The organism is Neorhizobium galegae bv. orientalis str. HAMBI 540, from assembly GCF_000731315.1.
In the GTDB taxonomy this organism is placed as follows: domain Bacteria; phylum Pseudomonadota; class Alphaproteobacteria; order Rhizobiales; family Rhizobiaceae; genus Neorhizobium; species Neorhizobium galegae.
In genome coordinates, this window is sequence record NZ_HG938354.1 from 392,203 (window position 1) to 853,575 (window position 461,373).

Sequence of the window (461,373 nt, forward strand, 5' to 3'; positions counted from 1 at the left end):
CGACCGGGGATTCCGATACCGAAGGCGAGGTGTTCTCAAGCTTTGCGGTGGCGATGGGATCGGGCGTCATGCTTGTGCTTGTCGTTCTTATCCTCCTCTTCGGAAGCGTGCTGGCGCCCTGGACCATTCTGGCTTCCCTTCCCCTGTCGATCGGCGGCGTTGCAGCCGGCCTCATGCTGAGCGGCAACGCCGTCTCGCTTCCCGTCGTCATCGGTATCCTGATGCTGATGGGGATCGTGACGAAAAACGCCATCATGCTCCTGGACTTCGCCATTGAACGCGAAGCCCATGGGCTGTCTCGGGTCGATGCGATCGTTGAAGCCTGCTCGGAGCGAGTTCGCCCCATCATCATGACCACGTTCGCTATGATCGGGGGAATGGCCCCCTCCGCGCTCGGGGTAGGGGACGGAGGCGAATTCAGGGCGCCGATGGCGATCGCGGTGATTGGCGGTCTGCTCGTGTCTACGGTTCTATCGTTGATCGTCATCCCGTCGCTCCATCTGATCGTTTCCGACTTTGGCGATCGTACCGCTCGGATCTTCAAGCCCTTCCTCCAGTCGGCCGAGATCTGAAGGTTGCAGGCGCCGCAAGGACGCTTGCACGACCAATGGAGGGCCGGCCAACCACCTGGCCGGCCCTGCAGTATGTTGCAGAGCGGCTGCAGCGCTTATCGCCATAGCAGGGTGCGTTCGGTATCCTGTACACTGCGTGTAGTGACCGTAACAAAACTTAATAAAGCGAAATATTCGAGGACCAACAGCCGGCCCATTGTCGGGTCCTCAAACAGGAAAAGACCTATGCAGCCCAATTCAGCATCCGCGAAGATATTGATCGTGGAAGACGATTTCGAAATCGGCAATCTTCTGGCGTCGACAATTCAGGAAAGCGGGATGCTGCCGACCGTGGCCGAGGACGGAAACGTGATGCAGTCCCTGCTTCGCAGCAACTCCTATGATCTGATCATCCTCGATGTCATGCTGCCGGGCGAAGATGGCCTAAGCATTTGCAAACGCATCCGTTCGGAAAGAACGATCCCGATAATCCTGCTGACGGCACTCGGAGAGGAAGTCGACCGGATCGTGGGACTGGAAGTCGGCGCCGATGACTACATTACAAAACCCTTCAGCCCAAGAGAAGTGGTCGCTCGGATTCGCAGTCTCCTGCGTCGCGCCTCTTACGGCCTGACAAGTAGCTCTGCTCAAAGGAAGCTGCGTTTTGACGGATGGGTGATTGACCCAATGCGGCGCCGGCTTCACGACCCCGGCAACGCTCGCATCGCTTTGACAACAACGGAATTCGATCTTTTGTTGGCGTTTTGCAGAAATCCGGGCAGGGTCATCACCCGCGAGGAGCTGCTCTTGTTCACCCATTCCGGGCTGGCTGGGCCGATCGAGCGCAGTATTGATGTGCATATCAGCCGTCTCCGTCAAAAGATCGAGGCTGATCCTCGCGAGCCAACGCTCCTGCAGACGGTCAGGCTGGGAGGATATACGTTCACCGCGTCGGTGGAGGAAGTCTGAAATAGAGGCCCCAATCCTTCTCCGGCGCCGCAACTGCCATGCGGCCGCGGTTGCAGGGCCAGCACAAATAACCGAGCAAGATCGTTTGGTGCAAGCCGGTGCTATGACTGGGAGCCGGCGCTTGGACGCCCGCTCCCAGTCATAGCATTGCATCTCGCAGTCAAAAATATTGCGCCGGTAACGCGTGTCGCCTGCTGGATCGGAGCGATCCGTGCAGGCGACACGCCATTTATTTTCGCTCGCCGGCTTTAGAACTTGTAGCCGACAAAAGCAGAAACGGAAGGCTGGATCTTCTTCTCGACGATCGGGCTATCCGCGGCATCTCCGGTGAGCACTCCGATGCCTGCTTCACCACGCACCAACCAATGATCGCTCAGCGCGTATGTGGCAGAGGCAGAAAAGTCGACACGCTTCAAGCCTGCTTCCGCTTTATATTCCGGCAGGCCTGAACGTGCCGACTGGGCGGCATCGACGCCAAAATAAGCCTGCATATGTTTGTCATTGGCCACGGTGGCTTCGGCGCGTGCGCCCAGAATGAGACGCTCCGTGACCGGGGCCGAGTACTCTACCCCAAACTTTCCGATCAGGCTTTCACTGCCATTGATGGTCTGGTCGACGCTCGCATAGATTTTGACCGGACCCCAATCATAGCCGACTTTTGCGCCGACTGTTGCGGCGAAGTCGATGTCGCCGAGGCCGCGGAGGCGATCACCGTCACCCTCATCCCGCCCTGATTCGTAGCCAACCGCAGCGGAAATGGAAAATCCGCCTTGATCCAGGACAGTGACGCTGATCCCGCCCGGATCGATTTCCAACCATTTGCCGTAGGTGAACACCACGAAGGGAATGGGGCTGACTTTAAATTCGTCGCTCCCTTCATATTTAGGCTCGTAAGAAGCGCCTGCGCCAAGGATCAAGCTCCAATTGCGCTCCGGTTGGCGTTTGTCGAAACGCTGCTTGTCGAAAGGAGGCTCCGGCGCCTGCTCCGTGGTGGTCTGGTCGGCGCCATAGGCGTTTGGGGAAAATCCCGCAACGCTGAATGCAGCGCATAAGGCGAGGGGCGAAAGACGCCGCTTGGCTTTTTTAAGATGTAGCATAAGGGCTCCAGAACAGGTTATCAGTCCCCCCAACAGAGGAGCCTGCGATGGCTTGTGTTTCATGCTGGAGCCCTCGGTTGCGTGTTTTTTTGTTGCACTTTGTTGCAACCCGCCGCGATCGGCAACGAGGCGGCCTCGCCGTAACAAAACGTAATAATCGCGCAGCAGGAAACACGGGATCTTGTGAGGGAGTTCGACTATGTTTCTGGTTCGCCGAGCGGCCTCGGCTCAAGCGCGCTTCTCAATTCCAAAAGGGTGCTCATGTTCTTTCGCCGGCTTCCAGGCCTATCGACGATCCATAGTCAGATCACGGGCGTTATTCTTCTCAGCCTCGCCATCACCGTTTTAGGCGGCTCTTTTCTCAAGCAGCGGGTTGAAAGCGGATACTCGCTAGTTGATGTTGAGGAACTCGCCGACAGTGTGTTCACGATAAGCTCCATCCTCAAAACGGCCACGCCCGAAGAGCGCGACATCGTTCTTCAGGCAGCCGATCGTGCCGGTTGGCACTTCACTCTGCGACCTCGCGCCTTGGCGGAAACGTTCAAGAGCTCATGGCCGGGGGAAAGCGTCCTGGACGCTACGATGGACTGGCTTTTTTCGCCCGATGGGAGACAGACGCCAATCGGCGGCTGGAAAACCTTTGTTGATGACAAGCGCGTCGTCTCAGCTGAGATTGACGATAAAACAATCCTCGTTTTGGACGGCCTTCCCAGCACGGCGTTCTGGAGCGAGGTCCTCGATTATCTGGTGGCGGTTATTACTTTGATCGTGCTGTTTTCTTCGTTCGGGGTCTGGGCAATCACGCGGCCGCTACGGAAGATTGCTTCCGCGGCTGCGAATGCTGACATCACGTCTGGTCGGGTAATCTTCGAAGAGGAAGGCAGCGTAGAGATCGTCGCTGTTGCGCGCTCCTTGAACGGGATGAGCGATCGTATCACCGATATGATCCACGGCAGGACACGGATGCTGCGTGGGGTGAGCCACGATCTGCGCACGCCATTGACGAGACTAAGACTTCGAATAGAGCGGGTCGGCGACGGGCAATTGCGCGATATGTTGCTGGCGGATATCTCTCGCATCGATAGTCTCCTCAAAGAGAGCCTCAGCTATCTGCGTGACGACCATCATCGAGAGCAGGTAGAAACGATTGACCTGGCAACGACGCTGCAGACGATCTGCAGCGAATTTGACGATGTGGGTCACAAAATCAATTATATCGGCCCCAATCATCTGTCCGCCAATTGCAAGCCTCTCGCGATAACGCGTGCAGTGACCAACCTTTGCGAAAACGCTGTGAAATTTGGCGACAAGGTCGCAATCGAGCTGAAGCGAAGCGGAGACAAGGTCGTTGTCGACGTATCGGACAATGGCCCCGGGATACCGAAGCAATCTCGTGCACAGGTGTTGGAGCCATTCTTCAAGCTGAATGCGGCGAGGACTGATGGCAACGCCGGGTTCGGGCTGGGATTGTCCATCGTTGGGGAAATCGTGCAAGCCCACCGGGGAACGCTGGAACTGTTGGACGGGGAGCCGTCCGGGTTGTTGGCGCGGTTAACGTTTCCAGCAGATCTCCAGGCTGACAGCGTCACCTGCACCTAGCTATGGCCATAAACCGGGGGGCTTGGCCGCTCCGAGCCGGCATTTGCCGTGGAGCCATGGGCGTCTGCCTCGACATTGTCTGCAGCTTTGGGCGCCGAAATCGGACTTGTGCGCCAAGCGTGCGGAGCGACGGGGTCCGGGCCGCCCGTGAGGGAAGCCAGCATTGCGTCCGCCTGGTTGAAATATTGTTTGATCCATGGGACGGGGCCGACGCCAAATCGCCTTTTCGATCCCCACCGCTGGCCTTTTTCGACCATCGTATCCCAGGGTCTCGGCTTTCCGTGGAAGACGATAATTTTCGCGTTCCGCGGCTGCCTGATCCTCGGCAGGAGCAGATTGATCGGAAAGTATTTCGTGCAGCTTCTCTTGAAGCTGACGCAGAAACCTGTCGGCCAGTAACTTTTTTGCCGGACTGCTTGCGTCAGGTAGGACTGGTCGTTCTTGAATTGCGCGATGATCGCGTCAGCTTTGCTTACGAAGTCGTGGTAAATTCCATCGACATCTCCTGCATGAAATCCAAAGACGGATGACTGGGCACCCCTGTCCGGCCTGAAGTTATTTGGGAGAAGGCTCCAGAGATCCGGATTCCATTCCCGTTGGATCACAAAATGACGGCGCTCCCGAAGCAAGCCGATTAGCGGGGCGAGCGATCGTTGGATCATGACGTCGAGATCGAGGAAAAGCACGACGTCTCCGGGCGGGAAAAGACCCGGGGCAAACACTCCGATCTTGGGCCAGCACCCTCGTCTCCACGCCTGCTCAGGCAGGCCGAGATTCGGGATGTGACGAGTGAGAATGCCGGAAGCAAGGCCGCGACGATCGTCGGTCAGGCAGACAAAGTCGAACGGCTCCTCCATGTTTCGTAACACACCGGCATAAAGAGCATTGACATGGCTGGCGGTGAAAGCCGTGCCCCATTTCATGCAAACAATCGTAACCAACATGCCGCTCCATCAATAATCTGGAGACGGTTTAAGCGGCTTTGGTGCGGGTGATTGTTTATAGTTATTATATGATGTTGCCGAAGATTGTCATTGATGTCGGCGGTGCGATGTCTCGGCCCATCTGTCCAGCTTTGCCAAGCGCGACGGAGCATTCCGGGGGCCGAGCGGCCGAGGCGATGAGTTCGCCCATGGCTCTCCTGGAAGTCCCTATTCACATGAGCGGCCGCCGCCCGGATTCGTGCGCGAGATATGATGCCGAAGGCAGGCGAGGGGATCTGAGGTTCGACTCCTTTTAAGAAGCAGACTGACGTACATCCAATGCGTGGAGGAGCGGCAGTTATGCGTTCGTAGAAAGGTCGTCAGCAGTCTGATCCACTTCCAGCCACCGCAACGATCATCCGCGCTATAGTTTTCTGACGTTTTTCATCATTAAACGCATGGCACGGAGTGTCGCCTCCAAATCCTCAGGGTCGATACCTTCGATCAACGCTTCTTCGCGCCCCAAGGCGATTCGGATAATTTGCGCATGAAGTTCATAGCCCTTTTCATTCAGCCACCAGCGGCGTTTTCGGGGGTCATTCTCGGACGTCAGCGAGCCGAGATATCCCATTTCATCCAATGTCGCGAGCGCCCGGCTGGCCGCAGCTTTGTCGAGGTTCACCACTTCGCAAATCCGCGCGGCCGTTATATTCGGTTCGATGGCCAGCATGGAAACGGTGCGCCATTCGCTGATGCCAATGCCGAAGCGCTCGCGGTAGATACTTGAAGCCCCCCTCGAAAGAGCATTGTTGATGCTCGAAAGGAAGAATGGGATATAATTCGTGATGTCGAGGATTTCGACACCGTCCCGCGTTGTGGTCGATACCGACAACCGTCCCTCCGGGCATGGCGCGCCCGAGCTTGCATTCTCCGGTTTCTCACGCCTTCCGGATTGGCTCATCAGCTTGGTTCTCTCAATGCCCTTGCCAAGCCGCTGACGTCAAAATCCCGGTCCGCTAACTCTTTGTGCGTTACCCCGGCGGGCCGCCGCAGAAGTTGTCGCGCGGCCATATGTTCGCCAGCGGCGTTGATCGTTTCCACAGCCAACAACTGGCCCATTTTAAAGCGGAATACAAGCTTTCGCCCGTCTGGCCGTTCGATGGCATGTTCAGCGTCCGTGTCCCGCGCAAAGCCGGCAATCTGCAGCTTCCAGTGTGCCTGATCGCTCCAAAACCACGGCACGGCATCATAATTCGACGCCTTGCCGGTCAGTTTTTGGGCAATGGCACGCGCATGGTCCGTCGCCGCCTGGACGGATTCCAACCGTATCGTATCTCCGCTCTTCGGATCGGGAAAGGCTGCGCAGTCGCCAAGCGCTGAGATGTGCGGGTCGCTGGTCCCAAGCAAAGCGTCAACTGTGATGCCATTGGCAACCGCAAGACCCGCGATCTCTGCAAGCTCCGTATTTGGACGAACACCAACCGCGAGCAGGACCATCTCGCCCTCTACGATGCTTCCATCTGAAAGGCGCACGCCACGCACGCAGCCATCATCCTGGAGTACCCCTGTAACGCCTTTCCCAACGATCAGCGTCGTGCCCAATTCTTCGTGAAGCTGGCGAAAATGCTCGGACATCGCCGACGATATCGCCCTTGCCATGAGTCGGGTCGCCGCCTCGACGACAGTGACCCGATGCCCGATCGATACCGCCACCGCCGCAAATTCGAGGCCGATGAAGCCGCCTCCGATGACGATCACCTTGCTGCATCGCGTGAGGGCGTCCCTCAAGCGATCCGTATCGGCCGCGGTCCGCAGGGAAAAGACGTTTTCGGCGTCGATCCCGGGAATGGCTGGCGCCGCGTTGCGGGCGCCTGTGGCGAAGACCAGATGGTCATAGCCGATAAAGCCGCCGGTCAGCGTCTCGACAAGTTTGTTGGATCGCTCGATCCGTATTGCCCGCTCGGGCGCGAGCAGCCGGATGCCGTTGCGCTCAAAAAAGCTCTGAGGTCTGAGCTGGATCGTCTCGGGCCGTGCATCCTTGAGATAGGCTTTGGAAAGCGGTGGGCGTTGATATGGAAGGCCGGGCTCGTCGCCGATCATAGTGATCGGATCTTCAAACCCCTCCTGGCGCAGGCTTGCAGCCAGCTGGAAACCACCCTGACCCGTGCCGATGATGACGACCCCGCTTTTCATGTCTGGCTCTCCGGCAAATGGATGACGAGCCCGTCCAGATCGGGCAATATCCGGATTTGACAGGAGAGACGACTTGTCGGCCTGACCTCGCTGGAGGCGCTCTCCAGCATGTCGTCTTCTCCGTCCGACCTTGGCCCCACGCGTTCTTTCCACGCGGCATCGACGTAACAGTGGCAGGTCGCGCACATCATCGACCCGCCGCATTCGGCTACAATGCCGTCGATGTCGTTGGCGAGTGCAGTCCGCATGACATTGTCTCCATCGATCGCATCGACGGCGGTTTCGGCTCCATCAGGGGAAATGAAGATGACTTTGGTCACAGGTGCCTCCTATTTGGCGATGAAGCGCAGCTGCATGTGATCGAGCGCGCGGATCGCGTTGTTGGGGCGCCAGACGGCTTCACCGGCAAATTCGATGTGGTCGACCCGTTCAGCTAGCACGCTCAGTACCGCCTCAAGTTCGAGGCGGGCGAGATTCTGCCCGACGCAGCCGTGGATGCCCGCACCGAAAGCCATGTGTCCGACCGGCTTGCGGTCGATGCGGAACACTTCCGGATCACCCCATTTCGCCGGGTCCAGATTGGCCGATGCCAGCGCGCACAGGATCTTAGTACCTTCAGCGATCGGCAACCCGGCAACTTCGGTGTCCTGGTTCGCTGTGCGGGTGAACGTGTGGACAGGGGAGGTGAAGCGTAGCACTTCCTCGAAACAGGGCCGGGCAAGCGACGGATCTGCCTTCAGCCGTTCGAATTCCTGCGGATTGGAGGCAAGGCACCAGAGTGCGCTGCCGATGCCGGTGACGGTGGTGTCGACACCGGCGGACAGGAAGGAACGCACTAACATCGCGGCCTCGTCCTCGGTGACCTCGCCGTCGTCCGCCGCGCCATAGATCAAGGCCCCGAGGCCATCCTTGGTCAAACGATCACGGGCGCAGGCAGCAGTGATCCATGGCACGATGTCGGACGCCTGCGCCATCGCCGCCAGGCGAAACTTGTTGTCCGGGCCAAGGGCATTGAACACCATTGCTCCGTAATCAACCAGACGCCGCCGGTCGCTGTCGATCATGCCCACGGCTTTGGGAAAGACCGCGACGGGGAAAGCCTCGGCGAGCTCGGCGACGGCTTCGAAACTGCCCTGTTCGATCAGCTGGTCGATGATCCTTTCCGCTGCGCGCCGGAAATCCTCCTTCAGGCCGGCGATGGCCTTTGGCGACAAGGCCCGCGCCATCACCTTTCGGGTCTTAGTATGATCCGGTGGATCGACTTCGAGGATGATCGATGGTGGCCGCCAGGGCTTGCCGTACTTGAAGTCATTGAGACCAACGCCGCGGGAAGAGACGAAGCGGTTGTGGTCGGAGAAAATCTCGCGGGTTTCCTCGTAGCGGCCCGATGCCAGGACCGACCATTTCGGGATATAGACAAGCGGTCCCCGCGCGCGCAACTCGGCATAATAATCGCCGGAATTCAGCAAGACAGATTCCGCGTAGGGATCAATATCCCAGACCGGAATGCCGGCGGCCGGCTGGAACGCCATGTGGCCTTCGATCATGTTCATAGTCGCTTCCTCCTCATCCGGTCAGTGCTGGGCGACGCCAATGTGGCGCTCCAGTAGTTCCGGTCGTTGTTTCAGGGCGGCGGCGCTGCCGTCGTAGGCGATCGACCCATTGGCGAGAATGACGGCGCGGGTCGCGAAGGCCAGGGCAGCAACGGCATGCTGCTCGACCAGAATCACGGTGCGCCTTCCGTCGGCCGCCAGTTGCTCGAAAGCAATCATGAGCTGTTCGCAGATGACTGGCGCCAGGCCTTCCAACGGCTCATCGAGCAGGATTATGCCGGGCTCGGTCATGAGGGTGCGCGCTATGGCCAGCATCTGTTGTTCGCCGCCGGAAAGCTGGGTGCCGCCGTTCCTGCGCCGTTCCTTGAGGCGCGGGAAAAGCGCATAGGCTTCCTCCAGCGACGCGTTGCCACGCATCACGGCTGTGAGGTTTTCTTCTACGGTGAGCGAGGGAAAGATATCTCGGGTCTGCGGCACCAGGCCGAGCCCCCGCATCGATCGCTGGTGCGGCGAAAAACGGGAAATATCCTCGCCGGCCAGCGACACGCGTCCACTATGAAGGCGCGTGAGACCCATGACTGTCGATAGCAGGGTCGTTTTGCCGGCGCCGTTGCGGCCGATCACGGCGACCCGTTCGCTTCGCGAAACGCTCAGAGAAAGACCACGCAGGATATGCGTCTGTCCGTATCCGGCCGTCACGTCTTTGAGGCAAAGCACGGTCTCAGACATGGCTTTCTCCGAGATAGAGTTTGCGCACCATAGGGTCGCGGCCGATCTGTTCGGGCGTGCCTTCTGTCAGGATGCGTCCATTGACCAGCACGACGATCGAGCGCGCGACGCGGAAGACAAGGTCCATGTCGTGCTCGATGATCAGCACGGCGAGATCGCCGGGCAGCCGCTCGATCGCCTGCAGGATCAGATGGCTTTCACTGGAAGGAACACCGGCCGCGGGCTCGTCGAGGATCACCACCCGTGGCTTCAGCGCGAGTGTGAGAGCCAATTCCACCAGCCTTTGCTGCCCATAGGCGAGCAATTGGACCGGTCTGTCGGCGAGCGTTAACAGCGCAAACTGGTCAAGAAGAGCCTCGATTTCCGCTTCGACTTCACGATCGCGCGCGGCGCGGCCGAAGATCCGGCCGCCGTGGCCTCGTCGCTCCAGTATCGGCAAACGAATGTTTTCACGCACCGTGAGGCTGCGGAACAGCGTGGTGATCTGGAAGGTCTTGGCAATGCCGCGCTTGACCCTCTGGGATTCGCCAAGCGCGCCGATATCAGCGCCATCGAACCGGATCGTGCCCGCAGTTGGCGTCAGCTTGCCCGTTACCAGATTAGCGAACGTGGTCTTGCCTGCACCGTTTGGTCCGATTAGTGCCTTTCGCGCGCCGGGCGCCAGGTCGAAATCAATGCCCTCCGCCACCGTCAGGCCACCGAAGGACTTTTTCAGTCCTCTTACCTCAAGGCCTTGCATTGTCGTTCCTCCCAAGAAGGGTAGCGATTGCCTTGGGTACTCCCAGCACGCCGGCCGGCACAAAGAAGACGATACCAAGTACCAGCGCGCCGATGACAAACAACCAGTTGAAAGGATCGACCGCGGCGGCGACGTGATGAACGGTCATGAAGATGACGACGCCGATAATCGCTCCGTAGAGCCGGCCCGCGCCGCCGAGGATCAGCATGATCAGCGCTTCTGCGGAAAGGTTGAAGGCGAAGGATTCAAGGCTGACGAGCTGCGTTACCTGAGCCGCAAGCGCTCCGGCGATACCGGCAATGGCGCCGCCGATCGTATAGACCGTCACAAGGCGCCAGTAGACCGGGCTGCCGATCGCTACCATGCGCACACCGCTGTCCTTGATGCCGCGGATCGACAGGCCCAACGGTGACGCCGTGACGATCTTGAGTGCCATGTAACAGATGCAGACGATCGCCAGTGCGTACCAGTAGCCGGTACGTCCGATAAAATCGAACTTGAAGATGCCGAGAACAGGCTCCATGCGGATTCCGCGTAGTCCGTCCGCGCCGCCGGTCACGTCCCGAGCCTTGTTCGCGATTTCCTGGCAAATTGACGTGACGGCGATGGAAAGCATCAACAGCGTCAGACCATGGGCGCGCATCAGCAAGAGGCCCGAAACGAAGGCGAGCAACGCGCCTGCGAATGCGCCGACCAGCAGCCCGGTGACCGGATCTCCGGACACATGGACGGCAAACAGGCCGGCAGCGTAAGCGCCCGCACCGTAGAGTGCCGCATGACCAAGCGTCGCGATGCCGGCATAACCGAGGACCAGATCCAGCGACAGGACAAACAGGATCATCACCAGGAAACGTGTGATCAGTGCCAGGTCATAGGGAAAAGCGAAATAAGCGGCGACGGCGATAGCCAGCATCAAGATTTCCGGCAGGAAAGGTAGGTGCCGTGTGCGGGGTTTCGCTAAGGGGATGTCCTGGGCGGCCATCTTATACCCTTCCCAAGAGGCCGGCCGGCCGCAAGGCGAGCAAGGCCATGACCGCAGCGAGGAAGACCACCGTGCCGAAATCCGGGATCAGATAGCGCGAGGCCGTTTCGAGTGTGCCGAGCGCGAGCGCCGCAACGAACGAACCGGAAATCGAGCCAAGTCCGCCAACAGAGACCACGATCAGGAACAGCACCATGTAGCGCAGCGGATAGTAGGCGTCGATCGGCAGGAGTTCGGCGCCGAGAATGCCGCCAAGCGCGGCCAGCCCCGCCCCGAGACAGAAGGTGGCGGCGTAGATCCTATCGGTATCGATGCCGAGCGCACTGGCGATGTTGCGGTTGTCGACAGCTGCCCGCAGACGCGTTCCGAAACGACTGCGCTCTATGGTCAGATAGAGGGCTGCGATGACAGCCAGCCCAGCCAGGATGACCACCAGCCGATGCGCGGGAAGCACGCGAAAGCCGAGATCGACCGATTGCTGGAGGGAGGCGGGCAGGGGGATCGCCAAAAGGCTTGAGCCCAGAAACTTGCTGACGACTGCGATCACCATGAAGGTGAGGCCGATTGTCGCCAGCACCTGCTGCAGTTCGCCGAGCCTGTAGACGCGTCGGAATAAAACACGTTCACCGGCAAGTGCGACGATGACGACGCCGGCTATGGCAAGCGGTACGGCGGTGAGATAGCCGATGCCGGCATGCAGGATCAGCACATGAGCAAGCACGCCGCCAATGAGAGCAAAGGCGCCGTGGGCGAGGTTGATCACCCGCATCAGGCCCATGGTCACCGACAGGCCGACGGAGATCATGAACAGGATCATTCCGTAAGCTATGCCGTCTATGGCGATATTGAATAAGAGCGACATTATCCCTCCGGAAGACAGCCGTGCTCGTTATCCGCAGGCGATGCGCGGATGATGCGTTGCGTCTTCATGGTGTGACTTGTGTGATCTCATCCGGCCTCGCCTCAACGAGGCCGGAACGATAGGGCTACTGGGTCCAACCGAGATCGCCGACAGTGGCGATCACGCTCTTTTCACGATTGACGAGCTGGCCGCTGGCTTTGTCGCGCTCCACATCCCGGATGTAGACGTTCTGCTTGACCGTGCGAGTTTCGGGGTCCATCTCGACCGGTCCACGCGGGCTTTCCCATTTCAGCGTTTTCGCCGCTACGAGAGCTTTCGGACCGTCGTTCCCTGCGGCTTTTACCATCTCGTAAATCAGATGGGTGCCGTCATAGGCGCCAACCGACGCCCAGTTCGCAACAGCTCCGGGAAATTTCTTGGTTAGTGCATCAACGAATTCGCGCCCGACGGCGCTGTCATGGGCGGCGGAATAGTGAAATGCGGTTGTCAGGCCGATCGCCGCGTCCCCGAGCGCCTGCAAATTGGATTCTTCGGTCTCCGCAGTCCCGAGAAAGCGGATTCCCCCACCGGCAAGACCGTTCTCGTTATAGGTCTTGGTGAACCCGAAGGTCGGTGGACCGCCGGGCAGGAAGGCGAAGACCGCATTAGGTGCCTTGCTGCGAACGCGTTGGATAAATGGGGTGAAGTCCGTCGTGGCGACCGGCATGCGGATCGCGTCGATGACCTTGCCGCCCTTCTTTTCAAAAGCGGCCTTGAAAGCCTTTTCTGCATCAATACCGGGACCATAATCCGATACGGCAGTGACGACCGTCTTCAAGCCCTGATCAAAGGCCCATTCGGCCAATGGTGCGGTGACCTGCCAGAGGGTATAGCTGGAACGCAGGAAATAGGGCGATCCCTTATTGATGGATGAGGTGGCTGCGTTGAAGATGACCGTGGGAGTTTCCGATTGGTCAATCAGCGGGGCGACTGCGAGCGCGTTCGGCGTAAAGGTGAATCCGGCAAGATAATCGACCTTCTCGCGGATCAGCAGTTCCTGCGCCAGCGTCTTGGCGACGTCGGGATTGGAACCGCCGACATCCTTGTAAATGAATTCGATCGTGTGCCCGCCAGCCTGTTTGCCGTGTTTGGCGGTATAGATTTCGATCGCTTCCTTGTACTGTTTGCCATAGATGGCGAACGGGCCAGAGAACTCTGCGATGACGCCGACCTTGATCGTATCCGCCCAACAAACGCCGGCGGAAAGCATCGCGGCCGCAAACGCAGCGCGTTTCAGAATATTCATTGTGATCCTCCCAAACCACGTTTCCAATCGCCGGCCACTCCTCGCACCAGGCAATATGAGTTGCGATCGCAACTGATCGGAACATATATCATCGTGTTGCGATGTCAACTCAACGATCTCATGACTTCCGCCAGCCACCGGGTGGCCAAGACGCAATTCTCTGATCCGCACCAGAATCGCGATGGCCTCAAGATAGCCGTGGCCGCCTTCGTTGAAGGGGCTGGCCTCGTCCTCGATGCTTCCCGGCATAAGGCTCCAGACAGGGGAGATATTGGTGGCGGCTGAAGGCGAGCAGCTTTCGGACGCTTTCATTCGAGGAGCCACCGAGGATGAGAGGTGTCGATCTCAGAATGATAGGCTAGCTATATCGCCGCCATCTGTCCGCGGGCCCGGGCCGGGCCGTTGCCCCTGAAGTATCAGCCCGGCATCCACCGTCAGGCGCCTAAACACACCCCACTCCGTCATCAGGATGGTTAAGAAGAAGAACACGCTTCATCAGGGGTCAGTGTATTATCATTCGGGATTCGAGGGAGCGGCCGTGCACCATTTCTACGAGGCGGAGGAGTAAGATCATCTGAGATTCCCTGCTGAGACTACCTCATCGGGGACAGACCCTTGCGGCGGATTCAAGCATGTGCCCGCCGGAAGCCTGTCGCCGGACACGGAAGACGAGGTGGAGATCGGACGGTCGAAACGTCAGGCCGCCTTGCTGTTCAACGATGCCGTGCGGTAGGCGACAAGATCCTCTATGGTAATCAGGTGAAGACCATGTCGGCCTGCAAATGCTTCGAGTTCAGGAAGGCGCGCCATGGTGCCATCATCGTTCGCAACCTCGCAGATTACGCCTGAAGGCGACAGGCCGGCCAGCCGCGACAGGTCTACCGCTGCTTCCGTGTGACCGGGGCGGGCGAGAACACCTTTAGGATGGGCTCGCAGAGGGAAGATATGGCCCGGCCGAGCGAAATCCTCGGGTCGGGAACCGTCCGTCACCAGGGCGCGAACGGTTGCGGCACGGTCTGCAGCAGAAATGCCGGTTGAGGTTCCGGGAATATAATCTACCGAAACCGTGAAAGCAGTTTTGAGCATCTCGGTGTTGCGGGAGACCATCAACGGAATCTCGAGTTCATCGAGGCGCCCGCCCTCCATCGGGACGCAGATCAGCCCCCGGGCGTGGTTCATCATGAACGCGATCGCCTGAGGCGTGATCTTGTCCGAAGCGATCAGAAGATCACCTTCATTTTCCCGGTCGCGATCGTCGACAACGACAACGATCTCTCCGCGAGCGATCGCGGCGACTGCATCTTCAATCTTTGAAATTGCCACTCTTCTTGCCTTTCAAGGGTTAGCCGGTGTGAAACGGCGTGCATGGCCTGTGAGCCACCAATATCCCTTGGGCGAACAATGCGATGATGCCGCCGCTCTTCGAGCGGCGTACCTGCCTTGTCCTCTTCCATCCGGACTATACCGTCGGCTCCGGCATCTCACCGGATCTGCTGACCCTTCCTTTGGAGAAGGCGCTCGCGGGCTCCGGAATTGCTTCCGATACCGCCGGTGGGGAATTTCACCCCGCCCTGAGAACCGAACCAAGATAGGAAATTCAACCGCCTGAACGCAAGCCCAAAATAGAGCACGCACTGTTCATTTTCTGCGTCTCCTCGGAACTGACAACGGCCACGCCATCGTTTCAGCGCACACCACGCACCTCCGGTTGCCAAAGACTCAGGACATGATCAGTCCGCCGTCGACATTGATCGTCTGCCCGGTGATGTAAGCCGCGTCGTCGCTGGCGAGGAAGGTCACGAGGCCGGCAACGTCCTCGCCGGAACCTGCCCGCTTCATGGGGATGCCTTCGACCCATTCCTTCATAAGTTCGCCAGGAGCGTAGTTGCCCAGCAGCTTGCCCCAGGCCTGGTCGTTGTACGCCCACATGTCGGTCTCAATGATCCCGGGGCAGAACGCGTTGACAGTGATTTTCTCGGTCGCGACTTCCTTGGCAAGACTCTGGGTAATCCCGACAACGCCCATCTTCGAGGCAGCGTAGTGAGGCGTATAGATAAAGCCATCGCGGGCCTGTCCGGAGGCCGTATTGATGATACGGCCTCCCTTGCCGTGCTTGCGCATGCGCAGAATGGCCTCCTGGGCGCAGAGGAAGACCCCCTTCGTATTGACAGCCATGACCTTGTCCCACTCGCTTTCGGTCATGTCCTCGATCCGAGCGATCGTGATGACGCCGGCATTCTGGATCGACACGTCGACCGTGCCGAACGCGTTCTCAGCCGCATCGTAGAGTGCCCTGACGCTCGCCTTGTCGGTCACGTCGCCAACAAAGGAGATTGCATGACCTCCTGTGGCCCTGATCTTCTCGGCAACACCATGGACCGCATCCTCGTTGGCAGAAACGACGAGGTTTGCGCCCTCGCGTGCGAAGCGATAGGCGATTGCAGCACCGATACCGCGGCTGCCCCCGGTTATCACGACGGTCTTGTTCTCGAAACGATTCATGGAAATCCTCCTATTGGGTCGGGGTTGAGGTGGCCGAACGAGAGTGGCCTCAGGCGGAGGCCAGAATGATCCGGGCGAAGTCGGCCCCCTTCAGAGAGGCTCCGCCGACAAGTGCGCCATTCACGTTTCGCACGCCGAAGATCGACCCGGCATTGGACGACTTGACGGATCCCCCGTAGAGGATCCGCGCTTGGCGGCCGTCCGGGCCAAGCTCGTCTTCGAGAAGATTCCGGACAAACGTATGGACCTCCTCGATCTGATCTGGTGTCGGCACTACTCCTGTTCCGATTGCCCATACCGGCTCGTAGGCGATTGCGGTATTGGAGCTGGTGGCGGTCGCGGGGAGTGATCCGCGAAGCTGCCTGCGCACCACGTCGAGCGCATGGCCATCATCCCGTTCCGCGCCGGTTTCGCCAATGCAGATGATGCTGGTCAACCCCGAGGCATGGGCGGCCGCCGCCTTTCGGGCGACGGTCATGTCGGTTTCGTGATAGACGGCCCGACGCTCGGAATGTCCCAGTATCACGTATCGCGCTCCCACCTCAGCGAGCATCTCTGCGGAGATGTCACTGGTATATGCGCCAGACGTCTTGGCGTGGCAGTCCTGAGCGCCAATCGCAATCGGAGATCCTTGAGCCTGTGTCACGGCCTTTTCCAGCAGCGTGAAGGGCGGGCAGATCACGATGTCGCACGCCGCCCGTTCGGCACTTTCCTTCAGCGCCTCGATCTCGGCTAACGAGGAGGCGAGCCCATTCATCTTCCAGTTTCCAGCAATCAGTTTCCTCATGGCGCTCACCAGCAGCAGAAGCCGCCGTCGACGAGCAGATCCACGCCCGTCACGAAGCTGGCAGCGTCAGAAAGTAAAAATACCGCTGGGCCGACCATCTCGTCGACATTGGCCATGCGCTGCATCGGGGTCTGTTCCTCGAACAGCCTTGTCTGATGGACCATTTCCGGTCTCGTGTTCATCGGGGTCGCGGTGTAGCCGGGGGAGATCGTGTTCACCCTGATCCCGCGGCCCACCCACTCCATCGCCATTGACTTGGACATATGGATCACGCCCGCCTTGGAGGCATTGTAGTGAGCCTGGCTCAGGCCTCTGTTGACGATGACGCCGGACATGGAAGCGATGTTGACGATCGACCCGCGACCGTTCCTGAGCATCGCTCTTGCTTCAGCCTGGCAGGATAGGAACACCCCCTTCAGGTTGATGTCCATCAGGGTTTGGTACTGGTCCTCCTCCATCTCCTCAGCAGCATTGGCGTTGGCGATGCCTGCGGCGTTGACTGCAAGGGTCAGCGGCCCCAGCTCGGCCTCTGTTCGCGCGACCGCCTCGGCGAGGCAGGACTTGCTGGTGACGTCGCAGGCGATCTGGATCGACCGCCGGCCGGCGACCTGGACATGTTTCGCGGTGTCGGCAAGACCATTGTCCGAACGGCGATCGAGCAGAGCGACATCGGCGCCGCATTGCGCCAGGCCGATGGCGATCCGCTGGCCGATTCCGCTACCGGCGCCGGTGACGATGGCGATCTGGCCTGCAAGATCAAAAAGCCTCGGTGCGTTGAGAGTGATGTCGGACATCGCTCTTCCTTCCCTGTCTGTTTCAGATTGTGGCTAGCTCCATGACGGAGACGTCGTTCGCCTCGTCACGATTGAGGATTCCTGCCTGCTTGCCTTGCGCGAGCACGAGAATGCGGTTCGAGATTCCAAGGACCTCTTCGAGGTCGGAGCTGACGACGATTACCGCGACGCCCGTCCGGGCAAGGTCAGCAATGATGTCGTAGATACTTGCGCGGGCGCCCACGTCGATGCCACGGGTCGGTTCGTCCAGCACGACGACCTTCGGATCGCGCGTCAGCCACTTGGCAATCACGACCTTCTGCTGGTTGCCCCCCGAAAGATCCGAAGCGAGCTGACCCGAGCGGCCCTTGACCCCGAACTTCGCGACGGCTTCGTCAGCGAAGGTGCGTTTGGCACGGGGCGAGAGCCAGCCGCGTCCGAGTTTGTCGAGATTGGCGTAGACGATGTTCTCGCCGATGCGGTGTCCGACGACCAAGCCCTGATCCTTGCGGTCTTCCGGAACCATGACGATTCCATTGGCGATGGCGTCCGCCGGGCATCGGAGTTTCAGTTCCCGTCCCTCGAGCTTGATGGATCCTGCACTGACGGGGTCAGCTCCGGCGATGGCACGGACGAGCTCGGTGCGGCCTGCACCGATAAGCCCTGCGATTCCAAGAATCTCCCCCGCCTTGACGTCAAAGCTGACATCGCGGAATGAGCCGTTGGGAGAACCAAGACCGGAGATCTGCAGAACCGGCCGGTTCTTGGGAACAGGAAGAGGAGGGAACATCCGATCAAGCGATCGCCCCACCATGCTTTCCACGATAGTGCGCACCGGCGTGGCGCTGTCAGCGAATTCCTGGACTCGCTCGCCGTCCCGAAGAACGACGATCCGGTCGGTGATCTGCCTGATCTCCTCCATGCGGTGGGAGATATAGATGATGCCGACGCCTTCGGACCTAAGCTTCCTGACCTGCTCGAACAGAGCTTCAGTTTCCGCTCCTCCGAGCGCTGCCGTCGGTTCGTCGAGGATCAGGAGCCTCGCATCGAGAGCCAACGCCTTCGCGATCTCGACGAGTTGCTGGTTTGCTGTAGAAAGACCTTCAACTTTGCGCGTCGCGGGAAGGTGTAGGTTTAGGCGGGCAAGCTGCTCCTGGGCGCGGCGGACCATCTGGGCGCGGTCCACAACGCCGTTCTTCATGGGCCAGCGTCCGATGAAGACGTTTTCGGCGATTGAAAGCTGCGGCAGGAGCTGCAACTCCTGATGAATGAGAACAATACCATTGTCGATGGCTTCTCTCGGGGTGGCTGGGGCATAGGGCTGCCCCAGCCATGTCATTGTACCTTCGGAGGGCGTGCGTGATCCCGCAATGATGCCGGAGAGCGTGGATTTTCCCGCTCCGTTTTCACCGAGAAGCGCGACCACCTCGCCGGGATGGACGTCCAGGCTAACATTTTTGAGAACCTGGAGAGGTCCGTATCGCTTGGATATGCCCCTCAGTGAAAGAACCGGAACGGTCACAGCTACGCCTCCTCAAGGTCAAGTCGATCAGGGATGGTTGGCGATGAAGCCTGCCACGTTTTCCTTCGTCGTCAGCGTGGCGTCCATCAGCTGGACCGGCGGGACCTTCTCGCCGGCCACCAGCTTAACGGCGTTCTCGACAGCGTCCCGGCCCATCTTCTGTGTCTGCTGGGTCGCGGTCACATTGAACACCCCCTTGCTTAGAGCCTCCAATGCCGCGGTATCGCCGTCAAAGCCGCCGACCACGATCTTCTGGGACGGATTGGCGACCTTGATCGCTTGGGCAGCGCCAAGTGCCAGACCATCCGCTTGAGCGAAGACGATCGAAACGTCAGGGTTCGCCTGCAGCATGTTCTGCATGATCTGGAAGCCCTCGTCCTGGCTCCAAAGATTGGAAAACTGCTCGGCTACGACCTTGACGCCTGGGTTCGCCTTGACGGATTCCATGCAGCCCTTCGTTCGGTCGACTTCCGGCGTCGTCCCCTTCTGGCCATGGATTATCACCATCTTGCCCTTTCCGCCGGCCTGCTTGAGGATATAGTCGCATACGGCCTTGGCCGACGTCACGGAGTCGGTCGCCAGGAATGTGTCTCCTGGTGCGCCCTCCGCGTTACGGTCAACGTTGATGACGGGAATGCCGGCGTTCTTTGCAAGCTTCACCGGCACGGTTGCCGCCGCAGCGCCTGCCGGAATGTAGATCAGGGCGCCGATGTTCTGTGTGAGCAAGTCCTGGATCTGGTTCACCTGGGTCGGGCCGTCACCTTTGGCGTCGACAACGACGACTGCGATGCCACGTTTCTTGGCTTCGGCCTCGACGGACTGCTTGATCTGGTTGAAGAAGTTGGCTTGAAGGTTGGCAACGGCCAAGCCGAGCTTCTTCAGTTCGGCCGCGTGCACGGGTCCGAGCGTGAGGCCGAGCAGGGCAGCGGAAGCGAGCAGGGTGCGCGCAATTTTCATTGTATTTCCTCCGTTTTAGGTGAAACCCTCGGGTAGGTCCTCCCCCTCTGGGCACTATCCGGCTCGAACCTCTCAAGCCGGAATGGGTGGAGACCGCCATCGGCGGACTCAATCGTCAGGCGCGGCGCCGACGAATGGTCTCTGCTCCAACGGCAAGCACGATCACGATACCGATGATAACCTGCTGCAGGAACGGCGAGACGTTGAGAAGGTTGAGGCCGTTCCGCAGAACTCCGATGATGAGGACGCCGATCAGCGTGCCCCCAATGCCGCCCGCACCACCGGACAGTGAAGTTCCACCGATAACGACCGCCGCAATGGTGTCCAGTTCATAACCGAACCCGCTCGACGGTTGAACGGAGTCGAGACGAGCGGCCAGCACAATGCCTGCAAGTCCTGCCAGGATGGCGCTCGCGACGTAGACGGCCACCGTCACAAGCTGAACATTGATGCCGGCAAGCCGCGCGACCTCGGGGTTCCCGCCGACCGCGTAGATCATCCGGCCTTCGGAGCGGAAGTGAAGAAAGAGCCACGCGATGAGCACGACTGCCAGCATGAGGAAGACGGTCGCAGTCAGGACGCCGAAGTGACGGTCGATCGCGAGCATCATGAACCAGTCCGGAAATCCTACGATCTGCTGGCCGTCGGTGATCATGTTCGCCACCCCGCGAGCAGCCGACATCATGGCCAGCGTGGCGATGAAGGCAGGAACCCTGAACGCCGTCACAAGCAGCCCAACGATCAGTCCTGAAACCGCTGAGGCAAGCAGGCCGAGAGCGATCCCCAGGGGCAACGGAAGGCCTGCTACATTTGCCGTCCAGCCCATCACCATCATTGCGAGCGCGAGCACCGACCCTACTGACAGGTCAATGCCTCCAATGAGAATGACGAAGGTCATTCCCACCGCCATGATGCCGAGAACCGTGATCTGGTCGAGGATGTTCAGACCGTTCCGGACCGACAGGAAGGCTTCCGTGCTGAAACTCAGAAAGATGCAGAGTGCGAGCAGCCCGACAAGTGGACCGGTCGCTCCCTTCAGCTTGCTGAGCCAACTGCCGGATAAACGCCGCTGTTGATGGATTTCAAGCGCCACCATTTTTCCTCCCCAAGTCTAGGTTATGGCCAACGTTGTGACGGGAATAAATATTCATGCCTGCTGGAAAATTCATTAACAACTTGCAAAAGAGGTGTCAACATATTTTGCGGCGGGGCGCCAGGTTGGCGGAGGGGCTTTTAAGGCTTGACTATCTTCGAGCTTGTGCAAAAATATTGGCAAATGAATAAATATGCACGCGAGGATAAAATGAATATCACTGAACTTGAGCGCGTTGCTCGCGACATTCGGCTACGCGATCTTCAGGCAGTCTTCGAGGCGGGCGCCGGCCATATCGGCGGCGAGATGTCGGTCATCGATATCCTCGCTGCTCTGTATTTTCGCGTGCTCAAAGTTTGGCCCGACCAGCCGAAGCACCCCGACCGGGACCGGTTCGTTCTTTCGAAGGGCCATACGGCCTGCGCGCTCTACGTCACCCTGGCAAAGCGGGGCTTCATTCCCGAAGACGAAATCTCGACCTTCCTGAAGCCCCATTCGCGCCTGAACGGCCACCCCAACTGCAACAAGGTTCCCGGCGTGGAGACAAACACCGGACCACTCGGGCACGGCCTGCCCGTTGCAGTGGGAATGGCGAAGGCCGCAAAGCTGTCCGGGGCAGGTTACCACACCTACGTCGTCACCGGCGACGGGGAGATGCAGGAAGGCTCCAACTGGGAGGCGATCATGGCTGCCGCTCAGTTCAAGCTGGACAACCTCACGCTGATCATCGACCACAACAGGTTTCAGCAGGGCGCATCGCTCGCCGACACCAACGACCTTGCACCGCTCCGTCCGAAGCTGGAGGCCTTCGACTGGGAGGTGAGCGAGATCGATGGCAACGACATGAACCAGGTTGTGCCGGCACTCGAACACCGGACGTCGCGGCCGCACTGCATCGTGGCCCATACCAACAAGGGGCAGGGCATCTCGTTCATGCAGGACCGCGTCGACTGGCATCACAAGGTGCCGAGCAAGGAACAGTACGATATCGCGATCGCAGAACTCTTGGAGGCAATTTGATGAACGCGCCGGTAAATTCCCCCAAACTGTACGACTGCCGCGACGCCTTCGCCGCAACCCTCGAGCGCCTCGCGGCCGAAGACGAGACTGTGGTCGCTGTCTGCAATGACTCTGTCGGCTCTTCCAAACTGGGAGGCTTCAAGTCCAGGTTCCCGGCGCGGCTGGTAAATGTGGGTATCGCGGAGCAGAACATGGTCGGCGTTGGCGCAGGTCTCGCCAACGGTGGGCGCATCCCCTTCGTCTGTGGGGCTTCTCCCTTCCTGACAGGGCGTTCCTTGGAACAAATCAAGGCAGACATCTCGTACTCCAACGCAAATGTGAAGCTCGTAGGGATTTCGTCGGGAATGGCCTACGGCGAATTGGGGCCTACCCACCATTCCATCGAGGACTTCGCCTGGACCCGCGTTCTTCCAAACCTTCCAGTCATCGCTCCCTGCGACCGCATAGAGACTGCGGCAGCGATTGAGTGGGCGGCGAAGTATGAGGGGCCATGCTTCCTGCGCCTGTCGCGCGTCGGCGTTCCCGATCTGCTTCCGGAAAGCCACAAGTTCGAGCTTGGCAAGGCAAATCTTCTTCGGGAGGGATCGGATGTCACTCTCATCGCCAACGGCACCCTGACCCACCGGATGGTCAAGGCGGCAGAAATTCTGGCGGAGCGAAACATCAGTGCCAGGGTGCTCAACCTGGCGACTGTTCGTCCGATCGACGAAGCGGCGATCATCGAGGCTGCCAGGGAGACGGGTGCGATCGTCACAGCCGAAGAGCATTCGGTGTTTGGCGGTTTGGGGTCCGCAGTCGCCGAAGTGGTTGTCGACTATGCTCCGGTTCCGATGAAGCGCCTTGGCGTTCCAGGCATCTACGCCCCGACCGGATCCGCCGAATTCCTGCTCGATGAATTCGGGATGTCGCCTGTGGCGATTGCGGACGCAGCACAGGCGTTGATCAAGCGTAAGTAGCATATTGCATAGGGAAGCCGGGACGGCCAGCTGCGCCCCGGATTCCGATTTGGGAGGACCATATGCGGTCAATTCTGGCGATCGACCAGGGCACAACGAATTCGAAGGCAATCCTCGTCAGCGAGCAGGGGCAGGTCATTTCCCGTGGCTCCGCTTCCGTCGGCATAGCGTATCCGCAGCCGGGTTGGGTAGAGCAGGATCCTAGGCGGATCTACGCGTCCGTCTGCGAGGCAGTTGAAGGGTGCCTGAAGGCGTCGCCGCCTTCTGCCATCGAAGCCGTCGCAATATCGAACCAGAGAGAATCGGTGACGGCTTGGGACGCTGCAACGGGAGAACCGCTGGGTCCTGTGATCAGTTGGCAATGCAGGCGGACCGCCTCAGACTGCCGGCGGCTGATCGGGGAGGGGCGCCTCGAGCAGGTCCAGGCGTTGACCGGCCTTCCACTTGATCCCATGTTTCCGGGTTTTAAGCTCCGCTGGCTTCTTGATCGTGCACCGCCCGGACGTGTAGTCCGACTTGGCACCGTGGACAGCTGGCTTATTCACTGCCTGACTGGTGGCCGCAAGCACATCTGCGACGCCTCGAATGCAGCAAGAAGCCAGATGTTCGACCTTGGGCGGCAAAATTGGAGTGAAGAACTTGGTGACGTCTTCGGCGTTGACATCGCGCTGCTTCCTCAGGTGCTCGACAGCTCGGACGATTTTGGTGTCACGCAAGGGCTTATGGGTGTTCCTGACGGCACACCCATCAGGGCAGCGATAGGAGACAGCCACGCGGCATTGTTCGGTCACGGCGCGTTCGAGCCGGGCGATGGAAAAGTGACCTTTGGAACAGGATCGTCGGTGATGACGACGCTTCCCCGGTTCATTGCTCCGCGTAAAGGTATCACGACCACGGTTGCGTGGCGCATTGGTGGAAGACCGTCCTTTGCCTTCGAAGGCAACATTCTCGTCTCCGCTGCGAGTCTCCCCTGGATGGCGGCAATTCTCGGTCTTCCAGATGTCGCGGCTCTTGTCGAGCTGGCAGCGACGGCGGAGCCGAATGGCCCGGGTTTCGTTCCTGCGTTCGTGGGGCTCGGCGCGCCCCATTGGAACTCCGACGCCCGCGCACTTTTCTCGCAGATCAACTTCAGCACAACCCGCGCGCAGATGGCCCGATCGGTGACAGACTCGATCGCCTTGCAGGTCCACGACGTGGTCGCCGTGATGCGTGAGCAGAGTGGTGGGGAGCTGGGCGCGCTTTATGTCGACGGCGGTCCGAGCCAGAACAGCTTCCTGATGCAGAGCGTGGCGAACCTCATCGAACATCCGGTGATCCAGTGCGAGGCGCCGGAGGCTTCGGCCTTGGGCGCCGCCTACTTGGCGGGGCTTTCCCTTGGTCTTTGGTCAGACCTGGAGACGATTAGGCGCCTTCCCCGGAGCACGCGCGTCATCAGGCCGGACACAATCGACAGGCAACCGCTCTTGAATAACTGGAAAGACGCGATTGCACGCTCGACCTTGGCGCTTCCGCCGGATAAAGCTGAATAAAAATTCATGCTAGGATCCAACTATGGCTCGCCTGAACGAACTCCGCCTCATTTCAAGGGTCGCGCAGATGTACCACATCGAGGGGCGGCGGCAGGCCGAGATCGCTCACCACCTTCGCCTTTCCCAGGCGACGGTGTCCCGCATGCTCAAGCGCGCGGAAAGCGAGGACATTGTCCGGACGAGTGTCATACCGCCCGTTGGGACATATATAGAGATCGAGGCGAGTCTCCGTGAAAAATTCAACCTTCCCGAGGCCGTCGTCGTCGAATGCACGGAAGATCGGGACGGTGCGATCATGGCTCGGATCGGCGAAGCGGCCGCGCATCTTCTCGAGGTGACGCTTGCTCCCGGAGAGATAATCGGCGTGTCGAGCTGGAGCCAGACCATCTTCAAGATGGTGGAAAATATCCACCCCCAGAAGAGCGCCCAGGCGAAGTATGTCGTGCAGACGCTGGGCGGCATGGGTGATCCTTCGGTGCAGACCCATGCGACTCAGCTCACCACGCGGCTGGCCAGATTGACGGGGGCGGAGCCGAAGCTCCTTCCAGTGCAGGGTGTGACCACCTCCCGAGAGGCAAAGCTGCTGATGCAGTCCGATCCTTTCGTTCGCGAGACCCTTGATTTGTTCAGCAGCATCACGCTGGCCATCGTCGGGATCGGAGCAGTGGAACCGTCGGAACTGCTTGCCCGTTCCGGGAACATCTTCTCCACCCGTGAGCTAGCAGACTTGGCTGAGGCGGGCGCCGTCGGCGACATTTCCCTCCGCTTTTTCAACAAGGACGGGAAGGCGGTCAAGACTCCCTTGGACGAGCGCGTTATCGGGCTTCCTCTCGAGGATTTGGAGCGAGTGGATCGGGTCATCGCTCTTGCGGGAGGCTCCAAGAAAACGGCGGCCATCGCGGGCGCGTTGCGGGTCGGAGTGATAGATATGCTGGTGACTGACAAGTTCACCGCCGAGCGTCTGATTGCGCTGTAGTTACAGATGTCGCGTGCGAGGCGAGAGAGGAAGAACTCGCATTCCGCGGACTGGGAGTATGACACGAGGGCGACATCCCGAAGACTTATGCATAAGAAGTTTTTGCTCCCCAAGGTTGCATTTTCGGCTACCGGAGACAAATAGCGAACCTTACACCTTCTTTCTAACTTGGCTCGCGATAGGTCGGCCAGTCTCTGATGCAAGGCGAGGACGGTAGATGTGCACCATGTCCAGGGTAAGAGCACGGCTGTTGGTTTCCACGCAGAACTGAGCCGGTTAGGCGCATAATTTCCATTGAGAATTGAGCCATGTGAACCTTCCCCCAACGCGGAGAGCGACGGGGGCAACGGAGTGATCCACATGGGACTTTTAAACATCATCCGTCGGATGGCGCTGCGCGAGAAGCAGTCGATCCGCGAGATCAGCCGGCGCACTGGGCTGTCACGCAACACGATCGCGAAGTATTTGAGTGCCGGTACGATCGAGCCGACGTTCACGGTACCGGAACGACCGAGCAAGCTTGATCCTTTTGCCGCCAAACTTGCTGGCTGGCTGAAGACCGAGGCCGGAAGGTCTCGCGCAAGCAGCGCCGAACACTGAAGCAGCTTCATGCCGATCTGGTGGTTCTCGGCTTTACCGGCTCCTATGGACGGGTCGCCGCGTTCGCCCGTGAGTGGCGAGCTCAGTTCCGCGTGGAAACCAACAGTCTGAGCATAAAAAGCTTCCTCCGGGTTCCTCAAATCGTATCGACATAGATCTGAAGTCTGGTATATCAGGCCCTGCACTCTCACTGCCTCGTCAACGGATTTCGCGAAAAATGATTCCTGAGCCCACTGGAAGCCCACGGTCCGACGCGTTTGCGAAGATCGACCCGAAATTTCAGATGACGGTGCGCGATCACGTCCATCGCACCTTGCGGGCCGCCATCCTCGCGGGGCGGTTCGCGACGGGGCAGAAGGTCAACGAGCGCAGCCTCGCCGAACAATTCGGCGTCAGCACCACGCCGATCAAGGAAGCGCTGCGGCAACTCGAGACGGAGGGCCTGGTCGAGGCTCTGCCCCGGCGCGGCGTGATCATCCGGTTCGATATGGGTTGGGCGGAGGAGATGATTCTTGCCCGCGCGGCGCTTGAATCGATGATTGCGCACCTGGCCGCCAAGCGCATCGGCAAGCCTGCCGGCGCCGAGCTGACGGCAATAGCCGACCTGATGGCCAAGGCGACCACCTCGGCGGATGCGGACAGCCTCGTTTCCCTCAACGAGCAATTCCACGAACACATTCACCGCAGTTCCCGCTGCGGTTATCTGGCGAAACTGATCGAGCGGCAGCAATTTTATGACGCCAGCATCCGCCGCGTCATCCACATGGATCCCGCCGAGCGTCAGAAGGCGCTTGAAGAACACATCGCCATCGCCAAGGCTATCGTCACCGGTGATGCGGATCTCGCCGAGCGGCAGATGCGCAACCACGTCGTGCGCTCCGGCGAAACCTATTTGAACATCGTTTTCGGCAGCAAAAAGGATATCGGACGTGAATGACAGGCTTCAGACTGTAAGAAAGGCGCTGACCGGTATTTCCGGTGTTCCGGTGACGCCTTACCGGCAAGACGGGACTGTCGACGTCGAAAAGCTGGGCGCGCTGATCAGGCGCCTGGCGGTTGCCAGGGTTCACAACCTGATGGCGGCCGGCAATACCGGCGAGTTCTTCACGCTCACCATGGACGAAGTCCGCACGGTGCATGCCGCCACGATCAAGGCCGCCGAGGGCAAGTCGCTGGTCAGCGCCGCCGTCGGTCGCTCGCTGACCGAAGCAAAGGCGCTTGCCAAGGACGCGATTGCCGAAGGTGCGGATGCGATCATGGGCCATCATCCCATGGACCCGTTTGCCGGGCCGTCCTATCAGGCTGGCTATTTCCTGGAACTGGCGGAGTTCTGCACCGTACCGGTTATCGCCTATGTGCGCAGCGACGGCTTTTCGGTCGAGGATTTTCGCAAACTCGCCCTGCATCCGAACATTGCCGGCATCAAGTTCGCGTCGTCGAACCTGATGCTGCTGGCGGAAGTCATTCGAGCCACCCGCGACGCTCCCGCGATCTGGGTCTGCGGTCTGGCGGAAGGCTGGGCGCCGGCATTCTACGCCATGGGCGCCAAGGGCTTCACCTCGGGTCTCGTCAACGTATTCCCCGAGCGCTCGCACGCCATCCATCGGGCGCTGGAGGCGGGCAATTATGCGACGGCGCGCGAATTGATCGACGGCATTGCCGGCTTCGAAACGCTGCGCACGAAATACAACAACGGCGCCAACGTGACGGTGGTGAAGGAAGCACTCGGCATGCTCGGCACCGATGTCGGTCCGGTGCGCATTCCGGGCGTCGTCGCTCTCAACGACGATGAGCGGCGGATCCTGCGCGGCATTGTCGATCGCATCAAAACCGAAACGTTCGCCGCCTGAGGAGGAAACAAAAGGTGCATATTACCGGAATAAAGACATACATGCAGCGCGTCGACGACCGTCCTCGCCTGCTGCTCAAGATCGAGACCAGCGAAGGCATTTCCGGCTGGGGCGAATGCTACAATCACGGCCCCGACTGGGCGCTTCCGCCGCTTCTCGATTACTTCTTCCACCAGATCGAGGGAGAAGACCCGCGCCGCGTGGAATTCCTCGTCCTCAAGCTCAACCAACAGTGCCGTTTTCCTCCAGGCGCGCTCGGCCTTGCCGCGATTTCTGCAATCGATCACGCATTGTGGGATATCGCCGGCAAGGCTGCGGGTCTGCCGGTCTACATGCTGCTCGGCGGCAATGTGCGTGACCGCGTCCGCGTCTATTGCGGCGTCTATACCGCGCCCGATCCGCAGGACGCGCTCGATCAGACGCTCAAGCTCCATGAAGACTACGGTTATACCGCGTTCAAGCTGAGCCCCTATCGCCGCGATCTTCACAACAGCCGCTGGGGCGAACTGGTGAAGGAAACGGGCGACTATTTCGGCAAGATCCGCGAGATCACCCCTTCGCATTTCGAATTCGCCTTCGATGCGCATGCGAAGATCTACGAACCTTACCAGGCCGTCCAGCTGGCGGCCGCGATCGCGCCCTATGATCCGCTTTTCTACGAAGAACCGATCCGGCCTGAACATATTCCCGCATGGACGGAATTGAAGTCGAAGGTAACGGTGCCGCTGGCAACCGGCGAATCTCTCTATAACCGCTTCGAGTTCCTGGCGCTGCTTTCCGCCCGCGGCGCCGATATCATCCAGCCGGACATCTGCGTCGTCGGCGGCGTCAGCGAAATGCGCCGCATCGCGGCGATCGCGGAAGCCCACTATGTCACCGTTGCACCGCATAACCCGATGGGGCCGCTCGCAACCGCGGTGAACATCCACTTCTGCGCCGCCCAGCCGAATTTCAAGATCCTGGAGTTCAAGCCGCATGTGCATGCGCCCTGGGCGCTCGACCCGTATATGCCGGTGGACGGATATATGAACCTGCGCCCGGATCGCCCCGGCTGGGGTATCGAGATCGACGAAAAAGTCTTGGCCAAGGACGATTACATTCACTGGGAGCGCAAGATCACCCGCAAGCCGGACGGCTCGACCGCTTATCCATAAAAACCGCCGGACATCGGCTGGAAACATGCGATGCCGAACCGGTGGCTCATGATCATGCCTGCAAGCCGTAGCGGGCATGTGTCAGAGTTCTCTCGATGCCGCGAAGTTCCGCCAGCCCCTTGAGACGTCCGATGGCGGGATAGCCCGGCTGAGCTCCGCGCGTCAGGTCGTCGAGGATTTCCTGCCCGTGATCCGGTCGCATGGGGATGCGGTGATCCTGGCGGCCTTCCTCGCGCCGACGGGCCTCTTCCGAAAGCAGCGCGGCGATCACCGCAACCATGTCGGTTCCGCCTTCCAGATGTTCGTCCTCGAAGAACGAGCAGGGGACCGTATCGGTGTCCCGTGTCACATTCCGCAGGTGCACGAAATGGATGCGGTCGGCAAAGCGTGAGGCGATCAAGGACAGATCGTTATCGGGCCTGGCGCCAAGCGAGCCGGTGCAGAGCGTTACGCCATTGGCGCGCGCGCCGACCTGATCCAGCATATGTGCGTAATCGGCCTCGGTCGACAGGATGCGCGGAAGGCCGAGCAGCGGCCAGGGCGGATCGTCGCCGTGAGCGCAGATGTTGATGCCGACCTCTTCCGCCACGGGCGTGACTTCAGTTAAAAAGTCGACGAGGTTCTGCTGCAGCCGTTCCCGGTTGATACCCTGGTAGGAGCGAAGCTTTTCCAGCAGCTGGTCGAGCGTATAGCCGTCCGCCGAGCCCGGCAGCCCCGCCCCGATATTCTTGCCCAAGGCTGCGATCTTCGCATCCGCCATCTCGGAAAACCGCTCTGCAGCACCCTGCTGCAGCCATTCCGGGTAATCGCGGCAGGCCTCGGGGCGTTTGAGGATATGGATATCGAAGGCGGCAAAATCCGTCAGGTCGAACCGCATGGCCTTGGCGCCATGGCGGGTGTCCCAGCGCAGGTCCGTGCGTGTCCAATCGAGGATCGGCATGAAATTGTAACAGACCGTGCGGATGCCGGAGGCCGACAGACGCCGCAGCGTTTCCTGCCAGTTGGCGATATGGCGTTTCCAGTCGCCGGTCTGCGTCTTGATGTCTTCGGAAACCGGAATACTCTCTACGACATCCCACACCAGGCCACCGGCCTTGATCTCCTCGTGTCGCCTGGAAATCTCGTCGACCGGCCAGACCTCGCCGGTCGCAATGTGGTGGAGCGCCGAAACGATGCCTTCCGCGCCGGCCTGCGCCGCGTCTCTTACGCTCACTTTGTCGACCGGGCCGAACCAGCGCCACGTATGTCTCATGTCTCGTCCTTCACGCTTTGTCAGTTTGTTTAAATGTGATCTGCACCTTGCAGGCCCTGGAACGGTCCTCGGCCTGCTCGAAAGCGGCGGTCGCCGCATCAAGCGGGAAACTGTGCGAGATGATCGGCCGCACGTCGATGCGCCGCGTGGCGATCAGATCGACCGCCTCGGCAAATTCCGCGTGGAAACGCTGCGAGCCGCGCCAGACGATCTCCTTGCCGACCAGCGCGTTGAGCGGGATGGTCATGTCACCGGTTACGCCGACCTGGACGAGGGTTCCGCGCGGCTTGATCGCGGCAAACGCCGAGCGCAGGGCCGGCCCCGAGGCCGAGCATTCGAACACCACGTCAAAGCTGCCCTTGTTCTCCTGGAAGGGGAGAAGCCCGTCCGGATTGGAGGCCACGTTGATCGTCTTGGTCGCTCCCATGGACGGCGCCCGCGACAGGGCCGCGTCGGCCAGATCCGTCACCACGATCCTGGCGGCGCCCGCGTGCCGGGCTGCGGCAACCGTCAGAAGCCCGATCGGACCTGCCCCCGTGACCAGCACGTTGCGACCCGACAGGTCTCCGGCCTGGGCGACGGCATGCAGGCACACCGCAAGCGGCTCCGCACAGGCAGCCTCGCCCGGGGACACGTCACGTCCCACCGGATGGCACTGGATGGCCGGGACGACCAGCCTTTCACGGAACATGCCGTTTTCGTGCGGCAGGCGCATGGCCGAGCCCATGAAACGCATGTCGAGGCAATGGATCGGCTGGCCGGTCCGGCAGTATTGGCAATGGCCGCAGGGCTGCGACGGATTGACTGCCACCAGTTGCCCGAGCTCGAGCCCGGAAACCCCTTCGCCCAAGGCTTCGATGAAGCCGGAAGCCTCGTGGCCGGCGATGATGGGTTCGCGAACCCGCACCGGCCCAAAGCCGCCATCCTGGTAATAATGCAGGTCCGAGCCGCAGATGCCGCCCGCCGCCATGGCCAGCAGCACCTCGCCCGGGCCGGGCGTGCGGTAATCAAGATCTTCGATCCTGATGTCACGGATACCGTGGAGACGAGCGACGCGCGTCTTCATGCTTGGATGCCTTTCTCTATCGGAGAGATCGTGCCCCGTACGCTTCAGAAGCAGTACGGGACCGGGTTTCAGCGGATCAGTCCCATCTCCGTCGGCAGCCAGAGGGTGATGGCCGGAATGAAAGTGATCAGCAGCAAGGCGATGATGAGCGGCACCAGCCAGGGAATGATCGCCATCGTCGTGCGCTCGACGGACAGTCGCGCGACACGCGACAGAACGAAGAGCACCATGCCGAGCGGCGGATGCAGGAGGCCGATCATCAGGTTCAGCGTCATTATCAACCCGAAATGCACCGGATCAATATCGAACTGCTTGACCAGCGGCAGCAGGATCGGGACGAGGATGGTGATCGCCGCGATCGTGTCGAGGAAGCAGCCGACGAACAGCATCAGCAGGTTCACCAGGATGAGGAAGAGCCATTTGTTGCTGGTGATGGAGAGGATCGCTTCCGACAGGAGCTGCGCCGTCTGGCTGACCGTCAAAAGCCAGGCAAACACGGAGGCTGCGGCCACGATGAACAGGACCGATGCCGTCGTTTCAATCGTGTCGAAAGTCGCCTTTGCGATCGTCCTGAATGTCATGGTCCGGTAGCGCACCATGCCGAGGAACAGCGACCAGAGAACGGCCGCGACGGCTGCTTCCGTCGGCGTAAACCAGCCCATGGTCATGCCACCGATCAGGATGACCGGGGTCATCAGCGCCATTACGGCGGAAAAGTTGAAATACCAGTCACACATCAGCAGCACGGCCAGTGCAATGAAAATGGCAACGTTGAGCGATAGGCCGAGCGTGAGCAGAACCCAGATGGTGGCCGGGACCATCATGACGACGAGGATCTCCGACGACGCGCCGATCAGGCCCTTGATGCTGAACGGGGCATCCGAGCCCCAGCGTTTGACATAGGCAAAGATCGCGACGGTGACCATCATCAGCACCGTCATGACGACGCCGGGCACGATGCCGGCCATGAACAGGGCGCCGATCGAGACATTCGCCATCATGCCGTAGATGACGAAGGGCAGCGATGGCGGAAAGATCGGCCCGAGCGTGGCAGAGGCCGCGGTAACCCCGACGGCCGCTTCCACCGGATAGCCGTGATCGCGCATGGCCTTGATCTCGATGGTGCCGATGCCCGCGGCATCTGCCAGGGCCGTGCCCGACATGCCGGAAAACACCACCGAACCGATGATGTTCACCTGCGCGAGGCCACCCTTCATCCAGCCGACAAGGGCCACGGCGAAGGCGTAGATGCGGCCGGTGACGCCCGCGATATTCATCAGGTTGCCGGCGAGGATGAAGAACGGAACTGCCAGCAGCGGAAAGCTTTCGACGCCGGCAATCAGCCGCTGCGCGGCAATGATGTCGGGCGCGACGTCATAGAAGACAATGTACAGGACCGATGACACGGCCATGGAGACGGCGACCGGAAGTCCGATCAGCATCAGGACAAGAAACGAGCCTATGAGCAGCAACATGGCGTCAATCCTCCACGCTCTGGAAAGCTTCCGGTCGCTCCAGAACGGAGTAACCCCGGCGCATGTTGGCGATGAAGACCTGGATCGAGCGCAGCAGCATCAGCACGAAGGCGGCAAGCACGGAATAAAAGACGATATTGCGCGGCAGTTGCACCGTCACCATCTCCTCGTCCGACACGATCTCCATGTAACGCCACATCAGCCATGATCCGTAGAGGAAGAAGCCGATGCGGATGAGATCCACCGCCGTCGCCATCACGCGGGTCACGCGGGCGGGCAGATAATGATAGAGGACATCCACCTGGATATGGCGTGATGTGCGCACGCACATCACAGCTCCCAGGAACACCACGCCGATCAGGCAGTTGACGGCGATTTCCTCTGTCCAGGCATAACTGTTGTTGAGCACGTAGCGTGTGAAGAACTGAAGGAAGACGCAACCCGTCATCAACCAGAAAAGGGCCAGGGTGATCCAGTCCTCGAACGCATAGGTGCTGAGATTGGCCTCGGCTGGCGCCTCGTCAAATGTATGGGCAAGTTCTTCAGGCGTGACCTTGGTATGAATTTCCTGCGACGCTGACATCGATAGCATCCTGTCCGGATATGAACCTCACTGCACCGGGAAAACGTTCGCCGCCGGGCGAGCCGCCGCAGCCTTCAGAAAGGTGCGGCGGGCCCGCCTGGTGACCAGCCAACACGGCAGGTCCCATGCGCAATGGAAGGAATTGTCGAACAGGCGCGGCCCGCAGACCGCGCCACGGGCTTACTTGATTGCGCGGATTGCTTCCCAGTCGGCCTTTTCATAGCCGAACTCTTCGAGCTTGACCTTTTCGACGACGTTCTTCAGGAAGTCTGCCTTGTCGACTTCCGTCACCGTCAGGCCCTTCTTCTTGAACTCGTCGACCAGTTCCTTTTCACGGGCGTCGATCGTTTTCGACGAACGCACGCTGGCTTCCTGCGCGACGTCGGAGAAGATCTTCTTGTCCTCATCGGACAGGCTGGTCCAGAGCTTCTTCGAAAACAGCGTGTTGAGGTGGTCGACGATATGGCCGGTCAGGACGATATTCTTCTGGACCTCATAGAACTTCTTCGCCTCGATCGTGGTCAGCGGATTTTCTTGCGCGTCGACCGTGCCATTCTGCAGGGCGAGGTAAACTTCGGCAAAGGCGATCGGCGTTGTATTGGCGCCGCAGGCCCGCGGCATGGCGAGGTAGGCTGGAACATCCGGCACGCGCATCTTCACGCCCTGCAGGTCGGCGCACTTGGAAATCGGCTTGTTGGATGTGGTGTGGCGCGTTCCGTAATAGGTTACGGCGGCGATATGGTTGCCGGTCTTGTCTTCATAGCCCTTGGCGAGACGCTTGAAGATGTCGCTCTTGGTATAGGCGATCAGGTGGCTCGCATCGCGGAAGATATAGGGATAATAGGTGACGCCGATCGGCTTATAATCGCGCGCCGCAAAACTGGAGCCGGAGATGATGATATCCACGGTGCCGAGCTTGAGGCCCTGGTTGATATCGGCTTCTTTTCCAAGCTGTGAAGCCGGATATACGTCGATCTTGTAGCGGCCGTTGGTCCGCTTGGCGATCTCGCCGGCGGCCCAGACGGAGTCGGTGTGGAAAGGCTCGGATGTCTCATAGACATGAGCCCATTTCAGCACGGTTTCGGCATGCGCCGAAAGCGTCGATGCAATGATGACTGCGGCGGCGCCAAGCAATGTCTTCAGTCGGTGTTTCATTCTTTCCTCCCAGTGAAACGGAACTGTATGGTCGACCCCATCGCAATGATGGACGGTCAGTCTTCCCTGGTCTGCTCCTCCTCGAAGCTTTCCGAGAATCTCTTTTGCGCCAGCGTCAGATGACGGCGCATGGCCTCGCGTGCGGCGGCAGGGTCTCCGGCTGCAATGGCGTCACGAATAACGCGGTGCTCCTCAAGCGCCAGCTTCCATGTGTGCGGCCCTTCGAAATAGCTGGCGAGCTTCGTGAAATAGGGCGACATCCGCGTATCGTAGATCAGCCCGGTGAAGTGCTTCAGGGCCGAATTGCCGATGATGTCGGCGATCGCCGTGTGAAAATCGCGGTCGCAGGCAAGAGCAACCGGGCCGTCGTCCAGCGACTGCTCCATGCGCTCCAAAAGCAGATCGATGCGGGCGATGCCGTCGGGCGTCACCAGACGCGCGGCCTCTTCCGCGATGCTGCTTTCGATCAGGCAGCGGGCCTGAAGGATCTCGAGGGGCCCGCCTCCTTCGTCGTTTGGCAGGACACCAGCGGGCTGCTTTGGGGCGCTGCTGATATAGACGCCGGATCCCATCCGGATCTGAATCCGGCCTTCGACCTCGAGCACGATCAGAGCCTCGCGGACCGTCGGCCGGGAAACGGAAAATCGTTCGGCAAGCTCTCGTTCGGGCGGAAGCCTCGAACCCGGCTTCAGCTCCCCCGTATCGATCAGCACACGAATCTGCTCCGCAACCTGGCGATAAAGCCGGCGCGGCTCCAAGGCCACGAACATCGAACTCCTCCGAGCGCACCACTCCCTGATGCGCAAGCGGTCAGATTGTCTGACCAATTTCTACTATGGGTTAATTGAAAAATCTGTCAAGTGTCCATCTGCCTATTCCACGGGCGGCGTTTCCGTTCTCAGCGCCGCTATCAGCATGTCCACGAATGCGGAAACCTTAGGCGGGCGAAAACGTGCAGCCGGATAGACCGTGAACACGCCGCCCGACGGCAGCTGCCATTCAGGCAGGACGTGGAGAAGGCGTCCATCGGCCAAGTCAGCGGTCGCGAGGAAATCCGGCAACACGGACAATCCGCCACCTTGCCTTACCGCTTCCATGACCGCCGGCGTGGTATTGATCGCGATGGCCGCCTTGAACCGCACCGTGAGTGCCTCCTGATCACCGCGCGTAAACGTCCATTCCAAAGGTTCTCGTAGCGCGTTATTGGCAACGAAGGGCAGGGCGGGCAAATCGGCGAGCCCGTTTAATTCCGCTATTCGTGCGGCAAACTGAGGCGGGCCGACAAGATATTGGCGAAAGAAGCCGATCCGTCTGGCCTGGAGGCTTGAGTCAGCCAGCCACCCGACGCGAATGGCAAGGTCCATGTTTTCGGAGACCAGATCGACCATCCTGTCGCTGAGATTGAGTTCCACCCTGCAATCCGGATAGCGGGACGTGAAGGCGGTGACCAAAGGCACGACCACCGACGTGCCATAGTCGTAGGGTGCCGTGATCCTCAACAGGCCCTTGGGTTCCGACCTGGCTTGAGCCAGTTCCCCCAACGCATCCTCGGCCTCTCTGAGGATCGACACGCAACGGGCGTGAAACATCTGCCCCGCTTCGGTGGGTTGGACCCGCCGCGTCGTGCGCATCAGCAACGTGGTGCCGACCTCCTGTTCGAGCCTGGCAACCTGCTGGCTGACGACTGCCTTGGTGATGCCGAGATACTCCGCCGCCCGGGTGAAAGATCCCGCGTCGACGACAGCGACAAAATAGGCGAGCCGGTTGAGATTTCTCGCTTCTTGCATGAAAGCCCCCGCGTGACTGTCAACTTCTAGCATACATTCTGTCGTATTTGTTGGTCTTCTTCGTTCTATCTCGCCGTGTCATCTTTGGCTTCACAAGGAGCGAGGCAGGAGAGGTGAAACCTGCAAGGCCGTCATCTCTCAGTCTCAGATAGCGAACGAAACACCGGAGACATTCCATGTTTACAAGGAGAACGATCATGAAAACCACTCTCGCCGCCGGCGCCACCGCCGTTTTTGCGCCTGCAGGACTTGGCCATGCAGCCGGAACCCTGACCTGGAAGCATTTCCCCGCCGGACAGAACGGCTTTTTCCGCGCTCCCGTTCTGGTTTCCGGTGCGAAGGAAGCCGTACTGATCGACGGCGGCTTCACGCTCCCAGACGGCAAGGCTCTGGCGGACGCGATCAAGGCGACTGGCAAGACGCTCACGACAATCTACATCAGCCAGTCCGATCCGGATTATTATTTCAGCCTTGGGCCGATCAAGACGGCTTTCCCAGATGCGAAAGTGATTGCCGCACCGGCTACGGTCACTGCCATCAAGGACAGCATCGAGAAGAAGCTGGCCGTCTGGGGGCCGCAGCTGAAGGAAAACGGCCCGCAGACGCTGGCCGACGTCGTCATGCCGGAAGCCTTCGCGGGCAGCGCATTGACCGTCGATGGCGAGACGATCGAGATCGTCGAAGCCGAAGGCTTATCCAATCGGCGCTATCTCTTCGTCCCGTCGCTGAACGCGGTCTTCGGCGGCGTGCTGATCTTCAATGGCGTCCATGTCTGGACTGCGGACACCAACAGCGCCGAATTGCGGGCCGCCTGGATCGCCAATCTCGAGAAGATCGCAGCGCGCAAACCGGCAATCGTGGTCGCCGGCCATATGACCCCGGAAGCACTGAGCGACCTTTCAGGTGTCGCGCATACACTCGCCTATCTGAAGGCGTTCGAGGAAGAACTCGCCAAGGCCAAGGGCTCGGCCGAACTCAAGGCGGCGATGGAAGCGCGCTTCCCGGGTCTCGGCATGGGCATTGCGCTCGACATCGGCTCCAAGGTCGCCACCGGCGAGATGAAGTGGGGCTGACCGGTCATGGGTGCAAATCTCGATCTCATCCGCGCCACGTATGAGGGCGCCTCGGAAGATAATGGCCGCAACCTTGTTGCGGCCCTGGCGCCTGATGCGACATGGACAGAAGCCGAAGGCTTTCCCTATGCCGGTACTTATGTCGGCATAGACGCCATCATTGCCGGTGTCTTCCACAGGCTCGCCACCGAATGGATCGGCTACAGCGCCAAAGTCCACACCTATCTGGAGGACGGCGATCGGGTCGCTGCATTTGGCGTCTATTCAGGGACCTACAAGGCAACCGGCAAGTCTATGACCGCGAGCTTTGCCCATCTCTACCGCGTATCGGATGGCAAGATCGCCACCATGGTCCAATATGTCGACAGCCATCTCGTCATGCAGGCATTGGAGAACTGACGGCGACAGGATGGACGACTTCCCGTTCAGGATGGTCGTCCACCACCGTCAACGGCCACATTCTCATTGAACCTCGTTGACATACCTATGGTGTGCGGTCGTTGCGCGATGGGCGGAGATGAGAACCGGGACCGCCAGTTGATCATAGGCGACCTCGTCGATCGTGAGAACGGCAGCGGGTAGGGCCAGATCCAGCCACCGGGCATCGGAATCGTTCGCAAGATCGGCACCGATCTGCTCGCGTATGGCCGAAATGCGGATCCCATAATTTTCCAGCAGATGCAGGTAGAAGAGCTGAGGGATTTCCTCCGGCCTTTCGGGGAAGTCGGGGACCCGTTCGCGGGAAAGCGTCAGTGTCTCGTGCATGATCGGCCGCTCGTCGACGTAACGCACCCGGTGGAAGGTGACGGTCGGCGATCCTTCGTCGATCTGAAGTTTTCGCGCATCGGCCGCGGAAGCACCGCTCCTGTCGAGCGAAGTCACCTTCGTGACCGATTTGCTGAGCGAACCATCCAGACCGTGCAGTCGAAAATACTGAAAAAACAGTCGCAGGCTGTGCTGCGGCTTGCGGCCGGTCACGACTGTGCCGGTCTTGCGACGGCGGCTGAGAAGGCCGTCATTGGTAAGATCCATCAGCGCCCGTCGGATGGTGCCCACGGCCACGCCATAGGTCTGCGACAGCGCCACTTCGCTCGGCAGAACCGCACCCGGTTCCAGTTTGCCAAGCATGATCGCTTCGGTGATCTGTCGTTTGACCACTTCATAGAGCGGCAACGACAATTCCGTCAGCTTGATCACTCCTGATGAATTATTGGGCAGTTCCGGCAATGATTTGCCTCTTCTTTGGAGTTGACTCGGGGTCTCGATCTACGCAGTATTACTATATAGTTTATATTAAAGCGCAAGCTGGGAGGCTGGCGTGACGGGTACCGAGGACACTGCCATGAACACGCCGCAGCCAGCTTCTTCGCAACAGATCCTTGGACCTGCCATGGCAGCGATTGAGCGGGATGTCGAGGTTGCTGTCGATGATCTGGCCCGGATGATCGAAGTTGACACCTCATTCCCGCCGGGTCTGGGCTATGACGCTTTTGCCGATCTGATGGCCGAACTGCTTTCGCCCCTGGGGTTTGACTTCGAGCGGGTCGTCGTGCCGCGTGATCTTTGGTACGTGGCCGGGGGACCGGCATCCGGCGAGCGGACCAATCTCATTGCTACCCGCGAAACGGGAAAGCCCGTCTGCGGTCTTTATTATCATGTCGACACGGTCCCGGTCGCGCCTGGCTGGGCACGCGATCCTTTGAAACTGACCGTCGAGGGTGACGATCTGTTCGGGCTCGGCGCAGCCGACATGAAGGGCACGATCGCAGCAACCCTGCTGGCGTTGCGGGCCGCCAAAAAATGCGGCCTGCCTCTGTATTACGATCCGATGCTGCTCCTCTGCACCGATGAGGAAGGAGGCCTATATCCCGGCATTCGCTATCTGGCGGAGCAGGGCATGTTGAAAGGTCATATCCTCAATTTCAACGGGTCCGCGGCGCCGCGTATCTGGGCGGGCTGCTTCGGCGTCTTCCATCTGCAGGTGACGATTAGAGGGCACGCCGTGCATGCGGGCGAAGGCAATCGCACCGGCGCCGGCATCAATGCTATCGAAGGCGCCTTGCCCTTGCTCAATGCCTTGATGGCCTTGAAGCCGGTCGTGGCCAGCCGGGCATCCGCGCTGACGCCGCCGCCGCACGCGTCAGGGCCGCTGCGACCGCAGCTTTCGATTTCGGCCGTGAACGGCGGTACCGCCGGCGGACAGGTGCCGGCGGAGATCAAGATTCTCGTGAGCCGGCGTTACGCTCCGGAAGAAAGCTATGAGGATGCGCGCGCCGAGATCGAAAGCCTGATCCGCGACGGCGTTGCCGGCACGGGGCTGGGGCTCGAAATTGATCTGGTCGGACACCTCATCCCGACGGGCGATCCGGAAGGTCCGCATTGGCCACGCTGGCAAAAGGCGCTGTCGCTGGGCTTCGGTTACAAGCCGGAAGACTTTCAAAAATGGGGCGCCGCAAGCTGCTCCGATTTCGGCTACGTGCAGAGGTCCGGTTTTGGGCAGGAGGTGCTGCTGGGCGGGCTCGGCCGCCCGGAAAGCTGCATCCACAGTCCTGAAGAGCATACCACCCGCCAGGACATCATCGCCCTGGCGAAAAGCATACTGGCCTATCTCGCGGCGGACTTTGCCGCCGACGCCATTCCTGAAAACCGCGCCTGAACCATAAGGGAACTGAAAAATGCTGGAAATGAAACGTCGCCTCTTCCTCGCCGGCACCGCCGCCGTCTTTGCTGCACCGGCGCTTGGCCTGGCGCAGACCGCAAAGCCGGCCAAGGGCGGCACGCTGCGCATCTCCGTCGACCAGGCGGCAAGCGTCATCCATCCGCTTTTGACCCGCGTCAACCCGGAATACCTGGTGACCGAGCTGCTCTATAGCAACCTGACACGCCTGAAGGTCGACATGTCGGTCGAGCCGGATCTGGCCGAAAGCTGGATGCCCAATGACGGCCTGACCGAATGGACGTTCAAGCTGCGCAAGGGCGTGACCTTCCATGACGGCTCGCCGTTCACGGCAAAGGACGTCGTCGCCACCTTCAAGGCAATCCTCGATCCGGCAACCGCGTCGCCCGGCCGCAACAATGTCGGCCCGATCTCCGACATCGTCGCCGTCGACGATACGACCGTGCTGTTCAAGCTCTCCGGCGCCTATGCCGACTTGCCGGTCGCAATGGCCTACACCAACGCTCGCATCATTCCGGCCTCGATCGCCACCGGCGACCTCAAGAGCCTTTCCACCAAGGCTGTGGGCACCGGGCCGTTCAAGCTGGTATCCTACGAGCCGGACCGCCTGATCGTCGTCGAACGCAACCCGAATTATTACGACCCGGCACGCCCTTATCTCGATCGTATCGAGGTTCAGGTGTTCCCGGATATCTCCGCCGAAGGCTCGGCGATGATCGCCGGCAATGTCGACATCATCTCGACGCTGCAGCCGACCGAATACCTGCGGCTTGACGGCAATGACGGCGTCGAGGTCCTGCGCACGCCGTCCGGCCAGTTCTGCAACATCAACTTCGGTTGCGACACCGCACCGTTCAACGACGCGCGCGTCCGCCGTGCGATTGCGCTCACGGTCGATCGCGAGGCGATGGTCAACTTCGTGACCGAAGGTTTTGGCACGCCAGGCAACGACACGCCGCTGAACCCGTCCTACCAGTTCTTCAAGGCTGCCAAACAGCGCCAGAAGAATATCGCGGAAGCCAAGAAGCTGCTCGCGGAAGCCGGTTTCCCGAATGGCCTGCAAGCGACGCTCATCGCCTCCGACCGCCCGGCGGTGCGCACGCAGCTTGCCGTCGCCCTCAAGGAAATGGCCAAGGAAGCCGGCATTACCATCAACGTCCAGACGATGCCGCATGCCACCTATCTGGAGCAGGTGTGGAAGAAGGGCAGCTTCTACGTCGGCTTCTACAACATGCAGCCGACCCCGGACGGAATCTTCAAGCTTCTTTATACCTCGGATGCCTCCTGGAACGAGACGCGCTGGAACAACAAGGCCTTCGACGCCTTGGTCGCCGAAGCCCGCGGCACGATCGACGCGGCCAAGCGCACCGAGCTTTATACCAAGGCCCAGGAACTGATGAACGAGGAAGTACCCTCGATTATCCCCTCCTTCTTCGACGTGCTGTCGGCCAAGCGCAGCTGGGTCAAGGGTTACGAAGCGCATCCGCGCGCCTCGGTCTTCCGCCTCGACTACGCCTCCCTGACCGACAAGGCGCCCAAGCGCGGCTGATCCCGAACAATGCCGGACGCTCTTTGAGCGTCCGGCTGGTGGAACAAGGAACACGACCGTGTCCCCGAACTATATAGCCAAGCGGCTGGTGATGATCGTCTATACGCTCTTCATCGTATCGCTCATCGTTTTCGCCATCACCCAGATCCTGCCGGCCGATGCCGCCGTCATGATGCTGGGTGAGAATGCGACACAGGACGCCCTCGCGGCGCTGCGGGAAAACATGGGGCTCAACGCCCCAGTGTGGCAGCAATATGCAACGTGGCTCGGCCACGTGCTGCAGGGCAACCTCGGCACCTCGCTGCGCACCGGCCAGCCTGTCGGCCCGGTCATGTTCGAGGCGCTCGGCCGCTCGCTGCTTTTGGCCTTCCTGTCGATCGGCCTGATGCTGGTTCTCGCCATTCCGCTCGGCATCATCGCCGCCGTCCGTCGCGGCAAGATCGCCGACATGGTCGTCAGCCTGATCTCCTATGCCGGGGTGGCGCTTCCCGAATTCGTTACCGCGACCGTTGCCGTCCTCGTCTTTGCCGACCTGATGAAATGGTTGCCGCCGACCGGCTATGTGCCGCTCACCGAAAATTTTGCGGGCGGCATCGCCCATCTGGTCCTGCCGGTCTGCGTCATTTCGGTGATCCTGATCGCCCACGTCTCGCGGATGGTTCGCTCGGAACTCGTCGACGTGCTGCACACCGATTATATCCGCGCCGCCCGGCTGAAGGGGATTTCGCGCGGACAGGTCCTTCGTCGCCACGCGCTACGCAATGCGCTGTTGCCGACCATCACCATCGTTGCGCTCGATGTGGGTTACCTGCTCGGCGGCGTCATCGTCGTCGAAGAGATCTTTGCCATTCCCGGCATTGGCCGCCAGCTGATCGTGGCGATCCAGGCGCGTGACCTGCCGGCCATCCAGGCTGGCGTGCTGATCATGGCGGCCACCTATTCGATCGTCAATTTCATCGCCGACATCCTCTATGCCTGGCTCGACAAGAGGATACAGTATGACTGATTTCATCAAACGCCTCCTGCGCACGCCGCAGGGCGCGATCGGCATGTTGCTTGTCCTGCTGGTGCTGGTCATCGTGCTGTTCGGACCAATGCTTGCGCCGCACGACCCGGACACTCTTGCGCCGCTTACGCGATACAAGGGGCCGAGCGCCGCCTATTGGCTGGGAACCGATCAATACGGCCGCGACATCTTCAGCCGCCTGCTGATCGGCGCCCGCGCCACCGTGGTCATGGCCGTGCTCGCAACCATCGCCGGGACGCTGCTCGGCGCCTTCGTCGGCACCACCTCCGCCTTCCTCGGCGGCCGGGCGGACGAATTGATCATGCGCACGATCGATGCCGTCATGTCGATCCCGAGCCTGCTGTTTGCGCTTCTGGTGGTCAACCTCCTGGGCTCCAGCACGGTCAACGCGCTGATCGCCGTTGCCATCGCGTTTGCGCCGGGCATGGCCCGCATCACCCGCAGCGTCGCGCTGTCGGTGCGCAAGCAGGATTATGTCAATGCGGCGGTCGCCCGTGGCGAAAGCTCTGCCTATATCATCCTGCGGGAAATGCTGCCGAACGTCATCGCGCCGATCATCGTCGAGATGACCATCCGCATCTCCTTTGCGGTCATGCTGTTTGCGACGCTCAGTTTTCTCGGCCTCGGCGCGCAGCCGCCGGCGGCCGAATGGGGCCTGATGGTCTCGGAGGCGCGCCGCTACATGCACCTGAGTGCCGGCATCCTGATCTGGCCGAGCGTGGCGATCGCCGTCGTCGCCGTTGGCTTCAACCTTCTGGGCGACGGTCTTCGCGATGCCCTCAATCCGCGAACCTGAGGCCGCCATCATGACGACAAAACCAGAAACTCCGGTTCTCGCGATCGAGAACTACTCATTGGATTATGACACGGCCTCCGGCGTCTTCCATGCGCTCAAGAACATCGACCTTTCCGTCCACCGAGGCGAAATCCTCGGCCTGGTTGGTGAGTCCGGCTCCGGCAAGACCTCGCTTGCCTGGTCGATCATGCGCTATCTGCCCAAGAACGCCCGTGAACCGAGCGGCCGCATCCTGCTGAGCGGCGAGAACCTGCTCGAAAAGACCGATGCCCAGATCGAGGCCTTTCGCGGCCGGCGGATCAGCATGGTGTTCCAGGATCCCAGCACGTCGCTCAACCCGACCCTGTCGCTCGGCACCCAGCTCGCCGAGGTGCTGGTCCGTCACCGCGGGCTGACACGACAGCAGGCCTGGAAGGAGGGCGAGGCGATGCTGGATCGCGTCGGTCTGAAGACACCGGCAGCGATGATGAACCGCATGCCGCACGAGGCATCGGGCGGCGAGAAGCAGCGCGTGGTCATCGCATCGGCGTTTGCGTGCAATCCCGAATGCATCATCTTCGACGAACCGACGACGGCGCTCGACGTCATCACCTCTTGCCAAATCCTCGACCTGTTCGTGGAACTGCAGGCCGAGACCGGTGTCGCCTCGCTCTACATTTCCCACGATCTGGCGCTGGTGTCGCGCACGGCCAGCCGCGTCGCCGTCATCCGTCGCGGCGACATCGTCGAGCAGGGCGCGGTGCGCGATATCTTTGCCAATCCGCAGCAGGATTATACCCGCGAGCTGATCGCGGCGGTTCCCGATCCGGCCCGCAGGCTGGTCGGCGACATTGTCGTTGACACGGACAAGCCGCTGGTGCGTGTCGAAAACGTCAGCGTCCATTATGGCCGCAAGCCGTTTCTGGCAGCACTGACCGGCCGCGCCACCGAACGCGTTGCCGGCAACAATGCCATCAGCCTCAGCATCAATCCGGGAGAAATTCTCGGCATCGTCGGTGAATCCGGCTCCGGTAAATCGACCCTGGCGAAGGCGATGACCGGTCTCAACCGCTTCGAGGGCAAGATCTGGTTCGACGGTCGCGAGATCAGGAGCCTTGGCGACATGGACAATGCCTATCGCAAGGACGTGCAGATCATCTTCCAGCACCCCGACGCCTCGCTCAATCCCCGCCAGAAGATCAGCGAGATCCTGTCTCGGCCGCTCAAGCTGTTCGGGGACGCGTCTCATCTCGACCAGAAGGTCGGCGACATGCTGGAGCAGGTGCGCCTGCCGCGCACCCACGCCCAGCGGTATCCGCATCAGCTGTCGGGCGGCGAGAAACAGCGCGTGGCGATCGCCCGTGCGTTTGCCTCCAAGCCGAAATTGGTGATCTGCGACGAGATCACTTCGGCACTCGACGTGTCGGTGCAGGCGTCCATCGTCCAACTGCTGCTGGAACTGCAGAAGGCCAGCGGCACCGCCTACCTGTTCATTACCCACGACCTCAACCTTATCCGCCAGATCGCCCACCGGATCGCCGTGATGTATCGCGGCAATCTCGTCGAGATCACACCGGCAGCTGACATCGATAGCCAGGATCGCGCCGAATATACCCGCCGCCTGATCGAGGCGGTGCCACGCGCGGCCGGCCAATACCTGTGACAATGCATCAAGGAGTATGACAATGGACCCGAAATCCCTGGTGGATCGGATCGACGAAAAGGCTTGCCTCGATTTCCTGTCGAAGATGGTTCAGCACAAGAGCCATTCGGAAACCGATGGCGAGCGTGATCTTGCGCGCTACATGGCCGGCGAACTGGAAAAGATCGGGCTCGAAGCCGAATTGCAGCCGTTCGACGAAGGCCGCCGCTTCAACACGATCGGACGCCTCAGGGGCACCGGCGGCGGCAAGAGCCTGCTGTTCAACGGCCATCTCGACACCAATCCGGTTACCGAAGGCTGGACGGTCGATCCCTATGCCGGCCTCGTCGATGACAAGTTCATCTACGGTATCGGCGTGTCGAACATGAAGGCCGGCGATGCCGCCTATTTCTGCGCGGTCAAGACGTTGCTCGATGCCGGCGTCAAGCTCAAGGGCGACGTTGTCCTGACCTTCGTGGTCGGCGAACTGCAGGGCGGCGTCGGCACGCTTGCTGCGATCAGACACGGCGTCAAGGCGGACTATTTTATCAACAGCGAACCGAGTGATCTCGTTGCCGTCACCATGCATGCGGCAGCTCTCAGCTATGTCATCGAGTTGACCGGCGACACGCGCCATCTCTCCAAGCGCGAAGAGTCCGTCGATGCGATCGCGGCGGCTTGCGACATCATCCCGCGCATCAACGCCATGACCTTCAGCGGCGCCAGGAGCGACGTGCACCGGTCGATCAACCGCGGCCATGTCGGCGTCGTCCATGGTGCCCTCGGGCGCGGTTTCGAAGAATGGCGTCCGCCGCAGGTGGCAGATTTCGTCCGCCTCAAGGGCTCGTGCCGTTATGCGCCGGGGCAGACGCAGGAGGGCGTGCTGGCCGATCTCGAAAAGGAACTGGTGGCCCTCGAAGGCCGCTTCCCCGGCCTCAAGGCAAAGCTGGTTCCAGAGTTGATCGAGGGCCGCCCGCTGATGCCGCCCTTCGAGGTCTCGCCGACTTCGCGCATCGTCAAGTCGATCAATGCAGCCTATGAAGCCGTGCGCGGCGAGAAACAGCCGACCGGCGCGATCACGCCGACCCGGTTCTACGGTACCGATGCCGGCCATCTCTACAAGGAACTCGGCATGGAAGGGATCGTGTGCGGCCCCGGCGGCCGTTACAACACCATGCCCGACGAGCGTGTCGACATCGTCGACTATCTCGACATGATCCGCGTCTACATGCTGACCATCCTCGATATCTGCGAGGTTGCCTGACCATGTTCTCCCGGGCGGAATTCGATCGCCGTATCGCACGCGCCCGGGACGCCATGGCATCCGCCGGCGCCGATCTGCTACTCGTCGATAGCGGCGAGCTGCTGGCCTGGCTGACCGGCTACACCGTCTCCGAAACCATGTACCGCGCCGCCTTTTTGCCGCGCGAGGGCGATGCCTGGTTCACGCTGCGGGCGCTGGACGAGGCGCCCTGCCGGGAAAAGAGCTGGATTTCCGACGTGGTCGGCTTCGCCGATACCGACGAAGCGCAAGCGGCCGTCGCGGCAAGCATCCGCGAGCGCCGGTTTGCCGATGCGCGCATCGGCCTCGACACCAATTCCTACAGCATGAGCGCTGCAACGTTCATGCGGCTTTCAGCGCTGCTGCCGGATGCGAGCTTCATTCCCATGCCGGGGCTCAGCGACAGCCTGCGCTGGGTCAAATCGGACGAGGAGATTGCCGTCCTCCGTCAGGCATCTGCAATCGCCGACAAGGCGATGCTGGAGATCGCAAGGCAGGCTCGTCCGGGAATGACCACCCGCGATGCGGCGGCGATCGCCTCGCAGGTCTTCCTGCGTGAAGGTGCCGATACCGGCGAAGTCGGCCCGGTCGTCAAGGCCACCGGCAGCCACGAATTTCTGCACGGTGCGTTCAAGACCGAAACGATCACGGAGGGCGACATCCTGCATGTCGAACTCATTCCGCGCGTTGGAAACTATGGCGCCCGCATGATGCGGCCGGTCGTGGTCGGGGAGCCGTCGGCGACCCTCAATGCGGCTGCCGAAAAGCTCGTCGCCCTGCAGGACCGCCAGATCGCCGCGATGAAGCCCGGTGCCGTCGCTCGCGATATCGATGCCATCATGCGGCAGGGTGCGCTGGACGCGCATCTGCGGCCGACATACGAGAACGTGACGGCTTATACATTGGGCCTCTATACCCGCACGCCGCGCACCAGCGACTTTTCGAGGGTTTTCCTGCCGACATCCCATTGGGTTCTGCAAGAAGGCATGGTCTTCCATCTTTATGCGACGGCGCAGGGACTCGGGTTCAGCGAGACCGTGGCCGTCGGAGCGGATGGAGGTGTCCGCCTGACGACCAGCCCGCGATGTGTTCTGACAGGTCTCGGCAAGCATCCATTCGAGCAGACGCTCTCGGGGTCATAGAACCCCCGCGCCTTCTGCGCCGCGCCTGGCCACTTGATGTGGGCGCTCGCGAGTCCGGGGCGCCATCGTGTTCGGCGCGAACAGCCTCTCCAGGCGCGAGCCGCAAAACGCTAATGCACGCACATTTGGACCTCACCTCCATACGCCGCGCAATGCTCCGTTGCGGCCGGTCTTTTGGCGCCCGAGAATCTTCGGCATCTGGACTTGACAATTCTCAGCTAGGACATCAATCTAGCAACTAAGATATCAGTTGGTGAATAGATATGTCTGAAGTCGTGCAGATTCCTGCTCTTCCCCTTGAGGAATTGCTCCGGCCGTTCCTGATGGAAGGCACGGGCAATACGACCAACAAGGTTTATCGCCTGCTGCGGCAGCTCATCGTCGAAGTCAGGCTGCTTCCCGGCCGCGCCCTTCCCGAAAAGGAGGTCGCCGCGATCCTGCATGTCAGCAAGACGCCGGTGCGTGAGGCAATCATCCGTCTTTCGGAAGAGGGCCTGATCAAGGTCGTCCCGCAAGGGGGCACGTTTGTCGCGACGATCGAGGTGCAGCGTTACATCGAGGCCTGCTTTATCCGGTTCCGCCTGGAGGCGGGGGCTGCAGCCGAAGCGGCCAAGCGCCACACGTTCGAGGATCTCGGCCGCCTGGAACTATTGCTGAACCAGCAGATCGAAGCCGTCGAGAGCGAGGACTACACCAGCTTCTTTGAACTGGACGAGAGCTTTCACAAGGCGATCTTTGCGGCGGCGCGCCTCAGCGGCGTCTGGTCTTTCGTCAATCAGGCGAAGGGGGAAATCGACCGCATGCGTCATCTGAAGATGGTGTTCGGGGTGCGCCGCACCGGCGAGGTCATCGACGAACATCGTGCCATTGTCGAGGCCATCGGGGCTGCGTCCCCGGATGCCGCGGTGGCGGCGATGACCCGGCATCTGGGTTCGTTGGAAAGCAAGATCACGGAGCTTTCAAAAGATCCGAAGCTGTGGAGCTACATCGAATCCATCAATGCAACCACGACGGAAAAACGGAGGCCGCGGCGCAGTCTGACCTGAAGGCGGACGCAGCGGGAGGAAAGTGAAATGTCTGCAGTGGAATTGAACGACGTAGTGAAACGCTACGGCGCACTCGAAGTCGTGCATTCTATCGATCTGTCGGTGGTGCAGGGAGAATTCGTCGTCCTGGTGGGCCCGTCGGGCTGCGGCAAGTCGACAACGCTGCGCATGGTCGCCGGGCTTGAGGATATCTCCGGCGGCACGATCTCCATCGGTGGGCGCGTCGTCAACCGCATGGCGCCCAAGGATCGTGATGTCGCGATGGTCTTCCAGAATTATGCGCTCTACCCGCACCTCAATGTCGCGGAAAATATCGCCTTCGGCCTGCGCGTCCGCGGCGAGAAGAACGCAGTCGTCGAGGCAGCCGTCAGCGAGGCGGCGACGATCCTCGATCTCACGCCCTACCTGAAGCGCAAGCCGGCGGACCTTTCCGGTGGTCAAAGACAGCGGGTGGCGATGGGACGCGCGATCGTGCGCAAGCCAAGGGTCTTCCTCTTCGACGAACCGCTTTCGAACCTCGACGCCAAGTTGCGCACCCAGATGCGCGCCGAAATCCGCCGGCTGCACAACCGGATGGGCGTCACCAGCATCTACGTGACCCACGACCAGGTGGAGGCCATGACGCTCGCCGACCGTATCGTGGTGATGAATAGCGGCCGCGTCGAGCAGGTGGGCTCTCCCATGGAGCTTTTTCTCAATCCGGCGAATGCCTTCGTCGCGAGCTTCCTGGGCTCGCCGCCCATGAACCTGCTGAAAGCGACCGTGACCGCTGCGAACGGCGTGGCCGTCGCACGGATCGACGGGACCGATGACAATCCGGCGCAACTGACGCTCCCCGCCTGGAGCGCCGCGGCCCTCGACGCGGGCCAGCGCATTCTCGTCGGTCTGCGGCCGGAGCATCTGGAGATCGAGACGGGCACGGTCGCGGATGTCCAGAACATCCCGACGACAGTCGATCTCGTCGAGCCACTTGGTTCCGAAGCCCTGCTGCATTGCCGGATCGCCGGTCAGCCGGTCGTCGCCAAGGTCGACACGCCGTCCGATGTCCAGAAGCTCGCCGAGATCCGGCAGTTGCTGATGCCGACCGACAGGCTTCACATTTTCGACCTGGAAACCGGCCGGGCCGTCAACGGCCGTTCGTGAGGTGGATGATGACATCGAGGATGACCCACTATCTGAAAGGCATAGGCGAAGATCTTCGCCGGGACTGGCAGCTCTATCTGCTCGCCTTGCCGATGATCGTCTGGTTTCTGCTGTTTCTCTACAAGCCGATGGAAGGGCTGCAGATAGCCTTCAAGGATTTCAGCCCCTTCCGCGGCATCGCCGGCAGTCCCTGGGTCGGGTTTGAGAACTTCCGCACCCTTCTCGAAGACCAGATCTTCATCCGCGCCTTCATCAACACGATCACCATCAGCGGGCTCGGGCTGATCTTCGCCTTCCCGGTGCCGATCATCCTGGCGCTGATGTTCAACGAACTGCAGAGCGAGTTCGGCCGACGGTTCTCCCAGACGATCGTCTACCTGCCGCACTTTATCTCGGTGGTGATCGTCGCCGGCATCGTCATCAATCTTCTGTCTCCGACGACGGGCGTGATCAATCTCATCATATCCAGCCTGGGGTTCGAGCCGGTCTATTTCCTCACCCAGCCGGAGTGGTTCCGGTCGGTGTTCATCGGCTCCAACATCTGGAAAGAGGCAGGCTTCGAATCGATCGTCTACCTGGCCGCGATCGCCGGCGTCAGTCCGACGCTCTACGAATCGGCGCGGGTGGACGGCGCCTCTCGGTGGCAGATGATATGGCGGATCACGCTGCCCTGCATCCTGCCGACGATCATCATCATGCTGATTATCCGCATCGGCAACCTCGTCGAGGTCGGGTTCGAATATATCATCCTTCTCTATCAGCCGGCCACCTATAGCACCGCCGACGTCGTCTCGACCTACGTCTACCGGACCGGCCTGCAGGGAACCCAATACGATCTCGCAACCGCGGCCGGCCTGTTCAACGCCGTCATCGCCTTCGCTCTCGTCTTCACGGCCAACCGGATCAGCCGGAAGGTCTCGTCAACCTCGCTCTGGTGATGTCATGGCACATTTCAACCTCTATTCCCGGGGCGACCGGATCTTCGGATATGCCAATGCGGTGCTGATCGGCATCTTCGTCCTGTCGACGCTCTATCCGTTCATTTACATTCTGGCGGTATCGATCTCCTCGGGCGCCGCGGTCACCTCGGGGCAGGTGATCCTTTTCCCGAAGGACCTGACGCTTGCGGCCTACGAGTTCGTGCTCTCGGACCGGCTGTTCTGGATCGCCTACGGCAATACGTTCATCTACACGTTCGGCGGCACGGCGGTCAGCCTCGCGATCATGATCCCCGGCGCCTATGCCCTGTCCCGCTCACGGCTGCGCGGCCGCAAGTTCCTGAACCTGATGGTGGCGTTCACGCTCTGGTTCAATGCGGGAATGATCCCGTTCTTCCTGAACATGCGCGATCTCGGCCTGCTGGACTCGCGCTTCGGGCTGATCATCGGCTTTGCCTGCAACGCCTTCAACGTCATCCTGCTGCGCAATTTCTTCGAGGCCGTCCCGAAATCCTTCGAGGAGGCCGCCAAGATGGACGGCGCAAGCGAGTTCCAGCTGCTCTGGAAGGTTTTCATTCCGCTCTCCAAGCCGGCGATCATCACGGTCGGCCTGTTCTGCATCGTGTCGCGCTGGAACAGTTATTTCTGGGCCATGGTGCTCCTGCGCGGCGAAGAGAAGATCCCGCTGCAGCTCTACCTGAAGCGCATCATCGTCGACCTGAGCGCCAACGACGAGTTCGCCAGCAGTCTGATGACGTCGCGCTATTCGTTCGAGACGGTGACGGCGGCGATCATGATCGCCTCGATCATCCCGGTCCTGCTCATTTATCCGAGCATCCAGAAATACTTCAACAAGGGCATCACCCTTGGCGGAGTGAAGGAATAACGCCGTCAAAGCCAAATCTGTTTAAGGAGGAGAAATGGATGAGACACTTTCGAAAAAGCCTTGCCCTGCTGGCCACATGCGCCTTGCTGCAAGTCGGTACAGCCCATGCTCAGGACGCCTCGACGAAGATCGTCGCCAATCCGCTCGAGCTGACGATCCACTTTCATTTTCGTGACAAATACGTCTACACGGAAAACTGGCCGGTGGAGAAGAAGGCGGCCGAATGGACCGGCATCCACGTCAAGAACGTGGCGTCTCTCGCCACCAGCAACAGCCGCGACGCGTTCAATCTGTTGATGGCGTCCGGGAATCTGCCGGACATTGTCGGCGGCGACGTCACCGGCGGCCTGAAGGACGATTTCATCCGTTACGGGATGGAAGGAGCATTCCAGCCGCTCGACGACCTCATCGCGGAACATGCCCCCAATCTGAAGAAGTTCTTCGACGAGCATCCTGTCGTGCGCCAGACGATCAGCGCGCCGGATGGCCATATCTATTTCATCCCTTATGTCCCGGAGGGCGAATATTCGCGCGCCTGGTTCATCCGCAAGGACTGGCTGGAGAAGCTGGGCCTCAAGGAGCCCGGCAATGTCGACGAGCTCTACACGGTGCTCAAGGCGTTTCGCGAGAAGGACCCGAACGGCAACGGCAAGAAGGACGAGGTTCCGTATTTCGCCCGCGAGCCGATCGAGGCCGTGCGGTTGATCAACATGTGGGATGCGCGTGTCTCGGGGTCGGAGCGTTATGGTGATTTCATGGTCGAGAACGGCAAGATCGTCCATCCCTGGACGACGCCGAACTACAAGACCGGGATTTCCAAAGTCGCCCAGTGGTTCAAGGAAGGCCTGATCGATACCGAGATCTTCACGCGCGGCGCGCGCGACCGGGAATACATGCTCGGCAACAATATCGGCGGCATGACGCATGACTGGTTCGCCAGCACCTCGAACTATACCGAAGCTTTGAAGGACAGCGTTCCCGGCATCAATTTCGCGCCGATGCTGCCGCCGAAGACGGTTTCCGGCAAACGGTTCGAAGACAGCCGCCGCGCCACCGTGCAGCCGGCTGGATGGGCGATCTCCTACAGCAACAAGCACCCGGTCGAGACGATCAAATATTTCGACTTCTGGTTCTCCGAGAAGGGCCGCATCCTGTCCAACTGGGGTATCGAGGGCGTCAATTACGACATGAAGGATGGCAAGCCGCTCTACAAGGACAGCGTGCTGCACAATCCGAAACCCGTGAACGCCCAGATGTGGGAGATCGGCGCCGGCGTACCGCGCGGTTACTGGGCCTCCTATCCGTCCGAGGAGCAGTGGACCAATAAAATGGCCCTCGACGGCATCGCCATGTACAGAAAGGAGCCTGGCCTCCTGCAGCCGGAATTCACCGGCGTCTCCATGGATGCCAAGGAGCGTGCCACCTACGACAAGTACTGGCCGAGCCTGCTTACCTACATGACCGAGATGCAGCAGACCTGGGTGCTGGGCGCACAAGATGTCGCTGCATCCTGGGACGTTTACCAGGCCCGTCTCGAACAGCTTGGCCTCTCCAAGGTGATCAAGGTCATGCAGACGGCTTACGACCGCCAGTACGGCAAGAACTGACGCTTCCGGGCGCGGCTAGTCCGCGCCCCTTTTCTCCATAGATTTAAAGGATCTCACTGCGATGCCCAAAATCGCCGAAGCCCCCCGTTTGCAGTATCTCGACGAGCCGAAGCCCGGCACGCTGACGATCACATACCAGCCGGACGGCGCCCCCATCCAGGAGAACCCGCCGCGTTTCAGCTGGCTGCCGGCGCTTGACGATGATGCCCGTTACGTTCTGAAGGTCTCGCCCGATCCGGACTTCGCGCCCGGGATGACGCATGTTTTTGAAAATCTGGCCTGGAACTTCTTCACGCCCGACGTGACATTCGAGCCTGGCTCCTATCACTGGGCTTTCGCGCTCTGGGACGCCACGGCAAAACGCGTCGCCTCGGCATGGAGCAGTACCCGTTCGTTCGATGTCGCGGCCGATCTGCCGCAAACGCAGCTGCCGCGCGCCGAAGCCCGGCTTCAGGCGAGAGACCTTCGCCATCCCCGTCTATGGCTCAATCCCGATGGGGTGATCGCCTTTCGGGAGACGCTCAAGTCGGCACCCGATCACTGCGGCTGGCAGAATTTCTTCAACAATTCCGTCGAACCCTGGCTATCGCGCGAGATAATTCCCGAGCCTTCCCCCTATCCGGAGAATATCCGCGTCGCAACGCTCTGGCGGCAGATGTATATCGACTGCCAGGAGGTCATCTATGCCATCCGCCATCTGGCGATCGGCGGCATAATACTGGATGACCCCGCCCTGATTGCCATGGCCAAGACCTGGCTTCTGTCCGTTGCCGCATGGGATCCGAAAGGCGCGACCGGCCGCTCCTACAACGACGAGGCGGCCTTCCGCGTCGTCACCGCACTCGCCTGGGGTTACGACTGGCTATACGACCATCTGGATGAGGGGGAGCGCCAGCAGGTCCGAAAGGTGCTGCTTGCCCGCACCCGCGAGGTGGCCGACCACGTCCTGTGGCGTGCCCGTATCCACGTCTTTCCCTATGACAGCCATGCGGTACGCTCCCTCTCGGCGGCCTTGACGGCCGCCTGCATTGCGCTGGCCGGCGAGGAGAAGGAGGCGGAGGAGTGGCTGGACTATACGGTCGAATTCCTCTTCACCCTTTATTCCCCCTGGGGCGGCAAGGATGGCGGCTGGGCCGAGGGGCCGCATTACTGGATGACCGGGATTGCCTATCTGACCGAGGCTGCCAATCTGATCCGCGCCTTTCTCAAGGTCGATCTCTACAAGCGGCCGTTCTTCCAGAAGACCGGGGATTTTCCGCTTTACACAAAGGCGCCGGGGACGCGCCGCGCCTGTTTCGGAGACGACTCGACACTTGGCGATCCGCCGGGCCTCAAGGTCGGATACAATGTCCGTCAGTTCGCCGGGGTCACGGGCAACGCCTATTACCAGTGGTATTACGAGCGCCTGAACGCCGGGGCGGCCGGCACGGCGATGGAATTCTATAATTATGGCTGGTGGGATCTCAATTTCGACGATCTCGTTTATCGCCACGACTATCCGCCGGTCGAAGCCAGGGCGCCTTCCGACCTGCCTCCAGTCAAGTGGTTCCAGGACATCGGCTGGGTCGCCGTCCAAAAACACATGGACGACCCTGCTCGACATATCCAGTTCCTATTCAAGAGCAGTTCCTTCGGCTCCCTCAGTCACAGCCACGGCGACCAGAACGCCTTCCTTCTTTATGCCTTCGGCGAGGACCTGGCGATCCAGAGCGGCTATTATGTCGCCTTCAACTCCACCATGCACCGCAACTGGCGGCGCCAGACAATCTCCAAGAACGCCATCCTGATCGAAGGCAAGGGCCAGTATGCGGACGGCGACAAGACGATCGCCAAGAAGGCCGGCGGCCGGATCCTCGCGGTCCGGGAAGAAAAGACGCATGTCTTCATCAGCGGCGATGCGACTGCCGCCTACCAGGCCGCCGATCCGGATGTCCTGCGCGCCGAGCGAGATATCTATTTCTCGCACAGCGATTTCCTGGTGATCGTCGACCGCGTCGAATGCGCGACGGCCAAGTCGATCCAGTGGCTGTTCCATGCCACCCGATCCATGGATGTCGGCTCGAACAGCTTCCGGCTGACCGGAGAACGCGCCGGGCTCTACGGACAGTTCGTCCATTCCACGTCCGGCGCGCCCGAAGTTCGGCTCGTGGAGGGCTTCAAGGGCGTCGATCCGGTCGAAGTCGAGGGACTGGCGACACAATTCCATATCGAGGCAAGCCTTCCCTCGGCCACCAAGCACACGCTCGTGACCCTCCTCGTCCCTTATTCGCTGAACGAACCGAGGCGGGTCTTCCACTTCATCGACGACCAGGGCTTCAGCGCCGACATCTATTTCACCGATGTCGACGACAACCAGCTGCGGATCGTCATCCCGAAGAACTTCTGACTGCACAAGGAATTTTCCATGAACGGATTGAAAGACAAGGTCATCCTGGTGACCGGCGGCGGACGCGACATCGGCAGGGCCTGTGCCGAACGGCTGGCCGAGGAGGGCGCCCGGGTGGTGGTGACCTATTTCGGCTCGGCCGCCGGGGCGCAAGCCAGCATCGCGGCCATTTCTGCCGCAGGCGGCAAGGCCGTCGCCATCAAGGCGGACATGACCAAGGCTGCGGATGCGCAGGCTGCCGTCGACAAGGCAGTGTCGGATTTCGGCAGGCTCGACGGGCTGGTCCACGTCGCCGGCGGCATCGTCGCGCGCAAGACATTGGCAGACATGGATCAAGCCTTCTTCCAGGAGGTCATCGACATCAATCTCACCTCGCTGTTCAACGCCACGAAGGCGGCTACAGCCGCGATGGGAAGCCGCGGCGCGATCGTGACCTTTGCCTCGCAGGCAGGGCGCGACGGCGGCGGCCCCGGCGCGCTGGCCTATGCGACCTCCAAAGGCGCGGTGATGACCTATACGCGGGCACTCGCAAAGGAACTCGGTCCAAAGATCCGTGTCAATTCGGTTTGCCCCGGCATGATCTCCACCACCTTCCACGATACGTTCACCAAGCCCGAAGTGCGCGAGCGCGTCGCTGCCGCAACACCTCTGAAACGCGAAGGCAGTTCGCAAGAGGTCGCAAGCCTCGTCGCCTTTCTGATGTCGGATGATGCAGCCTTCATTACCGGCGCCTGCTACGACGTCAATGGCGGCACCCTGTTCTCGTGAGACCGGCAGACATGACGCCCACATTCCCGATCAATGGCCCGATCAACGGCCGCCGCATCGCGTTGCTCGGAACATCGCTCGTCCAGCAGAACCACCATGCCGGCGAACGACATATCTGGTCGTCGGCACGCGGCTGGGCCACCTGGGCAGAGGTGCTTTTGGCGGGACGGCTCGACATCGGCGTGTTTCACGACCCTCTCGTGCATCCGGGCTGGGAACCGAGCGGCAGGATCGGCGTCACCCGCGGTTTCGGCGGATTGAACGCGGGCGTTTCGGGCCAGAAGGCCCGCGACATCGCCCTTCGGCTGGACGACGTGCTCAAGCTCGACTTCGACCTCATCATCGTCGATGCCGGCACGAACGACATGATGGTCGAAACCAAGGAAGTGATCCAGGCGACCCGCGAGATGATCGTCGACCGGTTGCTTTGCGCCGGCAAGCTGGTCATCCTTCTGCCCATCCTCGCCCGCGGCACGCAGAAATGGGCAGCAGGTGGTCCGGAACGGGCAAAGGCGCATTGGATCAACCAGAAGAGCCTGGCCTTTGCGGCGCAACGGGCAGGGTGTCATGTCTTCGACTGGAACGAGCCGTGGGTCGACTGGAGTTCGGCCGACGGGGTTCCGCAGGCCGGGTTTTCCGATGACGGAACGCATTTCTCGGTGCCCGGCGGTTACGCTGTCGGCAAGGCGCTGGCCGCCTATCTGGCGGGTTTCCTCTCCCCGCCAAGCGCCCGACGCTCGGCACCGGACGACAGGTTCGATCCGGTCAATAATCCACTGGGCAATCTTCTGCCCAACCCTTCTCTCGGCGGCATCGGATCGCGTCGCGACGAGATCAGCGTTTCCGGATCCGATGTGGTGGTCGACCGATTGGCGGGATCGGCGGACGGCCAGGACGGTTGGCAAGTTTCGCTTTCCGAAGGCCAGGCCTCCATCGATATTCTCGATCGCGACTACCGCAATCCACTACCGGCCGGCGCCTGGGTTCAGGCAAGCTGCCTGGTGGACGTCGACGCGCGTGATGGCTGGCGCGAAATTTCGCTGGAGCTTCAAGACCAGGCGCCGGAAGGGCTGACTGCCCGGGCACTCGCGCCCTTCGATCTCGGGGAGGGGACCCTTGCCCCCTATCCCGGCGAAGCCTGGAAGGGGCTGCTGCGAACGCCGCCGATCCGGCTGAAGACCTCCATGCATGGCCTGCGCCTCGGACTCTGCCTGCAGCTCGCGCCATCGACGTCGCGTGCGAGCATGCGGATTACCGCACCTGTCCTTCGACAGGTTGTTCCACCATCACTCTTCTAGGGAGGCAATTGTCACCCAGCCGCGTTAAAGCGGCGGTGGCTGGAAGCAGGTTCCCGGAGCGCGCGTTCAACGCCAGTTGCCGCCGCCTTCATTCATCCGGAGCGTATCGTGAATAGGCTCCGGGCGATGTGCCGACATGCCGGCTGAATGCCACGCTGAACGCGCTTGCCGAGCCGTAGCCGACGCGTCGGGCAATGTCGGCCAACGCAACATCACGACGAAGAAGTTTCTTTGCCAGCGCCATGCGCCAGGTCGTTGCATATTCCATCGGTGCTACGCCGACCTCGCATCGGAACCGGTCAAAAAAGGTGGATCGCGACATGGCTGCATCCCGCGCCAGGGCCGCGACCGTTATATTGCCGCCCGGATCGTCGTGAACACGACGCAGCGCCCCTGCCAGTTGCGGATCGGCAAGTCCGCGCAACAAGCCCGGCGGAGCCGTTTCACCGCCGAACGAGCGAAGAGCTTCGATCAGCAGCACTTCAAGCAGCCGGCCGAGCACCATGTCGCGCGCGACGCGGCCGCTGCGTGTTTCGTCGTGAATCAACCCGACCAGCGTGGTCAGCCGATCCTCGCCGTGCACATGGATTACCTCCGGTAGCAGCGAGACGAGCAGAGTTCGCTCGCGAGCGACGAAAGCACAATGCCCCACCATGGCCCTGACCTCGACCGGAGCTTCGGGATCCCCCAGTCGGAATACGCCCGGACTTGTCTCGAGACGCTGCGGGGGCGCAGCGTGAGATGGCGGGTCCATGCTGCTCATCGTGAACGAGTGGATATCCGGCACCAGGACGAAATCGCCCGCGGTGAGCAGGATCGGTTGGCGATCGGCGACGCTCAGGCGGCAACGGCCTTCGACCACGGCGCAATAGAAGGGGCTTCCGAGCTCGGTACGTTCGACAATCCAGCGACCGCCTCCGGTCACCAGCTTTGATATCGACGGGCTTGGCTTCAGCAGGGAAACCACTTCAGCGAGAGGATCGGACATAATTCGGACTTTCACTAATCAATGTCGGATCATTGAATATAGAAAGTCCACGTCGATTGGTCCATCTCTTCAGGGCACACATCATCGGGAAACAAGAACAGATGTCTAAGATACTCATCACAGGATGCTCCTCCGGTTTTGGTCTCGCCATCGCGGAGACCTTTCTTGCCGGGGGATGGGAGGTCGTCGCGACCATGCGGAGACCGCGCGAAGACCTGCTGCCGAGCCACGACCGGCTTAACATCCTTCCCCTGGATGTCACGGATGCGGATAGCATCGCGAAGGCCGTGGAGGCGGCAGGCGCCATCAACGCTCTGGTCAACAACGCCGGGGTCGGCATGCTGAACGTCCTGGAGGGCGCCGACATGGGGAAAATCCGCGAGCTGTTCGAGACGAACGTCTTCGGCGCGATCGCCATGACGAAGGCCATCCTGCCGCAGCTTCGCGCGCGCGGCTCGGGCGTCATCGTCAATGTCAGTTCCAGCGTCACCATCAAGCCGCTGCCGGCGCTTTCCGTCTACAGCGCCAGCAAGGCGGCTTTGAACGCCTTTACCGAAAGCCTGGCATTGGAGGCCGCATTGTTCGGTGTGCGTGCGCGGCTCGTGTTGCCCGGCTCGGCACCGACGACAGGGTTCGGGAAAAATGCCGTGGCGCGCATGGGAATGGATATTCCCGAGCCTTACAGCGCATTTGTTCACGACTATCTCCAGGAGTTGCGCTCCGGGAGCGAGGTGACGACGCCAGGAGATGTGGCGCAGGCTGTCTGGCGTGCGGTGACGGAACCTGACGCGCCGATGCGGATTGCCGCCGGCGCCGATGCGCAGACCTGGTTCCGCGAAGCGGGTCTCTCTGCCGGCTGAGGTGGACCATCCCAGTCGCCATAAGGACATTCGGATTCTCGGCCAAGGACATTCCAAACCATGAATAACCTGATCGATCTCGCCCGCCACATTCCTGCGCCCGACGCCAGCCTCACTGTGGCCTACACCCCCATCCGCCTACCGATGGATGGCCGCCAGCCGCTGGAACTGCGTCTCACCGCGCCGGCGGCCGGCGACAACCTGCCCGTCGTGCTGCTGTCGCACGGTTTCGGGCCTTCCAACTACATCCCGTCGAAAGACGGTTATGCTCCGCTTGCCCAGTTCTGGGCGGAACGCGGCCTGGCGGTGATCCAGCCGACGCATGCGAGCTCCCGCGTTGGAGGCCTGCCTGCCGACGCCCCGGGTGCCCCTTTCTTCTGGCGTGAGCGCGCAGGCGAAATGACGACTATTCTCGACCGCATGGACGAGGTGGAGCGTCAGGCCCCGGCCATTGCGGGGCGGCTGGACCACGCTCGGATCGCGGCGGCAGGTCACTCCTTCGGAGGTCATACGGTCGGCCTCCTCCTGGGGGCGACACTGGATGGCGAGAGCTTTTCTGATCCGCGTATTTCAGCGGGCATCCTGCTGGCTGCTCCGGGGCGCGGCGGCAAGGACATGACCGAGGAAAACGCGCGCCGATTTCCCTTCTTCGATGTCGATTTCTCAAGGTTGGCGGCACGCAGCCTTGTCGTCTGCGGTGATGCCGATGATCCGCATTTCACCGCACGCGGCCCCGAATGGCACGCCGATGCCTTTTACGATGGTCCCGGCGCAGAAGCGCTGTTGACATTGCATGGGGCGGGGCATGGGCTTGGCGGGATCGCTGGACTGGACGCACGCGAAACTGAGGCAGAAATGCCCGAAACGCTGGAAACCACCAGGCGCATGACCCTCGCTTGGCTGCGGACCGCCCTGGCAATCGATCCGAGCGCCTGGACGGCGGCGTGCGATGCCCTGAACGGCCCTGCGGCCTCGCTTGCGCATGTCGGCTTAAAAACCGGGCCGACTTGATCCGGTCGTTGAGGGGCGTGTCGGATCTGATCTTCCCGACCCCGCACGATACTTCTCAAGTTCCGCGGATGACGTAGTCGCGCATGACCGCGCCAAGCTTGGCGAGATTGGCCTTCACCTCGTCATAACCCTCGCTCTTCTCTCGGGTTTCCTCATTCATGTACAGTCTTCGATTGAGCTCGATCTGGATGCTGTGTCGGTTCCTGGCCGGCGCAGAATAGGCCGAGACCAGTTCGGCACCCTTGAAGGGCACGTTGAGCGATACCGAATAACCAAGCCCCTGCAGCGTCTCGACGACCAGTCTCACGAAATCCGGTTCGCTCGACACGCCCTCGTAATCGCCGACCACGATATCCTTGCGGACCGTGCCGGCGGGATCGGGCGAGAGCACATGGCCGATCGCCGGCATCGAGTGGCAGTTGACGTGATAGACCTTGCCGAAGGCCGCATGGGTCTCGTCCAGCAGCCGTACCATTTCGCGGTGGTAGGGCCGCCAATAGGTGTCGATGCGCTCTTCCAGCTCCTTCACCGTGAACTTGCGGCCGTACATCGGCGTATCGCCCCAGGCGTAACGCCAGGTGAGCCCCATGCCGCGGCGGGCCGAGGCGCTGTCGCGGGTCGGGTGAGGCCATTCACCTTCGACCATTTGCAGGTCGACATCCTTCAGCGACCGGTTGAGATCAAGGAAACTGCGCGGAAAATGGGCGATCAGCAGCGGCGCGCCGATCGACGGCGCAAAGCCGAAAAGGTCGTCCACATAGGTGTCGGAGGCGACGCGCACCAGTTCGTCTGAAACCGTTCGTTCGAAATCCGGCAACGTCAGGCCGCTATGCGGCGAGTCGAACACCAGCGGGACGGCCGGCGCCGTCGGCGGAATGATCTTGAGAACGCCGTCGATCTCGACGGGGGCAAAAGTCAGCTCTGTCATCTTGGTCTCGTTCAAGCTGTGGCGGCGTATGCGGCCGGATAGGTGATATCGGGCATGCCGATGAAGGCATTGCCGCGCCTTCCCACCATGCCGGGAGCGGCGAAGGGCCGGGGATAGACGACGGCTGCCGCGGGCTTCACCTTGGCGATCTTTGCGAGTGCCTCGATCTGCTCGGCCGGCATGTCGACATTGACGATGATGTCGTTATGCGGGCCGGTCGTCATGCGCGGCATGTTCATCGCCTCCTCGATGTCCAGGCCGGCATGCAGGATCATGCCGGTGAGCTGGGCAAGCGACGGCACGATCTGGTTGCCGCCGGCCGCACCGAAAGCTGCGAAAGCGCCGTTCTCGTCTGTGATCGCCACCGGGCACATGTTGCTCGGCGCATAGGCATTCGGCGTCAGCGAATTGGCGCGGCCGGGCGTCGGGTCGAACCAGGACATGCCGTTGTTGAGCAGGATTCCGGTCGAGGGGGACAGGGCGCGGGCGCCAAAACGGTTAAGCAGCGTGAAGGTGATCGCCACCATACGACCTTCGGAATCCACCGCATTGACCTGCGTGGTGCTGGTCTTGTTGGTCGTCTCGGCCGGATTGAGGCGTTTGCGGTGAGCGCCGAAACTTTCCCAGAGGGCTTCCGCCATGGCGGTAAAGAAACCAGCGTCGACCGGGCCTTTTCCGCGCTTCCTGTCGAAGTGATCGAGCGCGTCGAAGAGCCGCTGGCCGGCGCTGGTTTCCCCCGCCACATGCACGGTTTTGCCCTGCAATGGCATGGTCCGGGACGGATAGAGGAGGGGGGCGTAGTTGGCCAAGTCCTCCAGGGTGATCGAACTGCCGCCGGCATTGAGGTCGGCGATCAGCTTTTCGCCGATCGCGCCGCCATAGAGCGAATCCGGGCCTTCATTCGCCAACTGCTCCAGCGTCTTGGCGAGTTGGTCGAGCGGAAGGGTGGAGCCGGGCTCCGGCGCATGACCGCTCGGCAGGAAGATCGAACGGGCGCCCGGGTCCATTCCAAGTTCGCCCTCGGCGATCGCGATCGCCAGCGTTGTGTGCCAATCGACATACATGCCCTTGCGGGCACGCTCGATCGCGGGCGTCAGCGCCCGATCGAAGCCGATCGTGCCGTAGCGCTTCAGCGCTTCCGCAAAGCCTCGCACGCATCCGGGCACGACGGCCGCGGTAAATCCGCGGACGTTGCGGTTGTCGATCGAAGCGGGGTGGCCGATGAAGGTCTTGATGCTCGGATCGGGCTTATAGAATTCCTCGTCGAAAGTGGAAGGTACGCGCCCTGTGAATTCGACGACCTCGACCTTTCCGTCCGGCTGGGCGATCAGCATGTAGCCGCAGGCGGTGAGGCTGGTCATCCAGGGTTCGACGGTCTGCAAGGTGAAGGCGGCAGTCACGGCAGCGTCGACGGCATTGCCGCCCGCTGACAGGATCGCCGCCCCAGCCTCGGCCGCCGCGTAGTGCTGGGAGGTAACGACGCCGCGTTCGCTGACGCCGGCGATCTTGCGATAGATGCCGCGCTCGACGCGGAGATGGTTGTATTGCGGATTTTCCATCATTTCGGCTCCAGCGCAGCGGCAACCAGGCGGCTGGCACCGGAGAGATCGCCGAGCTTTTCGCCGGCTGCGATCTTGTCCTTGTTGCGGCCCGCCCGTGCCTGACGCGCGATCGCCTCCTCGACGACCTCTTCAGCTTCATCGACCGGGATCACTACGACACCGCTTGCATCGGCAACCACGATATCGCCCGGCAGGACCGGAACGTTGCCGCAGGAGATCGGCAGGTTGAGCGAGCCGCCGAGATCGTTGAGCCGTGTGGTGATACCGGAGACGCCTCGTGACCAGAACGGCAGATCGAGTTCAAGAATTTCCTCGACATCTGTGCACGGACCGTCGAGCACAACGCCGATGGCGCCGGCGGTCTTGATCGCGAAGGCGACGCCGCCGCCGATGCAGGCATGCCGGTCGTCACCGAGCCGGTCGACGAACAGGAAATCACCGGGGCGGATAAAACCGATCGCGTGGTGGAGAAGGGTGGAGTCGGTTGCCGGGATTGCCACCGTCACCGCCGTGCCGACCAGCGTCCTGCCCGGCTCGACAACGGGGGAAATCGAATGATGCACGAAACCGCGGTGGCGAAAATGGCCGATGGTCGCCACCTCGACGCTCTCGAACCTGGCGATCAGTTCCGGGTCGACCTGTTTCGGCACGCTGCCGATGTGATATTTCTTCATGGGGTTTCCTCCCGGGATTTGACTGTCCCGGCTTCGTTTTCACTGGCATGGTGCTGCCAGCCCTTGCCGGGCACAGCGGCGAGCAGTTCCTTGGTGTAGGTTTCCTTCGGCGCACCGAACAGCGAGGCCGGATCGCCCCGTTCGACGATCCGTCCGTTGCGCATCACCGCGATGTTGTCGCAGATCTGGCTCGCAACGCGCAGGTCGTGGGTGATGAACAGGATGCCGAACCCGAGCCTCTCCTGCATGTCGGCGAGCAGTTTCAACACCTGCGCCTGCACCGAGACGTCGAGGGCGGAGACGCTCTCGTCGGCGATCAGCAATTCCGGTTCGACCGCGAGTGCGCGGGCGATGCAGATGCGCTGCCTCTGGCCGCCGGAGAATTCGTGCGGGAAACGGGTCGCCGAAGCGCGGTCGAGGCCGCAGGCTTCGAGCAGGTCGAGGGCGCGGGCCATCGCCGCCTTGCGGTCGAGGCCGTGGATGACCGGACCTTCGGCGATGGAATCGCCGACCTTCTGGCGCGGATCGAGCGCAGTGTACGGATCCTGGAAGACGATCTGAACCTTGCGGCGTGCCGCGCGCAGCGCCTTGCCGTGGAGGCCGGCAAAATCGCCGCCGGAAATCAGGATGTCGCCGCTTTCCGGCTGCACGAGGCGGATGACGCATTGCGCCAGCGTCGACTTGCCGGAGCCGGATTCGCCGACCAAGCCCAGCGTTTCGCCGCGACGGATGGTGATATTGACGTCGTCCACCGCCTTCACGGTGCGGCCGCCGCCAAAGAGGCCGGAGCGGGTGAAGGTCTTGACGATGTTCCTGGCGATCAGCACCGGATTGCCGAGGCCCTCGCGTTCTTTTCGCGGCGTCAGCGTCGGCACGGCGGCGAGCAGGCGACGGGTATAATCTTGCCTGGGGTGGTTGAGGATCTCGTCGCGTGTGCCGATCTCGACCAGCTTGCCCGTCTGCATGACGGCGACGCGGTCGGCGATCTCGGCGACGACGCCGAAATCATGGGTGATGAAGATGATGCCGGTATCGTGTTTGGCGCGAAGCTCCAGCATCAGCTTGAGGATCTGTGCCTGGGTGGTGACATCGAGCGCGGTGGTCGGTTCGTCGGCGATCAGCACCGAAGGATCGAGGGCAAGAGCGGTGGCGATCATCACCCGCTGGCACTGGCCGCCGGAAAGCTGGTGCGGATAGGAATGGTAGATCTGCTCGGGATTGGGAAGCTGCACCTCGCGGAAGAGATCGATCACCTTCTTGCGGATCTCGGCCCCGCTCAGCGACGTGTGGATGCGGAACGTCTCCGACACCTGTTCGCCGACCCGGAAGATCGGGTTGAGTGCCGCCGTCGGCTCCTGGAAGATCATCGCGATGCGTCGGCCGGTAATGTCCCGGCGGGTCGCCTCGTCGAGGGTCAGCAGGTCCTTGCCCTCGAACATCACCTTGCCTGCAGGCTTGCCGAGGTTGCGGGGCAGGAGCCCCATGGTGGCGAGTGCGGTCAGCGACTTGCCGGAGCCGGATTCGCCGACGATGCAGAGGATTTCGCCCTTGCTGACCGAGAGCGACAGGTCCTCGACCGCGAAGGCGCGATCGGCTCCCCGCGGCAGCGGCACGCTCAGATGTTCGATAGAAAGCCGCTCGTTGCTCATGATGCCGCCTTTTCCGTCTGCGGTGAAAAGGCTGTCACCGAGCGCATGTCGCAGCGGCGCAGGTGTTCGACGAAACGGGCGCAGAAGCCAACGAGATGTTCGACCATCTTTGCGCCCTTTTCGGCACTGGCGAGCAGCGGATCGCCGCCGAGCATGCCGTCGGCATTCACTTCATCGCAATTGAGCGGCACATGCACCGGCATGCCCTCGAACTGGACGTTATTGACGCCGCCGGTTGGCAGGCCGAAGGCCTTTTCGCGCACCGAGGGGCGGGCGAGGTCCATGCGCATCAGTTCTGGGAAGAGATGCAGGTAGATCGAGGTCAGCGGATCGCCGCCATGGCCGCGGGCCGCTGCGACTGAGGGACCATGCAGCTCCCTCCAGAGGGTATCCGGGATCGCCTGCCAGAGATTGATGAAGGCGACCGAGACGCCGCGCTCAGCGCGGATGCGGCGAAGCGTCTGGTCGAAGAGCGGCGCATTGCTGGTATGGCCGTTCAGGATCAGGATATGCTCGATGCCGTGATCGAGGAAGGCGGTCACGGTGTCCTCGACCACGGCCGAGAAGGTCGAGGCCCGGAACTGGATGCCGCCGGGAATGGTCTTGAAGAAATCGGCATAACCAAACGGGATGATCGGCGCGACGATTGCGTCGGAGGCTTTCGCTACTTGTCCCGCCACCGCTTCGGTCAGCATGAAATCGCCCATCGGGGCATGGGGTCCCTGTTCCTCCTGGCTTCCGAAGGGCAGCAGGATGACGGGTTTTTCGGAAAGACGTTCGCGGAACTCCGCGAACGTCATGTCCTTCAGCGCATGCTTGCGTTTGATGCTCATCATACGAACTTGAAGTAATCGCCGTAGATGCGCATCTCGCCGTTCGGCTTGAACTTGAACTGGATGCCGGCGCGGTGGGCGCAGTTGTAGACGCTCTTCCACATGTAGTAGCCGGGCGTCACCTTCTGCCAGGCGTCCGAAAGTTCCAGATAGGCTCGTCTGCGGTCCTCGAACTCGATCGCCTCGTCGAACTTCTTGCCGGCGGCCAGATATTCCGGCGTCGGATCCCAGGTCTTCCAGGTGGCGGTGGAGCGCGATGCGGTCGGGCCCCAATCGAGCCACAGCGGCTGATAGGGATCGCCGGGGATGAAATCCGAGCTCATCGACATGTTCATCAGGTGGTAGGGGCGGCGGTAGACGAGTTCGAAATTGTCGAGGATCTGCGCCTCGACATTGATGCCGACCTCGCGCCATTGCTCGACCATGATTTCGGCTGCCGCCTCGTAGTTCGGATAATACTGGCGGGTGATGTGCCAGAGGAGCTTCTCACCCTTGTATTTGGTCTTGGCGACGAGCGCCTTGGCGGCTGCGACATCGTAGGGAAGCTTCACCGGCGCCTTCGGATCATAGAATTTGCCGTATTCCGTGAAGTTGAAGGGCACTGCCGGATGTTCCGTGGTGCCGTTAAAGAGCGCCTGGACGATCGCGTTCATGTCGATCGCCTGGACCATGGCGTAGCGCAGGTTCGGATCGACCAGCGGATTGTCAACCGGGTCCGGACGGGTGTTGAAGGCGAGAGCCGGGTAGTTGTCGGCCAGAACGCGCTTCAGCGTCACGCCCTGGTATTTTTCGAGCGCCGCTTCCTGATCGGTCGGAATGTTGACGATGAAGTCGAATTCCTTGGAGACCAGGCCTGCCATGCGGGCGGCGAATTCCGGAACGATCTTCCAGGAGATCTGCTTGACCGGTGGCGGGCCGTCCCAATAGTCGTCGAAAGCTTCGAGAACCATGATTTCGCCGGAACGGAAGGTCGTCACCTTGTACGGACCGGTGCCGATCGGTTTCTGGCCGAAGGCGTCGACGCCGACTTCCATGTAGTATTTCTTCGGCACGACGAAGCCGATATAACCGGTGAGCTTGCTCGGGATGTTCGGGTCCGGCCGCTCGGTCTCGATCTCGAACGTATATTTGCCGGTCGCTTCGACACGTTTGAAGCCGGCGGTAAAAGTCTTGCCGCGCGGTTCGAACGGCTTTGCGCCCCAGAGGCGTTCCGGCGACAGCGTGAAGACCGCGTCTTCCGCCGTCATCTCCGTGCCGTCGTGGAACTTGACGCCTTCGCGCAGGGTGAACTTCCAGACGTTGCCGTTCTGCTCCCATTTGGTGGCGAGCTTCGGCGCGAAGATCAGGCCGTTTTCGTCCTTGATGTAGTCGCGGTCGACGAGGTTGTCGTAGAAATTCGGGAAGATACGGCGCGACGTCGTCGAGATACCGTTGATCGTCGCCATATTGGCCCAGAGATTGTCGACCGCGATATTGAGCGACGGCCTGTCCGCCGCATTTGCTTTCGGAAGGTTGCCCACCATCGACAGGGCCCCCGCTCCGAGAATGAGACTTCCCACTTCACGTCTTGTAAACATCGTTCCACCTTCCCTTGTTCATTTATGTTCGAGCGGCATTTTCAGGTTGTTCGGGCACGCAGCATCGGATCGAGGCGGTCACGCAGCCAGTCGCCGACGATGCTCATCGAAAGAGTGACGAGAAAAATGACCAAGCCGGGCCAGACCGAAATCCACCAGGCGGTCGAAAGATAATCCCGGCCGTCGCCGAGGATCTGGCCGAGGCTGGTCTGGGGCGCCTGGATGCCGAGACCCAGGAAGCTGAGCGAGGTTTCCAGCAGGATGATCTGCGGAAACGTCAGCGTCACCTGGACGATCAGGGCGCTCGCCACGTTCGGCAGCACATGTTTGAGGTAGAGCCGGCCGTTGCCGGCCCCGAGCGCGACGATGGCCTTGGCGTAGGGCTGGTTGATCGCCGACAGAACCACGCCGCGGGAGAGGCGGGCATATTTTTCCCATCCGAACAGGCCCATCAGGATGATGAACAGCGTCATGCTGTTGCCGAAGAAGGCAAGCAGCGTCAGCGTGATGAGGATGAAGGGCAGCGATGCCTGGAAGTCGACCAGCATCATCAGTCCTTCCTCGACCCAGCCGCGGAAATGCGCAGCGATGAAGCCGATCGCGGAGCCGAAGACGGCGCCGATGATCGTGCCGGCGATCGCCACCGAAAGCGACATCTGCAGGCCGGCGATCACCCTTGCCACCATGTCGCGGCCGATGCGGTCGGTGCCGAGCGGGAAGCTCGGATTGCTGCCGGTCATGAAGGCCGGAGGCTTCAGGCGGGCGAGCAGGTTCTGCTGCGACATGCCGTGCGACGTGAAGACATTGCCGACGATCGCGACGAACACGGCAGCCGCCAGGATGACGATGGCGAGAACGAGAATGGGGGACACGCGCTTCATTTGCCGGCCTTCAATTCTGCACGCGGATGCGCGGGTCGAGGAGGCCGTAGAGCAGGTCGACGACGAGGTTTGCGAGAACCATCGTCACCGCCATGATCAGCACCAACCCTTGAACGACGGCAAGGTCGCGCGAGGAGACGGCGGTCACCAGCAGGCGCCCGACGCCCGGCCAGGCAAACACCGTTTCGACGACGATGGCACCGCCGATCAGTTCGCCGATATTGAGACCGATAATGGTGACGAGCGGGATGCTGGCATTCGGCAGCGCGTGGAAGATGATCCGTTTCCAGTAACCGACGCCTTTCGCGGCTGCGGCGCGGATATAGAGCTTGTCCAGCACTTCCAGCATGGCCGAGCGCGTGAACCGCGCGAGCGTGCCGGCCGTGAAGGTCGCAAGCGTGATGGCGGGCATGATCAGATGCCAGACGGTGCCGGTGCCGGAACTCGGTAGCCATTGCAGGCTCAGCGAAAAGAGCAGGATCATCAGGATGCCGAGGAAGAAGTTCGGCAGGGCGAAACCGAACACGGCGGTCGCCATGATCAGATTGTCGAAGGTCGAGCCGCGCTTGATGGCGGCGACGATGCCGGCCGGCACGCCGATCAGGATGGCGCCGATATAGGAGAAAAGGCCGAGGATCAGCGTCCAGGGAACGCGCTCGATGATGATGTCGATGACTTCGCGGCCGTCGCGATAGGAAATGCCGAACTGGCCGGTCGCCATCTGGATGACGTAGCGGAAATACTGGATCCAGAGCGGATCGTCGAGACGCCAGAGCTGACGGAACTGCTCCACCTCCTCAGGCGTGGCATCGGCGCCGACAAGTGCCACGACCGGATCCCCGGAGGTTCTCAGGACCACGAATGCGAAAGTCACCACGAACCAAAGCGTCAGCACGGTGCGCAGAATTTTCAATACCCAGAAACGCGTCATCACGCTCCGTTCCGGGAGCCGAAGCTCCAGCTGTTCCAACTTTATCGTCTTTTTTTTGAAAACTAATCACGGGAATAGATTATTATCTATTACAAAATCGAGCGAGCATTGATATGTTTTGGATATGAAATACGGCATCGAATTTCGTCACCTCCACTATTTCGCCTGCGTCGCCGAAGAGCTGCATTTCAGCCGCGCCGCCGACAAGCTCGGCATGGCGCAGGCGCCGCTCAGCCAACAGATCCGGCAGCTCGAAGATCGCCTCGGCACCAAGCTCTTCCGCCGCACGACGCGGCGCGTAAAGCTGACGCCGGCAGGCGAAATCTTCCTGCGCCACGCCCAGGAAATCCTAGGCGGGATCGACAGGGCGGTCACGCATACCCGTTCCATTTCCGGTGACGATAGCGGAACGATTTCCGTCAGCGGCGTGCATGTGGCGTTATCGCATGTCCTGCCGCCGGTAATTTCGGACTTTCGAAAGCGCTATCCGGCGATGACCGTCGACGTGCAGGTGCTCGGCACGGCACAGCAGCTCGAACTGCTCCAGAACAACAAGGTTCAGGTGGCCTTCATCCGCCCGACCAATCCGGCAGGCTTTCTGAAGACCGAGCATATCCTGCAGGAAGGTTTCGTGGCGGTGCTGCCGAAGGACCACCGGCTGGCGCAGAAGGAAAACCTGACGGTCAAGGATTTCGCCGGCGAACCCGTCATCACCTATGCCCCGACTGTCGGAGCGAGCTACTATCATGCGATCATGGGCGCGCTGCGCCGCGCCGGCGTCTATCCGGTCATCGTGCAGGAGGTCTCGCATACTTTGGCGATCGGCACGCTGGTGGCGGCGGGCGTCGGGATCGCGATTGCGCCGTCCTGGCTCGCCCACAATCCAAGCCCATACCTCGTCTACAGGCGGCTCGACGACATCCCCGCCGAAGTCGAATTGCTCGTCGCCTGGCATGCGGAGGAAAAATCGAAGATCGTGCTCGATTTCGTCGAGACGACGCGTCGGGTTGCAGCAATGAAGGATGTGAGAACCGCGATCAGGTGGCCGATCAAGTCTATCCCGCCGACCCAATTGGAATCGATCGACGGACGGTAATCAATTCGGTCAGGCACATCGTGCAGCCTTGATTGACAGGGAGCCTGAAATCTGGTGCGATCGTTGCGCGGCTTGAGGAGGCTGCGTCATGGAGGAGGACGATCGGATATGGTCAAGCTGCTTATAGCCACAGCTTTTGTTGCCCTCATGCCCGGCCTGACGCCGGCCGTCGCCGCGGATTCTTCGCCCGAAGCGCAATGCTCGGCGGCGAAGAACCTTCAACTGGCCACTTTCGACATGAAGGTTGCGAGTGCCGATCACGTCAAGGACAAGGGACCCGCACATTGTCTCGTCAGCGGGTCGTTCGAGCACCGCACCGGCGCGGACGGCAAGCCTTATGCCATCGGGTTTTCGATCGCCCTGCCGGACAATTGGAGCGGAAGGTTTCTGGTGCAGGGCGGCGGGGGCCTGAATGGCGTCGTGCGGCCGGCGGTGGGGGACGTGGCCTCCGGAGGGAAAAATGCTCTTTCCCGCGGTTTCGCCGTCATTTCTCATGACAGCGGCCACAAGGGCGAGGCATGGGACACCTCCTTCAGGGCGGACCAGATTGCCACGCTGAATTTCGCCGGCTGGTCGGTCGAGAAGGTCACGGCCCTTGGCAAGGCCTTGGTCGCCGCCTATTACGGCAAGAGCGCCGATCGCTCCTATTTTGCGGGATGCTCGACCGGCGGTCGCGAGGCGATGGCCTCGGCGCAACGCTTTCCCACGTTGTTCGACGGCATCATCGCCGGGGCTCCTGCCATGCGCACAAGCCGTTCGAACATGTCGCTCGCCGCCAAGAACGTGGCGATGAATAAGATTTCTCCGGCCAGTGCCGATAGCGCGCCGGACCGCTCGAAAGCCTTTTCGGATGGTGACCGCGATCTGGTCCTCAAGGGAATACTGAAGTCCTGCGACGGCCTTGACGGCCTCGAGGACGGAATGATCGCAAATCCGGGCGCATGCAAGTTCGATCCGGCGAGCCTTGTCTGCCCTGCCGGTAAGGCCGACGGTTGTCTCACGAAGCAGCAGGCGGACATCGTGGCCGAGACGTTTTCGCCGACGCTTGATGCATCGGGCCGGCCGGCCTATGTGGCGTTTCCCTACGATACGGGCGTCATGAGCACGACAGATCCCATTCCTGGGCTCATGCGGTTCGATGACAAGCGCAATCGGCAGTTCAAGAACAACGCCATGAGTTTCGATGTGGACGATGCCGTCGAGAAAGCCGATATCGGCGATCCGCAGCAACGGTTGATCAACGCCGACCAATGGACGGATCTCAGTTCCTTCGCAACCAGAGGAAGCAAGATCATTTTCTTCCATGGGGTTAGCGATCCGTGGTTTTCCTCCAACGATACGGTCGGTTTCTTCAACCGGATGAGCGCCGCGACCAAGACAGGTAAGCGGGTGGAGGACTGGGCCAAGCTCTATCTCGTTCCGGGCATGAGCCATTGCAGTGGCGGACCAGCCGGTCTCGACCAGTTCGACATGTTGACCAAGCTGATCGACTGGGTGGAAAAAGATGAAGCTCCACGAAGCGTCGAAGCGTCGGGCAAGGCTTTTCCGAACCGGACGCGACCGCTATGCCCCTACCCGTTGCACGCGCAATACAAGGGAGAGGGGAATGCCGACAACGCGGCAAGCTTCGAGTGCCGCAATAACTGACGCGGGTGCGTTCACGAGATGCCCGCGCGGCGGTCGGAACTTAATGTGAATAGCGCGGCCGTTTCCTGCGCGTAAATTTTCGGTCTGTCATCCCTGCTGACTTCACATCAATCTGCCCCAGGCCGGGTCCCACTGCACGCCTTCGGAAAGCTCGACGAAGATCGGCGGCTTGTCGGGTCCGCGGTTCTTGTTTTCAGCCATTCGGAAGGCGGCTTCGGGCTCCATTTCCTCGCCCGGAAAAATCGCGTCGTCTTCGGAGGGCTCGGCGATCTTGCGAATGAAGCCGCGGATCTGGTCGCCGGAGTGATAGAACTTGATGATGAGAGCGCCGGGCGCTGGGGCGCCGCCGTGATAACGGTAATAGGTATGCATGGGTCTCCTCCATTGTCAGAGCCTTCTACCTGACGTCCGGGGAGCGGAAATGTTCCGGCATGCGACGCGTCATCGTGGATCAGGTCCTTTTGCCGGTCGGCTGGAGTGGTGTCTTGTTCCAGAAGAAGGGCTTTGACCGCAGGTCGATCACTGCCCGCCAGGCGGCGGCCGAGGTCATCATCCAATAGAGCGGCACGCCGATCCAGCGCCGGCCGACCAGCCGCCGTTCGTGCTCGACCATCGGGCCTCTCCCGAGCCCAACGAAGATCAGATAACTGCCGAGGATGTTGATGGTGTCGATGATGAAAAGCGAAAGCACCCCGGCCGGAATGCCATCCACCGGCGTTTCCAGCATGGAATAAGATGGGGTGGTTGCCGTCCTCCCCCAACGGCATCGCAATATGCCAAGGTGATGTGGTGTAAGCCACAGAACAGAGAGGTCGGCGGATGATGAACGATACGATGATCGGAGTGGGTCTGGCAAAGAATGTTTTCCAGCTTCACGGGGCGTCAATGACAGGCGATGTGAAGTACCGCAAGAAGCTGTCTCGCGGGCAGTTCCTCCGGTTCATGTCAGAGCAGTCACCGGCACTTGTTGTTATGGAAGCCTGCGGGAGCGCCCATTACTGGGCGCGTGAGTTGGTGAAGCTGGGCCATGCAGTCAAGCTGATCGCGCCGCAGTACGTGCGCCCGTTCGTGAAACGGCAGAAGAACGACGCGACCGATGCCGAGGCAATCGTCATTGCGGCGCGTCAGCCTGAAATGCGCTTTGTCGAGCCGAAGACCGCTGATCAGCAAGCGCGGGCGGTTCTGTTCCGAGCGCGTGAGCGTATTGTTCATCAGCGAACGGAGTTGGTGAACGCTCTGCGCGCCGTTCTCTACGAATATGGGCAGGTGATTCCGCAGGGGATTGGTCACATCAAGCGCATTGAGGCGATCCTCGAGAATGCTGAGATCGGCCTGCCCGAGATTGTGCAGGAGGAATGCCGCGACCTTCTGGCTCAGATCGGCGAGAAGACGGCCCGGATCGAAGAGAAGGCCAGGAAGCTCGCGGAGCTGTCTCGGCGAAGCGGAGCCGCGCGCCGGCTTCAGACCATGCCGGGTGTGGGGCCGTTGACCGCGTTGGCCGTCGAAGCTTTCGCGCCGGCGATGCAGAGCTTCCGATGCGGTCGGGACTTTGCCGCTTGGCTCGGCCTAGTACCACGACAGTTCTCTTCTGGTGGAAAAGAAAGGCTTGGCCGGGTTTCGAAGGCTGGTCAGGCCGACATCCGCAGGCTCCTGATCATCGGGGCAATGGCGCGTCTGAGTTGGGCGGGTCGCAAACCGCCAGTACAAGGATCGTGGCTTTCGCGGATGCTCGCGAAGAAGCCGCGCATGCTGGTGGCAATCGCACTGGCGAACAAGATGGCTCGGACAATATGGGCCATGCTGATGAAGCAGGAAGAATATCGAGACCCAGCTCTGGCAATGGCGGCGTGAAAGGAAACTGCCGCGGATAACCAGGACTGGCAAAGAGGTGTGAGAAGTCGACGACCTGAATGGGCGCATGATCGAACCGATCGGGAACGGGAAAACCAGTTTGGCACTTTGAGCCTGCAAGCTCGGGATTAAGATTTGGACCCGCTCCGCAGATCACCATACCGGCCAGCGGCCTTTGCAAGCGCCGCAACGAAAGGCCTGACAGAAGACCGCACTCGATCACACGTCAAAGAAGGTCAGAAACTTCTTGCCAAACGGGCGGCAACCACAGAAGTGCCAACGGTCGAGCCTGTCACCGATCATATGCGATGCTCCCGCTCCGCCGCTCCTGATGAGTTCAACTCCACGTTTGGTCACTTGGATCGTTCCGACATAAAGTTCGCCCAGACCGGCATGTTTACCGATGATGGAATTTATGATGTCGTCGCTCAGCAGCATCAGTAATGCGTTCTTTGCCTTTTGCTGTATTTCCCGTCGCTCCGCGTTCGCGCGATCCGAGGCCTGCTGCAGCTCGGATTCTCTTTGCGCTCGAGCAGCATTTACCGTGGCCGCGATGCGCTGTCTCAAGCCAGTGGCGGGGTCTCCCGCCGATTTGACCGTCAGGCGGCTACCAAGAAGCTCCGCCGGGTGTGAACTCTCGGCAATATTCACAACCTGTCCATCGAACGCAGTCGGTTTCATGGTGCTTTGGCCTTGTCGGTCGGCCCTCCGAATTCCGGAGCAGGAAACTTGGCTTCTGCGAGCATAGCGACCTGCGTTGCCGAAGCACCGAGCTTGAGAAAAAGCCGCTCAGCTTCCACTTCACCCAATCGATATTTTTTCGCAAACTCGTAAACTGCGGCCCGCGGTCCGTCCAAACGTGGTTGTACGGCTTCGAATTTTATCATCGAGAACTCTCCTAGGGGCCCATATCAAGGGTTTCGGATGCAGGGGCGGCGCGAGCGGCAATTATGTTCATGGGTCCTGATCACCGCCTGCCGAATGGCCGCACGCGACCCGTCGAAAGTGTTGAGATCGCACGTTTCGCGTCGCCGAAACTGCGATTTCTGTTTGGAAATTGCAGCGCATGTCAGCCTCACACGGCCGGTGACCAGAAGAACAGTGGTGTCATTCCATGGAAAGAAGTCGTCACGTCCCAATCATCGCCGCAAAGCTCAACCGGTAGGTGACGAATACGTTGGTGCCGAAGGGGACAAGACATCAACGATCGACTAGCTCACGTGGCGGCGGACAAGTCCAACGCCAAATATTGAACCAATTGCGGCCGATCTACATGAGTGACATCTCATCCAGCAGGTTCTGGGCCAGTTCGCTGATCGCAACTTCCGCTTCCTCAACGGTCCAGCCAACGTTTTCCGCACGCAGTGCGAGGCCTTTCAGCACCGGAGGAAGATTGCCACCGGCCGTCTCCGCCACGTTGTCAGGGGTCAACCCCTTTGCCAGCTCAAGAAAGGGCTGCTCCAGCGCCTCTTGGCAGCCGATATCACGATCTGGATAGGGACCGGAACTCCGAGGTTTGTTTAGTACGAACATCTGATCCTCATCTCATGCTGCGGTTGCCTATAGGTATGCTAGGAAAAACCAGCCGCAACCCTCTGCCGGTATCCGGAACGTTGGAACAACTGGGGAGTTGATGGGGGTAATCAAGCAGGCCCAAATAGTCATCGATCTTCGTTGGGGCATTGGGCATTGGGCATTGGGAGGAATATTATGCATCTTAATACGGAAAGCCTTCTCGTCATATTGCTTGTAGGGGTAGTCGCCGGATGGCTGGCAGGCCAGATCGTTCGCGGAGCGGGTTTCGGCCTTATCGCGGATATGGCTATTGGTATTGTGGGCGCTCTGATCGGCAGCTGGTTACTTCCTCAACTGCATATCGCGTTGGGATCCGGGATCGTTCCAGCGACCGCCAACGCCACAATCGGTGCCATCATTCTCCTGTTGATTATATCCGTGGTACGGGGCGGAGGCCGCCGCAACTTCTGGCGGCGGTAACTGGAGTATCCTCGGCCACGATCATCTGCACGATCTGCCGCCGGCGACCGACAAGCGCCGAAAGCGCCTGGGTTTCGGCATCCCGCAGGGGGCGGATTTCCGGCCGCGTCGCAGCCACGAAGGCCGCAATGACTTCAGCATCAATCGGATCGGTCTTGGCACGGCGGCCGATCGCGTTGGCATACGCACGCACCTGGGCCGGGCTGATCACGATGACCGCAAACCCGGCAGACGACAGCCGCGCCGCCGCCAGCATCTCGAAGCCGCCAGTTGCCTCCAGGGCCACCACGCAGCTTGCCTCCGCAGAACGCTCCGACTTCAGCCGCTGGACCAGGTCATCGATACCGGCATGGCTGTTCCCCACGAAGAAGGCCTTACCGGACGGCGCAATCGCAATGTCCAGCCGGTCCTTCGAAACGTCAATGCCAACGACGATATCCATCTTATCCATCCTTGCCTAAGCGGGCTTTGCCTGCACAAGCGGCCCTGGCGACTGTTGGGGTTCGATGGAACGGCGGATGAAGACCCAGGCTCTGCCACGGGCTTGGTGTCCCAAGGGAGGTTCGGTCTCCCATCCGCCACCGCACCGGGAAGTAAAACCCCAAATGCGGATAAAGGGAAGTTACAAGGCGAGGGCGGCAAGTCCAAGCCCGGCATAAAAACCCTGAGAGCCTGAGAGTACGATGCGGGCCGAGAACTCGGGAATGCGATCGAAAAGCCCATCAATCGTCTCGCGCACGCGCCGCGCCGGTTCTCCAGTCAGCGCCGGATTATGCCGCGCATCGTCTTGCACCGGCAGCGCTGCTGGCGGATATTCCCCTAACCGCATGTTTCTGCTACACCGCCCGCAAGCGAACGCCCCAACCTGTCCCGATCTGGATCATAGAGATGCATCCCATGATTGCATCCCCGAAAATCAAGGGGATTTTCAATCTTCTGCAGCTTTGCCTTGTAGCCGGCGGGATCGTCTCCGCCGCAATCCCGGCCCGTGCTGCCGAAGGCAGCAATCCGCTGCCTTTGATGTTCGATGCCAAGGAGCGGCTCGCCCGCCCTGATCTTTCCACGATTATCCGGGTGCGGATCCTGACGAGCGTCGATTTCCCGCCGTTCAATTTCGCCGACCAGACCGGCCGGCTTGCCGGCTTCAATATCGACCTCGCCCGCGAGATTTGCGCCGAACTGAAGATCGAGGCGAAATGCCAGATCCAGGCACTGCCCTTCGAAGAACTGGAAAAGACCCTGGAAGGCGGGGCCGGCGAAGCCGTCATCGCAGGCATTGCCGTGACGACGGAGCGGCGCCAGCGGTTTGCCTTCTCGCGGCCTTATCTCGGCGTGCCAGCCCGTTTCGCCCGCAACCTGAAGGCCAGGATCGACGGCGATACGGCCGCAGCGCTTTCCGGCAAGCCGGTCGGCGTCGTCCGGGGCACCGCCCACGAGTTGATGCTGAAGGCGTTTTTCCCGAAGGTCACCGCCACGCCGTTCGACACTTACGAGGCGATGCTGGAGTCTTTGAAGATCGGCAAGGTGGATGCCGTCTTTTCCGACGGCCTGAGACTGCCCTTCTGGGTCGCCGGCGAAGGTTCGGCGAAATGCTGCGCCCTCTTCGACGGTCCCTATCTCTCGGAGAAATTCCTCGGCGAAGGCCTGTCGATCATGCTGCGCAAGAACGATCCGCTCCTGACAGCCGCCATCGACCAGGCGCTCAGCGTTCTGTCGCGCAACGGCCGCCTGCAGGATATCTACCTGCGTTATTTCCCGAACGGGCTTTATTGATCGGCTGCGAGTAGGAGCAGTTTCCTACCCGCTACTCAAGCTCACTGGCTCGCCCAGATGATGCGGGCGATCCATTCCACGTCGGAAAGATCGAAGCTGCGGTTCGGATGTTCCGGGTTGAGCGAGAGCAGGTCCACAGTCCGGGCACTCTGGCGGGCGAGCACTTTTGCCATCACCTCGCCTTCCTTGGTCTTGAGCACCACGCGGTCGCCGCGGCGAACCTGCGCGCCCGGCTCGACGATCAGCACGTCGCCGTCGCGATAAAGCGGCATCATCGATTCGCCCTGGATTTCCAGCGCATAGACGCCGGCCTTGCGGGACGGGTCGACCGGAAATTCCACCACGTCCCAACCCTGGCCTGCCGGAAATCCGCCATCGTCAAAAAAGCCGCCGGCGCCTGCCTGGGCAAACCCGAGCAGCGGGATGGAGCCGCCCTGCGGCGGGAAATTGCCGTCCGGGATCAAGGCGCGTCCGGGACCAGCGGGCAGGTAGCTCATGAACTGGTCAATCGTGGCACCCGTCGCTTCGAGCACCTTGGCGATCGATTCCGTCGAAGGCCAGCGCAGCCGCCCGTCCGGCCCTAGTCGTTTCGACTTGTTGAACGAGGTAGGATCGAGGCCGGCGCGCCGCGCCAGCCCGGAGGGCGTCAGCTGGTGGCGTTGGGCGAGCGTATCGATCGCGCTCCAGATCGTATCATGTGACAGCATCGTCGTCCGTACCCGTGACCGGTGCGCGAGACAAGCCGGACAAGCCAGCGCTCTGCGAACCTCTCGCCCTTGACCGATCAGACATTTGTCGACCAGACTCTCGAACGCTCCGTTCCAGCGGGCTGCCGGCTCGCGCGCACACCCCGAATTTTAACGGAACCGCAGCTTCGCGTAAAGGGATGAGAGGAATAAAATCCTGTTCCCGCGGCGGCCCTCGTCAGGCCACCAGCGCCATGTTGATCTTGCCGAGCTTGATCACCGCCTGGGTGCGGCTGTCGACATTGAGCTTCAGGAGGATTGCCGACACATGTGCCTTGATGGTCGCCTCGGAAACGCCGAGTTCATAGGCGATCTGCTTGTTGAGCAGCCCTTCACCGAGCATGGAAAGCACGCGGCTCTGCTGCGGCGTCAGCGTCTTCAGCCGCTCGATGATCTCGGTGAGGCCCGGATCTTCGTCCGGTGCGGTGAGGTAGCCTTTCGGCACCCAGATGTCGCCTTTCAGTACCGCCTGGATGCCGGCGCGGATATCGTCGAGCCCGGAGGATTTCGAGATGAAGCCGGAAGCGCCGAGTTCCAGCGCCCTGCGGATGGTGGCGCAATCGTCGCTGGCCGAGACGATGACGATCGGCAGGCCGGAAAATTCGGCGCGGAGCGACATCAGGCCGGAAAAGCCGCTGACACCCGGCATCGCGAGGTCGAGCAGCATCAGGTCGGCATCGGGATTGTTTTCGGCCGCCCGTCGCGCCGCCTCGAAATCGCCCGCCTCGATGATCACGAGTTCTTCGGCAATGCCCCGCACCGAATGGCTGAGCGCGCCGCGAAACAGCGGGTGGTCGTCTGCGATGATGATCGTGAGTGTCTGCATTTCCACGCCCCCTCCCAAGAGCATAGTCGTGCCAATGAATCTTAGTAAGTTGTAAACCTCTCGCAGACCCGAAACAAGTGCGGGAAATCACGTACGGTTGGGTTGCGGTTTATCGGGCTCTTTTTCGGTCGCGAACTCACCGACGATCGCCATGAAGCGCCGCATGAACTTCTCCATGATCGATAGCGACCGGTCGACTTCCGCGTCGCTCGGCAACGCTTTCGGCAAGGCATCCGGCGGGATGTTGCTGAGCCGCTCCTCAAGCGCGGTGACCCGTTTTGCCAGCCGATCGAGCTCCTGTTCGTAGGCAGCCCGTTCGTCAGGCTGCATGCGGCAGGCGAGCGTGCCGTTTTCGTCGCGGCAGAGCGTCATCGCGCCGGTATCGGTGTCCAGCCGGACGATGCCGGTCTCGGTGCGCTGAAGCTGGAAACGGTTGGTCTGCGGCTGCTGCGCCGAGGCGGCGAGCGGCAAGAGCAGTGCGCAAGTCGTCAATGCGAGCGTTTTCATGTTGTGGTCCTCCTGCTGTAACGGTGGACAAGCGCCGGGCTTTGCGGCAAACGGTCGGAGAATAGCAGGTCTCCGAGAGTTGATGATGACGGATATAGTGTACAAGATCGTGCCGGAAACGCTTTGGCGTCAGGCAAAGCAGAAAGGCGTCTTCGAAGGCGCCGAAATCGACCTGAAGGACGGCTTTATCCATTTTTCGACCGGGACACAGGCAAAGGAGACCGCCAGGCTACATTTCGCCGGCGTCTCGGGCCTGATGCTGGTTGCGGTCGATGCGACCCTGCTCGGCGAGGAGCTGCAATACGAAGCCTCGCGCGGCAGCGATCTTTTCCCGCATCTTTACGGCACGCTTCCGGTGTCCTCGGTCCTCTGGGAGATGCCGCTGTTGATCGGCGTCGACGGCCTGCATGCCTTTCCGGAGAGGATGCCATGATCGGCCCCTTCGCCGGACTTGCCGCGCGCAGCCTCTTTGTTTTCGATCCGGAAACCGCTCACGGCCTGTCGATCGCCGCGCTGAAGACCGGTCTCGTGCCCGCCTGCCGCTTGGCTGCCGATCCGCGGCTTGCCCAGACCGTCGCCGGTATCCGTTTTGCAAATCCGGTCGGGCTTGCGGCCGGTTATGACAAGAACGCCGAGGTGCCGGACGCGATGCTGAAGCTCGGTTTCGGTTTTACCGAGATCGGCACCGTGACGCCGAAGGCTCAGGCCGGTAACGACAAGCCGCGCATCTTCCGCCTGGTGGAAGATCGCGGCGTCATCAACCGACTCGGCTTCAACAATGAGGGCCATGAGGCGGCGTTCACGCGGCTGACCGCGCGGCGCAACGCGCCGGGCATCGTCGGCGTCAATATCGGCGCCAACAAGGATGCCGCCGACCGGATCGCCGACTACGTCGCCGGCATTCGCAAATTCTATGCGCTCGCCACCTATTTCACCGTCAACATCTCCTCGCCCAATACACCGGGCCTGCGGGATCTTCAGGCGCGAGACAGCCTGAAGGCGTTGCTTGAGGCCGTGTTGACCGCCCGCGCCGAAGAGGCGCTGCGCCATGGCCGCACCGTTCCGGTCTTCCTGAAGATCGCACCCGATCTGACCGAGGAGGGCTTGGACGACATCGCGGCCGAGGCGACTGCGCATCCGCTCGACGGGCTGATCGTCTCCAACACGACGCTTGCCCGAGACGGATTGAAGGACCAGGCCCAGGCGAAGGAAGCAGGTGGTCTTTCCGGCGCGCCGCTCTTCAGGCGCTCGACGGCCGTTCTGGCCAAAATGCGCAAGCGCGTCGGGCCGGATCTCGCCGTCATCGGCGTTGGCGGCGTTTCGAGTGCGGCGGATGCGCTCGAAAAGATCCGCGCCGGTGCCGACCTCGTGCAGTTCTATTCCTGCATGGTCTACGAAGGCCCCGGCCTGCCGGCGACGATCGTCAAGGGGCTTTCGGCCCTTCTCGACCGGGAAAAGGTGTCCTCGATCCGCGATCTGCGCGATAGCCGCCTCGATCAATGGGCGGAAACGAAACTCTGACGCGCCTTGCGCGGCACCATGGCCGCCAGGAAAAAGCCGCGCATCAGCAGGAACAGGTTGAGCGACAGCCAGAGCCCATGGTTGCCGATCATCGGCACGAGCACGGCGAGGCTGACGCAATAGCCTGCAAATGACGCGAGCATCATGTTGCGCATCTCGCGCGACCAGGTGGCGCCGATGAACACGCCGTCCATCTGGAAGGCGAGCGCGCCGGACAAGCCCGTCACCGCCGCCCAGCCGAGATAGACATAAGCCTCCTGCCGCACGTCTTGCGAGGTGGTCAGAAGCTCGATGATCGGCTGACCGAAGACCACGAAGAACAGCCCGACGACGCCTGCCATCACGAAGGACCAGAGGCCGGTCAGCTTCAGCGCCCGATCGAAGGACGGTCGGTACTTCGCGCCCACCGCGCGGCCGGCGAGCTGTTCGGCGGCGCCCGCGAGCCCGTCGAGGAAGAAGGCCGAGAGCATGAAGATGTTCATCAGCACCGCGTTGGCCGCCAGCGTCACCGCCCCGAAGCTCGACCCGACGCGGGTCAGCACCGCAAACGCGCCGTTCAATATCAGCGAGCGGATCAGGATGTCGGCATTGAGCTGGAAAAGCTGGCGCAGCTTGGCGGCATCGAAAATGTCCGCGCGCGTCGGCCGGTAGGCGGCGGAAAATTGCCGGCTGACGATGACGAGGCCGATCACCACGGCGGTCACTTCCGCCGCCGCGGTCGCCCAGGCGACGCCCGCCACACCCCATCCCAATACCAGACCGAACAGGATGGCAAGCACGATATTGGTGCCGTTGAGGATGATCTGCAGCGTGAGCCCGAGCACGCCCTGGCCCCGCCCGAGGACGAAGCCGAGAATGGCGAAATTGGCGAAGGTCGCGGGGCTGGTCAGTACCCGGATCGCGAAATAACGCCGTGTCACCTCGGCGACGGTCGGATCGCTGGTCATCAGGTCCGGCGCATATCGAAGGATCAGCGGCGAGAGCGCCAGCATGATCACGCCAAGGCCGAGCGCGCTCAAAAACGCCCGCCAGAATACCGCCTGCTGTTCTCGGATGTCTCCTCGGCCGAAGGCCTGCGCCACCAGTCCGGTGGTCGAGGTGCGGAAAAAGCTGAGGCTGCCATAGATGAGATCGAAGAGGATGGCGCCGATCGCCAGGCCCGCCAGCGCTTCCGCCTGGCCGAGCTGCCCGACAACCGCGGTATCGGTGAGGCCGAGCAGCGGCGTCGTCAGGAACCCGAGCGTCATCGGAATGGCAATGCCGAGCACCAGCCGGTGGGTCACATCGAAGGGTTTGGTCGCCCCAGTCTCGTGCTTACGCCCCCCGCTCTCCATCGGTCAGCCGGAAAGGACCATGGCCCAATAGGGCCGGGCGCCAACGGAGGTGCGTGCCATGGCAACCCCGAGCCCTCGGTAGGAGCCGAGCATGTTTTCGAGATGTTTCGGCGAGTCGATCCAGGCCTGCACGGCGGCCACGACCGTATCCTGACCGCTGGCGATATTTTCGGCTGCCGGCAGCGCCACCTCATTGCTCTTCATCCGGGCGCCAAAATCGTCGCCGAAACCGATCAGGTGTTTCATTTCGTTGGCTTTGGCCATGCGCACCGCCTGGCGGGCCGCGGCCTTGCGCGCGGGCATGTCGAGCGTCAGCGTGGATAAGCCACGGCCCTGCCGCAGCTTGTTGACCATCGGAAGCGCGGCTTGCGTCTCGTCTTCGGCGCCGGCCGTCGGCGTCAGGACCGATGTGGTGGAACAGCCGGCGAGCGCCAGTGCCATGCCGGAAAAGACGAGAAGGTCCCGCCGGGAAGGTTTGATCAGTGAAATCATGTCAGCGGCGGTAGCTCATCAGGCGCAGGATGACGAAGATCGGAATGACGATGATCGCGCCAAGCACGAGATAATTGCCGACCCGTCCGAGCGCCCGGAAGCCGTTATACCAAAGGTCCAGGAACCAGTAGCGGATCGTGTCGACGATATTGTCCGGCGTGAAGCCGAAGAATGCCAGCAGAAAACCCACCACCAGGCACACCACGATCAGCTTGACGATCGTGCGACCTAGCGTATCGCCCAGGAACTTGTTGACCCCGTCCGCCATCCTTGTCCTTCTCCAAATTGCAAATGAGAGATAATCGGCAGCCGTTGCCACCGCAAGCGTTTCCCCTCAGATAGAACTTGAGTTTTTTTGTGGCTTCGGCAAAGAACCTCCACCTTAGAGGATCATCCATGTCGCCCAGCCCGTTTTCCAGCCAATTCTCCTCGGGCGATGCCACCGCCGATCGCCGCGCCGACTACGCCCGCATGCTGGGGGAGGGCGGAGATTTCGCGGCTGCGGCGGAACTGATCGAACAGGCGCTCGAACTGACGCCCGGCTGGGCCGCCGGCTGGTTCCGGCTCGGCGAATATCGCGACAAGGCCGGTCTCGGCACGGCCGCGGACGCCTACCGCCAGACCTTGGTCCTGCGGCCAGACGATGTTTTTGGCGCCCGCCTGAAACTCGCGCTGATCGGCGCGGAGCAGACGCCCGACCGGCCGCCGAGCCGTTATGTCGAAGGCCTGTTCGACGACTATGCCGACCGGTTCGATACGGCGCTCGTCGAAAAGCTGGGCTATTGCGTGCCTGGCAAGCTGGCGGGGCTGATCATGCCGCATGGACCGTTCCGCAATACGGTCGATCTCGGTTGCGGCACCGGCCTGTTCGGTGCCGAGATCCGCGGCAGGACCGAACGCCTCGAAGGCTTCGACCTGTCCGCCAACATGCTCGCCAAGGCGCAGGTCAAGGGTCTTTACGACCATCTCTGCCAGTCCGACCTCAGCCTCGTATCAGACGATTCCGGCCTTTTCGGCGACTTTCCGCCTCACCGCGCCGATCTCGTCTCGGCGGCCGACGTGCTGATGTATCTGGGCTCGCTCGAAACCGTCTTCCCGCTGGTGCTTGAACTGTTATTGCCGGCTGGTCTCTTCGCGTTCTCGGTCGAGGATGCGGGCGAGGGGGAGGGTTTCGTGCTGCGGGATTCCCTGCGTTACACCCATTCGCAAGCTTATATCCGCATGCTGCTTTCCCGCTTCGGCCTTGATTTGCTCAAGGTGGAAAACACCGTCATTCGCATGGATGCCGGAAAACCTGTCCATGGCATTCTGTTTCTGTCGCGAAAGCCCGGCTGAACCGGCCGTTTCTTGCTTTTTTCAGTGCCCGCCGATGATCTCTTGAAGACCCTTGCCGGCGGTTTTATTGCGGTGCAATATCACCGAAAACCTGAGGGGTTCACATTGGCTGAGCAGCAGAGGCGCGGTCTCGGATTTTACAGCGCCGATCCGGCACAACACACACTGCTGGAAGACGGGCAAGGTCTGTTCATCGGCGCCATGGTGTCGGCACTCGGCTTTTATTTCCTGAACGAGGTCGGCCTTTTGACCGGCGGCACCGCAGGCGTCGCCTTCCTGCTGCATTATGCGTTCGGGATCTCGTTCGGCCTGCTGTTCTTCATCGTCAACCTGCCCTTCTACTACCTATCGTTCAAGCGCCTCGGCCTCGCCTTCTCTCTGAAGACCTTCATCGCCATCGCGCTGGTCTCGGTCATCACCGAGGTGGAGAGCCATTTTTTCCTGATCCAGTACCTGCACCCGTTCTGGGCAGCTCTGCTCGGCGGCCTGGTGCTCGGTTACGGCCTGCTCGGGCTTTATCGCCACCGCGCCTCGCTCGGCGGCGTCGGCATTCTAGCGATCTATATCCAGGAGCGCTTCGGCATCCAGGCGGGCCTCATCCAGCTCGCCTTTGATCTCTGCGTCATGCTCTGCGCTTTCGCCGTGGTTTCGCCCATCACCGTCGCGTGGTCGGTGCTGGGCGCCGTCGTGCTCAATCTTGTGCTCGCCATCAATCACCGCTCCGACCGGTATATCGTCGCGCGGTGATCGAGGCGGGAGGGTGGGTCAGGCGGCCCTGATCAGGCGGCTTTGGTGGCCGGCTTGTCGATCGGATGCTGGTTGCGGAAGCCGACGGCCAGCCGGTTCCAGGTGTTGATGGCACCGAGAGCGACGGTGATCTTGACGATCTCTTCCTCCGTGAAATGCACCTTCAGCGCGTCGAAGGCGGCATCCGGAATGCCGGTATCGGCGATGCGGGTGACTGCATCGACCCAGCCGAGCAGCGCGCGTTCCTTGTCGTCATAGACCGGCGATTCCCACCAGACACACATCATGTTGATCCACTGTTCCGAAAGGCCGTCATGCCGTGATTCCTTCACATGCATGTCGACGCAATAGGCGCAGCCGTTGATCTGCGAAGCGCGCAGCTTGATGAGGTGGATGAAGCGGCGCTCCAGACCGGAAGCCTGCACGTAGTTTTCGAGTGCCGTGACGGCCTTGATGGCTTCCGGGGCGGCCTTGAGCATATTGAGACGGGGATGCATGGGGTCTTCTCCTTGGGGTTTTGGCCGCTTTCGGCGTGCCTATGGCCCGGTTAACGGGCGGTTCTGCGTTCATTGATTTCCAAAAAGGCGCAGCCGCGGGCGGCGATGCCGCCGTCGTCGGTTGCGCCGAGGTCCGCCAGGATGTCGGCGATCGTCACCTTGGCGAGTTCGGCGCGATAGGCCTTTTCGGCCTTCAGCATCGCGGCATTGATGCCGCAGGGTTTGGTGAAGTAGCGGCCCGGCAGCGGGTTCGGCCCGCGCTGGCGGATTTCGGCGCAGCGGAAGGCCGGCGCCGGTCCTTCGACGGCAAGCACGATATCGAGAAGCGTGATCTCCGCCGGCTTCTTCGCGAGCCGGTATCCGCCCTTCGGCCCCGACACTGTTTCCACCAGCCTGGCGCTGGACAGCGCCTGCAGATGTTTCAGCAGGTAGCTGGTCGAAACCCCGTGGAATTCCGCCAGCGACGCCGCCGACAGGACACCGCCCTCGGTAAGGCTGGACATCATGCTGATGCTGTGGATCGCCTGTTCGACGCCGTCGCCGAGTTTCATCGCTCATCTCCATATCGTGGATAAAATTTATCCACGATTATCGCGTCATCGTCAAGCCCCTTCTTTTTTGCGCGCTTTCTCTTAACTTAGCGGCGTGGATATCGTCGAAACCCATTCCTCCGGCCGTGACGCCGCGCTTCTGCCCCGGCCATTCCAGAAATGGTTTGCGGAGAAGGGCTGGCAGCCGCGCGCCCATCAGCTGGAATTGCTGTCGCGCGCCACATCGGGCGAAAACATGCTGCTGATCGCGCCGACCGGCGCCGGCAAGACGCTTGCCGGTTTCCTGCCGTCGCTGACCGATCTGACGCGCCGTGGCAAGATCCCGCCGGGCTCGGCCTTCACCGGCATCCATACGCTCTACATCTCGCCCTTGAAGGCACTCGCGGTCGATATCGAGCGCAACCTGATGAAGCCCGTCTTCGAAATGGGTCTGGACATCTCGATCGAGAACCGAACCGGCGATACGCCCCAGGCCAAACGCCAGCGCCAGAAGCTCAATCCGCCGGATATCCTGCTGACCACTCCGGAACAGGTGGCGCTGCTGCTGGCCAACAAGGAGGCCGAGCGGTTCTTCAAGGACCTGAAATACGTGGTCCTCGACGAACTGCATTCGCTGGTCACCTCCAAACGCGGCCATCTCCTGTCGCTCGGGCTTGCCCGTATCCGCCGGCATGCGCCCTACATGCGCACCATCGGCCTCTCGGCCACCGTCTCCGATCCCTTGGACCTGCAGCGCTGGCTGGTCTCGCAGGGCGAAAACCCCGCCCCGCCCGCCGGCCTCGTGCATGTCGTAGGCGGTGCCGCCCCCGATATCACCATCATGCGCACCGAGGACCGTATCCCCTGGTCCGGCCACGTTTCCACCTACGCGATCCCCGAGGTTTACGAGGAGATCAAGCGCCACAAGACGACGCTGATCTTCGTCAATACCCGCTTCCAGGCAGAACTGCTGTTCCAGACGCTGTGGACGATCAACGAGGATAACCTGCCGATCGCGCTGCATCACGGCTCGCTTGATGCCGGCCAGCGCCGCAAGGTGGAAGCCGCCATGGCGGCTAATAAATTGCGCGCCGTCGTCGCCACCTCGACGCTCGACCTCGGCATGGACTGGGGCGATGTCGATCTCGTCGTCCATGTCGGCGCGCCGAAGGGTGCATCCCGCCTTGCCCAGCGCATCGGCCGCTCGAATCACCGCATGGACGAGCCGTCGAAGGCGATCCTGGTGCCCGCCAACCGCTTCGAGGTGATGGAATGCCAGGCAGCGCTCGATGCCAATTATCTAGGCGCCCAGGATACGCCGCCGGTCGGAGAGGGCGCGCTCGATGTGCTCGCTCAGCACGTGCTCGGCATGGCCTGCGCCGAACCTTTCGATCCGGTCGAACTCTACGACGAGATTACCAGCGCCTCACCCTATGCCACCCTCTCCTGGGAGATGTTCGAGCGCATCGTCGATTTCGTCGCGACCGGCGGTTACGCACTGCGCTCCTATGAGCGTTACGCCAAGATCCGCAAGACCAGGGAAGGCCGCTGGCGGGTCTCAAACCCGGCCGTCGCCCAGCAATACCGCCTGAACCTCGGCACGATCGTCGAGGCGACCGAGCTCAATGTCCGGCTGGTGAAGCGCAATGCCCAAGGGCTACCAAAGGGTACCGTCGGGCGTGGGGGCATGTCGCTCGGCAAGGTCGAGGAATATTTCCTCGAACAGCTGGTCCAGGGCGATACTTTCCTGTTTGCCGGCAAGGTCCTGCGTTTCGAGGGCATCCGCGAGAACGAATGCCTGGTCTCCAACGCCTTTTCGCTCGATCCGAAAATCCCCGCCTATGCCGGCGGAAAGTTTCCGCTCTCCACCTATCTCGCCGACCAGGTCCGCGGCATGCTCGCCGATCCCGATCGCTGGGGCGTCCTGCCGGACCAGGTGCGCGACTGGCTGAACATCCAGCGCGAACGCTCCATGCTGCCGGCGAGGGACGAGCTGCTGATCGAGACCTTTCCACGCGGAAAGCGGTTCTTCATGATCGCCTATTGTTTCGAGGGACGGCTCGCCCACCAGACGCTCGGTATGCTGCTCACCCGCCGGCTGGAGCGCACCGGCGCCTACCCGCTCGGTTTCGTCGCCACCGATTATTCGCTGGCCATCTGGGGCCTCAACGACATCGGCGCGATGATCCGCGCCGGTGCCTTGAGTCTCTCCGACCTTTTCGACGAGGACATGCTCGGCGACGACTTGGAAGCCTGGCTTGACGAAAGCTACATGCTGAAGCGCACCTTCCGCAATTGCGCGGTGATTTCCGGCCTGATCGAGCGCCGCCATCCGGGCAAGGAAAAGACCGGAAGGCAGGTCACCGTCTCGACCGATCTGATCTACGACGTGCTGCGCAGCCACGAGCCGGATCACGTGCTTCTGGAGGCGACGCGGCGGGATGCGGCATCCGGTCTTTTGGATCTTGCCCGATTAGGCGATATGCTGGCGCGAATCAGGGGGCACATCACCCACCGCGATCTCGACCGCGTTTCGCCGCTCGCCATCCCGATCATGCTGGAGATCGGCAAGGAGCCAGTACCGGGCGAGGCGCACGACGCGGTGCTGCAGGAAGCCGCCGACGAACTGATCGCGGAGGCGCTTGGCTGATGCGGTACGCTGGACTGGAAGACATTGAATTGATGCACCGCCTCGCTTTGGCGCGAACGATCACAGGGGGACCTGCCGCAACCGGTGCGGAAGAGATCGTCGTGAATGGCGTTCTCGCCGTCTGCGATCCGCTCGGAGGTCTTTACCTGCCCGAAACCGGCATGCTCGTCGTCTCCGACCTGCATCTGGAAAAGGGTGCTGCCTTTGCCCGCCGCGGCATGATGCTGCCGCCCTACGATACGGTCGCCACGCTCAACATCCTGTCCGCCGTCATCGCCCGCTATGATCCGAAGATCGTCGTCTCGCTCGGCGACAATTTCCACGACCGCAAGGGCTCGGAACATCTTGCCCCCGACCTGCGCTCGCTGATCACGACCATGGCGCGCGGCCGCGACTGGGTCTGGATCAACGGCAACCATGACCCGGACGGCACGGTCGGCCTGCCCGGCACCTGCACCGACGAACTCTTTCATGGCGGCCTCGTCTTCCGCCACGAGCCGAGCCTGATTTCCGGCCCAGGCGGGAGCAAGGGCGAGATTGCCGGCCACCTGCATCCGTCGGCCACCGTCCGACGCCGCGAAAAATCCGTCCGCCGCCCGTGTTTCGCAAGCGACGGCATCCGCCTCCTCATGCCGGCCTTCGGCGTGCTCGCCGGCGGCCTCGATCTGCGCCATCGTGCCATGCACGGCCTGTTCGACCGCGAGGCCCTGGTCGCGCATCTTCTCGGCCGCGACCGCATCTATTCGGTGCGCTACGCCAATCTGATCGGTTGACCGTCTGGTTTAAACCTGTCCAAGCGCCCTACCACATGCGAGGACGCGGATGCCATCCATCATCGACAGCCCTGACGACGCCGAACAGGCTGGACTGACAACGACTACGATCTCACCAGATCCAACAACCAGCGTTCCGCTTAGGGAAACCTGTCCAGATGAAACGATACCCAATCCTCATGCTCGACCGCATTGAGGGTTATGCGGTGACCGCCGAGCCGGAGGGTCGGAGCGTTCAGTGCAGTTCGTAGAATGGACGGTTTGGTGCGAACGTGTCCGACATAACGGCAACTGTCGCCGTCGCGAAATTCGGTGACATTGTAGTCGACCAGCGCCAAGACTGTCGTGCCGGCGGCGAGTTCCCCTTTTAGGCCTTCAAATACGGTCATCATTCGCTGTCCCCCGGGCCAAGGGAGCATTGTGCGCCGCAATATCGAAGGTGTAAAGCACCGCATGACCGGCCGGTTTTGAACGAACATCCGCAGCCAGCGCCGGCGTAGACCAGATCTTACCGATAGACCAGCACCGGCGTCTTGGAATGCGCCAGCACCTTCATCGTCACGCTGCCGAGCATGAAAGCCTTGAAGCCGGAGCGGCCGTGCGAGGCCATGGCGATGACGTCGCAATTATAGGTGCCGGCGGTCTCGATGACGGCGCTCGCGGGGTCGACGCTGCCAAGCTTCACCGTTCCGCAGGCGACGAGCCGCTGTTTCGCCGCTTCCTTGGCGTCGGCGAGAATGCCGTCTGCCGCCTCGTTGTTCTGGCGGTCATATTCCGCATAGGCGACTTCCATGCCGGTCGGATTGAGCGTGAAGACCTGCAGCGGTTCCATCACCACCAGAACGGTGGCTTCCGCACCAATTTCGTGGGCGAAGTCGAGCGCCTTTTCCAGCGCGCTGGTCGAAAGCGGAGAGCCGTCGGTCGGAATGAGAACGTGTTTGAACATCTGAGCCTCCTTTAACTTGGTGACATCATCATCAGTCGCACGGCACCGCTCATTGATCCAGCGCAAGCGGCAAGGTAGGGCGTTCACAACGGCAGCACATGCGCGGGCCAGGGATTGACCCCGTCCCGCAGCCAGCGAAGGGTGTCGCTCCAAAAGCCTTCCCTGTGCCGGGAGTGGAACAGGCTGAAATGCCCGATCGCCGGCAGGCCATAGTCCTCCGGCGCAAGCAGAACCTGCGTCACCTCGGCATTGCGATAATAACCGAGCGTGCGCCGGATCGCAGCCACGGTTCCGATATCGTCGTCCGCCATGGTGACGGCCAGGATCGGCGCCGTCACCGCGTCGAACCGGCGAAGCACGTCGGCCCGTTCCGCTGCCGGATGAGTGCGCTCCATCCGCGCTCCGCGAAAACTCCATTCGTTCGCCACGCCCGCCGGCAGGTCCTCCAGCCATCCGAGGCGCTTTCCGGGGAAATAGCCGAACATCGCCGTCAGTGCCGGCATCACCACATGCCATTTGAGAAACAGCTGCAGGCGATGGCCGCTGGCATAGTCGGGCCAGTAGGCATATTGCGCCCCCATGGTCAGCATCCGGTCGATGCGGGCGGCCTGCGGCGAAAGCCCCGGCAGGTAGCCGCCGATACTGTGGCCGACGACATAAAGCGGTTGGCCCGACCGGATGGTATCCATGAACCTCAGCGCCGCGTCGAAATCCTGCTCGCCCCATTCCCGCCAGCGATAACCGCATCCCTTCAAGCTTTCGGGACGCGAAAGGCCGATGCCGCGATAGTCGTAGGCCAAAACGTCGAAACCTTCGCCGGCCAGGAAGTCGGCGTAATAGTGGTAATAACGGGCGAGCACCCCGGTCGCCGGATTGACGATGACGCTGCCGATGGCGGGGGACCGGGCCGGCCAGAGGTGTCCGTGGAGAACGACTCCATCCCGGCAGACCATTCTGACAGGCTCCCCGGCGGGACGCGACGATCGGGCGTCGCCGTCACTTTGCCGAACCGCGGGCGCTTCGCATTCCGTATTGGCCATTGTCCTTCTCCCTGGAACGGTGACCATATATCGCGCTCGGTAAGGCGCAATTAGCCGAAGGGAGAAGGCGGTTCAGATCTCGCCGGAAACCTCGCGCCGTCGCCGGTCGAGTTCTTCCGCGTAGCGCCGCAGCGTGTGGCTTTCGCTGAGCTGTCCCACGACCTTGCGTTCGACCTGGTTGTTGACGACCGCCAACGCTTCGGCCTCCAGCCGGTCGAAGATCGCCGCCGCCTGCCTGGCGTTCATCGATCGCAGCAGCACGTCGTTCTTGTATTTGACGAAGGAGGCAAGTGTCGGTTTTTCCGCCGCATCCTCGGTGGGCGCCGCGTAGATGTCCGGTAGAAGCACCATGCCGGCATATTTCTCCGCATCGTCGACGAGGATGACGCGCTGGGTCGAACCGAGCGGGAAATCGTTGCGGAACTGCTCGATGCTCATGGAAATCGGCGCGGTGCGGATGTCGGAGCGCATCATCCGTTCGACCGTCAGGTTTCGGATCCAGCCGACATCATGGGCGCTGCGGATGCTCTCGCCGCGAAGATGGAAGCGCCAGGTGGCGAACGAATAACCGAACGTGTTGCGGACGGTCAGCGACGAGGTGATCACGGCCGCAAGCGCCAGTACGGTGATCGGAAAGTCGCCGGTGATCTCGAGCGCCAGGAAGGTCATGGTCAGCGGCCCACCGATCACCGCCACCGCCATCGCGCTCATGCCGACGACCGCATAGATGACCGGCGTCAACGTCGCGTGAGCGAAGATATAAGGCGCCGAATAGGCGAAGATCTTGCCGAGCAGCGCTCCCATGAACAGGGACGCGAAGAACAGGCCGCCGCGAAAGCCGGAACCGATCGACACCGCCGATGCCAGCGATTTCAGCGCCAGGATTGCAAGCAGCGCCGGGATCGTCGGGTTCTGGCTGAGATTGAGATGCAGCGCGCCATGGCCGGCCGCCATTACCTGCTGGTCGACAAGTCCCAGGAGCCCGATCAGGATACCGCCGATCGCCGGCCGGAAGGCGGGTGAAAGCGAGCTCTTGCGCGCCGTCTCCTCGACGAAGGTGACACCTTTCATCAGCAGGATGCCGCCGCCGGCGCAGAAGGCGCCGAGCAGGATCGCCGGCAGGTAATCCGCCGGCACGACAGCGCCGAAATCGCCGACGTCGATCAGGAATTCCTCGCCGTAGAACAGCCGGGTCACGATCGTCGCGACCAGCGCCGAGACGACGACCGGCGTCAGGCTCATGATCGTATAGGTGCCGATGATCAACTCGAAGGCATAAAAGGCACCCGTCAACGGCGCGTTGAAGGCCGCCGCGATCGCGCCGGACGCACCGCAGCCGACGAGGATGCGCAGATCCGACCGGCGCAATTGCAGCAGCAGCCCGATCTTCGAAGCAATCCCCGAGGAAAGCTGCGTATATCCCGCCTCCAACCCGACAGACGCGCCAAAACCGTTCGAGACAAGGTTCTGGATCGCGACGAGGATGCTGTCGGTCAGGGACAGGCGGCCGCCGTGCAGCGCGTTCGCCTCGATCGGATCGACCATCGGCTTCTTGCGCCAGCGCCGCAAGATCAGGAACAACAAGCCAAGAAGGGCGCCGCCACAGATCGGTGCAAGCAGGATGGCCAGCCGGTTGATATCGGTTGCCGAGCTCAGCCTCTCGCCGCCGCCGAGTTCGAAGATCGCCCGGTGCATTTCCTGGGAGACGAAACTCATGCCGGCGATCGCCAGCCCGGAAAGTGCGCCGACCAAGGCCGCGACGGCGATGAGCCCGAATTCGCTGCGCCGGACGAGTACCCGCAACTGGCCCGGATTGAGCAGAACCCGGGCGGAGGGCAGGAGGGAGAAGAGCCGGCTGAACATGAACATCTTACAGGAACGAGTTGGCGCGTCTCTAACGCAAATATCCCTTCAGGCCAATAATCAATCCCTCGATGCCCTTCGTCTGCGGCGTCAGGCCGCCTTGCTGACCGCGTAGGTCAGGATCACCGCGCCGTTGGTTGCTGCGCTGGAGCTCAGCAGTTTGAGCTCGGTCTGGTGCCCGGTTTTCTTGAAGAGCGGATTGCCGGAGCCGAGAACCACCGGCGCGATGCAGAGCCGGTATTCGTCGACGAGGCCATCTTTCATCAGCGAAGCCACCAGTTCGGCGCTGCCAAAGATGAAGATCGTCTTGCCGTCCGCGGCCTTCAGCTTGGTGAGCTCGCCGACGGGATCGCTGACGACCCGGGTATTGTTCCAGGGAGCGTCCTTGATCGTCTTCGACACGGCGATCTTGGCGATATTGTTCATGTAGTTCTTGACCTTGCCGCCTTCCTCGGCGGTCGGCCAATAGGCAGCCATGCCCTCGTAGGTCTTGCGGCCGAACACCAGGAGGTCACCTTCCTCGCCGAACTGTTCGGAGAGCTTTTCCAGCTCCGGCCCCCAGGCATAGTTGTGGAAGGCGAGGTCCCAGGGCTTTTCTCCCTCGAAATAACCGTCGAGGCTCATCAGGTTCCAGACTACCAGCTTTCTCATGTCATCCTCCGTCGTGTTTAAACCAGTTGCAAAAAGCAAGCAGTTGAAAGCTAACCAAACTGATTGTAGAATGCAAGCAGTATTGGAGAAAAAAATGAACGAAACATATCGGTCGGGTTGCCCGATCAATCTGACGCTGGAGGTTCTCGGAGACCGCTGGAGCCTGATCGTCATCCGCGACATCATGTTCGGCAATCGCCGCCACTTTCGCGAACTGCTGCAGAATTCCGAGGAAGGCATCGCTTCCAACATCCTCGCCGACCGGCTGAAGCGGCTGGTGGAGCGGGGCCTGCTTTCCCGCGAGGACGATCCGAGCCACAAGCAGAAAGGGATCTACAGCCTCACGGAGATGTCGATCCGGCTGGTGCCGATCTTTGCGGAAATGGGCGCCTGGGGCCGCCGTTTCATGCCGGTGTCCGAAGAGCTCTCGATCCGGGCGCAATTGCTGGAGGAGGGCGGGCGGCCGCTCTGGGAGGATTTCATGGCCGAACTGCGCGTCCTGCACCTGCATGTCCCGCGCGATCCGGCCAAGCCTTCCGTCTTCGACGGCCTGCGCGCCGCCTATCTCGAAGTCGTCGCCCGCAACGCGGCGGCCGACGCCGCGGAATGATCAGTCCTTGCGGAAGACGATGCTGGCGCCCCAGCCGGTGATGACGGCGATCAGCACGCAGAGGAAACCGTAGGCGAGCGGCCGGTCGTGGGCCGCGTCGGTGATCGCCTGTTCGATGCCGGTCTTGACGACCCGCAGCGGCATTTCCCGCTGATTGATCAGCTCGCCGCTCTTGAACAGGTAGGCGCGCACCATGTGCATCCCGTCGGGGATGTTGGCCGGCAGTTTCAGCGAAGCGCGGAACAGGCTCGACGAGACGAAGCGCACGCCGCTCGTGTCGCGCTGATAAAGCCCGTTTGTCAGCTTCAGGCGCCGATAGGCGTCGCGGAACTCGCCGATCATGCCGGAATCGGGAATGTAGCCGACCGGGTTCAGCGCCAGGTGGTCGATGCCGACGCCGATATTGTTGAGGCTCGGCGCCTCGTCGATGGTGTCGATCATCCGGGTGCTGGCCAACGAATAACTTTCCGGCACCTGTTCGAAGGTCATGCCCTCGGTGTTCATCCAGATCCCGAAGACGCGCTCCTTCTTGCGCACCGTCGCATAGTCCTTCGGCCCTTCGAGCGTCACCACCACGTCGTACTGGCCGATCGCCAGGAACAGCTCGTCCGCATTGGTGAGCGCCCCGAAGATGGTGAGGTCGGCGCCGCGGAAATCAGACGTGATGGCGATTTCGCTGGTCGAGGCGCCGATCTCCAGCCCTTCCTTCACCGCCGATGCCTGCCCGAACGGTACCTGCGCCGCGGCCGGCGAGGCGAGTGCGAGAAGCGGCAGCAGAAGGAGAGTGCGGAGAAGCCGGCGCATCAGTAGGACATCCCCCCGACCGCGACCGAATAGACGTCGTCCGGCGTGACGATCAGCCCGATCGCCAGGCGGATGCCGACCGCAAGCACGAGCAGCGCCAGCAGCGCGCGCAGCTGTTCGCCGCGCAGCTTCTGCCCGACGCGGACCCCGTATTGCGCGCCGATCACGCCGGCCACCATCAGGATCGTGGCGAGCACGATGTCGACCGAATAGTTGGTCGCCGCCTGCACCATGGTCGTGTAGGCGGTGACGAAGATGATCTGGAACAATGAGGTCCCGACGACGACATTGGTCGGGATGCGTAAGAGATAGATCATCGCCGGCACCATGATGAAGCCGCCGCCGACACCCATGATCGAGGTGAGCACGCCGATGCCGAAGCCGAGCCCGACGATCGGAATGGCGGAAAGGTAGATCTTCGATTTCTTGAACCGCATCTTCAGCGGCAGCCGGTGCACCCAGTTGTGCTGGCCCGGCCGTTTCAACGGCAGCGGCTCCTTGTTCTTCGCCCGTCGGAGCGCGCGCAGGCTCTCCTGCAGCATCAGCGCGCCGATCGAGCTGAGCAGCACGACGTAGAGGATCGAGATGAACAGATCGAGTTGGCCGACGCGCCGGAGCCAGGAGAAGACCCAGACGCCCGCTGTTGCCCCCGCCAGACCGCCGACCAGCAGCACCGAACCGAGCTTCATGTCGAGCGTGCCGCGCCGGAAATGGGTGATCGCGCCCGAGATCGACGAAGCGACGACCTGGTTGGCGCCGGTGGCCACCGCCACGACGGGCGGGATGTTGTAGAAGATCAGCAACGGCGTGATCAGGAATCCGCCGCCGACGCCGAACATGCCGGAGAGAAAGCCGACGGCCGCGCCCATGCCCAGAATAATGAAGATGTTCACCGACAGCTCTGCGATCGGCAGGTAGACAGTCACGGCAGAACCTCGACACGGCAAAAAGCGACGCCCTCGCGGGCGTTCGCGATGTGGTTGTCCGCCCGGTGCGGCGAAGGAAACGTGATCTCACATGCCATGTGAACAGGGCATGAAGGACTTCATCCGTCATGCGCCCGGGTTTGGCCGCAAGTCAATTCGCAAGTGTCAGATAATGCGGCAATTTTACCATTTTTGTGCGGGCGTGATTAATATCCCGCAACTCCCCTATATCGGTCGGGTAAGTAGACTTACTTGTTCTTCGCAAGTAGTTCCTTGACCAGCGCGTCGGTGATCTTGCCGTTCGGTTCCTGGCCGACCGAGGTCTGGAAGGCCTTGATCGCGGTCACGGTCTTGGCGCCCATCTTGCCGTCGGCGGTGCCGGCGTCAAAACCGCTCTTGTTCAGGATCGCCTGAATGTTGCGGATCGCCTTTTCCATGTCGACCGAGCCCGTGGTGAGCGGCTTGCCGGAAGCCCATTCGTCCGGAAGATTGACGGAGTTGGCCTTCGGGTCGAGCGGCTTCACCTTCCACTGGTCGACCTTGGCGCGGGCGCTTTCGAGCTGTTCCTTGCGCATGGCGTTGCCCACTTCGTCGCGCTTCTGGGCGGCGTCCTTGTCGCCTCCCTTGGCCGCAACCGCAAACCACTTGTAGGATTCCTCGAGATCCTGCTTCACACCGTTGCCGCGGGCAAGCAGGATGGCGAGGTTGAACTGGCTGTCGGCGACGCCGAAGTCGGCGGCCTGGCGGAACCAGGTGACGGCGGCGGCATAGTCCGGCTGGCCGGCGGCGCCCGATGCATAGAGCACGGCGAGATTGTGCATGGCGCTGGCATTGCCGGCATCGGCGGCCTGCTTGTAGTAGGTCATCGCCTTCGTCAGGTCGCGGGAGACGCCCGTGCCCTTTTCGAAGATATTGGCGAGCCGGTATTGCGCCGGTGCCAGGCCGCGGTCGGCGGCAAGCTTGTACCAGTTGGCGGCTTCCGACAGATCGCTCTTGACGCCCTTTCCGTCGGTAAAGCGTGCGCCGATCTCAAAGAGCGCGTTGGCGTCGCCGCCAGCGGCGGCGTCGGCAAGCGACTTGGGTTCAATGCCGACGGGCACCACGATCGCAGCCGGAGCCGTGACCTTGGGGGCGGCAGCGAATGTGTTCGCAGTAGCCGGCGCATTGCCCGACTGTTCCATGACGGAAGGAGCGCCCGACGCGGGCCGCGGATCGGTCAGATGGTTTGCGGCAACCGCCGGGGCCTGTTCGACGGGTTGCGTCGGCGCGGCTGCGGTGGTCGTGTCGCCGTCGGCGCCATCGGTCGCGGCCTGGTCTTCGACTGTCGGGACCTCGTTGCTGCCGGTGACGTTGGCCGGCGCAACCGGCCGGGCCGGCACCTGGATCGTCGCGGCCGGTGCCGCGGGAGCCTTCGTGCCGCTGGTCAGCGTCTTGGCGAGCGGCATCGCCATCAGCACCAGAAGGACGGCACCGACAGCCATCAGGATCGGCCGGCGATGCTGCGAAAGCATGGCGCCGAAGCCCTTGTTGGCGGATGCCTTGGCGGCCTTGCGCATCTCCTTGGACGACGAGCCGATCTGCGAGGGATCGGTTTCCTGGGCAGCGGCCTTGGCGGCGCGGCGGGCGGCGGCGATATAGTCGGCGCGTTCGGCGGCACTCGTCCGATCGGTGTCGAATTCCCCGGCGGCCTGGCTGGCGCGAACCCGCTCGAGGATCTTCTTGACGTCAGGGGCGCCGGATCCCGGCTCCAGAAGGTCGTTCTGGCGATCTACCGGCAGCACGTCGGAAGGATCGAGCGGCGGCGTCGGCTCGATGACGGTGCGGCCGCCCTTCGGCGCCTCGGCCTTTCCGCCGGGCAGGAAGCGGCGGGAAAGCTCGGTCAGCAGGCTGGTCTTAGCCGCCCTGTCCCTGGCGGGGGTGTCCTTGGTGACGACTTTGGTGTCGGCATGGTCGGCGCGAAGTGCGGTCTCGTCGGAAGGCGCTTCTTCAGGGGCCTTCGCGCGGTGGCCGAAGGCTGCGGCCGGTTGCTCGTTCGCCGCCTCAGCCTCCGCGAGCTCGTAGCTCATCAGCTCTTCGGCAGCCGCAACGGAAAGCTGTGCGGCCGCCGGCATGACCGGGGCAGGGCGGGTTTCGTAACGCGCTGGTTCTTCATGATAGCGATCCCGCTCCGCATGGGCGGAGGAGACGAAACGTTCTTCCATGCCGTCCAGCCGGTCGGCGATCTGTACCAGGGTGCCGTGCAGGGCTTCGAAGGTCTGGTGGGTGCGGTCGTCCGAATGGCGCGTCAGGTCTTCGAGATGGCGAAGGTCGTCCGCAAGCGCAGAAAGTGCCGCCATGTCGGCGGCGACGCCCGGTCCGCCTGCCATGCCGTTGCGCGAATAGGCTTCCACCACCGTTTCGGCGGCCTGGCGGGCAGCCTCGATGATGTATTCGTCATTGGTCGCCATATAGCTTTCGAGCGCCGTCATGCGGTTTTCGAATTCGGCGGGAAGAGCGCCGGCGCCATGCTGCGGCTGGCTGATCAGCACCGAAAGATGGGCGATCTGGTCTTCGAGACTGCGAAGCGCGCCGTCGTCGCCACGCGGCGAAGCCGTCGCCTCGTCAAGCCGGGCGGCGATGTCGGTCAGCCGGTCTTCGATCCGCCCGAAGGCATTCTCGTCGAGCGCCGACTGGGGGCGCGGCTGATAACCGATCTCCTCGATCCGGCGGGCGAGATAGTCGAGCCGTTCGGCGAGCACGTCGTTGACACTGCCCTGTTCCAGCCCATCGATCTTGCGGGAAATATCGGCGAGATAGGCGGAAAGCTCGGGATCCTGGGAAGGCTTCTGGGCCTGTTCGAGGATCAGCGAAAGCTGCTCGAGCCGCTCTTCCAGGCGCATGGCCGCCTGTTCGTCGGTGAGCTCCTCGATCCGGCCGGTCAGCGCCTCGATGCGGGCGGAAAGCATTTCGGCCGGGTCGGTCTGGGTGTGGGTTACCCGGCCTATGGCTTCGATCTGGTCGGCAAGCGCGCTGATGCGGCCGTCCAGACGCTGCAGGAAGGACTGGTCGATCGAGGCTGAGGCCGAGGCGCGGCTGCCGGCGGCAATCGCGCGGCTGATCTCGTCCAGCCGCTCGTCCAATGTCGCGAACTGTTCGGCAATGACCGAATCGTTCGGCTGCATGCGCGAGCCGAGCTGCTCCATGGCGCTTGCCACAGTGATCAGCTTCTGTTCGAGCGCCCGGATGACCGGGCTGTCGCTCATCTCTCCGAGCTGGCCCTTGATGTCGTCGATCCGATAGGCGAGCGAGACGAGTTCCTCGCGCAATGCCGTGGAGTCGAGGCCGTGCATGCGATCTTCGAGACCCTGCCAGCGGGTTTCCATCCGCCGCACGGAATCTTCGCGGGCAAGGCCGCCCATGACGGCCCGCAGTTCCTCGAATTCGTGGCGCAGGCCGACGGCCTCCGGCGTCGCCTGATGACCCAGCTGGCTGATGCCCTCGGCAAGCCGGGCAAGATCGCCGCGCAGGTCCTCGGTGAAGTTCTGGTCTTCGGCGATGGATCTGATCGAGCGGATTTCCGAGCGCAGCGCGGTCATCTCGCGGCCGACGCTTTCGGAAATATCCTGTTTCAGCTCCTGGCGCAGGCTGACCAGCGCCTGAGCGATGTCCCGCATGCCGTTGTCGGCTGGCGGTTGCGGCGCCGGCATGCGCGGCGGTGTGGCCGGGCGACGGGGTTCTTCGCGGCGCGGTGCGGACGCGACCGGGCGCGTTTCGGCGTAACGAGGCGCTTCCGCGCGGACGGGGGCTTGGCGCGCTGGCGGGCGGTAGGCTTCCGGCGGACGCAGCTCGGTACGGCGCGGTTCTTCCCGGCGCAGGCTCTCCTGACGCAGATCCGGCGCGCGTTGGCGCTCGGGCCGGACGCCACGGTCTCGGCTGGCGTCGAGCATGCGCTGGCGCTCGCGGATCTCGGCAAGCGGATCGCTGGAGAGTTGTGGTTCGCGATAGGCGGCAGCCGGTGCCGGCCGGCGCTCCTGGCGCGGATCGGTCGTCCTCGGCGTGCGGGCATCACGCGACGTGCCTGACATCAACCCCTCGATACGCGCCTCGAGCCCTTCGATGGTGCGGTTCAACGCATCCAGGGAAGAGCGGTCGCCGGGACGGGAAGGGCTCGATCGTGATCCGTTCATGTGCTCGCTCGTTTCGACGTTGTACCTGCTGGCTCTCGTAACGACCTCGTTTCAGGGGATACGGAATTCCCGCCAATCGGCCATATATTAGAGATACCTTACGCAAGACTTGCCATTTCAGCGGACGCGGGACATCTTGAGGTAAATGGACCGCGTCGCTTAAGAGCCCACTATTTCCTTAAACGTAGTAAACAAGTCGTTAACCCGAACGAAAATTTTAACCTTTTCGACGCGCTCGGTGTCCCTTGCGGTGATGACGTAGCGCCTGCCGGCCCTATCTTCCTGCTTTCCCCATCCAGCCTCGCAACTGCTCGACCCGTTAAGACCGTGATCGGGACGGAGGAATGGCGACGGTGAATATCGGCAAAGTTCCAAACGCGCGTAATTGACGTTTACGCGAACGTCAATTATTTGTGGTAGAAAGAATGGGGATTCTCCCGTGAGCCAAAGGCCCGGGGCGGAATCCACCGACGAGGATTTGGAGGAAGCTCGACCATGCCCGTGTACAAGGCCCCGGTAAACGATACGCTTTTCATTCTCAACGATGTGCTCGGCCTGGAACGCTACGGCAACCTGCCGGGCTTTGCCGATGCCACTCCAGACATGCTGGAAGCGATCATCGGAGAGGCTGCCAAGGTGGCCGAAGACGTGCTCTTTCCGCTGAACCTCTCCGGCGATCAGGAAGGCTGCATCCGTCACGACGATGGCACGGTCTCGGTGCCGAAGGGTTTCAAGCAGGCCTATGATCAATATTGCCAGGCCGGCTGGATCGGTCTCGCCGTGCCGGAAGAATTTGGCGGCCAGGGCCTGCCCTACACGCTGCATGCCGCCGTCGGCGAATACATGTCGTCGGCCAACATGTCGCTGATGATGTATCCGGGCCTGACCCAGGGCGCGATTGCCGCGATCCTCGTGCATGGTTCCGACGAGCAGAAGAGGACCTACCTGCCGAAAATGGTTGCCGGCACCTGGTCGGGCACCATGAACCTCACCGAACCCCATTGCGGCACCGATCTCGGGCTTCTGCGTTCGAAGGCGGTGCCTCAAGGTGATGGCTCCTACAAGATTTCCGGCCAGAAGATCTTCATCTCGGCCGGCGAACACGGCATGACCGACAATATTGTCCACCTGGTGCTCGCCCGCATTGAAGGCGCGCCGGAGGGCACCAAGGGCATCTCGCTCTTCATCGTGCCGAAGTTCATGGTCAATGCCGACGGATCGCTGGGCAAGCGCAATGGTGCTACCTGCGGTGCGATCGAACACAAGATGGGCATCCACGGCAACTCCACCTGCGTCATGAACTATGACGAGGCGACCGGTTACCTGATTGGCGCTGAAAACAAGGGCCTGGCGGCCATGTTCGTGATGATGAACGAGGCCCGCCTCGGCGTCGGCCTGCAGGGCCTCTCGATCGCCGAGACGGCCTACCAGAACGCTGTCGCCTATGCCCGCGAGCGCATCCAGGGCCGTTCGCTGTCGGGCGCCAAGGCGCCGGATAAAAAGGCCGATCCGATCATCGTTCATCCGGACATCCGCCGTACGCTGATGACCATCCGTGCCTTCAACGAGGCCGGCCGCGCCTTCCTGCTGTGGACCGCGCTGAAATCCGACATCGCTCACCGCTCGCCGGATGCAGCCGAGCGCCAGAACGCCGATGATCTCCTCGGCCTCGCGACCCCGATCCTCAAGGGCGTGATGACCGACAAGGGTTTCGAGCATGCCGTGATGGCCCAGCAGGTGTTTGGCGGCCACGGCTATATCGAGGAACACGGCATGAGCCAGTATGTCCGAGATGCCCGTATCACCATGATCTACGAAGGCGCCAACGGCATCCAGGCGCTCGACCTCGTGGGCCGCAAGCTGGCGCTGAACGGCGGCCGCGCCGTCATGGCGATGTTCAAGGAGATCGGCGATTTCTGCGAGGAAAACCGCGCCGACGAGGCGATGGCTCCCTTCACCAAGGGTCTCAAGAAGGGCTTGAACGACCTGCAGGCCTCCACCATGTGGTTCATGCAGAACGCCATGGCCAAGCCCGACAATGCCGGTGCCGGCTCCACCGACTATATGCACCTCTTCGGGATCGTGACGCTCGGCTACATGTGGGCCAAGATCGCCAAGGCGGCCCAGACCGGACTTGCCGCCGGCGACGCCCGCGCCGATTACCTGAAGAACAAGCTGGTGACGGCGAGGTTCTTCATGGAAAAGATCATGCCGGAAACCGCGATGCGCAAAGTCCGCATCGAAGCCGGCGCCGACAGCGTGATGGAACTCGCCGCCGACGCGTTTTGATTTGCGCCGACGCACTCCCTCCCCCTTGCGGGGAGGGCTGGGGAGGGGTCTTCTCTCCCATGTCCGAGATTTGAGGCAATATAAATTGCCACCCAGGGAGATGACACCATGACTGAAGTCTTCATTTACGACCACGTCCGCACGCCGCGTGGCCGCGGCAAGAAGGATGGGGCGCTGCACGAGGTGCCGTCCGTGCGCCTCGCCGCCAAGACGCTGGAAGCGATCCGCGACCGCAACGGCCTCGATACGTCTTATATCGACGACATCATCATGGGCTGCGTCGATCCGGTCATGGATGCCGGCGCCGTCATCCCCAAGGCCGCGGCCTTCGAGGCCGGATATTCCACCAGGGCGCCCGGCATGCAGATCTCCCGCTTCTGCGCCTCGGGCCTCGATGCGGTCAATTTCGCGGCCGGCAAGGTCGCGGCCGGGTCGGACGACATCGTCATCGCCGGCGGCGTCGAGAGCATGTCGCGGGTCGGCATGGGCATGTCCGGCGGCTCCTGGTACATGGACCCGTCGGTCAATTTCCCCGCCTATTTCATGCCGCAGGGCGTCTCGGCCGACCTGATCGCCACCAAGTACGGGTTTTCCCGTGACGATGTCGACGCCTATGCCGTCGAGAGCCAGAAGCGTGCGGCCAAGGCCTGGGACGCCGGCTACTTCAAGAACTCGGTCATTCCGGTCAAAGACCAGAACGGCCTCGTGATCCTCGACCGCGACGAGCACATGCGCCCGACCACCGACATGCAGTCGCTGGCCTCGCTCAACCCGTCGTTCCAGATGCCGGGCGAGATGGGCGGGTTTGAGGCGGTCGGCATCCAGGCGCATCCGGAAATCGAGCGGATCAATTACGTCCACCATGCCGGCAATTCGTCGGGCATCGTCGACGGCGCCGCGGCCGTGCTGATCGGCTCGAAGGCCGGCGGTGAGGCCATGAACCTGAAACCCCGCGCCCGCATCCGCCACTTCGCCAATATCGGCTCCGATCCGGCGCTGATGCTGACCGGCCCGGTCGACGTCACCGAAAAGTTGCTTGCCCGCTCCGGCATGAAGATTGCCGATATCGACCTCTTCGAGCTCAATGAAGCCTTCGCCGCCGTCGTACTGCGCTATATGCAGGCCTTCGAGATCAGCCACGACAGGATCAACGTCAACGGCGGCGCCATCGCCATGGGCCACCCGCTCGGCGCCACCGGCGCGATGATCCTCGGCACGGTCTTGGACGAGTTGGAACGCCGCGATCTCAACACCGCGCTGGTCACGCTCTGCATCGGCGCCGGCATGGGCACTGCGACGGTTATCGAACGCGTGTGAGGAGGCAGCCATGGGGCCGCGGCGAGAGGTCTATGAGCGCGAGAGAAACGAAATCCAGCAGCAATATGCTCAGCATAACCTCGATAAGGATATGGCTGCCGACTATCGCTCAGGCCTCGCCACCGACCCCAAGGAACATGTGCGCAAGCTGAAGACGCAAAATCGCGGCCTGTTGTTGCTTCTGGTCCTGATTGCCGTAATCGCCGCGGTCGCCTTCGCCATCTCCTGACGGAAAACGAATTCAAGGGAAGAGGAAATCCCATCATGAGCACCTACAAGAACTTCACCGTCGAAACCGACGCGGACGGCATTGCTCTCGTTACCTGGGACATGCCTGACAAATCCATGAACGTCTTCACCATGGAAGTGATGGACGAGATCGACGCGATCGTCGATGTGACGGTTGCGGATGCGGCCGTCAAGGGCGTCGTCTTCACGTCCGGCAAGTCGTCCTTCTCCGGCGGCGCCGATCTCACCATGATCAAGTCGATGTTCTCGATGCTCGCCGAGGAGCAGGCCAGGGACCCGGCGACCGCCGCGCAAAAGCTGTTCGATGCCGCCGGCCGCATGTCGTGGCTGTGGCGCAAGGTCGAGACCAACGGCAAGCCGTGGGTTTCGGCGATCAACGGCACCTGCATGGGCGGGGCGTTCGAGCTGTCGCTCGCCTGCCACGGCCGCGTTGCCGCCAATTCCAAGTCGGTAAAAATCGCGCTGCCGGAAGTCAAGGTCGGCATCTTCCCGGGCGCCGGCGGCACCCAGCGCGTGCCGCGGCTGGCCAACGCCCAGGACGCCCTGCAGATGATGACCACAGGTTCGTCGCTGACCGCCCAGCGCGCCAAGGCCATGGGCCTCGTGCACCAGGTCGTCGAGCCCGCCGAGCTGATCAATGCCGCCAAGCAGATGATCAAGGACGGCCTCAAAGCGGTCGCCCCCTGGGACGAAAAGGGTTTCAAGGTCCCCGGTGGCGGCATCTGGACGCCCGCTGCAGCCCAGCTCTGGCCAGCCGCCCCCGCCATCCTGCGCCGCGAAAGCGCCGGCAACTATCCGGGTGCGCTCGCCATCCTGAAATGCGTCTATGAAGGCCTGCAGCTTCCCTTCGATACAGGCCTCAAGGTCGAGCAGCGGTATTTCACCGAGATCCTGCGCACCACCGAAGCGTTTTCGATGATCCGCTCTCTGTTCGTCTCCATGCAGGAGCTCGGCAAGGGCGCCCGCCGCCCGGCCGGTATCCCGAAGACGGAGTTCTCCAAGATCGGCGTCGTCGGCGCCGGCTTCATGGGCGCCTCGATCGCCTATGTGACGGCCGCCGCCGGCATTCCCGTCATCCTCGTCGACCAGACCCAAGAAGCCGCCGAGAAGGGCAAGGCCCATTCCGAAAAGCTGGTGGCCGATCAGGTCGGCAAGGGCCGGATGACCAAGGAGGAGGGCGAAAAGCTTCTCGCGCTGATTACCCCCACCCCGGATTACAAGGCGCTGTCCGACGCAAGCCTCGTCGTCGAGGCGGTGTTCGAGGATCGCGCGGTGAAGAAGGCGGTCATCGAGGCGGTCGAAGCGGTCATCCCGGAAACCACCATCTTTGCCTCCAACACATCCACCCTGCCGATCACCGGCCTTGCGGAGAATTCGAAGCGTGCCGACCAGTTCATCGGCGTGCATTTTTTCTCGCCGGTCGAAAAGATGATGCTGACCGAGGTCATCCTCGGCGAAAAATCGGGAGACAAGGCGCTCGCCGTGGCGCTCGATTTCGTCGCCGCGATCAAGAAGACCCCGATCGTCGTCAACGATACCCGCGGCTTTTATGTCAACCGCTGCGTCTTCCGGTATATCAACGAAGCCTATGACATGCTCATCGAAGGCGTGCCGGCGGCGATGATCGAGAATGCCGCAAAGATGGCCGGCATGCCGGTCGGCCCGTTGTCGCTCAACGACGAGGTCGCCGTCGATCTGTCCCAGAAGATCATGAAGGCCTCGATCGCCGATCTCGGCCCCAACGCCGTCAAGCCGGAGCACATGGCGCTCGTCGACCAGCTGGTCGACGTGTTCGACCGCCGCGGCCGCAAGAATTCGAAGGGCTTTTACGAATACCCGGCCAAGCCCGCCAAGAAATTCCTCTGGCCCGAGCTGAAAACCCTCTACCCGCAGAAAAAGGCCTCGGAGGTGGATGTTAGCGTCCTGAAACAGCGCCTGCTGGTGACGATCGCGCTCGAAGCCGCCCGCACCGTCGAGGAAGGCATCGTCACCGATCCGCGCGAAGCCGACGTCGGCTCCATCCTCGGCTTCGGCTTCGCCCCCTATACCGGCGGCACGCTCTCCTACATCGACGGCATGGGTGTGAAGAACTTTGTCGCCCTCTGCGAAAAGCTGGCCGCAAGCTACGGCCCCCACTTCAAGCCGACACCGCTCTTGAAGGACATGGCGGCGAAGGGCGAGACGTTTTATGGGCGGTTTGACCCGTATGCGAAGGTGGGGGAGGCGGCTTGAGGCTCCGAAAGCGGTTCCAAAGGGCAGGCCGCGCGGACTATGTTATGGAGTAGCGGAAGCGCACCTTTGGAAGCAAAGTAGCGCTCACGGCCACCTATCTCAGCTTCTCAGGGTAGGGGCTTCTGCCCACCATGTCCTGGCCGCCGGGGTCCTTCATTGCCGTGTCACACGCCGGCTTGAGGAGAGATCATCGTTTTGCTCCAGATGTATCGACTTTCTCGGCAAGCCAGATCTTGATCAGCGACTGGTATGGGACATCACGCTTGCCAGCGGCAACCTTGATCTGTTCCAGAAGCGAGTTGGGCAGACGCAAGGAGATCGACGTGGATGACGGCTTCAGGTTCGGCAATCGCACGTTCGCGGCCTTGCTCCAGTCGACATGATCAGCGGAATCATGGTGTTCCCAATAGGTCCGCTCTTCGGCTTCCGTACTGAAGTGCGGCACGGGATCAGGCTTTCTGCTCATAATAGCTCCGCTCCTTCCGGCTCATATCCCCGGCGGAAATCACCCGGATTCTCGTTTCGTTTGCCCCAAGCGTGAAGGTGATATGGAGCAACCTTCCGTCATCGGTCCGACCGAGCGCATGAATGCGCTGCTCGGTAAAGCTATGTCTCAGATCGGGTATCATCAGCAGCGGCTCGTTAAAGAACACCTGCTCAGCTTCGCTCTGGCTGACGTCGTGTTTGTCGGCACTCTTGCGGGCATTTGCCTCGTCCCACTCGAATCCGACAATCAGTTCCCAATCGATCATTGATGTATATTGCCATAATATACGCGGGGTTCAAGGCCGGAGGAAACGTGAAGGAGGAAATGCTTTCCAAAGCCGGGCCTTCCGGCGCCGCTGCGGCTCATCAAAGTCGGCAGATCTGCTTGAACGCCATGTCGTCTCCGCGGCGTCCTCGCGGCCTGCCTTACTGACATTGAGCGCGTTTTCCTGGCGGCGGCTTCTGGCGGTTCGCGATGGGCAAGCCGCGCCCTTCCTCATCATGTTGACCACCGCGAAAGGGTCGGATGTCGCGCCGATCCACAACCGTGAGATCGTGATGTTGAGGCGGAAGGCTGGAGCCATGGGCTCCTCCACCCAAGCCGGGAGGAACTCCTGCGGCCGGGCGATGACGGTGATCTCGCCATCAAAAGGCCCGTTCCGGCTACCCCCATTCCGGCAGCGGCTGCCCAAGCCAAGGCCGCCCGATTTCACCTCCCACCCCGCTTCCCCAATCCCATTTTTCCTTCTATCTTCCCCCGCATTCATCAAGCTCAGGTTGCAGGAGGGGTCATGTTTGGAGAGGTAAAATATCGTCTGGGTGGCTTGCTGGTCCTGGTTGTCGGGGCGGCAGTGGGATGGTCGGCCGTTTGGCAGCCGCTTCACCAGGCGGAGTTGGGCACAGATACCGTCACGTGGATGCCGCGCATCGTCGTTCTGCTGGCGGTCTGCGCGGTTTTCGGTGTCTATTTTCTGTTCACCGGCAACCGCTATCCCTATCGCGATGTCAAGCGCAGCACGTTGACGACGGCGGGGTGGATCTTGTTTGCGATCACCGCCGTGGCTGCGGTCGCGGGTTTCTTCTGGATGGATATGACGTTGAAGTCGCTCGGCTACCACTGATCGCGCGCTGGGCGCCGGTGCTTGTCATCCGGCCGCCACTCGCCGATCCTGGCAAAGCAACGAGCGATAGCTTTCGATCTGGATCGGCAGTTCGCCAACTGGGAGCCGCTCATGGACCTTGCCACCGAAGCCCTCGCCTTCACCGATCCCGCGGATTGGGCCTCCTGGCTCACCGCCCACCACGCCACCTCATCCGGCGCCTGGCTGCAGATCGGCAAGAAGAACCCGAAGCGGACCCTGATCACCATCGACGAGGCGCTGGACGTGGCGCTCTGCCATGGCTGGATCGACAGCCAGCGCAAGGGCTTCGATGCCGCCTGCTATCTGCAGCGGTATTCGCCGCGCCGCGCCAAAAGCCCGTGGTCGAAGCTTAATGTCGATCGGGTGGCGCAGCTCACGCAGGCCGGGCGGATGCAGCCGGCGGGATTGGCGGAAGTCGAGGCGGCGAAGGCCGACGGACGCTGGGTGGTCGCCTATGCGCCGCAGCGCGAGGCCGGCCTGCCGGACGACCTGATGGCGGCGCTCGCTGAAAATGCCGCCGCCAGCGCTGCCTTCGAAAAGCTCGACAAGACCGGCCAGTACGCGGTCGTCCTGCCGCTCCTCAAAGCTACGACCCCGAAAATCCGCGCCGCGCGGCTCGAAAAGGCGGTCGCGAAGCTGGAAAAACTTGAATAGGCGGCACAGGGCGGCGATTCAAAAAAGAACCTATCACCTTGTCTAGGAAATGAGGCCTCTTGGTCCACTTTGGGGTCGGAAAGTCCGCTACTAGCATACGCGGCGTTCATCCAATGCCTCAAAAGGCTTGGCCACATACGGAAGATCACAGCGGCTCGGCGAAAAGCGTGGAAGTCCATCAGAACCGACTGTTCGCATCAGAATTTATCACCGCTGTATATTTTAGAGGTATCACTGGCGATAAATCTAAGGTGACCGCGACGCCATAGATTGATAAACAGTGCAATTTATGCCAGGAATACATTATGGCTATATCACGAGGTGAAAAACTAAGGACACTTTTGGATGCGTGGGTTCCCGGAATGGTGGCGACCAGCGCCTGGCTCAAAGGCCTGGGCGTGTCACCTCAACACGCCCAACAATACGTCTCCAGCCATTGGCTCGAACCGGTGGCAATGGGCGTGTTCCGGCGGCCCAGCGAGACCCCGACCTGGGAAGGCGCCCTCTACAGTCTGCAAACCCAGCTCGATCTGCAGGTCCATGTCGGCGCCCTGAGCGCACTCGCATCGGAGGGGTCGGCCCATTACATGCGGCTGGGTCGCGAAACCGTCTTCCTTTTTTCCAAGACGGGGGGCGTTCTGCCCGGCTGGTTCAGGACCCATGATTGGGGTGTCGATCTTCGGCATACACAAACACAATTCCTGCCCGCCCATCTCGGTGTCCGGGACACCGAGATGGGCGGGTTCAGGCTGAAAGCCTCGACAGCCGAGCGCGCCATCCTCGAATGTCTGCACCTGGCACCGAAGACGGTCGATCTGATGGAGACCTTTGAGGTGCTGGAGGGCCTTCGAACGTTGCGCCCCGCTCTGATGCAGTCGCTGCTGGAAGCCTGCGCCTCCATCAAGGTCAAACGTCTTTTCCTCTTCATGGCGGACAAGGCTTCCCTGCCGGTTCTCTCTCATCTGCACACCGACGCGCTTGACTTGGGGACCGGAGACCGAGCGATGGTGAAGGGCGGCGTCTATATCGCCAAACATCGCCTGATCGTGCCCAAGGAACTGGCCGTCCATGAATGAGGCATACAGACACCAAGTGCGGTTGCTGCTGGATGTCCTTCCCCTCGTTGCCGAGGAGAAGGTGTTCGCTCTCAAAGGCGGAACGGCGATCAATCTCTTCGAGCGTGATCTTCCCAGGCTCTCCGTCGACATTGACCTCACCTATCTGCCATTCGACGCACGAGATGCCGCCTTGGCCGCGATCTCCGAAGCGCTGCAGCGGATCAGGGCCCGCATCGAGAAGACCGTCGCCAAGACCCGGGTCACGCTCGTCGTCCAGCCAGGCGGCCTCGAAGCCAAGCTGCACTGCCAGCGTGGCCGCGTTCAGATCAAGATCGAAGTCAATCCAACGCTTCGCGGTCATCTCATGCCGACGCGGCTCATGTCCTGTACGGCCCGCGTGCAGGACGAGTTTGAAATGTTCGTGGAGGCCCCCGTCGTTTCCCACGGCGAACCGTTCCGCGGGAAAATCTGCGCCGCCACTGACCGCGCCAGGCGTCGGAGCCTGTCATCCGGTCGCCGACCGCCGATCCCTGCCAACACAACGAGCAATAGCTTGCGATGCGGACCGGCAGTTCGCCAACCGAGAGCCGCCCATGGACCTTGCCACCGAAGCCCTCGCCATCACCGATCCTGCGGATTGGGCCTCCTGGCTTTCCGCCCATCACGCCACCTCGTCCGCATCTGGTGTCAGTACCGGAGCAATGCTCCCCAATAGCGCCGTTTGAATCGTCCCCAGGTGCTGCGGCCGCTGGTCTTCCGGGCGCGCGCCCCGGAAGACCAGCGGCGCGGGGCTCGAAAAGGCGGTCTCCTCCGCAACGGGGTTCGACGTGGCTGGCTGGGATCGCGACAAGCGATTCGTATTTTTTGGTGGATTTTACATTCTTGCAAGAACACTAAACTTGCTAATATATGAGGGGTCCCTCATAAGCTATGGCAAACCCCGAAAGCCGAGTCACCCTCACTGATATCATGACACGTTGTAATTGCTGGCATATCATTTCATACCCTCGAAGCGGTAACCATGCCGTTCGTGCAATCGTTGAACGCTTCAGCGGCAGGCCCACACTTGGATGTCCCGGAGCGGAAAGAGACGACCTGCCAATTTATCTTAGAGGTCCAAATCAAAGTCTGAACCTGATCAAAATTCGCGATCAACAATGCGTTGCAAGGAAATCACATTTTCTTCGCGAATTTATTAAGCACGACGCGCAAGAAACAGAAGCTGGCATCATACTCATTACTAGAGATCCGCTCGAAGCGATCACTTCGCATATTTATGCTGCTGTAAAGCCTCGGTTGTTTCGCAGACGGGTGAAATGCTTTTTTGCCGTGCGAGAGGCTGTGGATGATTATTTGGGCTCCGTGTTTGCTTTTCGCGCTATGCATGAGCGGAAGCGTATTCATGTCTGTTATGAGGATTTCATCCGCCCAAACTCTGACGTGCCTGCCAAACTGATACAGGCGATGGGGCTGAGTGCTCGCCCAACGGAAGCTGAAGTTGCCGAGACATTGTCGCTTGCATTTGGTAGCCTTCAAAGACCGGGACATGCAAAGCGTGATTGCAAAGTTGCGGAAAAAATAAAGAATGAGATCTCTAAGCGGCTAACTTACGACCAAGTCCTGACACTTGCTCGATTTCAGTCGGGAGACCTTACAGTAATATAGGCGAAAGGGCGTCATCAGTAACAAAAAAGGACAAACGAGGTGTGGCAATTCATACTCGTTTGATCCGGGTATGTATAAACGCCAATACGTCTTCCGCGAGGTCTTCCGCACTTCGGATTGTCGTATCTAGCAGAAGATCGGGATTGTCAGGGATCTCATAGACACTATCAATACCAGTAAAATTTTTCAACTCTCCGCGGCGGGCCTTGGCATACAGTCCTTTCGGATCACGCTCCTCGGCGACCGAAGGAGGCGTAGAGACGTAAATTTCCACGAACTCCCTTTCAGCCACCAACTCGCGCGCTAATTGGCGCTCGGCGCGAAAGGGCGAAATGAAGGAAACTAGCGTGATGATGCCCGCGTCTATCATAAGCTTCGCTACCTCAGCGATTCGCCGGATGTTTTCGACCCGATCGGAAACCGTGAAGCCGAGATCCTTATTCAGCCCTTGGCGTACGTTGTCGCCGTCGAGCAAATAGGTGTGGTAGCCGAGACCAAGCAGCCTTTTTTCCACCAGGTTGGCGATGGTTGATTTGCCGGCCCCGGAAATCCCTGTAAACCAGAGGAGTACCGGTCTCTGGCTCTTGATCTCTGCGCGGGTCTCCTTAGAAACTGTTATCGCCTGCCAATGAACGTTGGTCGCGCGCCACAGACCGTGGTCGACCATGCCAGCGGCAAGGGTCATATTGGTCATCTGGTCGATGACAATGAAGGCACCCATTGAGGGATTTGCGAGATAGGACTCATAGGTGACGCGCTCGCTGGTGACGATATTCACGACGCCCACTTCATTGAGTTGAAGCGTTTTCGCAGCAAGCCGCGCGAATGTATTTACATCGACCTTGTAGCGGATGCTGGTCACGGTGGCCGCGACGATATGCGTCCCGATCTTGATCAGCAAACGACGGCCGGGGATGAGTGCATGCTCGCTCATCCATATCAGCCGCGCTTGGAACTGATCTGCTACCTCGGGACGCGATGTCGGTGGACAGAGTACATCGCCGCGTGAAGCGTCGATCTCATCGTTCAGCGTCAATGTCACGGCCTGGCCAGCAATCGCACGCGGCAACTCGCCATCATAGGTGACAATGGATTTGACTTTGGTACTCCTGCCGGATGTGGCAACGGTTAATTCGTCGCCCGGACAAACGGTGCCGGACGCGATGGTGCCGGAAAGACCCCGAAAATCGAGGTTTGGTCGGTTCACCCACTGGACTTGAAAACGAAAAGGCATCTCCCTCCGATTGTCGGAAATATCGACTGCTTCCAGGTGCTCAAGCAACGGGGGGCCCTCGTACCAAGGCATGTTGAAACTACGGGTGACAACATTGTCCCCATGGCGCGCCGATACAGGGATCGCTTGCAGCGCCTGAAAGCCTAAGTCCGACGCAAATTCTCGATAACCGGCAACGATGCCATCGAAACGTTCTTGGCTGTAGTCAATCAAGTCAATTTTGTTGACGGCGAGCACTACGTGCCGGATCCCGAGCAACGATACGATGAAGGAATGGCGTCGCGTCTGGGAAAGGATGCCCTTGCGAGCGTCGATTAGAATAACGGCGACATCAGAGTTCGACGCGCCCGTCGCCATATTGCGGGTGTATTGCTCATGGCCTGGTGTATCGGCCACAATGAACTTTCGTTTGTCGGTAGTGAAGAAGCGATAGGCGACGTCAATCGTGATACCCTGTTCGCGCTCGGCCTGCAGACCATCGACCAAAAGGGCGAGATCCGTGTCCTCACCGGTCGTGCCAAACCTTCTAGAATCGCGCTCAATACCGGCGAGTTGGTCCTCGAAAATTAGGTTGGTGTCGTAGAGTAGGCGGCCTATCAGGGATGACTTTCCGTCGTCAACGCTGCCGCACGTCAGGAAGCGCAGGAGATCCATATCATTCTGGGCGGCCAGATATTCGGCGAGAGTCGAGGTATGAAACTGCCCGTCAATGCTAGCGTTCATCAGAAGTATCCTTGGCGTTTCTTTCTTTCCAGTGAGCCCTCATCGTCATGATCGATCAGCCGCCCCGAGCGTTCCGAGGTGCGCGCGACCAGCATCTCCGCGATGATTTCCTCCACTGTGCATGCCTCCGACTCGATAGCGGCGGTTAGCGGGTAGCAACCGAGGGTACGGAAGCGCACTGACTTCATCCGCGGCTTTTCACCCGGCTGCAGCGGTAGCCGTTCGTCATCAACCATGATCCACTGCCCGTCCCGTTCTACGACTGGACGTTTGGATGCTAAATAGAGAGGAACGATCGGTATGTTTTCGAGCAGGATATATTGCCAAATGTCGAGCTCGGTCCAGTTCGACAGCGGAAAGACCCTGATCGATTCGCTCGACTTCACTCGGGTATTGTAAAGGTTCCAGAGTTCAGGACGCTGGTTCTTGGGATTCCAGGTGTGATTGGCAGTGCGAAAGGAAAAAATGCGCTCCTTGGCGCGAGTCTTCTCCTCGTCGCGACGAGCGCCACCGAAGGCCGCGTCAAAACCTCCCGCATCAAGCGCCTGCCGGAGCGCATCCGTCTTCATAACGTTGGTATAAATGCTCGATCCATATTCGAACGGATTAATGTTGTCGCGTAGCCCTTCCTGGTTGGTGTGTGTGATCAGACTTAGGCCTCGCTCCATCGCCATGCGGTCGCGGAAGTCGATCATCTCCCGAAATTTCCAGGTCGTGTCGATATGCAGGAGCGGAAATGGCGGCTTGGAAGGATAAAATGCCTTCATCGCCAGATGCAGCATCACCGACGAATCTTTGCCGACCGAATAGAGCATTACTGGTTTTTTGAATTCGGCCGCCACCTCGCGCATTATAAAGATTGAGTCATCTTCCAGCCGTTTCAGATGCCTAGACTTCTCCAATCTATCAAAGCACATCGTCTGCATATTTTTGAACTCAAAGCTTTCTTAGAACCACATTGCATTCAGCTCGGCCCTTGAGCCGCAACCAGGGGCCCGTGGTGTTTCTTCTCTGGAAATCCCTCGAGGGCTGACCGACACTTTTGTTCCCAATCGCATAAGGTCTGACTTTCGTTGTAACACTGCGTGGGCTTTCGACGAAGCGGTGAGGGGCCCATCAATTTGATTTAGCCTTATCCGCTAACCCCACGAAGAGGGAGAATTTGTGGCCGGAATTGATAGCGTAACTGTCGATGTAACGGGTAAAGGCCACGGATAAGATAATAGTTACAAGTAAGTACGCGGCTAGAGAAAGGGTGAGTCCAATAGGATTAACGCCCACTAGGACGACGGTGTAGCTGGCGATAGTGCAGAGAACAATAAAATGAAGTAGGTATAGCGAGTAAGATATTCTTCCCAGGAATTGCGGAATTGAAGATTGTAAAAACCTTTCAGCGGTTCCTGCCCTGCACACTGCTGCCACCAAAAGGACAGCGCCAACCGCATTGTAGGCAGTGTTGGCAGAAGGAAAGATTGGTACCCAAATAAATAGCCCATCGCTGGATCGATAAGCACCGAGCATCAGACCCAGGGCAGTACAAATAACTCCAGCCACAACTGATATGCGGACGTAGTTCAGCGCAGCGCCGGCAAAGAAACACAAGAAGAAGATGAAGTCATCTGGCTTAAGAAGGACGATACCAAGCGAGCAGGCGGCCAAAGATAAAAGATTGCCTCTTCTCGAGGGCGAAAGGGCAAGAGCACTGAGCAATAGCAGCGATCCGAGGAACTCTACTTTCAGCGACCAGACAGGGGGGATCAAAACCGTTGACCCCAAAAGACCGGCATATAAGCTCGCTTTCAATAAGGTCAGGAGAGAAATATCGCGCTGAAAATATTCTCCGAACCAATCCGACGAGGAAAGTATAGCCGCTTCATGGTTCCAGTTAAGGCCCGCCGTTAGGATTAGCCAGGATAGGAGGCTTGCGACGGCAATTGGAATGTTAAGCCTGAAATATCTTCCCCAAGCACGCGACCGTAAGGTGTTGTGCTTCCCGTCGATCGCCGGCCGGCTAAGAACGAAACCGGAAAGGACAAAGAATATCAAAACTGCGAAATGGCCATTAAAAAAAATGGTCGCTGGCGGGCTACCGAGAACCCGCTCAATAAGGGTCATTCGCTGCACATTGAGTTCTGGGTCTGCGGAGTCGTTTCGCATTAGCGCAGGCCAGAAAGCATGAACAAAGTGGGAGAGAGCAACAACCACGGAGGCTATTCCCCGGAGTCCGTCCGCGGCTCGATTTCTCATCTCCACATTGCCAATAGAACCACCAACGGAATCGATTAAGCTCCCATCAGAGACCGCTCTCGTTTTGACCAATTCATCCTGATTGTCACCCATAAATGCCCGATCTTTTTCGATACAAATAGCTGCCGTCCTTAGAAGCCTCTATCCTCCTCGCCGCGAGGCCGCAATTTACCTCTTCTTTTCTTCAATACCGCCTTTAGGGCCTCGAAATGGTCTTCGGCCGATTTTACTTGCCTCCGCGACAGTCTGGCGACACTAGATGTACGGCATCAGCGGCGTGCCTCGTATACCCTTCAGGAACGATCCCGCCCATGTCCTTTGTCCTTCTTTGAGCCTCGTGATCTTTCCTATGTATCGATCGTCGTCATTGGGCGGAAAGGCCAATGAATGGCAGGATTTGTCTGCCTTTTTCAAAGGCAGACAACAACCGAAATACGACGGCGGCCGGAAAACTGGGGACACAGGCGAATGACGGCCCCGATGCCGGCCGGTCCCAGGCGCCACTGTCCACCGCTCACGCTTTGTCGAGCGCGATCGTCAGGTCGGCGATCAGGTCGTCGGGGTGCTCGATGCCGATCGACAGGCGGATGGTCGAATCGAGCACGCCGATCCTCTGGCGCACTTCGGCGGGCACGCCGGAATGGGTCATGGTCGCCGGGTGGCTGGCAAGCGATTCCGTGCCCCCGAGGCTCACCGCCAGCTTGAAGATCTGCAGCGCGTTCAAAAACCGGAACGAGGCCGGCTGGCCGCCCCTGATGTCGAAGGAGAAGGTCGAGCCGCCGCCCGTGCACTGCGCCGCAAACACTTGTCCGACCGGCGATGCCGGGTCGTGATAGGGCAGGTAGTGGATGCTCTCGACATTCGGATGCCCGCGCAGGAAGTCGGCGACGGCGAGCGCGTTGGTATTGGCCTTTTCCATGCGGATCGACAGCGTTTCCAGGCTGCGGCCGAGCATCCAGCAGGAATGCGGGTCGAGCTGCGTGCCGATCGCCCCGCGCAGCGCCTTCACCTGTTTCATCACCGCCTTGGAGCCGAGTGCGGCGCCGGCGATCAGGTCTGAATGGCCGCCGACATATTTGGTCAGCGAATAGAGCGAGATATCCGCCCCATGCTCGATCGGCCGCTGGAAGACTGGGCCGAGCAACGTGTTGTCGCAGACGATCACCGGACGGTGCCCCTGTTTTTTGCCGATCGCCTCGGCCACCCGGCGGATCATCGCCACGTCCACCAGGCTGTTGGTCGGGTTCGCTGGCGTCTCGATCAGGATCACCGAGACGCGGCCCCTGCCCATCGCCTCCTCGGCCGCCGCCGTTACCGACTGCTCGTTGACCCCGTCTGCAAACCCGACCGCCGCGACGCCCATGTTGAGGAAGGTTTTCGAAAGTAGCGTTTCGGTGCCTCCGTAAAGCGGTTGCGAGTGCAGCACGCAGTCGCCCGGCCTGACGAACGCCATCAGCGTCGTGGCGATCGCCGACATGCCGGAGGAAAACAGCACGCAGCTCTCCGCCTGCTCATAGACCGCCAGCCGGTCCTCGACGATCTCGCTGTTGGGATGGTTGAAGCGCGAATAGACCAGCCCCGCCCCGGTGCCCGCCGGCGGTTCCCGGCGCCCGGAAACGAAGTCGAAGAAGTCGCGGCCCTCCTCGGCGGACTTGAACACGAAGGTGGAGGTGAGAAACACCGGCGGCTTCACCGCGCCTTCGGAAAGCTCCGGGTCGTAGCCATAGTTCAGCATCTGCGTTTCGGGATGGAGCTTGTGATTGCCGATATGCGTCTTCGAGGGATGCGGGGCGGTCATGTTCGGTCTCCTGGCGTAAAAAAAGCGGATGCCATGACCGGAGATAATATCGGAAAAACCGCTGCCAAGGGGCGTTATCTGCGAAAGCCGCGTGGTCGGTGCGGCATCGGGCGATGTGGCCGCGAACGTCCCAAGTCTGCCGTTGACCCGTGCGCTTCGGCAAGGCTATGACTTCTCCGTCAATCAAGGGAGGATGTCCGCTCATGCCGGGCATCATGATCAGAATGCCACGCCTTTCCGCCTCCACCGAACTTCCCGCAGATGTCGCAGCATCCGGTTACGACAGAGCCCTTCTGAAGCCCGGCATCCTGCATATCGGCCTCGGCGCGTTCCACCGGGCCCATCAGGCGGTCTATACCGACGCCGCATTGGCCGCCGAGTTCGGTGACTGGGGGATTGTCGGCGTCAGCTTACGCTCGGTCGATATCGTCCGTGATCTCGCGGCACAGGACGGGGTTTATTCGGTCGTCGCCAGCAGCGCTGCCGGAGACAGAGCCCAGGTCGTCGGCTCGGTGATCAGGGGCCTTTCCGGCACCGAAGACCAGGCGGAAATCCTGGCTCTACTGGCCGATCCGACCATCCGGATCGTCACCATCACCGTCACCGAAAAGGCCTATGGCATCGATCCGGTCTCGGGCGGTCTCGATCGCAACCATCCGTCGGTCAAAGCCGATCTTGCCGACCCGACATCGCCGACCGGTGTGATCGGTTATCTGGTCGAAGGTTTTTCGCGCCGCCACGCCGCCGGCCTACCGCCCTTCACGGTGCTTTGCTGCGACAACCTGCCGACCAACGGCCGCATCGTCCGCAAACTGGTGATCGAGATGGCGGGTGCCGGCGATCCGGCGCTCGCCAACTGGATCGCCGGCCAAGGCGCGTTTCCGTCCAGCATGGTCGACCGCATCGTGCCGGCCACGACCGACGTAACCCGTGGCCTTGCAGAAAAGCTGATCGGCGCCGAAGACAGGCTGGCGCTCAGCACCGAACCCTTCATGCAATGGGTGGTTGAAGACCATTTTCTCGCCGGCCGGCCGAAATGGGAAGCCGGCGGCGCGCTTTTCGTCGACGATGTCGAGCCTTACGAGAAGATGAAGCTGCGGCTGCTCAACGGCTCACATTCGCTGGTCGCCTATCTCGGCCAGCTGAAGGACCTCACCTTCGTCCGCGACGTCATGGCCGTGCCGGAATACCGGGCACTGGTGCGCCGCCACATGGCGGAGGCGGTGAAGACGCTCGATCCGGTGCCGGGCATCGATCTCGACGGTTACATGGACCAGCTGATCGAGCGCTTCGAGAACCCGACGATCGCCCACAAGACGCAGCAGATCGCCATGGACGGCACCCAGAAACTGCCGCAGCGCATCTTCGCAGGGGCAGTGGAAGCCCTGGCGAATGGTGGAGATGCGTCGTCTGCGGCTTACGTTGTGGCTCTCTGGATCGCCTATGTTCGCAAGGCGGCGGAGATCAACGATCCGCGCGCGACCGAGCTCAAGGCTGCCGCCGCCGGGATGACGGCAGACGATCCGTCGGCACCCTTCTTTGCAATTGCGGGCCTGTTCCCCCAGGCTCTCACGGAGAATGGCGCATGGCGTGCGCGGGTGAATGCGGAGCTTGAGAAACTCTAGCCCTGGAACGTGTAGTCGGCGATCGATTGCGGTTTCATCTCGATCGAGAAACCGGGCCGCGCCGGCGGCATATAGGCCGCGTTTTCAATGATGCAGGGCTCGACGAAGTGCTCGTGCAGATGATCGACATATTCGATCACCCGGCCTTCCTTGGTGCCGGATACGGCGATGTAGTCGATCATCGACAGATGCTGCACATATTCGCAGAGACCGACGCCGCCGGCATGCGGCCAGACGGGAAGACCGTATTTCGCGGCGACCAGCAGCACCGCCAGAACCTCGTTCAGGCCGCCCATGCGGCATGAATCGATCTGAACGATGTCGATCGCGCCTTCGGCGATGAATTGCTTGAACATGATGCGGTTCTGGCACATTTCGCCGGTCGCGACCTTTACGGGACCGATCGCCTCGCGGATTTTTCGGTGGCCGGCAATGTCGTCCGGGCTGGTCGGCTCCTCGATGAAGAAGGGTTTTGCAAAGGCAAGTTTGTTGACCCAGTCGATCGCCTGATCGACTTCCCATACCTGGTTGGCATCGATCATCAGGTAGCGGTCGGGACCGATCACTTCGCGGGCGATGGTCAGGCGCCTGATATCGTCTTCGAGATCGCGTCCGACCTTCATCTTCACATGGTTGAAGCCTGCATCGACGGCTTGCCTGCACAGCCGGCGCAGCTTCTCTTCCGGATAACCGAGCCAGCCGGCCGACGTCGTATAGCAGGCATAACCCTCGCGCTTCAGCACCTCGATACGCTCTGCCTTGCCCACTTCCGCCCGTTTCAGGATCGCCAGCGCATCCTCGCGCGACAGCACGTCGGTCAGGTAACGGTAGTCGACGATATCGGCGATCTCTTCGGCCGACATCTCCGCAACCAGCTGCCAGACCGGCTTGCCCTTCTGCTTGGCGAGAAGATCCCAGAAGGCGTTGACGACCGCGCCGGTGGCGAGGTGGATGGCGCCCTTATCCGGCCCGATCCAGCGCAGCTGGCTGTCGCTGGTCAGGTGCCGCCAGAACTTTCCGGGCGCCTTGGCGAAGGTTTCGAGTTCCTGTCCGACCACCAGATGCCGCATCGCCTTGATCGCCATACAGCAGATGTCGTTGCCCCGCCCGATGGTGAAGGTCAGGCCGTGGCCGGCAAGATCTCCGCTATCGGTATCGAGGATGACATAGGCCGCCGAATAATCCGGGTCCGGGTTCATCGCGTCGGAGCCATCGAGGCTCTGCGATGTGGGGAAACGAAGATCGAAGACGCGGAGATCGGTGATGCGGGTCATGGTTCTCTCGTATTGCCTCAGATGGTCCAGCCGCCGTCGATGGCGTAAGCCTGGCCTGACGTATAGGTGGCGCCGGCGAGGTAGAGGGCGAGCTCGGCGATTTCTTCCGGGGTGCCGAGCCGGCCCATCGGCTGGCGGGCGATGAAGGCGGCGCGGGCCTCGTCGTAATTGCCCTGGGCCCGCATGCGGTCCTGCAGCGAAGGGCTTTCGACCGTGCCGGGGCAGATGGCGTTGCAGCGGATACCGTCGGTCACATAATCGGCGGCGACGGATTTGGTGAGCCCGATCACGGCCGCCTTGGTGACGCCATAGGCGAAGCGGTTCGGCACGCCCTTGATGCTGGAAGCGACGGACGACATGTTGATGATCGCGCCATCCTTCTTCGCAAGCATGCCCGGCAGCACGGCCCGGATGGTGCGGATCATCGCCCGGACGTTGAGGTCGAGGGCGAAATCGAAGTCGCTGTCCTTCATCTCGAGGATCGAGCCCCCATGGACGAAGCCGGCGCAGTTGAAGAGGATGTCGACCGTGCCGATGCGCTCGACACAGGCGACGATCGCCGCGTTGTCGAGCACGTCGAGCCTTGCCGTCTTCAGATTGTCGAGTTTCGGCAACGCAGCCAGCAGGCTTTCGTTGATATCGGTCGCATGGACCGTCGCGCCCGCTTCTGCAAAGGCGAGCGCCGCTGCCCGGCCGATACCCTGGCCTGCGGCGGTCACGAATGCGGTTTTTCCATCAAGTCTGATCGTCATGTCTTATCCTCGAATTGCCGGTTCTCATACCGTTTGGCCGGCCGTCAGTCTGATTGAGGAAATCCTCAATCATGATGAAAGACCTCTTCCATCATCGCCCACCACTCGCCTTCTTTGCGGCTGTCGAGCGGCTTCTGGCAAGGGATGGTGAAAGACCACCATTCCTGATTTTTAGGGTCGGCGGCTATTTTCGCCATGTCGGCTTCAAAATCGGTGCCGTGATATTCCCAGGTTCCGAACAGCAGGTTCTCCGGCTCGCGCAGGAAGATCGTGTAGTTCCTGATGTTGGCGCGGCTGATGAGGGCGAGTACTTCCGGCCAGACGGCAGCGTGCAGGCGCTTGTATTCCGCGATCATCTGCGGCTCGATGCCGATCACCATGCCCATACGCTGCATCATCGCCTCCTTCAGACTTCCACCAGCGCCTTGACGACGCCGGCCGCCGGATCGGTCAGTCCTGCAAAACGTTCCGGTACTTCCGACAGCATCATTCTATGGGTGATCAGGGCTGCGGGGATATTGCCGTCGCGCATGGCCTGCATCACCCGCTCGAAATCCGCTCGGGTCGCGTTGCGGCTGCCGAGCAGCGTCGTCTCGCGCTTGTGGAATTCCGGATCGGAGAAAGTAATGTCGCTGGAAACGATCGAGACAAGCACGTAGGTGCCGCCATGGGCGACGAAGCCGAACCCGCGTTCGATCGCTTTAGGGTTGCCGGTCGCATCGAAAACGGTGTCGAAGAAGTCGCCACCGGTCAGCGCCGAAAGCTGCGCGTGGTCGTCCGGCCCGAGTTGAACCGTGGATGCGAGCCCAAGCTGGTGGCGGGCGAAATCCAGCCTGTCAGCACGGCCGTCGAGGAGCGTCACCGCGCCGCCGCCGAGCGCCGCAAAGATCGCGACCGCGAGCCCGATAGGCCCAGCGCCGGTGATCAGCACATTCTGCCCCGGCTCGATCCCGGCGCGGGCGACCGCATGGGCGCCGATCGCCAGGAACTCCACCATGGCCGCCTGATCGAGCGAAAGGCCCTGGGCCTTCAACACGAATTCTTCCGACAGGCTCAGATATTCGGTCATGCCGCCGTCGCGATGCACCCCGAGCACGCCGAGGTTACGGCAGCAATTGGTCCGGCCCTTGAGGCAGGCATGGCAGTGGCCGCAGGAGATGTAAGGCATGATCGAGACGGTATCGCCCGCCTCAAGCGGGCTGCCGACCGGCGCTTCCTCGACCGTGCCGGCAAGCTCATGGCCCATGACGCGCGGATAGGAGAGATAGGGCTGGTTGCCGGTGAAGATATGCAGGTCGGTACCGCAGACGCCGATGCGTCGCAGCTTCACCAGCACCTCGCCTTCACCGCGAAGAGGCTTGGGACGGTCGATGGCGCTGAGTTTCCCTGGTTCGTCGCAGATGATAGTCAGCATACTCTTACGCTCCGAGCCGATAAAAACGCTGGGCACTGCCGCCGAAGACCTCGCCATGAGCGTCGGCGGGCACGATATCGAGGCATTGATCCAGCCAGGCCTGGTAATCTCCGGCAAGCCTCAGCACCGGCCAGTCGCTGCCCCAGATGACCCGCGCGGGGCCGAACAGGTCGAATATGGTTTCGGCATAAGGCCGCACTGCCTGGGGCTTCTGGTCGCCCGCCTCGGTCAGCAGGCCGGAGAGCTTGCAATGAACGTTCGGCAGTTCGGCGAGCACTTTCATGCGCGCATACCAGTCGATGAAACGGCCCTCAGAGATCGGCGGCTTGGCACCGTGGTCGATCACGATCGGCAGATCGGGGTGTCGCCGGGTGAAACCAAGCAGCGGTTCGAGATGGCGCGGCAGCACAAGTGCATCGAAGACCAGATGGTGTTCGAGCATGGCTGCCACGGCTGCATCGAGCGCCGGATCGCCGATCCAGTGGTCGTCGGCGATATCCTGCAGCATCGGCCGCAGCCCTTTGAGCTTCGGATGCCGGGCCAGCCGGGCGATGGCTGCCGGCGCGCCGGGCGCCTTCATATCGGTCCAACCGACCACGCCGAGGATGAAGGGCGTCCTGTCGGCGAGATCGAGCAGGAACGTGGTGTCCGCCTCGCTCTCCATGGTCTGCACCAGCACCGTGCCATCGACGCCGGCCGCATCGAGAAGCGGACGCATATCGTCGGGCATGAAATCCCGACGGATCGCCTGCAATTCGGGCGGCGGCCATTGGCCCACCCGGTCGGCAATTCGCCAGAAATGCTGATGCGCGTCGATCCGCATGGATTAGCCCCCCTGACCGGGCAACGGTGCGCCATCGGCGATCAGTCCGCGGGCTTTCAGGCGTGACCAGAAGGAGGCCGGAATTTCTTCTCCGAACCAGTCGACATTCGACTTGATCTGTTCGGCGGTGCGTGCGCCGGAGACAACGGTCACCACGGCCGGATGGGCGAGGGGGAATTGCAATGCCGCCGCCTGCAGGCTGACACCCTCTTCCTCGCAGGCCGCGCGCAACACGTCGACGCGGGCGAGAATATCGGCAGGAGCGTCAGTATAATTGAATTTGCGATTGCCGGCGAGCAGGCCGGAATTAAACGGCCCGGCCACCACGATGCCGACGCCCTGGCTGGCGCAGTCGTCCATGAACGAGAGGCTCTGCTGTTCGAGCAGCGTATAACGGCCGGCGAGCATGGCGACGTCGATATCGAAGACCTGCATCGCGTCGCGGATGATCTCCCATTCGTTGACGCCGAGACCGACCGCCTTGGTAAGCCCTTCCTCGCGCAGCTTCTTCAGCGCGCGAAATCCGCCGCCGGCGGTCAGCTGGTACCAGTAGTGCTGATGCCGGTCGCCATGGGTCATGCTGCCGATATCGTGGATGTAGAGGATATCGGGCTTGAGGATGCCGAGCCGCTGCTGGCTTGCCTCGAAGGACCACATGATGCCGTCGTAGCTGTAGTCGAAGACCGGCCGGAAAGGTAGCGGCTCGACATATCCGTCTTCCTGCGAGCCGACCGTCTCGTCCGGCTGCATGAGCCGGCCGACCTTGGTGCTGAGCACGAAGTCGCCGCGGGGCAGGTCCGTCAGCATGGTGCCGAGCCGCCGTTCGGAGCGCGTGTATCCGTAGAAGGGCGCCGTATCGTAATAGCGGATGCCCGCCTCCCAGGCGGCTCCAAAGGTGCCGGCCGCTTCTTCGTAAGAGGTCTTGTGGTAGAGACTGCCCATCTGCGCGCAGCCGAGCCCCATTTGGGTTAATTCGACGGAGGCGTGGGGCAGTTTGCGGCGCTCAGTGACATTCATGAGATCGTCCGAAGTCCTTTGGGAATAGGATCACGGACGCGCATCATTCGCGATGCGCGCCCGCTGGGGGTAAGGTTAGTAGAGAACGTTCTTGGCTTCCGGCTTGTCGATATTGTCCTTGGTGACGACGACGACACCGGTATCGACGAACTTTTCGACCTTCTCCTTGTTGATCGACTGGAGCACGGTCTTGACGCCGAGTTCGCCCATCTGGAACGAACCCTGCACCGCGATGGCGGTGAGCGTGCCGTCCTTGACGAACTCCTGCAGGTCCTGGTTTCCGTCAAACCCGATCGCGACCACCTTGCCGGCCTTGCCGGACTGTTTCAGCGCGCGGCCCATGCCGATCGCCGTCGGCTCGTTGGCGCCGAAGATGCCCTTGAGGTCGGAATTGGCGGCAAGCACGTCGGTCGTCTGGTTGAGCGCGGTCGCCATCTGGGACTGCGAGTAGAACGGTCCGACGATGGTCAGCTTCGAGTTCGCCTTGATATAGTCGGTAAAGCCGCCGACGCGGCCGATTTCGGAGCCGGCACCAGCGACGTAGGACATCACGGCGATCTTGCCTTCCTTGCCCACCTTGTCGATCAGCGCCTTGGCGGCAAGCTCGCCGGCCTTCTTGTTGTCGGTGGCGAGGAACGACTGGTAATACTGCTCGGATCCCTTGGCGAGCAGCGAGTCGACGATGATAACCGGGATGCGGGCTTCCCAGGCCTTCTTCACGGCCGGAACCAGCGCGTCCGGATCGGACGGCGCAAGCACGATGCCGGAAACCTTGCGGTTGACGGCGTTCTCGACCATGTTGACCTGATCGGCGATCGCGGATTCCGCAGCCGGTCCCTGGAAGGTCATGGTGTTGCTGCCCCCGCCGGCCTTCATGGCGGCATCGGCACCCTTCTGGACATTCTGCCAGAAGGTGGAATTGACGGTCTTCACGATAACGGCGATTTCGCCAGCCTGGGCCGAGAACGCGGTCAGTGCGATCACGGATGTCAGCAGTGCGGCAGCAAGCTTTTTCATGTCTTCCTCCTCTTTTCGTTGGCCTGAAACGGCCGGTTTTTTTAGAGAGCTCCTCACTCCCTCGAAGTCTCGCGGGTAAAGGTCCGCGTGCCCTTATCTCAGCGGCGGTTGCGCAACTGGTCGATCCAGACGGTGACCAGGATGACGAGGCCGATGATGATCTGCTGCGTGAAGGCGGAGACGCCGTTCATGTTGAGGCCGTTGCGAAGGATGCCGATCACGAAGGCGCCGATCGCGGTTCCCGAAATGGTGCCGACGCCGCCGATCAGCGAGGTGCCGCCGATGACGGCGCTGGCGATCGCATCGAGTTCGTACATCACGCCCTCGTTCGGCTGGGCGGTGACGAGGCGCGACATCAGCACGCAGCCGGTCAGGCCGGCGAGCGTGCCGGAGAGAACATAGGTGAAGCTGACGATGCGGGTGACGTTGACGCCGGAAAGCCGCGCCGCATCGGCGTTCGAGCCGACCGCATAGATATGCCGGCCAAGCACCGAGCGGTTGAGCATGTAGGAGACGGCGATTGCGATCACGATCATCAGGATGACCGGATAGGGGATGCCGGGAAAAACGATGGTCGGGAAACCGTCGGTGCCGATGGTGACGACCCGGAAGAGCGAGCCGTTGCCGAGTTCGCCGAAGGATTCACCGAGTCCCGAGACCGCCCGCGCCCCGGTGATCTGCAGCGCCACGCCGCGGGCGATCATCATCATGCCGAGCGTGGCGATGAACGGCGGCAGCTTCATCTTGGTGACGAGAATGGCGTTGATCAACCCGCAGGCCGAGCCGGTGAGAATGCCGCAGATCATGCCGAGCCAGACGGGCGTTCCCAGATCCTTGACCGCCAGCGCCGCGACCACCCCGGAAAGCGCCAGCACCGAGCCGACCGACAGGTCGATGCCGCCGGTGATGATGACGCAGGTGGCGCCGATGCCGAGAAAGGCGATCGAGGTCACCTGCAGCGCCACCGTCATGCCGTTGTCGATGGTGAAGAAGGCGTTGCTGGTCGCCGAAAAGACGCCGATCAGCACGAACAGGCTGCCGAGCGCGGCGAATTTCTGGATGATATCCTTCTGGCGGTCGCTGAACGTGCCGCTCTTCTGTTTCGCAACTTCGATAATTTCAGCCATGTTATGCCCTCATCCTGCCGACCGAGCGTAGCCGGAGGCGTATCGCATGATCTCTTCCTGGTCGGTTTTCGCAGTCTCCAGCACGCCGGTGATGCGGCCCTGGTGGAAGACGGCGACGCGGTCGGTCATGCCGAGAATTTCCGGAAGCTCGGAACTGATCAGCACGACGCCGATGCCGTTTGCCGCAAGCTCGTCCATGATCCGGTAGATCGCGAGCTTGGCGCCCACGTCGATGCCGCGGGTAGGTTCGTCGAAGAACAGTATTCTCGACTTCCGGAACAGCCACTTGCCGATGATGATCTTCTGCTGGTTTCCGCCCGAAAGCAGCCGCACCGGCTGCTTGATCGAGGGCGTGCGGATGTTCAGGAGATCGATGTATTCTTTCGTCGTCCGGGCATGTTTGGCAAAGTCGATCAGCCCGAAACGATTCGACACGGCAGCCATATTGGCGAGCGTCATGTTGGCGTCGACCGTCATCTTGACCGCCAGCCCCTGCGCCTTGCGGTCTTCGGACAGATAGGCGATGCCGGCAGCGATCGCGTCGCGCGGCGAGGTGATGGTGAGCGTATGGCCATGCAGGGTGACCGTGCCGGTATCGAGCGGATCGGCGCCGAAGACGGCGCGCGCCACTTCCGTGCGTCCGGCGCCCATCAGGCCGGCAAAGCCGAGGATCTCGCCGCGACGCAGCGTGAAGGAAATGTCGCGGAAGACGCCGGCGCGCGAAAGGCCTTCCGCCGAAAAGATGACCTCGTCGCTCGGAACCGAGGTCCGTTCCGGAAACTTCTCTTCCAGCGACCGGCCGACCATTTTCGAGACGATCGCGTCGATGCTGGTGGCGGCAAAATCGTCGGTCGAGATGTAGCGGCCGTCGCGCAACACCGTGACGCGGTCGACGATCTCGGACATTTCGTCCAGCCTATGCGAGATATAGACGATGCCGACGCCGGATGCCTTCAGGTCGCGGATGACCTTGAACAGCAGCCGCGTCTCCTGCTCGGTCAGCGACGAGGTCGGTTCGTCCATGATCAGCACTTCGGCGTCCAGCGACAGCGCCTTGGCGATCTCCACCATCTGGCACTGGGCGACGGACAGGCCGCGCACCGGACGATCCGGATTGATGTCGACCCCGAGCCGGTCGAGGCAGCGCTTGGCGTCGGCCCGCAGCTTCTTGCGGTCGACGAGAAAGCTTCCTCCGAGAAAACCACGGCGCGGCTCGCGGGCAAGATAGATGTTTTCCGCCACCGTCAGGTGCGGCACGAGGTTGAGTTCCTGGTGGATGATGGCGATGCCGGCGGCTTCGGATTCCCGCGTCGAGGAAAAATGCCGTTCCTCGCCCTTGTAGGTGATCGTGCCGGCGCTCGGCTGGTAGACGCCGCTGACGATCTTCATCAGCGTCGATTTGCCGGCGCCGTTTTCGCCGCAGACGGCATGAACTTCACCGCGGCGGAGGTCGAAATGGACGTTGGCAAGCGCTTTGACGCCCGGGAAGTCCTTGCTGATATTGTCGAGGCGGAGGAGAGGCTGGTTCGTCGAGGCCGACGCGGCACGGCCCGGCAGCATGGCGGCGCCATGTATAGTCTGCCCAAGCTCGGCCGGACGATTTTCCAAATTTGCCTCCTCGGGCCGTTCAGGCCCATTCGCCGGCGGCTCCTCCCTCCGGCGTTGACAATGGGTAAACCCGAGGACGGAAGTGGTCAAGCCAATTTTTCTAGAAAGGAGAAGCAGGCCGAAGGCAGTGAGAGTGAAATGTATCTTGAGGCGAAAAACAGTGATAAATCAACGGAGAAAATTTGTTTGTTGCTCTCTTCCTGCTGGCTGATATGGTAAGGCCAAATTGTTCAGGACGATGAAATTCATGAACGGACCCATCAAGACGGCAGAACCGCGGCGGCTGTATCAGCAGATTGCCGACCAGATCCGGGTGCTGATCCAGGGCGGCCAGTTTCCGGCCGGCGCACGCCTGCCGGCCGAGCGGGAGCTTGCCCAGCAGCTCGGCGTTTCGCGCCCGTCCTTGCGTGAAGCACTGATCGCGCTCGAAATCGACGGAAGCGTCGAAATCCGAATGGGGTCGGGGATCTACGTGACGGCCGAGCCGGACCGTCGGCCATGGCAAAGCGGCTCCATGGGCGAAAGCCCGCTCGAACTGATGCAGGCAAGAGCTGCCGTCGAAGGCGCGGTCATTCTGCTGACGTCGGCACGGATCACGCCGGAGACATTGCGGTCGTTGCGCCAGACGCTCGACCAGATGCGCACCGAGATCGCCGAAGGGCGCAAGGCACTCGACCTTGACCGGCTTTTCCACCTGACCATCGCCAGCCAGTCGGGCAATTCGGTGCTGGCGCATATCGTGGGCGACCTGTTCGACGAGCGCCACAGCCCGATGTCGGCCCAGATCCGGGCTCGATTCGAATCGCCGGAAACCTGGGGGCTTGCGCTGAGCGAGCACGAGGCGATCTATGCGGCGCTGGAGGCGCGTAATCCGCTTCTCGCCCAGGCGATGATGCATGCACATCTGGAGGAATCGAAACAGCGCTGGATGAATCACGAGACACGGTGATATTCCTGTGGCTGTTTCGGGAGGAAACAAGAAAATGGATTTTGCGGCTTCACCTATCATTATCTTGAACCCGATCGACGATGTCGGCGTCGCGCGGCGGTCGATGCAGGCCGGCGCCCCGACCGGTTTCGGCGATCTTGCGGCCCGCGAGCTGATCGGCCGTGGCCACAAGGTGGCGATAAGGGCGATACCGAACGGCGGCGAGGTGAAGAAATACGGCCAGGTGATCGGCGTCGCAACGCAGGACATCGCCCCCGGCAGCCATGTGCACCTGCATAACCTCGCCATGCTGCCCTCCGAGCACGAGCACCAGTTCAGCGTCGATATCGAAGAAAAGGGCATGCTGCCGGAAGCCGAACGGCGCACCTTCATGGGTTATGACCGGGGTCTCGGCGGCGCCGGCACCCGCAACTATATCGGCGTCATCTCGTCGGTGAACTGTTCCGCCACCGTATCGCGCTACATCGCCGACTATTTCAACCGCTTGGGCGGGTTGGACGGTTTCGACAATATCGATGGCGTCGTGGCGCTCACCCATGGCGGCGGCTGCGCGCTCAACAACAAGTCGGAAGGTTACCGGCTGCTGATCCGCACCATCCAGGGCTATGCCCGGCATCCGAATTTCGGCGGCATCCTGATGATCGGCCTCGGCTGCGAAACCAACCAGATCGCGCCGATCCTCGAACATTACCGGATGGAAGAGGGTGAACGGCTGCGAACCATGAACATCCAGCAGCATGGCGGGACGCGCAAGACCATCGATGCGGCGATTGCGATCATCAAGGAGATGCTGCCCGGCGTGAATTCCGCGACGCGCACGCCGCAGCCTCTGTCGAAACTGAAACTGGCACTCGAATGCGGCGGCTCGGACGGTTATTCCGGGATCTCCGCCAATCCGGCGCTGGGGTACGCCTCAGACCTGATTGTCCGCAACGGCGGCACGACGGTGCTGTCCGAAACGCCGGAGATCTACGGGGCCGAACATCTGCTCACCCGCCGCGCGGTCACGCCGGACGTGGCCCAAAAACTTCTGCAGCGGATCGACTGGTGGCGGGATTATACCGCCCGCAACGGCGACGAGCTGAACAACAACCCGTCCCACGGCAACAAGCTCGGCGGCCTGACTACCATCCTCGAAAAATCGCTCGGCGCGGTGGCCAAGGGCGGTTCTATGCCTTTGAAGGCGGTCTACGAGTTTGCCGAGACTGTTACGGAGCCGGGTTTCGTGTTCATGGATACGCCCGGCTACGATCCTGTCGCCGTGACGGGGCAGGTGGCGGGCGGCTGCAACGTCATCTGTTTCACCACCGGCCGCGGTTCGGTTTCGGGCTTCAAGCCGTCGCCCTGCATCAAGATCGCCACCAATTCCGAAATGTACGAGCACATGAAGGAAGACATGGACTTGAACTGCGGCGGCATCGTCACCGGCGAGGAGACGATCGAACAGGCGGGATTGCGGATTTTCGAGGATGTGATCGCGGTGGCTTCGGGCAAGCAGACACTCAGCGAGATCTACGACTACGGCGACAACGAATTCGTGCCATGGCAGGTCGGGGCAGTCACCTGAGCCGCTGCCCCGAAAGTTAGGCCGTGAACCTATAAGAGCTTGATGATTGCGTTAGGTAGAAATCGTCATGCAATTCGACTATTCGTGGTGAATGCTCAAGTTTGTAGAACAACAGCTCGGTCAAGGATGGGTGGACGAGCCAAATGCGCCAGAGCCTCAGGTGTCGATTACGGACTCCTCGGTTAACGTCTGTTTTCGCTCCTACAGGCTTGCGCAAGACAAAAAGCGATCGGGCATTTTCGGGAGTTTGAACCCATTTTCGAAGGCCGATCCGAAGCGCGATGAGACATGGGGCACGCTAAGCTTCATTGGTTGCACCCGGTGGCGCTGGGATAGCACCAACGATCATGAATGGTATAAGGCGGATGGCCATGGTCGCTACAGTGGCATCGCTCCGCGCTGGGGCAAATTCTATGAGTTAATTGGCCCCGACCCGATCCGCGATGCCGTACCTTGGGAGACAATCCGGGCTGATGCAGCTAACTCTCGACATTTTCTCTATTATTTTCGCGACGAAACGCTTGAGTTCATGGCCGAGAAGTGGTCGTTCGTCCCTAACCTGACGGTTTAATTTGGGGTTTGTGTGGGACTGAGCCTTTCCTTTTCATACTCTCCGCCATAACGAGGCCACGGCCTAGTTTACCGAATGACCATCTGCTGCGGTGCGCCGGGTTTTGCCGGCTGCTGCACCTTGACCGGGGCAGGTTCCGCTGTGCCGAACAGCTTGTCGCGTTCGCGCCACAGGGCCGGCAGCGACAGCAGCGCGATCGAGACCAGCGCAATGGCCGTCTTGGTGAACTCGTTGAGCTCCGGCGTCCGTCCGTCGAAATAATAGACGAAATAGACGATCGCGACGTGCCACACATAGACATAGAGCGAGTGGCGGCCGAGGAGCTGCAGGTACTTGATCGAGAACACCCAGGTGACCGCGCCGGCAATGCGGCGCACCCATTCGTCCCTGTGCTTCGGGCCGGCGACGATCAGCCAGGTGACAAGCATGGCGACGGCTGCGAAATTCAGGAGATAGACCGGACCGAAATCGGCGCGGATTTCCATCGAGGCGAACTTGCCGATCATGTGCGGCGGCATCAGCTCATGTGCGGTGATCAGGCGCAGCGGCAGGAAGAAGAGAACCATCAGCAGCGCCACCTTCGGGATGAAGGTATTGTCCGGCGACAGGATATTGCTCCACTTGATCTTGCCGGCCGAGGTCAGCGCGCCGAGCACGAGGCCCGAGTAAAACACCACCTGCCAGCCGAGCAGATTGAACGACACGCGGATGCCCTGGTCGTCCGCGCCCATGACCAGATCGTTGAGCGGTGTCGTGGCGATCTGCTGCAGGCCGAGCTGGGCCGCCATCCACAGGATCACCGAACCGGCCACCACATAATGCCACTTGTCCTCCAGCACGAGCTTCACCAGCATCGGCGCGAAGAGCATGTAGACGATATACTGCGGCAGGATATCCATGAAGGTCGGCTGGTAGAGGAAGGTCGCGATCGCAGCGAGGCGCAGCGGGTCGTCGAAGGTCGTGTAGCCCAGCCAGTTGAACCAGATCGAATAGGCGCCGGGCAAAAGCATCTGCGCGACCAGCACAACCAACACGATGCCCATCGCATAACGATAAAGCTCGAATGCGCGGTTGTAGATGGCTGTGCGGCCGGCCGCATAACCGTTCTTCAGCATCTTCTTGGCATAGACCATGCCGATCAGCAGGCCAGACAGGAAAACGAAGCCCTGGGCGTCTTCGACGAAGGCGAGCTGATTGTGGTTGATCTTCACCAGAAGATAACCGCCAGCAAAGATCAGATGGTTGAGAACCATGAAAACGAGGAAATATCCTCGCATACCATCAATAATATCAAAGCGTTTCATCGGTCGCGGTCTCCGTCTTTGCCGGTGCCGATGGGGCTTTCGCCTTTCGGTCCGTAAGGCCTCTGCGGGCCAGGATATACGCGGCTAAACGCGGCAAAAAGCCGGACAGTTCCAGCCCTATTTAAGCGTTTAGACCTTATCTACCGTAAACTGTCCGTGATGACTCCGCGATGAACGCCGGGTTGGGTGAGGTTCACACTATTCAGCAGCGACGCGTTTGAGGCCTGCAACCTGCGTGAGGTACGCCCGCATGGCCGCAGGCTTCACCGGCTTGTGCTGCACGCCGATGTCGTGACGCTCCGCCTCGGCGCGGACTTCGGGTGTACGATCGGCGGTGATGATCAGTGCGGGGATATCCACCTGATATCCGGCGCGCAGTTTCAGGACAGCCTCGATGCCGTTGCCGTCGTCGAGGTGGTAATCGGCGATGATGATTTCCGGGGGCGGCTCGCGGCGTTCGACGATATCGTCGAGAGCTGCGAGCGAGCCCGCTTGGCCGACGGTGCAGCCCCAGCCGGTGATCAGCAGCGCCATGCCCTCGAGGATCCGCGGCTCATTGTCGATGCAGAGCACCCGGAGCCCGTTCAGCGGCTGCGAGCGCTTGCGGCGCTCCAACTGGTCGGCGGCATGGACTGTCTGCGATGCGGTCAGGTCCATCGGCACCTGGACCCGGAAGGCGGTGCCTCGCCCAGGCGTCGAGGCGAGCTGGACCGGATGGTTGAGCACTCGCGAGATGCGGTCGACGATCGACAGGCCAAGACCGAGGCCGGCCGCGGTCTTCGCACCCTCGTCCAGCCGGGCGAATTCCTTGAACACGGTGCGGAATTTCGAGGGAGGGATGCCGATGCCGGAATCGAGCACCTCGATGACCACCTGGTCGCCCCGTCGGCGCGCGCCGATCAGCACCTTGCCGTCGATCGTGTATTTGATTGCGTTCGAGACGAGGTTCTGCACCAGCCGGCGCAGCAGGTTGGCGTCGGAGCGGACCTTCAGCGATGTCGGCATCACCACGAATTCCAGGTCCTTCTCGCGGGCCATCGGCGCGTAGTCGGTCTCGATGCGTTTCAGAAGGTCGTCGAGGGGCACCGAGGTGAAGCGCGGCTTCATGGCTCCCGTATCGAGCCTCGATATGTCGAGAACGGCACCGAGGATCGCCTCGACGGATTCCAGCGCGGAATCGATATTGCGCACCAGCGAACCGTTGTTGTCGGAGCTCCCGAGCCGCTCGACCAGCGCCGAGGAGTAGAGTCTCGCGGCATTGAGAGGCTGCAGGATATCGTGGCCAGCGGCCGCGAAGAACCGGGTCTTGCCGATATTGGCCTCGTCGGCGGATGCCTGGGCCTCGGCAAGCTCCTTGTTGACGCGAGTGAGCTCGGCGGTGCGTTCGCCGACCCGCTGTTCGAGCGTCTCGTTTGCCTGCTTCAGCGCCTGGTCGGCGGCGACGCGCTCGGAGATATCGGTGAAGGTTGCGACGATGCCCTTGTCCGGCATGGCATTGGAGCGCACTTCGATGATCCGCTCGCCGCCGTTGAGGACGAGAGAGAAGGGCGCATCGAGCGTCTGGAACTGGCGGATCACCTCCACCTGATCGGTTGGGGCAAGATCGCCGCGTTCCGAAAGGATGGCGACCATGTCGGCCAGCGGAAAGCCGACCTGGCCGACCTGTTCCGGCAGATCCAGCAGATTGCGGAAGCGCCGGTTCCAGATCGTCAGGCGTTCGGAACTGTCGAACACGGCAATGCCTTGATCCATCTGCGAAAGTGCCGTCTGCAGCATGTCCTGGTTATATTGCAGCGCCTCACTTGCCTGGTCGAGCAGCCAGGCGGTGTCGGAATTGGTATCCTCAGCCTTCTGCAGGATCAGCGACAGCACCAGCCGGGCGGAGGACGAGCCGATCGCGCTGCCGAGTAGCTGTTCGGAGAAATGGATCATCGCCATGTCGGCGGGCTGGTCGTCGCTGAACTTGCGGCCGGCGGTCTTCTCGTAATTGGAGAAGGAGCGCCGCATCCGTTCTTCGCCGAGATACCGGGCGATCGCTGTCTTCAGGTCGCCGACGCCGACGCGGGTCTTCCAGCCGCGGGTGGCAAATTGCGAGCGCAGGTGCCTTTTGACGAAGATCCCGGCCTGGATGCGCTCGACCGGACGCGGATTGCGCGACAGCGATCCCAGCACGAAGGCAAGAATATTGAGCGTCAGGCTGAAGATCGTCGCGTTGACCAGCGGGTCCGTCTGCGGCCCGGAGAATATGCCGGTGCCGGGGAACAGGAAATTGAGGACAGCGGTCGCCACATGGGAATTGTCCGGTCCGCCGAGGCTCGGCACGAACAGCAGGTAGGCCCAGGCAAGGAAGCCGAAGGACATGCCGAGGATCGCCCCGCGGGCGTTGGCACGGCGCCAGACGAGGCCGCCGAGGAGGGCAGGAGCCACCTGCGCGATCGCCGCGAACGCCAGTAGGCCGATGGAGGCAAGGCCGGACTGGCTGTCAGCCATGCGGTAATAGGCATAGCCGAGGATCAGAACGCCGAAGATCGCAACGCGGCGGATGTTCAACAGCGTGCGGGTAAAATCGGTGCGCTGACCGGAACGTGCCGCCATCAGCCGTTGCCTGAGGAAGATCGGGATGATGATGTCGTTCGACACCATGATCGAAAGCGCCACGGATTCCATGATGACCATGGCGGTGGCGGCGGAAAAGCCGCCGATGAAGGCGATCAGCGAAACGACCTTCAGCTCACCGGCGAGCGGCAGCGTCAGCACGTAAAGGTCGGCATCGCCGGTGCCCCCGAAGGTGATCAGCCCGGCCATGGCGACAGGCAGCACGAAGATGTTGATGGCGATGAGGTAGAGCGGCAGAAGCGCGCTCGCCACCTTGCGCTCCTTCGTCGTGCGGTTCTCGACCACGGTCACGTGGAACTGCCGCGGCAGCATGATGATCGCAAACGCCGACAGCGCGATCAGGATCAGCCAGCGGCTGATCGGCGTCTCGTAGGCAAGCGCCGAACCGACCAGCATGTTTTCCGATGCCTTGGCGAGCAGATCGGACGGGCCGTCAAACAGGATGAAGAACACCGAAAAGCCGACCGTCGCAAAGGCGAACAGCTTGACCACCGATTCCATGGCGACGGCCAGGATCAGCCCGTCCTGGTGTTCCGTCGCATCCGTGTGGCGGGTGCCGAAGATGACGGCGAAACAGGCCATCATCAGGGTGACGATCAGCGCCAGGTCGATGAAATAGAGGTTGCCGCTGCCGATGCCGTAGTCCGACGGATTGACCATGGCGGCGACCGAGCTCGACACCGCCTTCAGCTGTAGTGCGATATAGGGAATGGCGCCGACCAGGGCGATGATCGCGACGATCATCGCGACGGTGGAATTTTTGCCGTAGCGGGCGGCGATGAAATCGGCCACTGACGTCAGCTTCTCGGCCTTGGCAAGCTCGACGACGCGCCGGATGATCGGCATGCCGAGCGTGAAGGCGAGGATCGGGCCGATATAGATGCCGGTAAATTCCAGCCCCTTCTGCGAGGCAAGCCCGACGCCGCCGAAATAGGTCCAGGAGGTGCAGTAGATCGCAAGGCTCAGCGCATAAACGATCGGCCGGCCGTTCTTCGGCACGCCGAAGACACGGCTTCGCCGGTCGCCATAACTCGCCACAGCAAACAGCAGCAGGATATAGGCGAAAGCCGAAACGAAAATGATCCAGCCAGGAAGCATTGCTCCTCCACAAAGAGCTTCAGGGCTCAAACATTAGGGGAAAAGCATGCGCTTGGAAATCAGGGGGCCTCTCGGCAAAAAGTCCAATAGACGATCGTATTTAAGCCTGCGGCGGGCGCCGTCTTTTCACATCCGCAGAAAGCGCTATGTTGCGTTTTACCGAAACTGAAAAGCCATGGGGGATATTGGCGATGTCGATGGTCAGCGAATTCCGTTCTTTTATTGCCAAGGGCAATGTCGTCGATCTTGCGGTCGGTATCATCATCGGCGCCGCTTTCACCGGCATCGTAAAATCGCTGGTCGATGACATCGTGATGCCCATCGTCGGCGCGATTACTGGTGGCGGCTTTGATTTCTCGAATTACTTCCTGCCGCTGTCGAGCGCGGTCACGGCGCCGTCGCTCGCCGCTGCCCGCGAACAGGGCGCGGTCTTTGCCTATGGCAATTTCATCACCGTTCTCATCAATTTCGTGATCCTGGCGTTCATCATCTTCCTGATGGTGAAGGCCGTGAACAAGATGCGCTTGGCGGATGAGAAGAAGTCGGCCGACGAGACGCCGGCTCCGCCACCGGCCGATATCCAGCTGCTGACCGAAATTCGCGACCTGCTGAAGGCAAAGTGATCTTTTGATCACGCCGCGTGGATTCATCAGCGGAATCGATCCCCGCGTCACGGATTATCATGGGATTCCTGGGCTTTCCTGCGCTAAAGAAGTGGGAAACAGCCCCGAGGGAATTCCATGTCGATCATCTCCAGTCTCAGCCCCCGCGCCGTCGCGGCCCCGGAAAGCGGTATTGTCGAGGTCCTGAATTACGCCCGCGGGCGAGAGGGATTGATCCCGCTCTGGGCCGGTGAAGGCGATCTGCCGAGCCCGGATTTCATCAACCGCGCCGCAACCGAGGCGCTGCTCGGCGGCGAGACCTTCTACACCTGGCAGCGCGGCATCCCCGAGTTGCGCCAGGCGCTGTCGGATTATTACGCGCGGCATTTTGCCGTGTCGCTGCCGGTCGAGCATTTTTATGTCACCGGTTCCGGCATGCATGCGATCATGCTGGCGGTGCAGGCCGTGACCTCTCCGGGCGACGAGATGATCTATCTGTCGCCGACCTGGCCGAACATCATCTCGGCAATCGAGATCTCCGGCGCCCATTCCGTCGGCCTGCCGCTCGATTTCGTCGGCGGCCGCTGGTCGCTCGATCTCGCCAAGCTGGAAGCGAAGATCACGCCGAAGACCAGGGGCCTGTTCATCAACACCCCGGCCAACCCGACCGGCTGGACGGCGACGCTCGAAGACCTGAAGGACATCCTGGCGCTCGCCCGCAAGCACGGCATCTGGATCGTCGCCGACGAGATCTATGCCCGTTATTATTATGGTGGCGCCGCAAGGGCTCCGTCCTTCCTCGACATCATGGAGGAGGGCGACCGGATCATCTTCGCCAATTCCTTCTCCAAGAACTGGTCGATGACCGGCTGGCGGGTCGGCTGGATCGTCGCTCCCCCGGAAATGGGACAGGTTATCGAAAACCTGGTGCAGTATTCGAATTCCGGCGTGGCGCAGTTCCTGCAGCGCGGTGCCGTCGTGGCGCTCAACCAGGGCGACGAGTTCGTGAATGCGAATATCGCCCGGGCGACCGCAGCGCGCGACATTCTCTGCGACGCGCTGATTGCCACCAACCGGGTCGAAACGCTCAAACCCGACGGCGCGCTTTACGCTTTCGTCAAGGTGGACGGCATCACCGACAGCCGAAACGCGGCGCTCGATATCGTCGACAAGATCGGCGTGGCGCTGGCGCCCGGTTCGGCTTTCGGCAAGGGCGGCGAGCTTTTCCTGCGTGCCTGTTTCCTGCGCGATCCGAAACAGATCGAAGATGCCGCCGGCCGCCTCTCCGATTACATCAAGCGGCTCTGACCCGATCCGGCACGCAAACGCTAAAATTCGAGCGATTTGCTCAAGAGCCTGTTTGCCCTGACCCGAGATAAACCCGGCGTAACCCGCGTCGGGTAAGCATTGTTGAAGACTGCCCGTGTTTTTGTCCTACCAACGATAAGAAAGCAGGGAAGTATAGACATGGCAGTTCTGGTGACAGGCGGCGCGGGTTACATCGGCAGCCACATGGCCTGGGCTTTGCTCGATGCGGGCGAGGAAGTCGTCGTTCTCGACAGACTTTCGACCGGTTTTCGCTGGGCCGTGCCGGCCGAGGCGCGGTTTTATCTGGGCGACGTCGGTGATCGCGCCATTCTCTCGCAGGTGTTTGCCGAAAACGACATCGACGCGATCCTGCATTTCGCAGGCTCGATCATCGTGCCGCAATCGGTCGCAAATCCGCTGGACTATTACGAGAACAATACCGGCAACACCCGCCTGCTCGCAGCGGCTGCGATCGAGGCAGGCATCCGCCATTTCGTCTTTTCGTCGACTGCAGCCGTCTATGGCGACCAGAAGGACGACACGCCCGTCTTCGAAAGCGCCGACCTGCACCCGAAGAACCCCTATGGCCAGTCGAAATTGATGTCGGAAATGATGCTGCGCGATGCCGCCGCGGCCTATGATTTCCGTTTCGTGGCGCTGCGTTATTTCAATGTTGCCGGCGCCGATCCGCTCGGCCGCACCGGCCTGTCGACTGAAGGCGCCACCCACCTGATCAAGATCGCCTGCGAGGCCGAACTCGGCAAGCGCCGCGGCGTCGATGTCTACGGGACGGATTATTCGACACCCGACGGCACCGGCATCCGCGACTATATCCACGTCACCGACCTCGTGAACGCGCATCTGAAAGCGTTGAGCTACCTGCGCCGTGGCGGCGAGCCGTTGATTGCCAATTGCGGTTATGGCCGCGGCTATTCTGTCCTGGAGGTCCTGGACGCGGTGATGCGCGTCGGTGGCCGCAAGTTCGAAATCCGCTATGGACCCCGCCGGCCGGGTGACGCGGCAAGCGTGGTCGCCAATTCGACACTGGCGCGCCGATTGCTCGACTGGAAGCCGCGCCACGACGATCTGGATTTTATCGTCGAGACCGCGATCACCTGGGAGAAAGGCCTCGCCTCGCGCAAGGCCGAAGATCTCAAGTCGCTGCAGAGCAGGTTGGCCTCGGCACGATTTTAGGGTTCCGGATCGGAACAGTTTTTATGGAACATCCACGGTTGTCTGGGGTTTGAACTACGCGGGCAAATCGAATCCGCCGGTTCTGCCGGTATTTCAACGGAGGAAATTCCTATGACTTTCAAGCTGATTACCGTCTCGATCCTTTCTCTCGGCCTCGCGGCCGGTGGCGCTCTTGCCCAGACCAGCGGCAAGGGAAATGCAAGCTCCACCGGGACGTCGGCCAGCGATAGCAGCGACGGCCAGAAAAAGATCGACCCGAGCGCCACCAACAGCACCACAGGCGGCGCCATGGGCAATGCTGCAGGCACCAAGGACACGCGGACCAACTGCGCTCCGAACCTGCAGACCAGGGGCTCGGCCACCACGCCTGACACGACGGGCACCGCATCGGTTCCTTCGGGCCAGGCCGGCACCAACACCAACGGTCAGGCTACGGACTGCTGACGCAGATACATTTTGGCGAAGAAAGGCCGGCATCGTCCGGCCTTTTTGCGTCTGGAGATTCCGTCGCATAGCGTTTCTAAGCGTTTGCCGATAAAGAGGGGCCTTCTCAATATCGGTATCCATGATGCGACGCGCTCTGCTTTCCACCATCTTCCTGCTGCTGCCTCTGACGGCGGGCGCCCAGAATTTGCCTGCAAAGCAGCCCTCAGGCCCGTCCGCCACACAAAATGCCGCGGACACGCCCAAACTGGTCGAGCCGCATCTGCATGTCGGCCGTTCCGGCAATGTCAGCCGCCCCCGGGTGGCACTGACCTTCGATGCCTGCATGGGGCAGGCCGACGCGCGTATCCTTTCGACGCTTGTCCGGGAGCGCATTCCCGCGACCATTTTCGTCACCGCCCGCTGGCTGAAAAAGAACCCGCCGGCGGTCGCGGTCTTTCTGAACAACCTCGATCTGTTCGAACTGGAAAACCACGGCCAGAACCATGTGCCGGCCGTCGATGCTCCAGTCCTGATCTACGGCATCGCCGCTGCCGGTTCACCGGAAGCCGTTCGCCAGGAAGTGGCAGGTGGTGCCGATGCCATGCTGGCAGCAGGCCTCGCCGCACCGCGCTGGTTTCGGGGTTCGACGGCTAAATACGATGCTTCGGCGATCCGCCAGATCCGCGATATGGGATACCGGGTCGCCGGTTATTCGTTGAATGGCGACGGCGGCTCACTGCTCGGCGCCGGCGTCACCGAAAAACGCATCGCCGCCGCCAAGGACGGCGATGTCGTCCTCGCGCATATCAACCAGCCGACCCATGCGGCCGGCGAGGGCGTCGCCCGCGCCCTCCTGGCCCTGAAGGGCCGGGGCGTCGAATTCGTGCGTCTTTCCGATGTCGATGGCATCGGCGACGACGACACGACTCAGTGAGCCGGCGGTCTTCCCAACCATTTACTCTTTGAGCGCAGATCGGGGAGAGACGGGATCCCGTCTCTCCCCGATCTTGTTTCGGCAAAAAGATCGTATTTACCGGACGACCTGCACAACGGTGCGGGTCTGCGGATCGACGATGACGCGCTGTTCGTTCACCACCGCATAGGCATATTTCGGGCTGTCGGGAACCGGGGTCAGTACGACGCTTGAAGGAACCGGCTTGCCGACGACGATCTTTTCTTTCACGACGACCGGCGATGCCGGGGCAGGGGCCTGTTCGACATAGGTGACGACGCGTTCCGGCGGCGGGTCGATAGCGGTCCCGACAGCCGCGCCGGCGACCCCGCCGACGGCGGCACCCACCGGACCGCCGACGATCGCACCGGTCACAGCGCCGCCGGCGGCTCCGTTGACGGTACCCTGCTGGGCGGAAGCAGCAGGTGCGAGGGCACCAAGGGCCACGGCGGAAAGAACGATGATCTGGGTCTTCATGATAGTCTCCTTCTACATGTTGTGAGCGGGCGGGTGATTTGCGCCGCGCCCTTCGAACGGGATCGAGGCCGTCTATCGCGTGACTGGCGCAGGCGGCTCAATCTTCGGCAGGGTGACGCCGATATCGACGTCGTGGTTTCCGAGATAACCAGCTTCGAAGAGGAAGAACCCGCCTGCGATGACGACCGCCAGCAGGATGACGGCAACAGCCCAGCCGCCGCTGCCGCCCGTACGGATTATTGTCGGCTCTCGGTCACTCATGAGGTCCTCCCTGTTCAGCGCTTAGCCGACCAGGATATAGACGATCTCGTGGCTCGAGGGGTCGACGATGATGATCCGGCCATCCGCAAGGACGAAGTATTCGTAACCGCGATAGGCGGGCACGATCTCGACGATGCGCGGCGGCAACGGATGCAGTTTCACGGTCGTCGGAATGGCGACGCCGACATTGACGTCGACATCCACATTCACCGGCTCGACCTTGTTCTGGACGAGGATCTTGCGCACCTCGGTCTTCTGTTCGGTGGAGATGTTGATGCTTCCCGTCGTTTCGTTGGAAGGTTTATCGGTGGCGGCCTGGTTCGAACCGGGCTGCTGGCCGCCGTTGTTCTGGCGGGCTGTGTCGTCGGTTGCCGGTTTGCGGGCATCCGTTCCCGAACCCGAGCCGGAATTGGCGGTCGTGGAACTGTCATTCTGGCCGGCAGGCTTCTGCTGCGCCGTATTGTCCTTGGCGCGTGGCTGGGTGTCGCCCGTCTGTGCCTTCATCGGATCGGTCGATTTTTCCTGAGCGGCGCTGTCACCCTTGGGCTTCAGGCGCTGCTGGTCGCCGCTTTGGGCCTGGGCGCTCGTTTTGTCGTTGCCGCCGGCCGAACCCTGCGGCTGTTGTGTCGCCGCGCCCATATTCTGCTGCGGCTGAGCCTGTTTGGCGCCGGACGAATCGTTCGAGCCTGGCTTGACCTTGCGGGGCAAGACTTGATTACTGCCGTCCTGACCGGTCTGATTATCCTGGGTTTGAGCGATTGCCGGCACTACCGAAAGGGTCGATCCGGCGAGAAGCGCAATCGCGAACGTCTGTTTCATCGAGAGTTTCATGATGTTTCCTCCATTTTCTGGTTCACCGGCGAGCCCACTGATGGGCCGCACTCACACCTCGAACTGCGGCTGCCACAGCTCGTTCCGGGTTTTGGGCTTCAGTCCGACGCGACCGGACTTCAGGCCGACCCTTTCTGGGCCTTTGGTCTGATGGGGCAGGCTAAAGGTCCAATGGGGGATGAAATCGAGGAATTGCGCTGTTAAAGTGCTGTTAATCCTGGAGGCTTTTCAGGAGGTTCGGTCATGGACAGCAGCGTTTCCGGGCCAGGTGGCTATTGATCCCCGTCGCAGGGCTTTTATCCTTATCGCCACTTTGGAAGCGCTTGCTGTGTGACGGATGCAGACCCGGTTCCTGCGCGATCATCGGTCCTTTTCAGCGCAGAACCTTGCCCGCCGGCTGCCGTGTTTATGGGTCGGCGGGCTCTTTGACCGGCGATTGGGTGCGGAACCATAAGGGCGGGCGTCCGGTTTAGGCCTTGCAAAACGGTTCAAAAAATGCCTCACGCAGGAGATGGCCACCCTAGGAGCGAGAAATGCCGACGCGTAGAATGCTTGTCCTGAGCGGAGCGCTCACCGCAGTCATTGCAGTCGTACTGCCGTGGAAGGTTGTCGCCGGCGCGGACGGTCTGCCGCGTATCGCTCTGTCGACCGTTGCCGCTAAGGACGGCAACGGTGATGGCGGCAGCGGCAGCTCCGGCGGGAATGGCAATGGCAACGGGAACGGCAGCGATAATGGCGGCGGTTCCGGCAATAACGGCAATGGTTCCAGCAACGGCAATAGCGGCGGTAACGGAGACGGTAATGCCGGTGATACCGGCAACGGCGGTCCCGGCTCGGGAACCGGTACTGGTACCGGAGCGGGGTCAGCCCCTGCAGGCGCGGCTGCAAATCCCGGCAAGGCCGCCGCGTCCCCAACCCAGCCCGGAGCCCCGGCGCCTTCGGCCCCGGCTGCTCCCTCAAAAGCTGGCGTCGAGGTCGACGTTCGCGGAACGTCGATAACCGTCAGACATCACAACGGCGCGACGGAACGAATCTCTCAAGGACGTTACGAGATGCGGGATTCGCAATCCCGCACCATCGTCAATCGGACTGCAACCCCCTCGGATACGTCAAGATTGCGATCGTTCGGTCGTTAATCGGTGATCGGTTGCATCGCGAAGGGCGAGTGCCGCCTCCGTCCGGTTGGTCACCTTCAGCTTCGATAGGATGCGGGTCATGTGATGCTTGACGGTCTTCTCGTGAAGATCGAGCTCCCGCGCCACCCGCTTGTTGCTGAGCCCGGATGCAACGAGGCTGAGAACCTCCTGTTCGCGGTCGGTCAGTTCCGACAAGAGATCAGGCTTTGCCTGGACCTCGGTGGGAGCGGATAGGCCGGCAATCAGCCGCGCCGAAAGGCCGGGCGAAACATAGCTCTCGCCGGACGCCACCGTTCTGACCACGTCTGCCAGGCCCCTCGAACCGACGCCCTTGAGAACATAGCCTTTGGCGCCGCGTTTCAAAGCGGCGGCGATGTCTTCACTCGCCTCCGAAACCGTCAGCATGACGATCTTGAGGTGAGGGCAGAAATCGAGCGCTTCGGTTATGGCTTCGAGGCCGTTGCCGGGCATCGAAATGTCCATCAGCATCACGTCCGGGCACAATTCCCGCACGATGCGCAGTGCGTCCTCCCGAGAACCGCCTTCGCCGACCATTTCGAAATCCTCGATCTCTCCCAAGCTGCGCGTCACTCCCTCCCGGAACAACGGGTGATCGTCGACAACCGCTATCTTTATTCCTGCCATCAGGCCTGCTCCATTTCATGCGTGTTCAGCGACATCCTGACCGTGGTGCCGTCTTTCGACGAGGTGATTGCAAATGCGCCGCCGAGGCTTTCAATCCGCTCTCTCAAGCCCGCCAGCCCGAGACCTTCCGGGCGTATCCGTTGGGGATCAAAACCCGGGCCGCGGTCGGCGACTTCGACGACGACATTGCCATTGTCAAAACTCTGGCGAACGCTTTGATCCAGGCCGCGGCCATGCCGGAAGCCGTTGTTGAGCGCTTCCTGAACGAAACGGTAGATGCAGATCTTGGCCGAAGGCGAAAGCGGCCTCGATCGGCTCGACATCTTCAGCGCGACATCGACGCCGGTCCGCTGCCGGTGGGCATTGACGGCGCGCCGCAACACATCCGGCAGTTCGGCGGTCTCGATCTGCGGCAGGACAAGACCGCTGCAGATGCTGCGGATCTCGTCCATCGCCTCGTCGAGCCGGGCCTTGATGGTGGTGACTTCCTCTTCGCGCGCGGTCGGCGACGTCGCAGGATCGGTCAAGAGCCGGCTGTCCACCCGAAGCGCGGCATAGGCGACGAGTTGGGCCGGCCCGTCGTGCAGGTCGGCGCCGAGCCGACGCAGATAACTCTCGTTAAGGGCGGTGGCGCGCCGTGAGGCCCGCTGCGCCCGCGCGTGAAGAGCCTCGTTCTGCGACAGCAGATCGGACAGTTCCGCCACCCGCTGCGTCAGCGCCTGTCGCTGGTGGTCGATCGTTCGGCTGCCGCGGAAAACGATTGCTGAAAGAATGAGGAAGAAGGCGAGCGTGACGCCGGCGACCGCCCCCCAGCTTCGAAGCTGGGCCTGATAAAGGCTGCGCTGGAAATCACCCGCGACCTCGTAGAACTCCGAGACCGCGACGACCTCGCCCGACCAGGGCTGCAGGATGGGATTGTAGATTTCGAGAAGCGGCAGGCCGGTCGACCGCTCAAAATTGCTTTCGGGGTCTTCGGCAGGCCCGAACCGGGCCACCATCTGTCCGGAAAATGCAGTTCTGAGATTGTCGCTCGGCCCATATTTCTGTCCGATCATGCTTTTGTCGGTCGCATAAAGGACCGTGCCGTCGCGGCGCCAGAGCTTGAAGGATATGACCTGCCCTCCGAGAGCACCCTGGCCGAAGGTCTCGTCGAGCGCGCGGGTGGTGACGTCGTCGAGCGTCTGATTGGTCTTCATGTCCGGAAGCAGCGGGGCGATGATACTGTCGACGTAAAGGGCGGTGGAAGCGGCGGAGTTGCGGGTGACCGTCGCCTCGATCACGCTCGTCACATAGGCGCCTACCAAAAGCATCGCCGCGAAAGCGACCAGCCCACCCGCGAGCAGAAACTGCCGGGCGAGGGATTGGTCGTTCCAGCGATCAAGAATTGCGCGCAACTGCAACGGGCACGGCTCCGGATTGTTAGGCAGCTCACAGATCGAACTGATGCCTCGTAACGCACAATGTTCGAATCTGTTGCACCGCGGCTCACTTTAAAACTGCATTTAGTGTTGTCAGACAATATGAGATATGTGGAAGATCGATCTTTCATTGCTCCGATGGTGAATTTGTCGAACGCTTGCAGCGTCCCGAGCCACCTTAAGGTTGTGGGGCAGCGATGCTCCGGAGAAGTCAAAATGGTGACGACGCGGTAGACTTTCACCTCCATGTGGATGTAAGTACTGCCGCCGCAAGATTAGGATGCAGTTGCGGCATCTACACGGATACGGACCATGGATCTTTGAAGTGATAAACGCAGGCTTCGTATCGGCAGCACCCAACGGGGAAATTTGGTCGCGCCAGTTTCCGTTGTTCGTGCCTGAGTGGGATGAGGTCCGTTTCTCCCTTGCGTGGGATGGGCAAGACTGCGACGTGCTGTTCGTCTACGACGTGTTGCCGAAGCCTTTGCCTGCTGTCAAAGCAGCATATCGCGTCTTTGTTGCTTCAGAGCCTGGCACGATAAAAAGATATCTACCGGGATTTTTGTCCCAGTTCGACCTTGTTTTGACGACGGATACTGGTACGCGTCACCCAAATGTCAGGCTCTCACAAGTTGGACTGCCATGGCACGTCGGGGTTTGGGAGAAGCCGGGGCAGCTGAAATCACGAGGTATCGGCTGGTGTGAGTTCGAAACCTTTCGCCCGGTAAAGACGAAACAAGTTTCCATCGTATCGTCTGACAAAGCCTATACTCAAGGGCATCGCGAGCGACTTGCATTTGTCGAGCGCATAAAGACCTTTTTCGGCGATGAAATCGATGTCTTCGGGCGTGGGGTCAACGACTTTACCGATAAGATGGATGTACTTTCGGATTATCGATATCACATCGCGATCGAGAACTCGACATTTGACCATTACTGGACGGAGAAGCTTGCCGATCCATTTCTGACCCTTACCTATCCGATCTACCACGGCAGCAGGAACATACTGGAGTATTTCCCCGAAGAGGCCCTGACGAGGATCAACATCCTCGATCATGAAAACGCTATTCGGGCGATCAAGCACGTGATCGAATCCGACACGGCAGAACGCGCATTGCCCTATCTGGAAGAATCACGTCGCCGCGTTCTCAACGAACACAATCTATTTGCGATTCTGTCAAGGATTGCCAAGGAAGTCGCCGGGCCACGTAGTGGACTGGCACCTGCCAAGATATCGTCGCTGAAGCCGGAAAAATCGTTTCGGACGAAGGGCCTGAAGCTCCGGAACTCGATCAGGAAACGATTACAACAGCTCGCCGGCCTGTTCAGGTAATTGTATCGTGGCTCCTGACCAACCGTGAGCCGAGGCAATGGACCACGGCATCATCATGCATTGACAACGATGTGCGCCGAAAGCAGAAAGCTAACCTGAAATCGCACCCGGGGGGCTGTATATGGCAGAAGACAATGCGCTCGAAATCGTCGTCGTCAACCTTGAGCGCTCGGCCGACCGTCGCGCCAAAATGATCACGACGCTTGCGCCCTTCGGCCTGCCCTACGGCTTTTTCAATGCCGTCGAGGGTCGTAACGGGCACCCGCTTTTCGAAAAATTCGATCCGCGGCTTGCAGAGATCAGGCGTGGTTTCATCTTGAATGCCGGCGAGCTCGGCTGCTACGCCAGCCACTACCTGCTCTGGGAACGGAGCGTCAGGGAGAGCAAGGCCCTGCTGATCTTCGAGGACGACGTCTCCATCAACGGAAACTTCCTTGAGGCATACCGCTATGCTGCGGACAAAATCGGGACATACGGGCTTATTCGTTTTTCCGGACACAAGCAGCGCAGTTTCCGTGTCTGTGAAACATCCGGATCCGGCACAGACGTTATCCGGTTTAAGATCGGGCCGCATGGCACCTCCTGTTACGCCGTGTCCCCCAAGGCGGCCGCCAAACTTCTGGCAAAGGCCGATGTGTGGTTCGAGCCGGTGGATTGCCATCTGGACCGCTTTTGGACGCATGGTGTCGGCAGTTACGGGGTTTGGCCGTTGCCGGTGACTCACACGGCAGAAACAGCCGAGCAATCCGAAATCTGGCAAGGCGCCAAACGCGAGCGCAAGTCGCGACGCTTCCGCAAGCTGAGGGCAATCTACCGCGCCGGAGACGATATCGGCCGTTTTGTCTGCAATTTACCCAGCATCGGGCGATGGCAGAACCGGGCTTGAACCAAATTTCAGTTTCCTTGTGGTACGGAAGTGCCGAGCAGCGAAAGATCAGCCTGTGATTATTACGCGCATCCTCGGCGGCCTGGGCAACCAGATGTTTCAGTATGCGGCCGGCCGTGCCCTGGCGATCGCCAATGAAGCAGAGCTGAAGCTAGATTTGATCGAGATGAGCGCCTACAAGCTGCGGCCCTTCGCCCTTGATCAGTTTAATATACAGGCAGCGATCGCGCAGCCCGATGAGGTCCCTTCCAAGTCGAAAAGGGGCCTGTTGCGTAAGTTCACTTCGGCCTTCAAGTCTGATCGCTCAAGCTGCGAGCGGATCGTCGAGAACGGTCTCGCCTTCGATAGCAAGGTACCAGCCTTACGCGGATCGTTACATCTTTCCGGCTATTGGCAGAGCGAGCAATATTTCGCCTCATCGGCTGACGCCATACGCAGCGACTTCAGCCTGAAGTCGCCATTGAGCCCGGCGCGGCAAGATGTGCTCGCCCTGATCGACGCCGCCACCGCGCCGGTTTCCATTCATGTCCGTCGTGGTGACTACGTCACCAGCCGTTCGGCAAATGCAGTTCACGGAACATGCGAGCCGCCCTGGTACCACGAGGCGATGCGCCGCATGCTTGACCGCGCCGGCGAGGCGTCATTCTTCGTTTTTTCGGACGAACCGCAATGGGCACGAAGCAACCTGCAATCATCACGCCCGATGGTTTTTATCGAACCTCAAAACGATGGCCGGGATGGCGAGGACATGCACCTGATGGCTGCGTGCCATACACATATCATCGCCAATAGTTCGTTCAGTTGGTGGGGCGCGTGGCTTAACCCGCGCCCAGACAAATACGTCATCGCCCCGAAGCAATGGTTCCGCGCACTGGACAAGGATGACAGGGATATCGTCCCGGCGAACTGGGAACGTTTGTGAACCGGTATGCGCGCAGGACGGCTATCGGACGATTGCCTGCGCCGTGCGAAGCGGCGAGCGAAGTTGCCGCTCCTGCTCATTCAATGACAGGCGTATCGGACGATTGCAGGTTGTTCAGACGGGCATAAAGGCCGTCCTTGCGCTTGGCCAGCTCCTCGTGCGTACCTTCCTCAACCGCACGACCTTCATGCATTACAATAATCTTGTCGGCATTGACGACCGTCGACAGACGATGGGCGATGACGACCACGGTCCGTCCCCGCATGGTCGAATCGAGCGCTCTTTGCACGGCGGCTTCTGATTCATTGTCGAGCGCAGAGGTTGCTTCGTCGAGAAGGAGGATGGGCGCGTCGCGGACCAGTGCCCTGGCGATGGAAAGCCGCTGCCGCTGGCCGCCGGAGAGGGTCATGCCATTTTCGCCGACAGGCGTGTCGTAACCCATCGGCTGCGCAAGGATAAAGTCATGCGCATAGGCCTGACGCGCGGCCTCCTCGACTTCCGCATCGGTGGCCTCCGGCCGCCCATAGCGGATGTTGTCGCGGATCGTCCCTTCGAACAGATAAGGCTGTTGGGTCACATAGGCGAGGGCATGCCGCAGGGACGCTTTAGTAACACCGGCTATGTCCTGTCCGTCGATCAGAATCTGACCTTCGACCGGATCGTAGAAACGTGGTATCAGCGAGATGATAGTTGACTTTCCGGCACCCGACGGACCGACCAACGCAGTCGTCTTGCCGCCTTCCGCGATCAGGCTGACGCCTCGCAGGATAGGTGTGCCATTTCCATAGGCGAAAGCGACATCCTTCAGTTCGATCTGGGCATTGGTGATGACGAGATCCAGTGCGTCTGATTTTTCCCTCTGCAACGGCTGCATATCCAGCAAACTGTAGATCATCTTCGCGTTGACGACGGCGCGTTCGATCTGGACCTGCATTCTGGCAAGCCGGCGCGCTGGATCGTAAGCCATCAGAAGCGCCGTGATGAAGGCGAAGAAGGCGCCAGGCGGCACATTATCATAGATCGAGCGGAAGGCGGCATAGGCGATCACGCTGGAAATCGCCACGCCGGCAAACGTCTCGGTGAGCGGTGCGGTGCGTTCGGAGAGCCGGGCAATACGGTTGCTTTGCCTTTCGGAGGTCTCGATGATGCGTCGAACCTTCTGCTCCAGCTGCTGCTCCATCGTGAATGCCTTGACTACGGTGATACCCTGGATCGTTTCCTGCATGGCGCCGAGGACCTTGCTGCCCACCTCGACCGCTTCGCGCGTCACGCTGCGCAGCCGCTGTGACACGTGGCGGAGCGCAAAAATCAAAGGGGGTGCCACGGCAAAGACGATCAGCGAGAGCACCCAGTCCTTTGAAACCATGACAGCGATCAGCGAGATGAGGGTCAGCAGATCGCGGGCGGTCGACGTGACTATAAGGTTGAGAACGTCTCTTATGCCGCCGATGTTCTGGCTGACCTGAGCGGCAAGATGCGCGGAACGAGCCTCTGCAAAAAAGCCTACCGAAAGCTTCATGAGATGCGAAAACAGGCGCTGCTGATAACGGGCAACTATATTGTTGCCTATTTTGGAAAGCGTCACAGCCTGACCATAGGTCGCGAGACCGCGAATGACGAAGGCCGCAAAAATCGCGCCGCAGATGCCCAGAACAATATCGGCACGCTTATTGGCAAAAGCCTCGTTGACTACCGACTCCATGATCCAGGCGGTAAAGGCGGTGGACATGGCTGTCGCAACGAGACAGAAGATCGCAAAGGCATAGCCCCGGATGTGATCCTTGCCGTTTTCGGCGATCACCCGCTTTAGGACGCTGGATATGGTACCAGAGTCCAAGTGGTGCTTTTTATTTTTCTTGGCGTTCAATAGGTTTTCCCGCTCCGGCATTTGCGCCGGATGTTACTGCACATGCGGGCGTATTAAACGCTTGCCATCCATTTTGCCACCTTGGGCAACACGATTCGAACTGCCTGTTGCATTCCCGCAAGGGCAAAGGCCGACGACTTGAGCTGATTATGGGGACGACCTGAGGGGATTATGGGATGGTCCGCCCCTCCTGCGGAATCAATCTGCTAGGATTGTTCATTGTGGAGCGAGTGAGAGACCAATGGGCCGATGCCGATATTTGTGCCTGAAATTAATCTTGCCAAAAGCGTCTGCTACCTTGTCGGTCCCGACGAGACCGGCCTTGTGGTTGTGCGCCGTCGTCCCTGTCGCAAACGCGCGGTGGATTTCGTCGGCAAAACAGAGCCATATATCGTGACGATGGAGCCTGCTACGGCACGCCCGTACACGAAATTCCTGACACCCTCAGGAGCGTAGCTTCAATCAGGCGATCATGGCCACTCCCCATCACACGGAGGCCATGCAACGCCTGACGAACAGCCAATGGCGAGCGCGACAGGGAACCAAGTCCTAATTTGATCTTTCACAATCAGGAGCGGTTGAAATTCGAACGCCGTCGGGACGACCGCGCTTGCTGCCGCGCTTCCCGTAACCATCGATATCATAAAAGGCGCGGTTCACCGACCTTATCCGCGGCTCATCGATATATCTTGAAGCTGCGGCCAAAGCCTGGCGGGGGCTGCAACCAGGTTGGGCATATCTGCGCTCATATCGCCTATCCTCGCGATAATATCGCCTGTCGTCGTCGCGATAATGTCGCCTGTCATCGTCTGGTCTTACGATTCTAACGCCGCCGTCGCGCAGGTCGAATTCCATTTGAGCCGCTGCCGTTCCAGGAAGGATGCTCATCCCCACAAAAAGGACCGACACACCCGTCAGCACAACAAATTGTTTAGCTTTCATTTCTTCCTCCGATGTTGGACTCCCCATATAACGTTTGCAAGATGAACGGGAGCACAACAAATTCATCTACCTGCGGGAAAACTAAGGCAGTCCTCATTGTGCTCCATTAGTGCAAATAGGTAGGCCGACTGCCAAAATAAGACCGTTAAAACCTAGGCTAAAGAACTCTCGGCGGCCCCCTGTTTGAAAGGAGTTGACGCTACCAAGAATCGTTCTGCTCTTTGGAGATCATGTCAACGAACTGCCTATCAAGTGCGCGCGAAGTCGTCGAAGCTTTCGTCCGTATTTCATACGTCCTATCGCAAGCGGATAAAGCAGCAGGTAGCCGATCCGAAACGATATAGGACCGATCGATAGGAATTGGCGCAGCATTGTGCGTTCAAATATGGATGCACGTCTCTCCTTCATCACACCTGGGGGACGTGGAGCCGGTGACCTTTTAAATAAGCGACTAGGACCACCGAAAACAATCGGCAGACGACCAAGACACTCGGTCAGCATCATCACGTCGCCAGGAGCGCCATAGGTTGAGAAGGTTCTAAGGCTTTCCTGAGTAATCGCATCCCTTGGGAATATGCCATAAATGACATTTGCCTTTCCAAGGTTCGCTGGTTCGATAGCAAATGCCAATCGTCGCCACCAAGCCGGACCATTATATTGCATCTTCCGCCCGTTAGCTTGATGGGCCATGTTCTGCCCATCATGGGTCACCATTTGCAAGTGGCCGAAAATGATAGCATGTTTGGCTTTTGCGACAGGCACCAGGACAGAAAGCCAATCGGCATCGATCCAGTCATCATGAGCCATCCATTTGAATAACGGTGCGGTTGCTTGCTCGAAAACAAAGCGAAAATTATTTGCTACTCCGATGTTCTCTGACTGCCTGAAGTATTTTACCCGGTTATCCCGGCTCGCAAACTCCCGACAGATTTGTTCGGTGTCGTCAGTTGACGCGTTGTCGGAGATAATGAGTTCAAAATCTGAGAAGCTCTGCTTTAAAATCAGGTCGATAGCCAACCGGAGATGCTGGCCGCCGTTATAAACAGGTAGCCCGATACTGATTTCTGGCATTCTAACCTCCGTCATCTCACTAATAAGCCGGCCGGTTGTCTAATGGTATACCAATCATCCGCGCTTCTAGTACGTCACCGCAGAGCATAAATCTTGCATGCATGCGCCGCCAATAAGGGATGTCGAGGTGTGATCTGATCCGACTTGCTCATGCTTTTCATGGCAGAGCACAGGGCAACAATCAACTCGTCCTTTAACAACCGGCTTGGATGGTACCTGTTCTTGCTACATCCCATCTGGGCACCGATAGGGCCTTATTGCATGCCAAGTTCTATGACGGAAAATCGTCCGCAGAAGAAAGTGGCGATGACCGCGATGTTGGCCGCCGGTCGTCGCTGAGCGGTATGGAAACGTCTGGCTGAACGCACCCGTAGCACAGCCGGACACCTCCCTATTCAGCGCACACCCCGGTGCGGCAGGCCTCGGCTGCGAAACCTCAAGCCTCCTGGTCCACCGGTGATATACAAGCCGCGCTGAAAACGGTGCCCATCGACAGCCGTCACGGACTTAATCTGGTTCCTGCCGTAGCCGGGATGCTACTGCCTATATCCGACAATCGGGGCGATCAATTTATAAGAAATATCGCCATTTCGGGCGCCTTTCACCAAAAGGTGCTAAGGAAGCCGAGCGGGGTCAGATCTTCCTATACCAGGCGTCGAACCTAGACCACTCGCGGTACACGCGCTCGTAGCCTCTCCGAAACATGATCTGGTCAAGTTTCACATTCGCATCGGTGTAGTTGTGTTCGACGCAAAAAAGGCTAACCGCATATCGATCGAAGTCGAAGGATGACAAGATATCCGGCTCGTTTCCTTCGGTATCGATGCTGATGAAGTCGATCTTCTCAGGAGCGGTGTAGGCTTGCAGAAGATCGTTGAGGCTGATGGTACTCTGCGCGATCTCCACGCTTCCTTTGCGCCGGGCCTCCGCATGCTGATCGCTGTACGCTCTGTCCGCCATCGCTGACAACTCAGGCTCATCAGCGACAAACCGCATGACCACGGATTTGCCTGTGGCCGAATCTACGGGACGGGTGTCGAGGGGCGAGGACCTTATGCTGCGAATATCGTCACTCAAGATTGGGTTTGGCTCCGCAAGAATTCCAGTCCAACCGTACTCGGTCTCAAGAAGGTAGGTATTGCTGTGGGTCTTCCCGTCAAATGCTCCGATCTCTACGAAAAAACCGCCGCACTTTTCTCTTAGCTCTTCAAGAACCCATCGGTCCTGCTGAATTTGAGAAAAAGTGTGCTCGTTGAAAAATTGCGGCCGCTCAGTAGCAATTCGCCTTTTCTTCAATCCCAACCATGTCCTTAGTCCCACAATGTCCCCCAAAGGTCGTTTCAACTGCCCAGTAGATCATCAGTCGGGGGCACGCAACAATCTCTTAAGAATGAGAGCTCCACACAACCTTTCAACCGTGAGTTTTCGCAACGCCTCTTTGAAGCAGAGAGGTGGCTCGGTTTGTCTGAACAGTTCCGGGCGTTTTGCTAAGTGGATTTTCGCCTCGATTATGCTGCCACCATCATCGGCGTCAACGCATTGAAGTAAGCCCAATCCGGCGTCTGCCAGTCAAGGGATGAGTGTGGGCGTCGGCTGTTGTAGAAGCTTTAATACCGGCCAATTGCAGCGCGGGCCTCGGACACAGTTTTGTAAGCGTGGAGGTAGACCTCCTCGTATTTGATCGACCGCCAGAGCCGCTTAACGAAGACATTATCCCGCTCCGCGCCCTTGCCGTCCATCGAAATGGCGTTTTCAGCTTTCTTCACCACTGTGAAGTCCACTGAGGTGAACTGAACTGAGGATGCTGGGCCAACTCAAGAGTTCGAGCCGCCGACCCATACCGGGGAACATTAACCGCGCCTCCATAGAGGCGCGGATACCCATTCGTAATTAAAACGATGTTCGTCCTTTTTAGGGCCTGGATCGTTCACAATCAGGCGCCGTCGATATCCGAACACCATCGGGACGGCCCCGGTTTCGGCCGCTCTTGCCATAGCCGTCGATGTCATAATAGGCGCGGTTGACTGATCGGATCCGTGGATCGTCGAGCCATCTTGACGCCGCGCTCAGTGCCTGGCGCGGGCTACAACCGCGATATGCCGAGCGGCGGTCGTACCGTCGATCTTCACGATACTCGTCCCGGTAATCATCCCGATAGTATCGCCTATTATCGTAAGACCGCCCGCCACCGGTGCCGAACTCGAATTCCACCTGAGCAATTGCCGGAGTAGGCGCAATGCTCGTGCCCATAAACGTGGCGGCCACGCCCGCCAACATCGCGATGTATTTTGCTTTCATTTTATCCTCCCAAGCGCTCTCGGAGGAGAGCCGTCATTGTTGTGCAGTATGAACGGGAATTAGGTGGATTCGTTCCTGCGGGCAACTAGGGAGCTGCTATCGCGCGCGCATCAGATCGTCCCGCGTAGCCTACCGGCTTCCGGCGTTCTTCCAGTACAGAGGGTTCGATATCCATGCCTGCAACTTCGGCCGCGGCCGCCATAGGGGTCAGTTGACCTTCTTACCGGTGACTTGAGTTACGGATCTAAAAAATCTGAAAGTAGTCCGGCGGCTTGTCCCATGCGAGCTCGGATGAGCAACGGGGGGCTCGGCAGGTCAGTCAGGGCAGAACCAAGGTGCGCAACAAGCCGTCATTTGTCAGCAGCACGGAGCTACATGAAGTGGAAGTCGGACAAAAGCTATCGAAGCCGGTCGCCCACAACAGCGCTCATAGCGACAAACCAAGGGAGCGAAATCAGGGATGAAAGGCTAAATATCTGTAATCTCGAGAGAAAAAATGGTGCTGCTAGAGAGATTTGAACTCTCGGCCTCTCCCTTACCAAGGGAGTGCTCTACCCCTGAGCTATAGCAGCGTCAGCCGGCGCGAAAGACCCGCGTCGTCGGCAGCGGCCTATTGCCATAGGTTCACCGGCAGCGCAAGCCGCAAATTCCAAGTTCTTTGCCAACGGGTGGGGAAAACGTCGCTTCCGCTTTCAAGAATCCCGCTTTTTCGGTATGGAGGGCCATGGCGAATGATGACGAACGGCACGATTCCCACGGCGGGGATAGCGGCGAAGGCCGCGGCGACCGGCACCGCAGGGCGATGGACGCCCGCGAAGCGCAGCGCAAGGCCAAGGCTGCGGCCAAGCTTCGCGAGAATCTGATGCGCCGCAAGACCCAGGCGCGGGCCCGCCGGGCCGGCGAGGAGGATCTGACCCAGGGACTTCCCGCCGCAGAACCGGGACTGCCTGCCGCAAAAACGGACGAATCATCGTAGCTTATGCGCCAGACGGGCTATTCGGGCAGGCCATTTTAGCAATCATTGAAGCAGCGGCGGATTTCGTTTAAGGACGCCTCCTTTCGCGCTCTCAGAAGGAAGAGTTACAACTTATGGATCGCATCAGAATTGTAGGCGGCAACGAACTCAAGGGCACCATTCCGATCTCGGGAGCGAAAAATGCCGCTTTGCCGCTGATGATCGCCTCCCTTCTGACGAGCGACACGCTGACGCTCGAAAACGTGCCGCATCTGGCCGACGTGGAACAGCTGCTGCGCATTCTCGGCAATCATGGGGTCGACGTCGCCGTCAACGGCCGCCGCGAGCGCCAGGAAGAGAGCTATTCACGCACCATCAATTTCACCTGCCGCACCATCGTCGATACGACCGCTCCTTATGAACTGGTCTCCAAGATGCGGGCCAGCTTCTGGGTCATCGGGCCGCTGCTTGCCCGCGAAGGCCAGGCGCGTGTTTCGCTGCCGGGCGGCTGTGCGATCGGCACCCGTCCGGTCGATCTCTTCCTCGAAGGCCTGCAGACGCTCGGCGCCACCCTGGAGGTGGACGGCGGTTATGTGAACGCCACGGCCCCCAAGGGCGGCCTGATCGGCGCCACTTACGTCTTTCCGAAAGTGTCAGTCGGCGCGACCCACGTGATGATGATGGCGGCGACGCTTGCCCGCGGCACGACGGTGATCGAAAACGCCGCCCGTGAGCCGGAGGTCGTCGATCTCGCAAAATGCCTGACCGCCATGGGCGCCAGGATTTCCGGCGCCGGCACCCGGACGATCACCATCGAGGGTGTCACGTCGCTCTCCGGCGCCCGCCACCGGGTCCTGCCGGATCGCATCGAGACCGGCACCTATGCCATGGCGGTTGCGATGGCCGGCGGCGACGTCGTGCTCGAGGGAACGGAAGCATCGCTGCTCGACAACGCGCTCGACACGCTGCGTCTGGCCGGTGCCCATATCACCGAGACCGAGACGGGCTTGCGCGTGGTGCGGAACGGCAACGGCATCCAGCCGGTCGATATCACCACCGAGCCTTTCCCGGGCTTTCCCACCGACCTGCAGGCGCAGTTCATGGCGCTGATGACCAGGTCTTCGGGCGTCTCGAACATTACCGAGACGATTTTCGAAAACCGCTTCATGCATGTGCAGGAGCTTGCCCGCCTCGGCGCCAGGATTTCGCTGTCCGGCCAGAAGGCCCGGGTTGAAGGCGTGACGCGGCTGAAGGGCGCTCCGGTCATGGCGACCGACCTGCGCGCTTCCGTCTCGCTGGTGATCGCCGGCCTTGCCGCCGAAGGGGAAACCATGGTCAGCCGCGTCTATCACCTCGACCGCGGTTTCGAACGGCTGGAAGAAAAGCTCACCCGCTGCGGTGCAGTGGTCGAGCGCGTCAGCGACTGATCGATCCGAAAGGCTGATATTTGTGAAGGACGGTTAGGGCATTGCCCTTGCCGTCCTTTTTTGCATGTCTATCTTTTGCATAAGCCCCTCTCTAATCCCGCCTCATACTGTTTGATCCGGCACCCCCACGGAGATTTCCCCATGACCGATGTTCAAGCCCCCGTCTGGTTCATCACCGGCTGCTCCACCGGCTTCGGCCGCGAACTTGCCAAACTGACGATTGAGCGCGGCTGGCCGACCGTCGTCACCGCCCGCGGCCGGGATCGCGTCGCCGATCTCGCCGACGGCAAGGATCACGTTCTGGCGCTCGATCTCGACGTGACGGACATGAAGCAGATTTCCGATGCGGTTTCGGCTGCCGAGCAGAAGTACGGACGCATCGACGTGCTGGTCAACAATGCCGGCTACGGTTACCAGGCCTCGATCGAGGAAGGCGAGGAGGACGAGATCCGGGCCATGTTCGACGCCAATGTCTTCGGCCTGTTCGCCATGACCCGCGCCGTGCTGCCGGGCATGCGTGCGAAGCGCAAGGGCCACATTCTCAACATCACTTCGATGGCCGGCTTCATGGGCCTGCCGAGTTCCGGTTATTATGCGGCGAGCAAGCACGCTGTCGAAGGTTTTTCCGATGCACTCGCCATGGAAGGCGCGCCGCTTGGCATCAGGGTCACCTGCGTCGAGCCCGGTCCGTTCCGCACCGACTGGGCCGGTCGCTCCCTGAAGCAGACGCCGAGCACGATCGCCGATTATGCCGAGACCGCCGCGGCCCGCATGGGCGCGACATCCGGCTATAGCGGCCGCCAGCCGGGCGATCCGGTGCGTGCCGGCGAGGCGATGATCGCCGCGACCGAAGCGGATCAGGCGCCCCGCCACCTGGTTTTGGGCGCCATCGCCTATAACGCCGTCACTCAGAAGCTGAATGAGCGCCTGGCCCAGATCGAACTCTGGGAGGACATCAGCCTTTCCGCCGATTTTCCCAGCTGAGGATGGCGCGGTAGGGCCCGCCGACTGGTGAGGGCGGTCATTCGCTCTCGGGCGAGTGATGAACCGTCCTGCAGTCGGCCGGACCGCAACCGCTCCAGTCGGCTTTCACTGCGGCGGAAGCAACGGCCGCAAAGTATCGGTCAGTCCGGTCGTGCCGTAACGAATATTGCTGGCGCCCGGTTCGATATCGATCAGGCCGCCCTTGTTATGGGCGTCATAGACCTTGATCAGCAGTCCGGCAGCGCTCGCGCTCATGATCCGCTCGAAACTTTCCTGCCATTGTGGGCGGGGTACTGTTTGTGCGGAAACCGTCCGGCCCAGGAGCTGGCCCAGCGCCTCCGCAACGTCGCTGGCACTGTACCGGCGTGGCCCTTCGGCATGGATGACTTCCGGGCCTTGCCCGGTGGCAGACTGCAACAGCAGGCCGGCGGCAATCGGGCCGAGGTCCGGAGCCGAAATCGTTGGAAACTTCCTGCCGACCGGGTCGTGAAAGGTCGGCAGGATGCCGGATGCGATGGCGATCGGGATGACGCGCCCCCATCCTTCCATATGCTCCGCCGATCGCAGCAGCAGCGTGTGGCTATCGAGCCGGCTGAGCCTGTCCTCGAATATACGGAACATGCTGGGCATCCCGATGTCGTCGGTCACGTGAGCGCCGTAGTCGGAAATCGCCAGCACCCGCCTCGGGCGCGCCTGCTCGAGCGCCCCGGAAAGGCTTTCGATCGCCTGCAGCATCTCGTCCGCGGTGTCCTTCGCCTGTGGCGACACCGGAAGGATGATCTGCACGGCATCCGCGTCGGCTATCGACCTGGCGAGGGCTTCGGCATCCAGAAGGTCGGCGATTGCGATCTCGCAGCCGATCTTGCTCAGCTGCTCCGCCTTTGCCGGATCGCGTAGGATCGCCCTGACGGGTGCGCCCGCCTTGCGCAATGCCAATGATGTTGAATAACCGACCTTTCCGGCCGCTCCGACGATTGCAAACATTATCTATTCCTTGAGTTGTGAGGCGCAAGAACTAAGGAATAGGGCAGGCGCGCATCGCGCAGATTCAGACGGATCTTTGCAGTTTCGGGCGGATTTCGGGTGCCGGACGAGCGATCTCGCTCGGAGTCTGCCCGAGGATACGCCGCATCGTCGAGGCCATGTGGCTCTGGTGAGCGAAACCGGCGGCCAGGGCAACCTCGCTGGCCGGCATGCTCGTCGTGGCGATCAGTGCCCGCGCGTATTCGATGCGGCGGCGCATGACATATTGATGCACGGGCGTTCCGGTGCTGTTGCGAAACAGCGTCTTGAGCCGGGTGACGCTGACGCCCGCGACCGTCGCCAGATCGGCGAGATGGAGTTTCTGGTCCAAGTTCGTCTCGATGAAGTCGATCAGCATTCTGAGCTGGCGCGCGGACATTCTCGGCGCGCCGGAGGCTCCTGGGTATGGACTGCCGTCGGTCGTGGTTTCGATCAGTCGGACGGCCAGCGCGTTCGCCAGAAGATCGATGTAGAGCGGATCGGACGGCATTTCCGCCTCGAGATCCGCCTTGATGGCCCAGCCGATCGCCTCGATACGGGCATCGCGAAGCTGGAGCCGCGGGATGAATTCGATCTTCGCTGCGTCTCTTCCAAGCTCTTCGGCAACCTGTTCCAGAAGCGAGGGGCGAAGGCTCAGCCGCAGGATCTGGCAATCCGCATCGTCCTCCCAAGATCCATCCACGCCCGCCGGAACGAAATCGATATCGCCGGGCTTCTGCAAACGCCGCATCCGCCTGTCGCCGACCGAGCAATCCGCCTGGACGGGCGGACCGAAATGCATGCCCAGTCGATGCAGTTCGCTCCCCCGCACATGCGAAGACACTCCGCCCGGGATATGCACGAGAGCGGCATCGAGCGCATTCCAGGCTCTTCCCTCACTGGAAAAGAGGATCCGGGCTGACGGTTGCGGCGAGGAAAGTGTCATGGTCGGATGTGCTCGGATCTCAACGTTTGGGACAATGCTACCCCTCATTCGCCTTCGCAACAACGCGCCAATTCGCGTGGAGTAGGGTCTGCTGTCGGCCTGAAGCGGAAATTTGGCCGGACAGGCTGATTGTCTGCGCTCATCCCCGGGAACAGGGCTTAATGCTGTGCGCGAAGGGCTGAAGCGCTGGGATGTCGATTATGGGATCACCGCAGCAAATGATGGCGGCGTCGATGTTTCCTGTCGTTACGGGTGGCCAGCCCTTTGCGGTCATTGTGAACTTGGATAATCTTCTTCCATGAGGACGTCGTTCACATGCGAAGATCTCGAAAAGGCGAGAAGTGACCTTCTTGCGACGGTGGTTGGCTGGTTCAAGAGGGAGCCGGGCACCCTGGGTATCTTCCTGGGCGGATCGATTGCTGCTGAAACAGCCGATGCCTATTCCGATATCGACCTGCGCATCATCGTGGAACCGGAGCAGCATTCGCACTTTGTGGAGAAGCGCCGGGAAATCCCGACGCAGTGGCCGGGTTTTCTCTTCAACGAATGGCTCCCGGGCACCCAGCACTGCGTGTCGCATTTTCAGCCGTTCGGGAAGATCGACATATTTTATTATGATGCCGCCAAGCTGACGCCTTCGCCGTGGTACCGGCTGCCGATCAAGATTTTGCACGACCCTGACAGGATGGTCGCCGATCTCGTCAAGCGATCGGAAGAGCTGACGTTTGCGGTCACTGAGGACGACGTCGATTTTTCGATCAGCAAGGGCTTGGCGGCTGCTCATGAAACATATCGGCGGGCGAAGCGCGGAGAGCTGTTCTACGCCCAGACGCTCCTGGACGAACTGCGTCACCACATGATGCAGGCCGACGATTGGCTCCATGACCGCACCCCGGAGACGACAGTCATTGCGAAATTTGGCAAGCGAGCCAGCGGGACGGTTTCGATCGATCTCACGATGTCCTATTGCGCATGCGAAGGCGAAGCAATTCTGGCTGCATTGCGCTCGCTGGTGCGCGCCTATCGAAATCAGGTGCTGGCGCTGCATGAGAAGTTTCAGCTTTCCCGGCCGTTGAAAAACGATATGGCGGCCCTCGATATCGTCCCATAGCGCGCCCGCTTTGGGGGTCGACACCGCCGCTTCGCAAACTCCGCGGCGCACAGGGTGAGAAGCCGGCGGGGTGAAGTGCGTCTGCCGTCCCGAGAACCCCGGGGACGAAATGCGGCCGAACGGCGGTTGCGTTCCTGCTTCTTCAACGGCTTGGCAGATTTTTGCCCGGTGAACATCCCCGCGATGAGGACACCGGGCAATAATGGCCGCGTCATCGGATGGGAACCGGGTTCGCGAACCGGCTGCCTTCACCAAGGTTCGAAAGTGCCCGGTTCCGGTGACGGTCGTCAAAAGCGGCGAGGGGAGGGCTCGGAAATCCTCCTTGAACCGCAAAAGACGATCGGGGCAGGTGGAACCTACCTCACATCAATACCCAATGCCCTGCCTGCCCCATTCCCGTCTTTGAACCGTGCCGGCACCATCTGTCGGCTGCGGATAAAGCTGCATGCTGTCTTGTTCGCCGCCGTTGCTTCTTGTCTCGTCACATCCTATCTCAAGTCCTAAGAACATTCGCGTGAACGCGCGCCTCTGGATGGATATTGGAAGCGATGACCGACTTGAAGCTGCTGGCCCTCGACCCAGACGACCTGGGTATCATTTCCGCCCATATGCAGGATGCGGTCTTCAAGGTGGGCGATGTGCGCTGGTCGCAGCCCGAGCGCAACTTCTCGCTCGCGGCCAACCGCTTCGTCTGGGAAAATGCCGGCGAGAAAAAACGTAAAAGTTTCGAACGCCGCCGCTCGGCGATCGTCTTCAAGCGGGTCGAGGCGGTACGCTCGACGGGCGTCAATCGCGGCCGCAAGGATGAGGTCCTGTCGCTTTTGGCGATCACCTTCTCGCAAAAGGGCGACGGCCCGGAAGGAACGATCGAGCTGGTGCTTTCCGGAAAATCGACGATTGCGCTCGATGTCGAATGCATCGAAGTTGCTCTTGCGGATGTCGGCGGCGCATGGGAAACGGCGTCGAAGCCCCGTCATCCCTGATCTGGCCCCTTTGCCCGAACGGCCTGAGCGGGATAACATCGTTTTTTGAGCTGGAAGGGATATCCGCTTGGCAATCTGGTTGGATCAGGCGTCGCAGGACTTTGAGGCGAAGTTTTCCGCATTTCTCTCGACCAAGCGAGAGGTATCGGAAGACGTGAATACGGTGGTGCGCGCCATCATCGACGATGTGCGCGCCCGCGGCGACCAGGCGCTGATCGATTATTCCGCCCGTTTCGACGGTATCGACCTCGCCAAGGTCGGGATAAGGGTCACCGAAGCCGAGATCGACGCTGCCTTCGCCGAGACCGACCGGAAGGTCGTCGACGCCCTGAAGTTCGCCGCCGAGCGTATCGAGCGCCACCATGCCCGCCAGATGCCGAAGGACGACATCTACGAGGACGCGATCGGCGTCGGCTTGGGCTCCCGCTGGACGGCGATCGAGGCGGTCGGCCTCTATGTTCCGGGCGGCACCGCGAGCTATCCGAGCTCGGTGCTGATGAATGCGGTGCCGGCAAAGGTCGCCGGTGTGCCGCGCGTCGTCATGGTCGTGCCTGCGAGCAGCGGCAAGATCAATCCGGCGGTGCTCGCCGCTGCGCGTGTCGCCGGCGTCACCGAGATCTACCGCGTTGGCGGCGCCCAGGCCGTGGCAGCGCTCGCCTACGGCACCGAGACGATCGCCCCGGTCGCCAAGATCGTCGGCCCCGGCAATGCCTATGTGGCGGCCGCCAAGCGGCATGTCTTCGGCACCGTCGGCATCGACATGATCGCCGGCCCTTCGGAAGTCCTCGTCATCGCCGACGCTGAGAACGATCCGGACTGGCTGGCGGCGGACCTGCTCGCCCAGGCCGAACACGATGCCGGCGCCCAGTCGATCCTCGTCACCGACGATGCCCCGCTCGGCAAGGCGGTGGAGGCGGCCGTCGAGCGTCAGCTGAAGACCCTGTCGCGTTCGCAAACCGCAGCCGCAAGCTGGCGCGATTTCGGCGCCGTTATCCTGGTGCCGGACCTGCAGGCGGCGCTGCCGCTCGCCAACCGCATTGCCGCCGAGCATCTGGAGCTTGCCGTTGCCGATCCCGACGCGCTGCTGCCGGGCATCCGCAATGCCGGCGCGATCTTTATCGGCCGCCATACGCCGGAAGTGATCGGCGATTATGTCGGCGGCTCCAATCACGTGCTGCCGACCGCGCGTTCGGCGCGTTTTTCCTCCGGCCTTTCGGTGCTCGATTTCGTCAAGCGCACCTCCATCCTGCGGCTTGGGCCCGATCAGCTCCGCCAGCTGGCGCCGGCGGCGATCACGCTTGCGCATTCCGAAGGGCTCGACGCGCATGCCCGTTCCGTCGCGATCCGCCTGAACGGCCTGCCCCTCGACGACGAGGGCTGACGGATGGGGCGAGGCGACTTCCGGCTCTACGATGTCGTCCTGGACGACTCGATCGGGCGCTCGACGCCCGATGTGGAACACGAGCGGGCGGTCGCCATCTTCGACCTGGTCGAGGAAAACTCTTTCGAGCCGTTCGGCCATGCCGGCGGCCCCTACAAGCTGAAGCTCTCGCTCGTCGATGCCAAGCTGGTGCTCGGCATCACCACCGACAGGGGCGACGAGGTCGCGACCCATATCCTGTCGCTGACGCCCTTCCGGCGGATCATCAAGGACTACTTCATGATCTGCGAAAGCTATTATGAAGCGATCCGTTCCTCGACCCCCAGCCGCATCGAGGCGATCGACATGGGCCGGCGCGGCGTCCACAACGAAGGCTCGCAGACGCTGATGGACCGGCTGGACGGCAAGATCCGCGTCGATTTCAACACGGCCCGGCGGCTTTTCACGCTGGTCTGCGTGCTTTACTGGCGCGGTTGAGCATGGAGGCAGTGCTCGCCCCGGAGACCAAAGCCAAAAGACCGGGCGCCGTTCTTTTCATGTGCGGCTTCAACGTCATCCGTTCGCCGATGGCGGAGGCCATTGCAAAGCGGCTGCTGCCACCCGATATCTACGTCCAGTCGGCGGGCGTGCGCTCCGGTGAGCGCGATCCCTTCGTGGATGCGGTGCTGGAGGAGGTCGGCCTTTCGATCGGCCGCCACCAGCCGCGTACGCTCGAAGAGCTCGAGGATGATTTTTTCGACCTGATCGTCACGCTGACGCCGGAAGCCCATCATGCCGCGCTGGAACTGACCCGGGCCAATGCCGTGGACGTGGTCTATTGGCCGACCATGGATCCGACCGCTGCGACCGGCACCCGCGACCAGATGCTCGATGCCTATCGTGAGGTTCGAGACCATCTCTGGCGCCTGATCGACGAGCGCCTTTCCGGCATCAGCCGGCACCCCGCCGAGACCGCCTGAAACGGCCTGCCGGATGTGACTTGAAACGACATTGAGAATAGCGCGCAAGCGAGGTTCACAAAGCGGACATGATTGTGTAGTTTCCGCGCAAATTTCCGGGCGGGCGCGAAAAGCGTTGCCGGCCCAACCCAACACAGGAAGAAAAACTATAGATGGCTAAAGAAGAAGTCCTCGAATTCCCGGGCGTCGTGACCGAACTCCTGCCCAACGCGACGTTCCGCGTGAAGCTCGAAAACGAACATGAGATCATCGCCCATACAGCCGGCCGCATGCGCAAGAACCGTATCCGCGTTCTCGCCGGTGACAAGGTGCTTGTCGAAATGACGCCCTACGACCTGACCAAGGGCCGTATCACCTACCGCTTCAAGTAACATCCCTTCATCCGCGGCGGGCTCTCATGGCGCTGGAACAAAAGCTGATACTGGCCTCCGGTTCTCCGCGCCGTCTCGACCTCCTCAACCAGGCCGGCATCGCGCCGGCGCGGCTGATGCCGATGGATATCGACGAGACGCCGAAGAAATCCGAACATCCGCGCTCGCTTGCCCGCCGGCTTTCGACGGAAAAGGCCGAAGCGGCGCTCGGGGCCATCCGCAACGATCCGGCCTGGCGGCACAGTTATATCCTGTCGGCCGACACGGTGGTTGCCGTCGGTCGCCGCATTCTCGAAAAGACCGAATATACGGAGCAGGCCTCGTCCGCCCTGCACCTGCTCTCCGGGCGTGGCCACTGGGTCTATACCGGCATCTGCCTGATCACCCCCGGCGGCCAGTTCCGCCAGAAGGTGGTGCAGACCAAGGTGCGCTTCAAGCGGCTTTCCACCCGCGAGATCGAAAACTATATCGCGTCCGGGCAATGGCGCGGTAAGGCGGGCGCCTACGCGATCCAGGGAATTGCCGGATCGTTCGTGCAGAAGCTGGTCGGCTCCTACACCAACGTCGTCGGCCTGCCGCTTTTCGAGGTAACGGGGCTTTTGACCGGCGAAGGCTTCGACGTGGCCACGGCCTGGCCGGAAGGCTGAAAGAGGCCGGCTCAGACAGCGTGGGCCAATGGAGCAAGCCGAAAGGTGCCCCGGCTGCGCCTGTAGGGTGTCGTCGGCGATCAAAAGCTGCCGATGCGCCATGCCCCGTGTAGAAAGGAGTATTCAAAGATGACATCCGAACCGATCAAGACCGGCGGTAAGGTCGAGCCGCTCCGCAAGGCGAGACCCTGCCCGGAATGCGGCAAGCCGTCGGCGCGCGACCACTATCCCTTCTGCTCCGACCGCTGCCGCACACTGGACCTGTCGCGCTGGCTGACGGGCTCCTACGCCATTCCGGTATCGGACGACGAGGCCAAGGCCGACGGCTCGGACGACTGAGCCGGGTAGGTCGCGCCTGTTTTTGTTCAGGAAATCGCGATTTTCGCAAACCTGTCAAAAAATTGGGTTCTGGCGCTGGACATGGCCGAACAAGATGTTATAACCCGCTCGCTCCGGGGGAAATGACCCCCGCCGGCCTCGGCCGGAAGGCCGCAGGCCTCGATGCCCGGATAGCTCAGTTGGTAGAGCAGCGGATTGAAAATCCGCGTGTCGGTGGTTCAAATCCGCCTCCGGGCACCATTTCTCGGACGAATTTCAAATAGCTTTATGTTCGCAGATTTTGCAAAAGATTCCCGATGATTGTCACGAGTGCCCGGTTATTGCGGACAACACGTTTGTAAGAGATCGATCGACCCCGTGTTGCTCGTCCTTGCGCCGACGCTTTTCATCCTATTTTGCGAGAAAAACGAGGGATGGATGGCCTCCTCAGGCAAGGATTTTCCAATGATCTATAAGTTCGCTTCGACGGAGCGTTGATCGAGGGTGAGATACGGCAGTTAGCTTTCAAGGTAATTTGGGATTTCGTCGCACCATCCTCGCGACATTCCGGCCGACTGACCGCGAGGCAGCGGTCAAGGCGCTTCGCCCTTGATCATCTATACGGCGATGAACAGATTGAGTTCTTTTACGCGCAGCACGGGAGATCGGTGACTGTTCGGGAATAACGGCTATGTCCGGAGTGGTAGTGCCGCGTTGAGGCACGGTTTGCCGGGGAACGGCATGCGCAGGCGACAATTGTATCAGTCTTCTGCGTACGCCTTCAATCGGCAATCCAGGCGAGATCAGAGATCAGAAATAGGGGATGGGCTCCCTGGCGCTGATTCTCCTTCGGAAATCGCGCCAATTGAAACCCAAACATCATCGAATTTGAGTCCTAGCCGACTTTGGGTACCGATTGACAAGCCGAGCGCGTCTGCGCAATGAAGCTTTTGATTAACGCGAGGCGAAGCCAGGCCGATTACCTCTTGAGAGAGATGAGAATGAAAGCTGTAATTCTCGCCGGTGGATTGGGAACCCGTATCTCCGAGGAGACGCATCTCAAGCCGAAGCCGATGATCGAGATCGGCGGACGGCCGATCCTCTGGCACATCATGAAACTCTATTCCGCCCATGGCGTGAATGAGTTCATCATCTGCTGCGGATACAAGGGCTACGTCATCAAGGAGTATTTCGCGAATTACTTCCTGCATATGTCGGACGTCACCTTCGACATGGCTTATAACGAAAAGCAGGTCCATCGCCGCAGCGCCGAGCCCTGGAAGGTGACGCTGATCGATACCGGCGAAGCGACAATGACCGGCGGCCGCCTGAAGCGCGTCTCGGACTACCTGCGCAACGAGGAAAGCTTCTGCTTCACCTATGGCGACGGCCTGAGCGACGTGAATATCACCGAGCTCGTCAAATTCCATCGTTCGCACGGCAGGAACGCGACGGTTACCGCCGTTCATCCGCCGGGCCGTTACGGCGCGCTCGAACGCTCCGGCAACCAGGTTACCGGCTTTGTGGAAAAGCCGCGCGGCGATGGCGGCATGATCAATGGCGGTTTCTTCGTGCTTTCGCCGAAATGCATCGACCTCATCGAGGGCGACAACATTCCGTGGGAATCCGCGCCGATGGCGGACCTTGCCACGATGGGCGAACTGATGGCCTACGAGCACGAAGGCTTCTGGCAGCCGATGGACACGCTGCGCGAAAAGAACCTGCTCGAAGACCTCTGGGCTTCCGGAAAAGCGCCATGGAAAATCTGGCCGTGAGCGGAGGAGCCCAGCCGAGCCGCGGTTTCTGGGAAGGTAAACGCGTCCTTTTGACAGGGCATACAGGCTTCAAGGGAGCCTGGCTCTCCATCTGGCTCGGTCGCCGCGGCGCCGAAGTCACCGGCATTTCCCTGCCCCCCGAAACGCAGCCCAGCCTATTTGCACTTGCGCGGCCCGATCTCAGGGAAAGCCATTTCCAGGATATCCGCGATGCGGCCAGGCTCGCCGAACTGGTGCGCTCCGCCTCCCCCGATGTCGTCATGCATCTCGGCGCTCAGGCCCTGGTGCGCCCGAGCTACCAGGATCCGCTTGGCACGTTCGCGACCAACGTGCTCGGAACCGCCAACCTGCTGGAGGCGGTCCGCTCGGTGCCGTCCGCGCGCGTGGTCGTCGCGATCACCACGGACAAGGTCTACCGCAACCTCGAACACGCCTTTCCCTACCGGGAGACCGACCATCTCGGCGGGCACGATCCCTACAGCGCCAGCAAGGCCGCATCCGAGATTGTCATTGCGAGCTACCGCGATTCATTTCTGCGCGAAAAAGGCGTGGCGGTTGCCAGCGCCCGGGCGGGCAACGTGATCGGCGGCGGCGACTGGTCGGCCGACCGGCTGCTGCCGGATGCGGTGCGCGCCTGGCAGTCCGGCAATTCCCTCAGCGTCCGGCGGCCGGAAGCCAAGCGCCCTTGGCAGCACGTGCTCGAACCGCTCTCAGCCTATCTCGTGCTTGCCGAACGGCTGTGGAGCGATCCCTCGATTGGCGACGCCTTCAATTTCGGCCCGATCAGCCATGAAGCTGCACCGGTGCGCCAGGTGATCGAAATCGCCCGCGCCTCCTACGGCCGCGGCGATGTAGAATACGGCGACGGCACTGAGGGACCGCACGAAGCGGGCTGGCTTGCCTTGGAAACGGCCAAGGCGCGGCATATGCTGGGCATCGAACCGCGCTGGTCGCTTGCGGAGGCTGTCGACCGGACGATGAAATGGTATCGTGCGCAGAATGACGGCGCCAATGCCCGCGCCCTCTGCGAAGCCGAAATCGACGAATACGAGGCACGCCCTTGAGCCGCTTCACCGTCACCGATCTGCCGCTTGCCGGCCTGAAGCTCGTCGAACGCCAGAACCTCGGTGATTCGCGCGGCTTCCTGTCGCGCATGTTCTGCGCAGACGAACTGGCGCCGGTGGGTTGGGAAAAGCCGATCGCACAGATCAACCTGACAATGACGGCCCGCCAGGGCACCGTGCGCGGCATGCATTTCCAACGCCCTCCCCATGCCGAGATGAAACTGGTCAATTGCCTCCGCGGCGCGGTCTTCGACGTCGCCGTGGATCTCAGACGCGATTCGCCAACCTTCCTGAGATGGCATGCCCAGGAGCTTTCCGCCGAGAACCGCCGCTCGCTGCTGATCCCGGAAGGGTTCGCGCATGGCTTCCAAGCACTCACCGACGACTGCGAGCTTCTCTATTTCCATTCGATGCCCTACGCGTCCGGTTCGGAAGGTGCCTTGAACTCCCAGGACCCCGCACTCGACATCAGTTGGCCGCTGGAGATCACCGAAATGTCGGATCGTGATCGCGGTCATTCCTTCCTGACATCACAATTCACGGGACTGACGCCATGAACTGCCGCCACTGCGGGACCGCACTTCGCTGCGATTTCCTGGACCTCGGCTTCGCGCCGCCATCCAACGCGTATCTGACCGCCGAAGATCTGGTAAAGCCGGAAGTCTATTTTCCCTTGCGGCTACAGGTCTGCGAGGAATGCTGGCTGGTCCAGACCGAGGATTATGCTTCCGCCGAATCGCTCTTCAGTGCCGAATACGCCTACTTCTCCAGTGCCTCGACCAGCTGGCTCGCGCACGCCGCCCGTTATGTCGAGACGATCACCTCGCGTCTTGGCCTCGGCAAGGACAGCATGGTCATCGAGGTCGCCTCGAATGACGGCTATCTCTTGAAGAACTTCGTCAAGGCCGGCATTCCCTGCCTCGGCGTCGAGCCGACGGCGAGCACCGCCGAAGCCGCCGAGGCGCTCGGCATTCCGGTGCTGCGCGAATTCTTCGGCGAGGCGCTCGGCAAGCAGCTCGCCGGCGACGGCAGAAGCGCCGATCTCATCCTCGGCAACAATGTCTACGCGCATGTGCCCGACATCAACGATTTCACGCGCGGCCTGACGGCGGCGCTGAAGGCCGGCGGCACGGTGACGCTCGAATTCCCGCATGTGATGCGGCTCATCGAACACAATCAGTTCGACACGGTCTATCACGAGCACTTTTCCTATCTTTCACTCTTCACGGTCGCAAAGATCTTCGAAGCGGCGGGCCTGCGCGTCTTCGACGTCGAGGAATTGCCGACCCATGGCGGCAGCCTGCGCGTCTACGGCTGCCATTCTGGTGATTCGCGCCAGACGACCGAAGCCGTCAGGGCGCTTCTCGCGGAAGAACAGCGCCGCGGCCTTCAGACGGCGGCGACCTATGCCGACTTCCAGGCCAAGGCGGAAAAGGTCAAGAACGATGCGCTCGCTTTCCTGCTGAAGGCCAAGCAAGACGGCAAGACGGTCGCAGCCTATGGTGCCGCGGCCAAGGGCAACACGCTGCTCAACTTCGCCGGCGTCAAGCCGGACCTGCTGCCCTATGTCTGCGATGCCGCGGCCGCCAAGCAGAACAAGTTCATGCCCGGCAGCCATATCCCGATCCTGCATCCGGACGAGATCGTCGCGCGGCGCCCGGACTATGTGATGATCCTGCCCTGGAACATCGCGACCGAAGTCCGTCAGCAGCTGGCTTCGCTTGCCGATCAGGGCACCAGGTTCGTAACCGCCGTGCCGGAATTGAAGGTCATATGACGCCACTCGTCCTACTCACCGGAGGAACAGGTTTTGTCGGCCGGCAGGTACTGCGGGCGCTGACCGAATCCGGTGTGCGTGTTCGGGTGATTCTACGCGAAGGATCGGCGGAAAGCCGGCTTGGCGATCTCTCGGCTGTCGAGAGCATGGTGCGGACGCCCGACCTGTTCCGCGAGCCGGTCGAGTGGTGGGCGAAGACCCTCGAAGGCGTCGATACGGTCGCGCATGTCGCCTGGTATGCGGAGCCTGGCAAATATCTGCAGTCGGCGGAAAATATCGTCTGCCTCGAAGGCACGTTGCGGATGGCGCAGGGCGCAGCTCTCGCCGGCGTCAAACGGTTCGTCGGCGTGGGCACATGTTTCGAATATGACGTCTCGGTGGGCATGCTCGCCACAGACACGCCGCTGCGCCCGATCAGCCCCTATGCCGGCGCGAAAGCCGCAGTATTTATGGCTCTGTCGCAATGGCTGCCGCTGCACCGGATCAGCTTTGCCTGGTGCCGGCTCTTTTATCTTTTCGGCGAAGGTGAAGACGAGCGACGGCTGTTTCCCTACCTTTGCGCGCAGCTCGCCGCAGGCAAACCGGTGGATTTGACCAGTGGCAACCAGATCCGCGACTTCCTGGACGTTCGCGAAGCAGGAAGGCAGATTGCTGATATCGGGCTTGGCGACAGAACGGGAGCAGCCAACATCTGTTCCGGAATTCCGGTCACCGTGCGGCAGATAGCCGAGCGATTGGCCGACGAGTATGGTCGACGCGATCTTCTGCGATTCGGCGCCCGTCCCGACAATCTGGTGGATCCTCCCTGCGTTGTAGGATTAACGAGGTGATGACATGACAACGAAAGATACCCTGCTGCTTTACGAACAGCCGCAGTTACCGACCTTCCAGAACCGCGTTTATCCCACGGCGGCGGAAGCTAAGAACTGCGCCAAGGGCGACATCCGCCTGGTGCAGGACATGAACACGGGCCTCGTCTACAACGATGCGTTCGACCCGAAGCTCATGGACTACGACGGCAATTACAATAACGAACAGGGTGTCAGCCGGCATTTTCACCAGCATCTGGAAATGGTGGCCGGCATCGTCGAGCGGACGATGGGCCGCGAGAACCTGGTGGAGGTTGGCTGCGGCAAGGGCCTCTTCCTCGAAATGCTGCTCGAAAAAGGCTTCGACCTCACCGGTTTCGACCCCACCTACGAGGGCACGAACCCGCGCGTGAAACGGCATTATTTCGAGGCCGGCGTCGACGTTCAAGGCGACGGACTGATCCTTCGCCATGTGCTGGAGCATATCCAGAGCCCGTATGATTTCCTCGTCGAGCTCTGCAAGGCGAACGGCGGCAAGGGCCGTATCTATATCGAAGTACCCTGCTTCGACTGGATCATGGAACACCGTGCCTGGTTCGACGTATTCTACGAGCACGTCAATTATTTCCGCCTGGCCGATTTCCACCGGATCTTCGGCAATGTCATCGAAAGCGGCCGGATTTTCGGCGGGCAGTACCTTTACGTGGTGGCCGAGCTGGACTCGTTGCAGCCGCCGGTGCGCGAAGAAACCGATCGCGTCGCGTTTCCCGCCGACTTTACCCGCACACTGGGCGATCGAATTGCAGCGGGCGACAGTTCGGCGATCTGGGGCGGCGCGTCGAAAGGGGTGACCTTCTCACTGCTGAAATCCCGTCAGGGGCAGCCGGTCGACATGGTCATCGACATCAATCCCGCCAAACAGGGCAAATTCCTGCCGGCGACCGGCCTGATGGTGCAATCGCCGGACCAGGCCCTGGCGAAGCTTCCCCACGGCTCGACCATCTACGTCATGAACTCCAATTATCTCGAGGAAATTCGAATGCTGTCTCACAACGCTTATACCTATGTGGGGATCGACAATGAGTGATTTCACCAAGGAAGTTGAAGCCCGCGTCGCTGCCGTCCCTGGAAACAAGGAACTTACCGACAGCGCCGCGCAGTTCATGCGCACGTCGATCGCCTCGCAATATTCCTACAACTATTTCTGGCTCGGCCGGCCGATCATTCAGTATCCGCAGGACATGGTCGCCATGCAGGAGCTGATCTGGACGGTAAAACCCGACCTGATCATCGAGACCGGCATCGCCCATGGCGGCTCCCTCATCCTCAGCGCCTCGATGCTGGCGCTGCTGGAACTGTCGGAAGCGGCGGAAAAGGGCGAAGTCGTCGATCCCGCCAAGCCGAAGCGCAAGGTTCTCGGCATCGACATCGACATCCGCCCCCACAACAAGGCTGCCATTGAGGCCCACCCGATGGCGTCGCGGATCGAGATGATCCAGGGCTCCAGCATCGCGCCCGAGATCATGGACCAGGTCCGCAAGGTCGCTGCCGGCTACTCGCGCATCCTGATCAGCCTCGACAGCAACCACACGCACGAGCACGTTCTCGAGGAACTCAAGCTCTATGCCCCGCTCACCAGCGTCGGCAGCTATTGCGTCGTGTTCGACACCGTCGTCGAGGACCTTCCGAAGGAACTGGCGGGCGATCGCCCCTGGGGACCGGGCGACAATCCGAAAACGGCCGTCTTCGAATATCTGAAGACCCATCCGGAATTCGAGATCGACAAGTCGGTCGAGAACAAGCTGCTGATCACGGTCGCCCCGGACGGCTTCCTGAAGCGTCTGCGCTGAGGACATCAAGATTTGATGGCAAAGAAGCTTGGGGTATCTGGTACGTTTACTTTGGCGACAGGCGCAGCTCGGTCGATTATCCGACGGGAATTACGAACTTGTAGAGGACCGGCATTTAATTTGCGGTCGCCGACCCCGTGCGGGCCGCCATTGCTACCGACCAAGGTGATAAGACGGGGTGTGCCTCAGGTTGCGCGAATTTCTGTTGTCGCCTCTGATTGGAAGCAAGCTCGGATTAGTACTTGACCAACGACTGGGGCAGGTCAGGGAAGTTTGATAGCCGATGCTACTAGGGCTAATTGCTGGCGACGCCGGGACAACAGGCGGGAGATGAATTAGCGAGAATCATCAATTTTACAGTTTGGCTCAGAGTCTCTGCAGTCTTTCAAGGTGTTCCCTGCAGACATGGTCCACCTGTTCCAGCAAGACGGTTGCTCGAGCTCCCAGCCAGGTCAGCGCCTCCTCGCTGATTTCGTAATGTTTGGAATACCGCGCCTTCACGTAGGCTTCGTTCAGCGTGTTGAACCAGGCGCGCTCGCGGTGCTGATCGCGAGGGAACGCCTCGGTCAGACGCCGGTCCTGCTCCTCCGCAAGCGAGCGCAGGAACTTGATGTTATGGGTGGGCGGACCGTAATTCGTCAGCGTGAGGAGAACGCAGGAGTACGCTTGTTCGAGCGATTGATGAAGCGCGAAGGCGGCATCCTTGCGCCAGTTTTCGTCCACCTCCGATCTCGAGAGTTGAAAGCGAGATGTTTCCAGAGCTCGCACTGCGTTTGCAAGGCGCTCGCCGAAATGCTCTCTCGCGATACGCAACCGATCGGCGGGCGAGAGCTCCTGCGGCTCCGCCAGCGGCTCATCGTCCAGTTCATAAAGAATGATGCCTTCCTTGCGGATATCCGTGAAGAAATATTGCCCCTGCTTGAGGTAGGTGTTCACCTCGCGCCTGGAATGGACGATGAAGCTGACCGGAGTCTCGATCGACTTGTCGCGGATCAGCCGGTCGGCAGCCTTGTACCAGTAGTCCGCAAATTCGCAGAGCCTGCGGTCGTTGACGATGATCAGCAGATCGAAGTCTGACCGATAGCCCTTCATGGTGAACGGCTCGTCGACCCATCCGCCCTTGGCATAGGAGCCGAACAGGATGACCTTCAGGATCCGGCCGCGCTTCTTGAAGTCGGCCGTGCCCTCCTTCAGCGCATCCTCGAACTCCTCGTGCAGGATTTCCAAAGCGAGACCGAGCTCGCGCTGTTTGCACGGTGGAATGTGATCGAGGGATGACTTCATCATGGACGGCGATGATCCTCAGGAAGGACAGGAGCTGCTTTTGCAATACGAATGGTTGCGTCGTTTGCTTTTACACACACGGCGCGGTGTACGGAAGCGGCAAAGAAGGCGGGGCCAGGCGGTCGGCTGTCAGCGACTCCCTATGCATGATCGAACATCTCTTTAAATTCCGGATCGGGATGATAGCGCTGCTTCCCGGCCGAGGCATGTCGCTCTCCCTCTCTCCGCAGGAACATGCGGCTGGGCGGCAGATCGCATGATCTGGTTGACATTGGCCAGCCGCCTCCCCCCGAAATTCCGAATCCGGTTAGCTGCGGCACGCTTTAGCGAACGCCGGAACTCGAGGCAACACGTCCGAACCTTGGCAGGATGGCCCGGAGTTCGCCGTCCACATGTAGAAGGCCTCTTCCGCAGCATTGCCAACTGCAGCAGATTGCTGCCCATGTAGGTTCCGCGCTGTCGCATGGCTTGATGGCGAGCAAAGAGTATCGAAAGCTAGGAACGCGAGGCAACGAATAACTATCGTCTAGCTTGCCTGGCTTCGGCTTCGCCATCAGCCTGGTACTCCGCTCACCCGTTGTTTCACGAGTGTTACCGCAGGTATCAACATCGAGGGTGCCGTTATGAAGTCTTCCGCGAAGCGGCTGTCGTAGAGTATCGGGTTTACTTCGTAAATATTTCTCAAACCCTCGATTGACAACCATCGGATGCAGTGCGATCCATTATCTGTTGATAGGGTTTGGGGCATAATCATCTATGGACATCTCACAAGAATCGCGTTCCGCGATGGGTTCCGCTCGCGCGGAAATCGAGGTTGACCGGAAATCTTTTTCTGGCCTGCGTGTTCGCCTTTTTGACGAGGGGGACATACCAGCAGTCCGCGACATCATGATCCAGCATCATGCGACCACGGTGTTTCGCAACCAGGCTTTTTCTGACTGGAAGCTGAAAAAGCACTTCCAGACGATCCTCTCTCGTCCGCCGCGTATGGTCGGTATTGTAGCGGAATGGGGCGGAACGCCCTCGGGTGTGGCGTGGGCGACGGCGGATTCGTATATGCTTTCCGACGGCCCGCTGTTTGCCAATGTGCAGGTCATCGCCGTAGACCTGACGCTGGGGCCTACCCGGCGGGCGAAGATCTTCCTGGCGCTCGTCGCCGCTGTCAGGCAATGGGCCGTCTCGCTCAATGCCAGCCATTCCTTCATTCACGTGACAACGGGGTCCAACATCAAGGCGACGGACAGGCTTATGAAGGCGGCAGGCGGGAGGTTTGTGGGTGGGGCTTATGTAGTGCAGGTTTAAGTAATACAGATTATCCTTTACTGCGCTCAGATCAGTCCAGAAAATTTCCAGAGAATAAAATGCCGGAAATCAACAATAGCAAGATATTTCCTTTCGATATACAAGACCACCCTCAACTTCAGAGGTACATAAATATTACAACGATAGCATCTGTAATAATTGTCACGTCTGCAACATATCTACTTGGATATTTTTTATCTATTGGAGTTTTTAAAGATTTATTGTTTGCGACTTTAAATTTGAGTAAATCATTTCAAGATCGATTCCAAGATTTAAATAAATACGACAATTTTTCCGGGTACTATTATATCAGCGGAGCTCTGATTTATATAATCTCGAGTATAATAGTATTTTCTTCCGCTATATTTGTATATTTCAAGAAACAAACGGTAAATATCGTCGGAAAATACGAAAATGGAATGATAATTGGCGTGCTGATATTATATCTTATTGCTTTTTTATTGACGTACACATTGCTATTCCATCACGTTGGGATTTCTGAAGAAAGATATGTTGGCACGTCTCGCTTCTTTACGGCATATTTTTTTCCATTTCTCTTGGGAATGTCTACTTTTTTCTCTCAAGCGTGCGCCTTTTCAACCGCAGCATTATTTCATCGTTTGAATAAGGGATAGCCATGAGCAGATCTTCAGAAAATCAGCAACCTGACATTGGTATTCCCGATGGCGTTGCCATCATCCTCGATTTTACGATGTCGTTGAAGTATGGGGTCGTCGACCTTTTTACCCGTCTCAACACTGGGCGATATTTAGGGACCGGCGCCGGAGCGTTAATAGGTTCAGTCGATGTCATTGATGCGTGGAAAAATGGGACACACCAGAACGTGTTGGAGGAGTCGGCAGGTTTAGCGGGCTCTGTTGCGGGGGGATTCGCGTTAGGGGAAGTGGGCGCCGGCGTGGGCTTTATGATTGCTGGCCCCGTTGGGGGTCTCGTTGGCGGGCTCGCACTCGGCGTAATTGGGGGCTATTATGGTGAAAAGGGCGCAGAAGCATTTATCAAGAATCTAGGAAAGCCTTTCGCCCCCCTCGACCCTTATATCGCACGTGGTCTACCAGTCGAAAATCGATACACGACGCCCAACTCCACCGTCGTCGAAAGAACCCAGATATTAGGCAGGAATGGCAAGGGAGATATCCTGTCGACCGACCGGACCACATATTTTAATGACGGAGGATTCAAAAGGGAAAATTTTCGGACGGAGGTGTTGGACGGTAGGGACGTGTTGGATCAAATGAGGGCGCTAAATGCTCCTCGCCGCGACAACCAAAATCCAATGACCTATGGCGATTGGAATAGATCGGATAACTATCCCGACTTGCCGCAAATCGGGCCAGTGCCGACGCAGAGGCCGGACAGTGTGACGAGTGCCGCGTCCCCGCGCCGTGACAACCAGAATCCTGCGACATACGGTGAATGGAGCAGTTCAAGCAACTATCCCGATTTGCCGCAAATCGGACCGGTCCCAACGCCGAGACCGGATAGTTTGCCAAGTGTTATGTCCCCGTGGCGGGACAACCAGAATCCAGCAACCTATTATTGGGACGATTCTTCGTCAGATAATTTTCCGAGTTTGCCGGAAATCGGGCCAATGCCGACGCCCAGACCGGATCGCGTCGCTCCACAAAGCGAATTCATCGCCTATGATTTTGTATCCCACAGCGTCAGTTATGGATTTCCATCAACTCCATCGTCCGGCGGTTACCCTAGTCTGCCGGAGATCGGCCCGGTTCCGACATCGCGCCCAAGCAGCCCATCGGCTGGCATTTCCGGCAAGAGCGGCGGTGGAGAGTCGCAAGAGAATGAACAATCAGGCGCAGATGGCACGTCAAGCGGCAAGCCGGTTTTGTTCGATCTTGACGGCGATGGTCTTTCAATCGAGCAACTGAATGCGTCCGATACATTCGTCGAGATGGAGGGCGACGGCTACGGGCACCGGACTGCCTGGGTCGATGCGGGCGACGGCGTGCTGGTTCTGGATGCTGACGGCGACGGAAAGATCAGTGACAAGAAAGAGTTCATCTTTACCGAATGGGATCCTGGTTCCGAGAGCGATTTTGACGCCCTGAAAAAGGGATTCGATACCGATCACGACGGAGACCTCGACAGCGGCGACGCACGCTGGTCCGACTTTCGGATCATGGTCAATGGTCAATTGGTGACGCTTGCGGCACTGGGTGTCGTGTCCATAGATTTAACTGCGACCGGAAGCGGACAGTCGTATGGGGATGGGTCTGCTATTGCTGGAACCTCGAACTTCACCCGCGCGGATGGCACGACCGGCCTGGTCGGCGATGCTGTCTTCGCCATGGAGGACAAGGGCTACAAGATCGTCCGCACACCGACGACCAATGCAGACGGTTCGACGACGACGGATCTCAAGGCCTACAATCCAGATGGCAGCCTCGCCTTCAAGGAAGTTGTCACCGTCAGCGCCGACGGCCTGACCACCATAACCCAGCACGACGACGATGGCGACGCGGTTTTTGATCGTTCCCAGAGCGTTCAGCGGGTGTTGAACGGTGACGGCTCGAAGAGCGAGACCGTCTCGAACTTCCGCGCCGACGGATCGCTGGCGGACAGGATGAAGACGATCACCAGCGCTGATCTGAAGTCGGTACTGACCGAACTCGACCAGGACGGCGACGGCGTCAACAACCAAACGCAGCAATATACCAAGAATGCCGACGGCAGTTCGTCGACGCGGACGAAGGAGCTTTCGGTCAGCGGCGCCCTTTTGAAGGACGTGGTGATCACCGTCACCGCCGACGGCCTGACGAAGACCGTCAAGACCGACCGCGAGGGCAATGGCGCCTATGAACTGACCCGAACGGAAGCGACGGTCGTCAACGGCGACGGCGGCCGGACGAAGACCGTCAGCGACCGCGGTGGCGATAACGGGCTGATCTCCAGCGAGACGACGTCGACCAGCGCCAACGGTGCGACCCGGACCGTCGATACCGACAAGAACGGCGACGCGCTGGTGGACGTCAGGCAGAGTTATGTCACCACCATGCTCGCAAATGGCGATGTCGTAATCACCGAAGAAAAGCGGGACCGAACTGACACGCTGCAGGGCAGGACTATAACCACGACCTCCGGCGACGGGTTGTCGAATATAGTGCAGCAGGATCTGACCGGCGACACCGTCCTCGACCGTATCTTGAGCCAGGTGAGTGTCGATGCCGGCGAGACACGCGTTATCACGAAGACGGTGACGAGCGGCGACCATACGCTTCTGTCGAAGTCGGTGCAGTCGGTCAGTAACGACCAGCGTACGATATCACTGAACGAGGATTCCAACGGCGACGGCGCTTGGGATCGCACCACCTCGATTCTCGCAGACGGAACGGGCGCAACCACCAAGATGGTGTCGGTGCTCGCGTCGAACGGCACGCTTCTCAGTCGGGAACAAATAAACACCAGCGCCGACGGGCTCTCGGTTGCCTCGCGGACCGATCTCGATGGCGACGGTTTCTACGACCGCACGAAGAGCAGGGTTGTGGTGCTGGGCGGCGACGGCAGCAGCACAGCTACAGAACGATTGAAAAGCCGCAACAACACTCCGATCGGCGAGACGGTGACGACGCGGAGCGCCGACGGCCTGACGACGACGGTGCAGCAGGACCTCACCGGTGACGGGTATTTCGATTCGACTGCGACCAGGACAGTTGTGCTGAACGGTGACGGCAGCCGCACCACGACTGCCATTGCCACCAGTCGCAACGGCTCGATGATGCAGAAGACGACGTCAACACTCAGTGCTGACAAGCGGATGCTGACGACGCAGACCGATGCCAATGGCGACTTCCATAACGATGTTACGGTGGTGGATTCCATTGGTATCGATGGCGTCCGCATGCTGACGACCAGCGAGTACAACGGAAACGGCACGCTGAAGAGCAACGTCGAGCAGGTCACTTCCGCCAGCAAGCTATCGATCACGACCAAGACGGACATCAACGGCAACGGCACCTGGGATGGCATCGTCACCGACGTCACCACGATCAATGCCGATTCATCGACGACGCGGATCGGATCCAATCTCAGTGCGAACAATACCGTGTTGTCGAAAAGCTACGTCTGGACCGATGCAACCGGATACTCGATCAACACCAAAGCAGATCGCGACGGCAACGGCGTCTACGAGCGGATCGTCTCCGGCTTGACAGGTTTCAATGCCGACGGATCGGCTACACAAACAATTGTTGAAACTGCCCAGAACGCCTCGGTCCTTAGCCAAAAGACGATCAACATCAGTGCCACGGGGCTGTCTGTAGTCACCCAGACGGACTACGACGGCGACGGCATCATGGACGTCAAGGGCGTCGACACCCTCGCCCTGAACTCCAATGGCAGCACGATCAAAACCGAAAGCCTTCATACGTTACCCGGTTCGGTGCTGATCTCGAAGGTAGTGACCACGACAGCGACCGATCAGAAGGCGGTGATGATCGACGCCGACTTCGATGGCGACGCTGTCAACGATCAGACAACCGCCATTCTCGTCAATAACAACGGAAGCAAGACGACGACGGCCTCCACGTTCGACGCCGGGCAGTTGGAGTCCAAGGCGGTCTCAACGGTCAGCGGCAACGGCCTGATCAGTGTTGTGCAAGTCGATCTCGATGGCGATTCCGTCTACGAGCGAGAGATCACCGACGCGACCGTCTACAATGCCGACGGGAGCACGACGCGCAAGGTCACCGAACTCGACGGAGGCCGTGCGTTCCAGCACGGCACCACGATCGACACCAGCGCCGACGGCCTGACTGTAACCAGCATTTGGGATGGAAACGGCAACGGCGCCTTCTCGCATAAGGAGGTGAAGAGGACGGTTTTGAACGCCGACGGCAGCAGCGTCGTCACCACCACCAACTACAAGACCGGCAACGTCCTCAACGATAAAGTCACTGTCACGGTCAGCAACCACGGGCTGATAACGACGACGTCCACCGACCTGGACGGCAATTCGGTCAACGATCAGATCGTCACCGTCACGATCATGCCGACAGGTAGCTCGGTAGCAACCTATATCGATTACAACGGATCGACCATCGTCGGCGAGACGAGGGTGACGACAAGTGCCGATGGTCTGTCGATAACGCGTGAACATGTGCCGCAGTCCCTGGCATCGCTCAACCGCCTCGACTGGGCGTCGACAGATATCACCGTTACCAATGTCGATGGCAGCCGTGTTCGGACAGTCTCGGAGTTCAATGTTACCTACGCGTCGTCCGAAGTCAGGACGCTGCGCAACAAGGCCATCATTACCACCAGCGGTAATGGCCTTAGCATAAATCGGCAGTGGGATCTGACCGGCTCGGGCTCGTATGGCAAGAGCGAGACGGACATTATCACACTCAACGAGGACGGCTCGGAGACTCGGACTGTCACCAACTACACTGCCGGCGCCATGACGATGCGGGAGGTGACCACAATCTCGGGCAATGGCCTGTCCACATCCGTCTCGCGGATAACGGCTGTGCCTGGTGGCAACACCACCGAGACCTTCACAGACATCACTGTGATCAACACCGACGGCACCCGCACGCGCACCGTCGTCAACAAGAAGTCGGACGGTTCGACGCTTTCCAAATACGTGACACTGGCCAGCGCCGATGGTCGGACGCTGACCGTGCAAGAAGACCTGAATGGCGACGGTTCCTTCGACCGCACGCGAACGGCATTTACGAAATCCCTGGCCGATACTGGGAGCCGCACCGTAACCACCGAACAAGCCGCCGATGGTAGCGTAACCGCAATCGTCACCAAAACCGTCCAAGGTGACGGACTGACCTCTCTGACCGAGCGTGATCTCCTGGGAGACGGCAAGATCGACCAGGTCGAGCTCAAGGAGCAATCGATCGACGGAAACTCGACCACGACGATCTCCAATTACTTGAGCAACGGAAACCTGGCGAGTCGGACGGTCAAAACCGTGAGCTTCGATGGAAGAACATCGACCCTACATTGGGATTTTGACGGCGACGGTGCGTTTGACCAGACGCGGGTTTTGGTCGCTACCAAGAATGCCGACGGCAGCTCGAACCAGGTTGCCACGAATTATACCGCATCCAATACAGTGATGCGAAAAGAGACAATCGTTACCAGCGCCGACGGCCGAACCCAGACCATCACCCGAGATGACGATGGCGATGGCGACGTCGACCACACGGAAACCGTCGTGTGGGATGTAACAGGTGCATGGGCTGCAACAATCGTCAATACTGAAGCCGCGTTAATGCCATCACCGGATCCGAGGGTCATTACGTGGAATTCCGCTATCGCGGCGAAGCTATCGACAACCGTGAGCGCCGATGGCCTGATCAAGGTTATCAAAAGCGACTACGACAATAATGGCACCTATGAGCATGTCGAGACCTCCCGCATCCTGATGGATGGTCGCTCTGTCACCTCGATAGTCGATACCAACAGTGCCGGCGCCGCGATCGCCACGGGTACGATGACGGTCAGTGCTGACGGCAATGTCATCAGCCTCCTGAAGGACAACAATAATGATGGAACTATAGATCTCAAGGATGAGGCAACCACACAGGCCGACGGCAGCGTAATTCGCGTCACGACGACTTACAAACCTGATGGATCGGTAGCAGAAGTTAGTCGCACACTTATAAATGCCGATGGCAGATCCGTCATCATCCTGGGCACGACAGGTGCGGACAAGCTCAAGGGGACGACTGCGGACGATCGCTATTCCTTTGGAAGGGGCGATGGGAAAGATACTATCTCTGATCCTGGAAGCAGTGTCGGCGGTATGATGCTTGGGGACCGGATCCGGTTTGGCGCCGGGATCGGGATCGAGGACATCATTGTCCAGAAGTACGGCAACGACCTGATCATCTCGGTCCGGGACCTGGCCCACGACGACCGCGTGATCAAGGACATCGAGGACAAGATCACCATCAAGAACTGGGCGTCCTCGACCAACCGGGTGGAACTGCTGGAGTTCGACAACGGCCAGGTGATGAACATCGGCCGGGCTGCCGGCATGCTCCTCGGGAAGGACATGCTGATCGGCGGCGACGAGGCGATCGGCGACTATCAGCACTTCGCCGCGCCGGTCAGCGCCCTTTCCAACGCCTTCGGCAGCGCCGCATCGGCGGGCAACTGGGCCAGCCAGAACGTGACGCCGCGCCGGATGGCCGACGTCAACGGCGACGGCCGGGCCGATATCGTCGGTTTTGCCAGTGACGGCGTCAAGGTGTCGCTCGGCCAGGCCGACGGGACCTTTGCCGCCCCGTTCCAGACAGGTGCGGCTTTCAACACCAGTTATTGGAGTAACGAAACAGTCAACCCACGCCAACTCGGCGACGTGAACGGCGACGGCCGGGCCGACATCATCGGCATCGGCGCAATGAGTATCGCGGTCGCTCTCGGTCAGGCAAACGGAACGTTCGGGGCAGCGTATACCGCGTCGAGCGGCTATTTGGGTTCAGATCCCAATGGTGGCGGGGGTGGATGGTATAGCACCACTCTCTATCCCCGCTATATCGGCGACGTGAACGGTGACGGGCGTGACGACATCGTTGCATTCGGATCTCAGCAGGTCATGGTGGCACTTGCGACGGCGGCCGGCACCTTCTCGGCGCCCACTGCGGCGCTGACAGGCTACTTCGTCTCCTCCGTCGGCTGGAACGACTCGACCAAATGGCTGCGGCGGATCGGTGACGTGAACGGCGACGGACGGGCCGATATCGTCGCCTTCGGCGCCGACGGGGTTCAGGTCGCGCTCGGCAAGGCGGACGGCACGTTCGAACTGCCGATCGTCGGGTTGGCGGGCATGTTCGGCCACAGCGCCGAAGCGGGCGGCTGGGCAAGTGCCAGCCAGGGGCCGCGCGAGGTCGCCGATGTCAACGGTGACGGCCGGGTCGATATCGTCGGCTTCGGGGCCAACGGTCCGGAGGTCGCCTTCGGCAAGGCCGACGGAACCTTCTCCGACGTCTATTACGGCCTCTTCAACACGTTCGGAAGCTCGACTGCCGCCGGCGGCTGGACGAACGACAGCAGCAATCCGCGGCTGCTGGGCGACGTCGACGGCGACGGCAAGGCCGACATCGTCGCGTTCAATCCGACCCTGGTGGAGGTCGCGCTGTCGCAGACCGGCACCCGGCCGGTGTTCAACGAGACGCTGACCGGCACGATCGATGCGGATGTCATCTATGGCTTCCAGGGCAACGACGCGATCAACGGCGGCGATGGTGGCGACTGGCTGTTCGGTGGAGAGGACAACGACGCGGTCAGCGGCGGAGCCGGCAATGACGAGATCTATGGCGGCGAAGGCAACGACACCCTGACGGGCGGCTCGGGCAGCGACGCCTTCGTGTTCACCCCGAACTTCGGCCATGACACCGTCACCGACTTCTCGGCGGCCGGCGGCGACATCATCCAGTTCGACAAGGCGGTCTTCGCCAACTGGACCCAGTTGCTCTCGCACGCCGCGCAGTCGGGATCGAACGTCGTCATCACCGCCGATCCCAACAACTCCATCACCCTGCAGTCCGTCGCTCTGTCCAGCCTGCAGCAGTCGAACTTCCAGTTTGGCGCAGTCTCCGACAGAGGCAGCAACGTACCCGTCGGCGGTATGATGCTTGGGGACCGGATCCGGTTTGGCGCCGGGATCGGGATCGAGGACATCATTGTCCAGAAGTACGGCAACGACCTGATCATCTCGGTCCGGGACCTGGCCCACGACGACCGCGTGATCAAGGACATCGAGGACAAGATCACCATCAAGAACTGGGCGTCCTCGACCAACCGGGTGGAACTGCTGGAGTTCGACAACGGCCAGGTGATGAACATCGGCCGGGCTGCCGGCATGCTCCTCGGGAAGGACATGCTGATCGGCGGCGACGAGGCGATCGGCGACTATCAGCACTTCGCCGCGCCGGTCAGCGCCCTTTCCAACGCCTTCGGCAGCGCCGCATCGGCGGGCAACTGGGCCAGCCAGAACGTGACGCCGCGCCGGATGGCCGACGTCAACGGCGACGGCCGGGCCGATATCGTCGGTTTTGCCAGTGACGGCGTCAAGGTGTCGCTCGGCCAGGCCGACGGGACCTTTGCCGCCCCGTTCCAGACAGGTGCGGCTTTCAACACCAGTTATTGGAGTAACGAAACAGTCAACCCACGCCAACTCGGCGACGTGAACGGCGACGGCCGGGCCGACATCATCGGCATCGGCGCAATGAGTATCGCGGTCGCTCTCGGTCAGGCAAACGGAACGTTCGGGGCAGCGTATACCGCGTCGAGCGGCTATTTGGGTTCAGATCCCAATGGTGGCGGGGGTGGATGGTATAGCACCACTCTCTATCCCCGCTATATCGGCGACGTGAACGGTGACGGGCGTGACGACATCGTTGCATTCGGATCTCAGCAGGTCATGGTGGCACTTGCGACGGCGGCCGGCACCTTCTCGGCGCCCACTGCGGCGCTGACAGGCTACTTCGTCTCCTCCGTCGGCTGGAACGACTCGACCAAATGGCTGCGGCGGATCGGTGACGTGAACGGCGACGGACGGGCCGATATCGTCGCCTTCGGCGCCGACGGGGTTCAGGTCGCGCTCGGCAAGGCGGACGGCACGTTCGAACTGCCGATCGTCGGGTTGGCGGGCATGTTCGGCCACAGCGCCGAAGCGGGCGGCTGGGCAAGTGCCAGCCAGGGGCCGCGCGAGGTCGCCGATGTCAACGGTGACGGCCGGGTCGATATCGTCGGCTTCGGGGCCAACGGTCCGGAGGTCGCCTTCGGCAAGGCCGACGGAACCTTCTCCGACGTCTATTACGGCCTCTTCAACACGTTCGGAAGCTCGACTGCCGCCGGCGGCTGGACGAACGACAGCAGCAATCCGCGGCTGCTGGGCGACGTCGACGGCGACGGCAAGGCCGACATCGTCGCGTTCAATCCGACCCTGGTGGAGGTCGCGCTGTCGCAGACCGGCACCCGGCCGGTGTTCAACGAGACGCTGACCGGCACGATCGATGCGGATGTCATCTATGGCTTCCAGGGCAACGACGCGATCAACGGCGGCGATGGTGGCGACTGGCTGTTCGGTGGAGAGGACAACGACGCGGTCAGCGGCGGAGCCGGCAATGACGAGATCTATGGCGGCGAAGGCAACGACACCCTGACGGGCGGCTCGGGCAGCGACGCCTTCGTGTTCACCCCGAACTTCGGCCATGACACCGTCACCGACTTCTCGGCGGCCGGCGGCGACATCATCCAGTTCGACAAGGCGGTCTTCGCCAACTGGACCCAGCTGCTCTCGCACGCCGTGCAGTCGGGATCGAACGTCGTCATCACCGCCGATCCCAACAACTCCATCACCCTGCAGTCCGTCGCTCTGTCCAGCCTGCAGCAGTCGAACTTCCAGTTTGGCGCAGTCTCCGACAGGGGCAGCAACGTACCCGTCGGCGGTATGATGCTTGGGGACCGGATCCGGTTTGGCGCCGGGATCGGGATCGAGGACATCATTGTCCAGAAGTACGGCAACGACCTGATCATCTCGATCCGGGACCTGGCCCACGACGACCGTGTGATCAAGGACATCGAGGACAAGATCACCATCAAGAACTGGGCATCTTCGACCAACCGGGTGGAACTGCTGGAGTTCGACAACGGCCAGGTGATGAACATCGGCCGGGCGGCCGGCATGCTCCTCGGGAAGGACATGCTGATCGGCGGCGACGAGGCGGTCGGCGACTATCAGCACTTCGCCGCGCCGGTCAGCGCCCTTTCCAATGCCTTCGGCAGCGCCGCATCGGCGGGCAACTGGGCCAGCCAGAACGTGACGCCGCGCCGGATGGCCGACGTCAACGGCGACGGGCGGGCCGATATCGTCGGTTTTGCCAGTGACGGCGTCAAGGTGTCGCTCGGCCAGGCCGACGGGACCTTTGCCGCCCCGTTCCAGACAGGTGCGGCTTTCAACACCAGTTATTGGAGTAACGAAACAGTCAACCCCCGCCAGCTTGGCGACGTCAATGGCGACGGCCGGGCCGATATCATTGGCATCGGCGCAATGAGTATCGCGGTCACTCTCGGTCAGGCAGACGGGACGTTCGGGGCATGGTATACCGCGTCGAGCGGCTATTTGGGTTCAGATCCCAATGGTGGCGGGGGTGGATGGTATAGCACCACTCTCTATCCCCGCTATATCGGCGACGTGAACGGTGACGGGCGTGACGACATCGTTGCATTCGGATCTCAGCAGGTCATGGTGGCGCTTGCGACAGCGGCCGGCACCTTCTCGGCGCCCACTGCGGCGCTGACAGGCTACTTCGTCTCCTCCGTCGGCTGGAACGACTCGACCAAGTGGTTGCGGCGGATCGGTGACGTGAACGGCGACGGACGGGCCGATATCGTCGCCTTCGGCGCCGACGGGGTTCAGGTCGCGCTCGGCAAGGCGGACGGCACGTTCGAACTGCCGATCGTCGGGTTGGCGGGCATGTTCGGCCACAGCGCCGAAGCGGGTGGCTGGGCAAGTGCCAGCCAGGGGCCGCGCGAGGTCGCCGACGTCAACGGTGACGGCCGGGTCGATATCGTCGCCTTCGGGGCCAACGGTCCGGAGGTCGCCTTCGGCAAGGCCGATGGAACCTTCTCCGACGTCTATTACGGCCTCTTCAACACGTTCGGAAGCTCGACTGCCGCCGGCGGCTGGACGAACGACAGCGGCAATCCGCGGCTGCTGGGCGACGTCGACGGCGACGGCAAGGCCGACATCGTCGCGTTCAATCCGACCCTGGTGGAGGTCGCGCTGTCGCAGACCGGCACCCGGCCGGTGTTCAACGAGACGCTGACCGGCACGATCGATGCGGATGTCATCTATGGCTTCCAGGGCAATGACGCGATCAACGGCGGCGATGGTGGCGACTGGCTGTTCGGTGGAGAGGACAACGACGCGGTCAGCGGCGGAGCCGGCAATGACGAGATCTATGGCGGCGAAGGCAACGACACCCTGACGGGCGGCTCGGGCAGCGACGCCTTCGTGTTCACCCCGAACTTCGGCCATGACACCGTCACCGACTTCTCGGCGGCCGGCGGCGACATCATCCAGTTCGACAAGGCGGTCTTCGCCAACTGGACCCAGCTGCTCTCGCACTCCGCGCAGTCGGGATCGAACGTCGTCATCACCGCCGATCCCAACAACTCCATCACCCTGCAGTCCGTCGCTCTGTCCAGCCTGCAGCAGTCGAACTTCCAGTTTGGCGCAGTCTCCGACAGGGGCAGCAACGTACCCGTCGGCGGTATGATGCTTGGGGACCGGATCCGGTTTGGCGCCGGGATCGGGATCGAGGACATCATTGTCCAGAAGTACGGCAACGACCTGATCATCTCGATCCGGGACCTGGCCCACGACGACCGTGTGATCAAGGACATCGAGGACAAGATCACCATCAAGAACTGGGCATCTTCGACCAACCGGGTGGAACTGCTGGAGTTCGACAACGGCCAGGTGATGAACATCGGCCGGGCGGCCGGCATGCTCCTCGGGAAGGACATGCTGATCGGCGGCGACGAGGCGGTCGGCGACTATCAGCACTTCGCCGCGCCGGTCAGCGCCCTTTCCAATGCCTTCGGCAGCGCCGCATCGGCGGGCAACTGGGCCAGCCAGAACGTGACGCCGCGCCGGATGGCCGACGTCAACGGCGACGGGCGGGCCGATATCGTCGGTTTTGCCAGTGACGGCGTCAAGGTGTCGCTCGGCCAGGCCGACGGGACCTTTGCCGCCCCGTTCCAGACAGGTGCGGCTTTCAACACCAGTTATTGGAGTAACGAAACAGTCAACCCCCGCCAGCTTGGCGACGTCAATGGCGACGGCCGGGCCGATATCATTGGCATCGGCGCAATGAGTATCGCGGTCACTCTCGGTCAGGCAGACGGGACGTTCGGGGCATGGTATACCGCGTCGAGCGGCTATTTGGGTTCAGATCCCAATGGTGGCGGGGGTGGATGGTATAGCACCACTCTCTATCCCCGCTATATCGGCGACGTGAACGGTGACGGGCGTGACGACATCGTTGCATTCGGATCTCAGCAGGTCATGGTGGCGCTTGCGACAGCGGCCGGCACCTTCTCGGCGCCCACTGCGGCGCTGACAGGCTACTTCGTCTCCTCCGTCGGCTGGAACGACTCGACCAAGTGGTTGCGGCGGATCGGTGACGTGAACGGCGACGGACGGGCCGATATCGTCGCCTTCGGCGCCGACGGGGTTCAGGTCGCGCTCGGCAAGGCGGACGGCACGTTCGAACTGCCGATCGTCGGGTTGGCGGGCATGTTCGGCCACAGCGCCGAAGCGGGTGGCTGGGCAAGTGCCAGCCAGGGGCCGCGCGAGGTCGCCGACGTCAACGGTGACGGCCGGGTCGATATCGTCGCCTTCGGGGCCAACGGTCCGGAGGTCGCCTTCGGCAAGGCCGATGGAACCTTCTCCGACGTCTATTACGGCCTCTTCAACACGTTCGGAAGCTCGACTGCCGCCGGCGGCTGGACGAACGACAGCGGCAATCCGCGGCTGCTGGGCGACGTCGACGGCGACGGCAAGGCCGACATCGTCGCGTTCAATCCGACCCTGGTGGAGGTCGCGCTGTCGCAGACCGGCACCCGGCCGGTGTTCAACGAGACGCTGACCGGCACGATCGATGCGGATGTCATCTATGGCTTCCAGGGCAATGACGCGATCAACGGCGGCGATGGTGGCGACTGGCTGTTCGGTGGAGAGGACAACGACGCGGTCAGCGGCGGAGCCGGCAATGACGAGATCTATGGCGGCGAAGGCAACGACACCCTGACGGGCGGCTCGGGCAGCGACGCCTTCGTGTTCACCCCGAACTTCGGCCATGACACCGTCACCGACTTCTCGGCGGCCGGCGGCGACATCATCCAGTTCGACAAGGCGGTCTTCGCCAACTGGACCCAGCTGCTCTCGCACTCCGTGCAGTCGGGATCGAACGTCGTCATCACCGCCGATCCCAACAACTCCATCACCCTGCAGTCCGTCGCTCTGTCCAGCCTGCAGCAGTCGAACTTCCAGTTTGCATAAATGGGGCTTGGGCGGCCCTAGAATAATGAAGTAGTGGGGACTTAGTGGGGAATGAATAGCGTCGAAGCCCGACCGCAGCCAGTTCAAAAGCTGGATTCAGGCCTGCGCGCACTTTGCGGTATCGCAGCGTTTTATCAGATTGCGGCTGATCCTGAATCTCTGCAGCGGGAGTTGGCACTGATTGGCCGCTCCGCCGATGATCGCGATGTGCTCCGTGCCGCGAAGCTGGTTGGACTGAAGGCAAGGTTGATCAGAAGGATTACGCTGGATCGGCTCAGGACCGTGCCCGTGCCCGCCATCGTCCAACTTGTCGACGGTACCTATCACGTGTTTGCGGGCGTAGCCGACGGCAAACGATTTCGTCTGGTCGACCCCATCAGCAAGCATGATCGCTTTGTCAACGCAGATGATCTTCTGTCTTCAATTAATGATCACATTATCCTTCTCACGCGCCGAGCCGGAGGAGCAGGCGTCGATCCCCGAAGTTTTGGGCTGAAATGGTTTTTGCCGTCGATATGGCGGTACCGCAAGCCCATAGCACATGTGCTGCTTGCTTCTCTCTTCATCCAGATATTTGCCCTCGTTACGCCACTCTTTTTCCAACTGGTCGTTGATAAGGTCCTGTCGCATAAAGGCTATTCTACCCTTACAGTTTTGGTCGCTGGCATCGTCATTATCGGTATTTTCGATGTCACGCTGCAGTATCTCCGGACGTATGTCCTGTCGCATACAACAAATCGTATCGACGTCGAACTGGGGCAGAAGCTCTTCCGTCATCTGCTGAGACTCCCGCTTCAATATTTCGAGAGCCGCTCCGCCGGACAGACCGTGGCACGTGTGAGAGAGTTGGAAACGATACGAAGCTTTCTGACGGGGCAGGCGCTATTCTCTTTGTTAGATCTGATTTTTACCGTCGTTTTTATCGCGGTGCTATACGCTTACTCCCCCCAGCTGACGCTGGTCGTGGTCGCGTCGATCCCGATCTACGTCCTCATTGGCATACTCATTCGCCCTCCACTTCGCGATCTGATCAATGAAAAATTCAATAGAGGTGCGCTTAGCCAGCAGTTTCTGGTGGAGGCCATAGTTGGTATCCATACCGTCAAGGCTGGCGCTGTCGAACCGATCCTGCAGTCGCAATGGGAAGAGAAGCTTGCCGCCTATGTGCGCACCGCGTTCGATGCCACACGGTTGAGCGCAGTCGGCCAGAATGCCATCCAATATGTCAGCAAGCTGTCAGCTGCGTTTCTGCTATACTTCGGTGCGCAAGCGGTCATCGATGGGGAGCTGTCGATCGGAGCGCTCATTGCCTTCAATATGCTTGCTGCCCAGGTTACCCAACCCGTTTTAAGATTGTCTCAGCTCTGGCAGGACTTTCAGCAGGTCCAAATTTCGATTGAACGCCTCGGGGACGTGCTCAATTCCCCCATCGAACCCATGCCGCAGCAGCGCATGACGCTTCCGAAACCGAGGGGCGCAATCAGTATGAGGAACGTCACCTTTCGCTATCGTCCCGGATCGCCTGAGGTCCTGAAGTCAGTTACGCTCGATATTGCACCCGGAGAGGTCATCGGGATCGTCGGCGCGTCCGGCTCCGGAAAATCAACGCTGACGAAGCTACTGCAGCGACTCTATCTGCCTGAGGAGGGGCAGGTTCTTCTCGACGGAATAGATCTGTCGAATGTTGATCCCTCTTGGCTTCGCAGCCATATCGGCGTCGTCCTGCAGGAAAATATCCTTTTCAATCGCTCCATCCACGATAACGTAGCCTTCGCCAACCCCGCAATGTCGCGCGCAGAAGTGATGTCCGTGGCCAAGCTCGCCGGCGCCGACGAATTCATTGCCAAATTGCCGCAAGGATATGACACGATGATAGAAGAGCGCGGCGCGAACCTCTCCGGCGGTCAGCGGCAGCGGATCGCCATCGCTCGTGCCCTCGCTACCAATCCGCCTATTCTGATTTTTGACGAAGCGACCAGCGCGCTTGACTATGAGAGCGAGCGCGTGATCCAGACGAACATGATGAAAATCGCCAGAAACCGCACGGTCATCATCATTGCTCATCGTCTGGCTGCAGTCCGCACCTGCGATCGCATCTTGGGGATGGCTGAGGGGCGGATAGTTGAAAGCGGTTCTCATTCCGAGTTGTTGGTCAACAAAAGCGGGATCTACTCCAAGCTTTGGGCTCTTCAAAGCGATATGACCGTCTCATGACAGCCAAGGAACATTCGTCGTCAAAGCGCGCAAGACGTGCCGATCAGGAGTTTCTGGCACCCGCGCTTGAGATTCTAGAAACGCCGCCTTCGCCAGTGCAGACCGCCATTCTTACACTGATCTGTTCGTTCGCGGTGACAGCTCTGATCTGGGCTTACGTGGGGCGTGTCGATATCGTCGCAGTTTCGCAGGGCAAGTTCCAGCCCACCGGCAAGGTGAAGGTCATTCAGCCGGTCGTAACAGGCAAAGTGGTAAGGCTGCCGCCCGCCAACGGCACATATGTGAAGGCCGGCGACATATTGCTGGAACTTGATCCGGCACAGGCACTGTCGGAAGAAAAGGGATTGCGCGATAAGCTGAATTCCGCAGAAGCTGAAGCTGCCCGAAGGCGCGTGGCCATCGATGCGGCGCGCAAAGGTCGAATGTCATCCGAGGTCAATATTGATTGGAGCTCGACCATACCGGCAGATATCCGCCTTCGAGAGGAGCAGATCCTTCTCGTAAGTCTAGACGAGCTGGAATCGACGCTTTCTTCATTACGGGCGCAACGTTCTCAAAAAGAAGCCGAACAACAACAGAAGACCGCAGAGATTGAAGCCCAGCAGTCACTCATCGAAACGTTAAGGCAGAGAGTGGATATGCGAAACACATTGGTGTCTCGAACTGCGGGGACCATTTCCAGCGTTATCGACGCGACCGAACTCATGAAAACGCGAGAGACGGATCTGGTTACACTGGTGGGCGAGATGAGGGTCGCAAGTGCCGGTGTAACTGTTTTCAGTGCCGAGATTGACAAGACACTCCGCGCGTTTGTGAGTGATCAGGCTCAAAAACTTGGCCAATCCGAACGGGAGGCCGAAGAATTGCGCAACCTGTTAGCAAAGGCGGAAAGCCAGCGGCGGCAATTGACTGTCGAAAGTCCTGTTGAAGGTATCCTACAAGCATCAGCAGTATTTACACTTGGACAGGTCGTTACCACTGGCCAGGATCTCGCGCGGGTAGTTCCTCTTGACTCAGAATTGGAGATTGAGGTGTACGTCCTCAATCGAGATATCGGGTTCATCCAGCCAGGTCAGTCGGCGGTCGTGAAAGTTGAATCTTTTCCTTTCACCCGCTACGGCTCACTTGAAGCGACCGTCAAACAAATTGCGACGGATTCCCTGCCCCAGCAGGATGCCCAACTGATTGAAGGAAATCCAAACGCGACGTCATCGCGCGATCGTTCCTTTTCTGGCACGGAAAGAATACAAAACCTTGTATTTCCAGTCACCCTCCGGCCGGAGAAGGACGTCATCGAAGCGGACGGCGTGGTGGTGGCGCTTACGCCAGGTATGGCGGTTACGGTAGAAATCAAAACTGGCTCCCGTCGTATCCTGGAGTATCTGTTCTCTCCGCTTGTGGAGGTGGCCTCGCGAGCATTTCGCGAGCGATAGCGACGACGCTCGTCGTGTTCCAGAGCAGCGGACGCGTCTGCGCCTGCATCGAAAATTGAAGGTTCAGAAACATCCGTCATCCGCTTTGTGGCCGGTAAATGACCGACGCCCGCAGTAAGATAGGAACAGCCCCGGACGCACAATCGGGAATGCGGTAGCCAACCCGCGCATCAGAGCTTGATCACCGACGTCCTTGAGTTCCGCCTCCACCCATACGCGATCATCATCATGAACAGTCGTTCGTCAGAACGGGCGGTTGCACGCGCCCCGAGCATTGACAACAAACGGACATCAGAGCGGTGCATTGACCCCGTCTGGCGATAGCAAGTCATCGCGCTTATTCATGTGAGCTCAGGGATGAGCTTGGTATGAATTGCGATGTCTGAAGCTGTGTCCGAACATAGAACGTTTCCATATGATCCAAGCCGTTGCGGGTCGCCTGGAGGGCGCGCCGCGAGGGGTTCGACGCTGGTCAGATGAGTTCAAGGCTCAGGCGGTAGCCGAAAGCATGGAGCCAGGTGCGAGCGTTTGCTAAGATACCCCTATATGAAACTCGCCTCAGAACGTGGCGTGCCGCCTCGATGAACATTTTGCCCCAAATTAGTGCGGGATCCCTCGCGTAGTTTCGAGCGACGTTGATTTTTAAGGCGTTTTCTTAGCAGTTATATGAAGGCGCCAAGCGATATGGAGCCGCTGTGCGTGCTGTTAAGTGCGGCTTGATATCCCTTATAAGTGTAGCTACATTAAATTATGAAGATAATGTGGGACGAGCCCAAGCGGCTGGCCAACCTCGAAAAGCATGGTTTCGATTTTGCTGATGTAAGCGATCTCGATTGGGCGAGCGCCGTCATAGAGGAAGGCAAACCAGATGCTCTTGGCAAAAGACGCTTGAAGGCCATCGGTTACTTTCGCGATGGGACAGCTGCAGCCATTTTTGCGACACTCGGAACTGAAGCAATATCGATTATCAGCTTTCGCCCAGCAAGTGAAAAGGAAAGAAGGAAGCTCCTATGGCCACCAAAAATCAAAAAATGAAGAGTTTTGAACCGGGTCGTGGTTACACGAAGGAAGATTGGGATGCTGTCGATTTTCCCGAGCTAACCGCGGAAGAGCTCGACAACATGCGCCCCGCGATGGACGTGCTACCGGCAGAGTTCTTCAAAGCGATGGAGGAGCATCGCAAATCGCGTGGGCGCCCATCGTTGGAGCATCCCAAAAAGCAAATCACTCTCCGATTGGACGAAGATGTAATCGCTAAATTTCGCGCAAGCGGAAAAGGTTGGCAGGGTCGGATAAACGAAGCTTTGCGAAAAGCTTCAGGTGTATAGCCGGCTCATAAAACTAGCGCATTTTTAGCGCAGCGCGGTATTCGCTGTCTTAGTCAGAACAGCTTTTTTGATGGTGACGGCGGGCGCCGTCTTCCTTGACGATGTAGGTGAGTTAACCTCTCTGAGGAACAGGCCGGCCCTTAGTCAGTCGTCTCGAGCCCCAACGCAACCCTTGCGTCGCGCAAGCCGCGGGCGGCATCGCGGTTTCCAGTCTCAGCCACCGCTTCAAATATACGCATGGCGTCTCCGGCGCGGTTCAGGTTGATGAAGGCATAACCCCTCAGCACAAGTAAATCGGTGGTTTCCGGTTGCAGAAGCGCGCGTTGGTCCAAATAGATGAGAGCCTCGCGATAGCGCCCGGCGTCAAAGGCCAGATTGGCGCGATTGGCAAGGATGGCCACCTGGAGTTCGGACGAGCGCTGCATGCTCTGCGGCGCCTTGGTTGCGGCAACGGCGGCCTTGTCGGTGAGGCCGAGCCTCAAATAGGCGAGACTCTGGCCATAAGCCGCGTCCTCACGCGTGGCCTGCACGGAGGAGCCTAGTGCCGCCTGAAAGGCGTCGGCTGCCTCCAGGGGCCGGTTCAGATCCATCAGGCACCATCCGCGCTGCAGTGCGGCTTGAGGCGAAAGATTTTCCACTCCGCTACGGACATCGCACATTGTCCGACCGGCGGATGTTGTTGGGCGGGGCTGTCGGGATACCACCACAGATGCTGCGGCATTCGTCTGTCGCGATCGGGTTGCGTCCCCCTTTCCGCTTTGCGGCACTGGCTCAGATGCGACTTGTGGAGGCTGGGCAGCTGAGATGATGCCGAGATCGGCGATGCGTCGTGAACGCCCCGCCCAGGCTGCTCGGATCGCTTCTGTTCCAGCGCGGTCATTCAACTGCTGTCGGGTTATGGCAAGTCCATAGGCGGACGGCTCGTCGTCTGCCTTCCACTGGAGCGCGGTCTCGAACCACCGTGCTGCCGTGTGTGGCTGGTTGAACGCGCGCGCATACCAGCCAAGCTGCTGGGCGGTGGGCACATATTTCGCCTGTAGGGCCGTTCGGGCGATGCGTTGGAGAATCTCGGTCGCAATTTGCGGCGAAGGATCGCTCGCCAACAGATTGGCCGTGGCTGCCAGATATGTCGCGCTTGCCTCTTCGGAGCTGTCGCGCCAAGGGTACATGACGTCCTCCGCTCGTGCCGCCTGTCCGCTCTTGAGGAGCGAGAGGGCAAGACCTTGCGACGCCGACACACTCTTCTCGATCTGTCCTGCCTTCGAGAACCATTGCTCAGCCTGCCGGGCCTCGTCATGACGCAGTGCGTACCATCCCAGGAGCAAGGCGTCCGAGGCTTTTCCTTCAGCCTCAGCCATCCGGCGCAGGCGCTCCAGATAGTCCGGGGCTACGTCGCTGCCGGGGGTCTCGTTTGCCGCCGCAACCAGCCGGCGTGCAAGATCGTTGCGGATGGGCTCGAATTCCTTTTCCCGCTCCAGGGCGAGGAGCGGAGTGAGTGACGATGAGGAAAGAAGGGCCGCGGCCTTCTGGACCGTGGCAACCCGTTGCTGTTCGACCGTACAATTTTCCAGGACGTAGCGATACACGTCCACGCCCCGCGTCTCGCGATCCGTGCGGGTGAAGGCTTCTGCCAGGCGCCACAGAACATCGACGTCACTACAGGTGCGCAGGGCAGGGGCTTCTGCCGCCAGAGTGATGACCGTCTGATACTGTTTCAAATCGGAGGCGTTGATCAGCCGCACGCGGTTTTCCGCCAGATTCAAGCGCTCCAGAAGATCCTGTGGCGGCTGCCACGTCCTGTCCATCGCCTGACGTTCCGCAATGGCCTTGCGGACTTCGCTGTAGCGCCCCTCGGCATATTGTCGCCACACCTCCTCAAGCCGTTCATCCTGCCCCATCGGTATTTCGAGCGGATTGGCAGGCGGTGTCCAGTCGGGATAGAGGGCTCGCAACCGTGCAATCTCTGCCTGTAGACGTGCATTGTCGCCACGAGCAGCGAAGTAGCGAAGTGCAGAGAGGTCTGGCTCCGGCTTTGGTTCTGCCGCCGGAGGCGCCGGATCTCCAGCCTGGTCGGTTTCTCTTGTCTTGGGCTGAAGCTGCGCCTGTTCCTGCATTGCCGCGGGGGGAACGGCAGTATCGGGCGCGCCCTGGCCCTCAGCCTGAACCGTGAGGATCCGCTGAGCCAAGGCCCGCGGATCGGCAGGCACGGCTTGTTGCGCGACGCGCTCTGGTTCCGACCTGACCGCAGCTGCCACGTTTGCAGGTAGGCTAGGAAGGCTTACCTTGTCGCGCAGGCTTGCGGCGAAGCCTCCGCCAATCAGGGTGGCCGTGAGAAGGACAAGCGGGAGCTTCATAGACATGAGGGATATTTCTCCCGAATGCCCGCCAGGACCAGCAATTGCAGCGTCGCGGGATAATAGAGATCGGGCTGGAACTGGATCGACGACGGCGGGAGGGGCGTGCCGTCGACGCGGCATGCCAGGAAATCACGGATGGCGCGATAGCCCGGATCACTCAGGGTCTCGATCGGCCGTCCCGTCAGCAAGTCGATCACAGCCGGGATGCCATGCTCATCCACCATGGCGTCCATCAGGCCGCGCATGAGTTCCGGATCATTGATATTACTTCTGGCAAGATACAGCGGAATACGGATGGCGTTATAGGAGAAGTGTGCCTCGAAACCCTTGGCAGGGACAGGATGCTGCTTGAGGCTGACCCATTCCGGGGGAAGCCGGGCGGGGTCTATCTGCAACGTGCGGATCAGTGCCAGTCCGTCGTCTGACAGTGCCTGCCACCGGTCGGATGGCGCAAGAATACCCATCACGGGCAGCGCTTCGAAGATCCAGTAGGACGGATTGACGACGGGTCCGTCTTGGCGGTCCGCAGCCCGAAACCCAATTGCTCCTGGCAAAAGAATGGTCCGCCCGCCTGCCGAAATGACCGTCTTCGACAGAATGCTCTGCGCCATCCGTGCCGCGGCCTGAATGAAGTCCATTCGCTTCCATCTTGAGCCTGCAAGGCCCAGCGCGTAAGCGATTAACAGGTCTCCGTCCGTCGCATTGTTGATATCTTGGACATGAGGAGACGCGTCGGGTTCCCATTTCCAAGCCGAAAGCCCATCGTCCCGCAATAGCAATTCGGTGCGGGTAAAGGACCAGATCCGCTCGAAGTCCGAGGGACTATCGGCAAGGTAGGCAAGCAACAGGCCGTAGCCCTGGCCTTCGCTGTGGCTGATGGCGCCATTGCCATTGTCGACGATGCGGCCGTTGGGTTCGAGGAACTTCTCCTTGTAGGCCGACCATTCCCGGCCCAGGATCAGCGGTTCCTTGGCCTGCGTGGATCCGGCAGAGCTGAGAAGCGTCAGGCAAACCACCAGCGTGATCAGGCGTAACATCATTTCCGCCTCCCAAGTCGGCTAAGGACGGATGCGGTGGCAAGCCCGAAGATGACCGCAAATACGACCAGAAGGATGGTGTAGGCGAGGACATTGGTGGACAACCAGTTGGTGAGAACCAGTCGATAATTGTTCAACGACACGCCGCCTGTCGAGCGGTAATCAATTTGGTTCTCCGCAAGCACGGTGACGGTATCGGTCTTGCTCGCATAGGCGCTCAACCGACCGCCAACATCACCCCACCGATCCAGCCTGGTTATCATCTCGACTGAGGTCTTCAATTCGGCCGATGTCGGACTGGTGACCAGCGTCCAGCTGGCCTCACCTGAGGGGCTTGGGCCTTGCGCAATCAGCAGGCTGTGTGTCGGAGATGGACGAAACGGGGCTTCCGTACTGGGCAGGATCCGCAGAGACGCGGCGGAAATGTCGAAATTGCGTTGCAGCCACGCCTGGAACGCGCTCACTTGTCCGCTCCAGATTCCGCCGCTGACACGCGTGCGCCATTGCTCGAATGCCGCAGATGTTGGAGCCGCGGGCGCTGCTAGCGGCGATGCTGGCCTCCAGGATGTTGCACCATCGGCAGCGATGGCGGTCTGCGCAAGGAGCCTGGCAGGCATCTGGGAAAGGCTGCCAAAAAAGATGGCGTTGCGATCGCCCACGGCCGTGGGCGTTGCAACAAGCTCCGTTGCAATCACGTGCCCCGCCGCTAGTGCCAGCTTTCCCATGAAGGTCGATACCGCCGACATCGTGTCAGCGTCGAAACGATCGACGAAAAGTTGAAGTGGCTCTTCGTCGCGTGCGTAGGGATACCCGGTGGCGGCCAGCGCCGCCAGGTTGGGAGTACGTCCGATCCGGCCAAAGGCTGGCATCCGCCATTCGGACGTATTGAAGATGGCGAGGCGCGGTTCGGCAACCGCCGTCGAACCTGGAGCACAGAGCGTATCCGCTTCCGTGGTGATGATCGCCTCCAGGCCGATCGTGTTGAGGCCAGGCCTGATGTGACGCAGGGCGACCTTGATGGGAAGGTGCCGCAGGATCCCGCCCTTCGAGGAGGTGATCGGGACGGTCGAGGCTATGTTGCCGTTCACATAGACGTCGATATGGCTGCCCGGCAGGACGGCGTCGGTGAATGCCGCGTCCAAAAGCAACTGCCCTTCTCCAAAGGCGTTGGCGTAGAAGTCCGACGGGACCGCAAGATTGAAGTTGGTGCTTACACGGCGTCCCGGAAATTCAATTGTCTCCATACCAAGCTGCGACAGGGCAAGGGTCTCACCGCCAAACAGGAGCGGTGCATCCGGTGTGCTCCACCGCTGGGTGCTGATGACGTCACGACGCACTGCGAGAGAGCGATCCAGCGGGGTCACGAATGTATCGATCGCGGCGCGAATGTCGCTCCAACGCGGGCCGGTGATGAGAAGAACTGGCTGATCCGTCTGCGGATCAACGGCCCAGGTCAGCAAGCTGCCGTTTTGAGCCGCGGCGGGCAATCCCGGAAAGACCGGCTGCAGTTCAGCCGCAGTACCGATCACAATGCCCAGATGTCCTGGCCTGGGTGCTGGCAATCGCTGCGAATGGAACGAGAAGCTCTGGCTTGGCATGCCGGCGAGCAGCGACAGGCCCTGTGCAAGCCGAAGGAGCGGAACTGTCGCGCCTGGCTGCCCGAGGGTTGGAAGCAGTACCTCGAACGATGTCGCGCCCTTGGCATCGGCACCGATGGCCCGGATGGCCTCGGCGATGGAGGGTGCCGTACCGGTCTGTCCTCCAAGCGTGAGAAAGGTTTCGGCGGGATCAATCCTTGTCCAGAGCTCATAGGTGGAGCGGATGTCGCAATCAGTCCTGTGCCGCTGGTTGGCCCGAAATTCGATTTGGTTGGAGCCGGCCTGCAGAATGCCCGCTGGCACCTCCAACGACACAGTGCGCGGCCTGTCCGCAGCGCTGATGGCTTCATCTGCAACTTGACGTCCGTTGAGCAGAACCGTCAAGCGCGATGCTTCCGGGGCGACCACGATGGCGTTGCGAAAGCTGAATGCGAGGCTGATTGGACCGGAAACCTGCTGTTCGGTCAGGTAGATCGACCATGATCGGCGGTCGAGCTCGCCCGTCAGGGCCAGTTCCTGCACGGGAAGGATATAGCGGCGGTTCTGCTGCTCCGGCGGTCGAGCCGAGGGAGAGGTGTCGGATCGCTGGTCGTTGTTCGGCGCAGGTTGCGCCGCCGGGCCGCGCGGGAGCTCAGGCAGTTTGGGTGCCGGGGCAACGGGGACGGATGGCCCTTCCGGCCCCATGTCGAACGGCGCCGCCTGGGCGAGGACGGGCCCGGTTGCAGCAAGCCAGATGACGAAGATCGGGAGTAGGAAAAAAGGACGGCGTGTCATGTACCCTTCCCCATACCCCGGAAGAGATAGATCAGCCCACGGCTTGTCTGGTAGAGCGACAGCCCGAGAAACCAGAGCGTGCCGCGGACAAGGCCCGGATTGCGCCTGCGGCTCGTCTGGAACTCTGCCCATTGCGCGGAATTGGCAAACAGGAGATCGGCGATCCAACGGTGGTCGAGCGCATCGCGCGGCCGGTATTGGCAGCCGACCTGAACGGTGTCGCCGGACGATTGCGCGCCCCGAATGACGATCGGCAACAGGGCAAGCTCCTGCTGTTCATCATGGGGCCTGAACCGCAGCACGGCTTCCGCGCCGGGGCGGATGCTCGACAATTGTTTGCCGAACACCTGCAGGCCCGCTCCGCCCACCGAGACATCCTCGATCGAGGCGGGATACCAGCTGCCCTCGACGCCAAACTCGCAACGTCGCCGGACCCTTATGCGTCGCGAGGACGATTTTTCGCCGCGCTCCGAGACCACTCCCAGCGCGCATCCGGCGAGAATGAGGTTGATAATGTTCCAGCCGCCAACGACGAGGGTGACGTCCGCCTTGTAAGGCTCGGTATAGATTTTAAAGATCGTCATGATGACGGCGACGATCTGCACCGCAAAGATCACGAAGAACGGTCTGCTGATTTCCGAAAGTCGATTGACGGAGACGGATTCATCCTTGGCGGTGACCTTGAATGTCGGCTTCCTCGGATTGACCATGACCGACACGACCGCCGGAAGAAGATGGACTGTCTGCACGAACTCATAGAGCTCGGAGATCCAGGGCCAGCGGAACGAGCCGTACAGATAGTTCTGCATCATTAGGTTCACCAGCATGTAGGCCAGCGTGTAGGCGAGGAACTCGCCACCGGACGCGGTGAAGATCTCCAGGTCGAAGAAGATATAGAAGAGCGGCGCGATGAGAAAAATCGTGCGCGGGAAAGGAAACAGCCAGAACAGCGTCGACGACATGTAGCAGAACCTCTGTGGGATCGAGAGGCCGCTTTTCAGGAAGGGCATGCGAAAACGCAGGATCTGCATCATTCCTTGCGCCCAGCGGCTTCGCTGGCCGATGAAGCTGGCAAAGGTCGCCGGTTGAAGGCCTGCGATCAGAGGCTTGTCGACGTAGATGCTGTTCCACCCCGTACTGTGCAGTTCGAGCGCGGTCTCGCAGTCTTCCGTGATGCTCATGCCGCTGAAGCCGTTGGTCGTCTCCAGCGCGCGGCGGCTCAAGACAGCGGCAGAACCGCAGAAGAAGGAGGCGTTCCACTTGTCCAGACCGCGTTGGATGATGCCGTAGAACATCTCGTTCTCGCTCGGCATGCGCTCGAAGGTGCGCAGGTTCCTCTCAAGAGGATCTGGATTGAGGAAGAAGTGCGGCGTCTGGACCAGGAACAGCTTCGGGTCTTCCTCGAAATAGCCGACTGTCTCGAGCAGGAAGTCGCGTGCCGGCGCATGGTCGGCATCGAAGACAGCGATTAGCTGGCCTTGCGAGTGGGCAAGGCCGTTGTTGAGATTGCCGGCCTTGGCATGCTCGTTGCGCTCGCGCGTAAGGTAGTTTGCACCCAGCTGCCGGCAGAGGTCAGACAGCAAGGCGTGACGCGCGACGGCCGTCTCCGACTCGCGAACATCGGCCGAATTGCGCTTCTGCAATGTTCCACCGTCATCCAGCAACCAAACCCTCAGCCTGTCTGCCGGATAGTCCATCGCCTTTGCTGCGGCGATGGTGTTGGCCAGCAGCATCGCATCCTCGTTGTAGGAAGGAATAAACACGTCGACCGCAGGAAAGGTTTTCTGTTGGCCTGCCCGCGACGGGCGCGACGCAAGCGGCATCGCCACGATGAACAGGCTGAGAAACAGCATCAGAATGTTGTACATCTCCGCCAGGTACAACAGCATTCCCGGGATAAAGTTCTCCGGCTGATTGATGGGGGGCAGGGTTTCGGTGGTGCGCCAGTAGGCATAGCGCAGGACAATGGAAACGCCGAAGGCGAGTGCCACAAGCCGCCAGCGCCCATCTGACTTGAGAAGCTTCAGTCCGCCCATGATAATGACGACCGTCACGCTTACGATCAGCTGGGTCTGCAGATTGACAGGCAGGGTGATCACGCTGACCACACAGGCTGCCATGATCGTCCACAAGATGATGCCCAGGGCCTTTTGCATGGTCATTCCTTTGGCACGTGGCGCTAAGCGCTAGTGCGCCGCTTCACGATCGCCTGGGTTGGAGCAGACGGGCGACATGGGCGCGGCATCAATGCAATCGGGGGAGGGCACGGCAACCCGTGCCCTGCCCGCGTTCTCGGCGGTGTGAGAGGCCGGCGGTGGTACTGGAACGACCATGGCGTCATCAGACGGCGCGCTCGAAGCCGCGGGAGCGGCGGTCGTCGCGACCGGCAAGACAGGAGCCGCAGCCGGTGCTGCCGGGCCGCGCCGCGTTATGGCAGAAGTGGTGCTCCGGTCGACCTGGGAACGCGAGTAGCTGAATGGGAACGTCTGCGCGGACGGTTGGGCGGCAGGATAGATCGGTTGACCGGTCTGGCCGATCCTTGGGTCACCGGAGGATGGGCTGCCGAAGGGGTTCCAGATTTCGCCGTGGAAGGTGCCGATCAGCGTGTAGCCGTACATGACGCTCAGAAGCTCACTTTCGTTCGCGCGGTTGTCGCACAGGCGCAGCCTCATCTGGACCATGCCGAAATCCCGGCCGATGCCGCTTCCGCTGCTGCGGGAGCGGATCTGCTGCCAGCCGAAGAGGCAGGCATCTCCGCCAGCGCTGCGGCCTGATGCATAGGCAAACGGGCCATAGGCGTTCTGCAGGTAGATATTCGAACGCGTCATACGCACACCGGGCACCGCAGCCGCATATTCACGCCGGAGAGCTGCCTCGTTGACGGTTCGATAAGGCGCCATGCTGGTGTTGCTGCCCTGCGAGCCGCCGATAAAGCTGACCTTCAGGTAGTTCTGGCCAGGGATGCTGGAGTTGGTGGCCAAGGACACCGTCTGCTCGGTCGCGTTGGTGCGTTGTGTCTGGACAACACCCAATACGGAGGGCCCACCGGGCGGCGGCATGATCAGCGCTTTGTCGGCGGATAGAAGCTCTGGGCCCACGGGGGCTTTGACGGTACCTGCAGTGCCACAGCCGGTCAGCATTGATACGAGCAACAGTGTTGTCAAGCGAGCCTCAATCACCGTAAATTCCGTTCAGTCCTAGGTTATACACGTGAGAGGAATCTCAAGACGATTTGCGGTAGAGGGTAACTTACTCACAACGATGGTTAACAGATCGTAAATGCTTAATGCTCGATTAAGGATTTTTGGGGCTTGCACGGAGCTTCGGCGCGGCCGCGGCACACAGGAACAAGGCGGCCAAAGCGGTCGCGGTCGATTCCTCTTACGCTGCGGATCGCGCAAATAACGCATGGCCGCATATCAGCCCGTGGAAGACGGTTCGATCTTTTCCACCCAGTTTGGCCTGGGAAAGAAGGGTAGGTGGCCGCCTGCTTGATCAGCGTCTCGAAATCCGCCTTGCCGTCGCTCCAGACGCCTGCAACGGTCGCTCTGCTGGTCGGGCCGCAGGTGGCGGGCGTGTCAAACATCGGCCGGCGGACCGAGCGCACCATCGTGCAGCAGCGCCACGCGGCCGGCGACCATGAAGACATGGTCCGGATTATGGGTGGAAAGGTTGAGCGAAACTCCCTCGGCCGCCAGGCGGCGGATATCGGAATGCACCCGCATCTGGTTGCCATGGTCGAGGGTGGCAGTCGGCTCGTGGGGCCACGGGTTGCGGATCCCTATTTCAGCCTTTGAAACAGATGCCCCGCTGCAATAGCCGAGGCTCTGCTTTTGTCTATGATCCATCCCCACCGGAACAAGAAGCATCAAGCGCCGATCCGGTTTGAGGGAGGAGAAACAATGCGCAGGATACTGACATCGATCGGTCTTGCCTTGCTGGCGTTCACGGGTGTGAACGCAGCGAGCAGTGCCGGGCTGGCGGCGGAGTGGCCGAAGGACAAGCCGGTCACTCTGGTTCACGCGTTTTCGGCAGGCAGCGATTATCTGGCGCGACTGGTGGCCGCGGCGCTGGAAAAGGGCATCGGGCAAACCGTCATTGTCGAAAACAAGCCGGGGGCTGGCGGCGCCATCGGCACGGGCTATGTGGCCCGCCAGAAGCCGGACGGCTATACGTTGGTCACCGCCTATCCGGGACCGGCGGCCAATTTCACCAACACCATGCCCGGGCTGGCCTATAAGCCGCTGCAGGATTTCGAGCACATCATCCAGTTTTCGGTCGGCGACATGGTGCTGGTGGCCCGCAAGGATTTTCCGGCCAACACTTTCAGCGAGTTGATCGCTTATGTGAAGGAGCACCCCTCGCAGGTGAGCGCCGGTAACAACGGCATCGGCTCTTACGGTCACATGATCGAGACCGCGATCATGGATATGGCCGGGATCGACATCAAGCTTGTCAGCTACAAGGGCAGCCCGCCGATCGTGACTGACATGCTGTCGGCGAGCCTGGATCTTTCCGTGGACTATCTCGGGGATGCCTATATCAAACACATCGAGGCAGGCACTCTAAAACCGCTCGCCGTGATCTCGGCCAACCGGGTCAAGATACTGCCGAACGTTCCGACCTTGAAGGAGGCGGGGCTCGATCTGGTTGCCGTGCCGTGGGGAGGCATCATGGCGCCCAAGGGTACGCCCCCGGCGGTCGTCAAGAAGATCAACGATGTGCTCACGGAATATCTGAAGTCGGACGACGCCATCCGGAAATTTGCCGTTGCGGGCCAGGTCCCGGCGCCGACCACGCCCGAGGAATTCCACAGGATCGTCGTCGATGAAGAAGCACTGTGGCGGAACATCATCACCAAATACAAGATCCGGAGCGAATAGTCCTTCGGTCTCTCCGAGACCGAGAGCGGCGGTCGGCAGATTGCAGAAGTCCGGGAGCCATATCTGATGTCGAGTGATATTCTTGTCCGGTCATATCGGTCCGCCGAACCGCCGCTTGTGGATGCGCATTTTCACATCTATTCAACGGACCTGCCGCTGGCGCCCGACGCCTGGCACCGACCGCCGGAAGATGCAGGCACCGAGCGGCTGATCAAGCTGCTCGACGACCATGGCGTCTCGCTCGGGGTCGTGGCCGCCGCCAGCTTGCATGGCGAATACAACGACTACGTTCGTGATGCTTTACGCAGATATCGCCGTCTGCGGGCAACGGCAATCGTCGCTCCGTCTATCGGCATCTACGAGCTGGAGCGGATGCGCGACGACGGCTTCGTCGGCATCCGGCTGATGTGGCGAACGCTTGCCGAGGCGCCGGATATCACCTCGCCGGACTATCGCCGGCTGCTGCGGCGGGTCGCCGATCTCGGCTGGCACGTGCACCTGATCGAACGGGCGGATCGACTGGCGAAGATGATGCAGGAGATCGAGGCAGTGGGCGCGCGCGTGGTGATCGATCATATGGGCATGCCGGAAGCCGGCAAGGGTGTGGACGACCCCGGATTTCGCCTCGTCCTCAACGCGATCGATCGCGGCAATACCTGGGTCAAGCTTTCGGCGGGGTATCGGTTCAAGCCGCTCTCGGCCGCCGTGGATTGCGCGCGGGAGCTGGTGAAGCGGACGGGCGGGGAGCGGCTGGTCTGGGCGAGCGACTGGCCCTTTGCCGCCTACGAAAACAACGTGACCTACGGAGAGACCGTTGCGGCGCTTTCCGAATGGGTGCCTGACCCGGTCACGCGGCGACGCATCGGCGGTCGAAATGCCCTCGAACTCTACTTCATGTAAAAGCTGGAACCGGAAATGGATGCACTCGCGGAATTGACTGCCAAGGCCGAAATCCTGTCCCTCGTCACCGAGTACTGGAAGGATGTCGACACCAATTGGGGTGCCGGTGCACATATGATGTTCACCGAGGATGGCGTGTTCGGGTCAGGCCCTTCCGCTTTTGTCGGCAGGGAGCAGATAAAGGCGTTTTACGACTGGCGCCGCAGTCGGGGCGAACGTGTTGCGCGCCATCTGATCAATAACCCGATGGTTTCGATCGAGAGCCGAGATCGGGCGACCATCCGATATATCATGACCATCTATGCGGTCGATGGCTTGCCGATCCTGCCCGTCAACGCGCCAAACAGCATTTCGGACGTTCTCGAAGTCGTCGTGCGCGATTGGCCGGGTGGTTGGAAGATCCAGTCGAAAGTGTTTACCCATCTGTTCAAGGGGCAGGAGCCGACGACGACGATGCCGGCAGATCTGCGCAAGGTCCTGTTGCCGGAGGGCAGCCCACGGGCCCAGAGCTAATTTCCATATCGTACCGATCGAATGCCGTTGAGGAGGAAAACAGCATGGCCATCGCAACGCGACAGCACCGCTCGCTCAGTCGCCGAAATGTCACTTTCGCCGCCATTTTCGTAGGTTTCAGCGTGGTTGTCGGCATCTACGCTTATGAGACGTTGAAGATCGGCACGGCGGCCCAGATGGGGGCCGGGTTCTTTCCCGTCATGCTCTCGATCGTACTCGGGTTCCTGTCCCTGGCCGTGGCTTTCACGCCGATCCCTGCGGGCGCCCAGCCATTGCGGTTCGCCCCGGTCAAAGCGTCCATTCTGATTATGGGGTCTCCCCTGGTCTTTGCAGCGTCCATCCAGTCGCTGGGTCTGGTAGCTGCGGTGGCGTTGACGATCTTCTTTTCCAGTTTTGCCAGCCGGTTTGCCACCCTGCGCCAATCCGTTTTGCTGTCCGTCGGTTTCACCGTCTTTTGCGTGGCGGTGTTCCATTATCTCCTGAACCTGCCAATCGCCCTCTGGGGCGACATCATCACGGGTTAGAACGCCATGGATATCTTTGCCAATCTCGCGCTCGGCTTCGGGGCGGTTCTTGAACCTTCCAACCTGATGTTCTGCTTCATCGGCTGCCTGCTCGGCACGGCCGTAGGTGTGCTGCCGGGCATCGGTCCACTCGGGACGATCGCCATCCTGCTGCCGGTGACGTTCGGCTTTGCGCCGGAGGCCTCGATGATCATGCTGGCGGGCATCTATTACGGTGCTCAGTATGGCGGCTCCACCACCGCGATCCTCATCAACCTGCCTGGCGAGGCGACATCGGCGGTGACTGCCATCGACGGCTACCAGATGGCGCGCCAGGGCAGGGCAGGGGCGGCACTCGCCATCGCCGCACTCGGCTCGTTCTTCGCCGGCTGCGTCGCGACGCTGGTTATCGCGCTGTTTGCGCTACCGTTGACCTCGCTTGCCCTCAGCTTCGGTCCGTCGGACTATTTTGCGCTGATGGTGCTCGGGGTCGTGGCCTCGATCGCGCTGGCGCACGGTTCGGTACTGAAGGGACTTGTCATGATCGTGCTGGGCCTGCTGCTCGGCTGCGTCGGGACCGATGTCTATACGGGCAGCATGCGCCTGACGCTCGGCACGCTTGACCTCGCCGATGGCATTCCGATCATCGCCTTCGGTTCCGGCGTTTATGCGATCGCCGAAATCCTGCGCGGTCTTGAGGATGAAAAGGAGCAGGAGCGGGATGTGCTGACGACGCGCGTCACCGGCCTCATGCCCACCTGGGCGGATATCAAGGAGTCAGCCTGGCCTATCCTGCGGGGAACGGGGCTCGGTTGCATTCTCGGAATCCTGCCGGGTGGTGGCGCGATGCTGTCGTCCTTCACGTCTTATGCGCTGGAAAAGAAGATTTCCCGCCATCCCGAACGGTTCGGCCACGGTGCGATTGCCGGTGTTGCCGGTCCGGAATCGGCCAACAATGCCGGCGCCCAGAGCTCGTTCATCCCCATGCTGACGCTCGGTATCCCCTCGAACGCGATCATGGCGCTGATGATCGGCGCGCTGATGCTGCAAGGCGTGGCGCCAGGCCCCAATCTCGTCAACGAGAAGCCGGTTCTGTTCTGGGGCGTGATCGTCTCGATGTGGATCGGCAATCTGATGCTGGTGATCCTCAACCTGCCGCTTGTCGGCCTGTGGGTAAAGCTGCTCTCGGTGCGCAACCATTACCTTTTCCCGGCGATCATCGGGTTCTCGGCGATTGGCGTCTACAGCGTCGGCAACAATCCGTTCGATCTGGTCGTGATGGCGGTTTTCGGAGTGGTCGGCTACGGCCTTACCAAGCTCGATTGCGAACCCGCACCCCTGCTGCTGGGCTTTGTGCTCGGGCCGATGCTGGAAGAATATCTGCGGCGTGCCATGCTGCTGGCGGACGGCAATCCGCTGGTGTTTTTCCAACGGCCGCTCACCGCCGGCCTGCTGCTTGTCGCGGCAGTGACACTTTTTGCGGTGCTGTTTCCGGCGATCCGCAACCGCCGCAAGGTCGTTTTTGCGGAAGAGGATTGAGAGCTTCTCCATCGTTGCCGGCAGGATTTTACCACGCGTTATGGCGCGATCGTGTTTCATGTTGTGAAATCGCCACGCGGCGCAGGTGGACCCCTCGACGGTCCGGGTTCTAACTCGTCGGAATCCGGCAAACAGCCGGGCAATGTTTACCGTCCATCAACCCACCCCGATATTCACAGGTGAAACTTGCAATATCTGCTGAGTTTCCATTTTTTCCGGCTGTGCAGATGAGCGCTGCCAAGGTCGGGCGCTACAACCCTCTGCTTGCCCTGAAGGACCCGCATTACCGCCGCTTTGCCATCGGAAGCATCGTCTCCGTCCTCGGCATGTGGATGCAGAAGATCGGCGTCGCCTGGCTGGCATGGGAGCTCACCAAGTCGCCATTCTGGCTCGGGTTGATTGCCGCCGCCGACATGCTGCCGTCGATCTTCCTCAGCAGCTTTGCCGGCTCGCTCGCCGACGCGCATGACAAGATCAAGGTGTTGCGTTCGGCGCAATCGGTCGCCATCCTGCAATCCGTGGCGCTGGCCCTGCTCTCCTGGCTGGGGCTCACCACCGTCGAGGTGCTGCTCGGGCTCACCCTGATCCTGGGAATTTCCAGCAGTCTGGAACAGCCGGCGCGGTTGTCGCTCATCCGCGAAATCGTGCCTGCGGACTACCTGCATGCGGCAGTGGCGGTCAATGCGCTGAGTTTCAACCTCGCCCGGTTCGTTGGCCCGATCATCGCCGGGCTGCTGATCAGCAAAGTCAATGTCGGCACTACCTTCGCAGCGAGCGCCGTGGCAATCGCCTTCTTCTCTTATGCACTGGCTATGATCCGGGTCCAGAAGGGCGTCGATCGACCCTCAGACATTGTTCAGCGATCGGGCACCGCCGATGGCTTTCGCTATGTGCGTCGCCACAAAAGCCTCTCGGCGACGTTGGGGCTGCTGGGGATGACCGGGATCAGCGTCAACGGGATCTTGCAGATGCTTCCGGCCATCTCCGATGCCCTGTTCGCGAAAGGCATAGACGGGTTCGTGGGGCTGATGGCGGCTTCTGCGTTCGGCTCGGTGGTCTCGGGCACGATAACCCTTTCACGGCCGCCGAGTGCGCGGGGCCCGCTCGGTATCGCGTTTGCCGCGATTTGCGCCACCGCCGCCCTTGCCGTGCTCGCGTTGACGCCGAGCTTTCACCTCGCGCTGATTGCGATCTTCTGCATGTCGTTTGCCAACATGTATGCGGGGATCGCCGGACAGGCCCTGTTGCAGCTGGAGAGTGAGCCAGGCAAGCTTGGCCGCGTGATGGGAATCTACAGCATGATCATCCGTGGCGGTCCCGCAGTCGGTAGTTTTGTCATCGGAACTGCGGCGACGTTTGTCGGCATGGTCATTCCCATCGTCGGTGTCGCCGCAGTTGCTGCCTGTTATTCCGGCGCCATCGCGCTGGCCTTCCGCCGGCCGCAATCGTGACCGTTTTCATTTCATCTGCTGAAATGAAAAAAGAAGCCTCTGGCCTCATCGCCCGGCGGGGACTACCGTCTGTTTAGGCGTTGGTTGGGAGACCGGTGCAGAGGGAATTCTGGGAGGAGTTCTGAATGTTGGATAGCGAGCTTAAGGAGAGACCGGCCAGATCTCCGCAGCTGCCGAAATATAACGATCTTCATTGCAGGGCTAACTCATTGCGTGGCAGCGTCGACGAACACAAGGCGTCCTATGCCCCCGTCGAATCCGCACGCCGGGTTCTCTTGCTGCTGCAGGCGCTCAATGCCCAGCGTATCGCCACCATCGGTTCGCTGCATCAGGTAACGGGCCTTTCCAAGTCGACGATCGTCAGAATGCTCGAGACCTTGATCAGCGAAGGTTACGTCGTCCGCGACAATTTCGTCGGCGGCTATAGCGTCACCTCCAAGGTCGTCTCGCTTGCTTCCGGGTTCAGCGGCGCGCCGTTGCTGATCGAGGCGGCGCGGTCGCGGGCGGTGGCGTTGACCAATGATATCAAGTGGCCCGTGAGCCTCGGAACGCTGCGCGACGGCCACATCCTGGTCAGTTTTACCACGGCGCCGATCAGTCCCTGGTCCTATCCGTTTCCCGTGCTGCACCGGTTCCTGGATCTGGAATTGACCGCGATGGGTCAGTGTTACCTGGCGTTCTGCGATGACGAGGAGCGTGCGCTGCTTTTGAACGCACTGACCCAGCAGCGCCGCGGGCAGGGCAAGCCGTTCGATGCTGCACGGGTGCTCAGGGATCTCAGGGTAACCCGCAAGCGCGGTTATGCCCGTGTCGGCGGGCCGCGGCGGGTTTTCGATTTCGTCGCCGTCCCGATCCTCGACGGTCAGCGTTGCTCTGCCTGTATGGGGGTCGGCTTTTACCGTACCGCGGTTGCGTCCGATCGCATCGTGGAGAGCGTAATCCAGCCCATGCTCGAGACCGCATCCGCCATAAAAGTGGATATGCGCAACCTCAACAGCTCCGGTTACTGAGCCACAATCAACACTGATCCGCTGGGCGTGCTCGATCGGGGCAGGCCTTGCTATGTCCAATCGCGACCAACCCAAAGAGGGATCCAATGAAGCGTAAGGTTGTGCTGACATGTGCTGTCACGGGCGGCAGTGCCTTATCCCGGAACAGCCAATATGTACCGATTACGCCTGAGCAGATCGCCAATGAGGCGATTGCAGCCGCAAGGGCCGGTGCGGCCTCGGTGCATATCCACGTCCGCGATCCGCAGACCGGCGCCCCTTCCATGAAGTTCGAACTTTATGAGGAGGTGATGCAGCGTATCCGCCACCCCGGGGTGGACGTGATCGTCAATCTGACCGCCGGTCCGGGCGCTGGTTACGCGCCGACTCTGGACGAGACTGCAGTGCCGCCTGTCTTGTCTCCGAGCGCTCGCACCGACCATGTCTCGCGCCTGCGCCCCGATATCTGCACGCTGGATGTGGCGACCATGAATTTCGGCGACCGAGCGATCGTCAACACGCCGCCGCATCTGATCGCCATGGCGAAATCCATCCAGGTGGCCGGTGTAAAACCGGAGCTTGAAGTTTTCGATATCGGCCATGTGGGCGTCGCGGTGCGGTTGCTCGAAGCCGGGCACCTGCCGCAACCGCCATTCTTCCAGTTCTGCCTTGGTATTCCGGGCGGAGCTCCGGCGACGACCGAGGCGATGCTTCTGATGCGCTCGCTGATGCCGCCGGGCGCTATCTGGTCTGCCTTCGGCATTTCCCGCTTTCAGATGCCCATGGTCGCCCAGTCGGTCATCCTCGGCGGCCATTGCCGCGTCGGGTTGGAAGACAACCTTTACCTGGAACACGGTGTTCTGTCCGAAGGCAATGCGCCGCTGGTCAAACGCGCGGTGGAGATCATCAGGGCACTTGGGGCAGAGCCCGCGACACCGGCGGAAGCCCGCGAGATTCTGTCGCTCGAAGCGGCAAGGATGGCCGCCTGATGGATGGTCTCGACCCGGTTTCCGAGACCGTCTTCGATCCTGCTGCGGCAGGTTGGACGAAGCGCCGGTCCAACCCTTTCTCCGATGTGGTCGGGCCGTTCTGGCAGAAGCAGGAGGATGGCCAGGTCCTCTTCGGGCTACTCTGCACGCCGCAGACGCTGAACAATGCGCGCGTGATGCATGGAGGCGCGCTCGCGACCTTCTGCGATCAGGCATTGGGCGGCACGCTCCATGAGACCTTGTCGCGCGGTCAAGACCCCGATGCGCCGCCGGTGCGGTCCGTCACGGTCCAGCTCAACGTCCAGTTTCTCGCGGCCGTGCGGCCGTTCGATTTTGTGATCGCCCGCTGTCGTGTCACCCGAAAAACGCGCACGCTGGTGTTCCTGGACGGGTTTGTGGAAGTGGGCAACGAGGCTGTCGCATCGCTGCAGGCGGTGTTCAAGCTGGTCAAGCCGGCCGTCTGAACGGGCCTGTCGGATTGTATTTCAGTCATTGAAATGTCCCCACGCCGACCCTCGCCGAATGCCGCCAAACGCCGCAGAGTCACAGAAACAAAGCGGCCTCGGGGAGGAAAAGCATGCCACGGACGGAGTTTACGGCGCGTTTGAAGGCGTCTCAGCAACTGCTCGGCACATTCGTCAAGACGCCCACCAGCCATGCCTCGGAAATCCTCGGCGGCGCGGGGTTCGATTTCGTGGTCATTGACGAAGAACACGCGCCGATCGATCGTTTCACGACCGACCAGATCCTGCTGGGATGCCGGGCGAACGATATCGCCGGCCTCGTCCGGGTGCCCTCGTCGGCTCCGAGCGCCATCCAGTCGGTGCTCGATTGCGGCGCCAGCGGCGTGCTGGTCCCGCATGTAGCCTCGGTCGAGGTCGCGCGCGCCGCGGTGGCCGCCAGCCGATATCACGGCGGCGCCCGCGGGTTTTCCAATTCGCCGCGCGCCGGCGGTTACGGCGCGACCGGCATGTGGGCGCATATCGAGGCGCAGGACCGCGATATCGCCGTGCTGGCGATGATCGAGGATCGCGAGGCGATCGATGTCATCGAGGACATCGTGGCCGTCGACGGGCTCGACGGGATCTTCATCGGCCGCGGTGACCTGACGGTTTCGCTCGGCGCCAGGTCGGCGAGCGAACCGGTGGTCAAGGATGCTGTTGCGCGCATCATGGCCGCCGCCCGCAATGCCGGCAAACCCATCTGCATCATGGTCGGCTCGGTGGATGAGGTCGCGCCGTTCCGGGCGGAGGGGGCGAGTGCCTTCATCGTTTCCTCCGACCAGGCTCTTTTGCGCGCCAGCGCCAACCGGATCCGCGCCGAATTCAGCGCGGCCGTCAACTGAAACGATCACGTCAGGATTTGGACATGTACGCAGCAAACGATCCACGGGCGGCGCTCAATACCGCAACGGCCCGCAGCAATCCCGCTCCTGCCGCCTACAAGGGCGCGGAATATGCCCGCTTCTATGATGCCCCGCCGCAGGAGATGACGGGCGGCAACGAGACCTATTATGCGCGGGGCCAGAACCTTGTGGTCGCGCACACCAGGGGCAAAGCCGGCCTCGTGCTTTCCCGGACCAACCAAGTCGACGAATATGTGGTTCTGCTTCCCAACAAGGATACGCCGGCCGAGGTCCACTGGAACGGCCGGAGCATTGCGGTTGGCGGCTATTGCATCGTCGTCGTGCCTCCAGGCGACAGCGAGGTGCATCTGAAAGGCGACGGCGAGGTGATCCGGTTGATCACCACCCGCGCCGACGATCTCGTCGCCAAATGCTCCAACGCGGACTCCTATCTGAGCCCCGACCCGAACGTTCCGCCGTTCGAGCCCTGGCCCGATCCGGTCGGCGGCCACAAGCTGCGTCACTACAGCCTTGATGTTCCGCCAGAACCCGGCCGCTTCGGCATCATCTTCCGCTGCTCGACGATCATGGTCAACTTCCTGCCCGGCAGCGGGCCGCGCGACATCACCAGGATGTCGCCGCACTTCCACGACGATTTCGAACAGTATTCGCTCTGCGTCGCGGGCTCCTACATCCACTACCTGCGCTGGCCCTGGATCAGCGATCTCAATGCCTGGCGGCCGGATGACGCGGAGCTATGCGCAGCGCCCTCGGTTGCCGTCATTCCGCCCCCGGCCGTCCACACGTCCCGGTCGATGGACCCGGTGAAGAATGTCCTGGTCGACATCTTCAGCCCGCCGCGCGCCGATTTTTCCGCCAAGCCCGGCTGGGTGCTGAATGCCGACGAATATCCCGCACCAGCCGACACCGCGCGCTGATTCGATTATCAGCCCTTAAGGGAGTGACTTTGCATGACCGAAGCGTCCGCCGCCACCACCACTGACCGAAACGCCGAAATCGCCGATCTTCTTGTTGGCGCCGTCGATCTCCACTGCCATAGCGGGCCGGCGGTCTTTCCGCGGCTGCTGGATCATTACGAAGCCATGGTCGAGGCGTCTGCCGCCGGCTTTTCCGCGCTGGTCTACAAGGACCATTTCTACCCTGGCATGGCGCATGCCAAGCTGCTTGAGACGCTCTATCCGGATACGGGCGTGCGCCTCTATTCCGGTGTCGCGCTCAACAATGCGAGCGGCGGTATCAATCCGCATGCGGTCGATCACGCCGTCAAGCTCGGCGGCAAGATCGTCTGGATGCCGACATTCGCGGCGGCGAACCATATCGACAAGAGCGCCAACGAGACCAAGAACTATCCAAAGAGCGCCGATCCGATGCTGGCGCCCATTCCGCTGAGCGTGCTCGACGAGAACGGCAAGCTTACCAAGGAAACCAATGAAGTCCTCGACGTGATCGCTGCCGGCGACATCATTCTTTCGAGCGGGCATCTCTCGGTGGACGAGCTGAAAGTGCTTTATCCGGAAGCGAAACGGCGTGGGGTGAAGAAGATGATGATCAATCATCCCACCTATGTCGTCGGCTGCTCCGACGACGATATCCGGGAACTGAGCCGGCTTGGCGTCTATATGGAACATTCCATCTGCATGTTCATCCCCAACGAGCGCGGTCCAGCCAGGTGGAACGCTGCTGAATTGCGCCGTCTCGTGGATCTGGCGGGCGTGGAGATGACGATATTCGGCTCCGACCTCGGCCTCGTGAAGATGCCGCGTCCAGTCGAAGGATACCGCGCCATCGTCAACGACCTGCTCGACCTGCAGGTGCCCAGGTCCGATATTCGCAAACTGGTGGGCGGCAATGCAGTGGAACTGCTTTGAAAGGCACCTACCCCAAGAAGCACGTGCTGCAAGCGATCTGCAAACTGCAAACGTGCCTACCCCAAATGGCGGATGACCCCTACCAATATTAGGGGGCTTGTCACGGAGAACGGATAGGATGAATGGCCAAGGGATCCGTTGTATCATGGGCCAACTGGCCATGGGATCAGCCGCTCCTCATTTCCAGGAAACGACACATGCCGCAGCTGCCCTGAAAAGGGCAGGCAGATGTCTTTCGACCATGGTTGAGCTGTCAGAGGGGATGGTTGCACTCTCGGGGAATCCGGACGTTTCGGATCAACGCGACGGTTCTCCTTCCCGAGAAAATGTAAAGGCTCGGCTTCAGTGCAGCTCGTCAGGCCTCGTTTTTTAACGCTGTTTTGACGCTGCTTTGACAGCGGCGCGCTAGGGCAATTCCACGGTTTCCTGGGATGCTCTTCATGCTTCAATTCGTTGATGGCCACAACGCTGGCATGCACTGTCGGATCGCAACTGCGCCTGTGGCGCTCTTGTCAAGGGACGCTTTTGTGTCAGACTGCCTGTCGGACGGGCGGCCTGGGTTCGATGATATCATCGAAAGGGGCACAACACGAGTTGGACCGATGGATCGCATGGATGAAAAACATGCAGTGTTCCGGATGTACCTGCTTGGCCCATTCAGCCTTGTCGACAGCAAAGGGAAATCCGCCACACCCAGGTCTCAGAAGGCCCAGGCAATCCTTGCAATGCTTGCTCTGTCTGCGCGAGGATCCCGCTCGCGGGTTTGGCTGAGAGACAAATTGTGGAGCGACCGGTCCGAGGATCAGGCGGCTGCCAGCCTGAGACAGGCCCTGCTCGATATTCACAAAGCCCTGGGTTCGTGTCGCGATCTCATCATCGCCGACAAGAACACGGTGTGGCTGGATATGGACAGCATCGCGCTCGACACCGATGACATGCTCCGCAGCGAGCGCCTTGCGGATCAGATCACCGATGAACTGCTCGAAGGCATGGATATCCGCGATCCTGAATTCGAAGACTGGCTGACGGTCGAGAGACAGAACTGGTACCGACGCATCGAAGAAGGGCGCGTCGATGACGTGTTCGAACCTCGCCAGCAACCGCGCCGCGACGTCAGCACGCTATCGGCACTGCTGCCTTTGACAGGCTTGCCCGACCAGCGCCCGACCGATATTCCCTCGGCAGCTGCAGGCAATGATCCGGACAAGCCGCCGTCCCCGGACAATATTCAGTGGACCATCGCTCTCCAGCCGCCGATTGTCGTCGGCGCCGGAGATGGGGGGCAGATCGCGGCTTTGCAGTTTCAAAACCTGCTCGCCAAGGCGATCTTCGACGGATTGGGGCTCGGCATTACCGATCTCTCCTTCGATCCGCACCTTGGCCAACCCGATCGAAAAATGGGCCTGCCACTGTGTCTTCAACTGCGGCTGACGTTCGATGGCAGTCAGGTGTTGGTGGAACTGGCGATCAAGCATCTGCTGGACAACCGGATCATATGGCTTGGCAGCCGTATGATCGGACGCACCCAGATGGAGCGGGCCGAATACGGGATCGCGGCGGCTCTAATCAGCCAGGCGGTCGACCAGCTGTCGCTGTTTCAGGAGCTGAGCGCCGGCGACGGTCGCCTCAGCCGCGATGGTCTCTTCATCGACGCGGTCAACGCTATTTTTCGGCTTTCGAGAGGCGATCTCGAAAAAGCGGAAAGGCAGCTGCAGGAACAGATTCAGTATCAGCCGCGAGCATCTGCCTTCGCCTGGTTGTCCTTCATCCGCACATTCCAGGTCGGCCAGCGCTTCAGCGCGCTGGATGCGCATCTGATCGAAGAGGCCCAGGCTTATGCGCGAAAGGCCCTTGAACTCGATCCGAACAATTCCGTCTCCCTGGCGCTGGTCGGACACGTTCATTCTTTCCTGTTTCGGGAATACGACTACGCCGCCGGTCTGTTCGAGAAGTCGATCCGCCTGAACCCGGCCTTGCCGCTGGGATGGGATCTCTATGCCATGCTGCACTGCTATGCGGGACAGCCGGAGAAGGCCAGTGCAATGGCGCGGTGGGTTCAGGAGCTCGGCGTCTATAGCGCGCATAAATATTACTTCGATACCACGAAATGCATCAGCGCTGGTTTGGCAGGTGACCACGCGGCAGCAATCGCGGCGGGCGAGGATGCGCTGCATTCCCGGCCGAACTTCAATAGCCTGTTGCGCTATCTCGCCTCCAGCCATGCCCACGCGGGCAATTTGGAGGCCGCGCACCAATATGTGGAACGGCTCGATAAGGTTGAAAACGGGTTTTCCATAACCTCGTTTCGCGGTACGGGCTATCCATTGCTCAGTACCGGCGGCGGAAAGCTGCTGCTCGACGGCTTGATCAAGGCCGGCGCCAGAATTCGCTAAAGCAACATTACCGATGATCCGATTTGAGGGGGCTGGGGCATGGTAGCGGAAGCAAATTTTGAGGCGCAATCGAAGATTGTGCAATTTATGAATTCATATAAATTTAAAGTTGAGCCGGACACGGTTCTCCCTTGCGAGCCGAGGCCTGTCGCGGCCCCCCTTCCGGAGGCGGTGGCACCGCCGCCCGCTGCGCCGGCTCCTTTGCCTGAGGAAGGTCCCCCCATAGACGAACCGCCGTTGATGATGGCGACAATGGCAGCTGCCTCGGTCCTCAACAAGAGTGTTGCGAACAAGTCGGTGCTCAACAAGGCCGCGCTGAACAAGAACAAGAATAAAAACAAAAATAAGAACAAAAACAAGTCGACGATGGACGGCGCGAGCCTCGGCGTATCGCAGCTTATTCCGGCGTTTGAATTGCGCCGCTTGCACCAGCAGCCGTCGCGCAACGCGTTCACGGCCGCGCGGCGCTTTACCTGGGAAATGCTCGATATCCTGCCGCCACCCGGCCCGGACTACACCCGACTGGAAGCAGCGGTGCTGCTTTCCATGCAGCGGCGCGATCGTGAACGGGCGAGGCGATTGCCCGACATCCAGGCTGAAGCGACTATTTCCGTGTCGGAATTCACCCGCGCCTTGCATATCGAGGATATCGGCGGGTTTGAGCAGACTGAGGGATTGTTTCAGGCGATCCTGACCGCCTGCGAATATGTGGGGCTTCTCTACAAAAGCCAGTTCAACAGGCTTCGGCCGAACCAGTTCGAATCCCTGTTGCGGCCGCTTCTGCCCGTGCCGGTGCACGAATCCTATCCCAGCAACCATGCCTTCCAGTGCTTTTCGATCGTATTCGCTTTCTCGACGATCCTGCCGGAACATCCCGCCACGGACGACCTCGCCCGTATCGCGCAGAACGTCGCTGAAAATCGCGAATGGGCCGGGTTGCATTATCCGAGCGATACGCAAGCTGGCCGGGATCTGGCGCGGCGCTTCGCCCCATACCTTCATGATGCGTTCGGATCGCTTTTCCAGGCGGTCCACGACGAATGGGTTTGAGGCCGGTTTTTATTCTTTGGGGAGAACGAGGGTCATGACGTCCGCCGACATGGAAGCGCTGCAAGCTGTACCGATGGACTACTACTATCTCTGGCATCTGACGGCCTTGGGCGTCATCGATGCCGATTACGGTTCGCCGCCAATCGTACCGCCGTCCGAAAACGAGACCGCCGCGTCCCCAGTCCCTGACCCGGAGATCGCGGGAAGTGTCTGGGATACGATTGCGGCTGCCGGTCCTATCCATCCCGCTCGCGTGGCACTGATCGATGTCGGGATAGCACCCGATCATCCGAATTTGGCGACGCGGCTTGACCGGGAAGCGTCGATCGACCTTACGACCCATCGTTACGGCTCGCGCGTTGCCGAAATCCTCGAGGCGACCACGTCCTTCGATCGTGAAGAAAAGCAGGCGTTCTTCGCCGGGCTTGATATCACCGCGTTGGGAAATCTCGGCCTGTCCAACGATGATCGGGAATATCTCGACGACATCGTCGCGGAATATGCGGCCTCGCAGGGCGTCGTCCGCCGGCTGTTCCAGCCGGAGTCGCTTTTTGCATCCCATGGCACCTGCTGTGCCGGGCTGATCGTCGGCGAACCGGCCGTGGTGACGCAGGACGAGGCCCCGCCGGCTCTCCCCGAAGGCATATTCTACGGTGACGGCGGCACGCCATGCCCGAGCGCCAATCGCAATGTTCTTCCCTATTTCGGTGTCGATCCCTTCTCGCGGGTGATCTCGATCAGGACGTCCTTCGAGGACGATGTCCTGCAGTTCATCGCCGCGTTTCTCTACGCTTATCATCAGCGCGTCGACGTCATCGTCATGCCGCGCGGCTTACCGGACCCGAAGCGCAGCCGGGTCATTCCGAAGAACGAATTGAAGGCGGATCTCGAACGCTGGAAAAATCAAGTCGCTGCCGATCTGTTCGCCCGTATTTCGCTGGCCGAACATGGCAGCGCCGAGCTGGAGCCGAAAGCTGCGCAAAAGGGATCAAACCCTGATCGGGCGTGGCACATCCTCAAGCAGCTCATCGTTGCCATCAGCCATCATATTCCGATCGTTTGCGCGGCAGGAAACAGCGGTGAAAGCCAGTTGATCTATCCGGCCAGTCTGGCGGCCGATGACAACGGGATCATCGCAGTCGGTGCGGTGACGGTCGAGGGCTACCGTTCAGGATACAGCAATTACGGTGAGGGGCTTACGGTCGTCTCACCATCCGATGACGGCGAAGTTTTCAATCGTCATCAGTTGCGTATCGATCGCCTGTCTCCTTTTGCCGCGCAACATGACTATCAGGCATTCGGACTGCGGGAATATCCGTATTCGCACTTCTCATTGCTGACGACCGATCTTGCCGGCGCATTCGGCTACAACCGGGGGGCCGATCCATGGTCGTCCATTGTGCCATTCGGAGCCAACCCCGGTATTGGCGGTGGCTATTACACGACGTTCGGCGGCACGTCCGGAGCCTCTGCACAGGTAGGGGGCATCTGCGCCTTGATGCAGCGGGCACATAAGAGCCAGAATGGTGGCGATGCGCGGCTCTCAGGCCCCGCAGTCAAGTCGATCCTCCAGGCCACTTCCCGCCTGGATGCGACCGTAGCGCCCGGAATACGTGCCCTTACTCCTGATTGCATGAACGCCGACGGCGAAGATACTCTCGAGATGAGTTACTTCTTCGGATTCGGCCTGCCCGACGTACCCGCAGCGATCGCCGCCGTCTTGACTCCCTGACACCGGCTCTCGGCAAGGACCACCAGGATTGAAGCCCCCTGAAATGGGGGCTTTTTTGTCAGCGAAACGTCCTTTTAACGGAAGTTTAACGCAGTGCTGGCGTGCCGATGACGGCCTCGCAAGAAGCTCCTCTCAACAAAAGACGAGACGAGATCGGGGTTTAAAGCCGGATGGCCGTCGGTACGGCCGGTTCTGGCGGCAACTAATCTTCCCTGAAACGGCGCGCCTCATGATGAGGTTCGAAAGCGTCCGGGGTGAGGAGAGCTTAAGATGTCTGCTTATCAAATCGAGCAGTTGGCGGATCAGGCCAAAGCCTTGCTTCAGCGTAATCCGCTCTTTTCGAGGTCCGCTTTCGTGAATGCGGCTGCAACGGGCAATATGCTGAAACAGCGGCCTCGTTATGCCCGAATTCTTGCGGCCGCTTCCGAACTGCTGGAGAGCGTTGAAAGGGTGGAGGCCCTGGCTGCCTATTTCCCGGGCCTGTCCGATGGCGGATATCATGATGCCGACGCCTTCCTGCCCACTGCAGCCTTCCTGCCCGTGCGAAGCGACCCTTACCGGTCTGTCGCTCTGGCTGCCTGGATGGATGAGCTTCAGTGGGCGCTGGAAAGCTACGTTGATGGCGCCGGTTCCGAGGTTGTGGACGACAACCTGCAGCCTCGTCTTGTGGCCGAGGACCTTGCGATCGAGCGCCATCCGGTGCGCCGACTGTCCTGTGGTATCGGTCTTGTTCTGATTGACAGTCTGGAAGCGAGCCGCACCCTGGGCAAGCGCATCGCTCATTGCTTGCCGGCCGATCCCGGCCTCGAACATGCCCAGACGAGCGACCGCGATGTTGACAGGATCGCCGATCATCTCGCCGAAGCCATTACCTTGATCTCGACCGTGGATCCCGGCAGCTACCAACGGCTGACTGCAGGCCTTCATACCCTTTATATCAGCACCCGGCGCGGTGCGATAAGCTCGGTCTGCAGCTCCGGGGATCTGCCGGGGAGCGCCGTCGTGGTCCTGTCGCAGGAAAGATTGGACGCCGAAGACTATCCCGCCACTGCGGCGGAGCTTCTGCGCGAAGCGGGCCATGTCCTGCTGCGGCTGTACACTGCGGCTGCGCCGTTATCGCTGCCCGCCGAGCTCCGTTACGTCTCGCCATACACACATAGTTTACAGACGCTCGAAAGCATCCTGCATATGGCCTACGCCATTCCCTGGGAGTGTGCCGTTCGCATCGCATGCTTGCCTTTCAGAGCACCGCCTGAGCACCGCGCGCGGGAAGCAGCTTTTGTTATTGCGTATGCTGCCCGCCTGATACCGCTCATCGATATCGCCCGCGAGGGGATCGAGCGTCTGGGCGGCGATGTTCTTCTCGACCTCCGGGACATCGCCGTCATTCCATCCTGGGGCGCCGCAATCTTGGCGCTCGTCGACCGGCTCCTGGAACGGGAGCCGATGGCTCGGCGCCAGGCCTATTACGCCCAGCGCCGGTGCGTCGTGGATCGTCAGGCCTGGGATCTCGGGCAGGTGATTCTGCGGGGAGAACAGCCGATTGACCCAAGGATGGGCCGCCCGATGCTGCAGAGCAGCGGCGATGGTCTCAGCCTTTGGTATGATGGCCGGCTCCATATGATCCGCAAAGCCACCATCCGGCCTCCCGATGCGCTTTCCATTCAAGATGTCGCGCTGGCGGGAACGTCAGGTTCGATCGTGATGGCGCATGCGTGATGGGCAAGCGCGGTTCGTGTGAATTCGCAGCAGTCCTCGACTGGACCAAGCAAGGTAAACGATCATGAAAGCCTTCGAATATCATGCCGATCTCTTTGATGTCATTCACGAGACGGATTTCGTAATTGTCGGATGCGGGGGCCTCGGCTCCCAGATCGCCTCCCAGCTTGCGGCACTCGGGGCTCGCAATTTCTTCCTGGTCGATGGCGACCGCATCGAAGAGAACAGCCAAAACCGAAGAAGCCGGGCGACAGCGGAGGATACCGGTCGACTAAAGAGCGACCGGTTGGCAACCTATCTCGCCTCCCGCTTTTCCGCCGCGGTCGCAATCATGACCCAGTTTGCCGATGGAGCGGAAGCTGCCCGGCTGACCCTGGCCCGCACGCGTAAACCATTCCTGATACTTGCAGAGGACGATGGTTCCCTGGTCCGCCAGTTCCTGGCGGAATATCACGCGACGGCGCCAGCGCCTCTGCCTTATCTGCATGTCGGCCAGCTCGGCCCGTTTTGTGTCGCAGGGCCGCTGGTGGCGCTGCCGGATGACGCGTGCCCCTTCTGTTGCTCGACATTGCCAGCATCGGTCGACACAGGCGACGTAGCCCAGCCGTCGCCGGCCGACAACGCCCTGATCGCCTGTTTTGCGGTTTCGCAGATCGCCATCGAACGCCTTACCCACCGCAGTTCATTGCGCGGCCATCGCTGGCTTTTTGCTCCAGCCACGGGCCACGCCTCGCTGCATCCCGTTTCCAAGAGCCACGATTGCAAGGTGTGTCAACCATGAAGACCCTCTCTTCCCAGGACTACTATTTCTCGATCGTCGCCGCTCTGAAGCAGAAGAACGTGCCGCCTGGCGGAGAAGCGATGATGGAGGCGATACTTGCCGCCATCCCCAGCGGCGCGCGCAAGATCGTCGACTTCGGCTGCAATACCGGCTGGATCAGCCGGAGGGTTGCACGGGCTTTTCCGCAAGCCGAAGTCATCGGCGTGGACGAAAATCCGGCGATAATCGAGGTCGCGCGCGAGGTGGCGCGGCTGGAGGACTCGACGGCGGTATTTTCCCGCACCGAAACGGTCGCGCTTCCCGACATCATCTCGGAGGCGGACGTCATCATATGCGGAGGAAGCGCTGCCTTTTTCGACCGGCCGCTGGATCTCTACCGGATGGTGGCGCGATGCCTGAGGTCCGGCGGCCTCCTTATGGATTGCCACTATGTCTACGACGCCGACGTGCCTCCTTCTCTTCGCCAGGAGGAGAAGGAAATGTTCGGCCTGGGGTGGATGCCTGACGGTCTGAACGACATCGTGTCCGTCCACGAAGACGCAGGGCTGAGCGTCGGTAAGATCAAGCGGCTGCCTCGATTCCATTTCGAAGACAGTGCTGCAGCCCGGGTGGCGCGCCATATCCTGCACATGGTTCCGAAGATGCAGGAATTGGCGGAGGCAATGGCGAAACGCCGGCGGCTGATCAGCAAGCTGGCGCATCACCGATACCCCTATCTGCTGATAGCGCGCACCGGCGAACAGACCGTTGCCGAAGGCGTGACGCAACGCGAACGCACGGAAGTCCCGATGGCGTCCGACGCGATCACGTCCAATCGTCATGTTTCCGCGCGCGGCCCGACTGTCGCCCGGCGCAGCTTTTGGCGGGAGGCAGCAAGGGCTGTCAGCCTGCAAAGCGCATATCCGTAAAACCCGGACCGACATCAACCCAGATTGTCTCACGGATTTCTCAAAACCGCAGGCCCCGTTCAGATAAACGTCCGCTGCCGAAGTCAAGCTTTTACGACCTGAATGCTGCGATGAAATTCGCGATTTCAGCCAGATCAGATTCTCCCCCAAATGCTCAAAGGTTGAGATTTCCCCGGCCAGTCTCCGCAAGGCCGGCTGTTTGCTTGTCGCGATATTCTATTCTGTTGGCTTTGTACCTTCGTTAAGGCGAGAAATTCGAATTATTGACATTCTCTTCATTGTTTTCTGACCACCGCAATTTTTTACGGAAATTTGACGCCGCGCTGGCGAGGCGATGACGGGTTCGAGAGAAAGTTCTCATCACGAAAGACGGTGGAGAATACAGTCCGGCTGGCTGACATTGGCCGCCCCCGGCAGCACTCGACCGATAGGCAGAGGCCCACGCTCACAAACGCTTCAAGCCGGTGGGCCGATCCTCATGCCTGCTTTCGTTTCCGAAGGATGAAGAGCTCACGGAGAGCTTCGGCAATACCGTTCAGCGGGCCGAGAGGAGATCCTCCAGTCATTCGGAAAATCGATGACAGCGACCGCTGTCTCGCCAGACCTAAAATCAAACACGACGTCCGCAGACGCGGGTTTCGCCAAACAATGGAGTGAGAAATGACTGTGCCTATAGAGAAGATTGCCTTCCTCGTTGCCGCGGCCTGCATGGCTTCGTTTGCCGGACACGTCCTGGCCTACGAGGGCCATCAATCGGCTTCGGGAAACGAGGTTTCGTTCACCACCTCGGTGGATGCCGCCAAAGCCGAGAAAAGAGCCGATGTCGCACGCGACGTGGCGCAGGTCCGCGCCCCAACCCGTCGCGACAACCGGCTTGCCGGCGACGAACGGCGGTAGACCCCAGAAGCAAGCATCCAAACAGTTCACATCGATCGGCTGGGTCGCACCAGAAGCCGATCAGGCTAAACAAGGAAAAACGATCATGAAAAACTCTGTCATCACCACCATCCTCGCCACTCTCGTGGTATCCACCTTTGCAGGCGGCAATGCCTTTGCGCAAGAAGGCGATTATTACGAGGGCGCCTCGCGGGACCGCGACTATCTGGCGGTCACGACGGATTCACCGAGCATCCCCTCCGTCACCCGTTACGGCTACCCGCTGTTGAAGCGTGATCAGCGTCTCAATGATCCTACGCCCCCCATGATCGACAGCGGCGACTATTACGATGGCGCAGTACGCGGCCGATAAACAGCCAGGATTGAAACTCGAGCGCCGGGATTTCCCGGCGCTCCTTCCGTTAGCCGATGGCTCGTCCAAGATAGTCGAAACCTGAACGATCATCCTTCTTGGAACCAAGAGGCTGATGACCAGTGTTTCCGTAGAGAAGGAAGATTGTTCTCCTCTTCCGCCGTTCGGCCATAGGATATTCAACCCTTGGCGCAAAGGGCGAACGGCGTTTCATATCGCGCCGGCCGCCTGTTTTGCTACTTCACCTTGAACCCCATGTGCCGCACGACATCGAGAAGCACATGCCGACCCTTCAGCGCCGCGGCGTCGGCAATGCGGTGGGCGATGACAGTCGTCCAACCTCGCGCAGCCATGGCTTGCTTGGTTTGGAAGGCGCGCATCGTATCGTCATAGGCAGTGAGATCCGCCTCGGAAGGCCTGGCCTGATAATGCCCGCGGTGCAGGACCAGAGATTGCGGCAGGCGCGGCTTGACTTCGGTCTCGACGGCGGGATCGGGATATCCGACCGTCATGCCAAATACCGCAAACACCTCTGGCGGGAGACCGAGTACTTCCCCCACTTCGGCGGGGTGATTGCGGATGCCGCCAATATAGCAGGTCCCAAGACCGAGCGATTCCAGCGCCGTGAGTGCATTTTGAGCGGCGAGCGACGCGTCAATCGCGCCCAGCAGGAAGCTTTCCATATAGTCGAGGCCTTCGCCCGTCTTGCCGTGTTCGGCGGCGATTTTCCGGAGCCGCGACAGGTCGGCTAACCAGACGAGGAAAAGCGGCGCGGAGAGAATCTGCGGGTTGGGGGAAGCAAGTTCGGCGAGCCTTGCTCGGCGTTCCGGGTCCTCGACCGCGACGACGCTCCACGCCTGTAAACTGGAGGATGTCGGAGCCGATTGCGCTGCGGCGACAGCCAGTTGCAGAATGCCTTCCGGCACAGGCTTTGGCAGGTAGTTGCGGACAGAGCGGTGCGAAAGGATAGCCTCAAGAGTGTCGTTCCATTCCACAGCCTTTGCTGGCTGGTCCTTACCGTAACGACGGCGCAGGAAATTGGTTGCTGTTTTGCGCTGCGGAGGAGAGGCGAGGGTGTGGGCCGGCATAGTGTGTCCTTGCTCATAGGTTTTGGAACTTCGCAGCGTAACACCTTGTGCAAGACGCGGCATGCCAGCCGTATCTCAAATAACCTGCGGAAAATGGGATTTTATTTCGCCTCGGTGGACCACAGCGCAACGTGCGGGCAGTTCGGTGGAAGCTCTCCTCTCATCCCGGCGATCTCGGTGAGGCCGGAACCGACACCCGTTGCGGGTCAGTCGATGAAGGCCAACTGGCTGCGCGCGCGTGTGATTGAGGACGACGAAGCCGTGTTGGCGGCGACCGCCAGCTGCGCAGAGGAGATGCGAAGTTCGGGCCGATGCTGGCGTCTAGTGGAAATGATAGGCGTCGTTATCGGATTATCGCGGTGATTTCAGGTACAGGCCGGTCGCATTTTCTCTCAGAGAGATCGAAGTGACATAGCGATCGTCGAAAACAGCATGTCTATTTCCGTTTCAGAGATGACGAGAGGGGGAGACAGGACGATGGTGTTGGCGACGGGCCGCACCAGGACGCCTCGTTCGAAGCAATAATCATAGACCTTCTTGGCCATTGCCTTGCCTCCCGCGACATCCTCGCCCAGTTCGATGCCGGCCAGAAGCCCGAGATTGCGGATGTCCGCCACTCCCGCAACCCTCTTCAAAGCGTGAGCTCGCTCCTGCCAAAAGGGTTCGATGGATGCGGCGTGCTCGAACATGCCTTCACTGACATAAACGTCCAGTGTGGCAAGTGCCGCGGCCGAGGCCAGCGGATGTCCCGAATAGGTATAGCCGTGGGAGAACTCGACTGCACCGGACGCGGCGTTCTGCATCAGCGCTTCATGAACCGCGTTCGACGCAATAACGCCACCCATCGGTACGGCACCGTTGGTCATCCCCTTGGCGATGGCAATCAGGTCGGGCGTCACGTCGAAACGGTCGGCAGCGAACGGGCGCCCGAGGCGCCCGAAACCGGTCACGACTTCGTCGAAGATCAGCAGGATGCCGTTTTGGGTGCAGATCTGACGAAGCCGTTCGAGATAACCGACCGGCGGGATCAGCACTCCGGTAGAGCCCGCCACCGGTTCGACGATGACCGCGGCGACCGTCGACGGATCAAAGGTCTGCAGCATCTGGTCCAGAGCGTCGGCGATCTCCGCGCCGTGGGCCGGTTGGCCAGGGCTGAAGGCGTTGCGAACTGGGTCATGGGTATGGGGCATATGGGCGGCACCTGGCAGCAACATGCCGAACTGTTTCTTGTGAGGCCCCATTCCGGCTGCGGAGAGACCGCCAAAGCCGACGCCATGATAGCCGCGCTGGCGGCCGATGATGCGCTGCCTTTGGCCTTGTCCGCGGGCATGATGATAGGCGAGGGCAAGCTTCAGCGCGGTATCGGTGGCTTCGGAACCGGAATTGGTGAAGAAGACGTGGTCCAGGCCCTGCGGCGCAATGGAAGTCAGCCGGTTGGCATATTCGAAGGCCAGCGGATGGCCGAACCCGAAGGATGAGGCGAAGTCGAGCTGTGCGGCCTGCTTCTGGATCGCCTCGACGATCTTCGGATGCCCATGCCCGGCATTGACGCACCAGAGACCGGCAATCCCGTCGAGCAGCTTATGGCCGTCGCTCATGGAATAATACATGCCTTGGGCGCCGGTCACGATCTGCGGAGCCGTCTTGAAGGAGCGATTGGAGGTGAAGGGCATCCAGTAGGCGTCGAGCGAATTGGCGTTGAGTTGCTGATGCGTGTCCATAGGGTCTGCCCTCTTTCGAAATTATCGTTTGGCGATGCGGTGCGGCCGGGTTTGCCAAGCCGCAGGTGTTGGGGGCAACGCCTCGCCGGGGTGGGATCTATGGCTCTGATCTAGGCGGCGATGCCTAGCGTCGGCGTCGCCTTCAGCAGGGCCTGCGTGTAGGCATGTTGCGGATGATCCAGAACCTCTGCGACGCTGCCCTGCTCAACGATCAGTCCCTGCTCCATGACCACGATCCGATCGGCGACGCGCGAGACGGCACCGAGGTCGTGGCTGATGAACAGGCAGGCAAAACCATGGTTCTCCTGCAGCCTGCGGAAGAGGTCGAGAACCTGTTTCTGGATCGTCATGTCGAGGGCGGAGACCGGCTCGTCGGCGACGACGAAGGCGGGGTTGCGGATGACGGCCCGGGCGATCGCCACACGCTGTCTCTGGCCGCCCGAAAGAGCGTGCGGATAGCGTTCGCCGAGCCCGATCAATCCGACTTCATCGAGCATGTCCTTGACCCGTTCGGTCTTCTCGGCACGGCTGAGCGCGGTGCCATGCCTGAGCGGCTCGCCGACGATGTCGGAAATCTTCTGGCGCGGATCGAGCGAGGAATACGGATCCTGAAACACCAACTGGCATTGCAGGCGATAATCGCGGGCCGCCGCCTTGTCGGCGGATACCATCGATCGATCGCGGAAGAAGACGTCTCCTGCCGACAGTGGAAGCAGGCCGAGCATCGCGCGGCCAAGCGTCGTCTTGCCGGAACCCGAACCGCCGACGACGGCGACGACCTCGCCGGGCCGCACGCCCAGAGAGACCCCCCTGACGGCAAGCTTCTTTTCCGCCGTGCTGAACATGTTGCCGGCCCCCGAGAAGGTGACCTCCACATTGCGCGCCTCGATCAGCGGTGCTGCAGCGGCAAGCGGTTTGCGGTCATGGTCGCGCTTCGGCAGCGCGTCGATAAGCGTGCGCGTATACTGTTCTTTCGGCCGGCGGAGAACGTCTTCGACCGGCCCGGCCTCGACGAGCTTGCCGCGTTCGAGAACGATCACTTGTCTGGCGTATTGCGCGACAAGGCCGAGATTGTGGGTGATCAGCAGCACGGCGGTGCCAAAGGTGCGGGTCAGCTCGACCATGATCTCCATCACCTCACGCTGGGTCAGCGTGTCGAGCGCAGTCGTCGGCTCGTCGGCGATCAGAAGTTTCGGCCTGAGCAGCATGACCGATGCCAGCATGATGCGCTGGCGCATGCCGCCGGAAAACTGGTGCGGATAGGCGGAAAGACAGGCGGCAGGATCGGAGATCTTGACCCGTTCCAGCATCTCGGTGGCGCGCGCAAGGGCGGCCTCCACGCTGAGCTTTTCGTGCAGGCGAAGCCCTTCGACGAGTTGAGCGCCGATCGTCATCGCCGGATTGAGCGAGACCATCGGCTCCTGGAAGACCATTCCGATCGCGGCGCCGCGTATCTTGCGGATCTCGCTGTCCGGCATCCTGAGGATGTCGCGCTCCTGGAACAGGATTTCGCCGGAGGTCGGTTTGATCGATTTGGGCAGAAGCCGCATGGACGCACGTGCAGCGACCGTCTTGCCGCTGCCGCTTTCGCCCACGAGCGCGACGATGCTGCCGGCCTCGACGTCGAAGGAGACGTCATGAAGGATCTTGAGGCCGTTCGACGTCGTGACCTGAAGGTTTCGTACGCTCAGCAGCGGCACGGTCTTGTCTGCGGTCATCATCTTTGTTCCATTCGCGGGTCGAAGCGGTCGCGCAACGCATCACCCAGCAGATTGATGCCGAGCAGTGTCAGTGAGATGCAGATGCCTGGAGCAAGGCCAAGCCACGGCGCCTTTTCGATGTAGGTGCGGGCGGCCGACAGCATATTGCCCCAGGTCGGCGCCGGCGGCGGTACGCCGAGGCCGAGGAAGCTCAGGCCGCTTTCTGCCAGAACCACCCAGCCGAACATCGAGGTGGCGAGAACCACGATCGGCGCCGTGCAATTGGGCAGGACGTGGCGAAACATGGTCGCCAGTTCCGAATTGCCGATGACGCGGGAGGCTTCGACATATTCCCGCTCCCTGGCTGACAACACGCTTGCCCGGATGATGCGGAGAACGGAGGGCGCAAAGGCGATGCCCAGCGCCAGGATGATGCCGTATTTGTTCGGCCCTGAGATGACCATCAGCCCAAGCGCAAGCAATGTGCCGGGAAAGGCGAGAAGTGCGTCGCTGAACACCATCAGGATCCTGTCGACCAGCCCCCGCGTATAACCGGCGATCAGCCCTGCGACCGTGCCGACGATGACTGCGAAAGCGACGGTAAAGATGGCAACCGTTATGCTCTGCACCGCGCCGGCCATAAGGCGCGAGACGACATCGCGCCCGAATTCGTCCGTGCCAAGCCAGAACTGCGCCGATGGCGGCTTCAATCGTGATATGAGCTTGATGGCTGCAGGATCGTAAGGTGTCCAGAACACCGCGATAAGCGCCACGCCGCCGATGAAGATCAGCAAGGCGGAGCCGATCAGGAAGTTTGCCGGTTGCCTGATCATGACGCGGTGACCCGCGGATCGAACAACGGATAACACAGGTCGACGATCAGATTGACGATCACGTAGATCATCGCCGTGAACAGCAGACATCCCTGTACCACCGGGTAGTCGCGAGCGAAGATAGCATCGACGAGAAGGCGTCCGAGGCCGGGCAAGGTAAAGACGGTTTCGAGGACCGCGATACCACCGAGCAGGCTGCCGAGGACCAGACCGATCATCGTCCAGGTCGGCGCAAATGCGTTGGGAAGCACGTGACGGAGCAGGACCGTGCGCTCGGAAAGACCCTTGGCGCGTGCATGCGTGACATACTCCAGGCGCAGGATCTCGATCGCGCTGGCGCGCATCATCCGGGTCAGCACGCCGACCTCGATCAGCATCAGCGTGACGATCGGCAGGATGACATAGGTGATGGCGGTCCACGGGTTCTCGGTGAAGGGCACGAAGCCGACGACGGGCAGCCAGCCGAGCTTCAATCCGAACGCCAGCAGCAGCACGAGGCCGAGCCAGAAGCTCGGAATGGACATCAGGAGCGTCGAGCCGGCGACGATTGCGACGTCCACGGGTTCGTTCTGGCGCCAGGCTGCGATCAGACCCGCCGGAATGGCGATGAGCGTCGCAAGCCCGACGGCGACGAGAACGATAGTGGCGCTGACCTGGAAGCGGTCGAGCATCAGGGGCAGAACAGGGGCGCCGTTCGATATCGACTGGCCAAGATCGCCCTTGAGCACCTTGCCGAGCCAGTAGAGGAACTGCACCGGCACGGGCCGGTCGAGACCGAGATTGGAGCGCAGGCCCGCCACTTCCTCAGGGCTTGCCCCGTCCCCCAGAATAAGCAGAGCGGGATCTCCGGGGATCATCCGCACGAGGAAGAAGACCATGACGGCCACGAGCAGCAATGTTGGAAGCGTCCACAAGAGACGCTTCGCAATATAGGTTCCAAGGGCATGCATGGGCTCACTTACCCTTTGAGGAGGAGACCCCCCACATGCGGGCGTAACCGACCGGCCAGGTCTTGTAGCCTTCGATATTGGACCGTACGGCGCCGATGCGAGTGCCCGAGTAGAGCGGGATCAGCGGAAGGTCGGCCCGGATCATCTCTTCAAGCTTGTCGAAGATCGCCTGACGCTTCGACCGATCGGAGATTGTCGTGCTTTCTGCGATCAGCTTCAAGCCTTCCGGATTGTCCCACACCTTGCTCGCGCTTTTGTCCTTGTTGCCGCTCACCATGTCATAGGAAAGCGATGGATCGAGACGTGCCGAATATGTAAACGACATGGCGCTGTAGTTGCCGCTCGTGTAGCGATCGAGCAGCGTCGCCCAATCGAGTGTCTCGACCTCAATGTTGATCCCGGCTTCCTGCGCCATCGCCTGCACAAGCACCGCAGCATCGAAGAGCGAAGGATAATATTTCGTCGTAAGCCATTTGATCGGCTGGCCGGCGTAGCCCGCCTCGGCGAGCAGTTTCTTGGCGTCTGCGATATTGCGGGTCGGCACTTCCTTTTGGGGAGCGCCGGAATACGGGCTCGGCACCGGAATGACGGAGACGCTTGCCGGCGACTGACCATTCGTCAGCGCCTCTGTGATCTGCGGAATGTCGAGCGAAAGGAGCAGCGCCTTTCGGATGCGGACGTCTTTCAGCAATGGATCGCGGGTCTGGAACAGCAGGCCGGTCAGGCCCATGGCTGCCGCCTTGTCCACCTTGAGCTTCCCGCTACCGGTCAGCTCCTCGATATCCGCATTGTTGACGTCGGCGAGCACATCGATATCGCCGGAATAGATGGCTGCCTTTGCAGCCGCGTCATCCGGAATTATCATGAAGCGGACTGCGTCGATCTTCGGCGTCTTGTCGCCGACATAGCCGGTTATCTCGCCGCCGGGAGACACATAGTTCGGATTGGCGGCCAGCTGAACATATTGGCCGCTGCGCCATTCCTGCAGCATGAAGGGACCGGTGCCGATCGGCTTGACCCACTTGCCCTCGGTATCGAGCGAGCTCTTGTGGTAGACGCCGGTGCCGCCGCAGTCTGTGCGGGCGAGCGTCGCCAGGAACAGCGCGGTCGGCTTTTCAAGCGTGTAGACGACGGTCGAAACGTCCGGTGCCGCGACGTTCGTGACGTTGGCGACGCCGGATCCGGTCACGTCCTTCAGGCAGCGCCATGCGGTTTTAGGGTTGGTATAACGCTCCCAGGATCGCATCACGTCCGCGGAGGTCAGCGGCTCGCCGTTGCTGAACTTCAGGCCGTCGCGCAGCGTGAACGTGTAGCTCTTTCCATCTTCAGAAACAGCGACTGATTTCGCCAGCAGGGGAGCGACCGACGCGTCGTCGCGGTAGCCGACAAGGCCCTCGACGATGTGAAGTACGATGGCGTCGCTGTTGGCGTCGCGGTTGACGCCCGGATCGGTGGAGCGGATATCGGCATTGATGCGCACCCGCATCGTCTTGTCCTGCGCCATCGTGATGTCGGCTGCCGCAACGAGCACAGCGGCCATTGCTGTCATGGTCAAAAGCTTGCGATATTTCATCCTGCGTTCCCCTTTTTGTTCCCTTATTGGTCTTTGCTCAAGCCGCGTTGGTCTGCACCTGGGGAGGCCGTTCGATCGGGCTGATCTGCATGTCGAGGCTGTATTTCCAGAAATGCGCGCCAAGTGCCGGCAAAAGCGCGACTTCCATTTCTCCCGTGCCCGGCACCATCACGATCATCGCGACCGTGGCGGACTGGTTGTTGGACAAGGGCGACCGACGGGGAGGCCGGCAGACGGAATACGGCGTCTCGAACGTGTCCGAGAGCGCAGTCTTGACGGTGTCGATCGTGACCGCGCCGATATGAGGCTGGAGCAACTGGCGGACACGCAGGTCGCGATAGAGGCTGTCGGGCATGTTCGCCACGCCCTTGTCGAGGAGCTTTGACAGGGCGATCGGGCTTTGGAAGTGATTGGCATGCACAAGCACCCCGTCCTGCGGATGAACCAGGAAAGTCTCGTCGGGCGCGCATTCGAAATCGATCGCAATGCCATGGGCATGGCCGATCATCATGTTGTTTGAAGCGGACTTGCGGGTGGCATAGACGGCCTGCATCGACAGTGCGAGCTGGTCCTGTTCTAGAACCTTGCGACGAATAATGGCGAGCGGCACGCCGAGCTCGCGGTAATCCCGTTCCGTCTCCAGATAGTTGCCGCTGATGGAGATGCCGGCGGAATTGAAGCCGGTGCGCGCGAGGCCACCGGCTTCCGTGAAGGTGATAATATCCGGGCCGTCGTCCCGTTTGATCTTCAGCACGACCGCAGTTTCAGCGCATTCTGCCTTCCAGTCCCAGTTCTGGGCGTGGATGAAGACGTCGTCTCTGGTCGCGCCCGGCATGACGAATACGCCGGTGCAGCCGTCCGACTGGATGAAGTCCTCCTGCCCCTTCTCCCGGCGGCGCGCGAGCTTGAGGATTTCGGTGCGGGCATTGAGCAGGAGAATGGCTGCCAAATCCGTGTTAACGGCGCTGGCAATGCCGCGCATTTCCTCGATGTACTGACTGCCATACTCATCGATCGCGCCTGCGAAGCGGTCGATCATCGTGGCAAGGTCGCTGTCCTTCAGGCCGGACGAATGCAGCTGGTCTTTATAGTGCCCGATCCCCTTCAAGATACGCTCCGCGGCCTGTTCCCCATATTGTTGACCGCGCTCGAACGGCGTACCAGAAATTTCAACAAGCGGGCAGGGAAGAGGCAGCGTCATGGCATGGGATTCCGGATGATGGGCGACGAAAGAGGTCGACTGGGATTGTTTTCGTCAAGAAAGTATTTCATAGAACAAAAAGCAAAAATACCGGAAAGGCAAGCGGAAAATGTCGGACGCGAGCACGCCGCTTCAGCAGGACCTGATGCGCCGCATCGTCGAGGTAATCCACAAGGACAATCTTCAGCCGGGCGCGCCGCTGCGCCAGAGCCAGCTTGCCGAACGTTTGCGGGTATCGCGGACGCCGGTGCGGATGGCGCTGGAACTTCTCGAGGCGCAGGGGGTGGTACGGCACGAGCCCAACCGCGGAATGAGGCTTGCCTCGATCCCGCCGATGATCGAGATCTCTAAGGCGCCGCCGGCTGACGAAGAACTGCTGATCGCGATTGCCAGGTTGCGGCGTGAAGGAGAGTTGCCGGAACAGTTCGCCGAGCTTGAATTGATGCGGTTGACGGGGCGTGAGCGCACGCCCGTCCGCCAGGCGCTGATCAAGCTCGAGGGGTTGGGCGTTCTCCAGCGCAGGAAGGGTTACGGGTGGCAGTTTTTCGATCCGGCACGAGACATGCGCGCAAGGGAGGAGAGCTACAATTTTCGCCTGCTGATAGAGTGCGCGGCGATTCTGTCGCCTGAGTTTTCCCTCTCGGCGGAATGGATCCGCTCAATGAGGGCGCGGCACGAGGCCATGCTGGCAGGCCCTTGGACGGAAACGTCAAGCGTCACGCTTTTTGAAATGAATGCGGAATTCCACCTCGGCATCAGTGCGGCATCGGGAAATCGCTATATCGAAGAGGCGATGAACCGACAGAACCAGCTTCGCCGCTTGTCGAACTACAACTGGCAGCATGGATCCGGGCGTGTGGCGGTGACATGCAGGGAACATCTTGAAATCCTGGATCGTCTCGAACATGGTGAAAATGAGGTTGCTGCCGCCCTCATGCGCAGACACCTTAGCGGAGCGCGGGGAACCGTTAGGAGATAATTTGCATTTTGGGTAAGGAAATTCAAAGCAGACGTTTTCAATGTGTGGAGCAGCTGCAAGAGAATGCGCGCATCTCGCGTCCTTGATCCGGATCCATTCACGGTGAAAGGCCCTTGGATTAAAACCTTAACAGGTTGACGACCGACGCGCGCTGGCAAGTCGTCGGCAGGCGCGGACCGTCAGCGCCATCACGGTCAGCGTCGTACCGGCGACGCCGCTCGTGGGGAAAGCACTGGCATCGGTGACAAACAGGTTGGGAACGTCCCAGCTCTGGTTCCAGCAATTCAGCACCGATGTTTCGGCTGATGTTCCCATACGCACACCGCCGCTTTCATGGATGGCGGCGCCCATGGACATGCTTCTGTGGAACATCCTTCGGAAGAGGAAGCGGCTAAGGGCATCGGCGTTGGGATAGGCGCCTTTGCCTATTTCCTTGAGGCCGAGAGGGGAGCCGATGAATTCCAACTCGCCACCGGCTTGCTCGACGATTTCAATCAGTGTTTGTTCCTGCCGCCTGAGCAGGTCACGCTCCCCTGAATCCATGACGCATCGGATATGGGGAACCGGTATTTTCCATGCGTCCGTCCTGTTCGGGGCGAGTGTAACGCGATTGTCGGCATGCGGCAGCATCTGCCCGTAGCCGAAGAACGCCATGCGGGCGGGAATACCGCCGGCGACAGGCCCTCTGCCGACGGTCCCCTGATAGGCGAAGTCGCTTCTCTTCTCACCGCTGCCGAAGCCTTCGAAGCGCGGGATGAAGATACCGCCGGATGCGGCATAGAACGGATCCGGCGGAGCGGACTCGTCCTTCATCCAGCCTGGAACCGGGGGGAAGGCTCCGACCGCCAAACAAGGCAGTTGATCCATGAAGTAGCGGCCCAACGTCCCCGAACTGTTGCCGAGACCAGTGGGATGTTTTGCTGATGCAGAATTCAAAAGCAGCCTGATGCTTTCGATCGGCGAAGCGCAGACGATGACGTTGGAGGCCTGGACCTTTTCGGTCTTGCCGGCAATACCGTCCGTCACCTCCGCGCCGGTTGCCAGGCCGGTTTTTTCGTCCGTGGTGATACGGCGAACCACCGCATTATAGCGAATGGTCAGCCGACCGCTTGCCTGCGCATCCCGAAGGGCGCGGGGAACACGCTCGGCTTCCGGAGCGACATAACGCCAGGAGACGATGCGGCGCTCGGGCCAGCGTCCTTCGACGGAGGCTTTGAACGCTTCCTCCGCCGGCGTCAGGTTCGAGCGATTGGCATAGACGCCATCGGGCATCGTCGAAACGCGATCCTCCTGGCCGTAGAGACCGAGATAGGATTCGACCTCGGAATAAAAGGGGGCGACCTCATCGTATGATAGCGGCCAGTCGACGCCTTCGCCGGTGCGGGTGTGCAGCCTGAAATCGTCGTCGCTCCAGCGCACCAGAACCCGGCCGAACGTGTGCAGCCTGCCGCCGGCCTGGCGCCCTCTGATCCACAGGAACGGCGCATCCGCCGGCGTCGTGTAGGGGTTTTTGCGATCGTTGACGAAGAGGTGGCTCATCCACTCCTTGAAGAAGACGGCCCGCGCCTGGACGGCCTGCCCGTTGGCGGTGGCCATTGCCCGATCCCAGATGTTGATGTCCTTTTGAACCGCCGTCTTGCGCGCCGGGTCGAAGTCCTTTGGGCCGACTGCAGGCCCCGCCTCGAGAAGAAGGACAGACAGGCCCTGAGCGGTGAGTTCTTTGGCCGCAAAAGACCCGGCCGCGCCGGACCCGACAACCAGTGCATCATAAATGGCTTGAGACATCGCTTCTCGGTATCCTGCGCGGCAATTAAGTGTCCTGAAAGGCGGCGTTAAGGAGTTCGGGCCCGGGTGGCCTCGAAAGCTTCGTTTGCCGCCGGGTGTGTTCCCTAATGCGCGGGCCGCCGCAATTTCGAGAGCCATTCGGCGCTCGCCTTCGCGCATTCGAAGGGCGGCAGCGTCGGGAAATCGACCTCGGCGATCAGCCAGCCGTCGAAATCACTGCCAAGGGCTGCAAGCATGCCAGCAAGATCGAGTTCACCCGAACCGGGTTCAGCCCAGAGACCGGAAACGACGGTCTGCTGATAGGTCTTCCCGGCGGCCTTTGCAGCATCACGCACCTGCAGCCGGCAGTCCTTGACATGCATAACCCGGGTCCGGTCCCGATAATCCTTGATAAGGCCGATGACATCGGCGCCTGCCCATGAGAGGTGGCCCGTATCCGGACCGAAGCCGAGCTGGTTCGCGCTGATATTATCGAGGAGGCGGCGGGTTTCGGTTTCTGTCTCGATCCAGGTGCCGATATGCGGGTGGAGCGCCGCCTTGACGCCTTCTTCGTTCAGGATGGCCGACGCCCGATCGACGAGATTGAATATCATCGCGAATTTGGCTTCGTCGAATTCCGCTCCGACGCCGGGACGCTTGACCCGCGGCGCATCCTTGTTCATCCGGGTGGCGATGAACATGTCGGTCAGGCCGAGCTCGGCCTGTTGAGCGGCGCTCGTGCGGGCGGTCTCCAGCGCCGCCTCTATCTCGACGCCGTGTTCCGGCAGCGCCATCGACAGGTAACCCGGGGCTGGCTTCAGGCCTGCATCCTGCAAGGCGCTCTTGTATTCCCCGATCGTCCATCCGGCTGGGACCTGCGCATGCACTGCATGAAAGCCGGACCGTGCGATTTCCTTCAGCAGTTCCTGTGGCGTCGGTCCCTTGGTCGGATCGAGCCAGCCGTCTGCCGTGGCGAACCACTGGATAGGATTGAGAGCAAATCTGTAGCCGCCGGGCGTGGAGAGAAAATCGGTCATGGATAGGGTTCGCTCCGTTTGAACGCGCCGCACGCCGCTCGGTTTGGGCATGCCATCGCCGCGGCCGAACGGTTGCCCGAACGACGCGAGATGCCCTGCGGCAGGTTTGGTGTTGGTTCGCCGCTCAAGATGTGCTGGCGGCGAGCACACCAAGAGGTACATGAGCGCGTCCAACGAATAAAATAACTTCGGCTGGCGTAGGTATAACTGATCTTCATAGGGCAGCTATGCCGCAGGAGGGGTTGCACCTATGCCGCTGGCTCGTTCAATTTCTCTCAGAAGGACCGAAACTGTCGGGCGGACTTCCCCTTTGCGGCGAAATACCGCGTAGATATCGCGTGTGAGGGAAATCTCGTTGAAGTCGAGAGCGACCAATCCCAATCCGCTTCCCTCAAGGTTCGCTCGCGTCAAATACGCCAGATGATGGGTGCGAGAGATCATCGACGTCAGAAAATTGATCGATGTCGTTTCGACGGCCACGACAGGCTTTGGCAGGCCGGTGCTGCGAAAAAGCGATTCGAGCAATAGCCGGTCGGTCTCGGGCAGAGGTGGCAGAACCCAGCTGTATTGCGCAAGATCGGAGATCGACAGGTTCTTGCGTTGTGCAAGCGGATGCGATTGATGCGCAACGATTTTTACCGGCTCCCTGGCGACCAGCCTCCACTCGAAATCCTCGTTCAGGATCTCACTCGGCTTGACCGTCAACACAACGTCGAGTTTGGCCGCGAAGAGTTGGGGAAGAAGGACTTCATTGGTGCCCTCGTGCACCATGAGGGCAACATCAGGACGGGCAGCCGAAAAGCGGATCAACGCATCGGGAATAACTTGTCTGAGGGCAGCAGCCATGCTTCCGATCCGAAGCGAACCGCGACGTGCGCCACGCAGGGCGTCTATTTCATCGACGGCCTCGTTGGCCAAGGACAGCAGCAATTCGCTGTAGCCGATAAGGCGCTGCCCGAACAGCGTAACCTGAACTCCCGTCGGACCTCGGTCGAGCAGCCGGACGCCGAGCGCCTGTTCCAGGCTGCGAATGCTTTTGCTGAGGGCGGGCTGGGTGAGCCGCAGGTTCTCCGCCGCCATGCTGAAGCTACCCGTGTGCACCACGGCTATGAAGTGCCGGAGCTGTCGAAGGTCCAGTCGGTGCAGGTTTTTGTTCATGGTGTCCGGTCGCGGAGAGGCAGCTACGGCCCCAGTATGACCAAAGGTTATACCTCGGGCAATGTTAGTTGTTTGACTTCGAACCCCCGCTGAACAGAGTGTGGTGTCATAAATGCCGGGCCGAACATTGCCTTTGCATCTCGCAGCGGGATCAACCCGCTGGGGCGATACGCATGGTGGAAGTGGCGGTCACGACAGGGGAACAGGATGATTCCGTTGAATATTCCAAGGCCAAGAGGCGCAGCGTCATAGTCACGGAAGACGTGAAACGGCGGGCTGGAGCCACCCTGGAGATTTGAACACGCCACCGAATTCTCTCAGCATCCGGAATGATGCGGAGAGCAGCCGTGCGCCCAGACGTAAGAATCCACGAACGGACCGTTCAAACAGGAGGTAAACGAATTATGGTGTCCCGAAAAATCGAAAAGGCGCGCGCGCCGACACTGCTGTCCACGTGTCTCGTGACGGCGCTGGCGCTGGCATCCCCCGACAGACTGGCGCATGCCCAGGCGGTTGAACTTCCCAAACCCCTGATCGACGCGGCCCAGGCCTATGCATCCAAACTGACGGGTGGGCAGAAGATCGGAGGCAAGGTCTCCATCCTCGGCGTCAATGGCGGCCGGGAACTCGAGATGCTGAAGGCAGCCTGGGCTCCCTTCCAGGCGGCAACGGGGATTACCGTCGATTATACGGGAACGACCGACTTTGCTGCGGTGCTGCAGACCCGCGTCCAGGCAGGTGATCCACCGGATCTCGCCGGGTCTACCAACATCAACAACCTCGTGCGCTATGCGAAGCAAGGTGCTTTGAAGGATGTCGGCGCGATGGTCGGCGAAGCTGCCATCAAGGGGAAGTTCGATCCCGGACTCGTCGATGCTGCAAGCCTGAACGGCAAGATCTACGGGGTTTGGACCGAACTCAACAACTTCATGGTCTGGTACAATGTCCACACCTACGACGGCCCGAAAGATGCCCCCACCTGGGAGCAGTTCGACGCCTGGGCCGTGAAACGCGCCAACGCCGGCAAGACACCCTGGTGCTACACCGACGAACGGGGTGCTTCCTCGGGAGCGCTTGCCGGCAACTGGATCCAGGCCTACATCCTGAAGAACTCCGGCCAGAAGACCCTCAAGGGTCTTGGCGATGGCTCAATTTCCTGGACCGCGCCGGAAGTGAAGGCCGCGTTCGAGGCGTTCGGGAAAATCGCCCACGATCCCAAGATGGTTCCCGGTGGCCCGGTCGCGGCCATGTCGACGCCTGCGGTCAAAGTTGGCGCCGGGCTTTTTTATGATCCCCCCCAGTGTTCGGTTCTTCTGTGGGGAACATATGCCGGCAGCCTTACCAATCTGATCTATCCCAAGGTCAAGCCGATCGAAGATATGGACTTCATGCCGGTACCGGGCAAACCGGAAAATGCGGCCTATGAGACGTTCGGGGGAACGCTTTACCTGGCATTCAGGGACACGCCGCAGATCAAGGCATTCTTGTCTTACCTCGTATCGGACGAGGCGCAGAAGCTCGTGGCGTCCGCCGGCAACTGGACCGTTGCCAGTCAGGCGGTTCAGCCGAGCGATTATTCCAACCCCGTGCTCAAGCGGGCTCGCGAGACGCTGCTCAAGCCAGGTGTCACGCTTGTTGCCCAGCCGACCCAGGTTGTCGATCCGCCGGTGATCCAGGCATTGTGGAAAGGCGTCGTGCAGTACGTGCTCGATCCCGACAGTCTGGATAGCGTGCTGCAGGCGATCGACGCTGCGAGATAAGCCGGACGATCATTCCCAGGAGCGGCCAGGCTGCTCCTGGCAACGGATGGAATAAACGCCATGAGTAGTCAGATCCTGCAACTTATCCTGGGGCTCCTTTCCTTGCCCGCCGTGGCTCTGGTCATCATTCTGCCGGGGGAACTGGCTATCAGGAGGTTTCCGCAAAAGACGCAGAGCAGCATCCGACCCTGGATATGGCTCTCGCCGGTCCTGGCCCTGGTGGGCTTGGTCATAGCCTATCCGCTCGTCGCGTCGATCGTTTACAGTTTCCGTGACGCAACCGGCAGCAACTGGGTCGGATTTAGAAACTTCGTTTGGGCATTCGGGACCGCCATGCGCCCCGTTCTATTCAACAATGTCCTCTGGATCGTTGTCTTTCCCGTGCTGACGGCCGTGCTTGCCCTTACCGCCGCAATCATGCTGGACCGGGTCAAGTACGAGCGTGTCGCGAGAACCTTCCTGATCCTGCCGACCGCAATGTCCTTCGTCGCCGGCGCCGTCATCTGGAAGATGATGTATACTTACGAGCCACCGATGCAGCCGCAGACGGGCACGCTCAACGCCATCTGGACGGCGGTCACGGGCAAGATGCCGATCGCATGGCTGATCGACCGCAACGTCAACAACTATGCGCTGATCTTCGTCGCCGTCTGGATGAGCATCGGTGTTTCGACCCTCATTCTGTCGGCGGGCGTCAAGAATATCCCGCGCGAACTGGTCGAGGCCGCCAAGATCGACGGGGCGGGAGAGTGGGCGGTCTTCCGCTTCGTGACGCTTCCCTCGCTCTGGCCGACGATCCTCGTGGTCCTGACAACCCAGGCGATCTTCTCCCTCAAGGTCTTCGACATCGTCTACGTCATGACCAACGGTTCCTTCGGTACCGACGTGATCGCCAACAAGATGTATTCGGAGCTCTTCGTGAAACAGAATCTCGGAACGGCCAGCGCCATCGCCGTCCTGCTCCTCATCCTCGCGTCTCCGGTGATCTTCATGAACATCAAGCAGATCAGGTCGGAGGGAGGAGAGTGACGATGTCCGCAATCGAAAGCCGCCGAGCCGCGCTCATTTCCGTGCGGCCGGCCTCCAAACTCGGAAACCGGCTGAAGCGAATCGCGCTCCATAGCGCGGTCCTTCTTCTCTGCGTGGTCTGGTTTACGCCCGTCCTGTCGCTCTTCGTGACGACATTCCGCTCGGAAAGCGACTCCTCCCTGACGGGCTGGTGGCATGCCTTTATCGAATGGCGGCCGGTGCTGTCGAACTATGTCGAGGCCATGTATCTGACCGGCGTCGGCCGCAGCGTCGTCAATTCGATCGTGCTGACGGTTCCCACCGTGCTCGGGACCGTGCTCTTCTCCGCAATTGGCGCTTTTGCCTTGGCGCGTATGCGGTTTCGCGGGCGTATCGCGCTGTTTCTTGCCATGGTCGGTTTCCAGGTATTGCCGCCCCAGCTCGTCCTGGTGCCAATGCTGAAGTTCTTTCTTGCGGTTGGCCTTACGGGAACCTTCATACCGGTCTGGATCATCGAAATGGGCCTGACGGTGCCGTTCGGGATCTTTCTCCTCTATGGCTTCTTCTCCAGCATCCCCTCAGACCTTGTCGAGGCGGCGCGCATCGACGGCGCCTCCGAACCGCGTATCTTCTTCCAGATCATCCTGCCGCTGTCGGGTGCCGTTCTCGCGTCGCTGGCAATCCTGCAATTCATGATCGCCTGGAACCACCTGTTGATCCCCCTGATCTTCCTGGGATCGGGTTCGCTTTCACCACTCACGGTGCAGGTCGCGAGCCTTGCCCAGACCAATGCGGGCGGCCTCAATACGCTCACCGCGGCGACCTTCATCTCGGTGATCGTACCGCTGGTGCTGATCGTCAGCCTGCAGAAATATTTCGTGCGCGGTGTGCTCGGCGGCGCCGTCAAAGGATGACCATCAACGATTTTGCGATCCGCCTGGTGCGCAAGACAGAGACCGGCGCGCTCGACCGGAAGGTCCGGCGCCCAAGACGAGGAATGGAAACATGGCAAACGTAAATCTGCGCGACGTCAGAAAAGTCTATAACCAGACCCAGGTCATCCATGGCGTGAATGTCGATATCGACGACGGCGAGTTTGTGGTTCTGGTGGGGCCGTCCGGATGCGGGAAATCGACGCTGCTGCGCATGATCGCCGGGCTGGAGGAAATCAGCGACGGCCAGGTCCATATAGGCTCGACCGTCGTCAACGAGATGTCTCCGAAGGACCGCGACATCGCCATGGTCTTTCAGAGCTATGCGCTCTACCCGCACATGACGGTCGCCCAGAACATGGGCTTTTCCCTGCAGCTGCGCGGCGACGCAAAGCCGGAAATCCGCGCCAAGGTCGAAAAGGCGGCAAAGATCCTTAATCTCGAGGCCCTGCTGGAGCGTTATCCGCGGCAGTTGTCGGGTGGCCAGCGGCAGCGTGTCGCGATGGGACGGGCAATCGTGCGCAACCCGCAGGTGTTCCTGTTCGACGAGCCTTTGTCCAACCTGGATGCCAAGCTGCGGGTCACCATGCGCGGCGAAATCAAGGCGCTGCACCAGCGGCTCGGAAGCACCATGATCTATGTGACGCATGACCAGATCGAAGCCATGACCATGGCGGACAAGATCGTCGTTATGCGGGATGGTTTCGTCGAACAGGTCGGCTCGCCTCTGGCTCTCTACGATCGTCCTGCCAACCTCTTCGTGGCAGGCTTCATCGGGTCGCCGGGCATGAATTTCCTGTCCGGCCGTTATGCGCAGGGGAAGGTCTGGATCGGCGATATCGCGCTTCCTGTCTTAGAGCTTCCGTCGCCGGAAAACGAGGGGCGTCATGTGGTCTACGGCATCCGTCCGGAGAATCTGAGCATGGCCGGCGAAGCTGGCCAGCCCCTCATCGTCGAGGTCATCGAGCCAACCGGCGCCGAAACGCATGTCGTGGGCCAGATCGCCGGCCAGCGGGTCATCGGGGTATTCCGTGAGCGGGTCACGACGCGGCCGGGGGATGTTCTTCGCGTCGAGTTTGATTCCCGAAAGGTGCATCTCTTCGACCCGCAAAGCGAGCAGCGCATAAACTGACGGTGGGCCGGCCGGTACCTAATAGCGTCGGCATCGATCCCGTCAGAGTTCGTCGAGCCCCTCATTCAGCGTCTCGATGTTGCGGAGGCGCTTTCTTCCCTCGACACCTGCCTTTTCCAGGCACCGGGTGATGAGCAGATGGCAGAGGGCCATGACCGCCGTATGATTGAAGAGCGGGCCGGGCGCTAGGGTCTGGCATTGGAAATGCCAGGTTGCCGACGTCTCGAACGCGGCGCCCTCGTCGGTGATGTAGAGGAGTTTCGCTTTAGACCGCCGAAGCTGGGCGAGGATGGCGTCCACCTGAGCGATCCTCCGGCGCATGGCGAAGAACACCACGACGTCGTCTTCGCGCAAGCTGACAAGGTGTTCTCCAAGCGTCTGCCCCGCGCCGGGGATTGCGACGATATCCTCGATGACCTGGGTCAACTGCCATTGAAGGTAGGAGGCAAAGGGATGGCTACTCCGGAAACCAAGCACCCAGACCTTCCTGGCCGCAATCATTGCGTCCGTCACAGCCTCGATTTGCCCCTCGGAAATGGAAAGGAACGTTGCTTCAAGATTGGCGACCCCCTGGGCGACATGCGCTTGCATCGACTGGGCCGCCGCGGCGTCGGCAGCGGTCGTCAGGAAGAGCCGCGAACCGGTCTGCTTTTCGGCCCGGGCATGGCGACGGGCTTCCTCGTAGTTTTCGTAGCCGAGGCGCTGGATGAAGCGCGTCACAGTGGCCTTGGAGACATGCGCAAGCGCTGCAAGCTCCTGCGCCGAATAGCTGGCAAGCTCGCCTGGAAAGTCGCAGACGAATTCTCCCACGCGCTTCTCGGCGGGATGCAGTTCGGGCAGGGCTTGCCTGACGCGGTACAGGAACGATTTATCCTTCGGCATGGGAAACTCCGCCAAGACATCAGCGGGCGGACCTTCCGGCGGGACGCCGCGACTTGCAACAGAAAAAACGGCCCCTCGATGGCGTTGTTCAGGAGACGCCCTGATCATTTCGTCCTCGCTCCGGCTCCAGGAGGATGGGCGATCCGGGAAAGCAACAGTTCGACAGCGGAGCGGATTGGCGCAATCACCGGCGACGAGAGAGCCCGCTGAAGATCGTCCGCCGCCTGGCCCAGCGGACCGCCGCCGATGATGACGGCTTCAGCGCCATCCCGTTCAAAACATTCACGAACCGCGATCGCAAGGGCCGCGTGCAAACGCGCGGGGTCGGCGGCAAGGACCAGCGGATCGTCGCTGGTCAGCCGTGTGCCGGTAAAGAGGTGAGCAAGGCCAAGCGTTTCAGCCTTGGCGGCAAAGCTCACCACGAGGTCGGGAGTGACAGTCGCGATGCCGAAACGCCGGCCTCCGGCGGCGGCTTCGTACATGCTCGCTTCGCAGATGCCGACGACCGGCAGGCCGGACAGGGCTTTCAGGCGTTGAAGGCCTGGATCGCCGAATGCGCTGACGATCAACCCATCGCTCACTCCCGCCGCGGCCAATCCCATTTCGACGACGCCGCCGGCCGCCGCAGCAAGCTCTCCGTCATTCAGGATCATCGGCACGCCGCTCGTGGCCGTGACACCCTCCACCGAGAATTTTTCCGGCAGGTATTTCCGGGCGATCTCGGTCATCATAACCGTCGTCGCCTGGGACGTGTTCGGATTGATCAATGTGATATGCGTCATGTCCCGTTCCGTGCGCGATTGCACGGACGCCGTCCCTGCTTCGCTATGGTTTCTCATCATCTTTGCACTGTTCAGGCATATTGAACGCAAGCGACGCTGCCTGCGCCACCCTGCGGCATCAGGGCAGGCACTTCCGTACGGCAGAGATCGGAAACCTGGGCGCAGCGCGGCGCAAAGGCGCAACCGGGCGGCATGGCAGCCAGGTCCGGCGGTGCCCCGGGAATGGTGATCAGCCGGTCACGTCCATGGGCCAGTTCGACGCGGGCGCCGAGCAGCCCCTTGGTATAGGGGTGCCTCGGTTCGCGGATGATGTCGGCGACCCTGCCTTCCTCGACGATCCGCCCGGCATACATCACCGCGATCCGATCCGCGACTTCCGCCGCAACGCCGATATCATGGGTGACGAAGATGACGGAGAGCCCGTATTCCTTCTGTAAATCGCGGATCAGCAGGAGGATCTGGATCTGGACCGTTGCATCGAGGGCCGTGGTCGGTTCATCGGCGAGCAGGACCTTCGGATTGCAGGCAAGCGCCATGGCGATCATCGACCGCTGCAGCATGCCGCCCGACATTTCATGCGGATAATTTTGCAGCCGGCGCTCCGGGGAGGGGATCTTGACCTTCTGGAAGAGAGCAAGCGCGCGCGCCGCCGCTTGCGAGCGCGAGATGCCCTCATGCCGCATGATGGTCTCTTCTATCTGACGGCCAAGCGTGTAGACCGGGTCGAGTGCCAGCCGCGGCTCCTGGAAGACCATCGAGGCGACGGCGCCCCGAAAGGCACCGAGATCCTTGGCCGTCAATCCCGTTACATTGCGGCCGGCGACCGTCATTGAGCCCTCGATCGTCGTGCCTTTGGGGTGCAGGCGCAGCAATGAGCGCATGGTGACGCTCTTGCCGGACCCGGATTCGCCGAGCAGCGCAACAACCTCGCCCGGCTGGACCGAAAGGCTGACGCCGTTGACGGCCTTCACCGGTTTGCGGCCGCGATTGAAGGTCACGGAAAGATTGCGGATGTCGATCATCGCGGCGGTTTGCATGGTCATGCCTCCATCAATGCCGGTGCACGGCTGTGGCGTGAGCCCGGTACGGACATCAAGCAGGCTGCGGACTGGCTTTCGGAGACGCTGGCAAGCGGCGGCAAACTCTCGCTGCAGACGCTCTCGGCAAACGAACAGCGGGTATGGAACCGACAGCCTGACGGCGGATCGATCGGGTTCGGCGGGTCGCCCGAGAGCGGCGGCTCCGAGGTTCGTTCGGACGGGTCCATCTTCGGCATCGAGGCGAGAAGCGCAGCGGAATAGGGATGGCGGGTGTTTTCGAAGATCGCATCGCGGCTGCCGATCTCGGCCACCTTGCCGAGATACATGACCATCACCCGGTCGCACATGAAGCGCACGACGTTGAGGTCGTGGGAGATGAACAGGTAAGTCAGGCCGAAATCCCGCTTCAGGTCGAGGAGCAGGTTCAGGACCTGGGCCTCCACCGACTTGTCGAGTGCCGACACGGCTTCGTCGAGGATGACAAGCCGTGGTTCGAGTGCGAGCGCCCGGGCGATATTGACGCGCTGCCGTTGTCCCCCCGACAGTTCGTGCGGGTAACGGCCGGCAAAGCGCGAGGGCTCCAGCCCGACCCGGTACAGCAGGTCATGGGCCCTGGCGATCGCCTTGCTCGCGGCAACGCCATGCACGCGGGGCGCAAAGGCGATGGATTCTTCAATCGTGAGCCTGGGATTGAGGGAGGCATAGCTGTCCTGAAAGACCATCTGGACCTGGCGGCGGTAATCGGAAAGCGGCAGCGCGCCGCCGACCGTCTCACCGTCGAACAGGACATCACCTCGGTCAGGCAAGATGAGCTGCATCAGCAGCCGCGCCGTCGTGGACTTGCCGCAGCCGCTTTCCCCGACGACGCCCAGTGTCTCGCCCTTGAGGATATCGAAATCGACGCCATCGACGGCGCGGACGACCTTCTTCGGCTTCATGAAGCCGCTACCCTTGACCGGGAAATGCTTGATCAGGCCGCGCGCGGAGATGAGCGGCTGAGCGGGGCCGCCCCTTTCGCCGACGGGAAGATCGTAGGCGGGTTCTTCGACGATGCTGATCATGACTTCACGTCCATGGCTGTGCGCAGCCCGTCTGAGAAAAGGTTGAAGCAGATCGAGGTGATGAAGATCATCAGGCCGGGGAGGGCCGCCACGAACGGATTGTTGTAGATTGCCGTGCGAAGCGTGTTCAGCATTAGCCCCCATTCGGCATCCGGCGGCCGCACGCCGAGGCCAAGGAAGGAGAGGCCCGAGGCGAGGATCATCGAGACGGATATCAGGCTCGTGGCAAAGACGAAGATCGGGCCGAGCACGTTGCCGAGGATATGGACGCGGATGATCGTCATCGGCGGGGCGCCGGACGCCCGCGCCGCGTCCACGTAATCGAGCTTGCGGACCTGGGTGGTGACGCTTTCGGCGACGCGGGCGATCTGCGGGATGAAGACGACAGTCAGCGAGACGAGCGCGTTGGTGAGCCCCGAGCCGAGGGCGCCCGACAGCGCCACGGCCAGAAGGACCGAGGGAAACGCGTAGAAGACGTCGACCGTGCGCATGATCAGCGTATTGACGATGCCGCCTGCATAACCAGCGACGATACCGATGGTCGAGCCGATGATGAAGGCGACCGGCACCGGGATAACGCCCATGATGAGGGAAAGCCGCGCCCCATAGATCAGCCGGGAGAGCATGTCGCGGCCGAGTTCGTCCGTGCCGAAGATATAGCCTGGCGTGCCGATCGGCTTGAGGCGGCGGATGACGCTGCCCTTGGAAGGATCGTAGGGCGCGATATAGGGCGCGAAAATCGCGATCAGCACCAGGATCAGGAGAATAGCGAGGGCCGACATGGCGACCGGGTCACGGGAGATGCGGCGCAACACGCCGCTCCAGAAACCAGGGGACTTGGCAATAGCGGCAGGGGAAGGGGCCGCGATGTCTGCGGTGACGACAGCCATGTGTCAGCTCCTCTGGATGCGGGGATCGATCGCGCTCTGCAGCACGTCGACGACGAGGTTGAGGAAAACGAAGAACATGGCGAGCACCAGGATCGTCCCCTGCAGGATGGGCAGGTCGCGGGTGAAGATCGCGCCGTTCAGCAGGAAGCCGGTTCCGGGCCAGGAGAAAACCGTTTCGATCAGGATCGAGCCGCCGAGCAGGTAACCGAGCTGCAGTCCCATGACCGAGAGCGCGGTCGGCGCGGCGTTGCGCACCACGTGGCGCAGGATCTGCGGCGTCATCAGCCCCTTGGCGGCGAGCGCCTGGGTGAAGTCCTGGGAGAGGATGTCGGCGACCAGCGAGCGGATGGTGCGGGCGATGATGCCCATCGGGATGACCGACATGGTGACCGCAGGCAAGATGAGGAACTGCAGATAAGCCCAGCTTAAGGTTCGGCCCGCCGATCCCTCCGGTCCGCCGCCCATGGCCGGCAGCCAGCCGAGCGTGACGGAGAAGGCGATGACCAGGACCATGCCGAGCCAGTAATGGGGCACGCTGACGCCGAGCATCGAAACCGCCGAAGCGAGGCGATCCACCCAGCTTCCGCGGAAGACACCGGCAAGGAAACCCAGGGAAGAACCTGCCACGAAGCCGATAACGGCGGCAGCGAGTGCGAGGATGATGGAATTGACGGATGCATCCAGGATCTCGTTCAGCACCGGCCGACCGCTGGCGATCGAGTTGCCGAGATCGCCATGCAGCGCATGCCATGCCCAAAGGGCATATTGGATGGGAAGCGGCCGGTCGAGGCCGTAGAAGCTGCGCATCTGTGTCTGCAGGTCGGCGGAGGCATCCGAAGGCAGGATGGCGGCGAGCGGATCGCCCGGCGCGATATGGATCAGCATGAAGCATACGATGCTCACGCCGATCGCGACGGGAATAACGTGCAGAAGCCGTTTCAGGGCATAGAGCAGCATGGTGTCCTCACCGGAAGAGGTTGATCGGGCATCATGGAAGGGCGGCGCGCCGATCGACCGGCGCGCCACTGGCTCGAGATCAGGGATCTAGGGTGATCGTCGAGAAGTCCTGGAACCAGTTCTGTGCCTGGACGAAGCCCTTGACCTTGGTGGTCATGGCGCGGGGGTTGACGTCATGCGTCACTATCAGGAACAGCGCATCGTTCACGTATTTCTCGTGCACCTGCTGCATCACCTTGTCCTGTTCCACGGGATCGAAGGTGTTGCGCACCTTGTCGAACAGCGCATCCATATCCTTGTCGCAATAATAACCCCAGTTGGTGCCGGTCGGCGGAGCGAGCTTGCACTGCGACTGACGGATCATGGCGGTGAAGGGATCCTGGATGAAGTAGCTGTAGTTGATGGCCGTGGCGCCTTTGGCGCTCGGATCCTTGGCGCCGGCGCGCCAGACGTTGATGACCGTATTCCAGTCCATCACCTCGTATTCGATATTGATGCCGACTTCGGCGAGCGTCTGCTGGATATATTCGTTCATCTGCAGCGGCAGCATCTGACCCGAACCGGAGGAGGAGATGATGACCTTGGTCTTCAGCGGCTTGTCGGGACCGTAGCCCGCTTCCTTCATCAGCTTCTTGGCTTCCTCGACATTGTATTCCACCTTGAAGGTCGGCTTGCCGAACCACTGGTGGCCGGGCGGCATGTAGCCTTGCGCGGGAACGGAAAGGCCGCCGAGAAGCTCGTTGAGGCCATCGCGATCGACGGCAAGGTTTGCGGCCTTGCGGACGCGGATATCGTTCCACGGCGAGCCTTCGATACGCGACAGATGCCAGGTCCAGTTATGCGGATAGGAATTGGTGATGATCTTGAAGCCGGCTTCCTTCAGCGATTTCACCGAATCCGGAGCGGGGGCCTCGATCCAGTCGACCTGGCCGGAGCGAATTGCGGCTACGCGGGTGTTCGGCTCGGGTAGCGGGATCAGGACGAGCTTGTCGAGCTTGGGAACCCGCGCCTTGTCCCAATAATCCTTGTTGGGCGTCAGCTCTGCCCGCTCGCGCGGCGTGAAGCCGCTTTCCATCTTCCATGGGCCGGTGCCCGACGGCTTCTGGGCAACCGTATCCCAGCTCTTGCCCTGTTTTTCCCAATTCGTCGGCGAAGAGATCAGAATCCAGCTGATCTGGTATGGAAGCGTCGCGTCCGGCGTGTTGGTGACGATCTCGACGGTCTGCGGATCGATTGCCTTATAGGAAACAACCGCCGGAATACGCGACTTGCCCTGGGCCGCTTGGCGCTTGTCGAACTGCGGTGCGTCCGTCTTCAGAAGCTTGTCGAGGTTCCAGACGACGGCATCCGCATCGAAGGCGCTGCCATCATGGAATTTGACACCATCGCGCAGCTTGAAGACCCATTTGCTCTTGTCAGTCGGATCGACCTGCCAGGACGTTGCAAGGCTCGGAATGAGGGAGGATGGCTTATCGGCCTTCGAAAGGTCCCACTCGATCAACGAATTATAGACCGTATAACCCATGAAGCGCTGGCCTTCACCGCCCTGGTCGGTCTGGCCGGTGGTGAGCGGGATGTCGGAAGCGGTCATGCCGATGCGCAGTGTTCCAGCCGCCAATGCGGGGGTCGCGGCGGCTGCAAGGAGTGCTGCCGCGGTCGCGCCAAATATCGTCGTCATCCGCAGGGTCTGGAAAATGCCGATGCCGTGCCGGCGCGTTGATGAAGTTCTGGTCATGCTGTTCCCTCTTTTTATTGAAGTCGCCGGATTTTCACCCAGTCGGCAAAGGAGAAGCAGATTTCATGCCAATTTCTGTGAAACTGAAATTTCATGCTTTGCGCCAAGTGAATAGCGCCAAACAGGCGAGATCAATTTCGGAATGCAGGCCGCTCGTGCCGAATTCTGTGGCGAGGATGCCGAGCGTCTGCCGAAAAATACCGCGGACTGAAGAAATCGAAGTGCTCGGCCTCGGCGTATGGCGTGCGGGTCCTGGGCTGAACAGAGAAGATGCTCAATTCGATGGAATTCTTGAAAAGGAAATCTATGGCGCCCCCGACACACAATCATGACGCTCTTGCAATCTCCCACGGTTGGAGTAATTTTTCAAAAAGCGCATCCTTAATGCGCTTCTATGTTTTTTTCGCATAATTGACTTGGGGCACGAGAATGCAGGATCGAAATCGACCCGCCGATCTTGAGGCGCTTGAAGCGCGTCTGGCCCTGGATCTGCTTTGGTTGAACCAGCCGCCGAAGGCCTGGGTGCCGCCCCGGGACGTCGAAGGCTCGCGGGTTCTCGATGTCGCCGTGATTGGGGCGGGTTTATGCGGATTGGTCGCTCTGGCGGCTTTGAAAAAGGTCGGGATATCGAATGCGCGGGCCTTTGACCGTAGTCCGCAAGGGTTCGAAGGGCCGTGGATGACCTACGCGCGCATGGAAACCCTGCGGACGCGCAAGGATGCCGTCGGTCCGGCCCTTGGCATTCCGTCGCTGACGTTCCGGGCCTGGTTCGAGGCGCAATACGGCGCTCAGGCCTATCTCGACATGGGGCTCATCCCACGCCCGATGTGGATGGAATACCTTGTTTGGTATCGCCGGGTGCTCGATCTTGATGTGGTCAACGAGACGGCGTTTGCGGGTCTGGATTTTCGCGAGGACGGGCTGCTGGCACTGCAGGTGGAGACCGGCGGGCAGGCACGCAAGGTGTTCGCCCGTCGCGTCGTGCTGGCGACCGGTCTCGATGGATTGGGCGCACCCATGCAGCCGGAGGTCGCTAACCGGGTATCCCCGCGTTTCGTGAAGCACGGGGCCGACCTCATCGACATGGCCTTGCTGAAGGGCAAGCGGGTTGCGATAGTCGGGGCCGGTGCCTCGGCCATGGACAATGCCGCCGCCGCTCTGGAAGCCGGCGCGTTACGTGTTGATATTTTCGTCCGTCGTCCGGATATCCCGCGCATCGACAAGTTCACGGGTGTCGGTAGCCAGGGAATGACACATGGTTATCTCGGCCTGCCGGATGCGGACAAATGGACCTATATGGTGGCTGGCGAGCGGGCGCAGATTCCGCCGCCGCGCCATAGCGTGCAACGGGTCTCGCGGCACCCGAACGCCTTCTTTCACGTCGCAAGCCCCGTGGACGACCTGGTCGAGATGGGCGATGGTGTCGAGGTCGTGACGCCGAAGGGCCGTTATGCCGCCGACCTGGTGATTTTCGCCACCGGCTTTTCGGTCGATTTCGGCAAGCGTCCAGAATTTGCGGCGCTGCGGGACCGGATCCTGCTCTGGCAGGACGTCTACACTCCTCCTCCCGGCTGGGAACATGCCGGCATCGGCGCCAGCCCCTATCTCGGCCCGGCTTTCGAGTTCCGGCCCAAACCCGATCTCGACATCGCGACAGCGGATGCGGTTTCCCGGATCTCCTGCTTCGCCTATCCCGCGGTCCCGTCACACGGCAAGATCACGAGCGGCATTCCTTCCATCAGCGAGGGGGCAACGCGACTTGCCACAGGACTTACCCGCTCGCTGTTTGTCGAAGACCGGGCCAACCATCTCGATCGCTTTCTCGGGTTCGATACGCCGGAGCTTCTTGGCGACGAATGGACAGACGCAGACCTCGAAGAGGAAGTGAACCGTGCCAACGGATGAACACGCCCCGCTGTTGCAGATTTTTTACGGCATCTCGTCGCCCTGGGCATATTTCGGGGCACAGAAGGCGATTGCCGTCGCCGGCGACAACGGCGCTCACGTGCGTCTGCGCCCGATCCGCATCATCGAGGCCAATGGCGGCATACCGTTGCGCAGGCGGCCGGACGCGCGTCAGCTCTATCACGAGGTGGAATTGCGCCGCTGGCGGGAATATCTCGGCATTCCGCTCAACCTGAAACCGAAATTTTATCCCTGCCGCACGATCGAACCGGCAGCGCAGGCGGTGATCGCGCTCCAGAAAGCCGGCCTCGACGCCATCTCGTTTTCCTTCGCTGTCCAGCGGGCCCTCTGGGCCGAAGAGCGCGATATCGCCGATACCGACACACTGCGCGCGATCGCCCATGCGACGGCCGGCGAGGAAGCTTCCGCATTGGTGGTCGATCCGCAGCCGGAAGCGATCGTCGATGAGTGGCAGGAAAACCTTGCAGAGGCCGAGCGGCTCGGCATTTTCGGAACGCCGACCTATGTCGTCGGCACGGAATTGTTCTGGGGCCAGGACCGTCTCGATTTCGTCGACCGGGCCCTGAAAGCCGGCCGAAAAACGACTGAAGCACTGAAGGAGCCTGCGTGATGCCCGACACCGAAAACCTGAGCGCGAAGAAGCTGCACGAAGATGCCATCATCGTCGATGGCCTGCAGACCTGCCAGTGGAGCCGGTCGATCTTCGAGGAAATGCGGGCAGGGGGCCTGACGGCCGTCAACGTCTCATCGCTGCTCTGGGAGAATTTTCGCGAAGGCATCGCCTATGTTTCCGAATGGAAGCGCTTCCTGCGCGAGAACGACGACATTCTCCGTCCGGTTCGCACCGTCGCCGATATCCATGCCGCCAAGGCGGAAAACAAGACTGGCATCATCATCGGCTGGCAGAACACGTCGCCGCTCGAGGACAAGCTCGACTACGTGGAAATCTTCAAGGATCTCGGCGTCGGGATCATGCAGCTCACCTACAATACCCAGAACTATTCCGGTGCCGGTTACCTGGAGGAGGTCGATAGCGGCCTCACCGGTTTCGGCAAGGAAGTTCTGGCGGAGATGAACCGCGTCGGGGTCCTCTGCGACCTCAGCCACGTAGGCGACAAGACGACCGCGGACGTCATCGCGCAGTCGAAGAGCCCGGTCTGCATTTCCCACATCCTGCCGAGGGCGCTGAAGGACGTGAAGCGCAACAAGCCGGACGAACTCTTCACTGCCTGCGCGCAAAAGGGTGGCATTATCGGCGTCAGCCTTTTTGCGCCCGGCCTTGCTGCCGGCAATGATGCCACCGTCGAGGACTACCTCGATGCTATGGCCTATATCATCGACCTGGTCGGTGAAGACCATGTCGGCATCGGCACCGACTTTTCGCTCGATCGCCCACGTCCCGGACCCTGGCTGCTGTGGGCCAACAAGGACAAGGGCACGGCCCGCAGGCTGACCGAGTTCGGCTCGGTCAAGATTTCCAAACCGAAGGGGATCGAGCGGATGACCGAGTTGCCGAACCTGACCGCCCGCATGCTGGCACGCGGCTGGAGCGAGGATCTGGTGCTGAAGCTGCTCGGAAAGAACTGGCTGCGTGTCCTCGGCAAGGCCTGGACGCCAACCGCGTGACGAAGCCGGCGGAAGGAAGAAAACTGCAGCGCACGGAGAGTGGTTCGCGTCAGGCGCCCAATGAATTGCAAGCTGATAGATGGCAAGCCCTTGGCTAAAACTGGAGAGACGGACATGACAACATGCATGGAGAATAGGATTTCAGGGAACGGGGTTTCGCGGATCTTGCTTCGCGCTGGCGCGGCTGTCGCCGGGATGCTGGCGCTTCTGGGCACGGCTCAGGCACAGGACGCCTCGACCAAAGGCACCGTCAACATCGTCGGCTTTTCCGGCGTGTTCGCGGACAATTACCAGAAGTTCATCATCGAACCGTTCAAGGCCAAATATCCCGGCATCGACGTCACCTATCAGCAGAGCAAGAATTCCGCGGAGACCCTGGCGCTGCTGACCCTGCAGCGCGCCGATCCGAAGATCGACATCGCGCTGATCGACGTCGCCGTCGCTATCAAGGCCAGCAAGGATGGCATTTTTGCCAAGCTCGACCCCGCCAAGGTCAAGGTGCTCGACGAGATGCCCGCCTGGGCTCGTCTCGACGGTGACAAGGCTGTTGCGTTCTCGCAGGACAACCTGGCGATCCTCTACAATACGGATACCGTCAAGCAGCCGCCAACCAGCTGGAACGACCTGGCCGACCCCAAATACAAGGGTAAGATTGCCGCAAAGCTTGGCGACACCCGCGGTGTCATCCTGCTGCCGATTCTCGACAAGCTGGCGGGTGCCGACTACAAGCAGAGCATCGACCCGGCGCTCGGCCTCCTGAAGAAGATCGCGCCGAACGTCTCGACCTGGGAGCCGGCTCCGGACTGCTATGCGGTGATCCAGAGCGGCGAAGTCGATCTGTCGATCTGCTGGAACGGCCGTGCGCAGTACCTGCATGACACTCAGGGCGGCAAGATCGGCGTCGCGGCCCCGAAGGAAGGTTCGATCGGCCAGACCAACACGATCGGCCTTGTCGAAAATTCCAAGAACGCGGCGGCGGCCCAGCTCTTCATCAACTATGCGCTCGGCACCGAAGCGCAGGCGGCGTTCGCCGAGAAGAGCTTCTACGGTCCGGTCAATACCAAGGTGAACCTGGCGGACGCCGTTGCTGCCCGCATCTATGGCTCGAAGGAAGCGCAGGCCGCACAGATGTCGCTCGACTGGAATTTCGTCGCCGAAAAATACTCGGCCTGGATCCAGCGCATCAACCGCGAAGTCATCGCGCTCAACTGATCCAACTTGGAGAATCTGGCCGCCATGGCTGATCATCACGTCGTCATCGACAATCTCGTGAAGACCTATCCAGGCGCCCAGAAGCCGTCCGTGGATCACGTCAGCTTCTCGCTGCCGCGTGGCGAGATGCTGGCCCTCTTAGGCCCCTCGGGCTGCGGCAAGACAACGATCCTGCGCATGATAGCCGGCCTGATCGCCCCGACCTCGGGAGCGATCAGGCTCGAGGGCAAGGATGTGTCGTCGATTGCCGTCTACAAGCGCAACATGGGCATGGTCTTCCAGGCCTACGCCCTGTTTTCCCACATGACAGTCGCCCAGAACATCTCGTTCGGCCTCGAAATGCGCAATGTCGGCCGCGCCGAGCGGGAGGAGCGTGTCCGCAAAGCGCTCGATCTCGTGAAGCTGACCGGGCTTGGCGACCGCAAGGTCAGCCAGCTATCCGGCGGTCAGCAGCAGCGCGCAGCGATCGCCCGCTCGCTGGTGATCGAGCCGGAACTTCTGCTGCTCGACGAACCACTTTCCAATCTCGATGCCAAGCTTCGAGACGAGATGCGCGATGAGATCCGCGATATCCAGGCGCGTACCGGCGTCACGGCGATCTTCGTCACCCATGATCAGGACGAGGCCTTGTCCATGGCAGACCGCCTGGCGGTCATGTCCGCCGGGCGCCTGGAACAGGTCGGTACGCCGCGCGAGATTTTCGACCGACCTCAGACCGAGTTCGTCGCTTCTTTCATCGGAGCGGGGACCTTCTTCGAAGGCCGGGTAGCCGAACCCGGCCTTGCCGTGGTCGAAGGGCTGAAGACGCTGCGTTTCGTCGGTGAAGCGCCGGTGGGATCAACGGTCAAGCTGATGATCAGGCCGCACAGGCTGGTTCTCGCCGGCAGTTCCGGCCTGCCGAACAGCTTTACCGGAACCGTGGAGCACATCGTCTATCGTGGCCAGATCCTGACGCTGAACATTCGCTGCGGGGACAGACTGCTGCAGGCGGATCTTCCCACCCACGCCGGCGTATTGCCCGAGAAGGGCAGCGAAGTGACGCTCGCCGTCGCCCCGCAAGACGTGACCCTGGTCGGGCAGGTGGCGCCATGAGCGCTACCGCACTTCCAGCTGCCGGAACGCCATCGGCAAACGCGTCGCGCGGGGTATTGCTGATGCTGCTGTTGCCGGGGCTCATCGCCCTGGTAATCACCTTTCTCCTGCCGCTGATCTGGCTTTTACGTGCCTCCTTCGCATCCTCGACGATGGGTGCTCTCAGCGGCGGAGACTGGACGTTGCAATCCTACACGGCGGTGCTGTTCGACCCGTTTTACTGGCGGGTGGCCTGGAACACGCTGGTGCTCGGGTTTAACGTCGCGATTTTTGCGGTGATCCTGTCCTATCCGATCGCGCTGTTCTTGGCGCGCACGGAAAGCCGCTTTCGCGGTATCCTGACGGCACTTGCCGTCGCGCCGTTGCTGACATCGTCGGTCGTCAGAACCTATGGCTGGATGGTCATCCTCGGAGACCGCGGCGTGATCAACAGCACGCTCCAGTCTCTTTCGCTGACGGGCGGGGTTGTCCGGCTCACCAACAACAGCTTCGGGGCCACTGTCGCGCTGATCGAAATCCTGATGCCCTATGCCATCCTCGCGATGCTCAGCGGTTTCGGGCGGCTGAACACGCAACTCGAGGAGGCCGCCGCCATGCTCGGGGCGAACCGCTTGAGGGTCTTCACGCGCATCATCCTGCCGCTCAGCGCCCCCGGCGTGCTCACTGCAGCGCTTCTGGTCTTCGTGCTGGCGATCTCCTCTTTCGTCACGCCGCGGCTGATGGGCGGCGGGCGCGTCTTCGTGCTCGGCACCGAAGTCTTCAACGAGGCGACGGTCACGCTCAACTGGCCGTTGGCGGCAGCCCTGTCGGTCATGCTGCTGATCCTGTTCAGCAGCATCATCCTGCTTTACCAGCGCGCGCTGCGCGCCTTGGAGACGTGAGGAACCATGCAGAGCAATCCACTCCTCGGCCGGTTCGCCTGGAATATGCTGATCGCGCTGCTTTACCTGTTCCTGCTGGCACCGATTATCGTTGTCTTCATCATCTCCTTCGATACACGCCAGTATCTGGCCTTCCCGCCGGAGAGCTTCTCCTTCGGCTCCTATGTGAAGGTTTTCCAGAACGTCAAGTTCATCTCGGCCTTCTGGCGCAGCCTCATCATCGGCGCGATCGTTGGTTTCGTCGCGGTTTCTGCCGGAATGCTCCTATCCTTGTCGCTGGTGAGGCACCACTTCCGTGGCAAGGCGGCGGTGAACTTTCTCATTCTCGCACCATTTCTCGTGCCGCATATCGTTCTTGCGGTTGGCATCATGCTGGTGATCGCGCCGCTCGGCCTGCTGGATAGCTATCCGGGGATCGTGCTGGCCCATCTCGGCATCACGATCCCCTACACCGTCAGAACGATCACCATGAGCCTGATGGCCGTGGATACCCGCATCGAGGAAGCGGCCCTCGTCCATGGCGCATCGCCGCGCATGGTGTTCTGGCGCATAACCCTGCCGCTGGTGCGGCCGGGCCTCATTGCAGGCGGCGTGATTGCCTTTCTCATCTCCTTCGACGAAGCGACGATCTCGCTCTTCATCGTGTCGGTCAAGGCTTCGACGCTGCCGACGGAAATCTACCATTATCTCGAATATTCCACCGATCCGCAGATCGCCGCCCTCTCCGTCGTCCTGATCCTAATCTCGGTCGGGGTCGTGATGGTGGTCGAAAAGCTGATTGGCCTCCGCAAGGCGCTCTGACATGCTCGTTGAGACAACTGCCGGCACCATCGAGGGTTTTACTGAGAACGGCTACGCCGTCTTTCTCGGCGTTCCCTATGCGGCGCCGATCACGCCCGAACGGCGTTTCGCCGCGCCGCAGCCGGTTCCACGCTGGTCCGGGATCCGGTCCGCCAAAGCGCTCAGCGAAGTGTGCCCGCAGATCCCGACCTATGGTCCCGTGGGAAAGGCGGCGGCATCGACGCTCGAATTCGGCACCGACTTCCTGACGGTCAACATCCGCACGCCGTCCATCATGGGCTCGGCACCGGTCCTGGTCTGGATTCACGGAGGCGGTTACGCTGTCGGTTCCGCCAATGAGGCGGTGCTGCAAAGTGGCGCGTTTGCCGCGAACGGCCTCGTCGAGGTGACCGTCAACTATCGGCTTGGGGCGCTCGGCTTTCTGCATCTGAACGACGGCTCGCCGGACAATCGCGGCCTTCTGGATCAGATCGCGGCACTGGAATGGGTCCGCGACAACATCTCCGCCTTCGGAGGAGATCCGAAGCAGGTCACGTTTGCAGGTCGGTCGGCAGGGGGCTTCTCGATCGCGGCTGTCATGGCGATGCCGGCGGCCGACGGGCTGTTTTGCAAAGCAATGCTGCAGAGCGGCGCAAGTACCGGCGTCTCGACGATGGACGACGCCCAGAAGCTCAACAAGCGCATGCTGGACTATCTAAAGGTGACCGAAGCGGAACTCGCAAACGTGCCCTTCGAGAAACTGCTCATTGCACAGCGCGACCTCTGCAATGAGTCCTACGAAAAGCATGATTTCGAGCGGGACGGCTCGGCCTCGATGCTGGGCGTGCCTTTCGTTCCGGTTGTCGATGGGATCTCGCTTCCGCTGCATCCGGAAGACGCCGCCGCGCGCGGAAAAACGGCCGCCGTCCCGATGATGATCGGCTGCACGACGGGCGAATACGTCACGCATGCCACCGTGCAGCTGGAAATGGACTTCGATCTCGCTGCCCAGCTGCTGCATCAGCGCGTGCGGCCTTTGGGACTGACCGGCATCGAGATCGTCCGGCGATATCGCGAAGCTCTTCCGCAGCATACGGCACGCGGCATCTGGAGGGCCGTCGGCGGTGACCTGGTATTCCAGAACCCTGCCACCCGGTTCGCGCGCCTCCATGCCGCGCATCAGCCGGTCTATAAATATCTCTATGGTCCCGTCGAGCCGGACGAGCTTGGCGCCCCACATGGTGCGGAGGTCGGCGAGGTCTGGTATCGCCAGGGGATGGATGTCAGTCATCTGCCGGTCCGCCAGTCCGTCAGGGATAGGACCTTCGCGACAGCGGTTCACGACGTCTGGGTCTCGTTTATTCGCGACGCGGCGCCTGAGACGCCTGCAGGCAGTTGGCCGCGTTATTCCGGCGCCACGCCCCAGGTCTTGCACATGGAGAAGGGCGTGTTCCATCTCCCGATCGATCCCTTCGACGGCAGAACGGCGCTGTGGGAAAGGCCGCCCGCCTAACCAGGTTTCCTTGGGGCAAGCCTGTCCCTTTATGGGCTTCGCTTCGATGATGGAGATTGCCGATCTTGTTCAATCCACCTCCAGCTTCCGCTGAGCAAATCGACCTATGGGTGTTGTCGGGCAATCCCAGCCGGTCTAAGGAGACATCCAGTCGGCTTGCGACAACTGGTACGCTGTGTGGTTTAGCCGAATTCAGGATTTTGGATGCCCCCTGACTATCTGGATACGAAACAGCTCGAGGCGTTCGTTGCCGTGATCTCGATCGGCAGCATGACCGGCGCTGCCAAGGCGCTGGGCAAGTCGCAGCCGGTGATTACCCGGCTCATACAAGATCTGGAGCAGGAACTCGGATTTCCAATCCTGCATCGCAACGGTCCGCGAATAGCGCCGACGGAGCATGGCGTGGCCTTCTTCGCTCAGGCGGAGCTGTTCTTGAGCGGATTGCGCACGATCAGCGAACGTGCCCGCTCGATCGCGACAGCGCGGGCGACGCCCATCGAAGTGGCGTCGATCCCGGCCATCGCCGCGAGCATTGTCCCGCTCGCCCTGAGCGACCTACCCGCGGACCAGTTTCCGGATCATGTCCACCTTCTAAGCACGTCGGCTGAAAATGTCGTGCAGGCGGTCGTGGCGCGAACCGCCGATATCGGCATCGCAAGCCTTCCGCTGGATAATCCCGGGGTGGATGTGCATTGGGTGGGCGAGGTGCCCTGTGTCGCCGTGGTCGCCGCAAACGATCCCCTGGCCGGCCTCGATCTGCTTTCCGCGGAAAACCTGAAGGGCCGCCGGCTGATCGCTTCCGCCAACCCCTACCGGCTGAGGATGAGGATCGACAAGGCGCTTGCGGAGCATTCGATTGAAACGGGTGGAATTATCGACAGCAATGCGACCTATGTCTCGCTCGCGCTGGCTCGCTCGGGACTTGGCGTGGCGATCGTCGAGTCCGTTACCCTGACCGGGCTTCCGATCAAGGATGTCGTCATCCTGCCGCTCGCCTTCCACATTCCGTTCTACTGGGGCGTCATCACGGCAACCGGCGTACCGCTGCCTGCGACTGTCGAGCGGCTGATCTTGTCGATCGAGCGCCGGGCAATGGACGTGCCGCATTTTCGCAGGCTCAAAGGGATGCCACCCGTTTAAGGCTGCCACTGATTTGGTGCTGAAGCTTCGCCTTCGGAATGCCCACTCAAGACGATGCCGCAAGCAAGTTCAGGAGATTTGATGCCGAGGTCGACTGAGAGAGATCCAGGAGATTGTCGTAGAGATCATCGGTCGCATGTCCGGAGCCCCAATAAACGCAATCGACGAATTTGCTTCGTCGCTGGCCGGCGTCGAGGGGAACCTCGATCGATCCCTTGGCATGAAGCCGTTGGCTCTTAAGACCTGTATCGTCCCGCAGTGTCACAGTCAGCACATGCGGAAGACGATCATGACCGTACTCCTCGCCTGATGTGTAGGAATGCATCTCGATCCGCGGCATCAGCGCAAGGACGTCTGCCTGTCGAAGGGCGGCGGGGGCGAAGTCCGACAGGCTGAGCCTGTCCTGCAGCATCGCCCTTGCAAGGCAATACGGCATCGAGAAGCGAGCCTGCATCTCGTTCTCTGGCCGCGGATAAGCAAGATTGCGGGCGGCTGAAATCCCGACTTTGACGTCGATACGATCGATATCGCCGGCGCTCAGCCGATGTTCCTGTTTCAGGTCGAAAAGCGCGTCGATTGCCCGATGCGTCGAGGCGCAGCAGGGATGGCGCTTGGTGACAAGACCGCGGGTTTCAATGACATGGGCTTCATCCAGCCGCCAGTCCGCCCAACCGCGGGCTTCGCCGCCGCCAAAGAGATCCAAAAAACCCTGCGGTCGCTCAAGGATGTCGAGCCGGCCGCCGCTGCCTGACATAGCCAGCAGGGCGGCTTCGACTGCATTGCGCGCTGCAATTCCGGCATGCAGTGGTTTGGCCAGGGTGCCGAACTGGCCTTTGGGACCGGATGCCATCGAGGTGGCCAGGCACATGGCCTGCGCCGTCTCCTCGATGTTGGCGCCGAGCAGGCGCGCGACGCCGGCGGCCGTTCCAATCGCGCCGACCGTGGAGGTGCCATGCCAGCCTCTGTTGTAATGGGAGGGATTGACCCCGAAACCGACTGCCGCCTGGGCCTCGAGCCCGGTCAGATAGGCTTCCAGAAACTGCTTGCCGCCGATCGGGCGCTGCGGATGGAGGGTGGCGAGCAGGGCCGGCACCAGAACTGCGGACGCATGAGCCCGGGCGGGATGAAAATTATCATCGAAATCGAGGGCATGGGCCGCCGTGCCGTTCACAAGTGCCGCCACCGAGGGCGATGCGTATCTGCCTGTGACAAGCCATCCGGAACCGCTGGCGGATATCTCATTGCCGAATGCCGCGGTAACCGCCGCTACGCTTGGATCCTTGGTGCCCGCCATCATGCATCCGAGCGTGTCGATAACCGCGTCGCGGGCGCGCTCCATGGCAAGAGATGAAAACTCCGTCCGCGCTGAAAGCTGTCGGGCGATATCGAGTAGGATCGTGGCCATTGACGAATGTCTTTCGCTGCGCTTGGTACACGGGCAAAAGTGTTCGACTTCGACGAAGGCCGCAATCTTATGCGGTTTTCGAATAAGTCTATCGAAGGAAGGGGTTCTCCATGGTGAAGGCGGCGATCAGCCTGAAGCATATCGAGGCCTATGACGCGATCGCCGCCACCGGTTCGACGGTTGCCGCAGCATTGGAGCTCGGCATTTCGCAATCGAATGCAAGCCGGCTCCTGCAGCAGCTGGAGGATTATCTTGGCGTTCGCCTGTTCGAGCGTGACAAGAACCGCCTGGCGCCGACGCGCGAAGGCCTGCAGCTCGGACCGGAAATCCGCGCCATCGCCGATCGCCTACGTGTGCTTAAGACGGCGGCCATCGAATTGGAGAACGGGCGCTCCCGCGACATGCTGCTGAGACTTGCTTTTCCGGCCAGTCTGTCGTCGAACCGGATACCTAGAATGATCCGAGATTTCCTTGCCGCCAACGGCCCGATGCGCGTGGAACTGGCCTCCGGCAATTATCTGGCGCTCGAACGCATGGTTGCCGATGGCGAAGCCGATATCGGTTTCGCGCGCCTGCCGCTGGCAACTCCGGGACTGCGGCAGGAAAAGCTGCTGCCGTCGCGGATCGTCTGCGTCGTGCATCGGGATCATCCGCTCGCCGAGCGGTCGTCGCTGATGATCGCCGAGCTGAAGGGCCACGATCTCATCGTCCTCAATCGTGAACGGCCCGTCCGCCATCAGCTTGAGGCGCTGTTCTATCAGCACGGCTTGCGACAGCGGCCGTTGCTGGAGGCGCATTCCGTCGCAAGCGCCTGCGCACTGGCCGCCGAGGGTCTTGGCATTGCGCTGGTCAGTGAACTGATCGCCCGCGAATACGCGGCACTGCCCTTGCGCTTCGTCGTGCTGGAACCGGAGCTGCCGGTCACATATTGCCTGCTCAGCGGCGAAAAACATCCGCTGTCACGGGCCGCCGGCCTGTTCCTGCAGAGCATTGCCGGCTGGTCGTGAGCGAAATGTCTTCCCCAGGGGCGCGGTCAACAATTAGGCAACCGAAATCGTCGCTGCACTACAAGCCGGCAGCGCGAATTGTCGACCGCTGGCGATCAATTGCCAGGCTGCGCGCTACAGTCGATAGGGCATCAAGCCGAACTCCGGCATCCGGGTTTGCGAATGCAGCGTCGAGCGTGTTGGCATATCCATCAAACCTGGACAGTTCCTGGTCGAAAACAGCGGCCTCGACCGGTTCGGCATAATATGTTTCGGCGACTTCCTGCGCCGCGAGACCCAGCATGAAATAACCGACCACGCGATCCGGATCGTCGATCGCGGCTTGCCCGGCGGCCACAGCCGCGGCGCGATAGGCGCGCACCGCATTGCCCTTCTGGCGGATGATGTCTGTGATGTTGGAGAACATGGGACCACTTTCCTTCGCTGGTTGGCCGCCGACCGACGTTTCGTGAGGATTGCCGAGGAACTCGTAGAGGATGGCTGTGGCGATTTCGAAATCGCCAATCTCCATCGCCTCCTGCGGATTATGCGATCCGTTGCGGTTGCGGATGAAGATCATGCCCGACGGAATGCCGGCCTCGGAAAAGATCGCGGCGTCATGCCCGCCGCCGGACGGGATCAGCGTCGGCTGCACGCCGACGGTTTCCGCCGCTTCGGTCAGCCGGGCGATCAGCGGCTGGCTGCAGAGCGCCGGACTGGTCCAAAGCGCCTGGCCGAGATCGAAACGAACGGCGCGTTCGTTCTCGATACGCGTCACGTGCTGGAGGACGAGTGCGTGCATTGCCTCCAGCATATCGCGGTCCTGGCTGCGAACGTCGAGGCTGAACTCCACGCTGTCCGGAATGCGGGAGAGTGCATGCTTCTGCTGATCGGTTGAGACCATGCCGCTGGTGACGACGAGGTCGCGGCCCTCGGCGACGAAATCATGCCAGGCGGCGTCAAGCACGTTGAGGAACTCCGCCATTGCGAGCACCGGATCGTGCCGATAGGCAAGGGGAACCGCGCCGGAATGGCCGGCTTCGCCGAAACAGGAGATTTTCTTGAAACGAAAATTACCGCGAATGCCGGAAACGACCGCAGCCGGCACATTGCGCTCGATAAGGACAGGCCCCTGTTCGATATGCACCTCGACATAAGCCTTGACCGCCGAGCGATCCAGGAGGGGTTTGCCGGCCCGGATCGGCGCCATGTCGATGCCGACCGCCTCCATGTGTTCGTCGAGCGTGCGGCCGTCGCTTTTGTGGCGGGCGGAAAGTTCATCCTGCGAGAGTACGCCGAGCAGCGCCTTGGAGCCGATGTAACATGGGCCGAACCAGGCGCTCTCCTCGCCGCGCATGGCGATGACCTTTACCGGTTCGGGGAAACGAGCGCCTTCGCGTTTCGCCCGGACGAGGCAAAGCAGCCCGGCCAGCACGCCGGCGAGCCCGTCGAAATTGCCACCGCTGGGGACGCTGTCGACATGTGAGCCGACGAGGACATAGTGCTCGGCCCCGGCATGTTGGGGCAGCGAGAAGACGAGGTTGCGGCCGGCATCCCATTCCGTCGCGAGCCCTTCCGAACGGGCGAAGTCGACTAGGAAATCCAGCGTTTCCGTCTCCACTCTGGAAAAGGCCGGACGGCTCACGCCCTCGACATCTGCGGTACGCTCGGCGATCTCGGCAAACAGCCGGGCGGCGGCACCGGCGAGGTCAAAGCATGCGGACCTTTCGAGAACGGCGGCATTCATCACGCATACTCCGCAAGGGTGATGGCTTCGTCGGCGATATCGACCGAACCGATCAGGGCGTCGACGGAGGGGAGGCCGCGTCTTTCAAGTTCCTGTTCGAGTTCGCCGATGAGGCGCGGCATGGTGGCGGGGCTGATGAACGTGGCAGTGCCCACCTGCACGGCGCGAGCGCCGGCGATCAGGTATTCCAGCACGTCGTCCACCGTCGAGATACCACCGCAGCCGATGACCGGGATGGAAACTGCCCGGGCACATTGATAGGTCATGCGCAACGTGATGGGCTTCAGAGCCGGACCGGAAAGTCCGCCCATGACGTTGCCGAGGCGCACGCGGCCGGTGGCGCTGTCGATCGCCATGGCGAGCATTGTGTTGGCGGTCACGAGTGCGTCGGCGCCGGCCGCCTCGGCCGCCTGCGCGACTTCCACCACCTCGCCGGTATTGGGCGAAAGTTTTGCCCAGAGGGGAAGGCCGGTGGCGGAGCGCATCTTGCGGATGACGTCGCCGGTCGCGCCCGGCCGCATTGCGAAGGCTTTGCCGTGATCCTCGACGTTAGGGCAGGAAATATTGACCTCGATCGCCGCGACACCCGGCACGCTGACCTCTTCGGCGAAGCGTGCGAATTCGTCGGCGGTATTGGCGGATATGCTGATCACCAGCGGCGCATCATAGTCTGCATAGAACGGCACGGTGTTCTGCAGAAACCAATCCGCGCCCTTGCTGGGGATGCCGATCGAATTCAGCATGGCGCCGTTCGCCTCGCAGACCCGCGGCACCGGATTGCCGGCGCGCTTGCCTCGCGTAATGGTCTTCGTCACATGTGCACCCAGGCAATCGAGATCGAAAACCTCCGCCAGCTCCTCGGAAAAGGTGCCGGAGGCCGGCATGATCGGGTTCTTGAGCGTCAGCGCGCCGATCCGGGTGGTGAGGTCGGCCATTACAGAACCTCCTGGAGATCGAAGACCGGTCCCTCGCGGCAAACCCGGAGATTTACGGCGCCGTCCTCGTGCCGAAAAGGTCGCACGCAGGCCTGGCACATGCCGATGCCGCAGGCCATGTGCTGTTCGAGCGCTACTTGTCCGCCGATGCCGTGGCGGGCGCCGATCTCCTGCAGCATGCGCATCAGCCGCGCCGAGCCGCAGGTGAAGAAAGCGTCGATGCCGCGGCTGCGGATCAGGCCCTCGATCAGGGGCATCAGGCTTTCGACATCCGAATTGCCTTCAGTATCCGTCACGGTGACGACTTCCGCGCCGAAGGAGCGGAAGAGGTCGGTCGACATCAGCAGATCGGGCGAGCGCGCGCTGCAGATTGCCGTCAGCGGCAGTCTGAGGCGAGCACATTCCTGCGCCAGCGGGGCGAGTGTCGCAAGCCCGACGCCGCGGGCGATGAGCAGCGGGCGGCGCCATTCGGGCCGGATCTCGAACCCTTGGCCGAGTGGACCGACGATGTTCAGGACATTGCCGGTTTCGAGGCCGGCGAGAGCGCCGGTGCCTTCGCCCGCGACCTTGTAGAGGAACGCGAGGTCGCCGTTTTCGCGATCGCAGGAATAGATGCTCATCGGCCGGCGCAGATAAGGCTGAAACCGATCCGTCTGCGGGCAGAGCAGGTGAAAGAACTGCCCCGGCTGGCAATCCAGCACCGAACGCGGCGCGGAAAGCGTAAGAAGGCGATATTGGCCGTTTACCCATTCATGCGCTTTGACCCGGCAGTCTACCTCATGGACGGAGTGACGCACGGGAGCGGCGGTGGGAGCAAAATCGGAGACGACGCAAAGGCTTGCTGGCATGGCGGTGTCCGGAATCAAGAAAAATAATGCCCTCGGCGGATGGACCGCCTATCGGATCGGAATGTCGGTGGGTGGGCGACGTCGGGCTTCAGCACTTCGCCCTGACCGTCGCACGGGGTCGCTCGCTTTGGATCAGCGTCGGAGAAGGTGGTAGTCGGACGTCATAGGGTGCTCCCTGCGTTCGGGGTCCAAAAACAGAGCCTATTGTGGAAGTGCGAAAGCTGTCAAGACGATTCTCAAAAATGAGAATTATCGCATGAAGATTAACTACATTGCGATTATTCCAGTTTTTGTTTAAGGAGTCGAAGGTTTGGCAACAGGATGACGGGAGGAATCGCCTTGGACTTCGTGAGTTCCACAGAGGATGTCGGTCGTCGCCTTCGCGCGTTCCGGATGGGGGCGGGGTTTACCCCTGAGGAGCTCGCTGCCAAGGCCGGCGTTTCGCGGGCTGCGATCTATCGCTACGAGTCCGGCAAGCCGCCGAAGGTGGACACGCTTGGCAAGATCGCCGATCTGCTTGGCGTCTCGCTGCCGACCCTGCTCGGCGTCGGCGTCGAGTATATTGCTTCTGCTGTCAGTTTTTTCGAGCGGATGCGCCAGCTTGAGGAGGATGTGGACCAGATCACCGTGATGTTCGGGCCGATTTCGTATCTGCTGACGACCGACCGCTATGATGAGCTTCTGCCGACGGTACTCGATGAAAGCATTCCTCAGGACGTCAGTGACCGAAAGACGGCGATCCGGGAAATCTCAGCTTTGATGGATATCCTGAAGGCCCGCAAGGAGACGTTCCGCAGGCGCAGCCCGAGCATCGTCAGCTTGGTTTCGGCCGCTGAACTGGAGGAGTTCGGCCGTGTCGGGTTCGTCGGCGCCCATGATCATCCGGGTGTTAGACTGTCGGAACGCCAGGCCGCCGCCCGCGCCGAAATCGAGCATGTCGTGCATATGCTGCGGGAGCAGCCGATCGGCGTTCAGATCGGCGTCGTAATCGATTCCATGCCCGGCGCAAGCTTCCAGATCTTCAAGCGTGCCGACAAGGCACAGGTGGCGGTCAGCCCCTTCCGGCTCGGTTCGTTCGCCAATATCCGCGTTGGCGTCGCCACCATTACTGCGGCCGCGGAGGCGGTTCAGCTCTATGGTGGCATTACCGACCAGCTCTGGCGGCGTAGCCTCAAGGGCGATCAGGCGGCCGATTTCATCGAGAAAACGGTCCTCAAGAGACAGGCGGCCGCTTGAGTTCTATCAGGGCGCGAAACCGCACATGGAAAGCAATTTTGATACTAATCTCATCTTTGAGATTTTTGTTGCGCCCGTGAAAGTTTTGTGAAAGCTTGACGCCTTTCCGGGGCAGGCGGGCCATCCAAGGGGATTTATCTCCTCGCGGATCAATTGTTTCCCCAGCAAGGCAGGGAGTTTTTGGGTGGCGCAGTCGGAGCGGATGATCGATATCGCGGGTGTTCACAAGACATTCGTGGCTGACCACGGGACGGTGACGGCGCTGGAGCCTGTCAGCATCACCATCAGGGAAGGCGAGTTCATCTCGATCGTCGGGCCGTCCGGCTGCGGCAAGTCCACGCTGCTGCGGCTGATTTCCGGCCTCGACCAGGCGACCGGCGGTTCGATCACGCTCAACGTCTCCGGCCGCAAGCGCCCCGTCGGTTTTGTCTTCCAGGAGCCCGTGCTGCTGCCGTGGAAGACCATTGTCGACAACGTCCGTTTCCCGCTCGATACAGCCGGCGTTGCCAGGGCTCAGGGCGACAAGACGGCCCTCGACCTGATCAAGATGGTCGGGCTTGCCGGTTTCGAAAAGGCGTTGCCGCGCCAGCTGTCCGGCGGCATGCGCCAGCGTGCAGCGATCGCCCGCGCGCTTTCCGATGATCCGCCGATCCTGCTGATGGACGAGCCCTTTTCCGCCGTCGATCTCATGACCCGCGACAATCTCAATGACGAACTGCTGCGCATCTGGCAGTCGACCGGCAAGACGATCCTGCTGGTCACTCACAGCGTCGACGAAGCCGCCTATCTGGCGGATCGGGTGATGGTCATGACGGCCCGTCCGGGCAAGCTCCAATGCGTCCATACTGTCGAGCTTGCTCGTCCTCGTGGCGAACAGACCAAGCTCGATCCGGCCTATCACGCGCTGGTCGCCCAGCTTCGCCGCGATCTGCGGACGCCGGCCGGGGAGGCGCATTGATGAACAGGCGCTTTTCCGCGGCGGTCGACTACACGCTGGCGCTTGCCGCGCTCCTGTTTGTCTGGTGGTTTGCAACGGGGCCGATGGCCCTGCCGACCTTTCTTCTTCCGTCGCCGCTGCGCACCTGGAATGCGCTGGTCACCATCGCGCTCACCGGCGAACTCTGGCTGCATCTCGGCTTCACGCTCCAGAACATCGTCCTTGGCCTGATCCTCGGCTGCATTGCCGGCATTGCGATTGCCTATGTCATGACCCGCTTTCCGAAGCTCGCTGTCTGGCTCGACGGGCCGCTGGTCATCCTGCAGACGGCGCCGAAGATCGCGCTTGCGCCGCTCTTCGTTGTCTGGTTCGGCTTCGGCGTGCTCTCCAAGATCATCCTGATCTTTTCGCTGGTCTTCTTTCCCGTCTTCGTCGGTGCGGTCGCCGGTTTCCGAACGCTCGATCCGAAGATGAAGGATCTTTCGAAGCTGCTCGGCCTCAGCGCCGTGCAGCGCTTTCGCCAGATCGAACTGCCGGCGGCAATGCCGGAGATCTTCGTCGGTCTGAAGATCGGCGCGGTGCAGGCGCTGGTCGGTGCGGTTCTGGCGGAATGGATGTCCGGAAAGGTCGGGCTCGGTTACCTGATGACCTTCGCATCGGCCACCTACAAGACGCCGCTTCTGTTCGCAGCCGTCCTGATGACCGTTGTACTCGGCCTGGTCCTGCATGTCGCGCTGACCATTCTCGAACGCCGGCTTCTCTCCTGGAAGGGTGCGAAGAATGGCTAGGACCAGCGCTGCCTTTCCCTGGAAGAACGGCCGCCCGCCGCATCTGCCTTGCGGTCCCGGCGACATTGCCGAAAACGTGCTGACCCCTGGTGATCCGGATCGCGTGGCGCTGCTTGCCGACATGCTGGAAGACGTGCAGGACTTCGGCCGCAAGCGCGAATTCGCCGTCATCACCGGCAGTTACGAAGGAAAGCGGCTGACCATCTGTTCGACAGGCATCGGTGGCCCTTCGACCGAAATCGCCCTTGTGGAACTCGCCATGCTCGGCGCCAGGCGCGTCATCCGGATCGGCGGCATGTCAGCGCTCGTCGCGGAATACACCGTCGGCTCATTCATCGCGGTCGACAGGGCAATCGGCGATACCGGCACTGCCATGACATATCGGGCAGCCGGAGGCGAAGCAAAGGCTTTACCGCAGATAACCCGAGGCCTCGTTGCCGCCGCGGCCGAGTTAGGCCTGACCTGCCGGCCGGGCATGGTCGCTTCGACCGACAGCTACTATTTCGGCCAGGACCGCCGTTATCGTCCGCTCGACGGTGGCGCCGATATCTCCGCCAATTTCATCGACCGCTTCCAGGCTCAAGGTGCCGTCGGCGTCGAGATGGAGAGCGAGATCACGCTGACGGTCGGCGGGGCGATTGGCCTCGAAACCGGCTGCCTACTTGGTGTCCACGGAAATCGCGCCACCGATGATTGGCTCGACGACTATGAGGCAACCCAGCGAAACCTTCTGCGCATTGCGGGAAGGGCATTTTCCTCCACAAAAATGGGAACTTAGGAGCCAACCATGATCCAGTTTCGCGTGACGACCGCGGCAAGCCTGCTCGCTCTTCTTACCTCGCCCTTCTTCGCGTCGATCGCTGCAGCGGCCGACAAGGTCGTGCTGCAGATCGATGGCGCAGCCGCCCCTTTCTACGCGCCGCTTTATGCCGGCGTCGACAAGGGCATTTTCGAGAAGAACGGCATCGAAGTCGAATTCATCTATGCTGCTGCCGCCGACATCCTGACGAACATCGCCGCCGGCAATGTCGATTTCGGTTTCCCGAACGGTGATGCGGTGGTGGCGGCTGCCGCCAACGGCCTGCCGGTCAAGGTCGTCCATACGACCTATCAGCGCGGCATCGGCGCGCTTCTGGCCAAGGGCTCCAGTGGCATCAAGACCTACAAGGACCTGAAGGGCAAGAAGATCGCCGTTACCAGCCTTGCCAGCCCCAACTATCTTCAGCTCCAGGTGGGTCTCAAGCAGGCCGGCCTCAGCCTCGACGACGTCAGCGTCGAGGTCGTCGCGACCGGTGCCATCGTGCAGTCGCTTCAGGCCGGCCAGGTCGATGCGATCGTCTTCTCCGAGCTTCGCAAATACAATCTCGAAGCCGACGGCACCAAGGTCACGATGATCCTGTCGAACGATTTCCTCCCGTCCTTCGGCAACGTCGTCGTCACCAGTTCGAAGAAGCTTTCGGCAAACCCGGATCTGGTGAAGCGCTTCACCACCGCCGTGACCCAGTCCTATGAATGGGTCATCGATGGTCATATCGGCGATGCGCTCGACATCTCGCTTGCCAAATACACGCCGACCTGGCCGAAAGACCAGAAGGCCATTCTGACGACCGCCTTCGAACAGACCTTCGTGCCGTCCGTCTGGCAGAGCGCGCTGACAAAGCAGAAGGGCCTGGGTGCCGCCGATCTGGCCGCCTGGCAGAAAAACGCCGATATCCTGGCGCAGTACAAGGTCATCGACAGCGCCCCCAAGGCGGCCGACTTCGTCGTCGATCCGTCGACGATCGGTAAGTAGACATGATCCTGCGTGGCATAGCGGGTTTGATCGCAACCCTCGTCCTGTGGACGGCGATCGTCGTCATCTTCAGGGTTCCGGCATTCCTTCTGCCGGGACCGCTGGAGGTGTTCGCACGTCTGCTCTTCCTGTTCGAAAATGCCAAGCTTTTCCGGCACATCGGCGTTACGCTCACGGAGATCGTCGCAGGTTTTGTAATCGGGACGGCGGTCGGCATTCTTGCCGGAGTCGTCTTCGCGCGGCTTCCCCGGGTCGAACGCTTTGCCACGCCGCTTATCCTGCTTCTGCAGACCGCACCGAAGATCGCGATCGCGCCCCTGCTGCTGTTGTGGCTGGGGATCGGGCCAACGCCCAAGATCGTGCTGATCGCGATCGTCACCTTTTTCCCCGTCATGTCCGGCATGGTGACCGGTCTGCGTTACGGGGAAGGCAGTTTTCGTGATCTCGGCGCGGTGCTGAAGCTCAGCCCCTGGCAGAGCTTCTGGCATATCGAACTGCCGTCGGCGCTGCCGGCGGTGCTTGCCGGCATGGCGGTTGCAACGACACTTGCGATGACCGCCGCCGTCATCGGCGAATTGATGGGCGCCAACGAGGGCATCGGCTATCTGTTGTCCTCCGGCCAGGAAAACAGCGATACTGCCGTCGTCATCGGCATGGTGCTCCTGCTGTCGCTGATCGGCTGGGCCTTCTACGAGGTCATCGAACTGATCCGCCGCCGTTCGCTCGGCCGGTTTCAACTGAGCTGACTGGTTAGGTCATGGCGCGTGTTTTCCTCTGTGTCCTCGATTCCGTCGGCTGTGGCGGCGCGCCGGATGCGGCCCGCTACGGGGACGAAGGCTCGAATACCGTGCTTCATATTGCCGAGGCCTGTGCCGCTGGGCGTGCGGAAGAGGGGCGCAGCGGTCTGCTGAAAGTTCCGAACCTCGACGCATTGGGATTGGGTGCAGCGATCCAGCTCGCGTCGGGCAGGACGGCGCCCGGTCTCGGCGCGGCACCGATCGGTCGCTGGGGTGCGGCGGAGGAAATCTCTGCGGGCAAGGATACCCAGAGCGGTCATTGGGAGCTCGCCGGCGTGGCGGTCACCCGTGACTGGCATTATTTCTCGCGCACGATACCGGCATTTCCGGATGAGCTGATGGCCGAACTCGCAACACGCTCAGGCATCCCCGGAACGCTTGCGAATTGCCATGCTTCGGGCACCGAGGTGCTCGACCGGTTCGGTGCCGAACACATCGCGACCGGCAAGCCGATCGTTTATACCTCCGCCGACAGCGTCGTGCAGATTGCAGCCCATGAAGCCCATTTTGGTCTCGACCGTCTGCTCGATCTTTGCCGGATCGCCGCCGAAATCTTTCATCCGCTGAATGTCGGCAGGATCATTGCCAGGCCCTTCGTCGGCGCGGCGCCAGGCGCCTTTGTCCGCACCGCAAACCGCAAGGATTTTGCCATCGCCCCTCCGGACGGAACGATCTGCGACCGGGTGGTTACTGCAGGCGGTGCGGTCCATGCGGTCGGCAAGATCGGCGACATCTTTGCCTACAAGGGCATTACTGACGTCTCCAAGGGCAGGGACGACATGGCGCTCTTCGACCATGTGCTTGGCTGGTGCCGCCGTGCCGAGCCGGGCGATCTGGTCTTTGCCAATTTCATCGAGTTCGACAGTCTCTGGGGCCATCGCCGCGACGTTTCAGGCTATGCCCGCGCGCTCGAAACCTTCGACGCTCGCCTGCCGGAACTGACAGGGCGTCTGCGTAGCGATGATCTCTTGATCATCACCGCAGACCATGGCAACGACCCGACCTGGGTGGGCACCGATCACACCCGCGAGCGGGTGCCGGTGTTGGCGACGGGGCCAGGCACAAAACCCGCGGAGCTGGGTATCTGCGGGTTTGGTCATGTGGCGGAGATGATCGCGGCGCATCTCGCGCTGCCCAAAGGGGCTAACTAGCCGCCGATGCCGAAGGTGGCTCCCCGCGTCGCCCAGCCGGTCATGCGGCGTTCTATGAAGGCGAAAATCATATACATGAGGACGCCCATGAGCGCGATGACGACAAGGCCTGCAAACACAAGCGGGATCCGGAAATTGGCGGACGCCTGGGTCATCAGCGTTCCGATACCCCGGTTGGAGGCAAGCGTTTCCGAGATGACGGATCCCACAAATGCAAGCGTGATCGAGATCTTCAGCGACGCGAACAGGTAAGGCATGGAACGTGGAATGCCGACCTTGCGGACGACATCGAGTTGACTTGCGCCCAGCGAGCGCAAGACGTCGCGCAGGTCAGTCTCGATTGTCGCGAGACCTGTCGCAACGTTTACCGCAATCGGGAAGAAGCTCAGCATGAACGCGGTGATCACGGCGGGTATGGTGCCTATGCCGAACCACACGACAAGGATAGGTACGATCGCAACCTTCGGCACCGAGTTGAAGCCGACGAGCAGCGGATAAAGGCTCGTATAGGCGAGCCTGGACGATCCCACCAGCACACCGAGAACCGCGCCGAATCCCACCGCGACGGCGAAGCCGATGACCGTCGTTAGCAGCGTCTGGCTCGAATGAAACCAGATGATATAGGCGTTCTCATAAAGGGCCGCTGCGATCATCGTGGGGGATGGCAGGACGAAAGGCGGGATATCAAAAGCTTTGCAGGCGAGCTCCCACAGGACAAGCAGGATAACCGGCAAAGCCACAGGGCCGACACGTTCCAACATGCTCATCATGCCTTTCCTGCTGGTTTTGCGGGTGCGATTTCAATCGGCATTCTTTGCGAGCGGATATCCGAGCGCAGGTCCATGACGTTTGCGTTGAACGCGGGATCCAGGAAGGTCTGCTCGCCTCTCGGCCGGCTGAACGCCGACGTGTCGACCGTCCGAACAACCCGGCCCGGCCTGTTGGACATCACATGAACGCTGTCTGCCAGATAAAGCGCCTCTCTGAGGTCGTGGGTCACCAGAATGGCCGTGAAGTGCCGTTCCAGCCAGATCGCCTGCAGCACATCCCACAATTCCTCGCGCGTGAATGCATCGAGTGCACCGAAGGGCTCATCGAGCATCAGCAGTCGCGGCTGGTGGATCAACGACCGGCAAAGAGACACGCGTTGCTGCATGCCGCCGGAAAGCTGCCACGGATAATGACTTGCAAAACTCTCCAGTCCCACGATCCGCAGAAGATCCATGGCCCGGTCGACGAATTCCTGTTTCTTCGCGCGGAACTGATGGCGCTCGGGACGAACGACTTCGAGAGGGAGCAGGACGTTTTCCAATGTCGTCCGCCAGGGCAAAAGATTCGGATTTTGAAACGCCATTCCGACGATGCTGACCGGGCCTGAGATTTCGTGCTGATCGACCACAACGGCGCCGGTGGTGGCGGGCATCAAGCCCGTCACCAATTTCATCAGCGAGGATTTCCCGCAGCCGGACGGTCCGACCACCGCCGCGAAGGACCCTTCTTCGACCTTCATATTAAGGCCTGATACCGCCGGCGTCTTGCCGTAGGAAAGGCTGACGTCAATCAATTCGACGAGGTTCTTCATCCGGGCCGCCAGGAATGTCGTTTCGGAACGATTATGAGATGCTTGCTGGGAATTGCTTACTTGGGCGGCATCCGTTCGGCTGACGGCGGGAGGTATTCGGTCGTGTAGACCTTATCGGCAGCGGGTGCCGCGATTTTGTAGGCGTCGCTGTTCGTTTTGATCGTCAACGCCATGCGGGCAGGATCTACGTAGCCGAGACCATTCGCTTCGAACGAAGGGGATTTCAGAACACCCTTGTCCAACAGGAATTTCAGGCGTGCCGCCTCGAGTTTGACGTCATAGAGCGGCTCGATTTCCTTCATCGCCTGCATGCCGGCCTCCGGGTTTTTCAGGAGAGCGATGGTGCCGGCGATCGAGGCCTTGACGAAGCCCTTGATGACGTCCGGGTGCTTGGCGATATAGTTCGGGGTTGCAACCAGCGCGCTTCCATAAAGGTCGAGCCCATTGTCGGCATAACCAAGCACAGTGATATCCTTTTCCGGTACGCCAGCCGAAATGAGGTTGAAGACAGACGTCGAGGAGAAGCCGGAGATCGCATCCACCTGGCCCTGCACCAGCATCGTCTCACGCAGGTTCGGCGCGATGGTGACCCAGTTGATCGAGGCGGGGTCGATCTTGTTTGCCTTGGCGAACGCGCTGAACATCAGGCGGCTTGAATCGGCTTCCGGAGCACCGATCTTCTTGCCGGCAAGGTCTGCCGGCGACTTGATGCCGCTCTTGGCAAGAGTAATGATCGAGTTGGGGGTCCTGTCGAACACCTGATAGAACGCAATCAGATACCGATCGGGGTTTTCGGCATTGAACTTGATGAGCGAATTGATATCGGTGAACCCGATGTCGTAGGCGCCCGCTGCGACTTTAACGATGGTATCGCCCGAGCCATAGCCCCGGTCCATGGTGACGTTCAGCCCATTGGCCTGGAAATCTTTGTTTTTAAGGGCAAGACCCCAGATGGCATGGTTCCCCTGCAAGGTCCAATCTAGCGAGAACTTCACCGGCGTCAGGTTCTGCGCGATACCGGAAACGGCGGAGCTGACCAGTGTCCCTGCGGCAAGCAGGATTGCTGCAATTGCTTTCATCATTATCACGTCCCCTTTTTTGATGTTGTAAACGAGCTATCTCAAAATTTAGACGATGTCCATAATATTTAGACAAGGCATATAAAATGAAGTATCCCTCGTTCTCAATGAGGAGAATCGCTGATGTCGGAAAGGCGAACGATGCCGGCGGAGGAGGCCGGCATACTGAAGGATATCGGCCAGCGGCTGAATGCGTATCGCCTGGCGCACGGCCTGTCTCCTGAAATGCTTGCCGACAAGCTCGGCGTTTCCCGTGCCGCCCTTTACCGGGCGGAAAAAGGAGAAATCCTCAAGATTGAAACCCTCGTTCGCATCAGCCGTGTGCTGGACGTCTCTCTGCCCAATCTCCTGGGGGTAGGTATCGAATATGTGGATACCGCCTTGGGTTTTTTCGAGCGAATGCGTCAGATTGAGGCCGAGAGCGAGCAGATCATCGGCTTCTTCGGTCCTCTTTCCTATCTCCTGACGTCGCCAGCATATGACGAGATGCTCGCGCTTGCGATGGATGACCTGAGATCCAAGGACGACGAGACCGCGACGGCCATCGACAGGCTTCTGTTGGTCCTCCGGGAGCGTAAGGAAGCCTATCAACGCCGCCGCCCCCTCCTGGTCAACCTGATCGCAGCCTCCGAGCTGCGACGGTTTTTGTCGAATGGGCTGATTGGGCGCGATGATCTCTCAGCTTCGGACCGGCGAAATCGACAGTCCATGGCCAGGTCCGAGGTAAAACACATTGTCGAGCTCGTCAAAAAGCCGTCCATTGGCGTTCAGATAGCGGTTGTGCCGGGCCTTGTTCCGGCGACGAATTTTCAGATCTTTCGGCAGGCGGGGCGCTCTGTTCTTGCGATCAGCCCGTTTCGCCTTGGAGAACAGCCAAACGTCAGGGTCGGGGTCGGGATCATCACCGCATCGCTGGAAGGCGTGAAACTGCATGAGGAAATTGCCCGCAGGATGTGGGAGAGCGCGCTGAAGGGCGAGGATGCGATCGATCTCATCAGCAGCATGATGGCTGAAACGCGACATTGAAAATGTTGCACAGGACCGATCCAGTTTGCAGAACTGGATGCAATGGTTGCCATCCATACATCAGTTATTGAGCCTCTATATGATCGGAAAGTGAGTTTCCTTATGTCTTCGCCTTCAGCCATTCTTCTCGACCTCGATGGGACCTTGATCGACTCAGAGCCGGGCATCCTGTCCAGCTGCCGCGCGGCCTTGCGGGCTCTCGGCCATACGACAGATCCGGCAATGGACATCGCCTCGATCATCGGGCCGCCGATCGAAGACGTCATGCGCTATCTTCTCCAGCCATTCGGCGACAGTCGCGTGTCGGAAGCGGTCGAGGCATATCGTGAAGACTATGGGACGCGGGGCCTGCTGCTCAGCGAGCTCTACGACGGAATTGCAGACGCTCTTTTTGCGATGCGGGAAACGGGTGTGAGCTTATATCTGGCAACGTCGAAACGGGCGGTGTTTGCTCGGAAGATTCTTGAGAACAAAAATCTGGCTCCGCTTTTCGACGGCATCTACGGTTCGGTGCCCGGCCAGGATATCGACCACAAGCCGGAATTGATCTCCCACATTCTGGCGGAGAACGGTCTGACCGCGGATCAGTGCATCATGGTCGGCGATCGCAAATTCGACGTCGCCGGCGCTCATGCCAACCGCATGCGGGCGATTGGTGTCCTGTGGGGATATGGCAGCCGCGAGGAACTGGAGATCGCCGGGGCGGACCGCTTGATCGAGACGCCGGCCGAATTGCCTGGCAGGTTTCGATGGTGACTCTGATGTCCATCGTCCAAGGCGATAGGTCGAGCACGTCGAGGATTTGAGAAGTTAAGCGCGCCACGACACGACGGTAGCGTATATCTGTTCGATTTGTTGGAACATGCGGTGATCACGCTGTGAGGATGGACATTTCTCGCCTCAGGTCGAAGAAGTGGTGGTATTCGCCGCGGACAGCTTTTTCTCGTTTTCGAATCCGGTCTGGCAGCCCTATCCCTCGGAATGAAGCAGGCCGCTGGCCTTGGTCTGATCCTGGACGCCAAGCGGCGCGACATCGGAGCCACCGCGTCCGCCTATACCCGTATCTATCTCACGCCCGCCTCGGAAGGCGGAAGCAGTGATTTCGAGGCTGATCGCCTGACGGTGAACCCGCTGATGGGCCGACACCAGGCGGCGGATGCTTTCAGTCCGAGGCGTAGGCCTTACGGGTATTGGAGGAGCTTGCCGCCTCGACATAACCACGGGCACGTTCGGTCAGATCTTGCCGATGCGCCGGCAGGGCAGGGGGCTCGTTATCAGCCAGCACGATGGCTTGAGCGGATCCGGTCGACATTGCATCGTCGGCCGTGGTTACGCCGCCTGGACATCGGTTTGAGAGAAGTCGTTACCCTTAAACAGCAGCGGTTCGCCAGTCGCTTTCGCCAGAGCATAAGCAAAGCAGTCGCCGAAGTTGAGACCGGCCTTGTGACGGCCTTTACCGAAATCCAGAAAAGCCTGTCGGGCCAGTTCGCCGTGATCAAGAGTGACAGGCTCGACGATGATGCCGGCGCGCCGGAGGAAAGCCTCGGCCTGGCGCATACCATCAAGGCCGAGCTGGCCTTCCACCACCATCGATAACTCCACGTAGTTCGCTACGCTGATCCGCGTGAGCTCGACCTCATGGATGGCCTTAACAAACCTCGCCGCCTCGGGCTCACGATAAAGAATTGCGACCAGCGCCGAAGTGTCGACGATCATTTTGGCAGGCCGTTCTCGTCATAAAGGAAATCGGCATGATCGACATAGGGGCGTTTGACGTTCGCTGCAGCGCGATCTGCGATCGCGAGAAGCTCCTCGACGCTGGCCCGGCCTTTTCGGCGTTCGATCTTGGCAAAACGCTCACGCAACGCCTCGGTGACGACACGGGTCATGCTTTCTCCCGTGGCGTGGGAGATCGCCTGTGCCAGGCGATGGGCTTCCGGATCCTTGATGCTGAGGCTCATGTGGATAGCTCTCATATAGAAAAATAGCGTTCTTTCTAGATTTCTACATAAAAATATTGTCGCATTCAAGTGCCCAAGACAACGTCGATAATGCCAGGTTATCGGTCATTTGGACCCGAATTTGGCCGCGCGAACCTTGGAAAGCCGTCAGAATTCCCGCTCGATGTCAAAAGATGTCAGATAGCCGAGCGATGCGGGCTTTACGCGCAGGCTGCTCATGAAGGGCACTGCAAGGGTCTCAGGTTTGCGGATCGCTTTCATCGCATGCAAATCTGCGGCTCGCTATTGAGGGACAGATGAGCCTCTCCGGCCGCTACCGACATCCGCAACAAAACGCGCGTGGCCGCTTCTTCGACGTTGTTGACCTGGTCAACCGGCTGGAAACGGAAACGCGTAGCGGCAAGCACAGTCGCATCGTCGTCATTGGCGCAACCTCGTGTTCCCATTGGCCTGATGAAGAGAGGGTCTACTGCCCAGCTTATCATTTGGGCAATTTATACGTTGCGCATTTTTTTGAGTATGCGATATTTGAATTAACAATAGTCGATGCTGCATTTTGCGCATTATGGGTCGGCGATGGAAATCAAGCAGCTGGAAGTGTTCCTCGCAGTCATGTCGGCAGGCAGCATCACCGCTGCGGCCCGCTTGCTCGACCGCTCGCAGTCGCAGGTGACGCGGCTCATTCAGGAACTTGAATCCTCCGTCGGTTTCGCACTTTTTGACCGCAACGGTCCGCGCATCACGCCGACATCGCGGGCGGTCGCTTTTCATTCGGATGCCGAGCGGTTCCTGACCGGTATCGGCCAGCTCAAGGAGCGTGCCAGGAATATTCTCTCGGAAGAGCCGGCGCCGATCGAGATCGCTGCGATCCCGGCATTCGCAAGCGGTTTGGTTCCGCTCGCGCTTGCGGAAATGCCGGCGGACCTCCTTCCGCGGAATGTGCATCTGCGCAGCATTTCGGCCGAGGCGGCCGTCCAGTCGGCGCTTGCCCGCACCGCGGATTTCTGCGTCGCTTCACTACCGGTCGAGCATCCGGGCCTTGATGTGCACGGCCTGTTTCAAGCGCCTTGCGTTGCTGCGGTGGCGGCGGACGATCCTCTGGCGGGCAAGGACATCATCTCCGTTCGCGACCTGGCCGACCGCTGCCTCATCACCATGGCCAATCCCTTCCGGCTGCGTCGCCGCGTCAATCAGGCGCTGCAGGCGGCCGATGTCCGGCCATCGCGTGTCGTCGATACCAATGCGGCGCTGAATGCGCTGCAGCTCGCCTCCACGGGTTTCGGCGTCTCGATCGTGGAGCCCGCGACCGCCTATGGCCTGCAGCTCAAGAACGTCGAGATCCGCCCGCTCGATGTCGACATCCCGTTTCTCTGGGGCATTTTCTCGGCCGCTTCCAAGCCGCTTTCGGAAGGTGTTCTGGAGCTCATCCAGTTGATCATCAGGATGTCGGCCGCTCGCATCCCAGGCTTCGTGGCGCATGATCCCGGCCATATCGAACGCGTGGCGGATGCGACTTTCGGCGCCGGCGCGAACGCACAGGAGCAGTGATTTTGAAGGCGCAGGACGCACAACGGATGAAAGGTCTGGAAGCGCTTGAACGGCGGCTTGCCGAGGACCTGTCGTTTCTCGAGCTCCCTCCCAAGGAGTGGGTGCCGGCGACCGAATATGATGGTGTCCAAGTTTTCGATACCGTCGTAATCGGCGCCGGCATGTGCGGCCTGGTGGCGACCGCATCGCTGAAAATGCTCGGCATCCATAACGTCGTCTGCCTCGACCGCTCTCCCCAAGGGCAGGAGGGACCGTGGGTGACGTTCGCGCGCATGGAAACGCTGCGCTCTCCCAAACAGCTGCCGGGGCCGGCGCTGGGCCTGCCGGCGCTGACATTCAGGGCATGGTATGTTTCGCAGTTCGGCGCGCAGGCATGGGACGCGCTCGGCAAGATCCCCAAATCGCAGTGGATGGACTACCTGGTCTGGTACCGCCGCGTGCTTCAACTGCCAGTCCGCAATCTCGTCACCGTCACCGAGATGACCCCGGTCAGCCAAGACCTGATCGCTCTCGACGTTTGGGATGCTGAAAGCGGCAGACAGGAACGACTTTATGCGCGGCACGTGGTTCTGGCGACCGGCCGCGACGGCCTCGGCGGCGGTTACGTGCCGGAATTCGTCGAGCGCGTACGGTCAAAATTCTGGGCCCATTCCGCCGACGAGATCGATTTCCCGGCCCTGAAGGGCAAGCGCGTCGCGGTCGTCGGGGCGGGGGCTTCCGCCATGGACAATGCGGCAACCGCGCTCGAAGCCGGTGCCGGCCAGGTCGATATGATCATCCGGCGCAAGGAACTCCCTCGCATCAACAAATTCACCGGCATCGCCAGCCAGGGTGTCGTCCAGGGTTTTGCCGGCCTCAGCGATGCGTGGAAATGGAAATTTCTCGACTATGTGCTCGGCGCCCAGACACCGCCGCCGCGCGATTCCACCCTGCGGGTGTCGCAACATCAAAACAGCCGGTTTTTCCTCGGCACGGCGGTGACCGGCCTACGGGAAAGCGGCGACCATATCGTCGTCGAAACGAGCGGCGGCGATGTCGACTATGATTTCGCGATCTTCGCCACCGGCTTCCGGGTCGATCTCGATCGCCGCCCCGAACTCAAGCATTTTGCGCCTTATATCCAGTTCTGGAGCGACGTCTTCACGCCCGAAAAGGGCATGGAAAACGGCGAGCTCGCCACATCTCCCTATCTTGGTCCCGATTTCGAATTTCTCGAAAAGCTTCCCGGCAGCTGCCCGTCATTGCATCTCGTCCATTGCTTCAACTATCCGGCCTCGCTCAGCCACGGCAAGTTGTCGGGCGATATACCGGCGGTCAGCGACGGCGGTCGTCGGCTTGCCCGCGGCATCGCCCGCAATCTCTTCGTCGCCGACCGCGAAACCCATTTCGCCAATCTCGTCGCCTTTGAAACGCCGGAGCTGCTCGGCGACGAGTGGACGGATTCCGCCGCGATGATCCCGGCCATCCTCAAGGGAGCGGCCGAATGACGACCGTCATCCTCTATCGCACGGGGTGCTGGCCGTGACTCGCTATCTTGTCGGCAAGCTGGCAGAATCGCTTCTCGCCATATGGGGCGTGGTCACGATCGTTTTTTTCGTGAGCCGCGTTCTCGGCGACCCGGCCGTGCTTCTGCTGCCGGTCGGCGCCGGCCAGCAGGACCTCGACGCGCTTCGGGCTTCGCTTGGCCTCGATCGCCCCATCCTCGAACAATATCTCATCTCCGTGCTGGCCATGGTCCGGGGCGATTTCGGCGTTTCCTTCCAGCACCAGCGCCCTGCCATGGATGTCGTTCTCGAACGCATGCCGGTGACCGCCACGCTCGCCGGAACCGCGCTTTTGTTCGGGACGCTGATCGGAGCGGTGGCCGGTGCCATCGCGGCGCTGAAACGCGGCACCATCTCGGAATTCATCGTCATGGTGGCGGCTCTTCTGGGCCAGGCGACCCCGGTTTTCTGGCTCGGCATCATGCTGATCCTGGTATTTTCGGTCGATCTCGGCTGGTTCCCGACGGGTGGCTCGGGAACCATCGCGCATCTGGTGCTGCCGGGACTGACGCTGTCGGTCTTCGTGTCGGCGTCGATCGCCCGTCTGCTCCGATCGTCGCTGCTCGACATCATGCGCGAAGACTATGTCCGAACCGCGCGGGCCAAGGGCCTGCTGCCGCGCACCGTGTTTTTCTGGCACATCGCACGAAACGCGCTGATCCCGGTGATTACGATGATCGGCATCATCGCCGGCGAGCTTCTCGGGGGATCGGTGGTCATCGAAACCGTGTTCGCCTGGCCTGGCGTCGGGCGCATCATCATGCAGGCGATCCAGGCCCAGGATTTCCCGGTCATCCAGGCTGGGGTCGCACTGGTCGCCGCCATCTTCATCGTCGTAAACTTAGCGGTCGATTTGCTCTATGGCGTGCTCGATCCGCGCATCCGTCGGCGATAGGTGCGGTCATGAAAGCGTTCTTCCTCGCCCTTCTGAAAAGCCGCGCCGGACTGTTCGGTTTCCTGCTGGTGTCGGTCTTCGTGCTGGCCGCAATTCTCGCGCCCTATCTCGGCCTGCCGGTGCCGACGCGATCCAACCTGCTTGCCCGCATGGCAGCTCCCACCTGGACGGGGTTGTTTTCGCCCGGCGCCCATCCGCTCGGCACCGATGAACTCGGCCGCGATATCCTGTCCCGCATCGTCCACGGCAGCCGGATCACGCTGGCGATTGCGGCCGCGGCCGTCATCCTGGGCGGCATCGTCGGCACGCTGCTTGGCATTGTCGCCGGTTACTACCGCGGCATGGTCGATCGCGTCCTGATGCGCATCGTCGATATCCAGCTCGCCTTGCCGCTGATGCTTCTGGCCCTTCTGGTGGTTGCGGCGCTCGGACCCTCGACCCGCAACCTCGTCATCGTGCTCGCCTTGACGAGCTGGCTCCGCTACGCCCGCATCATCCGTGGCCAGGTGCTTGCCCTTCGCGAGCGCGAGTTCATCCTGTCGGCCCATGCGATCGGTGCGGGGACCTGGCGCATCATGCTCAAGCACCTGCTGCCGAACGTCATGACCCCGGCGCTGGTGATCGCGACGCTGGAACTCGCCCGCATCATCATCATGGACGCGGCGCTCTCGTTTCTCGGGCTTGGCGTCCAGCCGCCCAATCCGAGTTGGGGTCGCATGCTGGCCGATGGCCGCGTCTACATCTCGACTGCCTGGTGGATCGTCACCTTCCCCGGCATTGCCATTCTCCTGACCGTGCTCAGCGTCAACCTTCTGGGTGACTGGCTGCGCGATCATTTCGATCCGAAATTGAGGACCATGCGATGAACCAGCTTTCCCGTTCCACGTTACCGCCCCGCGTCGGACGCCTGAAGGCCGGGATGGCCAGGCAGGGCGTCGATGTCATCGTCTCCTTCAAACCGGAAAACAGCTTCTATTTCACCGGCTTCAACCCGATCATCTATTCCCACCCGGTGATCGCCATCCTGACCCCGGACCATGACCCGATCATGCTCGTGCATGCGCTGCGCGACGATCACGGCCGCGCCAGCGCCTGGGTGCCGGATATCCGCCTCTACGGGTCCTGGTCGACCAAGGTCACCATGGGGCCGAACTGGCAGGATGCGCTGGCCTCGATCCTTGCCGATCTCGGCGTGGCCGGCAAGACCGTCGGCATCGAGGAGGAATTCATTTCGATCCAGCGGGCCGGCCAGTTGCGCAAGGCGCTGCCGGACGCGGCATTCGCCGATGTCAGCCATCTGATCGACCATTGCCGCCTGATCAAGGACCCGGACGAGATCGCCAATGCCCGCATCGCCGCGCGGGCGGCCGATCTTGGCATGGATACGGCGATCGCAACCCTTGCCGCCGGCGGCAACGAGCGGGAGGTCGCCATCGCCTCCATGCATGCGATGAACACGCTGTGGACCGCCGAATATCCCGATGTCGAGGTCTGCGACTTCGGCTCGCTGGAAGGCGGGGTCCAGAACGGCATGGCGACCTGGGTGCTCTCGGGGCCGCGCATGTTCTACAATTGCGACAACCCCACCCAGCGCAAGCCTCAGCGCGGCGAGGCTGTCTCGGTGTTGATCTGGACGATCGCCAACGGCATCCACGCCGAAAACGAGCGCACCATCGCGATGGGCCCGCTCCCGGAGGTCAACAAGCGGGCGCTCGACGCCATTCTCGAAATCCGCGAAGAGGTCGATGCCCTGATCAGGCCCGGCACGCCCTACAAGGACCTGTTCGAAAAGACCCGCGAGGGCCTGAAGGCGCGTGGTTATGGTGCCAACATTCCGGGCCGCATCGGCCACGGGATCGGGCTTGGCGCACACGAACATTCCTCGCTCGACGCGTCGTCTTCGCTTGTGCTCGAACCGGGCATGATCTTCACCTTCGAGCCCAATATCCGCGTTCCCGGCGTCTGCGCGACGCAGATCTCCGATACCGTTCTCGTCACCGAGACCGGCCGCGAGTATCTGACCCGCTCGGCCGGCGGCTATCTGGAGGTCTGAGCGTCCGATGGCACCCTTGCTCGAGGTCCGCAATCTCACCGTCGCGTTCGACACGCCGGCCGGCATCGTGCATGCCGTCAACGACGTGTCCTACAGCCTGGAAGAGGGCGAGACGCTCGGCATCGTCGGCGAATCCGGCTCGGGCAAGAGCGTCCATGCCTTGTCGATGGTCGGGTTGATCGCGACGCCGCCCGGCCGCATCGTCCGCGGCGAAGTCCTGTTCAACGGTCGCGACCTGCTGGCGCTGTCGCAACGCGACCTGTTCGAAGTGCGCGGCAAGGAAATCGGCTTCGTCTTCCAGGATCCGATGACCTCGCTCAATCCGGTCCTGACCATCGAGCGGCAGATCGCCGAGCCGCTGCGGCGGCATTTCGGCATGTCGGCAAGCCAGGCGCGGACCCGCGTCGTCGAACTTCTCGAACTTGTCGGCATCCCCGATGCCGCCCGCCGCGCCAAACAATATCCGCACGAGTTTTCCGGCGGCATGCGCCAGCGCGTGATGATCGCGATCGGCATTTCGTGCAATCCGAAGCTGCTGATCGCCGACGAGGCGACCACGGCGCTCGACGTCACCGTCCAGGCGCAGATCCTCGATCTGGTGCGTGATCTCAAGAAAAAGATCGGCACCACCGTCATCTGGATCACCCATGACATGGGCGTCGTCGCCGGCCTCGCCGATACGGTTCAGGTCATGTATGGCGGCCGGATCATGGAACGCGGCCCGGTCCGCGCCGTGTTCCACGATCCCCGCAACGCCTATACCTGGGGCCTTCTGAAGTCTCTGCCGCATGGCGGCCGTCGAGGCGTGACCCGGCTTTACCAGATCCCCGGCAATCCGCCGGACCTGACCAAAGAGCCGATCGGCGATCCTTTCGCGCCGCGCAATCCCTTCGCGACCGAGCGTTGCCGCATCGAGATGCCGCCGCTCGGCGAAGTCGAGGGCAGCGTTGCCGGCCACAAGGCGGCCGCCTGGTACGATCTTCGTGCCGAGCTTGCCGCCACGCAGGTGCAGCCATGAGCGAGAGCAACATGACGCCGCTGGTTTCGGTCCAGAACCTCTGCAAGACCTATGGCGGCGAGAAGCGTTTGTTCGGCGGTTCGACGCCGGCCCTGAAGGCCGTCAACAATGTCAGCTTCGACATCGCTCCCGGCGAGACGCTCGGCCTTGTCGGCGAATCCGGCTCGGGCAAGAGCACGACCGGCCGTGTGCTGCTGCAGCTCGAGGCGCCGACCGGCGGCGACATCCTCTACAAGGGCGAGAATATCACCGGCCTGAGCAAGGCGATGTTGAAGCCTTACCGGCGCGACATGCAGGTCATCTTCCAGGATCCCTATGCCTCGCTCAATCCGCGCATGACGGTGGGCGAATTTGTCGGCGAACCGCTGGAGGTTCATAAACTGGGCGGCTCGCGCCGCGAGCGTGAGGATCGGGTCGCCTCGCTGTTTACCAAAGTCGGCCTCGATCCGTCCTTCATGAAGCGTTATCCGCACGAGTTTTCCGGCGGCCAGCGCCAACGCGTCAATATCGCGCGAGCGATCGCGCTCAATCCTGCCTTCATCGTGGCCGACGAGCCGATCACCGCACTCGACGTGTCGATCCAGGCGCAGATCGTCAACCTGTTCCAGGATCTGCAGGACGAGCTGGGACTGACCTACCTGTTCATCGCCCACGATCTGTCGATGATCCGTTATCTCTGCCACCGGGTGGCCGTCATGCTGCGCGGGCGCATCGTCGAAATCGGCCCCTGCGACGCGATTTTTGAAAACCCGCAGCATGCCTATACGAAAGCGCTGCTTTCGGCGATCCCGGTTCCCGACCCGGATATCGAACGGAACCGCCGCCCGCTCGTCTTCGACGTCGGCGCCAACCTGCCGCGGGAGGAAGCCGTTCTGCGGCCCGTCGGCAACCGTCATTTCGTACTGGAGGTTTGAGAAAATGACGCATCTGTTCGCAACCCATTTCGGCACTTACGAAGTCGGCACGGATGCGAACGGGAAGCGCAAGCTCCTGCCGTTCCGTCACGATCCGGACCCTTCGGAAATGGGTCTCGGTTACCTGGATCTGGCCGACCATCCGGAACGCATTCGCGCCCCGATGGTCCGCAAGTCCTGGCTGGAGAAGGGGCCTCTTGCCGCCACCGGCGTTTCGCGCGGCCGCGAGGATTTCGTCGAGATAAGCTGGGACAAGGCTGCAGGCCTGATCGCCGGCGAGCTTCGGCGCGTGCGCGAACTTCACGGCAACCAGGCGATTTTCGCCGGCTCCTACGGCTGGGCCAGCGCCGGCCGTTTCCACCATGCGCAAAGCCAGCTCAAGCGCCTGCTCAATCTCGCCGGCGGCTTCACCTCTTCCGTCAACAGCTATTCCTATGGTGCTGCGGCCGTCCTTCTCCCGCATATCCTCGGACCGGACTACAAGGACGCCTGCGATACCTCGCCGTCCTGGAACGACATTTCCGAAGGCTGTCAGCTGCTGGTCGGGTTCGGCGGCTTCCGGCTGAGCAATGCGCAGGTCGAGTCGGGAGGGACCGGCAGCCACCGCGCCGTCGAATGGCTGCGGCGCTGCCAGGACAAGGGTACGCGCATCGTCGTGTTCAGCCCCGCTTCGAGCGATGCGCCCTCCGGTCCGAGCGTCCGGCATGTACCGCTCCGCCCCAATACGGATGCCGCGGTCATGCTGGGCATGTGCCATACGCTGCTGAGCCAGGGCCTGTTCGACTGCGATTTCCTGAGACGCTGTACGACCGGCTATTGCGATTTCGAGAGCTATCTGGTCGGCGAGGCAGACGGCATCGCCAAGGATGCCGAATGGGCCTCGGCCATTTCCGGCGTGCCGGCGAAAACCATCGTCGAGATCGCCGAAGACCTGCATGACGTGCCGAGCCTGGTTAACGTCGCATGGTCGCTGCAACGGGCGCGGCGTGGCGAACAGCCGTTCTGGGCGGCGATCGCTCTCGCCTCGATGGCGGGTCATGTCGGCAAGCGCGGCTGCGGTTTCTCCTTCGGGCTGACAGCCGTCAACTCCGTCGGCCAGCCGGTGCGGCGCCTGAAAGGGCCGGCATTCGAACAAGGCTCCAACCCGGTCCGCAGCTTCATTCCGGTGGCGCGGATCACCGATCTGCTCGAAAATCCGGGCGGGCGGATCGACTACGACGGACAGGTTCTCGAACTGCCCGATATCCGGCTCGTCTGGTGGGCCGGCGGCAATCCCTTCCACCATCATCAGGATCTCAACCGGTTGGCCGAGGCTTTCCGGCGCCCCGAGACCGTGATCGTCACCGAGAACATGTGGACTGCCACCGCCAAGATGGCGGACATCGTGCTTCCGTCGGCGTTTCCCTTCGAGCGCGACGATGTCGCGGCGGCGTCGCGCGAGAACTGGCTGGTCTACAGCCGCCGTGTGATGGATCCGCCGGCCGGTGTCTTGACCGATCACGAAGCCTATTGCCTGATCGCCGAAGAACTCGGTTGCCGCCAGCAGTTCGACGAGGGGCTGACGACCGACGACTGGCTTGCCCGGATCTACGAAGGTTATCGGGAGCGTTATCCGGAACTGCCGGATTTCCAGGCGTTTCGCGTCCGGGGTTATGCCGCGCTCGACGAAGGCGAGCTTGCGCCGTCGCCCGCGAACCATTTTCGCGATTTCGTAAGAGACCCGAATGCGGCCCCGCTGAAAACAGCGAGCGGGAGGATCGAAATCGGGTCGAGCGCTGTCCGCGGCTTCGGTTATTCCGACATCGCCGGCCATCCCGTCTGGCTGGCGCCGGAGGAGTGGCTTGGCGCACCGCTTTCGGCGAAACATCCGTTCCATCTCCTGTCTCCGCAACCCGCCCACCGCCTGCATGGCCAGCTCGAATACGGTCCCGCGAGCCAGGCGGCCAAGCTTGACGGCTACGAGCGGTTCACGCTGAGCGAGATCGACGCCAGGCGTCTTACCCTGAAACAGGACGACCTTTGCGAGCTTTACAACGACCGCGGCCGAACGATCGCGGCGCTGACGATCGACGGTGGCCTGATGCCCGGCGTCGCCGTGCTTGCGACCGGCGGCTGGTTCCGCCCCGATGCGCAGGGCGTCGACCATGGCGGCAACCCGAATACGCTGACAGCGATTACACCCGCCTCGCATCTGTCGCAGGCGACCGCCCCCAATTCATGCCTGATCTCGATCCGTCCATGGCCCGGATCCGCAGGTGGAACCTATGATGGGAATGAGTGACTTGGACCAGATCGACATCCTATCCGGCTTGAAACCGGGCTCCGAGCTCTACGCGATCCGCCGCGAACGACCGGAATTCGTGGAGGGCACCGAGCTCTGCCGCGAAACGGTGCTCAGTCCAAATCATGGCTTTGGCCTCAGCCATGCACTGCGCGCCGCGCTCGCCTCCCGCATGGCCCGCTCCATCGGACGCGAGGACCTGGCAGCGGTCTACGATCTGATGCTGGACGAAGCCGGCAGCGATGCGGACCTGGCCTCGATCGCCTCGGGTGCTGAAACCGCGGCGGCCGCCGATGCCTTTACCAGTGCCATTATCCGCCACGCCGACCTCGTCACCCGGACGCCGCGCAACAGCAGCAGGGCGGATATCGAGCGCCTCGAAAAGGCGGGCTTCACCAATCCGCAGATCATCGCGCTGTCCGAGCTGATTGCCTTCGTCAACTACGAGGCACGCGTCCTTGCCGGCCTCAGCCTGCTGGAGGAGGTCGAATGAGCACGGCGCGTTTCAAGGTCAAGGCGCTCTCCTGGTCGCCCTATATCGAGCCGGTCGACGTTGCCACGGCGAGCGAAGAACAGCTGGCTGCGATGCAGGTGACCCCGTCCAATACCAGGGTTTCCCCCTATGTGCGCACGCTCGCGCATGATCCGGAATCCTACGTGGCCCGCACGAAACTGTTCAACGCCATCATGTATGCCAAGGGCGGCCTCGACCGGGCCGAGCGCGAACTCGGCGCGCTCGTCGCCTCCGCCGTCAATCGCTGCGTCTACTGCGCCTCGGTCCATGCCCGCCGTTATGTCGAACTGTCGGGCCGCGAGGATATCGTCGAGGAGATCTATGTGCGAGGCCTCGAAGGTCCGTTCGATGCCAAGACCCAGGCGATCGTCGATTTCTGCAAGGCGCTGTCCGAGACGCCATCGCAGGCCACCAAGGAGCAGGTACAGGCCCTTCGCGATCATGGCATGTCGAAGGCCGAGATCGTCGACCTCATCCACTCCGCCGCCATTTTCGGCTGGGCGAACCGGCTGATGCACACGCTTGGTCATTCCGTACCTGTCGAAGCCAAATGAACGGAAGGGAGGAAAACAGCATGACCGCCAACTCCCCGGACAAGCCAATCGTCGCTCCCAACAGGCGAACGATCGAAACGTTCTGCGATCCTTGCAAATTCGATCCGCTTATACTCAAGGACGTAAAATAGAGGAAAAGCGTCTCTTGAGAACGCAGTGTAAACCCATGAAAAACCAACGGGAATTAATCAGAAGGGAATGGACGTGACCAGAAAATCAATCGCCGCGGCAATCGCCGCACTTTCGCTCGGCGCCACGATATCGACATCGGCTCTTGCACAGGACAAGACGCTGACCATCGCGATCACCAACACGATCAACACGTTCGATCCGCATATGACGGCATCCGTCGGTACCGACCTCAGCCTGCTCAGCCACATCTATCCGTCGCTGGTTCTGCGCAGCCCCGACATGAAGATTGCTCCGGCTCTTGCAACCGAATGGACGAGCGTCGACGATCTGACCTGGCGCATCAAGCTGCGGTCGGACGCCACATTCAACGATGGCGAGAAGATCGATGCCGAAGTGGTCAAATGGAATTTTGACCGTGTGCGCGACCCGGCCGTCAATGCCCGCATCAAGGCGTGGTTCACGCTGATCTCCGACGTCAAGGTCATCAGCCCGACCGAAATCGAGATCAAGACGAGCTCGCCCTATCCGGCGATGATCGGCCAGCTGTCCATGTTCTTCCTGCTGCCGCCGAAATGGGCCGCCAATCATAAGCCGGCTACCGAGACCGCGTCGGGCGGCGCCTATGTCATCTCCTCCGTCAAGCCCGGCGAGAGCATCACGCTCGACGCCAATCCGCAATACTGGGGTGCGAAGCCGGATTTCAGCAAGGTCGTTGTCCGCATCATTCCGGATGCCGCCAGCCGTGTCGCCGCGCTGCTTGCGGGCGAGGTCGATTTCATCAACTCGATCCCGACCACGGAAATTACCCGGATCAAGACGAGCGGCAGCGCCCAGGCCGGCGCGGTGCCGAGCACCCGCACCGCGTTCATCAAGTTCAACACGCTGAAGCCGCCGCTCGACAACAAACTGCTTCGCCAGGCGCTGAACTACGCCGTCGACAAGGAAGGCATCGTCAAGGCGATCTTCAACGACCAGGCCGAGATCGCCAAGTGCCAGGTGACATCGAAGAGCTATTTCGGCTTCAACGCCGATCTGAAGCCCTACGCCTATGATCCGGAAAAGGCGGCCGAACTTTTGAAGAAGGCAGGCGGTGCGCCGGCCGAGCCGATCGAAATCGAAGTGCCGACCGGCATCTATCTGAACGGCGAGGAAGTCGTCCAGGCGGTCGCCAGCCAGCTGGAAGAGATCGGCGTCAAGACCAAGATCGTCGAGATGCAGTTCAGCGCCTATATGGACAAGTATCTGAAGACCAAGGACCTCGGTCGCATGAGCCTGCTCAGCCAGGCCTGGCCGACGATCGATGCCGATGGTCTTCTGACCCTGTTCGCGCCAGGCAACATGTATGCCTATTGGGAGAATGCCGATTTCGGAAAAGCCTTGGCGGACGGCCGCTCGACCATGGATGTGGCGAAGCGCCAGGCGGCCTACAAGAAGGCGACCGAGGTGATGTGCGACGAGGCGCCGGCGCTCTTCCTCTATACCCAGCCCGCCACCTACGGCCTGTCCAAGCGTATCACCTGGGCCGCTCGGGGCGACGACTGGGTCCGCGCTTTCGACATGAAGCCTGCGGCCAACTGAGGCCCAGGACGCCAAATGTCGCCATCCCGCTTCACACGAGGCGGGATGGTCTCCCGTTGGCCCATGACAGTTGTCGGATCCAGCACCAGCCGGACGATGGCGATCCGACAGAAGCACCTACTCAGACGCCATATCAGCAGGATAGGATAGTCCCATGCCGACAGTGACACTCAACAACGCCACCTTTGTCTACGACGACATCGGCAATCCCGACGCCGAGCCTATCATTGCGCTGCATGGCGGGCGCGGCATCGGCGACCGCCACGGGGAGTTCAACGCCTACAAGGTCCTGTCGGACAAATACCGTGTCATCGCCTATGATCAGCGCGGTTGCGGGGAGACGAGCCTGACGCCTCCCTACACGTTCGAGCAGTTGGCCGATGACGTCGAAGCCTTTCGCATGAACGTGTGCGGCGGCCGCAAGATCATTCTCGAGGGCGGCTCGTTCGGCGGCATGATCGCGCTCACCTATGCCGTGAAATACGGCCAGAACCTGTCGCGGCTGATCCTGCGTGGGACCGCCGCGAGCTATCACCACGAAGACGATGCCATGGTGGTGTTCAAGCAGCGCATTCACAAGGCAACCAGCGCCTCCCTCGACATGCTCGACAAGATGTTCTCCGACCGGGTCAAGGACGATACCGAGCTGCGCCTGATCTGGCTGGCGCTGCAGCCGCTCTATTACGAGAAATTCGATCCGGATGCGGCGCTGGAACGCACCCGCACCATGCATTTGCATGCCGAAACCCATAACGCGCTGTTCAAGGAACGACTTTACGACCTGCGCGACAAGCTGAAGGATATTCCGGTTCCGACGCTGGTTGTCTGTGGTGCCGAAGACTGGATCTGCCCGCCGAACCATTCGCGGCTGATCGCCGAAAGCATCCCCAAGGGCGAACTTCTCGAAGTGCCGAACGCAAACCACGCGGTCCATGCCGAAGCGCATGAGGTCGTGATCGCCGCGGTCCGCGAGTTTTTGGCGCGCACGTCGAACTGAGACCTGCGGCACGTAACCAGCTATCTGATTGGCATTGGGATCCGCTATCGTTGGGAACGGCAACAGCCGCTTGCCTGCGGGCTGGGGAAGAACCTTTGCGCGGAATCGGCATATTGGAATCGGTTATACCGGTTAGCAGCTATATTGCATGCTGCGGGCTCGGAAACTGACCTCCGCCACTGGTAAGGTCGGTGGCAGCACCGTCATCGCGCGATAGCTGTTCAACTCTTCCAATGCGTGTTTATCAGATCCGTCTAAGCCAATGTTGTGCCAACGTATTCGGCGTGTGCATGTTGTTATAGAGATAGTTCCAAAACTCATCTTTTTCTTCAACACGTATCTGGGACCAGACCGAGTGAACCGCCATCTCTCCGCACCAATATGCGTAGACAAAAGGAGCGCGCAGATCATGACGAAGGAAGGCGAGTCGCGATCGGGTAACATCAGGAGATTGCAGGGAAGCAGCAGCGATATTCGGCACGACTTCATCAAAGGATTGCCCCTCGCCAAGCAGTTGCCAGGCGGCGCGACACCTGAGCGCGGAACGAAGGCGCTGCAGAAGGTGGCCGAGATGATCCTCCGGCGTTTCGATCCAATCGAGGAATTGCATGCCATTGTCGGCGATGCCTTCGAAAATCGCCGAACTTGCCGAACTCGTGACCACCTGAGCGGCATCAAGCGGCATCAGGCCTTCCGCCACGCGTCTCTCGCGCAGTTTCAGGTGAACGAGATGGCCCGGAAAAGCCTCGTGTACTGCCAGGTGCTTAAGTCCAAAAGCAGTGTAAGGAAAGTCGACATTGAGCAGCAGCCGTCTGCCGGGGAAATCGCAATAGGCCGAGTAAGGCACGTCCCGCTGGGCGATAGGTTTGATCCATTCGTCATTCACCCAATCGGCCCTTAACGCGGTTGCCAGCATGCCGCAGCGCGTTCGTGCCTGACGCTGAAAATCCGCAAGCACGTCGAGCACCTTGTCCGATGGTATCCGGGCGTGCTGCTCCCAGCGCGCAAAATCCTCAAAAAGGCTGCCGTCGCGAAAGCCGAGTTCGTCCAACACCTCACGAATTCCTCTGTGATATCCCATGATTATCTCTTCGGGTATATCGCGGGCGTCGATACGGATCTGCCGCTCCAGCCTTTCACCAAAACTGATGGAATCGCCCCTGAAGGTGGCAATCAGGGCGAGCAGCGAGTCGGACATCTCGTCGAGCCAATCCCCGCGCAGCGCGGTTTCGGCTTGCCCGAGACGATCGCGAAAGGACAGAAGCGCGGCTTCCGCTTCGTCGTAGCTGTCAAATCGCTGCGGCGATATCTCGGCGACAGCGACGGGTATGAGCCCTTCGGCGTCCAGAATGCCGGCATTGCGATTGCGGCTGCGATAGAGCAGGTCAAGACCCGCCGTTATCGCCGCCAATTCTCCTCCCAGCTTCATCCACTTACCTCCGGTTCTTTACGAAATGACCGCCGCGAATGATGATTGGCATACGGGCGCCTTGATCGGTGAGCAACGACATGTCGTCGAGCGGATTGCCGTCGATCACGATCAGGTCGGCGAAGGCGCCGGGGGCGATACAGCCGATCTTGCCCTCCATCCGGAGCAGCTTTGCCGCGACGTGGGTTGCCGAGGCGATCACCTCATGGGCGGGCAGGACGCGGGAGCGGATCACGAATTCCTCGGACTGGTGCCGGTGCATTTCGCCCAGAAGGTCGGTGCCATAGGCCATTGGCAGCCCGGCCTCGCGCATGATCGTCAACGATTCCATGCCGGCGAGCCGTACCGAATCCACCTTGGCGACGGAGGCAGGCGGCAGGCCGAGTGCCGGGCCCTCGACGCCGAGCTTCTCGTAGGTGACGAGCGTCGGCACCGAGATGCAGCCGTTTTCGACAGCGAATTTCGCGGTATCTGATGTGATCAGGTTGCAGTGTTCCAGCGAATGGATCCCGCATTCGATCGCCCGGCGGATCGCCTTGTCGGTATAGAGATGCGCCGCGACATAGGTGCCGGCGTTCTCCGCCTCCTCGACGGCGGCGATCAGCTCTTCCCGCGAGAAGCCGAGGAAGTGGATCGGGTCGGTCGGCGAAGCTATGCCGCCGTTAGCCATGACCTTGATGAAATGTGCAGCTGATTTCAATTCTTCGCGGGCGGCCTTGCGGACTTCCGGCACCCCGTCGCAGATGCGCCCGAGATTGCCGAGCGCATGGCCGGTCTTCGGCGTCGGCGTGTCATCATAGGGGCCGCGATAGTCCGTATGGCCGCCGGATTGCGACAGCGCCTTGCCGCAGATATTGAGCCGCGGTGTCGGCCAGGGCGCTTCCTGCGTGGCGGCCAGCAGTCCGGAGGTCGCGCCGCCGAGGTCGCGCACGGTGGTGAAGCCGCGCATCAGCATGTCGCCCATGATCTTGAAGGCGCGCACGGTGACGATCGGATCCGGAAGTTTCGCGTTCTGGCCGAGGTTCGCCATGCCGGCGATGACATGCACATGGGCGTCAATCAGGCCCGGCATCAGCACCTTGCCGGCAAGGTTGATCCGCTGCGCGCCGGCACTGTTGATGGAGGGCGAGACCTCTCGGATCATATCGCCCTCAACGAAAACCGACATCGGCTCGCTCGGCTCCGGGCTCGTTCCATCGGCGATACGGGCGTTTTCGAAAAGAATGGTGGTCACGGGATTTTATCCTGTTCAAGCTTTTGAAGTGCCAGCGCGGCGGGCTTCGAGAAAGGCGGGGATCAGCAGCGGTGCGAATTGTCTGGCGATCTCCACATGCTTTTCCTCGTAGAAGAATTCCTCGTGCAGCAGGTTGATCGTGCCGATCGTCTCGCCGTTGTAGACGACCGGAATATTGATCGCCGAGTTGAGGCCGAGGCTCGCGATCAGCTCGTGATCGAAGAAAGCCCACCTGACCGCCTCCCGGTCGCGTCCGAGAAAGGGCTGCTGTCGGCGCAGCACCAGCTCGCCCCAGGGTGTCATGCCCATCGGCTTGCGGCCGAAGACGGGATAGACGTCCGGCATGTTCGAATAGACGCGCGCCACCTCGTCACCGTCCGTGTAGAGCAGCGTCAACAGGCGGTGGCCAACGTGCCTGGCGAGAGCGGCGTCCAGCGCATCGTAGAAGAAGTTTGGCTGGCCAGATTCGGCCAGAAGCCCGATCAGGTCCTCGATCATCGTGAAACTCCTCTATCGGTGATGGCAGGCAACGGACTGGCCGTCGGCCTTCCGTTCGAGCTGCGGTTCGGCTTGCCGGCAGATATCGGTCGCGAGGGGGCAACGGGTGTGGAAGGCGCAGCCCAAGGGTTTTCGCGTGGCGCTCGGAATGTCGTCGCTGACGGCGCTGAACTTGTGACGCTTGCGCGGATCATGTGCCGGCGCCGAGCGCAGCAGCAGTTCCGAATAGGGATGAAGGGGTTTCGTGAAGATCACCTCTTTCGACCCGGTCTCGACGATCTTGCCGAGATACATGACGGCGACCCGATGCGAGACGTGTTCGACCACGCCGAGATCATGCGAAATGAACAGGTAGGAAAGGCCGAGTTCCTTCTGCAGGTCGGCGAGCAGGTTGAGGATCTGCGCCTGTACGGACACGTCAAGTGCGGAGACCGGCTCGTCACAGACGATGATATCGGGCTTGAGGGCCAGCGCCCGGGCAATGCCGATCCTCTGGCGCTGGCCGCCGGAGAACTGGTGCGGGAAATTGTCGGCCTGGTCGGGCCTCAAACCCACCAGCGACATGAGCTTGGCGACCTCGGCCCGCCGTTGCTCGATCGTGCCGATGCCATGGATATCGAGGGGCGCGCGGATGATGTCGCGCACCCGCTGGCGCGGGTTGAGCGAGGAGAAAGGGTCCTGGAAGATGATCTGCATGCGGCGGCGGTAGGATCGCGGGATGCTCCGCATTTGCGTGACGTCCTCGGCTCCCTGCATGGCGATGTGTCCGTCCGTGGCCTTCACGAGGCCCATGAGGGCGAGCCCGGTGGTCGACTTGCCGCAGCCGCTTTCGCCGACAAGGCCGAGCGTCTCGCCCGAACCGATCGAGAAGGAAACGCCGTCGACGGCCTTCACCTCGCCGACCTGCCGCTGGAAGACGCCAGAGCGGATGGCAAAATGCACCTTGAGGTTCTCAACGGAGAGGAGAGGGGCTGCAGTATCGTATGCCAGGATATCAGACATCGTCGTGCTCCCAGCAGGCGGCGAAATGGCCGGGTTTCTTTTCGATGAAGGGTGGGCGTTCCTCCAGGCAGCGAGCCGAGGCGCCGGGACAGCGGGGCGCAAACGCGCAGCCCTTCGGCAGGTCCCAGAGCGGTGGCACGGTGCCGGGAATATCCGTCAGCCGCTCCGGGGCGGCTTCCGTTCTGTCCCGATGAGGTACGGCGCCCATCAGGCCGATCGTATAGGGATGGATCGGGTTGTCGAAGAGTTCGTAGACGCTGCATTCCTCAACCCGCCGGCCGGCATACATGACGATGACGCGGTCGGCGATTTCGGCAACCACGCCGAGATCGTGGGTGATCAGGATCTGCGCGGTGCCGAGCCGCTTCTGCAGGTCGGAAATCAGTCCGAGAATCTGCGCCTGCACGGTGACGTCGAGGGCCGTCGTCGGCTCGTCGGCGATAATGATCTTGGGCTCGCAGGCAAGCGCCAGAGCAATCATCGCGCGTTGCCGCATGCCGCCGGAAAGTTCATGGGGATATTGCCGGGCGCGGCGTTCGGGGTCCGGCATCTGGACCAGTTCCAGGCATTTGACGGCGCGCGCAAAGGCCTCGCGCCGCCCAAGCCTTCGATGCTGGCGAACGGATTCGGCGATCTGTTCGCCGATCGTCAGCACCGGGTTCAGCGCCGAGAGCGGTTCCTGGAAGATCATGGCGATCTTGTCGCCGCGGAAATTCTCGACCTGGCGCCGATCCATGGCGAGAAAATCCTCGCCATGGATCCTGATCGAGCCGGAGGCGACGCGGGCGCTGTCGGGCAGGAGGCGCAGCAGCGACAGGGCGGTCATCGATTTGCCGCAGCCGCTTTCGCCGACGATGCAGATCGTCTCGCCGGGGCGCACCGAAAGGCTCATCTCCGAGACGACGGGAAAGGCCCCGTTCTCCCCGAGGATCTCGACATTCAGGTCGCTGACGGCAAGCGCCGGTTCCATCGTCTTTTCCATTGCTCGATCTTGCATCCGTTCGTTCCATCTGCCGGAGGGATCCGATCAGTCGGTGGACCCTTCGATATTGCCGACCATGAAGCCGTAGTCGCCCGCCTCGACGAGGTTGCGGGTCAAGTGCTGCATGACCATGATGCCGGTTTCGAAGGGCGTCGGAATTTCCTCGATCGTCTCGAAGTCGTAGGGGCTGACGACACGGCCGAGCAGCGAACCGCCCCTGATGATCTCGCCATTCGCCGGAGAAAGCGGCTCCAGCCAGCCGCCATGTTTCGGGCGGATACCGACGAGTTCGGTGACCACGACCTGTTTCGGATTGGGGACCAATTCGCCTTCGATCGAGCCGATCAGGCGGAGCTGGTTCAGCAGTCCATCGACGGTGCGCTTCGCATAGGGCGCCTGGTCGACGATGCCGCCGCCGAGCTCGATCGTCACCACCTTGGTGCCGTGGCGGTCCATCGAGACGGACTTGCTGGTGCCGGAATAGACCGTGCCGGCCTTACCCGTCGTTGGGCGATAGAGGATTTTCGAACCGAAAGCGCGCGACAGCGGCTCGTCGTTCCAGATGTAAACATAGTCGACCGTCGGCCGGTCCGTGCCGGAATGCAGGTCGAGATTATAGTCGATCTTCGCGAAGAATTCGTGCGCCAGCGCATCGGCAAGCTGCTGACTGTAAGTGCCGCGAGGATCGCCGGGGAACTCGCGGTTGAGGTTCATCTGATCGAGCGGATTGTGACGATGGTTCACCGCAAAGGAGCGTGGGTTTGCGACCGGAAGCAGGATGATGCGGCCCTTGAGCGGCATGTCCTTGATGATGCGGAACAGGTCCAGGATCGCCTGCGAACCGGTATTTTCGTTGCCGTGGATCGAGGCGGAAATCCCAACCGTCGGGCCATCCTGTTCACCCACCAGTTCGTGCATGAAGATCACGGCATCACTACCGTCCGCATGGGTGGTGAATTTGGGACGGAGCTTGTTGATCGACTTGACCATGGATGTTTCCTTTCAGCGTCTTGTCGTATTGATCCGAGGAATTGCCTATTTCTTCTTGCCCGCCGAGCGGGAGAGATGGCGGGGGTCGAGCACATCGCGCAGGCCGTCACCGAGCAGGTTGAAGCCGAGCACCGTCACCATGATCGTGGCGCCTGCTATGATTGCCAGCCACGGCTCGTCCCGCATGAAGCGTGTCCCGTAGGCGAGCGTCCAGCCCCAGGTCGGCGCCGGCGGCGGCAGGCCGAAACCGAGGAAGCTGAGCGCCGATTCCGAGATGATCGCGGTGCCGAAGCCGAGCGAGGCGAGCACGATGATCGGCCCTATCGCATTGGGCAGGATCTCCTTGACGAGGATGCGGACCGGATGGGCACCGAGCGCCTTCGCAGCCTGCACATAGTTCTGCTCGCGCAGGACCAATGTCGTTGCGCGAACCACCCGTGCATATTCCGTCCAGGCGACCACGATGATGGCGATCGCCACGTTGATGGTGCCGGGACCGAGCACCGCGACGATGGCGAGTGCGAGCACGATCGCCGGGAAGCCTAGGAAGATGTCGGTGATCCGCATCAGGATCAGGTCCGTCCAGCCGCCGAAATAGCCGGCGGCGAGCCCGACCGTCGTGCCGATGAGAGCCGACGCCGTGACCGAGATGCAGGCGATGGTCAGCGAAACGCGTGCGCCGTAGATCAGCCTCGTCCAGAGATCTCGCCCGAAATTATCGGTGCCGAGCCAGTGGGTGAGCGTCGGGCCGGAGAAGCGGTTGCGCATGTCCATCTGCTCGATGCCATGGGCCGACAGATAGGGCGCGAAGACGGCGCAGATGACGATCGCCAGCACGATCGACATGCCGAGGATCAGGGAGATATTGCGGAAACGCCTGGATAATCTCATCAGCCTCAACCCAAACGGATGCGCGGATCGACGACCGCATAGAGAAGATCGACGACGAGGTTCACCAGCGCGAAGATGATCGCGAAGGTGAGCACGATGCCCTGGATGAGCGGCAGGTCGCGCTGCGAGATCGCCGTGATGGTCAGTTGGCCGAGGCCCGGCCAAGCGAAGATAGTTTCGGTCAGCACCGCGCCGCCGAGCAGGGCGCCGAAGCGCAGGCCGACGACGCTCAGCACCGGGAGGAGCGCGTTGCGGAACGCATGGCGAAGGATGACGCGCTGGCGGCGGAGGCCCTTGGCATAGGCGGTGCGGACAAAGTCCTCACGCAGCACTTCGAGCATTGCCGTGCGCACGAGCCGTGAGATGATCGCCGCGGAGTTGGCGGCAAGTGCCACTGCCGGCAAGAGGATATGCGCGAAACTGTCGATGAGGACCTGCGGCCGGCCGGTCAGCGCCGCCCAGAGCGCTTCGGGGAAGGGCGCACCGCGGCCGATGGCCGGAAGCCAGCCGAGGGTCACGGCAAAGAGCAGCATCAGCAGCAGGCCGAGCCAGTAGACCGGCATCGAAACGCCAAGCTGGGCGAAAATCATCGATACGGTATCGACGATCGAACCCTGTCGCGTGGCAGCCAGCACCCCGAGCGAGATGCCGACAAGACAGGCAAGGATCAGCGCCAGGACGGCCAGCTCGATAGTTGCACCGAGCCGGCCGGCGACGATTTCCGACACCGCCTGATTCTGGAAGATCGAGCGGCCCATGTCGCCCTGCAGCAGGCGGGCGAAATAGGAGCCGAGGCGGACATACCAGGGATCGTTGAGGCCGAGCGCGTTGCGCAGGTTGTTGATCGCCTCCGCCGAGGCCTCCTGGCCCAGCAGCACCGAGGCGGGGTCGCCGGGGATCAGCAATAGCAGGCCGAAGGTGACGATGACCATGCCGGCCGCCATCGGGATCAGCAGCAGCAGACGGCGGACGATATAGGCTAACATGGGGCGGCTCCCCTTGGCTGTGCCGGAGCGAAGGTCATGACAGCACGATCTCCTCGAAGCGGCGCGGGAATTTCGTGAGTGAATCCGGACCTTGCCCGGTGACGAGAACCGTATCGGCAAGGCGAAAACCGCCAACCTCCGGCACGTAGAGCGCAGGCTCGCTCGAACAGATCATCCCTTCCTGGAGAATAGTCTGGTCACCGGCTTCGATCCAGGGTGGTTCATGAAAAGCAACGCCCATGCCGTGGCCGACGCGGTGCTTGAGATAGGGCGTCATGCCCTGTTCGCGGATATAAGTGAGGGCGCTGATATCCGCTGACGCGCAGGTACGGCCGGCGACGAGGCCTGTCGTGCCGAGCCGCTGCGCTTCCTGGGCGATGGCGTAATATTTCCTGTGTTCCTTGCTCGGTTCGCCGAGCACGAAGGTGCGCTCGCTTTCGGCCGAGCGGCCGCCCACACGGCAGCCGAGAGAAAGAATAAAGCTCTCGCCCGGCTGGATGCGTCGATGGGAAATGATGCCGTGCGGATAGGCAGAGTTCGGTCCGCCATAAACCAGTCCGCCCGCCAGCGTCGGGACATTCATGATGTCCTCGTGCTCGTTTTCCATGATGTCGAGCGCATGCCGCACCACATGGGCTTCGAGGGCAATCTCACTCGGCAGTGGCTTGCCGGCCCGAAAGGCTTCGGTGACGAGATCGACACCCGATTGAACCATGGCGTCGGAAATGCGTGCCGCCTCGCGATGCAGCCGCAATTCCTCGGGATATTTGACCTGCCGCATCCTGGCGACGATATCCGTCGGCATAACGCGGTTGTTCGGAAAGAGTCCGGCGAGTTCCGCCGCCCGTCCCACCGAAAGCCCGGAGGAATGGGCGATATCGCCTGTGATTTCGCCGATCGAACGCGCGAGCAGCGAAAAGGCCCGGTCCACGCCCGGAAATTCGAAATAGACGAGAGTTTCGGCCGCCATGTCCTGACGCTCGGCGTGTTCGCGCTCCAGTTCGGGGATCAGCAGGATCGCAGCCGTTGCGGTCAAAGCGAGCGCCACCGGCCGTTCGTTCGGTCGGAATGAAAAGCCGGTCGTATAGAGCACGTCGTCGGCAGCATCGAGGATCAGGAGGCCCACGCCCTTTTCCTCCATGCGGGCACGGATGTCGCGATGCAGCCGTTCAAAGAAATCTGATGCGAGACGCTGGCTGAAACCCATCTTTCCGACCTCAGGAGATGACGATGTCGTCAAGTTTGCGGGGATAGACCGTCATACTGTCGGGCGCTTCGGCGGCGATCAGCACGGTGTCTGCGATGCGATAGCCGGCAAAGCCCGGCACGAAGATCGCCGGTTCGCTGGAGGTGATCATGCCGGGCTCCAGAATGGTCTGGTCGCCGCCTTCCACCCACGGCGCTTCATGGAACATGATGCCCATGCCGTGGCCGACACGATGCAGCAGATATTCGCCCATGCCGCTGTCGCGGATATAGGCAAGCACCAGATTGTCGGCAGAAGCGCAGGTATGCCCGGCGATCAGCGCCGCGGTTGCCATTCGCTGCGCCTCGTAGGCGACGGCATAATGCTGCTCCTGCACCTTGGACGGCTCGCCGATGAAGAAGGTGCGCTCGCTTTCCGAAGCGCGGGCACCGACCCGGCAGCCCAACGACAGGATGATGCTTTCGCCGATCTTCACCGGATTGCCGGTCGGCATGCCATGCGGGAAGGCGGATCTCGGCCCGGAATAGACGAGCCCGCTCGCAAGCCCCTGAACGAGCATCACGTCCTCATGCTCCTCGTGCATGGTGCGCACGGCGTGACGGGAAACGTAGGATTCGATCTCGACTTCGCTCGGCAACGGGCCGCCCTTGCGCATCGCATCGCGGATCATCTCGACGCCGGCCTCGACCATGCGGTCGGAAAGCCTGGCGGCCTCGCGATGCAGTGCGATCTCTTCCGGATGTTTGCGAAGCCGCATCTGCTGGACGATGTTGCTCGCGATCACCCGTTCCGCATTCGGAAAGGCGCCCTCGATCGGCTTTATTCGGGCAAGCGAGATCGCATGGCCGTAGGCGACCGTTCCCTTGAAGTCAGCAAACTTGCGGCCGAGCACTTCATTCCATGGATTGATGCCGGGAAACTCGAAATAGACGATCGCCTCTGCGGCTATGTGCTGGTGTGCCGCATGGGTACGCTCCAGTTCCGGAAGCAGCAGGAAAGCATCCGTCGCCGTGATCGCCACGACCACCGGCCGCTCCGTCGTATAATGCGAAAAACCGGTCGTGTAGATGACGTCGTCGTTGGAATCGAGAAGCAGCAAATCGATGCCGGCCGCGTCCATCCGTTCGCGGATTTCGGCCTGAATTTTCGCGTAGAAGTCCGCGCCGAGACGCTGTGAGAAAGCCATCGATCTATCCTGGAGCTGCAATTGGGTCGTCAGGCGCGGGCCGGATGAGCCGGCCCGCGCGAGCTGTCTCAGTCCTTGAGACCGATCAGGCCGCGCATGTTTCCACGCGAGGTCGCCAGCACCTCGAAGGGCAGCTTCTTGGAATAGAAGAGCTGGTAGCCCTGGTAGGAGACGATGTAGTAGGGCAGTTCGCTCGCCAGCAGCGTTGCAGCCTTCTGGTATGCTGCGGTGCGATCCGCCTGGCTGGTCGCTGAACGACCCTGCTTTAGCAGATCGTCAACCGCCGGGTTGGAATAGCCACCCCAGTTGGTCGAGCCGCCGGTGGTCAACTGTGCGAACAGGAGGCGATCCGGATCGACGATGTTCAGCCAGCCAAGTAAAGCGATCTGGTGCTGGCTCTTCTGTACGTAATTGGTGGAGAAGGACGGCCAGTCGCTGATCTGCGTCTTGGCCTCGACGCCGGCGGCCTGGAAGTTTGCCTGCATGAATTCGATCGTCTGGACGCGGTTGCTGTCTTCGCTATGCGTGGACAAAACAATCGTCAGCGGCTTGCCGCCCTTGTCGAGGATGCCGTCGCCATTGGTATCGGCCCAGCCTTCTTCCTTGAACAGTTTCTTGGCGCCCTCGATATCGAAGCCCGGCTGCCTGATATCTTTCGAATAGGCCCAGGAGGAGGGCAGGATGATCGAGGAGGCGACCGCATCGACGCCTTGGAAGATGTCGTTGACGATGGTCTTCTGGTCGATCAGCATCGAGAAGGCCTGACGCATCTTCGGGCTCGAAAGCAGCGGGTCCTTGGTGTTGAAGTTGATGTAGGTTACGCCGAGGCCGGGTTGAACCACGGCGCCGAACCGTTTGTCCGCCTGTAGGCGCTTGATGTCCTGCGGCGCGAGCGGCGATTGGATAATGTCGAGGTCGCCGGCTTCGAAGGCCTGGGCGCGGGCTGAGCCGTCACCGATGATCTTGATATTGACCTTGTCGGCCTTCGGCTTCTCGCCCCAATAGTTCGGATTGGGCTCGAGCTGGATGGCGCTGCCGCGCGTCCAGGAGGCGAATTTCATCGGGCCTGCGCCGACCGGCTTTAATGCAATGTCCGTGCCGCCTTCGACCAGCGCCTTTGAAACGATGCCGATGTCGAGATAGCTGAGCAGCGGCGCATAGGGAGCCGAAAGCGTGAACTTCACCGTCTGCGCGTCGATCGCTTCCACGGCCGAGATTGGTGTGTAGAGCGCCCGCTGCGGCGCATTGAAATCCTTGTTGAGAATGGTGCTGAAGGTAAAGACCACGTCGGCCGACGTCAGCGGGCTTCCGTCGGAGAATTTCAGGTTGGGCCGAAGCTTGAAGACCCAGGTGGTAGGGTTCGGGTTTTCCCAGCTTTCGGCGAGATCGGGCTTGGATTCGAGGCTGGGCGTGAGGTGAACCAGGCCGGAATAGATGAGGTCGGCAACGCGATAGGCGGTCGTGTCCCGCGCGAGCCGCGGATCGAGAGTACCGGCATCGACGTCGGTGCCGATCGTGATGGTCGCGGCCTGCGCCGAGTTCAGAGCGGTGAAGGAAAGCCCTGCGAGAAGGGCGGCTGCTGTGATTGAGAGTGCTTTGCTCATGTCTGTTCCCTTATTGGTTTTGGTTCATTCAAAGCTTGGCATAGGCCGTCAGCGGGTCTTGGTCCTCCGCGACGTAATATCGGCGACCTTTGCCGGAGCTTCGGCATCGGCGATCTTATTGTGGCGCAGCTCGGCGAGCGCCGGCGCGAGGAGGTTTTCGAGCACGCCCGGATCCGGCGCGTGGCGGTATTCGAAACAGCGCTTGTTCGGGCCGGCCAGATCCGCGACATGGTCGGCGCCGGAAGCGTAGATCACGACGTCGCAGCGGGCGACGATGTCCGCAAGATCATCCGCATAGGACCATGCGACCGTGATATCGGAAATATGCGGCGCGAATTCGCGCACGCTGGGACGCATGATGGCGATGTAATCCTTGAGCTGCGTGACGGCTGCGACGCGGGTGCGCGGGTCGAGCAGCGCCAGCGCCTGCCGTGTGCGTTCCGACGGAATGAACCGGAGCGACAGGATATTGGCATCCGGTACGAGGCTGCGCATTTCGACTTCGCGATGCACAAAGGTGAGCACCAGGTCGGCGTTGCGACATTTTTCGCGCGCTTCCTCGTTGTCGCGGATATGGTCAAAGGTTAGGAGCGAGATCAGGTCGTTGGCAGCAAGTGTCGGACGGATCTGTTCGACATAGTCGCGTGCCGGCGCCTCGAATATGCCGACGAAGACGATGTCGAGATGGACGCGCGGTTTGCGCAGCCTCGCCTGCGCCTGCACCATCGAGGCGAGAGTGATCGGTGAAATGCCGAGCGCTTCGGCTTTCTCCAACAGGCTGTCGATATCGGGGCCAAGCACACTCGCCGGGGCGATCACGCCATCCCGGCGGCGCGGTTCGTAAACCGTGAAGGCGCCGAGGCCGGGGCGGATTTCGACAAGGCCGTCCGCGCGAAGCCGCTTGTAGACTTCCGCTACCGTCATCGGCGCGATGTCAAGCTCGGCAGCGAGCTGGCGCACGGACTGCAGCTTCACGCCCTTCGGCATGTCGCCGAAAGACAGCACGTAGCTCAGTAGCCCGTAAAGCTGCTTGCCCACCGGAACGGGCAGGGAGCGGTCAATGCTGGACGCGTCGATAGTGAACATACGTGTATTTCTCGATTGATACACTGACCGTAACAGGAGATTCCAATTTGACAATCCCCTCTGCAATTTTTTGCATAATTTAGCAGCAAACCCATTGAGTGCCTCGATAATTTCCAATTATATCATTTGCAGACGCAGAAAATGCGATGTGCCACCGCTTAAACTGCACGAGGTGTATCAATGGAATATATCAACCTAGGTCGAACCGGCCTCAAAGTCTCTCGCCTTGCCCTCGGTTGCATGACCTTCGGTTCGAGCGAATGGGCCCCCTGGGTCCTGGATTTGGAGGACAGTGCCAAGATCCTGAAGCAGGCGGTTGATCTCGGCATCAACTTCTTCGACACGGCCGATATGTACTCGCTCGGTAAGAGCGAGGAGATTACCGGCAAGGTGCTGTTGGACCTTGTTCCGCGCCACAAGCTGGTGATCGCGACAAAACTCTTCCATCCTATGAGCAGCGACATCAACGACCGCAGCCTGTCGCGCAAGCATATCCTCGATGCAGTCGACGGCAGCCTCAGGCGTCTTGGGACTGACTATATCGACCTCTATCAACTGCACCGCTTCGACTACGGCACACCGATCGAGGAAACACTGGACGCGCTGAACGATGTGGTGCGGGCCGGCAAGGTGCGATATCTCGGCGCGTCTTCCATGCATGCCTGGCAATTCATGAAGGCAATCGGGTTGCAGCGGCAAAATGGCTGGGCGCGGTTTGTATCGATGCAGCCTCACTATAACCTCATCTACAGAGAAGAGGAGCGCGAAATGTTGCCGCTCTGTTTAAGCGAAGGGATCGGTGTTGTTCCTTGGAGCCCGCTCGCTCGCGGCCGGCTCGCTGGCCGGGCCGAGGGAGAAACCACGCGCAGTCAGACGGACGGCACGGCGCGGGCGCTCTACGACCGGACAAAGGCCGCCGACGATGCAGTTGTCGCCGGCCTGAAGGCGGTGGCCGAGCGTCACGGACGGCCGATGGCGCAGGTCGCATATGCCTGGGTCGCGAGCCGCCCGGCCATCACCGCGCCGATCGTCGGCATTTCGAAGCCGGGGCAGTTCGCGGATGCGGTCGAAGCGCTGGAGATCAGGTTGAGCGAGCAGGATGTTGCAGAGCTCGAACAGCATTACCTTCCCAAGTCGATCGCCGGGCATGCCTAGCCGAGCCTTCGGTTGGAGTGCGTTCTGGTAAAAAGAGCATCCCGTCAAGGTGTCGGCGGCTCGGGCCCTTGAGAGCATCCACTCTGGTAAGCGAGCCGCCGTTAACGGCTAGGATGTCCGTCGCTTCAACCACGCTGGCGGCTGTCCGCGGAGACCTCTGTCCGGCGCCCTGCCGCAAAAAGAGACAATAGGCATGAGAGGGACATTGGGTCGGTTCACAAAACCGGACAGCCCCCTCGACGATGTTCCAATCCTTGCGGGGATTTCTCCTGGTACAAAGGCAGAATTACGGCTTCATCTCACCCAGCTTCGTCAGCAGCGCCGCCCCCGTCTTGATCCCGGCAACGAACAGATCGAGCTTCAGGTTTTCGTTCGGCGCGTGGTTCGCCTCGTCCGCATTGGCGTAAGGCACGACAAACGCCGGCTTCTTCAGGATCTTGGTGAACACGTAGTCCGGAAGCGAGCCGCCGACGGTCGGGTAGAGCAGCGGCTCGACGCCGCGGGCGGTGAAGATGGCGTCCTGGATGACCTGCGCGAACGGGCTGTCCATCGGCGTCTTCGACGGCAGCATGGCGTTGAGCGGTACGAATTCCACGTCCGGTGCGTGAGCTGCGACATGCGCCCGCACCTTTTCGAACACGTAGTCCGGCGTCAGGCTCTCGACCAGGCGGATGTCACATTTGGCAAACGCCTCGCAGGGTAGAACCGTCTTCTGGCCCGGGCCGCCGTAACCGCCATGCAGGCCGTTGATGGTCAGCGTCGGATGGAACATCAGCCGGTCGAAATAACCGCGGTCGAGGGGCGCGTCGAGTTCCTTGATGCCGAGGTCCGCCTTGATCGCCTCGAGATCGAGCGGCAACTTGTCGACCGCCTCGCGCTCCATATTGGTCGGCGGCACGACGACGTCGTGCAGGCCATCGATGGTGATCTCGCCCTTGTCGTTCTTCATCGTGGCGAGCAGATGCACCAGCTTCCAGATCGCGTTCGGCATGACACCGCCGAAATTGCCGGAATGGGCATCGCGATTAGCGGTCTTCGCGCGCAGTTCGAAGGACGCCACTCCGCGCACGCCAAAGGTGATGATCGGCGTGTCGGATTCGTGCAGCGGACCATCGGAGGTGACGACCAGATCCGCGGCATTCAGCTTGTCGGCATGTTCGGCAACGAACTCGGCGATATGCGGGCTGCCGATTTCCTCTTCGCCTTCCAGCAGGAAGATGACATTGCAGGGCAGTTCGCCGGTCACCTTCAGATGCGATTCCAGCGCCATCAGCTGGGCGAAATGCTGGCCCTTGTTGTCGCCTATACCGCGCGCATAGATGCGGCCGTCGCGGATGGTCGGCTCGAAGGGCGGGCTGTCCCAGAGTTCGTAGGGCTCCGGCGGCTGCACGTCGTAATGGCCGTAGAGAAGCACGGTCGGTTTGCCCGGTTGCTTTTCCATGCGGCCGAGCACCATCGGATGGTTCTTGGTCGGGATGGTGATCGCCTCCATGCCCATGCCGTTCAGCATGTCGACGAGGATGGCCGCCACTTCCGCGATGCCCTTGTTCTGGGCGCTGATCGAGGGATGGCGGACGTAGTCCATCACCCGTTCGATGAAGCTTTCGCGGTTTTCCTCGATATGCGCGAAGACGCGCTCCAGATCGCTCTTTTGCTCAGTCATCTCATGCATCCTGCTTGGCTGTCAGAAGAAGGGCACCGGAGACATGCACCGTGCCGGTCCAGCCGGGTGCGACCAATGTCGTCGTGTCGAGTTGGGTGAGGATCATAGGCCCCTGGAACGTGGCGCCGGCCCCCAGCGTCGAACGGTCGACGACGGGAACGCTCGTCACGCCGCTTTCGAAATGCACCGGCACATGATCGAACGGGGTGACGTCGGAACCCTTCTCGAGAATTGCCGGCGGCGGTTCGACCGTCATGCCGGCGGCCTCGACGCGCAGGGTCACGAGTTCGATCGCCGCTTCCAGCGCAAAACCATAGAGCGCCTTGTGCTCGGCGGCGAAGGCCGCCTCGACAGCCTCGCGGGTCTCGCCCCAGGTCACGGCAAGCTCGCCGCCCTGGCCGTGGTAGCGCAACAGCGCGACGGTCGCGATGCGGCGATCCTTTTCAGCCACGCCTTCGGTCTCGAACCAGGCGGAGGCCTGGGTCTTGAGCTCGGCGATGATACCATTGGCGATCGCCACATCCACCGTACCGGCTTTCGGCAACGTGCGGCTGAACTCGGCCTTGAGGTCGGCGGCGAGCAGGCCGTCGGCGCAGAGGATGCCCGGAGCCGGCGCGATCATCACACGGGAAATGCCGAGCAGTTCGGCGAGCGCGCAGCCATGCAGCGGGCCGGCGCCGCCGAAGGGCACCAGCGTGAAGTCGCGCGGATCATGGCCGCGTTCGACCGAGACGACGCGCACCGCGCCGACCATGTGGTTGTCGACGATCGCCAGGATGCCGCGCGCCGCCGTCGCCGTCGAAAGACCGAGCGGCTTCGCAACCTTGCCGTCGACCGCCTTGCGGGCGGCTTCGACATCGAGCGCCATGCGACCGCCGAGCAGGCGGGCCGGCAGGTGGCCGAGCACGACATGGGCGTCGGTCACCGTCGGGTTCTCGCCGCCATGACCATAGGCGGCCGGCCCCGGACGGGCGCCGGCACTCTGCGGACCGACGGTCAGCGTGCCATCCGCCACCTTGGCGATCGAACCACCGCCGGCGCCGATCGTCACCATGTCGACCATCGGCAACGGCAACGGCCATTCGCCGACCTTGCCGTGTTGGGTTAGCCCGATCTTGCCATCCTTGATGAGGCAGATGTCGGCACTGGTGCCACCGATATCGACAGTGATGATATCCTTGATGCCGCAGGCGGCGGCAACTGAGCGTGCGCCGACCACGCCGGCGGCGGGGCCGGACAGTGCCGTCAGCGCCGGAGCCTGGCGGATGGTGGCCGCACCGGCGACACCGCCATTCGACTGCATCAGCAGCAGCGGGGCTGTGACCTTCTCGTCCTCAAGCCGCTTTTCGAGGCGTCCCACATAGGTGGTGACGCCGGGCATGACGGTGGCGTTGAGCACGGTCGTCAGTGTGCGTTCGAACTCGCGCACGACAGGCAGCACGTCGGTCGAGGTGGTGACGGCGAGATGCGGCAGTTCTGCGCGAAGAATCTCCGCCGCACGCTTCTCGTGGATCGGATTGGCAAACGCATGCAGCAGGCAGATGGCCACCGCCTCGACGTCCATGCCGCGGATCGCTTCGGCCACAATCCGCACGCTATTCTCGTCCAGCGCATCGAGAATGGCGCCGCCGGCGGCGATGCGCTCGTCGATCTCGACGATACGCGAGGCCGGCACGGGCCGCGCCGGCTTCACCCAGGTATAGAGGTTCGCCTTGCGGGGAATGTCCTGGCGGCCGATGTTCAGCACATGGCGGAAACCCTTGGTGGTGACCAGCGCCGTGCGGGCGCCCTTGTCTTCCAGGATCATGTTGGTCGCAACCGTCGTGCCGTGCAGGACCTGGCCGAGCGAGGAGGCCTCGCGGCCGGCATCGGTCAGCGCCAGGCGGATGCCGGTCAGGAACGCCTCCGAAGGATCGGAGGGCACGCTCGGGGTCTTCGCCCGCCAGACCTTGCCGGTGGCGCGGTCGAGAAGCGCAACGTCGGTGAAGGTGCCGCCGATATCGACTGCGACGGAAAGGGAGGTATCGATAAAGGTCTCAGGCGAGGACATCGACATACTCCTGACGATGGAATGCACGGGTGGCGGGACGATTGGCGCGAAGTGCGGCCGTAGCCGCGTGGTCAACCTTGGTGCCCTTCACGACGACGCCATAGAGGCGTTCGGCCGACTCGGCACTGACGAAACCGCCGAGCACGTCTTCGAGAATGGCATCGAGATTACGGTCGAAGGGATGGCCGAAACCTCCACCCCCGCCGGTCTCCATGCGCAGCACATCGCCCTTGACCAGCCTGTTGCCGTCCGACAGCGGCGGAACCATGCGCTGGTCTGGCCGGCCCGGATTGATGGTGACGCGGCCGGTGCCGCCGCCCATGCCGCCATTAATGCCCCAGGGCGGGTTCTTGACGCTGTCGATGCGCACCGCAAGCATCATGTCCTCGGCAAGGATCTCGTATTCGCGGATGATGCCGCAGCCGCCGCGGTATTTGCCGGCGCCGCCGGAATCCTTGACGATGCCGTAGGTGCGCAGGCGCACCGGATAGCCGACTTCGAGGAACTCGACCGGATAGTTCTCCTGCGCCACGAAATAGACCGCGTCGATGCCGTCCGAATCCGGCCGCGCTCCGTAACCGACGCCGATGCCGTCAGCGAGCAGGAAGCGCTTCAGCTCACCCGCGTCGTCCTTGTAATTGCCGCGCATGATGGTGATCACATAGGCCGAGTTCGAGGCCGGCGCCTTGCCGCCCGCCGTATTGACGAGGCCGTTGAGGGCCGACAGCACACGCATCATGGTCAGGCCGCGCATGCCGAGTGCCGCCGGGAAATTCGGTTGCAGGAACGATCCCTGGCGCAGGTTGACGGCGTCCAGCGCCTGCGGGCCGCCGGCATTGCAGACCTGGCCCGGATCGCCACCGAGATAGAAGAGACCGAGCGCCATACCCGGCACACCGCGGTTCATCAGGAAGTTGACCGGACCGGGCGCCTGATCGTCAGACTCGGTCGCATCGAAGGTGAACTTGTCTTCGCCATTCGCCAGCTTCTCGCGGGTCAGCGCGAGGCGCATCTTGAACGGGCCGTTGCCATGGCCGTCGCTGTCGATCGCATCGGTAAATTTATGGGTGCCGTAGTCGAAGGTCTCGGCGAGCTTGGAGCGCACCAGCTTGCGGGTGCGGGTGAGCAGCTGTGCCAGCGCATCTTCCACGACGTCGGAGCCGAAGCGGTCAAGGATCTCGCCGATGCGCTTGACGCCCACATCGACACTCGCCATCAGCGCCCGCATGTCGCCGATGCTCTGCTCGGGGAAACGAGAATTGCGATGGAAGATCGACAGCGTCGCCTCGTTGGTAACGCCCTGGTCCATCAGCTTGGTGACCGGAATGATGATGCCTTCCTGGTAGATGTCGGTCGCATCCGGGCTGATCGAGCCCGGCCGCATGCCGCCGATATCGGCGAAATGCGCCCAGCTCATCACGAAGGCGCAACGCTTGTCGTCCTTGAAGACCGGCGCCAGCAAAACCTGGTCGTTGGAATGGGAAACCGCGCCGCGCGAACCGTAGCAGTCATTGTACCAGTAGAGATCGCCGGGCTTCATCGTATCGGCCGGAAACTTGTCGAAGACCGGGCCGGTCATGTCGCCGAAGACCGGCACCATGGAGCCGACCGCCATGACGCCTTCGCCGTCGAACAATGCCGTATAAAAATCCTTCTTCTCGCGAATGAAGGCGGAGATCGCGGTGCGCTCGAGCAGCGCTTCCATTTCCGACTGGGCGGCGGCGATCGCGCCGCGGATGATTTCGAGCGAGACTGGATCGCAGAGGGACTCTTCCGGTTTTACCGCCCTGGCGGGCGTGCTTTCGCTTTCCTTGGGATTGTACATCTTGGAATCCTCGTTGGATGCTGTGGAATGGATCGATCGGGTGCTCATTGGGCACCTCCGATCAGGACGACGACGTTGCCGAGGCCACCGCGCTCAACGCGCTCATGGGCCTTGGCGATGTCTTCGAGGGGGAATGTCGCGCCGATTGCGACCTTGAGCCTGCCGGCATCGGCGAGTTCGGCGATCATCCTTTCACCCGCCAGCCGCTGATCTTCGGGGATCAGAAAACCCTGGATGAAGCGCAGGTTGGCGCCCTTGGCTGCGAAGGCATAGTAGGGGAGCATCGGCGTCGGATTGCTGCTCGACGAATAGGAGGCGACCGTGCCGTTGCGTTTCAGCGCGGCGGCATCGAGTTCCAGGTTTGCCCCGAAATCGACCTCGACGATACGATCGACGCCCTGTCCTTCGGTCAATTCCAAGATACGGGCCGAGACGTCTTCGCGCTTGCGGTCGATCGTGGCGAAAGCGCCGGCTTGCCTCACGTGCACTGCGGCTTCCGGTGTGCTCACCGTACCGATCACCCGCGCTCCGCCGGCAACCGCCATCTGCACTGCGAAATGGCCGACCGCACCGGCCGCACCGTTCACAAATATGGTCTGCCCGGTAACCGGGCCATCGGCGAAGACGGCGCGATAGGCGGTCATGGCCGGCACGCCGAGATTGGCGCCGTCGGCGAAACTCAAGGCATCGGCAAGCCTCACCGCCTGGTGGGAAGCGATTGCGATGAATTCGGCTGCCGTCCCGAAAGCGCGGCCCGCTTCGCCATATCCGCCCTGGGCATTCCACATCCAGACCCGTTCGCCGATGCGCGCCAGATCGACGCCCGCGCCGACACCGATGATCTCGCCGGCTCCGTCCGTATGCGGAATGATCAGCTTGTGATCCATGCCCATGCCGCGCCAGCCACCACGGCGTTTCACGTCGGCCGGGTTGATGCCGGACGCATGCACGCGCACCAGCACCTCGCCGGGACCGGCGACCGGTGCAGCCATCTCAGTCACGGAGAGAACCTCCGCGGCGGGACCGGTGCGTGTGTAGGAAGCGGCAAGCATCAACAACTCCAATCAGTAGAGGTGACAGGCGACGGTGCGGGTACCGACCGGTTTCGGGTGGGGCACCTCGGCCGCACAGCGCGCATGGGCTGCCGGACAGCGGTCGCGAAAAACGCAGCCGGAGGGTGGATTACGCGGGTCCGGCGCCCCGCGGCCGATCGGCAGCGGCTCGTGGCTCTGGTCGGGATTCGGCACAGGAACGGCGGCGACCAGCGCCTTGGTATAGGGATGCAGCGGTTCGCGGACGATATCCTCGGTCGGCCCGTCCTCCATGATCCGCCCGAGATACATGACGATGGTCCGCTCGCAGACGTAACGCACCAGCGCCAGGTCGTGGCTGATATAGATGGCGGTAAGGCCAAGCCGGTCACGGACATCGCGGAAGACGTTCAAGACGCCGGCGCGCACCGAAACGTCGAGCATCGAGACTGGCTCGTCAGCCACCACGAATTCCGGCTGCAGGATCAGCGCTCGCGCCATCACGACGCGCTGCAACTGGCCGCCGGACAGGTGATGCGGGTAGCGGTCGAGGAACTGCACGGGCTCCGGCAACTTCACCAGTTCGAGTGCCGTGATGATCCGGGCCTCGCGTTCGCGCTTCGGAATGTCTGCATTTTCCAGCGGCTCGGCCAGTGTCTGGCGGATGGTGAAGCGCGGATTGATCGCGTCGAACGGGTTCTGGAAGATCAGCTGCGCCTTGGAGCGGAATTTCTTCAGCCCCCTGCCGCGCACCGCGCCGATCTCCTCGCCGTCGAAATGGATCGTACCGCCGGTCTTTTCCTCAAGCTTCAGCAGCAGCCGGCCCATGGAAGTCTTGCCGCAGCCGGATTCGCCGAGCAGGCCGACGCTTTCGCCCCGCCGGATGTCGAAGCTGACGCCATCGACTGCCTTTACCACCGTCGATTTGCCGCGCATCGCCGCGAACGTACCGCCGACGGCATAATGCAGCTTGACATCGAAGACCGAGACCAGGACATCCGGTTTCTTGGTGACCATGTTCATGCCGGGGCCATCCATGTCTCCGTCTTGGCGGCTTCGATACGCAGGGCAGCACTCTCATTGGCACGGTGGCAAAGCACCGGGTGGCCCGGCGCGACGTCGATGACCGGCGGCTCGGTACCGCAGATGTCGAGCGCGAAGGGACAGCGCGGCTTGAACCGACAGCCGGCCGGCGGATTGGCAAGGTTCGGCGGTGCCCCTTCAATCGGAACCAGGATGCCGGAGGCGGCCCCCTGCAGATCCGGGAAGGCATTGCGCAAGCCCATCGTGTAGGGATGCGACGGCGCCGTCAGCGTCGACTGCATGGTCCCGGATTCGGCGACCTTGCCGGCATACATGACGACCGTGCGGTCGCAGATATAGGCGACGACGGAGATGTCGTGGGTGACGAGAATGACCGACACGCCAAGACGCGTCTGCAGCTCTTTCAACTGGTCGAGGATCTGCCGTTGCACGATGACGTCGAGCGCCGTCACCGGCTCGTCGGCGATGATCAGCTTCGGGTCGAGCGCCAGCGCCAGGGCAATCGCAACACGCTGGCGCATGCCGCCGGAGAACTGGTGCGGATAATCGTTCAGGCGGTTGGCATCGATGCCGACCATCTCGAACAGTTCTTCGGAACGGGCACGGGACTGTTTGCGGCTCAGGCCGCCACGGCGGCGCAACACTTCGTCGAGCTGGTATTCGACCGTATAGACCGGATCGAGCGAGTTCATTGCGCTTTGCGGCACGAAGGCGATATCGCGCCAGCGCAACGCATTCATCTCCTTTTCGGGGATCTTTGCGAGATCCTTGCCGTCGAACAGGATCTGTCCGCCGGTGATTGCGGCATTTTCGGCGATCACCCGTGTCAGCGCCCGGGCGACCGTTGTCTTGCCGCAGCCGGATTCGCCGACCAGGCCGGTGATCGAGCCGCGCGGAATGTCGAAGCTCGCGCCATCCACGGCGTGGACGAAATTGCGCCCCACCTGATAGCTGACCCGAAGATCTCTGACGGAAAGAAGGGGTTCGCTCATCGGCTCAACTTCGGGAAGAGGATGTTTTCATAACCGCGGGTGATGAAGAAGCCCGCGCTGACGACGAGGATGATGCAGATGCCCGGAGGCACGAACCAGTAGAAGGCCTGTTTGGCGAGCGCCTGGCTGGCAAACGCATCCTGCAGCATGTAGCCCCAGCTGATCGAATTGGGGTCGCCGAAGCCCAGGAAACTGATCGATGCTTCGGTCAGGATCGCCCAGCCGATGGCGATCGACCCATAGAGGAAGGAGAGCGGCAGGATGTTCGGCGCGATATGGCGCAGGATGATCTTGAAGTCGGAAGACCCCGCCACCCGCGCCGCCTCGACGTAACCCCGGGTACGCAGCGTCAGCACCTGGCTGCGGATGACGCGGGCGGTATCGCGCCAGAGGACCAGCGCCATGGCGATGACGACGTTCCAGATCGACGGCCGCAGGAAGGCCGCCAGCACGATGACGAAGGGCAAAAAGGGAATGCCAAAGGCGATATCGGCAAGCCGCATCAGGATGGCGTCCACCCAGCGTCCGAAATAACCGGCCACGAGGCCGATGACGGAGCCGATCAGCGCCACCATGAAGGCAGCAGTAATGCCGATCAGCAGTGCCGAGCGGCTGCCATAGACGAGTTGCGAGAAGATGTCCCGGCCGAGGCTGGTGGTTCCCATGATGAAACCATCCTGCCCCGGCCGGAGGTCCGCCGCGAGATCGTAGGCTGGCGTATAGAGGATTTCGGTCGGATCATGCGTGGCGATCTGATCGGCGAACACCGCGACGAGGACGAAAACCAGATAAATGAGAAGACCGGCGACCGCGAACGGGTCATTCATCGGCAGTCTCAGCGCGCGAAACATCCGGGCAATAATATTGGGGCGTCTCGGTTTGATGATGGCGGGGGCTGCGATCTCAGGCATGGGAAATCCTTGGATCGAGGAAAGCATAGAGCAGGTCGGCAGCTAAATTCATGAAGATCACCACGAGCGCGATCATCAGGAAGGCGCCCTGCGCCAGCGGATAGTCGGAAGCGGCGACCGCATTCACCAGTTCGCGGCCGAGGCCGGGCCACGAGAATACCGATTCCACCACGACATTGCCCTGCAGCTGATAACCGACGGCGATCGCAAACGATGTCATCACCGGCAGCAGCGCGTTGCGGGCCGCATGACGCACCACCACCGTCCAGTTCGACAGTCCCTTGATGCGGGCCATGGTGACGAAGTCTTCCTTCATCACGTCGAGCATGTTGGAGCGCATCAGGAGAAGCGGCAGGCCCTGGCTGTAGATCGCCAGCGTCGCTGCCGGCAGCGCCAGATGGGCGAGGAAATCGCGCGACGTATAGAGGTCGAGAAAGCCGGAATATTCGTTGCCCGGAGCGCGGGTGCCGCCGGCCGGCAGCCAGCCGAGCGAAAACGAGAAGATCGCCAGCATCACCATGCCGAGCCAGAATTCCGGCATGGCGCGGGTGGTGAGCACCAGCGGAATGGCCGCCTGCTCCACCCAGCTGCCGCGGCGCCACGCGAGATAGGCACCGGCGAGAATGCCGAAGACATAAGCGACGATCAGCGAGGAGAAGGTGAGGATCAGTGTGTTCGGCAACAGGATCCAGATCCGCTGCCCGACCGGCTCGCGGTAGCGAAAACTCTGGCCGAGCTCGCCCTGCAGAAGGTTGCCGAGATAGATCAGGTATTGGTGCCAAAGCGGCTTGTCGAGGCCAAACTGGGCCATAAGCTGGTGCTGCTGCTCGAGCGTAAAGGTCGGATCGATATAGGCGGCCATCGGATTGCCCGGCATCAGCCGGAACATCAGAAACAGGATGGTCACCACCGCCCATAAAACAAGAGCGAGCTGCAGCAACCTGCCGCCCACAGCCTTGAAATTCTTCATCTGAAAAAATTCCTTCTCTTGGCTCGGCGCCGCCTTGGGAGGAAAGGCGAGGCGGACCGATGTCAAGCGTCAGGCAAAAAGGGGAGGCGGCACGGGGAAAATCCACCGCCTCCGTGAAGATTACTTGGCGGCGATGGTTTCCTTGGTGTCACCGGGATAGCGCAACTTGCCGCCGTCCAGCGTATAGCCGGCATCCTTCAAGGTCTTGGCCGCAACGGCCTGACCGGTCTTGAAGCCATCGACGACCGACTTGTCATGCCAGAATTCGAGCGCCGGGGAGACGATCGAGTTCGAACCGACCGCGAAGCTCTTGTAGGCAGCCTTGACGATCAGCTGGCGGTCGACCGCTTCGGAAAGCGCGCGACGGAAGGCCGGGTCGTTGAAGGGGGCGCGACGTTCGTTGAAGGCGATGTAGCGGAAGCCCATGTCGACGGTGGAAACCACTTCCAGGTCGCCGTCCTTCTTGGCGGCATCGATGAGCACCTGCGGATCGCCGGTGAACTCGCCCATGAAGTTGATTTCACCCGAGCGCAGCATGCCGAGTGCAGCTTCAGCGTTCGGTACGATACGCAGGATCCAGCGATCGACCTTCGGCGCGGCGAAGTGGTCCTTGTTGGCGGCAAGCGTGACGGACTCGTTTTTCGCCCAGCTGGTGAACTTGAACGGGCCGGAGCCGATCGGCATCTGCTCCTGATAGCTTTCCGCAGTCTCCGGCTTGGTGGCCAGATCCTTCAGGATCGGTTCCCAGATGTGCTTCGGGATCAGGTTGACCTTGGCAAGGCTGGAGGTGACGAAGGAAGCGGCGGGCTTCTTCAGCTTGAAGGTGATGACGTCGCCATTCGTGGTGATCGAGTCGATGTTCGTGGCGAAAGGCTTGTACATCGGGGCTTCGCCGCCGACCGCCGCTTCGAACGAGAACTTGACGTCATCAGGCGTGACCGGCTTGCCGTCATGCCATTTCATGCCGGACTTCAGCTTCACGTCGACCGTAGTGCCGTCCTTCCAGGTGAAGCTCTCGGCGGCCCACGCCTTCGGCAGGCCGTCCGGGCCGACGCGCAGCAGGCGGTCCCAGACGAGTTCGGTGATCCAGCTGTCGACGCTGCCCGAGATATAAAGCGGGTTGATCGCCTTGATATTGTCGGACGAGTTGATGATCAGATCCTTCTTGGGTCCAGCCGGCTCGATGCCGAGGAAGGTCCAGGTGTTGCGGATGCCGATGCCGCTCTGATTGACGACCGATTCCGGCTTCCAGACGGTCTTGTCGAAAGCGAAGGTCGACTTCGGATGCACCAGCATCATGTAAGGCTGATCCTTCGACAGGATCTCCTGCGCCTTGAAGACGAGCGCCTTGCGCTTGGCTGGATCGATCTCGCCGCGCTGGGCTTCGGCGGTCGCGTCGTAATCCTTGTTCAGGTAGCCCGCGAAATTGTAGCCATCCTTGGCGGTCGAGGAATGGAAGAGGTTGAAGATGAGCTCGTCCGGATCGGAGCGCTCAGGCCGGCCGACCATCTGCCAGGCGGTCGAGTCCCACTGGTCGCGCTTGTACCAGACTTCGTCCGACATCTGTTCCCAGGGGATCGCCCGGACTTCGACATCGAGGCCGAGCTTGCGCCATTCCTGGGCGATCAGCTGGACGGACTGGAATTCTGCCTGCTGGCCGGCCTGCGGTCGGGACAGGATGGTGATCTTGCGGATCGGATCGCCGGCCCAGGCGGGCAGAGCGATGGCCGTCACCACAAGAGCTGCAAATGCATTTCTCAAAACGGACTTCATGGTCGTTCTCCTCTGAATAGCTTGACTATTCTCTTTGTTGGCAAAGGGTTTTCTCCCTCCGCATCGCAAATCCGAAATCGGCCTTCGAACACGTTTCCCGCGCGTTCAATGCCGATACTCAATCCACAGAATTCTGCACGGGCGCCTTCGAAGGGTTTGCAACCCGGCTCCCAATGTTTTATTGTGTGAAACATCGTTTCGCATTGATGGCGAGTAAAACACATTCCAAGAAGATTGCAAGAAGCTTCAAGCAATCCAAATCACATGCCGGAGGAGACCATCCGATGAGCGAACCAAAAGACTACAAGATCGCGGCCGTGGACCGGGCGCTCGCCCTTCTCGAGGCCCTTGCCGATCGTCCGGACCAGGGCGTGACGTCGCTCGCAAAATCGCTGGGGATGACCAAATCGCTGGTCTTCCGCCTGCTGCACACGCTGGAGGAACGCGGCTTCGTATCGCGCGATCCGGAGCGTGCCGAATTCGCGCTCGGCTATCGCATCGGCGTGCTCGGCGAGCGTCTCGGCAAGGATGGCGCGCTGCTTTACGCTGCCCGGCCGGTCATGGATGCGCTCCGCGACCAGACATCCGAGAACGTCAATCTTGTCGTGCGCGAAGGCCTGAAGACCTATGTTCTGGCGACCCGCGCCGGCCGCCATTCGATCCGGCTTTTTGCCCAGGCCGGACGCAATGGCCCGTTGCATGCGGGCGGCGGATCGCTGCTTCTGCTGGCTTACGCGGATCCGTCGGTCATCGATGCGGCGCTCTCCCAACCGCTCGAAGCCTTCACTCCCTACACGATCACCGACCGGGCGAAATTGCGCCAGGCACTCGAACGCATCCGCGCCAACGGCTACAATATCGTGCTCAACGATCTCGATGAAGGCGCCTTCTCCGTCGCTGCCCCGATCACCGGCGCCGACGGCACGATCATCGCCTCGATCTCGGTGGCCGGCGCTGTCGCCCGCTTCGACGAGGAACGGCGTGAAAGCCATTTGAAGGCGGCCCTCGACGCCGCTGCGGAAATATCCGAGCGCCTTTCGATCCACGGCCCTGGCGAAAACGGCCTCGTGAAATCAAGGGCTTGAGGCCCGATCGAGCTTGTCTCCAATCATCCGGAAATAGACGGGCGCTTTGGCGCCCGTTTTCGTCAGTGCGATTTCTGGCCCTTCGAAGCCGCTTGCGGGGTCCCCAAACCTCTGTTAGCGTTTTCATGCTTTGTGAAACGACGTTTCACTAGATAAAACAAATTGGGGAGTGCCGGATATGAACGAGATCGAATCTGCCGTTCTGGGAGCGGTGAAGCTGGATGAACCCTGGGCTCTGGTCGAGAGCTTTGCGACCTACAAGCGCGAGCATCCGACCGATGTAAACCGCGCCATGGACGAGGTCGCCGCGCGGCTCGCCAAGCACGGTGTCGAGGTCAAGATGCATGAAGCCGACCTTTTCCTCAGCTTACCCGGCCTTGCCCGTGTCGAAGCCGGCGGCAAAACCTTCCGCGCCAAGCCGCCGTCCTATTCGCTGGATGCATCGAAGGGCGTGAAGGGCGAGATCGTTTATATCGCCAGCCTCCAGCCGAAGGCGATCTCGACCATGTTCGAAAAGACCGTCGACGGCACCGGGGAACTCGCGGCCCGGGTCCGCGGCAAGGTGGTTCTCTCGGAAGGTTTCGCCAATCCGGGTCTCGTTTCGCAGTTCACCGAGCTTGGCGCCGTCGGCGTCATCGCCATCAACCCCGGCGTGGACATTCATTGGGGCACCTGCACCACCGTCTGGGGCACGCCTGACCTCGACGACCTGCCGCGCAAGCCGTCGATCCCGGCCGTCGCCGTCAACCGCGAGAGCGGCGACGCGCTGATCGAACTTGCCAAGACCGGCGCCGAGGTCACCATCTTTGCGGACATGGAAGAAGGCTGGTTCAAATCGAAGCTGCCGGAAGTCTTCATCAAGGGCACCGAGGAACCCGACAAATATGTCTTCCTGCACGGCCATCTCGACAGCTGGGATGTCGGCGTCGGCGACAATGCGACGGGCGACGCGACGATGCTCGAAATCGCTCGTGTGCTGTGGGCCAACCGCGACAAGCTGAAGCGCTCGATCCGCATCTGCTGGTGGCCCGGCCATTCGACCGGCCGTTATGCCGGCTCCACCTGGTTCTCCGACAATTTTGCGCTCGACCTTGACGAAAACTGCGTCGCATCCGTCAACTGCGACAGCCCCGGCTGCCGCTGGGCAACGGAATTCATCAATCTCTGCATGATGACCGAAACGGAAGCCTTCCTGTCCGACGTCATCGAGGAAGTGGCCGGCAAGAAAGCCGAAGCCGAACGCCCGCACCGCGCCGGCGACTATTCCTTCAACAATATCGGCCTGTCGAGCTACCTGATGCTGTCCTCGACCATGACGGAACGGGATCGCGAGGAAAAGGGCTATTACACGGTCGGCGGCTGCGGCGCCAACATCGCCTGGCACACCGAAAACGACACGCTCGAGATCGCCGACAAGGACATCATGCTGCGCGACATCAAGGTCTATCTGCTCGCCGTGCTGCGCAATGCCAATGCAAAAATCCTGCCCTTCGACTGGCGCGCGACGGCACGAGAATTCGTCCACACGGTCGACACCTACCAGAAGAAGGCCGGCAACCGCTTCGACCTTTCGCCGAGCCGCAAGGCCGTCGAATCGCTCGCCGAGGCACTCGCCGCATTCTACGCCGGCATCGATTCCGGCAAGATCGAGCCAAAGTCGGCAAACCACGTGATCCAGAAGCTCGCCCGCATCCTGGTGCCGCTCAACTACACCCGCGAGCAGCGATTCCGCCACGATCCGGCCTTGCCGATCCCGGAACTGCCGGCCATCTCGACGGCAGCCGATCTCGACAAGCTCGGCCCTGGGAAACTCGGTTTTGCCAAGACTCAACTCGTGCGTGGCCAGAACCGCGTGATCTCGGCGCTGCGTCAGGCAGAACAGTTGGTTCGCGCTGCCTGATCGCCAACACCTAGACAAAAACCCCATAAAGTTGATGTCCAACTTTATGGGGTCAGTTCATCCCTAACCGCTCCCTTTTGTTCCTGTAGTTTTATCTTCCGCTTCTCGTTTTGCTGCGGAGCTATCCATCGATCGTTGTCGTCCTCCCGTTGGGCAGGCGGCCCCTCGGCGACCGCCTAAGCGTGAAACGCGTCGACATCCTCGAGCTTGAAATTGGCCGCCCCCCGTCGCGCGCGCGGGCCGTTTCCGGAATGGTCTCGTGATCCCCGTGGAGGATGGCCAGATTGACGGTCGATTTAGATGTGCCGAGCCCGGCGGGCAGGGTTCATATTCCTTCAAGAGCGCGATTACGCGAACTCTCCGGCGCAGGCGATATCCACGCGCCTGAGGGCGTCGCATCGCTCGGTATTCAAAATGCCGTCTTTCAGAGCAACGTCGGGTCACGACGAAAATGTTAAAGAGGGTCAAGGCCACCCAATAATCAACACTGCGGCTATCAATCCTTGCAAAACGGCAAGATGCCATCTATATCTACGGCAAATTGCCAGAGTCTTTAAAGAGGCTGTCATGTCCACTGCCATTGTCGAGGAAGTCGCCCGCAAGCTTGGCGGCCAGACGGTTCTTGGGACCATCGTCCGATCGCAGGCCGATCTGGCTCTTGCCGTGCGTAACCGCTTGCCGTTGGCAACACTCAGGGGGCTGACCCTTGCGGGGCTGAGTGATCAGGAGATCGAGAAATTCGTAATTCCGCAGCGGACCCGTCGGCACCGCGCCAACAAGCATCAGTCACTGACGATTGATGAGTCCGATCGGGCCGTCCGGCTTCTGCGGATCCAGTCGCTGGCGGAAGATACCTTTGGCGACAAGGACAAGGCCAATCGCTGGCTGCGCCGGTCCCTCACCGAACTTGGAGGCGAGACGCCCCTGGACGTTGCCCAGACCGAGGCGGGCGCCCGCGTCATCGAGACGGTTCTCGGCAAGATCGCCTGGGGCGCGGCCGCCTGATGCTGCTGTGGCGTCTGTCAGGCAGGCCGCACGCGCAGGCGCTTGACGGCGGTTATGGCCTGCATTTTGATGGCAGATGGAACTCGGTGGGACATGCGGTCACCTATTGCGCGACCTCTCCCTCCCTCTGTGTCCTGGAGAAACTCGTCCACATCGAGGATCCGGGGTTGCTTCCCGAACTCATCATGGTCACTTATGATGTCCCGGATACCCTCGGCGTCGAGACCGTCGATCTGGATGATCTTCCGTCGGATTGGCGCCGTCAGGAGGTATGGACACAGCAGCGAGGGGATGCCTGGCATCAGGCGCGCTCGACACCATTGCTGCGGGTGCCGTCGGCGATTGTGCCGATCGTCCGATCGCCTGATCTAAACATCGTCGTAAATCACCGTCATTCCGCGGCCAGCGAAATGAAGATCATTGCCGCTGAGCCATTCGTCCTCGATCCGCGGTTATTCTAGGGTGAAACCCAATCAGACACGGCTGCTGCGCTGCTTCGATAGGGGGATGCCAAGACGCTGCATGATCTGCTCGACGCACGTGACGTATCAGTCTGGTTCAGCGAAAAGGACGTCGCCCTCGGTACGTCGTTGCTTCGCGAAATCGACAAGAGATTGGTGAAGTCGCGCGTCGGAATCGTGCTGGTGACGCCCGCATTGCTGCGCTGTCTTCCAGCAGCAGGTGTTGCCGACAAGGAGCTTTCGGCACTCCTGGCGACCGAACAGCTCGTCCCCATCGTCCATAACACGACGTACGATGCTCTCCGCAACGTTAGCCCTCTTTTGGCCTCGCGAAGCGGGCTGAGCACCGAAGAAGACACGATGGCAGTGGTGGCGGACAAGCTCGCCGAGCTTGTTCCGACCTAGCTTCATAGGAATACGTCGATGCTGAAAACCGATACCCGCCAAGCGAACTGGCGCCGAGCCAATCTGGCCAAATATAATGCTCATCTTGCCGTGCAGCGGGCGGTTAAGATGCATGATCTGGAAAAGCAAACGTGTGAAGTATGTGAGAATAAAGCGGTCGATGCTCATCACGATCAATACGACGAGCCGGCTACATCATACCCGTCTACACCACCACGGCGAAGATATGTTCCCCATCCGACGCCGAGACGAGTGACAGAGGAGATTATCATATATTCTCAGGCAGTTGGGACTTCCAAATAGCGGGCCGCTGGTTCAAACCCTTTCAAGAGCCAGAGACCAAACACGTGAGCGAAGCATGTTCTTTACGGCCCAGTCCTTTTGGTTCATCCGCTCCGGACACAGCAACAGCGCGATTTTTTCGGCGTGAAATATGCCCTGCGTAATCGCCCGCCCCTCGGCTGCTGACAAGCATCGCAATTATCTTGACAAAATAAGTCATATTTACGATTTGATGTGCGTCACTGTATTTTGAGGGGGTTTCATGCTTTTCAGACGGAACGAACTAGCGATTGCAATTGCGTTGGTGGTTGCGCAGCCACATGTCGCATCTGCCGACCCGATCACCATCATCGACCATGAAAAGCGCACCGTGACGCTGGCAAGACCGGCCGAGCGGATCGCGTCCCTTCCGATCCCGATGGCGTCGACCATCATCGCCATGGACGGCGGAACCTCGAAGCTCGTGGGTATGAACCCGACCGCCAAGTCGGCGATCGTCGAAGGTGTGCTCGGCAAGATCTTCCCCGAGGCCAAGGACATTCCTTCGGACATTACCGCGCCGAATTTCATTCCCAATGTCGAGGAACTGGCGGCCACCAATCCTGACCTGGTGATCCAGTGGGCAGATCGCGGCCATGATCTGGTCGGCCCGATCGTCAATGCCGGACTTACCGCGCTTTTGATCTCCTACGGCACGGAAGAGAAGACCAAGCAGTACCAGGTCATGGTGGCGACCGCGATGGGCAAGCCCGGGCGGGCGGAGATGATCAATGGCTGGCGCGATCAGGTGGCCGCCGAAATGGCGGCGAAGTCGAAGGACATTCGGGCGGAGAGGAAGCCGAAAGTCCTCTATCTCGGCCGCGCGCTGGAAAGCCTGACCGCCTCCGGCGACAAGGGCAACTACAACGCCTTCTACATCAATCTGGTCGGCGCCACCTCGGCTTCCGCCAATGTTGAAGGCCAGGGCACCACGATCAGCCCCGAGCAGATTGCCGAGTGGAACCCGGATGTAATTCTCTTGAACAGTTTCGAGGCCAAGCTCGGTCTTGAGCGGGTCTATGACGACCCGATCCTGTCGCTAACCAAGGCCGCACAGGAAAAGCGCGTCTACAAGATGCCGCTCGGCGGCTATCGCTGGGATCCGCCGAACCAGGAAAGCCCGCTGAGCTGGATGTGGCTCGCCAATCTGATGCATCCCGACATCTTCCAGTACGACCTGCGCGGCGAGATGAAAAAGGCATACAAGACCCTCTACGACTACGATCTGACCGACAAGGACATCGACGGCATCCTATGGATCGGCATGCAGGGCGAGGCGACTAACTACGCCCAGTTCAAGGCGAAGTAAGATGGCGATGGCGGCGACTGAGCGCGGGCGCCGAAGCCTGATCGGCTTCCGCATCGGCACGTTTGGGCTCATGGTGCTGGCGCTGATCGCGGCCATGGTGTTTGCGATCGGTGCCGGGCGCTTTTCCGTCGACGTGGCGCGGATCGGCGAGATCCTGCTCGCGGCGGTCCTCAACCCGAATGCCGCGCCGACGCAGATGGACGAGCGCATCGTGCTGCTCGTGCGTCTGCCGCGCGTGCTTCTGGCGGCGCTGTCGGGTGCGGCGCTCGCCGTCGGCGGCGCTGCGCTGCAGGGTGTGTTCCGCAATCCGCTGGTCTCGCCGCAGGTGCTCGGCATCAGCCAGGGTGCGGCCTTTGGCGGCGCGCTCGCCATCCTGTTCGGCTTTTCCGGCTTCGTCCTGCTCGGCATGGCCTTCCTGCTCGGCCTGTCGGCGCTGGTCATGGTCGGGCTGCTTGCCCGCATCAATGGCCGCACGGAGGTGATCACGGTCATCCTCGCCGGCATGATCGTCGGTGCCCTGTTCGCGGCGCTGGTATCCGTCGTTCAGTTCGTCGCGGATCCCAACACTTCTCTGCCCGCCATCGTCTATTGGCTGATGGGCTCGTTTTCTACCGCCACCTGGCCACGCCTGTGGCTCGCGGTGCCGGGGATGGGACTTAGCCTCCTTGCCGTCTGGTTGTTACGCTACCGGCTCAACCTTCTCGCGCTCGAGGAGCAGGAGGCGCGTTCGCTCGGCGTCAATCCGGATCGTGAGCGCTGGTACATCTTCGTGGCCATTTCGCTGATGACAGGCACCTCGGTGGCGGTGGCCGGCATCGTCGGCTGGATCGGTCTCGTCGTGCCGCATGCTGCGCGCATTCTAGTTGGCGAGGACCACCGTGCGCTGATCCCGGCCTCGGCATTGCTGGGTGCCGCCTATCTGACGCTAATCGACACCATGGCGCGCACCCTGACGGCGGCGGAAATTCCGCTCGGTGTGCTGACCGCGCTGGTGGGTGCGCCGGTGTTCGGTTTCCTGCTGCGCCGCCATTTCAAGGAAACCAACCGCACATGATCGGTCTTCAAGACGCCTCCGTCTCCTTCGGCGCCCGCACGCTGTTTGCCGGCATCAGTTTCACCGTGCCGGTCGGCCGTTCCATGGCGGTGCTCGGCCCCAATGGTCGCGGAAAGACCACGCTTTTGCGTGCCCTGCTTGGTTTTCAGCCGCTGGTCGACGGACGCCGTAGCGCGCCGAAAATCGCCGGCTATGTGCCGCAGCACGGCGCCTCGCAGGCCAAGCTTTCCGGGCTCGAGGTCGTGATCATGGGCCGGGCGGCGAGGCTTGGCCTGTTCGGCCAACCCTCCGCCGAGGATCGCGCGGCGGCCGAACAGGCGCTGGTCGGGGTCGGCGCCTGCGATCTGGCCAAACTTCGCTACGACCGCATGTCCGGCGGCCAGCGGCAGATGGTGCTGATCGCCCGTGCCATCGCCACTGGTTCTCCGGCCCTGATCTTCGACGAGCCGACCTCGGCGCTCGATCTCGGCAACCAGTCGCGCACGCTGGAGCTCCTCAATTCGCTCCGGCTTCGACGCGACAAGGCGATCCTGTTCACCACCCACGACCCTAACCATGCGCTGGCGGCGGCCGACGACGTGCTGCTGATGATGCCGGGCGGGCGCGAAATCCACGGCACCGTTGCCGACATGATCGAGCCCGACAAGCTTTCCGAACTCTATGGCGTGGCGATGCGCTGGGTGGAGGTGTCTGGACCGACGGGTGAGACGCGCCGGGCAATTCTGCCGGCCTTCGCCGGAATAGAGGCAGCATGAACACGATCTATCTAAAGTCGGAACATGAAGGACCGTCCGAGGCCGTGAAGGCCGCCGCTGCCGAGGGAGCTGTCACGATCGTGGAGCAGCCGGACCTAACCGCAGAGATGCTTTTGGCCCACAAGGGCCTGATCACCGGCAACCAGCTCGATCAGAACGCTATGCTGCTGATGCGCGGGGCGCTCGCCGCCTTCCTCGACGTCGGCGGCCGCTGGTTCTTCAACGGCCACATGGTGCGGCCGCTGGCCGACGGCATGAGCCAGTACCGGCCGATCGAGGCGCCGAAGCGCGCCGATTTCGATCTGTCCTCGGTCAATCCCCATCCGCTGTTCTCCGGCATCGATCTTTTAATGCTTGAGACCAACAAGGGCGTGGCGGGCTTTTACGGCCGAGGCTGCAATCCGCTGCCCGAAGGCGCCGTTGCGGTGAACGGTCTCGGCGCGGCGCAGGTCCCGGTCGACTGGGTCTGGGCGCGACCAAGGGGCGGGCGGATCTTCTCCCATGCCGGCAATGATCTCGGCTCGATGGGGCTCGAATGGAACCTTTCGGGCGAGCTGACGCGGCGCATCATCGACTGGACCCGGGGCGGCGCCTGCTTCGACCCGTGGCCCTCCGCGCCCGCGTCGCCGGCGGCCGACCTGCCGCTTGCCGCATCCGAAACCTATGGCGGCATGCGCATGTCGAGCCGGACGGGACGGCGCATCGTCGCGCCATCGTCCGGCACCTATTACAATATCCGCAGTCTTGAAGGGCCGCGCTACACCGAGATCTTCGATATTATCTGCGCGCCCGAACAGCTCGGCGACATCCTGCGTCCCGGCGATATTCTGTGGGTTCCGTGCCGCACGCCGGCGCAGCGCATGATCGCCCAGAAGGACTTGGTCGCCCGCCATCTGGCTGGCGGCGGTACGGTTGTAGCGCTCGGCGAGAGCCGGTCCGATCTTTGGCTGCCGAAGGTCGATTTCTCCGGCACGCCGACAAACTGGTGGTGGTGGCTCGATCCGGCCGCTGATCTCGGCGTGCGTGTCACCGAGGCCGCGGCCAGCTATCCGCTGATGGCCGGCATAGGCCGCAGACAGGCGACCTGGCACCTGCATGGCTGGTTTGTCCCGCCGGACGGCGCCACGGTGCTGGTCCGCGACGGCGAGGGACGGGCGATCCTCTACGAGGACAAGGTCTCGACCAAGGGAACCATGATCCTTTCCTCGCTCGACCCGATGTTCCACCACGGGTCGCATTTCATGCCGGCCACGACACTTTTCCTCGATCATTTCGTTCCCAACGTGAAAGCCTTTGCAAATGTCTAATGCCATTACCGTGCTCGACAGTGGTCACCCGCTCAGCTTCACCTTCGATGCCATCAACGCCTATCACGGCGGCGGCTTTCCCGGCGGCGTGGCGCATGCACTGAAGGCGATGCAGGCGGCGTTTCCGCTGTTGTCCGCCACACCGCTGGAACGGCGCGAGGTGACTATCGTAACCGCTTTTTCCGGTCCCGGCGGACGCGACGCGCTGGAAATGGTGACCCGGGCGCTGACGGAGGGACGGCTGACCGTCGACAAGGCGATCGGCGGCAAGGACATCATCACCGACCCGCCCGGGCCTTACGTGTTCCGCTTCAGCTATCGCGGCCGTACCGCCGAAGCGGTGATCAAGCCGGGACATGTGAAGGAGGAGTTCGTCACGCTCGGCGCCAAGAAGGACAAGACGCCCGACGAGATCGCCCGCCACGAGGAATTGAAGGCAGAAATGGCCTATCGCCTGCTGCCTATCCCGGCACACGAGGTGTATGGCGTCAGGACCGTTTGATCCAGACCTGACCGAAGATCCACCGTATCGGGTGTGAATAGCTGCGGTCAGAGTTTGTAAGCTGGTCCTGAATACTGTTCCGGGCGATGTCACGTTGTTTGATCAACGGCAGTGAATGCTCTTGTCGGTGAACTCAGGCAATTGCAGCGGTCACGGCATTCCACTGCGCCATGGCGCGGATACGATGAATTTGGATGGCCAAGGCTGAGTGCTTCTGGAGCGGCGGGACGAAAAGATTTCGGACTGCTGAAAAGACCGAGATGAAGCGTTGCAAGCCTCCGGCGGATCGGAAGCCCTGCATCATCCACTCACGTTTTCGAAGCGGCACGTGAGAATTCTTGGCGCGATTGTTCAGCCCTTTGTGCGATCGATGTTCGACGCCGGGCATTACGTCCCGTTTTGCCGCGCCGTATGAGCGTAGTTTGTCGGTAATGATGCGCTTCGGCGACAGGCCCTGTTTCTTCAGCAGCCTGACCAGCAATCGCTTGGCAGCCTTGGTATCGCGGCGCGTCTGAACGATCTCGTCGAGAACGTAGCCGTCCTGGTCGACCGCACGCCAAAGCCAGTGTTTTCGGCCGCCTATCGAAATCACAACCTCGTCCAGATGCCAGATGTCCTTTCGCGACGGCTTCTTTCTGCGCAACTGTTTCGCATAAGCCACCCCGAATTTGCGGCCCCATCGCCGGATCGTTTCGTAAGAGACGACGATGCCGCGCTCCAGCAATATTTCCTCGACGAGCCGCAGGCTCAACGGGAACCGGAAATATAGCCACACCGCATGTGAGATGATCTGCCGTGGAAAGCGGTGGTTCTTATAATTGATAGTCGTCGAGTTCATCCTCGCCCAATAATCCGTCAACAGTTAAACTGCAGACAACGTGACATCGCCTGTTTACCTACTGCTGCGAGCCGTCATGCACCCGATAACCCCCCCGCGAAAACCTATTTATCGGTACGGCAAAGTCCCATCCTTAGCTTGATCGATCTCACCCTTGCCATCCCTTAGTTTGCAGTGAGTTGCTAACCGATCCGGGCTTGGTCGGGTACCGGACGGTCCAATCGCCGAAGTGACCGGGAAGCTGCGGTCCAGATCCGTTAACCCATCCGCTCGGAGGCATAGGAACCCGGGCTCGGCGGGAAGACGACGGTACGATTGCCGTTGATGAAGGTACGGTGATGGATATGGGCGTGGATGGCGCGCGCCAGGACCTGGCTTTCGACGTCGCGGCCGAGAGAGACATAGTCTTCCGGAGACTGCGCATGGGTGACACGCACCGTGTCCTGCTCGATGATCGGACCTTCGTCGAGATCGGCGGTGACGTAATGGGCCGTGGCGCCGATCAGCTTCACGCCACGTTCGAAAGCCTGCTTGTAGGGATTTGCGCCCTTAAACGATGGCAGGAAGGAATGGTGGATGTTGATGATCCGGCCGGACATCTTCTGGCACATCTGATCGGACAGGATCTGCATGTAGCGGGCAAGCACGATGAGTTCGGTGCCGGTCTGTCTGACGAGGTCCATGATGCGCGCTTCGGCCTCCGGCTTGTTGGCCTCGGTCACCGGAATATGATGGAAGGGGATATCGTGATTGACCACGACCTTCTGGTAGTCGAAGTGGTTGGAGACGACGCCGACGATCTCGATCGGCAGTGCGCCGATCTTCCAACGATAGAGCAGGTCGTTCAGGCAATGGCCGAAGCGCGATACCATAAGCAGGACCTTCTCCCGCCTGGCGGCATCATGCAGGCTCCAGTCCATGCCGAAACGCACGGCAATGGCGGGGAAGCCCTGTGCGAGCTTTGCTTCATCGGCCTCTTCCTCGGAGATGAAGGAGACGCGCATGAAGAACCGATAGGTGCCGAGGTCGTCGAACTGGGATGAATCCACGATGTTGCAGCCCTGATCGGCAAGATAGCTGGAGACTGCAGCGACGATGCCGCGGGTCGACTGACAGGAAATGGTCAAAACATAGGTCTTCATGGTCATCTCGCGAATGGCCTGTGACGGCGTCATCTAAATTGTAAGACGGGTGCATAGGGGGAGGCGGTGCAGGTCGCTCGGAACCAGCACCGCCTCGGCGCCTGGGGAGGTTCTTCAGGCGCGGGATTTCTTGCGTTGGCGGTGCACGTCAATGACGACTGCCGCGACGATGATCGCGCCCTTGACGATTTCCTGATAGTAGGCACCGACCTTGAGGAAGGTGAAGCCAGAGGTCACCACACCGAGAATAATCGTACCGATTACCGTCCCGGTGATCCGGCCGACGCCGCCGGAGAGCGAAGCGCCGCCGATGACGGCCGCCGCGATGGCGTCGAGTTCGAAGGAGACGCCCATGTTCGGCTGGCCGGACTGGGCGCGGGCAGCGAGCATAACGCCGGCGAGGCCGGAGAGAAGGCCGGCGACCGCATAGACCTTGATCAGGTGCTTGCCGATGTCGATCCCCGAGACGCGTGCAGCCTGGCTGTTGGCGCCGATGGCATAGGTGAACTTGCCGTAGCGGGTATAGGACAATGCGACGTGGAAGATGATTGCCACGACGAAGAAGACGATAACCGTTCGCGGGACGGGAAAGCCCCAGAGACTGAAGCTCTGGCCGAGCCAGGCGAAGTTTTCGTTGAGCAAAGCGACGGGTTGGCCTTCCGTATACCACTTGGCCAGGCCGCGGACTGAAACCATCATGCCAAGAGTGGCAATGAAGGGTGGAATGCCTGTCTTGGCGATGAGAAGGCCGTTCAGAAAACCCAGGAATGCGCCGAGCAGCACGCCGACCAGAAGCGGCCAGAACGGGCTTGAATCGATGAACCAGTCCAGGCCGAAAGCGGCATATTCCGGTTGCAGGAAGACGGCACGGGCATTCAGCGAGGTCTGGGCGAAGCTTGCAGCCACCATGGCGATAAAGCCGACCATGGAGCCGGACGAGAGATCGACACCACCGGTGATGATGACCTGCGTCACGCCGACGGCGATGATCCCCGTGACAGCGACCTGCAGGACGATGATGGACAAGCGCTGCTTGTTCGCCAGAAAGCTTTCGCCCACGACGTACCAGCCGATCACTTCGAAGATAAGGGCGATCCCGATCAGGACGGCGAGGATCGAGAATTCCGGCGGAAGTCGCCGAATTTTCTTCAAGCCCGTCTTGGAGGTCTCCCCCAGTTCGTTGATGGCATCAGACATGATTTTCTCCCGGCTGTGCCGTCAGCGCGACGCCAGCTCCATTATCTTGACTTGATCGGCTTCTGCCCTGTCCAGAATGCCTGTGACCCGCCCCTCATGCAGCACGACGATGCGGTCACTCATGCCGAGCACCTCCGGCATCTCCGACGAGATCATGATGATCGCCACACCTTGGCCCGCGAGCTGCGAGATCAGCCGGTGGATCTCGGCCTTGGCGCCGACATCTATGCCGCGGGTGGGTTCGTCGAGGATCAGGATCTTCGGATTGGTCATCAGCCAGCGACAGATCAGCACCTTCTGCTGGTTGCCACCCGACAGGTTGATGATCGGCTCCCGCATGTCGGGCGTGCGGACCCTGAGACGGTTGGCCATGTCGGTGGCCGCCTTCCGCAGCTTTTCCTGCTGTACGAAACCGAGCTGCACATAGCGCTTTTGCAGCACCGCCATCTGCGCGTTTTCCTGGATGTCGAGCAGCAGGAAACAGCCGGTCTCCTTTCGATCCTCCGTCAGAAACGCCATGCCGTGCGCCATGGCGACGGACGGCGAGGAGACGGTCAATTGCTTGCCGAAGAGCTCGATCGTCCCGGAACTTGCAGGGGTCACGCCGAAGATCGTCTCCGCGACGTTGGACCGGCCCGAGCCGACGAGGCCGGCAAAGCCGAGGATCTCGCCTGCCCGGAGATCGAAGGACACGTCGCGGAAGACGCCGGTCAGCGTCAGCCCTTTTACCGACAGCACGACGTCGCCGATCTGCGCCGGTTCTTTCGGGAACATCTGGGTGATCTCGCGCCCGACCATCATGCGGATGATGTCTTCGCGGGTCACCTCCGAGGAGTTGCAGGTCGCAACGTACTTGCCGTCGCGAAAGACGGAGAACTCGTCGGCGATCTCGAAGAGTTCGTTCATCTTGTGGGTGATGTAGATGATGCCCTTTCCTTCCTCGCGAAGGGAGCGGATGATCCGGAAGAGGTGGTTCACCTCCCTCTCGGTGAGGGCAGATGTCGGTTCGTCCATGATGAGGACATCGGAATCGAAGGATACGGCCTTGGCGATCTCGACCATCTGGCGGTTGGCCACGCTGAGCTTGCCGACCTTGATTTCCGGATCGATCTCGATCCCGAGGCGCTCAAACAGCGCGTCCGTCCGGCGGTTCATTTCGGCATGGTCCACGATACCGAAACGCCCGAGCGGTTCACGACCGATCCAGATGTTTTCCGACACGGTCATGGGCGCCATTAGATTCAGCTCCTGATGGATCATCGCGATTCCGTTCTGAAGCGCGTCGAGCGGATTCTTGAGGCGGATATCGACGCCACGCAGTTTGAATGAGCCACTGTCGGGCGTGTAGATGCCCGCGAGGATCTTCATCAGCGTCGACTTGCCGGCGCCGTTCTCGCCCATGAGGGCATGCACCGTCCCGCGTTTCAGCTTCAGCTGCACGTTGTCCAGGGCAACGACCCCTGGAAATTCCTTGCGCACGTCCTCGACTTCCAGAAGATATTTGCTGCCCGGGACAGCGCCGCTCCTGCGAACGGCCTCCATGGTCTGCGGACTGATGATGCGTTCAGCCGACATGGTGGTCCTCCTCCACGAGAGTGATCCGCTGCCTCGCAAGACAGCGGATCGGCCCATCCTCGGTCAATTCTTCGTCGTGAACTTGGTCATGTTTTCAGGCGTCACGAGCTGGAACGGGATCCAGACCTTGGCGTCCACTTTCTCACCCTTGGCGAGCTTTATGGCAGCGGCGACCGCACCCGAGCCCTGGCCGAAGGCATCCTGGAACACGGATACATCCAGATTGCCTGCCTTCATGTAGGCAAGTGCTTCCTGGGTGGCATCGATGCCCGCTACGACCACGTCTTTCATATTCCAGCCGGCGGATTTCATGGCGTTGATCGCGCCAATCGCCATGTTGTCGTTGTTGGCGATGACAGCCACCGGCTTGTGACCGGCCGCGATCCAGTTGGTCATCAGGTCCTGAGCCTTGACCGGATCCCACACGGCCGTCTGCTGGTCGAGGATCTTGATGCCCTTGCAGTCCGGCGTCGCGATCACGTCGTGGATGTCCTTCGTGCGCTGGACGGCAGCCTGGTTGGCAAGATCGCCGACCATGACAAGGATATCGCCCTTGCCGCCCAGGATGCGACATACTTCCTTGGTCTGCAGCGTGCCGGACTGAACTTCGTCGGAGGCGACGAATGCCCCCTTGGGGCCAAGCTTGTCCACGTCTGCCGGCATCCGGTTGACGTAGACGATCGGGATCCCGGCATCGTTCGCCAGCTTCGTCATCGGCGCCGTTGCCGTGGTGTCGACGGCATTGACGATGATCGCATCGACCTTCGAGGCGATGAAGTTCTGGATCTGGGATAGCTGCTTCTGAACGTCGTCATCCGCGATCTCGATCTGGACCGGCTGCTTTGCATCGGCCGCAGACTTCTCGATACCCTTGCGCAGAACGGTCAGGAACGTGTCGGAATTGGCCATGGACACGCCAATATTGCCTGCATAAGCACTCGATGCCATCAGAACCCCGAGCACGGCACCCGCCAAAAATGTCTTCATCTCTTCCTCCTCTGAAACGGTGCCCGGCGAACACCTCAAAAAGCCGGTCGCCTCCTCCCCGAAGGCAATCTCAAGAACCGGTCCGGTCACTGCCACCGGATCGGTGAAGACGTCAAAGTCTGTCCCGGATCAGGTCCATGCTATTGCGGATCATCGCTTGCGGATCGCTCGATGCGTGAACGGATGACGCGAACGGTTCGAACGAGAACGGGCCGGGATAACCAGCATCGACGAGCGCACGGATTTGACCGATATTGTCCAGCCGGTCCCGTGCCGTCACCATCACGCGATGCGGGTCGCGCATGGCGTCGATGCTGACCTCCTGGTCATCGACGCCTGAAATGTGCACCAGCCCCGTCAAATCCGGAAATATATCCGGCTCGCTAGCCAGCACGTGGTGGAAAGTGTCATGAACCAGCTTGAAGCTTTGGCGGCCATCGATCGCGGCAATTGCTTCCGCTGCTTCTTTCTTGGAGCGAAGCGAGCAGATCTGGAAACCGAGCGGCTCCACGAGTCCGATGAGGTTATTGTCCTGCAGGATAGGTTTCAGTGCCTTGAGCGCAACGCGCAAATTCCCCTGACGCTCTCCCTCCAGCCTGCCGCTTCCATCGTTGACGGGCACGAGAACCAGAGCTTTTGCGCCGCAGGCAGCAGCATAGGCGGCCAGTTCCCTGGCTTCCGCTTCCCGTTCCAGCGTCCATTCGTTGAAGCGCTGCAGGGCATTGATCGAAATGATTTCGGTTCGGTGCGCCTTTGCCAGGTCGCCGACCGTCTCAGGTGAAGTCCCGTCGAGCATGGCATTACCCGCAAGATCGTTGCGGATTTCGAATTGCCGAACACCGAGCGATATGCCCAGTTCGAAAAAAGCGCCGAGCGGCATGTGTGGCGCAACCATGTGGTTGAGCGCGAAGGTAAGCGCGGCCATGAGTTCTCCCGAAGTTTGGCGCGGCCGGCTTTCCTCCTCCGTCCCGCCAAACGAAGTCATCAGGTTTCGTGGCGTTCGTCAAAGAAGAAATAGCAACATTCTATTTCATTCATGAAAGAATTTGAGGATTGTTATGATGGTTTTCCATCATCGCGGCTCAGATATTTTCCGGCACGTAAATTTCGAGCGGCAGGAAAGTCTGGCCTGGCGCCGTCGCGGGACCGGTATCCACCGCCTCGACCATTAGCTGGACGAGTTCGCGGCACAGATTGGCAAGCGGTGTCGCAATCGCCATGGTCACGATCTCATCGGCCAGCGCTGCGCGGGAAATTGGCGTCAGTTCGTTGACGACGATAACGTGCTTGCCGCCGAGCTTTTCTTCCCGGATGGCGGAGATGGCGCCTTCCATTCCGCCGCCGGCAACATAGAAACCCACAAGATCCGGATGGCGGTGCAGCAGATCCAGCGTGGCTTCATGGGTGATTTCAACCGTTTCCAGGTTCACCAGCGTGTCCAGAACCTCGAAGTCGGGAGCGTGTTCGCGGAAGTAGGACCGAAAGCCGATCTCGCGTAATTCGTGACCGTGAAAGCGGTGACTACCGACGAAAACAGCCACCTTCCCCGGGTTTTTCGCAGCCTTCGCGATCATCCAGGCTGCCGTTCGACCGGCCTTGCGGTTATTGAGCCCGACATAGCCCTCGCGGATGCCGGAGGCGAAATCAGACAGGAGTGAGAATACCGGGATGCCCCTTGCCTTCAGTTCCTCCGCTGTCACCGTCAGGGCTGGGTAGTCCGGGGATGTCATGGCGACCGCCTGATTCCTGGCGCCGACCTCTTTCAGCTTGTCGGCCAGTTCGCTCGGTGTCTGGTTGGCGCAGAATTCGATCTGGGCCACGCCGCGAATGCAGGGATGATTCTGGACGGCGATCTCCAGCTCCCGCTTGAAGCTCTGGTAAAAATGGTGGTTGGGCTTCTGCAGGATGAAGCCCAACCGGTATTGCGGCAGCCCCTCGAACACTCGCTGCCGCAGCAATCCGACGGCATGGAAGCCAATCTCGTTTGCCGCGTCATAGACGCGCCGCGCCGTGTCCTCGCGCACCTTGTGCCGCCCGTTCAGCACGCGGTCCACGGTTGCGACGCTCACTCCCGCAGTCTTGGCCAGATCCGCGATCGTCGGTCTTGATCCCATCTGTTCCTCCTTCAAGTGAGACCTTTCTATCATGGAGTAAATCAAGAATGATAGACTTTGATAGAATATATCATGCGTGGATTGTGATCTGTCAGAACAACGATAATCCTCAAGATCAGATTCCATGCGACGCCTTTGATGGCGACCGCATCGAAACCGATGGAGGAGATCGATGGCGAGGACGGCGGCAAAGCGTGACTACAGCCTGCTTGGGCGCGATGCGCAGGCGGCGGTGGCCAACGGGCTCGCGGCAGCGCAGTGGTATCATACCGAGGTGCCGCGCAAGCAGATGAAGGAATTGATGAAGCGGGAGGATGGGCCAGCCCTCCGGGACACGGCGATCTGGCTCGGCTGCTTGGTCGTATTTGCAGGGCTTGGCATCTATTTCTGGGGCAGCCTCTGGGCGATCCCTTTCTTCCTCGCCTACGGCGTGTTCTACGGGTCCGCCTCGGACAGCCGCTGGCATGAATGCGGTCATGGCACGGCGTTCAAGACGATGTGGATGAACAACCTTGTCTACCAGATCGCCTGTTTCATGATCATGCGCAATCCGGTGACCTGGCGCTGGAGCCATACCCGGCACCACACCGATACGGTTATTGTCGGCCGGGATCCGGAAATCGCGGTGATGCGTCCGCCGGATCTCCTGCGGCTGATCCTCAATTTGTTCGGCCTGCTGGATGCCTGGCATGCGGTGATCGACATGGTCCGCAACGCGTTTGGCGTCATCAGCGCCGAAGAGAAGATCATTATTCCGGAGACGGAGCAGTCGAAGGCGATCCGCGTCGCGCGCATCTGGCTCGCGATCTATGTGGCGACCGTCGCACTCGCGGTCGGCCTGAATTCGATCCTGCCTCTGGTGCTGATCGGCATGCCGCGCCTTTATGGTGCCTGGCACCATGTCATGACCGGCCTGTTGCAGCATGGCGGCCTTGCCGACAACGTCATCGACCACCGGCTAAACAGCCGCACGGTCTACATGAACCCGATCAGTCGCTTCATTTACTGGAACATGAACTATCACGTGGAGCATCACATGTTCCCGATGGTGCCCTATCACGCGCTGCCGAAGCTGCACGCGATGATCAAGGACGATCTGCCGGCACCGAACCCGTCGATCCTCGACGGTTATCGCGAGATGATCCCGGCCTTCCTGCGCCAGCTCCGGAACGAGGATTACTTCCTGAGGCGCGAGTTGCCACCGACGGCAAAGCCCTATCGCGAAGACTTCCACAGCGACGCCATGGCGCCAGCGGCGGAGTGACGCCGGCGTCCGACAAAAACAAGCCATAAAGGGGGAGGAGAGCCCGATGAGCACCTGGATCGACGTCTGCGACAAGGACGAGATCGACGAAGAGGATGTCATCCGCTTCGATCACGACGGCAAGAGCTACGCCATCTATCGCAGCCCGGAAGACAGTTTCCACGCGACCGATGGACATTGCACGCACGAGAATGTTCATCTGGCCGATGGTCTGGTGATGGACGACATCATCGAATGTCCGAAGCACAACGGCCGCTTCAACTACAAGACCGGCCAAGCCAAGGGCGCCCCCGTCTGCGTCAACCTCAAGACCTATGCGGTCAAGGTCGATGGTGGCCGCGTCTTCATCCAGGTCGGCTGAGATGGGTGACAAAGGCATGGTGATCGTCGGCGCCGGCGAAGCCGGCGTGCGGGCGGCCTTTGCCCTGCGGGAGCGGGGTTACCAGGGAACCGTCACGCTGATCGGCGACGAGCCGCATCTCCCCTACGAGCGTCCACCCCTGTCGAAGGGGGGCGAGGAAGCCGAGACCGTCCGGGCGATCGTCGCAAACGAACGTTTTGCCGAGGCGGGGATCACCTTTCTGCGAGGCCATCGGGCTATCTCGGTCGACCCGGCACGCCATGCGCTGCTATTGGAAGCCGGCGAAACGCTGTCCTACGAACGGCTGCTGCTTGCAACCGGCGCCGCACCGCGCCCGTTCCCCGGCATTGGCACGAGTGATCGCATCCATGTGCTGCGGACCGTCGAGGACGCCTCCGCCATTCGTCGTCATATGCGGGGGGATGGCCGCTTGGCCATTCTCGGCGGTGGCTTCATCGGGCTCGAACTGGCCGCGATGGGCCGGAAACTCGGGACGGCCGTCACCTTGTTTGAGGCGCAAGCGCGCGTGTTGATGCGCGGTGTTCCCGAAAAGCTCGCGCTCGCCTTGCAGGCACGGCACGCGGCAGAAGGCGTGGAACTCCTCTGCGGCGTGGGGATCGAGACCATCGCCGATGGCGAGAGCGGCGTTACCATCGGGTTCGCCGATGGTCGCCAGATCAAGGTCGATGCGCTCGTGGTCGGGATCGGCGCCCAGCCCAACACCCGTCTTGCCGCAGAAGCAGGGCTTGCGATCGACAACGGCATTGCCGTCGACCGCCATCTGGCGACCAGCGATCGGCACATCTTCGCGGCCGGCGACTGCTGCTCCTTTCCCGTCACCGCCTATGGCGGCCGGCGCGTCCGGCTCGAATCCTGGCGCAACGCGCAGGAACAGGGCAGCGTCGCGGCGGCCAACATGCTGGGAGAGGCCGCATCCTTCGATGCGGTGCCCTGGTTCTGGTCGGACCAATACGACCTGACGCTGCAGGTAGCCGGCTTGTCCGACGGCGCAACATCGACCATCGGCCGGACGCTGTCGCCGGAGGCCGAGATCCTGTTTCACCTCGATGCGGATGGGCGATTGCTGGCAGCCAGCGGACTTGGCCCCGGCGGTGCCGTTGCCCGCGACATTCGGCTTGCCGAGATGCTGATCGCCAGGGGCACGCGCCCCGATCGCGCGGCACTCGCCGATCCTTCCGTCAAACTGAAATCCCTTCTGTGAGCGCGTGGCGCCAAAGGATGCACCGATGAAATCCCACCGTCCCACCGTTGCCGATATCCTGGCGCTCAAGGGCAAGCGCCAACTCAGCATGCTTCGTGTCGTCACGCTCGAGGAGGCGGAGGCCGCCGAGAGGGCCGGGATTGAAATGGTCTCCGTGCCGCCGGCGCTTCTGGGGCCTGCGTTTCGGGAGGTGGCGCCAAGTGTCTTTGCGGTGCCGGGGCTTGAATATGGCGACTTCGTCACGACGGAGGAATATCTGCGGGCGGCCTTCAAAGCGATGCGCGCCGGTGGCGACGCCGTCTATTGCGCGGCGAGCCTCCGGATCATCCGAGGGCTCAGGGACGAGGGCATTCCCGTCTGCAGCCATGTCGGCCTCATTCCCTCGAAGGCAACCTGGACCGGTGGCTTCAAGGCGGTCGGCAAGACGGCCGACAGCGCGATGGCTATCTGGAATGCCGTCAAGGCCCTCGAGGAGGCTGGTGCCTTCGCCGCCGAAATCGAGGTGGTTCCCGCCGAAATTGCCTCGCTGATCAGCGCCCGGACGTCTCTCTTCATGATCTCGATGGGGGCGGGCGCCGGTTGCGACGCGCAATATCTCTTTGCCGATGACGTGCTCGGACAGAACCGCGGGCATGTGCCCCGACATGCGAAGACCTATCGCAACTTCGCTGCCGAATTCGACCGCCTGCAGCACGAGCGCATCGCAGCCTTCCGGGAATTCCGGCAGGACGTTGAGAGCGGAGCCTATCCGGCGGAGCCGCACAATGTCGGTGTGGCGGGCGAGGAACTTGCCCGTTTCCGCGATAGGATCAACGGCTGACCAAGCCACAGGAGGTGGCATGAAAGAGGCCGCGCCCGCTGAGAGAACGGATCACTGAGATGCAGGTGATGATCGAGAGACAGTCACACTTCCAGCCTTTCGGCTTACCTTATTGGGGTTTCGCAGATCTCAATAAGGGAGTTGGAAGCATGACCGCTTCTTACAGCCACCTTGTTGTTGAGGACAGCAGCGGGAAGACGCTGAGATCCGACCAGGTGAAGAACGATCGCCGTTGCTTTGCGGATTTCTCGCTCGCTATCGCCAGCGATGACAGTGAATTTTCCCCTTTTTGGCGCGGGCCGCATCGGCCGGGCGCATGCCAAGGCGGTCAGCGCCAATCCGGATGCGCGGCGAGCCGCCGGGGCCGACGCCTTGCAGGCTGCTCCAGTCCATTGCCACCCGATAAGGTGCCGTTCGCTCGGCGCAGCAGTTATCGCGGCAGCATATGCTGGACGTGTAGGGGGAATCGATTTCCTTCGCGACGATGTGGTTGAACAAGTCAATCTCGTGCTGGGTGAGCGGCATGAATGGCTTATCAAGTCGTCTGGAATGAACGTGGATTCTGCTTGGTCGGGAAGCGCTTCGGGAATGTTCAGGTCGGACATCAAATTCATTTCGGTTTCAAGGCGGACATGGCTCTTGCGGCAAGGTTCGGTGCTGATTGACACCCGTTATCGACGTCAGACGCTTTTGATCAGCCGTTTCCGGCTGGCGCAGATCAACCGGAAGAAAACGCTGCGTCACCGAAGAATTCGGCCAGTACTTTCGTCGTTTCGATGGGATACTCTTCAGGAAAGAAGTGACCGCCCGGCATCGAGTGACCGACGACATCGCCTGCGAATTGTTGCCATAACGCCAACGGCCCTCCGTCGCTGGTATACCAGGTGGCTAATGCACCGGTTCCGCTCCAGAGGGCCATGAGTGGGCAACGAATACGGCGTCCAGCGATTTGATCTTGGACGTCATGCTGGCGATCGACGGTTGCTGCAGCACGATACTCCTCGCAGATCGCGTGAACATGGTCTGCATTTCTGAGCGCCTCGACTTAGGCCTCTCTGATCTTTGGCGGGAACGCCGCGGCGGAAGATCCCAGCCTGTAAGCGCATCGTCGATAACAGCCTCCGGTGGCATCGGCGATCAGTCTTTCCGGCAAAGGCTCGGCTTGCGCCAGTAGGACCCACGGCCAAAAGCCTAACGCAAATCGGTCGTCAGCTTGATCCCAGACGGTGGAGGTAGGGACGATATCCAGAACGGCAAGCTTTCTTATCACCGCCGGATGATCGAGCGCCATGCGGTAAGCGACACGGCCGCCCCGGTCATGGCCACCGATCATGAACTCGTTGAAGCCGAACTTTTCCATAAGCTCGACCATCTCGGCCGCCATCGCGTGTTTGGAATAGGGGAGGTGATCGGGGGTGGAAGGAGGGCAAGCGCCGGCGCCATATCCACGCAGATCGGCACAGATGACGGTGAACTCGGAGGCAAGCAGAGGAGCGACGTCGCGCTGTTTTCGCCTCGCTCCGGATACCCCTTCGCTGAGCATCAGCTAAGCCAGTTCCGGTGCCAATGAGCGAAGGTTCAGCAGTGCCTGCGTGACCTCACACCTCCTCCATGCCGCAATCTGGCGTGCCGCCTAGTTTTGGTTCTGGTTTCAATCAGTCGCCATCTGGATCTCAGATGGTCATTCCTTGACTTTCAATCGGTCATCCTCATAGTTTCAACCGGTTATCAAAGGAACGAAGCTATGCCGCTGTATCCAAGGCTCGTTGAGCAACGCGTTGCCGACGCCATGTCAGACACGCGAGTCGTGCTGATCGTGGGTCCCCGACAATCCGGAAAAACAACGTTGGCGAAGAAGATGGCCAACGAGGGGATGGAGTATTACACGCTGGACAATGCGACGACGCTCAGTGCCGCGCGACGGGATCCAGTAGGCTTTGTAAGAGGAATGGATCGCGCCATTCTCGATGAAATTCAGCGCGCTCCCGAGCTGTTGTTGGCGATCAAGGAAAGCGTGGATACCGATGAGCGTCCAGGGCGTTTCCTCCTGACCGGTTCAGCCAATCTCATGACGCTGCCACGCGTCGCAGACTCGCTCGCAGGGCGTATGGAGGTCGTCCAATTGCTGCCGCTCGCTCAAAGCGAGATCAGAACGGCCGGTGGAAGTTTTTTGGTCGACGCCTTCCGAAACGAAGCTAAAGCCGGACAACCAATCGTTGGTGATGACCTGGTGGCTGCAGTTCTGGCAGGTGGATATCCGGAGGCATTGGGTCGCAAAACCTTGAACCGCAGACAGGACTGGTATGGGGATTATATCCAAGCGATCGTCCAACGCGACGTGCGCGATGTCGCGCAAATCGAGCAGATCGCGCAGATGCCGCGCCTGCTACGCATTCTGGCGGAACATTCGGGACAACTCGTGAACTATTCCGGAATTGGCGCCGCCATCGGGATGAACCACGTCACCACGCAAAAATACGTTGCCATATTCGAAAGCCTATTCCTCGCCAGAACGATCCAACCCTGGTTTTCCAACAAACTGAAACGCCTGACCAAGACCCCCAAAATACATTTCCTCGATTCTGGTCTTCTCGCCTCACTTCGCGACCTCTCTCTCGAGAGACTCCGGGATGACAGAGGGCCGTTCGGAGCGTTGCTGGAGACTTTCGTCTTTGGCGAGATCCTTAAACTCGCCAGCAGCGGACATACCCGCTTTGAGTTTTCACACTTTCGCGACAAGCAGCTGAACGAAGTCGATATCGTCATCGAAGACAGAAGAGGGAGGGTTGTCGGTATCGAGATAAAAGCGGCAGCATCCGTCTCGACTTCCGATTTTTCCGGATTGCGAATGTTGGCCGAAGCATGTGGAGAGCGGTTTGTTTCAGGCATGGTCCTGTACGACCATGACAAGGTGGTTCCGTTCGGGGAGCGCCTGTCCGCCGTGCCAATTTCGGCATTGTGGCGTTAGCGCGTAGGAATTTAGCTTCAGTCTCCAGACTGGAGCATTCTTGAACTTCGACCGTTTCGTTAAAATGGACCTCCGGTTCGATTCCCGTCGACTGCAAGCAAGGTGTAGAATGGCGGGGTCGCAGGTTCCACTCCCATCAAGGCGCCAAATCCGGACCCGCTACGCAATTTGGGTCCCGCCATTTCTCTATGGCTTGGAGATTGCCCATTAAGTGGTGTAGGGCTCAAGCCTACAGCCGGCTGATTAAGGGTCAGCAGCTTTGCCAGCCGAGGTAATGACGCCATGTGCTTAGGCGCATCTCTTCGCGGAACTGGGGCTGTTCAGATCGGTAGCGAGTGAATATGTTTCTGGAAGAAACAGGAGTATCGTAGTGCCCGAAGTTCACGTTTTTTGCGCAGCTGGTCGAACACGAGACCAAAAAGTCAGGCTGATGAAGAAGATCACGGATGCGGTGGTCGAGGAGTTTGGCGCATCGTCGGGATCAGTGACCGTGCAAATTATCGAAGCTCCTCTTGCTGACAAGATGAAGGGTGGGATACCTTTCGACGAGCGGTGATCTCCAGGCGCAGACGCGATCAAGGGAGCCCTCCAGATAGAGCAGTCGTCTCTCAAGCTCTAAAAATGGGACGCCACGCCTCTGTCGGAATAGAGTGGCCGGAAGTCGTATCCTCCACGAACCCACGGCAGCAAGTTACCGGTCCCACGACCGCTATCGGGGTATCGGGTCAAGCGCCCTCGAATGCGGTCGCGTATCCGTGGGCGCTCTGACTTTGCGATTGATCGCCGGTGACTATGAGGCGGGCGTTCCGGATCGTTTATCCAGTTCTGAAGCGGGTCCGAAACGTTTTTGTCACGAGCGGTCGTTTTTAGAAAAATAATTTTCTTATAAAATCTATCGTTTCACTGCATTTTTATCCCCGGCGGTGTTCATCACCGAGTGTTAGCTGGGGACAAACCTGTGAACAGACGTACATTCCTATCCTTTGCCTCCGCCCTTTCGCTCGGTCTCGCGTTTGGCCGCCAGACCGAGGCAGCCCTAACGGTCGATCCCAACACCATGCTTGCCGTCGCGGACCAGAGCGAATTCGTTCGCCATCTTCTCGATGCCAGCGGCGAAGCACCGAAGCTCGAATTCCAGGCGAGCTTTCCGAATTTCGCCGGTGGTCCCGCTATTCTCGAGGCGATGCGGGCCGCTGCGCTGGATATCGCCTATGTCGGCGATACGCCGCCAATCCAGGCGCGCGCGGCCGGCACGCTTCTGCCGATCATCGGCACGTTTACGCGAGAGGTGGCGCAATATCGCCTGACGAGCCGTCCCGGACTTGTCATCAACAAACTGGCGGAGCTCAAGGGCAAGAAGCTCAGCTATGTCGAAGGCTCCGGTCGGCAGGCTTTCCTGATCGAGGCGCTGAACCGTGCGGGTATTTCGCTCAAGGATGTGGAACTGGTTAATCTTCGCGTAGCCGACCTGCCGGACGCTGTCCGTTCCGGTGCAGTCGACGTCGCCGTTTTGACCGAACCGCATGTTACTCGCCTCACCAAGCAGGTCGGGGCTTCGCCGGTTCTCGATCCGGTCGAGCGCCAGATCCTGCCGAGCACCAGCTATTTCTACGCCCGCCCCGCTGCTCTGGCTGATCCGAAGAAGGTCGCGGCCATCGAAAGCTTCCTCGGCGCGTTCGCCCGCGGTGCCAATTGGGCGAATGCCAACAGGCAAGCTTGGGGAAAGTTCTATTACACGGATTTCCAGCGCATTTCACCCGACGATACGGCGGTGATCCTGGCCGCGGAATCGCCGCTTGTCCTGCAGACCTCGGTAGAGGCCATCCCCCATCACCAGAAGCTGATCGACATTCTCTATCAGGCCGGGTCGCTCAAGGAACGTTTCGACGCCAAGACGTCGTTCGTCAGCACATTCGACCCGGTCATCGTAGCTGCGCGCTGATGCCGCTTTCGATCTCCAGAGAACACGAGGAGGAACCGTGACGGACTTCATTTCATATCCATATCTTTCGGGGCGCTTGGAAAAGACACAGTCTGCCGGCGATCAGCAGTCAGAAGTCGGCAAGGCTGTCCGTTTGACGCCGAGGCGGCTTCCGACCGGTGCAAGGCTGATCGGTCCTCTCCTCGTTCTGATCGTCTGGGAAGCGGCTTCCCGCCTCGGCATCTTGTCGCCCTACACCCTGACGGCCCCGTCGGCCGCGGTGGTGACCGGATACGGAATGCTGGCCGACGGCACGCTTTTGCCGCACCTGCTGGCTTCGGCCGGGCGTGCCTATGCGGGACTTTTTCTCGGTGTCACGGTTGGGGTCATCCTCGCACTTCTGTCCGGCCTGACCCAAAGCGGGGAGGCGCTGATCGATGGCGTGGTGCAGATCAAGCGCGCCGTTCCGACGCTGGCGCTCGTCCCGCTCGTCATCATCTGGCTCGGCATCGGCGAGGCGATGAAGATCTTCCTGATCTTCACCGCGGTTCTGGTGCCAGTCTATATCAACACCCATGCGGCGTTGCGGGGAATAGACATCGGCCATGTGGAACTGGCCCGGACGCTCGGCCTCACCCGCGGCGAGTTCATCAGGAAAGTGGCGCTGCCCGGCGCTCTGCCCGGTTTCTTCGTATCGTTGCGGTTGGCGGTTACCCTTTGCTGGACGGCGCTCGTTGTCCTCGAGCTCATCAATACCCAGACGGGGATTGGATATCTCATGAACCGCGCCCGCGACTGGGGGCAGACTGACGTCATCGTCGTCGGGATCTTCATCTATGCCATCCTCGGAATTGTCTCCGATACCGTCGTACGGCTGATCGAATCCCGGGCATTCGCTTATCGGAGGGCATTGGGAGCATGAATGTCCACACCTCTTCGTTCTCGTCCGTTTCGCTCCGCAACCTGTCGCGCGGTTTCAGCGACAAGACTATCCTCAAGGATATCACGCTCGAGATACCCAGGGGGCAGTTCGTGGCCCTGCTTGGCGAATCCGGTTCCGGCAAGACGACCCTTCTTCGGGCGCTTGCCGGGCTGGACGATGATGCGGTGACCAAAGGAGAGTTCCGCCGACCGGCAAACACATCCGTCCTGTTTCAGGATGCTCGATTGCTGCCCTGGATGAGCGTCATCGACAACCTGACGCTCGGATTGCGTCGGTCCGACGCGAAAGCAGCGGCTCTCGCCATGCTGCAAGCGGTGGGGCTGGGCGACAAGGTCCATGTCTGGCCCTCCACCCTGTCCGGCGGCCAGAAACAGCGGGCGGCGCTGGCAAGGTCGCTGCTGCGCCGGCCCGAACTGCTTCTGGCGGATGAACCGTTCGGTGGTCTTGACGCGCTGACGCGGATCCGCATGCACGGTCTCTTGTTCCACCTGGTCGAACAAAACAAGCCGACAGTCGTTCTCGTGACGCATGACGTTGACGAGGCGCTGCTGCTTTCCGACCGAATTCTGGTCCTGAAGGACGGGCGGATCGCCGAGGATCATCAGGTCGAGCTGACCCATCCGCGCAGTCCCGGGCACCCCGCCTTCATCGAACTCCGCCGCATGCTGCTCGCCAGCTTCGGCGTCGAACAGAACCTCATCTGAGAGAAATCCTATGACGCGCCAGCTGCACTTCAATCTATTCCTGATGCCCCGCGGCCACCACGAGGGCGCATGGCGTCATCCGGATTCCACGCACCGCGCCCTTACCGATCTGGAACTCTATGTCGAGGCTTCGCGGATCGCCGAGGCCGCCAAATTTGACGCGGTGTTCCTCGCCGATGCCCTGGTTGCTCCCAATAACGGCGGACTGGTCGCGAGCGGCTCAATGGAGCCGATTACCCTCCTGTCGGCACTGGCTGCACGGACCGAGAAGATCGGGCTGATCGGCACCGCTTCGACGACCTACAGCCTGCCCTATACGCACGCCCGGCAATTTGCTTCTCTCGACCACTTGTCCGGCGGACGAGCAGGCTGGAATATCGTCACATCCTGGGCTCCGCAGGCTGGCCTCAATTACGGTCTGACAAAGGATATCAGCCATGGCGACCGTTATGAGATCGCCGAGGAATTCGTCGAGGCCGTCGACGCCTTGTGGCGGAGCTTTCCTTCCGAGGCGATCCGCGACGACCGGGAGACTGGGCAGTATCTCGATCCCTCGCTCATCCAGCCGGCCAATTACAACGGCGCGCACTACCGCACGCAGGGGCCGCTGAACGTGCCGAGCAGCCCGCAGGGTCGTCCGGTTTATATTCAGGCGGGTCAGTCGGATTCCGGTCGCGGCTTTGCGGCGCGATGGGCGGAGGCGATCTTCACCGCGCATCTTGGAAAGGAGACGGCGCAGTCCTTCTATTCCGACGTGAAGGGGCGGGCTGTCGGTTACGGCCGTCGCCCGGAGGATATCCTCGTTCTGCCGGGCATCAGCGCCGCCATCGGATCCACCACGCATGAAGCCCAGCAGGTGTGGGAAGAACTTGACGCGCTGACGAGCCCCCAGATCGGGCTTGCACGCCTCTCGGCTCGGTTTGGCGGCCATGACTTTTCCGGGATCCCGCTCGACCGTATTCTAACGCAAGACGATTTTCCGGATCCGGCGCAGGTGGAAGCCTCGAAGAGCCGCGCAACCGGTTACGTCGATCTTGCACTGAAGGAGGGCCTGACGCTTCGCAAATTGCTCCAGAAGCTTGCCGGCGCAAGAGGGCACTTTACCGCGACAGGCACACCGGAGCAGGTAGCCGATATCATCGAGGACTGGTTCAAGACCGGCGCCGCGGATGGCTTCAACGTGATGCCGCCGATCGTCAACAAGCAGTTCGAGTTGTTTTCAACCGAAGTGGTTCCTATCCTACGCAAGCGGGGTCTCTTCCGTACCGACTATGAAGGCAGTACCTTGCGTTCGCACTTCGGTCTGGGGGCGGTCGGGGCGAAGGTACCGTTCGCTAGGACTGCTTAAGGCGGCGAGTGTTTCCGGGCGTCGATTTGCTCTGGCGCAGTGACGCCAGAACCCGTGAGCGGGTGCCGGTGTTGGCGATAGGCCGGGTATAAAGGCGGCGAACTGGTATCTGCGACTTTGGTCATGTGGCGGAGATGATCGCGGCGCATCTCGTGCTGCCGAGAGGAGGCGACTACCACTGCCTCGCTGCTGGGCGACGACAAACCGGAATCGAAGATCTGGGTGAAGATCGGCGAGCTGGTGGAAGCCAAGCTGCCGGGCCAGTTCAAATTCAACGTCGTCAAGAACGGCGCGCTCGGCGGCGAGAAGGAAGTGGCCGAAGGTGCCCGCCTCGGTGCCGTGCAGGCAAGCCTTTCGACCGTCTCGTCGCTGTCGGGCTGGGTGCCGGAACTGCAGGTCCTCGATCTGCCGTTCCTCTTCCGCGACGCAGCACATGTCCGCAAGACGGTCGATGGCAGCATCGGCGCCGACCTCAAGCAGAAGCTCGCCGCGCAGAATTTCGTGATCGGCGACTTCATCAACTACGGCGCCCGCCATCTGCTGACCAAGGAGCCGGTCACCCGTCCGGAACAGCTGAAGGGCAAGAAGATCCGCGTCATCCAGAGCCCGCTGCACACCAAGCTGTGGAGCGCCTTCGGCACCGCACCGGTCGGCATTCCGATCACCGAGACCTACAACGCGCTGGCGACCGGCGTTGCCGACGCCATGGACCTCACCAAATCCGCCTATGCCGGCTTCAAGCTCTATGAAGTCGTGCCCTACATGACCGAGACCGGCCATATCTGGGCGTCCGGCGTCATCTATTATTCCGCAAGCTTCTGGAACCAGCTGAACCCCGAGCAGAAGACGGTCTTCCAGGAGGCCTCGAAGGAAGGAGCTGCCTATTTCAACCAGCTCATCGTCGACGACGAGGCGGCATCCGTCGCGGTGTCGCTGAAGAATGGCGGTAAGCTCTTGAAGCCGGAAGTCTTCGAGGAATGGCAGAAGGGCGCGCAGGGAGTGTGGCGGGATTTTGCCACAATCGTCGGTGGCATCGACAGGATCAACGCAATCCAGTCAGCCTGACATCTGCTCTGCCCGGTTGCTGGCCACCAGATCGGCAAACGCGCCGACGAGCCATTTTCATGATGTCTGCGGCGGTCATAAGTTAGCCGCTCCATCATGACGCTTCCCAGGCCAGGCCGTGAGCGCGAGATCGATCAGCCGCTTCAGCCGGGCATTGCAGGCGCCATCGCAGGCCTGTGCGGACATGCCCTGGATAATCGCACCATAGAAGCGCGCGAGCGTATCGGTATCGGTTTTGGCCGGCAATTCGCCTTCCTCGACGGCACGGTCGAAGCGGGCTTTGAGGGTCTGCATCGACGTCTCGCGCAATGCTGCCGTCATCCGCGCGACCGACGCATTCTCTTCCGCATGCTGCAGGACGGCCGTCGAGACCATGCAACCTCGCGGCTTGTCCGGCTGGGTGTCACCGTCAGCTATATCGTAAAGGTAGAGGCTCAGGGCTTCGTGAACCGGGAGGTTGGATGCTAAGATTTCCAACCGGCGGCTGTTTTCACGGGCAATACTGAAGTCGAGCGCCTGACGGTACAATTCCGCCTTAGAGCCGAACATCGAATAGAGAGTCGGCGGGTTGATCCCCATGGCCTTCGTGAGGTCGGCGGTCGAGGTTCCCTCATAGCCGCGTTCCCAGAACAAGCGTGCCGCGATGTCGAGCCCGACGTCGCGATCGAGCGCGCGCGGTCTGCCTCGTTTGCGGACTGGCATTTCCATTAAAATAGCGATCCCTATTAATGTCGTTGACAGATGGCGTACAGCTCATATTATAGAGATCACTATTTAATTTAGCAACGGAGTGATCCATGTCGCAAAGACTAGCAAACAAGATAGCTCTCATTACTGGAAGTTCCCGCGGTATCGGCCGGGCGGTTGCTCTTGCGTTTGCGAGGGAGGGTGCCGCGTTGATTGGCGTGCACTACACCGCAAACGCGGAGGCGGCCAATGCCACCGTCCGCGACATCGAGGCGCTTGGTGTCAAGGCCGTCGGTGTGAAGGCTGATCTGAGACAGGGCAAGGACGCGGCCGACAGCCTCTGGGCGCAGTTCAGCGAAGCCGCGCGTACCGAGACGGGCTCGTCCGCTCTCGATATTCTGGTGAACAATGCCGGCATTGCGCCCGCGCTGCCGTTGAAGCAGACGAGCGAAGCTGCTTTTGACGAGGTAGTGACGATTAATTTTAAGGCGCCGTTCTTCCTGATCCAGGCCGTGGCCGACCATATTCGTGATAACGGGCGCGTCATCAATGTCTCCACTGGGTTTACGCGGATCGCGGCGCCGACCCATCCCGCCTATGCGGCCTCCAAGGGGGCGCTGGAGACATTGACACTGGCGCTGGCACCTGAATTTGCAGCTCGCGGGATCACGGTCAATGCCGTGCTGCCGGGGGTGACGGAGACGGATATGAATGCCGAGTGGCTGGCATCGCCGGATGCGCGCGCCGGTGCCGAAGCCCTCTCGGTCTTCTCACGTGTCGGACAGGCCGAGGACGTCGCCGACGTCATCGCTTTTCTCGCATCGAACGACTCGCGTTGGACAACGGGCCAGATGATTGATGCGACGGGTGGCGCCCGGATCTAATCCGTCCCGAGCCTTTGCTATGTTTGCAGCCGTTCTAATCAAGCGACATAGCGGGTATTCTTTACGAGGTGCCGGTTGAGGTCCGGTCCCCCGTCAGTCCACCAAACCGGATCGCGCTCGCTGAGCGCGATCTTGCCTTCATCGACCCGTCGGCGAGCTTTCGCCAAGTGGGCGGGTTCATTCCTTGCATCTCGAATGGCCCGCCGCGTCGACATCAACTCATCGCCAGGCTGGTCTAGTCTCGTCCACTAGAGCTGGATCGCTCTTGCCCCAACGCGCCGCCCACCGCGCATTTTTTTCGGTGGAGGTTGAAAGAGTTGCCTTAGGTTCAGATCCTTTCACATCAGGTTTTTTGTCAATCGTTCATCCGAGTGGCATCGAATTTCTCCTTGGTAAGCGGATCCCGGTCTGAGCCCATAGTAATTACCGGCCCGATTCTCGGGCCTATACAACCTCACATCCGGTCGCCGTTCTTAGCGGCTGCACCATTATCCCGCATTCGACGGGCACGGGCTCAGGAGAACGGGACCAAACTCAAGATCGGCATTTGAGGGCCAAAAGGATCCCCGGTCCGTTCACCTGGATCCGTCAGGACTGATCAGGCCCTGAGGATTCGAATTTTCGTTATAGGCACGTCCGGCTTCAGGCGGTTTTCATGATCGCACCTTCGATCACGACGCCGGAACTCACATACTTCCAGAGAGCCACGAGCAGCTTACGCGCGAGCGCCACGACCATCGGCGTCTTTAAGCGGCCGGCGTTTTGAGCGATGCGCTCTTTGAACCATATCGCTAGCGTCGATTTTGGTTGATGTCGCAACCAAAGCCAGGCGAGCTCGACCATGGTTGCTCGTAAACGCGGATTTCCCGCCTTGGACACACCCTGTTCGCGATTGACGTTACCGCTTTGCCAAGGGGAGGGGGCAAGGCCTGCGTACGATGCGATTTGGCGTCGGTTGTCGAAGTGTCGGAATAGGCCTTCGGTGTAGAGTATAGTAGCGAATTCTGGCCCTATTCCTTTGATGCCCAAAAGGGCGGTCGCTTCCTTCGGTGTCTCTGACGTCTCGCGCACGATCAAGGCGTCTCGCTCTGCTTCTACAGCCTTGATTTGTGTGAGCAACAATTCCAGGCGATCGAGTTCTCTGGAGATTTCGGCCTTCAGGTGTTTGGAGAGCGGCCGACCATCGCCAGTCCGAAGCTCGTCCAGACGTTGCCGTCGATCTCGATTGACCGGTTGGTAGTCCCGAATTCCTTGAGTGAAGAGCAATCCCTTTATGCGATTGACGTGGAAGACCCGCTCGGCAATCAGCGTTTTCCGCTCCCGCCCAATCCGTCGGTTGTCGTCTTCCTCGGGAGTGAGAAGTTTGACCATCGAACAAGCGCGAGGCTCGCCGCGTTTCCATGCCATCAAAGCCCGGATCAGCGTTTCGCCGTCGATACGATCGGTCTTCGCCCGGCGATGCCGGCGCGGCATGGCGATCGATGCTGCTTCTACAATATGGCTCTCGATCCAAGCTTCCTTGCTGAGCACTCGCCCTAACCAGAAGCCATCCAACCCGGCCTCCTGGATCACTACCAGCGGGTAAAGTATGTTCTTTCGACGTTTGGCCTTCTGGCGAAGCTCGCCAAAACAAGAGAACAGGCCGGCGATGTCACCTCCAGTGATGGTATAGCGGGACATCTTCTCGCTACACGGCGACAGAGCCGTCACCAACCAGGTTGATTTGCTCAATTCCAACGAGACGAAAATTGCGCCAAGATCGACGAGAGTAGCGGTTTGCTTTTGAGATTGATCTGCTGTCATCGGCATGGTTGGCCTCCAGAGAGTTTTCTAGCGACCTCACTCTGCCACGGTGCAGGCCGCTACTCACCCCTGATGGGATCTCAAGACCTCCGCTCGCTTCGGGCCGATCCATAAGTCTACACATCAGGTCGGTACGCGACTGAGTGATCAGCCTTGCTTTTCAGGGTCAGATGATCGCCGCTCATATCGGTGAGATCGAGACCATGCCCACGAGCCGTACACCCTTCGTGACCATCCAGCCGCTCTTGTCGGCGCGATCGAGAACGTCGCTCTCTAGCATCGGCCGCTGCGGCGCTTTCTGAACGAACATCAACACAATCAAGTCCGGTCGGGACCCGCTTGCCGGTCGGATCGTTCATGAGAGAGCCTCCTCCCGCGCGCCCGAAGGCCGCTAGGCTGAGGATCATCGCCTTTCTAGAAATGAAACGCTTTGTCTTCGGCAACATTCTCGACCCGCTTGTGGCGGACGCGCCAGTCGCCGGTTTCCGTCCTGGTGAGCCGGTCCGTCACCATGGCGTAGGAGATCAGCTTCGGCAGATGCTCGCCATATTCCATGATCTCCATCGGCGCGGATTTGAGTTTGCCGGCCTCTGTCGACGGAGCGATGCGGATGAGCAGGATGTAGTAGGTGACGAGAATGTCGTCGCCCGGTCCGGCGTCGATCACATGGTTGCAGTTGTGCCGCCGAACACCATGGGTGATGGGCTCGTAGGCCTTCAGGAATGACGCCAATTCCTCCTTGCCGGCACTTCGACCAAGCGGATGATCGACGATCACATCGTCCGAGAACGCGCCAAGCAGTTCCTCCGGTTGCCAGCGGTCGAACGGGAAATTGACCCGGTTCACGAAATCAATGGCCTCGAACCGGGTGTCGGCGTCGATGCGCGGTCTTGGTTGGGCGAGCGGCATGGCGCTGGTGCTCATGGAGCATTCCTTTCGCAGAGGTTGGGGCAGCCCATCGCCAGGCCGCTGCGGAAAGTCAGGGCCTGGGATGATGTTCTCCAAAGGCTGCAGAAACGGCGGGCGCCTTTGTATGAAGTGCTAGACGAGCGAGTCCACGACGCCGCCGTCGACCCTCAGCGCCGCACCGGTCGTGGCGGATGCGAGGGGGGAGGCGACATAGGCCACCATGTTCGCGACTTCCTCGACCGTTGCCGGCCGCTGGAGGATGGAGGTCGGGCGATGGGTCTTGACGAAGTCGATGCCGACTTGCTCGAAGGACCGTTCGGCCGTGACATGCCCCTTGAGCATCTCGGCGGCGCCTTCGGACATGGTCGGGCCCGGCAGCACCGAGTTCACCGTCACGCCCGTGCCAGCCATGCGCTTTGCGAGACCTCGCGCGACAGCCACGTCCGCGGTCTTGCTGACCCCGTAGTGGATCATCTCGACGGGAATGTTGAAGGCGGATTCCGAACCGAGGAAGATGAAGCGCCCCCACGATTTGGCAGCCATTTTCGGAAGGTAGGCGCGCGCCAGGCGTACCCCTGCCATGACGTTGACCTGCCAGTGACGGTCCCAGATCGCATCGTCGGTCTCGAAGAAATCCAGAGGTTGGAAGATGCCGAGGTTGCTGACGACGATGTCGGGCTCGGGTTCGGCGCGGATCATGGCGTCACATCCCTCGGCGCTGGCGAGGTCGAGTGCATGGCCGCGCGCACGGCCGCCGAGGCGCGCCACCGCCGCATCGACCTTTTGCCGGGTGCGGCCGTTGATGACCACATCAGCGCCCGCCTCGTGGAGCCCGCGGGCAATGGCAAATCCTATGCCTTCGGTGGAGCCTGTCACGAGGGCGACTTTACCTAAAAGGTCGATGTCCAATTTGTTTCTCCTGAAAGGTTGGCCGGCGGCGCTTGCATCGCGCCGTTCCGGCGTGGTGGACGGAGCCGGTGTGGCTTACGCCGCTGCGTCCAGCGTGTTGAACGCGGCCCGGTGCGACGTGACGAAATCCTGAACGGTCATCGGCGGCACGCCCGTCACCTCGCCGATGATCTTGTCGGCGCCCGAGAAGATGCCGTTCTGGTAATCGAGTGCGATCGCGCAGAAATGCTGGATCAGAAATTCCGGCAGGCCGAACTTTTCCAGGCGCTCACGATAGGCGGGGATGGTCAGCGGCTGGTAGCCGATCTTGCGGCCAAGCACCTCGCCGATGGCTGCGGCGATGCCTGGCTGGTCAAGCTCCGTCGGCCCATGAAGCGTGTAGGTCTTACCGATATGCGGGGTCGGCTCTGCCAGCAGCGCTGCGATCAGGCGGGCCTGGTCTTCGGCGGCGATCGGGGCATGACGGCCGGCGCCGTAGGGGAGATCGATGATGCTCTGCTCGACGATCGTCTTGCGCGCAAACGGGTAGAGCAGCCACTGCGAGAAGAACGTCGGCCGCAGGTGGATGGTGGGAACGCCCGACCAGTCGAAGATCCGCTCGGCGATCCAGTGATCGCGCGCCGCATGGCTCTTGGAATCTTCGCGCGCCGAGATCTGCGACATGTTGATCACGGCCTTCAGCCCGGCGCGCTTGGCCGCATCGGCGAAATACGCCGTCGTCTGGATGATGCCGGGACGGACGGGATAACAGAAATAGGCGGCGGTGGTGCCTGCCGTAGCGCGGATCACGTCGTCATGCTCGAAGAGGTCGCCGACCAGGACCTCCGCGCCTTCACCGCGAAGCGCGTCAGCGCGCTGGTCTTGCCTGTGGACCATAGCCCTGACGGCATAACCCTTTTTGAGCAGGCGCTGGACCGTGTAGCGGCCGGTCTCACCGGTCGCGCCGGTAACGAGGAACATGTCGGTCATTTTCATTTCCTTGTGTTGGCAGAATCATAAAGTGTGTAATTGCACACTTTCGGGTAAAAAAGGGAGCTATCCGCCGAGGTTCAGCTCCAGGATTTCATCGCGAATGCGCACGGCGCGGTCCTGTCCTACCTCCCGCTCAAACGCGTCCTGCGCGCTTTTCCAGAGAGGAATGGCCTCCGCCACTTTTGCATCGCCCGAAGGGGAGAGCGTGACATCGAAGGCGCGGCCGCTATCGGCTCTCCCGGCGACAATCCATCCGGCCGCCTGCAGCGGCTTTAGCGCGCGCACGAGCGTCGTGCGCTCCATGCTTAGCATTTCGGCCAGGCTGGTGATCTTGAGGCTTTGGTAGGCTTGCAGAAGAGACAGAATCGAGAACTGCGAGACCGACAGACCGGCGGGTGCCAAATGGCTGTCGTAAAGTCGGCTCAGATGCCGCGCGTTCTGGCGGGCGGCAAGGGCGTAACAGAGATGGGGACCGGTTGGTGTTGGCATGGTGTGTATTTAACTGTGCAATTGCACAGTGTCAACCTCGAACCTCGACGTTCAACCAATCAGATACAGGTTTGTTCCAAGGCTCATTGCTTGAAGTGCAGCTACACACTACGTTCAGGAACGTCGCAGTTGAGTTTGGATCGTGTTCACGTGGCCACCCCAGAAATGACGCCATCCGGAGAAACGACATGTCGAACGGCAACGGAGAAAGCACCCATTCCTCGATGATCTTGCCGATGACGCCGAACTGAGAGGAACGGTCCTGCGCCGTCCGGTTTCGGGTCGTGACAACATCAAGCGCATGGTCGAGGCCGTCGGCACGCTCTACGCCTCGCAAACGCCCACCTTCTATGGGGCGATCGATCAGCGCCATTTCCTGCAATACAAGGCAACACTTCGCGCCGGCCTCGATCTGGAAGCGGTGGGTGTCATCGAGGGGGACGACACCGGACTCGTTCGGCGCGTGACGATGACGTTTGCGCCTTTGGACGCTGCGCTGTCACTGTCAGCAGGACTGGGCGGCATCGTCGGGAAGGAGTTTGGTGACGATCTCTTTTACGACGCGTCGGTGAACGAGGTCGCGACGTCCTGATTGCCGCACTCGCATACGATCGCAGGCAAAGGCGCCGGGGGCGGGGCTACGGCCAGCCCCCGGCCTTTCGCACACCATCAGCCGCGGATGAACGCCAGCAGGTCGGCGTTCAAGCGATCCTTGTCGACGTGCAGCAATCCATGCGAGCCCCCGTCATAGACTATGAGCTTGGCGTGCGGAACAAGCCCTGCGGTCAACTTCGCGGAGATCTCCAGCGGCACGATCTGATCGTCACTGCCGTGGACCACCAGCGCGGGAACGGTGATCTTCTTGAGGTCGTCCCGGAAATCGGTTTCCGAGAAGGCGCCAAGCGCATGATAGGCGGCAAGAAGCCCGGTTGCCTGTCCCTGACGCCAGTAGCTCTCGCGCAGGCCCTCCGAGATGTGCGCCCCTGGCCGGTTGAAGCTGTAATATGGCATGGTGACGTCGAGATTCCACTGCGACCGGTTTGCCTGCACGGCTGCGCGGAACGTATCGAACAGTTCCTTGGGCGCCCCGTTCGGATTGGTCGCGGTCTTGAGCAGGAAGGGTGTCACCGAGGAAACGAAAGCGACCTTGGCGACGCGGTTCTGGCCATGGCGCGCGACATAGCGCGCGACTTCCCCACCGCCCATCGAATGGCCGACGAAGGTCGCCTCGCGCAAATCGAGCGCCTCGACCAACTGGGCCAAGTCGTCGGCGAAGGTGTCGTAGTCGTAACCACCGGAGGGCTGGCTCGACCGGCCAAAACCCCGACGGTCATGGGCGATGACGCGGTAGCCATTCTGCAACAGGAAGAACATCTGGTCTTCCCAGGCGTCGGACGAGAGCGGATAGCCATGGCTGAACACCACGGCCGGCCCGGCGCCCCAGTCCTTGAAATAGAGGCTGGTGCCGTCTCTCGTGACGAGGCGGTCGCCTGTGGCCTTGCCGGCGCGGGCAGGGGCGGGGGTCTTTGCATCGGCGGGGGATGCGCCGGCACCAGCCGCTGCAAGTCCGACGCCGGCGATGGCGGCTCCTTTCAGCAGGTTGCGCCGGGAAGCGCTGTCGGGTGTTGAGATCGTGGACATGAGGAAACTCCGTGAGGTTATGCCGCCTGGGCGGCGCGGGTGGCGATGTGGTTGGACGTGTCGGTGCGATGTTCGCACCGCTTTCGTGCGGGGGATTAGAAGCCGAGCCTGCGCAGATCCTCGGCGACGAACATCTGGCCGCTGCGATTCTTGACGCTCGGCAGCTCGGAGACCTTTGCGCGCCAGGACTTCAGCGCGGAATAATCGTCAGGGATGGCAATGCCGGCGGCGTCCGCGAACATCAGCCCGGCAAACACCGTAATGTCGGCCATCGAGAATGCATGGCCGGCGACGAACGAACGGTCCTGCAACACCGTGTCGAAATATTTCATGCCGGCGCGCGCCTTGTCGCGCTGGCGGTTGCCCCAATCCTGACGGCCGGCCCATTCCGGGCTCTTGAACACCTGCAGCTCGGCGCCGAGGCCGGGCGTCGCGTGATGGAAGTAGTTGCCGACGGCATCGAGCAGTTCGGTTTCAGCCCGCTTCTGCATCATGTGGATGACGGCCTTTTCCTTCGGGGTCTTGCCGGTGAGCCGCGGATCACCGTCGAGATTATCGAGGTATTCGGTGATGGCGGTGGCCTCGGCGATGTAGGTACCATCATCGAGCTGGAGGACCGGCAGCACGCCCGAGGGGTTCTTTTCGAGGAAAGCCGGCTGTTTGTGCTCGGCGCCGATGAGATCGACGGAGACGAACTCGACCTGCGGTTCGAGGCCCTTCTCGGCGAGCACGATACGGATACGGGCCGGATTGGGAAAGCCGGGGCGATCGAAGATTTTCATGAGAGACTCCTTTTATCTGTCTATCGATAGATAGGTTACGGCTGTCGCTTAGCCCTTCCCTTTTCCGGCGTCAACAACTATCTATCGAGTGGTAGGTAAGGATCGATGATGGCTAAAACCAAGACGGATATGCGCGAGGCGGTCATGACCGCCGCAAAAGCGACGGTGCAGTCGCATGGCTACAATGCGCTCAGCTTTCGAGAACTCGCAAAAGAGGTCGGCATCAAAAGTGCCAGCGTGCACTACCACTTCCCGACCAAGGGCGACCTCGGCACCGCCTTGGCGCGCCGCTATACGGAGGATGGGGCGACCTTTCTGGCGGAACTCCTAGCGGCCTGCCAGGATGCGACCTGGTGCATGGATAGATACACGGAGATCTTTCGCTCTGCTCTGGCCAACGACAATCGCATGTGCCTGTGCGGCATCATGAGCGCGGAACTTGACGACCTTCCGGCAGAGGTCCGCGCCGAGGTCGATAAATTCGCGGCGATGAACGTCGACTGGCTTATGAAAGTGCTCTCACGGGCAAAGCCTACGGCAAGCGAGCAGGACCTGCGAGATCATGCCATGGCGATCTTCGCAGCCATCGAGGGGGCTCAGCTGGTCGCGCGGGGGTGCCGGGACATCGGAATCTACGACCGTACGATCAAGGCCTACCGAGCGGCGGGTCTCTTCCCATAGGAGCCGATGGCACCCGATGGGTCCGCGCTCGCGGTTGATTATGATTGAGCGTTGAAGTTTGAGCGATCAAAACTCGGTGGAAATTAACAGACATATGAAACCTGGGGTCCGAAAGGCGTCCGAGCGCCATATTCGCGTCCAACGATCTTTCCGGTATCAGCGTTTTGCACGCAGCTGTGGATTTGGGCGTTTCCGCGCCCGGCGATATCGCCGTCGTTGCCTAAGACAATATCCAGAAGGGATTATTTAGCTCTCCGCGTCTCACGAGCGGTGCACATCCGCCCGAAGAACTCAGAGATGCCGCCGTTCGCCACCTGGTCGATCTTGTCGAGCGAACGATCGAGAACCACTTCGGAATCGAGCCGATAAGCCTCGCCTGGTGATTCGGGAAAGGTGCGGGTACAAATCGAAGCATCCCATCCCGCAAAGCTGATCGCACCGTCTTCGCGATCGGAACGCTATTGCGCGACGCCGATGCGTTGTGGCAGCGAAGAAATGAAGTCGGTCAATTGGTCGCCAAGCAACTGCACGTGGTCGCTTGCCGCCTTCTGCGCGGCGTCGGGATCACCCGCATCGATCGCATCCATGATCCGTACATGCTCGGTCAGCGTTCCAAGCATACGTCCCGGCTGATAGGTGGCGCGCAACCTGTAGGCGCCGATCCGACGGCGGAGCTGGATAGTTTGTTCGGCGATGAAATGGGTATGCGCTGCCTCATAGAGCAGGTCGTGGAACTGCTGATTGATCTTGTAGAAGTTCATCGGATCGCCGGCTTCGTACGCCTTGACAAGATCCTCATGGACCGCGCGCATGGCGGCCCGCTCTGCCGGCGTCGCGCGTCGCGCTGCAAGCTTGGCGCATAATCCCTCAAGAGAGGCCATGACATCGAACATTTCGATGATCGCTGGAATCGAGAGAAGGGCGACATGCGTGCCTTGGCGTCCGCGCGTTTCTATCAGGCCGATGGCGAGCAGCGATTTGATCGCTTCACGAACCGGCGTACGCGAAAGACCAAACCGGCGCGACAATTCCATCTCGTCCAACCGCTCACCCGGCGCGAGACGCCCGTCCAGAATCATCGCCTCGAGATGATCGCGCAACTCGTCCGATCGTGTCGCCTGACGTGCTGTAACAACACCGGATATGCGAACCGCATCTTGGTTCAATTGGAAGGCTCCTTTGCCGGCCTTGCTCGTGACCGGTCGGGCTTTAGTGGCGCGCATATATGTTTATTTCTCTGCTGCATTCAATATCATATAATCAGTATACCAGGCTTGCGATGCAACTTCTGATCTTGTCCACAATCATCGAAGGGGCTTCCACCATGGGAAAATGGCCGGAATCGTAGGTGGCTATCGGGGTTGCGGCAAAGCAAGGCATGGGATCGGGATGGGCCAGGCGCGCCACATATGGCGAGTTCAGCAGCATTTTCGGGCAGGTCACCAGCGGCCAGCGATCCTCCGCATTCCAGGCGAACAGGTCGTCCTTGATATCAAGCGCGAAGTCGCCCGGTGCCGCGGCAAGCATACCGTCGTTGATCTGTGCTCGCACGGCCTCCGCCGTAGTCGGATGAACGATCATGTCCACCATCGCCCGCATCCGGGCCGGATAATCCATCTGGAATTCCTCGTGCCGGCGCCGGATCTCCTCATCCGGGACACGTCCGTAATAATCCCGGTCGGACAGTGTATCGAGACCGATTACCGCGGCCACTCTCTGCGGCGCGGTTATCGCTGTTTCCGTGGAGATAGGTCCTCCCATGGAATGACCGACGAGAATGGCGCCCGAAATGTCGAGGTGACCAAGCACAAGGGCAACCGCCGCGCCCATGGCCGTGATCGTCTGGCCGCTCGCGGGCGGCGGTGCGGTGCCGCCGAAGCCGGGATGCGATAAAACCAGAACCCGGAAATCGCGGGCCAGTTCAGGCCCGATGATATCCCAGTGACCGGCGCTGCCGCACCAGCCATGGATGAGCACCAGCCAATCCCCGGCGGTGCCGAGCGTACGATAGCCGACCTGCCCGCCGAAAGGTGCGTCCAGCAGATGAAGATTGTTCATCCGCTCAGCCCTTTATGCCGCTGGTGGCCATGCCCTGGGTGAAGTATTTCTGCAGGACCAGGAAGAGCAGGATGAGCGGCACCGTGGCGACCGTCGCTCCGGCAAAGGTCTCGCCCCAGTTCGGCAGCTGGGTCGGCGAACCCTGCTGGGCGATCGCCACCTGGATGATCTGGCGTGCGGGATCCTGGACGATGACCAGAGGCCATAGGAAGCTGTTCCAGCAGAACAGGAACGTGATGAGCCCAAGCGTCACCATCGGCACCTTGACGTTCGGCAGGACGATGGAAAAGAAGATGCGGACATGCCCGGCACCGTCGATGCGGGCAGCGTCCTCCAGCTCGGTCGGCAGTTCCTCGAAGGCCTGTTTCAGCAGAAAGAGGCCGAAGGGGCTTGCAATCCAGGGGATCATGATCCCGACCAGCGTATTGGAGAGGCCAAGTCCGGAAACCACCTGATAGAGGGGCACCATCATCGCCTCGATCGGCAACAGAAAAGTCAGGAGGATCAGCATGAAGACGATGTTGGCGCCGGGAAACTTGATGCGGGTCAGCGCATAGGCGGCCATCGAGCAGAGAAGCAATGTGAACGCAACCTGCCCGATCGCGACGATTGCTGTGTTCAATAGGGCTCTCAGGATATTTGTGCGCTCGAACAGCGATACATAGTTCTCGATCGTCGCGCCGACCGGCACGAATGCGCGCCAGGAAAGCGGCGTGACGTCGCCGAACACGGTGAACTGGTTCTTCAAGGACGAAGCCACGACCCAGGCATAGGGCGCCAGGAAGCAGGCGATGATCAGAAGGATGGTCACCAGGGTGAGGGCGGTGCGGCGGATGCGGGTCGTTCTCATTTCAGTAGTTCCAACGGGATCGCAGGAGAGCCATCTGGACCATCGAGATGGCGAGGACGACGAGCAGCAGCACGACGGAAAGCGCCGAGGCATAACCGGCCTGCTGCATGATGAAGGCTGTATTGTAGATGTGGTAGACGATCAGGTTCGTTGCTTCCTGCGGCCCGCCCTGGGTCATCAGGAATGCCGGCGCGAAGGCCTGCAGCGAAAACACCGTCATGATCACCACCACGAACAGCGTGGTGCGCGACAGAAGCGGTATCGTGATGTTCCACAGCACCTGCCACCGGGTGGCGCCATCGATGCGGGCCGCTTCACCAAGCTCGGAAGGCACGCCCTGCAGTCCGGCCAGAAAAAGGATCGCCCCGAACCCGACCTGCTGCCACAGCGTCATGGCGATGAGCGACGGCAGTGCCTGGGTGGTGCTTGTCAGAAACGGTTGTCGGGCGATGCCGACGATATCCAGCGCGCCGTTGATCAATCCGTTCGACGGGTCGAGCAGGAAGGACCACATCGTTGCGATCACCACCGAGGACGTGACGACTGGCAGCATGATCATGGTGCGGACGAGGCCGCGCGCCGGCAGTTTCGAATTGAGGAAGAGTGCGAGCGCGAAAGCGATCGGGATGACGAACGCAACCACACCTAACGCGAAGAGGAAGGTGATGCCGAAGCTCTTCCCGGCATCATCGTATTCGATCATGTCGGTGAAATTGCGCAGGCCGATAAATTTCTCCGCTGCCGGATTGAGCAGCGAATAGTCGTAGAAGCTGTTGCGGGCCATGACCAGGAGCGGAACGTATTGGAAGATCAGCAATAGCAGCATGAAAGGCGCGAGAAAGCCGACAGCCACCAGACGCTCCTGCTTTTGCCGCCGGGTGGCGGCCTTGCGCGGCCGGGTTTTTGCACCCGCCGAAGCGGTGCGTGTTTGTTCGCCTGTCGACATTCTCGCGTCCATTGTCATTATCGGTCGAGGATACGCTGAACCTTCTTTTCGGCATCGGCCATCAGCGCAGCCGGATCGCCGCCGAAGGCAACGCCACGAAGAGCCTCGCTGACGATCTTGTCATACTGGGCGAATTTCGGGCCCGGCGGGCGCGGCTGGCCCCAGGACTGAAGCTGATCGACGAACACCTTCATCGGATACTTGTTGTAGACGTCGAAGCGGTTGAACAGGCTCTTGAGGGTCGGCAGATTGCCGCGCTGGCTGACGTTCATATAGGCATATTCGCCCACTGACATGTCTACCACGAACTTTGCGGCGATCTCCGGATGCTTGGATCGGGCTGTCGCGCCGAATGTGGTCGAGCCCGTATGCACGACTGGCGTCTTGAAATACGGCAGCGGCGTGATGCCCCATTCGATCTTCGGATCCTTGATCAGCGCGTTGCCGGCGGCCGGAGTATCGATGTAGAAGCAGGCCTTGGCATCGAAGAAGGCGTTTGGAATGCCGACCTTCGGCGCAACGCCTTCAGCGTTGAACATCGACTGGTAGAATTTCAGCGCTTCAACCGCTTCAGGCGTATTGAGATAACCTTCGGCTGTTTTGCCGTCCGGTGCGAACGCCCAGAAGGTCTTGTAGGCGCTGCTGGTCGGGGCTGCCTTGGGGTCGCCGGCGGAACGTTGGTAAGTCAGGTCCTGATAGACGAGACCAGGCTGGCCGTTGCCGAAGCGGGTCGGGCCAAGGCCCCAGACCGTGGCGGCGCCGGCCGGACCCTGCTGGCACTTCTTGAAGGCTTCCAGCGCCTGAGGCCATGTCCATGCATCGGCAAGCGTCTGCGGCGGCTTTATGCCGGCAGCTTCGACCAGCTTCTTGTTGTAGTACATGGCAACAGTGGTCTGCTCGATGCCCGGCGAATAGACTTCGCCGTTATAGCTGTGCTCGGACTTGGTGGCCGGCAGGATGTCGTCATCCCACCCCTTCGGCAGGTATTTGGTGATCGGCAACAGGATGCCGGCAGCCGCGTAGGACTGGGTGTTCGGCCCGTCATAGACGATGATATCGGGCGGATTTGAGCTGGCTGCCTGAACCGAAATCGTGTCCGCGAGCTGCGGGAACGGGACTTCGTTGACTTCGAACTTGACGCAGGGATTATCCTTTTGCCAGGCCTCCATCGGCTTGGGATAGGGGTAGTTGCCAGGCGTGCGCAGGATGCGCAGGGTTACGGCTTCGCCGGTGCAGGAAGCCGCAGTCTGCGCCTGGGCGCCGGTCGCACTCAGCGCCGTGGCGCCGAGCAGACCGGCAAAAACGATAGGATAGATCTTCATCAGCCGTTCTCCTTCTGGTGTTTTATCCGGCGGCATTTTTCAGATGGCGCCGCCGGTATCGGGGTCGAAAAGCGACATGCGGTCATGCGCGATGCGGAGCGGCTGCTGACCTCCTTCGGGGAGCGCGTGCTGCGGCGCAAGCATGGCTGCGCAGGGCACGCCGGCAAGGGTGAAGTGAACCAGCGTCGTCGGTCCGAGCAACTCGGCCATGTCCACGGGAACCGAAAAGTCAGGCTCACCTTCGCCGGCCAGAAAGTGTTCCGGCCTCAACCCCACTTCGACGGTCTTCCCGACATACGGCAGAAGAGCATCTCTCCGGCCAACTGGTGACGGCAGTGTTGTATCGTTGAGTTTGAGCACGGGCTCCCCGCCTTCCAGCGCAACCTGTGCCGGCAGGAAATTCATCGAGGGGCTTCCGATGAAGCCGGCCACAAAGCGGGTGGCGGGACGTTCGTAGAGTTCCTGAGGCGTGCCCTGCTGCTCGATCTTGCCGTTGTTCAGCACCACGACGCGATCGGCGAGCGTCATTGCCTCGACCTGGTCGTGGGTTACGTAGACGGTGGTCGCCTTTAGGCGCTTGTGCAGCCGACGGATTTCCGTGCGCATCTGTCCGCGCAGTTTCGCATCCAGGTTGGAAAGCGGTTCGTCGAACAGGAAAACTGCCGGATCGCGAACCATGGCGCGCCCCATCGCGACACGCTGCCGCTGGCCGCCGGAAAGCTGCTTCGGTCGCCGGTTGAGCAGCGCGGAAATCTCCAGCATCTTGGCGGCTTCTTCGACCTTGCGGCGAATTTCGGTCTTGTCCACCTTTGCCAGACGCAGGCCAAAGCTCATGTTCTGGGCGACTGTCATATGTGGATAGAGCGCGTAGTTCTGGAAAACCATGGCGATGTCGCGCTCGCGCGGATCGAGCTCGTCCACGCGGCGATCGCCGATCCAGATCTCGCCGCTGCTGACCTCTTCCAGGCCGGCGATCATGCGCAGCGTCGTGGACTTGCCGCAGCCCGAGGGGCCGACAAGCACCACGAATTCGCCGCTGCAAATATGCAGGTCAAGTCCATCGATCGTGGTTGCCGAAGCACTCTCGTAGGTCTTGCCCACCTTTTTAAGCTGAACGTCTGCCATGCCGGCTTTGAGGCCTTTTGCTCTTGAAAATTCCAGAGACCTGTTGGTCCTGCCATCCGGACATTAAGGGACGGAACATGTATTCGTGCAAGAGGTAAATGTATACGAATATTATTTTTTTATCGAGCGGCCAAATTCGCCTATTTATTCGGCTGACTGCCTCTACATTTTGCTTATATTGGCGGCATATTGGAATAATGTGCCATTAATTCTTTTTCAAAGGTGGAAAATTTCAAACTTTGGCAAAAAATCCATGGACAGAGCGCAGAAATGGCGTATGCAAAAAAGAGGAATATGTATTCATCACAGGAGACGTAGGTGGAACTGAATCTTGCTGGCAAAACGGCCCTCATCACCGGAGCATCCCAGGGCATCGGCTACGCGATCGCCAAGGTTCTGGCCGCTGAAGGATGCCACCTCCACCTGGCCGCCCGCAACGGCGCGGCCATGCAGGCCCTTAAGAAGGAGCTCGCCCAGTACCCGGTCAACGTCACCGTGCACGAGGCGGACCTGGGTACGACCGAAGCCATGGTCGCGCTCGACAAGGCCTGTGGCGACTATGATATCCTGATGAACAACGCGGGTGATATCCCCGCCGGTTCGATCGAGGACGTCACCGACGAAGCCATCCGCCGCGGTTTCGATCTCAAGGTCTTCGGCTACATTACCCTTTCCCGCGAGTTCTGGAAGCGCCGCAAGGGCCGCGACGGTGTGATCATTAACGTCATCGGCAATTCCGGTGAAAATTGGGATGCCGCCTATTTTGCTGGCTCGACCGGTAACGCCGCTCTGATGAGCTTCACCAAGGCGCTCGGCGGCCGCAGCCTCGATCAGGGCATCCGCGTCATCGGCGTCAATCCCGGGCCGGTCGATACCGCGCGCATGTTCAAGATCATGAAGCGCAAGGCGATCGACATGCTCGGTGATGAGAGCCGTTGGAAAGAACTCTACGACAAATATCCGGGCAAGCGTCCGGCCACGGCCGAAGAAGTCGCCGATCTCTGCGCCTTCCTCGCCTCACCCAAGGCCGGCTACATCACCGGCACGGTCGTCACCATCGACGGCGGCATCGCCGCACGCGGTTCGGTGATCTGACGATCATGAGCGACGCGCGTATTCGGAACCGCTATTTCGACGACCTGTTCTCGACGCCGGATCTGGCGTGGATGGGACAGAACACCAACCACATCCCCGCGCATCCCGCCGTGCGCGAAGCAATGATCCGTTCCGTCGAGGCCGGCGAATTCAACGCCTACGCGCCGCCGATGGGCTTCGAGGCGCTGCGAGCAGGAATAGTCGCCGATCTCGGCGTCCTGTCCGCAGAAGCGCTGGTGACGGAAGGCGGCGTCAACGCTCTTGCGATGATCTGCAAGGCGCGCGCCAAGCCCGGCACGACGCTGGTGACGACGGACCCGACCTGGAAGTGGCCGTGCATGTTTGCCGAACAGGCCGGTGCCGAGGTCATCCAGATCCCGATCTACGATCCGGCGACCAAATACAAACTGACCCCGGATGCTCTGCGGGCCGCCGTCGATGACCGTTGCGCGCTCATCTATATCGTCGATCCCAACAATCCGCTCGGCATCCGCTACGACCGCGAGGAAATCGAGGCCTTTGCCGAGATCGCCCGTTCGGTCGGCGCCTTGATGATCCACGACTGCACCTACCGCGATTTCGCCGACGGCCACACGCCTGTCCTGCAGGTCGCGCCGGAAGGTACCGTCGTTTCGCTGAGCTTCTCCAAGTGGCTGGGGCTGGCAGGCATGCGCATCGGCGCGCTTGTCGCATCCCCCGCACTGGTCGACGAGTTTTCATCCACTTCGACCTCCGTGCTCGGTGCATCTGTCGTCGCGCAGCGCGCTGCGATAGTCGGACTTTCGGTCAAGGCCGAATGGATGAAGGACGTGCGCTCCATTGACCGTGCGAACAAGGCGATGATCGTCGCGGCCGCCGAAGCCGCCGGCATCACCGTGCCGGTTCAGCCGTCGCATGGCAATTTCCTCGTGCTGGAGACTGCGGCAACCGGCGTCTCGCCGGAAGCGATCGTTGAGGCTGCCCGCCGCGAGGGCGTGATGATCCGCCAGGGCCGCTACCACACGGCGCGTTTCGGCGACCGGTTCATCAAGGTCTCGACCTCGGTGCCGAGCGCGTGGGCCGAGCGCTTCTGCGAAGGCTTACCCGCTTATATCGCGACGGCGCGGACACTGAACGACGTGCCGGCCCTCTTCTAGGGGTCGGTCCCAAGAGCCAAGCATATTACAGGGGAGAAGCCGATTCATGTTCGTGACCAGCAAGGATGGCATCAAGCTCTACTACGAAACGGCAGGCGAGACCGGAACGCCGATCCTGTTCATCCACGAGTTCGGAGGCAATTATGACGCCTGGGAGCCGCAGATGAGCTTTTTTTCCCGGCGCAACCGATGCATCACCTATGCGGCCCGCGGGTATGCGCCGTCCGATATCCCGGCGGATGTCGAACAATATTCACAGGTGCTCGCCGCTGAAGACGCTCTCGCCGTGCTTGACGGTCTCGGTATCGAGAAGGCCCATATCGTTGGCCTATCGATGGGCGGTTTCGCGACGCTGCATTTCGGCCTTCGTTTTCCGGAGCGGGCGCTATCGCTGACGGTCGCCGGCGCCGGTTACGGCACGGAGCGCGCCACGGCCGATTATTTCCGCAATACGTCGCTGAAGGTGGCCGATAATTTCGAAAAGGATCCGGTCGGTTTCTCGAAGATCTATTCGCTCGGCGCAAGTCGCGTGCAGTTCCAAAACAAGGACCCGCGCGGCTGGGCAGCTTTCGCGGAGCGGTTGTCGCGGCACTCTGCCGTGGGCGCCGCCAACACCATGCGCGGCGTACAGTGCCGCCGGCCATCTTTCTGGGACCTGGAAGACGAACTGAAGAAGATGATGGTTCCGACCCTGATCATGTCGGGCGACGAGGACGATCATTGCCTCCAGCCGAGCATTTTCCTCAAGAAGACGCTTTCCGCCAGCGGCCTCGCGATCCTGCCGAAGACCGGCCATACGCTCAATCTCGAGGAGCCCGCTCTGTTCAATTCGCTGGTATCCGATTTTATCGCCCAGGTGGAAGCGGGTGCCTGGAACGTGCGCGATCCACGCGCCGATCCGGGACAGGTGATGCGGACGGAATAGCGCAATGACCGGCGTGGCCTCCATATCCCCGGAGCGGCTGTGGTCGCGGCTCATGGAACTCGGCAGGGATGGCGCCCTGCCCGAGAAGGGTGTCAACCGCCAGGCTCTCTCGGCCGAGGAAATTCTTAGCTGGCGGCGCATCATCGCATGGGGCGCCGAGGCAGGCTTGAAACCCTCCACGGACCCGGCCGGAAACCTTTTTCTGACACTCGAGGCTAAGTTTCCCCACCTGTCGCCCGTCGTCACTGGCAGTCATGTCGACAGCCAGCCGACGGGCGGTCTTTTTGATGGGGTATTCGGCACGCTGGCGGCGCTCGAAGCCGTAACGGCTATAGCTGAGGCGGGCATGATACCGGACCGGCCGATCACGGTTGTCGCCTGGATGAACGAAGAGGGGAGCCGGTTTGCGCCCGGAATGATGGGGTCCGAGCTTTTCGCGGGCAAGCGAACGATGGATGAGATCATGGTGGTCAAGGACGCCGCCGGCATCTCCGTCGCCGAGGCGCTGGCCGCTGTGCATGCCGCCTTTCCGGATATAGAGCATCGGCCGCTCGGTTTTCCCGTCCACGCCTATATCGAACCGCATATCGAGCAGTCGGACGTGCTCGAACGCGCCGGTGCGGTAATCGGCGTGGTCTCCGGCATTCAGGGCAAGAAGACCTACGAGATCATCATATCCGGACGCGAAGCGCATGCCGGCACCGAGCCGATGGAGCGCCGCCAGGACGCGTTGCAGGCGTTTGTGCGCATGGCGTTGCGCATGCAGCAAGACATGGCGATTGACGACGTGGTGAAATTCACTATCGGCCGGCTGGAAATCCAACCCAACGCGCCATCGGTCGTGCCCTCCAGCGCAGTCTTCCGCATCGATCTCCGGCATCCGGACAATGCTGTGCTCGACCGGCTCGGCCTGCGCCTGGAGGCGATCGTTACCGAAGAGGCGCATCCCTGCAGCTTCCATATCAAACGCCTGGTCGATGCCCCCTCGAACACGTTCGACGAGGGGCTTCAGTCAGCGATACGCCATTCCGCCGGCCGCCATGGCTATTCTGCGCTCGATTTGCTTTCGGCGGCAGGGCATGATGCTCGACAGATGGCGCCGCTTGCTCCGAGTGCGATGATCTTTATCCCCTGTCGCGCTGGCCTCAGCCATCATCCCGACGAGTGGGCCGAACCGGAACACGTTGCGGCCGGCGCGGCTGTTCTTCTCGACCTGCTCTTGGAACAGACAGGTCTTTCACAGAAATATGGAGACGCATCATGAGCACCGTCAACGACATGGCCGAAATGCCGGTCCAGCTGCCTCGCAATCCAGCCAATGCTGCCGAGGCGCGCAGCCGCTATTTCAACTCCGGCAATGCCTTCAACATCAAGCTTCCGCCGGTGCCGGGCAGAATCTTCACCGACGAACCGACCAGCGCTTTCGCGCTTGAAAAGACCGGTTTCATCAACTGCGATCTGTCCGCGGAAATGCAGTGCCCCTTTCCGGCGACAACCCCGTTGATGCTGGCCCGCTATGCGGTGATCAAGTCCGGCGAAGGCCTGGATACGACGCTCACCAATACCGCGTCGATCTGGTACGCCATTAAGGGTAAGGCCACTCTCGTCGTAGGTGACGAAAATGCTGTTCTGGGCAAGGCAGATGTCTTCCTTCTTCCCGGCGGCGTGCCTTCTGCCATCACTGCGAGCGAGGACAGCATCTTCTGGCTGGTGGGCAATGATCCGCAGCTGATGTTCGACGCGTCGGCGCCGATCATCGGCGACAATGCGGCCGTCAGCTTCGTGCACTACCCGGCAGGCGAGATCAGCCATCAGCTCGACGTGGTTTATGGGACCAACGCCAATGCCAGCACATCCGGCCATGCGCTGATCTTTTCGGCCGAAAAGACGCAAGCAAGCCGCAATATCGCGACGACGATGACCCTGTCGCTGAACACGCTGAAGCCGCGGAGTTTCCAGCCGCCGCACAAGCATAACTCCGCTGCGATCACGCTGGTGGTCAACGGTGATCCGGCCTATTCGATGGTGGCGGATGCCAAATGCGCGTGGTCTCCATGGGCGACGCTGGTGACACCTCCGGCTGCCAAGCATAGCCACCACAATGACGGTGATACCCGGGCCGAATTCCTGATCGTTCAGGACGGTGGTTTCCACTATCATGCCCGCACCATGGGCTTCGAGTTCTACTGATATGCGGCTGATCATAGACACCGATACGGCGGGAGACGACACCTATTCGCTCCTGCTCGCCATGCGCACGCCCGGCTCGACGCTGGAGGCGGTGACTATCTGCGTCGGTAACGTGCCCTTCGACCAGCAGGTTGAAAACGCTCTGGCGACCATCGAGGCGGCCGGTTTCTCCGGAAAGGTGCCGGTCTATCTCGGTGCCCGCCGCCCCATGGTGAAGCCCTGGGAAGCATCCACCATGCACGGCAACGATGGAATGAGCGGCGTTGACCTGCCGATCGCCCGTCAGCGGCCGGAAACCATGCATGCGGTTGATGCCATCATCGAACGGGTGATGGCTGAGCCGGGCGAGATCGATATCCTGGCCCAGGCGCCGCTCACCAATATCGCGATGGCGGTCATGAAGGAGCCGCGGATTGCCAAGGCGGTGCGCCACCTCTGGATCATGGGCGGCACCGACAATGCGGTCGGCAACATCACGCCCTGCGCCGAATACAATTTCTTCATCGATCCGGAAGCCGCGCGCATCGTCTTCGAGGCGGGTTTCGACATCACGCTCTCCACCTGGACGCTGACCATGCGCTCGGGCCTTTTCGAAGCTGACCAATTGAACGAGATTTTCGCGATGAAGACCCCGCTTTCGGAGTTCTACCGGAAGGTTTCCGCCGTTCCGCGCGAAACGGCGGAAACGCGTTACGGCCGGCCGGTCAGCACCCACCCGGACTCGCTGACCTGCGCCTGCGCGCTCAATCCGGACCTGATCGAATCTTCGCGCGAGGCGGTGGTGCGCATCGAGACCGCCGGCGAAATTACCCGTGGTTTTTCCGCAATTCACCCGCCGAAGCTCGGCACCCGCTGGCCGGAGTTCAAGGTCAATGCCCGCGTCATCGAACAGGCGTCGACCGACGGCTTTCTCAAGATGATGAAACAGGCATTCGCCGAAAACTGAAGGCTTTCGGTTTCGGCGGGAGCGATCCCGCCGAATCTTTTTATGTTGCCGCGTGGTTCAGGCGGCTGGCGCCAAGGCTCCGTCGAGCGCGTCGGCATCGGCCGCCGTGGCATTCGATCGGATGGTGACGATCGGCGGCATGTCCTTGCCGACCTTCCTGAAGCAGGCCGCCATCGCATCCAGCCAGAGGCCCTGTTGCGGCAAATCTTCCACGGCAGCGATCACCACGTTATAACCGTTCTTGCGGTAGTCGATGAGGTCACCCACGGAAACCTCGATCAGCCTTTCGCAGCTTTCCAGTCTTGCCACATGCGGTGGCATCTTCATGATGCCCCAGCCGCGCTCCACCAGCGCATCCATGAAATCGGTCGGTGGTGCCTGTCGTTTGCCATAGAGTGCAGAGCCGGGATTGACGACGAAATCGGCGATGACCGCAATACGGCGGCTTCTCAGGTCTTCCCGGATCACGCGGCGTTCTCCTTGCCTTCGGTCAGAAACTGGTCGAGTTCGACCATCGCCTTTTGGAGATCGAAATCCTGCGCATCCATCGCGACGCCCGTCGCGCGGGGAAATGCAAGACCGCGTTCCTCGAACTCGAATTTCAGCTCTTCCATCCAGATGCCCATGCCGGGTCGGCGATCGCTCCCCCCGTGGACGGCGCCCTCCGGTCGGCCACCCCAGGATGCCTTGGTGCTGGTCAGACGGACGCCGCTTGACGGACTGCCGTCCAGGCCGATGATGACGACGTCGTAGCCGGCATCCTGATGCAGCATCACGAGATCCACGACACTCTTTGCCAGGTTGCGGCAGTGGTGCCGGTAACCGGGTGTGTCGTACTGCTCGCGGGATGCCCACCACCGGACGGCTCCCATATGGCTCATCTCCGGACACGGCAATTGTTGGAGCTCGAAGCCGTTCTTGACCAAACGCTCGACCAGTGGAGAAAACACGCCGGCGCATTTGGCGAATTCGCTGACCTTGGCATTCTGGTTCATGAGACAGTGCGCCACATAGGCCACACGTCTTGGTTCGTCCTGCATGATGTGGTTCTCCCGATGTTTTGAGCTGCCCGATAATAATTCATGCCGCGCCGGCTTGCCGCGGCATGTTGGTGGGGTGTCGATGCAATCGCCATGCCACTATCCTTATGCCTGGTCGCTTCCAGTAAGCGGAACGCCGTGCCGGAATGCCTCCCCGCAAATTGCCGCAATAGCGGTCATTCTGCGTCCAAAATATGCGTGTTCTGTATTCATATTTCTGATTATTGGATATTTTGGCTTCGATTTATCTCATGATAACATCTGGCACGCCCGATATCGCCGGAAAAACCCCACGATTGAAGGCATTTTTCTTCGAGGCAGAAAGAAAATGTATTTGGCACGGTGCTTGCTTGCATCCTTAATGGTGATAATTGCATGCAAGGAGATGCCTACTCGATGACCGACATGTCGATCGCTTGGAGTGAGGACTACGCATGGGGGCTGAATCCGGGAGCGCGCGGTCTCGCGGGCCTGTTGAGGCCGGTAAAGACCAAAGCCCTTGCAGCACCCGCTGTGGAGCCAGCCTGGACCGCATCGGGTGACAAGCCGCTCATCGAACTCCGCAAGGTGTCCAAGAGTTTTGGCCCTGTCATGGCGCTGGAGAACCTGGAGGCAACCATCCTTCCGGGTGAGCTGGTGACGGTGGTCGGCCCTTCCGGCTGCGGCAAGAGTACTCTTTTCAACATCCTCGCCGGCCTGGAAGAGCCGGATCCGGGCAATATCCTGCGTTTCCGCGGCAAGAGTTCCACGGCCTCGGAACTGCTCGGACGGATTTCCTTCATGCCGCAAAGGGACCTGTTGCTGCCATGGCGAAACGTCATCGACAACGCAATCCTGGCGCTGGAGATCGAAGGCATGCCGAGGGCGCAGGCCCGGGCGGAGGCGCTAAAGATGCTGCCGGAATTCGGGCTTGCCGGGTTTGAAAAGCAATATCCCAACCAGCTTTCGGGCGGCATGCGCCAGCGCGTGGCTCTGATGCGCACTTTTCTCTTCAAGCGGGATCTCATGCTGCTCGATGAACCGTTCGGCGCGCTGGACGCCCTGACGCGGACGATGATGCAGCGCTGGCTGCTCGACGTTTGGCAGAAACACCGGCGCACCGTGCTCTTCATCACCCACGACGTCGACGAGGCGATCTTCCTCGGCGACCGCGTGCTTGTCATGACCGCCCGGCCGGGCAAGGTGAAGCTTGAACAAAAGATCGACCTGCCGCGCCCCCGCAAGGCCGACATTGTCACGTCGCCCGAATTCATCGGGTTGAAGAAGACACTTCTCGACGCCATCGAGGAGGAAAGCATGAAGTCGTTCATGACTTCGGGACATTAGAATATGAGAGGAAACACGGTGGCCAGTGAATATTCCGAACGTCCCGCCCACATTCCCGAAGCCGAGTGGAAGGCGCGCGTCGATCTCGCCGCTTGCTACCGCATGGTCGCACGGCTGGGCCTGGATGACCTGATCTACAACCACATTTCAATGCGCGTACCGGGGCATGACGATCAGTTCCTGCTCAACCCCTACGGTTTCCTGTTTGGCGAGATAACTGCCTCCAGCCTTGTGCGCATCGATATCGACGGCAACAAGCTCGACGACACGCCCTATACGATCAACAAAGCCGCTTTCGTCATTCATGGCGCCATCCACAAGGCCGTGCATGATGCAGCCTGCGTTCTCCACACCCATTCCGATGCCAGCACGGCGATCTCCTGCCAGAAGGACGGACTTCTGCCACTGTCGCAGTTCGCGATGCGCTTCTACCGACGCCAGGCCTTCCATGACTACGAAGGTGTGGCGATCGACATGGACGAACAGACCCGCCTCATCGCCGACATGGGCGACAACCGGGTGATGCTGATGCGCAACCATGGCATCATGACGCTCGGTCGCACGCCGGGCGAAGCCTTCATGCTGCTTTATTATTTCGAGCGCGCCGCGCGCATTCAGCTCGATCTGCAGGCTTCCGGCGCCGAGCTTCTGACCCCGCCGCACGAGGTCTGCGAAAAAGCGGCACGTCAGTTCTGGGAGAACAAGGGTGACATCCTGATTGCGGGGGAACGGGAATGGCCCGCCTTCCTTCGCCAGCTCGAACGGGAGGGATCGGATTACCGCCGATAGTCGGGAGGAGAACGACTAACGCTACCATAACCAACCAGAAATCGACAGAGAGGGACCATGCTTAAAAAACGACAGCTTCTGGCGGCGCTTGCCGCAACGTTCATCGGCATTCAGGGCTTGGGCTACTGCGCAACCCCGGCCGCTGCCCAGCAGGCAGTCAACGCCAGCCTGCGTCTCAAATGGTTGACCCAGGCTCAGTTCGCCGGTTTCTACGTCGCGCTGGAGAAGGGGTATTACAAGGATGAGGGCATCAACCTTACCATCAACCCCGGTGGCCCCAATCTGTTGACGGAAAACCTGGTGGCGACCGGGGCCGACACGTTCGGCCTTTCGGGCGGCACCGACAGCGTCTTTAGCGCACGCGACAAGGGCCTGCCGATCGTCTGCATCGGTGTTGCCCATCAGGTGACGCCGTTCGTCTTCGTGACCTACAAGGACGGCCCGGTCAAAACCGTCCAGGATTTCAAAGGCAAGAAGGTGACGGCATGGTTCACCGGCGCAAACCACGTGCTCTCGGCCATGTTGGCAAAAGCGGGCATCAAGGCCGGCGAAGTCGATATACAGCCGCAGCAGGTCTCGATGACGCCGTTCATCGACAAGCAGGTCGATGTCGCGACCGCAACCCGCTACAACGAGCTGCAGATCGTCGCACAGCGCGCCGGCATGGATAACCTGCGGATCTTCGTGCCCGAAGATAGCGGCGTTTCTTTCCCGCGAGACACATTGATCGTGTCGGAACAGACCGCCAAGGAAAAGCCGGAACTGGTCGAGAAATTCCTGCGCGCCAGCATCAAGGGATGGAAATACGCCCTGACCAACGAAAAAGAAGCGATCGACATCGTCATGAAGGTGGCGCCGACTCTCGACCGCGCGCAGCAGGAAGTCATGCTGTCCGAGATCAAGAAGCTGATGGTCGCCGGCAAGGGCGGCACGGATGGCCTCTTCGCCATTGACAAAACAGCCGTCGGCTCTGCCAACAGCCTGCTCGCCGAATACAAGGTGATCTCCAAGCCCGTCGATCTCGACGCCGCGTTCAACGACAGCTTCCTGTCGAAGATCCCGGTCGCGGAAAAGCGCCTATGAGCCTCTCCGGCCTGTCCGGCGCATCCCTGTCCGCCGTAAAGGCGGGCAGATTTGTCTCGATCCTGAAGTCCCTGATCCGGATCGCCGCATTTCTGCTGATGGTGGAGCTGATCGTCGTGGCGTTGGGAATCAGACCCTATTACCTGCCACGGCCGAGCGCGATTGCGGCCGCGTTTCTGGCCACGCCGCAGGCTTATCTGCTGAGCATGTGGCGTACCCTGCTGGAAACCCTCATAGGCTTCCTCGCCGGCAGCCTGTTCGGCGTCGCCATGGGCGTGCTCTTTCATCGCTGGACTATCCTCCGCGAGCTGTTTTTCCCCCTCTTCGTGGTGTCCCAGACCATACCGGTGATCGCCTTCGGTGCGGTCGTCGTCCTTTGGTTCGGCAATACGCTGCTCGCCAAGGCCGTCATTTCCTTCTACATCAGCTTCCTGCCGGTCACGGTGAATGCCATTCTCGGCTTCGCGACGGTCGACCCGCGCCAGGTCGCGCTGCTGCGCAGCTTCGGGGCAAAAGAAGGCCAGATATTGCGCCGTCTCTACCTTCCGGCCGCGCTGCCGCAGATCTTCGTTGCCCTCAAGCTTGCCTCCTCGCTATCGCTGATCGGAGCCATCGTCGGCGAATGGTTCGGCGATACGACCGGCCTCGGTGTACTGCTGCTGCAGGCCATGTACAACGAAAACGTCGTCGGAATATGGGTCACCATCGTCGCCTCCGCCTGCCTGGGGATCGGCCTTTACGCTGCAGTCTCCGAGGCGGAACGGCGGATCGTCTTCTGGGGAGCGGAACAATGAGCCCCGTCACCGCAAGCAGTAACGCGCGCCGCATCAGCCGGGGTTTTGCCGGTGCATTCCTCCTTGCCGCAATCTGGGAACTGAGCGTCCGCGGGTTCAACCTGCCGGCCTATGTCCTGCCTTCCGTAAGCAGCATTATTGCCGGCATGTTCGCCGATGCGGGCAAGCTCGTTGCCGCCGCGCGCTTCACCGCAGCCGAAGCTCTCGCCGGTTATCTTCTGGGTTGCATCATCGGCATTGCCGCAGCCATCGCCGTCAGCATGGTCCCCCGCAGCCGCAGCACCGTGATGTCGGTTGCGACCGCCGTCAATTCCGTGCCGGTCGTCGCCTATTCGCCGCTTGTCCTGCTCTGGTTCGGCATCGGCATGACGTCCAAGATCGTCATGGTCGCCGTCGCGGTCAGCTTCACAATCTTCCTGAGCACCATCGCAGGGCTCGATCGCGTCGATCGGAAGTCGGTCGATCTGGTCCGCTCGTTCGGGGCAGGCCGCATGGCGGTGCTCTGGCGGCTCAGGCTCCCGACAGCGTTGCCGCTGATTATCGCCGGTATGCGGGTCTCCACCGTCCGCAGCGTCATCGTCGCCATCGTCACGGAAATGCTGGGCGCTTATGGTGGTCTTGGCTGGGTAATCTACCAGGCCGTGCTGCAGATCGATTTCGTGCAGGTCTGGGCGGCCATCATCGTCGCGTCGGCGATCAGCCTCTGCTTCTTTGGTGTGATCAGCTTCATCGAGCAGCGTTACATTTTCTGGAGATGACCAATCTTATGACGCGCAGCATTCACTTCGGACTCTTTCTCCTTGGGACCGGCAGCCACGTAGCCGGATGGCGGGTACCGGGGGCGATAGACAGCTTTCAGGATATCGAGATGGTACGGCGCATTGCCATGGAGGCAGAGCGCGGGCTGTTCGACCTGATCTTCATGGGCGACAACCTCAATGCGGATCCGGGGGCCCACCCCTCGTACACGGCACGGCTCGAGCCGCTGACGCTGCTGGCGGCGATTGCCGGCGCGACGCGCCATATCGGTCTCGGTGCCACGATGTCGACGACCTACAGCGATCCGTTCACGGTGGCCCGCGCATTTGCTTCACTCGACCATATCAGCGGTGGCCGCGCCGCCTGGAATGCGGTCACCACGGCCAATCCGGCGGCGGCGGCCAACTTCGGAACGATCCATCCGGACCATTCCAAACGTTACGAGATCGCCGAGGAATTCCTGGCCGTGGTTCGCGGGCTGTGGGACTGTTGGGCCGATGATGCGATCCTCGCCGACCGGCAGAGCGGGGTCTATATCGACGCCGCAAAAGTCCGCGCGCTCGATCACGACGGCACCCATTTCAAGGTCAAGGGACCGATCAACATCAGCCGCTCGCCCCAGGGGCAGCCGATCATCCTGCAGGCCGGCGGCTCCGGTCCGGGACAGGAACTCGCGGCCAAGTCCGCCGATGTCGTCTTCTCCGTCACCCAGGATCTCGATGAGGCGCGCTCCTTCTACGCCTCCGTCAAAGGGCGGCTTGCCAAATATGGCCGAACCGCGGACTCCATGATCGTCTTGCCGGGTGTGATGCCAATCATCGGGCGCACCGAACGCGAGGCCCACGACAAGCTCGCGGAACTGCAGGAGTACATCAGCGAGACCAACGGGCTTTCCATTCTGAGCGACCGCTTCGGCGTGGACATGAGCCAATTCGACCTCGATGGACCGATCCCGGATATCGGCCCGTCAGACAATTATCATGCCTTTGCGCGGGTCATGCTGGACAAGGCAAGGCGGGAAAACATGCGCCTGCGGGATCTCTACAATCTGGTCGCTGCGGCACGCGGCCACTGGGTTCTCTGCGGCACGCCGGACTATGTGGCGGATACGCTGGAGACGTGGTTCACGACGGGTGCGGCGGATGGCTTCAACATCATGCCGTCCCACTTCCTGGGCGGGTTGACGGATTTCGTCGATATGGTCGTGCCGATCCTGCAGCAGCGTGGGCTCTACCGCACGGAATACGAGGGCACGACGCTGCGCGACCGCGTGGGTCTAGCAAGGCCGGTGCGTGCCGGGAGCGCGTAATGTGTTTTCGTCCGGACCGACGAGTAGATTGCTGGCTTGTCCTTGGTCTCTGGTTCGGGGACGGAATTGCTCGACATGATGCAGGTCCACTCGGCCATGCGCCAACATGTCGATATGGTGATCTCCGACGCGCCATCCTCAAATGAGGCCAAGATCGCGTTTCTCCACGAGATCCGCAGGCGTGCCCGCGATGTGGCGCCTCCCGCAATCAGGGCGCCTGATCTTTTGCGTCGCCATGCACGGCTGGCGCGATTCTTGCGTGGCTTGGCGCAATGACCATTCAGGGGCAAATTTCAAAAATGACCGACGCTTCACGTCCTCGTTCGCGCAGTGCCCATCTGTCGGGGCTGACCGTCACCATCCAGAATCCACTGCGGTTGGTCACATCCAACAAGGCGAGGCTCGTCCTCATGGCCTGCCTGATGCGTTTCGTCGCCCTGCCGCTTGCGGCGGACCCGGACCAGCGGGCGACGCGCGAGGCGGTGGCGCGCATGCAACAGATCTTTGTCCAGCACTGATAAAAGAGGGAACGAAAATGAACGGAAATCATGACAACGACACGCCTTGCGATTGCTGCGGAGAGCCGATTGAGCCGCGTTTCGGCCGCCGGTCGCTGCTCCTGGGGGCAAGCGGCATCGCCTGCACCGGAGTCTTTGGGCTTGCCGCGCCCGCGATCATGGAAGCGGATTCCGCGCGCGCCCAGCAACCGGCTCCTCAAGCCCTGCCGGATCGGAAGGAATATCTCATCAAGGGCGGCTCGCTGATCACCGTCGATGACAAGCTAGGCAATATCGAGGGCGCTGACATTCATGTCCGCAACGGCGAGATCGTCGCCATCGGCGCCGGTCTTCAGGCGCCCGGCGCGGAGGTCATCGATGCTTCGCGCATGATCGTGATGCCGGGCATGATCGATACCCATTTTCATATCTGGACCAGCATCATGCGGAACATGCTGGCGCCGGGCTTGGAATATTTCGCCGTCAAGCGGGCTTTCGTGCCGCAGATGACGCCGGCGGCCTTCTATGCCAGCGACATGCTTGCCATGGCCGAGAGCCTGAATGCCGGTGTCACGACCCTGCACAACTACTGCCATCACGTCATGTCCCCGGACACAGTGGAAGCGGAAATGCGCGCACATAGGGATTCCGGCATGCGCGCATTGTTCACCTTCGGGCACCACGATGCGCTCGAAAAGGACAAACTCATCGATCTCGACCTGGCCGGACGGGTGCAGAAGCAATGGTTCGGAACGGATTCGCAATTCGGCGACATGGTGACCTTCGGCCTGAACTCGCGTGGCCCGGCGGTGCTATCCGAAAAGCTCTTCCGCACGGAAATGGACTGGGCCTTCGAGCGCAACCTGCCGGTTGCCATGCATGCCGGGCAGGGAGGCTACAGCTACAGCATCGTGCCCTTGAAGACCTGGGGTTACCTGGGACCCAAGACGATCGTCGTTCACTTTGTCCATGCCAAGCCGGAGGACCGGGCCGCCATGGCGGAAACCGGAGCCCCGCTGAGCTATTCCGTCCATTCGGAACTGCGGCTGGGAAATTCCGGCTATCAGGCGCAGCAGCTCGTTCACATGTTCAACAGCGGTGTGAACGTCTCGCTTTCCTTCGACGCCAACGCCCTGGCACCGATCGACATGTTCGAATCCATGTCGACAGCCTGGTACATGGGCATTCCGTTCAAGGGCACCGACACGGAAAAATCCCGGCCGATCAATTTCTCCGACGTCATCAAGATGGGAACGATCAACGGTGCGAAAGCGCTGGGGATCGAGGACAAGACGGGGTCGCTCACGGTCGGCAAGCGCGCCGATATCGTGCTCGTTCGCTCCGACGACCTGAACATGCTGCCTTACGGTCGTCCCGAAGGCATGATTGGGCGCACGGCGCGTGCCGCCAATGTCGATACGGTCTTCGTCGACGGAAGGGTGATGAAGCGTGGCGGGAAGCTGGTCGGGCTAGATGCCGGACGGATCAAGGAAGACGCGGTCCGCGAAGCCTACGACCTGCGCCGGCGCGCCGGCGGCGATGTTGCTGTGGCCGGTGATTGGGCTCGTCTCTTCTAGTCCGCTGCGGTCTTGGCAAAGCTCAAGACGCATGCACGTCCGCTATCTCGCCGTTGAAGTATCGGGTATTCCGTATGAACCGCAAACCTACAATATACCAGGCGCCGCGCTGCCTGGTATCAGCCGGGGAGGGCAGGTGTTCCGAATGACTCTATTGCCGCTCGCATAACCACGGGTCGATGGTTCTAATCTGTTCAAGAGCTAACTAAATAAACGAGATCGGGCGGAGGCGGCCCAAAAAGCGCTATGGCATTCGTCATTCATTTGCATTACAATGTAATTGACAATGGAGATAGCTATGGCTGCAAATGCACTCGTGCAAACTCGTATTGATGCCGAAGTTCGGGATCGTGCCTCCGCAGTGCTTGAAAACATGGGGCTTACGGTATCGGACGCGGTTCGTATCTTGCTCACCCGGACAGCCAACGAGGGTGCGCTGCCACTCGAACTTCTTTCAGGCAGCGAGGCCCATGACGCCTGGTTTCGCACCAAGGTACTTGAAGCGCTGAACGATACTCGACCTGACGTCTCGGATGATGAAGTCGAGACGCATTTCGCAGAACGTCGTGCGGCAGCCCGCCTTAGAGCGGATGCACGCAAATCGTGAAGCTTACCTGGTCTGCGTCGCGTTATCGGATCGCGACGCCATCTTCACATACATAGAAGCAGAAAATCCTACAGCCGCCATTCTGGTCGATGAACGGATCGTTGCTGCCGCTCGTCGTTTGACTGATTTTCCCGCAAGCGGTCGGATTGGCAGAATTGCCGGCACCCGCGAACTGGTAATCAACGGTACGCGGCGTATGCCATTACTGAAACAGCGGTTCGTATTCTTCGCGTCCTCCATGGGGCACAGGAATGGCCAGAGACTTTACCAACTATCTAGGCTTCGAGCTCGATCCTGAGAGCCGACGGGTCGGTGGTTCGAGCTGGTTCAAGGCGAAGGAATAGACTGGAGGTTCATATGCCTCGCCCAGAAGGAAATACCTGACAGAATAGGCGTCATTCGTCGCCCGGTACGCCGTATGATGGAGCGGCCAGCGGGTTGAGTGCCCGCGTCACGTAATCCTCCGCCTGCGGTCTGTAGACGTCCCACGCCCGCGCCACCGCTGCGATCGGGCAGCCATCGTCCAGCCAGTCGATCCGAAGTTCGGCGTAGGGCCAGGTTTGCTTGTCGACGATCAGCAGGCCCGCCGACCGAACCGGGCCGGCTTCGCCGCCCGCATCGACGGCCGCTCTGAGCGCGGCGATGAGGCGGTCACCCAAAGTACCCGAAGTGGCCTCGAATGAATCGATCATCACCTTCGGCACGCCGTCATTGGCCAGAAGGTTGCCGGCGGCAACACATTGATGGCCGACGGCGGAGGTCCAGGTTCCGAGAGCGTTGCTGCCGGAATGGATAGCCGTCCCGCCGTGCACATCCACCGCCAGCAATTGGCGATAGTTTGGAAAATCATCGCCCTGCCGTGCGGTGGCTACGGCTTCTGCTGCGCTCGCGCCTTTTTCGAGAGCGCCCAGCATTCTAGGGCCGAGTGCCGGATTGGTCACGTTCTGCGTTGCAACGGCGCCGATGCCGGCTCGAGCCCAGGCGCAGCGAGCGGCGACCGCAGGCGACGAAGACGAAATCGCCACACCGAACTGGCCGGTCAGCTCACAGCGAGCGACGATTGAGAAGGTCATGGGAACTCCTGTGTCGGGACGGTGGGATAACGCCTCAGCGTGCGTCGGCCGGTGAATGCCTGCCGACGCACGCTGAAAGACTATCAGTCTGGAATGACGGCCGTCGCGTCGATCTCCACAAGCCATTCCGGCCGTGCCAGCGCCACGACGACGAGCCCGGTGCAGACCGGGAAGACGCCTTTGATGTACTCGCCCATGGTCCGGTAGACGGCCTCGCGGTGGCGAACGTCTGTCAGATAGACGACCAGTTTGGTGACATGCTCCATCTGGCCGCCGGATTCCTGCACCAGCTGGCGAATGTTCTCCATCACCCTGTGCGTCTGCTCGACCGGATCATGGCTGTCGATATTCTTGGCGGTGTCGAGGTCCTGCGGGCACTGGCCACGCAGAAAGATCATCGTGCCGCGAGCGACAACCGCCTGGCAGAGGTCGTTGTCGAGCTTCTGCTCGGGATAGGTTTCCTTGGTGTTGAACTTGCGAATGCGCGTATGTGCCATTCTCTTCTCCATAGGATCGTTCGTGCGGGATGCTGGCAGGCCTCTGCCGGTCGATCAGGATTTCGGTGCGTAGGCGAGGTAGTTGTCCTGGATGGCGATGTGGCCGGCTACGTGTTTGGCGTCGTGCCAGACACCCCAGATGAAGCTGGAGCCGCGCCCGGAGAGCCATGGAAGGCCGAGGAAATAGACGCCCTTTTCTGCCGAGACGCCCCGGTGGTGTTTGGGGCGACCGGTCGCGTCGAAGGCGTTGACCTTCAGCCAACTATAGTCCGAGACAAAGCCCGTCGCCCAGATGATGGTGGTGACGCCGGCGTCGTGCAGGTTCAGTTCGCGCAGCGGATCGGCGACACAGTCGACCTCGGGTCCGAGGATGCGCGCATCCGGTTCATGAGGAAGATCGAGACCGTTGCGGGCGACAAATGCGTCTGCCTCGTCGAGCAGCGACAGGTAGTTCTGGTCGCCGTGATCAAGGTTGCGCGCAAGATCGTCGGCAAAGGAAACCGATCCCTCACGGTATGCGGCGGTCATGCCAGCAAGCACCATGCCCTGCGCTGCCAGGTGGCGGAAGTCGATCGTCTTGCCGCCGTGTGCCCCGCTGACGGCAATGGTCACATGCTCCGAGCCGGGAGCCTGCGCCTGTGCGTCCCATTTACCGAGAACACCGAGCCACCAGACGAAATCGCGGCCGCGATAGGCGCGGGGAGGGCGGTCATGCGGGCCGATGGACAGGTAGACCTTGCGGCCGGAAAGCATCAGCTCCTCGGCAATCTGGACGCCAGACGAACCGGCGCCGACGACCAGCACGGCGCCGTCTGCAAGCTGGGAGGGATTGCGGTATTCGCTCGAATGCATCTGCGTGACGCCGGCATCCGCGGGCACGATCGGGGGAATGCTCGGGCTCTGAAACGGTCCGGTGGCGACGACGACGTTGAGGGCTTCGATCGCGCCGTCGGATGTTTCGACGCTGAAGCCGGGGCGGTCTTCAAGCCGTTCGACCTTGGTGACTTCGACACCGCAGCGGATCGGTGCCTTGTGCATGTCGGCATAGGCTTCGAAATAATCGGCGACGCCATCCTTGGGCACGAACGCATCCGGATGCCCGGGAAAATCCATGCCGGGAAAACGGTCGTGCCAGGCGGGACCGTTGGCAACGAGCGAATCCCAGCGCATCGAACGCCAGCGTTCGGCAATGCGGCCGCGTTCCAGCACGATGTAGTCGACGCCGTTGCGGCTCAAGTGTTCGCTCATGGCCACACCTGCCTGGCCGGCTCCGACAACCAGCGTATGGATCTTCTCGACTGACATGCACTCGCCCTTTTCTGTTTCGCCAAGACCCGCAGAACGGCGTCAGCTATGGTTCCGCTCTATCGAACAGTGGGCATTCGGAAAATTACGATTTGCTGCAGCACTGGTTAGGATTGGCGAAAGCAGGGCAAGGCGGCGCGGCGAAGCGCTGTTGCCAAGTCAGGCTGCAGGAGAACATTTACATTTTGGAAAAGCGCAAATAATAAGCTGGCCTCCATCCCTTCGCATTGGCATGGGCTTACCCGTCGGCCTTCGGGCGTGACATTTGGCATCGGGGCCTGAAATGCGTTTCACACTGCGCCAGCTCGAATATTTCATCGCCACCGCCGAGGCCGGTTCCATCACGCTTGCATCGGATCGCATCCGTGTTTCGCAACCCTCCATCTCCACCGCGATCTCGCAGTTGGAAATCGAGCTTAACACCCAGCTTTTCCTGCGGCGCCACGCACAGGGCCTGTCACTGACACCGGCTGGCCAGAAACTGCTGCTCCAGGCCAAGGCGGTGATCGAGCAGGCTCAAAACCTCTATACGGCGGCGTCCGAAGCGACAGACCAGATTCGCGGAACTCTGTCGCTCGGCTGCCTTTTGACCTTTGCGCCTATGTTGCTGCCGGAAGTCAGCCAGAGCTTCAAGGCTGCTTATCCCGGCGTAACGGTCCGGCCGACTGTCGCGGATCATCGTACGCTGCTGACTCGACTGGAGCGCGCCGAACTGGATATTGCACTCTCCTATGATCTGTCGGTTCCCGAAGGCTTCGAGTTTACCCCGCTTGCCGAACTGCCGCCTTACGTCCAGGTAGCCGAGACCGATCCACTGGCGGAGCGTTCGGCAATCTCGCTTGCTGAATTGGAAGAACACGAATTCATCTTGCTCGATCTGCCGCTGTCCCGGGATTATTTCTTAGGGCTTTTCGCTGCTGCCGGTGCCAACCCGAATATTGTTGCTCAGATCCAGCATCAGGAAGTCATCCGCACGATGGTCGCCAGCCGGTATGGTTACACGCTTGCCAACGTCCGACCCAAGAACAAGGCGGCGCTGGATGGCCGGGGGCTGGTCGGCCTCCGTTTGTCGGGTGATCACAAGCCGATGCGCATTGGTCTGATCCGCGTAGGCCAGCAGGTTTCCACCCGGCTCGTGCGGACTTTCGAAGAGCACTGCAACCAGCTGATTTCCGACAGTTACGTGCCCGGCATGGAAGCTCCGATCCTCAACCTGCGTCGGGCGGGGCAGAGCTAGGCTCGCTTTTTTCAAAGCACCAGTTCCGAATATCCTATTTTTCTTTTTGACCGTCGGCTGACAGTGTGCGCGCCAAACGCCGCATGACCAGTGCGGTGGGTGCCGCATTACGGAGTCCAGAATGCCCGAGAAGAGCCAGTCCGCAGACCAGACGATCGCTTCCATCATCGACAGGATGACCAACCAGGAAAAGGTCGATCTGCTTTCCGGTTTCGGAATGTGGAAGACTGCGGCGGTTCCCGCTTACGGCATCAAGCCGATCGTCATGACCGATGGCACCTATGGCGTACGTTATTCGATCCCGCAGATCGACAGCGATGAACGCGGCGGCATGGACCTCGATGCCTTCCTGTCGGTGGTCAACCAGCGTGCCAGCGACGTCGCCATCGCCTGGGGCGAAATGAAGCCGGCGACCTGCTTCCCCAACGGTTCAGCCATGGGCAACAGCTGGGATGAGGATCTGATGCAGCGGCTTGGCGTGTTGCTCGGCCAGGAATGCCGCGCCATGGGCGTCCATCTGCTGCTCGGGCCCGGCATCAACCTGCGCCGCACGCCGCTTGCCGGCCGTTCCTATGAATATTACTCGGAAGATCCACTGGTCACCGGCAAGCTGTCGGCGGCGGTCATCGAAGGCATCCAGTCTCAGGGTGTCGGCACTTCGCTCAAGCATTTCGCCTGCAACAATTCCGAAGTCGAGCGCACCACGATGGACAGCGTCGTCGAAGAACGGGCGCTGCGGGAAATCTACCTCAAGGGTTTCGAGATCGCCATCAAGCAGTCCAAACCCTGGACGATCATGTCCTCCTATAACCGCCTGAACGCGTGCAGGCATCGCAGGACCCGTGGCTCCTCAATGGGGTCCTGCGCGACGAATGGGGCTTCGACGGCGTGGTCGTATCGGACTGGCACGGCATCAAGGACCGTCCGGCCTCGCTGATGGCTGGTGGTGATCTCGATATGCCGGAAAGCCCGCGTCGCAAGGCGGATTTTCTCGCGGCGCTTGACAGTGGCGCCGTTCCGGTCGGGGTGGCGAACCTGTCGTGCCGGCGCATGCTGGAGATGATCGAGCGCTGCAACGCAAGTGCAAGCCAGCCGCTGCCGGTCTATACTGCCAAGGAACACCATGCCGAAGCGCGTGCGATGGCCGCGGCCTCGATGGTTCTCGTGCGCAACGACGGTCTGCTGCCAATCCGGCCCGACATGAAGAACATTCTGGTTGTCGGCCGCGATGCCGGCACTCCGGTCATCCAGGGTTCGGGTTGCGCCACGACGATCCCGACCATGGTCGACCAGCCGCTGGAACAACTGGAACAGGCTCTGGGTGCGAACCACGTCCTGACGTTCGGCGAGGAAGCCGATACCGAAACGCTGGCGCTTGCGGCCAAGGCGGATCTGGTTCTGGTCTATACCTCCACCGAGGGCGCATATGACGGCGAAGGCTCCGACCGCACCACGCTGGCGCTCGGCCCCGGTCAGGATGCGATGATCGCAGCCCTCGCGATGGCCTCGGAAAAAGTGGCGGTGGTGATCGCCTGCCCGGATGCGGTGGAAATGCCGTGGGTCGATGCGGTGAAGGCGGTACTCGTCACCTTCTACTCCGGCCAGGCCATGGGCGGTGCCGTCGCCGACGTGCTGACCGGTAGGGTCAATCCATCCGGCAAGTTGTCCGTCACCTTCCCGAAGCGTCTGGCTGACGTGCCCGGCTTCCTGCATTATCCGGGTGAAAACGGCCGACATATCTATGGCGAGGGCATTCATGTCGGCTATCGCGCTTATGATCTGCGCGAAATCGAGCCGCTGTTCGCCTTCGGCCACGGCCTGAGCTATACCAGCTTTGCCTATTCCGACCTGACGGTGTCATCGGCACAGATCGGGCTTCACGACGCGATCACCGTCGCCTTCACCGTTACCAATACGGGTGACCGGACTGGTGCCGAAGTCGCGCAGCTTTATCTGCAGGCACCCGGCAAGCGGCTGAAGCGTTCACCGCAGGAGCTCAAGGGTTTTGCCAAGCCGGTGCTGGCGCCGGGCGAAAGCAGGCGGGTCGAAATCATCATCAAGGGTTCGGATCTGGCAATCTGGGATCCGGCGCTCGGACGCTGGGTGCTGGAAGGCGTCGAAGCCCGGGTGGTCGTCGGCGCCTCTTCGCGCGATCCAAAGCTTGTCGCTGATCTGACGATCAAGCCTTCGGTCCTGCCGTTCCGTCGCCTCGCCTACGATACCCAACCGGCCTACGTCCTGCCGAATGCAATCGCCTGCGAGCACATCTGCGCCTATCTGACGAGCCGCTGCAATATTTCGAAAGAGGATGCGATGCGCATGCTCAACCACTGCTCAAATTCGTTCTTCGGCATCTTCACCTCGCTCGAACGCCGTCTTCGTGTCTCCATTCCGGAGGCCAAGGTTGCGGGTCTCATCTCCGAAATCAACGCGGCGATGGACGAGGCGGAGTCAGAACTGTGACCGCGACTGAGGATTGGCTGGAGCGCCTGATCGCTCATCCCACGGTCAGTTCCGAGACGAACCTGCCGCTGATCGAGGACATTGAAGCGACGCTGGCGAATGCGGGTGCCGTCTGCGAGCGCTTCTACGATACGAGCGGGCAAAAGGCGGCACTTCTGGTGCGTCTGGGGCCGGATGCGCCAGGAGGGCTGATGCTCTCGGGACATGTCGACGTGGTGCCGGCCGCTGGGCAGGACTGGACGGTTTCCCCTTTCAGCCTGACCCGGAAAGATGGCAGGCTTTACGGACGCGGCACGACCGACATGAAAGGCTTTGTCGCTTCCGCCGTGGCACTGGCAGAGGCGATCGATGTCAAAAGCTTGGCCGCCCCGCTATGGCTCGCCATCTCCTATGACGAGGAGATCGGCTGCGTCGGCGTCAGGCCGATGCTTGAAGAAATTGTAGGGCGGGACATCCTGCCCGACCTGATCGTCGTCGGTGAGCCGACATCGATGCAGCTTGGTCTCGGCCACAAGGGCAAGATGGCTTTTCACGTCAAGGTCCGGGGCGTTCCGCGCCACTCCGCCGAAGCGCCGCTTGCACTCAATGCGCTGCATATCGCCACCGACTTCGTATCCGGCCTGCGGAAATTGCAGGACGAGATCCAAGCCCGAGGTTCGCGTGAATCCGGCTACTCGGTGCCCTACGCAACGGTGCATGTCGGCAAGCTGTCGGGTGGAACCGCGGTCAATCTGGTGCCGGATCAAGCGGAACTGCTGATGGAATGCCGCACGATGGCGGCCGACGACCCGCTTGCTCTTACCGAGCAGGTCCGCAAGGCCGGCGCGGCCGCCGTTGCTCCGCACAAGGATCGCTTCAAGGAGGCATCGATCGACATCGAGATCACCGGCAATTATCCAGGCCATTCTGTCGATCGCAGCCATCCGATGGTGCAAGCATTTGCCTCATGCCTGCCGAAGGGAGCCAGGGACTGCCGCGTCAGCTTCGGCACGGAGGCGGGTCTGTTTGCGCAGGCGCTGGACGTTCCCGTGGTGATCTGCGGCCCCGGTAGCATGGATCAGGGGACCGCCCGGACGAATTCATCGAGGAAACACAGCTTGCGCGGTGCGATGCAGTGCTTGCTGAGGCTGTCATTCGGTTTTGCGCAAGCCGTCGGCCGCTTGCTTCGCATGAGCCAAAGCAGATGCACGGAAAAATATAATTTACCGAAGTCGCCGCGACAGGAAGAGTAAAGCTGACGAAGGTCAAATAAACGCCGGAGGGTAAAAAATGTATAACAATGTATCACGCCGTGGTTTCATGAAGACGACGACCGGGCTTGCCGCCGTGGCGCTTGCAGCTCCGGTCATTCTGAAGGGCAACCGCGTCTTTGCCGGCGAAACGCTGGTCGTACGCGACATGGGCGGAGCCTTCTACGAAGGTTTCAAGGTTGCCTTCTACGACACCTTTGCCGCCGAGACGGGTGTTACCATACAGACCAATACCAACGAGCCAGATCCGATCCCGCAGTACAAGATGGCGATCGATACCGACACGAAGCTGTTCGACGTCGCCCTAATGACGCCGGAACACGTGCTGCGCATCCGCAAGCTCGGCAACAACTATATGTTGCCCCTTAACATCGAGGTCCCCAACAAGGCTGACTTCGCCCCGCACACGTTCGAACCCGATTTCGCCGGCGTCGCGATCTTCGCGCTCGCCATGGCCTACCGCAAGGACACCATGAAGACGGTTCCGGCCAGCTGGGCCGATTTCTGGAACGCCAAAGCTTTCAAAGGCCGCCGTGGCATGTGGCGCAGCCCGGTCACGACGCTGGAAATGGCGTTGCTCGCTGATGGCGTTCCGCTCGACAAGCTTTATCCGCTCGACGTCGATCGCGCCTTCAAGAGCCTCGACAAGGTCAAGTCCAGCATCGACATCTGGTGGACTTCGGGCGCTCATGCAACCCAGCTTCTTCAGAATGGCGAACTGGACATGATGTCGACCTGGTCGACCCGCGCACAAGCAGCCATCAATGCCGGCGCACCGGCTGGCATCGTCTGGAATGGCGGCCTGTTCAACATCGATGGGTGGACCATTGCCGGCAACACGAAAAAGGCCGATCTTGCCCGCAAGTTCATCGAATGGTGCCTGGATGCAAAACGTCAGGCAGCCTATACGGGCATCCTGGCTTGCGGCCCGACCAACATGAAGGCTTACGAGCATCTGAGCGCGGAAAAGGCTCAGCTTCTGCCGACAGCACCCGCCAACATCAAGGGCCTGGCTGTTCTTAACGCTGCCTATTGGGCGGAGCATCAGGACGAACTAACCCAGCGCTTCGAACAGTGGATTCTGAGCTGATTTTCAGCAGGAACGACCACCTGAGCTTCAGGTGTCGCCGCTCGGCGAGGCCGTCTATCTGACAATGGATGGCCGGTTCTGCGCTAAGCTGAACGGGCCATTTCAACAAACGGGACATCCATGGCCGAACTTTCCGCCAAAGACACCTTCTCACGGAAGCGCCTGCGAGCGGATAGCCTCTGGCTTACCATGCCGGGGCTTGTCTACATGGCTCTGTTGCTGATCCTGCCGGCTGGCGCGCTGATCTGGCAGTCCTTCATCGATCCGAAGTCCGGTGCTTTCGATCTGACCGTCTATCGGCAGATGTTCTCGGCCGGCGTCTACGTGAAGGTGCTCGCCAACACGTTCGCCATCTCGGCCCAAGTCACCATCGTCTGCCTTCTGGTCGGTTATCCCATCGCTGTCTGGCTGGCCGGCATGCCGGAACGTCGCCGGCGCATGGCCATGTGGCTGGTCCTGCTACCGTTCTGGGTCAGCCCGCTTCTGAAAAACTTCGCCTGGATCGTGCTGCTCGCCCGCAAGGGCATTGTCGCGCAGATGTTGATCGGCATGGGTTTCGATACCCAACTCGACCTGCTCTACGGCCGCGGCGCGGTTATCTTCGGCATGGCGCATGCCATGCTGCCTCTCGCGATCCTCACAATGCTGCCGACCATGCTGTCCATCGATGGTCGCCTCATCCCCGCCGCCATGACCATGGGCGCGAGCCGTAGCCAGTCCTTCTGGCGCATCTTCGTGCCGCTTTCCATGCCGGGCGTTGCCGCTGCCGGGCTGCTCATCTTCGTGATGGGCCTCGGTTTCTTCATCACGCCGGCTCTTCTGGGCTCGCCACGCGAAACGGTCATCGGCCAGATGATGATTACCCAGGTTCAGCAGCTGTTCAACCTGCGGCTTGGTGGCGCTCTTGCGACCCTCCTCCTTGCCGTGACGCTGACTACCATCGCCCTTTACGATCGTTTTTTCGGCATGTCGGCCGTCTCGGGCAATAGTGCTGCAGCCAGGCGCGGCGGCGTTGTCGGTGCTATCGGCGGCGTATTGATCGAGATCGGTGCGTTTGTCAGCGACTTCATTGCCAACCTGTTCCCAACGCGCCTTGGGCGTCGCGTCTTCACCACGTTCGTTTGGATTGTGATTGCAATCATGATCGTGCCGGTTCTGGCATTCCCGCCGATGGCTTTTTCCGGCTCGAGTTTTCTTGAGTTCCCACCGAAAAGCTTCTCGTTGCGATGGTTCCAGACCTATCTCAGCTCCGACCAGTGGATGGGTGCCACCACGCGTTCCGCCGTGGTCGCGATCGTGACAGGTGTTGTCGCCACCATCATTTCGGGCATGGCGGCCTATGGACTGGCACGCACGCAACGCAAGGCCGGTGGCCTGATCTTCCTGTCGTTCATGCTGCCAATGATTGTACCCAATATCGTCATCGGCGTATCGTTGTTCTATGTGCTTGCTAAAATCGGTCTGATCGCGACCAACACCGGCATCATCCTCGGTCACACGCTGTCGGCCATGCCGATCGTTTTCGTCATCCTGCTGACTACGTTCCGGAGTTTTGACTGGCGTCTTCTGCAGGCGGCCGCAACACTCGGCGCAAACGGCTGGCAGCAGATCCGTCTCGTTCTTCTTCCACTGATCAAGGGTGGTGCCATTGCGGCCTTCCTGTTCGGCCTGCTGCACTCCTTCGAAGAACTCACCATAGCGCTGTTCGTAGGTGCGGGCGTCAAGCAGACGCTCCCAAAGCAGATGTGGGACGATATCATTCTCAGCATTTCTCCGACCCTGGCTGCTGCCTCGGTCTTCATCGTGGCGGTGGTGACAGTACTCTTCGTCATCGCCGAAAAGGCAAGGCCGCGCTGACATGCGAAACCCCGCCGATCCCATCACGACCAAAGGAACCACATTCGACATGTCAGCCGCCTCTGCGAACACGCCGGAAATCAAGCTTCAGGTGAATGGCCTTGCCAAACTCTACGGCCAGACCACCGCACTCGATCATGTCGATCTCGAAGTCCGCAAGGGCGAGCTTCTCACGCTTCTCGGACCGTCCGGTTCCGGCAAAACGACGCTTCTGCAGCTCATCTGCGGCCTGCAGGAACCGACGTCGGGCACCGTCATCATCGACGGCAAGGATCAGACCCACGCACCGGTCAACAAGCGCGACATTGGCGTCGTATTCCAGAACTACGCGCTCTTCCCGCATATGACGGTGGCCGAAAATGTCGGCTTCGCGCTGAAAATGCGCAGCCTGCCGAAGGCCGAGATCGACGCCAAGGTGAATAACGCGCTGGAAACGGTCGGCCTTGCGCATGCTGCATCACGCTCTCCCTCGCAGCTTTCCGGCGGCCAGCAGCAGCGCGTCGCTTTGGCCCGTTGCCTCGTCTACGATCCGGCGATCATCCTGATGGACGAGCCGCTCGGCGCGCTCGATGCCAAGCTGCGCGAAGTCATGCAGATCGAGATCAAGCGCATCCACCGCGAGACGGGCGCGACGATCATCTTCGTCACCCACGACCAGCAGGAAGCGCTGGCACTGTCGGACCGCATCTGCCTGATGAACGACGGCAAGATTGCCCAACTCGGCACGCCGCGCCAGATGTATGACGAGCCGCAGAACCTGTTCGTTGCAGATTTCATCGGCATCTCGTCGATCATCCGTGGCACCGTGAAGGCCGGCGCGCTCGAAACTGCCATCGGGACGCTGCCGATCGCCGGCGAGGGTCCAGCCAATGGCACGAAGGGTGCGATCGTCGTTCGACCGGAAGTCATCACGCTCGGTGAAGGCTTCTGCGAGGGCCGGGTGCGCGAAACCGTCTATGGCGGTTCGGAACTGCGTGTGATCATCGATGCCGGCAAACAGGAAATCATCGCCCGGGCTCCCGCTCAGGCCGGCGACGTGGCGGTTGGCTCAATGGTGCGCTTTGGCTGGGCGCCGGACACCGCCCGCTTCCTCGCCGACAAGGGCTGAGCTTCAGGGAACCGGGGCATGAGCGCCTTGCGTTTTTCCCCTATGACCGCGACCCGGCGCCGACGATGCGCTGGCGATGCTTCTGGCGCTCCGCCGACCCGCTGGACATGATCGCGCTCACCTGCATTGCCGGCCTGGAGCCCGTCGTCAAGAATGCAAGGCATATTCTCGAACTGTGCGGCCGGCCGAATATCCCGGTTTATTCGGGTGCGGCACGACCCATCATGGCCTCGCGTGGCCGCGCCTCCATCATGCATGGCGCAGATGGGCTTGCCGGCAGCACGCTGCCTTTCCCGACAATGCCGCTGGCGGATAGGCATGCGGCAAACGATTTCCCGCATCGCCCGGGAGGAGGGGAGATTGCATATCTGCGCCACCGGCCCGCCGACCAATTTAGCGCTGGCGCTGCTGCTCGATCCAGATCTGCCTGAATCCGTCAGCGCCATCACCATCATGGGGGGCGCTGCCTTCTGCCCCGGTAATACGACGCCGCTCGCCGAATTCAATTTTGCCGTCGACATGCACGCAGCCGTTATCGTCTTCGTCGCGGGGGCCGAGGTGTCGTTGCTTCGTATCGTTTCAAGGCGACCAAAATCCTGTCCGTATCGTTACGTATTGCGCGACCTGTGGCATCCGGCACCTTCTTTTTTACCAAGCTACCTCGTAGATCCTGACAGCATCCGGCAGCGACACCGTGCGCGGATTGTTGACCAGCAGACGGGTCTGTTCCATCGCACTTTCCGCTAGCAGAGGAAGTCCGTCCTTGGGAATTCCAACATCTCTCAGGCGTATCGGCAAGTTCAGGCGCACAGGCAGCATCGCCAATCCTTCGATAAAGCCGGAAATCCGCTCGGCCTGACCTGCAGTCTCAAGGTGAGGATAGAGGCAAGGCGCCAGTTCAGCGTAGGCATCGCCACACACGGTCGCGTTGAAGCGCAGGACATGCGGTAAGACAAGACTGTTGGAAAGGCCGTGCGGGACGTGATAGCGGCCACCGACCGGATAGGCGAGCGCATGGACGGCAGCGACCGGCGAGTTGGCAAAGGCTTGTCCGGCGAGCATCGCGCCGAGCAGCATCGCCTGCCTGGCGGCAAGATCGGTTCCGGTCATGACGGCGATCTCGATATTCGCCCCGAGAAGCCGAAGAGCCTCCTTGGCGAGGGTACGGGAAACCGGATTGTTGTTTGCACTTGCGGAGGTGAAGGCCTCAATGGCGTGCACCATGGCGTCAATTCCCGTTGCAGCGGTCACGGTTGGTGGAAGGCCGAGGGTCAGTTCGGCGTCGAGAACGGCAGCATCCGGTAGCAGCACCGGCGATACGACGCCCTTTTTCTGGTATGCGCCCGTGGTGACGATGGAAATCGGTGTGACTTCTGATCCGGTGCCCGCCGTTGTCGGCACAAGCACCAGCGGCAGACGCTGCCCGCTTACCTTGCCCACTCCATAGATATCATCGAGTGCTTCGCCGCTTCTGCAGAGCAGAGCCACAAGTTTTGCGACATCGAGCGACGAGCCACCGCCGATGCCCAATACACCCGTTGCGCCAAACTCGATCGCCTGCGCCACAGCCGCATGAATGATGGCTTCCGGCGGATCGGCGACAACGCCTGTAAAGAGCGATGTTTCCGCGCCACCTGCCGAAAGACTCGCCAGGGCCGGCTGTACCAGCCCCGCCTTGACGACCCCATCATCTGAAATCACCAAAACACGCGACCCGAGCAGGGTCGTCAACTCCGAAAGCCTTGCGATGCAGCCCGGCCCTGCAATGATCTGCGGGACGGTCGCGAATGTGAATGTGGACATCGTACCAGCCTCTCACTGATGCCATTTGACCAGCGGCTGATAGTGATGCGGTTGGCGCATGACAACAAGATCCTTTCGGCGGACGATATTTGTCGGGTAGGGCGTATCGAGATTGGAGGTGTCGACGGTTGCTGCGGCAATCCCGTCCTCGTCCAAAATCGCCGATTCCTGGCGTGGAAAGGCAAAGGAATCCGGCCCGAACACAGCACTCTTGCCCAGGTATCCCCGCGCCGCATCCAGCACATTGGCGAAGGCGAAATAGACGTTATTCTCGCCGCCGCGCACGCGCAACGCGTGCCAGTGATAGGGGTCGCCACCCTTGGGGATCGGATAGTTGTGCGGAATTTTCGTGCCGTTGTGGCTGCCGGTGAAAGTGCCGGCGATTGCCGAAGGGCAGGCGACCAAGTCGCACCCCATCAGCGAGAGCGAACGGATGGCTTCCGGATAGAGCGCGTCGTGGCCGACTGCGAGGCCGACGCGGCCGATGGCAAGATCGTAGACTTTCCATTCGTCGCCGGCCGTCGCCCAGCTATCGGCAATGCCGAGATGCGTCTTTCGGTAGCTGCCCACAAGTCCCTCGGGTCCTGCAAGTACCGCGCTGTTATAGACCTTGTCTCCGTCCGCCTCGGCAACTCCGGCGACAAGATAGAAACCAAGCTTCATTGCCAGACGAACGAAGGCGGATACCGCCGGGCCTGAAAGCGGTTCCGCCCGCGTTTCGGGGGCATCCAGTCCGGTCAGCGACAGTTCCGGAAAAACCAGAATGTCCGGTGCTGTCGTCGCCTTCGCGTCGGCTGCCAGCTTGGTGATGCGGGCAAGATTGTCTTCGATGACAGAGGATGGGGCGAACTGAGCGACGGCGGCGCGCGATGTCCGTCCCCGTGGGATGGGCTGATAGCCATAGAGACGGAAGTAGTCGCCCGGATTCCAGGTGAAGCTGTTGGTCATCATGTTCATGTAGAGCTCGGGCCGGCGGGACTTAAACACCGGTTCGCACAAGACCTCGCGGCGGCGGGCGCGGGCAAGATCGACCGTGCCATAGGCAATCCCGTCGCCCGTATCGATCGATGCGGCAACTGTTCCATCGGGTTCGATCAGGCAGCTTCCCCCGGAAAACTGCACGCTTCTCTCTAATCCCCACCGGTTGCTTTCGATGACATAACAGGCGTTTTCGAAGGCGCGGTTGATCCAGTAGGGTGCCGGCGTGCGCTCCTGCAGCCAGTTGGAAATGTGGCAAATGATGTCGGCACCGGCGAGAGCCTCCAGCCGGGCCGTCTCGAAGAAGTGCAGATCCATGCAGACCAGCATGGAGATCCGGCCAATCTCCGTTTCGAACACCTCGTGGACGATATCGCCGTTGGCGGCCCATTTCGGCTCGGCGATATAGGGATGTGACTTGCGGTGCCGGCCAACGATACCCTCGGGACCGATCAGGACGGCGGTATTGTAATAGAGTTCGCTCGAAGGATCGACTTCAGGCATGCCGACGACGATATAGCAGCGGTGTTTTCTGGCAATGGCCTGGAACACATCGGTGGTCGGTCCGGGGATAGCTTCGACGAAAGGTTTCACTTCGGCCCTGTCGAACCAGCAATAGCCGGTCGTGCCCATTTCGGGGGTCACGATCAGGCGTGCGCCTGCCGCCGCTGCCTCCTCGCAAAGGGCTGCCAGCCGGCTGATATTACGTGCCTTCTCGAACATGGTCGGCTCGAACTGGACGGTGGCCGCAGTGTAGCTTTGTATCGATGTCATTGTCGTTCCCATTGTCTCTGTGGATGGATGCCCGGCTGTCTCAGACAGCCATATGCCGATGAACGAGCGCGTCGGAGAGCGTGTCGATGGCCCCGGCCGCGACCACACGCCCCTTCTCGAGCATGGCGAACTGGTGAGACGCGTGCCGCGCAAAGGCGACGTTTTGCTCAACAAGGATGGACGGACGCTGAAGCTCTCCGATATCGCGGATGTGCGGCGCGGTTATCAGGATCCTGCCACCTATGTCATCCGCCACGAGGGCGAACCGGCGATCATGCTCGGAGCGGTGATGCAGGCTGGCTGGAACGGTCTCGATCTCGGCAAGGCGCTTGAAGCGCGATCCGCTGTGATCGCGCAGACATTGCCGCTGGGGATGACTCTCACCAAGGTCAGCGATCAGGCGGTCAACATCGACGAGGCGGTCGGCGAATTCATGCTCAAGTTCGCGATGGCGCTCGGTGTCGTGCTGTTCGTCAGTCTGGTCGCACTCGGTTGGCGCGTCGGCATCGTCGTGGCGCTCGCCGTACCGCTGACGCTCGCCGTCGTCTTCCTCATCATGCTGGAAACAGGGCGGTTCTTCGATCGCATCACGCTCGGCGCTTTGATCCTTGCACTGGGGCTTTTGGTTGACGATGCCATCATCGCGATCGAAGTCATGGTCGTGAAGATGGAAGAGGGCATGGACCGCATTAAGGCGGCCGCCTATGCCTGGAGCCATACGGCGGCCCCTATGCTGTCCGGCACGCTAGTCACGATCATCGGGCTGATGCCCGTGGGATTCGCAAAATCAACGGCTGGCGAGTACGCTGGCAATATCTTCTGGGTCGTCGGTTTCGCGCTGATCGTATCCTGGCTCGTCGCTGTCACCTTCACGCCCTACCTTGGCGTAAAGATGCTGCCGAACATCAAGCCGGTCGAGGGTGGTCATCACGCCATCTATGATACGCCGAGCTACCGTCGCCTGCGTTCCGTCATCGAACTCGCCGTCCGCCATAAATTTATGGTATGCGCCGTGGTTGGCATCACCATGGCCGTCTCGGTCGTCGGGATGGGCGGCGTGAAGCAGCAGTTCTTCCCGACATCGGACCGTCCCGAGGTGCTGGTTGAAGTGCGCATGCCCGAAGGTACCAGTATCGACGCCACAACATCAGCGGTGAAGAAAGTCGAAGACTGGCTACAGGCTCAGCCAGAGACAAACATCGTCACCAGTTATGTAGGGCAGGGCGCGCCTCGATTTTTCTTTGCCATGGCTCCGGAATTGCCGGACCCCGCCTTCGCCAAGGTCGTCGCTCTCACGCCCGACGCCCATGCACGCGAAGAACTGAAGCACCGCCTTCGTGCCGCCATATCGAAGGGTCTCGTTCCCGAGGCCTCGGTGCGCGTGACCCAGCTCGTATTTGGACCGTATACGCCGTTCCCAGTCGAGTTCCGGATCATGGGGCCTGATCAGGATAAACTGTACAAGATTTCCGAGAAGGCTCTGGCAATTATGAAAACTGTGCCCGATGTCCGTCAGGCCAACCGGGATTGGGGCAACCGCACGCCGGTATTACGGTTTATTCCGGATCAGGAGCGGCTTAATCTGATCGGTCTTTCACCGTCGGAGGCGGCTCAACAGATGCAGTTGCTGCTCAGCGGCATTCCTGTCACTCAAGTGCGCGACAACATCCGCAACGTGCCTGTCGTTGCACGCAGCGCAGGCGAAAATCGCCTCGATCCATCAAGGCTTGCCGACTTTTCGCTGATGAGCCGGAGTGGCCGTCAGGTTCCCCTCGATCAGATCGGGCATTCCGAGATCCGCTTCGAGGAACCGATCCTGAAACGCCGCGACCGGACCCCGGTCATCACCATCAGGTCGGACATCAACGAAGCGACACAGCCTCCGGAGGTCTCGCAACAGGTCATGAAGGCCCTTCAGCCGCTGATCGCATCACTTCCAGTTGGATACCGCATCGAAATGGGCGGCAACATCGAGGAGTCCGTGAAGGCCAACGTTGCCCTTGTGCAGGTTTTCCCTTTGATGATCGCAGCTATGTTGATCGTCATCATCCTGCAGGTTCGCAGTCTATCGACAATGACGATGGTGATGCTGACCGCACCGCTTGGTCTAGCCGGGGTGGTTCCGACCTTGCTCTTGTTCAATCAGCCATTCGGCTTCAACGCTATTCTCGGATTGATCGGGCTCGCAGGCATCCTGATGCGAAATACGCTGATCCTGACTGAGCAGATCAAGGAAAATCAGGCGGCTGGTCTCGACGATTACCACGCTGTCATTGAAGCCACTGTGCAGCGCACACGCCCTGTCATCCTGACTGCGTTGGCGGCGATCCTGGCCTTCATACCTTTGACCCATTCGGTGTTCTGGGGATCGATGGCTTATACCTTAATTGGTGGCACGGCGGCAGGCACAGTGATGATCCTGCTCTTCCTTCCGGCCCTCTACGCTGTATGGTTTCGGATCAAACCACCCAAAACGAACGGGGAAGAGGAAACGGTGGAACATCCGGCGCGACCTATAGCGCTGGCGGCAGAGTAGGGGGCGTCCGTGCCAGGTATCATGATCCCACAGGGCCGCACGGGCACCGAAGTCGAGATGTGGCGCGAGCGTGTACTTGATGTGGCGGAAGAGCACTTTCGCCGCATCGGTTACCAGAAGACATCTGTAGCCGACATAGCGTCATGCCTGGGGATGAGCAGTGCCAATGTTTACCGTTTCTTCCCATCAAGGGCGGCTATTAACGAGTGTATCTGCGACCGATTCGTTGAGCAGACTATTCATCTGGCCGCCGCTGTCGCTCGGCAAGATGCGCCAGCCCACGATAGGCTCAGGAGACTTTTCAATCTTCTCTACGAGGAGAGAAGAAGGAAGCTCATCCAGGACAAGCACGTCCATGACCTGATTGTCGCGGCAACGACAGAAAACTGGCCGATCATGAGCGTCCATTGCAGTCGTCTCCTGACAATTGTCCGGGAGATTATCGAAGAAGGAGCTGAAGCAGGCGACCTTACAGTCAATGATGCAGTTGGAGCCGCCCGAAGTGCGATGAACGCTTTCTCGTCGTTTTATCACCCGGTTCTTGTCGAGGCTCGGCTTCGAGAACCCGAGATCGCTAGACAGGATGAAGTTGATCAGCAGATCAACTTCATCCTGTCAGCTCTGGGCGGGTGACGCGCCTCGTGGGCGGTTCGGTCCTTGGCAACTCGCGATGAGCGTCGGGAAGGTGTGACGGCGATCGCCTTGAGGTTTGCTGCTTCGCACGGCCTTGCGAGCCTGTGATCAGGCAGTCGAAGCATTCGGCCACCGACCTTCACCATCTCGTGCAATTCTTGCTTGTGCCGGAGCCCGGAGACGTCGCACCGCCTGCCCATGAAGCGGAGAACGCACCAAAAACGGTGCATCGGCAGAACCACTTGAATTAACGAAATAGTACGTTTATTTATTTTGGCAGGGAGGAGAAGCGCGAGCTTCTCAAAGCAACGCTTGAATACACGGATCGGCAGACTCGCCGATCGCTGACGCGTGTCTTGTTCTCCCTGTCGTTGAATAGTGGAGGAACTCACATGAAATCGACGCGGGTGATCGTGAACCGTAGAAGGAGCTTCGCTCTAGCGGCGGGAATATGCAGTCTCTTGTTCGGGCCGCCGCCGCTGAACGCAAGTGAAGGCAGCAGCGTTGCTGACAACTTCCGGAAAGCCTTTGAAGCCGCTGGGACGCAGCACTTCAATCTTTACAACATGCTTTGCCCTCGCATCGAAAATGCGAATGCGGGGAAAATTGCCCAGCCCAAGGAAGCGCGTAAGGACTCCATCGAAAAAGCCGTATCGGCGAAGGTCTTCGACAACCTGTATTACGTGGGCGAGTACGCCTTCTGGGAAAGTTCTGCTTCCTCATGGGTCGTAGACACGGGAGAGGGAATTGTCCTCATTGACACACTCAATCCTGACTCCGGTCCCATTCTTATCGAGAAAGGATTGAGGGAACAGGGACTCGACCCTCAAAATATCAAGTACATTGTAGTCGGTCATGCGCATGGTGATCACTACGGCGGTGCCCGCTATCTCCAAGATAAGTATGGCGCACGTATCATGATGTCCGCCGCCGAGTGGGATTTCCTAGCTAAGGATAAGCGTGATCCCGCTCAGAAGCCAAGGAAGGACATGGTGATCAAGGACGGCGAGACCTTTCGCCTCGGTTCGGCTTCCTTCTCCTTTTATGTGACTCCAGGTCATACCCCGGGAACGGTATCTACGATTTTCATCGTCAAGGACGGACCGAAGGAGCGGAAAGTCGCTCAGTGGGGTGGAACTGGCTTCGGCTTTGGTGGAGCCGAAGGAGATGAGAAGCTCAACTGGTTCAAAACCTATGTCCAGTCAGCCGAAAGGTTCAAGAACGTCATCAGGGAAAGCGGGGCTGACGTTCTCATAGCAAATCATCCCGGCCTCGATAACACGGTGGAGAAGAATGCAGCGCTTAGCCAGCCGTCCGGACGGGATAGCAATCCTTGGGTGATCGGCAATGACCGGGTCGTAGCATATGTGCAAACAGCGCAGTCCTGCGCTGCCGCCGGGCTTGCTGCATATCAATAAGCATTTCGATGGCCGGGTCTTCGGCCCGTTTTTATATCGATACCGTTTCGGTTCTCGAAGGCACCAATAGGAGGAGGAGCCTATGCTTTCAGCAATCGCGTCCAGAAGTCAGGCGCGCTTCGGTGGCAACCAATATGAGCAAGCAGTTCAATCGCGTTATCGGACAGGGAGATCAGATATGAAACGCCTAAAGAATTCCGTAAAAGCCGCCTTATTGGTAGTGTCCGCTCTTTTATGGGCAAGCTCGCCAAGTTTCACACAGACGAAACCCGCAGTTCAGACCACGGGAATAGAACGTCCCGAATCCATCATCTATATCGGCAATAGTTTCTTTTACTTCAACAACGGGATAAGCGGGTTTATCTCCAGAATCCTCGCAGCGGCTGACCCTGAATACAAGCTACGCTCGGTTCAGGTGACAATAAGCGGCTCGGGTTTCGATTGGCACGATGTCGGCTCGTACTTCCGGCCTAATGCGGTGGGACGTTACACGATCGACAGCAAAAACGTCGTCACTTTCAACAATCCGGAGCGCCTGTTCGACCTGGCGATTATGATGGATTGCAGCCAGTGCCCGGTTCATCCGCAGTTGAAGGACATATTCTACGAATATGCGAAGAAGCACTCTGAGACTGTAAGGAAGAATGGCGCAGAGCCAGTTTTCTTCATGTCGTGGGCTTACCTCGACAAACCGGAGATGACCGAACAACTAGCCGAAGCCTACACCCGCATCGGAAATGAAAACAAAGCTCTTGTTATTCCTGCAGGATTGGCATTTGCCAGATCGGTCAAAGAGCGCCCTGATATCAGTCTGTACACGGCCGACAAGCGGCATCCAACGGCTGCGGGGTCGTATCTGGCTGCTTTGACGACCTACGCAGCAATCTTCAAGAAAAGCCCGGTGGGACTCAGTTACACAGCTGGTTTCGATGAAGACGTAGCTAAATTTTTGCAAACCACCGCATGGGAGACGGTAAATGAGTACTTGGCGCCCTGACCGCAGGGATCATGCAATGTCTTGAGCGGTGTGTACCAAGATTAAGTCAGGGGCCAAGCTCATTTGCTGGCCCCCAATTTGTTTCTGACCAAAGTCGACCACCGGGCAGATCACCCGCAAGGCCCGCTCGCTCGGGCTTGAAACCCGCTGGCACAAGGTCGCCCAGACCTATGCGGACGTCAACCAGATGTTCGGCGACATCGTCAAGGTGACTCCGTCCTCCAAGGTGGTCGGCGACATGGCGCTGATGATGGTCTCCCAGGACCTCACTGTCGCCGACGTCGAAAACCCGGCGAAGGATATCGCGTTTCCGGATTCGGTCGTGTCGATGCTGAAGGGCGATCTCGGCCAGCCTCCCGGCGGTTGGCCGCAGGCGCTGCAGAAAAAGGCGCTGAAGGGGGAGGCGCCCTATACGGCGGTGCCCGGTTCGCTTCTAGCCCCGGCGGATCTCGCTGCGGAGCGCAAGGTCATCGAGGACAAGCTGGAGCGCAAGATCGACGACTTCGAGTTCGCCTCCTACCTGATGTATCCGAAGGTGTTCACCGACTTCGCGCTGGCTTCGGACACTTACGGCCCGGTCTCGGTCCTGCCGACGCATGCCTATTTCTACGGTCTCAAAGACGGCGAGGAGCTGTTCGCCGATATCGAGCGGGGCAAGACGCTGGTTGTCGTCAAGGCGGACATCGGCAATGCCGCTCATCTCGGCGCGCCGATGCCGGGCGTCATCAGCCGCGTCTTCGCGACAACCGGCCAGGCGGTCAAGGCCGGCGACGTGCTGCTGTCGATCGAGGCGATGAAGATGGAAACCGCGTTGCATGCCGAAAAGGACGGAACCATCGCCGAAGTCCTCGTCAAGGCCGGCGACCAGATCGACGCCAAGGATCTGCTGATCGTTTATGGCAAAGTTCAATAAATCGCCCTACGCGTCTGAAGCCTGTAGCCGCAAAGATGAAGTGTCCTGATTCTGCAAAGTTAGAATGTCACTCTCCCCGCGTTTTGATGACCTGGGAGATTGCCGATGGGACTGATTGCGATGAGCGAGCGCTATCTGCATGAGCTAGCAACCGAGTTCCAAAGAGTGCGGTTTCGGCATTGAAGCTGGGTGAGTAGTGGAGAGAGTGCTTCGCTTGGCAGGCTTTCACGCTACTAGATGATGGAAAGTCTGTTGCACACCCCTATCAGTGGGGTTTGTTGCGTTCCAAGAGACGCTGATCCGCAACACGATCTCTTCGTGTTGCGGATCGAGAATAGGGTGCTCTTGCTTTAATGAAGTGGGACGAACGAGCGGTTCATTGCAATGCGGTCCGCATGAGTCGAGTCTGGCCGAAGCGCCGCCATCTTGCTCTTAAATATGGACCATCTTGTGGGTGCTTCACCCTTCGCCGCAGCATCGAGCGCCTTGCGCATGGTGGATGCGTCGAAGTCGCAGCAGTAGCCCGGCGTCAACGGCTGCTGCCTCCAGGATTCAGCGAGCGGTCCGCCGTCGACCGGGTCGAACCCGACCTCGTTTACGATTGCCATGACGATCTTCTTCGCGGCGGCGTCGTCTCCCGCGACCGCCACGGCCAGTCGACCGACCGCACCCTCGGGCTGGCCCAGTTCCGCCAGGGAATATGCGAGGATGTTGTTGAAGGCCTTGATGATAGGGCGACCGATCTGTCTGGAGACCCAGACGCTCTCGACCTCGCCTGCATCGAGGTCGGCGATCTGCGGGTCGCGCAGACCCGGATAGTAGTTGCTGGTATCTATGACGGGGACGTTGGCGGGCAGGTCCTTGAAGAGGTCCTTCGGCAGGTTTTCGATGGCGAGAAGCGGAATGGAAAGAATGACAAGGTCCGCGCCGTAGATGGCTCCTTTCGTGTCCGCAGCAGCGACTCCAATCTCGTCGGCGAATGGCCTGACGGCATCCGCGCCCTTGGAGTTCGCCACCCTGACCTCATGGCCTGCCGATGCAAGCTTGCGGGCGAGAGTGCCGCCGATATGGCCAATTCCGATGATACCGATTTTCATGCTGATGCTCCTGTTGTGCCGCCAATCAAGATAATGAATACTGCGACTTCAACAAGAACCGACAGATAGGTGGGTTCCCCACCAAAAGGTATGTATGGCCCAGGAACGGGAGTGGAGATGTGGAGACCCGCAGCAGCAACGCAAATGGGCGGACGCGACGACGGACGCCGTGCGGGTACTCGAAGGTAAATGGAAGATCGTCATCATCTGCCAACTGTTCGGGACCAAGGAGGCGCTGCGCTTTTCCGAACTCGAACGGCGGTGCGAAGGGGTGAACCAGAAGATGCTCATCCAGCAATTGAAGGAGCTGGAGAAGGACGGGATCGTAACCCGTACCGTCTATCCCCAGGTGCCGCCGAAGGTAGAATATGCATTGACCGAGATGGGCAAGGCCCTGGGGCCGTCGATGGCCGAACTCATCGACTGGGCCATCATGCGCAGGGATCGGATGGCAACGGAAGTCCGGCTGTGAGCCGTTGCTAGTTCTCGTCGAACCGGAGCGCGGTGTTACGCTCCAGGCTTGCCGGAGCCGCTGCGACCATTTCGTTGATGAGATCGATGTCGCCGACGATAACGACAGTCTCTACGCCACGCGTGATGGCGGTGTAGAGCATGGTCCGATCCAACAGCTTCGACCGGACGACAGGGATGATGACCCGCTTGAAGGCCGACCCTGCGCTTTGTGGACGCTGGCAAAAAGCAGCACCCGTAAAACCGCCTGCTAGTTCCATAATACATATTACGCGATCTTTGTGTGTGGTCGGGTACATTCTATTTTCGAGTGCGACATGCCAATAACATCAATGGTTTCGCCTTGGAGAAATTTGCATGTCGCCCTGCTATTCGCAGCTCACCCTGTCCGATCGCCGCCATCTGTATCAGCTAAAGGAACGCAAGCTGCCGATTGGTGAGATCACCCGCCAACTCGGCCCTCATCGTTCGACCATATATCGCGAGCTCAAGCGCAACACGTTCCACGACCGCGAGTTTCCAGAATACACTGGTTACTTCGGCACCGTCGCGAACGACATGAGCAAGGAGCGCCGCCGACGGCCACGCAAGCTCAGACGACATCCACAGCTGCGCGACCTGATCATCGACCGATTGAAGGCCAAATGGTCACCGGAACAGATTGCCGGCCGGCTGCTGACCGACGGGATCAGCCCAGTCAGCATCTGCCCGGAAACGATCTATCGCTTCATCTATTGCAAGGAAGATTATCCGCTTGGCCTTTACGAGCACCTGCCTGAACGTCGTCGCCGGCGCGTGGCCGGAGCTTCGGACGATCCTTGCCGATCTTGTGCAGGTCCGAGTACGATCTGAGTCCGCGCCGGTCAGCTCACAGACGCGCTCTCATTCTTGTTGATATATCAACTATACATCTTTGATATCATTTGCAATAGCTCCCTTCAGCGCTCATCTTTCCTTGATATTGGGAGGGCACCATGACGAAAGACAGTCAGGCCTCTGCAGCCAAACCGCGATCGATGCGGAATACCCAACGTATGATCGAACGCGCCGACCCCATCTTCGCTCTCGCGTTTGATGCAGGTGTGATGGGGCTGAGCGCAAGGTCGGTGGAACGACGCCTCGTTCATGTTAAGGATCGGCAGAGCGGCACCCGCGAAGTCGTCGACTTCGTCCGCTGTTCCTACCTTGGTCTCGACAATCACCCAGCCATCATCGCAGGGGCCATCGAAGCGATCGCGGATTATAGCTCCCTGCACTGGTCCTGCGCACGCCCGCGCCTCAATTTCGGGCTGCTCTCGGACCTTGAGGAAAACCTTTCCGATCTGTTTCAGGCGCATGTCATCACGTTCTCGACCGTGCTTGCCGCCAATCTGAGTGCCATGCCGATCCTGGCCTCCGGTTACCTGACCGGGGGGTGAGAAACCGCTCGTCGCCTCCGACCGACTCGCCCATGCGACGCTTGTAGTCCACAAACCGCTCGTCGCTGCTGCCGAGACCAAGGTGCTCACCATCGATCACAATGATGTCGATATGCTCGAGCAGATCTGTCGGGCAAACCACGCTCGTGGCCCTTGTCTGCGATGGTCTCTATTCCATGGGCGGTGCAGCCCCGATCGATGAACTGCTCAGGCTGCAACGGCAATACGGATTATTCCTCTACATCGATGACGCCCACGGCATATCGCTTTTCGGTTTCCGAGGTGAAGGCTATGCCCGATCGTCCATCGGCCAGGAATTTGGCGACCGCACCATCATCGCCGCGTCGCTTGGCAAGGGTTCTGGCGCCTCCGGCGCGCTGCTCATGCTCGGGTCGCAACGCCAAGAGGACATCTTTCGGCGGTTTGCGCTGGCATTCGCCTTTTCGGTTTCTATCAATCTTGCCGGCATCGGCGGCGCGATCGCATCGGCCAATCTTCACCGCACCCAGGAGCTCCTCGATCGCCAGATCGCATTGGGAGAGCGGATCAAACAGTTCGATGCCATGATCGAAACCGAGCAGACCTCCCTGCCCTTTCCGATCCGCACCATCATGCTCGGAGACGAGCGTGCAGCCATTTCAGCGGCGCGCCAGTTGCTCGACCGCGGCCTCTATACGTCCGCGATTTTTTTTCCGACGGTGGCCGAGGGAAGAGCGGGTTTACGCGTTTGCCCGACGGCCAGCCATCTGGTCGAGGAAGTCGATTGGTTAGGCCGCGAGCTGAGGTCCATCATCGACGGACCTGCGGCCGACGGATCGGGACCACGTCCATGCTGATCACCGACGTCTCCGCGGCTGCAAACCGGCGGGCGCAGCGCGTCATGTCCATGGGAAACACAAGAAGCTCCGCATTTGCGACGCCATATCCCATCTATCTCGCATCAGGCGAGGGAGCCTATGTCATGGACATGGATGGAAATCGTTATCTCGACTTCCAGAACAACTTCACCGCCCTGATCCATGGTTATGGTTATGGTCATGCCGACGTCACGAGCGCATTGCTGGCGTAATTGATGAAGGGGTTGAGCTTTGCGACCCAACATTTCCCGAGATTGAACTCGCAGAGCTTCTCTGCGACCGGGTAGCGCATTTCGAGCAAGTGCGCTTCACCAACACCGGTTCCGAAGCGGTGATGATGACCATCAAGGCTGCAAGGGCTTTGACCGGTCGGACGCTGGTGGCAAAATGCGAGGGCGCCTATCACGGGAACTACGACGCAGTCGAAATCAACGTCTCCGCGCCGCCAACCCGCTGGACCGATGGCTGTGGGGGTGCAGCCTTGAGCACGACGGATTAACCGCTTCGGTCGCGCAGCAGACGGTCGCGATCCCATTCAACGACATCGAAAATAGCGAACGCATCCTCTCCGCTGCCGGATGCGACCTCGCTGCCGCGCTGATCGACCTCCTGCCCTCCCGTGCCGGCCTCGTTCAGATCACTCCGGAATATCTTGCCTATCTGAGACGATGGACGTCAGCCCGATCCGCTCTTCTGATCTCCGACGAGGTGTTGAGCTTCAGGCTCGGGTACACCGGGGCCTTCGGCGAAAGCTCGATCAAGCCCGACATAACCGCCTTCGGCAAAATCATCGGCGGTGGTCTTCCCATAGGTGCGGTCGCGGGCGGCAGCGATGTGATGAAGGTCTTTGCGCCATTGGGCAAACGACCGCATGTCGCGCATTCAGGCACGTTCACAGCCAATCCGATGACCATGGTGGCGGGCCTGGCTGCGATGGCCGCGATGACGAAGGACGAGTTTCGGCGCATCAATCAAGTCGGTGACGATGCGCGACGCGTGCTCGCCGATGCGTTTCGAAGCGCGGGCGTGACCGGGGCGGTCACCGGCACCGGATCGCTGTTTCGCATCTTCATCGGTGCCGGTAAAATCTCAAGTTATACCGACGCCCATCTCGCCTCGCGCCATTCAGCTACGCTCGGCGACGTTATCAGGCACATGCGCGATCGCGGCGGTCTGATTTCGCAAGTCGGCCTTGGGGCGATTTCGACTCCGATGACGCCGACGGACATCGGCATGCTCGCGGCAAGACGCCCTGCGCGCGGCGGCCCGCAGATCCCATGCGAGAAAAGAGGGCGCAGCCGATGAACCTTGAGACCGAACGGCTGTTCATGCGGTCGGTGACCGCCCGCGATGGCGACGCGCTGCACCGCCTTCATACCGATCCGCTTGTCGTTGAACTTATCATGCAGGGCAAACCGCTGACGCGGGCCGAATCTGACGCTCGTCTCAATCTCTATCTCGATGAAGGGATCGCTATGGCTATGGCTTCTGGATACTTTATCTCCGTGAGCCGAACGGTGACCTGACCTTCGTTGGTCGCGCGGGGCTGCGCCGATATGACGAAAACGATGTCGAGGTGGGTGTCTGCCTGTTCGGGTTTTCCTCCGGCAAGGGTATCGCCGGAGAAAGTCTTGGAGCCGCGATCGAGTTCGGCTTTCGACGCCTTCCTCTGCGCCGGCTGGTTTGCGTCGTCAGGCCGACGAACATCCGGTCTCAGAACGCCATGCTGCGGCTGGGATTTTCGTTCGCCGGCATGACCGAACACCTTGGGGCGGTCTTTCGCTTTTATGAGATGCAACGACCCGGCAAATTTGCACTGTGAGGCTCAGGAGTTCGGATCTGAAAACGCCACCAGATTTTACGGGATGTTCAGATCGCTGCAAGCTACCAACCCCGTTCTTGAAACTCCTGTGTGTGGAGCTTCGACGGCCAGAATCTAGAACGTAGCCCCGATAGGCCGTCAGATGAGGACGGTGGAAGCCTTGAGCGGAATGATATAAGCTGGCGATATGAACAGAACAGACGCCATTCAGAAGCTCCAGCAGCGTGCCGATGCCGTGAAAGGCATGGGCGCAACGGCCATGTATCTTTTCGGATCGACCGTCCGCGACGAAGCCCATGCGTCAAGCGATCTCGACCTGTTCATCGATTATGATCCTGCCAAACGGTTCTCGCTCCTCGATCTGGTTGGGATCAAGCAGTTCCTCGAGGAAGAGCTTGCAGTGGAGATCGACGTTACGACGCGCAGCAGCTTGCATCCGATGCTGCGGACAGATATCGAGAAATCAGCCATTCGTGTCTTCTGATGGTCAAGCGCAAGGTCGGGCCAGTTCTGGCTGAAATCCTGGAAGCCATCGAAGGCATTCAAACCCACACGACTGGAAAGTCCTTGGCGGAGTTCGAACGCGATTGGCTGCTGCGCCTTGGCACCCAACGGGCGCTGGAAATTGTATCTGAAGCCTGCCGTCACATTCCCGATGAGCTGTTGAACCTTGCTCCCGACGTTCCATGGAAGAAGATTCGCGGTATCGGCAATGTCTTGCGCCACGAATACCATAAGATCGCGGATGACGTGATTTGGGTGGTGGTGATGGAAAACGTCCCGCCACTGAAAGCGGCCATCAAAACCATCCAGCAGTCGGTTGGCGACGAGGACCGGTCATGAACCCCACTGCAGCGTGGCTGGCCCTGTGCGAGGCGCCGCTTTCGGTCCTTCCGACATCGACAGTTGCATTGATGAAGGGCGGCATTGCGCACCAAGTCGGCCATTAAAGTTAGCTGTGCCATCGCCTAAAGCGGATATTGCCGGCGACGGCGCTGGAAGTCGCGGGTGCGCCACTACCGTGGACTCGCGCACCGTTCGTAGGCGTTGTTCCGCGATCACCGGTGCGAGCAACATCGGTGTCCGCGCTGATGCTCCGCACCGTGGCATGCGCCGGTCCTTCATTGTCACGCTTGCCCAAGCTCAGACGCCAGCGCTTTTGTAAGTCGCGCCGCCAGCCGTTCTCCCGCTTGCTTGGCGGCGGCGTGCGCCTCCTTAAGATTAGACGCCGCGAGGTCCCGCAAAGAGGCCATAGCGGGATTAACATCAGCGAGGGTCAGCTCGACATCGATGAGTTGGAGGTCCAATCCCCAGTTGTCTTCAAAGATGCGCCTAAGCCAGGGCGTCGCGTGGTCCCAGCCTTCCTTCGGCATGCCAGGGCCGTACGCGCCTCCACGCGCTGAGATCAGATAGGCGGGACGCTTCGAGATCGGAGATGGCACCTTAACGGTGAAACGCGGTTCGGTGACCAGAAGGTCAATCCACGCCTTAGCGTGTTGCGAAACCGCGTAATTGTAGAGCGGAACCGAAAAAACGAAGGCATCTGCTGCCAGCATCTCATCGGCCAATTCGGTTGCCAGCGCTGCCGCCTCCACCTCCTCCGTCGTGCGTTCGCTGGGCGCCTTTGGACCAGCCTGCACGGCAAGGGCCCAAGCTGTTGCAGGCAGGGGTGAAAGGCCAACGTCCCGCCTCACGACGTCCAACTCTGCCAGTTGCGCTCGTATAGAGCCCTCGAGCGTTGAAGCTAGAGCGCGGCTTCGAGAGCCGACGCGACGAATGCTTGCATCCAAACGAAAAATCGTCGTCAAGGCTCAAGCCTTCCTCTTCTTGAGAAAGGCGACCAGCGCCTCGTTCACTGCCTCAGACGCCTCGAGCTGAGGCCAGTGCCCGACGCCCTCAAGTGGTAGGAACCCCTGGAGGTTTGGAACGGCCGGCTTGAAATCTTCCTCGTTCAAAGCTCGCAGCTTAAGCATGCTGTCTGATGTGCCATACGCAAAGAGGGCTGGCTGTTGGATCTTCGCCCCGGCGAATGCTTTTGCTTGGTCGAAATAGGGCTGCATGCCGCGATAGATATTCAGTGGGCCGTGGAAGCCATCACGCTGGAAGCCTGCGATCATCGTCTCGGCGTCCTCACGGTCAGCGAAGGGCGGGATGCCGATCGGGGATGGCCGGTGCATATCTTTGCTTGGGTCCATCGGCCCCCATGCTTCGGAAGCATCGGGCAACCCCGACATCCAATAGAGAGCGCCCGGGAAAGTCGTGGCCGCATCCGCCCACTCCTGGTCGGCCTCCGGCTTCATGTGGCGGAACATATAAAAGGCTCCCTCCTTGCCGGCGGCCTTCAGCATTTCGAGCATGCTGGGCCCCGCACCCGGTAGCACCGGAGGGACACTGAGGCCGAAGACCGCGTCAAACAGATCCGGACGCATCACCGCCGCGCTCCAGCTCACCGTCGCACCGAAGTCGTGGCCGACCAGGGTAGCGCGCTCGATCCCGAGTTCCGTGAGGATGCCGACAAGGTCTCCAACATGGTAGAGAACCGTGTAAAGCGCGGCGTCTTCAGGCTTGGAGCTATCGCCGTAGCCACGCGTATCGAACGATATCGCGCGGTAACCCGCGGCCGCGACTGCCGCCATCTGCCGGCGCCAGCCCCGCCATCCGTCAGGAAAGCCGTGGACGAACAGCACAGCCGGCCCCTCGCCTTCCTCGACAACGTTCAGCTTGACGCCATTGGTTTCTACAAAGGTCTGCTTCAGCGATTTATTCCGATCCACGAAAGTCATCTTTCATGCTCCATTTGAATTGTGAAATTGACGCACGCGATGCGGCGACCGCTGAGATCGGTCTGTGAAGTACACAGTTCGATAATAGTTCGCGTGCGATCGAGATGGTGTTCGGCTTTACTTTGAATTCTCTGTCATCCGTCTCTGAGGCAGGTCGCAGACTAGCCGCTGCCTGACTCCGAGAATTGATGTCAGCACCGGATCGAGTTACTTCCCGGAGAACTGGATCTTCGGAATCGGCTCATGTTTCCGTACAGCCGCGACTGCAATGGCCATTCCCTCTGCGCCGTCTTTGGTGTCGAGGATGCCAGCGCCGAGCTGGGTGGAGATGATGTCGGCAGCCGAGACGCCACCGGTAGCCCAAGTGCGGATGAGCGTACGCGCCTTGCCGTACGCAAGGGTCGGCCCTGTCGCGAGATGCCGCACGAGTTCGTCGGAGACCTCCTCCAACTTGCCGTCAGGGGCTGAATGGGTTGCGATACCCAGATCGACTGCGACCTTTCCGAAAATTGGCTCCGAAAGCAGGACGAAGCGAGTAGCGAGTGTTTTGCCGACGCGATCGGCGAGCCGCTGCACCGCGCCTGCCATTGGAATGCCGCCGACCGACACTTCCGGGAGGACGAGCATCGCCGACTCTGCGACGACCAGGAAATCGAACGCCAGGAGCAGTTCGAAACCGCCGCCCAGGGCCATCCCTGCTACCGAAGCAACCGTGGGGACGGGCAGTTCCTCGATGAGACGGATCGAAGCCAGGATGTCAGCCGCAAACGCTTCGAGAAATTTCGAGCCCTTGTCACCGATGGCGCCCAGATCGTCTGCCACGGCGACGTTGCCGGACGCGGACGTCAAGTGAAGGACGCGGATGTCGCTTGCATATGCCTGGCGAACGGCGGCCCGCAGCGACGAGGGAAAGTCGGACCCTGGCTCGCTGTCTGCATCACCGAGCAAGATCAGTTTGCCCACCGCACCGTGTTGCTCGAAGCGGAACGAACTCATGTTTTACCTCCTCATTTGCTGACTATCTAGCCAGGCAGGCCTAACACCTGCTACAAAATGGCCCGTGTCTCACGTCGATTGGCGGATGACCAAAGCCTGTTATGTTATGTACGTTACAGAATGGAGCGCTGTCAATGGCCCGCCCCCGCGCGTTCGAAGAAAGCGAAGTGCTAGATCGCGCGGCGGACGTCTTCGGTCGCCGGGGCTACGACGGCTCAACCATGGCGGAACTGACGGCCGCAATGGGCTTGAACTCTCCCAGCATCTACGCGGCTTTCGGAAGCAAGCGCGGGCTTTTCGACGCTGTTCTCGGCCGCTGTAGTGCGCGCGAGGACGAGCACTGGGAGTGGGCGCTCACAGCCCCCACGGCCGAAGAAGTCGTCAAGCGCTTGCTGACGACCTCGCCAGCGCAGGAGTCCAGCCGTATACTCGTTCATGCGGGCTTGGCGATGGGCAGTGAGAATGCCGACATTCCCGCTGCCCTGCTTCATCGCCGCCAATCGGCAGAACTGAAACTGCGAGACCGGTTCGAAAAGGCGAAACGGAGTGGCGAACTCCCTGTGGACGCTGATGCCTCAGGGCTGGCGAGCTATGTGACGTCGGTTCTCGGCGGCCTCGCCATGAAAGCCGCGGGCGGCGCGCCGCACGACGACCTACGAGAGGGTGCCGAACAGGCGATGGCTGCCTGGCGGGCGATCAGCGACGTTGCGGCCGCCGCGAGCGCTTCAACGAGGGGATCGACGCCGGCCGATCAACTTCGCGAACCACGAAAATTCAGTGCTGACGCAGCGCTCGATGCCGCCATGAAGGTCTTTTGGACCAAGGGTTTCGCGGGCGCGTCGCTAAATGATCTGACCGAGGCCATGGGAATTACCCGCCCAAGCCTCTATGCCGCATTCGGCAACAAAGAAGCGCTCTTCTTCAAGGCCCTCGAGCTCTATCAATCCCTTCGAGGGGACTACATGGCTAGAGCGCTCCAGTCTCCGACAGCGCGAGGCGTTTTCGAAGCAATCCTGAGGGGGACGCTACGCACCCAACTGGCGGAGGGACAACCGCGCGGCTGCCTCATGGTCCTTAACTCAATGCCGGGCGGCGATGAGGCGCAGGTGATCCGCAACGAGATCCTCAGGCGCCAGGCCGTCGGGCGCGATCTCCTCGCCGCCCGGTTTGAAAGGGCCAAGATCGAGGGCGACCTACTGCCCACCGTCAATATCGACGGCCTTGTGCGCTTCGTCCAATCCATGATGAACGGCATCCTCATGCAGGGGGCGGCAGGGGCAAGCCGAAGCGAGCTTGAGGGACTCGTCGAGAGCAGCTTGGCTATGTGGACCGCATCCGCCCGATTACCGATCAGTAAAGATTAGTCGCAACTAATCTGTCAAGATCTTTACCGATCGGTAGATTGCCTTCGCTGTCTGGGGCCTGCCGGGTTGGAGTAGCCATCGCGGACGCCACAATTCCCGAAGAGACCACTCGCTGCGCTCACGATTTCCGTGAACCCAAGCACGCGCGCGGCGATTAGTCTGAAACACCGGTAGGGCAATTTCTCGTTTGTTGACTCGAAGGACCGCTCATGGGTGCAGGTGTCCGACGCGATAGCTGGCCTTCTCGGGAAGTTCTTTGATACCCCGGATGTCAGCTACAAAGGCGCACCGATGGTGGGGCCACGCATGCTGGTGGTCGGCCTCGCCACTACGCGAGGATTTGGGCCCGTAGTCAGCCACCACCGGCTGATTCCGCGCAGCGACAATCCCTATCTCGAGGACGTCTTCGACCCCGAAAGCGGCTCGCTCGCAATCAACAACGGCCGGCTGGAGATCACCCTACGCTTCTTTCTCACCGCCGGCGGCTGGGACAGATTTACCAAGACTTTCAGCTTCGCCTGGAACAGGACCGGCTTCGAACTCGCCCGATTCGACTACGACTATGACCACCGTCGCACCGGCCTCACCCGGCACTGGATTGCTGACTACAGGGCCGGCACGCTGATATACAGCACAGGCAAATCTTCGTCAGATGCGCCGGTGAAGAGCAGTAAATCGAAGCTGCGCGGCCGAAGCGGATCACCTTCAAGAACGTCGGCAACGGGCTGGAGTTCGATCCATTCAGCAAGTAATTGTATCGCGGGTGCATACACGCATTCCGAGTGCGCGGAGCCTGCCCGGACAATGGCAATAGCGACCGCCCCTGGCGCCTTGTCATAGGGACCAATAGTCGATGGTGTGAATTCATTCAACGATCTGGACTCAAAAGGAAGCCCGCCGGAGCGGGCGCGTTAAGGGACATTTTGCGGAGTAGTCTGGAACGCAGCGGACGGGACGTCGGTGAAGTGGGCGATGGGATTGCGGCCGCCACGTCTGTTATTCTAACTGCGGCTGGAGACAATCGCTCCGCCCGGCGGGCTGCTTGCCGTGCTGAACGAGAAGACCTCGCCGCTCGACGCGATTATTGTCAATCGCAAGCTTATGGGTCTTGTGGCTGACTGAATGCAATATTCTGAAGCGGGCTAGGACGGCTGCTTGTAAGGACCGGACGCGTCAGGCGCATAGTTGCCCCTCTTGGAGCTTTTCTGTCTCCCCTACCCTACTGGTGTTGCTGGCACGACTGTTGGTCGGACTTTGTCTCAGCCGTCATGTTAGCCAGGATGATGACGTACTCATCCGCGGCGTCTGCGAGGATCAGTGCGATTTCTCGCCGGCCGAGCCCTTCCTGCTGAAGGCGCTCGATCATCTCCAGCATCGCCGCTTCGACCCGGAAGCGGTGCGCAGGTGGAGGCTCGTATGGTTCATCGGGTGTCTGAGTTCGCATGTCCATGATCAATTTCCCCATGTAAGGGGAGCATCGCACACCGTTCGTTGTCCGCAAGCAGATGCTTAATTAACAGTTAACGCGACCGCCCGGCTGCTGTCCAAGTCAGACCAGACTCGAGCCATTCCCGGGTCGGCGCTCTCGGAGGCCATTGAGGACGAGACCTGTAGAGTGGTTCACCGGTGAACGCGGATGCTGACGGGGAACAGGCATTGGGAGACGCGCTGAAATCAACATCCGCGTTCGATCCCTTAACAAGTGCAGTTCATGGAAGTTTCGTGTGCCTGGAAATTTTGTTGAAGATAGTCCGACCGCAAGGTGCGGCTATGTCTCGGAAATCCCGGCTAACGATTTGGATCTAGATCCAAGTCTTTCGGAACATAGTAGCGGGCAACGGCATTCCGTTGGCGATCCAACCGGATCTGAAATCAGACCCACCAGTAGGTGACACCATGAATAGCATCGTATGGCTCGTCGGAGCCGTCGTTATCGTCCTCTTTATTCTCGGCTTCTTCGGACTGAGGTAGTATTTACTCGAGCGACGCACGAATGTTGCCCCAAAACTGCAGCCGTAGCGACTAGATATCGGTTCGTGGACGAGCGCTTCCGACGCGCCAAAACGTCGTCCAGCCGTAGCCGACCATTTGCCTTCCCCTCGGGCTGCGATATTTCCTGTTTAGGAGGATCTAATATCTTGACGCTGAAGTGGGAGAAACCGGTTCGGGCCGCAGGACAACAGATAGCCGGGCCGCGCGAGGCGCACCAATTCTTGATGGAACGGATGGCCGCATCGGAAAAATGAGGAATGGTCAGCGGCTGAGAACAGCGCACTGGCGGCTCTTGATGGTCGGAAATCCCCTGATGAAGCACGCGAGAAATTTGAGACGGCCCTTAAGTCGGCTCAATTGAACTGAAGCGGAACGAAGCAGAGACTGTCCCGTTCCTGTCTAACCCTGACGTCCACATCGATGAGGCGAACATTCGGCCCCGTGGACCACTCAGAGGAAAGGCACGCTTATGAAAAACTTTATCCTCGCCGCCGCCCTTGTTGCAGTGGCCAGCGGCGCGTTTGCTCAGCAACCTACGGCGGCTCCACCCGACAAGGCGGTGGATTTTGTCAGCAGGCAACCCATGCCGGCCAATCCTGTCCAGGTCAGCGAGAAGATTGCGCTTGGTCAGCCGATACCAAACAACCTCGTGCTGTCACCTATTCCGGATACGCCGAACTTCGCCTTCGCGATCGTCAATCAGAAGCGGCTGATCATCGACCCCAAGTCCTTCGTGGTGGTTAGGATCGTTGAGTGACGGACGGAGGCATAGCCCGTCCCGGCGATCGACTATGATCCACCTTAATATCTGCTGGCGGAACGATGGCCTCCGTCCGACGTTCTCTCTGCGCTAGAAATTAGAGGCAATCCCATGCGAAACTATATCCGACTGACGACGCTGCTCGTCGGACTCTCCGCTACTGTCGCTTTCGCTCAGTCTCCGCCGGCCGACACCTCCCCGCTGCCGAAGGCACCCCCGGAAGTAACAGCAGACAATCCGCCACCACCACCTCCTGGTCCACGTGGACCAGGACCGGACATGGGCCACCGCCCACCGCCGTCAGAACGTGGAGCGCGCATCCACGTCGAGAACGGTCGGACCCGGGTCGACCTGCGCTGCGCTGATTCAGATTCTACAAAAGAGTGCGCCGACGCATTGGTGCAGATCCTCGACAGGCTCCAAACGTCATCTTCGGCCGACGGGGAATCGGGACGCGGCTTCAGCCGCGATCGTGGGAGCGACCGAGGATATGATCGCGACCGGGATGATCGGAGATAGTCATGAAGCGCGACTACATTTCCGAGATCGACCGCATTGGCACACAACTTGCCGATCTCCGTACTGCGCTCGCTGGGCAAGCTGGCGACGCAGCGGAAAGTGCGGCGACATACATCGTTCCTACGGCTCGCCAGTTCGCATGGCAATTCCAAAAGGAAAGTTACGGTCTTGGCAAGGCTGCCCAACGGAACCCTTCGGCAGCAACTGGAGCCATCGTCGGTGTTATGCTGCTTGGGGCGGCGGTAGCTTGGCTGTTAACGGCGAGTGGTAGAGAGAGGGACGAGTGACTCTTTTCAGCTGTCCAAAATTCACCTAGCAAAAGGGATGGCGTTCCCAAGCGCCACCCCAAACCATGCTGTTCATGGCGAAATAGATCTGCCCCCAAACGCTTTTGTCTCGATGGCTTTGAGGTCGATCGCACATCCTCAATCGAACTTGGCCGAACGCATCCTCAGGCCATGATGGTCTCGGTCCACCCCGGCACCGTCCGCACGAAGCTGTCCGATCCCTCGCAGGGCCACAAGATGGTCAGTGCCGAGGAGGCCGCAATCTCGATCATTGACACTCTTGATAGGTTACCAGCCGACCCGTCGGGCAGCTTCGTCGTCTACGATGGAACCGAGATGCTATGGTGAGATTGCCTCAAGGCCTAAGAGCTAGCGCTTTCGACATTTCGCAACTGGTCGGCTGATGATTTCTCCCTAAATGAGAATTCGAAAGGGCGCTCTCCCTAAGGAAGAGTTCCAGAAAATCTCTTGGGAGGGGACAATTCATGCTGCGTTCAAGCCTTATGTCGGCCGCAACCATCTTCGTCGCGTTGAATGCTTCCTCGGCGCTCGGCCAAACGACAGGCAAGCCGATCGTCAACAAGGGCACACCGACACCGGAATGCAGCGCGCGGGTAAACGTAGACCGCAATGGAGAGCTGCCAGGCTACGTTGCGGAATGGGATGGCAAAAAGGTCTGCCTCCCCTTCACGCTCACAAATCAACTTTTACCGCTCGGTGTCTCGCCAGACGATTTCTATATCAAGGACTTCTCCGACGTCCGGATCCGCGAGAAATGGGCGGCTTGTAAATCTGATCCGGCTTGCGCGGAAAAAACACTGACGGCGGCGAAAGGTTTTGCCAAGTTCGAGCCGCGCGATACCGGAACGGTCGACAAGAAGGGCGCGATCGATTTCGATGGCACCGTTGATCTGACGACCATCCGCCGCCCGGCCTATTTCGGATCAGGCCCGTACACCGAAGCGATCGCCAGCGCCGATACGCGCACCTTTATCGTCGAATTCACCGCACCACGCGACAGCTTCGAACAGCAACATCTGAAGCTGACGGGCGATATCAAGCTCCGAGGCTGGTATATTCGAGGCGAAGGTGTCGCCGACGATACGGGCAAGAAGACCCGCGGCCTGGTGATCATGAACAATGGCGGCGGCAGCGAATTCACCGCGATCGACAATCCCAAGACGGCTCCGTTCACAGTCGACAAAACGAGTGGCGACTACAGCCCGGCCAAGAATGACGACGTGACGGAAGAGCCGGGCATCCGCTACTGGCGCGGATTCCTGTCCGATCTGAACGCTGCGGGTTTCGACGTTCTCATCACGGATCGGCGCGGCAACGGCATTTCCGGCGGCCGAAATGGCTTCAACACCGCCGAGCAAGCAAACGACATCTTCCGCGAGTTGGATCAGCTTGAAACCGGTAAGGGTCTGCGGGTCCTGGGACCCGACGGCAAAGAGTCGGAAGGTGATACAGCGGCCAAGGCGTTGCGCGATGGCGCTTCCTTCCGTGACATACCGGTGATCGTCGGTGGCTATTCGCGCGGCTCCTACGCCACGCAGTGGTTCATGCACAAGAATTTCGTCGAAAACTGCAATTATGACCTGGCCAAGCCGACCTGCTCGAAAGCCGTCGGCTTGCAGAACATCAAGGGCGCGATCCTCTACGGTCCGAACTCGGCGGGCCTGGGTTACCGTTTGGCCGGACACGATGCGGTGGAAGGCGCGCTTCGGGTGGCCCTTAACACCACCTATTATGTCGATTCCGTCGTCCCGGCGAATGTCGACAAGTGGCCCGGCCTGCAGATCATCAAGGGGACTTGGGACTATGTAGAAGGCCTTGAAGGATCGCTCGATACCTATCGGCGTGCCAAGGGTCTCAAGGACATCAGCGTTTTTCTTGGACCCCATATCCTACAGACGCAAAATCCGGCGAACATGAAGTTCGCAGGTCAACGCATGGTGGCCTTCGCCTCGGCGGCGATTCTCGGCAAAAAGGAGGTAACCGGGGCTGTCAATCCGAAGGACCTCAAGGAACTGGTGACGTCAGCCCCGCATATCTGGGAGCTGTCGACGGCGATTTCTGCCGAAAATTGAATCATGTTGCGGAAAGCCCTCCATCTGCGATCTCGCCGTAGCAACGCGGCGAACGTGACTGCTCACGTTTCAAGCGGGAAAGGTCTGAGGTTTTTCGGACAAGTCGGCTTGTGGCCCGCTCGATGCGACGACACGAATTTCAGCAGTTTGGCGAGGTCGCCGTCGGCTACAGGTTTAGCTGTAACGCCAAGAGCCCCCTCGACGCCGTCTGCCACCGCTTCAGGGTTGGCGGTCATGAAGACGACCGATATCCCTTTCTCGGAAAGCTCACGAGCAATCGCGACGCCGCTAGCTCCATCCAGGAGATTGATATCCACGAGCGCAATTTCCGCGACATCAAGGAAATCACGGGCTTGGCTCTTGCCAGCCGCGATCCCAACCACATCGTGACCGAGTTTAACGATCGCTTCTTCTAGAGCCATCGCAATCAAGAACTGGTCTTCGACGATGAGGATCTTGTGCTGCAACTGACGTCTCCTTGAAGCAGTTCCGGAAAACGGCGAAATTGTGTCATTTGTTCCAGCAGCGGTCTCGCTTATGTGAGCGTTTAGGCCTTAATGCCGCTATCTGGACGGGATGGCGATATCGACGCTCAGGCCGTCATCCGCCCATTTTCGAGATATCCGCCTACCAAGCTGCTTTTCGACAATCGCTCCAACGATGGCTGTGCCGAACCCTGGACGGTTTCGCCGGTTGGCTGTTGGCTTCCGCGTTCCAACCAAGACAAATCAAAAGCATCAGAACCGGTTCCTACTTTCGATTAGATCGCCGCGCTACCGCCAGCTTCGGAGGACAGCGACTGTCACCACAATCAAGATGGGCGATGACGTCGATGGCAAGGTCTGGGTAACCGAAGCCATGGCCAAAAATCGAAGCCTTCAAAGATGGAGCGGGTGCGCGGAACCGCGTCCATCCGTCACCCCTGTTCTGCTCTGTCCAGCCTCACGCCAGCATAAGGCCCGACACGAGTCCCACCGAAACGCAGGCTAAAACGATCGCCACGAGCTTCGCGCTGAGCGGAAATCCAGTAGGCCTTTGGGATTGCGAGGGTTGGGCTAGAGAGCCGGAGCCAGCTTTTACTTCTGCGGGCTCCTTAATGTCGTCCAGCTTAGCCGGGAGGCGGCCATCGGGTGGGCGAGAGACCACCGTGTGGGAAACATGATTGTCGTCGAGTTTGACGGTGAATGCCACCGTCGCACTGCTACTGATCTTTTCAAGCACTGCCATTGCAGCGCTTTCCTCATCATCGGCCTCGATCAACGACGTCTGCGTCACAAGATAAAACGGCATGAAGTCCCTCTGCACTACCCAAGATATAAGCCGCGGGATCGTTGGAACAAGCTCTGGCCGGTAAACGCCTCTCTCCACCACCGAGCCTTGCCTCCGCCCGGCGTTTCTGGACCTCCATGGTTGATTTCATCAGATCGACCTCAGGTGGCGCAATGCCCTGCCACTCGTCAGCCCCTGCGCCGCGGCAAGGATACCTTGGGCGTCAATCCCGTAGTGGCGATAGAGATTAGCAATCGTACCGGTCTGGCCGAAATGTTCGACGCCGAGTGATCGTGCCCGATGGCCGTGCACCGATCCTAGCCAGGCCAACGTCGCTGGATGGCCATCAACGACAGTGATCAGCCCACAATGCAATGGCAATTCCAAGAGCAGCCTTTCGACATGCGAGCGGGCGTGCACAGATCCATGCTCGCGTGCTCGTTGTGCAGCAGTCCAGCCCGCATTCAACCGATCCGCGGAAGTGATAGCCAACAGACCGACGTCACGTCGATCTCCAGCCATCAGACCCACGGCCTCGATCGCCTCTGGGGCGACCACGCCGGTATAGGCGACGACGACCTCGGCATTCGGTCCGGGCTTGCGGATCCAGTAGCCACCATTGACAATGTCCTGTGCCAGGTCGGCGGAGATCTCGCGCTTCGGCTGGGCGATGGCGCGGGTCGAGAGCCGAAGATAGACAGATCCGCCGCTGGCGTCGCGCAGCCACGTAACTTCATCCGGATCGGCATCTCTAGCGCGCTGCATGTAGTCGAGTGAGAACCGTAGTATCGTCGCAAGCTCATCGACGAAGGCCGGCTCGAAACTAGCCAGACCATCCTGCGCCATGCCGATCAGCGGTGTCGCGATCGATTGATGGGCGCCACCCTCCGGGGCGAGCGTGATACCGGATGGCGTGGCGGCAATAATGAATCTGGCATCTTGATAGCAAGCGTAGTTCAGCGCATCGAGGCCGCGTTCGATGAAGGGATCGTAGAGCGTGCCGATCGGCAACAATCTTTCGCCGAACAACGAATGGGACAGGCCGAGCGCCGAAAGATTCAGAAAGAGATTCATTTCAGCAATGCCAAGCTCCATGTGCTGGCCAGCCGGTGAAAACTCCCAATTGAATGTGGAGGGTACCCGCTCCTTCTTGAAGAGGTCCTTCATCTCGTTTCGGGCAAAAAGCCCGCGTCGGTTGACCCAGGCACCGAGGTTCGTGGAGACTGTGACGTCCGGTGATGTGGTAACGATCCGGCCGGCCAGCTCATCGGTAGACTTGCCGAGTTCATGCAGGAGCAGTCCGAATCCTTGTTGCGTGGACATCGAGGGCTGAACTGCGACCTCCAGTGTCGGAGGCACCGAGATTGTCGTCGCAGAATAGCGTCGGCGTCCTGAGGCGTTGAATGGTGCCTCGCGGAGAAATTTCGCGAGATCGCTCGGTTGGCTGGAAAGTCCCTCGAATGCGTCCCATTCATGACGTTCGCGGATATGCATGGATTGCCGCAACGTCTCGATCTGGGTTGGAGTTAACAGGCCCGCATGATTGTCCTTATGCCCGGCGAGGGGCAGGCCATGCCCCTTGATGGTGTAGGCAAGGAAGCAGACCGGACGGTCATGCCCCCTCGCCTCTTGGAATGCGTCCAGGAGTAACGGAAGATCGTGCCCGCCAAGATTGGTCATGAGCGCTGCGAGTTCTGGATCCGTTCGCCGCTCGATCAGCGCCGTTACGGTGCTCTGATCACCGATATCGTCGAGGAGCCGTTTACGCCAGGCTGCACCGCCCTGGAATGTCAGGATTGAATAAAGCTGGTTCGGGCAGTGGTTGATCCAGTCACGAAGTTCCGATCCTCCCTCTTCCCTGAAGGCAGCCTCCTGCAGGCTGCCGTGTTTGAGGACAACGACCTCCCAGCCGAAATTGCGAAAGATCGCCTCAAAGCGCTCCCATAACCCTTCGCGAACCACAGCATCAAGGCTCTGGCGGTTATAATCGACAACCCACCACGTGTTGCGCAATCCGTATTTCCAGCCTTCCAGCAGAGCCTCGAAGATATTGCCCTCGTCCATCTCGGCATCACCGACGAGCGCCACCATCTTGCCTTCGGGGCGGCCGGTGGACAGTCTCTTCGCGCGGAGATAGTCCTGCACCATTGAGGCAAAGATGGTCTGTGCCGCACCGAGGCCGACTGAACCCGTCGAGAAGTCGACATCGTCAATATCCTTTGTTCTCGATGGATACGACTGCGCCCCTTTCCAGGCTCGGAAGCCTTCCAGCTTTTCGCGCGTCTGGTTTCCGAACAGATACTGGATGGCGTGGAAGATCGGGCTGGCATGCGGCTTGACCGCGACGCGGTCTTCGGGCCGCAGTGCCGAAAAATAAAGCGCCGTCATCACGGTCGCGAGCGACGCGGAGGATGCTTGGTGCCCACCGACCTTCAGGCCATCGTCGTTCGACCGGAGGTGATTGGCGTTGTGGATCATCCAGGTTGCCAGCCAGAGAACCTTGCGCTCGAGCTGTTCGAGATATTCAAGCTTCGTCATATTCGTCGCCTCCCTCCGTTGACGGAGCAACCCTAGCGCAGGCTGGAAACGCAATGTAGCTAATCTCGATGACCCGACATGACTGAAATAGCTAAAATCACCCAAATCAACGGCATTGGCGAAAGGGATCTGCTAAAATGAACTTGGACGAGATCGACCGCAGAATACTCGCTGCACTTCAGAAAGATGCGCATGTCACCACTGATCGATTAAGCGAGATGGTTGGCCTTTCGCAATCCCCGTGCGCTCGGAGGGTGAGACGATTGCGCGAAACGGGCGTCATCAAGTCCTATGTGGCGATCCTCGACCAGGTGAAGGTCGGCCTTCCCGTCAGTGTATTCGCATCGATAAAGCTCGAACGTCAGCGAGAGGAAGAGCTTGATCGATTTCAGGCGGCGGTTGCGCGCTGGCCGGAGATTGTTGAATGTTATCTGATGACCGGCCAGCGAGACTATCTCCTGCGCATCGTGGTGAAGGATCTCGAATCGTACGAGCGATTTCTGAAGCAGAAACTGACACGTCTGGACGGCGTGGCCTCGATTGAGTCAAGCTTTGCGCTGAGCCAGGTTAAGCATTCCCAGGCGCTGCCGCTTTAGAACTCGATCGGCGGAGATCCGATGTATCGTACAAACCGATGAATTCTCCGGGAACTGCGTTCGATGCACTTGCGCGACAGCCGGTCCTGATCCTCTTTGGAGGAAGGAGCGGTTTGTCCGTCAGTGCGCGACACGCGCCAACGCATGTCGGACCGGCTACGTTTCGGAGACATCCTTCACCGCTGATGAATTTCCGTGACCCGGACGGCAGTCGGGCAACCGGGGCTCGTCGTCCTTCGGCGATGGCATCGACGCGCGCGGTGGAACGGATCCGTCGCCGATGAGCATTTGCCGCAGCCGTGCTGTGGAAAGAGCGGGAGCGAACATGAAAGTGGTATGTCTGTCATTGATTATCGGTGAACCGTAACGACGCGGGATCTGCTTACAAGCTGCAGAAGGGGTTTTCCCCGGAACTTCACAGGTTTAATCGGCTCAATCCGGGGCAGTCACAATCTATAATTGCAACAGAAATCTGCCGTGGTCTCAGGAACGATGCGCGCTGCATTTTGGCTTCGGACTGGGCGTGGGAGGCCTTACCACGAAAGCATTCGATCCAAATCCGGCAGTGTCACCGGGATCAGGAATCCCTTCGAGACCATACTCTTTCGATCACTACCCCCTTAGTGCTTCACAACGTTGCAGCTGCATCAGCTATTCGTTGTCCCGTTCCAGCTTCTCCAAGTGCGCGGAGCAGACCGATTTGACCAGGTCGAGCAGGATTGCAGTCCGCTCTGCCAGCCATAACAGGGCCTCCTCGCTGATCTCGTAATGTTTGGAGTACCGCGCCTTCACATAGGCTTCGTTAAGCGTGTTGAACCAGGCGCGCTCGCGGTGCTGATCGCGCGGAAACGCCTCGGCCAGACGCCGGTCCTGTTCCTCGGCAAGCGAGCGCAGGAACTTGATGTTGTGCGAGGGCGGGCCGTAGTTCGTGAGTGTGAGGAGGACGCAGGAATAGGCCTGCTCGAGCGATTGGTGAAGGCTAAAGGCTGCCAGATTACCCCAAGCATCTCCGCCCGTTTCAGATTTTGCAAGTTGGAACTGAGCGGTTCCTAGAAATGCGGTGGCTTCGGCAATCCTCCGTTCGAAGTGCTCCGTCGCAACCCGCAGCCGATCCGCCGGCGACAGAGGTTGCGGCTCAGCAAGCGGCTCATCATCGAGTTCATATAGAATGATACCTTCCTTGCGGATGTCGGTGAAGAAGTACTGCCCTTCCTTCAGGTAGGTATTCACCTCGCGCCTGGAATGGACGATGAAGCTCACCGGTGTCTCGATCGTCTTGTCGCGGATCAGCCGGTCGGCGGCGTTGTACCAGTAGTCGGCGAACGCGCAGAGCCGACGGTCGTTGACGATGACCAGCAGATCGAAGTCCGAGCGATAGCCCTTCATGGTGAACGGTTCATCGACCCATCCGCCCTTGGCATAGGAGCCGAACAGGATGATCTTCAGGATCCGGCCGCGCTTCTTGAAGCCGGCGGTCCCCTCTTTCAGCGCGTCCTCGAACTCCTCATGCAGAATTTCCTGGACCAGGCCGAGCTCTCGCTGTTTGCGCAATGGTATATGATCGAGGGATGACTTCATCATGGGCGGGTTTGGTCCGCAGGCTGCTTCAAATCAATGGAAAATATCTAAGTTCCGGTTCGGTTTACACCAACCGCGCTCAATCACAAATAGGGCTTGGTCCCTCACCACAGTCCATCGCTTGGGGGCAGCTGGAAATCTAGGACTAAACGTGTCCCCCAACTTCCAAAAACGTCGTCTCCGATATCCCCAAATGAGATCTTATCGAAAGTGGCAACGAACATCGCGTGGCGCGCCTGTGTTGGCGGCTCCAATCATTGTCGCATATGTTGCTATTTCATCTATCGTGCCCAACATAGCTCCAAGCGGGCACGGACTTCGGGCGTCAGTATCCGCAGTTCGTTTAAGACCAGGCGATACCTGATTGGGACGTTGCGCCGCTTGATATCTTCTGCCATAAATTCATTGCTGTCGTCGGCAAGGGACCGCGCGAATCTACGACCGCGCATTTCGCCTTTGGGTAACGTCCGGACCGAGATGGCATGTCGTCATGCCCGCGCCGGACGGTTTCGGGGCTGCCCTTGGCTGGCAATTTTCAAGCGACATTCGCGTTTGCTTCCGTTGAAGTCCGCAGGTCCTGTCCAACCGCCGACACGCACCTGAGCTCTCTCTTGCACGCAGAACATGGACTGTCGTCCCGACACGCGGGTGGTCGGCGATGAATCTCAGGCAGATCGAGGTTTTTCAGGCGGTGATGCGCACCGGCAGCATCACGGCCGGCGCCGAATTGCTTAATCTTTCCCAACCCGCCGTCAGCCGCCAGATCGAGCGGCTGGAACAGGTCTCGAAACTGAAACTCTTCCGTCGTGTCGGCCGCGGCATCCAGCCAACCCCTGAAGGCATGGCGTTTTATGAAGAGGTGAAGCGCGCATTCGTGGGGCTGGAAAACCTTCGCCACATTGCCGATACGATCAGCAATTTCAACACCGGCCATCTGCGCATTACCTCGATTTCCGCGCTTGGGTTCGGTTTTTTGCCGCGTGCCATCACACGCTTTTCGAAACAGTATCCGACCGTCGACGTTTCGCTGCAGGTTCGCAGCGCTGGCGCCGTCAGAGGCGTGACGGCCACGCAGGAGTTCGATCTCGGATTTCTACCGGGTCCCCTGAATGCCGGCGACCAGCATCTGGAACATTTTGCCCGTGTTGATGGGATATGCATCCTGCCCTCGGGCCACCCTCTGGCGAAAAAATCCGAAATCTTACCCGGAGACCTTTCCGGTTTGCCGTTCATCGGCTTGGTCAAGGACGACGTCACCCGGCGGCAGGTCGACCAGATCTTCGCCAATGCCGGTGTCAAACCGAAGCTGCATATCGAGACCCAGTATGCGGCGACCGTCTGCAATTTCGTCGCCAACGGCGCCGGTGTGTCGATCGTCAGCCCATTCGCCGCGCTCGACTTTGCGGGCCATGGGCTTGTCATGCGCCCCTTCCGCCCAACGGTCAAACTTGACTATCTGATGGCAAGGCCGAGCTTGCGACCCCAGTCGGCGGTGACCAGCAGGTTCCTTGCAGTTCTGAAAGAGGAGCGGGACAGCACCCTCGCCCAGTTCAATATGGCCGCTGTCGGGTGCGACTGACGGCCCCGTGATTGTTTTCCGGGTCGAGAACCCCTGGGAAGGGTGGCCCCAACGGACAGCCGACATGGCTTTCCGCCATCTTCGTGATTGCCTTCGGTTTTCTCTGCCTTCCTGGCGAGCCCGATATCCCGGGATCACCTGGATCGGCTTCAACTCATATTACACCCATGCATGAGTTGCGATCATATTTCGATTGGACGTCGACCCTTGGATCCGCTGAATTCGCGGTCGTTCGGTAGGCAACCGTTTCAATCATTCCGACCGGCTTTCCGATCGCGTCGCTAGCTGCTTCGAGCGCCTGGCCTCGAGTGCGAGAAAAGCGGTTGCCGCCGACTGTGGATCTCGATTGCCAACAATCCGTCGCGCCAGACGATGGGCGAACCAACAGGGGAAGGCAGACATGCAGTCAAAAACGCAAACAAGGATGACGGCCATCGATCGCAGGGGCTTCATGGCGGCGACGGGCACCGCGCTCCTGGCCGCACCATTCATACGAACAGCCTCGGCCAAAAGCCGCACCCTGACCATTCGCGATCCCGGTGGCCCAGTTGGAGAAGCCTACAGGCGGTCATTCTTTGAACCGTTCAGCAAGCGGACCGGGATTGATGTCATCGGCGTGCAATCGTCTCATGGGCCCACCGGTGAGATCAAGGCGATGGTCGAGGCCGGCAACTATGCCTGGGACGGCGCGCTGCTTGATATGAGCGATGTGGTTGTCCTCACCGACCGTCAGTATCTCGAAACGGTGTCGGGACCGGGCGGGCTCGGGCCGAATGCCTCGCAGATCCCCGCCGACCTGCGGAACGACTTCCTGATCGGAGCCATGGGTTATGCGACGGTCCTGGCCTACCGCACCGACACGATGGGTAAGCAGCCCCCGAAAAACCTTGCGGATTTCTGGAATACTTCCGCCATCCCCGGGGTGCGTTCGCTTCGCAAACATCCCAATGGAACACTTGAACCCGCTCTGTTGGCGGACGGGGTCCAAAAGGCGGATCTTTATCCGCTCGACCTCGATCGGGCATTCAGGAGCCTCGACCGGATCAAGAACGATATCGCGGTGTGGTGGACGGGTGGGGCGCAGACCTCTCAGATGCTCAAGACCGGCGAGGTGGACTGCCTCCTGACCTGGAACGCGCGGGCCCAGGTCGCAATCGACGACGGTGCGCCGGTGAACATCGTCTGGAAGGACGGGATGTTCTCGTTTGCCGGTTTCGCCATTCTCAAAGGCGGCCCGAATGTCGAGTTGATGCGCGAGTTCATCGAATTCGCGTCTGCCGGCGAACGTCAGGCGGAGTTCGTCAAGCATTCGACGAGCGGCCCCTGCAATCCAAGGGCATTCGACTTCATCGAGCCGAAACTTGCCGAGATCCTTCCCACACATCCCGACTATTTCGCGGAGATGTTCGTCATGGACGCGAAATGGTGGGGGAGCAACAACGCCGTGGCGCAAGAGCGCTACGAGAGCTGGCTGGTCGGGTAAGGCCTGGCCGGGCTTCACGATGACCTGAACTCGGGCATCGATCAATCGCATAGATGTCCGCAAGCGTGCCCGCCAACGGCTGCGTCATTCGAAACAGCCGTCGCGCCCGCTCTGTCGCCGGCCGCTCGACCGGAGAGGCGTCACTCGCGTCGCCTCTGAGGTCCGACACCGGTTCGGGTTGGGGCAGACTGAGAAAATGACGCGCCTCCTCGGCAACGTCCCGGAAGTCCACGAGGCCACAGGTCTCGCGGACGAGATCGAGCAGGTCACCGAACTGGCCTGTTGCCGCATCCGTCCACCGGCCAGCACGCGGGCCGGCCAGATGCACGTAGAGCGACCGGCCCTTGTTGTTGGCGACATCGCCGACGAGCCAGTAGTTGCCGGCGCGGCGGCCGGCGGAAAGATAGTGACGGCAGACCGCCTCCGCGTCTTGCGCGAGACGGCCCGCCAGATCAGCGGCGGACAGCATGGCGGGGCTCCGTCACGACCGGCGCGCGACATCGACGAGGCGATGACGCTGCATCAGCTTCGACAGGACCTCCGTGCCCTCATCTGTCACCGGCACGAAGAAGCGCAGCTTCCAATTGATCATCTCGGAGAACAGACCGATCGACCGCAGCCAGTCGCGCATGCCGTCGGTAAAGCCGGTTAGTTCGACTCGGTACTCGTTCATGACGCGGACGCGGCGGAGCGTCATGTCACCGGCAAGGCCGACGATCGAGGATCCGTCGACCAGCGCCGTCCAGGCTTGGTCGCCGCTCAATACTTGCGTCTGATCGATCCCGAAGTTGCGGCAAAGGCCGGCCAGCCAGTCGGGCGCGATGACGCGGCCGACGATCTGCTCGCCGTCATCCGTCTGCAGACGACGAATGCGGCAGAAATCCTGCGGCAGCAACCTCCAGATCGGCAGCAGCAGTCCGCTGACGATATGCATCACCGACGACGAGAACTCCGGCACGGCGGCGACCTCGGTATTCCAGGCAAGGGCGAAGGCCTGTTCGTCGGCTTCCTCCCAGGACGTCTCTTCAAGCTGGCGGGTCTCGAACCGGAGCTCGTCCATCGGCCGGATCACCGACACGCGCGGCTGGACCGAGCCATCGTCCAGCATGATCGCCCGGGTCGGCACCATCACCGCCGGCCGCCCCGACTTGCCGTTGATCATCAGCTTCACGCGGGGATCGCGACCGACCAGAGCCTGCACATCATGGAGCAGCATCGGCGCATTGCGATCCCTCCGCTCGATGGTCAAGAGGTGCGACTGCGCGCCGGTGACCGGATGCGTGTAGATCAGCCGCCGGCCGGCGATTGTCATGCTGTCGGCGGTGATCGTCTCCAGGCCCTTGTCATAGATGCCGGCGGCGATCGCCCCCTCGATGCGGGCGGCCAGCAGCTGCTCGAAGGCCTCGAACAGCAGGTTCTGTATGGTGATGGTCAGTGCCAGCATCCGATTGAGGAATGTCTGGATCGGCGGCAGTTCATCCTTCAGTCCGCCCTCCTCCGAGGTGAGCGACAAACCAGTAATGCTCTCAAACTTGTCCAGCGAGCAGCCTTCGATCCTGCCGGCATACAGCAGTCCGTAGAATTGCCGCAGCGCGTCGCGGGCATATTGGGATTCGAGATTGTCCTCGCTGCGAAACATGCCCTGTCCGCCGGTCTGACGCTGGCCACGGGTGATGGCGCCGAGCGTGTCGAGACGCCGGGCGATGGTCGAGAGGAAGCGCCGTTCGGCCTTGACGTTGGTGGCGATCATCCGGAACCGGGGCGGCTGCTTCTGATTGGTGCGATGGCTGCGCCCGAGGCCCTGGATCGCCACGTCGGCGCGCCATCCCGCTTCCAGAAGATTATGCAGGCGCAGGCGCTGGTTCCGTGCGGCGAGATCCGCGTGATAGGATCTGCCGGTTCCACCGGCATCGCTGAAGACGAGAATGTCTTTGTCGTCGTCCATGAAGGCGCGGGCCTCGTCGAGATTGGCGCTGCCCGGCCGGCTCTGCACCGCATAGCGGGCGATGGACGTGCTGTCCTCACGGCGGACGATGCGGCGCGAGCGGCCGGTGATCTCGGCGACCTGGCTGGTGCCGAAATGCTGGACGATCTGGTCGAGGGCCGTCGGGATCGCCGGCAGGCTACCCAAGGTTTCCACTAGCTCGTCGCGCCGACGTTCCGCCTCCCGGCAGATGACAGGGTTGCCGTCCGCGTCATAAACCGGCCGCGAGCTGAGATTGCCCTCGGCGTCGGAATATTCTTCGAAGAGCTGCACCGGGAACGAGTGCATCAGATAGTCGATGACATATTCCCGCGGCGTGACGTCGACCTGCAGAGCGCCCCATTCCTCGGTCGGGATCTGTGCCAGCCGGCGCTCGGTCAAAGCCGCGCCCGTCGAGACGAGCTGGACGATCGCAGCGTGACCCTCTTTCAGATCTGAAGCGGTCGCTTTGAGAAGGGCCGGCGTCTTCATCGAGGTCAGAAGATGATTGAAGAAGCGCTGCTTCGAGCTTTCGAAGGCCGAGCGTGCGGCGGCCTTGGCTTGTCTGTTCAACGTTCCGGTTTTGCCGGTTATACCGGACGCCTCCATCGCTGCGTCCAGATGGTTGTGGATGACCTGGAATGCCTCGGCATAGGAATCGTAGATGCGGATCTGTTCCTCGGTGAGCTCGTGCTCGAGGATCTCGTAGTCGACGCCCTCGAAGGATAGTGAGCGCGATGCGTAAAGACCCATGGCTTTCAGGTCGCGCGCCAGCACTTCCATGGCGGCGACGCCGCCGTCCTCGATCGCCGCGATGAATTCGGAGCGCGTCGGGAAGGGAAAGTCGGCGCTGCCCCAGAGACCGAGCCGTTCGACATAGGCCAGCGACTCGACGTCCGTGGCGCCGGTCGCCGAAACGTAAACGACGCGGGCATCCGGCAGTGCGCGCTGCAGGCGAAGGCCTGCCCTGCCCTGCTGCGACGCCGCCTTGTCGCCGCGCTCGGACTTGCCGCCGGCTGCGTTTGCCATCGCATGGCCTTCGTCGAAGACGATCACGCCGTCGAAATCGTCGCCGAGCCAGTCGACGATCTGCTGGACGCGCGAGCGTTTGCCTTCCCGCTCGTCGGTGCGCAGCGTCGCGAAGGTCGTAAAGAGGATGCCCTCTTCCAGCTTGATCGGCCTGCCCTGGCGGAACCGCGACAGCGGGGTCACCAGCAGCTTTTCCTGGCCCAGCGCGCCCCAGTCACGCTGGGCGTCCTCGATCAGCTTGTCGGACTTCGAAATCCAGACATGGCGACGGCGGCCTTTGAGCCAATTGTCCAGGATGATGCCGGCGGCCTGGCGGCCCTTGCCCGCGCCCGTGCCATCGCCGAGGAACCAGCCGCGACGGAAGCGGACGGCGTGGTCGATGTCAGGCGCGACAGCCTTCAGGTTGTCGAAGGAGGCATCGACATTCCAGTAGCCGGCGAGATAACCGGAATGGGCTTCGCCGGCATAGATGACGCTCTCGAGCTGGGCGTCCGAGAGATCGCCGCTGGTGACGGCGCGCTTCGGCAGGTGCGGACGATAGGTCGGTTTCGGCGGTGCGACGGATGCCATGGCAAGGGATTCGACCAGCGTGTCGGGATGGGGCCTTGCGTCGGGGATGTGGATCGACTGCAGCCGATAGGGCTCGTAGAGACCATCGGCGCCGCCAATATGGTCCGGCGCAGCAGCATCGTGCAGTTCGTAGGAGAGTTCGATGATTTCATCGCTCACAGGTGCGAGATGCTCGACCGTTGCGCGGGGAATCCGGGCAGCAGCAGTTGGCCGATGCGAAGGAGCGATGACCGCCGCAGGCTGCACGGCGCCGGCGGCCTTGCGCGCCGCCGTCTTCGCTACGACATGACGGTGGGTTCCGTCGGAGAGCGTGCCGATGGACGTCGGCGATGGCGAACGCGTTGGAAGGCCGCTGATCCAGGCGTGCAGCGTTTCCAGATCGGGCGCGGTGCCCTTCGAGGCCACCACCTTGGCCGGATCATCGGCGGTGATCTTGTCGATGACGGTGAGCCGCGTCTCCGTCGTGGTGCCATGGCGGGCGTAGATTCCGCCATCCATCGCTGCACTGAACAGGACGGTGCCCTCCCCTTGGAGCCGGACGAAGGCGTCGCGCCATGAGCGGTTATCGGGGGAAAGGCCTGAGCCGGTGATCGCGACCAATCGGCCGCCGGGGGCAAGGCGGGCAAAGGCTGCGGCGAGATGACGCCAGGCGGCGTCAGTGACTCGGCCCTCGACGTGAACGCCGGCGGAGAACGGCGGGTTCATCAGCACCACGGCCGGCCGCACAGTGCGATCGAGATAGTCGTCGATATGGGCGGCGTCGTGCTGCGAGATCGACGTTCTGGGAAAAAGCTGTGCCAGCAGTGAGTGGCGGACGGAGGCATATTCGTTGAGCGATAGGCGTGCGTGTGCGAGCTCTGCGAAGATCGCCAGGAGGCCGGTCCCGGCCGACGGTTCCAGCACCACGTCGGCCGCCATCATATCGGCGGCGAGGGCTGCGACATAGGCAAGCGGCAATGGTGTCGATAGCTGCTGCAGCGCCTGGCTCTCCGTGGATCGCCGGCTATGGGTTGGCACGAGCTTTGCCACCTTCGTTAACATCGAGAGCACAGATTGCCGTGCATCGGTGCGGGCCATGATCGCCGGACCGAACTTGCGCAGAAACAGAACCTGGGCGGCTTCCGTTGCCTCATAGGCATCTTTCCAGAGCCAAAAGCCCTCGGCGTCGCTGCCGCCAAATGCCTCATTCATGATTTGCCGCAAATCAGCGGTGCCGACGGCTTTACCCCGTTCAAGAAGCGACGTGATTTGAGCGGCAGCATCCAAAAGTGCTTCAGCGCTGCTTCTGACATGAGGTCGTGGAGAGGTGGAAACGGTTTGAGGATGTGAGATGATACTCATCGGACGATGCTCCAAAATTGAGGAAAGAGCGGCGCACCCCAAGCGTCCTGCCGAAGGTTTGGATGAGCAAAACGGGGGGTAGCCAGTGAGGAATTGCGGGATCGCCGACTGAAACTCAGCCAGCGATCATCAGCGCTTAGGTTGCCGAACTCGCAATGAAGCCGGTCGGATCGTCGGAGCCGGGCGGCAGATAGGCTTCGTAAGGATTGCCGTCGGCGAGATGGCCGAACGGCGTGAAAACGTATTCGTCCTCACTGCGGCTGACGGCGCAAAGCACGTAACGCGGCTCGCGCGTCGCGGCATCCAGGCATTCCAAGAGAGCAAGATTGCCATCGGACGCGGCGCGCAGCAGCGTGTCGAAGTTTGTGCGGGCATGATCGGGGATGGCCATGGGGTGCTCCAGACATAAAGAGGCCCGGTGCTTGGCCGGGCTCTGGGATGACGATGACGGGATTTTGAGACGCGCCTGGAGTTCGGAGCCCATCCGCGTATGAAAATCGTCAGGCGGCGCTCTCGAGCAGTTTTTTCGCCTTGCCCTCAAGCTCCAGGCGCGTGTCCTGATTGGTCCTGCCGCGGGCGAGCGCGGTGATGCCCTGCACAAAATCGAAGATCGACTCGGGCGGCCGGCCTTCTTCGGAAAGAACTGTTTCGATGATCTTGCCGGTCTCCGTTTTCGAGAAACCGCGCCGGCGCAGGAACGCCTGGCGGTCCTCATCATCTCGCGCAACAATGCGCTCGCGAGCCGCCTTGATGCCGGCAACGAACGACGCGGGAGAGGAATTGGCAAAGCTCGTCAGTGCGGGTGCTGCTTCGTGGGCGAAACGATCGGCCGCGAATTTCGAGTGCCGGATGGTGATTTCCTCGAATTTTTCGCTGCCCCAGATGTTTCGGTTGGCACACACGGCCCGAAGGTAGAATGAGGCGATGCCGAGCGTCTTCGATCCGACTTCGCTGTTCCAGGCATAAAAGCCCCTGAAATACAGATCGGGCTCTCCGTTGCGAAGCCGCCCGGCCTCGATGGGATGGGCATCGTCGACGAGAAACACGAACACGTCTCGATCCGAGGCATAGAGCGTGGTCGTATCCTTGGAGATATCGACGAATGGATTGTGGGTCATGCTGGCCCAGTCGAGAAGGCCGGGCACCTTCCAGATCGTATCGCCGGTTCCATTGCCGGCAATCTTCTTGACCGCAGACACGAGTTCATGATCCCAGATGCGCCCGTATTCCGGGCCGGTTACCGCTCGTAGCTCGACACGGCCGTCCTCCATTTCGAGCGTCTTCACCAATTCCGCACGATGATTAAGCAGGCCGTGCTGCAGGTTGATCGCCGCGAGCGGCGCGGGCAGCTGACGCATATAGGTCGCCGGCGCGCCGACCAGGCCGCAGAGCTGGCCGTAGCTCCAATGGGTCGGCGCGATCGGCTGATGCCGGCCGGGAACGACGAGTTCGAGCCGCTCGGCATTGTCACGTGTGGCCTCGACCCGGATCGCAGCGCTTTCGACGGTTCGGGCATGCGCGCGCTCGGCCCGGGACCGGACGGTTTCGTAAAGCTCTGTCAACGACAGGAACCGCTCGTCGTCTGGACGGGAAAACCATTCGGACGAGACCCGGCCGATACGTTCGCCGCGCGAGATATCGACCTTGAAGCCGGAGGACACCGGCTGCGTGCTGGGGACTGAAGTGTTCATTGGAGTGTCTCCTGAAAAACAAGCGCCCGGCGCTGTGGCCAGGCTGGGTTGAGGGGAAGCGAAGATGGTCTTCAGTCAGTCTGGATAAAGGCGCCGATGCGCTGCCCGGATCGCTGCAAGTGCTGACTGGAATTCGGCGTTGCCGACGACGTCGGAGAGGTCCATCGTTATCGCGATGTCGAGGCACGCCGCATGGATTTCGTCGTCGGTCACCGCGGCCACCGATAGCGCACCGAAACTGCGGTCGACATCCAGCACCTCCGCGATCGCATTGCGAACCTGATCTTCCTGTAAGCGAGCGAGGATATGGCTTGCCTTTGGTGGATCGACAGGCTGATCAGGGTCCGGCGCGCGGCCGAGAATGGCACCGCCCCGCGCAATCTCCCAAGCCGAACGCGTTAGCCAGTCGGGTGATGGCGGCCGCGCTGCCTGCGCGTCGTCGAAGAAGATCTTCAGCAGGCCGAGCAGGATCTCGAAATGACGTGCACGTCGCTCGACGGCTTCATCGAATTGCGAGGGCACCGGGATCGACGGGCCGGTATAAGCGCTGTGCGTGCCTCCCCAGACGGCGGTGACATGAACTTCGCCGGGCGATTCGTGATCTTTCTCGGCGATATCCCAATTGTCGTCCTCGATGGCCGCGCGGCAGGCCGCCTCGAGCGTTTCGGCGGCAAAGGTGCGATGCCGGAAAATCGGCAAATGGTAGGTGGTTTCGATCGTAAAGTCGGGCATTGGACTGCTCCTGAAACTGGAAACGGCCCGGTCTCCTTGCGGAGCCGGGCCGTGGGTTGATCGCAAAAAAACGACTATTCGGCTGCGTCGGGGTGCTGCTGCTCGTCGAGCTCGTCCGTCTGCGGGGACACATCCTCCGCATCATCGGTCAGGAATGCCGGAAGATCGGGATTCTTGGTCTCGTCGGCACCCTCATTGGAAACCTCGCCGGTTGCGCTGGTCGCTTCGTCGACGGAAGCGACGTCTGCGGCGAGACGGAGAGGTTCGGGAAGCCAGCCGCTGCCGGTCATCAGCCGTTCGGCCTCGCGGGCCATATCGGCCTTCTTGAGATGGCCGATCAGCTCCGCTGATTGATCGCCTTTGGCCTCGCGGACCGCCTGCAGAATGCGAGCCTTGGTGACCCGGCCGAGATAGTTGTCGGCCGTCGGCACCCAGCCGGCCTCGACCATGCCGAAGCCGATCGAGCGGGCCAGGAGATCGGCATGCGCGAGTGCGCGAGTGCGCTTGTTCCACGGCTCGATGACTGCGTTGATCGACAGCGAGGCGCAATGCGCGAACAGCGCCTGACGGCTCACCTCGTCAAGTGCGATCAGAAACGCCCAGACGTCGTTCGGGTCCTTGGGAAGATCATGTCCCCAGGCCTCCTGCCGCTGGTCGATTTCCTTGGCCCAAACAGTGTCGCCAAGCCCGGGGGTCTGGCTGAACCGAGCACTTTGCAATGTCAGTTCCAGGCACGAATCCGCGCCATAGAGATAGAAGGTCTTCAGCACAAAGGCATGCAGCACGGCGATGAAGGCCATGAGTGGATCGTTGGCGAGCGCGTTGCGCAACGCGATGGTCCGTGCTGCGGTCAAGTCGAGAACAAGACGATCGGGAAGCGGCTTGATTGCCTCGTCATCGTCGTCGGCTTGGTCGACCACCTCGCTCGGTGCCGCGGCTGCGGCTGCGGCTGCGGACGAGTTGCTGTCTCCACTGCCGTCGGCATCGCTTGAAGCGAAATCTGCCCGGAGCTCGTCTTCCGGTCGCACGAAACCGCGTTCGATCTTGAGTTCGCCACTGGCGGCGAGCGAGATGAAGACGCCACCGCGGAGAACATCTTCAGGGTCGAACACATACGGTCGGTCGTTCAGCCGATCGAATGCGGCGCCAAGCTCTTCGAGCTTCTGTTCAGTTGCCTCCGAATAATCGCTGGCCTCGGCATATTCGGCATCGAGCCTGTCGTATTCAGCGCGGATGGCGTCGTGGCGCGCCAGCTCCTCCTCGGTCATCTCGGCCTGGGTGCCGTAGACGCGGCGAAGGCCGGATGTGTGGCCATACGGGAAGTCGAACGCCGTCTCGACCCATTTCCAGCCCTCGGCCGACCGGATTGCCTCGGCGTCAGCCTTGAGTTTTTCCGTGGCAAGCCGTTCCAGCAATGCAGGATCCTGCAGCCATCCGCCCTGATCCTGCTCGAACAGGTCGCGCATCACCACACCGCCGGCAGCTTCGTAGACGTCGATGCCGACATAAACGGCGCGACGATCGGCGGCGCGGACCGCGGTTTCCGTCAGCAGGCGTCGGATATAGTAGGGCTCGCGGCTATGCGAGCCCGAGATCGCATCCCAGACCTGCTCCTGGCGAAGGTGATCGTTGGCAATCGAAAACGCCATGATTTGCTCAAGCGTCATCTCGTCTTCGGCATAGAAATCGAGGAGCCGTGGGGAGACGGACGCAAGCCGCAGGCGCTGTTTCACGGTTGCGACCGAGACGAAGAACCGTGCAGCGATCTCCTCCTCGCCAAGCCCCTGCTCCCGAAGCGTCTGGAAGGCGCGGAACTGGTCGAGCGGATGCAGGCTGACGCGCTGGACATTCTCTGCAAGCGAGTCCTCGACCTCAAGCGTCTCGCCGCGGCTGACGATGCAGGGAACGCCAGCGGTTTTTGCCAGCCGCTTCTGGGAAACCAGCCGTTCAAGCGCACGGTAGCGGCGGCCACCGGCGGGAATGCGGTAGATGCCAGTCTCGTTGCCGTTCTCGTCAAGCTCAGGACGGACGTTGAGGCTGGTCAGAAGACCGCGATGGGCGATGTCTTCCGCGAGCTCCTCGATCGAAACACCGGACTTTATCCTACGGACGTTCTGCCGGCTCAACACCAGTTTGTTGAAGGGAATATCGCGGGCTGCACTGAGGGTGATCTTTTCGATGGCCTGGGCCATGTCGGTTTCTCCATGACGGACCGGCCGGAGCCTCTCTCCAACCCTCTCAATCCGTCAGTGCGCCAAGCACAGCCCTCTAACTCTGAACCGAAAGGAGGAAACCGAATGGGCTAAAGCCACCAACTACCCTGAGAGGGGCGCAGCCCCTCTCCCGCCCACGCGGTGCAGCGTGCGGCGACCAGCAAGTGGGTGAGGTTAGGCGACTGCTTCCGGACAGCCGTACATTAGCAGAACCCTTTAAAGCTGGACATGAGCGAACTTCCGGTCCCGAGAGCGGTCCAGCCAGTGGGTCCGCCATGGAGAGGGAAACTGAACCGACGGATGAAGCCTCGTCAGAGAGGGCCTTACCAACTTCCTGCGACCTTGCATGATGCTCCTTGCGTAGATTCTCCACCGGGCGCGCACCTTTGCCGACAGGTCCTAGTTGCACGAAGTCTCGGTTTATACCACTGTGTAGTCGTGACGGAGGGTACAGTGATGGATCAGAAGAAGCCGAACCCGATTGATGTACATGTTGGATCAAGGATCCGATTGAGACGGGCCATGCTGAAGATGTCCCAGGAGAAACTGGCCGACGGGCTTGGGATTACCTTCCAGCAAGTGCAGAAATACGAAAAGGGAACCAATCGGGTTGGCGCCAGTCGTCTTCAGATGATTGCAACTATACTGAACGCGCCTGTCGGCTATTTCTTTGCCGATGCGCCAACCCCGTCATCGGCGACCGATAGCAAGCCTGTCGTGCACGAGGAAGATGCGGTGACCTCTTTTCTGGCAACCCGTGAGGGGGTGGAACTCAATCTGGCATTCCAGAGGGTGGCAAATGCGAAGCTGCGCCAAAACATCGTTCAACTGGTCAAATCCTTGGGGGCTCCGTCAGGTCTGGATCGCGATCACGCGGATCCGGGCGCAACGCGTTAACGGATCATTCCGATGCTCCGGCTTGTGACATTCGGGGGCCTTTGGCTTGCTGACGAGGAACGAGGGACAGTGCCACTGCCACAGAAGGCACTGTTCGGCCTCGCCTATATGTTGGCCAGCGATGAATTTGAGCTGCCGCGAGATTATCTGGCGCGGCTGCTTTGGGCAGGCGATCAAGACGCCGCCAAAATCAACTTTCGAAAGATGACCGAGCGCGTGCGCAAATGCGCCATGGACGGCTGGCCCGCGCCACTCGATTTCACGGCTTCGACCGTACAGCGATCCGCCGAGCCCGTTGAGGCGGATTTCTCCGTCTTCTCCAATGATCTTGAAGCGCTGCCGCGATTGAACGCGATGTCGGAATTGATGACGCGGCAGTTTATGGACGAAGCCAATTTACCCGTCGGCCTGAAACCATGGGTCGAGAAACAACGGTCGGTCCAGTGGCAACGTTTTCGCGCGGGGCTCTTCGAGGCACAAGCCGCCGCCGCAAGTCGATCGGAATGGGCCGATGTCAAGGATAGCGCAAAACAACTCCTCGAACACGACCCGGGCGATTCTGCCGTGCGCGAGGTGCTGCTTGGGGCGCATCGTCATGAAGACCAAATCGGATCCTCTAGATCATCGGTCAGTCGAACCGAGTTCACGTTGCCCATGGGGACAGCAATCGTCCCCCCGATGCCCATGGAACTCCCCCGGCTGGTATTGCTTCCTCCCCAGGAAGCAGAGCAAAACTCTGCTTATCCAGCTCGCGCGTTGATGGAAGATATCACGATAAGTCTTTGCTCCTTGAGGACGGTGGCGGTCGTTGCTCCGTATACGGCAGCCCGCATCCGGCAGGATGCGGATAAGATGGCCCAGCTGGAGAGACATTCCATCTCCTACGTCCTTGACACCAACATCAGCAGCGAAGGCCTCTTCGTACAGATGGTATTCCTTCCCTCGGACAGCGTTTTGTGGGCGGAGCGTTTCCGCCTCAACGCCAGCTCACTTGCTTCACACCGCAGACAAGTGGCGCAGATGATCGTGATGGCCATCAGCGACCACCTGCAGCGCACCGAAATTGTGCTCGCTGATTACCGTGCTCACCCGGACGTCTATAGGTCCTATCTTGCCAGCGCCCAGCATCTCAACAAATTCACGCTCCCTGACGTGCGCCGGGCCAGAAACGCCTTTCGAGAAACGCTGAGAATGCGCGGGGATTTCGCGCCGGCGTTGGCGGGTTTGTCCCGTACCTACTCCTGGGAATGGGTCTTGACGGCGCGGGGAGAGACAGAGCTGCTGGTTCAGGCGGAAGAAACGGCAAGAAAAGCGGTGGCCCTGGAGCCGGAACTGGCATCGGCGCACCGGGAGCTTGGGCTATCGAGGCTTTACCGCGGCGATGTCGACGGAAGCCTGGAGGCATTCGATCGGGCGGAGAGATTGAGCCCACACCTTGCCGACGCAATATGCGGATATGCCGACGCTTTGGTTCATGCATCGAAGCCTGCCGATGGGTTGGCGAAGATCAGCAAAGCTATCCGCTTAAATCCGATATGCCCGGACGATTATTTCTGGATTGCGGCCGGGGCCAGCTATTTCCTGGGTGAATTTCATCAGGCTGTCAGCTATATAGACCAAATGGGGGACTCCTCGTCGGCCAGGAGATTGCTTGCGGCGAGTTATGCTATGGCTGGCGATACCGCGAAGGCACGCGTCCATCGCCGCAGGGCTCAGGAACTCAACCCGCAATTCGATCTCGATAAATGGCTTTCCGTGCTTCCGGTGAAGGAACAATGGCAGAAGGAACTCTACCGAGAGGGCCTGATGAAAGCCGGGTTTTAGATTTTTCATACCAACAACTTAAGGGGTAAGATATGGCAAGAGTTGTGATCATCGGGCTGCCCGGAGACGATCAGCTTTATCTCGCGGACATCGACGCAGGAACGGTCCTGCCGATGCAGCCGCCCGTTTCCGGACCGTTGGCCGCGGCAAACGATCTTAGAAATGCAGGGGGAACAATCGTCAAAGACGTCAACCTAGCGGTTGCAGTCTCCTCTTCCGAACAGGCTTTCTCCGGTGTCTTCGATGGTTAAGCTGCCGACGGCGTAAGCGATGGACCGCATCTGCTTACCCGAGGAGACCTATGAGCGGGTGCGTCCTTTTCTGAAGACGCTTGGAATAACCCGTATCGGCCGCCAGACCGGACTCGATCATATCGGCATTCCGGTCTGGTGCGCCTATACTCCAAACGCCAAATCGATCGTGGTTGCTCAAGGCAAAGGGCTCACCGATGCCGATGCGAGAACATCTGCGGTCATGGAGGCCATAGAGCGGGCTGTCGCTTGCGATCCGTTCCTGTCAATCAGGAATGTCTCCGCGTCAGCTCTTTCAGATGCCGACGAGCGTGTCGACTTGCTTGTGCCGCTTCTTGGCCGAAACCAGTCCCCTCCCCGAGCAACCGACATTATGGCATTTGCGGCGGGAGAAGAGCTCTTCAGTTCTGACCGCGTCTACGTTCCGGCCGAAGCCGTGTCCCTCGATCGGACTCTGTCGAACTGCCGGTACTGGCAATCTTCGGATGGCCTTGCATCGGGCAACACGCATGGCGAGGCAATCTTCCACGGCCTTCTCGAGCGTGTCGAGCGCGACGCTCATGTCTTGTGGCAGGTTCTTCCTCAATCCAGCCAGCACTCCAGGTGTCTGCAACCCGACGCATTCAGCGATGAGGACGTTAGGTCCCTCATCGTGAAGATCGAGGATGCGGGTATCCTGCTGCGCATGTTCGACATGACAAGCGATATCGGCATACCATGTATCGGCGCCTTCCTTGCGGCGAAAGCCGCGCTCGCGTCGCGTGCGCCGCGATATGTCGACGTGACGTTCGGCTGCGGTGCTCATCCATCCCCCGAACGCGCTGCCGTGCGCGCGCTGACGGAAGCCGCGCAGTCCCGGGTCACTTATATTAGCGGCGCACGCGATGACGTATTCCATGAGACCTATCGGCGACCGCTGCCCGAGCGGTTGCTGAGGTTGTTTTCTGCAGATCCTTCACGCGGCGTGCCCTTGCCCGGTCCGAACGACCTTGGGGGAATCCTGGGGAACTTGAAGCGGTCGGGTATCACGCAGGCAATCGCGGTTCGATTGAGCGAGCCGGCATTCCCCTTCGCGGTCGTCAAGATATTGGTACCCGGACTGGAAAGCCCCGAGGGAGAGCGACGGCACAGATTTGGCGGCAGGGCGATGACAGCATCGTTTACCTCATGAAAGTACTTTTTGTCGGTCCAAGCCTGCCGGAAGCAGAACGTTTCGTCGCTGACGATATGAGTGTGAGGCCGCCGGCGATGCAGGGGGACGTGCGGTTGGCGGTCGAGCAGGGCGCGAGAGCCATCGGATTGATCGACGGCGCCTTCGAATATGTCGCCCCCGTCTGGCACAAGGAAATTCTCTACGGTCTCTCGAAAGGCGTGGCGGTCTTTGGAGCGGCGAGCATGGGTGCCTTGCGGGCGGCAGAATGTCACGCCTTCGGCATGATCGGCATCGGGGAAATCTTTGCGGCCTATGCAAGCGAAACCCGTGTCGACGATGCGGATGTCGCACTGCTGCATGGACCTGAAGAGCTTGGATATATTGCTATCACCGTTCCGATGGTCAACGTCGACGCCACGATCGCCGGCTGTTGCACGCACGGTCTGATCTGCGACCGGGAAGCGCGGCATCTCGAGGAAAGCGCGCGATCTCTGTTCTTCAAGGCCCGTAGCTGGAACGCGGTCGTCGCAAACTGCTCGGAGATTGCGAGTGGGCGCGCCAACGAATTGCTGCGAATTCTTTGCCATAACTATGTGGACCAAAAAAGAGCGGACGCCGTCGCCCTGATCGATGCCCTGCGTCACGCCGACGCCTATTCTCCCCCCACCCACTTTGAATTTAACCGAACATCTCTCTGGCGCGATGACTAGCGTCATCAGCCATGCGTTGTGTCACGCCGATGTCACGCCCGACGCCCTCAAAGAGTTTTAGATTGCCCGCACAGGTTGGGGGTTGATGCATGGCATGCTCGGATTTGCAAATTGATATGGAAGCAGAACTCGTCGCTCTGGCGAGGTTGGTGATCTACGCGCGAGAGATCGCAAAGGGCCTCAAGTCGATCGAGGTCGAGGCTGGACTTTCCGTGACGCTCGAAGCGATCACCAAGGAGCTTACTGGTGATCTGGACGTTACGGCGGCCAGGCACTCGCGCAAGACACCAAGTCAAACCTATCAATAGGCGGGAACCGCGATCGAATGATGGGCGACGGTTGAGGTCGCTGAACGGTGCAGTGGGGGCGGCACGAAGGGCTCGACGGGCGGTATGGAAGCACGTCGAGCCCTCGCCGCAGTGGGGGTAACCGCTGGGGGCGGCCTGCGGCAGTGGAACTTCCATACAGCAGTCGCTGTCGTCCAGTTCAGTCAGGAAATGTAGCGTATCTTCGGCAAATTTCCACCGCAACCGACGAGTTACTGGGACAACTTTTGCAGGTGCATCATCTTGTCGGCGCGCCGGATCAATGCGCCAGCGATCAACTCCTGTAGAATGCCGTTAAAATTGAATGGATTTAGACAAAATCGGATAAGACTGGTATGAACGCGAGACTGTCAAAAACTGCTTCTGCTGAAGAAAGTATATCGGCCTTCGGAGTTCCAACCGCGCGCAATAACGCGTCGGCCATGAACCTGCGCGGTCCATGGCCGTGGGTTCAACTTGACCGCAGAACGATTGCTGTTTCTCTAGCTCTCCTGAGCGCGCTTTGGATACTGGGAGCGGCGATCCTTGTCTATTTACTGACATAGGGCGTCGGTTGGTCTCATACCGCGCTGCTTGATATGAGCATCATTGGCGCTATCAGCTCCGAACATCCTGATTATCCAATTCGATTGCGGATCTCCACCCCGTTGTTCCTTCTTGTTTATCTGGCATAGAGGCGATCGAGACGCACGACCTTGCCCAGTACGGTCAGCGCGATCACGGTAAACAGGATCAGCACCGCTGAGATTGCATGCGCGGTCGGCTCCAGGCTGAAGGTCGATTCCGCGTAGATGCGGACCGGCAAAGTCGTCAGGCGGGCGGTGGTGAGGAAGCTGGTGACGGTGACTTCACCGAAGCTGAGCAGGAAGCCGACGATGCCCGCCGCAAACAGTCCCGGCGCCAGACCCGGCATGATGATCAGGAAGAAGCGTCGCACCGGGCTTGCCCCGAGGCTCGCCGCCGCCTCCTCCTGCGCCCGATCGAGCCCCATGACCGAGGTGGTCAGGAGCGTGATCGCAAACGGCAGGATGACGATCACGTGGATCGCCACGAGGCCGAGGAAAGGCGGGATGATCAGGTAGATCTGCAGCAGCCGCAGCATGCCGACGCCGATCGCCACATGCGGCAGCGACATCGGTAAAAGCCAGAAGGTCAACAGCGCGGACCGGCCCTTGAAGGGATAGCGGGCGAGCGCGAATGCGGCAGGCAGCGAGAGCGCCAGCGCCACCAGCATGGAAGTGACGGCAAGCCGCACCGACACCCAGAAGGCATCCGCATAGGTTCCGGCAAAAAACACCGCCTCATACCATTTGAGGGTGAAACCGCGGAAGCCTGAAGCGGTTGCCTGCGGCACGTCGTTGAAACTCTGGACGCAGACCAGCACCAGCGGCAGCAGCAGGAGCAGCAACGAGGTTGCGAGCAGCAGCTTCGACACGATCGGTCCGAGGATGTCGATGATCGGCACCAGCCAGCGCGGAATGCTCCACGGATTGCTGGGTTTGCCCTTTAACCACGGCATCAGGCGGTTGAGCGCGTAGGCGCAGAGCGCCGCAAAGGCGAGACCGGTGACGGTCATGATGATCGCAAGTGCGGCCGCAAGCGGTGCATTGAGGTTCTTGATCGCCTCCTGCAGCACCAGCATGCCGGTGGTCCAGACCTTCTTGCCGCCGAGCAGGGAGGCGGACACATAGGCCGTGGTCGCCATCAGGAAAACGATGACGGTGCCGGAACGCAGGCCCGGCAGCGACAGCGGCAGGTCGACGGTGAGAAACCGGACCGCCGGAGATGCGCCAAGGCTCTGCGCCGCCTCATGAACGCGCGGCGAAGTGTTCTGCAGGTTGTCGTAGAGCGCCAGCACCATGAACGGCAGGAAGACCTGCGCCAATGCGACGGCGACCGCACCATGGGTGAACAGCATGTATCTCGCCGGCGGAATGCCGATCAGGCCGGTGACCGAATTGATCAGGCCCTCGGGCGCCAGCAGCAGGATGATGCCGAGCGAGCGCACCACGACATTGGTCAATAGCGGAATGAGGATGACCGCAAACGCGGCCGCGCGGTATTTCACCGGCATCCGCGCCAGCCAGTGGGCGAGCGGATAACCGAGAAGCGCGGTGATCACGGTGACGCCAAGGCCGAGCAGGATGGTTTCGGAGACGACGCCGAAATAGAAGCCATCCGATACGATATCCCGGAACTGCGCGATCGACGGCGCCAGGAACAGCGGGCCGAAAGGATCGGGATACTCGTGCAGGGAAAGCACGAGTACCACGAACATTGGCGCCGCGAAGGATAAAAGCAGCCAAAGGGTGACCGGCGCTGCAAGCGCCGGCCCGATCCAACGGTTCATCCCGCGATCTCCCGATCGTATTTCGCCTGCCATTTGGCGCGGCTGGCATTGATCACGTCCCAATCGAAATCGACGAGCTTGGCGACATTGGCATCGCCGAGCACGAGCTTCGACTTGATGTCGTCCGGCACGGTGATGTTGCTGACGGTCGGCGAGTAGTAGATCTGGCGTGCGTAGGCGAGCATGCAGGGTTCGGAAAGATGCAGGTTGATCCACTCTTCGGCGAGCTTCTGGTTCTTGGTGCCTTCGGTGATGCAGGCGACGTTCATCGAAAGCGCCTGTCCCTCGACCGGGGTGGCGATCGCTATATTGGGATTGCGCGTTTCGACATAGGACTGGGTGAAGCTGCCGAACTCGACGGAAAGGTCGGCGAGCTTCTGGTCGAACATTTCGAAGAGTTGCGCCTGGCTGCCCTGGATCGCCGCGAAGGGCTTCAGTTCCTTGACCTTTTCGAAGGCGATGTCGGCGTTCTTCTCGTCGCCGCCCCAGACGCGGGCGGCCATCATCAACGCGGAAATGCCTTCGGCGCCCAGACCATCCGGCCAGGCGATACGGCCCTTCCATTCCGGGTTCCACATGTCCTTCCAGGAGGTGATCGGCTTCGACGCCTTGGTCTTGTCGTAGACGATCGTGCAGGGGTTGAAGGCAACCCCGTAACCGCCCTTGCGGGCGCTCGGATAGAGCGCTTCGAAGTTCTTGACGGCAGGCGTCGGCGCCTGGGTCACGCCGTCCTTCACCGCCTGGCGGCTTTCGAAGATGTTAAGGTAGAGAACATCAAAGCTCGGACGGCCGCGTTCCGCATAGGCGCGGGCGCGACGGTCACCGGTGCCGCCGAGAACGTAGCTGATCTTGCAGCCGTATTTCTCGACCAGCGGCTTCTCGACATGTTCCTTGACGATCTTTTCCTGCGCGCCGCCCCAGATGCCGACGACCAGTTCGTCGCCCTTTTTCGGCTCCTGCGCGGAGGCGGGACGGATGATGTGGAACGGTGCGGCAAGGCCGGCACCGGCAATCAGCTTGTTGAATGTACGACGCGAGACGTTCATGTCTTGGTTCCCCTTTTTTGATCAGATGAATGTGGCGCCACCCGGCTGGGTCTGGATGCTGCACGGCGTCCCAAGGGGCGGAGGCGGCATATCCGAAGGCACGATCAGGCGGATCGTGCCGCATGCGGATTGGATATCGGCTTCGTAGGTGTCGCCGAGGAAAGCTGCGTTGACGAGCGTGCCGGAGACATGCAGCGGCCCCGTCTCGCCGGACAGTCTCAGGCGCGAGGCGCGCAGCACGAGACGGGTCGCACCTGACGGTGCCCCCTCGCATGTCAGCCCCGGCGCGGAGAACAGACCGTTCTCGGTCTTGCCTTCGATCACCGTGCGGGCGCCAAGGAAGGAGGCGGTGAACGGCGAATGCGGCCGGTCGCACAGCGCAACCGGCGTGCCGATTTCGGCCAGCAGTCCCTTGTTCATCACCGCGACGCGATCCGACATGGCAAGTGCTTCCTGCTGGTCATGAGTGACGAAAACGGTGGTGATGCCAAGTCGCTGCTGCAGCGTGCGGATTTCGGTGCGCATGTCGGCACGAAGATGGGCGTCGAGGTTGGACAGCGGCTCGTCGAGGAGGAGCACGTCCGGTTCGATCACCAGCGCGCGGGCAAGCGCCACGCGCTGCTGCTGGCCGCCGGAAAGCTGGCCGGGATACCGATCGTAATAGCCGCCAAGCCCGACCGTATCGAGTGCTGCGGCAGCGCGGGCGCGGCTGTCGGCCTTGCCGACATGGCGCATGCGCAACCCAAAACCGACATTGTCGAGCGCCGTCAGATGGGGAAACAACGCGTAGGACTGGAAGACGACGCCGATATTGCGGGTATGCACCGGCCGCTTGCTGATGTCCTCGCCATTGAGAATGACGCGCCCTTCCGACGGCTGCACGAAGCCGGCGATCATCCGGAGCGTCGTCGTCTTGCCGCAGCCGGACGGCCCGAGCAGCGACAGAAGTTCGCCCTTGGCGACCTCGATCGTGAGGCCGCTGACGGCGACGGAATCGCCGTAAATAGCCGTGATGTTGTCGAGCGTCAGGTAGTGCTTATGCGACATTGTCGGGAGCCTCGGGCATGATCAGGCGCGAACGCGTCGTTCCGCCATGGCAGATGGAAATGGTGATCGGTCGCCGCGCCATCTCGGGGACGGATGCGAACGGCTCGTTGCCGGGATGAATTTCGAAGACCGGCGCCCCGGCGCCCTGGAGCGAAAGCCGCAAGGCGAAACCTTCCAAAACGGTGACGCAGACCGGGCGCAGGCTGACGCGCGCGGAAACCTGCCCACCACCTTCAAGGCGGGCATAACCGGTGCTCAGCACCCTCGCCTCTCCAGACGGGGCGACGAGCGACAGCGTCGCGCAGAGGTCGAAACCTTCGGATTGCGTTTCGACCTCGATCTCGGCCGAGGCCTCGCCACCGAAGAAACGCGCCACGTTGAAGGGCGCACTGGTATAGACGGCGACATCGGCGCGGTTGTCGTGGCCGCTGCGATCGACAAAACCGGCAGGTGTCCCGAGATGACCGCCGACAAGCGGCGTCGGACGGGTCGGATCGTGCACGAACGTGTCGCGGGCTTGCGCGCCGCTCTCCATCGACAGGCTACCGTCGCTGACCATGGCCGCGCCAAGGCCTGAGGACGAGAGGAAAAACTCGGCTTCGGAGCTGATGGGACGGTCCCCGAAATCGCACCAGAGCCGCCGCCCCATGTCGAACAACCTCACCGGCAGCGGCTTTTCGCCAAGACCCTTGAGATAGAAATCGAAAAAGGCCAGCTGCGCGCGGTCGATCGAGAGTTCCGCATTGGCTCCCATATCGGAGGCGCCGCCTGCACGGTTCCAGGGCGCATGTGCCCAGGGGCCGATCACCAGATGAGTGCTGTCCGGATGCCTGGCCCTGAACGCGGCATCTGCAGCCCAGGTGCCTTGAAGCAGGAAGTCCGCCCAACCGCCCGTGTGAAGGACCGGAATATCGAGCGGATCGTCGGCCAGTTGCGCGCCCGGCGACACCGCATCCCAATAGTCCTTCTCGTCCGCCACCCATTTGGCGAGATGCGATATGTTGGGCTGAGAGACGAGCAGGTCGCGGAGGGCCACATCGTCTCCGGCACCGCCGAGTGCCGCATAGGTTCTGGCATCCTCGCGCCGCGCAGCCGTCAGCCGGGCCATCTGTGCCGCCCAGCCGGCATTGAGCCCGAGCCGGAAGGCATCGCCTTCATAAGCCCAGTCGTCGCGCGGCATCCACGAGCCCATGGACGGCGCGATCGCATCCGGCCGGCCATTCCCCTTGCCGGCGATCGCCAGATACTGTGTCACTGCCTGGTAACTGAAGCCGTAGAGGCCGAGCTTGCCGTTGCTTCCCGGCAATCCTGACACCCATTCCAGCGTTCGCGCCCCATCCGCGATCTCGCTGACGAAAGCCTCGAAGACGCCACCGGAATCGCCGCAGCCGCGCACGTCCTGGATGACGACAATATAGCCATGTGAGGCGTACCAGGAAGGATGGGCCAGCACGAGGGTGGAGGCGATGGCCCGCCCGTAGGGCTGCCGCATCAAGAGGACCGGAAATGTGCCCTCCCCGACCGGGCAATAGATGTCGGACACCAGCACGACGCCGTCATCGAGCGAAAGCTCGCCCCTTTCGGGGCTGGCAACGTCGTATGGTGCGCGTGACGTCGTCAAGTCATCAGCCCTTGTAGATGGTTTTGGAAGTGATCCGGTCGAGCGGGAAATCCAGGACTTCCTTGATCAGCTTCAGGAGGTTGGCGGCGCTGCGCTCGACATAAAGCCGGCCGCGCTCGGCATCGCCGGCAGCGGCATTGCCGCAAGCGCCGGAGGGCTGCACATCCTGGGTCTGCCAGCCGTAACCGATCCGCCCTTCCGGCATCAGCAACCCGCCGGCTGCTTCCAGCTCGACGGAGACGGGAACGAAATCCTCGGCATATTGCATGTCGATCAGCTCGCGATGCAGATGCAGCATGACGCTGGTTTCCGCCTCGCCCCCATGGATACCGTGCTTCATCTCATGGGCGCTGAACAGGTCGGAGAAATCGGCGCCGGCGCTTGCCCAGGCGCTGACGGCGAACATGCCGAGCTTGATGCGCAGCTCGCGGCAGACGATGTCCATCACCTGCGGCTGGCCGCCATGCGAATTGACAAAGATGATCTTGCGGCAACCGGCCCGGTTGACGCTTTCGCCGAGCTCGAACCACATCTTGGCGAGCGTGTCGTAATTGAAGGTGAGCGTGCCTGGATAGGCGGTATGCTCGACCGACTTGCCGACCGGCATCATCGGCAGGACCAGAACCGGCAGGTCGTCACCCATCAGCTCGACGGTGCGGGCAACGACGCCGGCATTGATCGCGGCATCGACGCGAACCGGCAGATGCGGACCGTGCTGCTCGACGGCGGCGATCGGCAGGATCGCCACGAACTTTTCCATCTCGAATTCGGAGAAATCCCGTGCCGTATGATCCCACCACCAATGCGATTTCAGTTTCATGGTCATGTCCTCGATTGTCGCTCAGGCCGCAGCGGCGCGTGCCGCCAACTCCGCCTTGGCGATCTTGCCGGTGGGGGTCATGGGAAGTTCGGTCAGTGAAATGACCGTCATGACGGAGAGGTCGTAGGGAACCGTGCCAGCGATCTGCGCCTTTGCGGCCTCACCATCGACCGGCGCGGCAGCCTGTACAAAGGCGACCGGCCGGGTCTTCATCGCGGGGTCGGGCACGCCGACGACCGCTGCCTGCTCGATGCCGGCCACCGTCGAAAGCGCCTCTTCCACGTCGCGAGGGTACCAGGTCTTGCCGCCCACTTCGAGAAGCTCGGAGCGGCGCCCCATCATGGTGACAAAACCGTGCCGGTCGATCATGCCGATATCGCCGGTCCACAGCCAGCCGTCACGCAGCGTCTCGGCGGTCTTTTCGGGCTTGCCCCAGTAACCCCACATGAAGCCGCCGCGGAGTGCGATTTCGCCGACGGAGCCGCAGGCAAGTTCGGAACCGTCGGAATTGAGGATGCGCACTTCCTTGTCCGGAAGCGGCATGCCGGCGCGTCGGGTCTCGATGTCGGCGGCATCGAGCTTCGGAAAGCCCAGCGCCACGAAACCGCCGAGCTCGGATTGGCCGTAGCTTTCGACCAGCGGCAGCTTCAGCTTCTCCTGCCAGCCAGCCTTGAGAACCGGTGGAACCGGACCGCCGCCGGACATGCTCATGCGCAGCTTGGAAGGCGAATGGCCCCGGATGGCGGCTTCGTTGAGCACGTCGGTGAGGATCGGCGGATTGGCGATCAACATGGTGGCGCCGCGGGCTTCCAGCGCATCAAAGCCGGTCGCTTGAGTCCAGCGGCCCATGACATTGATGGCCGCACCACGCGACAGCTGCGGCAGGAGATTGCCGACCAGCTGATAGGAGCTCGACAGCGCGCTCGGGCCGAACGAAACGTCGGCCGCGGTGATCTGCAGCCGCTCGGCGATGCAGCGGGTCGCCCTCACCGTCGGCTCGTGCTTCAGGCAGGCACCCTTCGGTTTGCCGGTCGTCCCGGACGTATAGGAAAGATGGGCAATCGCATCTTCGTTGCCCGGATCGGCAGGCGCCTGCAGGGCAGCCGCCATCAGGTCCGGCAGAGAATGAGCGCCTAGTTGCGGGCCGTCCATGCAGATCAAGGCCCGGATTGTCGGCACGCCGGCGGCCGCCGCACTCACCTGCTCATGCTTGTCGTGGGTATAAACGACCACCGTCGGCTGGTGATCGCCGAAATAATAGGCAAGTTCGTCGGCGAATTTGACGTTTACGAGAGCTGAAATCGCCCCGAGCCGCCAGCAGCCGAGCATCATGGTCAGATAGTCCATGCCGTTATGGGCAAAGATCGTCACCCGATCGCCCGGCTTGACGCCGAAACTGTGCAGCGCGCCGGCAGCCCTTTCCATGGCATCGACGGCCTGCGCATAGGTCAGGCTCTTGTCGCGATCGACCCAGTGGAAACACGCATGGTCCGGATCGCGATTGGCGCCATCCACGAGAAGAGTGTGCATCAACATTTCGAAATTCCCCGGCGCTAAATCTGCCTGCTCAATTCTTTGGCAGATGTAAATCCTGCCTTCAGCATGAGCAAATTTGCGCCGGAGGTGAATGCCATGGCCGTCGATAGCGGGTATATCCGTTTGCTTATACCTGCCGGCCTCAAGAGGCAGCCCGCAGCGGGATTGCGGATGGCGCGGGGTGGAGTGTCTGGTCGAAGCGGCGGGCGACGGTGCGGATGACATTGCGCAGCCACCGGTTGGCGCCGCTGTTGTGAGCCCGCTCGTGCCACAACAGATAGAGGTTCATCTGGTCGAACTCCCTCGGCGCCTCGACGAGCTGCAGATGATTGGCCGGCGCATTGGCGACGATATATTCCGCATAGGGTCGCGCCGTGGTGAAGATCAGGTCTGTTTCGGCAAGGATTGCCGGGATCAGCGCATATTCCGGAACCGACATGGCGATGCGGCGGCGCATTCCAAGCTGCGCCAGTCGTCCGTCGATCGGGCTATAGACGGCGTTGGAGCCGGGCGTCGGCGAGACATGGTCGGCATCGAGATAATCATCGAGCAGAAGGCGCCCGCGCTTCGCCAGCGGATTCGATTTCTGCACTACGCAGGCGATGTCGCAATGCAGGAGCGTGCTCGATTTCAGGCTCTGCTGCGGCGCCGGCCAATTGCCGATCACCATGTCCACCCGGCCCGACCCCAGATCCTCGATCAGGTCGCTCTGTTCCGAGGGCGCGAAGAAGTCCACCGATATACCCGGCGCCTCGTGGCGGATGCTGGTGGCGATCGGCGGAATGAGGAAGGTGCCGAAGCAGTTGACCGCGGCAATCCGCATCCGGCTGTGAACCATGCCGGGATCGAACTGGCTGCTGCGGTTGAGTGTATCCAGGAGGCCTTCGAGCATGGCCGCGATCGAGGCCATCACCTCTTCGCCGCGCTCGGTCAGCACCAGTTTCTGGCCGCTGCGCACGAGAAGCGGATCCGCAAAGATCTCGCGCGCCTTCTTCAGGCAGGCACTGACGGCCGGCTGACTGTGTCCGAGCAGCACGGCGACCTTGGAGACATTGCGCTCCCTCAGCAGCAGATAGGTGGTGCGCAGCAACCTGACGTCGATAGAGGGATTTATGTTCGCGTACACGGCCGTTTCCTCTTGCAGGCGGATCGCGGGACGCGATGCAAGTGATGTGCCACCTAACGAACTTGTATTGCTCCGGCGGTGGAGGGCGTATGAGTGGCGCGGCAGCATCTTCGCGATTTTTCAGCTGGACGTCTGCGAAGTTCCTTTCTTCCGGCGATGACGGTGCTAGAGTTCGGCCGGCGCGATCACGAACTTCGGCCGGGGGGTGGATGAAAAGTTTTATTGCAAAGGCCGCGGCGGCGGCAATCGTCCTGTTTGCCCGGGCGGTCACGGCGGTTCGCGCCATATGGCCCGACGAAGGGCTGCCTTCCCGGCCCTGCATCTATTTTGCCAATCACTCCAGCCATGGTGACTTCGTGCTGGTCTGGGCGGTGTTGCCGCCAAGGCTCCGCCATCAGGCTCGTCCGGTTGCCGGCGCTGAATACTGGCTGAAATCGCCGCTCAATCGCTTCATTGGCAGCGACGTCTTCAATGCCGTCCTCATCGAAAGGGAGCGTGACAAGAGGACGGAGGATCCCATTGCGCAAATGGCCTCGGCGATCGACGCCGGTTCATCGCTGATCCTCTTTCCGGAAGGCACGCGCAACCAGTCCGAGGCCCCTCTCCTTCCGTTCAAGAGCGGTATTTTTCATCTGGTCACGGCGCGGCCTCACATAGATCTCGTTCCGGTCTGGATCAACAATCTCAATCGCGTCATGCCGAAGGGCGAGATCGTCCCGATACCGCTGATCTGCACCGTCACCTTCGGTAGTGCCCTGCAGTCCGCTCCGGGTGAAACCAAGGACGCTTTCCTTGATCGAATGCGAAGCGCTCTTTTAGCTTTGTCTCCTAAACCTGCAGGGAGTGGTGAATGAGTGCCGCGAGTTCCGATCTCTTGACGCTGGTGGCCGGTATCTTCGGCGTGCTCATTTTCGCCTCGGCCATCGGCTACGTGCTGCAACAGCGCCTCTCGCCGACCGGCTCGAACGCGTCGATCGAAAACCTCAATGCCCGGATCAAGGCCTGGTGGATCATGGTCGTCCTGATCGGCATTGCCTTCGTGGCGGGCCGAATCGGCGTTCTCATTCTATTCGGGTTCTGCTCCTTTGCCGCGCTTCGAGAATTTGTCACCCTCATCAACACCCGCCGAGCCGATCACTGGGCACTGGCGGCCGCCTTCTTCGTCGTGGTGCCGCTTCAGTATTATCTGCTCTGGGCGGAACAATACGGCATCTTCTCGATCTTCATTCCGGTCTATGCGTTCCTGCTGATGCCGATCATATCCGTGCTCAGGGGCGATACGGAGCGCTTTCTGATCCGCATCGCCGAAGTGCAATGGGCACTGATGATCTGCGTCTTCTGCGCCTCGCATGTCCCGGCGCTGCTGACCTTGAACATCCCGGGCTACGAGGGGCGCAACGTGCTGCTGATCGCCTTCCTGGTGATCGTCGTCCAGTTGAGTGACGTGCTGCAATATGTGTGGGGCAAGCTGTTCGGGCGCACCAAGATCGCTCCGAAATTGTCGCCGTCGAAAACAGTCGAAGGTTTTGTCGGCGGCGTCATCAGCGCTACCCTGATCGGCGCGGCCCTCTGGTGGATAACGCCATTCACGCCGGTTCAGGCAGGGCTCCTCGCCTTCATTATCACATTGATGGGTTTCTTCGGCGGCCTGGTGATGTCGGCGATCAAAAGGGATCGCGGCATCAAGGACTGGGGCAATCTCATCGAAGGTCATGGCGGTCTGATCGACAGGCTGGATTCCGTCGTCTTCTCGGCACCGATCTTCTTCCATATCGTGCGCTACTGGTGGTCGCTGTGATGCCGGATGCGCTGAAACGGCTTGCGCGCAGCGGAACGGTGCATGTGCTGTTTGCATTTCTTGCCATGGGTGGCTGGGCGGTTTTTGCCAATCGTGCTTATGAAATGCCAAGGCCGCTTTATTCGGGTCTGGTGCAGGGCGTGATGTCCGCCTGCCTGACGCTTTTCCTGAAATCGGTGATCGACGGGCTTTCGAAGCGCTTTGAGGGCCTGACACGTTTTTGGGCGCCGCCGCTGATTGCCTGCCTCGGCTCGGCCGCGGTTCTCGTCGCCATCCACGCGGCGAGCGGCACACCGGAAATCCTCAAGACCGTCGCGGTTCCGCTTCTGGTATCGACGAGCTACGCCACGATCTACAATTATTCGATCTCCGCACGAGGAGCCAAGACATGACCGAGACAGGCGACAGGCGACCTCTGGCAAGCCGCAACACGCGCTGGGCAGGCGCGATCGCGCGGTGGATGGCGTCGAAAACCATCACGCCCAACCAGATATCCCAGGCCAGCATGGTCGCGGCAGCGCTTGGCGGCGGCGCCTTCTATCTGGCGGGACAAACGGTCGGATGGGCGCGTATTGCCTGCCTTCTATTGGCCGTCCTCTGCTGCCAGGGCCGGTTGCTTTGCAATCTGTTCGACGGCATGGTCGCCGTCGAAGGCGGAAAGGGAGAGCCGGACGGGCCGTTCTGGAACGAGCTCCCGGATCGCGTCGCCGATCTTCTGATCTTTGCGGGCGTCGGATATGGGATCGGCATGCCAGGTCTCGGCTGGGCCGCCGGTGCTTTTGCCGTCTTGACGGCCTATGTCCGGGAACTCGGCCGCGCCACAGGCAATCCGAGTGATTTCTCAGGCCCGATGGCCAAGCAGCACCGTATGGCAACGATCACCGCGGCAGGATTGGCATCGATCCTTGAACCGTTGTGGGGCGGGTACAACCAGATCCTGATGATTGGTCTTGGAATAATCGCGCTCGGCGCGGCCTTCACGGCAATCCGCCGCTCAAGGACATTGATCACGCGCCTCAAACTGCTGGGAAAAGCAGGACATTAAATCAGGCCGGGGAAACATCGCTACGTGTGTCTTCGGCGGCATGCAAAGTTGCCGCCGATCTGTGGATGAGGTCAGCCCAGCGCCGAGCCGTTGGTCGCCAGGAAAACCGAATAGAGCGACTTGGTGGCGGTGATGAAAAGCCGATTTTTGCGTGGGCCGCCGAACGTGACGTTTGCGACGGTCTGTGGCACCAGGATCTTGCCGAGAAGCTCGCCTTTCGGGGAGAAGCAATGCACGCCATCGCCGGCGCTGGTCCAGACATTGCCCTGGATATCGACGCGGAAACCGTCGGGCAGGCCATTGTCGAGACTGCAGAAGATCTTGCCGTTGGCAAGACGCTTGCCGTGGACCACGTCGAAGACACGGATATGACGCGGCGCATTGACATCATGGCTGGAGGCAGAATCGGCGACGTAGAGCTTCGTTTCATCCGGTGAGAACGCAAGGCCGTTCGGCTGGCCGAAATCGATGACGACCGCCTCAAGGTCGCCGCTCACCGGATCGAGACGGTAGACATTACGTGTATCCTGCTCCGGCTCGGCCCGATAACCTTCATAGTCGGACTTGATGCCGTAGGTCGGGTCGGTGAACCAGACGCTGCCGTCCGAGCGCACGACGACATCGTTCGGCGAGTTGAGCCGTTTGCCCTGATAACGGTCGGCAAGAACCGTGATCGAACCGTCGATCTCGGTCCGGATGACACGCCGGCCACCGTGTTCGCACGACACCAGCCGGCCCTGCCGGTCACGTGTATTGCCGTTGACGAAATTCGACGGCGAACGGAAGATCGAGACGCCGCCGTCCGGCGCCCAGCGCAGCATGCGCTGGTTGGGTATGTCGCTCCAGATCAGGCAGTTCAAATCCGCAAACCAGACCGGACCTTCGGCCCAGCGGCAATCGGAATAAAGCTCTTCGAGAGCCGCGCTGCCAACGATCAGGTGCCGAAAGCGGTCGTCGTGGATTTCGTAGATGGAAGGGATTTGCGGCATGGGAGAGGGTCCGATTTGAGTTTGTTCATCGGTTGGATTGACGGCCGCCGGCAACCAGGATGACGGCGATGATGATGAGGCCGGTCAGGATGAGGCGGAACCCGGCACCGAAGCCATAGGTGTTCAACATCGACACGACAAGGAACATGAAGAGCGACGCGCCCCAGATGCCGGGGATGTTGGAGTTGCCGCCCGCGACCGCCGTTCCGCCGATCACCACCACGGCGATCGACATCAGCAGGTATTCGGACCCCATGTTCAGTGCAGCCCCGCCGGAGAAGCTCGCGAGCAGATAACCGCAGATCGAGGCCAGCACGGCACAGAGGATGTAGGTGACGAGCCGCGTGCCGTCGACGGGAATGCCGGTCATCCGGGCGGCGAATGTGCTTTGGCCGATCGCCGAGATCCAGCGGCCATAAATGGTCTTTTTCAGCAGAACCCAGGCGATGACCGAGAGGATCAGGGCGACGATCGCAATGTTGGGGATGCCGAACAGGCTTGACGTCGTGAAGCTCGCCAGCACTTCCGGCGGCTTGATGCGCAGGCCGCGGTTCGCCCAGATGGCTGTCGACTGCACGATGAAGCTTATGGAGAGGGTCGCGATGATCGGCGGGATGCGCAGGAGTTTTATCAGCGCATAGTTGCCGATGCCGATTGCGAAACCCAGCAGGATCGACGTCAGCAGGCCGACGAGGATCATGCCATCCTGCACGTCCATCAGCTTCAATGCCAGCGTCCCGGAAAGCGTCATCGTGGCGGGCACGGAAAGATCGATATTGCCGGGACCAAGGGTGATGACGAACATCTGGCCGATGCCGACGATGACCGAGAAGGCCGCGAAGGTAAGGGCTGCCTGGGACAAGCCTAGCGAACTCGCGCCGCCGGTAAAGAGGACGGTGACGATCCAGACGATCATCGTGGCCGCGAAAGACCATATCCAGGGCTTGGTAAAGAGGAGGCGCGCGGCGTTCATCGGCCCTTCTCCTGCTTTTCCAACCGGTTCAGGAAAAGGCGAAGCGCCAGCACGACGATCAGGATCGCGCCCTGCGCGCCGATCTGCCAATCGGGTGATATGCGCATGAAGGAGAGGAAGGAGCCGGCGAGCGTGAGGGTCAATGCGCCGATAACGGCGCCGATCGGCGAGACCTTGCCGCCGACGAATTCGCCGCCGCCGAGGATGACGCCGGCGATCGACAGCAGCGTGTAGCGCAATGCGATGTTCGCATCCGCCGAGGTCGTAAGGCCGACGAGCGCGATGCCGGACAGAACGGCGAAGAAGCCGGCCAACGCATAGGTTCCGGCACGGATGCGGATAACCGACCAGCCGGCGCGCTCGACCGAGCGGACATTGCCGCCGATGCCGCGGATCAGCACACCCGCGGAGGAGCGCATGATGACGAAATGGGTGACCCCCGCGATGACGAGGCTGGCGACAATCGCCATCGGCACAAAAGGAGGCCGGGAGGTCATCAGCCAGCGGGCCCAGGCCGGAGCTTCGCCACCGGGGGATGGCAGCATAAGGACCGCAAGCCCGCCCCAGACGAAGCTCATACCCAGCGTCACGACGATCGAGGGCAATTCTCGAACATGAATGACCATGCCAATCACGGCATAGGCCGCAATGGCGCCAAGGAAAATCAGCACGCCGATTGCCGGGGAGGCCTGCAGGAACGTCGCCGTCACGCAGGCGCAAAAGCTGACGAAGGCGCCCATCGACAGGTCGAGATCGTTAACCGCCATGATCAGCATCTGCGCGACCGTCGCGAGCGCGATCGGCACCGCGAGATTGAAGAGCAGGTTCAGGCCGGTATAACTCATGGCGCGCGGCTGCATGTAGAAGACGGCGGTGAGCAGCAGCGCCAGCGACGCGGCAGGGATGATAAGGCGGATCGTGCCGGAGGATATCTTCATGCCGCCTCGCCTGCGCCGAAGGAAGCCTCGAGTATGTTTTTCTCGGTGATCGCGTCGCCCGCGAGTTCCGCGACGATGGCGCCTTCCCGAAAAACG

423 protein-coding genes, 2 tRNA genes, 18 pseudogenes and 1 riboswitch (2 of these 444 cut by a window edge) are annotated in these 461,373 nt (G+C 60.9%); of the genes and pseudogenes, 239 read left to right on the top strand and 204 right to left on the bottom strand.

Features of this window, described 5'->3' with window-relative positions; all coding sequences use genetic code 11:
* Together RG540_RS24405 and RG540_RS24410 are read left to right on the top strand one after the other, a co-directional pair.
* On the top strand, window positions 1-572 hold the end of the coding sequence (locus RG540_RS24405) for an efflux RND transporter permease subunit (protein WP_041364364.1). 2,485 nt of this gene lie to the left of the window's left edge; the window shows 572 of its 3,057 coding nt (coding positions 2,486-3,057); its start codon lies off the left edge, out of view; its stop codon occupies window positions 570-572.
* Window positions 573-797: 225 nt separating this feature from the next.
* On the top strand, window positions 798-1,520 hold the full coding sequence (locus RG540_RS24410) for a response regulator transcription factor (protein WP_040124382.1): 723 nt from the start codon (window positions 798-800) through the stop codon (window positions 1,518-1,520).
* A gap of 248 nt (window positions 1,521-1,768) precedes the next feature.
* Here RG540_RS24410 and RG540_RS24415 read toward each other — a convergent pair whose 3' ends face one another.
* Window positions 1,769-2,617, bottom strand: coding sequence for a MipA/OmpV family protein (locus tag RG540_RS24415; RefSeq protein ID WP_041364366.1), 849 nt, complete (start codon window positions 2,615-2,617; stop codon window positions 1,769-1,771).
* Window positions 2,618-2,800: 183 nt separating this feature from the next.
* On the opposite strand from RG540_RS24415, the gene RG540_RS24420 reads away from it, so the two are divergent.
* Window positions 2,801-4,216 carry an ATP-binding protein gene (locus tag RG540_RS24420; RefSeq protein ID WP_244446754.1) on the top strand — a complete coding sequence of 472 codons (1,416 nt, stop codon included), beginning with the start codon at window positions 2,801-2,803 and terminating at the stop codon, window positions 4,214-4,216.
* Here the strand turns inward: RG540_RS24420 and RG540_RS24425 are convergent.
* The 17 genes from RG540_RS24425 to RG540_RS24515 all read right to left on the bottom strand — a co-directional run bounded on the left by RG540_RS24425 (window position 4,213) and on the right by RG540_RS24515 (window position 21,119).
* A complete protein-coding gene (locus RG540_RS24425; protein WP_051909729.1) occupies window positions 4,213-5,160 on the bottom strand; it encodes a hypothetical protein in 948 nt (315 codons plus the stop codon). The two genes, RG540_RS24420 and RG540_RS24425, sit on opposite strands and share 4 nt — an antisense overlap.
* 403 nt (window positions 5,161-5,563) lie before the next feature.
* Window positions 5,564-6,031: a MarR family winged helix-turn-helix transcriptional regulator gene (locus tag RG540_RS24430; RefSeq protein ID WP_041364368.1), complete on the bottom strand. Its 468-nt coding sequence runs from the start codon at window positions 6,029-6,031 to the stop codon at window positions 5,564-5,566.
* 68 nt (window positions 6,032-6,099) lie between these two features.
* Window positions 6,100-7,332, bottom strand: a complete 1,233-nt coding sequence (locus RG540_RS24435) for an NAD(P)/FAD-dependent oxidoreductase (protein WP_041364371.1) — start codon at window positions 7,330-7,332, stop codon at window positions 6,100-6,102.
* Window positions 7,329-7,652: a 2Fe-2S iron-sulfur cluster-binding protein gene (locus RG540_RS24440; protein WP_041364373.1), complete on the bottom strand. Its 324-nt coding sequence runs from the start codon at window positions 7,650-7,652 to the stop codon at window positions 7,329-7,331. Before RG540_RS24440 ends, RG540_RS24435 begins: the two co-directional genes overlap by 4 nt.
* 9 nt (window positions 7,653-7,661) lie before the next feature.
* Window positions 7,662-8,885: a cytochrome P450 gene (locus tag RG540_RS24445; RefSeq protein ID WP_046599365.1), complete on the bottom strand. Its 1,224-nt coding sequence runs from the start codon at window positions 8,883-8,885 to the stop codon at window positions 7,662-7,664.
* Between the two features lie 21 nt (window positions 8,886-8,906).
* Window positions 8,907-9,614, bottom strand: a complete 708-nt coding sequence (locus tag RG540_RS24450; protein WP_041364376.1) for an ABC transporter ATP-binding protein — start codon at window positions 9,612-9,614, stop codon at window positions 8,907-8,909.
* Window positions 9,607-10,353 carry an ABC transporter ATP-binding protein gene (locus RG540_RS24455; RefSeq protein WP_041364377.1) on the bottom strand — a complete coding sequence of 249 codons (747 nt, stop codon included), beginning with the start codon at window positions 10,351-10,353 and terminating at the stop codon, window positions 9,607-9,609. The genes RG540_RS24450 and RG540_RS24455 overlap by 8 nt, the downstream gene beginning before the upstream one ends.
* A complete protein-coding gene (locus tag RG540_RS24460; protein ID WP_244446755.1) occupies window positions 10,340-11,266 on the bottom strand; it encodes a branched-chain amino acid ABC transporter permease in 927 nt (308 codons plus the stop codon). Before RG540_RS24460 ends, RG540_RS24455 begins: the two co-directional genes overlap by 14 nt.
* A 70-nt stretch (window positions 11,267-11,336) precedes the next feature.
* A complete protein-coding gene (locus RG540_RS24465; RefSeq protein WP_041364379.1) occupies window positions 11,337-12,197 on the bottom strand; it encodes a branched-chain amino acid ABC transporter permease in 861 nt (286 codons plus the stop codon).
* A gap of 124 nt (window positions 12,198-12,321) precedes the next feature.
* Complete coding sequence (locus RG540_RS24470) at window positions 12,322-13,482, bottom strand: ABC transporter substrate-binding protein (RefSeq protein ID WP_041364381.1); 1,161 nt, start codon at window positions 13,480-13,482, stop codon at window positions 12,322-12,324.
* Between the two features lie 696 nt (window positions 13,483-14,178).
* Window positions 14,179-14,805, bottom strand: coding sequence for a 3,4-dihydroxy-2-butanone-4-phosphate synthase (ribB, locus tag RG540_RS24480; protein ID WP_041364386.1), 627 nt, complete (start codon window positions 14,803-14,805; stop codon window positions 14,179-14,181).
* A gap of 115 nt (window positions 14,806-14,920) precedes the next feature.
* Window positions 14,921-15,065, bottom strand: a riboswitch (FMN riboswitch).
* A gap of 136 nt (window positions 15,066-15,201) precedes the next feature.
* Window positions 15,202-15,984, bottom strand: a complete 783-nt coding sequence (locus RG540_RS24490; protein ID WP_041364389.1) for a glucose 1-dehydrogenase — start codon at window positions 15,982-15,984, stop codon at window positions 15,202-15,204.
* A gap of 49 nt (window positions 15,985-16,033) precedes the next feature.
* Complete coding sequence (gene tpiA, locus RG540_RS24495; RefSeq protein WP_041364391.1) at window positions 16,034-16,771, bottom strand: triose-phosphate isomerase; 738 nt, start codon at window positions 16,769-16,771, stop codon at window positions 16,034-16,036.
* A 5-nt stretch (window positions 16,772-16,776) separates the two neighbouring features.
* Entirely contained in the window at window positions 16,777-17,565 is a 789-nt protein-coding gene (locus RG540_RS24500) for an SDR family oxidoreductase (protein ID WP_041364393.1), read from the bottom strand.
* A 22-nt stretch (window positions 17,566-17,587) separates the two neighbouring features.
* Window positions 17,588-19,066: a sugar ABC transporter ATP-binding protein gene (locus tag RG540_RS24505; RefSeq protein ID WP_041364395.1), complete on the bottom strand. Its 1,479-nt coding sequence runs from the start codon at window positions 19,064-19,066 to the stop codon at window positions 17,588-17,590.
* A 27-nt stretch (window positions 19,067-19,093) separates the two neighbouring features.
* Window positions 19,094-20,023 carry a sugar ABC transporter substrate-binding protein gene (locus RG540_RS24510; protein WP_041364397.1) on the bottom strand — a complete coding sequence of 310 codons (930 nt, stop codon included), beginning with the start codon at window positions 20,021-20,023 and terminating at the stop codon, window positions 19,094-19,096.
* 115 nt (window positions 20,024-20,138) lie between these two features.
* Window positions 20,139-21,119, bottom strand: coding sequence for an ABC transporter permease (locus RG540_RS24515; RefSeq protein ID WP_041364400.1), 981 nt, complete (start codon window positions 21,117-21,119; stop codon window positions 20,139-20,141).
* A 207-nt stretch (window positions 21,120-21,326) separates the two neighbouring features.
* On the opposite strand from RG540_RS24515, the gene RG540_RS24520 reads away from it, so the two are divergent.
* The 8 genes and pseudogenes from RG540_RS24520 to RG540_RS24555 all read left to right on the top strand — a co-directional run bounded on the left by RG540_RS24520 (window position 21,327) and on the right by RG540_RS24555 (window position 29,201).
* Complete coding sequence (locus RG540_RS24520; protein WP_041366279.1) at window positions 21,327-22,136, top strand: transketolase; 810 nt, start codon at window positions 21,327-21,329, stop codon at window positions 22,134-22,136.
* Window positions 22,136-23,092 (top strand): transketolase family protein, encoded by a 957-nt coding sequence (locus RG540_RS24525; protein ID WP_041364402.1) that lies wholly within the window; start codon window positions 22,136-22,138, stop codon window positions 23,090-23,092. Before RG540_RS24520 ends, RG540_RS24525 begins: the two co-directional genes overlap by 1 nt.
* Before the next feature lie 62 nt (window positions 23,093-23,154).
* Window positions 23,155-24,621, top strand: a complete 1,467-nt coding sequence (locus tag RG540_RS24530; RefSeq protein ID WP_041364404.1) for an FGGY family carbohydrate kinase — start codon at window positions 23,155-23,157, stop codon at window positions 24,619-24,621.
* Between the two features lie 22 nt (window positions 24,622-24,643).
* Window positions 24,644-25,597, top strand: a complete 954-nt coding sequence (locus RG540_RS24535; RefSeq protein WP_041364406.1) for a sugar-binding transcriptional regulator — start codon at window positions 24,644-24,646, stop codon at window positions 25,595-25,597.
* A 360-nt stretch (window positions 25,598-25,957) separates the two neighbouring features.
* A pseudogene (locus RG540_RS24540) lies at window positions 25,958-26,283 on the top strand (IS21 family transposase); the annotation flags it as partial.
* Between the two features lie 131 nt (window positions 26,284-26,414).
* On the top strand, window positions 26,415-27,134 hold the full coding sequence (locus tag RG540_RS24545; RefSeq protein WP_041364409.1) for a GntR family transcriptional regulator: 720 nt from the start codon (window positions 26,415-26,417) through the stop codon (window positions 27,132-27,134).
* Window positions 27,127-28,047 carry a dihydrodipicolinate synthase family protein gene (locus tag RG540_RS24550; protein WP_041364412.1) on the top strand — a complete coding sequence of 307 codons (921 nt, stop codon included), beginning with the start codon at window positions 27,127-27,129 and terminating at the stop codon, window positions 28,045-28,047. Before RG540_RS24545 ends, RG540_RS24550 begins: the two co-directional genes overlap by 8 nt.
* 14 nt (window positions 28,048-28,061) lie before the next feature.
* Window positions 28,062-29,201, top strand: coding sequence for a mandelate racemase/muconate lactonizing enzyme family protein (locus tag RG540_RS24555; protein WP_041364415.1), 1,140 nt, complete (start codon window positions 28,062-28,064; stop codon window positions 29,199-29,201).
* A gap of 52 nt (window positions 29,202-29,253) precedes the next feature.
* On the opposite strand, the gene uxuA is transcribed toward RG540_RS24555, so the two are convergent.
* The 7 genes from uxuA to RG540_RS24590 all read right to left on the bottom strand — a co-directional run bounded on the left by uxuA (window position 29,254) and on the right by RG540_RS24590 (window position 36,519).
* Entirely contained in the window at window positions 29,254-30,453 is a 1,200-nt protein-coding gene (uxuA, locus tag RG540_RS24560) for a mannonate dehydratase (RefSeq protein WP_041364417.1), read from the bottom strand.
* Window positions 30,454-30,463: 10 nt separating this feature from the next.
* Entirely contained in the window at window positions 30,464-31,519 is a 1,056-nt protein-coding gene (locus tag RG540_RS24565) for an L-idonate 5-dehydrogenase (RefSeq protein WP_041364419.1), read from the bottom strand.
* A gap of 68 nt (window positions 31,520-31,587) precedes the next feature.
* Window positions 31,588-32,994, bottom strand: coding sequence for a TRAP transporter large permease (locus RG540_RS24570; protein ID WP_041364422.1), 1,407 nt, complete (start codon window positions 32,992-32,994; stop codon window positions 31,588-31,590).
* A 4-nt stretch (window positions 32,995-32,998) separates the two neighbouring features.
* Complete coding sequence (locus RG540_RS24575) at window positions 32,999-33,577, bottom strand: TRAP transporter small permease (RefSeq protein WP_041364424.1); 579 nt, start codon at window positions 33,575-33,577, stop codon at window positions 32,999-33,001.
* Between the two features lie 180 nt (window positions 33,578-33,757).
* Complete coding sequence (locus tag RG540_RS24580; protein WP_040124394.1) at window positions 33,758-34,732, bottom strand: sialic acid TRAP transporter substrate-binding protein SiaP; 975 nt, start codon at window positions 34,730-34,732, stop codon at window positions 33,758-33,760.
* A gap of 56 nt (window positions 34,733-34,788) precedes the next feature.
* A complete protein-coding gene (locus RG540_RS24585; protein WP_041364427.1) occupies window positions 34,789-35,502 on the bottom strand; it encodes a FadR/GntR family transcriptional regulator in 714 nt (237 codons plus the stop codon).
* Window positions 35,503-35,604: 102 nt separating this feature from the next.
* Complete coding sequence (locus RG540_RS24590; RefSeq protein WP_041366280.1) at window positions 35,605-36,519, bottom strand: LysR family transcriptional regulator; 915 nt, start codon at window positions 36,517-36,519, stop codon at window positions 35,605-35,607.
* Between the two features lie 176 nt (window positions 36,520-36,695).
* Between RG540_RS24590 and RG540_RS24595 the strand changes: the two genes are divergently transcribed.
* Both RG540_RS24595 and RG540_RS24600 read left to right on the top strand, forming a co-directional pair.
* Window positions 36,696-37,592: an MBL fold metallo-hydrolase gene (locus tag RG540_RS24595; protein ID WP_174479303.1), complete on the top strand. Its 897-nt coding sequence runs from the start codon at window positions 36,696-36,698 to the stop codon at window positions 37,590-37,592.
* A 6-nt stretch (window positions 37,593-37,598) separates the two neighbouring features.
* Window positions 37,599-37,991 (top strand): nuclear transport factor 2 family protein, encoded by a 393-nt coding sequence (locus RG540_RS24600; protein WP_041364432.1) that lies wholly within the window; start codon window positions 37,599-37,601, stop codon window positions 37,989-37,991.
* Window positions 37,992-38,054: 63 nt separating this feature from the next.
* On the opposite strand, the gene RG540_RS24605 is transcribed toward RG540_RS24600, so the two are convergent.
* Window positions 38,055-38,819, bottom strand: coding sequence for a GntR family transcriptional regulator (locus tag RG540_RS24605; protein ID WP_041364434.1), 765 nt, complete (start codon window positions 38,817-38,819; stop codon window positions 38,055-38,057).
* Between the two features lie 115 nt (window positions 38,820-38,934).
* Between RG540_RS24605 and RG540_RS24610 the strand changes: the two genes are divergently transcribed.
* From RG540_RS24610 to RG540_RS24680, 15 genes are all read left to right on the top strand, one after another.
* Window positions 38,935-40,248: a M20 family metallopeptidase gene (locus tag RG540_RS24610; RefSeq protein WP_041364437.1), complete on the top strand. Its 1,314-nt coding sequence runs from the start codon at window positions 38,935-38,937 to the stop codon at window positions 40,246-40,248.
* A gap of 19 nt (window positions 40,249-40,267) precedes the next feature.
* Entirely contained in the window at window positions 40,268-41,818 is a 1,551-nt protein-coding gene (locus RG540_RS24615; RefSeq protein WP_041364440.1) for an ABC transporter substrate-binding protein, read from the top strand.
* A 58-nt stretch (window positions 41,819-41,876) separates the two neighbouring features.
* Window positions 41,877-42,824: an ABC transporter permease gene (locus RG540_RS24620; protein ID WP_041364442.1), complete on the top strand. Its 948-nt coding sequence runs from the start codon at window positions 41,877-41,879 to the stop codon at window positions 42,822-42,824.
* Window positions 42,817-43,641 carry an ABC transporter permease gene (locus RG540_RS24625; RefSeq protein WP_041364445.1) on the top strand — a complete coding sequence of 275 codons (825 nt, stop codon included), beginning with the start codon at window positions 42,817-42,819 and terminating at the stop codon, window positions 43,639-43,641. The genes RG540_RS24620 and RG540_RS24625 overlap by 8 nt, the downstream gene beginning before the upstream one ends.
* A gap of 10 nt (window positions 43,642-43,651) precedes the next feature.
* Window positions 43,652-45,283 (top strand): dipeptide ABC transporter ATP-binding protein, encoded by a 1,632-nt coding sequence (locus RG540_RS24630; RefSeq protein WP_041366282.1) that lies wholly within the window; start codon window positions 43,652-43,654, stop codon window positions 45,281-45,283.
* A gap of 22 nt (window positions 45,284-45,305) precedes the next feature.
* Window positions 45,306-46,526, top strand: a complete 1,221-nt coding sequence (locus RG540_RS24635; RefSeq protein ID WP_041364447.1) for a M20 family metallopeptidase — start codon at window positions 45,306-45,308, stop codon at window positions 46,524-46,526.
* Between the two features lie 2 nt (window positions 46,527-46,528).
* Entirely contained in the window at window positions 46,529-47,686 is a 1,158-nt protein-coding gene (locus RG540_RS24640) for a M24 family metallopeptidase (RefSeq protein ID WP_041364450.1), read from the top strand.
* Between the two features lie 263 nt (window positions 47,687-47,949).
* Window positions 47,950-48,732 carry a GntR family transcriptional regulator gene (locus tag RG540_RS24645; RefSeq protein ID WP_041364453.1) on the top strand — a complete coding sequence of 261 codons (783 nt, stop codon included), beginning with the start codon at window positions 47,950-47,952 and terminating at the stop codon, window positions 48,730-48,732.
* A 27-nt stretch (window positions 48,733-48,759) separates the two neighbouring features.
* Window positions 48,760-49,875 carry an ABC transporter ATP-binding protein gene (locus RG540_RS24650; protein ID WP_041364455.1) on the top strand — a complete coding sequence of 372 codons (1,116 nt, stop codon included), beginning with the start codon at window positions 48,760-48,762 and terminating at the stop codon, window positions 49,873-49,875.
* A 20-nt stretch (window positions 49,876-49,895) separates the two neighbouring features.
* Complete coding sequence (locus RG540_RS24655; protein ID WP_244446756.1) at window positions 49,896-50,813, top strand: ABC transporter permease; 918 nt, start codon at window positions 49,896-49,898, stop codon at window positions 50,811-50,813.
* 4 nt (window positions 50,814-50,817) lie between these two features.
* Window positions 50,818-51,699, top strand: a complete 882-nt coding sequence (locus tag RG540_RS24660) for a carbohydrate ABC transporter permease (protein ID WP_041364457.1) — start codon at window positions 50,818-50,820, stop codon at window positions 51,697-51,699.
* 38 nt (window positions 51,700-51,737) lie between these two features.
* A complete protein-coding gene (locus RG540_RS24665) occupies window positions 51,738-53,306 on the top strand; it encodes an extracellular solute-binding protein (RefSeq protein ID WP_041364458.1) in 1,569 nt (522 codons plus the stop codon).
* Between the two features lie 61 nt (window positions 53,307-53,367).
* Window positions 53,368-55,692: a DUF4962 domain-containing protein gene (locus tag RG540_RS24670; RefSeq protein ID WP_046599369.1), complete on the top strand. Its 2,325-nt coding sequence runs from the start codon at window positions 53,368-53,370 to the stop codon at window positions 55,690-55,692.
* 18 nt (window positions 55,693-55,710) lie between these two features.
* A complete protein-coding gene (locus RG540_RS24675) occupies window positions 55,711-56,460 on the top strand; it encodes an SDR family NAD(P)-dependent oxidoreductase (RefSeq protein ID WP_041364461.1) in 750 nt (249 codons plus the stop codon).
* A gap of 11 nt (window positions 56,461-56,471) precedes the next feature.
* On the top strand, window positions 56,472-57,758 hold the full coding sequence (locus tag RG540_RS24680) for an SGNH/GDSL hydrolase family protein (protein WP_051909735.1): 1,287 nt from the start codon (window positions 56,472-56,474) through the stop codon (window positions 57,756-57,758).
* An 88-nt stretch (window positions 57,759-57,846) separates the two neighbouring features.
* Here the strand turns inward: RG540_RS24680 and RG540_RS24685 are convergent, their stop codons facing one another.
* Window positions 57,847-58,746: an AraC family transcriptional regulator gene (locus RG540_RS24685; RefSeq protein WP_041364464.1), complete on the bottom strand. Its 900-nt coding sequence runs from the start codon at window positions 58,744-58,746 to the stop codon at window positions 57,847-57,849.
* A gap of 101 nt (window positions 58,747-58,847) precedes the next feature.
* On the opposite strand from RG540_RS24685, the gene RG540_RS24690 reads away from it, so the two are divergent.
* The gene (locus RG540_RS24690) at window positions 58,848-59,606 is read left to right on the top strand and encodes an SDR family oxidoreductase (RefSeq protein WP_041364467.1); all 759 of its coding nucleotides are present in this window, start codon (window positions 58,848-58,850) and stop codon (window positions 59,604-59,606) included.
* 60 nt (window positions 59,607-59,666) lie between these two features.
* On the top strand, window positions 59,667-60,617 hold the full coding sequence (locus RG540_RS24695; RefSeq protein ID WP_041364470.1) for an alpha/beta hydrolase family protein: 951 nt from the start codon (window positions 59,667-59,669) through the stop codon (window positions 60,615-60,617).
* 55 nt (window positions 60,618-60,672) lie between these two features.
* Here RG540_RS24695 and RG540_RS24700 read toward each other — a convergent pair whose 3' ends face one another.
* From RG540_RS24700 to RG540_RS24735, 8 genes are read right to left on the bottom strand one after another with little or no spacing between them, the layout of a single operon-like run.
* Complete coding sequence (locus RG540_RS24700) at window positions 60,673-61,545, bottom strand: N-formylglutamate amidohydrolase (RefSeq protein WP_041364472.1); 873 nt, start codon at window positions 61,543-61,545, stop codon at window positions 60,673-60,675.
* An 11-nt stretch (window positions 61,546-61,556) separates the two neighbouring features.
* Window positions 61,557-63,107 (bottom strand): gamma-glutamyltransferase, encoded by a 1,551-nt coding sequence (locus RG540_RS24705; RefSeq protein ID WP_244446757.1) that lies wholly within the window; start codon window positions 63,105-63,107, stop codon window positions 61,557-61,559.
* Window positions 63,104-63,781, bottom strand: a complete 678-nt coding sequence (locus RG540_RS24710; RefSeq protein ID WP_041364477.1) for an RraA family protein — start codon at window positions 63,779-63,781, stop codon at window positions 63,104-63,106. Before RG540_RS24710 ends, RG540_RS24705 begins: the two co-directional genes overlap by 4 nt.
* Window positions 63,778-65,430 carry an ABC transporter ATP-binding protein gene (locus tag RG540_RS24715; RefSeq protein WP_041364479.1) on the bottom strand — a complete coding sequence of 551 codons (1,653 nt, stop codon included), beginning with the start codon at window positions 65,428-65,430 and terminating at the stop codon, window positions 63,778-63,780. The genes RG540_RS24710 and RG540_RS24715 overlap by 4 nt, the downstream gene beginning before the upstream one ends.
* On the bottom strand, window positions 65,427-66,266 hold the full coding sequence (locus RG540_RS24720) for a creatininase family protein (RefSeq protein ID WP_041364481.1): 840 nt from the start codon (window positions 66,264-66,266) through the stop codon (window positions 65,427-65,429). Before RG540_RS24720 ends, RG540_RS24715 begins: the two co-directional genes overlap by 4 nt.
* Window positions 66,263-67,840 carry an ABC transporter substrate-binding protein gene (locus RG540_RS24725; protein ID WP_041364484.1) on the bottom strand — a complete coding sequence of 526 codons (1,578 nt, stop codon included), beginning with the start codon at window positions 67,838-67,840 and terminating at the stop codon, window positions 66,263-66,265. The genes RG540_RS24720 and RG540_RS24725 overlap by 4 nt, the downstream gene beginning before the upstream one ends.
* A gap of 41 nt (window positions 67,841-67,881) precedes the next feature.
* Window positions 67,882-68,721, bottom strand: a complete 840-nt coding sequence (locus RG540_RS24730; protein WP_041364487.1) for an ABC transporter permease — start codon at window positions 68,719-68,721, stop codon at window positions 67,882-67,884.
* Window positions 68,722-68,731: 10 nt separating this feature from the next.
* Window positions 68,732-69,652: an ABC transporter permease gene (locus RG540_RS24735; protein WP_041366289.1), complete on the bottom strand. Its 921-nt coding sequence runs from the start codon at window positions 69,650-69,652 to the stop codon at window positions 68,732-68,734.
* A 124-nt stretch (window positions 69,653-69,776) separates the two neighbouring features.
* On the opposite strand from RG540_RS24735, the gene RG540_RS24740 reads away from it, so the two are divergent.
* Together RG540_RS24740 and RG540_RS24745 are read left to right on the top strand one after the other, a co-directional pair.
* Window positions 69,777-70,748: a LysR family transcriptional regulator gene (locus tag RG540_RS24740; RefSeq protein WP_244446758.1), complete on the top strand. Its 972-nt coding sequence runs from the start codon at window positions 69,777-69,779 to the stop codon at window positions 70,746-70,748.
* A 108-nt stretch (window positions 70,749-70,856) separates the two neighbouring features.
* Window positions 70,857-72,395 (top strand): tannase/feruloyl esterase family alpha/beta hydrolase, encoded by a 1,539-nt coding sequence (locus RG540_RS24745; protein WP_051909737.1) that lies wholly within the window; start codon window positions 70,857-70,859, stop codon window positions 72,393-72,395.
* Between the two features lie 102 nt (window positions 72,396-72,497).
* Here RG540_RS24745 and RG540_RS24750 read toward each other — a convergent pair whose 3' ends face one another.
* Together RG540_RS24750 and RG540_RS24755 are read right to left on the bottom strand one after the other, a co-directional pair.
* Complete coding sequence (locus RG540_RS24750) at window positions 72,498-72,767, bottom strand: hypothetical protein (RefSeq protein WP_040124451.1); 270 nt, start codon at window positions 72,765-72,767, stop codon at window positions 72,498-72,500.
* Between the two features lie 79 nt (window positions 72,768-72,846).
* Window positions 72,847-73,107 carry a hypothetical protein gene (locus RG540_RS24755; protein WP_174479304.1) on the bottom strand — a complete coding sequence of 87 codons (261 nt, stop codon included), beginning with the start codon at window positions 73,105-73,107 and terminating at the stop codon, window positions 72,847-72,849.
* A gap of 107 nt (window positions 73,108-73,214) precedes the next feature.
* Between RG540_RS24755 and RG540_RS24760 the strand changes: the two genes are divergently transcribed.
* Window positions 73,215-74,246: an IS110 family RNA-guided transposase gene (locus tag RG540_RS24760; protein ID WP_167551696.1), complete on the top strand. Its 1,032-nt coding sequence runs from the start codon at window positions 73,215-73,217 to the stop codon at window positions 74,244-74,246.
* Window positions 74,247-74,465: 219 nt separating this feature from the next.
* Here the strand turns inward: RG540_RS24760 and RG540_RS24765 are convergent, their stop codons facing one another.
* The 3 genes from RG540_RS24765 to RG540_RS24775 form a co-directional block, all read right to left on the bottom strand.
* A complete protein-coding gene (locus RG540_RS24765; protein WP_041364491.1) occupies window positions 74,466-74,927 on the bottom strand; it encodes a hypothetical protein in 462 nt (153 codons plus the stop codon).
* Window positions 74,924-75,133 carry a hypothetical protein gene (locus RG540_RS24770; RefSeq protein WP_041364493.1) on the bottom strand — a complete coding sequence of 70 codons (210 nt, stop codon included), beginning with the start codon at window positions 75,131-75,133 and terminating at the stop codon, window positions 74,924-74,926. Before RG540_RS24770 ends, RG540_RS24765 begins: the two co-directional genes overlap by 4 nt.
* Window positions 75,134-75,515: 382 nt before the next feature.
* Window positions 75,516-75,779, bottom strand: coding sequence for a hypothetical protein (locus tag RG540_RS24775; protein WP_041364496.1), 264 nt, complete (start codon window positions 75,777-75,779; stop codon window positions 75,516-75,518).
* A 177-nt stretch (window positions 75,780-75,956) separates the two neighbouring features.
* On the opposite strand from RG540_RS24775, the gene RG540_RS24780 reads away from it, so the two are divergent.
* Complete coding sequence (locus RG540_RS24780) at window positions 75,957-76,241, top strand: GlsB/YeaQ/YmgE family stress response membrane protein (RefSeq protein ID WP_041364499.1); 285 nt, start codon at window positions 75,957-75,959, stop codon at window positions 76,239-76,241.
* Here RG540_RS24780 and RG540_RS24785 read toward each other — a convergent pair.
* Both RG540_RS24785 and RG540_RS24790 read right to left on the bottom strand, forming a co-directional pair.
* A pseudogene (locus RG540_RS24785) lies at window positions 76,195-76,683 on the bottom strand (IS110 family transposase); the annotation flags it as partial. The gene RG540_RS24780 and the pseudogene RG540_RS24785 sit on opposite strands and share 47 nt — an antisense overlap.
* Before the next feature lie 180 nt (window positions 76,684-76,863).
* A complete protein-coding gene (locus RG540_RS24790) occupies window positions 76,864-77,070 on the bottom strand; it encodes a hypothetical protein (RefSeq protein ID WP_041364501.1) in 207 nt (68 codons plus the stop codon).
* 59 nt (window positions 77,071-77,129) lie between these two features.
* On the opposite strand from RG540_RS24790, the gene RG540_RS24795 reads away from it, so the two are divergent.
* Complete coding sequence (locus tag RG540_RS24795; protein WP_041364503.1) at window positions 77,130-78,014, top strand: transporter substrate-binding domain-containing protein; 885 nt, start codon at window positions 77,130-77,132, stop codon at window positions 78,012-78,014.
* Window positions 78,015-78,055: 41 nt separating this feature from the next.
* Here RG540_RS24795 and RG540_RS24800 read toward each other — a convergent pair whose 3' ends face one another.
* From RG540_RS24800 to RG540_RS24810, 3 genes are all read right to left on the bottom strand, one after another.
* Window positions 78,056-78,721, bottom strand: coding sequence for a S24 family peptidase (locus tag RG540_RS24800; protein ID WP_041364507.1), 666 nt, complete (start codon window positions 78,719-78,721; stop codon window positions 78,056-78,058).
* Window positions 78,722-78,938: 217 nt separating this feature from the next.
* On the bottom strand, window positions 78,939-79,586 hold the full coding sequence (locus tag RG540_RS24805) for a response regulator (protein WP_041364510.1): 648 nt from the start codon (window positions 79,584-79,586) through the stop codon (window positions 78,939-78,941).
* 87 nt (window positions 79,587-79,673) lie between these two features.
* Entirely contained in the window at window positions 79,674-80,093 is a 420-nt protein-coding gene (locus RG540_RS24810; protein ID WP_041364511.1) for a hypothetical protein, read from the bottom strand.
* Window positions 80,094-80,175: 82 nt separating this feature from the next.
* Between RG540_RS24810 and RG540_RS24815 the strand changes: the two genes are divergently transcribed.
* Together RG540_RS24815 and RG540_RS24820 are read left to right on the top strand one after the other, a co-directional pair.
* On the top strand, window positions 80,176-80,526 hold the full coding sequence (locus tag RG540_RS24815) for a DUF952 domain-containing protein (protein ID WP_174479305.1): 351 nt from the start codon (window positions 80,176-80,178) through the stop codon (window positions 80,524-80,526).
* A complete protein-coding gene (locus RG540_RS24820; protein WP_041364514.1) occupies window positions 80,523-81,614 on the top strand; it encodes a quinone-dependent dihydroorotate dehydrogenase in 1,092 nt (363 codons plus the stop codon). Before RG540_RS24815 ends, RG540_RS24820 begins: the two co-directional genes overlap by 4 nt.
* On the opposite strand, the gene RG540_RS24825 is transcribed toward RG540_RS24820, so the two are convergent.
* From RG540_RS24825 to RG540_RS24835, 3 genes are read right to left on the bottom strand one after another with little or no spacing between them, the layout of a single operon-like run.
* Entirely contained in the window at window positions 81,590-82,948 is a 1,359-nt protein-coding gene (locus RG540_RS24825) for an MATE family efflux transporter (RefSeq protein ID WP_041364516.1), read from the bottom strand. The genes RG540_RS24820 and RG540_RS24825 overlap by 25 nt on opposite strands.
* Window positions 82,949-82,951: 3 nt before the next feature.
* Window positions 82,952-83,437: a CAP domain-containing protein gene (locus tag RG540_RS24830; protein WP_041366299.1), complete on the bottom strand. Its 486-nt coding sequence runs from the start codon at window positions 83,435-83,437 to the stop codon at window positions 82,952-82,954.
* Window positions 83,438-83,441: 4 nt separating this feature from the next.
* Complete coding sequence (locus RG540_RS24835; RefSeq protein WP_041364518.1) at window positions 83,442-83,708, bottom strand: DUF6460 domain-containing protein; 267 nt, start codon at window positions 83,706-83,708, stop codon at window positions 83,442-83,444.
* A 128-nt stretch (window positions 83,709-83,836) separates the two neighbouring features.
* Here RG540_RS24835 and RG540_RS24840 point away from each other — a divergent pair, with 128 nt between their 5' ends.
* Together RG540_RS24840 and RG540_RS24845 are read left to right on the top strand one after the other, a co-directional pair.
* A complete protein-coding gene (locus tag RG540_RS24840; RefSeq protein WP_041364519.1) occupies window positions 83,837-84,775 on the top strand; it encodes a class I SAM-dependent DNA methyltransferase in 939 nt (312 codons plus the stop codon).
* A gap of 105 nt (window positions 84,776-84,880) precedes the next feature.
* Entirely contained in the window at window positions 84,881-85,522 is a 642-nt protein-coding gene (locus tag RG540_RS24845) for a YitT family protein (protein WP_007767958.1), read from the top strand.
* Window positions 85,523-85,554: 32 nt separating this feature from the next.
* Here the strand turns inward: RG540_RS24845 and RG540_RS24850 are convergent, their stop codons facing one another.
* Both RG540_RS24850 and RG540_RS24855 read right to left on the bottom strand, forming a co-directional pair.
* On the bottom strand, window positions 85,555-86,019 hold the full coding sequence (locus RG540_RS24850; protein WP_041364521.1) for a carboxymuconolactone decarboxylase family protein: 465 nt from the start codon (window positions 86,017-86,019) through the stop codon (window positions 85,555-85,557).
* 50 nt (window positions 86,020-86,069) lie between these two features.
* On the bottom strand, window positions 86,070-86,570 hold the full coding sequence (locus RG540_RS24855; RefSeq protein ID WP_041364522.1) for an Rrf2 family transcriptional regulator: 501 nt from the start codon (window positions 86,568-86,570) through the stop codon (window positions 86,070-86,072).
* A gap of 94 nt (window positions 86,571-86,664) precedes the next feature.
* Here RG540_RS24855 and RG540_RS24860 point away from each other — a divergent pair, with 94 nt between their 5' ends.
* Together RG540_RS24860 and pdeM are read left to right on the top strand one after the other, a co-directional pair.
* Window positions 86,665-89,199 carry a ligase-associated DNA damage response DEXH box helicase gene (locus RG540_RS24860; RefSeq protein WP_051909740.1) on the top strand — a complete coding sequence of 845 codons (2,535 nt, stop codon included), beginning with the start codon at window positions 86,665-86,667 and terminating at the stop codon, window positions 89,197-89,199.
* A 32-nt stretch (window positions 89,200-89,231) separates the two neighbouring features.
* The gene (gene pdeM, locus RG540_RS24865; protein WP_041364524.1) at window positions 89,232-89,972 is read left to right on the top strand and encodes a ligase-associated DNA damage response endonuclease PdeM; all 741 of its coding nucleotides are present in this window, start codon (window positions 89,232-89,234) and stop codon (window positions 89,970-89,972) included.
* Between the two features lie 140 nt (window positions 89,973-90,112).
* Here the strand turns inward: pdeM and RG540_RS24870 are convergent, their stop codons facing one another.
* The 5 genes from RG540_RS24870 to RG540_RS24890 all read right to left on the bottom strand — a co-directional run bounded on the left by RG540_RS24870 (window position 90,113) and on the right by RG540_RS24890 (window position 94,472).
* Entirely contained in the window at window positions 90,113-90,364 is a 252-nt protein-coding gene (locus RG540_RS24870; protein ID WP_041364525.1) for a hypothetical protein, read from the bottom strand.
* Between the two features lie 116 nt (window positions 90,365-90,480).
* Window positions 90,481-90,918, bottom strand: a complete 438-nt coding sequence (locus RG540_RS24875) for a universal stress protein (RefSeq protein ID WP_041364526.1) — start codon at window positions 90,916-90,918, stop codon at window positions 90,481-90,483.
* Between the two features lie 83 nt (window positions 90,919-91,001).
* Complete coding sequence (locus RG540_RS24880; protein ID WP_244446780.1) at window positions 91,002-91,871, bottom strand: alpha/beta hydrolase family protein; 870 nt, start codon at window positions 91,869-91,871, stop codon at window positions 91,002-91,004.
* Between the two features lie 159 nt (window positions 91,872-92,030).
* On the bottom strand, window positions 92,031-93,821 hold the full coding sequence (locus RG540_RS24885; RefSeq protein WP_051909940.1) for a chloride channel protein: 1,791 nt from the start codon (window positions 93,819-93,821) through the stop codon (window positions 92,031-92,033).
* A gap of 90 nt (window positions 93,822-93,911) precedes the next feature.
* A complete protein-coding gene (locus tag RG540_RS24890) occupies window positions 93,912-94,472 on the bottom strand; it encodes a dihydrofolate reductase family protein (protein WP_041364529.1) in 561 nt (186 codons plus the stop codon).
* 94 nt (window positions 94,473-94,566) lie between these two features.
* On the opposite strand from RG540_RS24890, the gene RG540_RS24895 reads away from it, so the two are divergent.
* Window positions 94,567-95,082, top strand: coding sequence for a winged helix-turn-helix transcriptional regulator (locus tag RG540_RS24895; protein ID WP_041364531.1), 516 nt, complete (start codon window positions 94,567-94,569; stop codon window positions 95,080-95,082).
* On the opposite strand, the gene RG540_RS24900 is transcribed toward RG540_RS24895, so the two are convergent.
* The 3 genes from RG540_RS24900 to RG540_RS24910 all read right to left on the bottom strand — a co-directional run bounded on the left by RG540_RS24900 (window position 95,083) and on the right by RG540_RS24910 (window position 100,978).
* Window positions 95,083-95,886 (bottom strand): TIGR02186 family protein, encoded by an 804-nt coding sequence (locus RG540_RS24900; RefSeq protein WP_041364533.1) that lies wholly within the window; start codon window positions 95,884-95,886, stop codon window positions 95,083-95,085.
* Window positions 95,886-96,812 carry a sulfite exporter TauE/SafE family protein gene (locus RG540_RS24905; RefSeq protein WP_041364534.1) on the bottom strand — a complete coding sequence of 309 codons (927 nt, stop codon included), beginning with the start codon at window positions 96,810-96,812 and terminating at the stop codon, window positions 95,886-95,888. The genes RG540_RS24900 and RG540_RS24905 overlap by 1 nt, the downstream gene beginning before the upstream one ends.
* A 248-nt stretch (window positions 96,813-97,060) precedes the next feature.
* On the bottom strand, window positions 97,061-100,978 hold the full coding sequence (locus RG540_RS24910) for an SEL1-like repeat protein (protein ID WP_041364536.1): 3,918 nt from the start codon (window positions 100,976-100,978) through the stop codon (window positions 97,061-97,063).
* 495 nt (window positions 100,979-101,473) lie between these two features.
* Between RG540_RS24910 and RG540_RS24915 the strand changes: the two genes are divergently transcribed.
* From RG540_RS24915 to RG540_RS24930, 4 genes are all read left to right on the top strand, one after another.
* The gene (locus RG540_RS24915; protein ID WP_041364537.1) at window positions 101,474-103,267 is read left to right on the top strand and encodes an acyl-CoA dehydrogenase C-terminal domain-containing protein; all 1,794 of its coding nucleotides are present in this window, start codon (window positions 101,474-101,476) and stop codon (window positions 103,265-103,267) included.
* A gap of 108 nt (window positions 103,268-103,375) precedes the next feature.
* On the top strand, window positions 103,376-104,584 hold the full coding sequence (locus RG540_RS24920; RefSeq protein WP_041364539.1) for an acetyl-CoA C-acetyltransferase: 1,209 nt from the start codon (window positions 103,376-103,378) through the stop codon (window positions 104,582-104,584).
* A 10-nt stretch (window positions 104,585-104,594) separates the two neighbouring features.
* Window positions 104,595-104,813 (top strand): hypothetical protein, encoded by a 219-nt coding sequence (locus tag RG540_RS24925; RefSeq protein ID WP_051909742.1) that lies wholly within the window; start codon window positions 104,595-104,597, stop codon window positions 104,811-104,813.
* A gap of 35 nt (window positions 104,814-104,848) precedes the next feature.
* Window positions 104,849-107,065: a 3-hydroxyacyl-CoA dehydrogenase NAD-binding domain-containing protein gene (locus RG540_RS24930; protein ID WP_041364540.1), complete on the top strand. Its 2,217-nt coding sequence runs from the start codon at window positions 104,849-104,851 to the stop codon at window positions 107,063-107,065.
* Window positions 107,066-107,252: 187 nt separating this feature from the next.
* Here RG540_RS24930 and RG540_RS24935 read toward each other — a convergent pair whose 3' ends face one another.
* Genes RG540_RS24935 through RG540_RS32480 form a run of 3 tightly spaced genes read right to left on the bottom strand, consistent with a single transcriptional unit; the run spans window position 107,253 to window position 108,135 of the window.
* A complete protein-coding gene (locus RG540_RS24935; RefSeq protein ID WP_041364541.1) occupies window positions 107,253-107,531 on the bottom strand; it encodes a BrnA antitoxin family protein in 279 nt (92 codons plus the stop codon).
* On the bottom strand, window positions 107,515-107,817 hold the full coding sequence (locus tag RG540_RS24940) for a BrnT family toxin (protein ID WP_041364542.1): 303 nt from the start codon (window positions 107,815-107,817) through the stop codon (window positions 107,515-107,517). Before RG540_RS24940 ends, RG540_RS24935 begins: the two co-directional genes overlap by 17 nt.
* A gap of 30 nt (window positions 107,818-107,847) precedes the next feature.
* Window positions 107,848-108,135: a hypothetical protein gene (locus RG540_RS32480; protein ID WP_157884675.1), complete on the bottom strand. Its 288-nt coding sequence runs from the start codon at window positions 108,133-108,135 to the stop codon at window positions 107,848-107,850.
* Between the two features lie 207 nt (window positions 108,136-108,342).
* On the opposite strand from RG540_RS32480, the gene RG540_RS24950 reads away from it, so the two are divergent.
* From RG540_RS24950 to RG540_RS32485, 5 genes are all read left to right on the top strand, one after another.
* The gene (locus RG540_RS24950) at window positions 108,343-108,672 is read left to right on the top strand and encodes a hypothetical protein (RefSeq protein ID WP_041364544.1); all 330 of its coding nucleotides are present in this window, start codon (window positions 108,343-108,345) and stop codon (window positions 108,670-108,672) included.
* 111 nt (window positions 108,673-108,783) lie between these two features.
* A complete protein-coding gene (locus RG540_RS24955; protein ID WP_041364545.1) occupies window positions 108,784-109,347 on the top strand; it encodes a YdeI/OmpD-associated family protein in 564 nt (187 codons plus the stop codon).
* Between the two features lie 305 nt (window positions 109,348-109,652).
* Window positions 109,653-110,423: a type IV toxin-antitoxin system AbiEi family antitoxin gene (locus RG540_RS24960; protein ID WP_041364547.1), complete on the top strand. Its 771-nt coding sequence runs from the start codon at window positions 109,653-109,655 to the stop codon at window positions 110,421-110,423.
* Complete coding sequence (locus RG540_RS24965; protein WP_051909744.1) at window positions 110,416-111,120, top strand: nucleotidyl transferase AbiEii/AbiGii toxin family protein; 705 nt, start codon at window positions 110,416-110,418, stop codon at window positions 111,118-111,120. The genes RG540_RS24960 and RG540_RS24965 overlap by 8 nt, the downstream gene beginning before the upstream one ends.
* A 215-nt stretch (window positions 111,121-111,335) precedes the next feature.
* Complete coding sequence (locus RG540_RS32485) at window positions 111,336-112,070, top strand: hypothetical protein (RefSeq protein WP_157884676.1); 735 nt, start codon at window positions 111,336-111,338, stop codon at window positions 112,068-112,070.
* A 49-nt stretch (window positions 112,071-112,119) separates the two neighbouring features.
* On the opposite strand, the gene cysN is transcribed toward RG540_RS32485, so the two are convergent.
* From cysN to RG540_RS24990, 4 genes are all read right to left on the bottom strand, one after another.
* On the bottom strand, window positions 112,120-114,027 hold the full coding sequence (gene cysN / locus RG540_RS24975) for a sulfate adenylyltransferase subunit CysN (RefSeq protein WP_041364550.1): 1,908 nt from the start codon (window positions 114,025-114,027) through the stop codon (window positions 112,120-112,122).
* On the bottom strand, window positions 114,027-114,944 hold the full coding sequence (cysD, locus tag RG540_RS24980) for a sulfate adenylyltransferase subunit CysD (RefSeq protein WP_041366308.1): 918 nt from the start codon (window positions 114,942-114,944) through the stop codon (window positions 114,027-114,029). Before cysD ends, cysN begins: the two co-directional genes overlap by 1 nt.
* Window positions 114,945-115,143: 199 nt before the next feature.
* Complete coding sequence (locus RG540_RS24985) at window positions 115,144-116,367, bottom strand: acyltransferase family protein (protein WP_051909746.1); 1,224 nt, start codon at window positions 116,365-116,367, stop codon at window positions 115,144-115,146.
* A gap of 421 nt (window positions 116,368-116,788) precedes the next feature.
* The gene (locus RG540_RS24990; RefSeq protein ID WP_041364551.1) at window positions 116,789-118,072 is read right to left on the bottom strand and encodes a cystathionine gamma-synthase family protein; all 1,284 of its coding nucleotides are present in this window, start codon (window positions 118,070-118,072) and stop codon (window positions 116,789-116,791) included.
* Window positions 118,073-118,275: 203 nt separating this feature from the next.
* Between RG540_RS24990 and RG540_RS24995 the strand changes: the two genes are divergently transcribed.
* Window positions 118,276-119,697 (top strand): mannitol dehydrogenase family protein, encoded by a 1,422-nt coding sequence (locus RG540_RS24995; RefSeq protein ID WP_244446761.1) that lies wholly within the window; start codon window positions 118,276-118,278, stop codon window positions 119,695-119,697.
* Here the strand turns inward: RG540_RS24995 and RG540_RS25000 are convergent.
* The 9 genes from RG540_RS25000 to RG540_RS25040 all read right to left on the bottom strand — a co-directional run bounded on the left by RG540_RS25000 (window position 119,694) and on the right by RG540_RS25040 (window position 128,681).
* Window positions 119,694-120,971 carry an L-fuconate dehydratase gene (locus RG540_RS25000; protein ID WP_041364553.1) on the bottom strand — a complete coding sequence of 426 codons (1,278 nt, stop codon included), beginning with the start codon at window positions 120,969-120,971 and terminating at the stop codon, window positions 119,694-119,696. The genes RG540_RS24995 and RG540_RS25000 overlap by 4 nt on opposite strands.
* Before the next feature lie 17 nt (window positions 120,972-120,988).
* The gene (locus RG540_RS25005) at window positions 120,989-121,723 is read right to left on the bottom strand and encodes an SDR family oxidoreductase (protein ID WP_041364554.1); all 735 of its coding nucleotides are present in this window, start codon (window positions 121,721-121,723) and stop codon (window positions 120,989-120,991) included.
* 65 nt (window positions 121,724-121,788) lie between these two features.
* Window positions 121,789-122,118: an L-rhamnose mutarotase gene (locus RG540_RS25010; protein ID WP_041364556.1), complete on the bottom strand. Its 330-nt coding sequence runs from the start codon at window positions 122,116-122,118 to the stop codon at window positions 121,789-121,791.
* A gap of 11 nt (window positions 122,119-122,129) precedes the next feature.
* Window positions 122,130-123,137 (bottom strand): zinc-binding alcohol dehydrogenase family protein, encoded by a 1,008-nt coding sequence (locus tag RG540_RS25015; RefSeq protein WP_041364557.1) that lies wholly within the window; start codon window positions 123,135-123,137, stop codon window positions 122,130-122,132.
* A 4-nt stretch (window positions 123,138-123,141) separates the two neighbouring features.
* Window positions 123,142-123,960, bottom strand: coding sequence for an amidohydrolase family protein (locus RG540_RS25020; RefSeq protein WP_041364558.1), 819 nt, complete (start codon window positions 123,958-123,960; stop codon window positions 123,142-123,144).
* 3 nt (window positions 123,961-123,963) lie between these two features.
* On the bottom strand, window positions 123,964-124,977 hold the full coding sequence (locus tag RG540_RS25025; protein ID WP_041364559.1) for an aldo/keto reductase: 1,014 nt from the start codon (window positions 124,975-124,977) through the stop codon (window positions 123,964-123,966).
* A 75-nt stretch (window positions 124,978-125,052) separates the two neighbouring features.
* Complete coding sequence (locus RG540_RS25030) at window positions 125,053-125,994, bottom strand: ABC transporter substrate-binding protein (RefSeq protein ID WP_041364561.1); 942 nt, start codon at window positions 125,992-125,994, stop codon at window positions 125,053-125,055.
* A gap of 98 nt (window positions 125,995-126,092) precedes the next feature.
* Window positions 126,093-127,121: an ABC transporter permease gene (locus RG540_RS25035; RefSeq protein WP_041364562.1), complete on the bottom strand. Its 1,029-nt coding sequence runs from the start codon at window positions 127,119-127,121 to the stop codon at window positions 126,093-126,095.
* A 9-nt stretch (window positions 127,122-127,130) separates the two neighbouring features.
* The gene (locus RG540_RS25040; RefSeq protein WP_041364564.1) at window positions 127,131-128,681 is read right to left on the bottom strand and encodes a sugar ABC transporter ATP-binding protein; all 1,551 of its coding nucleotides are present in this window, start codon (window positions 128,679-128,681) and stop codon (window positions 127,131-127,133) included.
* Window positions 128,682-128,976: 295 nt separating this feature from the next.
* Here RG540_RS25040 and RG540_RS25050 point away from each other — a divergent pair, with 295 nt between their 5' ends.
* The 3 genes from RG540_RS25050 (at window position 128,977) to RG540_RS25060 (ending at window position 131,816) form a co-directional block, all read left to right on the top strand.
* A complete protein-coding gene (locus RG540_RS25050; RefSeq protein ID WP_041366313.1) occupies window positions 128,977-129,678 on the top strand; it encodes a FadR/GntR family transcriptional regulator in 702 nt (233 codons plus the stop codon).
* Between the two features lie 34 nt (window positions 129,679-129,712).
* On the top strand, window positions 129,713-131,245 hold the full coding sequence (locus tag RG540_RS25055) for a UxaA family hydrolase (protein WP_041364567.1): 1,533 nt from the start codon (window positions 129,713-129,715) through the stop codon (window positions 131,243-131,245).
* 91 nt (window positions 131,246-131,336) lie between these two features.
* A complete protein-coding gene (locus RG540_RS25060) occupies window positions 131,337-131,816 on the top strand; it encodes a hypothetical protein (RefSeq protein ID WP_041364568.1) in 480 nt (159 codons plus the stop codon).
* A gap of 68 nt (window positions 131,817-131,884) precedes the next feature.
* On the opposite strand, the gene RG540_RS25065 is transcribed toward RG540_RS25060, so the two are convergent.
* Window positions 131,885-133,120: an OpgC family protein gene (locus RG540_RS25065; protein ID WP_040124515.1), complete on the bottom strand. Its 1,236-nt coding sequence runs from the start codon at window positions 133,118-133,120 to the stop codon at window positions 131,885-131,887.
* Between the two features lie 198 nt (window positions 133,121-133,318).
* Entirely contained in the window at window positions 133,319-136,834 is a 3,516-nt protein-coding gene (locus RG540_RS25070) for a hybrid sensor histidine kinase/response regulator (RefSeq protein ID WP_041364570.1), read from the bottom strand.
* Window positions 136,835-137,031: 197 nt separating this feature from the next.
* Between RG540_RS25070 and mscL the strand changes: the two genes are divergently transcribed.
* The 5 genes from mscL to RG540_RS25095 all read left to right on the top strand — a co-directional run bounded on the left by mscL (window position 137,032) and on the right by RG540_RS25095 (window position 141,298).
* Window positions 137,032-137,457, top strand: coding sequence for a large conductance mechanosensitive channel protein MscL (mscL, locus tag RG540_RS25075; RefSeq protein ID WP_037086042.1), 426 nt, complete (start codon window positions 137,032-137,034; stop codon window positions 137,455-137,457).
* 117 nt (window positions 137,458-137,574) lie between these two features.
* Entirely contained in the window at window positions 137,575-138,744 is a 1,170-nt protein-coding gene (locus RG540_RS25080; protein WP_041364572.1) for a pyridoxal phosphate-dependent aminotransferase, read from the top strand.
* Window positions 138,745-138,903: 159 nt separating this feature from the next.
* Window positions 138,904-139,938 carry a UDP-glucose 4-epimerase GalE gene (galE, locus tag RG540_RS25085; RefSeq protein ID WP_041364573.1) on the top strand — a complete coding sequence of 345 codons (1,035 nt, stop codon included), beginning with the start codon at window positions 138,904-138,906 and terminating at the stop codon, window positions 139,936-139,938.
* A 111-nt stretch (window positions 139,939-140,049) separates the two neighbouring features.
* Complete coding sequence (locus RG540_RS25090) at window positions 140,050-140,382, top strand: hypothetical protein (RefSeq protein WP_041364574.1); 333 nt, start codon at window positions 140,050-140,052, stop codon at window positions 140,380-140,382.
* Window positions 140,383-140,506: 124 nt separating this feature from the next.
* Window positions 140,507-141,298, top strand: a complete 792-nt coding sequence (locus RG540_RS25095; RefSeq protein WP_041366315.1) for a polysaccharide deacetylase family protein — start codon at window positions 140,507-140,509, stop codon at window positions 141,296-141,298.
* Between the two features lie 96 nt (window positions 141,299-141,394).
* On the opposite strand, the gene RG540_RS25100 is transcribed toward RG540_RS25095, so the two are convergent.
* The 3 genes from RG540_RS25100 to RG540_RS31235 form a co-directional block, all read right to left on the bottom strand.
* Window positions 141,395-141,793, bottom strand: a complete 399-nt coding sequence (locus tag RG540_RS25100) for a DUF1236 domain-containing protein (RefSeq protein ID WP_041364575.1) — start codon at window positions 141,791-141,793, stop codon at window positions 141,395-141,397.
* Between the two features lie 72 nt (window positions 141,794-141,865).
* Entirely contained in the window at window positions 141,866-142,054 is a 189-nt protein-coding gene (locus RG540_RS25105; RefSeq protein ID WP_041364577.1) for a hypothetical protein, read from the bottom strand.
* 21 nt (window positions 142,055-142,075) lie between these two features.
* Window positions 142,076-142,885 carry a DUF1236 domain-containing protein gene (locus RG540_RS31235; RefSeq protein WP_051909748.1) on the bottom strand — a complete coding sequence of 270 codons (810 nt, stop codon included), beginning with the start codon at window positions 142,883-142,885 and terminating at the stop codon, window positions 142,076-142,078.
* A gap of 533 nt (window positions 142,886-143,418) precedes the next feature.
* Between RG540_RS31235 and RG540_RS25115 the strand changes: the two genes are divergently transcribed.
* Complete coding sequence (locus tag RG540_RS25115; RefSeq protein ID WP_041364578.1) at window positions 143,419-144,021, top strand: hypothetical protein; 603 nt, start codon at window positions 143,419-143,421, stop codon at window positions 144,019-144,021.
* Here RG540_RS25115 and RG540_RS25120 read toward each other — a convergent pair.
* Entirely contained in the window at window positions 143,995-144,669 is a 675-nt protein-coding gene (locus RG540_RS25120; protein ID WP_157884718.1) for a response regulator, read from the bottom strand. The genes RG540_RS25115 and RG540_RS25120 overlap by 27 nt on opposite strands.
* Entirely contained in the window at window positions 144,666-146,066 is a 1,401-nt protein-coding gene (locus RG540_RS25125; RefSeq protein ID WP_157884677.1) for a sensor histidine kinase, read from the bottom strand. Before RG540_RS25125 ends, RG540_RS25120 begins: the two co-directional genes overlap by 4 nt.
* Before the next feature lie 298 nt (window positions 146,067-146,364).
* Between RG540_RS25125 and RG540_RS25130 the strand changes: the two genes are divergently transcribed.
* The 3 genes from RG540_RS25130 to RG540_RS25140 all read left to right on the top strand — a co-directional run bounded on the left by RG540_RS25130 (window position 146,365) and on the right by RG540_RS25140 (window position 149,225).
* A complete protein-coding gene (locus tag RG540_RS25130) occupies window positions 146,365-147,417 on the top strand; it encodes a glycosyltransferase family 10 domain-containing protein (protein WP_041364584.1) in 1,053 nt (350 codons plus the stop codon).
* 190 nt (window positions 147,418-147,607) lie between these two features.
* Window positions 147,608-148,303 (top strand): glycosyltransferase family 25 protein, encoded by a 696-nt coding sequence (locus tag RG540_RS25135; RefSeq protein WP_244446762.1) that lies wholly within the window; start codon window positions 147,608-147,610, stop codon window positions 148,301-148,303.
* A gap of 55 nt (window positions 148,304-148,358) precedes the next feature.
* Window positions 148,359-149,225, top strand: coding sequence for an alpha-1,2-fucosyltransferase (locus RG540_RS25140; RefSeq protein ID WP_041364588.1), 867 nt, complete (start codon window positions 148,359-148,361; stop codon window positions 149,223-149,225).
* 76 nt (window positions 149,226-149,301) lie between these two features.
* On the opposite strand, the gene RG540_RS25145 is transcribed toward RG540_RS25140, so the two are convergent.
* From RG540_RS25145 to RG540_RS25165, 7 genes and pseudogenes are all read right to left on the bottom strand, one after another.
* Window positions 149,302-151,113 (bottom strand): ABC transporter ATP-binding protein, encoded by a 1,812-nt coding sequence (locus RG540_RS25145; protein WP_407668970.1) that lies wholly within the window; start codon window positions 151,111-151,113, stop codon window positions 149,302-149,304.
* A 528-nt stretch (window positions 151,114-151,641) separates the two neighbouring features.
* Window positions 151,642-152,034 carry a hypothetical protein gene (locus RG540_RS32490; protein WP_157884678.1) on the bottom strand — a complete coding sequence of 131 codons (393 nt, stop codon included), beginning with the start codon at window positions 152,032-152,034 and terminating at the stop codon, window positions 151,642-151,644.
* Between the two features lie 228 nt (window positions 152,035-152,262).
* On the bottom strand, window positions 152,263-153,105 hold the full coding sequence (locus RG540_RS31240) for a glycosyltransferase family 2 protein (protein WP_051909752.1): 843 nt from the start codon (window positions 153,103-153,105) through the stop codon (window positions 152,263-152,265).
* Between the two features lie 633 nt (window positions 153,106-153,738).
* Window positions 153,739-154,401 carry an FkbM family methyltransferase gene (locus tag RG540_RS25155; RefSeq protein ID WP_157884679.1) on the bottom strand — a complete coding sequence of 221 codons (663 nt, stop codon included), beginning with the start codon at window positions 154,399-154,401 and terminating at the stop codon, window positions 153,739-153,741.
* Window positions 154,402-154,613: 212 nt separating this feature from the next.
* A pseudogene (locus RG540_RS32495) lies at window positions 154,614-154,898 on the bottom strand (integrase core domain-containing protein); the annotation flags it as partial.
* 118 nt (window positions 154,899-155,016) lie between these two features.
* A complete protein-coding gene (locus RG540_RS32500) occupies window positions 155,017-155,403 on the bottom strand; it encodes a hypothetical protein (RefSeq protein WP_157884680.1) in 387 nt (128 codons plus the stop codon).
* A gap of 497 nt (window positions 155,404-155,900) precedes the next feature.
* Window positions 155,901-155,975, bottom strand: a tRNA-Thr gene (locus RG540_RS25165).
* A 152-nt stretch (window positions 155,976-156,127) separates the two neighbouring features.
* Between RG540_RS25165 and RG540_RS25170 the strand changes: the two genes are divergently transcribed.
* The 3 genes from RG540_RS25170 (at window position 156,128) to RG540_RS25180 (ending at window position 158,769) form a co-directional block, all read left to right on the top strand.
* Complete coding sequence (locus RG540_RS25170; protein WP_041364591.1) at window positions 156,128-156,379, top strand: hypothetical protein; 252 nt, start codon at window positions 156,128-156,130, stop codon at window positions 156,377-156,379.
* 113 nt (window positions 156,380-156,492) lie between these two features.
* Window positions 156,493-157,785, top strand: a complete 1,293-nt coding sequence (murA, locus tag RG540_RS25175; protein ID WP_041364592.1) for a UDP-N-acetylglucosamine 1-carboxyvinyltransferase — start codon at window positions 156,493-156,495, stop codon at window positions 157,783-157,785.
* A gap of 141 nt (window positions 157,786-157,926) precedes the next feature.
* Window positions 157,927-158,769 carry an oxidoreductase gene (locus RG540_RS25180; protein WP_041364594.1) on the top strand — a complete coding sequence of 281 codons (843 nt, stop codon included), beginning with the start codon at window positions 157,927-157,929 and terminating at the stop codon, window positions 158,767-158,769.
* Window positions 158,770-158,874: 105 nt separating this feature from the next.
* Here the strand turns inward: RG540_RS25180 and RG540_RS25185 are convergent, their stop codons facing one another.
* Window positions 158,875-159,753 (bottom strand): NAD(P)H-binding protein, encoded by an 879-nt coding sequence (locus tag RG540_RS25185; RefSeq protein ID WP_041364595.1) that lies wholly within the window; start codon window positions 159,751-159,753, stop codon window positions 158,875-158,877.
* Window positions 159,754-159,817: 64 nt separating this feature from the next.
* A complete protein-coding gene (locus RG540_RS25190) occupies window positions 159,818-160,717 on the bottom strand; it encodes a helix-turn-helix transcriptional regulator (RefSeq protein ID WP_041364597.1) in 900 nt (299 codons plus the stop codon).
* Window positions 160,718-161,015: 298 nt separating this feature from the next.
* On the opposite strand from RG540_RS25190, the gene RG540_RS25195 reads away from it, so the two are divergent.
* The 16 genes from RG540_RS25195 to RG540_RS25270 all read left to right on the top strand — a co-directional run bounded on the left by RG540_RS25195 (window position 161,016) and on the right by RG540_RS25270 (window position 173,762).
* Window positions 161,016-161,828, top strand: coding sequence for a nucleotidyltransferase domain-containing protein (locus RG540_RS25195; RefSeq protein ID WP_051909759.1), 813 nt, complete (start codon window positions 161,016-161,018; stop codon window positions 161,826-161,828).
* Window positions 161,829-162,376: 548 nt separating this feature from the next.
* A complete protein-coding gene (locus RG540_RS25200; RefSeq protein WP_041364598.1) occupies window positions 162,377-162,811 on the top strand; it encodes a DUF2948 family protein in 435 nt (144 codons plus the stop codon).
* A 67-nt stretch (window positions 162,812-162,878) separates the two neighbouring features.
* Entirely contained in the window at window positions 162,879-164,192 is a 1,314-nt protein-coding gene (gene hisD / locus RG540_RS25205) for a histidinol dehydrogenase (RefSeq protein WP_041364600.1), read from the top strand.
* Between the two features lie 3 nt (window positions 164,193-164,195).
* On the top strand, window positions 164,196-164,669 hold the full coding sequence (locus tag RG540_RS25210) for a UPF0262 family protein (protein WP_040124541.1): 474 nt from the start codon (window positions 164,196-164,198) through the stop codon (window positions 164,667-164,669).
* Between the two features lie 2 nt (window positions 164,670-164,671).
* A complete protein-coding gene (locus tag RG540_RS25215; protein WP_041364602.1) occupies window positions 164,672-165,151 on the top strand; it encodes an arsenate-mycothiol transferase ArsC in 480 nt (159 codons plus the stop codon).
* 152 nt (window positions 165,152-165,303) lie between these two features.
* Entirely contained in the window at window positions 165,304-165,522 is a 219-nt protein-coding gene (gene infA, locus RG540_RS25220) for a translation initiation factor IF-1 (RefSeq protein ID WP_004435948.1), read from the top strand.
* A gap of 26 nt (window positions 165,523-165,548) precedes the next feature.
* On the top strand, window positions 165,549-166,169 hold the full coding sequence (locus RG540_RS25225; RefSeq protein ID WP_041364604.1) for a Maf-like protein: 621 nt from the start codon (window positions 165,549-165,551) through the stop codon (window positions 166,167-166,169).
* A gap of 129 nt (window positions 166,170-166,298) precedes the next feature.
* Complete coding sequence (yacG, locus tag RG540_RS25230) at window positions 166,299-166,508, top strand: DNA gyrase inhibitor YacG (RefSeq protein ID WP_041364605.1); 210 nt, start codon at window positions 166,299-166,301, stop codon at window positions 166,506-166,508.
* A 164-nt stretch (window positions 166,509-166,672) separates the two neighbouring features.
* Window positions 166,673-166,748 (top strand) — tRNA-Phe (locus RG540_RS25235).
* Window positions 166,749-167,488: 740 nt separating this feature from the next.
* On the top strand, window positions 167,489-168,262 hold the full coding sequence (rfbF, locus tag RG540_RS25240; protein WP_038583665.1) for a glucose-1-phosphate cytidylyltransferase: 774 nt from the start codon (window positions 167,489-167,491) through the stop codon (window positions 168,260-168,262).
* The gene (rfbG, locus tag RG540_RS25245) at window positions 168,244-169,326 is read left to right on the top strand and encodes a CDP-glucose 4,6-dehydratase (protein ID WP_051909762.1); all 1,083 of its coding nucleotides are present in this window, start codon (window positions 168,244-168,246) and stop codon (window positions 169,324-169,326) included. The genes rfbF and rfbG overlap by 19 nt, the downstream gene beginning before the upstream one ends.
* A complete protein-coding gene (locus RG540_RS25250) occupies window positions 169,323-169,883 on the top strand; it encodes a dTDP-4-dehydrorhamnose 3,5-epimerase family protein (RefSeq protein WP_041364606.1) in 561 nt (186 codons plus the stop codon). Before rfbG ends, RG540_RS25250 begins: the two co-directional genes overlap by 4 nt.
* Complete coding sequence (locus tag RG540_RS25255) at window positions 169,880-171,103, top strand: class I SAM-dependent methyltransferase (RefSeq protein WP_041364608.1); 1,224 nt, start codon at window positions 169,880-169,882, stop codon at window positions 171,101-171,103. The genes RG540_RS25250 and RG540_RS25255 overlap by 4 nt, the downstream gene beginning before the upstream one ends.
* Window positions 171,100-171,933 (top strand): NAD-dependent epimerase/dehydratase family protein, encoded by an 834-nt coding sequence (locus tag RG540_RS25260; RefSeq protein ID WP_041364610.1) that lies wholly within the window; start codon window positions 171,100-171,102, stop codon window positions 171,931-171,933. The genes RG540_RS25255 and RG540_RS25260 overlap by 4 nt, the downstream gene beginning before the upstream one ends.
* A 4-nt stretch (window positions 171,934-171,937) precedes the next feature.
* Window positions 171,938-172,999 carry a class I SAM-dependent methyltransferase gene (locus RG540_RS25265; protein ID WP_038583657.1) on the top strand — a complete coding sequence of 354 codons (1,062 nt, stop codon included), beginning with the start codon at window positions 171,938-171,940 and terminating at the stop codon, window positions 172,997-172,999.
* Entirely contained in the window at window positions 172,992-173,762 is a 771-nt protein-coding gene (locus RG540_RS25270) for a cephalosporin hydroxylase family protein (RefSeq protein WP_041364611.1), read from the top strand. Before RG540_RS25265 ends, RG540_RS25270 begins: the two co-directional genes overlap by 8 nt.
* Window positions 173,763-174,128: 366 nt before the next feature.
* On the opposite strand, the gene RG540_RS25275 is transcribed toward RG540_RS25270, so the two are convergent.
* On the bottom strand, window positions 174,129-175,049 hold the full coding sequence (locus RG540_RS25275; protein ID WP_244446763.1) for a nucleotidyltransferase and HEPN domain-containing protein: 921 nt from the start codon (window positions 175,047-175,049) through the stop codon (window positions 174,129-174,131).
* Window positions 175,050-175,802: 753 nt separating this feature from the next.
* Here RG540_RS25275 and RG540_RS25285 point away from each other — a divergent pair.
* From RG540_RS25285 to RG540_RS25315, 8 genes are all read left to right on the top strand, one after another.
* Window positions 175,803-176,348: a GNAT family N-acetyltransferase gene (locus RG540_RS25285; protein WP_041364613.1), complete on the top strand. Its 546-nt coding sequence runs from the start codon at window positions 175,803-175,805 to the stop codon at window positions 176,346-176,348.
* Window positions 176,349-176,407: 59 nt separating this feature from the next.
* Window positions 176,408-176,983 (top strand): hypothetical protein, encoded by a 576-nt coding sequence (locus RG540_RS32505; protein ID WP_157884681.1) that lies wholly within the window; start codon window positions 176,408-176,410, stop codon window positions 176,981-176,983.
* Between the two features lie 1,229 nt (window positions 176,984-178,212).
* Entirely contained in the window at window positions 178,213-190,416 is a 12,204-nt protein-coding gene (locus tag RG540_RS31245; RefSeq protein ID WP_051909764.1) for an FG-GAP-like repeat-containing protein, read from the top strand.
* 51 nt (window positions 190,417-190,467) lie between these two features.
* Window positions 190,468-192,630, top strand: coding sequence for a type I secretion system permease/ATPase (locus RG540_RS25300; protein ID WP_041364615.1), 2,163 nt, complete (start codon window positions 190,468-190,470; stop codon window positions 192,628-192,630).
* Window positions 192,627-194,063, top strand: coding sequence for an HlyD family type I secretion periplasmic adaptor subunit (locus RG540_RS25305; protein WP_041364617.1), 1,437 nt, complete (start codon window positions 192,627-192,629; stop codon window positions 194,061-194,063). The genes RG540_RS25300 and RG540_RS25305 overlap by 4 nt, the downstream gene beginning before the upstream one ends.
* Before the next feature lie 415 nt (window positions 194,064-194,478).
* Entirely contained in the window at window positions 194,479-194,598 is a 120-nt protein-coding gene (locus RG540_RS31810; protein WP_080725066.1) for a transposase, read from the top strand.
* Window positions 194,599-194,813: 215 nt separating this feature from the next.
* On the top strand, window positions 194,814-195,098 hold the full coding sequence (locus tag RG540_RS25310) for a BrnT family toxin (RefSeq protein WP_041364619.1): 285 nt from the start codon (window positions 194,814-194,816) through the stop codon (window positions 195,096-195,098).
* Window positions 195,074-195,391, top strand: a complete 318-nt coding sequence (locus RG540_RS25315; protein WP_041364620.1) for a BrnA antitoxin family protein — start codon at window positions 195,074-195,076, stop codon at window positions 195,389-195,391. The genes RG540_RS25310 and RG540_RS25315 overlap by 25 nt, the downstream gene beginning before the upstream one ends.
* Window positions 195,392-195,531: 140 nt before the next feature.
* Here RG540_RS25315 and RG540_RS25320 read toward each other — a convergent pair whose 3' ends face one another.
* The 5 genes from RG540_RS25320 to bcsN are packed head-to-tail and all read right to left on the bottom strand — an operon-like array spanning window position 195,532 to window position 204,321.
* The gene (locus tag RG540_RS25320; protein ID WP_244446764.1) at window positions 195,532-197,751 is read right to left on the bottom strand and encodes a tetratricopeptide repeat protein; all 2,220 of its coding nucleotides are present in this window, start codon (window positions 197,749-197,751) and stop codon (window positions 195,532-195,534) included.
* The gene (locus RG540_RS25325; RefSeq protein WP_041366329.1) at window positions 197,742-198,785 is read right to left on the bottom strand and encodes a glycosyl hydrolase family 8; all 1,044 of its coding nucleotides are present in this window, start codon (window positions 198,783-198,785) and stop codon (window positions 197,742-197,744) included. The genes RG540_RS25320 and RG540_RS25325 overlap by 10 nt, the downstream gene beginning before the upstream one ends.
* The gene (locus RG540_RS25330; protein WP_041364622.1) at window positions 198,785-201,157 is read right to left on the bottom strand and encodes a cellulose biosynthesis cyclic di-GMP-binding regulatory protein BcsB; all 2,373 of its coding nucleotides are present in this window, start codon (window positions 201,155-201,157) and stop codon (window positions 198,785-198,787) included. Before RG540_RS25330 ends, RG540_RS25325 begins: the two co-directional genes overlap by 1 nt.
* Window positions 201,154-203,313: a UDP-forming cellulose synthase catalytic subunit gene (bcsA, locus tag RG540_RS25335; protein WP_041364625.1), complete on the bottom strand. Its 2,160-nt coding sequence runs from the start codon at window positions 203,311-203,313 to the stop codon at window positions 201,154-201,156. Before bcsA ends, RG540_RS25330 begins: the two co-directional genes overlap by 4 nt.
* 30 nt (window positions 203,314-203,343) lie before the next feature.
* Entirely contained in the window at window positions 203,344-204,321 is a 978-nt protein-coding gene (gene bcsN, locus RG540_RS25340) for a cellulose biosynthesis protein BcsN (RefSeq protein ID WP_157884682.1), read from the bottom strand.
* A 315-nt stretch (window positions 204,322-204,636) separates the two neighbouring features.
* Between bcsN and RG540_RS33620 the strand changes: the two genes are divergently transcribed.
* The 21 genes from RG540_RS33620 (at window position 204,637) to RG540_RS25445 (ending at window position 225,990) form a co-directional block, all read left to right on the top strand.
* The gene (locus RG540_RS33620; protein WP_041364626.1) at window positions 204,637-204,954 is read left to right on the top strand and encodes a hypothetical protein; all 318 of its coding nucleotides are present in this window, start codon (window positions 204,637-204,639) and stop codon (window positions 204,952-204,954) included.
* Between the two features lie 105 nt (window positions 204,955-205,059).
* On the top strand, window positions 205,060-206,040 hold the full coding sequence (locus RG540_RS25350; protein ID WP_041364628.1) for a Bug family tripartite tricarboxylate transporter substrate binding protein: 981 nt from the start codon (window positions 205,060-205,062) through the stop codon (window positions 206,038-206,040).
* A 66-nt stretch (window positions 206,041-206,106) separates the two neighbouring features.
* Window positions 206,107-206,940, top strand: coding sequence for an amidohydrolase family protein (locus tag RG540_RS25355; protein WP_051909767.1), 834 nt, complete (start codon window positions 206,107-206,109; stop codon window positions 206,938-206,940).
* 15 nt (window positions 206,941-206,955) lie between these two features.
* Window positions 206,956-207,453: a nuclear transport factor 2 family protein gene (locus RG540_RS25360; protein WP_041364630.1), complete on the top strand. Its 498-nt coding sequence runs from the start codon at window positions 206,956-206,958 to the stop codon at window positions 207,451-207,453.
* Between the two features lie 44 nt (window positions 207,454-207,497).
* On the top strand, window positions 207,498-207,977 hold the full coding sequence (locus RG540_RS25365) for a tripartite tricarboxylate transporter TctB family protein (RefSeq protein ID WP_041364632.1): 480 nt from the start codon (window positions 207,498-207,500) through the stop codon (window positions 207,975-207,977).
* Window positions 207,978-207,983: 6 nt separating this feature from the next.
* Window positions 207,984-209,495: a tripartite tricarboxylate transporter permease gene (locus tag RG540_RS25370; protein WP_041364633.1), complete on the top strand. Its 1,512-nt coding sequence runs from the start codon at window positions 207,984-207,986 to the stop codon at window positions 209,493-209,495.
* 227 nt (window positions 209,496-209,722) lie between these two features.
* Complete coding sequence (locus RG540_RS25375) at window positions 209,723-210,946, top strand: MFS transporter (RefSeq protein ID WP_041364636.1); 1,224 nt, start codon at window positions 209,723-209,725, stop codon at window positions 210,944-210,946.
* A gap of 125 nt (window positions 210,947-211,071) precedes the next feature.
* Complete coding sequence (locus tag RG540_RS31250) at window positions 211,072-211,956, top strand: helix-turn-helix domain-containing protein (RefSeq protein WP_080725067.1); 885 nt, start codon at window positions 211,072-211,074, stop codon at window positions 211,954-211,956.
* 86 nt (window positions 211,957-212,042) lie between these two features.
* Entirely contained in the window at window positions 212,043-212,924 is an 882-nt protein-coding gene (locus tag RG540_RS25385) for a BKACE family enzyme (protein WP_041364638.1), read from the top strand.
* Window positions 212,924-213,388, top strand: coding sequence for a PaaI family thioesterase (locus RG540_RS31255; RefSeq protein WP_051909771.1), 465 nt, complete (start codon window positions 212,924-212,926; stop codon window positions 213,386-213,388). Before RG540_RS25385 ends, RG540_RS31255 begins: the two co-directional genes overlap by 1 nt.
* 113 nt (window positions 213,389-213,501) lie before the next feature.
* Window positions 213,502-214,269: an HpcH/HpaI aldolase family protein gene (locus tag RG540_RS25395; protein WP_041364640.1), complete on the top strand. Its 768-nt coding sequence runs from the start codon at window positions 213,502-213,504 to the stop codon at window positions 214,267-214,269.
* Window positions 214,270-214,292: 23 nt separating this feature from the next.
* The gene (locus tag RG540_RS25400) at window positions 214,293-215,207 is read left to right on the top strand and encodes a cupin domain-containing protein (RefSeq protein WP_041364643.1); all 915 of its coding nucleotides are present in this window, start codon (window positions 214,293-214,295) and stop codon (window positions 215,205-215,207) included.
* 33 nt (window positions 215,208-215,240) lie between these two features.
* A complete protein-coding gene (locus RG540_RS25405) occupies window positions 215,241-216,158 on the top strand; it encodes a DUF6282 family protein (protein ID WP_041364645.1) in 918 nt (305 codons plus the stop codon).
* A gap of 602 nt (window positions 216,159-216,760) precedes the next feature.
* Window positions 216,761-218,551 carry an SARP family transcriptional regulator gene (locus tag RG540_RS25410; protein WP_407668973.1) on the top strand — a complete coding sequence of 597 codons (1,791 nt, stop codon included), beginning with the start codon at window positions 216,761-216,763 and terminating at the stop codon, window positions 218,549-218,551.
* Between the two features lie 39 nt (window positions 218,552-218,590).
* Complete coding sequence (locus tag RG540_RS25415) at window positions 218,591-219,601, top strand: phosphatase PAP2 family protein (RefSeq protein ID WP_041364646.1); 1,011 nt, start codon at window positions 218,591-218,593, stop codon at window positions 219,599-219,601.
* Between the two features lie 49 nt (window positions 219,602-219,650).
* Complete coding sequence (locus RG540_RS25420) at window positions 219,651-221,333, top strand: S8 family serine peptidase (protein WP_041366336.1); 1,683 nt, start codon at window positions 219,651-219,653, stop codon at window positions 221,331-221,333.
* Between the two features lie 270 nt (window positions 221,334-221,603).
* Entirely contained in the window at window positions 221,604-223,052 is a 1,449-nt protein-coding gene (locus RG540_RS25425; RefSeq protein WP_051909775.1) for an aKG-HExxH-type peptide beta-hydroxylase, read from the top strand.
* A gap of 64 nt (window positions 223,053-223,116) precedes the next feature.
* Window positions 223,117-223,833 carry a ThiF family adenylyltransferase gene (locus tag RG540_RS25430; protein WP_051909777.1) on the top strand — a complete coding sequence of 239 codons (717 nt, stop codon included), beginning with the start codon at window positions 223,117-223,119 and terminating at the stop codon, window positions 223,831-223,833.
* Window positions 223,830-224,741 carry a class I SAM-dependent methyltransferase gene (locus RG540_RS25435; protein ID WP_041364649.1) on the top strand — a complete coding sequence of 304 codons (912 nt, stop codon included), beginning with the start codon at window positions 223,830-223,832 and terminating at the stop codon, window positions 224,739-224,741. The genes RG540_RS25430 and RG540_RS25435 overlap by 4 nt, the downstream gene beginning before the upstream one ends.
* Window positions 224,742-225,401: 660 nt before the next feature.
* Window positions 225,402-225,638, top strand: coding sequence for a hypothetical protein (locus tag RG540_RS25440; RefSeq protein ID WP_041364651.1), 237 nt, complete (start codon window positions 225,402-225,404; stop codon window positions 225,636-225,638).
* Window positions 225,639-225,723: 85 nt separating this feature from the next.
* Window positions 225,724-225,990 carry a hypothetical protein gene (locus RG540_RS25445; RefSeq protein WP_041364652.1) on the top strand — a complete coding sequence of 89 codons (267 nt, stop codon included), beginning with the start codon at window positions 225,724-225,726 and terminating at the stop codon, window positions 225,988-225,990.
* 236 nt (window positions 225,991-226,226) lie between these two features.
* On the opposite strand, the gene RG540_RS25450 is transcribed toward RG540_RS25445, so the two are convergent.
* The 7 genes from RG540_RS25450 to RG540_RS25485 form a co-directional block, all read right to left on the bottom strand.
* Complete coding sequence (locus tag RG540_RS25450; protein ID WP_080725068.1) at window positions 226,227-227,078, bottom strand: NADPH-dependent oxidoreductase; 852 nt, start codon at window positions 227,076-227,078, stop codon at window positions 226,227-226,229.
* A 392-nt stretch (window positions 227,079-227,470) separates the two neighbouring features.
* Complete coding sequence (locus RG540_RS25460) at window positions 227,471-228,799, bottom strand: aminotransferase class III-fold pyridoxal phosphate-dependent enzyme (RefSeq protein WP_041364656.1); 1,329 nt, start codon at window positions 228,797-228,799, stop codon at window positions 227,471-227,473.
* Window positions 228,800-228,909: 110 nt separating this feature from the next.
* Window positions 228,910-230,517, bottom strand: a complete 1,608-nt coding sequence (locus RG540_RS25465) for a dipeptide ABC transporter ATP-binding protein (RefSeq protein WP_041366343.1) — start codon at window positions 230,515-230,517, stop codon at window positions 228,910-228,912.
* Window positions 230,517-231,332 (bottom strand): ABC transporter permease, encoded by an 816-nt coding sequence (locus RG540_RS25470; RefSeq protein WP_080725069.1) that lies wholly within the window; start codon window positions 231,330-231,332, stop codon window positions 230,517-230,519. The genes RG540_RS25465 and RG540_RS25470 overlap by 1 nt, the downstream gene beginning before the upstream one ends.
* Window positions 231,329-232,282: an ABC transporter permease gene (locus RG540_RS25475; RefSeq protein ID WP_041364659.1), complete on the bottom strand. Its 954-nt coding sequence runs from the start codon at window positions 232,280-232,282 to the stop codon at window positions 231,329-231,331. Before RG540_RS25475 ends, RG540_RS25470 begins: the two co-directional genes overlap by 4 nt.
* A 4-nt stretch (window positions 232,283-232,286) precedes the next feature.
* Window positions 232,287-233,855: an ABC transporter substrate-binding protein gene (locus RG540_RS25480; protein WP_041364662.1), complete on the bottom strand. Its 1,569-nt coding sequence runs from the start codon at window positions 233,853-233,855 to the stop codon at window positions 232,287-232,289.
* Window positions 233,856-233,892: 37 nt separating this feature from the next.
* Window positions 233,893-235,056 (bottom strand): C45 family autoproteolytic acyltransferase/hydolase, encoded by a 1,164-nt coding sequence (locus tag RG540_RS25485; RefSeq protein WP_041364665.1) that lies wholly within the window; start codon window positions 235,054-235,056, stop codon window positions 233,893-233,895.
* A gap of 145 nt (window positions 235,057-235,201) precedes the next feature.
* Between RG540_RS25485 and RG540_RS25490 the strand changes: the two genes are divergently transcribed.
* Window positions 235,202-236,035 carry a GntR family transcriptional regulator gene (locus tag RG540_RS25490; protein ID WP_244446765.1) on the top strand — a complete coding sequence of 278 codons (834 nt, stop codon included), beginning with the start codon at window positions 235,202-235,204 and terminating at the stop codon, window positions 236,033-236,035.
* Window positions 236,036-236,161: 126 nt separating this feature from the next.
* Here RG540_RS25490 and RG540_RS25495 read toward each other — a convergent pair whose 3' ends face one another.
* The 3 genes from RG540_RS25495 to RG540_RS25505 all read right to left on the bottom strand — a co-directional run bounded on the left by RG540_RS25495 (window position 236,162) and on the right by RG540_RS25505 (window position 239,994).
* Complete coding sequence (locus tag RG540_RS25495; RefSeq protein ID WP_041364669.1) at window positions 236,162-237,820, bottom strand: GMC oxidoreductase; 1,659 nt, start codon at window positions 237,818-237,820, stop codon at window positions 236,162-236,164.
* Window positions 237,821-237,924: 104 nt separating this feature from the next.
* Window positions 237,925-238,836, bottom strand: a complete 912-nt coding sequence (locus RG540_RS25500; RefSeq protein ID WP_041364670.1) for a sugar phosphate isomerase/epimerase family protein — start codon at window positions 238,834-238,836, stop codon at window positions 237,925-237,927.
* A gap of 225 nt (window positions 238,837-239,061) precedes the next feature.
* On the bottom strand, window positions 239,062-239,994 hold the full coding sequence (locus RG540_RS25505) for a LysR family transcriptional regulator (protein ID WP_080725071.1): 933 nt from the start codon (window positions 239,992-239,994) through the stop codon (window positions 239,062-239,064).
* 404 nt (window positions 239,995-240,398) lie between these two features.
* On the opposite strand from RG540_RS25505, the gene RG540_RS25510 reads away from it, so the two are divergent.
* From RG540_RS25510 to RG540_RS25525, 4 genes are all read left to right on the top strand, one after another.
* Window positions 240,399-241,754 (top strand): ABC transporter substrate-binding protein, encoded by a 1,356-nt coding sequence (locus RG540_RS25510; RefSeq protein ID WP_041364672.1) that lies wholly within the window; start codon window positions 240,399-240,401, stop codon window positions 241,752-241,754.
* 60 nt (window positions 241,755-241,814) lie between these two features.
* On the top strand, window positions 241,815-242,783 hold the full coding sequence (locus RG540_RS25515; protein WP_041364674.1) for a carbohydrate ABC transporter permease: 969 nt from the start codon (window positions 241,815-241,817) through the stop codon (window positions 242,781-242,783).
* A gap of 2 nt (window positions 242,784-242,785) precedes the next feature.
* Complete coding sequence (locus RG540_RS25520; protein WP_051909782.1) at window positions 242,786-243,676, top strand: carbohydrate ABC transporter permease; 891 nt, start codon at window positions 242,786-242,788, stop codon at window positions 243,674-243,676.
* Between the two features lie 91 nt (window positions 243,677-243,767).
* Complete coding sequence (locus RG540_RS25525; protein WP_041364676.1) at window positions 243,768-244,826, top strand: ABC transporter ATP-binding protein; 1,059 nt, start codon at window positions 243,768-243,770, stop codon at window positions 244,824-244,826.
* 42 nt (window positions 244,827-244,868) lie between these two features.
* On the opposite strand, the gene RG540_RS25530 is transcribed toward RG540_RS25525, so the two are convergent.
* From RG540_RS25530 to RG540_RS25560, 7 genes are all read right to left on the bottom strand, one after another.
* Window positions 244,869-245,708, bottom strand: a complete 840-nt coding sequence (locus RG540_RS25530; protein WP_041364679.1) for a MurR/RpiR family transcriptional regulator — start codon at window positions 245,706-245,708, stop codon at window positions 244,869-244,871.
* A gap of 104 nt (window positions 245,709-245,812) precedes the next feature.
* Window positions 245,813-246,490 (bottom strand): aspartate/glutamate racemase family protein, encoded by a 678-nt coding sequence (locus RG540_RS25535; protein WP_041364680.1) that lies wholly within the window; start codon window positions 246,488-246,490, stop codon window positions 245,813-245,815.
* 71 nt (window positions 246,491-246,561) lie between these two features.
* Window positions 246,562-247,533: an ABC transporter ATP-binding protein gene (locus tag RG540_RS25540; RefSeq protein WP_041364682.1), complete on the bottom strand. Its 972-nt coding sequence runs from the start codon at window positions 247,531-247,533 to the stop codon at window positions 246,562-246,564.
* Window positions 247,530-248,591 carry an ABC transporter ATP-binding protein gene (locus RG540_RS25545; RefSeq protein ID WP_041364685.1) on the bottom strand — a complete coding sequence of 354 codons (1,062 nt, stop codon included), beginning with the start codon at window positions 248,589-248,591 and terminating at the stop codon, window positions 247,530-247,532. The genes RG540_RS25540 and RG540_RS25545 overlap by 4 nt, the downstream gene beginning before the upstream one ends.
* A complete protein-coding gene (locus RG540_RS25550) occupies window positions 248,588-249,481 on the bottom strand; it encodes an ABC transporter permease (protein ID WP_041364687.1) in 894 nt (297 codons plus the stop codon). The genes RG540_RS25545 and RG540_RS25550 overlap by 4 nt, the downstream gene beginning before the upstream one ends.
* Window positions 249,482-249,484: 3 nt before the next feature.
* Window positions 249,485-250,438 (bottom strand): ABC transporter permease, encoded by a 954-nt coding sequence (locus RG540_RS25555; RefSeq protein WP_041364689.1) that lies wholly within the window; start codon window positions 250,436-250,438, stop codon window positions 249,485-249,487.
* Window positions 250,439-250,517: 79 nt separating this feature from the next.
* Window positions 250,518-252,116 carry an ABC transporter substrate-binding protein gene (locus tag RG540_RS25560; protein WP_041366350.1) on the bottom strand — a complete coding sequence of 533 codons (1,599 nt, stop codon included), beginning with the start codon at window positions 252,114-252,116 and terminating at the stop codon, window positions 250,518-250,520.
* Window positions 252,117-252,157: 41 nt separating this feature from the next.
* On the opposite strand from RG540_RS25560, the gene RG540_RS32515 reads away from it, so the two are divergent.
* The 10 genes from RG540_RS32515 (at window position 252,158) to RG540_RS25605 (ending at window position 262,343) form a co-directional block, all read left to right on the top strand.
* Window positions 252,158-252,505, top strand: coding sequence for a hypothetical protein (locus RG540_RS32515; RefSeq protein ID WP_157884683.1), 348 nt, complete (start codon window positions 252,158-252,160; stop codon window positions 252,503-252,505).
* A gap of 97 nt (window positions 252,506-252,602) precedes the next feature.
* Complete coding sequence (locus RG540_RS25565) at window positions 252,603-254,078, top strand: NAD(P)-binding domain-containing protein (protein WP_041364692.1); 1,476 nt, start codon at window positions 252,603-252,605, stop codon at window positions 254,076-254,078.
* Window positions 254,065-254,709 carry a 2-hydroxychromene-2-carboxylate isomerase gene (locus RG540_RS25570; RefSeq protein ID WP_046600605.1) on the top strand — a complete coding sequence of 215 codons (645 nt, stop codon included), beginning with the start codon at window positions 254,065-254,067 and terminating at the stop codon, window positions 254,707-254,709. Before RG540_RS25565 ends, RG540_RS25570 begins: the two co-directional genes overlap by 14 nt.
* Window positions 254,709-255,725, top strand: coding sequence for a dipeptidase (locus RG540_RS25575; RefSeq protein WP_041364694.1), 1,017 nt, complete (start codon window positions 254,709-254,711; stop codon window positions 255,723-255,725). The genes RG540_RS25570 and RG540_RS25575 overlap by 1 nt, the downstream gene beginning before the upstream one ends.
* 195 nt (window positions 255,726-255,920) lie before the next feature.
* Window positions 255,921-256,937: an ABC transporter substrate-binding protein gene (locus RG540_RS25580; protein ID WP_157884684.1), complete on the top strand. Its 1,017-nt coding sequence runs from the start codon at window positions 255,921-255,923 to the stop codon at window positions 256,935-256,937.
* 24 nt (window positions 256,938-256,961) lie between these two features.
* Complete coding sequence (locus RG540_RS25585; protein WP_041364698.1) at window positions 256,962-258,029, top strand: ABC transporter ATP-binding protein; 1,068 nt, start codon at window positions 256,962-256,964, stop codon at window positions 258,027-258,029.
* Window positions 258,026-258,910, top strand: a complete 885-nt coding sequence (locus RG540_RS25590; RefSeq protein WP_041364700.1) for an ABC transporter permease — start codon at window positions 258,026-258,028, stop codon at window positions 258,908-258,910. Before RG540_RS25585 ends, RG540_RS25590 begins: the two co-directional genes overlap by 4 nt.
* A gap of 6 nt (window positions 258,911-258,916) precedes the next feature.
* The gene (locus RG540_RS25595; protein WP_041364703.1) at window positions 258,917-259,711 is read left to right on the top strand and encodes an ABC transporter permease; all 795 of its coding nucleotides are present in this window, start codon (window positions 258,917-258,919) and stop codon (window positions 259,709-259,711) included.
* Window position 259,712: 1 nt separating this feature from the next.
* A complete protein-coding gene (locus RG540_RS25600; RefSeq protein ID WP_041364705.1) occupies window positions 259,713-261,203 on the top strand; it encodes a carboxylesterase/lipase family protein in 1,491 nt (496 codons plus the stop codon).
* 204 nt (window positions 261,204-261,407) lie between these two features.
* On the top strand, window positions 261,408-262,343 hold the full coding sequence (locus tag RG540_RS25605) for a LysR family transcriptional regulator (protein WP_041364710.1): 936 nt from the start codon (window positions 261,408-261,410) through the stop codon (window positions 262,341-262,343).
* 46 nt (window positions 262,344-262,389) lie between these two features.
* On the opposite strand, the gene RG540_RS25610 is transcribed toward RG540_RS25605, so the two are convergent.
* Window positions 262,390-263,748 carry an MmgE/PrpD family protein gene (locus tag RG540_RS25610; protein WP_041364713.1) on the bottom strand — a complete coding sequence of 453 codons (1,359 nt, stop codon included), beginning with the start codon at window positions 263,746-263,748 and terminating at the stop codon, window positions 262,390-262,392.
* A gap of 69 nt (window positions 263,749-263,817) precedes the next feature.
* Between RG540_RS25610 and RG540_RS25615 the strand changes: the two are divergent.
* Window positions 263,818-264,755, top strand: a pseudogene (locus RG540_RS25615) (LysR family transcriptional regulator).
* A gap of 58 nt (window positions 264,756-264,813) precedes the next feature.
* Here the strand turns inward: RG540_RS25615 and RG540_RS25620 are convergent.
* From RG540_RS25620 to RG540_RS25630, 3 genes are read right to left on the bottom strand one after another with little or no spacing between them, the layout of a single operon-like run.
* Entirely contained in the window at window positions 264,814-266,481 is a 1,668-nt protein-coding gene (locus RG540_RS25620; protein ID WP_041364717.1) for a Zn-dependent hydrolase, read from the bottom strand.
* Window positions 266,481-267,416: a dihydroorotate dehydrogenase gene (locus tag RG540_RS25625; protein ID WP_041364719.1), complete on the bottom strand. Its 936-nt coding sequence runs from the start codon at window positions 267,414-267,416 to the stop codon at window positions 266,481-266,483. Before RG540_RS25625 ends, RG540_RS25620 begins: the two co-directional genes overlap by 1 nt.
* Window positions 267,416-268,264 carry a dihydroorotate dehydrogenase electron transfer subunit gene (locus RG540_RS25630; RefSeq protein WP_080725160.1) on the bottom strand — a complete coding sequence of 283 codons (849 nt, stop codon included), beginning with the start codon at window positions 268,262-268,264 and terminating at the stop codon, window positions 267,416-267,418. Before RG540_RS25630 ends, RG540_RS25625 begins: the two co-directional genes overlap by 1 nt.
* A gap of 348 nt (window positions 268,265-268,612) precedes the next feature.
* Here RG540_RS25630 and RG540_RS25635 point away from each other — a divergent pair, with 348 nt between their 5' ends.
* The 7 genes from RG540_RS25635 to RG540_RS25665 all read left to right on the top strand — a co-directional run bounded on the left by RG540_RS25635 (window position 268,613) and on the right by RG540_RS25665 (window position 274,965).
* Window positions 268,613-269,500 carry a helix-turn-helix domain-containing protein gene (locus tag RG540_RS25635; protein ID WP_244446766.1) on the top strand — a complete coding sequence of 296 codons (888 nt, stop codon included), beginning with the start codon at window positions 268,613-268,615 and terminating at the stop codon, window positions 269,498-269,500.
* Between the two features lie 184 nt (window positions 269,501-269,684).
* Window positions 269,685-270,458 (top strand): ABC transporter ATP-binding protein, encoded by a 774-nt coding sequence (locus tag RG540_RS25640; protein ID WP_244446767.1) that lies wholly within the window; start codon window positions 269,685-269,687, stop codon window positions 270,456-270,458.
* Window positions 270,458-271,225 carry an ABC transporter permease gene (locus RG540_RS25645; protein ID WP_041364727.1) on the top strand — a complete coding sequence of 256 codons (768 nt, stop codon included), beginning with the start codon at window positions 270,458-270,460 and terminating at the stop codon, window positions 271,223-271,225. Before RG540_RS25640 ends, RG540_RS25645 begins: the two co-directional genes overlap by 1 nt.
* Window positions 271,218-272,003, top strand: coding sequence for a nucleoside phosphorylase (locus RG540_RS25650; RefSeq protein ID WP_051909786.1), 786 nt, complete (start codon window positions 271,218-271,220; stop codon window positions 272,001-272,003). Before RG540_RS25645 ends, RG540_RS25650 begins: the two co-directional genes overlap by 8 nt.
* Before the next feature lie 9 nt (window positions 272,004-272,012).
* Window positions 272,013-273,017, top strand: coding sequence for an ABC transporter substrate-binding protein (locus tag RG540_RS25655; RefSeq protein WP_041364729.1), 1,005 nt, complete (start codon window positions 272,013-272,015; stop codon window positions 273,015-273,017).
* Between the two features lie 2 nt (window positions 273,018-273,019).
* Window positions 273,020-273,763 (top strand): ABC transporter permease, encoded by a 744-nt coding sequence (locus tag RG540_RS25660; protein ID WP_041364732.1) that lies wholly within the window; start codon window positions 273,020-273,022, stop codon window positions 273,761-273,763.
* Between the two features lie 11 nt (window positions 273,764-273,774).
* Window positions 273,775-274,965 carry a phosphopentomutase gene (locus RG540_RS25665; RefSeq protein WP_041364734.1) on the top strand — a complete coding sequence of 397 codons (1,191 nt, stop codon included), beginning with the start codon at window positions 273,775-273,777 and terminating at the stop codon, window positions 274,963-274,965.
* On the opposite strand, the gene RG540_RS25670 is transcribed toward RG540_RS25665, so the two are convergent.
* The 3 genes from RG540_RS25670 to RG540_RS25680 are packed head-to-tail and all read right to left on the bottom strand — an operon-like array spanning window position 274,962 to window position 277,629.
* Window positions 274,962-275,735 (bottom strand): ABC transporter permease, encoded by a 774-nt coding sequence (locus tag RG540_RS25670; RefSeq protein WP_041364735.1) that lies wholly within the window; start codon window positions 275,733-275,735, stop codon window positions 274,962-274,964. The two genes, RG540_RS25665 and RG540_RS25670, sit on opposite strands and share 4 nt — an antisense overlap.
* Window positions 275,732-276,547 carry an ABC transporter ATP-binding protein gene (locus RG540_RS25675; protein WP_046600622.1) on the bottom strand — a complete coding sequence of 272 codons (816 nt, stop codon included), beginning with the start codon at window positions 276,545-276,547 and terminating at the stop codon, window positions 275,732-275,734. The genes RG540_RS25670 and RG540_RS25675 overlap by 4 nt, the downstream gene beginning before the upstream one ends.
* Window positions 276,548-276,603: 56 nt before the next feature.
* Window positions 276,604-277,629, bottom strand: coding sequence for an ABC transporter substrate-binding protein (locus tag RG540_RS25680; RefSeq protein ID WP_080725073.1), 1,026 nt, complete (start codon window positions 277,627-277,629; stop codon window positions 276,604-276,606).
* Between the two features lie 138 nt (window positions 277,630-277,767).
* Between RG540_RS25680 and RG540_RS25685 the strand changes: the two genes are divergently transcribed.
* Window positions 277,768-278,652 carry a helix-turn-helix domain-containing protein gene (locus tag RG540_RS25685; protein WP_041366359.1) on the top strand — a complete coding sequence of 295 codons (885 nt, stop codon included), beginning with the start codon at window positions 277,768-277,770 and terminating at the stop codon, window positions 278,650-278,652.
* A gap of 102 nt (window positions 278,653-278,754) precedes the next feature.
* A complete protein-coding gene (locus tag RG540_RS25690) occupies window positions 278,755-279,408 on the top strand; it encodes an HAD hydrolase-like protein (RefSeq protein ID WP_041364737.1) in 654 nt (217 codons plus the stop codon).
* A gap of 383 nt (window positions 279,409-279,791) precedes the next feature.
* Here RG540_RS25690 and RG540_RS32520 read toward each other — a convergent pair.
* From RG540_RS32520 to RG540_RS25700, 3 genes and pseudogenes are all read right to left on the bottom strand, one after another.
* Window positions 279,792-279,964: pseudogene (locus tag RG540_RS32520) on the bottom strand (integrase); the annotation flags it as partial.
* A 17-nt stretch (window positions 279,965-279,981) separates the two neighbouring features.
* Complete coding sequence (locus RG540_RS25695; protein ID WP_041364739.1) at window positions 279,982-280,368, bottom strand: type II toxin-antitoxin system VapC family toxin; 387 nt, start codon at window positions 280,366-280,368, stop codon at window positions 279,982-279,984.
* Window positions 280,365-280,613: a type II toxin-antitoxin system VapB family antitoxin gene (locus RG540_RS25700; protein ID WP_040124628.1), complete on the bottom strand. Its 249-nt coding sequence runs from the start codon at window positions 280,611-280,613 to the stop codon at window positions 280,365-280,367. Before RG540_RS25700 ends, RG540_RS25695 begins: the two co-directional genes overlap by 4 nt.
* A 326-nt stretch (window positions 280,614-280,939) precedes the next feature.
* Between RG540_RS25700 and RG540_RS33625 the strand changes: the two are divergent.
* The 13 genes and pseudogenes from RG540_RS33625 to RG540_RS25760 form a co-directional block, all read left to right on the top strand.
* Window positions 280,940-281,026 (top strand): annotated as a pseudogene (locus RG540_RS33625) (IS21-like element helper ATPase IstB); the annotation flags it as partial.
* A 163-nt stretch (window positions 281,027-281,189) separates the two neighbouring features.
* Window positions 281,190-282,161: a LysR family transcriptional regulator gene (locus RG540_RS25705; RefSeq protein ID WP_041366360.1), complete on the top strand. Its 972-nt coding sequence runs from the start codon at window positions 281,190-281,192 to the stop codon at window positions 282,159-282,161.
* Between the two features lie 26 nt (window positions 282,162-282,187).
* Window positions 282,188-283,648: an NAD(P)-binding domain-containing protein gene (locus RG540_RS25710; RefSeq protein WP_041366361.1), complete on the top strand. Its 1,461-nt coding sequence runs from the start codon at window positions 282,188-282,190 to the stop codon at window positions 283,646-283,648.
* Between the two features lie 34 nt (window positions 283,649-283,682).
* The gene (locus RG540_RS25715; protein ID WP_041366363.1) at window positions 283,683-284,600 is read left to right on the top strand and encodes an ABC transporter permease; all 918 of its coding nucleotides are present in this window, start codon (window positions 283,683-283,685) and stop codon (window positions 284,598-284,600) included.
* An 8-nt stretch (window positions 284,601-284,608) separates the two neighbouring features.
* Window positions 284,609-285,466, top strand: a complete 858-nt coding sequence (locus tag RG540_RS25720; protein ID WP_041364741.1) for an ABC transporter permease — start codon at window positions 284,609-284,611, stop codon at window positions 285,464-285,466.
* The gene (locus RG540_RS25725) at window positions 285,463-286,653 is read left to right on the top strand and encodes a M24 family metallopeptidase (protein WP_041364742.1); all 1,191 of its coding nucleotides are present in this window, start codon (window positions 285,463-285,465) and stop codon (window positions 286,651-286,653) included. Before RG540_RS25720 ends, RG540_RS25725 begins: the two co-directional genes overlap by 4 nt.
* A gap of 7 nt (window positions 286,654-286,660) precedes the next feature.
* Entirely contained in the window at window positions 286,661-287,671 is a 1,011-nt protein-coding gene (locus tag RG540_RS25730) for an ABC transporter ATP-binding protein (protein ID WP_041364744.1), read from the top strand.
* On the top strand, window positions 287,668-288,585 hold the full coding sequence (locus RG540_RS25735) for an ABC transporter ATP-binding protein (RefSeq protein WP_041364746.1): 918 nt from the start codon (window positions 287,668-287,670) through the stop codon (window positions 288,583-288,585). The genes RG540_RS25730 and RG540_RS25735 overlap by 4 nt, the downstream gene beginning before the upstream one ends.
* A 4-nt stretch (window positions 288,586-288,589) precedes the next feature.
* Complete coding sequence (locus tag RG540_RS25740; RefSeq protein WP_041364748.1) at window positions 288,590-290,866, top strand: molybdopterin-dependent oxidoreductase; 2,277 nt, start codon at window positions 288,590-288,592, stop codon at window positions 290,864-290,866.
* Window positions 290,859-291,359, top strand: coding sequence for a CMD domain-containing protein (locus tag RG540_RS25745; RefSeq protein WP_041364749.1), 501 nt, complete (start codon window positions 290,859-290,861; stop codon window positions 291,357-291,359). Before RG540_RS25740 ends, RG540_RS25745 begins: the two co-directional genes overlap by 8 nt.
* Entirely contained in the window at window positions 291,356-291,934 is a 579-nt protein-coding gene (locus RG540_RS25750) for a peroxidase-related enzyme (protein WP_041364750.1), read from the top strand. The genes RG540_RS25745 and RG540_RS25750 overlap by 4 nt, the downstream gene beginning before the upstream one ends.
* Before the next feature lie 198 nt (window positions 291,935-292,132).
* The gene (locus tag RG540_RS25755) at window positions 292,133-293,644 is read left to right on the top strand and encodes an ABC transporter substrate-binding protein (protein ID WP_041364752.1); all 1,512 of its coding nucleotides are present in this window, start codon (window positions 292,133-292,135) and stop codon (window positions 293,642-293,644) included.
* 154 nt (window positions 293,645-293,798) lie between these two features.
* Window positions 293,799-294,641, top strand: coding sequence for an alpha/beta fold hydrolase (locus RG540_RS25760; RefSeq protein ID WP_041364753.1), 843 nt, complete (start codon window positions 293,799-293,801; stop codon window positions 294,639-294,641).
* Between the two features lie 244 nt (window positions 294,642-294,885).
* Here the strand turns inward: RG540_RS25760 and RG540_RS25765 are convergent, their stop codons facing one another.
* From RG540_RS25765 to RG540_RS25820, 12 genes are all read right to left on the bottom strand, one after another.
* The gene (locus RG540_RS25765; protein ID WP_041364755.1) at window positions 294,886-296,070 is read right to left on the bottom strand and encodes a hypothetical protein; all 1,185 of its coding nucleotides are present in this window, start codon (window positions 296,068-296,070) and stop codon (window positions 294,886-294,888) included.
* Window positions 296,071-296,074: 4 nt separating this feature from the next.
* Complete coding sequence (locus tag RG540_RS25770) at window positions 296,075-297,304, bottom strand: metal-dependent hydrolase family protein (protein WP_041364757.1); 1,230 nt, start codon at window positions 297,302-297,304, stop codon at window positions 296,075-296,077.
* Window positions 297,305-297,319: 15 nt separating this feature from the next.
* Complete coding sequence (locus tag RG540_RS25775) at window positions 297,320-297,802, bottom strand: GAF domain-containing protein (RefSeq protein ID WP_041364759.1); 483 nt, start codon at window positions 297,800-297,802, stop codon at window positions 297,320-297,322.
* A 12-nt stretch (window positions 297,803-297,814) separates the two neighbouring features.
* Window positions 297,815-298,804, bottom strand: a complete 990-nt coding sequence (locus RG540_RS25780; RefSeq protein ID WP_041364761.1) for an ABC transporter ATP-binding protein — start codon at window positions 298,802-298,804, stop codon at window positions 297,815-297,817.
* Complete coding sequence (locus RG540_RS25785) at window positions 298,797-299,786, bottom strand: ABC transporter ATP-binding protein (RefSeq protein ID WP_041364762.1); 990 nt, start codon at window positions 299,784-299,786, stop codon at window positions 298,797-298,799. Before RG540_RS25785 ends, RG540_RS25780 begins: the two co-directional genes overlap by 8 nt.
* Window positions 299,787-299,831: 45 nt before the next feature.
* The gene (locus RG540_RS25790; RefSeq protein WP_041364764.1) at window positions 299,832-300,776 is read right to left on the bottom strand and encodes a succinylglutamate desuccinylase/aspartoacylase family protein; all 945 of its coding nucleotides are present in this window, start codon (window positions 300,774-300,776) and stop codon (window positions 299,832-299,834) included.
* A 45-nt stretch (window positions 300,777-300,821) separates the two neighbouring features.
* Window positions 300,822-301,667, bottom strand: a complete 846-nt coding sequence (locus tag RG540_RS25795; RefSeq protein ID WP_041364765.1) for an ABC transporter permease — start codon at window positions 301,665-301,667, stop codon at window positions 300,822-300,824.
* 5 nt (window positions 301,668-301,672) lie between these two features.
* A complete protein-coding gene (locus tag RG540_RS25800; protein ID WP_041364767.1) occupies window positions 301,673-302,653 on the bottom strand; it encodes an ABC transporter permease in 981 nt (326 codons plus the stop codon).
* Between the two features lie 34 nt (window positions 302,654-302,687).
* A complete protein-coding gene (locus tag RG540_RS25805) occupies window positions 302,688-303,860 on the bottom strand; it encodes a M24 family metallopeptidase (protein ID WP_041364768.1) in 1,173 nt (390 codons plus the stop codon).
* A gap of 10 nt (window positions 303,861-303,870) precedes the next feature.
* On the bottom strand, window positions 303,871-305,046 hold the full coding sequence (locus tag RG540_RS25810) for a M24 family metallopeptidase (protein ID WP_041364770.1): 1,176 nt from the start codon (window positions 305,044-305,046) through the stop codon (window positions 303,871-303,873).
* A gap of 68 nt (window positions 305,047-305,114) precedes the next feature.
* Window positions 305,115-306,650 (bottom strand): ABC transporter substrate-binding protein, encoded by a 1,536-nt coding sequence (locus RG540_RS25815; RefSeq protein ID WP_041364771.1) that lies wholly within the window; start codon window positions 306,648-306,650, stop codon window positions 305,115-305,117.
* Window positions 306,651-306,698: 48 nt separating this feature from the next.
* Window positions 306,699-307,736 carry a GntR family transcriptional regulator gene (locus RG540_RS25820; protein ID WP_041364773.1) on the bottom strand — a complete coding sequence of 346 codons (1,038 nt, stop codon included), beginning with the start codon at window positions 307,734-307,736 and terminating at the stop codon, window positions 306,699-306,701.
* 180 nt (window positions 307,737-307,916) lie between these two features.
* Here RG540_RS25820 and RG540_RS25825 point away from each other — a divergent pair, with 180 nt between their 5' ends.
* A complete protein-coding gene (locus RG540_RS25825) occupies window positions 307,917-308,891 on the top strand; it encodes an aldo/keto reductase (RefSeq protein ID WP_041364774.1) in 975 nt (324 codons plus the stop codon).
* Between the two features lie 286 nt (window positions 308,892-309,177).
* On the opposite strand, the gene RG540_RS25830 is transcribed toward RG540_RS25825, so the two are convergent.
* The 9 genes from RG540_RS25830 to RG540_RS25870 all read right to left on the bottom strand — a co-directional run bounded on the left by RG540_RS25830 (window position 309,178) and on the right by RG540_RS25870 (window position 321,150).
* Window positions 309,178-310,554: a M20/M25/M40 family metallo-hydrolase gene (locus RG540_RS25830; RefSeq protein ID WP_041364775.1), complete on the bottom strand. Its 1,377-nt coding sequence runs from the start codon at window positions 310,552-310,554 to the stop codon at window positions 309,178-309,180.
* A gap of 1 nt (window position 310,555) precedes the next feature.
* Window positions 310,556-312,604 (bottom strand): hydantoinase/oxoprolinase family protein, encoded by a 2,049-nt coding sequence (locus RG540_RS25835; RefSeq protein WP_051909795.1) that lies wholly within the window; start codon window positions 312,602-312,604, stop codon window positions 310,556-310,558.
* The gene (locus RG540_RS25840; protein WP_041364776.1) at window positions 312,591-314,477 is read right to left on the bottom strand and encodes a hydantoinase B/oxoprolinase family protein; all 1,887 of its coding nucleotides are present in this window, start codon (window positions 314,475-314,477) and stop codon (window positions 312,591-312,593) included. Before RG540_RS25840 ends, RG540_RS25835 begins: the two co-directional genes overlap by 14 nt.
* Complete coding sequence (locus tag RG540_RS25845; protein WP_041364777.1) at window positions 314,474-315,481, bottom strand: NADPH:quinone reductase; 1,008 nt, start codon at window positions 315,479-315,481, stop codon at window positions 314,474-314,476. The genes RG540_RS25840 and RG540_RS25845 overlap by 4 nt, the downstream gene beginning before the upstream one ends.
* A 12-nt stretch (window positions 315,482-315,493) precedes the next feature.
* Window positions 315,494-316,483: an ABC transporter ATP-binding protein gene (locus RG540_RS25850; RefSeq protein WP_041366366.1), complete on the bottom strand. Its 990-nt coding sequence runs from the start codon at window positions 316,481-316,483 to the stop codon at window positions 315,494-315,496.
* Window positions 316,480-317,496 carry an ABC transporter ATP-binding protein gene (locus RG540_RS25855; protein ID WP_051909797.1) on the bottom strand — a complete coding sequence of 339 codons (1,017 nt, stop codon included), beginning with the start codon at window positions 317,494-317,496 and terminating at the stop codon, window positions 316,480-316,482. The genes RG540_RS25850 and RG540_RS25855 overlap by 4 nt, the downstream gene beginning before the upstream one ends.
* Window positions 317,493-318,407, bottom strand: coding sequence for an ABC transporter permease (locus tag RG540_RS25860; RefSeq protein ID WP_155414700.1), 915 nt, complete (start codon window positions 318,405-318,407; stop codon window positions 317,493-317,495). The genes RG540_RS25855 and RG540_RS25860 overlap by 4 nt, the downstream gene beginning before the upstream one ends.
* Window positions 318,400-319,377 carry an ABC transporter permease gene (locus RG540_RS25865; RefSeq protein ID WP_041366369.1) on the bottom strand — a complete coding sequence of 326 codons (978 nt, stop codon included), beginning with the start codon at window positions 319,375-319,377 and terminating at the stop codon, window positions 318,400-318,402. Before RG540_RS25865 ends, RG540_RS25860 begins: the two co-directional genes overlap by 8 nt.
* Window positions 319,378-319,497: 120 nt before the next feature.
* Window positions 319,498-321,150 (bottom strand): ABC transporter substrate-binding protein, encoded by a 1,653-nt coding sequence (locus RG540_RS25870; RefSeq protein WP_041364780.1) that lies wholly within the window; start codon window positions 321,148-321,150, stop codon window positions 319,498-319,500.
* A 284-nt stretch (window positions 321,151-321,434) separates the two neighbouring features.
* Between RG540_RS25870 and RG540_RS25875 the strand changes: the two genes are divergently transcribed.
* The 11 genes and pseudogenes from RG540_RS25875 (at window position 321,435) to RG540_RS25925 (ending at window position 331,254) form a co-directional block, all read left to right on the top strand.
* Window positions 321,435-322,235: an IclR family transcriptional regulator gene (locus RG540_RS25875; RefSeq protein ID WP_041364782.1), complete on the top strand. Its 801-nt coding sequence runs from the start codon at window positions 321,435-321,437 to the stop codon at window positions 322,233-322,235.
* 178 nt (window positions 322,236-322,413) lie between these two features.
* Window positions 322,414-324,135, top strand: coding sequence for a M28 family peptidase (locus RG540_RS25880; protein ID WP_041364783.1), 1,722 nt, complete (start codon window positions 322,414-322,416; stop codon window positions 324,133-324,135).
* A 567-nt stretch (window positions 324,136-324,702) separates the two neighbouring features.
* Window positions 324,703-325,140: a type II RES/Xre toxin-antitoxin system antitoxin gene (parS, locus tag RG540_RS25885; protein ID WP_041364786.1), complete on the top strand. Its 438-nt coding sequence runs from the start codon at window positions 324,703-324,705 to the stop codon at window positions 325,138-325,140.
* A complete protein-coding gene (locus RG540_RS25890; protein ID WP_041364787.1) occupies window positions 325,140-325,601 on the top strand; it encodes an RES family NAD+ phosphorylase in 462 nt (153 codons plus the stop codon). The genes parS and RG540_RS25890 overlap by 1 nt, the downstream gene beginning before the upstream one ends.
* 42 nt (window positions 325,602-325,643) lie before the next feature.
* Window positions 325,644-326,006: pseudogene (locus tag RG540_RS25895) on the top strand (TIR domain-containing protein); the annotation flags it as partial.
* A gap of 18 nt (window positions 326,007-326,024) precedes the next feature.
* Window positions 326,025-326,262, top strand: a pseudogene (locus RG540_RS33235) (hypothetical protein).
* Between the two features lie 288 nt (window positions 326,263-326,550).
* Window positions 326,551-327,636 (top strand): ABC transporter substrate-binding protein, encoded by a 1,086-nt coding sequence (locus RG540_RS25905; protein WP_051909799.1) that lies wholly within the window; start codon window positions 326,551-326,553, stop codon window positions 327,634-327,636.
* 1 nt (window position 327,637) lies between these two features.
* On the top strand, window positions 327,638-328,690 hold the full coding sequence (locus RG540_RS25910; RefSeq protein WP_080725077.1) for a FecCD family ABC transporter permease: 1,053 nt from the start codon (window positions 327,638-327,640) through the stop codon (window positions 328,688-328,690).
* Window positions 328,687-329,445, top strand: coding sequence for an ABC transporter ATP-binding protein (locus tag RG540_RS25915; RefSeq protein WP_041364789.1), 759 nt, complete (start codon window positions 328,687-328,689; stop codon window positions 329,443-329,445). The genes RG540_RS25910 and RG540_RS25915 overlap by 4 nt, the downstream gene beginning before the upstream one ends.
* A complete protein-coding gene (locus tag RG540_RS32985; RefSeq protein WP_041364790.1) occupies window positions 329,442-330,752 on the top strand; it encodes a hypothetical protein in 1,311 nt (436 codons plus the stop codon). Before RG540_RS25915 ends, RG540_RS32985 begins: the two co-directional genes overlap by 4 nt.
* Window positions 330,745-331,254 (top strand): hypothetical protein, encoded by a 510-nt coding sequence (locus RG540_RS25925; RefSeq protein ID WP_041364792.1) that lies wholly within the window; start codon window positions 330,745-330,747, stop codon window positions 331,252-331,254. Before RG540_RS32985 ends, RG540_RS25925 begins: the two co-directional genes overlap by 8 nt.
* A gap of 133 nt (window positions 331,255-331,387) precedes the next feature.
* Here the strand turns inward: RG540_RS25925 and RG540_RS25930 are convergent, their stop codons facing one another.
* The 7 genes from RG540_RS25930 to RG540_RS25960 all read right to left on the bottom strand — a co-directional run bounded on the left by RG540_RS25930 (window position 331,388) and on the right by RG540_RS25960 (window position 339,107).
* Window positions 331,388-332,092 (bottom strand): IS6 family transposase, encoded by a 705-nt coding sequence (locus RG540_RS25930; protein ID WP_041364794.1) that lies wholly within the window; start codon window positions 332,090-332,092, stop codon window positions 331,388-331,390.
* Window positions 332,093-332,349: 257 nt separating this feature from the next.
* The gene (gene purU / locus RG540_RS25935) at window positions 332,350-333,234 is read right to left on the bottom strand and encodes a formyltetrahydrofolate deformylase (protein WP_041364795.1); all 885 of its coding nucleotides are present in this window, start codon (window positions 333,232-333,234) and stop codon (window positions 332,350-332,352) included.
* A gap of 114 nt (window positions 333,235-333,348) precedes the next feature.
* Window positions 333,349-334,431 (bottom strand): ABC transporter permease, encoded by a 1,083-nt coding sequence (locus RG540_RS25940; protein WP_041364797.1) that lies wholly within the window; start codon window positions 334,429-334,431, stop codon window positions 333,349-333,351.
* Window positions 334,432-334,452: 21 nt separating this feature from the next.
* A complete protein-coding gene (locus RG540_RS25945; protein ID WP_041364798.1) occupies window positions 334,453-336,006 on the bottom strand; it encodes a sugar ABC transporter ATP-binding protein in 1,554 nt (517 codons plus the stop codon).
* Window positions 336,007-336,069: 63 nt separating this feature from the next.
* Window positions 336,070-336,993, bottom strand: a complete 924-nt coding sequence (locus tag RG540_RS25950; protein WP_041364800.1) for a sugar ABC transporter substrate-binding protein — start codon at window positions 336,991-336,993, stop codon at window positions 336,070-336,072.
* A gap of 112 nt (window positions 336,994-337,105) precedes the next feature.
* Window positions 337,106-337,918 carry a TIM barrel protein gene (locus RG540_RS25955; protein ID WP_041364802.1) on the bottom strand — a complete coding sequence of 271 codons (813 nt, stop codon included), beginning with the start codon at window positions 337,916-337,918 and terminating at the stop codon, window positions 337,106-337,108.
* Window positions 337,919-338,075: 157 nt separating this feature from the next.
* Entirely contained in the window at window positions 338,076-339,107 is a 1,032-nt protein-coding gene (locus tag RG540_RS25960) for a LacI family DNA-binding transcriptional regulator (RefSeq protein ID WP_041364804.1), read from the bottom strand.
* A gap of 172 nt (window positions 339,108-339,279) precedes the next feature.
* Between RG540_RS25960 and RG540_RS25965 the strand changes: the two genes are divergently transcribed.
* The 5 genes and pseudogenes from RG540_RS25965 to RG540_RS33240 form a co-directional block, all read left to right on the top strand.
* Window positions 339,280-340,371 carry a fatty acid desaturase family protein gene (locus RG540_RS25965; RefSeq protein WP_041364805.1) on the top strand — a complete coding sequence of 364 codons (1,092 nt, stop codon included), beginning with the start codon at window positions 339,280-339,282 and terminating at the stop codon, window positions 340,369-340,371.
* Between the two features lie 46 nt (window positions 340,372-340,417).
* The gene (locus RG540_RS25970; protein WP_041364807.1) at window positions 340,418-340,732 is read left to right on the top strand and encodes a MocE family 2Fe-2S type ferredoxin; all 315 of its coding nucleotides are present in this window, start codon (window positions 340,418-340,420) and stop codon (window positions 340,730-340,732) included.
* Window position 340,733: 1 nt separating this feature from the next.
* The gene (locus RG540_RS25975) at window positions 340,734-341,954 is read left to right on the top strand and encodes an NAD(P)/FAD-dependent oxidoreductase (protein ID WP_244446768.1); all 1,221 of its coding nucleotides are present in this window, start codon (window positions 340,734-340,736) and stop codon (window positions 341,952-341,954) included.
* A 25-nt stretch (window positions 341,955-341,979) separates the two neighbouring features.
* Window positions 341,980-342,774 carry a 3-methyl-2-oxobutanoate hydroxymethyltransferase gene (locus tag RG540_RS25980; RefSeq protein ID WP_041364808.1) on the top strand — a complete coding sequence of 265 codons (795 nt, stop codon included), beginning with the start codon at window positions 341,980-341,982 and terminating at the stop codon, window positions 342,772-342,774.
* A 59-nt stretch (window positions 342,775-342,833) separates the two neighbouring features.
* Window positions 342,834-343,039: pseudogene (locus RG540_RS33240) on the top strand (IS110 family transposase); the annotation flags it as partial.
* Here the strand turns inward: RG540_RS33240 and RG540_RS33630 are convergent.
* The 3 genes from RG540_RS33630 to RG540_RS33255 all read right to left on the bottom strand — a co-directional run bounded on the left by RG540_RS33630 (window position 343,030) and on the right by RG540_RS33255 (window position 344,317).
* Complete coding sequence (locus RG540_RS33630) at window positions 343,030-343,299, bottom strand: hypothetical protein (RefSeq protein WP_041364809.1); 270 nt, start codon at window positions 343,297-343,299, stop codon at window positions 343,030-343,032. The pseudogene RG540_RS33240 and the gene RG540_RS33630 sit on opposite strands and share 10 nt — an antisense overlap.
* Before the next feature lie 193 nt (window positions 343,300-343,492).
* On the bottom strand, window positions 343,493-343,633 hold the full coding sequence (locus tag RG540_RS33250; RefSeq protein ID WP_244446796.1) for a hypothetical protein: 141 nt from the start codon (window positions 343,631-343,633) through the stop codon (window positions 343,493-343,495).
* Window positions 343,634-343,819: 186 nt separating this feature from the next.
* Complete coding sequence (locus RG540_RS33255) at window positions 343,820-344,317, bottom strand: alpha/beta fold hydrolase (protein ID WP_051909800.1); 498 nt, start codon at window positions 344,315-344,317, stop codon at window positions 343,820-343,822.
* A gap of 201 nt (window positions 344,318-344,518) precedes the next feature.
* On the opposite strand from RG540_RS33255, the gene RG540_RS25995 reads away from it, so the two are divergent.
* The 7 genes and pseudogenes from RG540_RS25995 to RG540_RS26025 form a co-directional block, all read left to right on the top strand.
* Window positions 344,519-345,742 (top strand): ATP-binding protein, encoded by a 1,224-nt coding sequence (locus tag RG540_RS25995; protein ID WP_041364810.1) that lies wholly within the window; start codon window positions 344,519-344,521, stop codon window positions 345,740-345,742.
* Between the two features lie 370 nt (window positions 345,743-346,112).
* The gene (locus RG540_RS26000) at window positions 346,113-346,298 is read left to right on the top strand and encodes a tautomerase family protein (protein WP_041364811.1); all 186 of its coding nucleotides are present in this window, start codon (window positions 346,113-346,115) and stop codon (window positions 346,296-346,298) included.
* 402 nt (window positions 346,299-346,700) lie between these two features.
* Window positions 346,701-347,684 carry an ABC transporter substrate-binding protein gene (locus tag RG540_RS26005; protein WP_041364812.1) on the top strand — a complete coding sequence of 328 codons (984 nt, stop codon included), beginning with the start codon at window positions 346,701-346,703 and terminating at the stop codon, window positions 347,682-347,684.
* Window positions 347,685-347,760: 76 nt separating this feature from the next.
* Entirely contained in the window at window positions 347,761-348,585 is an 825-nt protein-coding gene (locus RG540_RS26010) for an ABC transporter permease (protein ID WP_046600733.1), read from the top strand.
* Window positions 348,582-349,310, top strand: coding sequence for an ABC transporter ATP-binding protein (locus RG540_RS26015; RefSeq protein WP_041364815.1), 729 nt, complete (start codon window positions 348,582-348,584; stop codon window positions 349,308-349,310). The genes RG540_RS26010 and RG540_RS26015 overlap by 4 nt, the downstream gene beginning before the upstream one ends.
* 10 nt (window positions 349,311-349,320) lie before the next feature.
* Window positions 349,321-350,658, top strand: a complete 1,338-nt coding sequence (locus RG540_RS26020) for an LLM class flavin-dependent oxidoreductase (protein ID WP_041364816.1) — start codon at window positions 349,321-349,323, stop codon at window positions 350,656-350,658.
* 174 nt (window positions 350,659-350,832) lie between these two features.
* Window positions 350,833-351,723, top strand: a pseudogene (locus tag RG540_RS26025) (TRAP transporter substrate-binding protein); the annotation flags it as partial.
* Window positions 351,724-351,798: 75 nt separating this feature from the next.
* On the opposite strand, the gene RG540_RS26030 reads toward RG540_RS26025, so the two are convergent.
* Window positions 351,799-352,431, bottom strand: coding sequence for a TetR/AcrR family transcriptional regulator (locus RG540_RS26030; RefSeq protein ID WP_041364818.1), 633 nt, complete (start codon window positions 352,429-352,431; stop codon window positions 351,799-351,801).
* 89 nt (window positions 352,432-352,520) lie between these two features.
* Between RG540_RS26030 and RG540_RS26035 the strand changes: the two genes are divergently transcribed.
* Window positions 352,521-353,294 carry an SDR family oxidoreductase gene (locus tag RG540_RS26035; protein WP_041364820.1) on the top strand — a complete coding sequence of 258 codons (774 nt, stop codon included), beginning with the start codon at window positions 352,521-352,523 and terminating at the stop codon, window positions 353,292-353,294.
* A gap of 642 nt (window positions 353,295-353,936) precedes the next feature.
* Here the strand turns inward: RG540_RS26035 and RG540_RS26040 are convergent.
* From RG540_RS26040 to RG540_RS26060, 6 genes are all read right to left on the bottom strand, one after another.
* Window positions 353,937-355,103, bottom strand: a complete 1,167-nt coding sequence (locus tag RG540_RS26040; RefSeq protein WP_041364822.1) for an IS110 family RNA-guided transposase — start codon at window positions 355,101-355,103, stop codon at window positions 353,937-353,939.
* 110 nt (window positions 355,104-355,213) lie between these two features.
* Window positions 355,214-355,456 carry a hypothetical protein gene (locus tag RG540_RS32535; protein WP_155414702.1) on the bottom strand — a complete coding sequence of 81 codons (243 nt, stop codon included), beginning with the start codon at window positions 355,454-355,456 and terminating at the stop codon, window positions 355,214-355,216.
* A 55-nt stretch (window positions 355,457-355,511) separates the two neighbouring features.
* On the bottom strand, window positions 355,512-356,021 hold the full coding sequence (locus RG540_RS26045) for a nuclear transport factor 2 family protein (RefSeq protein ID WP_041364823.1): 510 nt from the start codon (window positions 356,019-356,021) through the stop codon (window positions 355,512-355,514).
* Window positions 356,022-356,138: 117 nt separating this feature from the next.
* Window positions 356,139-356,915: an SDR family NAD(P)-dependent oxidoreductase gene (locus tag RG540_RS26050; RefSeq protein WP_041364825.1), complete on the bottom strand. Its 777-nt coding sequence runs from the start codon at window positions 356,913-356,915 to the stop codon at window positions 356,139-356,141.
* 75 nt (window positions 356,916-356,990) lie between these two features.
* Window positions 356,991-357,884: an NAD(P)H-binding protein gene (locus RG540_RS26055; protein ID WP_041364827.1), complete on the bottom strand. Its 894-nt coding sequence runs from the start codon at window positions 357,882-357,884 to the stop codon at window positions 356,991-356,993.
* Between the two features lie 66 nt (window positions 357,885-357,950).
* Entirely contained in the window at window positions 357,951-358,376 is a 426-nt protein-coding gene (locus tag RG540_RS26060; protein WP_041364829.1) for a MarR family winged helix-turn-helix transcriptional regulator, read from the bottom strand.
* A 301-nt stretch (window positions 358,377-358,677) separates the two neighbouring features.
* Here RG540_RS26060 and RG540_RS26065 point away from each other — a divergent pair, with 301 nt between their 5' ends.
* Window positions 358,678-358,968: a hypothetical protein gene (locus RG540_RS26065; RefSeq protein WP_407668977.1), complete on the top strand. Its 291-nt coding sequence runs from the start codon at window positions 358,678-358,680 to the stop codon at window positions 358,966-358,968.
* Window positions 358,969-359,045: 77 nt separating this feature from the next.
* Here RG540_RS26065 and RG540_RS26070 read toward each other — a convergent pair whose 3' ends face one another.
* Entirely contained in the window at window positions 359,046-360,017 is a 972-nt protein-coding gene (locus RG540_RS26070) for an alpha/beta fold hydrolase (protein WP_041364831.1), read from the bottom strand.
* Between the two features lie 95 nt (window positions 360,018-360,112).
* Window positions 360,113-360,799 (bottom strand): glutathione S-transferase family protein, encoded by a 687-nt coding sequence (locus RG540_RS26075; RefSeq protein ID WP_041364833.1) that lies wholly within the window; start codon window positions 360,797-360,799, stop codon window positions 360,113-360,115.
* Between the two features lie 105 nt (window positions 360,800-360,904).
* Between RG540_RS26075 and RG540_RS26080 the strand changes: the two genes are divergently transcribed.
* A complete protein-coding gene (locus RG540_RS26080; protein WP_041364835.1) occupies window positions 360,905-361,480 on the top strand; it encodes a TetR/AcrR family transcriptional regulator in 576 nt (191 codons plus the stop codon).
* 101 nt (window positions 361,481-361,581) lie between these two features.
* Window positions 361,582-361,704: a substrate-binding domain-containing protein gene (locus RG540_RS33635; RefSeq protein ID WP_155414711.1), complete on the top strand. Its 123-nt coding sequence runs from the start codon at window positions 361,582-361,584 to the stop codon at window positions 361,702-361,704.
* A gap of 234 nt (window positions 361,705-361,938) precedes the next feature.
* On the opposite strand, the gene RG540_RS26085 is transcribed toward RG540_RS33635, so the two are convergent.
* Genes RG540_RS26085 through RG540_RS26110 form a run of 6 tightly spaced genes read right to left on the bottom strand, consistent with a single transcriptional unit; the run spans window position 361,939 to window position 367,781 of the window.
* The gene (locus RG540_RS26085) at window positions 361,939-362,703 is read right to left on the bottom strand and encodes a GntR family transcriptional regulator (RefSeq protein WP_051909802.1); all 765 of its coding nucleotides are present in this window, start codon (window positions 362,701-362,703) and stop codon (window positions 361,939-361,941) included.
* A gap of 37 nt (window positions 362,704-362,740) precedes the next feature.
* Window positions 362,741-363,538 carry an alpha/beta fold hydrolase gene (locus tag RG540_RS31265; RefSeq protein WP_051909804.1) on the bottom strand — a complete coding sequence of 266 codons (798 nt, stop codon included), beginning with the start codon at window positions 363,536-363,538 and terminating at the stop codon, window positions 362,741-362,743.
* Between the two features lie 4 nt (window positions 363,539-363,542).
* Window positions 363,543-364,388: a carbohydrate ABC transporter permease gene (locus RG540_RS26095; protein ID WP_051909806.1), complete on the bottom strand. Its 846-nt coding sequence runs from the start codon at window positions 364,386-364,388 to the stop codon at window positions 363,543-363,545.
* Window position 364,389: 1 nt separating this feature from the next.
* The gene (locus RG540_RS26100) at window positions 364,390-365,334 is read right to left on the bottom strand and encodes a carbohydrate ABC transporter permease (RefSeq protein ID WP_157884687.1); all 945 of its coding nucleotides are present in this window, start codon (window positions 365,332-365,334) and stop codon (window positions 364,390-364,392) included.
* Window positions 365,335-365,351: 17 nt separating this feature from the next.
* Window positions 365,352-366,656 carry an extracellular solute-binding protein gene (locus RG540_RS26105; protein WP_041364837.1) on the bottom strand — a complete coding sequence of 435 codons (1,305 nt, stop codon included), beginning with the start codon at window positions 366,654-366,656 and terminating at the stop codon, window positions 365,352-365,354.
* 39 nt (window positions 366,657-366,695) lie between these two features.
* Window positions 366,696-367,781, bottom strand: coding sequence for an ABC transporter ATP-binding protein (locus RG540_RS26110; protein ID WP_041364838.1), 1,086 nt, complete (start codon window positions 367,779-367,781; stop codon window positions 366,696-366,698).
* 318 nt (window positions 367,782-368,099) lie between these two features.
* Here RG540_RS26110 and RG540_RS26115 point away from each other — a divergent pair, with 318 nt between their 5' ends.
* The 6 genes from RG540_RS26115 to RG540_RS26140 are packed head-to-tail and all read left to right on the top strand — an operon-like array spanning window position 368,100 to window position 374,073.
* Window positions 368,100-368,876 (top strand): SDR family oxidoreductase, encoded by a 777-nt coding sequence (locus RG540_RS26115; RefSeq protein ID WP_041364839.1) that lies wholly within the window; start codon window positions 368,100-368,102, stop codon window positions 368,874-368,876.
* Between the two features lie 5 nt (window positions 368,877-368,881).
* Window positions 368,882-370,012, top strand: coding sequence for a pyridoxal phosphate-dependent aminotransferase (locus RG540_RS26120; protein ID WP_041364841.1), 1,131 nt, complete (start codon window positions 368,882-368,884; stop codon window positions 370,010-370,012).
* A 46-nt stretch (window positions 370,013-370,058) separates the two neighbouring features.
* Entirely contained in the window at window positions 370,059-370,937 is an 879-nt protein-coding gene (locus RG540_RS26125; RefSeq protein ID WP_041364843.1) for an alpha/beta fold hydrolase, read from the top strand.
* 4 nt (window positions 370,938-370,941) lie between these two features.
* Window positions 370,942-372,201, top strand: coding sequence for a hydantoinase/carbamoylase family amidase (locus RG540_RS26130; protein WP_041364845.1), 1,260 nt, complete (start codon window positions 370,942-370,944; stop codon window positions 372,199-372,201).
* Window positions 372,198-373,127: a cupin domain-containing protein gene (locus tag RG540_RS26135; protein ID WP_041364847.1), complete on the top strand. Its 930-nt coding sequence runs from the start codon at window positions 372,198-372,200 to the stop codon at window positions 373,125-373,127. Before RG540_RS26130 ends, RG540_RS26135 begins: the two co-directional genes overlap by 4 nt.
* A gap of 1 nt (window position 373,128) precedes the next feature.
* Window positions 373,129-374,073, top strand: a complete 945-nt coding sequence (locus RG540_RS26140; protein ID WP_041364849.1) for a nucleoside hydrolase — start codon at window positions 373,129-373,131, stop codon at window positions 374,071-374,073.
* Window positions 374,074-374,130: 57 nt separating this feature from the next.
* Here the strand turns inward: RG540_RS26140 and RG540_RS26145 are convergent, their stop codons facing one another.
* Window positions 374,131-374,541, bottom strand: coding sequence for a hypothetical protein (locus RG540_RS26145; protein WP_041364850.1), 411 nt, complete (start codon window positions 374,539-374,541; stop codon window positions 374,131-374,133).
* Window positions 374,538-375,113 (bottom strand): hypothetical protein, encoded by a 576-nt coding sequence (locus tag RG540_RS31270; RefSeq protein ID WP_051909808.1) that lies wholly within the window; start codon window positions 375,111-375,113, stop codon window positions 374,538-374,540. Before RG540_RS31270 ends, RG540_RS26145 begins: the two co-directional genes overlap by 4 nt.
* Before the next feature lie 396 nt (window positions 375,114-375,509).
* Here RG540_RS31270 and RG540_RS26155 point away from each other — a divergent pair, with 396 nt between their 5' ends.
* From RG540_RS26155 to RG540_RS31845, 11 genes and pseudogenes are all read left to right on the top strand, one after another.
* Window positions 375,510-376,439, top strand: a complete 930-nt coding sequence (locus RG540_RS26155; protein ID WP_080725080.1) for an ABC transporter ATP-binding protein — start codon at window positions 375,510-375,512, stop codon at window positions 376,437-376,439.
* An 18-nt stretch (window positions 376,440-376,457) separates the two neighbouring features.
* Window positions 376,458-377,228 (top strand): class II aldolase/adducin family protein, encoded by a 771-nt coding sequence (locus tag RG540_RS26160; RefSeq protein WP_244446769.1) that lies wholly within the window; start codon window positions 376,458-376,460, stop codon window positions 377,226-377,228.
* A 57-nt stretch (window positions 377,229-377,285) separates the two neighbouring features.
* Window positions 377,286-378,311: an ABC transporter substrate-binding protein gene (locus RG540_RS26165; RefSeq protein WP_041364852.1), complete on the top strand. Its 1,026-nt coding sequence runs from the start codon at window positions 377,286-377,288 to the stop codon at window positions 378,309-378,311.
* Window positions 378,308-379,105, top strand: coding sequence for an ABC transporter permease (locus RG540_RS26170; RefSeq protein WP_041364854.1), 798 nt, complete (start codon window positions 378,308-378,310; stop codon window positions 379,103-379,105). Before RG540_RS26165 ends, RG540_RS26170 begins: the two co-directional genes overlap by 4 nt.
* Window positions 379,102-379,863, top strand: a complete 762-nt coding sequence (locus RG540_RS26175) for an ABC transporter permease (protein ID WP_041364855.1) — start codon at window positions 379,102-379,104, stop codon at window positions 379,861-379,863. Before RG540_RS26170 ends, RG540_RS26175 begins: the two co-directional genes overlap by 4 nt.
* An 8-nt stretch (window positions 379,864-379,871) precedes the next feature.
* The gene (locus RG540_RS26180) at window positions 379,872-381,173 is read left to right on the top strand and encodes an LLM class flavin-dependent oxidoreductase (RefSeq protein ID WP_041364857.1); all 1,302 of its coding nucleotides are present in this window, start codon (window positions 379,872-379,874) and stop codon (window positions 381,171-381,173) included.
* Window positions 381,174-381,239: 66 nt separating this feature from the next.
* A complete protein-coding gene (locus tag RG540_RS32545; protein WP_157884688.1) occupies window positions 381,240-381,449 on the top strand; it encodes a hypothetical protein in 210 nt (69 codons plus the stop codon).
* A gap of 23 nt (window positions 381,450-381,472) precedes the next feature.
* Window positions 381,473-381,691, top strand: a complete 219-nt coding sequence (locus RG540_RS32550; protein ID WP_041364862.1) for a hypothetical protein — start codon at window positions 381,473-381,475, stop codon at window positions 381,689-381,691.
* A 17-nt stretch (window positions 381,692-381,708) separates the two neighbouring features.
* A complete protein-coding gene (locus RG540_RS26195) occupies window positions 381,709-383,247 on the top strand; it encodes an amidohydrolase family protein (protein ID WP_051909811.1) in 1,539 nt (512 codons plus the stop codon).
* Between the two features lie 298 nt (window positions 383,248-383,545).
* On the top strand, window positions 383,546-383,854 hold the full coding sequence (locus RG540_RS26200; RefSeq protein WP_041364864.1) for a type II toxin-antitoxin system RelB/DinJ family antitoxin: 309 nt from the start codon (window positions 383,546-383,548) through the stop codon (window positions 383,852-383,854).
* A pseudogene (locus tag RG540_RS31845) lies at window positions 383,851-384,133 on the top strand (type II toxin-antitoxin system RelE/ParE family toxin). The gene RG540_RS26200 and the pseudogene RG540_RS31845 overlap by 4 nt, the downstream one beginning before the upstream one ends.
* A gap of 116 nt (window positions 384,134-384,249) precedes the next feature.
* Here the strand turns inward: RG540_RS31845 and RG540_RS26205 are convergent.
* From RG540_RS26205 to RG540_RS26215, 3 genes are all read right to left on the bottom strand, one after another.
* Window positions 384,250-384,927, bottom strand: coding sequence for a DUF1028 domain-containing protein (locus tag RG540_RS26205; protein WP_041364866.1), 678 nt, complete (start codon window positions 384,925-384,927; stop codon window positions 384,250-384,252).
* Between the two features lie 83 nt (window positions 384,928-385,010).
* Complete coding sequence (locus tag RG540_RS26210; RefSeq protein WP_041364868.1) at window positions 385,011-385,424, bottom strand: RidA family protein; 414 nt, start codon at window positions 385,422-385,424, stop codon at window positions 385,011-385,013.
* Between the two features lie 54 nt (window positions 385,425-385,478).
* Window positions 385,479-386,729 carry a flavin-containing monooxygenase gene (locus tag RG540_RS26215; protein ID WP_041364870.1) on the bottom strand — a complete coding sequence of 417 codons (1,251 nt, stop codon included), beginning with the start codon at window positions 386,727-386,729 and terminating at the stop codon, window positions 385,479-385,481.
* 283 nt (window positions 386,730-387,012) lie between these two features.
* On the opposite strand from RG540_RS26215, the gene RG540_RS26220 reads away from it, so the two are divergent.
* The 9 genes and pseudogenes from RG540_RS26220 (at window position 387,013) to RG540_RS31850 (ending at window position 396,481) form a co-directional block, all read left to right on the top strand.
* Window positions 387,013-387,966, top strand: a complete 954-nt coding sequence (locus RG540_RS26220) for a LysR family transcriptional regulator (RefSeq protein WP_041364871.1) — start codon at window positions 387,013-387,015, stop codon at window positions 387,964-387,966.
* Between the two features lie 436 nt (window positions 387,967-388,402).
* Window positions 388,403-388,956: pseudogene (locus tag RG540_RS33540) on the top strand (glycoside hydrolase family 3 N-terminal domain-containing protein); the annotation flags it as partial.
* Window positions 388,957-389,166: 210 nt separating this feature from the next.
* Window positions 389,167-390,429 carry a glycoside hydrolase family 3 C-terminal domain-containing protein gene (locus RG540_RS33545; protein WP_322789630.1) on the top strand — a complete coding sequence of 421 codons (1,263 nt, stop codon included), beginning with the start codon at window positions 389,167-389,169 and terminating at the stop codon, window positions 390,427-390,429.
* A complete protein-coding gene (locus tag RG540_RS26230; protein ID WP_051909812.1) occupies window positions 390,426-391,661 on the top strand; it encodes a M20/M25/M40 family metallo-hydrolase in 1,236 nt (411 codons plus the stop codon). Before RG540_RS33545 ends, RG540_RS26230 begins: the two co-directional genes overlap by 4 nt.
* A 37-nt stretch (window positions 391,662-391,698) precedes the next feature.
* Entirely contained in the window at window positions 391,699-392,769 is a 1,071-nt protein-coding gene (locus tag RG540_RS26235; protein ID WP_041364873.1) for an ABC transporter substrate-binding protein, read from the top strand.
* A gap of 120 nt (window positions 392,770-392,889) precedes the next feature.
* A complete protein-coding gene (locus tag RG540_RS26240; RefSeq protein WP_041364875.1) occupies window positions 392,890-394,626 on the top strand; it encodes an ABC transporter permease subunit in 1,737 nt (578 codons plus the stop codon).
* A 49-nt stretch (window positions 394,627-394,675) separates the two neighbouring features.
* Window positions 394,676-395,734, top strand: coding sequence for an ABC transporter ATP-binding protein (locus RG540_RS26245; protein ID WP_046600741.1), 1,059 nt, complete (start codon window positions 394,676-394,678; stop codon window positions 395,732-395,734).
* A gap of 107 nt (window positions 395,735-395,841) precedes the next feature.
* The gene (locus RG540_RS33640) at window positions 395,842-396,165 is read left to right on the top strand and encodes a nucleoside hydrolase (RefSeq protein WP_157884689.1); all 324 of its coding nucleotides are present in this window, start codon (window positions 395,842-395,844) and stop codon (window positions 396,163-396,165) included.
* Window positions 396,053-396,481: a nucleoside hydrolase gene (locus RG540_RS31850; protein ID WP_407668979.1), complete on the top strand. Its 429-nt coding sequence runs from the start codon at window positions 396,053-396,055 to the stop codon at window positions 396,479-396,481. Before RG540_RS33640 ends, RG540_RS31850 begins: the two co-directional genes overlap by 113 nt.
* Here the strand turns inward: RG540_RS31850 and RG540_RS26255 are convergent.
* From RG540_RS26255 to RG540_RS33260, 3 genes and pseudogenes are all read right to left on the bottom strand, one after another.
* On the bottom strand, window positions 396,383-397,537 hold the full coding sequence (locus RG540_RS26255; RefSeq protein WP_041364879.1) for an iron-containing alcohol dehydrogenase: 1,155 nt from the start codon (window positions 397,535-397,537) through the stop codon (window positions 396,383-396,385). The genes RG540_RS31850 and RG540_RS26255 overlap by 99 nt on opposite strands.
* A gap of 12 nt (window positions 397,538-397,549) precedes the next feature.
* The gene (locus RG540_RS26260) at window positions 397,550-399,301 is read right to left on the bottom strand and encodes a nitrilase-related carbon-nitrogen hydrolase (protein ID WP_080725082.1); all 1,752 of its coding nucleotides are present in this window, start codon (window positions 399,299-399,301) and stop codon (window positions 397,550-397,552) included.
* A gap of 28 nt (window positions 399,302-399,329) precedes the next feature.
* A pseudogene (locus RG540_RS33260) lies at window positions 399,330-399,467 on the bottom strand (ABC transporter ATP-binding protein); the annotation flags it as partial.
* Here RG540_RS33260 and RG540_RS26265 point away from each other — a divergent pair.
* The 5 genes and pseudogenes from RG540_RS26265 to RG540_RS26285 form a co-directional block, all read left to right on the top strand.
* Window positions 399,468-401,825, top strand: a pseudogene (locus tag RG540_RS26265) (efflux RND transporter permease subunit); the annotation flags it as partial.
* A 9-nt stretch (window positions 401,826-401,834) separates the two neighbouring features.
* A complete protein-coding gene (locus RG540_RS26270) occupies window positions 401,835-402,458 on the top strand; it encodes a TetR/AcrR family transcriptional regulator (protein WP_244446770.1) in 624 nt (207 codons plus the stop codon).
* 392 nt (window positions 402,459-402,850) lie between these two features.
* On the top strand, window positions 402,851-403,876 hold the full coding sequence (locus RG540_RS26275) for an MBL fold metallo-hydrolase (protein ID WP_051909814.1): 1,026 nt from the start codon (window positions 402,851-402,853) through the stop codon (window positions 403,874-403,876).
* 82 nt (window positions 403,877-403,958) lie between these two features.
* Complete coding sequence (locus RG540_RS26280; RefSeq protein WP_244446771.1) at window positions 403,959-404,873, top strand: hypothetical protein; 915 nt, start codon at window positions 403,959-403,961, stop codon at window positions 404,871-404,873.
* 103 nt (window positions 404,874-404,976) lie between these two features.
* Window positions 404,977-405,786, top strand: a pseudogene (locus RG540_RS26285) (biotin/lipoyl-containing protein); the annotation flags it as partial.
* A 350-nt stretch (window positions 405,787-406,136) separates the two neighbouring features.
* Here the strand turns inward: RG540_RS26285 and RG540_RS26290 are convergent.
* Window positions 406,137-406,883, bottom strand: coding sequence for an NADPH-dependent F420 reductase (locus RG540_RS26290; protein ID WP_041364888.1), 747 nt, complete (start codon window positions 406,881-406,883; stop codon window positions 406,137-406,139).
* Window positions 406,884-406,977: 94 nt separating this feature from the next.
* Here RG540_RS26290 and RG540_RS26295 point away from each other — a divergent pair, with 94 nt between their 5' ends.
* Window positions 406,978-407,355 carry a winged helix-turn-helix transcriptional regulator gene (locus tag RG540_RS26295; protein ID WP_041364890.1) on the top strand — a complete coding sequence of 126 codons (378 nt, stop codon included), beginning with the start codon at window positions 406,978-406,980 and terminating at the stop codon, window positions 407,353-407,355.
* Window positions 407,356-407,362: 7 nt separating this feature from the next.
* Here RG540_RS26295 and RG540_RS33495 read toward each other — a convergent pair whose 3' ends face one another.
* Window positions 407,363-407,497, bottom strand: coding sequence for a hypothetical protein (locus RG540_RS33495; protein WP_255762045.1), 135 nt, complete (start codon window positions 407,495-407,497; stop codon window positions 407,363-407,365).
* A 214-nt stretch (window positions 407,498-407,711) separates the two neighbouring features.
* Between RG540_RS33495 and RG540_RS26305 the strand changes: the two are divergent.
* The 9 genes and pseudogenes from RG540_RS26305 to RG540_RS26330 form a co-directional block, all read left to right on the top strand.
* Window positions 407,712-408,200, top strand: a pseudogene (locus RG540_RS26305) (transposase); the annotation flags it as partial.
* A gap of 128 nt (window positions 408,201-408,328) precedes the next feature.
* A pseudogene (locus tag RG540_RS26310) lies at window positions 408,329-409,608 on the top strand (aminotransferase class I/II-fold pyridoxal phosphate-dependent enzyme).
* On the top strand, window positions 409,602-409,841 hold the full coding sequence (locus tag RG540_RS33265; protein ID WP_051909815.1) for an aminotransferase class III-fold pyridoxal phosphate-dependent enzyme: 240 nt from the start codon (window positions 409,602-409,604) through the stop codon (window positions 409,839-409,841). Before RG540_RS26310 ends, RG540_RS33265 begins: the two are co-directional and overlap by 7 nt.
* A gap of 89 nt (window positions 409,842-409,930) precedes the next feature.
* Window positions 409,931-410,128 (top strand): aminotransferase class III-fold pyridoxal phosphate-dependent enzyme, encoded by a 198-nt coding sequence (locus tag RG540_RS33500; RefSeq protein WP_052755305.1) that lies wholly within the window; start codon window positions 409,931-409,933, stop codon window positions 410,126-410,128.
* A 44-nt stretch (window positions 410,129-410,172) separates the two neighbouring features.
* Window positions 410,173-410,934, top strand: a complete 762-nt coding sequence (locus tag RG540_RS26315) for an aminotransferase class III-fold pyridoxal phosphate-dependent enzyme (protein ID WP_275451999.1) — start codon at window positions 410,173-410,175, stop codon at window positions 410,932-410,934.
* Window positions 410,931-411,155, top strand: a complete 225-nt coding sequence (locus RG540_RS33270; RefSeq protein ID WP_244446772.1) for a GNAT family N-acetyltransferase — start codon at window positions 410,931-410,933, stop codon at window positions 411,153-411,155. Before RG540_RS26315 ends, RG540_RS33270 begins: the two co-directional genes overlap by 4 nt.
* Entirely contained in the window at window positions 411,152-411,451 is a 300-nt protein-coding gene (locus tag RG540_RS33275; RefSeq protein WP_244446781.1) for a GNAT family N-acetyltransferase, read from the top strand. Before RG540_RS33270 ends, RG540_RS33275 begins: the two co-directional genes overlap by 4 nt.
* A gap of 187 nt (window positions 411,452-411,638) precedes the next feature.
* Window positions 411,639-411,935: a nucleotidyltransferase family protein gene (locus tag RG540_RS26325; RefSeq protein WP_041364894.1), complete on the top strand. Its 297-nt coding sequence runs from the start codon at window positions 411,639-411,641 to the stop codon at window positions 411,933-411,935.
* Window positions 411,935-412,294 carry a HepT-like ribonuclease domain-containing protein gene (locus tag RG540_RS26330; protein ID WP_041364897.1) on the top strand — a complete coding sequence of 120 codons (360 nt, stop codon included), beginning with the start codon at window positions 411,935-411,937 and terminating at the stop codon, window positions 412,292-412,294. Before RG540_RS26325 ends, RG540_RS26330 begins: the two co-directional genes overlap by 1 nt.
* A 284-nt stretch (window positions 412,295-412,578) precedes the next feature.
* On the opposite strand, the gene RG540_RS26335 is transcribed toward RG540_RS26330, so the two are convergent.
* The 3 genes from RG540_RS26335 to RG540_RS26345 form a co-directional block, all read right to left on the bottom strand.
* Window positions 412,579-413,259 carry an FMN-dependent NADH-azoreductase gene (locus RG540_RS26335; RefSeq protein WP_041364899.1) on the bottom strand — a complete coding sequence of 227 codons (681 nt, stop codon included), beginning with the start codon at window positions 413,257-413,259 and terminating at the stop codon, window positions 412,579-412,581.
* Window positions 413,260-413,262: 3 nt separating this feature from the next.
* The gene (locus RG540_RS26340) at window positions 413,263-414,234 is read right to left on the bottom strand and encodes an alpha/beta fold hydrolase (RefSeq protein ID WP_041364901.1); all 972 of its coding nucleotides are present in this window, start codon (window positions 414,232-414,234) and stop codon (window positions 413,263-413,265) included.
* Between the two features lie 207 nt (window positions 414,235-414,441).
* A complete protein-coding gene (locus RG540_RS26345; RefSeq protein ID WP_041364903.1) occupies window positions 414,442-415,230 on the bottom strand; it encodes an enoyl-CoA hydratase/isomerase family protein in 789 nt (262 codons plus the stop codon).
* A gap of 134 nt (window positions 415,231-415,364) precedes the next feature.
* Between RG540_RS26345 and RG540_RS31865 the strand changes: the two genes are divergently transcribed.
* Together RG540_RS31865 and RG540_RS26355 are read left to right on the top strand one after the other, a co-directional pair.
* On the top strand, window positions 415,365-416,594 hold the full coding sequence (locus RG540_RS31865; protein ID WP_041364905.1) for a TetR/AcrR family transcriptional regulator: 1,230 nt from the start codon (window positions 415,365-415,367) through the stop codon (window positions 416,592-416,594).
* A gap of 213 nt (window positions 416,595-416,807) precedes the next feature.
* Window positions 416,808-417,434, top strand: a complete 627-nt coding sequence (locus tag RG540_RS26355; RefSeq protein WP_041364907.1) for a hypothetical protein — start codon at window positions 416,808-416,810, stop codon at window positions 417,432-417,434.
* Window positions 417,435-417,813: 379 nt separating this feature from the next.
* On the opposite strand, the gene RG540_RS26360 is transcribed toward RG540_RS26355, so the two are convergent.
* Entirely contained in the window at window positions 417,814-418,044 is a 231-nt protein-coding gene (locus RG540_RS26360; protein ID WP_041364909.1) for a hypothetical protein, read from the bottom strand.
* Between the two features lie 824 nt (window positions 418,045-418,868).
* Here RG540_RS26360 and RG540_RS33645 point away from each other — a divergent pair.
* From RG540_RS33645 to RG540_RS26380, 5 genes are all read left to right on the top strand, one after another.
* Window positions 418,869-418,952, top strand: a complete 84-nt coding sequence (locus tag RG540_RS33645) for a DUF982 domain-containing protein (RefSeq protein WP_407668983.1) — start codon at window positions 418,869-418,871, stop codon at window positions 418,950-418,952.
* Between the two features lie 103 nt (window positions 418,953-419,055).
* Entirely contained in the window at window positions 419,056-419,343 is a 288-nt protein-coding gene (locus tag RG540_RS26365) for a DUF1236 domain-containing protein (RefSeq protein ID WP_051909817.1), read from the top strand.
* A 524-nt stretch (window positions 419,344-419,867) separates the two neighbouring features.
* Window positions 419,868-420,152 carry a hypothetical protein gene (locus RG540_RS26370; RefSeq protein WP_041364911.1) on the top strand — a complete coding sequence of 95 codons (285 nt, stop codon included), beginning with the start codon at window positions 419,868-419,870 and terminating at the stop codon, window positions 420,150-420,152.
* 171 nt (window positions 420,153-420,323) lie between these two features.
* Window positions 420,324-420,500: a Rossmann-fold NAD(P)-binding domain-containing protein gene (locus RG540_RS32560; protein ID WP_157884690.1), complete on the top strand. Its 177-nt coding sequence runs from the start codon at window positions 420,324-420,326 to the stop codon at window positions 420,498-420,500.
* 137 nt (window positions 420,501-420,637) lie between these two features.
* Complete coding sequence (locus RG540_RS26380) at window positions 420,638-422,245, top strand: alpha/beta fold hydrolase (protein ID WP_041364913.1); 1,608 nt, start codon at window positions 420,638-420,640, stop codon at window positions 422,243-422,245.
* Window positions 422,246-422,307: 62 nt separating this feature from the next.
* Here RG540_RS26380 and RG540_RS26385 read toward each other — a convergent pair whose 3' ends face one another.
* The 3 genes from RG540_RS26385 to RG540_RS26395 all read right to left on the bottom strand — a co-directional run bounded on the left by RG540_RS26385 (window position 422,308) and on the right by RG540_RS26395 (window position 426,052).
* Window positions 422,308-422,712 carry a response regulator gene (locus RG540_RS26385; protein WP_065814451.1) on the bottom strand — a complete coding sequence of 135 codons (405 nt, stop codon included), beginning with the start codon at window positions 422,710-422,712 and terminating at the stop codon, window positions 422,308-422,310.
* A gap of 475 nt (window positions 422,713-423,187) precedes the next feature.
* Window positions 423,188-423,535: a hypothetical protein gene (locus tag RG540_RS26390; protein WP_157884691.1), complete on the bottom strand. Its 348-nt coding sequence runs from the start codon at window positions 423,533-423,535 to the stop codon at window positions 423,188-423,190.
* Between the two features lie 129 nt (window positions 423,536-423,664).
* Window positions 423,665-426,052 carry a transketolase gene (locus RG540_RS26395; protein ID WP_041364917.1) on the bottom strand — a complete coding sequence of 796 codons (2,388 nt, stop codon included), beginning with the start codon at window positions 426,050-426,052 and terminating at the stop codon, window positions 423,665-423,667.
* 137 nt (window positions 426,053-426,189) lie between these two features.
* Between RG540_RS26395 and RG540_RS26400 the strand changes: the two genes are divergently transcribed.
* Window positions 426,190-426,648, top strand: coding sequence for an Lrp/AsnC family transcriptional regulator (locus RG540_RS26400; protein WP_041364919.1), 459 nt, complete (start codon window positions 426,190-426,192; stop codon window positions 426,646-426,648).
* 651 nt (window positions 426,649-427,299) lie between these two features.
* Here RG540_RS26400 and RG540_RS26405 read toward each other — a convergent pair.
* Window positions 427,300-428,229 (bottom strand): nucleotidyltransferase and HEPN domain-containing protein, encoded by a 930-nt coding sequence (locus RG540_RS26405; RefSeq protein ID WP_322789628.1) that lies wholly within the window; start codon window positions 428,227-428,229, stop codon window positions 427,300-427,302.
* Window positions 428,230-428,884: 655 nt separating this feature from the next.
* On the opposite strand from RG540_RS26405, the gene RG540_RS26410 reads away from it, so the two are divergent.
* Both RG540_RS26410 and RG540_RS26415 read left to right on the top strand, forming a co-directional pair.
* Window positions 428,885-429,805 carry a LysR substrate-binding domain-containing protein gene (locus tag RG540_RS26410; RefSeq protein WP_041364921.1) on the top strand — a complete coding sequence of 307 codons (921 nt, stop codon included), beginning with the start codon at window positions 428,885-428,887 and terminating at the stop codon, window positions 429,803-429,805.
* A 424-nt stretch (window positions 429,806-430,229) separates the two neighbouring features.
* Window positions 430,230-431,288: an ABC transporter substrate-binding protein gene (locus RG540_RS26415; RefSeq protein WP_041364923.1), complete on the top strand. Its 1,059-nt coding sequence runs from the start codon at window positions 430,230-430,232 to the stop codon at window positions 431,286-431,288.
* 37 nt (window positions 431,289-431,325) lie between these two features.
* On the opposite strand, the pseudogene RG540_RS31880 reads toward RG540_RS26415, so the two are convergent.
* The 6 genes and pseudogenes from RG540_RS31880 to RG540_RS26440 form a co-directional block, all read right to left on the bottom strand.
* Window positions 431,326-431,757: pseudogene (locus RG540_RS31880) on the bottom strand (DNA primase); the annotation flags it as partial.
* Between the two features lie 12 nt (window positions 431,758-431,769).
* Window positions 431,770-436,191, bottom strand: a complete 4,422-nt coding sequence (locus RG540_RS26420) for a strawberry notch family protein (protein WP_041364925.1) — start codon at window positions 436,189-436,191, stop codon at window positions 431,770-431,772.
* 136 nt (window positions 436,192-436,327) lie between these two features.
* Window positions 436,328-436,582, bottom strand: coding sequence for a DUF6117 family protein (locus tag RG540_RS26425; RefSeq protein WP_041364927.1), 255 nt, complete (start codon window positions 436,580-436,582; stop codon window positions 436,328-436,330).
* Window positions 436,583-436,691: 109 nt separating this feature from the next.
* Window positions 436,692-437,882: a hypothetical protein gene (locus tag RG540_RS26430; RefSeq protein WP_041364929.1), complete on the bottom strand. Its 1,191-nt coding sequence runs from the start codon at window positions 437,880-437,882 to the stop codon at window positions 436,692-436,694.
* A gap of 75 nt (window positions 437,883-437,957) precedes the next feature.
* A complete protein-coding gene (locus tag RG540_RS26435; protein WP_041364931.1) occupies window positions 437,958-438,614 on the bottom strand; it encodes a hypothetical protein in 657 nt (218 codons plus the stop codon).
* 74 nt (window positions 438,615-438,688) lie between these two features.
* Window positions 438,689-440,806, bottom strand: coding sequence for a ParB/RepB/Spo0J family partition protein (locus RG540_RS26440; RefSeq protein WP_041364933.1), 2,118 nt, complete (start codon window positions 440,804-440,806; stop codon window positions 438,689-438,691).
* 477 nt (window positions 440,807-441,283) lie between these two features.
* Between RG540_RS26440 and RG540_RS26445 the strand changes: the two genes are divergently transcribed.
* The 6 genes from RG540_RS26445 to RG540_RS26470 all read left to right on the top strand — a co-directional run bounded on the left by RG540_RS26445 (window position 441,284) and on the right by RG540_RS26470 (window position 445,970).
* Complete coding sequence (locus RG540_RS26445; RefSeq protein ID WP_046601661.1) at window positions 441,284-441,724, top strand: helix-turn-helix domain-containing protein; 441 nt, start codon at window positions 441,284-441,286, stop codon at window positions 441,722-441,724.
* A gap of 69 nt (window positions 441,725-441,793) precedes the next feature.
* Window positions 441,794-443,548: a tetratricopeptide repeat protein gene (locus RG540_RS26450; RefSeq protein ID WP_155414807.1), complete on the top strand. Its 1,755-nt coding sequence runs from the start codon at window positions 441,794-441,796 to the stop codon at window positions 443,546-443,548.
* Between the two features lie 32 nt (window positions 443,549-443,580).
* On the top strand, window positions 443,581-443,799 hold the full coding sequence (locus RG540_RS26455) for a hypothetical protein (protein WP_040124903.1): 219 nt from the start codon (window positions 443,581-443,583) through the stop codon (window positions 443,797-443,799).
* A 19-nt stretch (window positions 443,800-443,818) separates the two neighbouring features.
* Window positions 443,819-444,970 carry a YcaO-like family protein gene (locus RG540_RS26460; RefSeq protein ID WP_046601662.1) on the top strand — a complete coding sequence of 384 codons (1,152 nt, stop codon included), beginning with the start codon at window positions 443,819-443,821 and terminating at the stop codon, window positions 444,968-444,970.
* Window positions 444,967-445,662: a TfuA-like protein gene (locus RG540_RS26465; RefSeq protein ID WP_041364937.1), complete on the top strand. Its 696-nt coding sequence runs from the start codon at window positions 444,967-444,969 to the stop codon at window positions 445,660-445,662. Before RG540_RS26460 ends, RG540_RS26465 begins: the two co-directional genes overlap by 4 nt.
* 116 nt (window positions 445,663-445,778) lie before the next feature.
* Window positions 445,779-445,970, top strand: coding sequence for a hypothetical protein (locus RG540_RS26470; protein WP_041364938.1), 192 nt, complete (start codon window positions 445,779-445,781; stop codon window positions 445,968-445,970).
* Window positions 445,971-446,649: 679 nt separating this feature from the next.
* Here RG540_RS26470 and RG540_RS26475 read toward each other — a convergent pair.
* The 7 genes from RG540_RS26475 to RG540_RS26505 form a co-directional block, all read right to left on the bottom strand.
* Complete coding sequence (locus tag RG540_RS26475) at window positions 446,650-448,338, bottom strand: ABC transporter permease subunit (RefSeq protein WP_041364940.1); 1,689 nt, start codon at window positions 448,336-448,338, stop codon at window positions 446,650-446,652.
* Complete coding sequence (locus RG540_RS26480) at window positions 448,335-449,384, bottom strand: ABC transporter substrate-binding protein (RefSeq protein ID WP_041364942.1); 1,050 nt, start codon at window positions 449,382-449,384, stop codon at window positions 448,335-448,337. The genes RG540_RS26475 and RG540_RS26480 overlap by 4 nt, the downstream gene beginning before the upstream one ends.
* A gap of 21 nt (window positions 449,385-449,405) precedes the next feature.
* Window positions 449,406-450,431, bottom strand: a complete 1,026-nt coding sequence (locus RG540_RS26485) for an ABC transporter ATP-binding protein (RefSeq protein ID WP_041364943.1) — start codon at window positions 450,429-450,431, stop codon at window positions 449,406-449,408.
* Window positions 450,421-452,052 (bottom strand): CocE/NonD family hydrolase, encoded by a 1,632-nt coding sequence (locus tag RG540_RS26490; protein ID WP_041364945.1) that lies wholly within the window; start codon window positions 452,050-452,052, stop codon window positions 450,421-450,423. The genes RG540_RS26485 and RG540_RS26490 overlap by 11 nt, the downstream gene beginning before the upstream one ends.
* 4 nt (window positions 452,053-452,056) lie before the next feature.
* Window positions 452,057-452,872, bottom strand: a complete 816-nt coding sequence (locus RG540_RS26495; RefSeq protein ID WP_041364947.1) for a creatininase family protein — start codon at window positions 452,870-452,872, stop codon at window positions 452,057-452,059.
* 21 nt (window positions 452,873-452,893) lie between these two features.
* Window positions 452,894-454,402 (bottom strand): class I adenylate-forming enzyme family protein, encoded by a 1,509-nt coding sequence (locus tag RG540_RS26500; protein ID WP_244446773.1) that lies wholly within the window; start codon window positions 454,400-454,402, stop codon window positions 452,894-452,896.
* Window positions 454,403-454,550: 148 nt separating this feature from the next.
* Window positions 454,551-455,534: a LysR family transcriptional regulator gene (locus RG540_RS26505; protein WP_051909821.1), complete on the bottom strand. Its 984-nt coding sequence runs from the start codon at window positions 455,532-455,534 to the stop codon at window positions 454,551-454,553.
* A 209-nt stretch (window positions 455,535-455,743) separates the two neighbouring features.
* Between RG540_RS26505 and RG540_RS26510 the strand changes: the two genes are divergently transcribed.
* The 4 genes from RG540_RS26510 to RG540_RS26525 are packed head-to-tail and all read left to right on the top strand — an operon-like array spanning window position 455,744 to window position 458,377.
* Window positions 455,744-456,388, top strand: coding sequence for a lysophospholipid acyltransferase family protein (locus tag RG540_RS26510; protein WP_041364951.1), 645 nt, complete (start codon window positions 455,744-455,746; stop codon window positions 456,386-456,388).
* Entirely contained in the window at window positions 456,385-457,332 is a 948-nt protein-coding gene (locus tag RG540_RS26515) for a phosphatidate cytidylyltransferase (protein WP_041364953.1), read from the top strand. Before RG540_RS26510 ends, RG540_RS26515 begins: the two co-directional genes overlap by 4 nt.
* Entirely contained in the window at window positions 457,332-457,724 is a 393-nt protein-coding gene (locus RG540_RS26520; protein WP_041364955.1) for a hypothetical protein, read from the top strand. The genes RG540_RS26515 and RG540_RS26520 overlap by 1 nt, the downstream gene beginning before the upstream one ends.
* The gene (locus RG540_RS26525; RefSeq protein ID WP_041364957.1) at window positions 457,721-458,377 is read left to right on the top strand and encodes a CDP-alcohol phosphatidyltransferase family protein; all 657 of its coding nucleotides are present in this window, start codon (window positions 457,721-457,723) and stop codon (window positions 458,375-458,377) included. The genes RG540_RS26520 and RG540_RS26525 overlap by 4 nt, the downstream gene beginning before the upstream one ends.
* A 71-nt stretch (window positions 458,378-458,448) precedes the next feature.
* Here RG540_RS26525 and RG540_RS26530 read toward each other — a convergent pair whose 3' ends face one another.
* The 4 genes in view from RG540_RS26530 to RG540_RS26545 are tightly spaced (at most 25 nt apart) and all read right to left on the bottom strand, a layout consistent with a single transcriptional unit that may run on beyond the window.
* Entirely contained in the window at window positions 458,449-459,366 is a 918-nt protein-coding gene (locus RG540_RS26530; protein WP_041364959.1) for an SMP-30/gluconolactonase/LRE family protein, read from the bottom strand.
* 25 nt (window positions 459,367-459,391) lie between these two features.
* The gene (locus tag RG540_RS26535; RefSeq protein ID WP_041364961.1) at window positions 459,392-460,339 is read right to left on the bottom strand and encodes an ABC transporter permease; all 948 of its coding nucleotides are present in this window, start codon (window positions 460,337-460,339) and stop codon (window positions 459,392-459,394) included.
* Window positions 460,336-461,277, bottom strand: a complete 942-nt coding sequence (locus RG540_RS26540) for an ABC transporter permease (protein ID WP_041364963.1) — start codon at window positions 461,275-461,277, stop codon at window positions 460,336-460,338. Before RG540_RS26540 ends, RG540_RS26535 begins: the two co-directional genes overlap by 4 nt.
* Window positions 461,274-461,373, bottom strand: the 3' portion of a protein-coding gene (locus RG540_RS26545; RefSeq protein ID WP_041366409.1) for an ATP-binding cassette domain-containing protein. Its footprint extends 1,364 nt past the window's final position; only the last 100 of its 1,464 coding nucleotides appear in the window; the start codon falls outside the window, past its right edge; its stop codon occupies window positions 461,274-461,276. Before RG540_RS26545 ends, RG540_RS26540 begins: the two co-directional genes overlap by 4 nt.

Coding starts and splice junctions, on each gene's coding strand:
- RG540_RS24410 (WP_040124382.1), top strand. CDS start 798: ATGCAGCCCAATTCAGCATCCGCGAAGATATTGATCGTGGAAGACGAT.
- RG540_RS24415 (WP_041364366.1), bottom strand. CDS start 2,617: ATGCTACATCTTAAAAAAGCCAAGCGGCGTCTTTCGCCCCTCGCCTTA.
- RG540_RS24425 (WP_051909729.1), bottom strand. CDS start 5,160: ATGTTGGTTACGATTGTTTGCATGAAATGGGGCACGGCTTTCACCGCC.
- RG540_RS24435 (WP_041364371.1), bottom strand. CDS start 7,332: ATGAAAAGCGGGGTCGTCATCATCGGCACGGGTCAGGGTGGTTTCCAG.
- RG540_RS24445 (WP_046599365.1), bottom strand. CDS start 8,885: ATGAACATGATCGAAGGCCACATGGCGTTCCAGCCGGCCGCCGGCATT.
- RG540_RS24450 (WP_041364376.1), bottom strand. CDS start 9,614: ATGTCTGAGACCGTGCTTTGCCTCAAAGACGTGACGGCCGGATACGGA.
- RG540_RS24455 (WP_041364377.1), bottom strand. CDS start 10,353: ATGCAAGGCCTTGAGGTAAGAGGACTGAAAAAGTCCTTCGGTGGCCTG.
- RG540_RS24460 (WP_244446755.1), bottom strand. CDS start 11,266: ATGCTGGCTATCGCCGTCGCCGCTTATTTCGCTTTTCCCTATGACCTG.
- RG540_RS24465 (WP_041364379.1), bottom strand. CDS start 12,197: ATGTCGCTCTTATTCAATATCGCCATAGACGGCATAGCTTACGGAATG.
- RG540_RS24470 (WP_041364381.1), bottom strand. CDS start 13,482: ATGAATATTCTGAAACGCGCTGCGTTTGCGGCCGCGATGCTTTCCGCC.
- RG540_RS24490 (WP_041364389.1), bottom strand. CDS start 15,984: ATGAATCGTTTCGAGAACAAGACCGTCGTGATAACCGGGGGCAGCCGC.
- tpiA (WP_041364391.1), bottom strand. CDS start 16,771: ATGAGGAAACTGATTGCTGGAAACTGGAAGATGAATGGGCTCGCCTCC.
- RG540_RS24500 (WP_041364393.1), bottom strand. CDS start 17,565: ATGTCCGACATCACTCTCAACGCACCGAGGCTTTTTGATCTTGCAGGC.
- RG540_RS24510 (WP_041364397.1), bottom strand. CDS start 20,023: ATGAAAATTGCGCGCACCCTGCTCGCTTCCGCTGCCCTGCTCGGCCTC.
- RG540_RS24515 (WP_041364400.1), bottom strand. CDS start 21,119: ATGGTGGCGCTTGAAATCCATCAACAGCGGCGTTTATCCGGCAGTTGG.
- RG540_RS24520 (WP_041366279.1), top strand. CDS start 21,327: ATGAATATCACTGAACTTGAGCGCGTTGCTCGCGACATTCGGCTACGC.
- RG540_RS24525 (WP_041364402.1), top strand. CDS start 22,136: ATGAACGCGCCGGTAAATTCCCCCAAACTGTACGACTGCCGCGACGCC.
- RG540_RS24530 (WP_041364404.1), top strand. CDS start 23,155: ATGCGGTCAATTCTGGCGATCGACCAGGGCACAACGAATTCGAAGGCA.
- RG540_RS24535 (WP_041364406.1), top strand. CDS start 24,644: ATGGCTCGCCTGAACGAACTCCGCCTCATTTCAAGGGTCGCGCAGATG.
- RG540_RS24545 (WP_041364409.1), top strand. CDS start 26,415: ATGATTCCTGAGCCCACTGGAAGCCCACGGTCCGACGCGTTTGCGAAG.
- uxuA (WP_041364417.1), bottom strand. CDS start 30,453: ATGAGACATACGTGGCGCTGGTTCGGCCCGGTCGACAAAGTGAGCGTA.
- RG540_RS24565 (WP_041364419.1), bottom strand. CDS start 31,519: ATGAAGACGCGCGTCGCTCGTCTCCACGGTATCCGTGACATCAGGATC.
- RG540_RS24570 (WP_041364422.1), bottom strand. CDS start 32,994: ATGTTGCTGCTCATAGGCTCGTTTCTTGTCCTGATGCTGATCGGACTT.
- RG540_RS24575 (WP_041364424.1), bottom strand. CDS start 33,577: ATGTCAGCGTCGCAGGAAATTCATACCAAGGTCACGCCTGAAGAACTT.
- RG540_RS24580 (WP_040124394.1), bottom strand. CDS start 34,732: ATGAAACACCGACTGAAGACATTGCTTGGCGCCGCCGCAGTCATCATT.
- RG540_RS24585 (WP_041364427.1), bottom strand. CDS start 35,502: ATGTTCGTGGCCTTGGAGCCGCGCCGGCTTTATCGCCAGGTTGCGGAG.
- RG540_RS24590 (WP_041366280.1), bottom strand. CDS start 36,519: ATGCAAGAAGCGAGAAATCTCAACCGGCTCGCCTATTTTGTCGCTGTC.
- RG540_RS24595 (WP_174479303.1), top strand. CDS start 36,696: ATGTTTACAAGGAGAACGATCATGAAAACCACTCTCGCCGCCGGCGCC.
- RG540_RS24600 (WP_041364432.1), top strand. CDS start 37,599: ATGGGTGCAAATCTCGATCTCATCCGCGCCACGTATGAGGGCGCCTCG.
- RG540_RS24610 (WP_041364437.1), top strand. CDS start 38,935: ATGAACACGCCGCAGCCAGCTTCTTCGCAACAGATCCTTGGACCTGCC.
- RG540_RS24615 (WP_041364440.1), top strand. CDS start 40,268: ATGCTGGAAATGAAACGTCGCCTCTTCCTCGCCGGCACCGCCGCCGTC.
- RG540_RS24625 (WP_041364445.1), top strand. CDS start 42,817: ATGACTGATTTCATCAAACGCCTCCTGCGCACGCCGCAGGGCGCGATC.
- RG540_RS24630 (WP_041366282.1), top strand. CDS start 43,652: ATGACGACAAAACCAGAAACTCCGGTTCTCGCGATCGAGAACTACTCA.
- RG540_RS24635 (WP_041364447.1), top strand. CDS start 45,306: ATGGACCCGAAATCCCTGGTGGATCGGATCGACGAAAAGGCTTGCCTC.
- RG540_RS24640 (WP_041364450.1), top strand. CDS start 46,529: ATGTTCTCCCGGGCGGAATTCGATCGCCGTATCGCACGCGCCCGGGAC.
- RG540_RS24645 (WP_041364453.1), top strand. CDS start 47,950: ATGTCTGAAGTCGTGCAGATTCCTGCTCTTCCCCTTGAGGAATTGCTC.
- RG540_RS24650 (WP_041364455.1), top strand. CDS start 48,760: ATGTCTGCAGTGGAATTGAACGACGTAGTGAAACGCTACGGCGCACTC.
- RG540_RS24655 (WP_244446756.1), top strand. CDS start 49,896: ATGACCCACTATCTGAAAGGCATAGGCGAAGATCTTCGCCGGGACTGG.
- RG540_RS24660 (WP_041364457.1), top strand. CDS start 50,818: ATGGCACATTTCAACCTCTATTCCCGGGGCGACCGGATCTTCGGATAT.
- RG540_RS24665 (WP_041364458.1), top strand. CDS start 51,738: ATGAGACACTTTCGAAAAAGCCTTGCCCTGCTGGCCACATGCGCCTTG.
- RG540_RS24670 (WP_046599369.1), top strand. CDS start 53,368: ATGCCCAAAATCGCCGAAGCCCCCCGTTTGCAGTATCTCGACGAGCCG.
- RG540_RS24675 (WP_041364461.1), top strand. CDS start 55,711: ATGAACGGATTGAAAGACAAGGTCATCCTGGTGACCGGCGGCGGACGC.
- RG540_RS24680 (WP_051909735.1), top strand. CDS start 56,472: ATGACGCCCACATTCCCGATCAATGGCCCGATCAACGGCCGCCGCATC.
- RG540_RS24685 (WP_041364464.1), bottom strand. CDS start 58,746: ATGTCCGATCCTCTCGCTGAAGTGGTTTCCCTGCTGAAGCCAAGCCCG.
- RG540_RS24690 (WP_041364467.1), top strand. CDS start 58,848: ATGTCTAAGATACTCATCACAGGATGCTCCTCCGGTTTTGGTCTCGCC.
- RG540_RS24695 (WP_041364470.1), top strand. CDS start 59,667: ATGAATAACCTGATCGATCTCGCCCGCCACATTCCTGCGCCCGACGCC.
- RG540_RS24700 (WP_041364472.1), bottom strand. CDS start 61,545: ATGACAGAGCTGACTTTTGCCCCCGTCGAGATCGACGGCGTTCTCAAG.
- RG540_RS24705 (WP_244446757.1), bottom strand. CDS start 63,107: ATGATGGAAAATCCGCAATACAACCATCTCCGCGTCGAGCGCGGCATC.
- RG540_RS24710 (WP_041364477.1), bottom strand. CDS start 63,781: ATGAAGAAATATCACATCGGCAGCGTGCCGAAACAGGTCGACCCGGAA.
- RG540_RS24715 (WP_041364479.1), bottom strand. CDS start 65,430: ATGAGCAACGAGCGGCTTTCTATCGAACATCTGAGCGTGCCGCTGCCG.
- RG540_RS24720 (WP_041364481.1), bottom strand. CDS start 66,266: ATGATGAGCATCAAACGCAAGCATGCGCTGAAGGACATGACGTTCGCG.
- RG540_RS24725 (WP_041364484.1), bottom strand. CDS start 67,840: ATGTTTACAAGACGTGAAGTGGGAAGTCTCATTCTCGGAGCGGGGGCC.
- RG540_RS24730 (WP_041364487.1), bottom strand. CDS start 68,721: ATGAAGCGCGTGTCCCCCATTCTCGTTCTCGCCATCGTCATCCTGGCG.
- RG540_RS24735 (WP_041366289.1), bottom strand. CDS start 69,652: ATGACGCGTTTCTGGGTATTGAAAATTCTGCGCACCGTGCTGACGCTT.
- RG540_RS24740 (WP_244446758.1), top strand. CDS start 69,777: ATGAAATACGGCATCGAATTTCGTCACCTCCACTATTTCGCCTGCGTC.
- RG540_RS24745 (WP_051909737.1), top strand. CDS start 70,857: ATGGTCAAGCTGCTTATAGCCACAGCTTTTGTTGCCCTCATGCCCGGC.
- RG540_RS24750 (WP_040124451.1), bottom strand. CDS start 72,767: ATGCATACCTATTACCGTTATCACGGCGGCGCCCCAGCGCCCGGCGCT.
- RG540_RS24760 (WP_167551696.1), top strand. CDS start 73,215: ATGATGAACGATACGATGATCGGAGTGGGTCTGGCAAAGAATGTTTTC.
- RG540_RS24765 (WP_041364491.1), bottom strand. CDS start 74,927: ATGAAACCGACTGCGTTCGATGGACAGGTTGTGAATATTGCCGAGAGT.
- RG540_RS24770 (WP_041364493.1), bottom strand. CDS start 75,133: ATGATAAAATTCGAAGCCGTACAACCACGTTTGGACGGACCGCGGGCC.
- RG540_RS24775 (WP_041364496.1), bottom strand. CDS start 75,779: ATGTTCGTACTAAACAAACCTCGGAGTTCCGGTCCCTATCCAGATCGT.
- RG540_RS24780 (WP_041364499.1), top strand. CDS start 75,957: ATGCATCTTAATACGGAAAGCCTTCTCGTCATATTGCTTGTAGGGGTA.
- RG540_RS24790 (WP_041364501.1), bottom strand. CDS start 77,070: ATGCGGTTAGGGGAATATCCGCCAGCAGCGCTGCCGGTGCAAGACGAT.
- RG540_RS24795 (WP_041364503.1), top strand. CDS start 77,130: ATGCATCCCATGATTGCATCCCCGAAAATCAAGGGGATTTTCAATCTT.
- RG540_RS24800 (WP_041364507.1), bottom strand. CDS start 78,721: ATGCTGTCACATGATACGATCTGGAGCGCGATCGATACGCTCGCCCAA.
- RG540_RS24805 (WP_041364510.1), bottom strand. CDS start 79,586: ATGCAGACACTCACGATCATCATCGCAGACGACCACCCGCTGTTTCGC.
- RG540_RS24810 (WP_041364511.1), bottom strand. CDS start 80,093: ATGAAAACGCTCGCATTGACGACTTGCGCACTGCTCTTGCCGCTCGCC.
- RG540_RS24815 (WP_174479305.1), top strand. CDS start 80,176: ATGATGACGGATATAGTGTACAAGATCGTGCCGGAAACGCTTTGGCGT.
- RG540_RS24820 (WP_041364514.1), top strand. CDS start 80,523: ATGATCGGCCCCTTCGCCGGACTTGCCGCGCGCAGCCTCTTTGTTTTC.
- RG540_RS24825 (WP_041364516.1), bottom strand. CDS start 82,948: ATGGAGAGCGGGGGGCGTAAGCACGAGACTGGGGCGACCAAACCCTTC.
- RG540_RS24835 (WP_041364518.1), bottom strand. CDS start 83,708: ATGGCGGACGGGGTCAACAAGTTCCTGGGCGATACGCTAGGTCGCACG.
- RG540_RS24840 (WP_041364519.1), top strand. CDS start 83,837: ATGTCGCCCAGCCCGTTTTCCAGCCAATTCTCCTCGGGCGATGCCACC.
- RG540_RS24850 (WP_041364521.1), bottom strand. CDS start 86,019: ATGCATCCCCGTCTCAATATGCTCAAGGCCGCCCCGGAAGCCATCAAG.
- RG540_RS24855 (WP_041364522.1), bottom strand. CDS start 86,570: ATGAAACTCGGCGACGGCGTCGAACAGGCGATCCACAGCATCAGCATG.
- pdeM (WP_041364524.1), top strand. CDS start 89,232: ATGCACCGCCTCGCTTTGGCGCGAACGATCACAGGGGGACCTGCCGCA.
- RG540_RS24870 (WP_041364525.1), bottom strand. CDS start 90,364: ATGATGACCGTATTTGAAGGCCTAAAAGGGGAACTCGCCGCCGGCACG.
- RG540_RS24875 (WP_041364526.1), bottom strand. CDS start 90,918: ATGTTCAAACACGTTCTCATTCCGACCGACGGCTCTCCGCTTTCGACC.
- RG540_RS24880 (WP_244446780.1), bottom strand. CDS start 91,871: ATGGTCTGCCGGGATGGAGTCGTTCTCCACGGACACCTCTGGCCGGCC.
- RG540_RS24885 (WP_051909940.1), bottom strand. CDS start 93,821: ATGTTCAGCCGGCTCTTCTCCCTCCTGCCCTCCGCCCGGGTTCTGCTC.
- RG540_RS24890 (WP_041364529.1), bottom strand. CDS start 94,472: ATGAGAAAGCTGGTAGTCTGGAACCTGATGAGCCTCGACGGTTATTTC.
- RG540_RS24895 (WP_041364531.1), top strand. CDS start 94,567: ATGAACGAAACATATCGGTCGGGTTGCCCGATCAATCTGACGCTGGAG.
- RG540_RS24900 (WP_041364533.1), bottom strand. CDS start 95,886: ATGCGCCGGCTTCTCCGCACTCTCCTTCTGCTGCCGCTTCTCGCACTC.
- RG540_RS24910 (WP_041364536.1), bottom strand. CDS start 100,978: ATGAACGGATCACGATCGAGCCCTTCCCGTCCCGGCGACCGCTCTTCC.
- RG540_RS24915 (WP_041364537.1), top strand. CDS start 101,474: ATGCCCGTGTACAAGGCCCCGGTAAACGATACGCTTTTCATTCTCAAC.
- RG540_RS24920 (WP_041364539.1), top strand. CDS start 103,376: ATGACTGAAGTCTTCATTTACGACCACGTCCGCACGCCGCGTGGCCGC.
- RG540_RS24925 (WP_051909742.1), top strand. CDS start 104,595: ATGGGGCCGCGGCGAGAGGTCTATGAGCGCGAGAGAAACGAAATCCAG.
- RG540_RS24930 (WP_041364540.1), top strand. CDS start 104,849: ATGAGCACCTACAAGAACTTCACCGTCGAAACCGACGCGGACGGCATT.
- RG540_RS24935 (WP_041364541.1), bottom strand. CDS start 107,531: ATGAGCAGAAAGCCTGATCCCGTGCCGCACTTCAGTACGGAAGCCGAA.
- RG540_RS24940 (WP_041364542.1), bottom strand. CDS start 107,817: ATGATCGATTGGGAACTGATTGTCGGATTCGAGTGGGACGAGGCAAAT.
- RG540_RS32480 (WP_157884675.1), bottom strand. CDS start 108,135: ATGGCTCCAGCCTTCCGCCTCAACATCACGATCTCACGGTTGTGGATC.
- RG540_RS24950 (WP_041364544.1), top strand. CDS start 108,343: ATGTTTGGAGAGGTAAAATATCGTCTGGGTGGCTTGCTGGTCCTGGTT.
- RG540_RS24955 (WP_041364545.1), top strand. CDS start 108,784: ATGGACCTTGCCACCGAAGCCCTCGCCTTCACCGATCCCGCGGATTGG.
- RG540_RS24960 (WP_041364547.1), top strand. CDS start 109,653: ATGGCTATATCACGAGGTGAAAAACTAAGGACACTTTTGGATGCGTGG.
- RG540_RS24965 (WP_051909744.1), top strand. CDS start 110,416: ATGAATGAGGCATACAGACACCAAGTGCGGTTGCTGCTGGATGTCCTT.
- RG540_RS32485 (WP_157884676.1), top strand. CDS start 111,336: ATGGCAAACCCCGAAAGCCGAGTCACCCTCACTGATATCATGACACGT.
- cysN (WP_041364550.1), bottom strand. CDS start 114,027: ATGAACGCTAGCATTGACGGGCAGTTTCATACCTCGACTCTCGCCGAA.
- cysD (WP_041366308.1), bottom strand. CDS start 114,944: ATGTGCTTTGATAGATTGGAGAAGTCTAGGCATCTGAAACGGCTGGAA.
- RG540_RS24985 (WP_051909746.1), bottom strand. CDS start 116,367: ATGGGTGACAATCAGGATGAATTGGTCAAAACGAGAGCGGTCTCTGAT.
- RG540_RS24990 (WP_041364551.1), bottom strand. CDS start 118,072: ATGACCGCCCCGCATCCCTCGAAGACGCATATCGGCAATCACAAGCTC.
- RG540_RS24995 (WP_244446761.1), top strand. CDS start 118,276: ATGCCGGGCATCATGATCAGAATGCCACGCCTTTCCGCCTCCACCGAA.
- RG540_RS25000 (WP_041364553.1), bottom strand. CDS start 120,971: ATGACCCGCATCACCGATCTCCGCGTCTTCGATCTTCGTTTCCCCACA.
- RG540_RS25005 (WP_041364554.1), bottom strand. CDS start 121,723: ATGACGATCAGACTTGATGGAAAAACCGCATTCGTGACCGCCGCAGGC.
- RG540_RS25010 (WP_041364556.1), bottom strand. CDS start 122,118: ATGCAGCGTATGGGCATGGTGATCGGCATCGAGCCGCAGATGATCGCG.
- RG540_RS25015 (WP_041364557.1), bottom strand. CDS start 123,137: ATGCTGACTATCATCTGCGACGAACCAGGGAAACTCAGCGCCATCGAC.
- RG540_RS25020 (WP_041364558.1), bottom strand. CDS start 123,960: ATGCGGATCGACGCGCATCAGCATTTCTGGCGAATTGCCGACCGGGTG.
- RG540_RS25025 (WP_041364559.1), bottom strand. CDS start 124,977: ATGAATGTCACTGAGCGCCGCAAACTGCCCCACGCCTCCGTCGAATTA.
- RG540_RS25030 (WP_041364561.1), bottom strand. CDS start 125,994: ATGAAAAAGCTTGCTGCCGCACTGCTGACATCCGTGATCGCACTGACC.
- RG540_RS25035 (WP_041364562.1), bottom strand. CDS start 127,121: ATGGCTGAAATTATCGAAGTTGCGAAACAGAAGAGCGGCACGTTCAGC.
- RG540_RS25040 (WP_041364564.1), bottom strand. CDS start 128,681: ATGCTGCCGGGCCGTGCCGCGTCGGCCTCGACGAACCAGCCTCTCCTC.
- RG540_RS25050 (WP_041366313.1), top strand. CDS start 128,977: ATGAACGGACCCATCAAGACGGCAGAACCGCGGCGGCTGTATCAGCAG.
- RG540_RS25055 (WP_041364567.1), top strand. CDS start 129,713: ATGGATTTTGCGGCTTCACCTATCATTATCTTGAACCCGATCGACGAT.
- RG540_RS25060 (WP_041364568.1), top strand. CDS start 131,337: ATGCTCAAGTTTGTAGAACAACAGCTCGGTCAAGGATGGGTGGACGAG.
- RG540_RS25065 (WP_040124515.1), bottom strand. CDS start 133,120: ATGAAACGCTTTGATATTATTGATGGTATGCGAGGATATTTCCTCGTT.
- RG540_RS25070 (WP_041364570.1), bottom strand. CDS start 136,834: ATGCTTCCTGGCTGGATCATTTTCGTTTCGGCTTTCGCCTATATCCTG.
- mscL (WP_037086042.1), top strand. CDS start 137,032: ATGGTCAGCGAATTCCGTTCTTTTATTGCCAAGGGCAATGTCGTCGAT.
- RG540_RS25080 (WP_041364572.1), top strand. CDS start 137,575: ATGTCGATCATCTCCAGTCTCAGCCCCCGCGCCGTCGCGGCCCCGGAA.
- galE (WP_041364573.1), top strand. CDS start 138,904: ATGGCAGTTCTGGTGACAGGCGGCGCGGGTTACATCGGCAGCCACATG.
- RG540_RS25090 (WP_041364574.1), top strand. CDS start 140,050: ATGACTTTCAAGCTGATTACCGTCTCGATCCTTTCTCTCGGCCTCGCG.
- RG540_RS25095 (WP_041366315.1), top strand. CDS start 140,507: ATGCGACGCGCTCTGCTTTCCACCATCTTCCTGCTGCTGCCTCTGACG.
- RG540_RS25100 (WP_041364575.1), bottom strand. CDS start 141,793: ATGAAGACCCAGATCATCGTTCTTTCCGCCGTGGCCCTTGGTGCCCTC.
- RG540_RS25105 (WP_041364577.1), bottom strand. CDS start 142,054: ATGAGTGACCGAGAGCCGACAATAATCCGTACGGGCGGCAGCGGCGGC.
- RG540_RS31235 (WP_051909748.1), bottom strand. CDS start 142,885: ATGAAACTCTCGATGAAACAGACGTTCGCGATTGCGCTTCTCGCCGGA.
- RG540_RS25115 (WP_041364578.1), top strand. CDS start 143,419: ATGCCGACGCGTAGAATGCTTGTCCTGAGCGGAGCGCTCACCGCAGTC.
- RG540_RS25130 (WP_041364584.1), top strand. CDS start 146,365: ATGCAGTTGCGGCATCTACACGGATACGGACCATGGATCTTTGAAGTG.
- RG540_RS25135 (WP_244446762.1), top strand. CDS start 147,608: ATGATCACGACGCTTGCGCCCTTCGGCCTGCCCTACGGCTTTTTCAAT.
- RG540_RS25145 (WP_407668970.1), bottom strand. CDS start 151,113: ATGCCGGAGCGGGAAAACCTATTGAACGCCAAGAAAAATAAAAAGCAC.
- RG540_RS32490 (WP_157884678.1), bottom strand. CDS start 152,034: ATGAAAGCTAAACAATTTGTTGTGCTGACGGGTGTGTCGGTCCTTTTT.
- RG540_RS31240 (WP_051909752.1), bottom strand. CDS start 153,105: ATGCCAGAAATCAGTATCGGGCTACCTGTTTATAACGGCGGCCAGCAT.
- RG540_RS32500 (WP_157884680.1), bottom strand. CDS start 155,403: ATGAAAGCAAAATACATCGCGATGTTGGCGGGCGTGGCCGCCACGTTT.
- RG540_RS25170 (WP_041364591.1), top strand. CDS start 156,128: ATGGCGAATGATGACGAACGGCACGATTCCCACGGCGGGGATAGCGGC.
- murA (WP_041364592.1), top strand. CDS start 156,493: ATGGATCGCATCAGAATTGTAGGCGGCAACGAACTCAAGGGCACCATT.
- RG540_RS25180 (WP_041364594.1), top strand. CDS start 157,927: ATGACCGATGTTCAAGCCCCCGTCTGGTTCATCACCGGCTGCTCCACC.
- RG540_RS25185 (WP_041364595.1), bottom strand. CDS start 159,753: ATGTTTGCAATCGTCGGAGCGGCCGGAAAGGTCGGTTATTCAACATCA.
- RG540_RS25190 (WP_041364597.1), bottom strand. CDS start 160,717: ATGACACTTTCCTCGCCGCAACCGTCAGCCCGGATCCTCTTTTCCAGT.
- RG540_RS25195 (WP_051909759.1), top strand. CDS start 161,016: ATGAGGACGTCGTTCACATGCGAAGATCTCGAAAAGGCGAGAAGTGAC.
- RG540_RS25200 (WP_041364598.1), top strand. CDS start 162,377: ATGACCGACTTGAAGCTGCTGGCCCTCGACCCAGACGACCTGGGTATC.
- RG540_RS25210 (WP_040124541.1), top strand. CDS start 164,196: ATGGGGCGAGGCGACTTCCGGCTCTACGATGTCGTCCTGGACGACTCG.
- RG540_RS25215 (WP_041364602.1), top strand. CDS start 164,672: ATGGAGGCAGTGCTCGCCCCGGAGACCAAAGCCAAAAGACCGGGCGCC.
- infA (WP_004435948.1), top strand. CDS start 165,304: ATGGCTAAAGAAGAAGTCCTCGAATTCCCGGGCGTCGTGACCGAACTC.
- RG540_RS25225 (WP_041364604.1), top strand. CDS start 165,549: ATGGCGCTGGAACAAAAGCTGATACTGGCCTCCGGTTCTCCGCGCCGT.
- yacG (WP_041364605.1), top strand. CDS start 166,299: ATGACATCCGAACCGATCAAGACCGGCGGTAAGGTCGAGCCGCTCCGC.
- rfbF (WP_038583665.1), top strand. CDS start 167,489: ATGAAAGCTGTAATTCTCGCCGGTGGATTGGGAACCCGTATCTCCGAG.
- rfbG (WP_051909762.1), top strand. CDS start 168,244: ATGGAAAATCTGGCCGTGAGCGGAGGAGCCCAGCCGAGCCGCGGTTTC.
- RG540_RS25255 (WP_041364608.1), top strand. CDS start 169,880: ATGAACTGCCGCCACTGCGGGACCGCACTTCGCTGCGATTTCCTGGAC.
- RG540_RS25260 (WP_041364610.1), top strand. CDS start 171,100: ATGACGCCACTCGTCCTACTCACCGGAGGAACAGGTTTTGTCGGCCGG.
- RG540_RS25265 (WP_038583657.1), top strand. CDS start 171,938: ATGACAACGAAAGATACCCTGCTGCTTTACGAACAGCCGCAGTTACCG.
- RG540_RS25270 (WP_041364611.1), top strand. CDS start 172,992: ATGAGTGATTTCACCAAGGAAGTTGAAGCCCGCGTCGCTGCCGTCCCT.
- RG540_RS25275 (WP_244446763.1), bottom strand. CDS start 175,049: ATGATGAAGTCATCCCTCGATCACATTCCACCGTGCAAACAGCGCGAG.
- RG540_RS25285 (WP_041364613.1), top strand. CDS start 175,803: ATGGACATCTCACAAGAATCGCGTTCCGCGATGGGTTCCGCTCGCGCG.
- RG540_RS32505 (WP_157884681.1), top strand. CDS start 176,408: ATGCCGGAAATCAACAATAGCAAGATATTTCCTTTCGATATACAAGAC.
- RG540_RS25300 (WP_041364615.1), top strand. CDS start 190,468: ATGAATAGCGTCGAAGCCCGACCGCAGCCAGTTCAAAAGCTGGATTCA.
- RG540_RS25305 (WP_041364617.1), top strand. CDS start 192,627: ATGACAGCCAAGGAACATTCGTCGTCAAAGCGCGCAAGACGTGCCGAT.
- RG540_RS31810 (WP_080725066.1), top strand. CDS start 194,479: ATGATCCAAGCCGTTGCGGGTCGCCTGGAGGGCGCGCCGCGAGGGGTT.
- RG540_RS25310 (WP_041364619.1), top strand. CDS start 194,814: ATGAAGATAATGTGGGACGAGCCCAAGCGGCTGGCCAACCTCGAAAAG.
- RG540_RS25315 (WP_041364620.1), top strand. CDS start 195,074: ATGGCCACCAAAAATCAAAAAATGAAGAGTTTTGAACCGGGTCGTGGT.
- RG540_RS25320 (WP_244446764.1), bottom strand. CDS start 197,751: ATGTCTATGAAGCTCCCGCTTGTCCTTCTCACGGCCACCCTGATTGGC.
- RG540_RS25325 (WP_041366329.1), bottom strand. CDS start 198,785: ATGTTACGCCTGATCACGCTGGTGGTTTGCCTGACGCTTCTCAGCTCT.
- RG540_RS25330 (WP_041364622.1), bottom strand. CDS start 201,157: ATGACACGCCGTCCTTTTTTCCTACTCCCGATCTTCGTCATCTGGCTT.
- bcsA (WP_041364625.1), bottom strand. CDS start 203,313: ATGCAAAAGGCCCTGGGCATCATCTTGTGGACGATCATGGCAGCCTGT.
- RG540_RS25350 (WP_041364628.1), top strand. CDS start 205,060: ATGCGCAGGATACTGACATCGATCGGTCTTGCCTTGCTGGCGTTCACG.
- RG540_RS25355 (WP_051909767.1), top strand. CDS start 206,107: ATGTCGAGTGATATTCTTGTCCGGTCATATCGGTCCGCCGAACCGCCG.
- RG540_RS25360 (WP_041364630.1), top strand. CDS start 206,956: ATGGATGCACTCGCGGAATTGACTGCCAAGGCCGAAATCCTGTCCCTC.
- RG540_RS25365 (WP_041364632.1), top strand. CDS start 207,498: ATGGCCATCGCAACGCGACAGCACCGCTCGCTCAGTCGCCGAAATGTC.
- RG540_RS25370 (WP_041364633.1), top strand. CDS start 207,984: ATGGATATCTTTGCCAATCTCGCGCTCGGCTTCGGGGCGGTTCTTGAA.
- RG540_RS25375 (WP_041364636.1), top strand. CDS start 209,723: ATGAGCGCTGCCAAGGTCGGGCGCTACAACCCTCTGCTTGCCCTGAAG.
- RG540_RS31250 (WP_080725067.1), top strand. CDS start 211,072: ATGTTGGATAGCGAGCTTAAGGAGAGACCGGCCAGATCTCCGCAGCTG.
- RG540_RS25385 (WP_041364638.1), top strand. CDS start 212,043: ATGAAGCGTAAGGTTGTGCTGACATGTGCTGTCACGGGCGGCAGTGCC.
- RG540_RS31255 (WP_051909771.1), top strand. CDS start 212,924: ATGGATGGTCTCGACCCGGTTTCCGAGACCGTCTTCGATCCTGCTGCG.
- RG540_RS25395 (WP_041364640.1), top strand. CDS start 213,502: ATGCCACGGACGGAGTTTACGGCGCGTTTGAAGGCGTCTCAGCAACTG.
- RG540_RS25400 (WP_041364643.1), top strand. CDS start 214,293: ATGTACGCAGCAAACGATCCACGGGCGGCGCTCAATACCGCAACGGCC.
- RG540_RS25405 (WP_041364645.1), top strand. CDS start 215,241: ATGACCGAAGCGTCCGCCGCCACCACCACTGACCGAAACGCCGAAATC.
- RG540_RS25410 (WP_407668973.1), top strand. CDS start 216,761: ATGGATCGCATGGATGAAAAACATGCAGTGTTCCGGATGTACCTGCTT.
- RG540_RS25415 (WP_041364646.1), top strand. CDS start 218,591: ATGGTAGCGGAAGCAAATTTTGAGGCGCAATCGAAGATTGTGCAATTT.
- RG540_RS25420 (WP_041366336.1), top strand. CDS start 219,651: ATGGAAGCGCTGCAAGCTGTACCGATGGACTACTACTATCTCTGGCAT.
- RG540_RS25425 (WP_051909775.1), top strand. CDS start 221,604: ATGTCTGCTTATCAAATCGAGCAGTTGGCGGATCAGGCCAAAGCCTTG.
- RG540_RS25430 (WP_051909777.1), top strand. CDS start 223,117: ATGAAAGCCTTCGAATATCATGCCGATCTCTTTGATGTCATTCACGAG.
- RG540_RS25435 (WP_041364649.1), top strand. CDS start 223,830: ATGAAGACCCTCTCTTCCCAGGACTACTATTTCTCGATCGTCGCCGCT.
- RG540_RS25440 (WP_041364651.1), top strand. CDS start 225,402: ATGACTGTGCCTATAGAGAAGATTGCCTTCCTCGTTGCCGCGGCCTGC.
- RG540_RS25445 (WP_041364652.1), top strand. CDS start 225,724: ATGAAAAACTCTGTCATCACCACCATCCTCGCCACTCTCGTGGTATCC.
- RG540_RS25450 (WP_080725068.1), bottom strand. CDS start 227,078: ATGCCGGCCCACACCCTCGCCTCTCCTCCGCAGCGCAAAACAGCAACC.
- RG540_RS25460 (WP_041364656.1), bottom strand. CDS start 228,799: ATGGACACGCATCAGCAACTCAACGCCAATTCGCTCGACGCCTACTGG.
- RG540_RS25465 (WP_041366343.1), bottom strand. CDS start 230,517: ATGACCGCAGACAAGACCGTGCCGCTGCTGAGCGTACGAAACCTTCAG.
- RG540_RS25470 (WP_080725069.1), bottom strand. CDS start 231,332: ATGATCAGGCAACCGGCAAACTTCCTGATCGGCTCCGCCTTGCTGATC.
- RG540_RS25475 (WP_041364659.1), bottom strand. CDS start 232,282: ATGCATGCCCTTGGAACCTATATTGCGAAGCGTCTCTTGTGGACGCTT.
- RG540_RS25480 (WP_041364662.1), bottom strand. CDS start 233,855: ATGAAATATCGCAAGCTTTTGACCATGACAGCAATGGCCGCTGTGCTC.
- RG540_RS25485 (WP_041364665.1), bottom strand. CDS start 235,056: ATGACGCTGCCTCTTCCCTGCCCGCTTGTTGAAATTTCTGGTACGCCG.
- RG540_RS25490 (WP_244446765.1), top strand. CDS start 235,202: ATGCGCCGCATCGTCGAGGTAATCCACAAGGACAATCTTCAGCCGGGC.
- RG540_RS25495 (WP_041364669.1), bottom strand. CDS start 237,820: ATGTCTCAAGCCATTTATGATGCACTGGTTGTCGGGTCCGGCGCGGCC.
- RG540_RS25500 (WP_041364670.1), bottom strand. CDS start 238,836: ATGACCGATTTTCTCTCCACGCCCGGCGGCTACAGATTTGCTCTCAAT.
- RG540_RS25505 (WP_080725071.1), bottom strand. CDS start 239,994: ATGAACAAAAACCTGCACCGACTGGACCTTCGACAGCTCCGGCACTTC.
- RG540_RS25510 (WP_041364672.1), top strand. CDS start 240,399: ATGGTGTCCCGAAAAATCGAAAAGGCGCGCGCGCCGACACTGCTGTCC.
- RG540_RS25515 (WP_041364674.1), top strand. CDS start 241,815: ATGAGTAGTCAGATCCTGCAACTTATCCTGGGGCTCCTTTCCTTGCCC.
- RG540_RS25520 (WP_051909782.1), top strand. CDS start 242,786: ATGTCCGCAATCGAAAGCCGCCGAGCCGCGCTCATTTCCGTGCGGCCG.
- RG540_RS25525 (WP_041364676.1), top strand. CDS start 243,768: ATGGCAAACGTAAATCTGCGCGACGTCAGAAAAGTCTATAACCAGACC.
- RG540_RS25530 (WP_041364679.1), bottom strand. CDS start 245,708: ATGCCGAAGGATAAATCGTTCCTGTACCGCGTCAGGCAAGCCCTGCCC.
- RG540_RS25535 (WP_041364680.1), bottom strand. CDS start 246,490: ATGACGCATATCACATTGATCAATCCGAACACGTCCCAGGCGACGACG.
- RG540_RS25540 (WP_041364682.1), bottom strand. CDS start 247,533: ATGACCATGCAAACCGCCGCGATGATCGACATCCGCAATCTTTCCGTG.
- RG540_RS25545 (WP_041364685.1), bottom strand. CDS start 248,591: ATGATCAGCATCGTCGAAGAACCCGCCTACGATCTTCCCGTCGGCGAA.
- RG540_RS25550 (WP_041364687.1), bottom strand. CDS start 249,481: ATGGCTGTCGTCACCGCAGACATCGCGGCCCCTTCCCCTGCCGCTATT.
- RG540_RS25555 (WP_041364689.1), bottom strand. CDS start 250,438: ATGCTGCTCTATGCCCTGAAACGGCTTCTGCACGTTATTCCCGTCGCG.
- RG540_RS25560 (WP_041366350.1), bottom strand. CDS start 252,116: ATGACGACGATATTTGGCGCGACCGCGGCAGCACTCCTTGCAGCCGCC.
- RG540_RS32515 (WP_157884683.1), top strand. CDS start 252,158: ATGAAGTTCTGGTCATGCTGTTCCCTCTTTTTATTGAAGTCGCCGGAT.
- RG540_RS25565 (WP_041364692.1), top strand. CDS start 252,603: ATGCAGGATCGAAATCGACCCGCCGATCTTGAGGCGCTTGAAGCGCGT.
- RG540_RS25575 (WP_041364694.1), top strand. CDS start 254,709: ATGCCCGACACCGAAAACCTGAGCGCGAAGAAGCTGCACGAAGATGCC.
- RG540_RS25580 (WP_157884684.1), top strand. CDS start 255,921: ATGCTGGCGCTTCTGGGCACGGCTCAGGCACAGGACGCCTCGACCAAA.
- RG540_RS25585 (WP_041364698.1), top strand. CDS start 256,962: ATGGCTGATCATCACGTCGTCATCGACAATCTCGTGAAGACCTATCCA.
- RG540_RS25590 (WP_041364700.1), top strand. CDS start 258,026: ATGAGCGCTACCGCACTTCCAGCTGCCGGAACGCCATCGGCAAACGCG.
- RG540_RS25595 (WP_041364703.1), top strand. CDS start 258,917: ATGCAGAGCAATCCACTCCTCGGCCGGTTCGCCTGGAATATGCTGATC.
- RG540_RS25600 (WP_041364705.1), top strand. CDS start 259,713: ATGCTCGTTGAGACAACTGCCGGCACCATCGAGGGTTTTACTGAGAAC.
- RG540_RS25605 (WP_041364710.1), top strand. CDS start 261,408: ATGCCCCCTGACTATCTGGATACGAAACAGCTCGAGGCGTTCGTTGCC.
- RG540_RS25610 (WP_041364713.1), bottom strand. CDS start 263,748: ATGGCCACGATCCTACTCGATATCGCCCGACAGCTTTCAGCGCGGACG.
- RG540_RS25620 (WP_041364717.1), bottom strand. CDS start 266,481: ATGAATGCCGCCGTTCTCGAAAGGTCCGCATGCTTTGACCTCGCCGGT.
- RG540_RS25625 (WP_041364719.1), bottom strand. CDS start 267,416: ATGGCCGACCTCACCACCCGGATCGGCGCGCTGACGCTCAAGAACCCG.
- RG540_RS25630 (WP_080725160.1), bottom strand. CDS start 268,264: ATGCCAGCAAGCCTTTGCGTCGTCTCCGATTTTGCTCCCACCGCCGCT.
- RG540_RS25645 (WP_041364727.1), top strand. CDS start 270,458: ATGAACAGGCGCTTTTCCGCGGCGGTCGACTACACGCTGGCGCTTGCC.
- RG540_RS25650 (WP_051909786.1), top strand. CDS start 271,218: ATGGCTAGGACCAGCGCTGCCTTTCCCTGGAAGAACGGCCGCCCGCCG.
- RG540_RS25655 (WP_041364729.1), top strand. CDS start 272,013: ATGATCCAGTTTCGCGTGACGACCGCGGCAAGCCTGCTCGCTCTTCTT.
- RG540_RS25660 (WP_041364732.1), top strand. CDS start 273,020: ATGATCCTGCGTGGCATAGCGGGTTTGATCGCAACCCTCGTCCTGTGG.
- RG540_RS25665 (WP_041364734.1), top strand. CDS start 273,775: ATGGCGCGTGTTTTCCTCTGTGTCCTCGATTCCGTCGGCTGTGGCGGC.
- RG540_RS25670 (WP_041364735.1), bottom strand. CDS start 275,735: ATGATGAGCATGTTGGAACGTGTCGGCCCTGTGGCTTTGCCGGTTATC.
- RG540_RS25675 (WP_046600622.1), bottom strand. CDS start 276,547: ATGAAGAACCTCGTCGAATTGATTGACGTCAGCCTTTCCTACGGCAAG.
- RG540_RS25680 (WP_080725073.1), bottom strand. CDS start 277,629: ATGATGAAAGCAATTGCAGCAATCCTGCTTGCCGCAGGGACACTGGTC.
- RG540_RS25685 (WP_041366359.1), top strand. CDS start 277,768: ATGCCGGCGGAGGAGGCCGGCATACTGAAGGATATCGGCCAGCGGCTG.
- RG540_RS25690 (WP_041364737.1), top strand. CDS start 278,755: ATGTCTTCGCCTTCAGCCATTCTTCTCGACCTCGATGGGACCTTGATC.
- RG540_RS25695 (WP_041364739.1), bottom strand. CDS start 280,368: ATGATCGTCGACACTTCGGCGCTGGTCGCAATTCTTTATCGTGAGCCC.
- RG540_RS25700 (WP_040124628.1), bottom strand. CDS start 280,613: ATGAGCCTCAGCATCAAGGATCCGGAAGCCCATCGCCTGGCACAGGCG.
- RG540_RS25705 (WP_041366360.1), top strand. CDS start 281,190: ATGGAAATCAAGCAGCTGGAAGTGTTCCTCGCAGTCATGTCGGCAGGC.
- RG540_RS25710 (WP_041366361.1), top strand. CDS start 282,188: ATGAAAGGTCTGGAAGCGCTTGAACGGCGGCTTGCCGAGGACCTGTCG.
- RG540_RS25720 (WP_041364741.1), top strand. CDS start 284,609: ATGAAAGCGTTCTTCCTCGCCCTTCTGAAAAGCCGCGCCGGACTGTTC.
- RG540_RS25725 (WP_041364742.1), top strand. CDS start 285,463: ATGAACCAGCTTTCCCGTTCCACGTTACCGCCCCGCGTCGGACGCCTG.
- RG540_RS25730 (WP_041364744.1), top strand. CDS start 286,661: ATGGCACCCTTGCTCGAGGTCCGCAATCTCACCGTCGCGTTCGACACG.
- RG540_RS25735 (WP_041364746.1), top strand. CDS start 287,668: ATGAGCGAGAGCAACATGACGCCGCTGGTTTCGGTCCAGAACCTCTGC.
- RG540_RS25740 (WP_041364748.1), top strand. CDS start 288,590: ATGACGCATCTGTTCGCAACCCATTTCGGCACTTACGAAGTCGGCACG.
- RG540_RS25745 (WP_041364749.1), top strand. CDS start 290,859: ATGAGTGACTTGGACCAGATCGACATCCTATCCGGCTTGAAACCGGGC.
- RG540_RS25750 (WP_041364750.1), top strand. CDS start 291,356: ATGAGCACGGCGCGTTTCAAGGTCAAGGCGCTCTCCTGGTCGCCCTAT.
- RG540_RS25755 (WP_041364752.1), top strand. CDS start 292,133: ATGGACGTGACCAGAAAATCAATCGCCGCGGCAATCGCCGCACTTTCG.
- RG540_RS25760 (WP_041364753.1), top strand. CDS start 293,799: ATGCCGACAGTGACACTCAACAACGCCACCTTTGTCTACGACGACATC.
- RG540_RS25765 (WP_041364755.1), bottom strand. CDS start 296,070: ATGAAGCTGGGAGGAGAATTGGCGGCGATAACGGCGGGTCTTGACCTG.
- RG540_RS25775 (WP_041364759.1), bottom strand. CDS start 297,802: ATGATCGAGGACCTGATCGGGCTTCTGGCCGAATCTGGCCAGCCAAAC.
- RG540_RS25780 (WP_041364761.1), bottom strand. CDS start 298,804: ATGTCTGATATCCTGGCATACGATACTGCAGCCCCTCTCCTCTCCGTT.
- RG540_RS25785 (WP_041364762.1), bottom strand. CDS start 299,786: ATGGAAAAGACGATGGAACCGGCGCTTGCCGTCAGCGACCTGAATGTC.
- RG540_RS25790 (WP_041364764.1), bottom strand. CDS start 300,776: ATGGTCAAGTCGATCAACAAGCTCCGTCCCAAATTCACCACCCATGCG.
- RG540_RS25795 (WP_041364765.1), bottom strand. CDS start 301,667: ATGAGATTATCCAGGCGTTTCCGCAATATCTCCCTGATCCTCGGCATG.
- RG540_RS25800 (WP_041364767.1), bottom strand. CDS start 302,653: ATGTTAGCCTATATCGTCCGCCGTCTGCTGCTGCTGATCCCGATGGCG.
- RG540_RS25805 (WP_041364768.1), bottom strand. CDS start 303,860: ATGGGTTTCAGCCAGCGTCTCGCATCAGATTTCTTTGAACGGCTGCAT.
- RG540_RS25810 (WP_041364770.1), bottom strand. CDS start 305,046: ATGGCTTTCTCACAGCGTCTCGGCGCGGACTTCTACGCGAAAATTCAG.
- RG540_RS25815 (WP_041364771.1), bottom strand. CDS start 306,650: ATGAGCAAAGCACTCTCAATCACAGCAGCCGCCCTTCTCGCAGGGCTT.
- RG540_RS25820 (WP_041364773.1), bottom strand. CDS start 307,736: ATGTTCACTATCGACGCGTCCAGCATTGACCGCTCCCTGCCCGTTCCG.
- RG540_RS25825 (WP_041364774.1), top strand. CDS start 307,917: ATGGAATATATCAACCTAGGTCGAACCGGCCTCAAAGTCTCTCGCCTT.
- RG540_RS25830 (WP_041364775.1), bottom strand. CDS start 310,554: ATGACTGAGCAAAAGAGCGATCTGGAGCGCGTCTTCGCGCATATCGAG.
- RG540_RS25835 (WP_051909795.1), bottom strand. CDS start 312,604: ATGTCCTCGCCTGAGACCTTTATCGATACCTCCCTTTCCGTCGCAGTC.
- RG540_RS25840 (WP_041364776.1), bottom strand. CDS start 314,477: ATGAGCACCCGATCGATCCATTCCACAGCATCCAACGAGGATTCCAAG.
- RG540_RS25845 (WP_041364777.1), bottom strand. CDS start 315,481: ATGCTTGCCGCTTCCTACACACGCACCGGTCCCGCCGCGGAGGTTCTC.
- RG540_RS25850 (WP_041366366.1), bottom strand. CDS start 316,483: ATGAACATGGTCACCAAGAAACCGGATGTCCTGGTCTCGGTCTTCGAT.
- RG540_RS25855 (WP_051909797.1), bottom strand. CDS start 317,496: ATGAGCGAACCCCTTCTTTCCGTCAGAGATCTTCGGGTCAGCTATCAG.
- RG540_RS25860 (WP_155414700.1), bottom strand. CDS start 318,407: ATGCCTGAGATCGCAGCCCCCGCCATCATCAAACCGAGACGCCCCAAT.
- RG540_RS25865 (WP_041366369.1), bottom strand. CDS start 319,377: ATGAAGAATTTCAAGGCTGTGGGCGGCAGGTTGCTGCAGCTCGCTCTT.
- RG540_RS25870 (WP_041364780.1), bottom strand. CDS start 321,150: ATGAAGTCCGTTTTGAGAAATGCATTTGCAGCTCTTGTGGTGACGGCC.
- RG540_RS25875 (WP_041364782.1), top strand. CDS start 321,435: ATGAGCGAACCAAAAGACTACAAGATCGCGGCCGTGGACCGGGCGCTC.
- RG540_RS25880 (WP_041364783.1), top strand. CDS start 322,414: ATGAACGAGATCGAATCTGCCGTTCTGGGAGCGGTGAAGCTGGATGAA.
- parS (WP_041364786.1), top strand. CDS start 324,703: ATGTCCACTGCCATTGTCGAGGAAGTCGCCCGCAAGCTTGGCGGCCAG.
- RG540_RS25890 (WP_041364787.1), top strand. CDS start 325,140: ATGCTGCTGTGGCGTCTGTCAGGCAGGCCGCACGCGCAGGCGCTTGAC.
- RG540_RS25905 (WP_051909799.1), top strand. CDS start 326,551: ATGCTTTTCAGACGGAACGAACTAGCGATTGCAATTGCGTTGGTGGTT.
- RG540_RS25910 (WP_080725077.1), top strand. CDS start 327,638: ATGGCGATGGCGGCGACTGAGCGCGGGCGCCGAAGCCTGATCGGCTTC.
- RG540_RS25915 (WP_041364789.1), top strand. CDS start 328,687: ATGATCGGTCTTCAAGACGCCTCCGTCTCCTTCGGCGCCCGCACGCTG.
- RG540_RS32985 (WP_041364790.1), top strand. CDS start 329,442: ATGAACACGATCTATCTAAAGTCGGAACATGAAGGACCGTCCGAGGCC.
- RG540_RS25925 (WP_041364792.1), top strand. CDS start 330,745: ATGTCTAATGCCATTACCGTGCTCGACAGTGGTCACCCGCTCAGCTTC.
- RG540_RS25930 (WP_041364794.1), bottom strand. CDS start 332,092: ATGAACTCGACGACTATCAATTATAAGAACCACCGCTTTCCACGGCAG.
- purU (WP_041364795.1), bottom strand. CDS start 333,234: ATGAAGACCTATGTTTTGACCATTTCCTGTCAGTCGACCCGCGGCATC.
- RG540_RS25940 (WP_041364797.1), bottom strand. CDS start 334,431: ATGTCTGATGCCATCAACGAACTGGGGGAGACCTCCAAGACGGGCTTG.
- RG540_RS25945 (WP_041364798.1), bottom strand. CDS start 336,006: ATGTCGGCTGAACGCATCATCAGTCCGCAGACCATGGAGGCCGTTCGC.
- RG540_RS25950 (WP_041364800.1), bottom strand. CDS start 336,993: ATGAAGACATTTTTGGCGGGTGCCGTGCTCGGGGTTCTGATGGCATCG.
- RG540_RS25955 (WP_041364802.1), bottom strand. CDS start 337,918: ATGGCCGCGCTTACCTTCGCGCTCAACCACATGGTTGCGCCACACATG.
- RG540_RS25960 (WP_041364804.1), bottom strand. CDS start 339,107: ATGGGATCAAGACCGACGATCGCGGATCTGGCCAAGACTGCGGGAGTG.
- RG540_RS25965 (WP_041364805.1), top strand. CDS start 339,280: ATGGCGAGGACGGCGGCAAAGCGTGACTACAGCCTGCTTGGGCGCGAT.
- RG540_RS25970 (WP_041364807.1), top strand. CDS start 340,418: ATGAGCACCTGGATCGACGTCTGCGACAAGGACGAGATCGACGAAGAG.
- RG540_RS25975 (WP_244446768.1), top strand. CDS start 340,734: ATGGGTGACAAAGGCATGGTGATCGTCGGCGCCGGCGAAGCCGGCGTG.
- RG540_RS25980 (WP_041364808.1), top strand. CDS start 341,980: ATGAAATCCCACCGTCCCACCGTTGCCGATATCCTGGCGCTCAAGGGC.
- RG540_RS33630 (WP_041364809.1), bottom strand. CDS start 343,299: ATGCCGCTCACCCAGCACGAGATTGACTTGTTCAACCACATCGTCGCG.
- RG540_RS33255 (WP_051909800.1), bottom strand. CDS start 344,317: ATGCTCAGCGAAGGGGTATCCGGAGCGAGGCGAAAACAGCGCGACGTC.
- RG540_RS25995 (WP_041364810.1), top strand. CDS start 344,519: ATGCCGCTGTATCCAAGGCTCGTTGAGCAACGCGTTGCCGACGCCATG.
- RG540_RS26015 (WP_041364815.1), top strand. CDS start 348,582: ATGAATGTCCACACCTCTTCGTTCTCGTCCGTTTCGCTCCGCAACCTG.
- RG540_RS26020 (WP_041364816.1), top strand. CDS start 349,321: ATGACGCGCCAGCTGCACTTCAATCTATTCCTGATGCCCCGCGGCCAC.
- RG540_RS26030 (WP_041364818.1), bottom strand. CDS start 352,431: ATGGAAATGCCAGTCCGCAAACGAGGCAGACCGCGCGCGCTCGATCGC.
- RG540_RS26035 (WP_041364820.1), top strand. CDS start 352,521: ATGTCGCAAAGACTAGCAAACAAGATAGCTCTCATTACTGGAAGTTCC.
- RG540_RS26040 (WP_041364822.1), bottom strand. CDS start 355,103: ATGCCGATGACAGCAGATCAATCTCAAAAGCAAACCGCTACTCTCGTC.
- RG540_RS32535 (WP_155414702.1), bottom strand. CDS start 355,456: ATGAACGATCCGACCGGCAAGCGGGTCCCGACCGGACTTGATTGTGTT.
- RG540_RS26045 (WP_041364823.1), bottom strand. CDS start 356,021: ATGAGCACCAGCGCCATGCCGCTCGCCCAACCAAGACCGCGCATCGAC.
- RG540_RS26055 (WP_041364827.1), bottom strand. CDS start 357,884: ATGACCGACATGTTCCTCGTTACCGGCGCGACCGGTGAGACCGGCCGC.
- RG540_RS26060 (WP_041364829.1), bottom strand. CDS start 358,376: ATGCCAACACCAACCGGTCCCCATCTCTGTTACGCCCTTGCCGCCCGC.
- RG540_RS26065 (WP_407668977.1), top strand. CDS start 358,678: ATGGTCGAGGCCGTCGGCACGCTCTACGCCTCGCAAACGCCCACCTTC.
- RG540_RS26070 (WP_041364831.1), bottom strand. CDS start 360,017: ATGTCCACGATCTCAACACCCGACAGCGCTTCCCGGCGCAACCTGCTG.
- RG540_RS26075 (WP_041364833.1), bottom strand. CDS start 360,799: ATGAAAATCTTCGATCGCCCCGGCTTTCCCAATCCGGCCCGTATCCGT.
- RG540_RS26080 (WP_041364835.1), top strand. CDS start 360,905: ATGATGGCTAAAACCAAGACGGATATGCGCGAGGCGGTCATGACCGCC.
- RG540_RS26085 (WP_051909802.1), bottom strand. CDS start 362,703: ATGCGCGCCACTAAAGCCCGACCGGTCACGAGCAAGGCCGGCAAAGGA.
- RG540_RS31265 (WP_051909804.1), bottom strand. CDS start 363,538: ATGAACAATCTTCATCTGCTGGACGCACCTTTCGGCGGGCAGGTCGGC.
- RG540_RS26095 (WP_051909806.1), bottom strand. CDS start 364,388: ATGAGAACGACCCGCATCCGCCGCACCGCCCTCACCCTGGTGACCATC.
- RG540_RS26100 (WP_157884687.1), bottom strand. CDS start 365,334: ATGTCGACAGGCGAACAAACACGCACCGCTTCGGCGGGTGCAAAAACC.
- RG540_RS26105 (WP_041364837.1), bottom strand. CDS start 366,656: ATGAAGATCTATCCTATCGTTTTTGCCGGTCTGCTCGGCGCCACGGCG.
- RG540_RS26110 (WP_041364838.1), bottom strand. CDS start 367,781: ATGGCAGACGTTCAGCTTAAAAAGGTGGGCAAGACCTACGAGAGTGCT.
- RG540_RS26120 (WP_041364841.1), top strand. CDS start 368,882: ATGAGCGACGCGCGTATTCGGAACCGCTATTTCGACGACCTGTTCTCG.
- RG540_RS26125 (WP_041364843.1), top strand. CDS start 370,059: ATGTTCGTGACCAGCAAGGATGGCATCAAGCTCTACTACGAAACGGCA.
- RG540_RS26130 (WP_041364845.1), top strand. CDS start 370,942: ATGACCGGCGTGGCCTCCATATCCCCGGAGCGGCTGTGGTCGCGGCTC.
- RG540_RS26135 (WP_041364847.1), top strand. CDS start 372,198: ATGAGCACCGTCAACGACATGGCCGAAATGCCGGTCCAGCTGCCTCGC.
- RG540_RS26140 (WP_041364849.1), top strand. CDS start 373,129: ATGCGGCTGATCATAGACACCGATACGGCGGGAGACGACACCTATTCG.
- RG540_RS31270 (WP_051909808.1), bottom strand. CDS start 375,113: ATGCAGGACGAACCAAGACGTGTGGCCTATGTGGCGCACTGTCTCATG.
- RG540_RS26155 (WP_080725080.1), top strand. CDS start 375,510: ATGACCGACATGTCGATCGCTTGGAGTGAGGACTACGCATGGGGGCTG.
- RG540_RS26165 (WP_041364852.1), top strand. CDS start 377,286: ATGCTTAAAAAACGACAGCTTCTGGCGGCGCTTGCCGCAACGTTCATC.
- RG540_RS26170 (WP_041364854.1), top strand. CDS start 378,308: ATGAGCCTCTCCGGCCTGTCCGGCGCATCCCTGTCCGCCGTAAAGGCG.
- RG540_RS26175 (WP_041364855.1), top strand. CDS start 379,102: ATGAGCCCCGTCACCGCAAGCAGTAACGCGCGCCGCATCAGCCGGGGT.
- RG540_RS26180 (WP_041364857.1), top strand. CDS start 379,872: ATGACGCGCAGCATTCACTTCGGACTCTTTCTCCTTGGGACCGGCAGC.
- RG540_RS32550 (WP_041364862.1), top strand. CDS start 381,473: ATGACCGACGCTTCACGTCCTCGTTCGCGCAGTGCCCATCTGTCGGGG.
- RG540_RS26195 (WP_051909811.1), top strand. CDS start 381,709: ATGAACGGAAATCATGACAACGACACGCCTTGCGATTGCTGCGGAGAG.
- RG540_RS26200 (WP_041364864.1), top strand. CDS start 383,546: ATGGCTGCAAATGCACTCGTGCAAACTCGTATTGATGCCGAAGTTCGG.
- RG540_RS26205 (WP_041364866.1), bottom strand. CDS start 384,927: ATGACCTTCTCAATCGTCGCTCGCTGTGAGCTGACCGGCCAGTTCGGT.
- RG540_RS26210 (WP_041364868.1), bottom strand. CDS start 385,424: ATGGCACATACGCGCATTCGCAAGTTCAACACCAAGGAAACCTATCCC.
- RG540_RS26215 (WP_041364870.1), bottom strand. CDS start 386,729: ATGTCAGTCGAGAAGATCCATACGCTGGTTGTCGGAGCCGGCCAGGCA.
- RG540_RS26220 (WP_041364871.1), top strand. CDS start 387,013: ATGCGTTTCACACTGCGCCAGCTCGAATATTTCATCGCCACCGCCGAG.
- RG540_RS33545 (WP_322789630.1), top strand. CDS start 389,167: ATGAAGAACATTCTGGTTGTCGGCCGCGATGCCGGCACTCCGGTCATC.
- RG540_RS26235 (WP_041364873.1), top strand. CDS start 391,699: ATGTATAACAATGTATCACGCCGTGGTTTCATGAAGACGACGACCGGG.
- RG540_RS26240 (WP_041364875.1), top strand. CDS start 392,890: ATGGCCGAACTTTCCGCCAAAGACACCTTCTCACGGAAGCGCCTGCGA.
- RG540_RS26245 (WP_046600741.1), top strand. CDS start 394,676: ATGTCAGCCGCCTCTGCGAACACGCCGGAAATCAAGCTTCAGGTGAAT.
- RG540_RS33640 (WP_157884689.1), top strand. CDS start 395,842: ATGATCGCGCTCACCTGCATTGCCGGCCTGGAGCCCGTCGTCAAGAAT.
- RG540_RS31850 (WP_407668979.1), top strand. CDS start 396,053: ATGCGGCAAACGATTTCCCGCATCGCCCGGGAGGAGGGGAGATTGCAT.
- RG540_RS26255 (WP_041364879.1), bottom strand. CDS start 397,537: ATGTCCACATTCACATTCGCGACCGTCCCGCAGATCATTGCAGGGCCG.
- RG540_RS26260 (WP_080725082.1), bottom strand. CDS start 399,301: ATGGGAACGACAATGACATCGATACAAAGCTACACTGCGGCCACCGTC.
- RG540_RS26275 (WP_051909814.1), top strand. CDS start 402,851: ATGAAATCGACGCGGGTGATCGTGAACCGTAGAAGGAGCTTCGCTCTA.
- RG540_RS26280 (WP_244446771.1), top strand. CDS start 403,959: ATGCTTTCAGCAATCGCGTCCAGAAGTCAGGCGCGCTTCGGTGGCAAC.
- RG540_RS26290 (WP_041364888.1), bottom strand. CDS start 406,883: ATGAAAATCGGTATCATCGGAATTGGCCATATCGGCGGCACTCTCGCC.
- RG540_RS26295 (WP_041364890.1), top strand. CDS start 406,978: ATGGCCCAGGAACGGGAGTGGAGATGTGGAGACCCGCAGCAGCAACGC.
- RG540_RS33495 (WP_255762045.1), bottom strand. CDS start 407,497: ATGCTCTACACCGCCATCACGCGTGGCGTAGAGACTGTCGTTATCGTC.
- RG540_RS33265 (WP_051909815.1), top strand. CDS start 409,602: ATGCTGATCACCGACGTCTCCGCGGCTGCAAACCGGCGGGCGCAGCGC.
- RG540_RS33270 (WP_244446772.1), top strand. CDS start 410,931: ATGAACCTTGAGACCGAACGGCTGTTCATGCGGTCGGTGACCGCCCGC.
- RG540_RS26325 (WP_041364894.1), top strand. CDS start 411,639: ATGAACAGAACAGACGCCATTCAGAAGCTCCAGCAGCGTGCCGATGCC.
- RG540_RS26330 (WP_041364897.1), top strand. CDS start 411,935: ATGGTCAAGCGCAAGGTCGGGCCAGTTCTGGCTGAAATCCTGGAAGCC.
- RG540_RS26340 (WP_041364901.1), bottom strand. CDS start 414,234: ATGACTTTCGTGGATCGGAATAAATCGCTGAAGCAGACCTTTGTAGAA.
- RG540_RS26345 (WP_041364903.1), bottom strand. CDS start 415,230: ATGAGTTCGTTCCGCTTCGAGCAACACGGTGCGGTGGGCAAACTGATC.
- RG540_RS31865 (WP_041364905.1), top strand. CDS start 415,365: ATGGCCCGCCCCCGCGCGTTCGAAGAAAGCGAAGTGCTAGATCGCGCG.
- RG540_RS26360 (WP_041364909.1), bottom strand. CDS start 418,044: ATGGACATGCGAACTCAGACACCCGATGAACCATACGAGCCTCCACCT.
- RG540_RS26365 (WP_051909817.1), top strand. CDS start 419,056: ATGAAAAACTTTATCCTCGCCGCCGCCCTTGTTGCAGTGGCCAGCGGC.
- RG540_RS26370 (WP_041364911.1), top strand. CDS start 419,868: ATGAAGCGCGACTACATTTCCGAGATCGACCGCATTGGCACACAACTT.
- RG540_RS32560 (WP_157884690.1), top strand. CDS start 420,324: ATGATGGTCTCGGTCCACCCCGGCACCGTCCGCACGAAGCTGTCCGAT.
- RG540_RS26380 (WP_041364913.1), top strand. CDS start 420,638: ATGCTGCGTTCAAGCCTTATGTCGGCCGCAACCATCTTCGTCGCGTTG.
- RG540_RS26390 (WP_157884691.1), bottom strand. CDS start 423,535: ATGCCGTTTTATCTTGTGACGCAGACGTCGTTGATCGAGGCCGATGAT.
- RG540_RS26395 (WP_041364917.1), bottom strand. CDS start 426,052: ATGACGAAGCTTGAATATCTCGAACAGCTCGAGCGCAAGGTTCTCTGG.
- RG540_RS26400 (WP_041364919.1), top strand. CDS start 426,190: ATGAACTTGGACGAGATCGACCGCAGAATACTCGCTGCACTTCAGAAA.
- RG540_RS26405 (WP_322789628.1), bottom strand. CDS start 428,229: ATGATGAAGTCATCCCTCGATCATATACCATTGCGCAAACAGCGAGAG.
- RG540_RS26410 (WP_041364921.1), top strand. CDS start 428,885: ATGAATCTCAGGCAGATCGAGGTTTTTCAGGCGGTGATGCGCACCGGC.
- RG540_RS26415 (WP_041364923.1), top strand. CDS start 430,230: ATGACGGCCATCGATCGCAGGGGCTTCATGGCGGCGACGGGCACCGCG.
- RG540_RS26420 (WP_041364925.1), bottom strand. CDS start 436,191: ATGAGTATCATCTCACATCCTCAAACCGTTTCCACCTCTCCACGACCT.
- RG540_RS26425 (WP_041364927.1), bottom strand. CDS start 436,582: ATGGCCATCCCCGATCATGCCCGCACAAACTTCGACACGCTGCTGCGC.
- RG540_RS26430 (WP_041364929.1), bottom strand. CDS start 437,882: ATGAACACTTCAGTCCCCAGCACGCAGCCGGTGTCCTCCGGCTTCAAG.
- RG540_RS26435 (WP_041364931.1), bottom strand. CDS start 438,614: ATGCCCGACTTTACGATCGAAACCACCTACCATTTGCCGATTTTCCGG.
- RG540_RS26440 (WP_041364933.1), bottom strand. CDS start 440,806: ATGGCCCAGGCCATCGAAAAGATCACCCTCAGTGCAGCCCGCGATATT.
- RG540_RS26445 (WP_046601661.1), top strand. CDS start 441,284: ATGGATCAGAAGAAGCCGAACCCGATTGATGTACATGTTGGATCAAGG.
- RG540_RS26455 (WP_040124903.1), top strand. CDS start 443,581: ATGGCAAGAGTTGTGATCATCGGGCTGCCCGGAGACGATCAGCTTTAT.
- RG540_RS26460 (WP_046601662.1), top strand. CDS start 443,819: ATGGACCGCATCTGCTTACCCGAGGAGACCTATGAGCGGGTGCGTCCT.
- RG540_RS26465 (WP_041364937.1), top strand. CDS start 444,967: ATGAAAGTACTTTTTGTCGGTCCAAGCCTGCCGGAAGCAGAACGTTTC.
- RG540_RS26470 (WP_041364938.1), top strand. CDS start 445,779: ATGGAAGCAGAACTCGTCGCTCTGGCGAGGTTGGTGATCTACGCGCGA.
- RG540_RS26475 (WP_041364940.1), bottom strand. CDS start 448,338: ATGAACCGTTGGATCGGGCCGGCGCTTGCAGCGCCGGTCACCCTTTGG.
- RG540_RS26480 (WP_041364942.1), bottom strand. CDS start 449,384: ATGAACGTCTCGCGTCGTACATTCAACAAGCTGATTGCCGGTGCCGGC.
- RG540_RS26485 (WP_041364943.1), bottom strand. CDS start 450,431: ATGTCGCATAAGCACTACCTGACGCTCGACAACATCACGGCTATTTAC.
- RG540_RS26495 (WP_041364947.1), bottom strand. CDS start 452,872: ATGAAACTGAAATCGCATTGGTGGTGGGATCATACGGCACGGGATTTC.
- RG540_RS26500 (WP_244446773.1), bottom strand. CDS start 454,402: ATGCACACTCTTCTCGTGGATGGCGCCAATCGCGATCCGGACCATGCG.
- RG540_RS26510 (WP_041364951.1), top strand. CDS start 455,744: ATGAAAAGTTTTATTGCAAAGGCCGCGGCGGCGGCAATCGTCCTGTTT.
- RG540_RS26515 (WP_041364953.1), top strand. CDS start 456,385: ATGAGTGCCGCGAGTTCCGATCTCTTGACGCTGGTGGCCGGTATCTTC.
- RG540_RS26520 (WP_041364955.1), top strand. CDS start 457,332: ATGCCGGATGCGCTGAAACGGCTTGCGCGCAGCGGAACGGTGCATGTG.
- RG540_RS26525 (WP_041364957.1), top strand. CDS start 457,721: ATGACCGAGACAGGCGACAGGCGACCTCTGGCAAGCCGCAACACGCGC.
- RG540_RS26530 (WP_041364959.1), bottom strand. CDS start 459,366: ATGCCGCAAATCCCTTCCATCTACGAAATCCACGACGACCGCTTTCGG.
- RG540_RS26535 (WP_041364961.1), bottom strand. CDS start 460,339: ATGAACGCCGCGCGCCTCCTCTTTACCAAGCCCTGGATATGGTCTTTC.
- RG540_RS26540 (WP_041364963.1), bottom strand. CDS start 461,277: ATGAAGATATCCTCCGGCACGATCCGCCTTATCATCCCTGCCGCGTCG.